The 417,250-nt window shown below is 72.1% G+C and carries 392 protein-coding genes, 8 tRNA genes, 1 other RNA gene, 3 pseudogenes and 1 riboswitch; of the genes and pseudogenes, 200 read left to right on the top strand and 204 right to left on the bottom strand.

The features are described 5' to 3' along the window. Positions 1–419, bottom strand: a 419-nt coding sequence (locus QP089_RS22170) for a hypothetical protein (protein WP_285913648.1), incomplete at its 3' end; no start/stop codon positions are given. Positions 420–615: 196 nt separating this feature from the next. Here QP089_RS22170 and QP089_RS22165 point away from each other — a divergent pair. The 6 genes from QP089_RS22165 (at position 616) to QP089_RS22140 (ending at position 6,497) form a co-directional block, all read left to right on the top strand. Beyond that, on the top strand, positions 616–1,269 hold the full coding sequence (locus tag QP089_RS22165; protein ID WP_285913647.1) for an HAD family hydrolase: 654 nt from the start codon (positions 616–618) through the stop codon (positions 1,267–1,269). 45 nt (positions 1,270–1,314) lie between these two features. Beyond that, positions 1,315–3,153 carry a DNA helicase RecQ gene (gene recQ / locus QP089_RS22160; RefSeq protein WP_285913646.1) on the top strand — a complete coding sequence of 613 codons (1,839 nt, stop codon included), beginning with the start codon at positions 1,315–1,317 and terminating at the stop codon, positions 3,151–3,153. 53 nt (positions 3,154–3,206) lie between these two features. Beyond that, the gene (locus QP089_RS22155) at positions 3,207–3,806 is read left to right on the top strand and encodes a TetR/AcrR family transcriptional regulator (protein ID WP_285913645.1); all 600 of its coding nucleotides are present in this window, start codon (positions 3,207–3,209) and stop codon (positions 3,804–3,806) included. A gap of 87 nt (positions 3,807–3,893) precedes the next feature. Then, complete coding sequence (locus tag QP089_RS22150) at positions 3,894–4,361, top strand: DUF5666 domain-containing protein (RefSeq protein WP_285913644.1); 468 nt, start codon at positions 3,894–3,896, stop codon at positions 4,359–4,361. A gap of 106 nt (positions 4,362–4,467) precedes the next feature. Then, the gene (locus QP089_RS22145) at positions 4,468–5,142 is read left to right on the top strand and encodes a response regulator transcription factor (RefSeq protein WP_285913643.1); all 675 of its coding nucleotides are present in this window, start codon (positions 4,468–4,470) and stop codon (positions 5,140–5,142) included. After that, the gene (locus QP089_RS22140) at positions 5,139–6,497 is read left to right on the top strand and encodes a sensor histidine kinase (protein WP_285913641.1); all 1,359 of its coding nucleotides are present in this window, start codon (positions 5,139–5,141) and stop codon (positions 6,495–6,497) included. Before QP089_RS22145 ends, QP089_RS22140 begins: the two co-directional genes overlap by 4 nt. On the opposite strand, the gene QP089_RS22135 is transcribed toward QP089_RS22140, so the two are convergent. Continuing rightward, a complete protein-coding gene (locus QP089_RS22135) occupies positions 6,483–7,316 on the bottom strand; it encodes a glycoside hydrolase domain-containing protein (protein WP_285913640.1) in 834 nt (277 codons plus the stop codon). The two genes, QP089_RS22140 and QP089_RS22135, sit on opposite strands and share 15 nt — an antisense overlap. Before the next feature lie 414 nt (positions 7,317–7,730). Between QP089_RS22135 and QP089_RS22130 the strand changes: the two genes are divergently transcribed. Then, a complete protein-coding gene (locus QP089_RS22130; RefSeq protein ID WP_285913639.1) occupies positions 7,731–8,354 on the top strand; it encodes an acetate uptake transporter in 624 nt (207 codons plus the stop codon). A gap of 144 nt (positions 8,355–8,498) precedes the next feature. Here QP089_RS22130 and QP089_RS22125 read toward each other — a convergent pair whose 3' ends face one another. Further along, on the bottom strand, positions 8,499–8,840 hold the full coding sequence (locus QP089_RS22125; protein ID WP_285913638.1) for a MerR family transcriptional regulator: 342 nt from the start codon (positions 8,838–8,840) through the stop codon (positions 8,499–8,501). An 83-nt stretch (positions 8,841–8,923) separates the two neighbouring features. Continuing rightward, positions 8,924–9,361: an Hsp20/alpha crystallin family protein gene (locus tag QP089_RS22120; protein ID WP_285913636.1), complete on the bottom strand. Its 438-nt coding sequence runs from the start codon at positions 9,359–9,361 to the stop codon at positions 8,924–8,926. A gap of 269 nt (positions 9,362–9,630) precedes the next feature. Between QP089_RS22120 and QP089_RS22115 the strand changes: the two genes are divergently transcribed. After that, on the top strand, positions 9,631–10,113 hold the full coding sequence (locus QP089_RS22115; protein ID WP_285913634.1) for a hypothetical protein: 483 nt from the start codon (positions 9,631–9,633) through the stop codon (positions 10,111–10,113). Here the strand turns inward: QP089_RS22115 and QP089_RS22110 are convergent. From QP089_RS22110 to QP089_RS22100, 3 genes are read right to left on the bottom strand one after another with little or no spacing between them, the layout of a single operon-like run. After that, complete coding sequence (locus QP089_RS22110) at positions 10,106–11,365, bottom strand: RNA polymerase sigma factor (RefSeq protein ID WP_285913633.1); 1,260 nt, start codon at positions 11,363–11,365, stop codon at positions 10,106–10,108. The genes QP089_RS22115 and QP089_RS22110 overlap by 8 nt on opposite strands. Before the next feature lie 5 nt (positions 11,366–11,370). Continuing rightward, complete coding sequence (locus QP089_RS22105) at positions 11,371–11,709, bottom strand: YciI family protein (protein ID WP_285913632.1); 339 nt, start codon at positions 11,707–11,709, stop codon at positions 11,371–11,373. Positions 11,710–11,755: 46 nt separating this feature from the next. Further along, positions 11,756–12,160, bottom strand: a complete 405-nt coding sequence (locus tag QP089_RS22100) for a VOC family protein (RefSeq protein WP_285913631.1) — start codon at positions 12,158–12,160, stop codon at positions 11,756–11,758. A gap of 209 nt (positions 12,161–12,369) precedes the next feature. On the opposite strand from QP089_RS22100, the gene QP089_RS22095 reads away from it, so the two are divergent. Beyond that, positions 12,370–13,155, top strand: a complete 786-nt coding sequence (locus QP089_RS22095; protein ID WP_285913630.1) for a VOC family protein — start codon at positions 12,370–12,372, stop codon at positions 13,153–13,155. Positions 13,156–13,190: 35 nt separating this feature from the next. Here the strand turns inward: QP089_RS22095 and QP089_RS22090 are convergent, their stop codons facing one another. Beyond that, entirely contained in the window at positions 13,191–14,216 is a 1,026-nt protein-coding gene (locus QP089_RS22090; protein ID WP_285913629.1) for a LacI family DNA-binding transcriptional regulator, read from the bottom strand. Positions 14,217–14,351: 135 nt separating this feature from the next. On the opposite strand from QP089_RS22090, the gene surE reads away from it, so the two are divergent. The 4 genes from surE (at position 14,352) to QP089_RS22070 (ending at position 18,273) form a co-directional block, all read left to right on the top strand. After that, positions 14,352–15,272, top strand: coding sequence for a 5'/3'-nucleotidase SurE (surE, locus tag QP089_RS22085; protein WP_285913628.1), 921 nt, complete (start codon positions 14,352–14,354; stop codon positions 15,270–15,272). Between the two features lie 316 nt (positions 15,273–15,588). Then, the gene (locus QP089_RS22080; protein ID WP_285913627.1) at positions 15,589–16,215 is read left to right on the top strand and encodes an FMN-dependent NADH-azoreductase; all 627 of its coding nucleotides are present in this window, start codon (positions 15,589–15,591) and stop codon (positions 16,213–16,215) included. A gap of 167 nt (positions 16,216–16,382) precedes the next feature. Beyond that, positions 16,383–17,021, top strand: a complete 639-nt coding sequence (locus tag QP089_RS22075; RefSeq protein WP_285913626.1) for a flavin reductase family protein — start codon at positions 16,383–16,385, stop codon at positions 17,019–17,021. A gap of 562 nt (positions 17,022–17,583) precedes the next feature. Further along, on the top strand, positions 17,584–18,273 hold the full coding sequence (locus QP089_RS22070; RefSeq protein WP_285913625.1) for a response regulator: 690 nt from the start codon (positions 17,584–17,586) through the stop codon (positions 18,271–18,273). On the opposite strand, the gene QP089_RS22065 is transcribed toward QP089_RS22070, so the two are convergent. The 17 genes from QP089_RS22065 to QP089_RS21985 all read right to left on the bottom strand — a co-directional run bounded on the left by QP089_RS22065 (position 18,261) and on the right by QP089_RS21985 (position 39,723). Then, positions 18,261–20,363, bottom strand: a complete 2,103-nt coding sequence (locus QP089_RS22065; protein ID WP_285913624.1) for an iron-containing redox enzyme family protein — start codon at positions 20,361–20,363, stop codon at positions 18,261–18,263. The two genes, QP089_RS22070 and QP089_RS22065, sit on opposite strands and share 13 nt — an antisense overlap. Then, positions 20,360–21,619 carry a nucleotide sugar dehydrogenase gene (locus tag QP089_RS22060; protein ID WP_285913623.1) on the bottom strand — a complete coding sequence of 420 codons (1,260 nt, stop codon included), beginning with the start codon at positions 21,617–21,619 and terminating at the stop codon, positions 20,360–20,362. The genes QP089_RS22065 and QP089_RS22060 overlap by 4 nt, the downstream gene beginning before the upstream one ends. Positions 21,620–21,660: 41 nt before the next feature. Next, on the bottom strand, positions 21,661–22,674 hold the full coding sequence (gntD, locus tag QP089_RS22055; RefSeq protein ID WP_285913622.1) for a guanitoxin biosynthesis L-enduracididine beta-hydroxylase GntD: 1,014 nt from the start codon (positions 22,672–22,674) through the stop codon (positions 21,661–21,663). 23 nt (positions 22,675–22,697) lie between these two features. Further along, complete coding sequence (locus QP089_RS22050; RefSeq protein WP_285913621.1) at positions 22,698–25,361, bottom strand: amino acid adenylation domain-containing protein; 2,664 nt, start codon at positions 25,359–25,361, stop codon at positions 22,698–22,700. Then, a complete protein-coding gene (locus QP089_RS22045; RefSeq protein WP_285913620.1) occupies positions 25,358–28,342 on the bottom strand; it encodes an AMP-binding protein in 2,985 nt (994 codons plus the stop codon). The genes QP089_RS22050 and QP089_RS22045 overlap by 4 nt, the downstream gene beginning before the upstream one ends. Positions 28,343–28,345: 3 nt before the next feature. After that, complete coding sequence (locus tag QP089_RS22040) at positions 28,346–28,579, bottom strand: phosphopantetheine-binding protein (RefSeq protein ID WP_151538033.1); 234 nt, start codon at positions 28,577–28,579, stop codon at positions 28,346–28,348. Positions 28,580–28,699: 120 nt separating this feature from the next. After that, positions 28,700–29,503, bottom strand: coding sequence for a glycosyltransferase family 2 protein (locus QP089_RS22035; protein ID WP_285913619.1), 804 nt, complete (start codon positions 29,501–29,503; stop codon positions 28,700–28,702). Beyond that, on the bottom strand, positions 29,482–30,225 hold the full coding sequence (locus QP089_RS22030; RefSeq protein WP_285913618.1) for a polysaccharide deacetylase family protein: 744 nt from the start codon (positions 30,223–30,225) through the stop codon (positions 29,482–29,484). The genes QP089_RS22035 and QP089_RS22030 overlap by 22 nt, the downstream gene beginning before the upstream one ends. Beyond that, a complete protein-coding gene (locus tag QP089_RS22025) occupies positions 30,222–31,682 on the bottom strand; it encodes an Ldh family oxidoreductase (RefSeq protein ID WP_285913617.1) in 1,461 nt (486 codons plus the stop codon). The genes QP089_RS22030 and QP089_RS22025 overlap by 4 nt, the downstream gene beginning before the upstream one ends. After that, positions 31,676–32,923 (bottom strand): condensation domain-containing protein, encoded by a 1,248-nt coding sequence (locus QP089_RS22020; RefSeq protein ID WP_285913616.1) that lies wholly within the window; start codon positions 32,921–32,923, stop codon positions 31,676–31,678. The genes QP089_RS22025 and QP089_RS22020 overlap by 7 nt, the downstream gene beginning before the upstream one ends. 58 nt (positions 32,924–32,981) lie before the next feature. Next, positions 32,982–34,259 carry an MFS transporter gene (locus tag QP089_RS22015; protein ID WP_285913615.1) on the bottom strand — a complete coding sequence of 426 codons (1,278 nt, stop codon included), beginning with the start codon at positions 34,257–34,259 and terminating at the stop codon, positions 32,982–32,984. Positions 34,260–34,261: 2 nt separating this feature from the next. Beyond that, positions 34,262–34,693: a VOC family protein gene (locus QP089_RS22010; RefSeq protein WP_285913614.1), complete on the bottom strand. Its 432-nt coding sequence runs from the start codon at positions 34,691–34,693 to the stop codon at positions 34,262–34,264. Further along, entirely contained in the window at positions 34,690–35,490 is an 801-nt protein-coding gene (locus tag QP089_RS22005; protein WP_285913613.1) for a sulfotransferase, read from the bottom strand. The genes QP089_RS22010 and QP089_RS22005 overlap by 4 nt, the downstream gene beginning before the upstream one ends. Continuing rightward, on the bottom strand, positions 35,487–36,329 hold the full coding sequence (locus QP089_RS22000; protein ID WP_285913612.1) for a sugar phosphate isomerase/epimerase family protein: 843 nt from the start codon (positions 36,327–36,329) through the stop codon (positions 35,487–35,489). Before QP089_RS22000 ends, QP089_RS22005 begins: the two co-directional genes overlap by 4 nt. Next, entirely contained in the window at positions 36,320–36,991 is a 672-nt protein-coding gene (locus QP089_RS21995) for an IolE/MocC family protein (protein WP_285913611.1), read from the bottom strand. Before QP089_RS21995 ends, QP089_RS22000 begins: the two co-directional genes overlap by 10 nt. Then, positions 36,988–37,857: a Gfo/Idh/MocA family protein gene (locus QP089_RS21990; protein ID WP_285913610.1), complete on the bottom strand. Its 870-nt coding sequence runs from the start codon at positions 37,855–37,857 to the stop codon at positions 36,988–36,990. The genes QP089_RS21995 and QP089_RS21990 overlap by 4 nt, the downstream gene beginning before the upstream one ends. Positions 37,858–38,187: 330 nt before the next feature. Beyond that, entirely contained in the window at positions 38,188–39,723 is a 1,536-nt protein-coding gene (locus tag QP089_RS21985) for an MFS transporter (protein WP_285913609.1), read from the bottom strand. A 297-nt stretch (positions 39,724–40,020) separates the two neighbouring features. Between QP089_RS21985 and QP089_RS21980 the strand changes: the two genes are divergently transcribed. The 7 genes from QP089_RS21980 (at position 40,021) to QP089_RS21950 (ending at position 49,781) form a co-directional block, all read left to right on the top strand. After that, positions 40,021–41,364 carry a WS/DGAT domain-containing protein gene (locus QP089_RS21980; RefSeq protein WP_285913608.1) on the top strand — a complete coding sequence of 448 codons (1,344 nt, stop codon included), beginning with the start codon at positions 40,021–40,023 and terminating at the stop codon, positions 41,362–41,364. Further along, entirely contained in the window at positions 41,361–42,749 is a 1,389-nt protein-coding gene (locus QP089_RS21975) for a cytochrome P450 (RefSeq protein ID WP_285913607.1), read from the top strand. The genes QP089_RS21980 and QP089_RS21975 overlap by 4 nt, the downstream gene beginning before the upstream one ends. Further along, positions 42,746–43,864 (top strand): terpene synthase family protein, encoded by a 1,119-nt coding sequence (locus QP089_RS21970; protein WP_285913606.1) that lies wholly within the window; start codon positions 42,746–42,748, stop codon positions 43,862–43,864. Before QP089_RS21975 ends, QP089_RS21970 begins: the two co-directional genes overlap by 4 nt. A 1,246-nt stretch (positions 43,865–45,110) precedes the next feature. Beyond that, complete coding sequence (locus QP089_RS21965) at positions 45,111–45,710, top strand: hypothetical protein (RefSeq protein ID WP_285913605.1); 600 nt, start codon at positions 45,111–45,113, stop codon at positions 45,708–45,710. A 71-nt stretch (positions 45,711–45,781) separates the two neighbouring features. Further along, positions 45,782–47,173: a hypothetical protein gene (locus QP089_RS21960; protein WP_285913604.1), complete on the top strand. Its 1,392-nt coding sequence runs from the start codon at positions 45,782–45,784 to the stop codon at positions 47,171–47,173. Between the two features lie 784 nt (positions 47,174–47,957). Next, positions 47,958–48,812, top strand: a complete 855-nt coding sequence (locus QP089_RS21955; RefSeq protein WP_285913603.1) for a hypothetical protein — start codon at positions 47,958–47,960, stop codon at positions 48,810–48,812. Positions 48,813–49,514: 702 nt separating this feature from the next. Beyond that, entirely contained in the window at positions 49,515–49,781 is a 267-nt protein-coding gene (locus tag QP089_RS21950) for a hypothetical protein (protein ID WP_285913602.1), read from the top strand. 108 nt (positions 49,782–49,889) lie between these two features. Here QP089_RS21950 and drmB read toward each other — a convergent pair whose 3' ends face one another. From drmB to QP089_RS21925, 5 genes are read right to left on the bottom strand one after another with little or no spacing between them, the layout of a single operon-like run. Continuing rightward, a complete protein-coding gene (gene drmB, locus QP089_RS21945; protein ID WP_285913601.1) occupies positions 49,890–51,785 on the bottom strand; it encodes a DrmB family protein in 1,896 nt (631 codons plus the stop codon). After that, positions 51,782–55,219, bottom strand: a complete 3,438-nt coding sequence (locus QP089_RS21940; protein ID WP_285913600.1) for a helicase-related protein — start codon at positions 55,217–55,219, stop codon at positions 51,782–51,784. The genes drmB and QP089_RS21940 overlap by 4 nt, the downstream gene beginning before the upstream one ends. Next, entirely contained in the window at positions 55,216–56,910 is a 1,695-nt protein-coding gene (locus QP089_RS21935) for a nuclease-related domain-containing DEAD/DEAH box helicase (protein WP_285913599.1), read from the bottom strand. The genes QP089_RS21940 and QP089_RS21935 overlap by 4 nt, the downstream gene beginning before the upstream one ends. Continuing rightward, the gene (locus QP089_RS21930; RefSeq protein ID WP_285913598.1) at positions 56,907–58,436 is read right to left on the bottom strand and encodes a DISARM anti-phage system protein DrmE domain-containing protein; all 1,530 of its coding nucleotides are present in this window, start codon (positions 58,434–58,436) and stop codon (positions 56,907–56,909) included. Before QP089_RS21930 ends, QP089_RS21935 begins: the two co-directional genes overlap by 4 nt. Further along, positions 58,433–59,422, bottom strand: coding sequence for a hypothetical protein (locus tag QP089_RS21925; RefSeq protein ID WP_285913597.1), 990 nt, complete (start codon positions 59,420–59,422; stop codon positions 58,433–58,435). Before QP089_RS21925 ends, QP089_RS21930 begins: the two co-directional genes overlap by 4 nt. Positions 59,423–59,923: 501 nt before the next feature. On the opposite strand from QP089_RS21925, the gene dcm reads away from it, so the two are divergent. The 5 genes from dcm to QP089_RS21900 all read left to right on the top strand — a co-directional run bounded on the left by dcm (position 59,924) and on the right by QP089_RS21900 (position 64,462). Next, the gene (dcm, locus tag QP089_RS21920) at positions 59,924–61,816 is read left to right on the top strand and encodes a DNA (cytosine-5-)-methyltransferase (protein WP_285913596.1); all 1,893 of its coding nucleotides are present in this window, start codon (positions 59,924–59,926) and stop codon (positions 61,814–61,816) included. A 508-nt stretch (positions 61,817–62,324) separates the two neighbouring features. Further along, positions 62,325–63,188, top strand: a complete 864-nt coding sequence (locus QP089_RS21915) for a helix-turn-helix domain-containing protein (protein ID WP_285913595.1) — start codon at positions 62,325–62,327, stop codon at positions 63,186–63,188. Then, a complete protein-coding gene (locus QP089_RS21910; protein ID WP_353070601.1) occupies positions 63,160–63,408 on the top strand; it encodes a DUF397 domain-containing protein in 249 nt (82 codons plus the stop codon). The genes QP089_RS21915 and QP089_RS21910 overlap by 29 nt, the downstream gene beginning before the upstream one ends. Positions 63,409–63,659: 251 nt before the next feature. Next, on the top strand, positions 63,660–64,175 hold the full coding sequence (locus tag QP089_RS21905; RefSeq protein ID WP_353070600.1) for an ATP-binding protein: 516 nt from the start codon (positions 63,660–63,662) through the stop codon (positions 64,173–64,175). Between the two features lie 11 nt (positions 64,176–64,186). After that, the gene (locus tag QP089_RS21900) at positions 64,187–64,462 is read left to right on the top strand and encodes a hypothetical protein (RefSeq protein WP_285913593.1); all 276 of its coding nucleotides are present in this window, start codon (positions 64,187–64,189) and stop codon (positions 64,460–64,462) included. Between the two features lie 726 nt (positions 64,463–65,188). On the opposite strand, the gene QP089_RS21895 is transcribed toward QP089_RS21900, so the two are convergent. After that, complete coding sequence (locus tag QP089_RS21895; RefSeq protein WP_285913592.1) at positions 65,189–65,419, bottom strand: hypothetical protein; 231 nt, start codon at positions 65,417–65,419, stop codon at positions 65,189–65,191. Between the two features lie 129 nt (positions 65,420–65,548). Between QP089_RS21895 and QP089_RS21890 the strand changes: the two genes are divergently transcribed. From QP089_RS21890 to QP089_RS21870, 5 genes are all read left to right on the top strand, one after another. Beyond that, positions 65,549–65,971 carry a hypothetical protein gene (locus tag QP089_RS21890; protein WP_285913591.1) on the top strand — a complete coding sequence of 141 codons (423 nt, stop codon included), beginning with the start codon at positions 65,549–65,551 and terminating at the stop codon, positions 65,969–65,971. A 61-nt stretch (positions 65,972–66,032) separates the two neighbouring features. Next, positions 66,033–67,841: a relaxase/mobilization nuclease domain-containing protein gene (locus QP089_RS21885; protein ID WP_285913590.1), complete on the top strand. Its 1,809-nt coding sequence runs from the start codon at positions 66,033–66,035 to the stop codon at positions 67,839–67,841. A gap of 172 nt (positions 67,842–68,013) precedes the next feature. Continuing rightward, on the top strand, positions 68,014–68,214 hold the full coding sequence (locus QP089_RS21880; RefSeq protein WP_285913589.1) for a helix-turn-helix domain-containing protein: 201 nt from the start codon (positions 68,014–68,016) through the stop codon (positions 68,212–68,214). 134 nt (positions 68,215–68,348) lie between these two features. Beyond that, positions 68,349–68,516 carry a hypothetical protein gene (locus tag QP089_RS21875; protein ID WP_285913588.1) on the top strand — a complete coding sequence of 56 codons (168 nt, stop codon included), beginning with the start codon at positions 68,349–68,351 and terminating at the stop codon, positions 68,514–68,516. A gap of 267 nt (positions 68,517–68,783) precedes the next feature. Further along, entirely contained in the window at positions 68,784–70,286 is a 1,503-nt protein-coding gene (locus tag QP089_RS21870) for a tyrosine-type recombinase/integrase (RefSeq protein ID WP_285913587.1), read from the top strand. Between the two features lie 160 nt (positions 70,287–70,446). On the opposite strand, the gene QP089_RS21865 is transcribed toward QP089_RS21870, so the two are convergent. Further along, positions 70,447–70,539 (bottom strand) — tRNA-Ser (locus QP089_RS21865). Between the two features lie 140 nt (positions 70,540–70,679). Next, entirely contained in the window at positions 70,680–71,114 is a 435-nt protein-coding gene (locus QP089_RS21860) for a hypothetical protein (protein WP_285913586.1), read from the bottom strand. 193 nt (positions 71,115–71,307) lie between these two features. On the opposite strand from QP089_RS21860, the gene QP089_RS21855 reads away from it, so the two are divergent. Next, a tRNA-Arg gene (locus tag QP089_RS21855) sits at positions 71,308–71,380 on the top strand. Positions 71,381–71,478: 98 nt separating this feature from the next. On the opposite strand, the gene QP089_RS21850 is transcribed toward QP089_RS21855, so the two are convergent. From QP089_RS21850 to QP089_RS21840, 3 genes are all read right to left on the bottom strand, one after another. Further along, the gene (locus tag QP089_RS21850; RefSeq protein ID WP_285913585.1) at positions 71,479–71,805 is read right to left on the bottom strand and encodes a hypothetical protein; all 327 of its coding nucleotides are present in this window, start codon (positions 71,803–71,805) and stop codon (positions 71,479–71,481) included. Positions 71,806–71,896: 91 nt separating this feature from the next. Further along, positions 71,897–72,262 (bottom strand): YciI family protein, encoded by a 366-nt coding sequence (locus QP089_RS21845; RefSeq protein WP_285913584.1) that lies wholly within the window; start codon positions 72,260–72,262, stop codon positions 71,897–71,899. Further along, positions 72,259–73,056 (bottom strand): SAM-dependent methyltransferase, encoded by a 798-nt coding sequence (locus QP089_RS21840; protein WP_285913583.1) that lies wholly within the window; start codon positions 73,054–73,056, stop codon positions 72,259–72,261. The genes QP089_RS21845 and QP089_RS21840 overlap by 4 nt, the downstream gene beginning before the upstream one ends. Before the next feature lie 132 nt (positions 73,057–73,188). Between QP089_RS21840 and QP089_RS21835 the strand changes: the two genes are divergently transcribed. Both QP089_RS21835 and QP089_RS21830 read left to right on the top strand, forming a co-directional pair. Further along, entirely contained in the window at positions 73,189–74,001 is an 813-nt protein-coding gene (locus tag QP089_RS21835; protein WP_285913582.1) for an SAM-dependent methyltransferase, read from the top strand. 36 nt (positions 74,002–74,037) lie between these two features. Beyond that, entirely contained in the window at positions 74,038–74,595 is a 558-nt protein-coding gene (locus QP089_RS21830) for a carboxymuconolactone decarboxylase family protein (protein ID WP_285913665.1), read from the top strand. Positions 74,596–74,601: 6 nt separating this feature from the next. Here QP089_RS21830 and QP089_RS21825 read toward each other — a convergent pair whose 3' ends face one another. Further along, positions 74,602–74,826 carry a thioesterase, FlK family gene (locus tag QP089_RS21825; protein WP_285913581.1) on the bottom strand — a complete coding sequence of 75 codons (225 nt, stop codon included), beginning with the start codon at positions 74,824–74,826 and terminating at the stop codon, positions 74,602–74,604. A 47-nt stretch (positions 74,827–74,873) separates the two neighbouring features. On the opposite strand from QP089_RS21825, the gene QP089_RS21820 reads away from it, so the two are divergent. The 5 genes from QP089_RS21820 to QP089_RS21800 all read left to right on the top strand — a co-directional run bounded on the left by QP089_RS21820 (position 74,874) and on the right by QP089_RS21800 (position 78,525). Further along, positions 74,874–75,461 (top strand): TetR/AcrR family transcriptional regulator, encoded by a 588-nt coding sequence (locus QP089_RS21820; protein WP_285913580.1) that lies wholly within the window; start codon positions 74,874–74,876, stop codon positions 75,459–75,461. Between the two features lie 107 nt (positions 75,462–75,568). After that, a complete protein-coding gene (locus QP089_RS21815; RefSeq protein ID WP_285913579.1) occupies positions 75,569–76,504 on the top strand; it encodes a DUF5996 family protein in 936 nt (311 codons plus the stop codon). 86 nt (positions 76,505–76,590) lie between these two features. After that, a complete protein-coding gene (locus QP089_RS21810) occupies positions 76,591–77,001 on the top strand; it encodes a VOC family protein (protein ID WP_285913578.1) in 411 nt (136 codons plus the stop codon). A gap of 117 nt (positions 77,002–77,118) precedes the next feature. Continuing rightward, the gene (locus QP089_RS21805) at positions 77,119–77,502 is read left to right on the top strand and encodes an SgcJ/EcaC family oxidoreductase (RefSeq protein ID WP_285913577.1); all 384 of its coding nucleotides are present in this window, start codon (positions 77,119–77,121) and stop codon (positions 77,500–77,502) included. 57 nt (positions 77,503–77,559) lie between these two features. Then, entirely contained in the window at positions 77,560–78,525 is a 966-nt protein-coding gene (locus QP089_RS21800; protein ID WP_285913576.1) for a sigma-70 family RNA polymerase sigma factor, read from the top strand. On the opposite strand, the gene QP089_RS21795 is transcribed toward QP089_RS21800, so the two are convergent. Genes QP089_RS21795 through QP089_RS21785 form a run of 3 tightly spaced genes read right to left on the bottom strand, consistent with a single transcriptional unit; the run spans position 78,522 to position 82,320 of the window. Further along, the gene (locus tag QP089_RS21795; protein WP_285913574.1) at positions 78,522–79,664 is read right to left on the bottom strand and encodes a hypothetical protein; all 1,143 of its coding nucleotides are present in this window, start codon (positions 79,662–79,664) and stop codon (positions 78,522–78,524) included. The two genes, QP089_RS21800 and QP089_RS21795, sit on opposite strands and share 4 nt — an antisense overlap. A 32-nt stretch (positions 79,665–79,696) precedes the next feature. Further along, entirely contained in the window at positions 79,697–81,253 is a 1,557-nt protein-coding gene (locus tag QP089_RS21790; protein ID WP_285913572.1) for an N-acyl-D-amino-acid deacylase family protein, read from the bottom strand. A 59-nt stretch (positions 81,254–81,312) separates the two neighbouring features. After that, on the bottom strand, positions 81,313–82,320 hold the full coding sequence (locus QP089_RS21785; protein WP_285913571.1) for an adenylate/guanylate cyclase domain-containing protein: 1,008 nt from the start codon (positions 82,318–82,320) through the stop codon (positions 81,313–81,315). 91 nt (positions 82,321–82,411) lie between these two features. Between QP089_RS21785 and QP089_RS21780 the strand changes: the two genes are divergently transcribed. Beyond that, on the top strand, positions 82,412–83,176 hold the full coding sequence (locus QP089_RS21780; protein ID WP_285913664.1) for a MerR family transcriptional regulator: 765 nt from the start codon (positions 82,412–82,414) through the stop codon (positions 83,174–83,176). Between the two features lie 13 nt (positions 83,177–83,189). Here QP089_RS21780 and QP089_RS21775 read toward each other — a convergent pair whose 3' ends face one another. The 3 genes from QP089_RS21775 to QP089_RS21765 form a co-directional block, all read right to left on the bottom strand. Then, the gene (locus tag QP089_RS21775) at positions 83,190–84,896 is read right to left on the bottom strand and encodes an RNA polymerase sigma factor (RefSeq protein WP_285913570.1); all 1,707 of its coding nucleotides are present in this window, start codon (positions 84,894–84,896) and stop codon (positions 83,190–83,192) included. 241 nt (positions 84,897–85,137) lie between these two features. Then, the gene (locus tag QP089_RS21770) at positions 85,138–86,748 is read right to left on the bottom strand and encodes a long-chain fatty acid--CoA ligase (protein ID WP_285913569.1); all 1,611 of its coding nucleotides are present in this window, start codon (positions 86,746–86,748) and stop codon (positions 85,138–85,140) included. 137 nt (positions 86,749–86,885) lie between these two features. Beyond that, the gene (locus tag QP089_RS21765; RefSeq protein ID WP_285913568.1) at positions 86,886–87,440 is read right to left on the bottom strand and encodes a SigE family RNA polymerase sigma factor; all 555 of its coding nucleotides are present in this window, start codon (positions 87,438–87,440) and stop codon (positions 86,886–86,888) included. 299 nt (positions 87,441–87,739) lie between these two features. On the opposite strand from QP089_RS21765, the gene QP089_RS21760 reads away from it, so the two are divergent. From QP089_RS21760 to QP089_RS21750, 3 genes are all read left to right on the top strand, one after another. Further along, complete coding sequence (locus QP089_RS21760; protein ID WP_285913566.1) at positions 87,740–88,729, top strand: hypothetical protein; 990 nt, start codon at positions 87,740–87,742, stop codon at positions 88,727–88,729. Next, a complete protein-coding gene (locus QP089_RS21755) occupies positions 88,723–89,565 on the top strand; it encodes a MauE/DoxX family redox-associated membrane protein (RefSeq protein ID WP_285913564.1) in 843 nt (280 codons plus the stop codon). Before QP089_RS21760 ends, QP089_RS21755 begins: the two co-directional genes overlap by 7 nt. 68 nt (positions 89,566–89,633) lie before the next feature. Continuing rightward, on the top strand, positions 89,634–92,879 hold the full coding sequence (locus QP089_RS21750) for a S41 family peptidase (protein ID WP_285913563.1): 3,246 nt from the start codon (positions 89,634–89,636) through the stop codon (positions 92,877–92,879). Positions 92,880–92,948: 69 nt separating this feature from the next. Here QP089_RS21750 and QP089_RS21745 read toward each other — a convergent pair whose 3' ends face one another. Together QP089_RS21745 and QP089_RS21740 are read right to left on the bottom strand one after the other, a co-directional pair. Next, on the bottom strand, positions 92,949–93,326 hold the full coding sequence (locus QP089_RS21745; protein ID WP_285913562.1) for a hypothetical protein: 378 nt from the start codon (positions 93,324–93,326) through the stop codon (positions 92,949–92,951). Positions 93,327–93,615: 289 nt separating this feature from the next. Next, the gene (locus tag QP089_RS21740) at positions 93,616–94,812 is read right to left on the bottom strand and encodes an ATP-binding protein (protein ID WP_285913561.1); all 1,197 of its coding nucleotides are present in this window, start codon (positions 94,810–94,812) and stop codon (positions 93,616–93,618) included. Between the two features lie 381 nt (positions 94,813–95,193). On the opposite strand from QP089_RS21740, the gene sigJ reads away from it, so the two are divergent. Together sigJ and QP089_RS21730 are read left to right on the top strand one after the other, a co-directional pair. After that, the gene (sigJ, locus tag QP089_RS21735; RefSeq protein ID WP_285913560.1) at positions 95,194–96,081 is read left to right on the top strand and encodes an RNA polymerase sigma factor SigJ; all 888 of its coding nucleotides are present in this window, start codon (positions 95,194–95,196) and stop codon (positions 96,079–96,081) included. 170 nt (positions 96,082–96,251) lie between these two features. Then, positions 96,252–97,397, top strand: a complete 1,146-nt coding sequence (locus tag QP089_RS21730) for a serine hydrolase domain-containing protein (protein WP_285913559.1) — start codon at positions 96,252–96,254, stop codon at positions 97,395–97,397. Here QP089_RS21730 and QP089_RS21725 read toward each other — a convergent pair. The 3 genes from QP089_RS21725 to QP089_RS21715 are packed head-to-tail and all read right to left on the bottom strand — an operon-like array spanning position 97,392 to position 100,218. After that, on the bottom strand, positions 97,392–98,594 hold the full coding sequence (locus tag QP089_RS21725; protein ID WP_285913558.1) for a low temperature requirement protein A: 1,203 nt from the start codon (positions 98,592–98,594) through the stop codon (positions 97,392–97,394). The genes QP089_RS21730 and QP089_RS21725 overlap by 6 nt on opposite strands. A gap of 23 nt (positions 98,595–98,617) precedes the next feature. Beyond that, a complete protein-coding gene (locus tag QP089_RS21720) occupies positions 98,618–99,868 on the bottom strand; it encodes an RNA polymerase sigma factor (protein WP_285913557.1) in 1,251 nt (416 codons plus the stop codon). Next, positions 99,865–100,218 carry a YciI family protein gene (locus QP089_RS21715; RefSeq protein ID WP_285913556.1) on the bottom strand — a complete coding sequence of 118 codons (354 nt, stop codon included), beginning with the start codon at positions 100,216–100,218 and terminating at the stop codon, positions 99,865–99,867. The genes QP089_RS21720 and QP089_RS21715 overlap by 4 nt, the downstream gene beginning before the upstream one ends. 103 nt (positions 100,219–100,321) lie before the next feature. Between QP089_RS21715 and QP089_RS21710 the strand changes: the two genes are divergently transcribed. Beyond that, positions 100,322–100,609: a hypothetical protein gene (locus QP089_RS21710; protein WP_285913555.1), complete on the top strand. Its 288-nt coding sequence runs from the start codon at positions 100,322–100,324 to the stop codon at positions 100,607–100,609. 93 nt (positions 100,610–100,702) lie between these two features. On the opposite strand, the gene QP089_RS21705 is transcribed toward QP089_RS21710, so the two are convergent. Next, a complete protein-coding gene (locus tag QP089_RS21705; protein WP_285913554.1) occupies positions 100,703–101,602 on the bottom strand; it encodes an XRE family transcriptional regulator in 900 nt (299 codons plus the stop codon). Positions 101,603–101,687: 85 nt separating this feature from the next. Between QP089_RS21705 and QP089_RS21700 the strand changes: the two genes are divergently transcribed. Genes QP089_RS21700 through QP089_RS21685 form a run of 4 tightly spaced genes read left to right on the top strand, consistent with a single transcriptional unit; the run spans position 101,688 to position 107,657 of the window. Continuing rightward, complete coding sequence (locus tag QP089_RS21700; protein ID WP_285913553.1) at positions 101,688–103,136, top strand: site-specific integrase; 1,449 nt, start codon at positions 101,688–101,690, stop codon at positions 103,134–103,136. After that, positions 103,133–105,016 (top strand): hypothetical protein, encoded by a 1,884-nt coding sequence (locus QP089_RS21695; RefSeq protein ID WP_285913552.1) that lies wholly within the window; start codon positions 103,133–103,135, stop codon positions 105,014–105,016. Before QP089_RS21700 ends, QP089_RS21695 begins: the two co-directional genes overlap by 4 nt. Further along, positions 105,013–107,187 carry a site-specific integrase gene (locus tag QP089_RS21690; protein ID WP_285913551.1) on the top strand — a complete coding sequence of 725 codons (2,175 nt, stop codon included), beginning with the start codon at positions 105,013–105,015 and terminating at the stop codon, positions 107,185–107,187. Before QP089_RS21695 ends, QP089_RS21690 begins: the two co-directional genes overlap by 4 nt. Beyond that, positions 107,184–107,657 carry a hypothetical protein gene (locus QP089_RS21685; protein WP_285913549.1) on the top strand — a complete coding sequence of 158 codons (474 nt, stop codon included), beginning with the start codon at positions 107,184–107,186 and terminating at the stop codon, positions 107,655–107,657. Before QP089_RS21690 ends, QP089_RS21685 begins: the two co-directional genes overlap by 4 nt. 185 nt (positions 107,658–107,842) lie before the next feature. Here QP089_RS21685 and QP089_RS21680 read toward each other — a convergent pair whose 3' ends face one another. Together QP089_RS21680 and sigK are read right to left on the bottom strand one after the other, a co-directional pair. Then, positions 107,843–108,553 (bottom strand): anti-sigma factor, encoded by a 711-nt coding sequence (locus QP089_RS21680; RefSeq protein ID WP_285913548.1) that lies wholly within the window; start codon positions 108,551–108,553, stop codon positions 107,843–107,845. Then, a complete protein-coding gene (gene sigK / locus QP089_RS21675) occupies positions 108,550–109,131 on the bottom strand; it encodes an ECF RNA polymerase sigma factor SigK (protein WP_285913547.1) in 582 nt (193 codons plus the stop codon). Before sigK ends, QP089_RS21680 begins: the two co-directional genes overlap by 4 nt. A gap of 99 nt (positions 109,132–109,230) precedes the next feature. On the opposite strand from sigK, the gene QP089_RS21670 reads away from it, so the two are divergent. Both QP089_RS21670 and QP089_RS21665 read left to right on the top strand, forming a co-directional pair. Further along, complete coding sequence (locus QP089_RS21670; protein WP_353070597.1) at positions 109,231–110,913, top strand: molybdopterin-dependent oxidoreductase; 1,683 nt, start codon at positions 109,231–109,233, stop codon at positions 110,911–110,913. A gap of 53 nt (positions 110,914–110,966) precedes the next feature. After that, positions 110,967–111,605 (top strand): fasciclin domain-containing protein, encoded by a 639-nt coding sequence (locus tag QP089_RS21665; protein ID WP_285913546.1) that lies wholly within the window; start codon positions 110,967–110,969, stop codon positions 111,603–111,605. 99 nt (positions 111,606–111,704) lie between these two features. On the opposite strand, the gene QP089_RS21660 is transcribed toward QP089_RS21665, so the two are convergent. After that, positions 111,705–112,517: an SRPBCC family protein gene (locus tag QP089_RS21660; protein ID WP_285913545.1), complete on the bottom strand. Its 813-nt coding sequence runs from the start codon at positions 112,515–112,517 to the stop codon at positions 111,705–111,707. Positions 112,518–112,826: 309 nt separating this feature from the next. Here QP089_RS21660 and QP089_RS21655 point away from each other — a divergent pair, with 309 nt between their 5' ends. After that, positions 112,827–114,398: a DUF4331 domain-containing protein gene (locus tag QP089_RS21655; RefSeq protein WP_285913544.1), complete on the top strand. Its 1,572-nt coding sequence runs from the start codon at positions 112,827–112,829 to the stop codon at positions 114,396–114,398. 253 nt (positions 114,399–114,651) lie between these two features. Next, positions 114,652–115,212, top strand: coding sequence for a class F sortase (locus QP089_RS21650; RefSeq protein WP_285913543.1), 561 nt, complete (start codon positions 114,652–114,654; stop codon positions 115,210–115,212). A gap of 346 nt (positions 115,213–115,558) precedes the next feature. Here the strand turns inward: QP089_RS21650 and QP089_RS21645 are convergent, their stop codons facing one another. Further along, entirely contained in the window at positions 115,559–116,203 is a 645-nt protein-coding gene (locus tag QP089_RS21645) for a hypothetical protein (protein ID WP_285913542.1), read from the bottom strand. A gap of 433 nt (positions 116,204–116,636) precedes the next feature. Here QP089_RS21645 and QP089_RS21640 point away from each other — a divergent pair, with 433 nt between their 5' ends. From QP089_RS21640 to QP089_RS21625, 4 genes are all read left to right on the top strand, one after another. Beyond that, entirely contained in the window at positions 116,637–117,929 is a 1,293-nt protein-coding gene (locus QP089_RS21640) for a tetratricopeptide repeat protein (RefSeq protein WP_285913541.1), read from the top strand. Positions 117,930–118,036: 107 nt separating this feature from the next. Beyond that, on the top strand, positions 118,037–119,623 hold the full coding sequence (locus tag QP089_RS21635) for a nickel/cobalt transporter (protein ID WP_285913540.1): 1,587 nt from the start codon (positions 118,037–118,039) through the stop codon (positions 119,621–119,623). A gap of 10 nt (positions 119,624–119,633) precedes the next feature. Then, positions 119,634–119,915: a DUF2064 domain-containing protein gene (locus tag QP089_RS21630; protein ID WP_285913539.1), complete on the top strand. Its 282-nt coding sequence runs from the start codon at positions 119,634–119,636 to the stop codon at positions 119,913–119,915. Beyond that, positions 119,912–120,529, top strand: coding sequence for a class I SAM-dependent methyltransferase (locus tag QP089_RS21625; protein WP_285913538.1), 618 nt, complete (start codon positions 119,912–119,914; stop codon positions 120,527–120,529). The genes QP089_RS21630 and QP089_RS21625 overlap by 4 nt, the downstream gene beginning before the upstream one ends. Positions 120,530–120,761: 232 nt before the next feature. Here the strand turns inward: QP089_RS21625 and QP089_RS21620 are convergent, their stop codons facing one another. Continuing rightward, positions 120,762–121,256 (bottom strand): helix-turn-helix domain-containing protein, encoded by a 495-nt coding sequence (locus QP089_RS21620; RefSeq protein ID WP_285913537.1) that lies wholly within the window; start codon positions 121,254–121,256, stop codon positions 120,762–120,764. A gap of 321 nt (positions 121,257–121,577) precedes the next feature. Here QP089_RS21620 and QP089_RS21615 point away from each other — a divergent pair, with 321 nt between their 5' ends. Together QP089_RS21615 and QP089_RS21610 are read left to right on the top strand one after the other, a co-directional pair. Next, complete coding sequence (locus tag QP089_RS21615) at positions 121,578–121,799, top strand: hypothetical protein (RefSeq protein ID WP_285913536.1); 222 nt, start codon at positions 121,578–121,580, stop codon at positions 121,797–121,799. After that, a complete protein-coding gene (locus QP089_RS21610) occupies positions 121,796–122,125 on the top strand; it encodes a hypothetical protein (protein ID WP_285913535.1) in 330 nt (109 codons plus the stop codon). The genes QP089_RS21615 and QP089_RS21610 overlap by 4 nt, the downstream gene beginning before the upstream one ends. A gap of 52 nt (positions 122,126–122,177) precedes the next feature. Here QP089_RS21610 and QP089_RS21605 read toward each other — a convergent pair whose 3' ends face one another. After that, positions 122,178–123,179 (bottom strand): pirin family protein, encoded by a 1,002-nt coding sequence (locus tag QP089_RS21605; RefSeq protein WP_285913534.1) that lies wholly within the window; start codon positions 123,177–123,179, stop codon positions 122,178–122,180. A gap of 100 nt (positions 123,180–123,279) precedes the next feature. Here QP089_RS21605 and QP089_RS21600 point away from each other — a divergent pair, with 100 nt between their 5' ends. Continuing rightward, positions 123,280–123,738, top strand: coding sequence for a MarR family winged helix-turn-helix transcriptional regulator (locus QP089_RS21600; RefSeq protein ID WP_285913533.1), 459 nt, complete (start codon positions 123,280–123,282; stop codon positions 123,736–123,738). Positions 123,739–123,766: 28 nt separating this feature from the next. Here QP089_RS21600 and QP089_RS21595 read toward each other — a convergent pair whose 3' ends face one another. Then, a complete protein-coding gene (locus QP089_RS21595) occupies positions 123,767–124,192 on the bottom strand; it encodes an MFS transporter (protein WP_285913532.1) in 426 nt (141 codons plus the stop codon). Positions 124,193–124,356: 164 nt separating this feature from the next. Here QP089_RS21595 and QP089_RS21590 point away from each other — a divergent pair, with 164 nt between their 5' ends. After that, a complete protein-coding gene (locus QP089_RS21590) occupies positions 124,357–125,115 on the top strand; it encodes a M15 family metallopeptidase (RefSeq protein ID WP_285913531.1) in 759 nt (252 codons plus the stop codon). A gap of 12 nt (positions 125,116–125,127) precedes the next feature. On the opposite strand, the gene QP089_RS21585 is transcribed toward QP089_RS21590, so the two are convergent. Next, positions 125,128–125,976 carry a helix-turn-helix domain-containing protein gene (locus QP089_RS21585; RefSeq protein WP_285913530.1) on the bottom strand — a complete coding sequence of 283 codons (849 nt, stop codon included), beginning with the start codon at positions 125,974–125,976 and terminating at the stop codon, positions 125,128–125,130. Between the two features lie 204 nt (positions 125,977–126,180). Between QP089_RS21585 and QP089_RS21580 the strand changes: the two genes are divergently transcribed. Next, on the top strand, positions 126,181–126,669 hold the full coding sequence (locus QP089_RS21580; RefSeq protein WP_285913529.1) for an NADPH-dependent F420 reductase: 489 nt from the start codon (positions 126,181–126,183) through the stop codon (positions 126,667–126,669). Between the two features lie 150 nt (positions 126,670–126,819). On the opposite strand, the gene QP089_RS21575 is transcribed toward QP089_RS21580, so the two are convergent. The 4 genes from QP089_RS21575 to QP089_RS21560 all read right to left on the bottom strand — a co-directional run bounded on the left by QP089_RS21575 (position 126,820) and on the right by QP089_RS21560 (position 129,853). Continuing rightward, on the bottom strand, positions 126,820–126,984 hold the full coding sequence (locus tag QP089_RS21575; RefSeq protein WP_285913528.1) for a hypothetical protein: 165 nt from the start codon (positions 126,982–126,984) through the stop codon (positions 126,820–126,822). 215 nt (positions 126,985–127,199) lie between these two features. Further along, positions 127,200–127,288: transfer RNA gene (locus QP089_RS21570), tRNA-Ser, on the bottom strand. 44 nt (positions 127,289–127,332) lie between these two features. Then, the gene (locus QP089_RS21565) at positions 127,333–127,713 is read right to left on the bottom strand and encodes a cupin domain-containing protein (protein WP_285913526.1); all 381 of its coding nucleotides are present in this window, start codon (positions 127,711–127,713) and stop codon (positions 127,333–127,335) included. A 37-nt stretch (positions 127,714–127,750) separates the two neighbouring features. Continuing rightward, on the bottom strand, positions 127,751–129,853 hold the full coding sequence (locus QP089_RS21560) for a MinD/ParA family ATP-binding protein (protein WP_285913524.1): 2,103 nt from the start codon (positions 129,851–129,853) through the stop codon (positions 127,751–127,753). A 182-nt stretch (positions 129,854–130,035) separates the two neighbouring features. On the opposite strand from QP089_RS21560, the gene QP089_RS21555 reads away from it, so the two are divergent. Both QP089_RS21555 and QP089_RS21550 read left to right on the top strand, forming a co-directional pair. Next, complete coding sequence (locus QP089_RS21555) at positions 130,036–130,992, top strand: NAD(P)H-quinone oxidoreductase (RefSeq protein ID WP_285913522.1); 957 nt, start codon at positions 130,036–130,038, stop codon at positions 130,990–130,992. A 13-nt stretch (positions 130,993–131,005) separates the two neighbouring features. Further along, positions 131,006–131,551: a bacterial proteasome activator family protein gene (locus QP089_RS21550; RefSeq protein WP_285913521.1), complete on the top strand. Its 546-nt coding sequence runs from the start codon at positions 131,006–131,008 to the stop codon at positions 131,549–131,551. A gap of 49 nt (positions 131,552–131,600) precedes the next feature. Here QP089_RS21550 and QP089_RS21545 read toward each other — a convergent pair whose 3' ends face one another. Next, positions 131,601–132,404 (bottom strand): HAD family hydrolase, encoded by an 804-nt coding sequence (locus tag QP089_RS21545; RefSeq protein ID WP_285913520.1) that lies wholly within the window; start codon positions 132,402–132,404, stop codon positions 131,601–131,603. 204 nt (positions 132,405–132,608) lie between these two features. On the opposite strand from QP089_RS21545, the gene QP089_RS21540 reads away from it, so the two are divergent. Continuing rightward, positions 132,609–133,496 carry a tyrosine-protein phosphatase gene (locus tag QP089_RS21540; RefSeq protein WP_285913519.1) on the top strand — a complete coding sequence of 296 codons (888 nt, stop codon included), beginning with the start codon at positions 132,609–132,611 and terminating at the stop codon, positions 133,494–133,496. Positions 133,497–133,539: 43 nt separating this feature from the next. On the opposite strand, the gene serS is transcribed toward QP089_RS21540, so the two are convergent. From serS to QP089_RS21525, 3 genes are all read right to left on the bottom strand, one after another. Next, complete coding sequence (serS, locus tag QP089_RS21535) at positions 133,540–134,799, bottom strand: serine--tRNA ligase (RefSeq protein ID WP_285913518.1); 1,260 nt, start codon at positions 134,797–134,799, stop codon at positions 133,540–133,542. 126 nt (positions 134,800–134,925) lie between these two features. Next, positions 134,926–135,750 carry a class I SAM-dependent methyltransferase gene (locus QP089_RS21530; RefSeq protein ID WP_285913517.1) on the bottom strand — a complete coding sequence of 275 codons (825 nt, stop codon included), beginning with the start codon at positions 135,748–135,750 and terminating at the stop codon, positions 134,926–134,928. 14 nt (positions 135,751–135,764) lie between these two features. After that, positions 135,765–137,408: a hypothetical protein gene (locus QP089_RS21525; RefSeq protein ID WP_285913516.1), complete on the bottom strand. Its 1,644-nt coding sequence runs from the start codon at positions 137,406–137,408 to the stop codon at positions 135,765–135,767. Positions 137,409–137,766: 358 nt separating this feature from the next. On the opposite strand from QP089_RS21525, the gene QP089_RS21520 reads away from it, so the two are divergent. Together QP089_RS21520 and QP089_RS21515 are read left to right on the top strand one after the other, a co-directional pair. Next, positions 137,767–138,861: an NAD(P)/FAD-dependent oxidoreductase gene (locus QP089_RS21520; protein WP_285913515.1), complete on the top strand. Its 1,095-nt coding sequence runs from the start codon at positions 137,767–137,769 to the stop codon at positions 138,859–138,861. Further along, on the top strand, positions 138,858–139,754 hold the full coding sequence (locus QP089_RS21515) for an RNA polymerase sigma-70 factor (RefSeq protein ID WP_285913514.1): 897 nt from the start codon (positions 138,858–138,860) through the stop codon (positions 139,752–139,754). The genes QP089_RS21520 and QP089_RS21515 overlap by 4 nt, the downstream gene beginning before the upstream one ends. Positions 139,755–139,760: 6 nt before the next feature. Here QP089_RS21515 and QP089_RS21510 read toward each other — a convergent pair whose 3' ends face one another. The 10 genes from QP089_RS21510 to QP089_RS21465 all read right to left on the bottom strand — a co-directional run bounded on the left by QP089_RS21510 (position 139,761) and on the right by QP089_RS21465 (position 146,268). After that, positions 139,761–139,913: a hypothetical protein gene (locus QP089_RS21510; RefSeq protein WP_285913513.1), complete on the bottom strand. Its 153-nt coding sequence runs from the start codon at positions 139,911–139,913 to the stop codon at positions 139,761–139,763. Between the two features lie 150 nt (positions 139,914–140,063). Continuing rightward, positions 140,064–140,465, bottom strand: a complete 402-nt coding sequence (locus tag QP089_RS21505) for a hypothetical protein (protein ID WP_285913512.1) — start codon at positions 140,463–140,465, stop codon at positions 140,064–140,066. 16 nt (positions 140,466–140,481) lie between these two features. Next, entirely contained in the window at positions 140,482–140,925 is a 444-nt protein-coding gene (locus QP089_RS21500; RefSeq protein ID WP_285913511.1) for a hypothetical protein, read from the bottom strand. Positions 140,926–140,942: 17 nt separating this feature from the next. After that, positions 140,943–141,452 (bottom strand): EndoU domain-containing protein, encoded by a 510-nt coding sequence (locus QP089_RS21495; protein ID WP_285913510.1) that lies wholly within the window; start codon positions 141,450–141,452, stop codon positions 140,943–140,945. Then, entirely contained in the window at positions 141,445–141,939 is a 495-nt protein-coding gene (locus QP089_RS21490) for a WXG100-like domain-containing protein (protein ID WP_285913509.1), read from the bottom strand. The genes QP089_RS21495 and QP089_RS21490 overlap by 8 nt, the downstream gene beginning before the upstream one ends. Then, a complete protein-coding gene (locus QP089_RS21485; RefSeq protein WP_285913508.1) occupies positions 141,939–142,262 on the bottom strand; it encodes a WXG100 family type VII secretion target in 324 nt (107 codons plus the stop codon). The genes QP089_RS21490 and QP089_RS21485 overlap by 1 nt, the downstream gene beginning before the upstream one ends. A gap of 11 nt (positions 142,263–142,273) precedes the next feature. Beyond that, complete coding sequence (locus tag QP089_RS21480) at positions 142,274–143,056, bottom strand: hypothetical protein (protein ID WP_285913507.1); 783 nt, start codon at positions 143,054–143,056, stop codon at positions 142,274–142,276. 154 nt (positions 143,057–143,210) lie between these two features. Then, entirely contained in the window at positions 143,211–144,149 is a 939-nt protein-coding gene (gene pheA, locus QP089_RS21475; protein ID WP_285913506.1) for a prephenate dehydratase, read from the bottom strand. A 209-nt stretch (positions 144,150–144,358) separates the two neighbouring features. Further along, positions 144,359–144,838 carry a DUF4446 family protein gene (locus QP089_RS21470; RefSeq protein WP_285913662.1) on the bottom strand — a complete coding sequence of 160 codons (480 nt, stop codon included), beginning with the start codon at positions 144,836–144,838 and terminating at the stop codon, positions 144,359–144,361. Continuing rightward, positions 144,838–146,268: a glycosyltransferase 87 family protein gene (locus QP089_RS21465; RefSeq protein WP_285913505.1), complete on the bottom strand. Its 1,431-nt coding sequence runs from the start codon at positions 146,266–146,268 to the stop codon at positions 144,838–144,840. The genes QP089_RS21470 and QP089_RS21465 overlap by 1 nt, the downstream gene beginning before the upstream one ends. A gap of 174 nt (positions 146,269–146,442) precedes the next feature. Between QP089_RS21465 and QP089_RS21460 the strand changes: the two genes are divergently transcribed. After that, positions 146,443–148,740 carry a hypothetical protein gene (locus QP089_RS21460; protein WP_285913504.1) on the top strand — a complete coding sequence of 766 codons (2,298 nt, stop codon included), beginning with the start codon at positions 146,443–146,445 and terminating at the stop codon, positions 148,738–148,740. Positions 148,741–149,269: 529 nt separating this feature from the next. Here the strand turns inward: QP089_RS21460 and mptB are convergent. The 3 genes and pseudogenes from mptB to QP089_RS21445 form a co-directional block, all read right to left on the bottom strand. Beyond that, positions 149,270–150,031 (bottom strand): annotated as a pseudogene (gene mptB / locus QP089_RS21455) (polyprenol phosphomannose-dependent alpha 1,6 mannosyltransferase MptB); the annotation flags it as partial. Positions 150,032–150,141: 110 nt separating this feature from the next. Further along, positions 150,142–150,936: a glycosyltransferase family 2 protein gene (locus tag QP089_RS21450; protein WP_446474073.1), complete on the bottom strand. Its 795-nt coding sequence runs from the start codon at positions 150,934–150,936 to the stop codon at positions 150,142–150,144. 160 nt (positions 150,937–151,096) lie between these two features. Next, a complete protein-coding gene (locus tag QP089_RS21445; RefSeq protein ID WP_285913503.1) occupies positions 151,097–151,429 on the bottom strand; it encodes an STAS domain-containing protein in 333 nt (110 codons plus the stop codon). Between the two features lie 255 nt (positions 151,430–151,684). Here QP089_RS21445 and QP089_RS21440 point away from each other — a divergent pair, with 255 nt between their 5' ends. Continuing rightward, positions 151,685–152,053: a hypothetical protein gene (locus QP089_RS21440; RefSeq protein ID WP_285913502.1), complete on the top strand. Its 369-nt coding sequence runs from the start codon at positions 151,685–151,687 to the stop codon at positions 152,051–152,053. Between the two features lie 75 nt (positions 152,054–152,128). Here the strand turns inward: QP089_RS21440 and QP089_RS21435 are convergent, their stop codons facing one another. After that, on the bottom strand, positions 152,129–153,244 hold the full coding sequence (locus tag QP089_RS21435) for a sensor histidine kinase (RefSeq protein ID WP_285913501.1): 1,116 nt from the start codon (positions 153,242–153,244) through the stop codon (positions 152,129–152,131). Further along, a complete protein-coding gene (locus tag QP089_RS21430) occupies positions 153,241–153,948 on the bottom strand; it encodes a response regulator (RefSeq protein WP_285913500.1) in 708 nt (235 codons plus the stop codon). Before QP089_RS21430 ends, QP089_RS21435 begins: the two co-directional genes overlap by 4 nt. Before the next feature lie 139 nt (positions 153,949–154,087). On the opposite strand from QP089_RS21430, the gene QP089_RS21425 reads away from it, so the two are divergent. The 4 genes from QP089_RS21425 (at position 154,088) to QP089_RS21410 (ending at position 157,532) form a co-directional block, all read left to right on the top strand. Then, entirely contained in the window at positions 154,088–154,813 is a 726-nt protein-coding gene (locus QP089_RS21425) for a single stranded DNA-binding domain-containing protein (RefSeq protein WP_285913499.1), read from the top strand. Positions 154,814–154,927: 114 nt separating this feature from the next. Beyond that, positions 154,928–155,098: a hypothetical protein gene (locus QP089_RS21420; RefSeq protein WP_173097526.1), complete on the top strand. Its 171-nt coding sequence runs from the start codon at positions 154,928–154,930 to the stop codon at positions 155,096–155,098. A 79-nt stretch (positions 155,099–155,177) separates the two neighbouring features. Beyond that, positions 155,178–156,734 carry a long-chain-fatty-acid--CoA ligase gene (locus QP089_RS21415; RefSeq protein WP_285913498.1) on the top strand — a complete coding sequence of 519 codons (1,557 nt, stop codon included), beginning with the start codon at positions 155,178–155,180 and terminating at the stop codon, positions 156,732–156,734. A gap of 42 nt (positions 156,735–156,776) precedes the next feature. After that, positions 156,777–157,532, top strand: coding sequence for a hypothetical protein (locus QP089_RS21410; protein WP_285913497.1), 756 nt, complete (start codon positions 156,777–156,779; stop codon positions 157,530–157,532). Positions 157,533–157,547: 15 nt separating this feature from the next. On the opposite strand, the gene QP089_RS21405 is transcribed toward QP089_RS21410, so the two are convergent. From QP089_RS21405 to QP089_RS21395, 3 genes are all read right to left on the bottom strand, one after another. Further along, positions 157,548–158,450, bottom strand: a complete 903-nt coding sequence (locus tag QP089_RS21405; protein WP_285913496.1) for an endonuclease/exonuclease/phosphatase family protein — start codon at positions 158,448–158,450, stop codon at positions 157,548–157,550. Positions 158,451–158,659: 209 nt separating this feature from the next. Beyond that, on the bottom strand, positions 158,660–159,844 hold the full coding sequence (gene tuf, locus QP089_RS21400) for an elongation factor Tu (RefSeq protein WP_285913495.1): 1,185 nt from the start codon (positions 159,842–159,844) through the stop codon (positions 158,660–158,662). A gap of 281 nt (positions 159,845–160,125) precedes the next feature. After that, on the bottom strand, positions 160,126–160,365 hold the full coding sequence (locus QP089_RS21395; RefSeq protein WP_285913494.1) for a winged helix-turn-helix domain-containing protein: 240 nt from the start codon (positions 160,363–160,365) through the stop codon (positions 160,126–160,128). Positions 160,366–160,549: 184 nt separating this feature from the next. Between QP089_RS21395 and QP089_RS21390 the strand changes: the two genes are divergently transcribed. Next, positions 160,550–160,834: a hypothetical protein gene (locus QP089_RS21390; protein ID WP_285913493.1), complete on the top strand. Its 285-nt coding sequence runs from the start codon at positions 160,550–160,552 to the stop codon at positions 160,832–160,834. Positions 160,835–160,847: 13 nt separating this feature from the next. Here the strand turns inward: QP089_RS21390 and QP089_RS21385 are convergent, their stop codons facing one another. After that, entirely contained in the window at positions 160,848–162,218 is a 1,371-nt protein-coding gene (locus QP089_RS21385) for an FAD-dependent monooxygenase (RefSeq protein WP_285913492.1), read from the bottom strand. A gap of 74 nt (positions 162,219–162,292) precedes the next feature. Here QP089_RS21385 and QP089_RS21380 point away from each other — a divergent pair, with 74 nt between their 5' ends. Together QP089_RS21380 and QP089_RS21375 are read left to right on the top strand one after the other, a co-directional pair. After that, the gene (locus QP089_RS21380) at positions 162,293–162,934 is read left to right on the top strand and encodes a TetR/AcrR family transcriptional regulator C-terminal domain-containing protein (protein WP_285913491.1); all 642 of its coding nucleotides are present in this window, start codon (positions 162,293–162,295) and stop codon (positions 162,932–162,934) included. 87 nt (positions 162,935–163,021) lie between these two features. Next, the gene (locus QP089_RS21375) at positions 163,022–163,903 is read left to right on the top strand and encodes a haloalkane dehalogenase (RefSeq protein ID WP_285913490.1); all 882 of its coding nucleotides are present in this window, start codon (positions 163,022–163,024) and stop codon (positions 163,901–163,903) included. 7 nt (positions 163,904–163,910) lie between these two features. On the opposite strand, the gene QP089_RS21370 is transcribed toward QP089_RS21375, so the two are convergent. Both QP089_RS21370 and QP089_RS21365 read right to left on the bottom strand, forming a co-directional pair. Then, positions 163,911–164,780: an LLM class flavin-dependent oxidoreductase gene (locus QP089_RS21370; protein ID WP_285913489.1), complete on the bottom strand. Its 870-nt coding sequence runs from the start codon at positions 164,778–164,780 to the stop codon at positions 163,911–163,913. Between the two features lie 36 nt (positions 164,781–164,816). Next, positions 164,817–165,728, bottom strand: a complete 912-nt coding sequence (locus QP089_RS21365; RefSeq protein ID WP_285913488.1) for an alpha/beta hydrolase family protein — start codon at positions 165,726–165,728, stop codon at positions 164,817–164,819. Positions 165,729–165,898: 170 nt separating this feature from the next. On the opposite strand from QP089_RS21365, the gene QP089_RS21360 reads away from it, so the two are divergent. Then, a complete protein-coding gene (locus QP089_RS21360) occupies positions 165,899–166,477 on the top strand; it encodes a TetR/AcrR family transcriptional regulator (RefSeq protein WP_285913487.1) in 579 nt (192 codons plus the stop codon). 13 nt (positions 166,478–166,490) lie between these two features. On the opposite strand, the gene QP089_RS21355 is transcribed toward QP089_RS21360, so the two are convergent. After that, positions 166,491–167,501, bottom strand: coding sequence for a sigma-70 family RNA polymerase sigma factor (locus tag QP089_RS21355; RefSeq protein WP_285913486.1), 1,011 nt, complete (start codon positions 167,499–167,501; stop codon positions 166,491–166,493). A 147-nt stretch (positions 167,502–167,648) separates the two neighbouring features. Here QP089_RS21355 and QP089_RS21350 point away from each other — a divergent pair, with 147 nt between their 5' ends. Continuing rightward, on the top strand, positions 167,649–168,230 hold the full coding sequence (locus QP089_RS21350) for a dihydrofolate reductase family protein (RefSeq protein WP_285913485.1): 582 nt from the start codon (positions 167,649–167,651) through the stop codon (positions 168,228–168,230). An 8-nt stretch (positions 168,231–168,238) separates the two neighbouring features. On the opposite strand, the gene QP089_RS21345 is transcribed toward QP089_RS21350, so the two are convergent. From QP089_RS21345 to QP089_RS21335, 3 genes are read right to left on the bottom strand one after another with little or no spacing between them, the layout of a single operon-like run. Further along, positions 168,239–168,754 (bottom strand): SRPBCC family protein, encoded by a 516-nt coding sequence (locus tag QP089_RS21345; protein WP_285913484.1) that lies wholly within the window; start codon positions 168,752–168,754, stop codon positions 168,239–168,241. Continuing rightward, positions 168,751–169,086 (bottom strand): ArsR/SmtB family transcription factor, encoded by a 336-nt coding sequence (locus QP089_RS21340; RefSeq protein WP_285913483.1) that lies wholly within the window; start codon positions 169,084–169,086, stop codon positions 168,751–168,753. Before QP089_RS21340 ends, QP089_RS21345 begins: the two co-directional genes overlap by 4 nt. 51 nt (positions 169,087–169,137) lie before the next feature. After that, positions 169,138–170,439, bottom strand: a complete 1,302-nt coding sequence (locus tag QP089_RS21335) for an MFS transporter (protein ID WP_285913482.1) — start codon at positions 170,437–170,439, stop codon at positions 169,138–169,140. A 65-nt stretch (positions 170,440–170,504) separates the two neighbouring features. On the opposite strand from QP089_RS21335, the gene QP089_RS21330 reads away from it, so the two are divergent. Next, complete coding sequence (locus QP089_RS21330) at positions 170,505–171,719, top strand: arginine deiminase (RefSeq protein ID WP_285913481.1); 1,215 nt, start codon at positions 170,505–170,507, stop codon at positions 171,717–171,719. 131 nt (positions 171,720–171,850) lie between these two features. Here the strand turns inward: QP089_RS21330 and QP089_RS21325 are convergent, their stop codons facing one another. From QP089_RS21325 to QP089_RS21310, 4 genes are all read right to left on the bottom strand, one after another. After that, positions 171,851–172,396, bottom strand: coding sequence for an ATP-binding protein (locus tag QP089_RS21325; protein WP_285913480.1), 546 nt, complete (start codon positions 172,394–172,396; stop codon positions 171,851–171,853). A 392-nt stretch (positions 172,397–172,788) separates the two neighbouring features. Continuing rightward, entirely contained in the window at positions 172,789–174,672 is a 1,884-nt protein-coding gene (locus tag QP089_RS21320; protein WP_285913479.1) for a sensor histidine kinase, read from the bottom strand. Between the two features lie 174 nt (positions 174,673–174,846). Then, positions 174,847–176,217, bottom strand: a complete 1,371-nt coding sequence (locus tag QP089_RS21315) for a purine-cytosine permease family protein (RefSeq protein ID WP_285913478.1) — start codon at positions 176,215–176,217, stop codon at positions 174,847–174,849. Further along, positions 176,210–176,327: riboswitch (TPP riboswitch) on the bottom strand. It overlaps the preceding gene by 8 nt. Positions 176,328–176,402: 75 nt before the next feature. Next, positions 176,403–176,735 (bottom strand): rhodanese-like domain-containing protein, encoded by a 333-nt coding sequence (locus tag QP089_RS21310; RefSeq protein WP_446474075.1) that lies wholly within the window; start codon positions 176,733–176,735, stop codon positions 176,403–176,405. A gap of 91 nt (positions 176,736–176,826) precedes the next feature. Between QP089_RS21310 and QP089_RS21305 the strand changes: the two genes are divergently transcribed. Together QP089_RS21305 and QP089_RS21300 are read left to right on the top strand one after the other, a co-directional pair. Beyond that, positions 176,827–177,246: an SSI family serine proteinase inhibitor gene (locus QP089_RS21305; protein ID WP_285913477.1), complete on the top strand. Its 420-nt coding sequence runs from the start codon at positions 176,827–176,829 to the stop codon at positions 177,244–177,246. Positions 177,247–177,487: 241 nt separating this feature from the next. Then, positions 177,488–178,702, top strand: coding sequence for a glycosyltransferase (locus QP089_RS21300; RefSeq protein WP_285913476.1), 1,215 nt, complete (start codon positions 177,488–177,490; stop codon positions 178,700–178,702). Between the two features lie 4 nt (positions 178,703–178,706). Here the strand turns inward: QP089_RS21300 and QP089_RS21295 are convergent, their stop codons facing one another. Then, on the bottom strand, positions 178,707–179,570 hold the full coding sequence (locus QP089_RS21295; protein ID WP_285913474.1) for an Fpg/Nei family DNA glycosylase: 864 nt from the start codon (positions 179,568–179,570) through the stop codon (positions 178,707–178,709). Positions 179,571–179,662: 92 nt separating this feature from the next. Here QP089_RS21295 and QP089_RS21290 point away from each other — a divergent pair. From QP089_RS21290 to QP089_RS21270, 5 genes and pseudogenes are all read left to right on the top strand, one after another. Beyond that, positions 179,663–180,001, top strand: a pseudogene (locus tag QP089_RS21290) (acyl-CoA thioesterase/BAAT N-terminal domain-containing protein); the annotation flags it as partial. An 87-nt stretch (positions 180,002–180,088) separates the two neighbouring features. After that, positions 180,089–180,712 (top strand): acyl-CoA thioester hydrolase/BAAT C-terminal domain-containing protein, encoded by a 624-nt coding sequence (locus tag QP089_RS21285; RefSeq protein ID WP_285913659.1) that lies wholly within the window; start codon positions 180,089–180,091, stop codon positions 180,710–180,712. Between the two features lie 298 nt (positions 180,713–181,010). Beyond that, positions 181,011–181,217, top strand: coding sequence for a heavy-metal-associated domain-containing protein (locus tag QP089_RS21280; protein ID WP_285913472.1), 207 nt, complete (start codon positions 181,011–181,013; stop codon positions 181,215–181,217). 47 nt (positions 181,218–181,264) lie between these two features. Then, positions 181,265–182,197: a DUF8832 domain-containing protein gene (locus QP089_RS21275; RefSeq protein ID WP_285913471.1), complete on the top strand. Its 933-nt coding sequence runs from the start codon at positions 181,265–181,267 to the stop codon at positions 182,195–182,197. A 32-nt stretch (positions 182,198–182,229) separates the two neighbouring features. Continuing rightward, positions 182,230–184,551: a heavy metal translocating P-type ATPase gene (locus QP089_RS21270; protein WP_285913470.1), complete on the top strand. Its 2,322-nt coding sequence runs from the start codon at positions 182,230–182,232 to the stop codon at positions 184,549–184,551. A 68-nt stretch (positions 184,552–184,619) separates the two neighbouring features. On the opposite strand, the gene QP089_RS21265 is transcribed toward QP089_RS21270, so the two are convergent. The 3 genes from QP089_RS21265 to QP089_RS21255 all read right to left on the bottom strand — a co-directional run bounded on the left by QP089_RS21265 (position 184,620) and on the right by QP089_RS21255 (position 188,130). Beyond that, the gene (locus tag QP089_RS21265) at positions 184,620–185,228 is read right to left on the bottom strand and encodes a TenA family protein (protein WP_285913469.1); all 609 of its coding nucleotides are present in this window, start codon (positions 185,226–185,228) and stop codon (positions 184,620–184,622) included. Positions 185,229–185,488: 260 nt separating this feature from the next. Next, positions 185,489–187,618, bottom strand: a complete 2,130-nt coding sequence (locus tag QP089_RS21260) for a bifunctional polysaccharide deacetylase/glycosyltransferase family 2 protein (protein ID WP_285913468.1) — start codon at positions 187,616–187,618, stop codon at positions 185,489–185,491. 2 nt (positions 187,619–187,620) lie between these two features. Further along, positions 187,621–188,130, bottom strand: a complete 510-nt coding sequence (locus QP089_RS21255) for a hypothetical protein (RefSeq protein WP_285913467.1) — start codon at positions 188,128–188,130, stop codon at positions 187,621–187,623. Between the two features lie 121 nt (positions 188,131–188,251). Here QP089_RS21255 and QP089_RS21250 point away from each other — a divergent pair, with 121 nt between their 5' ends. Further along, positions 188,252–188,983: an RNA polymerase sigma factor gene (locus QP089_RS21250; RefSeq protein ID WP_285913466.1), complete on the top strand. Its 732-nt coding sequence runs from the start codon at positions 188,252–188,254 to the stop codon at positions 188,981–188,983. Then, on the top strand, positions 188,980–189,711 hold the full coding sequence (locus QP089_RS21245) for a hypothetical protein (RefSeq protein WP_285913464.1): 732 nt from the start codon (positions 188,980–188,982) through the stop codon (positions 189,709–189,711). Before QP089_RS21250 ends, QP089_RS21245 begins: the two co-directional genes overlap by 4 nt. A gap of 36 nt (positions 189,712–189,747) precedes the next feature. On the opposite strand, the gene QP089_RS21240 is transcribed toward QP089_RS21245, so the two are convergent. Beyond that, a complete protein-coding gene (locus QP089_RS21240; RefSeq protein WP_285913463.1) occupies positions 189,748–190,224 on the bottom strand; it encodes a phosphoribosyl-AMP cyclohydrolase in 477 nt (158 codons plus the stop codon). A gap of 130 nt (positions 190,225–190,354) precedes the next feature. Here QP089_RS21240 and QP089_RS21235 point away from each other — a divergent pair, with 130 nt between their 5' ends. From QP089_RS21235 to QP089_RS21225, 3 genes are all read left to right on the top strand, one after another. Then, positions 190,355–190,816 carry an ATP-binding protein gene (locus tag QP089_RS21235; protein WP_285913462.1) on the top strand — a complete coding sequence of 154 codons (462 nt, stop codon included), beginning with the start codon at positions 190,355–190,357 and terminating at the stop codon, positions 190,814–190,816. 192 nt (positions 190,817–191,008) lie between these two features. Next, positions 191,009–191,581, top strand: a complete 573-nt coding sequence (locus QP089_RS21230) for an NADPH-dependent FMN reductase (protein ID WP_285913461.1) — start codon at positions 191,009–191,011, stop codon at positions 191,579–191,581. 1 nt (position 191,582) lies between these two features. Next, positions 191,583–193,061, top strand: coding sequence for a DHA2 family efflux MFS transporter permease subunit (locus QP089_RS21225; protein WP_285913460.1), 1,479 nt, complete (start codon positions 191,583–191,585; stop codon positions 193,059–193,061). Positions 193,062–193,153: 92 nt separating this feature from the next. On the opposite strand, the gene QP089_RS21220 is transcribed toward QP089_RS21225, so the two are convergent. From QP089_RS21220 to QP089_RS21210, 3 genes are all read right to left on the bottom strand, one after another. Continuing rightward, entirely contained in the window at positions 193,154–194,500 is a 1,347-nt protein-coding gene (locus QP089_RS21220; RefSeq protein WP_285913459.1) for an FAD-binding oxidoreductase, read from the bottom strand. Positions 194,501–194,607: 107 nt separating this feature from the next. Continuing rightward, positions 194,608–195,414, bottom strand: coding sequence for an SDR family NAD(P)-dependent oxidoreductase (locus tag QP089_RS21215; protein WP_285913458.1), 807 nt, complete (start codon positions 195,412–195,414; stop codon positions 194,608–194,610). Between the two features lie 87 nt (positions 195,415–195,501). Next, positions 195,502–196,065 carry a CGNR zinc finger domain-containing protein gene (locus QP089_RS21210; RefSeq protein ID WP_285913457.1) on the bottom strand — a complete coding sequence of 188 codons (564 nt, stop codon included), beginning with the start codon at positions 196,063–196,065 and terminating at the stop codon, positions 195,502–195,504. A gap of 66 nt (positions 196,066–196,131) precedes the next feature. On the opposite strand from QP089_RS21210, the gene QP089_RS21205 reads away from it, so the two are divergent. The 3 genes from QP089_RS21205 to QP089_RS21195 all read left to right on the top strand — a co-directional run bounded on the left by QP089_RS21205 (position 196,132) and on the right by QP089_RS21195 (position 198,341). Continuing rightward, positions 196,132–196,521: a carboxymuconolactone decarboxylase family protein gene (locus QP089_RS21205; RefSeq protein WP_285913456.1), complete on the top strand. Its 390-nt coding sequence runs from the start codon at positions 196,132–196,134 to the stop codon at positions 196,519–196,521. Beyond that, positions 196,518–197,378, top strand: coding sequence for a phosphotriesterase family protein (locus QP089_RS21200; RefSeq protein WP_285913455.1), 861 nt, complete (start codon positions 196,518–196,520; stop codon positions 197,376–197,378). The genes QP089_RS21205 and QP089_RS21200 overlap by 4 nt, the downstream gene beginning before the upstream one ends. Before the next feature lie 300 nt (positions 197,379–197,678). After that, positions 197,679–198,341, top strand: a complete 663-nt coding sequence (locus QP089_RS21195) for a DUF4097 family beta strand repeat-containing protein (RefSeq protein WP_285913454.1) — start codon at positions 197,679–197,681, stop codon at positions 198,339–198,341. A 66-nt stretch (positions 198,342–198,407) separates the two neighbouring features. On the opposite strand, the gene QP089_RS21190 is transcribed toward QP089_RS21195, so the two are convergent. Then, entirely contained in the window at positions 198,408–198,848 is a 441-nt protein-coding gene (locus QP089_RS21190) for a YybH family protein (RefSeq protein WP_285913453.1), read from the bottom strand. Between the two features lie 104 nt (positions 198,849–198,952). Between QP089_RS21190 and QP089_RS21185 the strand changes: the two genes are divergently transcribed. Both QP089_RS21185 and QP089_RS21180 read left to right on the top strand, forming a co-directional pair. Continuing rightward, a complete protein-coding gene (locus QP089_RS21185) occupies positions 198,953–199,780 on the top strand; it encodes a helix-turn-helix domain-containing protein (RefSeq protein WP_285913452.1) in 828 nt (275 codons plus the stop codon). A 66-nt stretch (positions 199,781–199,846) separates the two neighbouring features. After that, positions 199,847–200,428: a dihydrofolate reductase family protein gene (locus tag QP089_RS21180; RefSeq protein ID WP_285913451.1), complete on the top strand. Its 582-nt coding sequence runs from the start codon at positions 199,847–199,849 to the stop codon at positions 200,426–200,428. Positions 200,429–200,444: 16 nt separating this feature from the next. Here QP089_RS21180 and QP089_RS21175 read toward each other — a convergent pair whose 3' ends face one another. Next, positions 200,445–200,651 carry a tautomerase family protein gene (locus tag QP089_RS21175; RefSeq protein WP_285913450.1) on the bottom strand — a complete coding sequence of 69 codons (207 nt, stop codon included), beginning with the start codon at positions 200,649–200,651 and terminating at the stop codon, positions 200,445–200,447. Positions 200,652–200,878: 227 nt separating this feature from the next. Between QP089_RS21175 and QP089_RS21170 the strand changes: the two genes are divergently transcribed. Continuing rightward, positions 200,879–201,580 carry a TetR/AcrR family transcriptional regulator gene (locus QP089_RS21170; protein WP_285913449.1) on the top strand — a complete coding sequence of 234 codons (702 nt, stop codon included), beginning with the start codon at positions 200,879–200,881 and terminating at the stop codon, positions 201,578–201,580. 12 nt (positions 201,581–201,592) lie between these two features. On the opposite strand, the gene QP089_RS21165 is transcribed toward QP089_RS21170, so the two are convergent. Next, positions 201,593–202,051 (bottom strand): MarR family winged helix-turn-helix transcriptional regulator, encoded by a 459-nt coding sequence (locus QP089_RS21165; RefSeq protein ID WP_285913448.1) that lies wholly within the window; start codon positions 202,049–202,051, stop codon positions 201,593–201,595. A gap of 92 nt (positions 202,052–202,143) precedes the next feature. On the opposite strand from QP089_RS21165, the gene wrbA reads away from it, so the two are divergent. The 5 genes from wrbA to QP089_RS21140 all read left to right on the top strand — a co-directional run bounded on the left by wrbA (position 202,144) and on the right by QP089_RS21140 (position 207,495). Then, positions 202,144–202,800: an NAD(P)H:quinone oxidoreductase gene (gene wrbA, locus QP089_RS21160; protein WP_285913447.1), complete on the top strand. Its 657-nt coding sequence runs from the start codon at positions 202,144–202,146 to the stop codon at positions 202,798–202,800. A gap of 34 nt (positions 202,801–202,834) precedes the next feature. Further along, positions 202,835–204,271, top strand: a complete 1,437-nt coding sequence (locus QP089_RS21155; protein ID WP_285913446.1) for an MFS transporter — start codon at positions 202,835–202,837, stop codon at positions 204,269–204,271. 166 nt (positions 204,272–204,437) lie between these two features. Continuing rightward, positions 204,438–205,574: an inorganic phosphate transporter gene (locus QP089_RS21150; RefSeq protein ID WP_285913445.1), complete on the top strand. Its 1,137-nt coding sequence runs from the start codon at positions 204,438–204,440 to the stop codon at positions 205,572–205,574. A 9-nt stretch (positions 205,575–205,583) separates the two neighbouring features. Next, positions 205,584–205,814, top strand: a complete 231-nt coding sequence (locus tag QP089_RS21145; protein ID WP_285913444.1) for a hypothetical protein — start codon at positions 205,584–205,586, stop codon at positions 205,812–205,814. Between the two features lie 109 nt (positions 205,815–205,923). After that, positions 205,924–207,495 (top strand): glycosyltransferase family protein, encoded by a 1,572-nt coding sequence (locus tag QP089_RS21140; protein WP_285913443.1) that lies wholly within the window; start codon positions 205,924–205,926, stop codon positions 207,493–207,495. A 45-nt stretch (positions 207,496–207,540) separates the two neighbouring features. Here QP089_RS21140 and QP089_RS21135 read toward each other — a convergent pair whose 3' ends face one another. Then, positions 207,541–208,884, bottom strand: coding sequence for a serine/threonine-protein kinase (locus QP089_RS21135; RefSeq protein ID WP_285913658.1), 1,344 nt, complete (start codon positions 208,882–208,884; stop codon positions 207,541–207,543). Positions 208,885–209,172: 288 nt separating this feature from the next. Here QP089_RS21135 and QP089_RS21130 point away from each other — a divergent pair, with 288 nt between their 5' ends. The 6 genes from QP089_RS21130 to QP089_RS21105 are packed head-to-tail and all read left to right on the top strand — an operon-like array spanning position 209,173 to position 227,833. After that, complete coding sequence (locus QP089_RS21130) at positions 209,173–211,731, top strand: M64 family metallopeptidase (RefSeq protein WP_285913442.1); 2,559 nt, start codon at positions 209,173–209,175, stop codon at positions 211,729–211,731. Beyond that, the gene (locus QP089_RS21125; protein ID WP_285913441.1) at positions 211,724–216,433 is read left to right on the top strand and encodes a DUF6603 domain-containing protein; all 4,710 of its coding nucleotides are present in this window, start codon (positions 211,724–211,726) and stop codon (positions 216,431–216,433) included. The genes QP089_RS21130 and QP089_RS21125 overlap by 8 nt, the downstream gene beginning before the upstream one ends. Before the next feature lie 15 nt (positions 216,434–216,448). Then, the gene (locus QP089_RS21120) at positions 216,449–217,627 is read left to right on the top strand and encodes a Kelch repeat-containing protein (RefSeq protein ID WP_285913440.1); all 1,179 of its coding nucleotides are present in this window, start codon (positions 216,449–216,451) and stop codon (positions 217,625–217,627) included. After that, positions 217,624–220,785, top strand: a complete 3,162-nt coding sequence (locus QP089_RS21115) for a hypothetical protein (protein WP_285913439.1) — start codon at positions 217,624–217,626, stop codon at positions 220,783–220,785. Before QP089_RS21120 ends, QP089_RS21115 begins: the two co-directional genes overlap by 4 nt. Then, positions 220,782–226,019 (top strand): hypothetical protein, encoded by a 5,238-nt coding sequence (locus tag QP089_RS21110; protein ID WP_285913438.1) that lies wholly within the window; start codon positions 220,782–220,784, stop codon positions 226,017–226,019. Before QP089_RS21115 ends, QP089_RS21110 begins: the two co-directional genes overlap by 4 nt. Beyond that, a complete protein-coding gene (locus QP089_RS21105) occupies positions 226,016–227,833 on the top strand; it encodes a hypothetical protein (protein WP_285913437.1) in 1,818 nt (605 codons plus the stop codon). The genes QP089_RS21110 and QP089_RS21105 overlap by 4 nt, the downstream gene beginning before the upstream one ends. 42 nt (positions 227,834–227,875) lie before the next feature. Here the strand turns inward: QP089_RS21105 and QP089_RS21100 are convergent, their stop codons facing one another. After that, on the bottom strand, positions 227,876–228,478 hold the full coding sequence (locus QP089_RS21100; RefSeq protein WP_285913435.1) for a TetR/AcrR family transcriptional regulator: 603 nt from the start codon (positions 228,476–228,478) through the stop codon (positions 227,876–227,878). 187 nt (positions 228,479–228,665) lie between these two features. On the opposite strand from QP089_RS21100, the gene QP089_RS21095 reads away from it, so the two are divergent. Both QP089_RS21095 and QP089_RS21090 read left to right on the top strand, forming a co-directional pair. After that, complete coding sequence (locus tag QP089_RS21095; protein ID WP_285913434.1) at positions 228,666–228,986, top strand: DMT family transporter; 321 nt, start codon at positions 228,666–228,668, stop codon at positions 228,984–228,986. A gap of 152 nt (positions 228,987–229,138) precedes the next feature. After that, complete coding sequence (locus tag QP089_RS21090; RefSeq protein ID WP_285913433.1) at positions 229,139–229,684, top strand: hypothetical protein; 546 nt, start codon at positions 229,139–229,141, stop codon at positions 229,682–229,684. 549 nt (positions 229,685–230,233) lie between these two features. Here the strand turns inward: QP089_RS21090 and QP089_RS21085 are convergent. The 3 genes from QP089_RS21085 to QP089_RS21075 form a co-directional block, all read right to left on the bottom strand. Continuing rightward, a complete protein-coding gene (locus QP089_RS21085) occupies positions 230,234–231,589 on the bottom strand; it encodes an Ig-like domain-containing protein (RefSeq protein WP_285913432.1) in 1,356 nt (451 codons plus the stop codon). 183 nt (positions 231,590–231,772) lie between these two features. Beyond that, positions 231,773–232,861 carry an MBL fold metallo-hydrolase gene (locus tag QP089_RS21080; RefSeq protein WP_285913431.1) on the bottom strand — a complete coding sequence of 363 codons (1,089 nt, stop codon included), beginning with the start codon at positions 232,859–232,861 and terminating at the stop codon, positions 231,773–231,775. A 197-nt stretch (positions 232,862–233,058) separates the two neighbouring features. Continuing rightward, positions 233,059–233,685 carry a hypothetical protein gene (locus QP089_RS21075; RefSeq protein ID WP_285913430.1) on the bottom strand — a complete coding sequence of 209 codons (627 nt, stop codon included), beginning with the start codon at positions 233,683–233,685 and terminating at the stop codon, positions 233,059–233,061. A gap of 184 nt (positions 233,686–233,869) precedes the next feature. Between QP089_RS21075 and QP089_RS21070 the strand changes: the two genes are divergently transcribed. Beyond that, positions 233,870–234,316 (top strand): GNAT family N-acetyltransferase, encoded by a 447-nt coding sequence (locus QP089_RS21070; protein WP_285913429.1) that lies wholly within the window; start codon positions 233,870–233,872, stop codon positions 234,314–234,316. A 36-nt stretch (positions 234,317–234,352) separates the two neighbouring features. Here the strand turns inward: QP089_RS21070 and QP089_RS21065 are convergent, their stop codons facing one another. Then, positions 234,353–234,742, bottom strand: coding sequence for a pentapeptide repeat-containing protein (locus tag QP089_RS21065; RefSeq protein ID WP_285913657.1), 390 nt, complete (start codon positions 234,740–234,742; stop codon positions 234,353–234,355). A gap of 127 nt (positions 234,743–234,869) precedes the next feature. Here QP089_RS21065 and QP089_RS21060 point away from each other — a divergent pair. Next, a pseudogene (locus QP089_RS21060) lies at positions 234,870–235,070 on the top strand (NUDIX domain-containing protein); the annotation flags it as partial. Between the two features lie 322 nt (positions 235,071–235,392). Here the strand turns inward: QP089_RS21060 and QP089_RS21055 are convergent. Next, positions 235,393–235,475: transfer RNA gene (locus QP089_RS21055), tRNA-Leu, on the bottom strand. Between the two features lie 127 nt (positions 235,476–235,602). Between QP089_RS21055 and QP089_RS21050 the strand changes: the two genes are divergently transcribed. Genes QP089_RS21050 through pknB form a run of 7 tightly spaced genes read left to right on the top strand, consistent with a single transcriptional unit; the run spans position 235,603 to position 244,798 of the window. Beyond that, a complete protein-coding gene (locus QP089_RS21050) occupies positions 235,603–236,358 on the top strand; it encodes an FHA domain-containing protein (RefSeq protein ID WP_285913656.1) in 756 nt (251 codons plus the stop codon). An 11-nt stretch (positions 236,359–236,369) separates the two neighbouring features. Further along, positions 236,370–236,873: an FHA domain-containing protein FhaB/FipA gene (locus QP089_RS21045; protein WP_285913428.1), complete on the top strand. Its 504-nt coding sequence runs from the start codon at positions 236,370–236,372 to the stop codon at positions 236,871–236,873. Further along, complete coding sequence (locus QP089_RS21040) at positions 236,870–238,447, top strand: PP2C family protein-serine/threonine phosphatase (RefSeq protein ID WP_285913427.1); 1,578 nt, start codon at positions 236,870–236,872, stop codon at positions 238,445–238,447. Before QP089_RS21045 ends, QP089_RS21040 begins: the two co-directional genes overlap by 4 nt. Beyond that, on the top strand, positions 238,444–240,030 hold the full coding sequence (locus QP089_RS21035; protein WP_285913426.1) for an FtsW/RodA/SpoVE family cell cycle protein: 1,587 nt from the start codon (positions 238,444–238,446) through the stop codon (positions 240,028–240,030). The genes QP089_RS21040 and QP089_RS21035 overlap by 4 nt, the downstream gene beginning before the upstream one ends. A 10-nt stretch (positions 240,031–240,040) precedes the next feature. After that, positions 240,041–241,528, top strand: a complete 1,488-nt coding sequence (locus QP089_RS21030; RefSeq protein ID WP_285913425.1) for a peptidoglycan D,D-transpeptidase FtsI family protein — start codon at positions 240,041–240,043, stop codon at positions 241,526–241,528. Next, complete coding sequence (locus tag QP089_RS21025; protein ID WP_285913424.1) at positions 241,525–242,958, top strand: serine/threonine-protein kinase; 1,434 nt, start codon at positions 241,525–241,527, stop codon at positions 242,956–242,958. Before QP089_RS21030 ends, QP089_RS21025 begins: the two co-directional genes overlap by 4 nt. A 22-nt stretch (positions 242,959–242,980) precedes the next feature. Further along, complete coding sequence (gene pknB / locus QP089_RS21020; RefSeq protein WP_285913423.1) at positions 242,981–244,798, top strand: Stk1 family PASTA domain-containing Ser/Thr kinase; 1,818 nt, start codon at positions 242,981–242,983, stop codon at positions 244,796–244,798. A 215-nt stretch (positions 244,799–245,013) separates the two neighbouring features. Here the strand turns inward: pknB and QP089_RS21015 are convergent, their stop codons facing one another. The 4 genes from QP089_RS21015 to QP089_RS21000 are packed head-to-tail and all read right to left on the bottom strand — an operon-like array spanning position 245,014 to position 247,262. Beyond that, complete coding sequence (locus tag QP089_RS21015) at positions 245,014–245,637, bottom strand: anthranilate synthase component II (RefSeq protein ID WP_285913422.1); 624 nt, start codon at positions 245,635–245,637, stop codon at positions 245,014–245,016. Beyond that, complete coding sequence (locus QP089_RS21010) at positions 245,637–245,828, bottom strand: hypothetical protein (protein ID WP_285913421.1); 192 nt, start codon at positions 245,826–245,828, stop codon at positions 245,637–245,639. The genes QP089_RS21015 and QP089_RS21010 overlap by 1 nt, the downstream gene beginning before the upstream one ends. Before the next feature lie 8 nt (positions 245,829–245,836). Beyond that, positions 245,837–246,481, bottom strand: a complete 645-nt coding sequence (locus QP089_RS21005) for a class E sortase (protein WP_285913420.1) — start codon at positions 246,479–246,481, stop codon at positions 245,837–245,839. A 28-nt stretch (positions 246,482–246,509) separates the two neighbouring features. Continuing rightward, on the bottom strand, positions 246,510–247,262 hold the full coding sequence (locus QP089_RS21000; protein ID WP_285913419.1) for a DUF881 domain-containing protein: 753 nt from the start codon (positions 247,260–247,262) through the stop codon (positions 246,510–246,512). Positions 247,263–247,374: 112 nt separating this feature from the next. On the opposite strand from QP089_RS21000, the gene QP089_RS20995 reads away from it, so the two are divergent. Then, positions 247,375–247,632 carry a cell division protein CrgA gene (locus QP089_RS20995; RefSeq protein ID WP_151593939.1) on the top strand — a complete coding sequence of 86 codons (258 nt, stop codon included), beginning with the start codon at positions 247,375–247,377 and terminating at the stop codon, positions 247,630–247,632. 228 nt (positions 247,633–247,860) lie between these two features. On the opposite strand, the gene QP089_RS20990 is transcribed toward QP089_RS20995, so the two are convergent. Next, on the bottom strand, positions 247,861–248,745 hold the full coding sequence (locus tag QP089_RS20990; RefSeq protein ID WP_285913418.1) for a rhomboid family intramembrane serine protease: 885 nt from the start codon (positions 248,743–248,745) through the stop codon (positions 247,861–247,863). 61 nt (positions 248,746–248,806) lie between these two features. Continuing rightward, positions 248,807–249,334 carry a peptidylprolyl isomerase gene (locus QP089_RS20985; RefSeq protein WP_285913417.1) on the bottom strand — a complete coding sequence of 176 codons (528 nt, stop codon included), beginning with the start codon at positions 249,332–249,334 and terminating at the stop codon, positions 248,807–248,809. A gap of 169 nt (positions 249,335–249,503) precedes the next feature. Here QP089_RS20985 and QP089_RS20980 point away from each other — a divergent pair, with 169 nt between their 5' ends. Together QP089_RS20980 and QP089_RS20975 are read left to right on the top strand one after the other, a co-directional pair. Beyond that, positions 249,504–249,974, top strand: coding sequence for a hypothetical protein (locus QP089_RS20980; RefSeq protein WP_285913416.1), 471 nt, complete (start codon positions 249,504–249,506; stop codon positions 249,972–249,974). 155 nt (positions 249,975–250,129) lie between these two features. Continuing rightward, on the top strand, positions 250,130–250,906 hold the full coding sequence (locus QP089_RS20975) for an acyltransferase (RefSeq protein WP_285913415.1): 777 nt from the start codon (positions 250,130–250,132) through the stop codon (positions 250,904–250,906). Positions 250,907–250,999: 93 nt separating this feature from the next. Here the strand turns inward: QP089_RS20975 and QP089_RS20970 are convergent, their stop codons facing one another. Continuing rightward, entirely contained in the window at positions 251,000–252,559 is a 1,560-nt protein-coding gene (locus QP089_RS20970) for a DEAD/DEAH box helicase (protein WP_285913655.1), read from the bottom strand. A 221-nt stretch (positions 252,560–252,780) separates the two neighbouring features. Then, positions 252,781–253,242 (bottom strand): rhodanese-like domain-containing protein, encoded by a 462-nt coding sequence (locus QP089_RS20965; RefSeq protein ID WP_285913414.1) that lies wholly within the window; start codon positions 253,240–253,242, stop codon positions 252,781–252,783. Between the two features lie 91 nt (positions 253,243–253,333). Here QP089_RS20965 and QP089_RS20960 point away from each other — a divergent pair, with 91 nt between their 5' ends. Next, positions 253,334–254,320: a helix-turn-helix domain-containing protein gene (locus tag QP089_RS20960; RefSeq protein ID WP_285913413.1), complete on the top strand. Its 987-nt coding sequence runs from the start codon at positions 253,334–253,336 to the stop codon at positions 254,318–254,320. A 28-nt stretch (positions 254,321–254,348) separates the two neighbouring features. Here QP089_RS20960 and QP089_RS20955 read toward each other — a convergent pair whose 3' ends face one another. Further along, positions 254,349–254,612 carry a hypothetical protein gene (locus QP089_RS20955; RefSeq protein ID WP_285913412.1) on the bottom strand — a complete coding sequence of 88 codons (264 nt, stop codon included), beginning with the start codon at positions 254,610–254,612 and terminating at the stop codon, positions 254,349–254,351. 145 nt (positions 254,613–254,757) lie between these two features. On the opposite strand from QP089_RS20955, the gene QP089_RS20950 reads away from it, so the two are divergent. Genes QP089_RS20950 through cydC form a run of 4 tightly spaced genes read left to right on the top strand, consistent with a single transcriptional unit; the run spans position 254,758 to position 260,670 of the window. After that, positions 254,758–256,176: a cytochrome ubiquinol oxidase subunit I gene (locus QP089_RS20950; RefSeq protein WP_285913411.1), complete on the top strand. Its 1,419-nt coding sequence runs from the start codon at positions 254,758–254,760 to the stop codon at positions 256,174–256,176. A gap of 11 nt (positions 256,177–256,187) precedes the next feature. Then, positions 256,188–257,210, top strand: a complete 1,023-nt coding sequence (cydB, locus tag QP089_RS20945; RefSeq protein ID WP_285913410.1) for a cytochrome d ubiquinol oxidase subunit II — start codon at positions 256,188–256,190, stop codon at positions 257,208–257,210. Next, complete coding sequence (cydD, locus tag QP089_RS20940; protein ID WP_285913409.1) at positions 257,207–258,856, top strand: thiol reductant ABC exporter subunit CydD; 1,650 nt, start codon at positions 257,207–257,209, stop codon at positions 258,854–258,856. The genes cydB and cydD overlap by 4 nt, the downstream gene beginning before the upstream one ends. Next, the gene (cydC, locus tag QP089_RS20935) at positions 258,853–260,670 is read left to right on the top strand and encodes a thiol reductant ABC exporter subunit CydC (RefSeq protein ID WP_285913408.1); all 1,818 of its coding nucleotides are present in this window, start codon (positions 258,853–258,855) and stop codon (positions 260,668–260,670) included. The genes cydD and cydC overlap by 4 nt, the downstream gene beginning before the upstream one ends. Here the strand turns inward: cydC and QP089_RS20930 are convergent. The 6 genes from QP089_RS20930 to QP089_RS20905 all read right to left on the bottom strand — a co-directional run bounded on the left by QP089_RS20930 (position 260,576) and on the right by QP089_RS20905 (position 264,071). Next, entirely contained in the window at positions 260,576–261,838 is a 1,263-nt protein-coding gene (locus QP089_RS20930; protein WP_285913407.1) for an MFS transporter, read from the bottom strand. The two genes, cydC and QP089_RS20930, sit on opposite strands and share 95 nt — an antisense overlap. A 96-nt stretch (positions 261,839–261,934) precedes the next feature. Next, positions 261,935–262,228 carry a hypothetical protein gene (locus QP089_RS20925; protein WP_285913406.1) on the bottom strand — a complete coding sequence of 98 codons (294 nt, stop codon included), beginning with the start codon at positions 262,226–262,228 and terminating at the stop codon, positions 261,935–261,937. 194 nt (positions 262,229–262,422) lie between these two features. Then, a complete protein-coding gene (locus tag QP089_RS20920) occupies positions 262,423–263,019 on the bottom strand; it encodes a GNAT family N-acetyltransferase (RefSeq protein ID WP_285913405.1) in 597 nt (198 codons plus the stop codon). Positions 263,020–263,122: 103 nt separating this feature from the next. Further along, positions 263,123–263,195, bottom strand: a tRNA-Ala gene (locus tag QP089_RS20915). Between the two features lie 14 nt (positions 263,196–263,209). After that, the gene (locus tag QP089_RS20910) at positions 263,210–263,926 is read right to left on the bottom strand and encodes an HAD-IA family hydrolase (protein WP_285913404.1); all 717 of its coding nucleotides are present in this window, start codon (positions 263,924–263,926) and stop codon (positions 263,210–263,212) included. A 25-nt stretch (positions 263,927–263,951) separates the two neighbouring features. Beyond that, complete coding sequence (locus QP089_RS20905; RefSeq protein ID WP_211238580.1) at positions 263,952–264,071, bottom strand: DLW-39 family protein; 120 nt, start codon at positions 264,069–264,071, stop codon at positions 263,952–263,954. A gap of 222 nt (positions 264,072–264,293) precedes the next feature. Here QP089_RS20905 and QP089_RS20900 point away from each other — a divergent pair, with 222 nt between their 5' ends. After that, entirely contained in the window at positions 264,294–264,503 is a 210-nt protein-coding gene (locus tag QP089_RS20900) for a hypothetical protein (RefSeq protein ID WP_285913403.1), read from the top strand. A 142-nt stretch (positions 264,504–264,645) separates the two neighbouring features. Next, positions 264,646–266,430 (top strand): M64 family metallopeptidase, encoded by a 1,785-nt coding sequence (locus QP089_RS20895; protein ID WP_285913402.1) that lies wholly within the window; start codon positions 264,646–264,648, stop codon positions 266,428–266,430. On the opposite strand, the gene QP089_RS20890 is transcribed toward QP089_RS20895, so the two are convergent. From QP089_RS20890 to QP089_RS20880, 3 genes are read right to left on the bottom strand one after another with little or no spacing between them, the layout of a single operon-like run. Beyond that, positions 266,411–267,334: a DMT family transporter gene (locus QP089_RS20890; RefSeq protein WP_285913401.1), complete on the bottom strand. Its 924-nt coding sequence runs from the start codon at positions 267,332–267,334 to the stop codon at positions 266,411–266,413. The genes QP089_RS20895 and QP089_RS20890 overlap by 20 nt on opposite strands. A 51-nt stretch (positions 267,335–267,385) precedes the next feature. Beyond that, positions 267,386–268,213 carry a helix-turn-helix transcriptional regulator gene (locus tag QP089_RS20885; protein ID WP_285913400.1) on the bottom strand — a complete coding sequence of 276 codons (828 nt, stop codon included), beginning with the start codon at positions 268,211–268,213 and terminating at the stop codon, positions 267,386–267,388. 22 nt (positions 268,214–268,235) lie between these two features. After that, positions 268,236–268,469 (bottom strand): hypothetical protein, encoded by a 234-nt coding sequence (locus QP089_RS20880; RefSeq protein WP_285913399.1) that lies wholly within the window; start codon positions 268,467–268,469, stop codon positions 268,236–268,238. Between the two features lie 1,100 nt (positions 268,470–269,569). On the opposite strand from QP089_RS20880, the gene QP089_RS20875 reads away from it, so the two are divergent. Then, a complete protein-coding gene (locus QP089_RS20875) occupies positions 269,570–270,166 on the top strand; it encodes an alpha/beta fold hydrolase (RefSeq protein WP_285913398.1) in 597 nt (198 codons plus the stop codon). A 229-nt stretch (positions 270,167–270,395) separates the two neighbouring features. On the opposite strand, the gene QP089_RS20870 is transcribed toward QP089_RS20875, so the two are convergent. The 9 genes from QP089_RS20870 to dnaA all read right to left on the bottom strand — a co-directional run bounded on the left by QP089_RS20870 (position 270,396) and on the right by dnaA (position 283,572). After that, a tRNA-Ile gene (locus QP089_RS20870) sits at positions 270,396–270,469 on the bottom strand. A gap of 88 nt (positions 270,470–270,557) precedes the next feature. Continuing rightward, positions 270,558–271,550: a DUF3566 domain-containing protein gene (locus QP089_RS20865; protein WP_285913397.1), complete on the bottom strand. Its 993-nt coding sequence runs from the start codon at positions 271,548–271,550 to the stop codon at positions 270,558–270,560. A gap of 39 nt (positions 271,551–271,589) precedes the next feature. Further along, entirely contained in the window at positions 271,590–274,097 is a 2,508-nt protein-coding gene (gyrA, locus tag QP089_RS20860) for a DNA gyrase subunit A (RefSeq protein ID WP_285913396.1), read from the bottom strand. A gap of 87 nt (positions 274,098–274,184) precedes the next feature. Further along, entirely contained in the window at positions 274,185–276,122 is a 1,938-nt protein-coding gene (gene gyrB, locus QP089_RS20855) for a DNA topoisomerase (ATP-hydrolyzing) subunit B (RefSeq protein WP_285913395.1), read from the bottom strand. A gap of 481 nt (positions 276,123–276,603) precedes the next feature. Next, positions 276,604–277,248: a DciA family protein gene (locus QP089_RS20850; protein WP_285913394.1), complete on the bottom strand. Its 645-nt coding sequence runs from the start codon at positions 277,246–277,248 to the stop codon at positions 276,604–276,606. Between the two features lie 18 nt (positions 277,249–277,266). Beyond that, entirely contained in the window at positions 277,267–278,391 is a 1,125-nt protein-coding gene (gene recF, locus QP089_RS20845) for a DNA replication/repair protein RecF (RefSeq protein WP_285913393.1), read from the bottom strand. A 131-nt stretch (positions 278,392–278,522) separates the two neighbouring features. Then, positions 278,523–279,443: a phosphogluconate dehydrogenase (NAD(+)-dependent, decarboxylating) gene (gene gnd / locus QP089_RS20840; RefSeq protein WP_285913392.1), complete on the bottom strand. Its 921-nt coding sequence runs from the start codon at positions 279,441–279,443 to the stop codon at positions 278,523–278,525. A 95-nt stretch (positions 279,444–279,538) separates the two neighbouring features. Then, positions 279,539–280,681, bottom strand: a complete 1,143-nt coding sequence (gene dnaN / locus QP089_RS20835; RefSeq protein ID WP_285913391.1) for a DNA polymerase III subunit beta — start codon at positions 280,679–280,681, stop codon at positions 279,539–279,541. A gap of 659 nt (positions 280,682–281,340) precedes the next feature. Continuing rightward, positions 281,341–283,572 carry a chromosomal replication initiator protein DnaA gene (dnaA, locus tag QP089_RS20830; RefSeq protein WP_285913390.1) on the bottom strand — a complete coding sequence of 744 codons (2,232 nt, stop codon included), beginning with the start codon at positions 283,570–283,572 and terminating at the stop codon, positions 281,341–281,343. A 683-nt stretch (positions 283,573–284,255) separates the two neighbouring features. Between dnaA and rpmH the strand changes: the two genes are divergently transcribed. The 5 genes from rpmH to QP089_RS20805 are packed head-to-tail and all read left to right on the top strand — an operon-like array spanning position 284,256 to position 286,673. Continuing rightward, positions 284,256–284,393, top strand: coding sequence for a 50S ribosomal protein L34 (gene rpmH / locus QP089_RS20825; protein WP_285913389.1), 138 nt, complete (start codon positions 284,256–284,258; stop codon positions 284,391–284,393). Positions 284,394–284,405: 12 nt separating this feature from the next. Next, the gene (rnpA, locus tag QP089_RS20820) at positions 284,406–284,774 is read left to right on the top strand and encodes a ribonuclease P protein component (protein ID WP_285913388.1); all 369 of its coding nucleotides are present in this window, start codon (positions 284,406–284,408) and stop codon (positions 284,772–284,774) included. Then, positions 284,771–285,142 carry a membrane protein insertion efficiency factor YidD gene (gene yidD, locus QP089_RS20815; RefSeq protein WP_285913387.1) on the top strand — a complete coding sequence of 124 codons (372 nt, stop codon included), beginning with the start codon at positions 284,771–284,773 and terminating at the stop codon, positions 285,140–285,142. Before rnpA ends, yidD begins: the two co-directional genes overlap by 4 nt. Then, the gene (yidC, locus tag QP089_RS20810; RefSeq protein ID WP_285913385.1) at positions 285,135–286,151 is read left to right on the top strand and encodes a membrane protein insertase YidC; all 1,017 of its coding nucleotides are present in this window, start codon (positions 285,135–285,137) and stop codon (positions 286,149–286,151) included. Before yidD ends, yidC begins: the two co-directional genes overlap by 8 nt. Before the next feature lie 36 nt (positions 286,152–286,187). After that, the gene (locus QP089_RS20805) at positions 286,188–286,673 is read left to right on the top strand and encodes a Jag family protein (protein ID WP_285913384.1); all 486 of its coding nucleotides are present in this window, start codon (positions 286,188–286,190) and stop codon (positions 286,671–286,673) included. A 1,001-nt stretch (positions 286,674–287,674) separates the two neighbouring features. Here the strand turns inward: QP089_RS20805 and QP089_RS20800 are convergent. Further along, positions 287,675–288,190: a DUF6458 family protein gene (locus QP089_RS20800; protein ID WP_285913383.1), complete on the bottom strand. Its 516-nt coding sequence runs from the start codon at positions 288,188–288,190 to the stop codon at positions 287,675–287,677. A 209-nt stretch (positions 288,191–288,399) separates the two neighbouring features. Between QP089_RS20800 and rsmG the strand changes: the two genes are divergently transcribed. From rsmG to QP089_RS20780, 4 genes are all read left to right on the top strand, one after another. Next, positions 288,400–289,089 carry a 16S rRNA (guanine(527)-N(7))-methyltransferase RsmG gene (gene rsmG, locus QP089_RS20795; protein ID WP_285913654.1) on the top strand — a complete coding sequence of 230 codons (690 nt, stop codon included), beginning with the start codon at positions 288,400–288,402 and terminating at the stop codon, positions 289,087–289,089. 371 nt (positions 289,090–289,460) lie between these two features. Next, complete coding sequence (locus tag QP089_RS20790; RefSeq protein ID WP_353070604.1) at positions 289,461–290,276, top strand: ParA family protein; 816 nt, start codon at positions 289,461–289,463, stop codon at positions 290,274–290,276. Beyond that, a complete protein-coding gene (locus QP089_RS20785; protein ID WP_285913382.1) occupies positions 290,273–291,259 on the top strand; it encodes a ParB/RepB/Spo0J family partition protein in 987 nt (328 codons plus the stop codon). The genes QP089_RS20790 and QP089_RS20785 overlap by 4 nt, the downstream gene beginning before the upstream one ends. Positions 291,260–291,615: 356 nt before the next feature. Further along, positions 291,616–291,948: a YciI family protein gene (locus QP089_RS20780; RefSeq protein WP_285913381.1), complete on the top strand. Its 333-nt coding sequence runs from the start codon at positions 291,616–291,618 to the stop codon at positions 291,946–291,948. A 172-nt stretch (positions 291,949–292,120) separates the two neighbouring features. Here the strand turns inward: QP089_RS20780 and QP089_RS20775 are convergent, their stop codons facing one another. Then, positions 292,121–293,062, bottom strand: coding sequence for a D-alanine--D-alanine ligase family protein (locus QP089_RS20775; RefSeq protein ID WP_285913380.1), 942 nt, complete (start codon positions 293,060–293,062; stop codon positions 292,121–292,123). A gap of 136 nt (positions 293,063–293,198) precedes the next feature. After that, positions 293,199–294,431, bottom strand: coding sequence for an aminotransferase-like domain-containing protein (locus QP089_RS20770; RefSeq protein WP_285913652.1), 1,233 nt, complete (start codon positions 294,429–294,431; stop codon positions 293,199–293,201). Positions 294,432–294,753: 322 nt separating this feature from the next. Here QP089_RS20770 and QP089_RS20765 point away from each other — a divergent pair, with 322 nt between their 5' ends. Continuing rightward, positions 294,754–295,371, top strand: a complete 618-nt coding sequence (locus QP089_RS20765) for a GNAT family N-acetyltransferase (protein ID WP_285913379.1) — start codon at positions 294,754–294,756, stop codon at positions 295,369–295,371. 96 nt (positions 295,372–295,467) lie between these two features. On the opposite strand, the gene trxA is transcribed toward QP089_RS20765, so the two are convergent. Together trxA and trxB are read right to left on the bottom strand one after the other, a co-directional pair. Beyond that, on the bottom strand, positions 295,468–295,782 hold the full coding sequence (gene trxA / locus QP089_RS20760; protein ID WP_285913377.1) for a thioredoxin: 315 nt from the start codon (positions 295,780–295,782) through the stop codon (positions 295,468–295,470). A gap of 55 nt (positions 295,783–295,837) precedes the next feature. Continuing rightward, the gene (gene trxB, locus QP089_RS20755; RefSeq protein ID WP_285913376.1) at positions 295,838–296,791 is read right to left on the bottom strand and encodes a thioredoxin-disulfide reductase; all 954 of its coding nucleotides are present in this window, start codon (positions 296,789–296,791) and stop codon (positions 295,838–295,840) included. Between the two features lie 164 nt (positions 296,792–296,955). On the opposite strand from trxB, the gene QP089_RS20750 reads away from it, so the two are divergent. Both QP089_RS20750 and QP089_RS20745 read left to right on the top strand, forming a co-directional pair. Further along, a complete protein-coding gene (locus tag QP089_RS20750; protein WP_285913375.1) occupies positions 296,956–297,528 on the top strand; it encodes a dienelactone hydrolase family protein in 573 nt (190 codons plus the stop codon). A 37-nt stretch (positions 297,529–297,565) separates the two neighbouring features. Next, complete coding sequence (locus tag QP089_RS20745) at positions 297,566–297,910, top strand: TfoX/Sxy family protein (RefSeq protein WP_285913374.1); 345 nt, start codon at positions 297,566–297,568, stop codon at positions 297,908–297,910. 61 nt (positions 297,911–297,971) lie between these two features. On the opposite strand, the gene QP089_RS20740 is transcribed toward QP089_RS20745, so the two are convergent. The 6 genes from QP089_RS20740 to QP089_RS20715 form a co-directional block, all read right to left on the bottom strand. After that, a complete protein-coding gene (locus QP089_RS20740) occupies positions 297,972–298,754 on the bottom strand; it encodes an anti-sigma factor family protein (RefSeq protein ID WP_285913373.1) in 783 nt (260 codons plus the stop codon). After that, on the bottom strand, positions 298,751–299,374 hold the full coding sequence (gene sigM / locus QP089_RS20735; RefSeq protein WP_285913371.1) for an RNA polymerase sigma factor SigM: 624 nt from the start codon (positions 299,372–299,374) through the stop codon (positions 298,751–298,753). The genes QP089_RS20740 and sigM overlap by 4 nt, the downstream gene beginning before the upstream one ends. A gap of 199 nt (positions 299,375–299,573) precedes the next feature. Continuing rightward, a complete protein-coding gene (locus tag QP089_RS20730) occupies positions 299,574–301,232 on the bottom strand; it encodes an AMP-binding protein (RefSeq protein ID WP_285913370.1) in 1,659 nt (552 codons plus the stop codon). Positions 301,233–301,411: 179 nt separating this feature from the next. Beyond that, positions 301,412–303,229 carry a murein biosynthesis integral membrane protein MurJ gene (murJ, locus tag QP089_RS20725; RefSeq protein WP_285913369.1) on the bottom strand — a complete coding sequence of 606 codons (1,818 nt, stop codon included), beginning with the start codon at positions 303,227–303,229 and terminating at the stop codon, positions 301,412–301,414. Then, on the bottom strand, positions 303,144–305,999 hold the full coding sequence (locus QP089_RS20720) for a DUF6049 family protein (protein WP_285913368.1): 2,856 nt from the start codon (positions 305,997–305,999) through the stop codon (positions 303,144–303,146). The genes murJ and QP089_RS20720 overlap by 86 nt, the downstream gene beginning before the upstream one ends. Positions 306,000–306,186: 187 nt before the next feature. Continuing rightward, the gene (locus QP089_RS20715; protein WP_285913367.1) at positions 306,187–306,789 is read right to left on the bottom strand and encodes an aminoacyl-tRNA deacylase; all 603 of its coding nucleotides are present in this window, start codon (positions 306,787–306,789) and stop codon (positions 306,187–306,189) included. Positions 306,790–307,126: 337 nt separating this feature from the next. Here QP089_RS20715 and QP089_RS20710 point away from each other — a divergent pair, with 337 nt between their 5' ends. From QP089_RS20710 to QP089_RS20700, 3 genes are all read left to right on the top strand, one after another. Beyond that, positions 307,127–308,659 (top strand): CCA tRNA nucleotidyltransferase, encoded by a 1,533-nt coding sequence (locus tag QP089_RS20710; RefSeq protein WP_285913366.1) that lies wholly within the window; start codon positions 307,127–307,129, stop codon positions 308,657–308,659. Then, positions 308,659–309,972 (top strand): adenosylmethionine--8-amino-7-oxononanoate transaminase, encoded by a 1,314-nt coding sequence (bioA, locus tag QP089_RS20705; RefSeq protein WP_285913365.1) that lies wholly within the window; start codon positions 308,659–308,661, stop codon positions 309,970–309,972. The genes QP089_RS20710 and bioA overlap by 1 nt, the downstream gene beginning before the upstream one ends. A gap of 91 nt (positions 309,973–310,063) precedes the next feature. After that, positions 310,064–311,230, top strand: coding sequence for a serine hydrolase domain-containing protein (locus QP089_RS20700; protein WP_285913364.1), 1,167 nt, complete (start codon positions 310,064–310,066; stop codon positions 311,228–311,230). 13 nt (positions 311,231–311,243) lie between these two features. Here QP089_RS20700 and QP089_RS20695 read toward each other — a convergent pair whose 3' ends face one another. The 4 genes from QP089_RS20695 to QP089_RS20680 all read right to left on the bottom strand — a co-directional run bounded on the left by QP089_RS20695 (position 311,244) and on the right by QP089_RS20680 (position 316,421). Then, a complete protein-coding gene (locus QP089_RS20695) occupies positions 311,244–312,566 on the bottom strand; it encodes an MFS transporter (protein ID WP_285913363.1) in 1,323 nt (440 codons plus the stop codon). 60 nt (positions 312,567–312,626) lie between these two features. Continuing rightward, the gene (locus QP089_RS20690) at positions 312,627–314,396 is read right to left on the bottom strand and encodes an ABC transporter substrate-binding protein (RefSeq protein WP_285913362.1); all 1,770 of its coding nucleotides are present in this window, start codon (positions 314,394–314,396) and stop codon (positions 312,627–312,629) included. A gap of 212 nt (positions 314,397–314,608) precedes the next feature. Further along, a complete protein-coding gene (locus QP089_RS20685) occupies positions 314,609–315,688 on the bottom strand; it encodes an inositol-3-phosphate synthase (RefSeq protein WP_285913361.1) in 1,080 nt (359 codons plus the stop codon). A 112-nt stretch (positions 315,689–315,800) separates the two neighbouring features. Then, entirely contained in the window at positions 315,801–316,421 is a 621-nt protein-coding gene (locus tag QP089_RS20680; protein ID WP_285913360.1) for a PadR family transcriptional regulator, read from the bottom strand. A 1,370-nt stretch (positions 316,422–317,791) separates the two neighbouring features. On the opposite strand from QP089_RS20680, the gene QP089_RS20675 reads away from it, so the two are divergent. The 3 genes from QP089_RS20675 (at position 317,792) to QP089_RS20665 (ending at position 325,069) form a co-directional block, all read left to right on the top strand. Continuing rightward, positions 317,792–320,308, top strand: coding sequence for a transglycosylase domain-containing protein (locus QP089_RS20675; RefSeq protein ID WP_285913359.1), 2,517 nt, complete (start codon positions 317,792–317,794; stop codon positions 320,306–320,308). 766 nt (positions 320,309–321,074) lie between these two features. Beyond that, entirely contained in the window at positions 321,075–323,471 is a 2,397-nt protein-coding gene (locus QP089_RS20670) for a transglycosylase domain-containing protein (protein WP_285913358.1), read from the top strand. A 212-nt stretch (positions 323,472–323,683) separates the two neighbouring features. Further along, on the top strand, positions 323,684–325,069 hold the full coding sequence (locus QP089_RS20665) for a glycosyltransferase family 87 protein (protein ID WP_285913357.1): 1,386 nt from the start codon (positions 323,684–323,686) through the stop codon (positions 325,067–325,069). A gap of 4 nt (positions 325,070–325,073) precedes the next feature. On the opposite strand, the gene QP089_RS20660 is transcribed toward QP089_RS20665, so the two are convergent. Then, the gene (locus QP089_RS20660; protein ID WP_285913355.1) at positions 325,074–325,886 is read right to left on the bottom strand and encodes a MerR family transcriptional regulator; all 813 of its coding nucleotides are present in this window, start codon (positions 325,884–325,886) and stop codon (positions 325,074–325,076) included. A 164-nt stretch (positions 325,887–326,050) separates the two neighbouring features. On the opposite strand from QP089_RS20660, the gene QP089_RS20655 reads away from it, so the two are divergent. Next, positions 326,051–326,518 (top strand): barstar family protein, encoded by a 468-nt coding sequence (locus QP089_RS20655; RefSeq protein ID WP_285913354.1) that lies wholly within the window; start codon positions 326,051–326,053, stop codon positions 326,516–326,518. A gap of 22 nt (positions 326,519–326,540) precedes the next feature. Here QP089_RS20655 and QP089_RS20650 read toward each other — a convergent pair whose 3' ends face one another. From QP089_RS20650 to QP089_RS20640, 3 genes are all read right to left on the bottom strand, one after another. After that, on the bottom strand, positions 326,541–326,927 hold the full coding sequence (locus tag QP089_RS20650; RefSeq protein ID WP_285913353.1) for a DUF4190 domain-containing protein: 387 nt from the start codon (positions 326,925–326,927) through the stop codon (positions 326,541–326,543). A 228-nt stretch (positions 326,928–327,155) separates the two neighbouring features. After that, complete coding sequence (locus QP089_RS20645) at positions 327,156–327,923, bottom strand: deoxyribonuclease IV (RefSeq protein ID WP_285913352.1); 768 nt, start codon at positions 327,921–327,923, stop codon at positions 327,156–327,158. A 136-nt stretch (positions 327,924–328,059) separates the two neighbouring features. Next, entirely contained in the window at positions 328,060–328,368 is a 309-nt protein-coding gene (locus QP089_RS20640) for a hypothetical protein (RefSeq protein ID WP_285913351.1), read from the bottom strand. Between the two features lie 257 nt (positions 328,369–328,625). Here QP089_RS20640 and QP089_RS20635 point away from each other — a divergent pair, with 257 nt between their 5' ends. The 6 genes from QP089_RS20635 to QP089_RS20610 all read left to right on the top strand — a co-directional run bounded on the left by QP089_RS20635 (position 328,626) and on the right by QP089_RS20610 (position 331,793). Further along, positions 328,626–328,790, top strand: a complete 165-nt coding sequence (locus tag QP089_RS20635; protein ID WP_285913350.1) for a hypothetical protein — start codon at positions 328,626–328,628, stop codon at positions 328,788–328,790. A gap of 189 nt (positions 328,791–328,979) precedes the next feature. Continuing rightward, the gene (gene rpsF / locus QP089_RS20630; protein ID WP_151540987.1) at positions 328,980–329,270 is read left to right on the top strand and encodes a 30S ribosomal protein S6; all 291 of its coding nucleotides are present in this window, start codon (positions 328,980–328,982) and stop codon (positions 329,268–329,270) included. A 37-nt stretch (positions 329,271–329,307) separates the two neighbouring features. Beyond that, entirely contained in the window at positions 329,308–329,901 is a 594-nt protein-coding gene (locus tag QP089_RS20625) for a single-stranded DNA-binding protein (RefSeq protein WP_285913349.1), read from the top strand. Positions 329,902–329,992: 91 nt separating this feature from the next. Next, positions 329,993–330,229 carry a 30S ribosomal protein S18 gene (gene rpsR, locus QP089_RS20620; RefSeq protein ID WP_019631633.1) on the top strand — a complete coding sequence of 79 codons (237 nt, stop codon included), beginning with the start codon at positions 329,993–329,995 and terminating at the stop codon, positions 330,227–330,229. A 17-nt stretch (positions 330,230–330,246) separates the two neighbouring features. Continuing rightward, positions 330,247–330,693 carry a 50S ribosomal protein L9 gene (gene rplI, locus QP089_RS20615; RefSeq protein ID WP_285913347.1) on the top strand — a complete coding sequence of 149 codons (447 nt, stop codon included), beginning with the start codon at positions 330,247–330,249 and terminating at the stop codon, positions 330,691–330,693. 251 nt (positions 330,694–330,944) lie between these two features. Further along, positions 330,945–331,793 carry a peptidoglycan recognition protein family protein gene (locus QP089_RS20610; protein ID WP_353070596.1) on the top strand — a complete coding sequence of 283 codons (849 nt, stop codon included), beginning with the start codon at positions 330,945–330,947 and terminating at the stop codon, positions 331,791–331,793. Positions 331,794–331,818: 25 nt separating this feature from the next. On the opposite strand, the gene QP089_RS20605 is transcribed toward QP089_RS20610, so the two are convergent. Together QP089_RS20605 and QP089_RS20600 are read right to left on the bottom strand one after the other, a co-directional pair. Next, complete coding sequence (locus tag QP089_RS20605; protein WP_052357975.1) at positions 331,819–332,007, bottom strand: hypothetical protein; 189 nt, start codon at positions 332,005–332,007, stop codon at positions 331,819–331,821. A 75-nt stretch (positions 332,008–332,082) separates the two neighbouring features. Continuing rightward, complete coding sequence (locus tag QP089_RS20600; protein ID WP_285913346.1) at positions 332,083–333,399, bottom strand: MATE family efflux transporter; 1,317 nt, start codon at positions 333,397–333,399, stop codon at positions 332,083–332,085. Positions 333,400–333,736: 337 nt separating this feature from the next. Here QP089_RS20600 and QP089_RS20595 point away from each other — a divergent pair, with 337 nt between their 5' ends. Beyond that, complete coding sequence (locus tag QP089_RS20595; protein ID WP_285913345.1) at positions 333,737–337,888, top strand: replicative DNA helicase; 4,152 nt, start codon at positions 333,737–333,739, stop codon at positions 337,886–337,888. Between the two features lie 244 nt (positions 337,889–338,132). Further along, on the top strand, positions 338,133–338,675 hold the full coding sequence (locus QP089_RS48825; protein WP_353070603.1) for an acyl-CoA thioester hydrolase/BAAT C-terminal domain-containing protein: 543 nt from the start codon (positions 338,133–338,135) through the stop codon (positions 338,673–338,675). On the opposite strand, the gene QP089_RS20590 is transcribed toward QP089_RS48825, so the two are convergent. Together QP089_RS20590 and QP089_RS20585 are read right to left on the bottom strand one after the other, a co-directional pair. Beyond that, positions 338,557–339,063, bottom strand: a complete 507-nt coding sequence (locus QP089_RS20590) for a GNAT family N-acetyltransferase (RefSeq protein ID WP_285913344.1) — start codon at positions 339,061–339,063, stop codon at positions 338,557–338,559. The genes QP089_RS48825 and QP089_RS20590 overlap by 119 nt on opposite strands. Next, complete coding sequence (locus tag QP089_RS20585; RefSeq protein WP_353070595.1) at positions 339,060–339,518, bottom strand: MarR family winged helix-turn-helix transcriptional regulator; 459 nt, start codon at positions 339,516–339,518, stop codon at positions 339,060–339,062. The genes QP089_RS20590 and QP089_RS20585 overlap by 4 nt, the downstream gene beginning before the upstream one ends. An 87-nt stretch (positions 339,519–339,605) precedes the next feature. On the opposite strand from QP089_RS20585, the gene QP089_RS20580 reads away from it, so the two are divergent. Continuing rightward, positions 339,606–339,986 (top strand): nuclear transport factor 2 family protein, encoded by a 381-nt coding sequence (locus QP089_RS20580; RefSeq protein ID WP_285913343.1) that lies wholly within the window; start codon positions 339,606–339,608, stop codon positions 339,984–339,986. Here QP089_RS20580 and QP089_RS20575 read toward each other — a convergent pair whose 3' ends face one another. After that, the gene (locus tag QP089_RS20575; RefSeq protein ID WP_285913342.1) at positions 339,987–340,775 is read right to left on the bottom strand and encodes an SDR family NAD(P)-dependent oxidoreductase; all 789 of its coding nucleotides are present in this window, start codon (positions 340,773–340,775) and stop codon (positions 339,987–339,989) included. A 185-nt stretch (positions 340,776–340,960) separates the two neighbouring features. Between QP089_RS20575 and QP089_RS20570 the strand changes: the two genes are divergently transcribed. Then, the gene (locus tag QP089_RS20570) at positions 340,961–341,815 is read left to right on the top strand and encodes a helix-turn-helix transcriptional regulator (RefSeq protein ID WP_285913341.1); all 855 of its coding nucleotides are present in this window, start codon (positions 340,961–340,963) and stop codon (positions 341,813–341,815) included. On the opposite strand, the gene QP089_RS20565 is transcribed toward QP089_RS20570, so the two are convergent. Beyond that, entirely contained in the window at positions 341,816–342,955 is a 1,140-nt protein-coding gene (locus QP089_RS20565; protein WP_285913340.1) for a 50S ribosomal protein L11 methyltransferase, read from the bottom strand. Positions 342,956–343,002: 47 nt separating this feature from the next. On the opposite strand from QP089_RS20565, the gene QP089_RS20560 reads away from it, so the two are divergent. Next, positions 343,003–343,374, top strand: a complete 372-nt coding sequence (locus tag QP089_RS20560) for a YrdB family protein (protein ID WP_285913339.1) — start codon at positions 343,003–343,005, stop codon at positions 343,372–343,374. Here QP089_RS20560 and QP089_RS20555 read toward each other — a convergent pair. After that, a complete protein-coding gene (locus tag QP089_RS20555; protein WP_285913338.1) occupies positions 343,285–344,238 on the bottom strand; it encodes a helix-turn-helix domain-containing protein in 954 nt (317 codons plus the stop codon). The genes QP089_RS20560 and QP089_RS20555 overlap by 90 nt on opposite strands. A 92-nt stretch (positions 344,239–344,330) precedes the next feature. Between QP089_RS20555 and QP089_RS20550 the strand changes: the two genes are divergently transcribed. Both QP089_RS20550 and QP089_RS20545 read left to right on the top strand, forming a co-directional pair. Then, complete coding sequence (locus QP089_RS20550) at positions 344,331–345,719, top strand: MFS transporter (protein ID WP_285913337.1); 1,389 nt, start codon at positions 344,331–344,333, stop codon at positions 345,717–345,719. A 23-nt stretch (positions 345,720–345,742) separates the two neighbouring features. After that, positions 345,743–346,504, top strand: a complete 762-nt coding sequence (locus tag QP089_RS20545; RefSeq protein ID WP_285913336.1) for an SDR family NAD(P)-dependent oxidoreductase — start codon at positions 345,743–345,745, stop codon at positions 346,502–346,504. 64 nt (positions 346,505–346,568) lie between these two features. Here the strand turns inward: QP089_RS20545 and QP089_RS20540 are convergent, their stop codons facing one another. After that, positions 346,569–346,931 carry a nuclear transport factor 2 family protein gene (locus tag QP089_RS20540; protein WP_285913335.1) on the bottom strand — a complete coding sequence of 121 codons (363 nt, stop codon included), beginning with the start codon at positions 346,929–346,931 and terminating at the stop codon, positions 346,569–346,571. A gap of 186 nt (positions 346,932–347,117) precedes the next feature. Between QP089_RS20540 and QP089_RS20535 the strand changes: the two genes are divergently transcribed. The 3 genes from QP089_RS20535 (at position 347,118) to dnaN (QP089_RS20525) (ending at position 350,361) form a co-directional block, all read left to right on the top strand. Further along, positions 347,118–348,590: a DNA-3-methyladenine glycosylase 2 family protein gene (locus tag QP089_RS20535; protein ID WP_285913334.1), complete on the top strand. Its 1,473-nt coding sequence runs from the start codon at positions 347,118–347,120 to the stop codon at positions 348,588–348,590. Positions 348,591–348,603: 13 nt separating this feature from the next. Beyond that, complete coding sequence (locus QP089_RS20530; RefSeq protein ID WP_285913333.1) at positions 348,604–349,113, top strand: methylated-DNA--[protein]-cysteine S-methyltransferase; 510 nt, start codon at positions 348,604–348,606, stop codon at positions 349,111–349,113. Positions 349,114–349,209: 96 nt separating this feature from the next. Then, entirely contained in the window at positions 349,210–350,361 is a 1,152-nt protein-coding gene (gene dnaN / locus QP089_RS20525) for a DNA polymerase III subunit beta (RefSeq protein ID WP_285913332.1), read from the top strand. Between the two features lie 11 nt (positions 350,362–350,372). On the opposite strand, the gene QP089_RS20520 is transcribed toward dnaN (QP089_RS20525), so the two are convergent. Next, a complete protein-coding gene (locus QP089_RS20520) occupies positions 350,373–350,936 on the bottom strand; it encodes a helix-turn-helix domain-containing protein (RefSeq protein ID WP_285913331.1) in 564 nt (187 codons plus the stop codon). Positions 350,937–351,106: 170 nt separating this feature from the next. After that, positions 351,107–351,559, bottom strand: coding sequence for a pyridoxamine 5'-phosphate oxidase family protein (locus QP089_RS20515; protein ID WP_285913330.1), 453 nt, complete (start codon positions 351,557–351,559; stop codon positions 351,107–351,109). Positions 351,560–351,704: 145 nt separating this feature from the next. Here QP089_RS20515 and QP089_RS20510 point away from each other — a divergent pair, with 145 nt between their 5' ends. Next, positions 351,705–354,503 (top strand): ATP-binding protein, encoded by a 2,799-nt coding sequence (locus tag QP089_RS20510; protein WP_285913329.1) that lies wholly within the window; start codon positions 351,705–351,707, stop codon positions 354,501–354,503. A 9-nt stretch (positions 354,504–354,512) separates the two neighbouring features. Here QP089_RS20510 and QP089_RS20505 read toward each other — a convergent pair whose 3' ends face one another. Together QP089_RS20505 and QP089_RS20500 are read right to left on the bottom strand one after the other, a co-directional pair. Further along, entirely contained in the window at positions 354,513–354,965 is a 453-nt protein-coding gene (locus QP089_RS20505) for an iron chaperone (protein ID WP_285913328.1), read from the bottom strand. Between the two features lie 163 nt (positions 354,966–355,128). Next, positions 355,129–355,614 (bottom strand): carboxymuconolactone decarboxylase family protein, encoded by a 486-nt coding sequence (locus QP089_RS20500; RefSeq protein WP_285913327.1) that lies wholly within the window; start codon positions 355,612–355,614, stop codon positions 355,129–355,131. A 197-nt stretch (positions 355,615–355,811) separates the two neighbouring features. Between QP089_RS20500 and QP089_RS20495 the strand changes: the two genes are divergently transcribed. The 3 genes from QP089_RS20495 to QP089_RS20485 all read left to right on the top strand — a co-directional run bounded on the left by QP089_RS20495 (position 355,812) and on the right by QP089_RS20485 (position 358,374). After that, a complete protein-coding gene (locus QP089_RS20495; protein ID WP_285913326.1) occupies positions 355,812–356,738 on the top strand; it encodes an RNA polymerase sigma-70 factor in 927 nt (308 codons plus the stop codon). Positions 356,739–356,826: 88 nt separating this feature from the next. Next, positions 356,827–357,492, top strand: a complete 666-nt coding sequence (locus QP089_RS20490) for a B3/B4 domain-containing protein (RefSeq protein ID WP_285913325.1) — start codon at positions 356,827–356,829, stop codon at positions 357,490–357,492. Further along, positions 357,493–358,374, top strand: a complete 882-nt coding sequence (locus QP089_RS20485) for an EamA family transporter (protein WP_285913324.1) — start codon at positions 357,493–357,495, stop codon at positions 358,372–358,374. Positions 358,375–358,417: 43 nt separating this feature from the next. On the opposite strand, the gene QP089_RS20480 is transcribed toward QP089_RS20485, so the two are convergent. From QP089_RS20480 to QP089_RS20470, 3 genes are all read right to left on the bottom strand, one after another. Beyond that, positions 358,418–358,505 (bottom strand) — tRNA-Ser (locus QP089_RS20480). A 10-nt stretch (positions 358,506–358,515) separates the two neighbouring features. Continuing rightward, a complete protein-coding gene (gene tadA / locus QP089_RS20475; protein WP_285913323.1) occupies positions 358,516–359,022 on the bottom strand; it encodes a tRNA adenosine(34) deaminase TadA in 507 nt (168 codons plus the stop codon). After that, positions 359,015–359,452, bottom strand: coding sequence for a tRNA adenosine deaminase-associated protein (locus QP089_RS20470; protein ID WP_285913322.1), 438 nt, complete (start codon positions 359,450–359,452; stop codon positions 359,015–359,017). The genes tadA and QP089_RS20470 overlap by 8 nt, the downstream gene beginning before the upstream one ends. A 161-nt stretch (positions 359,453–359,613) precedes the next feature. On the opposite strand from QP089_RS20470, the gene QP089_RS20465 reads away from it, so the two are divergent. Next, positions 359,614–360,912 carry an alkaline phosphatase family protein gene (locus QP089_RS20465; RefSeq protein WP_285913321.1) on the top strand — a complete coding sequence of 433 codons (1,299 nt, stop codon included), beginning with the start codon at positions 359,614–359,616 and terminating at the stop codon, positions 360,910–360,912. Between the two features lie 44 nt (positions 360,913–360,956). Here QP089_RS20465 and QP089_RS20460 read toward each other — a convergent pair whose 3' ends face one another. Then, the gene (locus QP089_RS20460; RefSeq protein ID WP_285913320.1) at positions 360,957–361,442 is read right to left on the bottom strand and encodes a tRNA adenosine deaminase-associated protein; all 486 of its coding nucleotides are present in this window, start codon (positions 361,440–361,442) and stop codon (positions 360,957–360,959) included. 199 nt (positions 361,443–361,641) lie between these two features. After that, positions 361,642–362,001 (bottom strand): hypothetical protein, encoded by a 360-nt coding sequence (locus QP089_RS20455; protein WP_285913319.1) that lies wholly within the window; start codon positions 361,999–362,001, stop codon positions 361,642–361,644. An 85-nt stretch (positions 362,002–362,086) separates the two neighbouring features. Between QP089_RS20455 and upp the strand changes: the two genes are divergently transcribed. From upp to QP089_RS20420, 7 genes are all read left to right on the top strand, one after another. After that, positions 362,087–362,725 carry a uracil phosphoribosyltransferase gene (gene upp, locus QP089_RS20450; protein ID WP_285913318.1) on the top strand — a complete coding sequence of 213 codons (639 nt, stop codon included), beginning with the start codon at positions 362,087–362,089 and terminating at the stop codon, positions 362,723–362,725. Positions 362,726–362,931: 206 nt separating this feature from the next. Beyond that, on the top strand, positions 362,932–363,192 hold the full coding sequence (locus tag QP089_RS20445; RefSeq protein WP_285913317.1) for a hypothetical protein: 261 nt from the start codon (positions 362,932–362,934) through the stop codon (positions 363,190–363,192). A 154-nt stretch (positions 363,193–363,346) separates the two neighbouring features. Next, the gene (locus QP089_RS20440) at positions 363,347–363,877 is read left to right on the top strand and encodes a PH domain-containing protein (RefSeq protein ID WP_285913316.1); all 531 of its coding nucleotides are present in this window, start codon (positions 363,347–363,349) and stop codon (positions 363,875–363,877) included. A gap of 102 nt (positions 363,878–363,979) precedes the next feature. Further along, complete coding sequence (locus QP089_RS20435) at positions 363,980–364,231, top strand: hypothetical protein (RefSeq protein WP_285913315.1); 252 nt, start codon at positions 363,980–363,982, stop codon at positions 364,229–364,231. Between the two features lie 128 nt (positions 364,232–364,359). Then, on the top strand, positions 364,360–365,832 hold the full coding sequence (locus tag QP089_RS20430; RefSeq protein WP_285913314.1) for a helix-turn-helix transcriptional regulator: 1,473 nt from the start codon (positions 364,360–364,362) through the stop codon (positions 365,830–365,832). Positions 365,833–365,972: 140 nt separating this feature from the next. Next, positions 365,973–366,692 (top strand): FadR/GntR family transcriptional regulator, encoded by a 720-nt coding sequence (locus tag QP089_RS20425; protein ID WP_285913313.1) that lies wholly within the window; start codon positions 365,973–365,975, stop codon positions 366,690–366,692. Between the two features lie 137 nt (positions 366,693–366,829). Continuing rightward, a complete protein-coding gene (locus QP089_RS20420; protein WP_285913312.1) occupies positions 366,830–368,104 on the top strand; it encodes a CynX/NimT family MFS transporter in 1,275 nt (424 codons plus the stop codon). Between the two features lie 20 nt (positions 368,105–368,124). On the opposite strand, the gene QP089_RS20415 is transcribed toward QP089_RS20420, so the two are convergent. Further along, positions 368,125–368,436, bottom strand: a complete 312-nt coding sequence (locus QP089_RS20415; RefSeq protein WP_285913311.1) for a type II toxin-antitoxin system VapB family antitoxin — start codon at positions 368,434–368,436, stop codon at positions 368,125–368,127. 135 nt (positions 368,437–368,571) lie between these two features. On the opposite strand from QP089_RS20415, the gene QP089_RS20410 reads away from it, so the two are divergent. After that, positions 368,572–368,763: a DUF1059 domain-containing protein gene (locus QP089_RS20410; protein WP_285913310.1), complete on the top strand. Its 192-nt coding sequence runs from the start codon at positions 368,572–368,574 to the stop codon at positions 368,761–368,763. Positions 368,764–368,882: 119 nt separating this feature from the next. Here QP089_RS20410 and QP089_RS20405 read toward each other — a convergent pair whose 3' ends face one another. The 3 genes from QP089_RS20405 to QP089_RS20395 all read right to left on the bottom strand — a co-directional run bounded on the left by QP089_RS20405 (position 368,883) and on the right by QP089_RS20395 (position 369,610). Then, positions 368,883–369,005 carry a hypothetical protein gene (locus QP089_RS20405; RefSeq protein ID WP_285913308.1) on the bottom strand — a complete coding sequence of 41 codons (123 nt, stop codon included), beginning with the start codon at positions 369,003–369,005 and terminating at the stop codon, positions 368,883–368,885. A 163-nt stretch (positions 369,006–369,168) separates the two neighbouring features. Further along, positions 369,169–369,256 (bottom strand) — tRNA-Ser (locus QP089_RS20400). A 42-nt stretch (positions 369,257–369,298) separates the two neighbouring features. Further along, entirely contained in the window at positions 369,299–369,610 is a 312-nt protein-coding gene (locus QP089_RS20395; RefSeq protein WP_285913307.1) for a DUF952 domain-containing protein, read from the bottom strand. Positions 369,611–369,668: 58 nt separating this feature from the next. Between QP089_RS20395 and ffs the strand changes: the two genes are divergently transcribed. Together ffs and QP089_RS20385 are read left to right on the top strand one after the other, a co-directional pair. Further along, positions 369,669–369,764, top strand: an RNA gene (gene ffs / locus QP089_RS20390) — signal recognition particle sRNA small type. A gap of 55 nt (positions 369,765–369,819) precedes the next feature. After that, on the top strand, positions 369,820–372,321 hold the full coding sequence (locus tag QP089_RS20385) for a DNA polymerase III subunit gamma and tau (protein ID WP_285913306.1): 2,502 nt from the start codon (positions 369,820–369,822) through the stop codon (positions 372,319–372,321). Positions 372,322–372,327: 6 nt separating this feature from the next. Here QP089_RS20385 and hemC read toward each other — a convergent pair whose 3' ends face one another. Next, positions 372,328–373,245: a hydroxymethylbilane synthase gene (hemC, locus tag QP089_RS20380; protein ID WP_285913649.1), complete on the bottom strand. Its 918-nt coding sequence runs from the start codon at positions 373,243–373,245 to the stop codon at positions 372,328–372,330. 592 nt (positions 373,246–373,837) lie between these two features. Here hemC and QP089_RS20375 point away from each other — a divergent pair. From QP089_RS20375 to QP089_RS20365, 3 genes are read left to right on the top strand one after another with little or no spacing between them, the layout of a single operon-like run. Continuing rightward, positions 373,838–374,218 (top strand): YbaB/EbfC family nucleoid-associated protein, encoded by a 381-nt coding sequence (locus QP089_RS20375; protein WP_446474074.1) that lies wholly within the window; start codon positions 373,838–373,840, stop codon positions 374,216–374,218. A gap of 35 nt (positions 374,219–374,253) precedes the next feature. After that, the gene (recR, locus tag QP089_RS20370) at positions 374,254–374,853 is read left to right on the top strand and encodes a recombination mediator RecR (RefSeq protein ID WP_208265687.1); all 600 of its coding nucleotides are present in this window, start codon (positions 374,254–374,256) and stop codon (positions 374,851–374,853) included. Then, positions 374,846–375,394, top strand: coding sequence for a DUF5063 domain-containing protein (locus tag QP089_RS20365; RefSeq protein ID WP_285913303.1), 549 nt, complete (start codon positions 374,846–374,848; stop codon positions 375,392–375,394). Before recR ends, QP089_RS20365 begins: the two co-directional genes overlap by 8 nt. 29 nt (positions 375,395–375,423) lie before the next feature. Here QP089_RS20365 and QP089_RS20360 read toward each other — a convergent pair whose 3' ends face one another. Beyond that, the gene (locus QP089_RS20360) at positions 375,424–375,957 is read right to left on the bottom strand and encodes a cupin domain-containing protein (protein WP_285913302.1); all 534 of its coding nucleotides are present in this window, start codon (positions 375,955–375,957) and stop codon (positions 375,424–375,426) included. Between the two features lie 363 nt (positions 375,958–376,320). On the opposite strand from QP089_RS20360, the gene QP089_RS20355 reads away from it, so the two are divergent. The 4 genes from QP089_RS20355 to QP089_RS20340 all read left to right on the top strand — a co-directional run bounded on the left by QP089_RS20355 (position 376,321) and on the right by QP089_RS20340 (position 380,944). Beyond that, complete coding sequence (locus QP089_RS20355) at positions 376,321–377,277, top strand: hypothetical protein (RefSeq protein ID WP_285913301.1); 957 nt, start codon at positions 376,321–376,323, stop codon at positions 377,275–377,277. Positions 377,278–377,337: 60 nt separating this feature from the next. Further along, positions 377,338–379,551 (top strand): DUF4132 domain-containing protein, encoded by a 2,214-nt coding sequence (locus tag QP089_RS20350; protein ID WP_285913300.1) that lies wholly within the window; start codon positions 377,338–377,340, stop codon positions 379,549–379,551. 54 nt (positions 379,552–379,605) lie between these two features. Continuing rightward, positions 379,606–379,947 (top strand): ArsR/SmtB family transcription factor, encoded by a 342-nt coding sequence (locus QP089_RS20345; protein ID WP_285913299.1) that lies wholly within the window; start codon positions 379,606–379,608, stop codon positions 379,945–379,947. Between the two features lie 94 nt (positions 379,948–380,041). Further along, positions 380,042–380,944: a TIGR03620 family F420-dependent LLM class oxidoreductase gene (locus QP089_RS20340; RefSeq protein WP_285913298.1), complete on the top strand. Its 903-nt coding sequence runs from the start codon at positions 380,042–380,044 to the stop codon at positions 380,942–380,944. Here the strand turns inward: QP089_RS20340 and QP089_RS20335 are convergent. Next, on the bottom strand, positions 380,934–381,749 hold the full coding sequence (locus QP089_RS20335; protein ID WP_285913297.1) for an alpha/beta fold hydrolase: 816 nt from the start codon (positions 381,747–381,749) through the stop codon (positions 380,934–380,936). The genes QP089_RS20340 and QP089_RS20335 overlap by 11 nt on opposite strands. A gap of 194 nt (positions 381,750–381,943) precedes the next feature. On the opposite strand from QP089_RS20335, the gene QP089_RS20330 reads away from it, so the two are divergent. Next, entirely contained in the window at positions 381,944–383,218 is a 1,275-nt protein-coding gene (locus QP089_RS20330; protein WP_285913296.1) for an aspartate kinase, read from the top strand. 113 nt (positions 383,219–383,331) lie between these two features. On the opposite strand, the gene QP089_RS20325 is transcribed toward QP089_RS20330, so the two are convergent. After that, a complete protein-coding gene (locus QP089_RS20325) occupies positions 383,332–383,760 on the bottom strand; it encodes a nuclear transport factor 2 family protein (RefSeq protein ID WP_285913295.1) in 429 nt (142 codons plus the stop codon). A gap of 93 nt (positions 383,761–383,853) precedes the next feature. Here QP089_RS20325 and QP089_RS20320 point away from each other — a divergent pair, with 93 nt between their 5' ends. Continuing rightward, a complete protein-coding gene (locus tag QP089_RS20320) occupies positions 383,854–384,522 on the top strand; it encodes a TetR/AcrR family transcriptional regulator (RefSeq protein WP_285913294.1) in 669 nt (222 codons plus the stop codon). Here the strand turns inward: QP089_RS20320 and QP089_RS20315 are convergent. From QP089_RS20315 to QP089_RS20285, 7 genes are all read right to left on the bottom strand, one after another. Continuing rightward, positions 384,519–385,472 (bottom strand): hypothetical protein, encoded by a 954-nt coding sequence (locus QP089_RS20315; RefSeq protein ID WP_285913293.1) that lies wholly within the window; start codon positions 385,470–385,472, stop codon positions 384,519–384,521. The two genes, QP089_RS20320 and QP089_RS20315, sit on opposite strands and share 4 nt — an antisense overlap. A gap of 184 nt (positions 385,473–385,656) precedes the next feature. After that, positions 385,657–387,420 carry a S9 family peptidase gene (locus QP089_RS20310; RefSeq protein WP_285913292.1) on the bottom strand — a complete coding sequence of 588 codons (1,764 nt, stop codon included), beginning with the start codon at positions 387,418–387,420 and terminating at the stop codon, positions 385,657–385,659. A 50-nt stretch (positions 387,421–387,470) separates the two neighbouring features. Further along, positions 387,471–388,379 (bottom strand): serine hydrolase, encoded by a 909-nt coding sequence (locus QP089_RS20305; protein ID WP_285913291.1) that lies wholly within the window; start codon positions 388,377–388,379, stop codon positions 387,471–387,473. Positions 388,380–388,436: 57 nt separating this feature from the next. Further along, positions 388,437–389,207: a MerR family transcriptional regulator gene (locus QP089_RS20300; protein ID WP_285913290.1), complete on the bottom strand. Its 771-nt coding sequence runs from the start codon at positions 389,205–389,207 to the stop codon at positions 388,437–388,439. A gap of 52 nt (positions 389,208–389,259) precedes the next feature. Further along, a complete protein-coding gene (locus QP089_RS20295; RefSeq protein ID WP_285913289.1) occupies positions 389,260–389,421 on the bottom strand; it encodes a hypothetical protein in 162 nt (53 codons plus the stop codon). A 62-nt stretch (positions 389,422–389,483) separates the two neighbouring features. Next, a complete protein-coding gene (locus QP089_RS20290) occupies positions 389,484–389,756 on the bottom strand; it encodes a hypothetical protein (protein WP_285913288.1) in 273 nt (90 codons plus the stop codon). Between the two features lie 344 nt (positions 389,757–390,100). Then, positions 390,101–391,000 (bottom strand): LysR family transcriptional regulator, encoded by a 900-nt coding sequence (locus tag QP089_RS20285; protein WP_285913287.1) that lies wholly within the window; start codon positions 390,998–391,000, stop codon positions 390,101–390,103. An 88-nt stretch (positions 391,001–391,088) separates the two neighbouring features. On the opposite strand from QP089_RS20285, the gene QP089_RS20280 reads away from it, so the two are divergent. Continuing rightward, entirely contained in the window at positions 391,089–392,201 is a 1,113-nt protein-coding gene (locus QP089_RS20280; protein ID WP_285913286.1) for a diaminopropionate ammonia-lyase, read from the top strand. A gap of 1 nt (position 392,202) precedes the next feature. Here QP089_RS20280 and QP089_RS20275 read toward each other — a convergent pair whose 3' ends face one another. Continuing rightward, entirely contained in the window at positions 392,203–393,105 is a 903-nt protein-coding gene (locus QP089_RS20275) for a helix-turn-helix domain-containing protein (RefSeq protein ID WP_285913285.1), read from the bottom strand. 119 nt (positions 393,106–393,224) lie between these two features. On the opposite strand from QP089_RS20275, the gene QP089_RS20270 reads away from it, so the two are divergent. Together QP089_RS20270 and QP089_RS20265 are read left to right on the top strand one after the other, a co-directional pair. Next, a complete protein-coding gene (locus QP089_RS20270; RefSeq protein WP_285913284.1) occupies positions 393,225–394,202 on the top strand; it encodes a GlxA family transcriptional regulator in 978 nt (325 codons plus the stop codon). 124 nt (positions 394,203–394,326) lie between these two features. Then, complete coding sequence (locus tag QP089_RS20265) at positions 394,327–394,794, top strand: RsbRD N-terminal domain-containing protein (RefSeq protein WP_285913283.1); 468 nt, start codon at positions 394,327–394,329, stop codon at positions 394,792–394,794. Positions 394,795–394,822: 28 nt separating this feature from the next. Here QP089_RS20265 and QP089_RS20260 read toward each other — a convergent pair whose 3' ends face one another. The 6 genes from QP089_RS20260 to QP089_RS20235 all read right to left on the bottom strand — a co-directional run bounded on the left by QP089_RS20260 (position 394,823) and on the right by QP089_RS20235 (position 402,135). Continuing rightward, the gene (locus QP089_RS20260) at positions 394,823–396,484 is read right to left on the bottom strand and encodes a catalase (protein ID WP_285913282.1); all 1,662 of its coding nucleotides are present in this window, start codon (positions 396,482–396,484) and stop codon (positions 394,823–394,825) included. Positions 396,485–396,642: 158 nt separating this feature from the next. After that, positions 396,643–398,124, bottom strand: a complete 1,482-nt coding sequence (locus QP089_RS20255; RefSeq protein ID WP_285913281.1) for an NADH-quinone oxidoreductase subunit NuoF family protein — start codon at positions 398,122–398,124, stop codon at positions 396,643–396,645. Then, positions 398,121–398,939: a hypothetical protein gene (locus QP089_RS20250; protein WP_285913280.1), complete on the bottom strand. Its 819-nt coding sequence runs from the start codon at positions 398,937–398,939 to the stop codon at positions 398,121–398,123. The genes QP089_RS20255 and QP089_RS20250 overlap by 4 nt, the downstream gene beginning before the upstream one ends. Beyond that, positions 398,936–400,075 carry a hypothetical protein gene (locus QP089_RS20245; protein WP_285913279.1) on the bottom strand — a complete coding sequence of 380 codons (1,140 nt, stop codon included), beginning with the start codon at positions 400,073–400,075 and terminating at the stop codon, positions 398,936–398,938. The genes QP089_RS20250 and QP089_RS20245 overlap by 4 nt, the downstream gene beginning before the upstream one ends. Positions 400,076–400,168: 93 nt before the next feature. Next, positions 400,169–401,455, bottom strand: a complete 1,287-nt coding sequence (locus QP089_RS20240; RefSeq protein WP_285913278.1) for a sensor histidine kinase — start codon at positions 401,453–401,455, stop codon at positions 400,169–400,171. Beyond that, positions 401,452–402,135, bottom strand: a complete 684-nt coding sequence (locus QP089_RS20235; protein WP_285913277.1) for a response regulator transcription factor — start codon at positions 402,133–402,135, stop codon at positions 401,452–401,454. The genes QP089_RS20240 and QP089_RS20235 overlap by 4 nt, the downstream gene beginning before the upstream one ends. Positions 402,136–402,234: 99 nt before the next feature. Here QP089_RS20235 and QP089_RS20230 point away from each other — a divergent pair, with 99 nt between their 5' ends. Together QP089_RS20230 and QP089_RS20225 are read left to right on the top strand one after the other, a co-directional pair. Next, positions 402,235–402,780 carry a hypothetical protein gene (locus QP089_RS20230; RefSeq protein ID WP_285913276.1) on the top strand — a complete coding sequence of 182 codons (546 nt, stop codon included), beginning with the start codon at positions 402,235–402,237 and terminating at the stop codon, positions 402,778–402,780. A 136-nt stretch (positions 402,781–402,916) separates the two neighbouring features. Next, positions 402,917–403,678, top strand: a complete 762-nt coding sequence (locus QP089_RS20225; RefSeq protein WP_285913275.1) for an SDR family oxidoreductase — start codon at positions 402,917–402,919, stop codon at positions 403,676–403,678. Positions 403,679–403,714: 36 nt separating this feature from the next. Here QP089_RS20225 and QP089_RS20220 read toward each other — a convergent pair whose 3' ends face one another. Genes QP089_RS20220 through QP089_RS20210 form a run of 3 tightly spaced genes read right to left on the bottom strand, consistent with a single transcriptional unit; the run spans position 403,715 to position 406,327 of the window. Beyond that, positions 403,715–404,512 carry an ABC transporter permease gene (locus QP089_RS20220; RefSeq protein ID WP_285913274.1) on the bottom strand — a complete coding sequence of 266 codons (798 nt, stop codon included), beginning with the start codon at positions 404,510–404,512 and terminating at the stop codon, positions 403,715–403,717. After that, a complete protein-coding gene (locus tag QP089_RS20215) occupies positions 404,499–405,419 on the bottom strand; it encodes an ABC transporter ATP-binding protein (RefSeq protein ID WP_285913273.1) in 921 nt (306 codons plus the stop codon). The genes QP089_RS20220 and QP089_RS20215 overlap by 14 nt, the downstream gene beginning before the upstream one ends. Then, a complete protein-coding gene (locus tag QP089_RS20210; RefSeq protein ID WP_285913272.1) occupies positions 405,407–406,327 on the bottom strand; it encodes a hypothetical protein in 921 nt (306 codons plus the stop codon). The genes QP089_RS20215 and QP089_RS20210 overlap by 13 nt, the downstream gene beginning before the upstream one ends. A 67-nt stretch (positions 406,328–406,394) precedes the next feature. Between QP089_RS20210 and QP089_RS20205 the strand changes: the two genes are divergently transcribed. After that, positions 406,395–406,694 carry a PadR family transcriptional regulator gene (locus QP089_RS20205; RefSeq protein WP_285913271.1) on the top strand — a complete coding sequence of 100 codons (300 nt, stop codon included), beginning with the start codon at positions 406,395–406,397 and terminating at the stop codon, positions 406,692–406,694. Beyond that, a complete protein-coding gene (locus QP089_RS20200) occupies positions 406,691–407,416 on the top strand; it encodes a hypothetical protein (protein ID WP_285913270.1) in 726 nt (241 codons plus the stop codon). Before QP089_RS20205 ends, QP089_RS20200 begins: the two co-directional genes overlap by 4 nt. Positions 407,417–407,420: 4 nt before the next feature. On the opposite strand, the gene QP089_RS20195 is transcribed toward QP089_RS20200, so the two are convergent. Together QP089_RS20195 and QP089_RS20190 are read right to left on the bottom strand one after the other, a co-directional pair. Then, positions 407,421–408,197 carry a hypothetical protein gene (locus tag QP089_RS20195; RefSeq protein WP_285913269.1) on the bottom strand — a complete coding sequence of 259 codons (777 nt, stop codon included), beginning with the start codon at positions 408,195–408,197 and terminating at the stop codon, positions 407,421–407,423. Between the two features lie 29 nt (positions 408,198–408,226). Continuing rightward, entirely contained in the window at positions 408,227–408,793 is a 567-nt protein-coding gene (locus QP089_RS20190; protein ID WP_285913268.1) for a TetR/AcrR family transcriptional regulator, read from the bottom strand. A 131-nt stretch (positions 408,794–408,924) separates the two neighbouring features. Between QP089_RS20190 and QP089_RS20185 the strand changes: the two genes are divergently transcribed. Further along, positions 408,925–410,316 (top strand): MDR family MFS transporter, encoded by a 1,392-nt coding sequence (locus QP089_RS20185; protein ID WP_285913267.1) that lies wholly within the window; start codon positions 408,925–408,927, stop codon positions 410,314–410,316. Then, entirely contained in the window at positions 410,313–410,990 is a 678-nt protein-coding gene (locus QP089_RS20180; RefSeq protein WP_285913266.1) for a nuclear transport factor 2 family protein, read from the top strand. Before QP089_RS20185 ends, QP089_RS20180 begins: the two co-directional genes overlap by 4 nt. Before the next feature lie 66 nt (positions 410,991–411,056). On the opposite strand, the gene QP089_RS20175 is transcribed toward QP089_RS20180, so the two are convergent. Both QP089_RS20175 and QP089_RS20170 read right to left on the bottom strand, forming a co-directional pair. Continuing rightward, positions 411,057–411,656, bottom strand: a complete 600-nt coding sequence (locus tag QP089_RS20175) for a hypothetical protein (protein ID WP_285913265.1) — start codon at positions 411,654–411,656, stop codon at positions 411,057–411,059. 334 nt (positions 411,657–411,990) lie between these two features. After that, positions 411,991–413,154 (bottom strand): HNH endonuclease signature motif containing protein, encoded by a 1,164-nt coding sequence (locus tag QP089_RS20170; protein WP_285913264.1) that lies wholly within the window; start codon positions 413,152–413,154, stop codon positions 411,991–411,993. 1,398 nt (positions 413,155–414,552) lie between these two features. Here QP089_RS20170 and QP089_RS20165 point away from each other — a divergent pair. Both QP089_RS20165 and QP089_RS20160 read left to right on the top strand, forming a co-directional pair. Beyond that, positions 414,553–415,896, top strand: a complete 1,344-nt coding sequence (locus QP089_RS20165; RefSeq protein WP_285913263.1) for a tyrosine-type recombinase/integrase — start codon at positions 414,553–414,555, stop codon at positions 415,894–415,896. 532 nt (positions 415,897–416,428) lie between these two features. Next, on the top strand, positions 416,429–417,178 hold the full coding sequence (locus QP089_RS20160) for a hypothetical protein (protein ID WP_285913262.1): 750 nt from the start codon (positions 416,429–416,431) through the stop codon (positions 417,176–417,178). Positions 417,179–417,250 lie beyond the last annotated feature (72 nt).

The raw sequence follows: 417,250 nt of genomic DNA, 5'->3' as shown, positions 1-417,250 counted from the left end.
GCGGGCGCGGGCGCGGGCGGCGCGGGTGCGGCCGGCGCGGGCGCGGCCGGGCGGCGCGGGAGCGGGGGCGCGCCCGGCGCGGACGAAGCGGGGCCGTTCTGCCGGACGCGGGCGAGTTCGCTCTGGAGCCGGCGCTTCTCCAGCTCCAGGGTGGTGAGCGACTCCTCGTGCTCCTCGCGCAGGTAGCGCAGGTCGCGGCGGGCGCGCAGGATCCGTCCGGCGCCCACGAGGGTGAGCGTCAGGCCGACGACGAGGACGACGGCGACGGCCGCGCCGGCGACGAAGACCTGCCATTCGTTGTCGATGCCCGGGACGGCCTGCCCGAAGGCGGTGATGTGCGCGGGGTCGGTGTTGTCGAGGACGACGCCGGCGGCGACGATGGCGGCCGCGGCGAGCAGGAGCAGTCCAAGGAACGCCATGTGCAGATCTCCTCTGCGGTGACTCCGGAGGGGGACGGAGGTCCACCACCTTGCCAGAACGGAAGCCGATCATGTCGAGTTCGCCGGATAAATCCAGGTCAGTCGCCGTTAGTCCGTTTAACGAGCCCGGGTTGCGCGCCGACCGCGCCGGGTAATGATCGTTGCCGTAGGCGGCGCCGACGTTCCGGGAGGGACCATGCCCTTGGAGGCCATCGTTTTCGACCTGGACGGCGTGCTGATCGACTCCGAGCCGGTGTGGGAGGAGGTGCGGCGCGGGTACGTCGCGTCCCGCGGCGGCCGCTGGCTGCCCGACACCCAGCAGCGGCTCATGGGCATGAGCACCGCCGAGTGGGCCGCCTACATCGCCGCCGACCTGGTCGACGGCGTGACGGCCGAGGAGGTCGCCTACACGGTGATCGACGAGATGTCGCAGCGGTACCGGGACGGGCTGCCGCTGCTGCCGGGCGCGGAGGAGGCCGTCCGCCGGCTCGGCGCCTACCGCCCGCTCGGTCTGGCCAGCTCGTCCCCGCGCGCCCTGATCGACCTGGTGCTCGGCCGGCTCGGGCTGGACGCGCTGTTCCGCGCGACGGTGTCCACCGAGGAGGTCGACGCCGGAAAGCCCGCGCCCGACGGCTACCTCACCGCGGCCGCGCGGCTCGAGGTCCCCGCCGCGGACTGCGTCGCGATCGAGGACTCCAGCAACGGCCTGCGGTCCGCGCACGCGGCCGGGATGAAGGTGATCGCGATCCCGCGCGAGGCGCACCCGCCCGCGGACGACGCGCTGGCGCTCGCGGCGCACGTCGCGAAGGACCTGGACGAGCTGACCCCCGAGCTGGTCGCCGCCCTCTGATCCAAGCCGGGGACGGCTGTCGGCGGCCGCTCGTAGTATGGGCCGATGGCTTCCCCCGACTTCCTCGAGACCCCGGAGACGCTGGACGCGCTGCGCCGCGTGTTCGGCTACGACGCGTTCCGGGACGGGCAGCGGGAGATCATCGAGCATGTGGTCTCCGGCGGGGACGCCTTGGTCCTGATGCCGACCGGCGGCGGCAAGTCGCTGTGCTACCAGATCCCCGCGCTGGTCCGGAAGGGCACCGGCGTGGTGATCTCGCCGCTGATCGCCCTGATGCAGGACCAGGTGGACGCGCTGCGGGCGCTCGGCGTCCGGGCGGGCTTCCTGAACTCCACGCAGGACCTCGACGAGCGCCGCGTCGTGGAGGCCCAGTTCCTCGCGGGCGAGCTCGACCTGCTCTACCTCGCGCCCGAGCGGCTGCGCGTCCCGGCCGCCGTGGAGTTGCTCGACCGGGGCACGGTCGCGCTGTTCGCGATCGACGAGGCGCACTGCGTGTCGCAGTGGGGGCACGACTTCCGGCCCGACTACCTGATGCTGTCCGGCCTGCACGAGCGCTGGCCGGACGTGCCGCGCATCGCGCTCACCGCGACCGCGACGCAGGCCACCCGCTCCGAGATCGCGTCCCGGCTGCAGCTGGAGGACGCCCGGCATTTCGTGGCGAGCTTCGACAGACCGAACATCCAGTACCGGATCGAACCGAAGACCGACGCCAAGCGGCAGCTCCTCCATCTCCTCCAGACCGAGCACAAGGGCGACGCGGGCATCGTCTACTGCCTGTCGCGCAACTCGGTGGAGAAGCACGCCGCGTTCCTCACCGAGAACGGCATCGAGGCCCTGCCCTACCACGCGGGCCTGGACGCGCAGACGCGCGCCGCGAACCAGGCGCGATTCCTCCGCGAGGAGGGCCTCGTCATGGTCGCGACCATCGCGTTCGGCATGGGCATCGACAAGCCGGACGTCCGCTTCGTCGCCCACCTCGACCTGCCCAAATCCGTGGAGGGCTACTACCAGGAGACGGGCCGCGCCGGGCGCGACGGCCTGCCGTCCACCGCCTGGCTCGCCTACGGGCTGCAGGACGTCGTCAACCTCCGCAAGATGATCGACTCCGGCGAGGGCGACCCCGCGTTCCGCCGCCGCCAGGCCCTGCACCTGGACGCGATGCTCGCGCTCTGCGAGACCGTGGAGTGCCGCCGCGTCCAGCTGCTGAACTACTTCGGGCAGTCCGGCGAACCGTGCGGGAACTGCGACACGTGCCTGTCTCCGCCGGAGACGTGGGACGCGACGGTCGCGGCGCAGAAGGTGCTGTCGGTGATCGTCCGGCTCGACCGGGAGCGCCGCCAGAAGTTCGGCGCCGGGCACATCGTCGACATCCTGCTCGGCAAGAAGAACGCCAAGGTCATCCAGTTCGACCATGACGAGCTGAAGTCGTTCGGCATCGGCACCGAGCTGCGCGAGGCGGAGTGGCGCGGGGTCGTCCGGCAGCTGCTCGCGCAGGGGCTCGTCGCGGTCGAGAGCAACCACGGCACGCTCGTGCTGACCGAGGCGAGCGCCGGCGTCCTGCGCGGGGAGCGCAAGGTGCTGATGCGCCGCGAACCCGAACGGACCCCGGCGAAGGCGGCGAAGGCCGCCAAGGACCGCAAGGCCCCCGTCGAGCTGCCGGCCGAGGCCGCGCCGGTCTTCGAGCGGCTGCGCGCCTGGCGCGCCGCGACCGCCAAGGAGCAGGGCGTGCCCGCCTACGTGATCTTCCACGACGCGACGCTCCGCGAGATCGCGACGGCGCTGCCGTCGTCGCTCGCCGAGCTGGGCAGGGTGAACGGCGTCGGCGAGAACAAGCTGGCCAAGTACGGCGAGCAGGTGCTGGAGACCCTCGCCGAGACCGGCTGATCTCTCCTGCGTCCCGAATCTCACATACGTCGTGTATGTGTTATACATACCGCATGGAGCAGGTCAGGAGCCGGCGCGAGCAGTACGTCGAGAGCACCCGCGCCGCCCTGCTGGAGGCCGGGCGCCGGCACTTCGCCGAGCGCGGTTTCGCCGACGTCTCCGCTGAGGAGCTCGTCCGCGCCGCCGGCCTCACCCGCGGCGCCCTCTACCACCACTTCGCCGGCAAGCAGGGTCTGTTCGAAGCCGTCTTCGAGGAGTTCGAGGACCGCGCCGCCGCCCGCATCGCCGCCGCGGTGGCCGCGGCCGGCGACGATCCGTGGCTGCGGGGCGTCGAATGCGTCCGCGCGTTCCTGGACATCTGCTCCGAGCCGGAGTACCGCCAGATCGTCCTGCTCCAGGGCCCCATCGCGCTCGGCTGGCAGCGCTGGCGCGAACTCGACCAGCGCCACCTCGGCGCACTCCTGGAAGAGAGCCTGAACGCCCTGCTCGGCGCCGCCCCGGCCCATCCGCTGCGCCTGACGGCCGCCGCCCTCTACGGCGCCCTCACCGAACTCGCGCTCTCCACCGCCGAGGCCGATGACCCCGCGCGCGCCCGCGAGCAGGCCGTCCACCTGGTGTCGGCGATGCTGAAGGGCCTGCGCACCTTCCGCTGACCGGTCCGGACCCTCTCGGCGGACTCTCAGGGTTCTCCCAGGATTCCGCGTGGACTCCTACCAGCCGCCGCCGCTTCGATGGGCACCATGAGAACCAACAGGAAGACCCTCGCCGCAGGGGTGGGCGCCGCCGGACTGCTCGGCCTCGGGCTGTACCTGGCCGTTCCCGCCGCCGCGAACTCCCCGTCCCCGTCCCCCTCCGCCACCACGACCGCGTCGCCGAAGGCGCACCCCGGCCACGGCAAGCGCCTGGCCCCGCTGCGCCGCGTCCGCGGCGTGCACGGCGAGGCGACCGTCCGCCGCAAGGACGGCTTCCACCTCGCCGACTGGCAGCGCGGCAAGATCACCGGCATCTCCGGGACGGCCCTCACCGTCCGCAGCGCCGACGGCGCCACCTGGACCTGGACGACGAACTCCGATACCCGCGTCCGCAAGGACGGCGGCAAGTCGACGCTGTCCGCCCTGACCACCGGCGCGCAGGTCTTCGTCCTCGGCGAGCGCTCGGGCGACACCCGCACCGCCAAGCTCGTCCGCGAGCCCAAGAAGAAGAACTGACCCGGCGGGCCGGCGCCGCCGGGCGGGCCGGTGGCGCCGGCCGGGTAGTTTCGGGGCAGGACGGTGGCCGGGCCCGCGCCCGGCCGGAGGCTGGCGACGGGAGCGGATGAGCGAGAACCGGCGGGTGCTCGTCGTGGACGACGAGGCCAACATCCGCGACCTCATCGAGGTCGCGCTGCGCTTCCACGGCTTCGCCACCGTCACGGCGGCGTCCGGCGGGCAGGCGCTGCGCGCCGCCGCCGACGAGCGGCCCGACCTCGTCCTGCTCGACGTCATGCTGCCCGACCTCGACGGGTTCGAGGTGTGCCGGCGGCTGCGCGCGGGCGGCGACCAGGTCCCGGTGATCTTCCTGACCGCGCGGGACACCCCGTCCGACACCGTCACCGGGCTGACGCTCGGCGGCGACGACTACGTCACCAAGCCGTTCTCGATCGAGGCGCTGATCGCCCGGGTGCGGGCGGTGCTGCGCCGGACCGCGCCGCCCGCCGGGACCGTGCTGCGGGTCGCCGACCTGGAGCTGGACGAGGGCCAGTGGACGGTCCGGCGCGGCGGCGTCGAGGTGGAGCTGTCGCCGACGGAGTTCCGGCTGCTGGCGCACCTGATGCGCAACGCCGGGATGGTGCTGTCGCGCACCCAGCTCCTGGAGAGCGTGTGGGGCTGGGACCACGGCAACCCGCAGGTCGTCGAGACCTACATCAGCTACCTGCGGCGCAAGCTCGACCCGCTCGGCACGCCGCTGATCCACACCCAGCGCGGGGTCGGCTACGCGCTGCGGCCATGACGCTCAACGCCCGGCTGCTGGCCGGCCTGCTCGCCGTCACCCTCGCCGGGCTGGCGATCATGGGGCTGGTCAGCGCGCTCGTCCTGCACGGCTACCTGATGCACCGGGTGGACGGGCAGCTCCAGGCGACCCGCGACCGGGCGGTCGCCCGGCTGGTCCGGCCCGGCCTGCCCGAGCAGGGCGTCGCGCCGGCCCGGTTCGTCGTGCTGGCCGTCGGCCCGGCCGGGCGGGTGCGGGTGCTCAGCGGGGACGCGCCGCCGCCGGACCGCGCGGTCGCCGAGGTCCGCCGGCTCGGCCCGGACGACCTGGCCGCCCGCGCGCGGTCGCTCGAACCGTTCTCCATGCCCGGCCTGCGCGCCGTGGCGCGTCCCTGGCGCAACGGCACCGTCGTCGTGGCGTCGCCGCTGGACGAGATCCATTCGGCGGTCCGCAACCTGGTCCTCACCGAGGTCGCCACCGCCGCGCTGCTGCTCGCCGCGCTGACCCTGCTCGGCCGGTGGCTGATCCACCGCGGGCTGCTGCCGCTGGACCGGATGGCCGCCACCGCGCAGGCGATCACCGCGGGCGGCGACCTGCGCGCCCGCATGCCGGGCCCGGGCCACCGCACCGAGACCGCCCGGCTCGCCACCGCCATCAACGTGATGCTGGACCGCATCGAGCAGGCGTTCTGGGCCCGCAGCCGCTCGGAGGCGCGGGTGCGGGAGTTCGCCGCCGACGCCTCGCACGAGCTGCGCACCCCGCTGACCACCATCCAGGGCTACGCCGAGCTGTACCGGCACGGCGCCCTCGGCCCGGACGAGCTGCCCGACGCGATGCGCCGCATCGAGGAGGAGGCCGGCCGGATGAACCGGCTGGTCACCGACCTGCTCGAACTCGCCCGGCTGGACCGCGAGGCGTCCGTCGAGCCCGCCCCGACCGACCTCGTCGCGCTGGCCAGGGACGCGATCGCGGACGCGACCGCCGCCGCGCCCGAGCACCCCGTCCGGCTGGACGCGCCCGGCACGCTCGTCGCGGACGTCGACGAGGCGCGCATCCGGCAGGTCTTCGCGAACCTGCTGGCCAACGTCGCCGCGCACACCCCGCCGGGGACGCCCGCGACCATCCGGCTCGCGCCCGGCGTCATCGAGGTCGCCGACGAGGGCCCGGGCATGGCGGCCGAGGACGCGGCCCGCGCGTTCGAGCGCTTCCACCGCGCCGAGCACGGCAGCACCGGCACCGGCCTGGGGCTGCCGATCGTCGCCGCGATCGCCGCCGCGCACGGCGGACGCGCCGAGCTGCGCTCGCAGCCGCCGGCGGGGACGACCGTCCGGATCACCCTGCCGGTCCCGGAGCCCGGCGGTTCAGGTCACCGGTGAGTCCCAGGCGGCCTTCCAGGTCTTCGGCCCGATGACGCCGTCCACGCCGAGGTGCTTCTCGGCCTGGAACGCCCGGCACACCTCCTCCGACGCCGGGCCGTACGCGCCGTCCACCGAGATCGTCCAGCCCCGCGCGCGCATCCGCGACTGCCAGGTCCGCACGTCGTCGCCCCGCATGACGGGCGGCTGCGTGATGTACCGGCCGGGCCACGCCGGCGCGTGCGGCGCGGTGGACCCGCCGGCCTTCCACTGCCCGTAGTCGTCGCGCATCGCCCGGTCGTAGTCGACGCCCACCCCGTTGATCCGGTGGTCGTTGGAGTACTGCTGGAGCTGGGCGCGGGAGTCCCAGTTGCCGCCCGACCAGGCGTACGTCTGCCACCCGTAGGTGATCTTCTTCGCGTCGAAAGCCCGCTTGACCGGCCAGTACCCGCCGTACAGCCCGACCCGCCCGCGCCCCAGCACGGACGCGGCGCCGTCGGCGTACGCGTTGATCGCGGCCTGCTGCTGCGGCGTGGCGTCGAAGTCCACGGCGAAGTAGATCGGCCGGTCCGCGGGCATCCCGCAGGCCTTCGCCTGGGACGCGGCGTCCCGCGCGTCCGCCGCGCCGCCGTCCCGCCCCGACAGCGCCCGAGACGCCGTGCTCTCCCACACGACGACCAGCCACAACCCGGCCTCCGACAGCTCCACCGCCTCGGCGTGCGTCAGGTTCTTCCCGGTCGTGTCGTGCGAGAGGTACCGGCAGACGAATCTCGCCCCGGCCTCCCGCAGCGCGGACGCCCCGGGGCGTCCCCATGCGTAGTCGACACCGAACACGCTCATCCCGTCATCCCTTCACCGAGTCCTGACGGGCAGACAACACGCCGCGAACCGATGGCGTGAGCAATGTTCCGCGACGTTCAACGCAAGGCCATTCGAACGTCGCATCGTCGGTCATCTTCTGGCGATTCTTTGGTGAAGCGACGTGCAACAGGACAGTGACCTGAGACACATGCGGAGTTATGATCGCTTCGAGGCCAGCGACACTACGGGTCTCCGCAGTTACTGGGCGCATCTGACGCGCTTCCGACCTCGCGCCAGATGCACGGCATGACGGTGAGGTCCGACCAGCATGCGGCAAGGAGAGTCCCTGTCCCGCCGGTGCGGCCTTTCCGAACGTCTGTTCCCGCGTTCCCTCGTCCAGCCCCGCCTGCTCCCGAGCAAGCCGCGACGTGGGGACTCCAGCGAGGAGGAAACATGACCCACGTCGAGCAAGAGTCCACTCCTCAGACCCCGCCCGCGGTCGCCGACCCGGCCCCGCTCGGGCTCGCCGCGTTCGCCCTCACCACCTTCCTGCTCTCGGCCAAGAACGCCCAGTGGACCGACGGCACCGACGCCTGGCTCGGCTACGCGCTCGGCTACGGCGGCCTCGTCCAGCTGCTGGCCGGCATGTGGGAGTTCCGCAACCGCAACGTGTTCGGCGCGACCGCCTTCTCCACCTACGGCGGCTTCTGGATCGGCCTCGGCCTCTACGTCCTGCTCGTCTCGCCCAAGGCGACGGCGCCGGACCAGGTCCACAACGACCTCGGCTGGATCCTGCTGGCCTTCGCGATCTTCAACACGTACATGCTGCTGTGGAGCACGCAGGTCAACCTCGCCGTGTTCGCCGTCTTCCTGACCCTGGAGATCACCGAGATCGTCCTGTTCATCGGCGAGTTCTCCACGAACGAGACGACGATCAAGGTCGGCGGCATCATCGGGGTGATCACCGCCCTGGTCGCCTGGTACACCTCCGCGGCGGGCGTCATCAACGGGATGCTCGGCCGCCCGGCGCTGTTCGTCGGCAAGCCGATGTTCAACCTCTCGCCGACCAGGCCCTGACCCCACCGCCCGAAGGGGAGGCCCTCGACCGCGCCGCGGTCGGGGGCCTCTCGCGGGTCCGGGACGCTCAGCCGCGCCCGGCAGGCGCAGGACACCAGGAAACGGCCTGCCGTGGTCGCGAAGCGTCGGTGACGGCCGCCGGGGCTATCGCCCGGCGGCGCCGGGGGGCGTCCCGGCGCGGGACCGGGCGGCCAGCAGCCGGGCGAGCTCGTCGCGCTCGCGGGTGATCTCCGCGAGCTCGTGCTGCAGCTCGAAGATCCGGCGGATGGCCGGGAGCGTCATCCCCTCGCCCATCATGGTGACGACCTGCTGGATGCGGCCGATCTCCGAACGGCTGTAGCGGCGCTGGCCGCCCGCCGACCGCTGCGGCGAGACGATCCGCTGGGTGTCGATGCGGCGCAGGAACGCCTGCTGCACGTGCAGCATGTCGGCGACCTGTCCGACGGTGAACAGGGCGGCGTGCTCGTCGTCCATGGGCAGTTTCACCGGCTGCCGATTCCTTTCTGCCGGTCAGGGCGGCGGGGCGCGGCCGTCGCGCCCCGCCGAACGTGAGGTGCCACCGCGCGGGGTCAGCCGCTGATCACCTGCGGCGCCTCACCGGCGTGCTGGATGGCGACCTTGCGCGGCTTGGCCTTCTCCAGGACCGGGATGCGGACGGCCAGGACGCCGTTGCTGTAGGCGGCCTCGATGGCGTCGGCGTCCAGGTGCTCCGACAGGTACACCCGGCGGGTGAAGGTCCCCATGGTGCGCTCGCGGACGAAGACGCGCTCGTCCTCGCCGAACTTCTCCTCGCGGCGCGCGCCGACGGTCAGCACGCCGCGGTCGACGGTGACCTCGATCGAGTCGGGGTCCGCGCCGGGCAGGTCGAACCGCAGGACGACGTCGTCGGCGCGGCGGATCCCGTCCATCGGCATCCCCGCCCCGCCCTGGCCGGCCGCCTGGCGGACCGCCCGGTCGAACTGGCGCTCGAACTCCTGCACGAACGGATCGATCGACGTCAGCAGCATCGTTGCCTCACCTCCGAAGATCTCCCCGGGCCTCCGGCTCCCGGGGGCGTGTCCTTCACAGGAAGGAAACCTGTAACTCGAATTATAGCTATGTGCATCGGCAGTGCGTCAACCTCTCTGCCGCCGATCCGCTCCTGCCGCCGCGCCGGCACCTCGGGCAGCCGGTGACGGGCAGGCACCGCGCAAGGGGTTGACATCTTCCTGGAGGCGGAGTTATAGGAATTGTGTATCGGTCGATGACCTGGTGACGCTGGCAGAGGTTCCGGGGAGTGATCGAGATGCAGGGCCGGGTGCCGCTCCGGGCGGACGAGGAGTTCGCAGAGCTGATCTGTGCCGACGATCAGTGGGTGCGCGAGGAGTTCGACGCGCTGATCGCGGCCAACTACGGCGCGCCGCCCGCGCGGCCCGGCCCGCCCGCTCCCCCGCAGAACCCGCCCACCGGGCGACCGTGGAGATATCCGGAGGCGGCGCGCGGCGCGCCGAGCGGAGACCCGGCCGGCGCCGGAACCCGCGGCACCACCCTGCGGCGCCAGCGCTCGCCTCCGCTGCTCCGCGCAGTGCATGCGGATCGCGCGCGACGCGGGCGCCCGAGAGGGCGCCGGAAAGGAGGGCGGCAGTCGGAACAGGAGTCTCGCTCAGTGTCGGAACATCTGCTGGGCCGGCGGGCCTTCCCTGCGCCCGCCGGCCTTTCACGGCGCTTTATCGTCCGTGCTTCGCAACGTGCGATTCGGGCGGTCGGCGCGTTCAGGTGAGGGGCTGGTCGAGCCGGTTTTGGAGGAGGGACTGCTGAGCGGGATTGCGGGTCAGGGCCAAAGCGCGCTGGTCGGCGACGCGAGCGGCTTCGACGTCGCCGAGATCGCGCAGCAGTTCGGCACGAGTGGCGTGGTAGAGCGAATAGCGCTCCAGGGTGTGCCGTTCGGCCTCCGACATTGCGTCGAGGGCGGCCAGGGCCTTTGCCGGGCCGCCGCGTGGCGGCGGGGCATGGCGGACGGCGATGGCCCGGTGCAGCCGATGGATCGGGGACGGCGCCAGCGCGAGAAGGATGTCGTAGAGCACCAGGATCTGCGGCCAGTCGGTGTCGTCCCAGGTGGGCGCCTCGGCATGGCAGGCGACGATCGCGGCCTGCACCTGGTACGGGCCGGGACGCTTGGCGGTGGCGGCGCGCTCCAGGAGCCCGATGGCCTCGCCGATCGCGGCGTGGTCCCAGCGAGCGCGGTCCTGGTCGCGTAGTGGGATCAGATCGCCGGCGGGGGTGAAGCGGGCCGCGGCGCGCGCCTGGTGCAGGCGGATGAGGGCGAGCAGACCGAGGACCTCGGGCTGCTTGGGCATGAGCCAGGCGAGCTGCGCGGCGAGCCATTCGGCGTCGTCCGCCAGGTGGGCGGCCCGGGGCCGGTCGCCGGCGCTGGTCAGGTAGCCCTCGTTGAACAGCAGGTAGACCACGGCCAGCACCTGGTCGAGCCGGTCGGGCAGTTCGGTGTCGCCGGGGACGCGGTACGGGATCCCGGCGGCGGCGATCTTGCGTTTGGCGCGGGTGATGCGCTGCGCGACCGCGGACTCGCCGACCACCAGCGCGGCGGCGATCTGCGCGGCGGTCAGCCCGCACACCGTCCGCAGCGTCAGCGCGATCTGCGCCTCCCGGGGCAGCGCGGGATGGCAGCAGGTGAAGATCAGCTTCAGCCGGTCGTCGGGGTCGGGCTGCGGCGGCCACCGCAGCCGGGCGAGCTTGTCGCGGTAGTTCGCCTGGCGGCGCAGCACGTCGATGCCGCGCCGCCGCGCGACCGTCAGCAGCCACGCGTCCGGATGGTCGGGGACGCCCTCGTCGGGCCAGCGGCGCAGCGCCGTCTCCACCGCGTCGGCGACGACGTCCTCGGCGGCGGCGAAATCGCCCAGGACCCGCACCAGGCAGGCGGTGAGCCGGCCCGCGTGCTCCCGCACGACGCGGGCCAGCTCACCGTGCACGTCATCGTGCCCCCGGTGGTGCGGGCCTGGACGGTGGTCGGGCACGGCCGTCAGTCGATCGGCCGGATCTCGACGACGGGGCAGGCCGGCCAGGCGCGGGCGATGGCCAGGGCCGCGTCCAGGTCCTCGACGTCGATCTCGGCGTAGCCGGAGACGACCTCCTTGCCCTCCACGAACGGCCCGTCCGTGACGACCGGCCCGCCGTCCTCGAGCCGCACCGTCGTCGCGGTCTCCGCGGACCGCAGGTGGGCGTGGTGGGTGATGTGGGCGGCGTGATCGGCGAACCACTGCCCGACCCGCTCGAACGCCGCCTGCCGCTCGCTCTCGCTCATCGCCTCCAGGTCGCGCGCGAACTGCTCGGTCTCGACGAACATCAGCACGTACTTCACGGTCTCGATCCTTCCCAGGTGCCGCTCATGTGTGACCGTCCAGCGGCTACCGGCCGGCGGACAGGGGACAGTACAGGTCGACGCCGTTGCCGTCCGGGTCGGCGACGGTGGCGTACCGCATCCCCCAGAACGCGTCCCACGGCTCCTGGATCCCGTGGTGGCCGGCGCCGGTCAGCTCGGCGTACTTGGCGTCGACGTCGGCGGGCGTGGGGAACTGGAAGGCCAGGAAGGTGCGCGGGTCGCCTTCGGGACGCGTCCAGCCCGCGGTCTGCGCCGAGCCGCGGAACTTCTCGGTGTCCAGCATGACGTGCAGGCCGTTCGGCAGCTCGCAGTTCGCGTGCTCGGGGTAGGCGGCGTCGACGGTGAAGTCCAGGCCGAGACGGCGGTAGAAGGCGATCGCCGCGTCGATGTCGGACACGATGACGTCGATCGTGTTCAGTGTCGGGTTCATCTCCGGCTCCCTTGCGTAGGCGGATTCTCTCCTCACCCCCGAGACGAACGGCGCCACCGCAGATCCGACACCGCGCGGACGAATCCGTTCGCGGTCTTCCTCTCGGCGGCCGGGCGCGGGCGGGCTGGGGAACGTTTTGGGGTGGTCTTTGCGTGCCCGCTTGGCCCGGCATCCGTGGAGATTGCGCGTCCGCTTCTAGCGTGGGTGGCATGCCGGAGGTGACCGAATACGCACCTGGAATGCCGACTTGGGCCGAGCTGGCCACGCCCGACCTTGGGGCGTCCACGAGGTTCTACTCCGGCCTGTTCGGCTGGTCGACCTACACGGTGACCGTGGACACGCTCGGCGACTACGAGATGTGCACGCTCGGCGGGCCGCAGGGGCCGCAGGTCGCCGGCATGCAGCCGATGGACGACGACACCCTGCGCCCGTCCTGGACGTGCTTCTTCCGCACCGCCGACATCGGCGGCAGCGCCGAGGCCGTGCGGGCGGCGGGCGGGCGGGAGCTGACCGGCCCGGTGCAGGTCGTCCACTTCGGGCGGATGGCGCTGTTCGCCGACCCGCAGGGCGCGTCCTTCGCCGTCTGGGAGCCCGACGAGCACCAGGGGGCCGAGGTCGCCGGCGAACCCTCGACGCTGTGCTGGGTGGAGCTGGCCTGCCGCGACGTCGACCGGGCCCGCGCCTTCTACGGGGCGGTGTTCGGCTGGCGCGCCGTGGACCGCGAGTACTACGGCCCCACCTACACCAACTTCAAGATCGGCGACTGGGCGGTGGCCGGGATGGTCCGCATGGACGAGCAGTGGCCGCCCCATGCCGTGCCGCACTGGACGCCCTACTTCGAGGTCGCCGACTGCGACGCCTCCGCCGCGCTGGCCGCCGATCTCGGCGCCCGGGTCCGCGTCCCGCCGTCCGACATCCCGCCCGGCCGTTTCGCGATCATGACCGATCCGGCGGGGGCGCGGCTGGGCATCATCGCGCCGGCCCGCCGCCGCTGACGCCGGCGCTCCAGGCGAGCAGTGCCGGGCCGGTGTCAGGACGATTCGCGGACGACGATCTCCGCCCGGGTGAGCTCCACGGTGACCGCCGGGTCGCGCGTCCGGCCGCGCACCATCGCGTCGATGCGGGCGGCGACGGCCTCGGCGGACGGCCCGTTCAGCACCCGCACCGACGACAGCCGCGGCCGCAGCAGCGGCCCGAGCGGGAGATCGTCGGCGCCGACCACGGCGATGTCGCCGGGGACGTCGAAGCCCGCGTCCTGGAGCGCCCGCATCACCAGCATCGCGTAGTCGTCGTTGTAGGCGAAGACGGCGTCGGGACGCGCCGGGGCCGCCGCCCAGCCCGCCACCAGCGCCTCCGCCTGCTCGACGTCGAAGGCCAGGTCGACGGGCTGGACCCGCATCGACCGCGCCGACGCGACCCTCCGCACCCCGGCCAGCCGCGGGCGGCTGAAGGCGTCCAGTCCCTTCTCCTGCGGCATGACGACGGCGATCGACGTCCGGCCGCGTTCGTGCAGGTGCTCCGCCGCGCAGGCCCCGATCGCCGCGTTGTCGAAGACGAAGGTCGGGACGATCGGCGACGGCGCGTCGCCGATCGCCACGACCGTCGCCACCCCGGCGTCGTAGAGCTGGCGGACGCCCTGGCGGGTCAGCCGGCCGGCCTCCACGATGATCGCGGCGGGCCGCCACTGCGCCCAGTCGCGGGCCGCGGCGATGCCCTTGCTCCGGTCGTCGCCGTACAGCACCACCTTGTAGCCGAGGCCGCGCAGGGCCTCGCCGAGGGAGTCGAGGCGGTCGGCGGCCAGCCGGCCCATGCCGGCGGCGGGCAGGGGCATGAGGACGATGCCGCTGCGCCCGGTGCGCAGCGTCCGGGCCAGGGCGTGCGGCGTGTACCCGAGGCTGGCCGCGGCCCTGCGCACCCGCTTGCGGGTGTCCTCGGAGATCCGCACGCCCGGGGCGTCGTTCAGCACGTACGACACCGTGGCCTGGGAGACCCCCGCGAGGCGCGCGACGTCCACGCTGGTGGGCGCCCGTCCGCTGGGGGAGGTCGACTCGTCCATGCGCCAAGTTTTCCGCACCCGGGCCTTCCGGCACAGGCAGCCCGGTGCTATAAGGACTTATACGTATAAGCACGCCGTCCCGACCCCACCCCTGACGGCCTCCGAGGCCGGACATCGAAACGAGGACGCCACCCCATGACGACCACCAGAGCCCTCACCGGCCTCGGCCTGCTGAGCCTGACCGCGCTGACCGCGGCCGCCGTCGGCGGCGCGCCCGCGAACGCCGCCCCCGCCCGGACCGCGCCCGCGCCCGCGCCGCTGCGCATCCTGCTCACCGACGACGACGGCTACACCGCGCCCGGCATCAGGGCCGTCTTCGACAAGCTCACGGCCGCCGGCCACGACGTCACCATCGTCGCGCCCGCCCAGAACCAGAGCGGCACGGGCACCGCGCAGTCGACCGCGCCCACCCTCAAGGCCGAGCACGTCTCGTCCAAGGTCTGGGCGGTCACCGGGACGCCCGGCGACGCGGTGTCGTTCGGGCTCTACTCCGTCTTCAAGGACAAGGCCCCCGACCTGGTCGTCTCCGGCACCAACTACGGCCAGAACCCCGCCGCCATCGCCGACCACTCCGGCACGGTGGGCGCCGCGATCACCGCGCTCGACAACGGCGTGCCCGCCATGGCCGTCAGCACCGAGACCACCTTCACCGGCCCCGTCACCCCGACCCTGAACGCCCAGCGCCACACCGCCGACTTCCTGGTGCGCCTCCTGGCGAAGCTGCAAGGACGGGCCCAGGGCGGGCGGCTGCTGCCCGAGCACACCGGGCTCAACATCAACTACCCGATCGTCGGGGCGGACGGCGAGCGGCCCGCCACCCGATGGGCGTTGACCAGGCTCGACCGGCAGCCGCTCCTCGTCCCGTCCTACACCGACACGGGGAACGGCACCTACGCGGTGAAGCTCTCCTACACCCCGCGACGTCCCGGCCCCGCCTCCGACGTCGCCGCCCTCGCCGCCGACAAGATCAGCATCACCCCCATCGACGGCGACTGGACCGCCGCGACCGCCGCCTACACCCGCACCGCCGCCCTGCTGAAGGGCCTCACCCCCTGACCCGAGCGCGCGATCCCGCCGGTCAGCGGGGGAATCGCGCGGGCGCCGGCACCGGGGAGCGGCCCGAACGTCCTGGTGGCGCTACCCGCTCACCGCCGGGGCCTGGCGCCAGGTCGCCTACCACTTCGTGGCCGGGCCGGTCGCGGACGGCATGGCGGCGCTGGTCGGCGCCGGATGTCCGGGCCCCCGCCGGTGCCATGACGCGCGAACCCGATTCGACCCTGTACCCAGCACCAGCCCGTTGCCAAGCGGACCGTGGTCCGGTAGCGTTCCGAGGACATTCGGACCATAGTCCGCTTATTGAAGGGGTCAGATCATGAGCCGTTTGCTGCACATCTCCGCCTCGCCGCGCGGAACGTCCTCGGAGTCCCTGGCGCTCGCCGCCACGTTCCTCGACGCCTACCGGGAGACCCACCCCGGCGACACCGTCGACCACCATGACCTCTGGGACGGCACGCTCCCGGAGTTCGGCCCGGCCGGAGCCGGCGCCAAGATGACGGTCTTCGGAGGCGCCGACCCGGCCGGCGCCCAGGAACGCGCCTGGGCGGCCGCCCGCGCCGTCTTCGAGCGCTTCGACTCCTACGACCGCTACCTGTTCAGCGTCCCCATGTGGAACTCGGGCGTGCCGTACATCCTCAAGCAGTTCATCGACGTGGTCTCCCAGCCCGGCTGGGTGTTCGGCTTCGACCCCGAGCACGGCTACACCGGTCTCCTGCGGGACAAGAAGGCGGCCGTCGTCTACACCAGCGCCGTCTACGGCGACGGCCGTCCGCCGGCCTTCGGCACCGACTTCCAGAGCACGTTCTTCGAGGGCTGGCTTCGCTGGGCCGGGATCACCGACATCAGCGCCGTGGAGTTCCGTCCCAACCTCGCCACCGCCGACGCCGAGACGGGACGCCGCGAAGCCCACGCCCGGGCCCGCGAGGAAGGCAAGCGCTTCTGACGGGAAGACCCGCTACCCCGGGCGGGGGCGAACCTCCCCCGCCCGGCCGAAGTCGTCAGCTCGGCGACGAGAACCTGGCGTCGCATTCCTGCCAGCGAGGCCACCCTGGCTCGCGAGAGAGTCGGCGACGGATCGCCTTCTCCGACACTCTGCGAAAGGCACTGTGCATGCACGTCGTCCCCGGGCTCAAGGTGTTGTACTTCGGAACTCCGGTGGTGCTGATCAGCTCGGTGAACGCCGACGGCACAGCGAACCTCGCGCCGATGTCGTCCGCGTGGTGGCTGAACCAGTCGTGCATGCTCGGCCTCGGCAACAGCGCCCGGACCACGGCGAACCTGCTGCGGGACGGCGACTGCGTGCTCAACCTGCCCTCGTCGGCGATGGTCGACGCCGTCGACCGGCTCGCCCTCACGACCGGAAGGCCGGACGTGCCGGACCACAAGGCCGCGCAGGGCTACCGGTACGAGCCGGACAAGTTCGCGGCCGCCGGGCTGACCCGGCAGGCGTCGGACATGGTCCGCGCCCCGCGGGTCGCGGAATGCCCGATCCAGCTGGAGTGCAGGGTCGTCTCCGCCCACCCCGTCGGCCGGCCGACCCCGCAGGCCACCGCCTTCCAGGTCGAGGTCCTGCGCGCCCATGTCGAGCAAGAGCTGGTCATCCCGGGGACGAGCCACGTGGACCCGCTCGGCTGGGACCCCCTGATCATGAAGTTCTGCGAGTTCTTCGGCGGCGGCGGCAACGTCCACCCCTCCAGACTCGCCGAAGCCTGGAACATGCCCCACGACCCGCGGCCGGCGGCCATCTGACCCCGGCCGCGATCGGCGCGGCCCCGAAATTCTCACGCGGGAATGCTGCCGACGGGCTCGGCAGGAATGGTCATCGGACCAGCCTGCGAACACTGCGCGCATTCAAGCAGTTGCTCTTTGTCATCAAAGTCCCGACCGTCGCCGGATGCGATTCGGAAACGGATCGGCACGCGGGGGCGTGATGCGGCACAATGATCAGCCTGGACGCGCACAGAATGACACGGGCTGGCATCGAATGCACCGCTCCGATACGACTCTTAATCTGCACAGTGTCGAACCGTCGAGATCAGTTCATTACCCGCGGCATCGTCGCGGTGGGCGCGGAAAGCGGCGCTGTGCAGCAGAAAGGCTCCATCGCCATGGCTTCATGATCTCGTTCGCGGTGGGGCGCCTCCCGGACCGGACGCCGGCGCAGCCGGGCGACGCGATCTGAGACCACGGGCGCGCCGGACGAGGCGATCTTCGATGACGGTGTGCCGCCCCGGCCCGGCGCGGGCCGGGGCGGTCGCGGGGGCGCGGTCTCCCGCCGGGCCGGGCGCGCCGACCGACAGGGGGCGACCGAATGAGCGAGCCGACCGAGATCTCGGTGCTCGTCGTGGACGACGACTTCCGGGTGGCGGAGGTGCACGCGCAGCTCGTCCGGGCCGTGCCCGGGTTCCGGGTGGCCGGACGGGCCGGGTCCGCCGCCGAGGCCCGCGCCATGGCGGCCGAGCTGCGGCCCGATCTGGTGCTGCTGGACGTCTACCTGCCGGACGAGTCGGGGCTGAACCTGCTGGGCCGGCTGGAGGCCGACGTCATCATGGCCACCGCGGCGGCCGACGCCGAGTCGGTGCGCGCCGCGCTGTCGGGCGGCGTCTGCCACTATCTGATCAAGCCGTTCACCGGGGCGCACCTGGCCGAGCGGCTCACCGCGTACCTGCGGTTCCGCAGGCAGATCGGCGTCACCGGGCAGCTGAGCCAGGCCGACATCGACGAGGCGCTGCGCACGCTGTACGGCGGGCCGGGGGCGCCGCGGCCCGGGGGGAAGGGCCATGCGCAGATCACCGGCCGGCTGGTGATGGAGGCACTGGAACGCGCGGACGGCCCGCGGTCGGCCGCCGAGATCGGAACGGAGATCGGGATCTCGCGCACCACCGCCCAGCGCTACCTGGCATCCCTCGCGCAGGCGGGAAGGGTGCGGGTCAGCCTCCGCTACGGAAGCACGGGACGGCCGGAGCACCAGTACGCCTGGCGGCCCGATCAGGCGCTCTGACCTGAGGCCGCGAGTCCGGCGTCCCGTTCTCCGGCCCCCCGGCCGGTGCGCGCGGGCGGTGGCCGCAGCGAGCGGAAGCCGGTCCTGATCCGGAGCCAGGCGTCCGCGGCCGCCTGCACCCCCGACCGTTCGGCCAGGGCGGCGAGATGGCAGTCGATCGCGTCCACCGCCCACGCGGAGTGGCCGGTCGCCACGTTGTCGATGGTGTTGTGGACATCGGCGTAGCGGCTGCTGAACCCGTGGGCGCGCAGCGCGGCCCGGTCGCGCCGGTAGGTCCCGCCGACCCCGGACAGCTCCATCGCCAGGTTCAGTCCGAGCGTCTCGGGCAGGAAGGTGCGGGGGAACCGGCTGAGCGCCAGCCAGTGGACCGGCAGCTCGAACGATCCGTCGCGGAAGCCCGGCCATTCGGCGAACTCGCGGGACGCGGTCGGCGGCAGGTCGAAGCCCATTTCGCGCATCAGGTCGCGGTAGATGAGCGGGTGGTTGAGCGGCAGCTCGCCGTTGCCCAGTTCGTCCCAGTACGTGGTGAACAGGGTGCGGCCCAGGTCGCCGACCGCGTGCCGGTGGTCGGTGAAGCCGCCGAGCCAGCCGCCGTCGATCAGGTTGAGCGGCGCGAGCTGGAGGAAGGTGTCGACGACGCTCTCGCGGGGCGGGACGGCCAGGCTCTCGCCCGCCCGGAACTGCTCGTCGTGCCGGTCGTGCTGGTCGCGCAGCCAGCGGCGCAGCGTGCCCGGCTCCCATTGCCGGGGCGGGCTCTTCATCCGTTCGATGCCCGCCCGCGAGCGTTCCAGCCATCCGCGTGCGTAGTCGAGTGCGTAGCCGCGGACGGCAGGCGAGTCGTCGCGCTGGAGCAGCCTCCGGTACGCCTCGCGTACCGTCGCGGGGGCGGCTTCGGCAGGGGCCTCGTCGCGTTCGTGCGCGCGCGCCGGCGCACCGGAGACGGTGGAAGCCGCGGCGGGGACCGGGGCGGCGGCATCCGGGGCCGCCGTTTCGCCTTCGCCGAGGGAGGCGATCCAGCGCCTGATGACGGCCAGGTCCTCGGGCGAGAAGACACGGAACATCGGACCGCCCGCGCCGATCAGATCGCGCAGCAGCGGGCTGGCGTCCGGACGGCCCGGCCGGACGAGCCTGCTGCGTGCCAGCACGCCGAGCATCCGGTCGGCGTCGGCGTTGAACCACTCGGCGAGCGTCCTGCCCTCCAACCGGTAGTCGTGGTGGTACGCGCCGGCTTCGCGTGCACGGTGCCGCAGCAGTTCCGCCATCTCGAACGCGGGTTCGAGCGCCCGGCCGCTCAGGCCGTACAGGTCGTCGCTCCACGCCCGCAGCTCGTCGAGCGTCCAGCGGACGGCCCGCCACGGCCGGTCGTCGCCGGGGTTGTCCCGCAGGTACGTCCGGACCGCCGCCAGCGACCGGTCGGCCGACGCGCCGAGGTCCAGCGCCGACCACGTCCGCGCCGTGGCGGCGGAGGGGTCCAGGCCGTCCCGGACGGCGTGCAGCGGCGGCAGCACGCCGACCCAGCGCAGGCACAGGTCGGCTCCGAGGAGTTCGGGAGCGAAGGCTGCCGGATAGCGGCTCGCGGCCAGCAGCAGTGCCGCGAGGCGAAAGCTCCGGTCGGCGATCTGCCGGTCGGCGGCGAGCCGCTCCTCCGGCACGATCCGCCCGGCGAGGCCGGCGCCCTCCATCAGCCGCCGGTAGCACGCCGCGCGGTCCTCGCCGGGCCGTCCGGCGCCGACGTCATCGGCGTACAGCGCGAGGACGTGCATGCTCAGCTGCTGATCGGCGTTGCCGGCGCCGACCAGCCATTGCAGCCACGCCCCGGCCTTCAGCGCGAGCGGGGCGCAGTTCAGCACGATCCGGCGGACCGCGGGCAGGCCGGCGCGCGTCCGGAACCGGGACTGCTGCGCGCGGGCCCATTCGGTCGCCTCGCGGTGAAGGCCGTCCGGATCGAGACGGCCCGGACCCGGGACGATCAGCTCGCGCAGCTGGTCCCGGACCGGGCCGGGCCAGAACTCGCGCTCCGGGTCGTCGGCCCACAGGTACAGCGCGCGGAAGGCGGCCGGGTCGGCGCCGCCGAGGTCCGGAGGGTTCACAGCAGCTCCGTGTTCGCCGTCGGCCGCTCGCTGGTGCGGCCGCGCGTGTCGAAGAGGAATCGTGCGTGCTCGCCCAGCAGGGAGGCGGTGTACACGCTGTGGTCGGTGACCAGGAGGGTCAGGTCGGCGGTCCGCAACGCGTCCGGCAGGTCCGCCGCGCGGGACAGCCGCAGCTCCCCGACCTGCCATGTCTCGACGTACGGGTCGTGGTAGGACAGCTGCGCGCCGTGCCGGGCCAGCTGCTCGGCGATCCGCCGCGCGGGGGACTCGCGCTGGTCGGCGACGTCGGCCTTGTAGGTGACGCCCAGCAGTAGGATCCGGGCACCGCGCAGCGCCATGCCCCGGTTGTTGAGCAGTTGCTGCGCACGGTGCACCACGTACCGCGGCATTCCGGTATTGATCTCCTGCGCCAGCTCCACGAACCGGAACGAGTACCCCAGCGTCCGCACCTTGTAGGAAAGGTAGTTGGGATCGATCGGGATGCAGTGCCCGCCGACGCCCGGGCCGGGGAAGAACGACTGGAATCCGAAAGGCTTGGTCCCGGCGCAGGAGATCGCGTCCCACAGGTCGATGCCGAGTTCGTTGCAGAACACGCTCATCTCGTTGACCAGCGCGATGTTGACGTGCCGGTAGGTGTTCTCCAGCAGTTTCGCCATTTCGGCCTCGCGCGTGCCCTTGGCCAGGACGACCGTATCGACGAACTTGCCGTAGAAGGCCTCGGCCACGGCGGCGCACGCGGGCGTGTACCCGCCGACGATCTTGGGCGTGTTGGCGACGCCGTACCGGCCGTTGCCCGGATCGATGCGCTCGGGCGAGAAGGCCAGGTGGAAGTCCTCCCCCGCGGTCAGCCCGGACTCCTCCAGGATCGGCCGGACGACCTCCTCGGTCGTTCCGGGGTAGGTCGTGGACTCCAGCACCACCAGGGTCCCGCGGCGCAGATGGTCCGACACCCGCCGCGCCGCGCCGCGCACCGCCGCCAGGTCCGGGCCGCCCTCGGGCGCCAGCGGCGTCGGCACGCAGATGACGATCGTCTGCGCCGCGCCCAGCACCGCGGGGTCGTCGGTGGCCGTGAAGCCCGCGGCGAGCATCGCGGCCACGTCGGCGTCCGCCACGTCGTCCACGTGGGAACGGCCCGCCGCCAGGCCGGCGACGACGGCGGGGTCGCGGTCGAGGCCGCCGGCGGTCAGCCCGGCGCGGCACGCCTCGCGCGCCAGCGGCAGGCCCACATAGCCGAGACCCACGACGACCAGGTCCATGGGCGAGACTCCTTCCTCGGGTTCCCGCGATCGCGCGGCGGTCACACGATGACCCGGCTGGACGGCGACTCGCGCATGTCGCGCGACGTCCGCAGGTTCCGGGTGACCAGCGTCTTCTTCAGCCAGCGGTCCGTTCCGTCGAAGCGCGCGCTGAACGCCGCCCGGCCGTGCACGGCGAGGTAGTTGTCGACGATCAGCAGCGTCCCCGGCTCGATCTCGATGCGCTGCTGCACCCGGTTCAGCTCGTCGATCAGGCGCCGCAGCGCCCCCTCGGCCGCCGGGCCGCCGTCCGCGCAGCGCATGAAGTACGGGTCGATCCGCAGGTACGGCGAGTCCTGCGCACCGAACAGGACCGGGACGGCCTCGGGCTCCTCGCGCATCCTGCGGGCGCGCAGCAGGCTCGGGTGACCGGGATGGATCTCGGCCATCTGCCTCAGGTGCTCGTTGTCCGGCATGATGTGGAACAGCGGCCGGCGGAGGATCTCCAGGTCCGCCTCGTCCAGCCGGACGTCGCGGATCGAGGAGACCAGGGTCGGCACCCGGTCGTGGTTGCGCATGCCGAACAGCAGGAGGTAGTCGCAGCGGTAGGGGTGGAAGCCGTCCTCGGTGTGCCACTCCAGCAGCACCTGGCCGTGGCCGCTCTGCTCGGACTCGTCGCCCTGGATCGGGACGACGTTGTGGATGAGCCGGCCGCCCTGCAGCGTGGACCAGCTGAAGGTGGCGCCGGTCAGGCACATCGCGAACAGCGCGAGGGCGAACTCCTCGCGGCGTCCGCGCGCCTGCTCGGCGGCCTGCGTCCAGTTCTCGGGGGTCGGCCCGATCGCCCGGTCGCTGACGGGCCAGCCGCGCACCATGCCGAAGGCCGCCTGCTCGTACAGGCAGAACTCGGCCAGGAAGCGGCGCACCCCGTGCGGGACCATCGCGGTCAGTTCCCAGGCCTGGTCGAAGAACCGCGGGGCGGCGGGGTCGATGTCCAGGGAGTCGACCTTGTCGATCAGTGCTTCGAGCTCGCCGATGTCGGCCAGGGACATCGAGTACGAGACGGGTGCGTCCATCGTCGTCCTTCTCCTTCGCTGCGTCACTGGAGGTGGGTACCGAGCCGTCGCAGTTCGGCGGCGATCCTGCGGGCGGTGTCCCCGGCGGTCACGTGCGGCACCGGATCGCCGAAGCGGTCCCGCAGCAGCGCCGTGACGAGGGCGGGGCCGTACCGGGGGCCCGCCCACGCGGGGACCTCGGCCGTCAGGTCGGTGGCCGTGCCGGCGCCCGGCAGGGAGCCGAACAGGTCGAGCACGGCGCGTTGCAGGGGGGTGCGGGGAGCGGCGGACGCGCCGCCGCGCGCGGGGGGCCTCGGCGGGGGCAGGGCCGCGCGGTTCAGCTTCCCGTTGCGGGTGCGCGGCAGGTGGGGGAGGCGGATCCACACCGCCGGGACCATGTGGGCGGGCAGCCCGCTCCCCGCGAACGCGGTCAGCTCCGCGTCGGCGACGGACGGGTCGGCGGTGGCGACGTAGGCGACCAGCCGCATGTGGTCGCCCACCCGGGCGGGCACGACGGCCGCCTCCCGGACGCGCGGGTGGCGCTGCACCGCGGCCTCGACCTCGCCGGGCTCCACCCGGTAGCCGCGGATCTTCACCTGCTGGTCGATCCGGCCGAGGAAGTCGACGGTCCCGTCGGGACGCCAGCGCACCATGTCGCCGGTGCGGTACAGCAGGCCGGCGCCGAACGGGTTCGGCACGAACCGCTCGGCGGACGCCTCGGGCCGGCCGAGGTAGCCGCGGACGGCCACCCCCGCCCCGCCGATGCACAGCTCCCCCGGGACGCCGATCGGCAGCGGGTTCAGGCCGTCGTCCAGGACGAACGCCAGCGCGCCCGCGACCGGCCTGCCGATCGGCACCCGCCGCCCGGCCGCTCCGGACGGGCGCTCGCAGGTGTGGCACAGCGCCCAGACGGTCGCCTCGGTCGGCCCGTACTCGTTGATGAGCACCGCGTCGCCGGTGACGTCGAAATGGCGTGCCGGGAGCCCGGGCGGGCAGGCCTCGCCCGCGACGACGGCGCAGCGGATCCCGGCGAGGACGTCGGGCGCGGCGTCGAGCGCGGCCGCGTACTGGGCGGGCACCCCGTCGAAGTGCGTCACCCGTTCCCGGTCGGCGAGCTTGGCCAGCGACCAGGGGTCGGTCACCTCGTCGTCGGTCGGCAGCACCAGCGTCCCGCCGCGGCTGAGCGTCAGGTAGATCCCGGCGCCCAGGGCGTCGAACGCGGGGCCGGCGAGGGCCAGGTAGGAGTCGTAGGGGCCGGGGAAGACGGGGTACCGGGCCGCCGTGGAGTTGACGATCTGCCGGTGCTCCACCTGGACGCCCTTCGGCGCGCCGGTGGAGCCGGAGGTGTAGATGACGTACGCCAGGTCCGCCTCGTGCACGGGGACCGGCGCGTCGAGGCCCGGGGCGCCGGCGGCGTCGAGCGCCGCGATCAGCTCGCCGGTCACGACCGTGCCGGCCTTCGCGTCCGCCCGCATGAACTCCAGCCGGTCGGGCGGGTAGCCGGGGTCGAGGGGCAGGTAGGCGGCGCCCGCCTTGAGCACGCCGAGGAAGCCGGTGACCAGGTCCGCGGACCGGCCGATGCCGACCCCGACGATCTCCTGGCGGCGCACTCCGGCGTCCAGCAGGTACCGGGCGAGCCGGTCGGAGCGGCGGGCCAGGTCCCGGTAGGTCAGCCGGTCCTCGCCGCAGACCACCGCGGTCGCGTCCGGCGGCCCGTCGACGGTCTCGTGCAGCGCGCGGCCGTCGCCCGCGGCCGGGGCGGTGGCGCTGAAACCGGTGAGGATGGTCGCCCGTTCGGCGGGTTCCATGAGCGGAAGCTCACCCAGCGGGGTGTCCGGCGCCGCATCCATGACCATGCGCATCTGCGCCAGGATCCGTTCGACGGTTCCCGCCGAGAGCCGGCGCGCGTCGTAGGCGGCATGGGAGGGGCCGACGGCGAGCGTGGACCCGACGGGCCCGTGCGGGGGGACGTGCGGCGTCAGCGTCAGCCCGTCCGCGTGGACGGGGGCGTCCCGCACCGCGTCCATCAGCCGCAGGCTCGGCAGGAGGCGGACCCCGGTCTCCTCCATGGCGCGTTCGTATGTTCCGGCGTGCCGCGCGGCCGCGGCCCTGGCCTCGCGCGCCCGCCGGGTCAGCTCGCCGAGCGGCATCGCGGCGTCCGCCTCCAGCCGGACCAGGCCCTCGGGCACCCCGATGGCCAGGTCGGTCAGCCGGGTCCAGCGCCAGGCGACGACCGCGAGCGCGGCGAGCAGCAGGCCGTCGGCGGCGCGGGCGGCGGGCGCTTCGCCGAAGCCGAGCACTCCGGCGGGGTCGGCGTCCGCGGCGGCGTCGCCGTCCTCGGGCAGCCGGGGGTCGACGGCGTCGGCGAGCTTCTCGGCCCAATGGTCCAGGTCGGCGGGCGTGGCGCCGCGGTCGCGCGGAGGCGTGCCGGTCGCCAGCGCACGGACGAAGTCGTCCGGTGCGCCCCAGACCGCGGGCACGGTGGCGGTGACGACGCCGTCCTTCAACTCGGCCGACGGCGCGTCCCGGAAGCCGCCCTCCGGCTCGGTGCCGGGACCGGTCGCGAGGTCGCGCAGGAGCGCGGTGAGCCGGCCGAGGCGGGCGCGGTCGGCGCGGCCCGCGACGTCCACGGTGAAGGCGATGTCGTGCCAGGGACCGGCCGGGTCGAGGACCCGCTGTTCCCACAGCCGTCTGCGCCGGGCGCTCATCGGTCCGCTCCCCTGCTCGCCGTGCCGTCCGCCGTTCCGTTCGCCGCGGCGACGGGTTCCCGGTCCGCGAGCCCGGAGAGGAAGGCGGCCATCGCGTCGGCGAGTGCGTCGGCGAAGTCCGCGGACACCGCCTCGCGGCGCCGGCTCACCCGCAGCCGCCCGCCGGGCAGGAGTTCGACGAGAAGGGCGGTGTCGAGCTCGTCGGTGTCGACCCACACGTGCCGGGCGCGGACCCCGGGCACGTCGAGCATCGGTTCGGGGTTGTCCTGGACCGAGACGACCGTGTCGTAGAGGGGCCGCAGCCGGGCCAGGCGCGCGATCTCGTGCACCGGGACGTCCGGACGGCGCAGCGCCTCGACGAGCGCCCCGCGCGCCGCGTCGAGGGCCGGCGCGCGCAGCCGGACGCAGGTCATCTCGATCATGCAGGCGACCGCGCGCTCCGCCGCCGCGTCGCCGCGCCGCGCGACCGGCAGGCCGACGACGACGTCCGTCCGGCCGGTGAGGTCGGCCACCGCGTGCGCGTAGGCGGCGAGCACCGCGACCGTCGCGGTGGTCCCGCGGGACCGGACCGCCGCCGTGAGGGCCGCCTCGTCGAACCGCCGGACGGTCGCGGCGAGGCCGCCGGGCGGTCCCGTTCCGGGCGGCGGCTCCAGCGCGGTCGCCCCGCTGAGCGCGGTGCGCCAGTAGGCGCGCTGCTCCGCGAGGTCGTCCGGCGCGGGCGGGCGGTACCCGGACGCCAGCTCGGCGAGGCCGGGCGCGGGATCGCCGAACCGCGGCGCGCGCCCTTCGGCCCGTGCCCGGTAGGCGGCCGACAGGTCGCGGGCCAGCACGGACGCCGCCCGCGCGTCGAACGCGACGTGGTGGACGACGATCCCGAACCGGCCCGGCGCCAGCGCGGCCCGCCACAGCCGCCCGTCCTGGATGTCCAGCGGGGCGATGAGCGCGGGAAGGACGTCCGCGGGACCTGCGACGGTGATCAGCTCGACCTGCGCCGGCCGGTCGGGCGGGCGCACCGCGACCGGGGCGTCCAGCACCGTGTACCGGCTGTGCAGTGCCTCGTGGCGCGCGTTCACGTCGTCGAGCGCCTGCTGCACGGCCGCCGCGTCGAGGGCGCCGTCGAGGTCCCAGACGATCGGGCAGAGCGCGGTGAGGTCGTCGGGGTCCATCTGCTGCGCGACGAAGAAGGTCAGCTGGGACGGCAGCAGCGGGACGGCGCCGTCCCGCCGGTCGTCCTCACCGGACGCGGCGCCATCGGACGCGGCGCCACCGGACGCGGCGCCACCGGTGCGCGGGCGCCCGGCGATCCGGGCGGTGAGGCCGGCGGGTGTGGGGGACTCGAAGACGGCCGAGAGCGGCACCGGCGCGCCGAGCGCCGCCGTGAGCCTGCCGCTGAGGCGCCCGGCGGCGAGCGAGTCGCCGCCCAGGGAGAAGAAGTCGGCGTCCGGCGGCACGCTCGGGAGGCCCAGCACGTCCGCGAAGACGGCGGCGACGCGTTCGGCGTCCGTGCCGGCGCCGTCGAGGGCGGGCGCGGGCGCCGGCCGCGCCGCGGCGCGAGCGGTGCCGGCCCCGGCCGCGGACCTGGCCAGTGCGGCGTGGTCCAGCTTGCCGTTGCCCGTCAGCGGGAACCGGGCGACGTGCTCGGCGGTGGCCGGGACGAGGTAGCCGGGGAGCCGGTCCCGCAGGCCGGCGAGCACGTCCGCGCCTTCCCGGTCGCCCGTGAAGAACAGCGCGAGGCCGGTGGCGCGGCCGTCGGGCCCGTCGACCGGCACGACGGCGGCGCGGGTGACCCCGGTGAGGCGTTCGGCGGCGTGCTCCACCTCGGCGGGCTCGATCCGGTGGCCGCGGATCTTCACCTGCCGGTCGGTGCGCCCGGCGTAGTGGTAGAGGCCGTCGGGCGTGCGGTGGCCGCGGTCGCCCGTCCGGTAGGCGGGGACGGGGCGGCCGTCGATCGTCAGTTCGGTGAAGCGCTCGGACGTGCCGGCCGGATCGCCGAGATAGCCGAGGGCCAGGCCGTCGCCGCTGACGCAGATCTCCCCGTCCACCAGGTGCACGGACGTCCCCGGGACGGGCACGCCGATCGGCACCCGTCCCTCGGCGGGGTCGGCCGCGGTGAAGCGGTGCGTCGTCGTCAGGATGCCGTTCTCGGCCGGTCCGTAGAGGTTGATCAGAGCGATGTCCGGGTGCCGCGCGACGAAGGCGGCGACATGGCCGGGCGAGAGCTGCTCGCCGCCGACGGCGACCTGCCGGAGCCCGGAGAACGCGCCGGCGTCCTCCTCCACGTGCAGGTTGAACACCGAGGTGGCCAGCACCAGCGAGTCGACGCCGTGCCCGGCCACCAGGTCGCGGAGCCGGCCGGGCGTGAGGTACAGGTCCCGGACGACGACCAGGGTCCCGCCGGAGCACAGCGTGCTCCACAGCTCCAGCGACATCGCGTCCCACGGGACCGCCGCCGCCAGCGGCATCACCACGGGCCCGGTCAGGTCGAGATGGCCGGCGTGCGGGATCAGGCGGCCGATCGCCCGGTGCGGGCACAGCACCCCCTTCGGCTCGCCGGTGGATCCCGAGGTGAACAGCACCACCGCCGGGTCGTCCTCCCGCACCGCCGGACGGGCCGGAGCGGCGGCGGCCCGGCCCTGCGCGCGCAGCCGGGGCAGGGTGTCGGCGTCCAGTTCGACCGGTGCGCCGAGCCGCTCGGTGATCCGGGCGACGCGCGCGGGGGGCCACGCCACGTCGAGCGGGGAGTACGCGGCGCCGCTCTTGAGGACGCCGAGGGCCCCGACGACGAGGTCGGCGGACCGGGGCAGCCGGAGCGCGACCCGGTCGCCGCGGCCGGCGCCGCGCGCGGCCAGCCCGGCGGCGACCTCGTCCGAGGCGGCGTCGAGCTCGGCGTAGGTCAGGGCGCGGCCGCCGTCCAGCACGGCCGGCCGGCCGGGATGCGCGCGGGCGCGCCGGCCGAACAGCCCGGTCAGGGTGCGGGACACGGGTCAGCCCGCCACGACGGCGGCGAGCCGCCCGAGCACCGGATTGTCCCGCAGGTCCTGGTAGGAGAAGGACAGGCCGGCATGGCGCGCCTTGCCGATCATGGTGACGCCGAGCAGGCTGTCGCCGCCCAGCTCGAAGAAGTCGTCGTCGGCGGTGACGCCGTCGACCTCCAGGACCTCCTCCCAGAGCTCGCTGAGGGTCTGCAGCACCGCCGGGTCGGCCTGGGACACGGACATATCGGACTCCTTGCCTTGTTCGCGGAACACCGCGGCCGCGCGGGAACCACCGCGGGCCGGGCGGGAATCGATCGGGTCGGCGGGACGGGTCGGCGTTACGGGGCACCCCGGGGCGGGTGGTCAGGGATGCTGCCTGGTGGAGCGCGGGACGCTGCGTCCGGCCAGGTGGACGAGGTTGAGCATCCGGTTGGTCAGCCGGACCTGGGGGGACGACCCCGGCACCGGGCGCGCCATGTCGCGCAGCGCGTCGCGGACCGGTAGCGGGCGCGCGTGGTGCCCGGACCCGTAGGCGTCCCGCAGCGCGCGCAGCAGTCCCTTGCCGTTGCGGTGGACGATCACCATCGAGGGCGCGAAGTGCACCCCGAGGCCGAGCCGGGACAACCCGCTCACCAGGTCGTTGTCGCTGCCGGGGACATTGACGGCGGTGCCGCGGGCGGCCAGGAACCGCTCCCGCCAGACCGCGCTGTTGCCGCCGGCGAAGAAGGTGACCCGCTGCCCGGGCTCCAGGTCCCGGTAGCGCTCCAGGTAGCGGGACTGGCGGGCCTCCGAGAGCAGCCCCGCGTCGAACGGCAGCACCCGCCCGGTGACCGCGCCGCGGTCGGGCGTCAGCTGCGCGGCGATCTCGGTCAGCCAGTCCGCCCGGGGCAGCGCGTCGTCGTCCAGGAACGCCAGGATCGGCGAGCGCGCGTGGTCGGCGGCGTGCGCGCGGGCCGGCGTCGCGCCCATCGGCCGGTCGTTGCGCAGCACGCGCACCGGCAGGTCGCCGACCGCGACGGCGTCGGTGATCCGCGGCCGGGAGCCGTCGTCCACGACCAGCACCTCGTGCAGCAGCCCGCCGTCGCACTCGGCCAGCGCGATCAGGCAGCGGCGCAGATCGCGGTACCGGTCCCGGCTGGGAATGATCACGGTGATGGGTGCCACCATTGCCGTCTCCAATCGCGACACAGCCGCGGCCACGACTCCTCGCGGCCGACCGGCAGGTAGGTACGTCGGACGTCGTGCGGGGCCGCCGTCCAGGGCAGCGGCGGCGCCTTGACGGTGCCGAAGGCGAGGACGCCGTCCGGGACCGCGCCGGCCGCCGGGGGCAGGCCGTAGGGGTGGGCCAGCGGCGGAGCGGGGTCGCCCAGCCGGTCGCGGACCGCCGCCAGCGAGCGGGCGATCTCCGCGCGCTGCTCCTGCGGGGCCAGGGTCGGGAGCTTGCGATGGGTCACGGTGTGGGAGCCGGCGCGGTGCCCGTCCGCCACGAGGTCCGCCACCTCGTCCCAGGTCATCGACCGGTCGGGGGCGGCGTCGGCGAGCCCGGTGATGACGAAGAACAGGGCCCGCACGCCGAGCCGGTCCAGCACCGGCAGCGCGTGCTCGAGGTTGTCGCGGTGCCCGTCGTCGAAGGTGATCAGGACTCGCGGCCCGGCCGGCGGGTCGAGATCCGCGCGGACGTCGGCCGGGTCGAGGGCCGGGCCGTACTCGGCGAGCACCGTCTCCAGCCCGCGCTCGAACGCGCCGGGCGTCAGCGAGGTGTAGTGGTCGAGGGTGGGGTGGACGTGGTGGAAGTACAGCACCAGCGGCCAGCCGGGCGCCGCGCCCGCCGCCGCCTGCCGCACCTCGGGCGGCGTCCGCGCCGGGAGGGGACCGTCGAGGATCATCATCGGGCCCAGCCCAGCGCGGCCGCCACCGACATCGGCACCGGGACGCCGTCCTCCCGGGCGGCGGCGCTGTTGCGGGCCTCCAGCTGGTCGGGGAAGTACAGGTCGGGCGGGGCGCCGGGGTAGCCGTCCAGCACCGCGTCGTGCAGCACGCCGAGCAGCTTGTCGGTCTGGTCCAGCCCGAACGCGCCGGGGGACATCCCGACGAACAGCTGCCCGCAGTTCATCGGCCGTGCGGGCTGGGCGCGCTGCTTGGCCACCAGCGGGCTGACCGTCTGGCCGCCCAGCATCCCGGCCAGCACCTCGGCGATCAGCGTGACGCACAGCCCCTTGTAGTCGCCGAACACCGGCACCGAGCCGCCGCGCTCCAGGTCGCCCGGGTCGAGGGTGGGGCGTCCCGCCGCGTCCTGCAGCCAGCCCGCCGGGATCGGCTCGCCGCGCTGCGCGGCCGCCCGGATCTTCCCGATCGCGACGACGCCGGTGGCGAAGTCGACGACGAACGGCTCGTCCTTCTCCGTCGGCGTCACCATGCACACCGCGTTGCTGCCGAGGGTCGGCTTGAGCGCGCCCGGCGCCGCCAGGCTCGGCCCGGAGACGTTGAGCAGCAGCCCGACGACGCCGTGCCGCTGGAACGGCCACCGGTAGGCGGCCATCATCCCGACGTGGTTGTTGCTGTGCACGCCGACGGCGGCCACTCCGAGCCGGGCCGCCGTCGCGGCGCACCAGTCGGCGGCCAGTGCCGCCGCGGGCTGCCCGAAGCCGCCCTGCGCGTCCACGCGGGCCGTCGCGCCCTCCTCGGTGAGCACGGGCGCGGCGGCGGGGTCGACGCCGCCCGCCGCCACCCGCGCGAGGTAGGTGGGCAGGAGCCCGATGCCGTGCGAGTGGTGCCCGCGGACGTCGGCCTCGACGAGCACGTCGGCGACCAGCGCGGCGGGCTCGTCCGGGCATCCGGCCTCCCGCAGGGCGGCGGCCGCCTTGCGCTTCAGCTCGTCCGGCGCCATCCGCAGCTCGGCCGGCGCCGGGGCCTGCGCTTCCGTCCCGGCCGTCCGGTCCGGCCGGTCCGTCCGGTCCGGCCGGTCTGTCCGGGGCTCGGCGATCAGCATGCCCTTGGCCAGCCGCAGGACGACCTCGGCCGGACGCGGCACGCCGACGAAGTGCTCGTCGGCCGCCAGCAGCACCGGCGTCTCGCCGCGGGCGCGGCAGGACTCCAGCAGCTCGGCCAGCCGGTCCGGCGGCACCCGGTCGGCGTCGTCGATCACCAGCGCGCGGCCGTCGATCCGGCCGAACCGGGGCCGCAGCTCGCGGCGGAGCACCGCGGCGAGCGTCGACTTGCCCGCGCCCCGCGCGCCGCGGATCACGACCGTGTCGCCGTCCGCGACCCGCAGGTCCGCGCCGCGCAGCAGGACCAGCTCGTCGCCCGGCCCGCCGACCGTCACCACCAGATCGCTGATCGTCAGCATGCCGGCTCCCGGGTGGTGGCCCGGACCCGGTCCAGGGCGCCGGCGAGCAGGTCGGCGATGGTGCCCGGTTCGAATTGGCCGGTGCTGTACTTGATGTGCAGCACGAGCCGGCCGTCGATGACGTCGCCTTCGAGCATCAGCGTGTAGGCCTCGGTCTGCCCCTGCGCCCGCCGCCGGCGGATCGGCTCGTCCGCCTCGCCGAGGTAGGCGCCCGGCCGGCTGTTGAGCCGGCCCATGTGCCCGCGGAAGTTGTAGCGCAGCGTGGTGGCGGGCAGGTCGTCCAACCGGCCGCTGAAGAACCGCAGGGCGTCGAAGCCGAACATGCGGTCGGGGACGGCGCGGACGTCGGCGGGGTCGAAGCGGTCGCGCGCCGTGAAGACGATCGGGAACGTGTTCTGCAGGTACCCGATCGTGTCGATGACGTCGATGCCCATGGGCGTCAGGTGGCGTCCGACGTGGTAGGCGTCGACGGCCACCGCGGGCAGGTCCCAGCGCGCCATCACCGCCTGGGCGGCGGCGTCCAGCAGCACGTCGCTCGGCCGCAGCGCGGCCTTGCGGCAGGCGGCGGCCAGCGCCGCCGTCACGTCGGCCTCCAGCTCGCCGCTGTCGATCCGCATCGTCGGCAGGGTGGCGTCCCCGTCGAGGTCGGGCGGGGGGTTGGCGACGCGGTCCCACGGCCGGTCCAGCCACCGGCCGGCGTCCTGCGCGGCCTCGTCGGAGGCGACCCATTTCTCGACGGCCGCGACGTAGTCGGCGGGCGCGGCGCACGGCGGGCCGGGCTCCCGGCCCCGCAGCGCGCGGTCCAGCTCACCCCCGACCAGCCCCATCGAGAAGCCGTCGAGCGTGAGGTGGTGGACGGTGGCCAGCAGCCGTCCCGGTTCGTCGCCGAACGGGAAGTGGACGACGCGGAACACCTCGCCCTCGTCCGGGCGCAGCGTGCCCTGCAGCCGGGCGATCTCCTCCTCCATCGCGCCGGTGCGCCCCCGGTAGTCGGGCAGCTCGGCCGCCCGCACCACGGTCGCGGCGTCGGCCGGCCGCTCCTCGGCGGTCCAGCCCGCGGCGCCGCGCCGGTAGGCGGTGCGCAGCGCCGGGTTGCGGTCGACGACCCGCTGCACCGCGGGGGCGAGCGTCCCGTCCGAGAGGCCGGCCGGGACCGTGAACAGCGTGCCGAGGTTGAAGTGCCGCCACTCGCCGAAGTCCATGCGGGTCCAGCGGTACTGGGTGGGGAGCAGACGGTTCACCGGGACACCCTCCTTCGTGCGGGCATCGATCTTGCGGACAACGAGACGGTGCGCGTCGTCATGCGGTCATCTCCGTGAGCGCGCCCTCGGGCGCCCGGTTGCGCGGATGCCGTACGGCCAGCTCGGCGCTGACCAGGCAGCTCCCGGCCACCAGGGCGAGCAGCACCAGCCAGCCCGCCGAGGTCGCCCGGGACAGCAGGAACGTCACCACCACCGGCCCGGCCGCCTTGCCGATGGAGTCGCCGAGCGCGAACACCGCCAGGTAGCGGCCGCGCAGGCGCTCGCGGGCCAGGCCGATCGAGACCGTCCACTCGCTGGCCGAGGCCGACAGCTCGCCGACCGAGTGCAGCACCACCGCCAGCACCAGCAGGACGACCGCCAGCACCGCCCCGACGTACTGGGCGAGCAGGTAGCCCGCGACCGCGATCGTCATGCCGAGCGCGGCGCGCTGGTAGGACGGGCGGACGTCGGCGGGCCCCTCCAGGCCCTTGGTCGCCCGCACCTGGAGCAGGACGATCATGACGGTGTTGACGGTGAACAGCACCCCGACCACCGCTTTCGGCGCGTCGGTGTGCTGGACGACCCAGAGCGGGACCCCGACGGTGAAGATCGTCGCTTCGAGCAGGACCAGGACGTTCAGCGCCGACAGCAGCGTGTAGCGCCAGTCGGACAGCACCTCCGCGTAGCCGCCGCGCGCCTTCGCCGGCGCGGCCTCCTCCCCGTCCTGCGCGGCGGCGCTCCTGAGCGGCGGCGGGACGATGCCGACCACCAGCGCGATCGCGACGAAGAACGACAGCGCGTCCAGGCCGAAGGCCAGCACGTACCAGACGTGCGAGCCGAGCCCGAGCACGATGGCGGCCAGGAGTCCGCCCACGCCGTACCCGGCGTTGCGCACGGACCGGTTGAACGCCAGCAGCCGGTTGCGCGCCTCGCCGTCGGCGATCTGGGCCATGAAGGAGTGCTTGGCGGGACGCCCCGACGCGTCCGCCATGTTGGCCAGCAGCACCGTCAGCACCAGGACGCCGAAGTTCCGGGCGAACATGTACCCGGTGGTGCCGATCCCGGCCAGCGCGAACGCCGTGATCACCAGCGGTTTCGCGCCGAACCGGTCCACGAACACCCCGCCGAACGGGACCAGCACCGCGCTGCCGATCCCGGCGATGCTCATCGCCAGCCCGACCGTGACGGCCTTCATCCCGATCTGCTGGGTGAAGTAGATGATGACCAGCGGCGTGATCAGCCCGGTGCCGAGCGAGTCGGCCACCGCGACCCACGCCCAGCGGCGCACGGCCGGGACGTCGGGAAGGCCGACCAGGCGGCCCAGCAGCCCGCTCATCCTCACCACTCCGGTCGGGAGCCGTCGCGCTGCAGGAACTCCAGCCGGTTCCCCAGGTTGTCGAACGCGTAGAAGCGCCGGTGGCCGGGGAAGTTGTCGTCCCAGGTGACCTCGACGCCGTTGCCGGTCAGCCGCTTGGCCAGCGCGTCCAGGTCCGCCACGCGGATGCCGGGGTGCGCCTTGCGCGCCGGGCGGAAGTCCTGCTCGACGCCGAGGTGGATCTCCAGCGTGTCGGCGCGCACCCACAGCCCTCCCCGCGCGGCCAGGACCGGCGGCTTCTGGATCTCGAGCATGCCGAGGACGTCCACGTAGAAGGCGCGGCACTCGTCCTCGCTGCCGGGCGGGATGGCGATCTGCACGTGGTGCAGCCCGTACCCGAACGGCGACTCGTGGTCCGGCCCGTATCCCTGCGCCGAGATTTCGTAGTCCGTCATGTCGTGGAGCTCTCCATTTCACACAGGGCCCGCCAGACCGGGGCGGTGCCGGCGGGCAGATGGTCGGTGCCGGGATCGGGCCGAGTCGCCCGCAGTCCCGCCACGTACGGTCCGAGATCGAGGTCGCAGAAGGCGGAGAGCCGGCCCGTCGCGCGCCCCTCGCAGAGCGCCCGGTAGCCGATCACCAGGAGGCGGCCCGGGTCCAGGCCGGGAGCGGTCTCCAGCCAGGGACGGTGCCAGGCCGCCCACTTCGCGCAGGCGTCCTCGACCGTCCGGGGGCGCCAGGGCCGGTCGCCGGTCCATTCCAGCTGGGACGCCGCCGCCTCCAGCGGGTTCCGGACGAGCAGGACCAGCCGCGCGTCCGGGACCGCGGCCAGCACGGCCGGCAGGTCCAGCAGGTACTCGTTGTACTTGTCGCCCCAGCGCCGCCACGGCGCGTACGCCTTGGCGACGATGTCCGCGACGAGCGCCGCGGCCGGATCGGCGGACCCGCCGTGCGCGGGGTGCGCTCCTCGGGCGACCGCCGCGGCCGCGTCCCGGAGCACGTCGTCGACGCCCTTCAGCCAGCGGTCGGCGCCTTCGCCGGCGGGCGGCCTGCGCCGCAGCGCGTACCCGATCTCGTCGGCGCGGAAGTGCCGTCCCGCCAGGTCGGCGGCGGTGGTCCAGCGCGGCAGCAGGTACGGCAGCTTCCCGTTCACGGTGAAGATGCCGCCCGCGTCCGCGTACGCCCGGCTCAGCGCGTGGGCCAGCGCGGTGGTGCCCGACCGCTGCGCCCCCAGCAGCAGCAATGCGGTCACCGGTCCACCAGCTCCTTGAGCCGGCGCATGCACTCGACGCTGGCCTCGTATCCGCCGTCGGTGAAGTCGTCGCCCCACGGGGTGTCGCGCTGCCGCTGGTTCAGGACGCGGCCGATGCGCCAGTGCGTCTCCAGCGAGAGCCATCCGGCGTACCCGTCGGCGCGCAGCGCGTCGACGATGCCGCCCCACGGCAGGTCGCCGTCGCCCAGCCGCACGTACCCGCTCGTCCCGGCCGGGTCCTTCACGTGCACGTGTTCGATCAGGTCCTTGCCGAGTTCGTACTCGGCCGGGAACGGCGTCGGATGCATGCCGCTGAACACGCTGTTGCCGGGATCCCAGAGCACGCCCAGGCCCTGCACGTCCACCGCTTCGAGGAACCGCAGGACGAGTTCCATGGTCGGGGTGTTGGTCCGGGTCCCGGTCTCGACTAGCAGCTTCACCCCGTCCAGGTCCACTCCGTCGAGCACCCGCCTCGCGGCCTCGGCCGCCCCCGCGGGATCGGGGTCGCCGTCCCGGTAGAAGGTGAAGATCCGCACATGCGGCGCGCCGAGCACGCGCGCCTGCGCGACGGCCCGGACGAGCACGGCGCGGGCGGCGGCGTACTCCTCCTCCGTGCGCGGGCGCCGGACCTTCAGCGCGGGCGGGCAGAACCCGGCGACGGCCAGTCCCCGGCCCGCCAGCTCCCGGACGACCTCCGCGAGCCGCCCGTCGGTGAGCTCGTGCGGCGGGACGTTGCCGACCGAGCGGACCTCGATCCCGGCGAACCCGCATCCGGCCGCCGCGTCGGCGGCCCGGCCGAGGTCCTGGTCGACCTCGTCGTTGATCACGGCTAGGCGCATCGCACGGCCTCCCAGGCGGTCCGCAGGACGCGCAGGTCCTGGTGGGGCGTCCCGGCGCGCGACTCCACGGTGACATCGACGCGGGCGTTGCGGAACGCCGCCAGCCAGCCCAGGTCCCGTTCGGTCAGCGGCCGGTGCGCGCGGTCCGGCTCGAACCCCTTCACCTGCACCGCCGCCGTCAGCGGCGCGAGATCGCCGAGCGCCGCGCCGAAGTCGGCGGCGATGTCGTCCAGGCCCAGGTTGTCCAGTACCAGGCGGCAGCCGTACCGATCGCAGAGCTTCACCAGCTCGTCCGGCCCCGCTCCGCCCCGATGCGTCTCGACCAGCACCTGCTCCGGTTTCCGGTCGGCGGTGAGCGCGCGCATCTGGCCGGCGGTCGCCTCCGCGTCGAGCGCCCCCGGCGCGGCGAACACCTTCACGCTCTCGCCCGGGAACCGCTCGGCGGCCTCGGCGTCCCGCCCCGGCCGTCCCAGGGTCACGGAGATCCCGACGAACGACACCGCCAGGCCGCACAGCCCGGCGACGCCCTGCTCCTCCCAGCGGTGGCCCTTGCCCGCCCGCAGGTCGGCGACCGTCCCGCCCGCCCGCCGGACCAGGGCGGCGAACTCCGGCGCGTCCAGCCCCGGCGCCGAGCCGGACGACAGGCCGAGGCGCGCGCTCATCGCGCTCCCGCCTTCCGGATCTCGTCCAGGACGACCGTCACCGGCCGCGCCCGCTCCAGCGAGCACAGGTCGGGCCCGCGCGCGAACTCCTCGTAGACCCGGGCGCGCATCGCGCCGGTCGGCTCGGCGGGCAGCAGCTCCGTGCGGTCCCCGTCGCGCAGCTGCACCGCGCCGTCCGCGATCACCAGGGACCGGCCGTCCCCGGCGATCACCAGGTGCTCGGCGCGCGCCGGGACGTCCGCCGCGATGGTGAACGCCAGCGTCGAGCCCGCCGTGAACCGGACGAGGCCGCTGACCCGCACATCGATGCCGGGAGCGCACTCGCGACGGTCGCGCAGATCGACCGATTCGACTTCTCCGAGCAGCTGGCAGGCCAGATCCAGGTAGTGGACGCCGAGATGCGCGGCAATTCCGCCGAGCGCCCTCCCGGAATCGGCTCGCCAACCGGTGTAGTGCGTCGCCGCGTCTCTCGGGCGGCTTACCAGCAGCGTTCCGGTCGCGTCCTTGAAAGGCCGGTCCAGCAGGTTTCGCGGAAGGCGGAAACGATGCTGGAGCATCACCCCCATTGCCCCGGGGAGCCGATCGAGTTCCGCGACCGACATGCACGGCGGCTTCTCCAGCAGCACGGCCTTGCCGGCCGCGTCGGCCGCGGCGGCCAGTTCGGCGCGTCCGCCGGGCGGCAGGCACAGCGCGATGGCGTCGACCTCCGGGTCCGCCAGGACCGCCTGCCATCCGGACGCCCTGGTGAACGGTGCGACGTCGACGTCGCGATCGGATTCCAGGACCGAGTGCACGGCCACGCCCGGCACCCGCCGGATCGCCTCGGCGTGCTGCCGCCCGGCCTTTCCGAATCCCGCGATCACCACACGCAAAGGGTCCTCCGATCAACGGATTCCTTCGGTCGCGAACCCCAGAAACATAAGGGCATGATCTCGCCGGAGGCAACCCATGAAAGTGACGCATTGCGGACACGCGGCAACTTTCAATTCTCGATCGGTTTTATATGTATTTGACTTGACGAAAGCCGTTCGATCGGCTTTTCGGCAAAATAGAATGATCACATCGGCTGCGTTTCCCCGACATGCCGAGCAGCGATGATCGTGCCATCGTGAACCCTAGGATGGCGTCCGGCCGGCCAACAATCTTGTGCGCCTTACTCCAGCTAAACGCCTTTAGCACCCTTTAGTGCGTTGTGCTCACGCCCGCGCCGGGGCCGCTTCCGGTTCCCGCGGCACCGAGGGCGACGGCCTGCGCGGCCGCGCCGACAGCGCGACGAGCACCGACAGGCCGGCGAAGATCACGGTGGCGATCACGCCGGTGAGGTGCAGCCCCGCGGTGAACGCGGCGTGGGCGGTGCGCAGCAGGTCCTCCGCCCGCGCCGGCGGCAGGTGCGCGCTGTCGGCCACGGCGCCAGCGAGGGAGCGCGACGCCGCCCCGCCGACGTGCCCCATCCCGGCGTGGTAGAAGGCGGCGCCGGCCGCCCCGATGACGGCCAGCCCCAGCGATCCGCCGAGGTAGTTGCCGGTCTCCGACATCGACGCCGCCGACCCGGCGCGCTCGGGCGGGACGGACCCGACCACCAGGCTCGTCCCGAGCGCGAACAGCGGCCCGGTGCCCAGCGCCAGGACCGTGACGCCGGCGACGGCGGCCGGGGCGCCGCCGGCCTGCACCAGCGCCAGGCAGCCGAGCGCCGACACCGCCAGCCCGGACGCGATCGCGGTGGCGGGCCGCACCCGCCGCGCCAGCGCGGGCGCCGCCATCGTCCCGGCCGCGACCCCCAGCCCCATCGGCGCGAACAGCACCGCCGAGACCAGCGGCGAATGCCCCAGCACGCTCTGCAGGTACTGCGTGACCATCAGGCCCGTCCCCGCCATCGCGACCCCCGCGAACACCAGCGCGACCAGCACCGCGGAGAACCCGCGGTCGCGCAGCAGCCGCAGGTCCAGGAGCGGGTCGTCCAGGCGGAGCTGGCGCCGGACGAAGGCCGCGCCGAGCCCGGCCCCCGCGACGACCGCGGCGATCGCCGCCGCCCTGTCCTGCCCGCCGGCGATCGTCAGCTGCTTCAGCCCGTACACCATCGGCAGCACCGCGGCCAGCGACAGCCCGACGCTGAGCGGGTCCACCCGTCGCGCCGACCGGTCGCGGAACTCGGGCAGGACGAACGGCCCCACCGCCAGCACCAGCCCCATCACCGGCACCGCCGCCAGGAACACCGACCCCCACCACAGCCGCTGGAGCAGGAACCCGGCCAGCACCGGCCCGAGCGCCCCGCCCGCGAACTGGCACGTCGCCCAGATCGAGATCGCCTTCCCGCGCTGCCGCTCGTCGCGGAACATGTTCGTCAGCAGCGCGAGCGTCGACGGCGTCAGCGTCGCGCCCGCCACGCCCAGCAGCGCCCGCGCCAGGATCAGCGTCAGCGGGTCGGCCGCGAACGCCGCGACGCACGACAGCAGGGCGAACGCGGCCGCCCCGGCGAACAGCAGGCGGCGCCGCCCGATCCGGTCCCCGAGCGTCCCCGCGGTGATCACGAACCCGGCGACCATGAACCCGTAGACGTCGCTGATCCACAACTGCTCGGTGCCGCTCGCGCCCAGGTCGGCGCTCAGCCGCGGCAGCGCCAGGAACAGCGCCGTCAGGTCCATCGCGATCAGCAGCGTCGGCAGCGCCAGCACGGCCAGCCCGACCCATTCCCGTGTGCCGGCGAGCGCGGCGTCCTGCTCCTTGCGTCCCATCCTCGGTTCCTCTTCCATCCGGAGGCACGTTTCACCCCCCGATCGGAACCACCCCCCGATCCTCGACATCCCGCCCGGATCTCTTCAGAGTCCTCTCCGCGCCGCCCTCTCCCGGCGGAGGCCACCGGGCAGGTCACGAAGGTCGAGCGTCGAGGTAACGCCAAACCGCTATGACCGCTCCTTGTCTCCTCGCTGCGCGGACAGTAGACCTCGAAGAGGCCCTCGCATCCGTGGGCGTGGCCTCTGGACGCCAGAGGAAGGGACCGGCGCCCTTGCCGTCCCGGTGGGGAGATGCCCGTGGCAGTGGAGACCGGGAGGCCGGCCGGGCCGGTGCCGTTCAACGCGACCGACCGCGTGGTGAACTGGCTGACTTCCCGCTGCCAGGACGGCGCGCACATGCACTGCTGCGCGCTCTTGCGGGTGGCGGGGCCCGCTCCAACGCCGGAGGTCTTGCGGGCGTTCGTGACCGAGCGGGCCGAGCGTGCCCCTGTCCTGGCCTACCGGGCGGACTGGCGCCGGTCCTCATGGGTGCCCGCGTCCGGGTTCGTGGTGGGCGACCATCTGCGTTGGCAAGCGCTGGAGCCGGAGGGAAATCCGCAGGCGGCCGCACTGTCGGTGCTGGACGGACCGCTGCCGCCCGACCGCCCGTTGTGGGACCTGACGGTGCTGCACGGATACGACCCCGGCGAGTACACGTTGTGCTGGCGCGCAGATCACCGGTTCCAAGACGGCATGTCCCAGGCCGCCGTACTGGAGGCACTGTTCGGCGACCGCCGGCTGGCGGCCCCCACGCGTTCCGGTGCCCGACCGCCCGGCGGCGCGCGGCGGTCGGCGTCGTCGGCCACCGGCCTGTTCGGCGTGGGCGGTCGGGTCGATCTGGCCGTGCCGTGGCGGCGCACCGCGCGATGGTCGCCCAATGAAAGGCCGCTGACGGGACGACGGGTCCTGCACAGCGTCACGTTCGACCCCACCGCCCTGCGGGAAACGGTCGACGCCACGGGGGCGAGCCTGAACCAGGTGTGCCTGGCGGCTCTCGCGGGCGCACTGCGCGCCTGGACCCCGCGAGACTTCGCAGCGGCGACCGCCACGACCGGCGCCGCGAACGACGACGACCGTCCGGTCGGGCATCGCGACACCGGGCTGGCGGTACTCCTGCCGCTCAACCTGCGACCGCCCGACAGGGCGGGGGCGCTCGGCAACCAGGCCGCGGTTCTGCGGGTGGTGCTGCCGTGCGCACTGGCGGACCCTCTCCAGCGGCTGCGGCATGTGACCGTGCAGACCAGCACGTCACGGATGCGCCGCCACCGCGCCCGGAACCGATTGCTGGCCGAATGGGTCCCCTACCGGCTGGCCCGGCTGCTGCTGGCTCGCTACTGCGATCGGCGGTACCTGGCCATGGGGGTCACGACGGTGCCCGTTCAACCGGGGTTGGCGGTCCTCGGCGCGCCCGTGCGGCAGGTCACCGCGGTCGCTCCGCTGCCGCCCGGCCACCGCGTAGTGATCACTTTGACGCAGTACGGAACGTCGGTGACGGCCTCGCTGCTGGCCGACGCCGGGATCGCGCACGCCTCCTCGTTGCTGGACTTCTGGGTGAAGGCGGCCGAAGACCTGCATCGTCGCACCGGCGAGAGGACACCATGATCCTTCCCGAGCACGAGGGCACGAGCCGGCTCGCCGGGGTCGCACCCGGAGCGCTGCCGCTGGTCGGGCATGCCTGGTCGCTGCTGCGCGACCCGCTGGAGTTCGCCGGCGGCCTCTCGTCGCACGGAGATCTGGTGGAGGTGCGGCTCGGCCCCGTCCGGGCGTTCGTGCCGTGCCATCCGGACCTACTGTCGCGGGTGCTGCGCGACGGCCGCACCTTCGACAAGGGCGGCCCGTTCTATGACCGGGCGCGCAGCGTACTGGGCAACGGGGTGGGCACCTGCCGGCACGCCGAGCACCGTCGACAGCGGCGGCTGCTGCAACCGGCCTTCGACGCCGCGCACCTGGAGCGCTACAGCGCCGTGATGGCGGCGCGTTTCGGCGCGCTGGCCGAGCGATGGAGCGACGGCCAGGTGATCGATGCCTATCCGGCGCTGTACGACACCGCGATGGGCACCGTCCTGGACACCCTGTTCTCCACCCAAGCCGACAGCGCGGCCGTGCAGACGGTGCACCGATCGGTCGAAACGATCCTGGACCACCTGTTCCGGCGGATGTTCCTGCCGCGGCCCCTGCAGCGCCTGCCCACGCCGGCCCACCGCCGCTTCGCACGCGCCCTGGCCGACCTCAAGCGCAGCGTCGCCGCCATCATCGCCGCCTACCGGCGCGACGGCCGGGACCACGGCGACCTGCTGTCGACGATGCTCGCCACCCAGCGCCAGGACGGCGGCGGACTGAGCGACACCGAGATCGCCGAACAGGTCCTGACGATGCTGGTGGCCGGGGGCGATCCGGTGGCCTCGACGCTGTCATGGGCGCTGTGGCTACTGGCCGGGCACCCCGCGGCCGCCGAAAAGGTCCACCGCGAAGGCGCCGGCGTGGCCCGCGGCGCCGACGCCCCGCGCCTCGTCTACACCGGGCAGGTGGTCACCGAGACGCTGCGGCTGTATCCGCCCGGATGGTTGTTCACGTGCGTCACCAGCGCCCCGGTGGAGCTGGCGGGACGGCTGCTGCCCGCGGGCTCGACCGTGCTGTTCATGGCCCCGGCCCTGCACCGGCGGGCGGCCCTGTTCGCCGAACCGGAGCGTTTCGATCCCGACCGGTGGCGGCACGAGCGCGCGGCCGCGCTCCCCCGGGGCGCCTTCACCGCGTTCGGCGGGGGCGCCCGCCAGTGCCTCGGCAACACCTACGCCATGACCGAATCGGTGCTGGCGCTGTCGATCATCACCCGCCGCTGGCAGATCCGCTGCGCCGCGGGCACCGACGCGCGCCCGGTCGCGATGGCCACCAACCTGCGTCCCCGCCGGCTCCTGTTGCGCCTGACCCCGCATGCCGGCTCCGCCGCCGACCCGCCGATCCCAGCACGCCCGGGAGAGACCGCATGACCGTCGGCGTCCGCCCCACCGGCTCGTCCGGCCCGGTGATACGGGTCGACCTGCCGCCCCGCTACTGCCCCTGGCCCGCCGTCCGCCACCCCGACGAAGTCCCGCTCGCGCTGGGCACCCGGGCCTGGATCGACGGCTTCGCGATTCCCCTGTCCGCGCAGCAGCGGACGCGGATGCGCGGCAACGACTGCCCCGGCTTCTACGGCCGCATCATGCCGGCCGCCCCCACGGAACGCCTGCAACTGGCGGTGGACTGGTGCACGCTGATGTTCCTGTTCGACGACGTCCAGTGCGATGAGGGACCGGCCAGCACCGACCCCCACCAGTTCGCCGGCATGGCCGCCGGCATCCTGCGGACCCTGGAGACCCCCTACGGCGACCCCGGCACCCTCCGGGGCATGTTCGACGCCCCGGTGCGCGACCTGGCCGAGCGCACCAGAGCGTGCGCCACTCCCGTACAGGCCCGGCGCAGCGTCGAGGGACACCGCGCCTGGTTCTTCGGCGTGCTCTGGGAATTCGCCCACCGAAAGGTCGGCCGCACCCCCTCCCTCAACGACTACGCCCACATGCGCCAGCACACCGCAGCCGGCGCCGCCACCACCGCGTTCACCGAGATCATCGACGGCGAGGAGGTCCCGTCCCGCGAGATGGACGCCCCCGCCGTCCGCGCGCTGACCGAGATCGCCATCACCACCGCCGCCTTCGACGACGACCTGTTCTCCTATGGCAAGGAACTGTGGCAGGCCACCCGGACTCCCGCGCCTTCTCCGTGCCGGTTGAACCTGCCGGACGTCCTGCGCGCCGAACGCAACCTGAATCTGGAGCAGGCGCTGGAGCAGGCGGCCGAGCTGTGCAACCGGCTCACCCTGCGCTTCCTCCAACTCCGCGACCAAATCCTGCCCGGCGCCAGCCGACCGCTGCGCCGCTACATCGACCACCTGACCCACCTGATCCCCGGCAACCTGGAATGGGGCCTGCAAGCCGGCCGATACACCAATCCTGACGGCGGCCATCCCGGCGCCGTCGCCACCAAGGCCACCTTCACCGAAACAGCCCCATCCACCGCACCCCCACCGATCCCCTCGATCGCCTGGTGGTGGACACCCACCCTCTGAAGACGCCCCCGCTCCCCACCTCTCCCTGCTCCGGCCGTCTCGATCGGAACGCCGCAGAGCAGGCGTCCCCCCTTCCTGCTCCACGCGGGCCGGACCGCTTGGGAGGAGCTGCTGCGGGATCGGATGGCGCAGCTGGAGAACGTCGAGATCCGCGAAGGCGTCGATGCGGCGGGCGTCGAGCTGTCTGCCGACGGCAGCCACGCCAAGGTCGACACAGAGTTGATCAGCCAGACGCCCGTTCCGAACATGCCGGCCGAGCCGGCGGCGTTCCGACCATGCAGGCTGATCCACTTCGAGGATCTGACCTGGGGTTCAATGACACCACCACGACATCCAGTGGCGAGCACACCGTGGCGCTGGACGAGGCGACCTTCTCAGCACTGCTGGACCGGGGAGCCACCCAGGAACAAGAGAGGTCCGTCGCCGGCCCCGAGGTAGGTGGACTCCGCACGGCACGGGGCGGCGACACTCGCGCTGCTGGCAACGTCAACATGAAAGTGATCAGCGAGACGCTCGTTCACCACCGACACCTGCACCTCGGTGCTTCCGGAAGTGTCCAGAGGCTGTGGCGGCGGCCATCCCTCGCCAGCCACAGAGGCACCCCCCGACGTGGTCTCAATCGCGGACCACCGCAACAGGCACGGCAAACACGCAGGGTAACCAAACCCAAAGGGGTCGACACCCGGGCTTCAGCGCGAAACGGCAACACTCCGCAGACGTCCCGTGCACACCAGATGCGGAAAACGTACATCCGGGACGGGACAGGGACTTCGTCCAAGATCGCAATCTCGGGCGAAGTCCCTGGTCAGGTGGCGGAGGATCGGGGATTTGAACCCCGGATGGGCGGTAAACCCAAACCGCATTAGCAGAGCCTCGTAAACCGCCCCCAGGGGGTGGCCGCGTGCCACAAAGTCCACTCAAAAACGGACACGCGGCCACCCCATCCACCAAGATCCAATGCACTTCCAGGCCGTTTGGCCACACCACGGCCACACCAGCAGGCCTCAATCCCAGGACCAACACCCGATCACGCAACCGTGAAACGGTCGGCCACTCACAGTTAGAGGCGGGTCGCGCACCTGATCCCGCTTTCCTCGTCGTCTCGGCCAGCTTGTCAGCGGTCGGCGACCCGACGGTCGCCGCTCTGAACGGTCCGTTGACGGCCTCGGTCCCCCTGAGCCCCTGCGGGCCGGCGTTCCTGGCCGATCACCTGAGAATTGCAGAGAGGCGCCGGTAAGATCTCGCCATGCCCGGGGAACAGCTCCATGTCCAAGGCGCGGACTATGCGCGGCGGGCCAAGCTCTGGCTTGACAACTCGACCCGTGTCCGGGCGTCCTGGCTGGTCACCGACGAGTTCGGCGCAGAGAGGCTGACATTCCCGTGGCCCCACGGCGGCCAGGATTTCTCCTTCGACCTGGGCGGCATCCTCCGGGGCGACCGGTTGGAGAACCAGTCGTTCCTCACCGAGGTGAAGGGATACACGACCAGTTCGAAGCAGGGCCCTCAATACCTGAGCTACCTCGCGAAGTGCTACGTCGCACTGGACGAGCACCCCGGCAACGCGCACAACTTCATGTGGATCACCTGGTGTCCTTTCAACGTCGAGACCTGGAACGAGCTGTGCACGCCGACGAAGGTCAAGGAGGGCGTTCTGAGGGAGCGAGAGAGGGTCCTGGGTACTCAGGACGCTGACGCGGCTGCCGCCTTGATCGATGACGACCGCATCAAAAACGTGACAGAACGTCTGTGGCTCATCGTACTGTCAGAACGGCAAGAGAGGCTCGTCATCTCCCCGGCAGAACTCGGGGAGCTGGAGCGTATACGCAGGAGGCGAGGTCAGGCATGACTGGTCATCGTTTTTCGGCGCATACCGGGCACTTTGCGAGCATTGCGGATCTAGCGAACTCCATCTCGTCCGTGAAGAATGAGGTCATCAACAAGGTCCGTGCACTGGACGTCAGGGTCCAGATTAACAGCACTGAATACTTTAATAATACTTTTGTCCCCGATCTACTACTCACCTGGCCGGGAGAAGAACGGCCGCGCGAACTGTTCATCCGCGCAGACACCAATCCGGAGCATCTGGCCGAAGATATCGGCCTGGTCCCTGATCGAAAACCAATCTTCTTTGCACTAGGCTCCGTTTCGGCTTCAGCGGATCACAATTCTCTTGTGTCCTCCGAGGCTCGCGACCACGGCGTTCTGGTAACCGATTCGGCAGGCACGCAGGAGTTTCTGGACCGCAGGCGCCGCACCGACTTGATGGGCCTCGCATCTGCTGCCGTGCTGCAAGGAGGTCGAGGCGTCGTCGATCGGGCGGAGGCCGCCGAGACCGCCACCCTCTTCGAGGAAGGCTTCGAATCCGCCAAGCGCGGCGATCCAGAGCGCACAGCCAATGCGGCGAACCGGATCCCGGGCGTCCTGGACTCCGATCGCACTGATCGACTCCTCCAGGTCCTCCAGGCCTTGTGGGTCGGCGCAGGACAGCCTGCGTCCCTTTTTCCGGCGACCGTCAGACAGAAACAACTGGACAGCAGCGCCCTGCTCTTCCTCCTTGAACAGGACTGGATCCGAGACAGTCTATTCTGGCGAAACCTGGCCTTCACATTGACGTTCGATCAACTCGTGGCCCTGGACCTTCCAGAAGCCACCGATAACTTGCAAGAACTCGTCTGGGCCAACACGGACCGCCTTAAGGCGCGGGCCTGTTCTGCGATCGCATCCGAGACAGACTTCCCGCCTGACTCGAGATTTGCCTATTGGTCCATAGAGGACGGCGGACTCAACTTCCGGACCCGACATTCTCTTCTGCGCCTGTACGGCAGTGCCGAACAAATGCCCGTCATCCACGAATCCAGCGGCGCCCCACTGGACGAGGTCTTGGAACGGTTGCGACTTGCCGAAGCCCGACACGCCGTTCGCACGATCGAGTTCGTCGAGGAGGGCAGGAAATGGACGTGCGAATCCGAAGGCAAGGAAGAGGTCTTCAATGACGAGGACTTGCTCCGCGTGACTTCGACGGCCGGGCCGAACGCGCGCATCCGGCGCGTTGCCGTCAAAGCGGCCGGCGGGAACTTCCTGAAGCTGAACTACTCCAACAAGTCCGTGACCGGGTACGGGTCCAGCCGTTTCGGCATCGGGGAGCTCATCCCATTGGCCCTGTACGCGTTTCCGCAGTTTGATCCCGAGGAAGGCCGAGAGGCCAGTGCCGCGTTTGCCAGCCTCCAAAAGCATATGCGCGAAATATCAGGTAGCCGGCGGGCTGCCCTCTTCGAAGAAGAACACACGCCCGAGATCGACCACTGGTGACCGTCATGCCCCACCACCGTATGTCCGTCACGCTGATCGGGGCAGTGACGCGGAAAAGCAGGCACCGTAGCGCCGTGCTCTGCCGAAGGTCAGGCAGAAGCGAAGCGGTGCCCTGACGGGATCCCGGTAATGATCACAGCAGCGGGGCGAAGATGTCCCGGTCGAGTCCGGTCCACGTTCACTGCACAAGATCAGTTCATACCGGCCCGAACTCGACGAGACCTATCACGTGATGTTCGATTTGATGACCGGCGCTCGTCCGCCCTCTTGCGTCCTTCACCCAGAGGATCACTGATCGCCTGAGGGCATCAGGCTCCGTCTCCAACTCAGCGCGCTCGGCCCATTAGACGGCCTTCTCCTCAGTATGCCCCTGGCCATGTCGGCCTTCTGCCGACGCAGCCGCGCCAGATCCTCTGCCCGGCCCCGCTCAACCCCGAGTCCTCCGACGACTTCGGCTATGACAGCGTGTCGCCTCCGTTCCCGGCAGAACCGGCCAGACGCTCCTTATTCGTCCAGTCGTGAAGTCTGTGCTCGTTGCTACAAAGGTTACAAGTCGTTTGAGCTACTGACTTGCCGGTCTCCTCCATGATGCGAACGACTCCGGATCGAACGAACGTCTCCTGGCACGCAACGACGCAACCTTCTCCCGGTTCGGTCCTCCGATTTCAGGGAGAGCGCAGACCGACGCTTATTCGTTCCCGGAATACCGGGAACCGACATTCCTCCAAGCCCATCACGGCGTTCTCGTTGGCTGGGGGTCCTAAGGCGGCCAAGAATGTGATGAATGATCCTGTATGCTCCCGACATGACGGGTTTGTTTGGCAAGGTTAGCGGGGCGGAACTCCTAGCGCAGCACCTTGCGCGCACCCCCGGCAGCATTGATGACGCGGAGGACCCTCAACGGCTGCTCGCACAGGTCGGCATCTGGCTTCCTCTGGAGGTGTACGCTGACTGGCCGATCACGATGCCGTGGGCCGTCCGCGATCTGAGGTGCCGTCGAAGGCACCTCGCCGATGGACGCGACATGTGGTCTTATCCTGACAAGGACGGCTATCTGGCTGACGACAACTCGTTCATGAAAGGTATTGCCAGAAATCAGCAGATCGCCAGCAAAGCAAATGAGACGCTGAACGGCGCAAAGATGGCCGGCGGCTTCGTAGCTGCGCACATCTGGCGGGTAGTCCGGCATGACCTACTCGCCAGCCGAATACCGCGCCTCTACAGCTTCGTACCGAATGTTGTATGGCTCCCCAGCGAGGTGGCTAAGGCTACAGACCGGGAGGGTGGCATCTACCAGCGCACCCTCCAGGCCATGTCCCTCGCCATCTACCGGAAGGCCACAGTGAACCCCGCTCTAGCGGATATCGTGGAGGCCGCATGGGACATGCTTCCAGACCCGGGAGTGGTCATACCCGAGATGGATTTGGATGAGCTCAACTGGTTCGTCGCTGGTCCGAGTTTCTATAAGACACGCAACCGTCATCTCACAACCGTGATCGATGCTCTGGCGAGCCTAGAAGCAGGTCGCACTCTAGGGGGCAAAGTTATCACCTCCAAATATGCGAAGGGCCTGCCTTCGGTTAATGCAGGAGCGCGCACGAAATTGCTCGGTGAACTTCGATCTTTTGTAGTTCAATAGGAAACCTTTTGATGACTTACAGTAAATTTATTAACCTCCGAAGGCATGAGCCTTCTAAGGTGACTGCGCCCACCGCGAGATGATTGCGGTCGCGGATCTGTTCGCTCGCGCGGCAAAACACCTAATAGGCGCGAGGTCGACCAGGAGGTTCGCCCTGCCAGGGCACCTGATGTCCAGCCGAGCACTACTGGAATTGCCGTCCGCACCCGCTCGCCTCCGTGACTGGGTGACATCAAGCACCGAGCGCCACAGCCGAGTCAACTCCCGTAAACGGCCGGGCGGTCACCGCTGCATGATCGAACGAATGGCTGCCCAGCTGCCTTTACTGTCAGCCGTTTAGCATCCTCCAAGAAAGCTGCGACTACCTGTTCAACGCTCCTGGTCACGGTGACCTCATCTGTTGCAGAAGCCCGCGTCATATCGCACGAAGAACGCTCTTCGCCCTCGCGGAGCGCCAGGACGTTCTAACTATATAGAAGGACTATCGCACGCCTCCTTCACTTTTCGATCAGTTAAGGGCGGGGCATCGTCCGGTGGCCAAGGGTCCAGTTGTGCGCAACCAGCACAGCCAGGTCGCATGACGTACTGTGATGAGGCGCCAGGAAGCTCCGAGATCGGAGCACGTGACCACCCCGTACGTGTCGGTCAACCGCTGAAGCGCAGGACCAGGCGAGTCCATCGCCGAAGAGATTTGGAGGCACGATGGAACTCAGGACCGGCGGGATCACGCGAGAGATCATCGTCGCGAAGAGTCCGTACCTCCCAGGAGTCGACGTCATCGAGGTCCCCGGCCTCGGCTACTTCGCTTCGGTCGAGTCCGCTCAGGAGGCGCTAGACAAGCTCGCGCGCGGCGTCTGCCCGATGAGTCACGAGATCGAGCCCGGCTTCGAACCTCAGGTATGCCGAGTATGCGGCGAACATGAACGCGTAGCCGACGAGCCGAATGACATTTTCCCGGAAGGGGCATAGTGGGGATTCGAAGGTGAGGTGACGAGCCGATCTATTGCGACCACCAGCTCCAGCTAAATACGATTTAGCTGGAGCGAACACGCCGGGCGAGCCGATATCAGCTCTTTTTCACCCGGGCTGGAAGAACCCGATTTCAGGTTCCTTGAGAGATCCGACGACGAGCCCGCGATCCAGGAAGCGATTGAACTCCTCGCAAGATGTCTCGGGCAGCAACCCACAGGAGTGGCAGGCTGCGAGGTTGCAAGAATCGGGCCCCTGGCCGCTCTCACCCTCCTCCATGCAGATCGGATCTGTCGAGCACCATGCAGCATTGGCGAGCCCAGCTTCCCAGACGCGCTCCAGGTACCCGGGCTTGCCCATACGGACCAACCCGCCCATGGTCCCTTCGGCATCGCCCGCCGCAGTGTAGATCAGCATGCCAGCCATCGGACGCTGCCTGTTCGTCGAGACAAACAGTCTTTCGCGGAGGGATGCGGTGCTGTATCCGCAGTCGAAGATGAGCTGGTTGATTAGGAGGTGGGTAATAGTATGGACGAGGACCAGGCGGGGAGACACCTCGCGCTCTGCCGAACCACGGGAAGCCCTGACAGTCTCGTAACGCGCTGCCAGTCGCCCGGCACGCTGCTGGACCTCGCGCCTGCTCTCCCATCCTTGTAGCCGGGTCTCGTCCAATTCCAGGTAGATGCCCTCGCCGTTAACGGTATAGGCGGGCAGCCAGTCCAGGCCAGGGGGCAAGGGGGTCAGGCGCAGCAACTTCTTGCCCTCGCGGAGCTTGAGGCCTCCCGATTTCAGGCGCGTGAATCCCCAGAGTGCACGGGTTTCGCGGAGCGTCTCGATCAACCGGACGCGCGAGAATGACTCGTCGACAGCACTTGCATAGGATCCCTTCGCTCTTGTGACGCGAAGGTGCGGATGCTCGATGCTTTCCCTCAGCACAGCATGCTCGGGCCGCCGCCATTCGGTTGGGCTGTGCTCGTCCAGGTCGTAGTCCTGCTCTCCGGCCTCCCCACCGAGATACTCGTCAAGGGCATCACGGACCTGATCGTCACTAAAGGAGCTCGTCAACCCGCCCCTGTCCATTTTCCGGAAATTCTCGACGGTGATCTTCCCGTCCCCCATCGCGCGCGCCAGCGACATCCCGGACGCGAACTGCTCCGAGGTCACGATCTCCATGAGCTCTTCCGGGGTGGAGCTCGGGCTCTGCGGGAGATAGATGGAACTCTCGACCAGCGGGAAGTAGACGTTGGAAGCTCCCCGGAGGCTTCCCCTGATCGGCCACCCGCACGGTTGGCGGGCACCGCCGAGCCAGGGCCGGAAGCCGCGGCAGGAAAAGTCCGCTCCCTTCTCAAGGGTGCTGCTCAGGATGGTGGTCTCCTGGCCGTCTACCTGGATGGTGTTCATCACGTTCTCGAGCGACCGCTTGCGCTTGCATCCGTCGCAGGAGACCTCCTGGCCGGCGAGTGAGCCACCACCTCGCGAGTGCAGGCGCAGGGTGCCGACGCAGCTGGGCTGGACGGAGCGATGGACCCATTCCCGCCAGGGGAAGTCGTCCAGGTGGCCCTGTTCGCACACCGTAACGAAGGGAACCTGTGCCATGGCTGGCCCCTTGCCGCGCTTGCCCCCGCGCTCGTGCGCCGGATCCTTGCAATATGCCTTGCCCTCGAGGACCAGGGGGCTCGCTTCGAGGCGCTTGCAGAAGGGGCAGAAGCTCCAGGCAGGGAAGCGGAGGAAGGGGACGGTGATATCCAGGTTGGTAGTGCGTTGCGCCGGTCCCGCTGCCCTCCGGGAGGGGCGAACGTAGGGCGGCGGCAGGCGGAAGTGGTTGACCTTCAGCCTGCTCTGCAACCGCCATTCTTCCAGGCTGAACTCTTCCGGATCTGTCGCTCCCTCGAACCAATGATCCAGCCCAGCGGCAATCACGGAGGTGCCGTCGACCAGCACGGTCATGGCGCCAGCTCCGAAGGGGGAGATCAGCTGCGCGCGGCGGATGTTCCCGCTGGTCACTGGCCATCCTCCTGGACCTCATCGTCCCTGTTGTAGGAGCGTGTTATAGCAGCCTTGCATTCGGCATCGACGTTGCGCATCGATGCCGGCACCTCCCACGAAGTCGCAGGCTGCTTGCCAGGCGCCGGCGATCCGGCATAGCGCATGAGGCCATTGAGCGGATCGCCGCTGGACGTGTCAGCCTCCCACTCGCTGCGTTCCCATCTCTTCCACTCGCGCAGGCGCTGCTCGATGACCTCTTTGGCGTTCCCTGCCTCTTCCGGGTCGACCTGTCGAGCGCGTTCGAGCAGGATCCTGGCTGCGTGCCCAGCGGCATCGCCAGGGAGAGGCCAGGGCTGCAGGCCATCGGGGTTGGTCAGACGTATGTGGGCCACGAGCGCCCCGTGAAGTGCCCGTTTCATGACCGGCTCGGCGAACGGCGTCACACTGGTGGGCTCTACCTGGGCGTAGAGGCGCTCGTGATAGGTACGAAACCGCTCGTAGTGCGATCGGTCCCTGGGCTTGGCAGCGCCGTAGAGGGTAACCACGAGTCCAGGGCGCTCCTCCCAGCGGCGGCCCACGCGCCCGGAAACCTGGATGTACTGGGCCGTGGTCTTGGGCTGGCCGACAATGACCATGAGAGACAGCCGGTCGATGTCGACACCGACCTCGATGATGTTGGAAGAGAGGCAGATGTCCACAGCCCTGCCCTCACCGTAGGGAGTGGAGAGCTCCTCGATCGCCCGCGGGATCTCGTCGTTCCGGCGGCGTCCCGTGAGCTCCATGATGCTGCGCGCGAAGCGGATGTCCTCCAGCCCGTCGCGCCGACGAAGCCCCACCAGGTAGTCGGGGATGTCGGCCTGGAGAAGCGAAAGGGAGTTGCCGAGCTCGCGCAAGCTATTGAAGAACCAGAGGCTGCTCCACCACGGATCGCGCTGCTCGTCGGGCAGGGAGAGCGGTGCTTGGAGAAGCGCCGCGGCAGTCCTCACCTGGACGCTCTGCATGGAGCCGAGGGCAGGCGCGTGCACCCCCACGTACCGGCGCCCTGGAAGCAGCTTGCCGCGACCGTCGCGTGCCCAGACGGAGAAGAAGGAGTCGCTGGCGTCGAGGCCGTGTGGCGGGAAGAGAGCGACGCGGTCCCTGGCGTAGATCCCGGCGACCTGCTCCCGGTAGCGGCGGATCGTCGCTGTCGAAGCGATGATCTTCGGCTTGGCCAGCTGGGCACCGCAGCGATCGGTGCAGAGGTCCTCCACCACGCTCTCGTACAGCCCGACCATCGAGCCGAGGGGGCCGGAGATGAGGTGAAACTCGTCCTGGATGATCAAACCGGGCGGGGAGAAGCGTCGCTCGCCGGAGCGATCCAGGCCGAAGATCGCGCGGGAGTCGGGCTTCCAAGCCATGGTCGCGAACTTGTCCACGGTTCCGATGATCATGGATGGAGGCTTGTCGTAGATGTCATCGTCCACGACCAGCATCGGGAGGCCGTCATGGAACGAGCATCGGCTATCGGGGCATCGCAGCGTGACCCCGCTGCGATGCTTGTGGTAGCCGGGAATCACCTTGGCCTTGCTCCCCTTGGTACTTCGCAACTGCCCTTCGGTGGGCCCCATCCGGGCGGCGCACCACGGGCATCTCAGGAGCAGGAAGTCGTTGGCGGCATTGCCCGGATTCCTGGCGAGGTCGTCCCACGACCTTATCGCGCCCTTGCGGGAGTTCGGCGTGGTCCCGCCACCGAGCCATACGCCGATGCTGTAGGGCTCGCCACCCAGGTCGGAACGCCGAGCGCGGATATATTCCATAGCGCAGATCAGCGACGCGGCCCGCAGGAATTGCTGGGCGGTCAGCAGCCGGAGCGTGTACCGCATGATGACATCTGTCCCGGCATCCGAGGGATCTCTCAGGCGCCGCAGGAAGAGCGAGAAGGCGGCCACAGCAAGGTACGCCTCGGTCTTGCCGCCTCCGGTGGGGAAGAAGATCAGCTCCACGGTGTCCCGGTCCGTGCTGGTCGGGTCGGCTACCGATTCGGCTACGGCGAGCAGGAAAGCGATCTGGAAGGGGCGCCACTTCCCCCTGCCTGGCGGGAGCTCGCCGGTGGGAAACTCGCCCAGGACTTGCACGAGGCCGGACTTGTCGACGACGGTCTGCCGGAGCGGCGCAGCTGATCGGGCCTGCTGGACGAGCATCGCCTCGTTGGCCAGCCTGAAGGCCAGCGCAACTTTCCGATCCCGGCGGATCAGAGCCCATCCTCGCTCGACCCGTTCGAGGGCTACCTTGCAATCGGCGATGTGGCGCTCTGCTGCCGGGCGATGCTCCCGGGGGAGCTCGAGAGCCTTCTCTTCGAGCCCGCTTATCCAGTCCCGGTATCCGGCGACCAGGAGGCTGACTTGCCTGCTTGCCTCGTGTTGCCTGTCCTCTGCGGCGAGCGCTTCCATGCTCACCTCGAGCCGGCTGCTGTCGGGGAGCTGGATGTCGGGCGTGATGCTCGGCGCTTCGAATGACGGGAGACAGGTTGCCCTGATCGAGCCGACGTATTCTCCGGGTTCCCGCTCCCAGTCTGCGGCGCATCCGTGCCCGAGAGCGAAGGTCCGATGGTGCCGGTAGAGCAGGGCGGCTGTTGCCTCCTCATCGTCGGGCTCGTGCTCGCCCGGGCGCTCCGGGTAGGGAAGGAACGCACCTCCGCTCTCGGCTGAGAGCTCGAATCCTGCCTGGAACAGCGAGGCGCCGTCCTTCCCGCCGTGCGAGCGGTTCGTGAGTGTGACTGTAATCAGGTGATCTCCTTGGACCATCCTGCTGTAGGCGCGGACCTCTATATCGAAACCGCCAGCGTTGATGAGCTCTGGCTGCGGGTACGGATCGATCCGCTGCCGCTGGCTGCCGGTCACAGCCAGGTCCTCGCCGCGGAAGGTGGCCCGGATGGTAACCGGTTCCCGGACCCACCAGTCCCGCTTGCCTTCTGCGATAGCAACTTCGAACGAGCGGTACCGGGCCACCTCGGCGGTCAGGACCATCCGCGAACCCGCCGGGAAGGACCCGTGCACTGAGAGCCCGAGGGTGCTCGGTAGCCGCACGTTCGCAAGGGACAGATCGAGGTCGTCGTCCTGGCCAGCCTCGTCTCGACTGGCGATCTTCGCCTGCTTGCTCTCGATGTCCGCATCCGGCAGCTGCGGCTCTTCGCAGTGCTCGACGTCCAGGCCAGGGCCGGCAGAGCGCTCCTCCAGGGTCCCGCCGGGAAAAAGGATCCCGACGCCGTACCTCCGGGAAGGCACCACCTCCGTAAGGATCTCCTGCCCGGATGCGGCGTCGTGCCAGACGCCACGCGCCGCTTCCCAGCTCGGGAAGTGGACCGCTCTTGAAAGGTCGAGGGGCTTCCCGGAGCGCTCCGGCCCGGGACCGAACAGTTCCCTGGAGAGGGCCTCGAACGTGTGCTCCCTGGAGCCGTGGAAGGTCTGCCTCATAGTCGATTCCCCCCGGTCACGTTCTTCCACATACTCTTTAGAGCTTCGTCGTTCGCGAGGACTACCAGCCTGTCCGTGGCCCGGCTCAGCGCGATGTAGAGCAGGGATTCCGCGCGTTCCCCGCTGGCGGTGTCGATATCCGTGACCACCACAGCGGGGGCATCGAGCCCCTTGAAGGCATGGACAGTGCAGTACCGCACCTTCTTGCCTCGAGTAGCGTAATCAGCGAGGCGGTTGCGGAGGGGCTGGTCCTGCGCCCGCGCTGCGGTGCCCCCAGCCATCGGGGAGAGGACGACGATCTCGTCGTCCTGGAAGTGATCTTCATTGAGGAGATCGAGGGCACGCGCCAGGGAGCGTTCCTGCTCAGCCGGTGTCGAGCACCGCATGAACGTGACATCGATGCCGTCATCGGGGCGCCGGAACCCGCGGTAAGCGCCCGCTAGCCCGGATGCCTCTGCGGCCGTGCGCCCAATACGTGGCGTGTTGCGGCAGTTCCTGGCCAGCGTCCTCCTGTAGAGGCTGGGTGATCGTCCCGCGAGTTCCGCACGACCATCGCCCGTACCGTAGATAGCCTGGTGCTCGAAATCCCCGAACATGAGCCAGCGGCCACCGGCAAGCCCGCCCCGGACCATCAGGTCCAGCACGTCGAGGAAGGCGGGATCGCAAAGATCCTGTATCTCGTCGACGATGAGGACATCAGCAGGATCTTCCCGTTCCAGGAGCGCTTCCAGCGCAAGATCGGGCAGTTGCGAGTTCCACCAGCTGCTCTCCGCGTTTCTGGGGGGCCGCTCGCCTGCGAGGTCGACCATCAAGCTGTGCAGGCTCCCGGCCCGGATACCAGGAAAGCCTTGCAGCTCCGAAGCGAGCCATTGGCCCAGGAGGCGGTTGTAGCAAGCGAATCTCACCTCCAGCCCTTGCAGGCTGGCGCGCTTCGCCGCTTCCAGCGCGAGGAAGGTCTTGCCCGTCCCGGCTGGCCCCGTGAACAGCACCTGGTGCTCCTCGTCCATCGCATCGAGGGCCTCGTACTGCTCGTCGAGGAAGTGCTGGAGATCCTGCTCGCGCACCTGCCGGTAGTCGGCGGCGGCGATCGTTGTCTCGAAGCGGGGCCGGAGCCTCCTAGCGATCTCGTCGCACTGCGGGGGCGCGGGCCGGGCAAGGGATGGATCAAAGGCGGGGTTTCTCGAAGCGAGGTGCTGGCGAGCCTTGACCAGCACCGCGGCTAGCGTCTGCGAGACGGGGCGGCGGAGGTCCCGGCGGTCGAGCAGCTGCCACGGCTGCCACTCGAGCGGGTCGGCCTCCACCTCAGCGCTGGCCCCCGTGAACCAGACAGCCGACCAGAAGGGAACCTCGCGGACGTCGAAGCGCTTGCTGGACAGGAACTTGCGGATGCTGTGCATCTGGTCGCTGGCCTGCCGGAAGGGGCTGCGCGCGGTCGGCGGCTGCTTCCCCAGGTGCCACATCCCGTCCGCCGCCCTGCGCACGGAGAGGTGGGACTTCACCTCCACGCAGAGCACGCCAAGTTCCGGAACAATCACTACGAAGTCGGCCTCGCCCTCGACCTGGCGGACGTGATGGGCGAGGTTGAGCGAGTGGAGGACGGTCCAACCACTCGTACCAGGATCGGTGAGCAGCCTCTGGAACAGGAGTCGCTCGCCGGGAGGAGCTTTCTGGACGGGGACGGGAGGGATCATTCGAGCCATGCTGCACCTCGTGCGAGGAACGGTCGGCGGGCCATGTGCGAGGGGACGGTCGCGGTATCCGGGCTGATCGCGATCACGCGGAACGCGACCATGGCAGCGACGCCGGGAACCTCCTCGAGCTTCAGCTCCTGCATTCCCCGGATCTCCAGGTCGGCGAGATCCTGACCTTCCACGTACCTCTCCAGCGCCTGGGCAAGCTGGCGGCCAGCAGCATTGTGAGCTCTCCACAGTGCGCGACCAGCATCGAGGTACGGGGCCGTCGGCTCGAGCCCTATGACCTCGAGCAGGGCCCTGAAATCCCCATCATTCTTCGGGCGCAAGCACTCGTCGGAAGCCCAGTAAGGCACGTTCGTCACGGCGGCTCCCCGGTCACGCACCTTCCTCTCCAGCCCCGAAATCCCGTGCGTAGCGATCGCATGGCGGAGGCGCGACTTCCAGCCCTCCTCTAGGTCCCGGATCCCGGACCGCTTCTGGCCAAGGAGCGAATCCACGAGCGGTCGCAGGGCGCTGGCATCCGTGCCACCGAACCGCAGGAGGAGGATTGCGCCAGGGCGCACCTCTTCCATACCGAGATTCACCACCCGCTCGCCTGCTGGGGCCGACGGGCGCAAGCCCCTGATGCGCTGCGCCGTGACGGGTAGCCACACAGCATGCCCACCACCAAGTATCGCGAGCCGGGCCTCCGTCGGGTGGCCTCCGGAGGCGTGATCTGGTGCGGAGGCCTTCAGCAGCGACCAGTCAAGCTGCGGTGCCATACCCGCAGCAGGGAGCTGTACGGGGACGGGGCTGGTAGCGCTTGGAGTTGGGGCTTCCTCGACACTTACGCTGAGGCCACGGGTCGCCAGCTCGCCGAAGATGCCCTGGAAGCGCCTGCTATCCCTCACCCAGCGCGGATGGACGAGGATGATCCTATCGGCGCGGGGGGTCACCATCATCCGGGGCGGGAACCATACTCCAGCCCCCAGCACGATCGCTCGGTCCCAGACCTCCGGTGACGTGGTGAACTCCCGCGGCGCGAGCACTGGTACTCGCTGCCCCTCCTGCTCGAGCCATCCCGAGATCCGGCCGATCATGAGCTCTCGCGCGACCACGACGCAACTGCTGCCAGATCTCCCAGAGCTGCACAGGTCGAGGAACGCGCTGGACAGTACGCAGTTGTCACCCTGCCGGTAGTCGCTCCCTGCTGCAGCGAGTTCCTCGAGCAGCGCACGCAGGTAGGGGTCCAGGCTCCCGCCTAGCTGGCTTGCAAGTTCGAGGAGTCGACCGAGCGGTGCCGCTGCGCTGGAAAAGGCTGATGCGAACGGCACGGGCTCCGTCACCGTACGCCAGCGCGCGGCCCGTGCTGACGCAACGAGAGGTTCCCACGCCGGAGACGAGGCGTCCTCGCCTAGCTCGCGCAGGAGGGCGTTGAGGGCGAGGGCGAACCGCTCCCCGAGGGTGTCCTGGACGGGGCGCCGGAGGATCGAGGGATGCGCTGATGCCCTGTAGAAGGCATTGGCCGCGAGGATCGAACTCATCCCCGGCTCCGGTAGGCGAGGAGTTCGCATCCGGCAGGCGGCTCCCATGCGATCTCGGCTGGAGGGATGGGGTCCATGAACGCCCGCTCCTGCTCGAGCGCGCCCACAGCCGCTTCCAACCCGCTTTCTGTACGGTCGAGGACGGCGATAACTAGCCTAGCTCTGCATTCCTCCAGCCAGCGGCTGACGGCGTAGGAACCGTCCAGCACCGCTACTTCCGGCGACTCGTCCCACTCGCTCCACGCGGCGCTGGAGCTGCGCGAGCTCATCAGGACGCTGCGCCACCCGGGGATCTGGCACCGCTTCCGCTCGCCCAACAGGTCGAGTGGCCGGACGATGGAGGCGAGAGTTCCCACGGGAACAGCGGGAGTTGCAGGGCTGATCCTCTCTTCCAGGTCAGCAAGCAGGGCGTCCCGCGAACCGACGATGACGATGTCCTGGTTCCAGGACGTGATAAAGCTGCGGGGGGAGCGGCCCCGGAGCATCCCGCGGAGGAAGGGATCTTCCACAGCGAGGAAGCTGTGCCCGTCGGGCAGCGCGGCCCAGTTTGGGGGGACGCGCACCTCCTCGACCACCTGGGCCAGGTAACTGCCGGCGCTCGTATGTACCTGGCCACCCGGCCGGAGCCCGAGGAAGGTCCCGGAAAGCACGCGATCGGCAAGGTGCAGCCATACTCGCATTCCCGGCTCGAGCTCGCCGAGAGAGCGGTCAAGGCCGCTAGGACACCGGTTGTCCGGAATGCTGAGGAAGCGCTGTCGGCAGAAGCCGAAGGCCGTAGCCGCGGCAGCCACCGGACGGGCCGGCACGGATACCGCGAGGACGGTGCGCTCTCCCAGTCTGTTCAGCAAGTTGCCAAGGGCCGCAAGGGCACCGAGGCGCACCCAGGCGACGAACCAGGTCGGCGCGGGTTGGGGCCTTCCTCCAGCATCCTCAACCAGAAAGACGGGAGACGGCCGCCGGATGTGCTGATCTTCCAGCGCATCCACCTCCCCGGAAAGGTCGACCGGGTTCCCTGCCGACTTGGCTGGCTAACAGGGAAGGCCCGCTCCTGCTTGCAGCGCAAGGTTAACGCTTACAGCCCCTGCTTGTAAGGCACCCATAGACCCTCTAGCGCTGTTGTGGAAGCGCTATTGCAACCGACCAGCTCAGGCAACTTGACAGCACGAACCATCCCGCTCGTCCGCCTGATTCGCGAGGGAAATTGGGCGGACGATGAAGGCCATGTACCCACACACAGCTTATCAGCTCCGGCATCTGGAGAGAAGTTTTAGGCAGGGATCCTGGTGTCGCGTTTTCGGGTAGCGAAACATGGCACTCCCCGATGACTATTGGCAGGTACTCGCTGCCCGCGGCTAACATCAAGCGATCGTCGCCATTCCTCTAGCCTCGCCCGGCTACCACGCCCGCGGAAGCTCGGTTGTTAGGATCGGACGTCGAGTTGCCGTACGAGGTAGCGGCGCCAGCCTGCGAGCGAGAGGATGCCGCGAGTGGATACCCGAGCAAGCGGTGAGAGTCCCGCCACTGTCCAGCGGAGAGACGCGGCGATCGGCCTCGATCGCGGCGCTATCGTCGATAGGATCGACGAGCTTCTCGAGGTCACCTACCGCTCTGCATCCTTGGGGAACGTCGAGGATCCGGTCGCCGAAGCTATCTACATCCTCCTGAGCGTCCAGACGCGCGAGGCTATGTATCAGAGGGTGTTCCAGGAGCTCAGGGCTCGCTTTCCCACCTGGAACGAGGTGCTCGAAGCGGACAGGGCTGAACTCGAGGAGATCCTACGTCCTGCCGGCTTCCAGGCACGCCGAGCAGAGTACATCCAGAGCTTCCTTACAAGGGTCCAGGAGCGCAACGCGCAGCGGGGGATGCCTGGCCGGATTAGCCTCGACTACCTGCGCGAACTGAAGGACCGCGAGGTACTCCAGGAGCTGAAGAGCCTCCCCGGCCTCGGACCGAAGACCGCGCGCTGCATCATGACGTACTCGCTGGGACGTGACGTCTTTGCGGTAGATACGCACGTGAGCCGCATCTTCCACAGGATCGGGCTGGTTGCCCGCGGGAAGGGCAAGGTTGATCATGCCCTGTACGAGGAGATCGTGCCTGCTCGGAGCCGGCAGCGGCTCCACGTGAACCTTATCCACCATGGCCGTGCCATCTGCGGGTCCTCGAAGCCCGCCTGCAGGAGTTGCCCGCTGATCAGCTTCTGCGCGGAGGGGCAGCGCAGCATCGAACGCGGCAGCGAACCGGTAGCGGTCGAGCTCTTCGCCGGTGCGGGCGGCCTCGCCCTCGGATTCGAGCGGGCCGGGTTCAGGGTGGCGGTGGCGGTAGAGATGGACAAGGACGCCGCGCAGACTCACCGCGCCAACCATCCCGGCACCGTGGTACTGGAGCGCGATGCTCGCGAGATCACTGCAGACCACCTGCGGGCCGTAGCGCCGTCGCTCGGCGAGGTAGCCGCCGTAATCGGAGGACCGCCCTGCCAGGGCTACTCCGTGGCGGGCAAGCGGGATCCCGGAGATGCGAAGAACGCGCTCTTCAAGGAGCAGGTCAGGATAGCTTCCGAGCTCGAAGCTCGCTTCGTCGTCATCGAGAACGTGCTCGGCATGCGCAACATCAAGGGGGTCAGCTTCCACCACGCGGTCGAGGACGAGCTGAGGTCGAAGGACTATCACCCGGACCACCGCGTGGTGAAGGCGAGCAGCTACGGCGTCCCCCAGCTACGATCGCGCATCATCTTCACGGCACAGCTGGTCCGCAAGTCGAAGGGGCATGAGCCGGTCGTGCCGCCGGGAGGGTACTGCGGGGATCGGAGGCCGGGTTGCAGGTGCGGGCGCCCGTTCCCTCCCACGGTGACGGATGTTCTGGACCGGCCTGGCCTGCTCCCGCTCGGCCCGGGGGTGGAGGCCGAGTACATGATGCTCCGCGACGGCCGGGTCCTGCTCAACGGCTCGACGATGAACCACGGCCAGAAGGTGATCGACAAGATCGCTGGTATCCAGCCGGGCAAGGGGCCGATCTCGTACCGGCGGCTCCACAAGGACCTGGCGCGGACAATCGTCGCGGGCCACAGGGCGCTTCCCGTCCATCCCGTGCTGAACAGGACGATCAGCGTCCGGGAGGCGGCTCGTATCCAGGGCTTTCCCGACGGCTACGTCTTCTGCGGAAGCAGGGGGAAGCAGCCGCTCCAGGTAGCGAATGCAGTGCCGCCAGCGCTAGGCCAAGCCGTGGCCGGAGAGCTGATGAGGATCATCGAGGAGCGGCCAGGGACGAAGCTGAAGCGCGCGGAGCAGGACCTTTGCGGGCCTCCCCTCCAACTCCTCATCCCCCGGAGCGAGGCGCCAGTTCGCCGCTCAAGCCGACGTGCGCGCAAGGCGGCCGGGTAGGGCCGCTCGCACTCCGTCCAAGGTCCCAATAATCCTTTGCATCGACGATGCCGGATCTCGCGAGCTGCCGGGCCGCATCGCCACAACACGGCGTGCTGCGGATCCGGGCCGTCCGGGTGCTTTGTCAAACAGAGCTTAGGGTGTCCCATGCCCAGGCCACAGGGGGCCGACGCTAGGGAACCGGGGCCCGGGTCGTAGCGGGTCTCGGGCCCGATAGGTAGGCATTCGCCTAGGTCAGAGCTGTGCAGGCTAGCTGGTCGATAACTCGGTTCCGAGCCTGGCACGAGGCGTTCCATACCTACGTCCAGGAGGACTGTTGGCCCATCGCGGCACTCTTCCACCTCCAAGCTATGAGCTTCGGTTGATTCAGCTCCCGTCCTCGCTTTCCCCGGCGTGATGCTCGTTCAGAGTATTTCGGGACTCGGCGGAGGCCGCCCGTGTCGGCGCGGACGTGGATACGCTGCATGTCTTAGAGGCGTGACAGTCGGTTCTCGAGGACGCGGGGTGGGTGTTGATCAGTCCGTATGTCCGCCGGCTGCGGCTTGCGGCGGAGTTGCGCGAGCTGCGGGAGGGGGCCGGGGTCTCGGCGCAGGATCTGGCCAAGCGGTCGGGTGTGTACCGGCAGATGATCAGCAAGCTGGAGAACGCGCACGTCGCACCGAACCAGGAGGATGTGCAGCGCTTGCTGGATGTCCTTGGTGTCGAGGGTGACAAGTGGACGCAGCTCGTGCAGATCACTGCGGAGGCAGCAGCGCACGGCTGGTGGGAGTCGTCGGGGATCGGTGAGCGCCAGGCCAGGTTCGCCAACCTCGAGGCTGGCGCGAGCGTCATCCGCGAATACCAGCAGAACCTGATTCCGGGGCTGCTGCAGACAGAGGAGTTCATCGCGACGCGCTTGGCCAACACCGAGTTGCCCTTGCCGCCTGATGCCGAGGTCGCCGGCGTGCTGAAGGGGCGGGTCGGACGGCAGCGGATGCTGCATCGTCCAGCTGGCCCGTCCTACGAGGTGATCCTGGACGAGGTGGTGTTGCGTCGCCGTTCGGTCCCGGCGGAGGTGTTCCGTCGGCAACTCGGCCATATCGTCGACCTGTCCCGCCAGGACGAGCGGGTGACGGTGCGGGTTCTGCCTGTGGACGCTGAGATCCCTGGGTACAACATCCCTGAATGTTCGTTTTCGATGTACACCTATCCGGACGACGGCGATCCCGATGTGGTGGCTCTGGAGGCGGTGACGACCGACTTGGTCCTCACCGATCCGGAGCAGACCGCGCAGTTCGAGATGGTGTACGGAGGCCTTGTCCGTGCGGCCCTGTCGACCGAGCGGTCACGCGAGATGCTGGCGGATGCCGCGGACTCCCTCCCCTCGCACTAGGAAGATCACCATGAGCAGTCGTGAGCGCTACGTCGGGTGGCGCAAGTCCTCGTACAGCGGAACGGGCAACAACTGTGTCGAGGCCGGGCGGGCCGACGGACGTCGGGTCGGCGTCCGGGACACCGCAGCCGGCCATGCTGGGCCGGTTTTGGAGTTCGAGGTGAGCGCCTGGGCCGCATTGTTGGCAGCGATCCGGGAGGGAAGGCACCGCCTGCCGTAGCTCATCCAGATACATGCAGGGGTTGAAGTGACATACTTCGACCCCTTTTCTGCATGTCTGGGTAACGAAAGAAATGCACAGTGTCACAGAACTCCTTGCCGACCCGCTAAGGACAGTCACATACTCATGACTGTCACACAGCATGGACAGTCAGTGAGCGAGGGTATGGCTTAGCCCTTCCGAGGGCATGTCAACGGACTCCAAGAACCGGCTGTCGTTCGTCTGCAGGCTCACAGTCAGGAGCGACAAAGATGTCTGTGCCACCGACCGCGCCCCCGCGGCCCGACATGGCCACTCTCGGCGCAAGGCCCCCGCTGCACGACGGCGGTAACTGCAGAGAGCTTGTGGGGGTGGCCGCCCTGCCAACCGCGATCCCCCTGGTGCGTTCGTTCGCACGCGCCAAGCTGTCGGCATGGGGAGTGGAGGCCGACCACGGCTGGGAGTGCCAGCAGGTGCTCTCCGAACTCGTCACCAATGCCTTCGACATCACGGGCGAGCAGCTACCCAGCGAGCCGCTCGCCCTCGACGAGCTGGCGATGATCCTCGTCCAGCTCCGGATATCGGCCCAGCGCCTCATCGTGGAGGTCCGCGACTCCGGGGACGGCCGACCGCAGGTCCCCGACACGGGGGTCAACGACGAAGGCGGGCGCGGCCTCCGGCTGGCGACGATGCTCGCCGGCGCCTGGGGTTGGTACCCCGTCGCAGCGCCGAAGCCGGGCAAGGTCGTGTGGGCCTCGTGGGCACTCGATCGTGAAGCCGCCTCGTGAGGCTGCGTCCGGTGCATCGCCTGCTCGCCCGACGCCGTTCGGTCGAATCGCCGCTCCTCGCGTTTATCGTCCCCGACGAGATGACCGGACGCGAACTCGCGGACGGGGTCGGCCTGGCCTTCGCCCGCTCACGCGATGCCTTGGCGGAGGAGGCGAGGCAGGCTCGATACCGGGCCTGCCAGGAGAAGAATCGGCGGCATCGTGCTTACCTGGCCGGTCGAGCAGATGCCCTGAGTGAGGCCGTTGCGCGTACGGACGCCGCGATGGCCGACCTGTTCGCCGGGTAGAACGCCGGGCGCCGAAGGGTGGCGGCTCCCCCTCCAGGCCGGGGAGTCGCCGATCGCCTCCGTTCCCTGAGCCGGGCACCTGGACATGACGTTCGGCGAGTAGCGCGAGTGCCTGCCCTCGACAGCTGCGCCAGCCCCTGACCTGCGTCGGGCAGCTATCAACGGCCGGTCGGGCGAGGGCACGTGACGGCTCTGGAGCGCACGCCAGAATGCTTGCGAACAACAGCGCGCCACGCCGGTGCTTAAAGTAGCTGACGCGCTTCAGATGAGAGAAGCTGAGATGCATACGGCCGAACCGGGCTGTTGAAGCACTCAGCCGAACCGAGAAGAGAGGTCCCGAATGGTCCGAATTCAGTTGACGCTGGAGAGCACCTCACATGGACGCACTCGCCACTCGCATCGACGGGGCCACTGAGCAGCCCACCGTCGAGCTGCACGACCAACTCTGCTTGAAAGCACGGCAGGAAAGCTCAGGCACCAAGCCCCCCCGACCAGAGCTCTCAATACGCCGACACGGGCAAGCAAGCACAGGTCTCTCGGACGAGCCCGTTGTCCACAGCACTGTGGACAACGAACTGGAGTCCGGGACAGCGTGGACCTACGGTGCTCGATATAGCCGATCGAACAGGACCGGCAATCACCTACCTGCCTGCGGCATGAACGGTGACCGTGCAAGCGGCCGCGCAGCCTCTGGACTGTGCAGGTCACCGGCGGACCAACGCTGACTCACTCCGGGCGGAGGCGGCGGCGAGCGGCATCGAGACGCTCGGCGTAGTCGGCGGCGAAGAGATCCGGCAGTGCATTGTCGAGGGTTCCCGCGATCCGATGAAGCGGTGCCCAGACGGCTGAGTCGTCAACGACACGGCCGAGGTCGGTCATCTGCAACCGTTCCAACCACTCCGACAAGACGAGCGCTTCGTCCCGCGTGAGTCGAATGACGCTCTCTTCCCCTTGCATTCCTGCAACCTAGCCGCGGGCTCTGCTGACGCAGGGCAAGAAATGGAAAACGCAAGCGTTATCGGCTGCGGACCGGGCGCGGTCCACAGCCTAGGACGGGATCGAGCGCGATCCCAGGACAGGAGGCCAATGGTCGAACACGGCAGTGGCGAGTCCGCGTCGGGCACGGTGAAGCGACGCAACCGCCGAACCTATAGCGGGTCGAAACGAAGGCGAGTGTTGTACGTCCTGTTGTCGGACAACGAGCACGCAGTGGTGTCGAGGGCCGCCGAACGGGAGCATTTGGCGACCGCGGCGTGGGCTGCGCTGACGCTGCTCGCCGCAGCGACCGGGAAGCCGCGCACACAGAACAACGAACTGCGCGAGGTACTGCAGGCCGTCATGCAGGTGCGCGGTCAGGCGCACCGGATCGGCGTCAACCTCAACCAGGCGGTCGCCGCACTGAACTCAGGAGAGGTGTCCTCGACGATCCAGTGGTACGCCCGCGCCGCCGCGCAGACGATCCGCAAGCTGGATGAGCTGGCCGACGAGCTGAGAAGGCGGCTGCCATGACAGGAGCCGTCATAGTCCCGAAGGCCTCGGCGCTGAGCGCCGCAGGGTGATCGGGAAGGTTATGCGCGGTGTCCGGGTCCAGGGGTTGCTGCGCTACCTCTACGGTCCGGGCACCAACGGCGAACACCTCAACCCGCACATCGTGGCCGGTTTCGGGGACCTGGCCGACCTGGAACCAGCAGTGCGCCCTGACGGCCGCCGCGACTTTCGCCATCTGGAGGGTGTGCTGGCCCAGCCGCTGGCGCTGCTCGGTGAACGGAACTACCGCAAGCCCGTCTGGCATTGCGCCGTGCGGGCCGCTCCTGAAGACCCGGTCCTAGCCGATGAGCAGTGGGCACAGATCGCGGGCGAGATCATGCAGCGGACGGGTCTGGTCCCGGCGGGAGACGTTGACGCCGTCCGCTGGATCGCCGTCCGGCACGCCGACGACCACGTCCACATCGTGGCCACGCTGGCGCGGCCGGACGGCGTCCGCCCCGAGGTATGGAACGACGGGTACCGGGTGCGGGACGCCTGCCGGGCGGTAGAGGCGCGGTTCGGTCTGCGGTCCACGGCGCCGGCGGACCGGACCGCCGCCCGCCGCCCCAAACGTGGCGAGACCGAGAAAGCCGTCCGCCGCGGCCGCCCAGTACCTTCACGTACCTTCCTGCATCACAAGGTTCAGACGGCGGCCGCCGGTGCGGGCAGCGAGAGGGAGTTCTTCGAGCGGCTCCAGGACGATGGCGTCCTGGTGCGGCGGCGGTTCAGCCAGCGGACGGCGGGCGAGCTGACCGGATACGCGGTGGCTGCACCCGGCGATGTCAACGCGGACGGACAGCCGGTCTGGTACGGGGGCGGCAAGCTCGCCGCCGACCTCACGCTGCCCAAACTCCGCCGCCGCTGGACAGGTGCGGACGACTCCGTCCACAGCCCGTCCACCATCCGTCCGCTGTCCGGACGACACCTGTCCACGCGGACAAGGCAGGCCGTGCTGCGGACCACCGTCCGCCGCGCCGCGGACAAGGCCCGGACGATAGCCGAGTTCCTTGACCGGCTCCAGGACAACGGGCTCCTGGTTAAGGTCCGCTCCAGCCAGTACGTCCCCGCTCAGATCACCGGCTACGCCGTCGCCCTTCCCGCCGAGCCCGGTGACGAGGCACCGACCTGGCATCCAGGAAGCCGGCTCGCAGACGACCTCTCTCTCACGCGCCTCCAGCAACGTTGGGCATCACCCGGGGCGCGTGACATGCCAACCGCCGTCGTTGACGACCTCACCGTTGAGGAGCGGCAGGCGTTCTACGACGACGCGGCCCGCGCCGCGTCCTACGCCACCTCCCACATTCGTCGCTACCTCGCCACCAATCCTCACGCAGTCCAGGACGCCTGCTGGGCCGCCTCCGACGCTCTCCGCACCGCCGCGCAAGCCACCGGCAACCATCACCTCCGCCGCGCCGCCGACACCTACGACCGCGCCGCCCGCGCACCCTACGGTCACATCCCGCGGCCCTCCCCTGCCGGCAACGCCCTACGCACCGCAGCCCGCCTCCTCGCACTCACCGGCTCGACCATGAACCGGGCGGCAGTGTCGGCCATGATGCTTGTCGCCAACCTCATCTCGCTGCTCGATACCATCGCCGAGCTGCGCCGACTCCAGCACCGCCAAGCCCAAGCCGACGCCGCCCGAAAAGCCGCCGCACACGTCCGCGAAGCGCAACCCGCCGCCCCCACCAACGCATCACAACAGGCCGCGCAGGCTGCCATGCCCACGCAAGTACAGCTGGCCATGGCCGCCTTCCCCAACCCGTGGGCGCCACTGCAACCCACGGCTCCCAGCAGACCTGCCGCTTCTGCGCCCTCTCCATCTACCAGTCCAAGCCGGCGGCATCGGTAACGAAGCCGCCGTTCCCCTGATCGCAAATCTCCTTCCTTCAAAGAAGACGACCGCGAAGGCGACGTCGGCACCCCCGCGGCCCGAGACCAGCTCATACGAACGAGAGGCGCTCGAAGATCCGTGGAAGCTCCATCAGAGCCATCGTCACGTACCAGGACACGGAGGCATCCGAATGCAGACCATGCAACACGAAGACCTCGACGCGCTTCCCACCGTCGTCAGCATCACGACCGCAGCCCGCGCTCTGGGACTCTCCCGCACATACGCCTATGAACTGGCGAAACGCGGCGATTTCCCGTGCCGCATCATCCGAGTCGGTACCGCTTACCGGGTGCCGACCGCTGAACTCCGCAAGCTGCTCGGCGTGACCTAGCCCGACGGGGAGCCGCGCTCGCCCTTGGATGGCGATGGAGATCGCCATCCAGGGGTTAGGGCACCTGACCTCGACGTCCAGGCCTCAATGCTCTCGTTGAAATGATCTACCAGCATGTAGTTGACTCTCCGCGAGTGAGCGATGACAAAGCGAAGGTCTGCGCTGAGTTCCCCGAGCGCCCGCACGAGCGCCTCGAACGGCTGGTGAACCTGCTGGCCGAAGGGGTCGATGAACTCCGACACCTCGAGCCGCTCCCCGGTGCGCGTGCCACGGAGCCTCTCGCCACCCTCGCTCGTGAGTGATCGGGAGCCTCGCCGCCGTCCGGCGGGAAGCGTTCCGCGAAGCCCGGACCGATGGCCTCACGCTCACGTAGCTCGCCGACCAGCTCGGCATGAGTGTTCAGGCGGTGTCCCAGGTGCTGAAGAAGCAACCTCACGATTAGACCAACGTCTACGGAGGCGTCCCTCGGCCCTGGCGCCGCGAAGTGACCGTTCTGAGGAGAAGCCTTGAGAGGTACGACGTTCAAGCGCTGCGGCTGCCGCACCCCCGAGACCGGCAAGAAGTTCGCCTTGGGGACATGCCCGCAGCTGACCAAGCGCACCCACGGTTCCTGGTGGGCACGCTATGAAGCTCCCCCAGGAGCGGATGGACGCCGAAGACAACCCTACGTCGGTCCATTCACCACCCAGAGAGCCGCTCAGGCGGCCCTCGCGGACGAACTCGCTACGGCGGAACGGCTCGGCCAGCCGATCGACCGATCCCTGAAGGTCGGCTCCTACCTGGAGAAGATCTGGCTGCCAGGCAAGCGGCGTCTGGCGAAGTCGACCTATGCGGACTATGAAGAGATCGTCCGCCTCTACCTGGCGCCGGCGCTCGGGCACCTCAAGCTCGTGGAACTGCGCGACAAGCATGCACGTGACCTCTACGACGCCATTCTTCAGATCAACAGGCCGCTTCCCGCCTCGGAGAAGCCGAGCGAGCTCCTCCAGCGGTTGCTGGACGCCCGGGCGCTGGCCCCTCGGAAGTTCCCTTCGCGGGACAAGCCCGCTCGCAAGCAGACTCAGCCGATCTCACCGGCAAGGGTGAGGAAGGTTCACGCGGTGCTGTCGTCCGCCCTGAACTCGGCGGTCAAGTCCAAGCGCCTCGCACACAATCCGATCGAGCACGTGGAACTGCCCCGGATCAAGGGCAGGCGGGTCAAACCGTATGTGTGGACCGCCGAACGCGTCCAACGCTGGCAGGAGACCGGCAAAGCGCCGGGCCCAGTGATGGTCTGGACTCCCGCACAGACTGGCGCGTTCCTCGACTTCGCGGTCGATGACCGGCTGTACGCCCTCTTCCACCTGGTCGCCTTCCGCGGTCTGCGACGAGCCGAGGTCGCGGGGCTGTCCTGGCAGGACACCGACCTGAAGGATTCGGGGACGATCACCATCAGGGAAACGCTGCCCGAGGAGGACGACGAGTACGACGACACCAAGTCGGAGGCCGGCGAGCGAATGGTCGCGTTGGACTCGACGACGATCTCGGTGCTGCTGGCATGGCGCGAGCGCCAAGAAGAGGAGCGCCTCGCCGCCGGACCGGAGGTCTGGGTCGACTCGGGCCGGGTGTTCACCCAGGCGGACGGCAGACCGCTCCGCCCTCAGTGGATCTCCACGCGGTTCGACGACCTCATCGAGAAGCACGGGCGGGTCCGCCGGAGGCATGTCGAGGAGGGCTGGGCACCGGACCGGATCGCGCGGCGGCACCGCGTCAGCGAAAGAGCTGTGCAGTGGGCGCTACGGGGCGCCCCTCTGCCGCCGATCCGCTTCCACGACCTGCGGCACGGGGCGGCCACGCTGGCGCTGCTCGGCAAGGTCGACATGAAGGTGATCAGCGAGACGCTCGGGCACTCGCGTCATTCGTTCACCGCCGACACCTACACCTCGGTCCTGCCGGAGGTGTCGAGGGCCGCCGCTGAGGCCGTCGCCGCTGTCGTTCCGCTCATGTCAGCCGACGAGGTGACAGCCGAGCCGCCGGTGAACGTGGTCTCGTTGGCGGACCGGCGCAGGAGGCGAACCGAACACGCAGGGTAGTCGTGCCGATGATCCCCTTCGGGGCTCTGACCTGGGCTCGGTGACACCGCCGCGACATCTCGTGCTCACCACGTGCTATCCAGGGCCAACAAAACGGACATCTGGAACGCGACAGGGACTTCGTCCAAGATCGCAATCTCGGGCGAAGTCCCTGGTCAGGTGGCGGAGGATCGGGGATTTGAACCCCGGATGGGCGGTAAACCCAAACCGCATTAGCAGTGCGGCGCCATAGACCGGACTAGGCGAATCCTCCAGGAGCCATCAGGCTCAGCACAGGGTACCGGTTCGGCGTACCCACCGGCAAAGTCTGGCCTGAGGCACTGAAGCATACCGTGGCGGCGGCGAGGTGGCCGGCGAATCGCTCCCGGGGCCGCGGGAGCGAAGCGCCGCCGGTCAGCCGCCGATGCGGAAGCCGGTGTAGCCGCAGGCCTTGCCCAGGTCCTCGCCGTGCTGCTGCATCTGCGAGAAGTTGGGCGTGCCGCCGGACAGGTTGCCGGAGCTGAGCTTGCGGAGCGTGGCGGCGGTCTCGTCGAGGTCGCCGGCGAACGCGCTCGCGGCCGTCTCGACGTCGCCGCCGGCGTTCTGGCCCTCGCTGCGGATCTTGGTGGCCGCGTCCGAGAACGTCTGGGCCGTCGACTCGGCGCCGCCGGAACCGGTGGCCGAGCCGCCGCTGGAGGCGACGCTCTTCAGCTCGGTCTCGATGTTCTTGCAGGCGGTCTTCTTCTTGCCGCCGCCGGTGATGGAGTCCACCGGGCCGCAGGCCGTGGAGCCGAGAAGCACGCCACCGATGGCCAGGGCGCCGACGAGCTTGGCGGCAGACATGCGCATGAACCTTCTCCTTCAGGGGGGTTTTGGGACTTCGGACGAGGGTAGACCGCAGTGGCCACATCCGTCTCGATTACACCTTTGGCGCTACTTCGCCACAGACGGTTCCGTGACCCGGCTCACACCGCCGATCGCGTCTCCCCGGCCGCCGATTCGCGGTCCGGTGCCGGGAGCCGGTACAGTTGGCTCCGGACGGGCACCCGTAGCTCAATGGATAGAGCATCTGACTACGGATCAGAAGGTTAGGGGTTCGAATCCCTTCGGGTGCGCAGCAGGTAGAAGGCCCCTTCCGGTTGTGGAAGGGGCCTTCTGTGTTGGGGCTGCGGGCCGGAGGGCCCTCGGCTGCTTGCTTGTCGTTGGCGTGGGGTTATTCGGGCTTCAGTGAGGTCGCCCATCGTTGGATGTTGCCCAGGTAGCGCGAAGCGCGTCTGATGCCGGGGACGCCGATGGCGACGGCCAAGGTTCCGCATGCGAGCAGGTACGGTGCCTGTTCTGCCCGGTCGTGTCTCTCCCGTACGAGGTCGTCGTAGCCGCGGGGGCCGTAGCCGGTGAAGCACGTGTACGGGCCGTCTGGGTGCATCACCTTGCCGCCGCACTTGATCGGCCGGTGAGCGTCGTAGAGGCTCTTGGCACCGACGAACACCACGATCGGCCCGAACAGGATCAGGGCACTGAAGGCCAGCCACAGCAGCATTACCGCGATCGCCCGCGGGCGGCCGCCGGGGGGTGCGGGTGGGCGGGACATGAGCACAACCCCTTGGCTGCCACGGTCGATTGCCGGGATGTTACCCGGCACTCCCGTCCGTAGCGAGGGCTTGGAACTCGCGGAGTTCTACGGGGAGGGTGGTGGCGCGGGCCAGTTTGCGGGCCCATTCGAGGGCGGTGTCGAGGTCGGGGGCCCTGATGATGGACAGGCCGCCGACGTGTTCTTTGCCTTCGGCGTACGGGCCGTCCGTGATGAGGACCTCGCCGGCTTCCGGGCGGGCCACGACGGCGTTGTGGGCGAGGTGCAGGCCGCCTGCGAAGACCCAGGCGCCGGCGTCCTGGAGTTCCCGGTTGAAGGCCGCGAGGTCGCGGGTGATCGGCTCCAGGATCTCCGGCGGGGGCGGGTCCCCGTCGGGCTGCTGGATGCTGAGCAGGTAGTGCTTCACCGTTCCTCCACGGGTTTGCGGGCCACACCGCCCGTGCAGGCGACGTTGTGGAAGGCGGAGCGGGAGTCGGGACGCCATTGTGTTACGGGGACGACTCCGGGTTCTACCAGTTCGAGGCCGTCGAGGTAGCGGGCGATCTGCTCGGGGCTGCGCGGGGTGTAGGGGACGGCGCCGCTGCCGGAGTTGAAGGCCTCGATGGCCTGCACGTAGTCGGGGTCGTCGTTGGTGCCGTCGTAGACGGCGAGGTGGCTGCCCGGCGCCAGGGGGGCGACGAGGCGGGTCACGATGGAGCGGGCCTGGTCGTAGTCGGCCACCAGGCCGAGGATGCCCATGAGCATGAGCGCGACGGGCCGGTCGAAGTCCAGTGTCCTGGCGGCCTCGGCCAGGATCGGCTCGGGGTCGCGGACGTCCGCCTCGATGTAGTCGGTGGCGCCTTCGGGGCTGCTGTTCAGCAGGGCCTTGGCCTGGACGAGGACGAGGGGGTCGTTGTCGACGTAGACGATGCGGGCCTCGGGTGCGACCCGCTGCGCGACCTCGTGGGTGTTGTCCATGGTGGGCAGGCCGGTGCCGATGTCCAGGAACTGGCGGATCCCGGCCTCCGCCGCCAGGTAGCGCACCACGCGCGTGAGCATGTACCGGGACTGGCGGGCCGTTTCGACCATCCCGGGGAAGGTGCGGAAGACGTTCTCGCCCGCCGCGCGGTCGACGGGGTAGTTGTCCTTGCCGCCCAGCAGGAAGTTCCAGATCCGCGCCGAATGCGGCACGGTGGTGTCGATCTCGGGCTGTGGGTCCATGCCGGCTCCTGGTCTCAAGGCGTCTCTCCGCTTTTCCTTCCCCGAAGCGCGCAAGAACGCCGCCCCGGCTTGAAGGAACGTGCTCTTCTGGCCGGGCGTTACTCTCGGTAGCGCACGCCCGTGGAGGAGAACATGAGCTCTGACCCTGTGGACCGTCCGGGGCGTGACGGCGCCGCGGACCGGCCGGTGTCGGCGCGGGTCTGGGACTACTGGCTCGGCGGCAAGGACCACTACGAGGTGGACCGGGAGGCGGGAGAGCGCGTCGCCCGGCAGGTCCCCGGCGTGGTCGCGGCGGCGCGGACGGACCGGCTGTTCCTCGGACGGTGCGTCCGGCACCTGGTGGACGAGGGCGTGCGGCAGTTCCTGGACGTCGGCACCGGGCTGCCCACCGCCGACAACACCCATGAGATCGCGCAGCGGGCGGCGCCGGAGTCGCGGGTCGTCTACGTCGACAACGATCCGCTGGTGCTCGTCCACGCGCGGGCGCTCCTGACCAGTTCGCCGGAGGGCGCGACCAGCTACATCGACGCGGACGTGCGCAATCCGGAGCGGATCCTGGAGGAGGCCGCGGCGACGCTGGACTTCGGCGAACCCGTCGCGCTGCTGATGCTGGCCCTGCTGCATCTGATCGTCGACGACGAGGAGGCGCGGAGCATCGTCCGGCGGCTGACCGGGGCCCTGGCGCCGGGGAGTTTCGTGGCGCTGTCCCACGCGTGCCTGGACGTCGAGGTGACGCACCACGCGGTGGAGGCGTGGAACGGCAGCGGCACCCCGCATCCGATCAGGGCGCGGACGGCCCGGGAGATCGCGGGGCTGTTCGAGGGGCTGGAGCTGGTCGAGCCGGGGGTGGTGTCCTGCTCGCGCTGGCGTCCGGAGCCCAACCTGTGGGGCGAGCCGCAGGAGACCATGACGTTTTGTGGAGTCGCGAGAAAACTGTCGCGCTAATCGTGTTCGTTAGAGGATCGAGGTACTTGTACCGGTCTGTGGAGGCGATCCTTGGCGCACATCGAACTGGACGACGGCGTTCCCGGACTGCCGTCCCTGCTGGCGTTCCGGCCGGAGACGGCCGGGCCGCTCGCGGCGCTGGCGGAGACCCTGCTGCGGGGGCCGAGCCCGCTGGAGCGCGGTGAGCGCGAGCTGATCGCGGCCTATGTCTCGGAACTGAACGGCTGCGACTTCTGCGCCTCGTCCCACGGGGCGTGCGCCGCCGCCCAGTTGCCCGGCGGCATGTCCCTGGTGCGGCAGGTCCACGCCAACCTGGCGGTGGCGCCGGTGTCCGACAAGCTGAGGGCGCTGCTGGGCCTCGCCGCCGCCGTGCAGCGGGGCGGCCGCGAGGTGGCCGACGAGCACGTCGCGGCCGCGCGCCACGCCGGGGCCACCGACGTGGAGATCCACGACACCGTCCTCATCGCCGCCGCGTTCTGCATGTACAACCGGTACGTGGACGGCCTGGGCACCAGCGTGCCGTCCGATCCGGGCGACTATGCGCGGATGGCCGAACGGATCACCGTGCACGGATACGGCGCCCTGCCCCGCTGACCCCGGTCACGCGCCGGGCCGCTCCAGCGCCCGGAGGAAACGGTCGCGGTCCACGACCGCGCGCTCGATCTCGCCCGCCGCGACGACCGTCCCGGAATCGTCGACGGCCCGGACCGCGAAGGTGAGCCGGCGGCCGGACGCGTCCGCCGGCGGGTCCGCGGTGACCTCGACGGTGCCGCCGACCGGCGTGGCGCGCAGGTGCTCGACGCGGACGGCCACCTCGTAACGCACCCGACCACCCTAACGCCGTGACGACACCATCACCTAGTGTGACGAATGTGGAGGACGAAGAGCGGATCATCGCGGTGGCGACCCGGCTGTTCGCGGAGCTGGGCTACGACTCGACCGGCATCGAGCTGATCGCGGACGCGGCGGGCGGCGGCGGCCGCGCCGCGGTGGCCGCCGCGGGCGGCAAGAACGGGCTGTACCGGCGGGTGATGGACCGCGCGTACCGTGCCGAGCAGGAGATGCTGGAGAGCGCGCTCGCCGCGTACACGCCCGACCCGGCGGGCGCGCACCGGGTGATCGACCTGTACCTCGACTTCTACGTCGCGAACCCGGAGATCGTCGCCCTCTGGATGCACCGCTGGATGGGCGACGCCGCCGACGCCGACGGGCTGGAGGGCGACTACGTCGATCCGCAGGACGCGCTGGTCGCGGAGGTCGTGGCGGGCGTGGTGCCGCCGGACGTGGCCGTCGACCTGCTCGTCCGGACGGTGGTGTGGTGCGTGTTCGGGTTCCTGTCGGGCGGGCTGCCGGGGGCGCGCGGGCGGTCGGAGCCGCGCCGCCCCGACGAGATCGCGCGTTTCCGCACCTACCTGCACGTCCTCATCGACCGCATGATCGCCCCCGCCCCGGCGGGCTGAGGGGCGCTTCGCCGACGATTGCCCGCAAGAGGGCCGGGTAGGACGGCGTCCGTAGGAGCCGGGCGGTCCCCAGCGCCCGCGGACGCACGTTCGGTCGAGGGGGCCCAGTGGGGGAGCGCAGGCACGAGCCGTGGCCGCGGTTGCGGGTCGCGGACTGGACCGACACCCGGGACACCCTGCACATGTGGACCCAGATCGTCGGGAAGATCCGGATGGCGCACGCGCCGCTGGTGAACCACTGGTGGCAGGTCACGCTGTACGTGAGCCCGCGCGGGCTGACGACCTCGGCGATCCCCTACCGGGACGGGGCGTTCGACCTGGAGTTCGACTTCGTCGACCACCGGCTGCGCATCCGCAGCAGCCACGGCGAGGAGCGCGGCGTCGCGCTGGAGCCGAAGCCGGTGGCCGACTTCTACGCCGAGACCATGGACCACCTCGTCGGGCTGGGGATCGAGACGACGATCCAGGCGCGGCCCAACGAGGTGGAGCCGTCGATCCCGTTCGCCGACGACCGCCAGCACGCGTCCTACGATCCGCGGGCCGCGCAACTCTTCTGGCGGCAGCTGCTGGAGGCGAACCGGGTCATCGGGGAGTTCCGGTCCCATTTCGTCGGCAAGGTGAGCCCGGTGCACTTCTTCTGGGGCGCGATGGACCTGGCCTGCACCCGGTTCTCCGGACGCACCGCGCCGCGGCATCCGGGCGGGGCGCCCAACTGCGGCGACTGGGTGATGGTGGAGGGGTACTCGCGGGAGCTGAGCAGCTGCGGCTTCTGGCCCGGTCTGGAGGAAGGGGCGTTCTACGCCTACGCCTATCCCGAGCCGGACGGGTTCGCCGAGTATCCGGTGGCACCGGACGCGGCGTACTACAGCCCCGAGAACGGCCAGTTCCTGCTGCCGTACGAGGCGGTCGCCGCGGCGGACGATCCCGACGCGACCCTGTCGGCGTTCCTGCACAGCACCTATGAGGCCGCCGCCGTACGCGGGAACTGGGACCGCGCCACGCTGGAGGACGACCCCCACCGCTGGACCCGCCACCACGTCTGACGCGGACCGAGCGCGGACGAAGCGGACCAAGAAAGGGGATCGGAATGCCGGATCACGATGGTTTTCCCGCGCCGAGCCAAGGGCTCGTGGTCACTCAGTTCCTGACCGTCCGGGATGTGGACGTCTCCAAGGAGTTCTATGTGAACGTCCTCGGCGGCGAGGTGATCCTGGAGGAGAACCCGGCGACCGTCCGGGTGGCGAACAGCTGGATCATCATGAACCCGGGCGGCGGGCCGACCCCGGACAAGCCGGACATCGTCCTAAGCCCGCCCTCGCCCGGCGACCCGGTGTCGACATTCATGAACGTCCGGGTGGCCGACATCGAGGCCTTCTATGCGGACGCCAAGGCCAAGGGCGTCGAGTTCCTCACCGAGCCGTTGGACCGCAAGGCGGAGATCCGCTGCTACATGCGCGATCCGGACGGCTACCTCATCGAGGTCGGGCAGGCCACCGGGATGCTCCAGGGGATCTTCGCCGATCCGCCGGCGTCCCGGTAGCGAGGTCGCCGAGATTTCTGCGCGGGAAGCGATGAATGGGCGGCATCCGGCAGGTACATCCATCGACCGGACGGCGCCCGGCCCCGCGTCGGGCGCCGCGACAGGAAGGGATCTTCGATGGATGCCAATGAGTCCGAGGTGCGCTCCGTGCTCGACCGCCTGTACAAGGCCTGGGCCGACAACGACGCCGACGCGTTCGCCGACCTGTACGTGGAGGACGCCACCGTGGTGATGCCCGGAGTCTTCCACCAGGGACGGTCGGCGGTGCGCGACTTCATGGCCCAGTCCTTCGCGGGGCCGCTGAAGGGGTCCCGCGCCGTCGACGAACCGCAGGACGTGCGGGTGGACGGCGACACCGCCGTCATCGTCAGCAATTCCGGCATCATCATGGCCGGGCAGTCCGAGGTGCCGCCCGACCGCGAGGTCCGGGCCACCTGGGTGCTGGCCAGGCGGAACGGCGAATGGCTCATCTCCGCCTACACCAACACGCCCGTGCGCTGACACGGCCGCCCGCGGCCCCGCCCCGGCGGGACCGCGGGCGTTCCGGAGGAGGACCGGTTGATCGACGAGGATTTCGAGGCGCGGGTGGGGCCGCACCGGCGCGAGCTCCTGGTGCACTGCTACCGGATGCTGGGCTCGGTGCACGAGGCCGAGGACCTGGTCCAGGAGACGATGCTGCGCGCGTGGCGGGCCCGGGAGCGCTACGACGCGGGGCGGGCGTCCGTCCGGACCTGGCTCTACAAGATCGCGACGAACGCGTGCCTGACGGCGCTGGAGGGCCGGGCGCGGCGCCCGCTGCCGTCGGGCCTCGGCGGCCCGAGCGACGATCCGGGCGCGCCGCTCGTCCCGGCGCTGGACGTCCCTTGGCTCCAGCCGTTCCCGGACGCGCTGCTCGACGACCCTGCGGTGCGGGCAGTCCGGCGCGGCACCCTGCGGCTGGCGCTGATCGCGGCGATGCAGGTGCTGCCGCCGAAGCAGCGCGCGGTGCTCATCCTCCGCGACGTGCTGGAGTTCCCGGCCGCCGAGGTCGCCGCGCTGCTGGAGACGACCCCGGCCGCGGTGAACAGCGCGCTGCAGCGGGCCCGCACCGGGCTGGAGGGCGCGTCCCCGGCCGAGGACGAGGTCGCCGAGCCGGGCGACGCGGTGGACGCGCTCGTGGACCGCTACGTCCGGTCGTTCGAGGCCGCCGACGTGGCCGGGCTCGTCGCGCTGCTGACCGAGGACGCGGTGATGGAGATGCCGCCGGTCCCGCTCTGGTACCTCGGCCGGGACTCCTACGGCCGGTTCATGGAGCGGGTCTTCGAGATGAACGGCCCCGACTGGCGGTTGGTCCGGACGGCGGCGAACACGCAGCCCGCCGTCGCCGCCTACCATCGGGGCGACGGCGGCGCCTACCTGCTGCACACGCTCCAGGTCTTCACCGTGACGCCGCGGGGCATCGCGCGCAACGTCGTCTTCCAGGACGCGCGGGTGTTCGCGGCCTTCGACCTGCCCCCGGTCCTGGACACCGCGCGGGAAGGCTAGCCCTTGATGCGGTCGAGGACGGGAAGCGGGACCAGGCCGTACTGGTAGAAGTCGACGGTGTCGGCGCCGGCGGTGCGGGCGGCCTCGGTCTTGGCCGCCAGGTGCTCGGCGGACACGGTGTCGGGATGGCCCGGCCGCAGCACGGCCCGCAGGGCGGTGTCGGGGCCGAGGGCGGCGCGGTAGGCGGTGACGTCCTCGGCTATCCGGCCGCTCTCCCGGGCGTAGCAGAGGATGGCGTAGGACGGGACGACGCCCGCCAGCGAGGCGGGGTCGATGCCGAGCTTCCAGGCGTCGGCGGCGGCCGGGGCACCGGTGGGGCGGCCGTCCGCGTAGCCCTTCGTGGCGCCGGTGAGGTCGATGAAGGTGAGCTGGGAGCCTTCCGCCGCGACGGCTTCGGCGACCTCCGCGGCCAGGGACGTGACGATCGGCGTCCGCGCTCGGGCGTATTCGGCGAGGACGTCCGGGATCTCCTCGATGGGCGGGCCGCCGTCCAGCACGGACGCCGCGAGCCCGGACGCCGCGTCGCGGGCCGCGTCCGCGCGGGGGACGCGGCGGCGGCAGTGGTCGCAGAAGCAGAGGCCGAGGGCGAACTCGGCGGCCGGGCCGAGGTCCACGAACGACCGTTCGTGGTGGTAGCCGTGGCCGAACGTCCCGAAATGGAGGGATTCGGCGACGACGGAGTCCATGCCCTGGCGGGCGATGGCGCGGCCGAGGGCGGCGGCGTAGGCGCGGACGTCCGGGTGGGACGGGCACAGGTCGGCGGGCGCGGCGCGGTCGCCGAAGCAGTTCTGCTGCGTGACGTCCGGGAACGCAAGGCCGAGCGTGGTGTTGTGCAGGAACACCCCCCAGCCGTGCAGGGGGACGCCGAGCGCGCGGGTCTCCTCGCGCAGCGCGCGAAGCGGCCGCTCCTCCGCGCCCTCGCGGACGGGCGGGACGAGCCGGAGCCCGTCGAAGTGGCCGTCGACCGGGAAGTGGACACCGTCGTGGCGGAAAGTGACGCGGGAACGGCCGTGGGGCGTCACATCGCGGGCGCGATGGTAGGCCGCGCCGACCGTGAGGGACGAGACCCCGTGCGCCAGAATCTGCGCGGCCCGCACGCCGCGCAGATCCTCCACCAGGACATAGAGGGAGGAGTCCATCCAGGCGAGGATACGGCGCCGGCAAGAGGGCCTCAGCGCGGCCGCAGCGCCCGCCCGGGCCGCGCGGACTCGTCCAGGACGCCGCCGCTCAGCACGGGAACGCCGTTGACCAGGACGTGCTCGACGCCGTCCGCCGGCACGCGGGGCCGCTCGTAGGTGGCGCGGTCGGTGACGGCGCCGGGGTCCAGCACGACGAGGTCGGCGGCGTACCCGGCCTCGACGCGGCCCCGGTCGGCGAGCCGGAACCGGGCGGCGGCGGCCCCGGCCATGTGCACGGCGGCCTGCTCCCACGTCCAGTCGCCGAGGTCGCGGACGTACCGGCCCATCAGCCGGGCGAACGCGCCCCAGCCGCGCGGATGCGGATGCCCGCCCTGGTAGATGGCGTCGGACCCGGCCATCTGCGCGGGATGCCGCAGCAGCGCCCGCACCGACTCCTCGGTGGCGGCGGGCGGCTGCGCGAACACGCAGCCGGCCTCCAGCCGGGTGGCCACGAGCAGGTCGCAGCAGAACTCGCCGGGGCCGAGCCCGGCCCGCTCCGCCGCGTCCGGAAGGGTCATGCCCTCGGCCCATCGCAGCTCGTCGGCGGGCACGTGCGACAGCGTGATCCGCGACCAGACGTCCGTCCGGTGGGCGAACCACTCGCGCTCCAGCCGCTCCCGGACGGACCGCTCCGCGAGCGCGTCGAGCGTCCCGTCCAGGTCGGTGACCGGCAGCCACGACGGCAGCGCGACGAGCGTCAGCGTGCTGGATCCGCGCAGGTAGGGGTAGCTGTCGAAGGTCAGGTCGACGCCCTCGGCGCGCGCGCCGCCGACCAGCCGGACCAGCAGGTCCGCCGGGCCGTGCAGGTGCGACACGTGCGGGGCGACGCGTCCGGCGCGCGCGATCTTCAGCACCTCCGCCAGCGCGGTCACCGCGTCGGCCTCGTAGCCGCGCATGTGGGTGACGTAGGGCAGGCCGGCCTCGCCCACGGGCTCGCACATCGTGGCGATCTCGTCCACGGCGGCATAGGAGCCGGGCACGTACTCCAGCCCGGTGGACAGCCCGGCCGCGCCCTCGCTCAGCCCGCGCTCGACGTGGGCGCGCATCGCCGCCAGCTCGCGCACGTCCGGCGCGCGGCGCGCCGCTCCCATGACGCCGTACCGGATCGTCCCGTGCGGGAGCAGGTACACGGTGTTGAGCGCCGTGCGCCGGTCGTAGGTCGCGAGGAGCTGCGCCACCGACACGGCGCCGCCCAGCTCGGGATGCGTCCCGTTGACCGGTGCGAAGTACCGGGTGACGTAGCGGAGCGTCTGCGCGTCCGCCGGAGCGTAGGAGACGCCGTCCTGCCCGAGCACGAACGTGGTGACGCCCTGCCGCAGCGCCGCGAACTGCGCCTCCCGGTCGAACACCGCGGCGTCGCCGTGCACGTGGGCGTCGATGAAGCCCGGCATGACGTAGCGGCCCGTCGCGTCGATCTCCTCGGCCGCCCGCGCGTCCGCCGGCACGCCGACGGCGGCGATCCGTCCGGCGGCGACGGCCACGTCGGCGCGGCGCCGAGGCGCCCCGGTGCCGTCCAGCACCGTCCCGCCCCGGACCACCAAGTCGAGCAAGGAGACCCCATCCGCCGACGTACCGGACGCCGAGCCCGGTGGTCGAACGCTACGGGCCGTCAGTCCCTGCCGCCAGAGGCGCGGCGGAGCAATCGCGGCCGCACCCGGCCGAGGCCCTGCAGGGAGCGGGGGCGCAGGGAGGAGATGTCGTAGCGGCCGGCGTCGGGCAGGGCGGAGGCCAGCCCGCCGTCGATCAGGACGGTGCCGGGGTGGGCGGTGGCGGTGAGGCGCGCGGCGAGGTTCACCGGGGTGCCGAACACGTCGCCGAGCCGCTGGACGACCTCGCCGTAGGCCAGGCCGACGCGGACCTTCGGGAAATCGGGGTCCTCGTTGAAGCGCTCGGCGATGCGCAGGCCGATCTCGGCGCCGACGGCCGGGTCGGTGGCGACGAAGAGGATCTCGTCGCCGAGCGTCTTGACGACGCGGCCGCCGCGGTCCGCGACGATCTCGGTGGCGGCGGACTCGAACCGCACGACGAACGAGGCCAGCGCGTCGGCTTCCAGGGCGCGGCTGAGCCGGGTGAAGGAGACGACGTCGGCGAAGCCGACCGCGAGGTGGGCGAGGCCGGCGGCGGGGTCGGACGGGGTCGCGGCGCTGACGGCGGCGGCGCGCAGCCCGGCGGCGGTGAGCTGGCGGCGCCAGCCGTGCAGCAGGAGCCGCTCGAACGCCGGGCGCAGCTCCTCGGTGGCGGCGAGGGCGGCGGTGACCAGGTCGGGCGTGAGGGGCTCGTCGGACGGCAGCACGCTGAGCCGCTGCAGCCAGACGTCGCCGAGCCAGCTGGCGAGCCGTCCCATGGTCTGCCCGACGGCGCGCACGAGCTGCAGGACGGTCTCCTCGTCGACGAGGTCGTGCGCCATCAGCTCGTTGATCTCGCGGAGGGCGGTGACGTCGCCGTCGGTGAAGGCGGCCTCGTCGTCGGGCGGGATGGGGAAGCCGAGGGCCTGCCAGACGCGGCGCGCGTACTCGTCGGAGACGCCGGACAGGGCCTCGACGTCCTTGCGGGTGTAGCGCAGGGGGCCGCCGAGGAGGGTCTCCTCGATGTCCAGGGGCCCGCCGGGGTCCGTCATGGACTCCCCCTCTATGTCTCATTGATCAATGTCACAATGATGGCGGAGTAAGATCGCGGCGGTCAAGATGGACGCAACCGGCGGGCGGGGCATGGCCGAGTACCGAATCGACGACCTGGCGCGAGCCGCCGGGAGCACCGTGCGCAACATCCGCGCCTACCAGGACCGGGGGCTGCTGCCGCCGCCCCGCCTGGCCGGCCGGGTCGGCCTGTACGACGACTCGCACCTGGCCCGGCTGCGGCTGATCGGCCAGCTGCTCGGCCGCGGCTACACCTTCGCGGTCATCAAGGACCTGCTGACCGCGTGGGAGACCGGCCGCGACGTCGGCGACGTCCTCGGCCTGGAGAAGGTCCTCACCGACCCGTGGTCGGACGAGATCCCCGGCACCGCGACCTACGAGGAGCTCCTCGCGATCTTCGGCGGCGGGCTCGGCGAGGACGAGCGCGAGCGGATGCGGCGGCGGACCATCGAGCTCGGCCTGATCGAACCGGACGGCGACCAGTACCGGGTGCCGAGCCCCCGGCTGCTGCACGTCGGCGCCGAGCTGGTCGCCGCGGGCATCCCGCTGGACGCGGTGCTCGACATCGCCGAGCGGATCCGCGGCGACGTCGACGTGATCGCGGGACGGTTCGTCGGGCTCGTCCAGGAGCACGTCTTCAGCCGGCTGGAGGACGGGCCGGACGGCGAGGACGTCACCGAGGTCGCGGCCGTGGTGCGCCGGATGCGGCCGCTGGTGAAGATGGTCGTCGACCCCCTGATCGCGCGGGCGATGGAGGCCCGCGTGCAGGCGGCGCTCGGCGAGCACCTGGAGACCATCCGCGACCACCTCGGCGGGGAGCAGTCCGCCGCCCGCTGACCGCGCCCGCGGCTCACAGCAGCGAGGCGCCCCACTTGACCGTCACCTGGTGGGCCGCGCCCTCGGAGTCGGTGAAGGTGAGCGTGCCCTGGCCGGGCAGCCCGATCAGCGCGGTCCGCAGGGTGATCGTGACGCGGGACGTGCCGCCCTTGGCCACCCCGCCCTGCATCTGCGACAGGACCAGCTCGCCGTTGGAGGTCATCGCCGTCCAGGTCACCGGGCCGTTGCGCGCTGACAGGCTGACCTGCGCGGTCTTGGTGCCGTACATCTCGACCGTGCCCGGGCTCACCACCAGCACGCCCGGCCGTGCGGGCGGCCTGGGAGGCGACGGCGGCGCCGACGACGGCGGGACGGTGCCGGACGGCGACGGCGACGGGCTCCCGTCGTCGGTCTGCGGCCGCATGGACGGCGTCGCCCCCGGCGAACCGGACACCGCGCCGGGCCCGCCCGCCGGCCCGCCCGGCCGCCGGTCGCCGTGCTCCCGGCCGTCGCCGCCGCCGCGGCCCTCGTGCTTGATCGTCGGCTGGTTGTGGAACGGCGGCCACGACAGCGCGCCGCCGCCGACCCCGGGGCCCATGAGCAGGCCCGCGACGACCGCCGCGACCAGCGCGCCCACCATCCCGCCGCCGGTGAACAGCCACCGCCGGGTGAAGGGCGACGGCACGTCCGGCTGGCTCGGCAGGCCCTCCGGGGTCAGCGGGCCGCCGCGCGCCGCGATGTCCGCGCGGTAGCCGGCGAGCTCCGGGTCGGTCGCGGTGTGCATGACGCGGTGGCGCAGCGCGGCGGGCAGGACGGGGGCGGGCGCCCGGCGCAGCAGCGCCGCCGCGCGGACCCGTCCGCGGCTCCGGCAGGCCGGGCAATCGGCGATGTGCTCGGCGAGGGACGGGTCTGCGGCATCCGACGCGTCCCGGCCGCCGCGGTGGAGCGTCCGCCACAGCGCGCCGGAGAGCGGGCCGCCGCCGCGCGCCGGCGGGGCCTCGGGCTCCGGCTCCTCTTCGTCGTCTTCCGAGATGGCGGGCTGCTTCGGCTCCGGGGCCCGGGCCGCCAGGACCGCGACGGCGTCGGACCGGGTCGCCTCCTCGGCGGGCTCCTCGTCGTCCGCGTCGTCCGCGTCATCCGCGGACGCGGCGCAGGCGCGCGCCGCCCGGGCGATCTCGGCGGCGAGCGCGGCCTCCATGGCGGCGCCGCCCTGGCGGACCCGCGCGGCGGCGCGGCGGCCCGACAGCCCGACCGCGGCGCCGAGCCGGGCCGGCGGCAGCTCGTGCCGGAACGCCAGCAGGACGACCTCCTGGTCGACCGGGTCGAGGGCGGCGAGCGCGGTGCGCAGCAGGTCGTGCAGTTCGCCGGACGGCGGCCAGTCGGTGGCGGCGACCGTGTCGGCGCGCTCCACGAACGGGGTGTCGGAGAACTCGGCGTCCCGGTCCCAGTGCAGTTCCGCGGGCCGGCCGCGGCGGATGCAGCGGCGGCGGGCCGCGCCGTACAGCCAGGAGCTCAGGTGCAGGTGGTCGCGCATCCGGGGGGCGCGGCGGCCGGCGTCGATGAAGGTGTCGTGGACGATGCCGGCGGCGACCTTCTCGTCCCCCGCCATTGACAGCGCGTAGTCGTAGAGGCGCTCGCCGTACTCGTCATAGAGCGTGGCCAGGGCCTCCTCGTCGCCTTCGTTCAGCCCCTGGACCAGTTTCCGGTCCGGGGCGTCTTCGGAGGGGGACAACCTGGGCATACACGCTCCCGGCACCGGCAGGGGAGTCCGCCCCCAAAGGGGCCGTCCGGACAATCAGCCCACCTTGCATACACCCCTTCACCGGTTCGACACCACTCGATCCCCCGAAATCACCGATACCGGCGATCGGACGGTGAAGCACTCGTTTCTCTCCGTGATCACTTTCCTCATGACCGAGCGTCAGAATCGGGTCAGCCCGCACGCGGATTTTCCCGCGGTCGCGGCAGGGCGCGCACGTCGCTCAGTCGACGCGCTCGACCTCCAGCCCGCCGTCGGCGTAGCGGCGGCGCAGCACCTTCTTGTCGAATTTCCCGACACTGGTCTTGGGGACTTCGGCGATGAACGTCCAGCGTTCGGGCAGCTGCCATTTCGGCACCCGGCCGGTGAGGAACTCGCGCAGCTGCGCCGCCGTGACCGACGCGCCGTCGCGGACGACGACGGAGGCGAGCGGCCGTTCCTGCCAGCGGTCGTCCGGGACCCCGACGACGGCCGCCTCGATCACGTCCGGGTGGGCCATCAGGTGGTTCTCCAGCTCGACGGAGGAGATCCACTCGCCGCCGGACTTGATGACGTCCTTCGCCCGGTCGGTGAGGACCATGTAGCCGTCGGCGGACAGGTTGCCGACGTCGCCGGTGCGCAGCCAGCCGTCGTGGAACTTGCCCGGGTCCTCGTCGCGGTAGTAGGCGCCGGTGATCCACGGCCCGCGGATCTCCACCTCGCCGACGGCCTCCCCGTCGTTCGGCAGGATCACGTCGCCGTCGCCGACGACGCGGATCTCCAGGCCGGCCAGCACCCGTCCCTGGCTGATCCGGGCCTGCCACGCTCGCTCGCCGTCCGCTCCCACGGGCGGGTGCGCCATCGTCGCGACCGGGGACGTCTCGGTCATCCCCCACGCCTGCACGATCCGGACGCCGATCTTGTCGAACCCGCGCATCAGCGCCTCCGGCACCGCCGACCCGCCGCACGGGACGAGCCGCAGCGAGCTCAGGTCGGAGCCGTGCTCGCGCGTGTACCGCAGGACGTCCGCCCAGATCGTGGGGACGGCGCCCGCGATCGTCGGCCGCTCCGACTCGATCAGCCGGACGAGCGGCTCGGCCTGCAGGAACCGGTCCGGCATGACGAGCGCCGCGCCCGCGAGCATCGCCGCGTACGGCAGCCCCCACGCGTTCGCGTGGAACATCGGGACGACCGGAAGCACCACGTCCGCGCCGCTCATCGCGAGCGCGTTGCCGGTGCACACCGACACCGAATGCAGGTACGCGGACCGGTGCGAGTAGACGACGCCCTTCGGGTTGCCCGTGGTGCCGCTCGTGTAGCACATGGCGGCGGCGGACCGCTCGTCGATCTCCGGCCACGCGAACTCCGGCGGCGCAGCGGCCAGCAGCTCCTCGTAGGAGTGCAGCTCCTTGCCCGCGCCCTCCAGCGGAGCGGTGTCGCCTTCGCCGACCACGACGACGTGCCGGACGGTCTTCAGCTGCGGCAGCACCGGCGCGAGCAGCGGGATCAGCGACCCGTCGACGATGACGACGTGGTCCTCGGCGTGGTTGGCGATGTAAACCAGCTGGTCGGGGAACAGCCGCAGATTCAGCGTGTGCAGGACGGCCCCCATCGACGGGACCGCGAGGTAGGCCTCGAGATGCTCGGTGTTGTTCCACATGAACGTGGCGACGCGCTGGTCGCCGTCCACGCCGAGCGCGCGCAGCGCCCCGGCGAGCCGGGCGGCGCGCTCACCGACCTCGGCGTAGCTCCGGCGCCGCGCGCCGTCCCCGGTCCACGTGGCGACCTGCGCGGACCCGCACACCTGCGTGCCGTACCGCATGATCGTGGCGATGGTCAGCGGAAAGTCCTGCATGGTGCTCCACACGGCACACCTCCGGCTCAGCTGCGGAACTCCGTTCTAGCCCACCCCGACGACGTTTGCCCAGAGCCCACCCCCCGCCAGTCCGGACGGCATGAACCCCGGCCCCGGGCGGCGTGAACCTCAGCCCGTCAGTCGTGACGGGGGGTTCCAGGGGGATCGTCCCCCCTGGGCTGACACGGAATGCCCGGGAAGTCGTCGCCGAGGGCGTCGTCGTCGCGCAGGCGGGACATGGCGCGGGAGACGGTGCTCTTGACCGTGCCGACGCTCACGCCGAGCACGTCGGCGATCTCCGCTTCGGACATGTCCTCGTAATAGCGGAGCATGACGGCAAGGCGTTGGCGTTCGGGAAGGCGGCCGAGGGCGCGGCCGAGGGCGTCGCGCATTTCGGCGCGCCGGGTGTGATCGTCCACCGGACGGTCGGGAACCTGATCCGTGGGATAAATATCCAGTTTCCTTCGCCGCCACCATGAGATCTGAGTGTTGGCCATGGCGCGGCGGACGTAGCCGTCGACGGCGGCGCGGTCGTGGATGCGGTCCCAGGCGAGGTAGGTCTTGGCGAGCGCGGCCTGCAGCAGGTCCTCGGCCTCGGCGCGGTCGCTGGTCAGGCGCATCGCGGCGCGCAGCAGCGTGGGGCCGCGGTCCGCGACGTACGCGCGGAACTCCTCGTGCCGCGTGCTGTTCACCCCACCTCCGAGCCGGCGTCGCGGAGGCGCCCGGCGGCGGACGGATCCCGAACGGGCGGATCTTGACCGCGCCGGACTCCCGGTACAGTTGACGATCTCAGGTTGATCGTAATTCCGGGCCTACTTAAAGTACATATCCGGGTCAACCAGTTAATAATCCTCATCCAACGTCGATTGAACCTCCTCCGGCGATCGACTTATCGCGACAAATCCGTCGACAGAGCGTGCACCGCGCGTGACTCTTGACTCGCCGTCCTAACAGACGTCACGCCCAGTGAAGCTCGAGCCGGAGTGCCGCCATGCCGCTACCCCATCGCCGTGGAGCCAGGCGCCGCCGTCTCCGCGCGGCCGTGCTCGGGGCGTCCCCCGAGCCGGGCGCCGGCCTGCCGGAGCACGCCGGCCGGCCGCTCGGCGCGCTGTCCGGGACGATCCTGGACGCGAGCCCGCACCTGCTGGTGCTGGACGCGGACGGCACCGAGCTGCGGCTGGCGATGACGCAGGACACCACGGTCTGGCACGGCGGGCGCGGGGGCCTCGCCGCGCTGCGGCCGGGACGGGAGGCGATCGTCCGGCCGAGGGCCGGCGGGCCCGGTGCCGACCGGATCTGGGTCGACATCGAGCGGGTCGCCGGCACCATGCTGGCGTGCGGGCGGGACGCCTGGGAGGTGGACATGGGCCCCCATCGCGGGCGCGCCCATGTGGCGATCCCCCCGCACGCCCTCCAGCAGGTGCTCGTCCGGCATCCCCGGCTGGAGCCGGGCTACCTGGTGGACGTGATCTGCGTGCGCTCCCCCGGCGGGCCGCAGGCGGTGCGCCCGGGCACGTCGCAGCCCGGGTACCGGGTGGGGGATCTGGCCGGCCCGGAGGCGGCGGCGCCCGCACCGGAGGTGCTGCGCGGGACGGCGACGTGGTTCGGCGGGGCGCCGGTGCCGCGCGGCGCGGCGTACCCGGCGCTCGACCCGGAGGGGGAGGCGGGAGGGTGCGCGGACGCGCCGTCCGGCTGCGTCCCGTTCCCGTACCTGTCGCTCGGCAGCGAGATCACCGTGCACAACGAGTGCACGGGGCGCGCGGGGCGGGTGCCGGTGGTGCAGTGCGGCTGCGCGGCGGCCCGGTTCTGCGACCGGTGCGTGGAGTGCGGGGCGTCACCGCGCGGCCGGATCGTGGAGCTGACGCCCGAGACGTTCGTGGGGCTCGGCGGCGATCTGGAGGCCGGGTGCTTCAACGTGCTCGCGCGGCCGGACGTCCCGGCCGTCCGGTTCGGCGGTCCGGAGGAGGCGGCGACATGGTGACGTTCCAGAACACGCAGGTGCTGCTGCTGGCCCTGGTGCTGCTGGCGGCCTGCCTGGCGAAGCTGGCGGTCCGCGAGCGGGCGGCGGACGCGCCCGACCACGTGCACGGCGTCCCGGTCCCGGCGGGGCTCGCGGGGCTGACGGCGCTGCGCCGCAGCCGCGGGCTGAACGTCGGGCTCGGGCTGGGGGAGGGCGTGCTCGGGCTGGCGCTGCTGGTGACCTCGCAGTTCTCGGTGCGGCTGGCCACGACGCTGGCGTTCGCGGCCGCGACCTGGGTGGTGGGGGAGCTGCGGGTGCGGCGGCCGGACGCGGGGTGCGGCTGCTTCGGCGGCCTCAGCGCCAAGCGGGTCGGCCGCCGCAGCGTCCTGCGCGCGCTGCTGTTCACCGGCGCGGGCGTCGCCTCGCTCGGCGCGCCGATGGCGGGCCTGGACGTGCTGCGCGCCGAGCGCGCGCAGGTCGGGCCGGTGCTGATCGTGGAGCTGGCGCTGTTCGCGGCGCTCTCCCCCGAGCTGCCGGAGCTGCTCGGCCGGGGCCGGGGCCGGCGGCCGCACACGCGCGGGCTGGGCCGTCCGGAGGCGCCCTGCGAGCGGCGCCGCAGCCCGCTGCCGGAGACGTACGCGGCGCTCTACGACAGCCCCGCCTGGGTCGCGCACGAGAACGCCGTCGCCAGCGCGCTTCCGCTGGACGTGTGGCGGGAGGGCTGCTGGCGGTTCCTGGTCTACCCGGCCCGGGTGGACGGGCGGGACATGGAGATCGTGTTCGCGGTGTCGACGGCGGAGCGGAACCGGGCCGTGCGGGCGGCGCTCGTCCCGGCGCGCGTCTCGAGCCCCGTCTAGCCGTCTCTTGGACGCGTCCAAGAATGCCGTAGAGATTCCTCGCGGGCGGAGCGGGCACGGACCGTCGCGTGGGGGGAAACGGCGGCGGCTACCTGCGGTTCCCGTCGATCTGCGGCGACGACGCCGTCTTCGTGTGCGAGGACGACCTGTGGACGGTGCCCGCGTCCGGCGGACGGGCGTACCGGCTGACCGCCGGGGTCGCCGCGGCCGCCTATCCCCGGCTGTCGCCGGACGGGCGGCTCCTGGCGTTCGTCGGCCGCGAGGAGGGGCCCGCCGAGGTGTACGTCATGCCAGCGGCGGGCGGGGCGGCGCGGCGGCTGACGTTCCACGGGACGTCCTGCACGATCACCGGCTGGGATCCGGACGGCCGCATCGTCTACGCCAGCGACGTCCGCCGCCCGTTCCGCGGCTACCAGTGGCTCTACCGGATCGACCCCGCCGGCCCCGGCATCCCGGAGGAACTCCCGTACGGGCCGGCGAGCAGCGTCACGTACGGGCCGGACGGCGCGGTCGTCATCGGCCGCAACACCGCCGACCCGGCCCGGTGGAAGCGGTACCGGGGCGGGACGGCCGGCGATCTGTGGATCGACTCCGGCGGTTCCGGCGATTTCCGGCGGCTGATCGAGCTGGACGGCAACCTCGCCGCGCCATGCCGGGTCGGCGGCCGGATCTACTTCCTGTCCGACCACGAGGGCGTCGGCAACGTCTACTCCTGCCTGCCCGACGGCTCCGACCTGCGGCGGCACACCGACCATGACGACTACTACGCGCGCAACCTCGCCGACGACGGCCGCCGGTTGATCTACCACGCCGCCGCCGACCTGTACGTCCTCGACCCGGACAACGGCCCTCGCCGGATCGATGTACGGCTCGGCAGCTCCCGCACCCAGAGGAACCGGCGGTTCGTGCCCGCCGCCGAGTACCTCGACACGGTCACGGTGAACTCGGCGGGCGACGGCCTGGCGATCACGACGCGCGGCAAGGCGTACTCGTTCGCGGCCTGGGAGGGTCCGGTCCGCCAGCACGGGCGGCAGGACGGCGTGCGGTACCGGCTGCTGACCTGGTTCAACGACGACCGGCGGCTGATCGCGGCGGCGTCCGGCGAGGACGGCCGGGAGCGGATCGTCGTGCTGACCGCGTCCGGCGCGCGCGACGCGGTGCACGCCGAGACGTCCGGCGACGTCGGCCGGGTGCTGGAGCTGGTGCCGTCGCCGTCCGCCGACCGGTTCGCGTTCACCAACCACCGCAACGAGCTGTACCTGCTGGAGCCGGCGGGCGACGGGCCGCTGGAGCCGGTGCCGCTGGACGTCAGCCCGTACGGCGCGATCACGGGCCTGGCCTGGTCGCCCGGCGGCGAGTGGCTCGCCTACGCGTGCCCGACCGGCGCGCAGACCACCGCGATCAAGGTGTGCAACGCCGAGACGGGCCTGGTCGCGCCGGTCACCCGGCCCGTCCTGCACGACCGCGCCCCGGCGTGGGACCCGGGCGGCCGCTACCTGTACTTCATCGGCCAGCGGGTGTTCGACCCGGTCGCCGACACGCTCCAGTTCGACCGTGGGTTCCCGCTCGGCTCCCGCCCGTACGCGGTCACGCTGCGCAAGGACGTGCCGTCGCCGTTCATGGCCGCGCCGCGCCCGGTGACCGGCGGAGACGCGCCGGGCGAGGCGAGCCTCGCGGAGGGGTCGGACGCGCGGGACGTCACCGGCCCGGCCCTCGGCGCGAGCGTCGCCGCCACGGCGCGGCTCGCGATCGACTTCGACGGGATCGAGCGGCGGATCGTCGCGTTCCCCGTCGCGGAGGGCCGGTACGGGCGGATCGCGGGGATCAGGGGCCAGGCGCTGTACTCGGTGTTCCCGGTCAAGGGCGGGCGCGGCGACGACCCGGCGCTCGGCCGCGTCGACGCGTTCGACTTCGCGGCGCGGCAGGCGCGGACCCGGCTGCGCGACGTCGGCGACTTCTGGCTCGCCCGCGACGGCGCCACGCTGCTCTACCGGTCGCGGTCGCGGCTGCGGCTGGTCACGGCGGGGCGCGAGCAGCCGCCGGACGACCGGCCGGGCCGCCGCAGCGGCTGGATCGACCTCGACCGCGTGAAGGTGTCGGTGTGCCCGGCGACCGAATGGCGGCAGATGCTCCGCGAGACGTGGGTGCTGCAGCGCGAGCACTTCTGGGACGAGGACATGGTCGGCATCGACTGGGACGCCGTCTACCGCCGCTACCTCCCGCTTGTCGACAAAGTGACAACTCGCGGGGAGTTCTCCGACCTGCTCTGGGAGATGCAGGGCGAGCTCGGCACCTCGCACGCCTACGAGATCGGCGGCGAGTACCGCAGCCGCCCCGTCTACGACCAGGGCTTCCTCGGTATCGACTGGGCGGTCCGGGACGGCCGGTTCACGATCGCGCACATCATCGAGGGCGACCCGTGGGACCCGGCCGCCACCTCACCGCTGAACCGGCCGGGCGTGGACGTCCGGCCGGGCGACGCCGTCGTGGCGATCAACGGGGAGCCCGTCGCGCCGGGCGGCACCGTCCCCGGCGAGCGGCTCGTCAACCTGGCCGGCGAGGAGGTGCTGCTGACGGTCCGGCGCGGCGGCGCCGACCCGTTCACCGTCGCCGTCAGGACCCTGCACGACGAGCGTCCCGGCCGCTACCGCGACTGGGTGGCCGCCAACCGCGCGCTCGTCCACGAGCGGACCGGCGGGCGCGCCGGCTACCTGCACGTCCCCGACATGGGCCCGGACGGGTTCGCCGAATTCCACCGCGGCTTCCTCGGCGAGTACGACCGGGAGGCGCTGATCGTGGACGTCCGGTTCAACGGCGGCGGCAACGTGTCGGGGCTGCTGCTGCAGAAGCTCGCGCGCCGCCGGATCGGCTACAACTTCCCGCGCTGGGGCGTCCCGGCGCCGTACCCGCGCGAGTCGCCGCGCGGCCCGATGGTCGCGATCACCAACGAGCGGACCGGCTCGGACGGCGACATCTTCAGCCACGGGTTCAAGCTGCTCGGCCTCGGCCCGCTGATCGGCCGCCGGACCTGGGGCGGCGTGGTCGGCATCCGGCCCCGGCACCGGCTCGCCGACGGCACCGTCACCACGCAGCCGGAGTTCTCCTTCACCTTCGACGACGTGGGTTGGCGGGTCGAGAACTACGGCACCGACCCCGACATCGAGGTCGACATCACGCCGCAGGACCACGCGAACGGCACCGACACCCAGCTCGTGCGGGCGATCGACGAGGCGCTCGGGCTGCTCGCCCGGTTCCCGCCGCACACGCCCGACCCGTCCACCCGCCCGGTGTTCAAGGCGCAGGGCGAGGCGTAGCGCGCATCGGAGGCCGCACCCGTCCTCTCGCGGGCTCGGCCCTCACATCAACCGGACGCTACGGCCGCGTCACCAGTTCTCGTCGGTCTCGTCGTCGCGGTGCATGCCGTCGAGCTGGTTGCCGTACAGCTCGTCCTCGTCGTCCTGGCGGCGGGGGCGGTGGCTCGCGATGCCATCGTCGTGCATACCGCCCGTGTCGGAGGAGTACTGGTCGTCCTCGTCGAACGCATGGTCGCCGGCCGCGAAGCCCGGCTCGTCCTGATAGCCCGGCCCCTGGCCGTACGGCTGGCCGCCCTGCTCCTGCCGCATCTCCGGCTCGTCGGCGCCCCCGGACTGCGACGACCCCGTGGTCGAGGTCATCTCGTCGCCGGTCGCGTACTCGTCCTCCTCGCGGGACGAGTACAGGTCGTCGGGGTCCTGGCCCCGGTAGCGGTCCTGCTCGTTCATCGTGATCCCCCCGACATCGGAACTTCGCGCCCGGTCCGGCACATCGGGGGCCATACCCAGATAACTCCGCGTAACAACCGTCATGCCGGACAACGCCTGTGCGTTGCTATAGCGATCTCTAGGATTTTCCTTAGAGAGTCTTAGAGATTCCTCGAAAGCCGGGGCGAGCAGAATCTACGGCCGTCTAGCTCTCCTGCTAGAAAGCCGAAGAGAAATCGGACGGCACGCTTCGATGCGGCTCTATAACGCCCTCTAGCGTCAGCACTAGAAGGGCTCAGAAAACCATCCGCTAGGCGGGCTGCGAGCGGAGGAACTTGCCGAAGTGCGGGACGGTGAACGCGACCATGCCGCGCTCCGCGCTGTAGATCAGCCCCTTCTTGATCAGGCCGTCGCGGGCGGGCGACAGGCTGGACGGCTTGCGGCCCAGCTCGTCGGCGACCGCCGCCGTCGCCACCGGATCGTCGCCGAGCATCGCCATCGCGCGCATGTAGTCGCGCTCGGCGGGCGTCGCGCGCTCGTAGCGGCTGCCGAAGAAGCCGACCGCGAGCTCGCTCTCCGCCTCCGGTGCGGCGACCCGGATGTCCTCGGCGGTGATCGGGGTGTCGGGCGCGACGTCCCAGACGACCTTCGCGTACGCCTGCACGAAGTAGGGGTAGCCGTCGGCCGCGCCGTACAGCGCGTCGAGGGCGTCCTCGGTGAAGGTGACCTCCTCGCGCTCGGCCGGGGCGAGCAGCGCGACGTCGGCGGACTCGCGGTCGAGCCGGTCGATGCGCGCGTAGCGGAACAGCCGCTCGGAGTAGGACTTGCTCGCCGACAGCACCGCCGGCAGGTGCGGCAGGCCCGCGCCGACCACGATCAGCGGGCCGCCGATCTGCGACAGCTCGTGGCACGCGGCGCACAGCGCGGACACGTCGTCGGCGGGGACGTCCTGCATCTCGTCGACGAACAGCGCGATGCCGGCGCCGACGTCGGTGGCGACGGACGCGGCGTCCACGAACAGCTCGGTGAGGTCGATCTCCAGGTCGCCGGAGTCGGCGCGGCCCCGCGAGGCGGGCACGTCGATGCCCGGCTGCCAGCGGTGCGCCCGCGCCTTGGCCTTGGTGCCGGACGGCTCCGGACCGGCCTGCGCGAACGCCTTCAGCACGCCGAGGAACGCCTCGATCCGGTCGGGCGCGCGGTGCCGGGGCGCCAGCTCGCGCACCGCCATGTGCAGCGCGGACGCGACGGGCCGCCGGATCGACTGGTCGGGCCGCGCCTCGATCTTGCCGGTGCCCCACAGCTTCTGGATCGCCATCGACCGGAACGCGTTGAGCAGCACCGTCTTGCCGACGCCGCGCAGCCCGGTGATGATCATGCTGCGCTCGGGGCGGCCGCGGGCCACCCGTTCCAGCACCACCTCGAACTGCCGCAGCTCGCGATCGCGGCCGGCCAGCTCCGGGGGGCGCTGCCCGGCGCCGGGGGCATAGGGATTCCGCACGGGGTCCACGCTCTCGGACTCTATGAGGCGATATAGCTGCGGCCGTAGATTTGGGTAGAAACCGCTGCGGCGTGTCGCGGGTTCGTGCCGCCGCCCGCGCCGCGCGGGCGCGTCCGCGTGCCGCGCGCGGGCGTGCGCGGTGCCATTGGCGTGCGCGGTGCCGTTGACGTGCGCAGTGCCACTGAGAGGTGGGGCCGCGGTCGCCGCCATGTCGCCTCCCGGCCGAGCGGGTCCGAACGAGTCGAACTTCTGTTCGACTCGTTCGAACACACTAGCGCACGGCCCGCTCCCCGTCACCGGAACCCGCCAACTTCCGCGGGTGCGTCACACTCGCCTGGTCCGGTTCGTCAGTGCGGTGAGCACGGACGACGGCGACCACGAGGACGGACGATGAACGAACGCGACTTCCTGGCCGAGCGGTTCGAGGAGCACCGCACGCACCTCAAGGCGGTGGCCTACCGGATGCTCGGCTCCCTGGCCGAGGCCGACGACGCCGTCCAGGAGGCCTGGCTGCGGCTCGCCCGCTCCGACGCCGACGGGATCGGCAACCTCGGCGGCTGGCTCACCACGGTCGTCGGACGCGTCTGCCTGGACATGCTGCGCTCGCGCACGCAGCGCGGCGAGACCTCGCTGGAGGCCCGGTTGCCGGACCCGATCGTGAGCGACCAGGCCGCCGACCCCGAGCACGCGGCGCTGATCGCCGACTCGGTCGGGCTGGCCCTGCTCGTGGTGCTGGAGTCGCTGACCCCGCCCGAACGGCTCGCGTTCGTCCTGCACGACATGTTCGGCATGACGTTCGAGGAGATCGCGCCCGTCATCGACCGCACCCCGGTCGCGGCCCGCAAGCTCGCCAGCCGCGCCCGCCGCCGCGTCCAGGGCGAGGCGCCCGTGCCCGACCCCGACCCCGTGGCGCAGCGCCGCGTCGTCGACGCCTTCCTCACGGCCGCGCGCGGCGGCGACTTCGAGGCGCTGGTGACCGTCCTCGACCCGGACGTCGTGCTGCGCGCCGACGGCGGAAAGGCACTGCCCGGCGGCATGAAGGTCGTTCGCGGCCGCGACGCCGTCGCCGGCCAGGCAGCCACCTTCCACCGCATGGCCACCCTGTCGAGCAGCCGCCCGGCCCTGGTCAACGGTGCGGCGGGCCTGGTCAACACCGTCGACGGCGAGCTCTTCTCGGTCGTCAGCTTCACCGTCTCCGGAGAGCGGATCACCGCGATCGACATCCTCTCCGACCCCGAGCGCCTGACCACCCTCGACCTCACCGCCCTGGAGAACTGACCCCGCCCGGCCGCCCGGCCGCCCGGCGCGAGGATGTCGTGGACCTTGCGCAGCGCACGGTCGGTCGGGGCTCGGTCTTGGGCGGCAGGGGGACGTTGGCTCTTGCGGGTGAGGCGCGTCCGGAAGCGCGGTTCCTAGCGTGAAGGCTCCGACGATCCAGAGGAGCACACATGATTCGGAACAGGCGTGTCCTTGGCGGCGCACTCGCGATGGGGCTGGCGGTCGGCGCGCTGGCGGGCACCGGCGTGCACCGGGGTCCCGCCGCGGCGGCCGCCGAGCGGCCCGGGCTGCCTGAGATCATGAACCGGTTGACCACGACCGACGGCGCGCCGGGCGCGCTGCTCGAGGTCCGGGGCCGGAACGGCCGCACGGTGCTGACCAGCGGTGTCGGGGACGTGCGGAACGGCACGCCCGTCCCCCGCGACAGCAGTTTCCGGGTCGGCAGCGTGACCAAGATCTTCGTGGCGACCACCGTGCTCCAGCTCGTGGCCGAGCATCGCGTCGCCCTGGACGCGCCGGTGGAGCGGTACCTGCCCGGCGTCATCCGCGGGCACGGCAACGACGGGCGGCGGATCACCGTCCGGCAGCTGCTCCAGCACACCAGCGGCCTGCCCGACTACCTCGACTACGTCACCCCGCAGGACATCCTCAAGGACCCGCTCGCCCACCACGACCTGCGCGAGATGGTGGACATCGCGCTCGACCACCACCGGGTCTTCAAGCCCGGCAGGAAGTGGGAGTACTCCAACACGAACTACCTGGTCGCGGGCCTGCTCATCGAGAGCGTCACCGGCCGCCCGTACGGTGAGGAGATCACCCGGCGGATCATCGAGCCGCTCGGCCTGCGGGCGACGTCCGTGCCCGGCGACGCCTCCGCGATCCCCGGGCCGCATCCGCGCGGGTACGTGCGGCCGGGCGAGGGCGCGCCGCTCATGGACGTCACCGAGATCAACCCGTCGGTCGCGGGCCCCGGCGGCGGGATGATCTCCAACGGCACCGACCTCAGCCGGTTCATGCAGGCCCTGCTCGGCGGCAAGGTGCTGCCTCCCGCGCAGCTGCGGGAGATGATGCGGACCCGTTCGACCGGCGGCTCGGACGGCCGCGCCTACGGTCTCGGCCTGGAGAGCAGGCGGCTGCCCTGCGGCGGCCTCTACTGGGGCCACCCCGGTGACATGCTCGGATTCGAGACGGTCACGGGTGCCACGGTCGACGGACGGCAGGCGACCGTCATGGTCAACCTCGACCCGGGCGGCTCGGACGCGCAGGACGCCGACATGCAGACCGCCGTCCAGACGGCTCTGTGCGACGCGTCATGAGGCGGCCCGGCGGGTCAGCTGCGGATAGGCGACCTGCCAGGCCACGACGGCGGCCAGGATGAGGGGCAGCACCCACGCCGGAAGGTCGGCGCCGAGGGCGGCCAGGAGGACGGGGGCCGCCACGCACGGGACGGCCCAGCCGAGCAACCACCGCCGAGGCAGCCGAGCCAAGGCGCCCAGGACCGTGGTGGCCAGGAAGTACAGGGCCAGGCCGCCGCACAGCAGCCACCGGGTGCCGTCCGCGACGTGGCCGCCCGCATGGGCGGCCACCGCGCCGAGGCCCGCCGCGACCGACGTGATGCTGACCGTCGCGGCGAAATGTCCTGGAAGCGTGGCGGTCGGGGTGGGGCCGTCGGCCTCGAAGTACGGAACCCCGTTCACGCCGTTCTGCAGGGTCAGCCACCAGAGGCCGACCAGCAGCGCGAAGCCCGAGAGCGCGGCGACGCCGAGGCGGGCGTCCCAGTGCGCCAGCGGGTTCCCCGCCGCGTCGATCAGCTGGATGACCGCCTCGCCCAGGACGATGATGACGAACAGCCCCAGCCGTTCGCCCAGGTGGGAGAGGTCCAGGACGGCCCGGGTCGGCACGGGCAACTGCTCGCCGCCGCGCCGTAGGCGGCGCTGCTCGGTCTGCCGGGTCGCGTGCTCCAGCAGGCGGTCCGGTTCCCTGGACTGAAGGATCGAGACGACGATGTCGAGCGCGGCGCCCACGGCCCACAGCCAGTAGCGCGCCGGGGCGTGCACCCAGATGGACGCGAACCACGGGATGAGCCCCGCGCCCGCCTGCGCGGACGGCCAGGAGGTGAGGATCTTCCCCGTCCGCTGCCACGTGCTGGACGCCAGCATCCGGCAGACGAGGTAGGCGATGACGAACGTCCTGCTGTGATCGACCTCCGGCGCCTCGTGGAGCGCCTCGGGCATCGTGGTCGGGATCGCCGCCGCCATGACCGCGATGCCGAACATCGCGATCAGCATCGCTCGCTGCCGCGTCCACCGCCCGGCGACGTTCGCGTACAGGGTGAACGACGTCCACACGCTCCAGACCGCGTAATAGAGCAGGACGAACGCGCCGACGCCCGCAGCCGAGGGCGCGTCGTGCACCCGATGGGCGAGCTGCGCCACGGCGGCCACGACGACCAGGTCGAAGAACAGCTCCAGCCAGCTCGCGTGGCGTTCCGCCACCGCCTCGTCGTCCGCCACGAGCAGTGATCATTCCAGACGCGTCAGCGGGCGATGAGGGCGGTGAGCTTGCGCTGGAACGTGGCGCGCTCCGGTTCGTTGCCGACGAGGGCCAGCGCGGCGCGGTAGGCGCCGACCGCCTCGGCGGTGCGGCCGAGGCGGCTCAGCAGGTCGGCGCGCGCCGCGTGGAACAGGTGGTAGCGGCGCAGTTCCGCGGCATCGGACAGGTCGTCCAGCAGGGCGAGGCCCACCTCCGGCCCGTCGCGCATGGCGGCGGCCATCGCCCGGTTCAGCGCGACGAGCGGGGACGGGTCGATCCGCAGCAGCACGTCGTAGAGCGCAACGATCTGCGGCCAGTCGGTGGCGTCGAAGCCGACCGCCTCGTCGTGCAGCGCCGCGATCGCCGCCTGCACGGCGTAGGGCCCGACGCCGGGACCGGTCAGCGCCGGCACCACGAGCCTGCGCCCCTCGGCGATGAGGTCGGCGTCCCACAGCGCGCGGTCCTGGTCCTCGAGAAGCACCTGGTTCCCCGCCGCGTCGACCCGCGCCGCGCGCCGCGCGTCGGTGAGGACCAGCAGCGCGAGCAGCCCCGTGACCTCCCGCTCCCCCGGCAGCAGGCCGTGCAGGATCCGGGCGAGCCGGACGGCCTCGTCCGCCAACCCGGGCCGCAGCAGGTCGTCGCCCGAACTGGCGGCATAGCCCTCGGTGAAGACCAGGTAGACGGCGCGGAGCACGGCGGGCAGCCGCGCGGGCAGCTCGTCCGGCCCCAGCACGCGAAACGGGATGCGCGCGTCACGGATCTTGCGTTTCGCGCGGACGATCCGCTGCGCCATCGTCGCGGTCGGCACCAGGAACGCGCGGGCCACCTCCGGCGTCGTCAGGCCCGCGAGGAAGCGCAGCATCAACGCGGTCCGCGCCTCCTCCGCCAGCGCGGGATGGCAGCAGGTGAAGAACAGCCGCAGCCGCTCGTCCGGAATGTCGTCGAAGCCGGGCTCCGCAGGCGCCGCGGCAGCCCGGTCGCTCTCCACCCGCAGCGCCGCCAGCCTTGCCGCGTGCGCCCGGTCGCGGCGGATCCGGTCGAGCGCCTTGCGGCGGGCCACCGTCAGCAGCCACGCCAGCGGCTTGTCCGGTACCCCGTCGGCCGGCCACCGCTCCAGCGCGGCCTCCATCGCGTCGGAGACGACCTCCTCGGCCAGGTCGAGATCCCCGAACCGGGCGGCGAGCAGGGCGAGCAGCCGGCCCCGGTCCTCGCGGAACACCGCCTCCACGGAGCGGGCCGCCCGCCCCCCGCTCACGACGCGTCCGGCTCCCACACCGTGCGGACCTCGACGGTCCCGTACCGCGCCCCGGGGCAGCGCGCCGCCCAGTCCAGCGCCGCGTCCAGGTCGGGGACGTCGATCAGGTAGTAGCCGCCGACGATCTCCCGCGTCTCGGCGAACGGCCCGTCCGTCACGACGCGCTCCCCGTCCGGCCGCACGTGCACGGTCGTCCCGGTGGCGAGGTCCAGCGCGTTCCCGTCGAGCTTGACCCCGGCGTCGCCGACGGCCTTCTCGTACGCCATGAACTCCTCCACGCTCGGCTCCCCCGCCGGGAAGTCCTCCGTGGACTCGGGCGCCCTCGTATTGATCAGCAGCAGGTACTTCATCACGCACTCCTCACGCCTCGGACGGTTGCGAGATAATGACGCACCCCACCCCCCGAAATCGACACCTCGCCCCGATGATTTTCCGGCGAGTCCGCGGGGCGGCATGACCACCTTGTGGTTCGACGTCGGCCAGGCGGAGACCCACCGGGTGGCCTTCTCATTCGACAAGTGGACGGGGCACCTGGTCATCACCGTCGACGGCGTTCCCGTCACGCAAGAGCTCCACCTGTTCTCGCTGAGCCTCGCCGAGCACTGGACCTTCGAGGTCGGCGTGGAGGAACGGCATTCCGTGGTGATCGAGAAGAGGCGCAAGCTGCTGCTCGCCGGTGTCAGACCGCAGGCCGTCCGGGTGTGGGTCGACGGTGCGCTGGTGTCGTCCGACTCCGTGTGACGTCCCCGGAGCGAGGTAGCCCAGCTCGTACCGCGTCCGAGACGCCGCACCTGGCGCGGGACGGCATGCCGGATGATGCCGTCCGGCCTGCGGTTAGGCGGCGGAGATGAGGCTTCGCAGCTCCCTGGCGGCGGGTAGCGCCCGCGCGCTCGCGGGGAGAGTCTCAAGCACCTGGCCGACCAGTTGTCGCTGGGCCATGGCGGGACGGGGTTGCCCCGCCAACGACGTGACGGCCACCTCCGCTCCCACGCCCAGCTCGCCCTGCTTGATCAGGTCGATGGCACGCATGAGGTGGAGATTGACGAGCGGTCCATTCGCGGTGGAAGGGTAGAGCTTCTCTGCGTATTCGACCGTGGCCACCGCTCGTTTATCGCCGCCGACGACGTGAACGTACGCCTCATTCCAGTGAAGCTGGCTCTCCTGGAAGTCCAGGATGGTCGGTTCACCAGGACCGGGCGATAGACGCTCGAATGTGCGCTTGAGCTTGTCGAGATTGGCGCGCGCCGTGGCGATGTCGCCGTAGGAGGCGGCTCCGTAGGCGCCCGCAGCGTACGCACGCGCGAGCCCGGAGGATGGGACACCACCGGCGATCTGCTCGGCGTCCCTCACCATGGTCATGAGGGTCTGATGTGAACTGCCCGCCCAGCCCGCGTGCTGTGCCGCTCTCCCGCGCACCCAGACGCGCAGCACGCGGTCGCCTGACGCGTCGGCCGCTCGGCGCGCCGTGTTCCACGCCCGGCGGGCGGCACGGTCGTCGCCGCCCTTGGCCAACGTCTCGGCCAGAACGCCCGTGAGCCCGGCGCTCGCCCGGAGCAATCCGGTCTGCTCGCGCGGCGGACGGGCCTCTTTGAGGAGTTCGCCTACCGCGATGATGTCGGCGGTGAGCGCCGGAACGAGCACCTCGAGCGGTCGGCGGTAGATCTGATGGCCGTAGTCATTGACGATTCCGAGCTTCTCTAGCAGGTCGGCGTGTTGCGAAGCCTCGTGTTGCACCAGGTGGCAGGGTCGCCGGGTGCCATGGGAGTTGTACTACTGCCGAGCAGGGCGTCCCGTCTCCGTCCGGAGCGATCCGGTCGTCATGCGAGCGGAGGCCGCGTTGCAACGGGTCGCTCGACGACGGCGGGAGGGCCAACCATTCCTGCTGTCGCCGTCAGGCCGTCCCGATCGCCGGGTCAACGGGTGGTTTGCCTCGCTGGAGATGCGGTCGTTGGCCAGGTCGACGTGGAGGAAGTACGCCACGTGCTTGCGGGTGTGGCTGAATTTCTTGGAATGTGTCGATACGGCGTGGGATGAGGCCACGCCGTCGCGGGTCGAGGATTTCAAGTCGTGGCGGTTGCAGGATCCGGGTAACGACCGGCGCGTCCGCGCGGGTACGGTCCACACCGATCTGACCGTGTTGAAGCAGTTCTACGGGTGGGCAGAGCGGACGCACGGGGTGGTGTCGCCGGTGCTCATGCGCACCCTGTACGTGCCTGGTGCGGGGCGGGTGGAGAAGGTGGCGGCGGCGCCGGCGGCGGTTCGTGACAGCGACGTGAAGTGGTTCGATCCGCAGGGGTATGCGCGCTATCGGGATCTGGGGTTGCTGGGCTTGACCGCCGATGGGGTCGATGATCCGTCGTGGCGGGGGCGTAATCCGCAGCGTGATGCGGCGTTCGCCGAGGGGTTGTACGGGACGGGTTTGCGGTTGACTGAGTGGGCGTTGGTGCTGGACGTTGAGTTGCCGGATGATGATCCGGCCCGGCAGTACCGGACGTGCCGGTTAGCTGATGCGGTCGCCAAGGGCGGATACGGCCGCAGGTACTGGATGCCCCGGTCGGTGCTGGCCGAGACGCTCAGCTACATCGAGGGGGAGCGGGCGAGGGCCGTGGGGCGGGCTCGTGCTGCGGGGCGCTATGAGCGGTTGGACGACGTGCTGGTGATGGTGCGGGCGATGGGGCGGCGGCGGATGGAAGTAAGGCGCTCCTGCGGTGCCTTGAAAACGGTGTCGCTTGATGCGCTCGCGCCTTGGGAACGTCGTCGGCTGTTCCGGGAGAGCGGGGATGGGCTGGAGCCGGTTGCGGTGTGGCTGAATGAGGATGGGATGCCGCGGGCGCCGCACGGGTGGCATCACACTTTTGCGACCGCCAACCGGCGGCTGGCGCGGATGGGGTTGGCGGGTTTCGCCGGCGCGCCGCACATGCTGCGGCATTCGTTCGCGCTGCGCTGGTTCGCGGTGGGCCGCATGATCTACGGGCGGCGGGTGGCGCACCTGTCGGGCGAGGAGACCAAGGATTTCCGCGCTGAGTTCGGCAGCACATGGAGCTTGGTGCAGACCTTGCTGGGGCACCGGAATCCGCAGACGACGATGGCGGTGTATCTCGAGCCGTTCCGGTCGCTGGAGGTGGAGTTGCTGCTGTCGCATGCCGAGGGGGTTGCGGCGTCGACACTGCTTGGTGATCTGTTCGCGGGCGAGCCGCGGGTGCTTGGCGATCCCTTCGCTGAGCCGGAGTTGGCAGCACGCGCAGGAGACGGAGCCTGGGAGTGGTGACCGGTCGAGGAGCGGCCGGGCGCCCGGCCGGGTTGCCGCAGCCGGGTTGGGAACCGCCGCAGCGGGTGTTCGCCGACGGGGACGAGTGCCGGGTGCGGTTCTTTCCCGAGCGCGGTGGTGCGACCTGTGATTTCGACTTCGCGGTCTTGCCGGTGAGCCGGGCTTTGCGGGTGGCGATGGCCAGGGCGTTCGACGCCCATGTCGGGCCGTCGGGGACGGTGGGCTCGGGGCACAGCGCTGGCAACGTCTTTCGAGTGTTGCGGGGATTCGCCGAGGTGGTCGCCGCGTGCGATCCGGTGCCGCTGACACCGGTTGATCTGCAGCCGGTGCTGCTGGACCGGTACGTGCTTAAGCGTAAGACCAAGACGGCGCTGCCCTTTGAGGTCGGCCTTCTCAAGGCGGTACTGCGCCGGGTGGAGGGATTGGATCCGCGGTTGGTCAACGCGCTGGCCGCACCGACGACCCTCCCTCGCCGGCTGGGGTGCCAGCGGGGCAGCTACCCCGAGGAGGAAGAGCGGCGGATTGTGCAGGCGGCTCGGGCGGTGCTGCGCGGGGCGGCGGAGCGGATCGGCGGCAACCGCGAGTTGCTGGAGCGGTGGCGCAACGGCGACACCAGCGTCGTTGCCGATGAGTGCCAGGAGGAGTACTGCCGGGTGCTGGATCTGGTGGACCGGACCGGTGAGCTGCCCCGGCGCAGCAGGTCCTCGTCGTATCTGGCCCCTTGGGTGGGGCGGCACGGCAACCGTGAGGACCTCATGCACGCCTTGCACCCGCGCGGGTTCGAGCTCGCCGCCGGTGCTTTGCTGTTGGTTCGGATGACCGGCCATAACGGCAGCTCGATCTGTCAGGCGCCGGCCGCTCACCGTCGGCCCGACGGGTTCGCCGGTGGGGTGGCGACCGCGGTGGTGGAGTTGGTCAAGGCCCGCCGCGGCACGCGGCGGTTCATGACGGTCGCCTTGAGTGATCTGCCCGCGTGGGCGCTGGCCCCGTCGCGGCAGGTGGTGTTGTCGGGGCGCGACCAGCTGCACACACCGTTCGGGGTGTACATGCTGCTGTTGGAGTTGACGGCGGCGGCGCGGCGGATCACCGGGGCGGACCGGTTGATGGTGTCGTGGTCGGTGACGGGCCGCCCCGGCCAGGGGTTCCGGGTGGGGCTGCGGACCTCGATCTTCGACGACGGCCAGTGGGCCACCGCCGCCGGTCTGGTGGACCGCTCCGCCGCGGGAGAGCCGCAGCCGCTGGAGGTGACCTTCGCGCGGATGCGCAAGACGCATCTGCAGCGCGAGCAGCGGCCGGTCGCGCACACCGACGCCACCTTGGCCGACCAGTACCTGGCCCGTGACAGCACCGCGTTCGGCGACTACCAGCGGGTGGTCGCCGACGTGCTGGCCGAGCAGACCCGCAAGGCGCGGGCTGTGGCCGCGCTGACCTCCCTGTCGGAGCAGGACATCGCGCGAGCCTTGCGCGACCCGCGGGGTGAGGCCCGCCGGCATGGGGTCAGCGCGGCGGTGCTGCAGCGGCTGATCAGTGGCGAGGCCGACACGGTGCTCGCCGGCTGCACCGACCCCGCATCGAGTCCCTTCGATGCTGCCGGCGCGTCATGTACCGCGTCGTTCTTGAAATGTCTGGGGTGCCCGTGCGCGCGAGCGCTGCCGCGGCATCTGCCGGTCCAAGCAGCCGCGTTGGATGCGTTGGAGCAACGACGGGCGCAGATGGCACCGCTGGGATGGGCGCGGCGGTTCGGCCGGCCGCACGCCCAGCTGTCCGACCTGCTCAGCCAGGCACCGGCGGCCGCGGTTCAGCAGGCGAGATCGGCCGTCACCGACCACGAACGCAGGCTGGTGGAACGGCTGCTGACCGGAGAACTGGATCACGTGTGAACACCTCATCGGCCCCTGCGGGGCACAGCGATCCGTCCGCCGGTCCTTATCCGGGGCCGGCCACGCCGGTGCTGGTCAACCGCAGGCTGAGACCCGACGCCGACCCTGCCGGGCTGTCGGTGTTCGGGGATGCGCGCTGGAACCTGTCCCCGGCCATCTTCGAAGACCACTACACCACGATGACGATCGGGTTCGGCCGGGTGCCGCGCCCGTTCGTGCCGGCGGCCAAGCATTATGTGTGGGCGGAGCTGAACACCGGCACCCCACCGGTCCTCAAGCACGCACGGATGACCCGGTTGGCGGTGTACAGCCACATGGTGGTGGCCCGCCGGGTCCGGACCTTCCTCAGCTGGCTTGAAGCCCGCGGGGTGGAACGGCTCGCCGATGTCACCAGCGCGCACTATGACGGCTTTGTCGCCGATCTGCTGGAGTCGGCCTACTCCCACAGCGACCGTGTCGACATCGTGAACGTGGTGCGCCGCATGTGGGTGTTCCGCGAACTGCTGCCGCCGCCGGTGCGGCTGCCCGAGCCGGTGCCGTGGGGCGGGCAAGACAGCCGCGCGCTGCTGGGCCGTTCGCCGCGCGGGCGGCGGATCGAGAACCGGACGCCGCGGATCGCCGCGGAGACGATGGAGCCGCTGCTGGCGTGGGCGCTGCGGTTCGCCGAGGACTTCTCCGGCGACATCATCGCCGCGCTGCAGGAGGTACGGCCGTTCCACGGGCAGCGCGGCGCCGACCGCCGCACCCGATACCCGCATCGCAGCGGCAAGGGACCGCACGGCGGCCTGTACCGCGACATCACCGCCCTGATCGAGCGGCTGCGCGCCGGCGGCCGCCCGCTGCCGGGCCGCGTCAACCCCCGCGGGGAAATCGAACTGGACTGGCCGCAGCTGGCGCGGTTGATGGACACCGCACCCCACGGAGTGCAGATCTCCCCGCACCGGGTGCTGTTCGCCCAGTCCGGCCTGCCGATCGTCAACGGCGCCCACCTTGACCACCCGGTGTCGGGGCTGCTGGGTGGGCGGCCGTGGCTGGAGGCGATCGACTATCACCAGGTGGAGCAGTTGACGCGGGTCCTGGTCGGCGCGTGCGCGGTGGTGATCTGCTACCTGTCGGGCGCCCGGGTGGGGGAGGTGCTCAGCCTGCGCCGCGGCTGCATCGACTACGACCCGGCCAGCAGGCTGTGGCTGATGCACGGCCGCAAATGGAAGGGCGCCCGAGACAGCCATGGAGCCAAGATGCCCGAAGGGCAGATCCGCGAGCACCCATGGGTGGTCGCCGAGCCCGTCGCCCGCGCGGTCGGCGCGCTGGAACAGATGCACGCCAGCGACCTGCTGTTCTCGGCCGTGGTGCTGGGCAAGAAACCCTCGGGCCGGGACCGGGCCAAAAGCACCGCCGAGATCGGCGAGACCATCACCGAGTTCATCGACTGGGTGAACGCCTACTGCCGCGCCCGCGGCCGCCGCGACACCATCCCCGCCGACCCCGGCGGAGCCATCACGCCCTCGCGGTTCCGCCGGACGCTGGCGTGGTTCATCTGCCGCCGCCCGCGCGGTCTGGTCGCCTGCGCCCTGCAGTATGCGCACCTGCACGTCCAGATGACCCTGGGCTACAGCGGCACCTACGCCTCCGGGTTTCCCGATGAGATGGCCTTGGAGCAATGGCTCACCCGGCTGGAGGACTTGGAGGACGCCGAGCGCCGGCTCCAGGCCGGTGAGCACGTCAGCGGCCCCGCCGCCGACGCCTACCGCGCACGCGTGACCGGCGGAACCGGCCGCTTCGCCGGGCGGGTGATCCGCAGCGGACGCCAGGCCAGATCCGTGCTGGCCAACCCGGCACTGCAGATCTATCCGGGCGAGGCGATGACATGCGTGTTCGATCCGTCCACGGCCCTGTGCCAGATGCAGGAAGATAGGCGGCAGGATGCTGACACCGCCGATGCATCCGGCACGCCCGACCTTGCTGATTGCCGGCCCGGCTGCCGCAACCTCGCCCGCACGGACCGCGACATGCGGCACATCCACCGCCAGGCTGAGCGCTTGCGCCTGCTGGTCGACGACCATCTCAGCCCGCCGATCCGTCTCGACCGCGAACGCCGCCAGCTCGACCACCTCAACCAGATCATCGCCGAGCACGGGCAGGTTACCGCCAGAAAGAAGCCGACCACATGACCGCCGCCGAGCCTCAGGAGTCGCTGCAGCGCGAGTTGCGGGCCGCCGCCGACCGGTTGATCGCCGGCACCCCGCTTCGCTCGACAGGCAAAGTGACGATCTCCGGCCTGGCGGCCGAAGCCGGTGTCAAACGCTGGGTCCTCACCCACAAACATCCGGATCTGATGCGGCAGTACCAGGCCGAGTTCAAGGTGCTGGGCCAGGTCCCGGCGCCGGTGCAGGCCGCCCGCGACCGCATCAGCAGGCTCGAGGCGGATCTTGCAGCTACACGAGCTGACAAGCGCCGCCTGACCGAGCTGGTGAACACCTACGCCGCGATCATTGACGAACTCAGCGACGACCTCGCCGAAGCGCAACGACAACGTGACCAGGCACGATCGGAGTCCGCCGCCCGCCACAGCGCCGTCACCGTCATCAACCCCCGCCAGCCCCGCCACGACACCTCGCCTTCTACGTCGCCGGATGACTGACGTCGCAGCGACCACCCGGCGGGCGCAACGGGCGCTTACGGACGGAGCCGCCGCACTCTGGCAGATGCGGGTCCCGGGCGGGTGAGGTGGTCGCACACTCCCTTCCCAAGTTGATCACGCCGACCCGGGTCGGGTGTCCGCGGAACAGGGAAGATCACTCCGGCGTGCGTTCTGGTGTGGTGCGCTCAACTGAGGGCGAGAGTGATGATAGGTGCGCTGGTGGGCTGGGGGGAGCCGCCTGCCGGTTCGACCGTGACGCCGAAGCGTTGCGCTTCGCCGAGGCCTGCAGTGACGATAGGACGCGTCTTGCTGGACAGGTCCAGCGTTCCGGCGGAGCGGGGCGCGGTGGGGCCGAGCCACCACATCTGGTACGTCCGGGCGGACGGCAGGTGCGGCAGCCGGGACGCGGTGACGACGGCCTTGCCGAGCGAGCGCGACGACACGACGGTGACGGTGGCGCCGGCCGGTGAGCGGGTGGTCGAGGTGTGCGCGTCCGATGCCGTCATCACTGCGCTGACCTGCCGGTTCAGGGCCTGTGCGTGGTCGGCGGAGCGCTGGAAGCGCCAGGCGGCGCCGCCGCCGAGCAGTGCCAGCACCAGGCAGGCCGCGGCGGCGAGCCAGGGCAGGGCGCCGGTGCGGGGCGAGGGGAGGCGGCGGGTGAGCGGCGGCGGCGATTGGCGGGTTCGGGCGATCTCGGCCATGACGCGTCCGCGCAGCTCGGCGGGTGGACGGTGAGCGGCGGCGAGCGCCAGCCGGGTCGTGGTCTCGCGGAGCCCGGCGGCCTCCTCGGCGCAGGCGGTGCAGCTGGACAGGTGGCGCTCGAAGCGGCGCCGTTCGGTGTCGGTGAGGGCGTCGAGGGCGTAGGGGCCGGCGAGGTCGTGCTGGTCGTGGGTCATGGCTGCACTCCCAGGCAGTCGCGCAGCCGGATGAGTCCGTCGCGCATCCGGGTCTTGACGGCGGCGAGGCCGACGCCGAGCAGTTCGGCAACTTCGCGGTAGGTGTAGCCGCTGTAGTAGGCGAGAGTGATCGATTCGCGCTGGGTCTCGGTGAGGCCCCGCAGGCAGCGGCGGACCTGCTGGTGCTCCAGGCGGGTGCCGGCCTCTTCGGCGACCTGGTCGTAGTCGGGCCCGGCCGTGGCGGTGCGCTCCTCGCGGTCGCGGTCGGCCTGGCTGGAACGGACGCGGTCGACGGCACGGCGGTGCGCCACCATCAGCGCCCATGAGGTGGCGCCGCCGCGTTCGGGGCGGTAGTGCGACGCTTTGCGCCACAGCTCGACCAGGACGTCCTGGGCGATCTCCTCGGCTTGGGCGGGATCGCGGACGACCCGCAGCGCCAGCCCGTAGACCGGCCCCGACAACCGCTCATAGACCTGGGCGAACGCGTCCTGATCACCGCGCGCGACCCGGCCGAGCAGCTCGGCCAGGTCGAGTGGGCCTTCCGTTACCAGGCGCGACCCTTCGGCCGGTTCGTTCATCTCCACACCGGTAGTTCGGTACCGGCGGCCCGGAGGATGGGTCCAGAACTCGTCGATGATCCGACCCATCCACCAGGCGTCCGGCCCCGAACACCGGTTGTGACAGGCAAACGAGCGACCGGGCCACTGCGGTGGATCACCGCCGCGCTGTGCGGGTTGCTGGCCGCCGCGGCCGCGATGGGCGTCGCCGAGCTCGCGGCCGGGCTGCTCGGCCGGGCGTCGTCCTCGCCGCTGTTCGCGGTCGGCGCGGCCTTCATCGACCTCACCCCGGTATGGCTCAAGGACTTCGCGATCCGCCATTTCGGCAGCAACGACAAGACGGTGCTGCTGATCGGCCTGGGCGCGGGGATCACGGTCGCGGCGCTGGTCATCGGACTGGTGAGCAAGCTTCGGCTGGTCTTTGGCCTCATCGGTCTGGCCGCCTTCGGAACCGTCGGAGTCGTCGCTGCACTGACCAGGCCGGTCGCCGAGCCGGTCGACGCCCTGCCATCGGCGGTCGGTGCACTCGTCGGCATGGCCGCCTTGACCCTGCTGGCGCGCGGCGTCCGCCCGTCTCCCATCACGCCTCCCGAGCCCGCCGTAACACACCAAGCCGCCCAGGGCACCGCTACCCCAGCCGATGGGGGCGCAACCGAGGTCCTGGACTCCGACGGGCCGCAACACCGCCCCAAGGACAGCCGCCCCAAGGACAGCCGCCCCAAGGACACCGGTACCGGGATCGATCGCCGCCGCGTGCTGCTGACCGGTGCCGGGGTGATCGGCGTCGCCGCGGCCGGCGGGGTGTCCGGGCGGGTGCTGCTGCACAGCGGCGACGTCTCCTCCGTCCGCGCGAAGCTGCGGCTGCCGCAGCCCGCGAGCCCGGCGCGTCCGGTCCCGCCCGGCGCGCAGGTTCGGCTGCCGGGGATGACGCCGTTCCGCACCTCCAACCGGGATTTCTACCGGGTCGACACCGCGCTCACCCTGCCGCAGGTCGACCCCCGCGACTGGACGCTGCGGATCCACGGCATGGTCGCCCGCCCCGTCGAGATGACGTTCGACGACCTGCTGCGCGAGGCGCTGATCGAACGCGACATCACCCTGTCGTGCGTGTCCAACCAGGTCGGCGGCGACCTGGCGGGCAACGCCCGCTGGCTGGGCGCGCCGCTGGCGCCTCTGCTGCGCCGCGCCGGCATCCGGACCGGCGCCGACCAGATCCTGTCCCGCTCGTCCGACGGCATGACGCTGTCCACCCCGATCGAGACGATCCTGGACGGCCGGGACGCGCTGATCGCGGTCGGGATGAACGGCGAACCGCTCCCTATCGTCCACGGCTTCCCCGCCCGGATGGTCGTCCCCGGCCTGTACGGCTACGTGTCGGCCACCAAGTGGGTCGTCGACCTCAAGGTCACCCGGTTCGCCACCGACCACGCGTACTGGACCAAACGCGGCTACGCCGACCAGGCCCCCATCAAGACCTTCTCCCGCATCGACGTTCCCAAGCCGCTCGCCAACGTGAAGGCGGGACGGGTCGCCGTCGCCGGCACCGCCTGGGCGCAGCACCGCGGCGTCGACGCCGTCGAATGGCAGGTCGACGACGGCCCGTGGAGACAGGCGCGGCTCGCGCCCGTCCCGGGCCTGGACACCTGGCGGCAGTGGATCAGCGAGTGGGACGCCGCGCCCGGCTCCCACACGCTGCGCTGCCGCGCCACCGACGGCACCGGCCGCACCCAGCCCGACCACCGCACACCGCCGTTCCCCGACGGCGCGACCGGCTGGCATTCGGTGGTGGTCACCGTCACCTGACCAGCCCGCACCCAAGACCGGCACATCGGAAATCTCGACGCAAGGAGTTCACCATGTATCGCACCCGCATCGCCGCCAGTGTCCTGGCGGCAGCCGCTCTCGCGACCGGAGCGGCGGCCTGCTCCAGCAACGACGACGGCAAGGACGGCGGCACCGCCGCCGCCCCGGCGAGCTCGGCCGCCCCAGCGACCACCATGAGCAGCGCGCCGTCCGGCGACCAGCCGTTCGGGCCCGCCTGCTCGGCCGTCCCGGCGTCCGGCAAGGGCAGCTTCAGCGGCATGTCCGCCGACCCCGTCGCGACCGCCGCGTCCAACAACCCGGTCCTGTCGACGCTGGTCACCGCGGTGAAGAAGGCCGGGCTCGTCGACACGCTCAACTCGGCCAAGAACATCACCGTGTTCGCGCCCACCAACGACGCGTTCAACAAGATCCCCAAGGCCACGCTCGACAAGGTCCTGAGCGACAAGAAGACGCTCACCGGCATCCTGACCTACCACGTCGTCGGGCAGCCGATCACGCCGAGCGGGCTGTCCAACGGCGACTTCAAGACGCTCAACGGCGCGATGCTCAAGACCAGCGGCTCCGGCGAGTCCTTCACCATCGGCGACAACGCCAAGGTGGTCTGCGGCAACGTCCACACCGCCAACGCCACCGTCTACATCATCGACAGCGTCCTGATGCCCCCGAAGTAAGCGGCTGGAGCGTTCGCAGCGGCCGGGTCCCCGCTCGCCAGGGCTGGGACCCGGCCGCTGGGCCGGTAACCCACTGATCGCGCGTGTCAACAACCGCGGCTACCGGGACGCCTCCTCACGCCTCTTCTTGGCCTCGTCCTTCGAGCCGTTCTTGCGGCCGTTCCCCGTCCCCGAAGTCGAGGGGCTGGACGAGCCGGAGGAGCCGCTGCTCTTGGTTCCGGAGCCTTCGCAGGACTCCTCCTCCTCCTCCTTCAGCGCGTCCTCGTGGGTCTTGACGACCTCGCTGTCGCGGATCTCGCCGCGCCAGCCCTCGATCTCGTCGGCGTGGGTCAGCGACTGGGTCATCACGTGCCGGCGGAAGTGCTTGAGCTCCAGCCGGACGCGGCGGCCCTGGGCGCGCCAGATGTTGCCGGTCCGCTCGAACAGGCCCTGCGGGTGGTACTCCAGCACCACCAGGACGCGGGTCAGGTTCGGAGCCAGCTCGTGGAAGCTGACCGTGCCGTCCACATGGCCCTTCGCGCCCTTGGAGCGCCAGACGATGTGATCGTCGGGGACCTGCTCGACGATCGTCGCCTCCCAGGTCCGCTTGGACCAGAAGATCTTCGCCTGCCAGTTCAGCTTCTCCTCGTCCGCCTGGTCGACGCTGATGACCTTCTTCATGAAGGACGGGAATTCCTGGAACTGCGTGAACTGGTCGTAGACGAGGCGGCGCGGCGCACCGATGTCGGTGTGCTGGATGATGTTGGTGACCTTCACCTTCTTGCCGCCGCCGCCCTTGCCGCCGCCCTTCTTCAGGGCGCCGCCGACGGTGTCCTTCAGCCGCCCGAACAGGCCCTTCTTCTCGCCGCCCTGCTCACCGGGCTCACCCGCGGCCGGCTCTTTCGGGTGGGCAGGGCCGAGAACTGGCCTCATCGGGTGTTCACTGGTCGGCCGCAAGGGCGGCCTGATCTTCGATTCCTCTGGCGCGGGCAGACGCCTCCCTTTCCCGGGTAGGCGGGGCAGGGCGTGGGAAGCGCCTGCAGCCCCCTGGAGTACACACATGGCCCCTCCGGCTCGGTCAAAGGTTGATCAACGAGCGTCAGGCTTTCGCCGCCACCGCGTGTCGGCATCGGCGGGGGGTACGCCCGACTCGCTTGATCAACATCGAGGCGGAGGGTCTTTCTCTGTCCTCACCATCTGTGATCGAAAGGGACGGGTGCGATGCGTCATTTTCGGGAGCGTGTGCGGTCGAAGCGCCCGCTCGTCGCGGCCGCCGCGGCGGGAACGCTCGGTGCGGCCTGCATGCTGGCGACGCTGGGGCCGGGTACCAGCACGGCCTCCAGTCACCGGGAGGCGCCGCTGATCGCCGGTGACCCGCAGGCCGACAACACCGACGTGTACGCCTTCACCAGCCCCGACGCCCCCGACACGGTGACGCTCACCGCGAACTGGATCCCGTTCGAAGAGCCCAACGGCGGCCCGAACTTCTACCCCTTCGCGACCAAGGCGCACTACAACATCAAAGTCGACAACGACGGCGACGGGTACGCCGACATCACCTACCGGTGGACGTTCCGCAACGAAGACCGCCGCGGCAACAACACCTTCCTGTACAACAACGGGCCCGTCACCTCGCTGCGGGACGCGACGCTGCTGTTCCGCCAGCACTACTCGCTGACCGAGGTCACCAAGGCCGGCACCCGCACCCTGATCAAGGACGCGATCGCGGCACCCTCGTTCGTGGGCAAGGCGTCGATGCCCAACTACGCCGCGCTGCGCCAGCAGGCGATCAAGACGGTGCCCGGCGGCGGCAAGACCTACGTGGGTCAGGCCGACGACTCCTTCTTCCTGGACCTGCGGATCTTCGACCTGCTGTACGGCGGGAACCTGAGCGAGACCGGCACCGACACCCTCAAGGGCTACAACGTCAACACCATCGCCCTGCAGGTCCCCAAAACGGCACTGGCGTTCAAGGGCAACCCCCGGCGCAATCCCGCCATCGGCGTCTGGTCCACCACCGACCGGCAAGGACCCGACGCCGAGCTCGACAAGGCCCCGGCCGGGCAGTACCACCAGGTGTCGCGGCTGGGGAACCCGCTGGTCAACGAGGTGGTCTCGCCGGCCGGTCTCAAGGACGCCTTCAACCGGCTGGACCCCTCCCAGGACCACACCGTCGCCCCGCTGGTGAACCGGGTCCTCAACCCCGAGGTGCCGCAACTGATCCAGAAGATCTACAAGATCCCGGCGCCGGCCACGCCCCGAAAAGACCTGCAGGAGATCTTCCTGACCGGCATCGCCAAGAAGGCCGGCGGGCCGATCAAAGCCGACCTGAACTCCCAGCTGCTGAACAAGGACGCCAACGCCGCCAAGTTCACCCCGGCCGAGGAGCTGCGGCTGAACATGGGGGTACCGGTCACCGCCCGACCGAACCGGCTCGGTGTGCTCGCCGGCGACCTGCAGGGCTTCCCCAACGGACGCCGCCTCACCGACGATGTCGTCGACATCGAACTCCAAGCCCTCGAGGGCGCCGCGCAGACCGGCAAGCTCGTTCCGGCGCTGGCCAAGGGCGACCGCGTCAACACCAACGACGTCGCCTTCGGCCAAGCCTTCCCCTACGTCGCGCTGCCGCACAACAGCGGGTCGGGCAAGGCCACGCCCTCGGGCGGCGCCGCCACCGGGGGAGGGGCCACCGCCGGCCTGCAGCACACCGGCTTGCTGGGGCTGGGTGCCGGCCTGCTGGCCGCCGCCGCCGGAGCGCTGATGTTCCACCACCGCAGGCGCATCCTTCCCGCCAGGCAGAATGCGGCCGAGTAGGACCATCACGCGGCTGCACACCGCACTGAGTCCGGCACTGGATTCGGCAATGTCGTCGGTACTGCGCACGGCACGGTTCCGGAGGCGGTGCGCCGTGCCGGCCACCGCGGTGCTAGCAGCCGCGGGAGCGTATGCGATCGCTGTCGCTCTCGCTGACCAGCAGCACCCACCTCAACCACCTCGCCCCGCAGCGACCGTGTCGAACACCGCACCCTCCGCCCACGCCGGACTCGCCGGCCCGTCTCTGAAACCGATGCCCTACGCAACGCCGACCTGGATCGACATCCCCGCCATCAAGGTTGCGGCCCCGCTCATCTCCCTGGGGCTGAACGACGACGGAACACTCCAGGTGCCCTCGCCGGGCCCCGACTACGACAAGGCCGCCTGGTACAGCGGCTCGGCCGCGCCCGGCCAGCCGGGAACCGCCGTCATCGAAGGCCACCTCGACTCGGCCCGCGACGGCCCCTCTGTGTTCTACCGCCTCGGCGCCCTGCGCCCCGGCGACACCGTCGCCGTCACCCGCACCGACCACCGAACCGCGATCTACCGGGTTGACACCGTCAAGCGCTACAGCAAGACCGCCTTCCCCACCAGCACCGTCTACAGCGACACCGACACCCCGTCGCTGCGGCTGATCACCTGCGGCGGCGACTTTGACACCCGAACCCGCCACTACACCGACAACACCGTCGTCTTCGCCACCCTCACCACCGCCATAGCCGCTCCATCACCAGCCGCTCCCTCCTCGGCTGCTGAGCGCAGAGTGACCGCCAAGGGGAGCGCGGACCGGCTGCCGATGGGCGGCGCGGAGTAGCTGCCTATACCCGGGCCAGTGGCGATGGTGCCGTCGGGGTTTGGTCTCGACGCCGCAGGAGCACGAAGCGTGGTGTGGGACGGCGTCCGTGCTCTCCGAAGATGGGGCCAGGTGGCTCGGCAGCGGACGCTCGCTCCCGCAATGGCGTTCGACACTGCGCGCTCCCTCGTGTCACCAGCGGCATCGAACAGGCAGCATCGGCGCCCCGCGGGTGAGGCAGGGGGGACATCCGGCCCTGCATGGTGCGGCGCCCCGCCTTTCGGCCGGGGCGTCGCGCCTGGGAGATGTCACAAGGAGATGTGTCGCTGAGCGGCGGAGGCTGCCTTGACGGGTGCGTCCGCCTGGTTCACCGGCGCCGATGCAGGCTCAGGTGCCGGCGGTGTCCGTCGGTCCCGGCAGGCTCCCCGCTCGCCTGGCGCGGGGGCGCCTGCCGGTCCCACTGCGGGGCAGCGGTGGATCCCCGGCTGGAGCGGTCCGGGTCGGGAAGAGCGGTTCCTCCGTCGGGACGCCCCGTAGCCCTGGCGGTTCCTGCCGCCCCAGCGGTAGCGGCGGCGCGTTCGGCTTCGGCGCGCCGCGCCTCGCGCACGCCGACTACCAGGAAGCGTCCGAGTGCGGTCGCCGCCAGCGCGATGGTGATCGCGCCGAGTCCCTGGAAGAACGACAGGTGCTCGGCGATCTGCCGTGTCTGGCCGCCCAGCGCTCTACCTGGGCCGCCGCCCCACAGCGGGGCGATCGTGGTGCCGACGACGAACCACAGCCCGCCCGCGATGGCCAGCCACGAGCCGACCATGGCGACGGGACGGGCCGCGCTGATCATCAGGATCAGCCCGCCGAGCGCGACGGCGATCGCCGGCAGGATGGACAGCACCAGCCTGTCAGAGGTGTAGTCCCAGGTGGCGGTCGACCCGAACCCGAAGCTGAAGTAGGGGCCGACGAACGGGATGAGCCCGCCCCACAGCCCCAGAAGCACCAGTAGCAGACCATTGACCATGCCCCGGCTGCGTGGCGCCTTCAGCACCCCGGACATCGGAGTGCGTGAAGGGCTCGCCCTCCCAGTCATGGCTATACCTCCTTGAATATATTGAAATGCGCTGTTTTGTCGCCGTACCCAGCCCATGTCGCGCCAATCGGGCCGGTCCTGAGGCGGCCATTTGTTTGCCGTAGTCGAGATCATTCTTGGGAATCCCATTCCGATTACGTGACCTGGTGTCTCCCGATAATGGGCTGGGGCCGGTCTGAACTCATCGTCGACGAACACGGCGGCGGGAGGGGAACAGACCGGCCAAGAGTCGCGGGCCGCAGGGCGTGATGGATCAGCACCGGAACGGCCCCGTGGTGTTGGCGCATACCGGCCGTCCAGGGCGACCGGGCAACGATGGCCAGGGGAGACGGCCCTTCCCATCCCCAGGCGGAGACGGAGACCCGTGCTGACTAGGCGCAACGCGCTCCTGCTGCTGGTGACGGGTGTGCTGGCCGCCACCGCCGTTGTGGTCGTCGGGATGTTCCGCGGGCCCGACTCGCCGTCCACTTCGTCGTCCGTGGCAGGGCCGGGCGGCCCGGCAGGGGCCGCGCCTGAGGGCGTCATCGCCCGGTACCAGCAGACCTTGCGGCGCGCACCGGGGGACTACTCGACATGGGCTGCGTTGGGCGCCGCCTATGTCCAGCAGGCCAGGATCACCGTGAACCCGGACTTCTATCCCAAGGCCGAGGGCGCCCTGCGTCGTTCTTTGACGTTGAACACCACCGACAACTATCAGGCGATGATCGGAATGGCTGCGCTGGCCAACGCGCGCCACGAGTTCGCCGCCGCCGCCGGCTGGGGAAAGCGGGCCCGGCGGATCGCCCCGTCCAGCCCAGATCTGTACGGGACGCTCAATGACGCCTACACCCAGCTCGGCGACTACCGGGCCGCGACCGCGGCGGTCGCCCGCATGAACGATCTGGGCCCTGGAGTCGCGGCGTTCACGCGCGCGTCCTACGAACTGGAGATGCACGGCCATCTCGCGGCGGCCCGCAGGGTCCTGCGGCAGGCGCTCCAGAGCGCCTACGCCCCCTCCGACGTCGCGTACTGCCGCTACTACCTGGGTGAACTGGCCCTGCACTCCGGGGACCTCGATGAGGCGGCCCGCCAGTACCAGGCGGCCCGCACCGCCGACCCCACCTATGTCCCCGCACTGCAGGGCATCGCCAAGACCCGAGCGCTGCGCGGCGACCTGGCCTCGGCGATCAACGGCTACCGCGATGTGGTGGGCCGCGTCCCGCAGCCGCAGTACGTCGCCGAGTACATCGAGCTGCTGCGGGCCGCCGGCCGCGCCGGCGAGGCCGCCCGCCAGCAGGACCTGCTGCGCTCGGAGCAGAAGCTGATGGCCGACAACGGCGTCGTCGACGACCTGAGCGCCTCCGAATACGCCGCCGACACCGGGGACGCGGCCGGCGCGTTGCGGCACGCCCGCGCCGAATGGTCGCGCCGCCACAGCGTCATCGTCGCCGACGCCCTCGCCTGGGCCCTGCACCGCAACGGCCACGACCGCCAGGCCCTGCGGTACGCGCGGCAGGCGACCCGGCTCGGCTGGCGCAACGCCCTGTTCTACCAGCACCGCGCCGACATCCACGCCGCGCTCGGCGACCACGCCGCAGCCCACCGCGACCGCGCCAAGGCGCACCGCATCAACCCGCACCTGGACCCCAGGTTCCCCGCCATCGGCCGAGCATCGTGACCCGGACCGAACCCGATGCCCTGCGCCTGCGACCGTCCCGGCCACGCTGGCACACCCGACGCTGGGGCGCTCCCGGGCGGATCGCCGAAGGGCGGGCAGGTGGCTTGGTGTCGGCCGTGCTGGCACTGCTCGCCGGGCTCATCATCGCGATCTACTGGGGACCGGCCCTCCCCGCCCACGCCGCCGCTGTTCAGGCGACCGTCGGCGCCGGCGCTGGGCAGGCTGGCGCGGCCGGACCCGTTCATCCGCTGGGGAACTTCACCGTCAACCACTACCACGGGCTCCGGCTCTTCCCCGACCGCATCGAGGACACCGCGATCGTCGACTCCGCCGAGATCCCCACCCTCCAAGAGCGCGGCACCGTCGACACCGACCACAACGCGGCGATCAGCGCCGCCGAGGCGGCCCGGTACGCCGCGCGGCAGTGCTCGGCACTCGCCGCGGCGGTCCCGCTCACCGCCAGCGGCAGCCCGGTCACTTTGCGGCCGGCCGGCTCCTCCTACACGCTGGCCACCGGGTCGGCGGGTCTGTCCACCAGCCGCCTGACCTGCCGGCTGGCAGGGCCGGCTGCGTTGAAGAGGGCCACCGAACTGCGCTTCGCCGACCACTTCCGCGACGACCGCATCGGCTGGCACGAGATCACCGCCACCGGCGACGGCGTGCGCATCGACCGCTCGCCCGTCCCCACGCGCAGCGTCAGCGACCAACTGCGCCACTACCCCGGCGACCTGCTCACCTCACCCCTGGACATCCGCACCGCGACACTGCATGTCCGCCCCGGCATCGGGTCGACGACCACCCGGCTGCCCGGCCTGCCCTCGGCCGGAATCTTCACCAAGGCCCTCGGCCACCTCACCGGCTACTTCAACTCCCTGGTAGGCGCTGAGCGGCTCACCTTCGGCGTCGGGCTGCTGGCCGTGCTGCTCGCGGTCGTCCTGGGCGCGGGACACGCCGCGCTGCCCGGCCACGGCAAGACGGTCATGGCCGCCTACATCGCCGGGCAACGAGGCCGCCCCCGCGACGCCTTCATCGTCGGCGTCACCGTCACCCTCACCCACACCGCGGGCGTCCTGATCCTGGGACTGGTGCTGTCGGCCTCGGCGACCCTGGCAGGTGAATCGCTGCTGGCCTACCTCGGGGTCTTCAGCGGCCTGACGGTCGCAGCCATCGGCACCGGCCTGCTCCGCTCAGCCTGGCGCTCACACCGCGACAACACCACCCCCAGCCCCGAACACGGCCACGGCCACGGGCACGGGCACGGGCACGGGCACGGGCATGGGCACGGGCACGGGCATGGGCACGGGCACGGGCATGGGCACGGGCACGGGCACGGGCATGGGCACGGGCATGGGCATGGAGCCAGAGGGGCTCGTTTGGGAAGGGCGGGGCTGATCGGGCTCGGGTTTTCAGGAGGGCTGGTTCCCAGCCCTTCCGCGCTCGTAGTGCTCCTGGGGGCGATCGCGCTCGGCCGGACGGTGTTCGGTGCCGGGCTGGTGTTGGCTTACGGCCTGGGCATGGCCGCCACGCTCACGCTCGCGGGCCTCGCGCTGGTGCGGATGGAGAGCGTTCTGGCGAAGATCCCCCTCACCGGGCGCGCGATCCACCTCAGCCGGTTCACCCCTCTGGCCACCGCCGCCCTGGTCATCGTGGTCGGCCTCGGACTGGCCCTGCGCAGCCTCAACGGCTCGGTCTAGAGCGGCTCCAATGAACTCATCCCCGCTCGGCCCGGCCCGCGACGGCGGCTTCTGGTTGCTCGGGCTGCGCCGCCCCGACGAGCGGCTGCTGCTGGGCGTCCCGATGTCGCGGCCCGACACCGGAACGCTCCAGCTCGCCCGGCTGCACGCCGCCGGGCTGCGGGTGGCGCGGATGCCGGAGCTGACCGACGCAGGCACCCCGCCCGACGCCGAGGCGGTCGCGGCGGCAGCGCTTGGCGGTCGGTCCGGCGAGGTCATGCGGGCCCTGAGGGCCAGGGGCGTCCGGGCATGATCGGCGAACTGTACGAGGAGGCGCTGCGCGGCCGCGCGGCGGTAGAGATCGAGCACGCCGACGGCCGCCGCCGCCCGCTGCCGCTGCGAGACTGGCTGGCGCTGCGTGGCGGCGACACCGGCCTGCTGGACCGCTGCCAGGGCGCCACCCTTGACGTCGGATCCGGGCCCGGCCGGCTCACGGTCGCGCTCGCGCGGCGCGGGATCCCGGTGCTGGGCATCGACGTGGCGCCCCGCGCGGTCGCGCTGACCATCGCCGCGGGCGGCCCGGCGCTGTGCCGCGACGTATTCGGGCGGGTGCCGGGTACCGGGCGGTGGCGCACGGTGCTGCTGGCCGACGGCAACATCGGCATCGGCGGCGCCCCCGCCCGGCTGCTGCGCCGCGTCCTGGCGCTGCTGGGCCCCGGCGGGCAAGTGCTGATGGAGGTCGACCCGCCCGGCGCGGTGTCGCTGACCGAGCCGCTGCGGCTGCGCTCAGGCGGCGCGGTCGGCGAATGGTTCCCCTGGGCGCACGTGTCCGCCGACGGTGCCGCCGCGCTGGCCGCCGAATGCGCGGCCGACGTCGGCGAACTGTGGGAGGAGGCCGACCGATGGTTCGTCACCCTCAACTCCTGACAAGACTTTCGCCCGGAACCGAACAAACAACCGGCCACCGAGGCCCTGTCACCCCCGCACGGTCCCATACCGACGCTCGTTTCCCGAGCATGACCTGAGTTACCGGCACCGACTGAGTCCCTGCCCGGTCGACGCGGAGACTCGGCGGATACGCCCAAGAGGAGGGCCCGGCAGTTTTAGATCTAGAGGGCGCGGCGCCTTGGCGCAGAGAATTGATCAAAGACGCTGTCGGTTACAACACAGGCAGACCAGAGAGAGAACGTTCCCAATCATCGAGATCATCACTACGGTCGAGGACCCGGTCGATACCGGAGAGCACTTCCTCTATCACGCCGGGCGGCACGACGCTTCCCGCGCCGATTGCCGCGATCAACTGGAGTGCGGCGCGCCTTTTCACATCGTCGTCCCAGAGGTCGAGGGCAGGCACTTTCACGGTACCCGCGAGCGCCGTAGCCGCATCATGACCGTCCGTGTCCTGGGGCGAGGCGGGGAACAGGGCGTCCGGGTCCATGCCGAACGCGGCGGCGTAGGCGTGCGCCCATTCGCGCGGGAAATGCTTGCCCTTCTCGTGGTCGAGGATCTGGCGCGCGAGGTTGGCGACCGAGCCCTGACGCAACCCGGCGGCCTGCATCAGGCGCCGGGCCATCTCATGCTTGCCCCATCCGCGGGCCTCGCGTTCGGCCTGGATGCGGACGGCCCATGCCGGGCGGGGCTGCTCGCTGGTCATCGTCGTGCCACCTCGCGCTCTGACCGGGGAACCCGGAGACGGGGGCCTCTCCGGGGCTTCTCCGCCATTCTCCACTGCCGTCACGAGGCGTGACGGCGATTCACTGTACGAAGCGGGACGCGCGCCGGGCCTTGGCGACCGGGGCGGTGGTCGGGTGACCGGCGCGCGCCCCGTCCCCTGGAGACGAGGCGGCCCCGGCGCGGCGATTGCGGCGCCGGCCGGGGCCTGACCAGGAATGAGGTCCTGGCTGTGGCGAATCGTACGATCTCTGGCGACCCTCTCGCGGCGCTTGCGGCACATCTGTCGGCGCACCGGCTGACGGTGGAGCTGACATCGCGCGGGCTGAAGGTCGCGAATCCGAACGTTCCGGGCTGTTGCGCCGAGGCTCGGCACGCGTCCGACCTGATCACCTGCCGCGCGCGGAGTGAAGACTTCGGGAACGCGTGGTTCTGGACGTCGTGGGGCGAGCCGATCGCGCGCGCCGACCGCATCACGGACGCGGCCGTCGTCATCCGCGGCTACCTGGCGGGAGCCGGACGGTGACGGCGCCGTGGGCGGCCGTCGAACTCGACCCCGAGCGGGTGGCGGCGGAGCTGGCGCGCAGGTTCCCCGGGGTGTCGGCATGGTGGGGCGAGTTCACCGGCCGGTGGTGGGCCTTCGCCCGTGACCGGGCGGGCCGCGATCGGCTCGTCGAGGCGGCGACTCCGGTGGCGCTGGCGCAACTGCTGCACGAGATCGGGGCGGGGCGGCGTCCGCAAGTGCCGGTCCGGCGTGCCGATGTGGCGGCTTGTCGACATGTGGGCCGGGCCGAGTCGCGGCGCCGGCGTCCGCGTCGCGGCGGATGGTTCCGCAGGGTGCTCGCCTTCTAGACCGGGGCGATGGTGCGGGGTGGCCCCCGGCCCCGCACCATCGCTCCTTCCGTCAGGACAGGGGCTCGTCCGCGGCCGACAGGTGCGGGACGGGGACGGTGCCCATGCGGCCGGCCTGGAAGTCCTCGAACGCCTGGACGATCTCGTCGCGGGTGTTCATGACGAACGGGCCGTAGCGGGCGACGGGCTCGCGGATCGGGAGGCCGCCGAGGATCAGGATCTCCCAGCCGTTCGCGCTGGCCAGGGGCTGCGTGTCGGCGGCGCGGACGACCAGGCCGTCCTGCTCGCCATGGTGGTGCGAGCCCGCGAAGACCGCGAGCTGCCCCTCGTCCAGGCCGATCTCCTCGACGCTGGCGGTGCCGCGTCCGGACAGGACGTAGACCATCGCGTTGAAGTCCCGCGGCCACGGCAGCGTGAGGCGGGCGCCCGGCGCGACGGTGGCGTGCAGGTAGTTGATCGGCGTGTAGGTGACGCCCGGCCCGTCGTGCCCGGCGAGGGAACCGGCGATCACCCGGACGAGCGAGGAGCCGTCGTCGGCGGCGAGCAGCTTGACGTCGCGGGCCTCGATGTCCTGGTAGCGCGGCTGCACCCACTTCTGCGCGCGCGGCAGGTTCACCCAGAGCTGGACGCCGTGGAACAGCCCGCCCTTGGCGACCAGTTCCGGCGGCGGCTGCTCGATGTGCTGGATGCCGGACGCGGCCGTCATCCACTGGGTGGCGCCGTCGGCGATGAGGCCGCCGCCGCCCGTGGTGTCCTGGTGCTGGAACGCGCCGTCGATGATGTAGGTGACGGTCTCGAACCCGCGGTGCGGGTGCCACGGGGTACCTTTCGCCTCGCCCGGCGCGTACTCGACGGCGCCCATGTGGTCGAGGAGCAGGAACGGGTCGGCCAGGGACAGGTCGATGCCCGGGAACGGGCGCCGGACCTCGAAGCCCTCGCCCTCCAGGTGGCGCTTCGCGGTCACGATCCTCGCGACGCGGCGCCAGTCGGTGCCGGCGTCCGGCAGCAGCGGCAGCCGGGGCAGGGTCAGCGGGTCGGCCATCACGGCTGGCATGGGGTCCTCCGTCGGTCGGGGCCCGTCCGGGGCCGGGCGGGCGCTGCCTCCCCTACAAGTTAGTTGATGCTTCAACTATTCCCCCACTATACTGCTCCGTATGAGCGAACCACGCTGGCTCGATGCCGCCCAGCAGCGCGACTGGCGGGCGTACGTGGACGGCAGCGTCCGGCTCACCGAGATCATGGACCGCGACCTGAAGACCAAGCACGGGCTGTCGGTGTCGGAGTACGAGATCCTGGTCCGGCTGTCGGAGGCGCCCGGGCACCGGCTGCGGATGGCCGAGCTCGCCGAGAACGCCAGCCAGTCGCGCAGCCGGCTGTCGCACACCTGCTCCCGGCTGGAGTCCAAGGGCCTGGTCAAGCGGGACAACTGCGGCACCGACAAGCGCGGCGTCTACGCGCAGCTCACCGACGACGGCTTCGCGGCGCTGGAGCGCGCCGCCCGCGACCACGTCGAGGTCGTCCGCGAGTACCTGATCGACGTGATCGAGCCCGAGGACCTGGAGGCCATCGGACGCGCCTTCGGCGCCGTCCTCAAACGGCTCGGCGCGACCTGACCGGCGGCTACCGCGACCTGACCGGCGCCTAGAGGGTGACCGTCACGCCGGTCAGGAACCCCACCGACACCAGGGTGAGGAAGACCCACGCCAGCATCATCCCCGCGCCGAACGGCCGCCACCGGCCGCCGACCTTCCACACCAGCAGCCCGCCCAGCCCGAACGCCAGCACCAGCAGCGTGACGAACTGCGGCAGCAGGCTCGGCCGCCGGCTCGTCATCAGCGGCGCGTACATCATCACGAAGTCGACGAACACGAACAGGCCGAACCCCGCCGCGATCGCCCCGACCTCCCGGCCGTTCAGCGACCGGGTGCGCTCGGCGATGTCGAGCGCCCGCTCCGAGCGCAGCCGCAGCCGCGGGCGCACCGGCCCCGGCTCCTCCTGGACGCTCTGCGCCACGGCGAAGATCTCGTCCTCGAGGCTCGGAAAGTCCCTTTCCTGCGGATCCGCCATCCCGGCTCCCTGGGGGCCGGCGGATGCCGGGCGACATGCCCGGCGAGATAGGCGACGTTCGCGGCCCGTCCGCCCCGGCCCCTTTCCGGCGGACGCGCCGTCAAACGCACCGTAGCGAATCCGAGGTCCAACGCGAAGGCCACGCGACGTGCCATCCTGCAAAGATGCCAGCCAGAGGGCCACTCCGCAGTGCGGCGTTCGCCGCCGTGTTCATCGCCGTGTCGGCCGCCGCGACCGGATGCGGCAACGGATCCGACGACGGGGGCAAGCCCGGAACGGCGACGCCCGCCACGCCGCCGACCGCGTCCGGGACCGGGACCGGCTCGGCGTCGCCGTCCGCGAAGCCGACGAGCCAGAAGTTCCAGGCGAAGATCGGGAAGGTCACCGCCGGGGACCTGAAGTACTCCTGGCACAAGGGCTGCCCGGTGGCGCCGTCCGGCCTCCGCATGATCGACATGACGTACTGGGGCATGGACCACCGGCCGCACGACAACGGGCAGCTCGTCGTCAACGCCAAGGCCGCCGACGACCTCGTCAAGGTGTTCCGCAAGCTGTACGCCATGCGCTACCCGATCCGGCGGATGGAGCCGGTCGACAAGTACAAGGGCAGCGACTTCGCCTCGATCGAGGCCGGCAACACCTCGGCGTTCAACTGCCGCAACGCCACCGGGTCCAGCTCGTTCTCCCAGCACGCCTTCGGCCTCGCCGTCGACCTCAACACCTGCGAGAACCCGTACGTGTACGCCGACGGGCACGTCGCCCACAAGGACTGCAAGAAGTACGCCAACCGCAAGAGCAAGGCACCCGGCGTCATCCACGCGGGCGACCGGGTGGTGAAGGCGTTCGCCTCGATCGGCTGGGGCTGGGGCGGCGAGTGGAGCGGCGCTCGCGACTACCAGCACTTCAGCAGCAACGGCCGCTGACCCCGCCCCGGCTTACCGGCCCGCGAGCTCGCGCAGCGCGCGCTCCGACGCCGAGCCCGGCTCGGCGGCGAACAGCTCCAGCCCGCAGCACGCCGGCGCGTCCGGCAGCGCGACGAGCTCGCCGTGCAGGGTCAGCTCGCCCGCGACCGGGTGGTGCAGCACGTACGTCCGGGACCGCGCCTGCGCCACGGGGTACTCGGCCCACATCCGCGCGAAGTCCTCGCTGAGGCCGCGCATGTGGTCGATGTGCACCGCGAGCGCGGCGTCCCCACGAAACCGGCCGAGCAGGACGCGCAGATGCGCGACGTGCCCGCGCGCCGCCCGCTCCCAACCGGCGCGGTGCAGCGCTCGCCGGTGCGGGTCGGCGAACAGCAGATGCGACAGCGTGCGGCGGTCGCCCGGCAGCGCGGCGAAGTCGCCGAACACCGCCGCGGCGAGCCGGTTCCAGCCGACGATCTGGGTGTGCCGCCCGACCACCAGCGCCGGCGTCAGCACGAACGACCCCAGCAGGCGGCGCAGGCCGTCCGGCGTCTCGGGCGGCGTCGCGCCGTCCGGGCACGGCGCGGGCCGCCGCGCGATCCGGCGCAGGTAGGCCAGCTCGTCGGCGTCCAGGCGCAGGGCCGCGCCGACGGCGTTCAGGATCTCGTCGGAGACGGCGTCGCCCCTGCCCTGTTCCAGGCGCGTGTAGTGGGCGATGCTCACGCCCGCCAGCCGCGCCAGCTCCTCGCGCCTCAAGCCCACGACCCGGCGCACCCCGCCGCCCCCGCGCACCCCGCCGCCGTCGTGCAGGCCGACGTCCTCCGGGCGCAGGCGGGCGCGGCGCGACTTGAGGAAGCCGCTCAGCTCGGCCCGGTCGTCCACGCCGCCAACCCTACGTCCCGGCCCGCCGGGTGATCACCCCGTGAGTAGGCAGAACGGGGACCTGGCTGGACGTCCGGCGCCGGACGCAGGCTGTCACGCGAACCCCATGCGAACGGAGACAAGCCATGCCCGGAACCCTGGGACTGATCGGCAGCGGAATGATCGGCTCTTCCGTCGCCCGCCGACGCCCTGACCGGCAAGACGGTGTTCGACACCGCCAACTACTACCCCGAGCGAGACGGGCGCCTGCCCGAACTCGACGCGGACGAGCTCACCTCAAGCGCCCTTCTGCAGCGCCGCCTTCCCCGCTCGCGCGTGGTGAAGGCGTTCAACAACATCACCCCGCACCAGCTGGTCACGCTCGCCCGGCCCGCCGGCGCACCGGACCGCAACGCCCTGCCCATCGCGGGCGACGACGCCGACGCCAAGGCCGAGGCCGCCGGGCTGCTGGACGTCCTCGGTCACGACACCGTGGACATCGGCACGCTCGCCGACAGCTGGCGCAGCGAACCGGACACACCGGTGTACATCCGGCCGTACCTGGGAGAGGTCCCCGCCCTCAACGTCGAGGACTTCCTCCGCTGGACCATCGGGACGCCCGGCATCGCGGTCCCCGCGGCCCGGGTCGGCGAACTCGCCGAGGCCGCGGTCCGCCGCCCGGCCAGCGAGGCCAGACTCCCGAGCAGGGACTGAGGGTTGGGGGGAGCAAGAGGTTTGCGAACGTCCCGCCAAGCGGCCTACGGCGTCCCTGAGGGACGTGGCCGGAGGGGACGTGGTCACCCGGTCGAGCCCGCGCACGGGGGTGGACGCGCCGTCGCGTCCGCGCGGGCGGCTGCCCGGGTGTCAGACCATCATGAGCGCGATCACGCCGACCACGACGATGACCGCGACGACGGCGAGGCCGACGACGAGGGCCATGTTCGGGCCGGTCTTCTCCGCCGGTGCCCGGTTGGCGAAGTTCTGAAACTGGTGGGTGGTACCTGCCGGATCATTCGGTGTCTGTGACATGCCGAAGAGAGTAACGGATGCCTTCCGCCCGATTAGGGCGCTTTCCACGGAGCCCGCCACGTTGCGATCGCGAGCGAAGCCAGGTTCGAGCGAAGCGAGAACCTGATCGCGCAGCGAGCCCCCAGGGCGAGTCGGAGCGATGCAGCGATCGCACTTTGCCCGCCGAAGGGAGGGCGTCCAACGCCCGACCGCCAAGGGCAAAGAAATAAGTACAGCGGAGAGTGTGGGATTCGAACCCACGAGGACTGTCCCCAGCCCTGGGCGCTTTCAAGGCGCCTGCACTAGTCCACTATGCGAACTCTCCCCGGCCACGCCACGCCCGGGTGGCCACGGCCAACGATAGCGGTCCTACTCGGCGGCCTCGACCGCATATCCGGGGATGGACGGCCAGCGGACCGTCATCACGACGGACTCCTCCTCGGCGTGCCAGGAGTGGTCGACGCCGCGTCCCCAGACCACGTAGTCGCCGGGTTCGGCCAGCAGCACGTCGCGGTCGGGGAACTCCAGCCGGAACCGGCCGCTGATCAGCACGAGCAGCGCGGTGCGCTTCTCGCCGCTGGTCCAGCTCGCGCGCCGTTCGTCCTTGGGGTGGACGCCCCATTTGATCTCGACGTCCTCGCTGTGCCGCAGGTCGCCGGGCGGTTTGAAGTGCCCCAGCAGCCAGCCGCGGTCGGCGGCGGCGTCCGCGGCGGCCTTGCCCACGTACACGCCCTGGTCGTCGTCCTCCACGGGAGGCGACTCTAGTGGCGCGGGTGCGCGGACGAGGTCAGGAGGGACGGTCGGGGCGCGGGTAGGCGAAGCCGTCGCCGACGATGGCGGCGAGGTTGAGGTAGGCCTCGCGGGTCACCTGGGCGAGCTGCTCCAGTTCGACCTCGGCGCCCTCTTCCAGGTGGTCGTCGTAGGGGATGCGGACGACCGCGCGGCAGCGGCTCTCGAAGTGCGCCTGCAGCTTGTCCAGGTCGACCTGGCTGCGGGTCCGGTTGCGGACCATCGACAGCACCACGACGCCGTTGCGGACGAGGTGGCCGTGGTCGTGCGCCTCCAGCCAGTCGAGGGTCGCGCTCGCCGAGCGGGCGCCGTCCACCGACGGGGAGCTGACCAGGACGAGCTGGTCGGCGAGGCTCAGCACGCCGGCCATCGCCGAGTGCAGCAGGCCCGTCCCGCAGTCGGTGATGCAGACCGAGTAGTACTGCTCCAGGACGACGGCGACGGCCGCGTAGTCCTCGGCGCTGAACGCCTCGCTGACCGCGGGGTCGCGGTCGGAGGCGAGGACCTCCAGGCGCGCCGGGTTCTGCGAGGTGAACGCGCGGACGTCGGCGTACCGGTGGATCCGGTCGCGGCTGTTGAGCAGGTCGCGGACGGTCGCGGCGGTCTCCAGCCGCACCTTGTCCGACAGCGTGCCGCGGTCGGGGTTGGCGTCCACCGCGATCACCCGGTCGCCGCGCAGCGACCCGAGCATCGAGCCGAGCCCGGTCGTGGTGGTGGTCTTGCCGACGCCGCCCTTCAGCGACATCACCGCGACGCGGTGGTGCCCGTTCGTGACGGGGGTGCGGGCCCGCGCGATCAGGTCCTTGCGGCGCAGCTCGCTCTGCGACTCGCCCGGGTGGACGCTGCCGCCGGTGGCCTTGTAGACGGCGCGCCGCCAGCCCGACGACGGCGCGATGCGGCGCTCGCCGAGCAGGTTCTCGGAGCTGAGGCTCTCGGAGCTCTTCGGGTCGGGCTGCGGCTGCTGCTGGGGCTGCTGCGGCTGCCCCGGGTACTGCTGCTGGTTGGGCGGCACCTGCTGGTACGGCCCGGGCTGGGACGGGCCCTGCTGCGGGTAGGCGTAGCCCTGCTGCGGCGGTCCGACGTCGCTGTTGGGCGGCATCTGCGCGTACGGCTGCCCGGTGCTGGGGTCGACGGCGTACGGCTGCCCCGTGCTCGGGTCGACCGGATAGGTCTGGCCGGTGTTCGGGTCGACCATGTAGGGACGGCCCGTGTTCGGGTCGACTGGATAGGGCTGGCCGGTGTTGGGGTCGACCGGGTACGGCTGGCCGCCGCCCTGGTTCGGCGGGTAGGGCTGGCCGGTGGTCGGGTCGACCGCGTACGGCTGGCCGTTCACGTTCGGGTCCTGCGCGTATGGCTGGCCGTTGGGGTCTTGCGGGAAAGGCTGCGCGTTCGGGTCCTGCGGGAACGGCTGCGCGTTGGGGTCCTGCGGGAAGGGCTGGGCGCCGTGGGGGTCGGCCGGGAAGGGCTGGGCGCCGCCCTGCTCGGCCGGGTACGGCGGCTGCGCCGCGTTGGGGTCGTGCGGCGGGAACGGCTGGTCGGGCAGGTACGGCGGGAGCTGGTCGAGCGGCGGCGCGCCCTGCCCGTTGCCCGCGTCGTACGGCGGCTGCTGCTGCGGCGCCGGCCCGGTCTCCCAGGGCTGCTTCTGGTCGAACGGCTGGTACGCGGCGGCGTACGGGGGAGGCAGCATGCCGCCCTCGAACGGCTGCGGCATGGGACCGCCGTCGTAGGGCGGGAGGTTCTGCGCCGGGCCGGGCGGGGGCGGCGGCGGGCCGAACCCCTCGGGACCGAAGTTCTCCGGGGCGAAGTTCTCCGGGGCGAAGTTCTCCGGGCCCGGGATCGGGGGCGGCGAGGCCAGCCACGGGTTGGCGTTCGGGTCGTGCGCGGGCTGCGGCGCCTGCTCGCCCGGCGCGCCCTCCGGCCGCCCGGCGGCCTCGGGCGGCCCCTGCCGCTCGGGCTGAGCCGGCTGCGCCGCGGGCGCCTGCTCGCCCTCGGCGGCGGGCGGCGGGACGGCGGCGGACGGCCCCGTCGTCTCGCCGCTCATCGCGTCAAGAGAGGCGAGCCGCTCCTCCAGGGAACGCCCGTCGTGCTCGTTCCTCGCCACCGTTTCTCCCCTCGGGCACACCTCTGATGAATCATTACGGAGCAGGAGGGCAAATCGGCCCCCACGCAGGATACCCGCGCGTCAATACCACGCATCCCCGCGGAAGATCCACTTTGCCCCCGGCGGGGGCGGTCGGGCGGCGCGGCGGCGGCGCCCGACCGCCGCCCGGTAGCGTGACCGGTATGCATGCGATCGTGATTCGCGAGCCGGGGGACGCCGAGGTCCTGGAATGGACGCGGGTGCCCGATCCGGAGCCGGGGCCGGGCGAGGTGCTGGTCGAGGTGGCGGCGAGCGCGGTGAACCGCGCGGACGTCATGCAGCGGATGGGCTTCTACGACCCGCCGGAGGGCGCCCCGCCGTATCCGGGCCTGGAGGTGTCGGGGCGGATCGCGGCGCTCGGCGACGGCGTGACGGGCTTCGCCGTGGGCGACGAGGTGTGCGCGCTGCTCGCCGGCGGCGGCTACGCCGAGCTGGTCGCGGTGCCCGCCTCGCAGGTGCTGCCCGTCCCGCGCGGCGTCGACCTCGTGGACGCGGCCGGCCTGCCCGAAGTCGCCTGCACCGTCTGGTCGAACATCTGGATGCACGCCGGGCTGCGCGCCGGCGAGACGCTCCTGGTGCACGGCGGCGGCAGCGGCATCGGCACGCACGCGATCCAGCTCGCCAAGGCCAAGGGCGCCAAGGTGGCGTGCACCGTCGGCAGCGAGGAGAAGGCGGCCCGCTGCCGCGAGCTGGGCGCCGACATCGTGATCAACTACCGCGAGGACGACTTCGTCGACAGCGGCCCGTACGACGTCGTCCTGGACCTGATCGGCGCCAAGTACCTCGAACGGAACGTGCGCGCCCTCGCCACCGGCGGGCGGCTGATGGTCATCGGGCTGCAGGGCGGCGCCAAGGCGGAGCTCGACATCGGCGCGCTGCTGCGCAAGAGGGCGCTCGTGCACGCAACGGCGCTGCGGTCCCGTCCGTTGGAGGAGAAGGCGGAGATCGTCGCGGCCGTCCGCGAGCACGTCTGGCCGCTGCTGGAGTCGGGGGACGTCGCGCCGGTCGTCGACCGGCGCGTCCCGATGGCCGACGCCGCGCAGGCGCACCGGCTGATGGAGCAGAGCGGGCACGTCGGCAAGATCCTGCTCACCGTGTGAGGATGAGGGAGTTATGAGCGAGCCTTCGAAGAACCAGTCGGAACAGGAACCGCACGTCCTCGTGGTGGGGCCGAACGGCATCGCGCTGGAGGGCGCGGGCGACGGCGGCGAGTCCGAGGGCAAGTCGATCACCGAGATGGTCGAGCAGCCCGCGAAGGTGATGCGGATCGGCGGGATGATCCGCCAGCTGCTGGACGAGGTCAAGGCCGCCCCGCTGGACGAGGCGAGCCGGGCCCGGCTGCGGGAGATCCACAAGTCGTCCATCAAGGAGCTGGAGGACGGCCTGGCCCCCGAGCTGGTCGAGGAGCTGGAGCGGCTGTCGCTGCCGTTCGCCGACGAGTCCGTGCCGAGCGAGGCGGAGCTGCGGATCGCGCAGGCGCAGCTGGTCGGCTGGCTGGAGGGGCTGTTCCACGGCATCCAGACGACGCTCTTCGCCCAGCAGATGGCGGCGCGCGCCCAGCTGGAGCAGATGCGCCGCGCGCTGCCCGCCGGGATGATGCCGCAGGGCATGGACCAGCAGGACGAGCCCGGCCCCCGATCGTCCGGCCCCTACCTGTAGAGCGTTTCCGCGGCGGCGGCCGCACCCCTCACCGGGGGTGCGGCCGTCGTCACGGGAACAGGCGTTCCAGCACCTGCGCGACGCCGTCGTCGTCGTTGCGGGACGTGGTGTGCGTGACGGCGGCCAGCACGAGCGGGTGCGCGTTCGCGACCCCGTACGAGGTGCCCGCCCAGGCGAGCATGGGCAGGTCGTTGGGCATGTCGCCGAACGCGGTGACGTCGGCGGCGCCGAGGCCGTGCTCGGCGCACAGCGCTTCGAGGGCGCTGGCCTTGGTGACGCCGTGCGCGCTGATCTCCAGCAGCCCGCGCCCGGACGAGTGGGTCACGGTCACCAGGTCGCCGACGGCCTTCTCCGCCCGCGCGGCGAGCTCGTCGGGGTCGGCGTCGGGGTGGAAGGCGAGCAGCTTGGTGCTCGGGAAGGCGACGAGTTCGGCGTCGTCGACGGGCCGTCCGCCGAGCGCCTCGGCGTCCCAGCCGGACAGGTCGTAGCTGCGCTCGAACACGAACCCGGTCGGGTACTCCGCGGCGAAGCGGAACGCGGGCGAGACGCCGCGCAGCCGCTCGACGGCCTCGGCGAGCACGCCCGGCTCGATCTGCCGGGCGTGCACCACGGTCTCGGTGTGCAGGTCGTAGACGAGGGCGCCGTTCGCGCAGATGGCGAGGCCGCGGTGGCCGACGGCGGTGGCGATCTCCGCCATCCAGCGCGGGGGGCGGCCGGTGACCATGACGAGCATCGCGCCGGCGCGCTCGACGCGCGCGAGGGCGGCGACGGTGCGCGCGGAGATGGTCCCGTCGGAGCGCACGATCGTGCCGTCGAGGTCGGTGGCGATCACGCGCGGCGTGGGTTCGGACATGTCACCTTCCAGTGCGACTGTGACTCACCTTAGGCGACGGGTCCGACGGCCGATCCGCCCGGTTGGCCCCTGCTGCTCCGGTTCGCGGGCCGTTCGCGTCCTGTTCGCGCCACGCCCCTTCCGTCCCGTCCGCCCCCCACCTAGGGTGCAATCACCCGAATCTTCTTCACGTTCTCTCTCCCCCGCGTGCGGAAGGCACTGCCCATGACCCGCAGAACCCCCCGTCTGGTGTCGGCCGCCCTCGCGGGCACCGTCGCGCTGGCCCCGTTCACCCTCCCGGCCCCCGCGTCGGCGGCCCCCGCGACCGCCGCCCGGACCACCGCCTCGACCGTCCGCGACGTCAAGGTGGACGGCGCCGTCAACGTCCGCGACATCGGCGGCTACGCCGCCCGGGACGGACGCCGCGTCCGCTACGGGGCCGTCTACCGGTCCGCGTCGCTCAGCAAGGTCACCGCGACCGGCGTCGCGCAGCTCCAGCGGCTCGGGCTTTCGGCCTCCGTCGACTTCCGCTCGCAGCTCGAGGTCGGCCTGTCCGGCGCCGACCGGCTGCCCGCCGGCGTCACCCCCGTCGCCGCGAACATCAACGCGTTCTCCCCGACGCTGCTGACGATGGCGCCGGAACTGCTCAAGGCGATCCTCGCGCAGGACAAGCCCGGCGAGTTCATGGCGCTGTCGTACCGCGGGTTCATCCACGACCCCGACTCGCGCAAGCAGTTCGCGGCGGCGCTGAAGCGCGTCGCGTCCGCCCGCGGCCCCGTCCTCTACCACTGCACCGAGGGCAAGGACCGCACCGGCGTCATGACCGCGATCCTGCTCACCGTCCTCGGCGTCGGCAAGGCCCAGGTGTACGGCGACTACCTGCGCTCCAACCAGGAACTCGCCGGCCGGAACGCCGCCGAGCTCGCCGAGCTGGAGAAGCTCGGCATCGACCCGGCGCTCGTCGAGCCGTTCCTGACCGTCCGCGCGTCCTACCTCGACGCCGCCTTCGACCAGATCAAGAAGGACTTCGGGACGTTCGACGCGTTCCTCACCAAGGGCCTCGGCATCGACGCCGCCACCCAGGCCGCCCTCCGCAAGCAACTGCTCCGCTAATAAGAAAGGGCCCGTCCGTTGCGGACGGGCCCTTCCACTCCATTCAGCGCTTGACCGGCTCCAGGACCTCCAGGCCCAGGAACTTCTGCAGCGCCTCCGGGACGCGCACCGAACCGTCCGCCTGCTGGTGGTTCTCCAGGATCGCGACCATCCAGCGCGTCGTCGCGAGTGTCCCGTTCAGCGTCGCGACCGGCTGGTTCTTGCCGTCGGCGTCCTTGTACCGCACCGCCAGGCGCCGCGCCTGGAACTCGGTGCAGTTCGACGTCGACGTGACCTCGCGGTAGGTGTTCTGCGTCGGCACCCACGCCTCGCAGTCGTACTTGCGCGCCGCGCTCGCACCGAGGTCGCCCGCCGCCGTGTCGATCACCCGGTACGGGAGCTCGCACTTGGCGAGCATCTCCTTCTCCCACTCCAGCAGCCGCAGATGCTCGGCATGCGCGTCCGCCGGGTCGCAGTAGGAGAACATCTCCACCTTGTCGAACTGGTGGACGCGGATGATGCCGCGCGTGTCCTTGCCGTACGAGCCGGCCTCGCGGCGGAAGCACGACGACCACGCCACGTACCGCCGCGGCAGCTCGTCGATGATCTCGTTCATGTGGTACGCGGCGAGCGGCACCTCGGAGGTGCCCACCAGGTACAGCTCCTCCTGCGGGAGCTGGTACACCTCCGCGGCGTGCGCGCCGAGGAACCCGGTGCCCTCCATCGCCTCCGGCTTCACCAGCACCGGCGGGTACATCGGCACGAACCCGGCGGCGACCGCCTGCTCCATCGCCAGGTTCAGCAGCGCGTACTGCAGCCGCGCGCCCACCCCGGTCAGGTAGTAGAACCGCGCGCCCGACACCTTCGCGCCGCGCTCCATGTCGATCGCGCCGAGGCCCTCGCCCAGCTCCAGGTGGTCCTTCGGCTCGAAGTCGAACGCCGTGGGCTCGCCGACGTGCTCCAGGACGACGTAGTCCTGCTCGCCGCCGGGCGGGACGCCGTCCTCGATGAGGTTCGGGACGCCCTTCAGCGCCGCGTCCAGCTCCTCGCCGAGCCGGTCGGCCTCCGCCTCGCGGTCCTTGACCTGCTGCGCCAGCTCCTTCGCGCGGGCCAGCAGGGCCTGCCGCTCCTCGCCCTGCGCCCGCGACACCGACTTGCCGAAACTCTTCTGCTCGGCGCGCAGCTGCTCGAACGAGGTCAGCGCGGAGCGCCGCCTCCCGTCCAGGTCCAGCAGCCGGTCGACGACGGCGTCATCCTCACCGCGGGCGCGCTGCGAGGCGCGCAGCCGCTCGGGATCCTCTCGAAGAGCTCGCAGGTCAATCACAGACCCGAGGCTACCGGCCCGGGCCCCTCCGGCGCGCGCGAGTATCGCGGTCCGCCCGGCGCCGCGCGCCTACGCGGGCCAGGCGCCGCGCGCCTACGCGGGTCGGCTGCCGGGCGTCTGCCCGGGTCAGTGCCGGGCGCTGGCCAGCAGGGCGTGCGCGGGCAGCGCCACCTGGCCGTCCAGGTCCGGATCCGAGCCCGCGGGCAACGCGTACTCCGCGACGAGCCGGTCGTACTCCGCCTTGATCCGCGCGATGGTCTTCTCGTCCTGCCGGCTGACGGCGACGCCGTTGCTGCCGACCGCCGAGAGCGCGCCCGTCTCCCACCACTCCTCAGGGTCGACGACGTGCTCCCAGGTCACCTCCTCGACCGCGACGTCGGCGAAGCCCGCCTCCGTCACCAGCCGCCGGAACGCCATCGCCTCGCCGTACTCCATGAACGGCGACGGCGGGATGTCGTCCGGCCACGGCACCCCGGCCGCGTCGATCGCCTCCCGCACCACCGCGAGCGCGCCGATGCCCGGCATCACCCAGCAGCTCAGCGCCAGCCGCCCCTCCGGCCGCAGCACCCGCCGCAGCTCGGCGAGCGCCGCGCCCGGCTCACCGACATGGTTGATCACGAAGTTGCCGACGACCGCGTCGAACGTGCCGTCCTGGAACGGCACCTCCGGCAGCACCGCCACCTGCACGTCCAGCCCCGGCACGTTCCGCCGGGCCGCCTCCGCCATGTCCGGGTCGGCGTCCAGCGCGGACACCTCCGCGCCCCGCCGCACCGCCTCCGCGGCCACGAAGCCCGGCCCGGTCCCCACCTCGAGCACCCGGGTCCCGGCCGCGACGCCCGCGGCGTCCAGCAGGGGCCCGACCATGTACCGCGTGAGCCGGGCGAACCCCCGCTCGTACGCGGGGGCCCGCCCGGCCCACAGCTCGCGCTCGTAAAGATCGAAGTCGACCACGAGGGCAGCGTACGCTAACGCACGTCCACGTAGTCGTCCCGGAACGCCTTCACGTACGCGGACGAGCCGCCGTAGTAGGCGCGCCAGGTGCCGTCCTTGGACGCCTTGAACCCCTTCCGGAACCGCCCGAGCCCGTCGGCCGTGGCAGCGCCCAGATACGTCCACGTGGACGCCCCCTTGGCCCGGAAGTAGAACGACACCTTCTGCTTACCGAAGCTCGTCCACTGGTTCGGCTTGGGCTCCCGGTAGAGCGCGCCGACGATGGTGACCGTACGGCCCTTGACCACAGGCTCAGGACTCGCGTTGAAATCGGCGATCTCCGTGCGGTACCGGACGTCCACGTAGTCGGCCGGGCCGGTGGACGGCAAGGAGGCGAACCCGTCGTCGCGCACGACGGCCCGCCAGTACCCGTCCCGCGCCGCACGCGTCGGGATCGCGAACCGGCCCGCTCCGTCGAGGACCCCCGCCACGACGTCGCTCCACGTCTTCTGGTCGGTGGAGAACTGCAGCTCCACGAGGGCGCTATCGGCCGCGACCCATCGGCCGTCCGCCAGCCTGCGCAGGACCTGGCCGGTCGCCGTCATCGTGTCGCCTCTGCCGACCGGCTCGGGACCGGCGTCGAAGCCGCTGATGGACGTCCGGTAGGCGATCTGGACGACGCTGGTGTCATCGGACGACTGCAGGTAGTCGGCGTAGTCGCCAGGGAGATGGACCGGATCGCCCGCGAAGGAGACATTCCAGGCGCCGTCATCGGTCACCGGGACCGTCGCACTGTAGACGCCGTTCGCGTCCGTCTTCGGCGAGGCGACCGTGTGCCAGTCACCGCCGACCGCCTTGTCGAACTGCAGGTCGACCTGCTTGCCCGCCAACGGCGCCCACGCGCCGGCCCGGTCCTGCCGTTCGAGCTTCCCGGTGATCGTCGCCTTCTCACCCGCGATGAGCCGTCCCTTGATCGCCAGGCTGATCCGGGTGCGGAGCCGCTGCTTGGAGATCGCCGTCGCCGCGCTCCGCGCCGGCCGGTGCAGGAAGTCGCCCGGGTACGACACGACGACGTCACCGGACGCGGTGAAGGCGGCGGTCCCCTCGGCGCGCCCGTCCGCGTCGGTGACCGCCGTGACGCTCTGCCCGTCCGGCTGGTCGACGTGCAGCCGGGCCCCCGCGACGGGCGTCTGTGCGCCGTCGGGGTTCCTGGCGAGCAGCCGGGCGCGGAAGGTCACCTGCGGATGGTCGACGTCCACCGTGGTCGGCGACACCGCCACGTCCGCGAGCTCCGTGTCCAGCCCGTTGTCGATCACGGCCCGCCCAGGCAGGTTCCGCGTCATGGCGGCGTTCGTGAGCTCGACGTCCACCGTCCAGCGGCCCTGCGCCACCGTCACCGCGGACTTCGTCCGCCACACGCCGTCCTTGGCGGTGCCGCCGACCAGCTCGAAGTCGTCCACCGGAACGGTCTCAGGCCCGCCGCCAAGCGTCCGCAGGTCGGCGCGCACCTTCGTGATGTCGCTCTGCGAAACGGCGGCCACCTCGATCTGCGTGGTCGCCCCCGGCGACAACAGCCGAACCGACCGGATGTTCGGGGAGTCCGCCGCATTCGCGGACGGCACCACGACAAGCACCGCGACCGTTACCAGTCCCGTGAAGAGCGCCAGCAAACGGCGCATCCGAATCTTCATCGCACATCCACGTAGTCGCTGGGCTTGTTCGACGCGAGGTAGTTCGCGCTGCCGTCGCAGGCGGCCATCCACGTCCCGTCCTGGGACGCCTTGAAGCTCTCGCTGAACCACCCGCTGGGCGGTGGCCAGGAGGGACGACGTTCGGCGCAAGGAAGGGCCTCTCCGCGGGCGTTCAGGAAACGATCAGGAGACGTCCAAGATCCACTAGCGGTTGTCGCTCGGGAAAAGACTGCTGATCACATTTCGGTCACCTCGGTGTGCGTGACGCGGGTCACTCGCGACGTTGTTATGCGCGGGCGGCCCGCGGTGTCTCATGTGCGAACCCATTTCGATGGAGGAGGCGGACATGAAGGTCGTCGTTGCAGGTGCTGGATACGCAGGGACGCTCGCGGCGAACCGGCTGGCGAAGAAGGTGCCCGGCGCGGAGATCACGGTGGTCAACCCGCGGGCCGACTTCGTTGAGCGGGTGCGGCTGCACCAGCAGCTGGCCGGGACGGGGAAGGCTGCGACGCCGCTCGCGCAGGTGCTGCGCGACGGCGTCCGCTCGCGGCGGGCGGCGGTCGAGAAGATCGGCGACGGCAGCGTTGTTCTCGACGGCGGCGAGACCCTGGACTTCGACTACCTGGTCCTGGCCGTCGGGAGCACGCTGTCGCCGCTGCCCGGCACCGTCCCGGTCGGGACGTGGGAGGGGGCCGAGCAGGCCCGCGCGGCGCTGGCGGAGCTGGCCGCGGGCGGGACGGTGACCGTCGTCGGCGCCGGGCCGACCGGCATCGAGACCGCCGCCGAGGTCGCCTACGCCCGTCCCGACCTGGAGGTCCGGCTCGTCGGACGGGACTTCGCGGCCTCCCTGTCGCCGGGGGCCCGCCGTCGGGTGCGCGCCGGCCTGGAACGATTGAAGGTGTCGGTGCTGGAGGACGGAGTGGACGAGGTGGAGGCCGGTGCGGTGCTGCTGCGGTCCGGAGAGCGGCTCGCCTCCGACGTCACCCTGTGGGCCGTGATCGGCGGCGTCCCCGACCTGGCGGCGCGCAGCGGCCTGAAGGTCGACGAGCGGGGCCGCGCCGTCGTGGACGAGTACCTGCGCAGCGTGAGCGACCCGCGGATCCTCGCGGTCGGCGACTGCGCCGCCGTCCCCGGCTCCCGCATGTCCTGCCAGACCGCCGAGCCGCAGGGCGTGCACGCGGCCGACACGCTGGCCCGGCTGGCGAAGGGCCGCCCGCTCAGGCCCTACTCGGTCGAGTACGTCGCCACGTGCGTCAGCCTCGGCCGCCGCGACGGCGTGATCCAGCTGTCCCGCCGGGACGACAGCCCGCGGCGGCAGTACCTCGCCGGCCGTCCCGGCGCCGCGACCAAGGAGCTGGTGGTCCGCAGCGCCGGATGGAGCGCCCGCACCGGGATCGGCGCCACCGGCCTCCCCGGATCGAAGGACGGGAAGGGCAAGTGAGCGACCCCACCGCCGATCCGGCGACGGAGGCCTTCGTCCGCCACCGCAACCTGCTCTTCACCGTCGCGTACGAGATGCTCGGCTCCGCGGCCGACGCCGAGGACGTGCTCCAGGAGACCTGGTTGCGGTGGGTCCGGGTCGACCGGGCGGAGGTCCGCGACGAGCGCGCCTACCTGGTGCGGATCACGACCCGGCAGGCGCTCAACCGGCTGCGGACGATGACGCGGCGCAAGGAGGCCTACGTCGGCCCCTGGCTGCCCGAGCCGCTGCTCACCACGCCGGACGTGGCGGAGGACGTCGATCTCGCCGAGAGCATGTCGATGGCGCTGATGCTCGTCCTGGAGACGCTGTCGCCGACCGAACGCGCCGTCTTCGTGCTGCGCGAGGCGTTCGACGTGAGCTACGAGGAGATCGCGGAGGCGGTCGGCAAGAGCCCGGCGGCCGTCCGGCAGATCGCCTACCGCGCCCGCCGGCACGTCGACGCCCGGCGGCCCCGCGAGACGGTGTCGGCGAGCGAGACCCGGGCCGTCCTGGAGTCGTTCCGCCGCGCCCTCGACACCGGCGACCTGCAGGGCCTGCTCGACGTACTCGCCCCTGAGATCGTCCTGGTGAGCGACGGCGGCGGCGTGAAGCAGGCCGCGCTGCGGCCGATCAACGGCGCCGGCAAGGTGGCCCGCTACATCATCGGCGGCACCGGCAAGACCCGGGCCACGATCACCACCCACCCGACCGTGGTCAACGGCAACCCGGCGCTGCTCATGCGGGTCGACGGCGAGCTCGACGGCGTCATGGCGATCCGCGTCGAGGACGCCCGCATCACCGGCCTCTACTACGTCCGCAACCCCGAGAAACTGACCCGCATCGAATCCGAAACCCCGATCACCCTGCGCTGAACACCCCTACAACACATCCCGCACCGGATGCCGACGAGAACGCCGGGCCTCCCACCCGGCGAGCTCCCGCCGCTTCCACCCCACGCTCGAATGCCCGGCGAGGAAGGCCCAGTAGCGCACCATGACCTCGCTCGCGTCGGCCAGCGGGTAGTGCCCCACCAGGCCAGCATGTCGAGCAACCAGTCACCGCCGGTCTGGACGTCACCGACCAGAAACGCCCCAAGCGCGGTCTCAGCCTCATCAGTGAAGTCATAATCCGGCACCCCATGCCCACCGCTAAAAAACGAAATCATCGGCAGCCCGATCGAATCACAGATGGCCTCGGCACGGATGCCGACGTCCCTTCGTGGCCTCCCACTGGTCCACTTCCGATCGGACCGTGTCGCGCGCAAGAAAGTCCAGGTAGTCGACAGTCACGTCGTGTGCATCGTCCAGCCCATAGCGGAAAGTCCACTCGTCATCGTAGAGATCCGTCAACTCGAACCCGTTCTTCGTGATCACACCGGCGCAGGAGTTGCCGAGCCATTCGTCTTCGTCGGAAGTGCCGGTTCGAACGTCTTCGAGCATGCTGAGGAGGTCCAGGCACCAACGTGTCGAGTTGCCCACGTCGCTCACGAGGAGCGAGGCGATGGACGCATACGACTCGCTCGACGGCCGCCCGTCCGGCGCCCCCAGCTCATCCCGAAAGAACTCGACCCTGCGTCCTGTCACGACGCCCCTTGCGGAGTCAGAAGAAGGTGCCGCGGTAGGGGTGGGGGCGGTTCCAGGTTTCTTCCCAGCGCAACAGGTCGGCTTGCCATTCAGGCAGGTCCGGCCGGTAGCCGCGGACGAGTTGCGGGTTGTCGGGGATGGAGGCGAGGAATTTCCAGTACTCCTCTACCACCTCTTTCATGTCGGCGACGGAGTACTCGCCTTTTTCGTGGGGTACCCAGAGGTTCTGGATGCGGACGCCCGACGGAGAGAAGTCGACCTCGTAGTTCTCGCTGCTCCATGGCTCGAAGGGCGCCCGCCCCGCAACGATGTCGTGCACCATGGCCAACGCATCGAGGCACGTCTTCTTATAGATCGAGATATCGGTCGTTATCCACGCCCCCAGGGCCTGGTACTTTCCGTCCTCGGCCTGGTAGATCGGCAATCTGTACTCGTCGAGCGAGAACGTCATAATGGTCACGAAGCGGCCCCCATCCGTTACGGCACGATCGGCCAACCGTGGGTATATCCACCTTGACCATCGTAGAACCCTTCGATCGTCACCCCATCATAGGTGCCGCGCCACTTGTTGGTGCCCGGGACCGGAGTGCCCTTGTGGAATGCTCCGGCGATCGCGGCGTCGACCTTCTGCGGTGGCCAGTGGTCGGGGAAGAACGAACTCTCGCCGCCGTTACCGGCCTTGTTCTTCCAGCCGGGCGGGTTGGTCGTGTGGTCCCAGAACTGCGGCTGGCCGCGGTAGGCGCCCGTCGCGGGATCCTTGGTGACCGAGGTTCCCGGCTTGAGGCGGCGGCCGGGCCAGTCCTTGCCGCCCGGCCGGTAGTGGTATCCGGATCCGCTGGGGAGTCCGGGTCTCTCGTGCCCCTTGAACACGTGATCCCTGAAGTGGGGGTTCATTCGTCCGCGACGGTTCCGGCGGTTGGCTCTGCGGAGGAACTTGATCGCCTCGCCCATCAGGCCGGCGGTGGCCTTGCCCTTGCCCTTAGCCATTGAGGATCGCGTCTATGGCGAGGTTGATGAGCTGGTCGATGAGGGCGCCGGTGATCTCCTTGAAAATGGGGATCTCGGCGAGGGAGGCGCCGAAGGTCTCCGGGGCGGTGGCGATGGCCTGGGCGATCTCGGCGGCGAGCAGGGCGAGCTGGACGATCGTGTTGATCTTCAGGCCGAGGACGATGCCGCCGCAGACCATCAGGCCCGCGCCGATGATCTGGGCGGCGGTGCGGGCGTCCTCCAGGTTGGCGTGCGGGGCGTCGCCCTGCGTCCAGGAGTCCTTGAAGGCCTGGACGCCGTCGGCCTCGTGGGTCGTCCAGACCTGCTGGGCGTGGCCGTGGGCGTCGGCGACCGGCTGGCCGAGGGTGCCGGCGAACCGGAGCCAGGCGGCGCCCATCTCCATGAGCTTGGTCTCGTCCGCCTCGGGCCAGCTGTAGCCGAGCATCGACAGCAGCGAGCGCAGCTCGCCGGGGAGTTGCAGGCCCATCAGAGGACGTCGTTGACGCGGTTGACCTCGATGGCGGAGGTGTCCTCGGCCTCGCGGTAGCCGGCGGCCATCGTCTGGACGCCGTCGCCGTGCTCCGCGACGCCCTCGATGTTGTCGTCCAGGCAGTCCTGGAACACCTCGAGGACGGCCTGGTAGCAGCCGCCGATGATCGAGCCGATGTCGTCCTCGCCCCAGGGCTGCCCGTAGGAGGACAGCTCTCCCTGGAACTGCTGCCAGTGGGAGCGCAGGTCGGTGGCCGCGTTCCCGATGTCGCGGCCGCTCTTGAGCATCTGCTCGTGGTCGACCTTCAGTTCCGGCGCCATGCGGCCTCCCGCTACTTCGGCTGGACGTCGCTCATCAGGGACTGCAAAGACGTGACGTATCTGCCGAGTTCGCGTAGGCCGGCGTCCTGGGCGGCGCGGACGTTCTCGGTGAACTCCGCGGACGGGGCGGCGGACCGGCGGGCCTCGGTCTCGGCGCGGGCGAGGGCGTCGTTGACCGCGGCGCGGGCGCCGTCGGCGATGTCGGCGGCGCTCAGGCCGTACTCCCAGACCAGCCGGACGACGTGGCCCGACGAGGACGCCTTCGCGTACAGCTGGTCGTCCACCGCCCACGCCTCGCCCTCGGCGGTGCCGTGGGCGCCGCCGCCGGCGGCGGCGAGCGCGGCGCGGGTGCGGGCGAACATGTCCTCGAAGTCGGGCGGCTCGAAGGTGCCGCGCATGACGGCCCGCTCGTTGATCTGCGCGACGGCGTCGCCGAGCGCGCCGGTGATCCGCCGCATGCCGGCCTGGCCCTCGTCGAGGACGGTGCCGAGCTTCGCGCGGATCGCGTTCAGGTCGACCGGCGGGACGTCCCGCGCCTCGGGCGGGGCCGGACGGGCCCGGTCGAGCGCCGCGTTGATCACGGCGGTGAGCTCGGCGGCGAGGTCGTCGGCGTCGAGCCGCAGGAGGCGGGGGTCCAGCTCGATCGCGGTCACGCGGCGGGCGGCGGCGATCACGCGGACGCGGTCGTCCTCGGAGACCGCGTGGCCGGGGGCGTGCTCGCCGGGCGGCGGGACGGCCGGTGCCGCCCGCAGGTCCGCCAGCTTCGCGCGCGCCCGCCCGATCCGCTCGTCCATGACGCCGTCCGTCCCCCGGATGACACGATCAACGGGCGATGACCATAGCAGTCAAATCGGCATTAAAGGAATGGCTTTTCCGCGCATCAGGCGGTGGCCGGAGACGGTTATACCGAAACGGCTATTCGGGCGGTCCGGAAATGCGGGGAGAGGGTCAGGAGTGGCCGGTGCGGATGGTGCTGAGCCAGGCGGCGGCCTCGGTGAAGTCGTTGTCGTGCGTGCCGCGGCGGATCTCCGGACGGACCTGGTCGGCGCGCGGGTAGGAGCCGACGAAGCGCACGTCGGCGCAGATGCGGCGCAGCCCCATCAGGGCCTCGCCGACGCGGGCGTCGTCGACGTGGCCTTCGAGGTCCATCCAGAACAGGTAGGAGCCGAGGCCGGCGCCGGTCGGGCGGGACTGGATCAGCGACAGGTTGATGCCCCGGACGGAGAACTCGGTGAGGATCTCCAGCAGCGCGCCCGGGTGGTCCTCGCCGATGAACGCGACGACGCTGGTGCGGTCCATGCCGGTGGGGGGCGGCGGGACGCAGGGGCGGCGCAGCTGGACGAACCGGGTGACCGCGTCGGCGACGTCGTGGATGTCCTCGGCGAGGACGGCCAGGCCGTAGCGGGCGGCGGCGAACGACCCGGCGAGCGCGGCGTCGTAGTGGCCGTCGGCGACGTGCTGGGCGGCCTCGGCGTTGGACGTGGCGGCGCGCCACTCGGCGTCCGGGACGTTGGCCGCGAGCCAGCGGCGGCACTGCGGCTGCGCGATCGGGTGCGAGGCGACGGTCTTGATGTCGGCGAGGGACGTGCCGGGCCGGACCAGCAGCGCGAACGACACCGGCAGGTGGACCTCGGCGACGATCTGCAGCGGCTCGCCGGTGGCCAGCTCGTCCAGCGTGGTGGGGACGGAGCCCTCGACGGAGTTCTCCAGCGCGACGACGGCGGAGTCGGCGTCGCCGCGGCGCAGCGCGTCCAGGACGGCGGGCACGGTGGCGAGCGGGAGCTGCTCGGCCCCGGCCGCGCCGGGCAGGGACAGCAGCGCGGCCTCGGTGAACGTGCCCTGCGGACCCAGGTAGGCGTAGCGTGCGGGCCTGGTTTCTGCGGTCACGAAGATCCCCCGAGGGCGCGGTCCGGCGGGGCACCTGCTTCTGCGGTGCCGGAAGAGACGAGTGTACTTCCCGCCGCGTCAAGCCCCGGCCAGGCGCCCGGCGCGGGCGGCCCCGGCCGGACGCCCGGCGCGGGCGGCCCCGGCCGGGCGTCGGCGTGGAAGGCGTCCGGCGCGGGCAACCCCGGCCGGGCGTCGGGCGTGGGACGGCGTCAGGCGCGGGCGGTCGGCGTGCGGTCGCCCCCGCCGCTGCCGCCGCCGTTGCCGCTGAAGTCGGGCAGGGGGTCGTCCATCGTCACGACGGGCCCCTTGCCCAGGCGCGCGGCGCGCAGCACCTGGTTCTCCTCGGGGGAGAGCATCTCCACGGGGTGCCCTCCCTGAACGGCCTTGGCGTAGGTCCTGGTCTCGGTGCGCCCGTTGATCGAGCTGACCACGACGCCGTCCCCGACGGCGTTGAGGACGGCGAGCGAGAAGGACCGGTGCCCCGACATCTCCTTGAGCGCGTCGTAATGCACGATGGCGAGGTCGCGCAGTGCGCGTTCGTCGACCTCGCCCGAGGCGACCTGGAGTTGGCGCCTGAGCATTTCCCCGCACTCTTCGACGACCTGGTTCACCCGGTTGTGGGCCACCACCGCGATGGATAGCCCGGCCACCCCGGCGACCAGGCCGGCGACGGCCACCGCGACAAGCATCACGTGGCGAGCGTACCGACCTCGGCCTCGCGGTGCGAAGGATCCTCGCGACCGATCTGCCGGGTGAGGCGGTTCGTCAGCCAGATTCCGAGGACGAGGACGGAGACGATCGCGGCCAGCCCGAACGAATCGCGCTCCAGACTCCCCCAGAAACGGGCGATCGGAGCGCGTCCGGGACCGGACAGGTGCGCCCCCCACCAGGGCAGCGGGAACAGGAAGAAGATCCAGATCGCCAGGCCGGAAAGACATCTTCGCGTGTCTCGCCCATCGCCCGCCAAAGCCCCGATGACCGGGATCATCCACACAAGATGGTGAATCCACCCGACCGGGGACAGAAGCACGGACAGCAGGCCGGTGATCGCGACCCCGGCGAGCAGCAGGCTGTAGGCGCCCGCGCCGGACCGGGGGTCGGCGGCGGCGCAATGGTCGGCGCCGATCCGCCCGGTGGCCGCCGGACGGGCGCCGGCCAGCGCGTCCGCCGCGTAGGTCGTCCGGCGGGCCAGCCCGAAGCCGTAATAGGCCATGACCAGCGCGAGGACGAGCCACACCGCCGTCCGGGCGGCCCCCTGGTCGATGATCCGCGCGACGATCCCGTTGATCGCCTGGTTGGTCGTCCCGTCGACGGCGCCGGTCCGGTCGCCGCCCTGCAGCAGCGCGCCGAACCAGTAGGCGGCCGAGTCGTGCGGCAGCACCGTGAAGGCGCCGAGCGTCACCGCCACCGCGGTGACCAGGGCATTGACGAACGCGTCCCGCCGCCCGGTGATCAGGAACCAGACCAGGAAGACGCCCGGCACCAGCTTGATCGCCAGCGCGAGGCCGACCAGCAGCCCGCGCGGCCAGCGGGCCGACCGGGTGCAGCAGTCGGCCAGGCACATCGCCAGCAGGAACAGCCCGACCTGGCCGAACCGGATCTGGTCGCGGACCGGGTCGAGCCAGGCCATCGCGGCGACCAGCACGCCGGTCGTCAGCGGCGCCCAGCGCCCGGTGCGGCGGATCAGGTCGCGGAACGCGTACCAGACGGCGATCGCCAGCGCGACGTAGATCAGCGCCGTCCACGCCCACTGCGCGGCCCGCCACGACAGCAGCGTGAACGGGACGGCCAGCACGGCGGCGAACGGCGGATAGGTGAACGGCAGCAGCTGCGGCGGCTGGGTGAGGAAGTCGTACAGCGGCGCCCCGCGCAGCGCCGCGAGCCCGCCCTCGCGGTAGACCTCCAGGTCGACGAGCCGCTGGTCGGGCTGGTTGTAGAGCCGCCGGGAGACGATCGGTGTGACGGCGGCCACGGCGACGGCGACCCCGGCGAGCATGATCAGCGCGTCCAGCACCGAGCGCCGCCCCGCCCCGGCGCGCGCGGCTCCGGGCGGCGGGACTTCGGGCGGCGCGGATCCGGGCCGGCCGGCCTCGTCGCGCGTCCCGCTGACTCCTCGCATTCCCACATCCTGGTGTGATCGGGCCCACCGGGCCGGGCCCGATCGGGCGGCCCCGCCCGAAGGATATGCATCCGGCGCGCCCCGCCGCGCCGGGCGTCCCGGACGGTCCGGGCCGGTCCGGGGCCCGTCCGGACGACCGGCGCGCGGGGGTGAAGCTCTTGTAACCTGAGCGCCATGACGCAGCGGGGGGCGAATGTCGGGTTTTTCGTCGCCGTCGTGGCGCTGCTGACCGCCGTGCTCACGCCCTCGGCGGCGAGCGCGGCGACGGCGCCCGCCGCACCCGCACCCGCCACCGAGCCCGCCACCGCCGCGATCAGCGGCCGGGTCGTGATCATCGGGGTGCCGGGTCTGAGGTGGAGCGACGTCGGCGCCGAGACGACCCCCGCCCTGTGGGGGCTGACCCGCGAGGGCTCCGCCGGCGGCCTCAGCGTCCGGACCACGCGGACCACCACCTGCCCGACCGACGGCTGGCTGACGCTGTCGGCGGGCCAGCGCTCCCGCCTCGCGCACGGCGACTGCGCGCTGCCGCCGACCCCGATCCTGCCGGGCCAGGCCGCCCCCGCGGAGCAGCCGCCCGCCGGCGGCGCCGTCGCGCCCGGCTGGCCGGCGATCAAGAGCGACAACGCGGGCACCGGCTACCACGCGCAGACCGGGCTGCTCGGCGACGCGGTGCACGCGGCGGGCGGCTGCACCCTCGCCGTCGGCCCCGGGGCGGTGTTCGGCGCCGGCGACGGCGGCGGCCGGGTCGACCGCTACATCCCGTCCACCGACAAGGCGACGCCCGCCGACTGGGCCCGCTGCCAGCTCGCCGCCGTCGACGTGGACGACGTGTTCCGCGCCTACCTCAACGAGGGCGTGGACACGCACGGCGACCAGGTGCCCGTCTCCGACGGCAAGCGCGCCGCCGCCGCGTCCGCCGCGGACCGCCGCGTCGCGCAGGTGCTGCAGGGGATCCCCGCCGGGACGACGGTCCTGGTCGCGGGCCTGTCCGACACCGGCGTCAACCCGCACCTGCGCGTCGCCATCGCGAAGGGCTCCGGCTTCAAGCCCGGCCTCCTCACCTCGAGCGCCACCCGCCAGGACGGCCTCGTCACGCTGACCGACCTGACGTCCACGGCGCTCAAGCAGCTCGGGCTCAAGGAGCCGAGGCAGGCGGTCGGGTCGGCGTGGACGCCGAAGCGCTCCGGCGACTCCACGAAGAAGCGCGTCGAGGCGCTGGAGGACGAGGACGTCGCCGCGCAGGCGATCCGGGCCGTCCAGACCTCGTTCTACTGGGTGCTGTTCGCGACGCAGCTCGTCCTGTACGGGATCGCGGCGCTGGCGCTGCGGCGGCTCGGCAACGACCCGCGCTCGCGGGCCCGGATCCTCGGCGGCACGCGGGTGATCGCGCTGCTCGGCGGGGCGGCGCCGGGCGCGTCGTTCCTGGCCGGGCTGATGCCGTGGTGGCGGGCCGCGCACCCGACCCCGGTGCTGATCTGCACGGTGCTCGGCTTCGCGGGGCTGATGACGGGCGTGGCGCTGGCCGGCCCGTGGCGCCGCTCGACGTTCCTGCCCGGCCTGGTGATCACCGCGGTCACCGCGGTGGTGCTCGCGCTGGACGTGATGACGGGCTCGTCGCTGCAGCTCAACACGCTGATGGGGTACACGGCGCTGGTCGCCGGGCGGTTCTACGGGTTCGGCAACCAGGCGTTCTCGCTGTTCGCGGTGGCCGCGATCCTGACGGCGGCGTGGGTGTGCGAGTTCCCGATGCGCCGGCACCGCGCCGAGCCCGACACCGGCGGCCTGGTCGGCGCGTCCCGCCGCGCGAAGATCACCGCGGTGGCGCTCGTCGCGGCGATCGGGCTGCTGACCGTCGCGGTGGACGGGCTGCCCGCCTGGGGCAGCGACTTCGGCGGCGTCATCGCGATCACCCCCGCGTTCGCGATGCTCGGCATGATGATCACCGGCAAGCGGGTGTCGCCGGTGAAGCTCGGCGCGTTCTGCGTGGCCGGGGTCGCGCTGGTGCTGGCGATCTCCTGGTGGAACTCGCGCAGCGCCAACCCGACCCACATGGGCCGGTTCTGGCAGGACCTGATGGACGGCAACGCCTGGGACGTCGTCACCCGCAAGTTCAACGCCATGCTGAACAGCCTCGGGTACTGGCCGTTCACGCTGGCGCTGGCGGCCGCGCTGGTGTTCCTGTTCTTCGTGCTGGCCCGGCCGACGCGGTGGCGGGCGGTGTCCCTGCTGCACCGCGCCTACCAGCACAGCTGGACGATGCGTCCGGCGCTGATCTGCGCGCTGGCGGTCGGCATCATCGGGACGCTGGTGAACGACTCGGGCGTGGTGATCCTGTCGGTGGCGTTCAGCCTGGCGACCCCGCTGATGCTCGCCGCCGGGGTGCGCTCGCTGGAGATCGACCTGGACGAAGGCACTGAACAGCCAAGGCCGCGAGCACCGCGAGAAGCGTCCACGGAATCACCGTCGGCCTGACCACGGTGAACAGCCACGACAGGTCGTGCGGCATCCCGATGCGCTGCGGCGCGCGCGCGGGCAGGTAGGCGAGGCTGAGCGCGGCGGTGTGGGCGAGCAGGATCCAGTCGATGCGCGACCAGGGGAGCAGCGCCAGCAGCGCCCAGCCGAACCCGTCGTACCAGGGCAGGACGTAGGGCGCGGCGAGCAGCCAGGCCAGCACGAACGCGGTGGCCATCCGCCGGTTCGCGGCCTGGCCCGGCCATCCCGGCAGGGCGTCGTCCTTGGGGAGGCCGCGCGCCAGCAGCAGGAACAGGACGATCCCGAGCACCAGCGAGCCCGACTTGATCACGTCGCGCTGCGAGCCGCGCCCGAGCATCCGGTCGAGGAGATGCCAGGGGGTGGCGAACGAGACCATGTTGCTGGCCTCCTGCACCTGGTCGAGGGCGTGCGGGCCGGCCAGCGCGTAGGCGGTCGCGGCCGTCGCGGCGGCGCCGCCGACCAGCGCCACCAGGCCCCCGATCGCCTGCCACCTGCGTCCGCTCCACACCTCGCGGAGCAGCGCCCACGCCGGGCCGCCGCCGACCAGCGCGGCGGGCAGCTTGATCGCCGCGCCCGCGCCGGTGAGGACGCCCGCCGCCAGCGACCGCCCCCACAGCCGCCACCGCCCGCCCGCGGCGTAGGAGTCGAACACCGTCAGCGCCGCGACCATCGGCGCGATCGCCAGGACGTCGTTGTGCGCGCCGGAGATCAGGTGGAAGAGCAGCAGCGGGTTGCACGTCCACAGCAGCGCGGTCCGCAGCCGGCGCTCCTCGTCGCGGGACGTCCGGTAGAGCAGCACGGCGGTGACGGCGAACGCCAGGACGTTGAACACTGACAGCACGAACACCGTGAGCCGCACCGAACCGCCGCCGATCCACGACGCGACCGCCTGCTCCCCCGTCGCGATCGGCCCGTACACCGACGGCGTCGACCGCCACTCCTCGGGCGCCCCGGCGACCGGGTCCTTCGGCAGGTCCACCGCCCGCGTCTCGTACGGGTCGTGCCCGGTCGCCGCCATCCGCCCGTACGAGGCGTAGTTCAGATGGTCGGTCGACCCGACCGGCGGCATGAACATGAACGCCACCGCCGCCAGCAGGCCCGCCGCCACCAGCGGGAACGCCCGCACCCGCCAGCCGCGCCGGACGGCGAGGAAGCACAGCGCGAGGCCCGCGGTCCCCGCCAGGACGCCCGCCACGACGAGCGCGAGCACCGCGTACGGCGAGGGATGCGCGTCCAGCGCGTACGGCGGCTCCCCGAACCGCGCGTCCATCGCGGGCTGGAAGGCCGACGGGCCGAGCACCGCGGTGACGAGGAAGCAGCACAGGGAGGCCGCGACGGCCCACAGCCCGGCGGTCCCCAGCCGCGCGGGACCGGGACGGGTCACGTGCGGCGGCCGCCGCGCAGGCGGGCGAGCCGCTCGGCCACGACCGGCTCCCGGACGGCCAGCGCCCTGGCCACGTCGCGGAACTGCCGGCCGCGGTGCACCTGCGCCCGCCAGTCGGTGCCGGTCGCGCGGTGCGCGAGCGGGACCTCCACCTCGGCGACCCGGAACCCCTTGCGCAGCAGGTCGATGGTGAGCGCGGTCTCCACGCCGAACCCGGCGGCGAGGGGGAGCGCGGCGTCGAACGCGGCGCGGGTCAGGCAGCGCTGCCCGTTCAGCGGCTGCGCGGCCTCCCAGCCGGTGGCGCGGCGGATCCCCTCGCGCGACAGCCGGACGACGAACCCGTGCCCGCCGAGCTTCACCGTCGAGGAGAACACCGCGATCGTCATGTCGGCCTCGCCGGCCCGCACCGGGGCGACCAGCGGGGCCGCCTCGCGCGCCGTCTCGGCCAGGTCGGCGTCGAGGAACAGCAGGTGGCGGGGCTGGTCGCGGCCCTCGTCCAGCAGCCGGACGGCCTCCGCGCCGGTCTCCATCGCGGCGCCCTTGCCCCGGTTGCGGGCGTGCCGGACCACCCGGGCGCCGGCCTGCGCGGCCACCCGCCCGGTGCGGTCGGACGAGCCGTCGTCCACGACCATGATCAGGTCGGCGCCGGGCAGCTCCTGCGCGGCCTTGACGGTTGCCGCGATGCGGTCGGCCTCGTCCTTGGCCGGGATGATCACCGCCACGCCGTGGAGGTCCGCCCCGCCGGTAGCGGCGCCGGGTGAATCCGCGCCGTCCAAATCCCCATCCTGCATATCGGCGATCGTAGTCGGCGCGCGGGCGTGCCGCCGTGAACACCCGGGGTTGCCGGGGAGACGGGACGGCGTACGGGACGGAGCCCGCGGGCGGCAGGGCGGCCGCCGGACGCGGCCCGGCGGGGCGGGCGGTCCGGTCCGGACGCGGCCGTGCCGCGGGTCAGTCCAGTGCGGGCGCCGCGTCGTCGGTCACGGTGAACACGGTGTCGAGCCCGGTGACCTGAAGGATCCGCTTGACGGCGGGGCGCGGCGCGGCCAGCTCCAGCGAGCCGCCCTGCTCCTTCATCCGCTTCATGGCCGCGAGCAGCACGTTCATGCCGGTCGAGTCGCAGAACTCGACGCCGGCCAGGTCGACCACGATCCGGTCGATCTGGCCGCGCAGCAGTCCCGCGAGGGCCGCCTGCAGCCGGGGCGCGGTGTACAGGTCGAGCTCGCCGGTCGCCGTGACGACGGCGTGACCTCCCTGAGACGCGGTCGAGACATTTAGCTCCACGTCCGGCACACTATCTCGACTACGGCCCACGAGCCAGACAGTTCGCCAAGTCGCGTGTGGCGCGGGCGTGTCCGTGGCGCGCCGCCGCCCTGAACCGCCCGTACGCTTTGACGATTACAGACCGTCATGTACCGCTTTTGGTCCCGGGCGGGCACCGCGGCACCGCTCCGGCAACTCCCCCGTTCGCCTCTCGCGGACGTCCCGAGTACGGAAGGCTGGCCCCGTGCAACAGCGGCATTGGGGGGTGCGCGGCACGTGAAGGCCGACCGAACGACCGACCCGCGGCACGCGCGGCTCCGCGAGCGCCTGGAGGCGATCCGGGCCCGCTCGGCGAAGTCCACGTCGTGGCGGACGTCCACGCAGTACCTGGCGCGGCTGGTGAACCGGGACGGCTTCGTCCCGGTCAGGGCCCGGCTGACGCGCGAGGACCTCGCCTTCCTCTCCGGCGCCCGGGACGAGGTGATCGCGCTCGCCGACGTGGGCGTCCGGGTCCTCGACCTGCACCGCCCGCAGGACGCCGGCGGCATCACCAGCGACCCCGGCAGCCCCATCCGCCGCTGCCGCGCCTGCATGTGGCGCTGGCCCTGCCCCACCTTCCGCGCCCTCGACGAATCCCTCGACTGACGCGTCGAGCCGCGGCGAGCCGGTGTCATGACGAGGCGACGGCTCGCCGCAGATGAACGCCGCCCGGTCAGGCGGTCAGACGGTCAGGGGAAGGCGGACCTCGAAGCGGCAGCCGGGGCCGGCGTTCGCGACGCCGATCTCGCCGGCGTGGGCCTCGACGATGCCGCGCGCGATGGCGAGGCCGAGCCCGGCGCCGCCGCCCGGCGTGCGGGCCGCCTCGCCGCGGAACGCGACGTCGAACACGCGCGGCAGGTCGGCCTCGGGGATGCCGCCGCAGGCGTCGGCCACCGTGACGCGGGCATGGTCGCCGTTCACCTCGCCGGTGATCTCGATCGCGCCGTCGCTCGGGGTGTGCCGGATCGCGTTCACGACCAGGTTGCGCAGCGCCCGTCCCAGCTCGCCGGTGTCCACGTGGACGGGCAGCCCCACGCGGACGTCCCCGCGGATCTGTACGCCCTTGGCCCGCGCGAGCGCCTCCGCGCCCGCGACCGCCTCGGCGACCAGCTCGGCGAGGCCGACGCGCTCGCGCGACAGCCGCAGCGCGCCCGCGTGGATGCGCGACAGCTCGAACAGGTCGTCCACCATCTCGGCGAGCCGCTCGACCTCCACGCGGATGCGCCCGTGGTAGCGCCGGACGGTGCCGGCGTCGGCGACGACGCCGTCCTCCAGCGCCTCCGCCATCGCGCGCAGCCCCGCCAGCGGGGTGCGCAGGTCGTGGCTGACCCACGCGACCAGCTCGCGGCGGCTCGCCTCCAGCGCCTGCTCGCGCTCGTGCGCGTCGGCGAGCCGGTCGTAGGCGGCCTCCAGCTCGCGCGACAGCTCGGCCAGCTCGGCCGGCAGGCGCGCGGCGGGCGAGCGGAACCGGTCCGCGCGGACGGCCTCGACCAGCACCCGGTTCGCGGCGACCAGCCGCCGCCCGAGCAGCACCGAGACCACCGTGCCGACCAGCCCGGCGGACGCCACGACCGCCAGCACGACCGACCGGTCGTGCTGGTTGATCAGCATCAGGAACGAGATCACCAGGATGCCGGAGACCGTCGCCAGCACGGTCGCCGCCGCCACGACGACCAGCTGGATCGCGACCGAGCGGGCGCGCAGCAGGTAGAGCAGGCCGAGCGCGACGGCGGCGACCAGCAGCGCGGCGAGCGCCGCGTAGAAGACGACCAGGAGCAGGTCCGGGAACGGGATCACCGGTCGGCCTCCGGCTCGTAGCGGTACCCGACGCCCCACACCGTGACGATCCGGCGCGGCGCGGTCGGGTCGTCCTCGATCTTCTCGCGCAGCCGGCGGACGTGCACGGTGACCGTCGAGGAGTCGCCGAACGACCAGTCCCAGACGCGTTCGAGCAGCTCGTCGCGGGTGAACGCGCGGCGCGGGCTGCGCAGCAGGAACGCCAGCAGGTCGAACTCGCGGGACGTCAGGGCGAGCGGCTCGCCGTTCAGCTCCGCCTCGTGCGCGCCGACGTCCACGACCAGGCCGCCGTCGCGCAGCGGGCCCGCGGCGGAGGCCGGGACGAGCGCGCCGCGCGCCCGCCGCAGCACCGACCGGACCCGCAGCGCCAGCTCGCGGGGGCTGAACGGCTTGGTCACGTAGTCGTCCGCGCCGGTCTCCAGGCCGACGAGCCGGTCGGTCTCGGCGCCGAGCGCGGTGAGCATGACGATCGGGACGGCCGAGGTCTCGCGGAGCCGGCGGCACACCTCCAGGCCGTCCATCCCGGGCAGCATCAGGTCGAGGACGACCAGGTCCGGCGGGCGGTCCAGGGCCTTGCGCAGGGCGGTGGGGCCGTCGGCGACGCATTCCACGTCGTGGCCGTCGCGGGTCAGGTACCGGGCGACGACCTCGGCGACGGTGGGGTCGTCGTCGACCACCAGCACCCGGCCGGCATGGTTCACCATCCGCTCACCATCGGGGTTCGCACACGTTCAGTGACATCACCCCTTCACGGTACGGGCGCGGGCGGCGGTTCCACTCCTTCCGTCACTACTCCGTAAGGTTCCGCCTGCGCCGGGGCGCGATGACCGCTTTAATGGGCGAATGTCCCAGTCTCGTCCCGCGACGTCGGCGGGCGGCGCGATCGCCCTGGTGCTGGTCGGCGGCGCCGTCGCCACCGGCGTCGTCACCGTCGTCGCCGCGTTCGCCTCGTACCCGTCCCCGGAGATGCTGAGCTTCCGCGCCTCGACGGGCTTCTACCTGTTCAACTGCGCGCTCTGCGGGCTCGTCACCGCGCTCGGGCTGCTGCTGTGCCGGCCGCGCGGACCCGTCCCGCCGATCCTCGCGGCGGTCTCCGCGCTCGTGGCGTTCGAGATCGGCAAGCGCATCGGCGCCCTGGTGGCCATGATGGTCGGCCTGGAGCGCATGCCGGACGGCATGGTCAGCGCGATCATGAAGCCGCACTTCAACAAGTACCTCGCCTACGAGCTGCTGGCGGTGCTCATCGCCGGCGGGATCGGCGCGCTGCGGGTCGCGATGTCCGGCGGGTTCGGGCCGGCGCGGCAGGGGCAGGGCAGCGGCGGCTGGACGGGACCGCAGCCGGCGGCCGGATTCGGTCAGCCGCCGATGGGGCAGCCCGCCCAGCCCTACGGGCAGCCGTACGGCGCGCCCGGCGGTCAGCCGATGCAGCCTCCGGCGCCCTCGGGGCAGCCCTCCTTCGCACCGCCGCCGCATGGCCGGCCCTTCCCCGGCAGCCAGCCGCCGCCTCCGTCCGGACAGCCATTCGACGCGCCGCCCCCGCCCGGCGGCCGGCCGCCCGCCGGCCCCTGAGACGACCCTGGGCGGACCCTCAGGGTGGCCTCCGCCCAACGTCCAGAGGTAGCGGGTCCGGCTTCGTACCGGAGGGTGATGCCCGGCCCGCCGCGACCGCATACGGTGAGGGGCATGGGTAAGACAATCCTGACCATTGTCGGCGTCGTCCTCGCGATCTGGCTGCTGATGACGGTGATCGGCGCGATCATCTCGATGCTGAAGTTCTTCTTCTTCATCGGGTTCGTCGCGGTCATCGTCGTCCTCGCGGTCACCCTCGTGTCCAAGATGGCGCGCAGCAGGTAGCGCGCCCCCCTTGCCGGGAATTCGCCGATGACCGCATGATGCCGGGACAACCAGGCGGTCATCGGCGAAAGGACCTCCCGTGCCGGGTCTGACTGACATGCTCCGCGAGCGCGCGCTCGAGCAGCCCGACCGCGTCGCCTACGTCGCGGGCGACGCGCGGCTCACCTACCGCGAGTTCGACCGGCGCGCAGACCGGGCCGCCGCCGCGCTGGCCGCCGCCGGCGTCGGCCCCGGCGACCGCGTCGCGGTCCTGGACAAGAACTCGCCGGAGTACGCCGAGCAGCTGTTCGGCGCGGCACGCATCGGCGCCGTCCAGGTGCCCGTGAACTACCGGCTCGCGCCCGACGAGGTCGCCTACATCGTCAACAACGCGGCGGCGAAGGTGTTCATCGTCGGGCCCGAGTTCGTCCCGGTGCTGGACGCGGTCGCCGGGAAGCTCGAGCACACCACGCACACGGTGGTCATCGGTGGCGAGGGGCACTCCCACCTGGACTACGCCGCCTGGATGGACGCCGCCGACGCCGAGCCGCCCGCCTACGAGGGCGCGACGTCCGACGTGTTCGTGCAGCTCTACTCGTCGGGCACCACGGGCCTGCCCAAGGGCGTGATGCTCACCCACGACAACTTCCTCGCCGCGCTGGAGGTCGCCAACGACGCGTGGGAGGTCGACGACGCCACCGTCCTGATGGTCGCGATGCCGATGTACCACGTCGCGGGCAACGTGCTGACGGTCTCGGTCGTCTACAACGGCATCACCGGCGTGATCACCCGCGAGCCCGACCCGACCGAGATCGCGCGGGCGATCGAGCGGCACCGCGTCACCCACATCTTCCTCGTCCCGGTGCTGCTGCAGTTCATGCCGCTGATCCCCGAGGTGACGGCGTGCGACCTGTCCAGCCTCAAGCTGATGCTGTACGGGGCGTCGCCGATCAGCGAGGAGGTGCTGCGCGGCGCGATGCGGATGCTGCCGGGCACCGAGTTCATGCAGGTGTACGGGCTGACGGAGGTCACCGGCGCGATCACCATGCTGCCCGCCGAGGACCACGATCCGGACGGCCCGAACGCCCGCCGGCTGCGCAGCGCCGGGCTGCCGAACGCGGGCTGCGAGCTGCGGATCGTCGACCCGGCGACGGGCGAGGACCTGCCGCCCGGGCAGGTCGGCGAGATCCTCTGCCGCACCGCGCAGAACATGAAGGGCTACTGGGGCATGGCGGAGGCGACGTCCGCCGCGCTGTCCGACGACAACTGGTTCCGCACGGGCGACGCGGGCTACCTCGACGAGGACGGCTACCTCTACATCCACGACCGCGTGAAGGACATGATCATTTCCGGCGGGGAGAACATCTACCCGGCGGAGGTCGAGAACGTCCTGATGGGGCACCCGGCCGTCACCGACTGCGCCGTCGTCGGCGTGCCCGACGAGCGCTGGGGCGAGACGCCGAAGGCCCTGGTCGTGCTGGCGGAGGACGTCCCCGAGCAGCAGATCATCGACTACTGCCGCGAGCGCCTCGCCCACTTCAAGTGCCCGACGTCGGTGGAGCGCCGCGACGCGATCCCGCGCAACCCCACCGGCAAGATCCTCAAGCGGGAGCTCCGCGCCCCCTACTGGCAGGGCCGCGACCGCGAGGTGCACTAGCGCCCGGCGGCCCCGCCCGCGCGCGGTTGTCCCTCAGCGGCCATGACGGGACGTGCCGACGCGCTGGCGACCGGGTTCCGCCGCCGCGAGACTGTGAACGTGACGGACTGGGTCGCCAACGGCATCTCGATCGCCTCCCTCGGGACGACGATCGTCTTCGGGGTCCTCCAGCTGCGCAAGGACAGCGAGCGGCGCTTCGCCCCTCCGGGCCGACCGGAGGCCCCGAGGGAGGCAGCGGCTTCGGGCGGGGCGGCCCCCGAGCCCCCGAGTGAGCCTCCAGCCGGGCCCTCGACGCCCTATCCGACGTACCCGCAGGACCCGGCCTACCCGCAGTACCCGACGTACCCGCAGTACCCCACGTACCCGCAGCCTCAGCAGCGCGGGCCCGGGCCGTTCGGGCCTCCGCCCGCGCAGGTCCCGGACTCCACGAGGCCCTTGCCCTGGTGGATGGCGAGCCAGCGCAAGTCGTTCCTCTTCTGGATGGTCATCACGGCGGCGATCACGACGCTCCTCGAGCTGGTGTCCGGCAATCCGGTCGTCCAGGCGGCGCTCGCGAGCGGGCTGCTGGTCGCCGTGCTGGCCGTCTGGCTGGCGCGGCGGTCCCGCAGCACGCCGTCCTACAGCCTCACGGGCCTTCTTCTCATTCTCGTGGGCCTCGCGGGCTCGCTGGCGATCCTCGCCCTGCCGCTGGGGTCGGCCCTGCACGTGCCGCAGGTGGTGGTCGCGTTGACCGTGCCGTGGTTCCTGCTGAGCCGCCTCGCGGACCGGGCCTTCCCGCTTCCCGCCCGCCAGGGGTAGCGGGGTCCGGCGCGGTCAGCGGAAGCGGATCACCGCCGAGACGGGCCGGTGGTCGGAGGACGTGCCCGCTTCGGTGGGGACGCTGCAGGAGACCGTGGCCGACTTGCTCAGGAACAGGTAGTCGTCCTTCTCCACGGCGGTGCCCCGCCCGTCCTGGAGGGTCTTCGCGCCGGTGCGCGAGGTGCCCGACTGGTCGCACTCGGCGTAGGCGCGGTACAGCGGGTCGAGCACCGCGTTCTCGGGCGGCGCGGCGAGGTCGCCGCCGGCCACGACGCGGGCGCCGGTCCCGGCCATCGCCGCGAACGCGCGCCCCTGCTTGCGGCGCCATTCGCCCTGCGGGTCCTCGGCGGACGAGCTGAACTGCGTGACGCACAGGCGGGTGCTCCACGCCGCCGCCTCGCCGCACAGCGCGACGCGCGGGCGCGCGGACGGCGACGGCAGCTTCGAGCGGTGGGCACCGGCCAGCGGCGTCGCCGCACCGAGCGCGACGCCGAGCCGTCCCTGGCCCCCGGCGCAGGACGGGCCCGCCGGGTACGCGGCGAACTCCCAGGTCCACTTGGCGAACCACGACGCCCGCTTCAGCGCCTGCACCTGCCCCGAGCAGATCTCCTGGAGGAACGCGGCGTTCGTCCGGACCCTGCGGCCGCCGACCTCGGTGGAGTGCAACTGCTCGGCGACCCGCCTGGCGAGCTCGGCGGGCCGTCCGCCGAGCGGGCAGCCGGGCTCGGCGGCGCCGCAGACGTTCCAGGTCAGCGCCTTGACGGTCGCCTTCGGGGGCGGCTTGCGGACGGCGCCGTCGGCGTGCGCCGGTCCGCTGCCGGGCAGGCCGTCGATGTCGGCGCCGAGGCCCGCGGCGGTGACGACGACCGCGGCTCCGCAGACCGACAGCAGGGGAATCAGAGCGCGGGGGGCTCGCACACGTGCTCCATCGGGGGGAAGTCGGCGGGGATGACGGGGGAAATCCCACCACATCGCGATCTTGTCCGCCAGCGATTCGCGACCGTCCGGTCACTCCATTCCGGAGAATTTCGGTCTGCCCGAAGCCCGGCCCCCGAAAAGGCGATAAGTCGACATAATGCGGGCCCGGTGGGCCGTTCCCGGCCCACCGGGCCCGCTGCCCGGCCGCGCTAGTCGAGCAGCTCGACGACGGTGCCCGCGCCGACCGTCCGGCCGCCCTCCCGGACGGCGAACCCGAGCCCCTCGCTCATCGCGACGGGCCGGCCCAGCTCGACGGCCAGCTCGACGGAGTCGCCGGGCATCGCCATGGCGCCCTCGCCGCCGAGGTCCACGCCGCCGACCACGTCCGTCGTCCGGAAGTGGAACTGCGGCCGGTACCCGTGGAAGAACGGCCCGCTCCGGCCGCCCTCCGCCGCCGTCAGCACCCGGACCCGCGCCCGGAACCGGGTGTGCGGCCGGATCGCGCCCGGCGCCGCGACCACCTGGCCGCGCCGCACCTGGTCGCGCCGCACGCCGCGCAGCAGCATCGCGGTGTTGTCGCCCGCCTCCGCGTGGTCCATCGACTGGCCGAACGTCTCCAGCCCGGTCGCGACCGTGCGGAACGACTCGCCGAGCCCGACGACCTCCACCGCGTCCCCGACCCGGACGGAGCCCTGCGCCACCACCCCGGTCACGACGGTGCCGCGCCCGGTGATGGTGAGCACGCTCTCCACCGGCATGAGGAACGGCCTGTCGAGCACCCGGTCCGGCACCGGCACGTACGCGTCGATCGCATCGAGCAGGTCGCCGATCCGGGCCGTCCAGTACGGGTCGCCCTCCAGCGCCTTCAGCCCGGACACCCGGACCACCGGCACCTCGTCGCCGGGGAACCCGTACTCGGTGAGCAGCTCGCGCACCTCCAGCTCGACCAGGTCGAGCAGCTCGGTGTCCTCCACCATGTCGGCCTTGTTGAGCGCGACGACGATGTGCCGGACGCCGACCTGGTGCGCCAGCACGATGTGCTCCCGCGTCTGCGGCATCGCGCCGTCCTGCGCCGAGACGACCAGCACCGCCCCGTCCACCTGCGCCGCCCCCGTGATCATGTTCTTCACGAAGTCGGCGTGACCGGGCATGTCGATGTGGGCGTAGTGCCTGGTCGCGGTGGAGTACTGGACGTGCGCGATGTTGATGGTGATGCCGCGGTCGCGCTCCTCGGGGGCGCGGTCGATGCCCTCGAACGGCACCGCGGACGCCAGCCCGCGCTCGGCCAGCACCTTGGTGATCGCCGCGGTGAGGGTCGTCTTCCCGTGGTCGACGTGCCCCATCGTGCCGATGTTCAGGTGCGGCTTGTCCCGCTCGTACAGCTTCTTCGCCATTGGTCCGTCCTCACGATGATCCGAACGTGAGAACCCGCACGGGCGCACCCGTGCCCCGTGCGCTGTGCCGACCCCCCTCCGCTGGTTCTCCGGAGGGTTGGACGGAGAGGGGTCAGCGTCGGACGCCGTCGTCGGCGAACGCCGCTGCCACTGCCTCCGCGAGGAAGGCAGCCGGCACCGCGCTCAGCAGGCAGTCGCCTGCGAGCGTCCGGGTGCCGGCTGCGAGGAACATGCTCCGCACCCTACGGAGCGTTCCGGGAGAAGTCGATCGATTTTCCGCGTCAGCGCTCGTCCCCGGGCAGCACGAACACCCCGCGCCCGGGCACACCCCGGACCAGCCCGCGCTCCTTGAGGATCCGGACGGCGTCGGCGGCCGTCCGCTGCGAGACGCCGCACTCCTCCGCCAGCGCCGACGCGGAGGGAATGCGCGCCTTCGGCGCGTACTCGCCCGACTCGATGCGCCTGGCGACCAGGTCCGCGATCTGGACCTTCAACGGGTCGATGCCGTCCAGCTCAACCATGCCAATAACGTACGCAGGCATACAAAGTGCCTCATATGAACACCCGTGCTTTCACAGGCTTGCATAGGCGTTATAAGGTTGCGGCCATGAGCGACCCCGGCGAGAGGAGCTGGGCCGGCTCATGGAGTTGCACGACCAGGGCGTCAGCGTCCTGCGCCGACCCTCGAACGAACGGATGCTCCCCATGAATGACGCGCGAGACGAGCCGTACGTCGATCACGCTGATCCGCTGCCGCCGTACCGGGAACCCGCCGGGCGGTGGGCCGAGCCTTACCTGACCAGGTACGACGACGAGGACGTCTGGACGTGCCACGTCCGCCGCCCGCTCACCACGCGCGAGGAGCTGCGCGGGCTCCTGCCGACGCTCGTCGCCGGGTCGGAGGAGCGGCTGCGCGAGCTCCAGCGGCGCGAGGACGAACGCGCCGCCTCCCTCGCATCCCCCAATGACCACGGCGAGCCGGCCGACTAGCGATCGATCGATGTCAACGCCAGGGTCGCAGGGCTGTGGACAGCGCTTCGCGGCCCAGCGACGCGTCCCAGGCCGGGTGCCCGTCGGGCCTGATCAGCAGCGGTTCTCCGGATGCCTTGAGCTCGGTCACGAGGCGGCCGTCCACGGGCTCGTCCGAGGCATCGACCAGGATCGGGCGACCGGTGCGAAGGTGCTCGAACAGCCGCGTCCCGTCGGGCAGGTCCCGGTCGGTCACGCGCGGTCCGAGCCCATAGGAGACGTCCAGCCCCGTGATCATCATGGCGATCTTCCGGTTCGCGTCCGGCGTCGCGAGCATGTCGCCCACGTGCGCCCGGAGCGCGTCCACATGCGCGCCGGGTGCGCTCATCGCGCTCTGCGCGCGCGTGTTCGACAGCACCCGGGCGCCCACGGGGTGCCGCTCCTCGTGGTAGGTGTCGAGCAGCTCCTCGTCGGCGCTTCCCCGCACGACGAGCGCGAGCTTCCAGCCGAGATTGAACGCGTCCTGCAGCCCGGTGTTCAGCCCCTGCCCTCCGGCCGGCGAGTGGACGTGCGCCGCGTCCCCGGCCAGCAGCACACGCCCGGAGCGGTAACGCGCCGCCTGCCGGGCGGCGTCGGTGAATCGCGAGATCCACCGCGGGCTGTGCATCCCGAAATCGGTGCCCGCCACCCGGACGAGCATCGCCCGCAGGTCCTCGAAGCCGATGGCCGTCGAGTCGGCGACGGTCGACCCGGCCTCGTCCACGATCACCCGCCGCCACCCCTCCTCGAAGCCGAGCACCGAGAAGTTCCCGCGCGGCGTCCGCTGGAGCAGGAACCGCTCCGCGGGCGGATCGGTGAGTTCGACATCTCCGAGGATCGACGTGGTGGTCGCCGGCGTGCCGGGGAAGTCGATGCCCGCCAGCCGGCGCACCACGCTGCGGCCGCCGTCGCAACCGACCAGGTAGCGCGCCTGAACGGGCCCGGCCGTGGTCTCGACCACGACCGACTCCGCGGCCGCCGACACCGGCTCGGTGTGTAGGCCCGTCACCTCGACGCCGCGGCGGATCCGCACCCCCAGCTCCCGGGCGCGGGCCTCGAGCAGCCGCTCGATCCGGCGTTGAACGATCACGAGCAGGAACGGATACCGGGTCGGCAGCCCCGACAGGTCGAGCGGCAGCCCGGCGAAGCGCGTGCCCGGCAGCGGACGCCCCTCGGCCAGGAACGGGTCGAGCATCCCCCGCTGGTCGAGCACCTCCAGGGACCGCGGATGCAGCCCGCCCGCCCTGGAGTCGGGCGTGGGCTCGGTCAGCCTTTCGAGCACCAGCGCGTCCACCCCGGCCAGCCGCAGCTCGCAGGCCAGCATCAGGCCGGTCGGCCCGGCGCCGGCGATGACCACGTCCTCCATGACCACTCCCTAACGATATTAGAGGACTCTCGAACGTCGTTAGATATAGCTCTAATGGCGATAGAGTGTCAAGCGTGCCTCTCACACCCGACCTGATCGCCCGGACCGGCCTGCGGCTGCTGAACGACGGCGGCCTCGACGGCCTCACCATGCGGATGCTCGCCAAGGAGCTGGGCGTCCAGGCGCCCACGCTCTACTGGCACGTCAGGAACAAGCACGAGCTGCTCGACCTGATGGCCGGGCTGATCATCGCCGAGGCGGCCGACGGCATCGAAGGCCCCGGCCGCAACGAGACCTGGCAGCAATGGATCGCCGGCCTCGCACGCAGGATGCGCGACGCGATGCTTCGCTACCGCGACGGCGCCAGGGTCACCGCCGGGTCCTACTCGACCGGTCCGTCCATCGGGCGGACGCTCGAACTGGTTCTGCGCACGCTCACCGACGCCGGCTTCCCGACCGCCGAGGCGGCCCGCGCGTTCCCCGCGGTCCTGCACTACGTCGTGGGCTTCACGATCGAGCAGCAAGCGCGTACGGGCGAGAACTACGCGGGCCCCAACCCCTATGCGCAGAAGATGACCATCGACGAGACCCGGTATCCCCTGACGGCGAGCGTGACGAAGGAGCTCTCCGCCGCCGACAGCGACGACGACTTCGAGTACGGCCTGCACATCGTGCTGGCGGGCATCGAGGCCGTCGGCCGGAAGGCCGGCGGATAACGCGACCTCCCTTGCGTTGGTAGGACCAACGATATAGGTTCATTGGTGGTGCCAACGTTGATGCCGCCAATAAACGGGGAGGCTCTCATGCCGACGATCGATGTGCTCGACTCGACGATGTACTACGAGGAGACCGGGGACGGCGCGCCCGTCGTCTTCCTGCACGGGAACCCCAGCTCGTCGCGGCTGTGGCGGCGGGTGCTGCCCGCGATGGGCGGGGGCGGGCGGCTGCTCGCCCCCGACCTCATCGGCATGGGCCGCTCCGGCAAGCCGGACGTCCCCTACCGGTTCGACGACCACGCCCGCTACCTGGACGCCTGGTTCGACGCGCTGGGCCTGGACGAGGTCGTGCTGGTCGGCCACGACTGGGGCGGCGCGCTGGCGTTCGACTGGGCGGCCCGCCATCCGGGGCGGGTGCGCGGCATCGCGTTCTTCGAGGCGATCGTCAAGCCGATGTCCTGGGACGCTCTGGGCGAGGCGCCGCGCGCCCGCGCCGAGATGATGCGCGGGCCCGAGGGCGAGAAACTGGTACTCGGCACGAACTACTTCATCGAGACGGCGTTCACCGGCGGCGTCCTCACGCCGCTCGGCGAGGACGAGCTGCGGCCGTACCTGGAGCCGTACCCCACGCCGGAGAGCCGCCGCCCGATCCTCCAGTGGGCGCGCTCGATGCCGATCGACGGAGAGCCCGCCGACGTGCAGGCCCGGGTCGAGCGGTACGACGCGTGGCTGGCCGCCAGCCACGACGTCCCCAAGCTGCTGATCACCTTCGACACCTCGCCGACGCTGGTGATCAGTCCGGCGGTGGCGCAGTGGTGCGCGGGGCACATCGCGAGCCTGGAGATCGAGCACGGCGGGCCGTCCGGTCACCACGTCCCCGAGGACCGTCCCGACGCCATCGCCGCCTCGGTCACCGCCTGGGCGGAGCGGCACGCCCTCCTCGCCAGGCCCGCATCGGCCGCCCGGTGAGGTCCGGTCAGGCGGACGGCTTGATCACCTCGTCGGCGACCCACTGCGCGGCGCCGGCGGGGTAGGGCGAGGGCAGGGAGAGGACGAAGTGCCGGAAACCGGCGTCGAGCGCCTCGCCGATCGCGGCCCTGGTGGCGCCGGGCTCGTCGTAGGAGACGGGCAGGTGGACGGAGCGGGTGATCGAGGCGGGGTCGCGGCCGATGTCGGCGCAGTACCGGTCGAGCAGCGCGCTGCGGGCGGTGACGTCCGCGATGTCGCCGCCGGGGATGTTCCACAGGTCGGCGTGTTCGGCGACCACCCGCAGCGTCGCGGACGAGCGTCCGCCGATGAGGATCGGCGGGTGCGGGCGCTGGACGGGCTTGGGGTTGCCGAACGCGCCGGTCAGCCGGTGGTGCTCGCCGGCGAAGTCGAACGGCTCGGTCTCCGTCCACAGCCTCCGGATGATCGTGCACGCTTCGGCGAGGCTCTCCACGGAGTGCTCGAAGCCGTGGAAGGGCAGGCCGTGCGCCTCGTACTCGCGCCGGGCGAGCGGGTGGCCGGGGCGCGAGCCGGCGCCGATGCCGAAGTCGAGCCGTCCGCCGGAGACGAGGTCGACGGTGGTGGCGATCTTGGCGAGCATCGCCGGCGGGCGGAACCGGTTGCTGGTCACCAGCAGGCCGAGGCGCAGCCGCCGGGTCTGCGCGGCGAGCGCGGACAGCAGCGTCCAGCCTTCGAGGGCCGGGCCGCCGGGGTCGCCGCCGATCGGCATGAGGTGGTCGAACAGCCAGGCGTGGCCGATCTCCGGGATCGCGTCGGCCTCGCGCCATACCCGCAGGATGTCGTGGTAGCCGACCTGCATCGGCGCGGTCATGATCCCGAAACTGGGTGCGTGCGGCATGGGCCGTGGCCCCTTTCGCGGTAGTCGGGGTTTCGCTTACTTGCTTTCGAGGCGCCCCAGCGGGCGGGGGTCGTTCTCCAGCGCGGAGCGCGCCTCCTGCCAGGCGGTGTCGTCCGGGTCGAGGACACCGTGCAGGTAGGCGGTGGTGAGCCGCTGGATCAGGGCGACGCGTTCGGGGCTCTCGTCCGTCGTCTCCGCGACCTCGTATCCGGGGATGCCGCCGAGCGAGTGCTCCGCTCCGAACAGCGTGAGCAGGCTCTTGTCCTTGGGGCTGAGGACGTAGGGGTCGGTGAACCAGTCGGGCCCCCGGGTGGTCAGCGGCGACCGGTCGTGGTCGCCGGCGACGATGAGCGCGGGTGTGGTCATGTCGTCGAAGGACGGGTTCATGAAGGGGAAGTGCTCGGCCGCGAACGGCGACAGGTCGGTACCGCCGCGGCCGGTCAGGGCGAGCAGCACGCCCGCCTTCACGCGGGGGTCGGACATGTCCTCGCCGGGGACGCCGTCCGCGTCCAGGACGCGTGCGCCCAGCAGCATGCTCGCCGTCTGGGCTCCCCAGGAATGGCCGGCCACTGCGATGCGGGTGCGGTCGAGGCGCCCGGCGAGGCCGGGAACGGCGGCCTCCAGGACGTCGAGCCCGTCGATGGCGCGCGTCAGGTCGTCGACGCGCAGGCGCCAGATCCGCGGCGTGCGGGGGTCGTCGGCGGGGACGCCGAGCCTCCGGGAGTCGAGGTGGGTGGGCCGGACGACCGCGAAGCCGTGCGCGGCCCAGTGGTCGGCCAGCGGCGCGTAACCGTCCATCGACCAGCCGAAACCGTGCGAGAACACGATGACGGGCAGGTCGCCGCCGGTCGCGGGCGCGGACACGCTGACCTGGAGGTCATCGCCGCGTCCGGGGGCGGGCAGGACGACGGGCTTGGCGGTGACGACCACGGTTGAGGAGTTCGGCATGGGTGCCTTCGTTCGGTGGGCCCGGACGTGCGAGGTCGCGGGCGGGTGGCGGCGGAGGGGCGGGGCCTGGTGGCCGGGCCCGCGCTCTGGCATCATGGAAAGCGGGACCTTGTCCCGTTTCAACGATACGGAACCTTGTCCCGTTTAGCAACCCACGAGTCGGAGGCACGGTGGACGACGGCGAGCGCGCGGCCCGGCCCAGGCGGGCGGACGCCCGGCGCAACCAGGAGGCCCTGCTCGACGCGGCCGCCGAGATCTTCGTGACCTCGGGCGTGGAGGCGCCGGTCCGCGACATCGCGGCCAGGGCGGGCGTCGGGACGGCCACGATCTACCGCCACTTCCCGACGCGGGCGGACCTCATCGTGGCCGTCTACCGGCACCAGGTCGAGGCCTGCGCCGAGGCCGGACCCGCCCTGCTGGAGGAGAGCGCGACGCCGTACGCGGCGCTGGGGCGCTGGATCGACCTGTTCGTCGACTTCCTGGTCACCAAGCACGGGCTGGCCGGCGTGCTGCGGTCCGACACGGCCGGCTTCGAGACGCTGCACGCCTACTTCCTCGACCGCCTCATGCCCGTGTGCGCGCAGCTGCTCGACGCCGCGGCCGCCGCCGGCGAGATCCGCTCCGGTATCGGCGCCTACGAACTCATGCGGGGCATCGGCAACCTCTGCATCGGCGCGGAGAGCGACGACCGCTACGACGCGCGCCGGCTCGTCGGCCTCCTGATCGCCGGCCTGCGCCCGCCGGAGTAACCGTCCGGCGCGGCTACCGGCTCGGGAGCGAGCGCGGCAACCCGAACGACGGCAGCACGCTGTTCTCGAAGCGGGTCATGGCGCTGATCCGGCCGCCTGCCAGCGTGAGGACGAACAGCCCCGTCCCGTGGCGGGCGCCGGTGGGAGTGCGCAGGTAGCTGCCGAACGCGGGCTGGCCGTTGGCACGCGTCGGCACGAGGTCGAACCTGCGTCCCGCGTCGAACAGCCCGGCGCAGAAGCCCGCCACCACGTCCCGGCCCTCGTACTCGAAGGGCAGCGGCGGCATGGACACGAAGGCGTCATCGGTGAGCAGGGCCACCAGCGCGTCGACGTCGGCGGCCTCCCACGCGCGGACAAAACCCGCCACCACCGCGTTCTCGGCGGGCGAGCCGGCGGCGGGAGCCGGTTCGCCGCCGGTCAGCGCCGGCCGTCGTTGCCGCAGGCCGGCCCGCGCCCGCTTGAGGGCGCTCTTGACCGAGTCGACGGTCGTGTCCAGCATGCCGGCCACCTCGTCCGCGTGGAATCCGAGGACGTCGCGCAGGACGAGGACGGCGAGCTGGCGGGGCGGCAGGGCCTGGAGCGCGGTCACGAAGGCCAGCGACACCGACTCGGTCCGCTCGTAGCGGGCCTCGGGGCCGAGCGGCGCATCGGCCGCGCCTTCGAGGAGCGCGTCCGGGAACGGCTCCAGCCACACGACCTCGCCCAGCCGGGTCGGCTCGGGCGGCTCGACGCCGGGGACGTCCCACGCCTTGGCCGGGCGCCGGGCGGCCGCGCGGAGCGTGCTGAGGCACCGGTTCGTGGCGATCCGGTACAGCCACGTGCGGATCGAGGCCCGGCCGTCGAACCCGCCGAGGCCCCGCCAGGCGTCGAGCAGGGCGTCCTGGAGGGCGTCCTCGGCATCCTGGAACGATCCGAGCATCCGGTAGCAGTGCACCTGCAACTCCCGGCGGTACGGCTCGGTCAGTTCGCGGAACGCCTCGCCGTCCCCGGCCCGCGCCCTTGTGATCAGGTCGGCTCCCACCACCGCTCGCCACCCCTTTCCGCGACCGTTCGCTTCCATCCTGTACGGACGCCGGCCCGGGCCCGAAGGGGGCGGTCGGGAGGCGCCCCTTTTGCCGATGCCGCGGCATCTGCATCGGTGACAGTTCACGACACCGATGGGAGAAGCACCATGGGAAGGATCGTCATCAGCGAGAACGTCTCGCTGGACGGGGTCATCGAGATCGCGGCCGGCGAGGAGGACTCCCGGTTCGGCCGCTGGTTCGAGTGGATGACCGCCGAGGACCGCGACGCCTGGGCCGGGGCCGAGTACGAGGAGGCGCTGGGCGCCGAGGCGCTGCTCATGGGACGGCGGAGCTACGAGTGGTTCGTCGCGCGGGGCTGGGCGTCGCGGACCGGCGCGTGGGCGGACCGGCTGCGGAGCCTGCCCAAGCACGTCGTCTCCTCGTCCGCCGTCGACCTCGCGTGGGACAACACGTCGATCGTGAAGGGCGACGCCGTGGAGGAGATCTCGGCGCTGAAGCAGCAGGTGAAGGGGGACATCGTCGTGTACGCCAGCGGCCGGCTCGTGCAGACGCTGATCGAGCACGATCTCGCCGACGAGCTGCGGCTGATGGTCTACCCGTTCGTGCTCGGGGCCGGCGAGCGCCTCTTCGGCGAGACGAGCGACAAGAAGCCCATGCGCCTGGTCGGCACCCGCATGGTCGGCGACGGCATCCCCCTGCTCACCTACCGGGCCGTCCCGAAGCCCTAGCCGCCGGATCAGTCCTGGCCGGGGATCGCAGCGCCGGAGGGGAGGCCGGCGGCGACGTACGCGTCGTACTTCGGCTTCCACTCCGGCGGTTCGGCCGCGCGGCCCTCGGCCAGGGCGTCGAGCGCGGCCAGGCAGACGTCCCAGCCCGCCGCGTTGCGCGCCGCCGTGTTCCGGGCCTCGAGCACGTTGGTCAGGACGAACCGGGTCCGGTCGCCGGCGAGCGGTTCGAGGTCGAAGTGCAGCTCGTCGCCGCCCCAGGTGAACGCGAGCCGGCGCGGCGGCACGAGGTCGACGACGCGGCCGGTGGACGTGGCGTCGGGCATGTTCGGGTCGCCGGAGAAGGTGATCGCGCCGCCCACGGCGAGGTCGATGGTGATCTTCGGGGACGGGAACCAGCCGGCCAGCTCGGCCGGGTCGGTGACCATCCGCCAGACCCGGTCCACCGGGTGGTCGTAGATCCGCTCGAAGCGGACGGCGGGGCGCCCGTCCAGCTCGAGGTAGCTGCCGGGATCGGTGATGATCATGATGGGTCGCCTTTCCGGTCGTCGGTGGCCCGGGCGTCCAGCCGGTCGCCGAGGGCGTCCAGGCTCGCGTTCCACAGCCGGCGGTAGGGCGCGAGCCAGGCGTCCAGCTCCGCCATCGGGGCGGGCCGGATCGTGTACAGCCGGCGCTGCGCGTCGCGCTCGACGTCGACCAGCCCGGCCTCGCGCAGCACGCGCAGGTGCTTGGACGTGCCGGGCTGGCTGAGCCCGCACTCGCGCGCGAGGTCGCCGACCGGCCGCGGCCCGTGCAGCAGCCGGTCCAGGATCGCCCGGCGGGCCGGATCGGCGAGCGCGTTCCACACCGCGGTTGCCATGTCCCCCAATATGCCTCACTCGGAATATAACCGTCAAGGAATGTAACGAGGTCAGCGAGTCGGTGCCCGGAGCAGCAGCCAGCCGGTGGCGGCGCCCGCGAACTGGAGCGCGGCGATCGCCAGCACCAGCCCGACGGGCCCGACCGCGTCCGCGCACGCGGCGGTGAGCGCCGCGCCGAGCGCCGACGCGCCGATCTTGAGGCTGCCGCCGGTGGTGTTGACCTGGCCGAGGCGGTCCGGCGGCGACTCGCGCTGGCGGAGCATCAGCGTCGCGGCGAACACCGGCCCCTCGGCCAGGCCCGCCGCGCAGAACGCCGCCATCGCCCACGGCACCGACGGGACCACCGCCAGCGCCGCCAGCGCGGCGCCGAACGCGACGAGCCCGCCGACCAGGACCGGCTCGGCGTGCCGGGGCGTCAGCCAGCGGCTGGACGCCAGCGAGCCGAGCAGCGACCCGACGGCCATCGCCACCAGCAGCCGCCCGCCCGCGCTGGGCGCGCCGCCGACGTGCCCGGCGAGCAGCACCGCCGTCACCGCGACGCCGCCGAACCCGAGCCACGCGAGCGTCGTCGCGACGGTCAGCGCGCGCAGCACCCGGCCGCGGGCCAGCACGACCAGCCCGCCGGTGATCACGTCCGCCAGGCCGGGCCGGCCGTCCTCGGTGACCTCGCCGATGTCCCGCTCGGCCATCGCGCCCTTGCCGACCTCGGCGACCGGTTCGGTGGGGTCGCCGGCCGCGGCCCGGTCGGGCCCCGCCGCGACCTCGACGGCGGTCCCGCCGACGTCCACCGGGCCGGGCGGCGCCGCGAACGGCAGCAGCGGGAGCGCGACCAGGCTCAGCACGGCGCTCACGACGATCGCGGCGCCCGCGTACTGGCCGCCCGCGAACGAGGCGACGCCGGCGGCCAGGCCCGGCCCGGCGATGGCCGCGACGTTGTAGCTCGACGCCTCCAGCCCGTACGCGCGCGACAGCCGGTCGGCGGGGACGAAGCGCGGGAGCAGGCTGGTCAGCGCCACGACGACGGGCTCGGTGCAGCCGATCACGGCGGCGACGCAGAGCGCGACGACCAGCGGGGAGTCGCCCGCCATCGCCAGGAGCAGGCCGGTCGCGGCGGCGTAGGCGGCGGCCAGCGCGACGACCGCGCGGCGCGGGCGGGCCATCCGGTCCAGCGCGTTGCCGATCACCGGGCCGCTCACCACGTACGGCAGCGTCATCGCGGTCTGCAGGTAGCCGGCGGTGGCGGCGTGCCCCGTCCGGGCCTGGACGGTCAGCACCAGCGCGGTCGCGACGCCCTCGGCGGACACCCGCAGCAGCGTCGCGGCGGTGAGATGAAGCGGCAGCCCCCTGATCACCCTCGGATCGTGACACAGCAACGGCCCGCCGGGTCCGCCGGAAAGGGGCGACCTAGACTTCTGGTGTGACGCAGACAACGGGGACGACGGCACACGAGCACCGGGTGACCAGCGAGGTCGGGCGGCTGCGGACGGTCCTGCTGCACCGTCCGGGCGCGGAGTTGAAGCGGCTGACGCCGCGCAACAGCGACAAGCTCCTCTTCGACGCGATCCCCTGGGTGGGCCGCGCGCAGGAGGAGCACGACGCGTTCGCCGAGGCGCTGCGCGAGCGCGGCGTCGAGGTGCTGTACGTGACCGAGCTGCTGCAGGAGGCGCTGGAGTACGAGGCGGCGCGGGAGCAGGCGATCGCGGACGCGATCATCGACCTGCGGCTCGGCGACCAGCTCCGCCGCGTCGTCGAGGGCCACCTGCGCGACCTCGACCCGGAGGACCTGGCGCAGACGCTGGTCGCGGGGCTGGCGCACGAGGAGCTGAAGTCCGGGCACGGCCTGGTCTACCGGCTGATGGACCGGCTCGACTTCATCGTGGACCCGCTGCCCGGCCTGCTGTTCACCCGCGACAACAGCGCGTGGATCGGCGACCGGGTGGCGGTGACGAGCCTGGCGATGGAGGCGCGGCGCCGGGAGGCGCAGCTCACCGGGCTGATCTACGCGCACCATCCGCGGTTCGACGGGGTCGAGCCGGTGTACTCGCCGGCGCTGGAGCACCTGGAGGGCGGCGACGTCCTGCTGCTGTGCCCGGGCGTGATCGCGGTCGGGACGGGCGAGCGGACGACCCCGGCGGGCGTGGAGCGGCTGGCCCGGCAGGTGATCGGCGCGGGGCTGGCGCACACCGTGCTGGCGGTGCCGATCGCGCAGGAGCGGGCGACCATGCACCTGGACACGGTGTGCACCATGGTCGACGTCGACACCGTGGTCATGTACCCGCCGGTCGCGCACTCGCTGACCGCGTACACGGTGACGCTGGACGGCGGCGACCTGCGGGTCGCCGAGCCGCGCCCGTTCCTGGAGGCCGCCGCCGCGGCGATGGGCCTGGACCGGCTGAAGGTGATCGACACCGGCCTGGACCCGGTGACGGCCGAGCGCGAGCAGTGGGACGACGGGAACAACACCCTCGCCGTCGCGCCCCGGCTGTGCGTGGCCTACGAGCGCAACATCGAGACGAACGCGCAGCTGGAGGCGTCGGGGATCGAGGTCATCCGGATCAGCGGCAGCGAGCTCGGCACCGGCCGCGGCGGGCCGCGCTGCATGTCCTGCCCGATCCTGCGCGACGCCCCGTAAGGGCCGGTGAAACGGCGGAAGGCCCCGGCGACGCCGGGGCCTTCCTGACGTTTGGCAGCTCGGGCGGTGTCGACGGGGGCACGACAGCGCCCGAGCTTGTGAGGACCCTACAAGGTGACCGGGTGGTCTTTCTAGGCGGGGTAGGCCCTACTCGGGGCCACCCCGTTCCGGGAGCCGTCGTACAGGTCGTCTTCCGGCTCGTCCATCAGGTCCGGGAAGTCGGAGAGGTCGGGCACCGCGACCGGGGTGCGCGCGGGTGCGGCCGCGTCCTCGCCGCCGGGCGAGCGCGGCGCGCGCAGCACGGCCCACACGGTGGTGGCGCCGTTCTCGTGCCGCACGCCCCAGCCCTCCGAGAGGGCCTCGACGATGCCCAGCCCGCGCCCGCCGAGCGAGGACAGCGTGCCCGGGCCGCGGCGCGGCTCGGTCATCGCGCCCCCGTCGCTGACCTCCAGTTCGAGGACGTCGCCGCGGCACAGCCAGCAGACCTTGACCTGCCCGGAGGGCAGCGGCCTGGCGTGCCGCAGCGCGTTGCTGATCAGCTCGCTGACGATGACGCTGGCGTCGTCCACGACGGTCTCGTACACCCCCGTGGCGGCCAGCTCCGAGCTGAGGCGCCTGCGGGCGACCGCGACGCTCGACGGCGCGTGTGGCAGCAGTACGACGCTCGACGCCCTCACCTCCCCGTGCTCGCTCGGACGAGACCCGTCGCCGCTCTTCCGGTACGACCGAAATGCCCTGATGGCAGGGGCCGGAAACCTGGGCGGCACGGTTCGCCACCTGCCCAACGAGTCACCGGCCGTCCGGTCACGGTGATCACCCCCGTCCGTGGTGTGCGAGCCCGGCGCGCGACGGTGATCGTCTCACCAACGGCGACCAACAAAGGATCTATCCAGCCGGCGGACGGGTTACTCCTCGCGCCCGCGTTTCGTCCGTCACACCCGGTGGCCACCGAACATTCCCGCACGGGGCAACCCTGCCACCTGCCGGGACCGCGCAAACCGCGCGCCAGTAGGGACTCACCCGGCCGCATCCGGACCGCTGTCCTCACGGTAAGTGACCGACCGGGCGGTCATTCGGCGGGCAGGACGAGCCGCATGCGGGTGCCCGTCCCGCCGCGCTCGCCGGGATGCGCCGAGATCGCCCCGCCCTGCGCCTCGGTGAGCCGTTTGACGATGTAGAGGCCGAGGCCGATGCCGCCGAACCGGCGCCGGTCCCCCGCCTCGCCCTGCACGAACCGCTCGAAGATCCGCTCGTGGTCGCCGGGCCTGATGCCGATCCCCTCGTCCTCGACCGTCACCGCGATCCCGGACGCGCCGGCCTCCGCGCGGACCCGGACCGTCCCGCCGTCCGGGCTGTACTTGAACGCGTTCTCCAGCAGCTGCCCGAGCACGATGTCGGTCGCCATCGCGTCGCCCCGGCACGGCGGCAGGCCCGGCGCGATCTCCAGCTCGACCCGGTGCAGCGCCGACAGCGACCGGAACCCCGCCACGACCCCCTCCAGCACCCGGGCCAGGTCGAACGGCTCGATCGTCACGGCCAGCTCGTCGGCGCCCGCGCGGGAGCCGAGCAGCAGGTGCTCCACCAGCCGGCCGAGCGACTGGGCCCGCTCGGCGATCGTCGCGACGGCGGCGCGCCGGTCGCCGTCGGGCAGCTCGTCCCACCGGTTGACCAGCGTGGACGCGAAGCCCTGCACGACCGTGATCGGGGTGCGCAGCTCGTGGCTGGTGGTGGCGAGGAACAGGTCCTTGGCCTCCTCCAGCGCCTTGGCCTCGGTCACGTCGCGGAAGTCGACGACCAGCTCGCCGGTCTCCTCGATCTCGGCGGCCAGCACGTTCAGCCACACCCCCGACTCCAGCGGGAACGTCAGCATCTCCCCGAGCGCGGGCATGTCGAACGGCAGCGGGCGGCCGATCGCGTCCTCCGGCGGGATGCCGGTGAGGGTGTGCGCGGCCGGGTTCCACTGCCGGACGACGAGGTCGTGGTCGAGCACCGCGATCCCGTCCGCGCTGGAGTCGATCACCGCGCGCTCGTGCGCCCGCTGCCGGACGACCTCGGCGTAGGCGACGGCGTTGCCGACCGCGACGCCGGCGTGCCCGGCGAGCAGCTCCAGCAGCTCCAGCTCGGTGTGGCCGATCTTGCGCCCGGAGAACAGCGCGTACAGCGCCCCGTACGGCCGGTTCTGCAGGTAGGACAGGCCGAGCGCGACCGTGTGCAGGCCGGGCAGCTCGGACCAGATCAGGTCGCCGAGCCGCTGCTCGCCGGTCGCCAGCTTGACCGTCTTGCCCGACCGCAGCAGCTCCCCGACCAGGCTCGACCGCAGCTCGGCGGTCGTCCCGCGCATCCGCTCGGGCAGCCCCGAGGTGCTGACCAGCCGCAGCCGCTCCCCCTCGATCCGGACGAACCCGCCCGCGTCCGCGCCGGTCAGCTCGATCAGCGCGGTCGTGATCCGGTCCAGGACCACGGCCAGGTCCAGCTCGGCGTTCAGGTCGGCGACGATGTCGTTCAGCCGCCGGACGAGCCGGGCCCGCTCGGTCATGTGGTGCTGGACGATCTCGTCGTCCTCCGCCGGGTGGTACACCCCGACCCAGCCGAGCGGGGTGCCGGCCGGGTCCTTCAGCAGGCTCGTGTCGATCCGCACGTCGATCAGCCGGCCGTCGCGGTGGAACCGGCGGGTCGCGATCGAGATCTGCCCGCCCTCCTTCTCGGACTCGCCCTCGCCGGCGCGCCGGGTGAGCAGCCGCTCCTGGACGGCGTTGTGCTCGGCCTTCAGCTCGTCCGGGACGATCGGCGGGACGCGGCCGACCATCTCCTCGGCGCTCCAGCCGAACATCCGCTCGGCCGCCGGGTTCCAGACGGTGACCCGGTGCTTCTGGTCGACGGCCACGATCGCGTCGGCGGCGCTCTGGATGACGGCGCGCGCGATCGGGTCGTGGACGTGCTGCACGCCTGTCATCGTGCCACCCGGCACCGGCACCGCGCCGGACAACAGCCGCCGAAAGGTTCCCACCAGCTGCCGCGGACGGACGGAAGAACACCACTTCAGCGGCCCGAAGGCATCGAGATCGGCCATCCGGCGTGCCCTTTCCGGCGGGCGCGGCGCATCCGTCGGCGCGCGGTCCCGGCAACCTTACCGTCGGGTAATACGGCCGTTCCGGGCGGTCCCCGCCCGGCCGATCAGCAGGGTCGCGGCGCCCGCGACGAGGAAGGACAGCAGCGACGCGCTCATCCAGCTCTGCGGGGTGAAGTGCAGCGCGTCCCGGACGTCCTGCCAGAGGTCCGCCCACCAGCTCACGGTGCCGGGGTTGATCAGCTGGTAGGCGACGATGCCGACCGCCCACGCGGCGATCATGCTCCACCGGGACGGCGCGGTCCGGCTCGCGTCCCAGCCGCCCGCCCGCCCCCGGCCGAGGAAGAAGTCGGCGGCCAGCACGCCCAGCATCGGCACGAACACCGACCCGATCAGCGACAGGAAGCTCGCGTAGTCGTTGATGTCGAGCACCAGGGCGAGCACCGTGATCCCGGCGCCGAGCGCGACCGTCAGCACCCGGCGATCGGCGCGCGGCACGAGGTTCTGGATCGACACCGCCGTGGAGTACACGTTCGCGAACGACTGGTCGGCCTCCCGCAGCACGAACACCGCGAAGAACACCGCGCCCAGCGCGACGTGCAGGAACGGGTCGAACACCCGTCCGGTGTCGCCCGCGACCAGCGCCAGGGCCAGCAGGCCGAGAACGTAGGCCACGATCTGGGTGACCGAATACCCCACCGACGCCGCACCGAAAGCGCCCCGCGCGCTGCGGGCGTGCCGGGTGTAGTCGGCGGCGACCGGGACCCACGAGATCGACACCGCCAGCGCCGCGTCCGCGCCGATCCAGAACCCGTGCCACGACCCGTCGTTCAGGTCGGGCAGCGGCTGCCGGACGAGCTGCACGTAGAAGTACACCAGCGCGACGATCACCGCCGCGGTCACGTACCGGCGCAGCAGCCGCACCGACCCGAGCGGCCAGATCGTCAGGACCGTGGTGAGCACCCCGGCCGCGACCACGTAGCCCCAGCGCGGCACCCCGTCCCACAGCTCCCGCGCCGCGTCCGCGATCACGATCAGCTCGAACGTGCCCCAGCCGACGAGCTGCGCGATGTTCAGCACCGTCGGCACGTACGACAGCCGCGCGCCGAACAGGCCCCTGAGCAGCACCATCGCCGGCTGCCCCGTCTTCGCGCCCGGCGCGGCGGCCAGGCCGAGCATCAGCCCGCCCAGCACGGTGCCGACGACCATCGCGGCGATCCCCGCCGCGATCGCCAGCGTCGGCTTGCCGTCCGCGTCCGGCGCGAGGACGGTGTAGGCGCCGGAGAAGGCCAGCAGGCTGACCCCGAGGTTCGCCCAGAACGCGCTCTGGTCCCAGAAGCCGAGCACCTTCGGGGCGGGCTCGTCGAGGGTGTAGGGGGCCTCGTCGCGCGGACGCGCGCCGGCGAGGGTCTTTTCGACGTCGGACGTCACGGGGCACGCTCCCTACGCCGGCATTACCCGGACAGGTTCATGCGGTCGGCGGCGCCTGGAAGGCCGCCCTCTCAGCCCGGCTTGTGGCCCGAGCTCCCGCGGTTATCGGTCGGACCGATGGTACAACCGCCCGCAACCCGTACAAAGGGTGCGCCATCTCCCCGGCTGCGCCGGGACGCGACCGATCAGGCGACGTAGGGCTCGCCGTCGCCGCCGTTCTCCATCGGCCGGCCCGCCTCGGCCCAGCCCTTCATCCCGCCGTCCACGTTCTTCGCCAGCCAGCCGGCCTGGTTCAGCGCCACCGTCACCTGCGCCGACCGCGCGCCCGACCGGCAGATCACGAAGATCTCCCGGTCCCGGGGGACCTCCCCGGCCCGGTCGCCCAGCTGGCCCATCGGAATGTGCACCGCGGCGGGCGCGTGGCCCGCGTCCCACTCGTCCTGTTCCCGCACGTCCAGCAGGTAGCCGTCCTGCGGAACGTCGGCGGCGACCACCGCCGGCACCTCGTCCCCGAAAATCATCACACCCCCATGGAACCGCGCGAAGCCACCCTGCGTCGAATCACGCATGCGGTATCGGACGCTCATTCTCGCCGCGCCCGGGCTTGCCATGATCCTCTCACTGGCCGCCTGCGGCGACGAACACGCCAAGAGCCTTCCCGCCGAGAAGCCCTCGGGCACCGCCACGGTACGGCCCTCGGGCTCCCCGGCCGACGACCTCACCATCCGGATCCGGGCCTCCGCGCAGGCCCCCGCCAAGACCTACCGCCTGACCTGCGACCCGGCCGGCGGCGACCATCCGAAGGCCGCCGACGCCTGCGCCGCCCTCACCAAGGTCAAGGACCCCTTCGCGCCCGTCCCCAAGGACCAGATGTGCACCGACATCTACGGCGGCCCCGAGGTCGCCACGGTGAAGGGCACCTGGAAGGGCAGGCCGGTCGACACCACGTTCAAGCGCAACGACGGCTGCCAGCTCCACCGCTGGAGCCAGATCGGCCCGGTCTTCGGCCCCGTGCCGAAGGTCCGCTGACCCCGAGCCCTCCCCGTTCGGGCTCGCCCCGCCCATCCCCGCTCCGGCCCCGGTCCCGCGACCGGGGCCGCGGCATTTCCCGGGACGCCCCGTCCGCCGGGGCGGCGAAAAGAAAAGGCAAGGAGACGCATCTCCCTGCCACTTCCAAGCTATAGCGCGATGGGGGGCTTGCGGCAAGACCCGGGGTGTACTCCACGATTGTCCGCCGAGGCCAGAACCGGCGGAAACAGGGGGACAGCAAATGCGAGTGGTTCTGTCGACGTGGGGATCGCGCGGGGACGTCGAGCCGCTGGCGGGGCTCGCGGTGCGGCTGCGGGAACTCGGCGCGCAGGTCCGGGTCTGCGCGCCGCCGGACGAGGACTTCGCGGCCCTGCTGGCGCGGGCGGGCGTCCCGCTGGTGCCGCTCGGCCCGACGGTGCGCTCGGTGGTCGCCAATCCGAAGCCGCCGACGGCGAAGGACGCGTTCCGGCTCGCTCCGGAACTGGTGCGCGCGCGGTTCGAGACGCTCGGCACGGCCGCCGAGGGATGCGACGCGGTGCTCGCGACCGGCCTGATGCCGGCCGGCGCGCGGGACGTGGCCGAGAAATTCGGCATCCGTTACGTGTTCGCGTGCTTCCACATATTCGGGCTGCCGTCGCAGCACTTCCGTCCCGGGGCACGGCCCGGCGCGCCGCTCCCGGAAGGGGAGACCGACAACCGGGTCCTGTGGAAGCAGGACGCCCGGAGGGTGAACGCGCTGTACGGCGAGGCGCTCAACAAGCACCGCGCGGAGATCGGCCTGCCGCCGGTGGACGACGTCCGCGAGCACGTCTTCGCCGGCCGGCCGTGGCTGGCGGCGGACCCGGTGCTGTGCCCGTCGGAGGACATGACGGACGTCGACCCCGTACAGACCGGGGCGTGGATCATGCCCGACGACCGCCCGCTCCCCGCCGGCCTGGAGGCGTTCCTGGACGCCGGTGAGCCACCGGTGTACGTGGGCTTCGGAAGCATGGCCGCGCACGCGCCGAAGGACATCGCCCGGGTGGCCACCGAGGCGGCCCGCGCGCACGGACGCCGCGTGGTCCTCGCGCGCGGCTGGGCCGGACTGGCCCCGATCGACGACGCCGGGGACTGCTTCGTCGTGGGCGAGGTCAACCAGCAGGCCCTGTTCCGGCGGGTCGCCGCCGTCGTGCACCACGGCGGCGCGGGCACCACGACGACCACGGCCCAGGCCGGTGCGCCCCAGGTCGTGGTGCCCAGGATCGCGGACCAGCCGTACTGGGCCGCCCGGGTGGCCGAGCTGGGCATCGGCGCCGCGCACCTCGATCCGGCTCCGACCGTCGAGTCCCTGTCGGCCGCCCTCTCGACGGCCCTGACGCCCGAGACCGCGGCGCGCGCGAAGGACGTGGCCGGGACGATCCGCACCGACGGGGCCATGGTGGCCGCGAAGATGCTGCTCGACGGGGCCGCCGGGTAGGGCCCTACTTCAGGAGGCGGGACAGGCGGCGGTCGGCCAACGGCTTGCCGCCTGTCTGGCACGTGGGGCAGTACTGGAGGGCCGAGTCGGCGAACGACACCTCGCGGATCGTGTCACCGCAGACCGGGCATTTCTGGCCCTTGCGGCCGTGCACGCGCAGACCGGTCTTCTTCTCACCCTTGAGGTCCTGCGCCTCCAGGCCGCGCGACCGCTCCACCGCGTCGCGGAGCGTCGTGACGATCGCCTCGTGCAGGGTCGCGACGTCGTCCTCGGTCAGCGTCGCCGCGATCTTGAACGGCGACATCTTCGCCACGTGCAGGACCTCGTCGGAGTAGGCGTTGCCGATGCCGGCGACGACGCTCTGGTCGCGCAGAAGGCCCTTGATCTGGGTGCGCTTGCCCGAGACGATCTCGCCGAGCCGCTCGGCGGTGAACGACGCGTCCAGCGGATCGGGGCCGAGCGACGCCACGCCCGGCACCTCGTCCGGGTCGCGGACGACGTACACCGCGAGGCCCTTCTTCGTCCCGGCCTCGGTGAGGTCGAAGCCGGAGCCGTCGTCCAGGTGGACGCGGAGCGCCAGCGGGTTCTTCCCGCCGGGCCTGGCGGGCTTGACCGGCATCTCGTCGCGCCACCGGAGCCAGCCGGCGCGGGCCAGGTGGATCACCAGGTGGATGCCGTCGACGTCCAGGTCGAGGAACTTGCCGTGCCGCGCGGCACCGGTGACGGTCAGGCCGCCCAGCGCGGTCACCGGCGGGTCGTAGGTCTTCAACGCGGAGATCGCGAGGACGTCGACGCGCGCCACGGCATGGCCGACGACGCGCTCCCGCAGGAACCCCGCCAGCGCCTCCACCTCGGGCAACTCAGGCATACGACCTCCACCCGCCGAACGGACCAATCCCAAGGTAAACGCTCCAACGACGTCCCGCGCCCCGCCCCCCGGCCCGCGCCGACCGGGCCGTCCACATCACGGTCACGGGGCTTCCGGCCAAGAGCAAGGTCACGGTGAGCGCCGAGGCGGACGACTACCGCGGGCAGCACTGGCGGGGGCGGGCCGTCTTCAAGGCCGACGGGCACGGCGTCGTCGACCTCGACCACGCCCGCCCGACCTCGGGCACGTACCGCAGGGTCGACGGGATGGGGCTGTTCTGGTCGATGACCCCGCCGACCGGCGATCCCGAGGAGGCGAGTTTCTCCACGGGTCGCCTCTCCGAGCGGACGTCCTACCCGGTCGAGATCAGCGCCGCGGTCCATGGGCGCCGCGTGGCGCATCGCACGCTCGTCCGCCAATGGGAGGCCGCGGGCGTCACCCACAAGATCTTCACCGTCGCGGACGACAAGGTCTCCGCCGAGCTGTTCTCCCCGCCCTCCAAGCAACGCAGGCCGGCGGTGCTCCTGGTGGGCGGGTCCGAAGGCGGCTACGGCCCGGTCTACGAAGGCGCACTCCTGGCGTCGCACGGCTTTCCGGCTCTCAGCCTCGCCTACTTCGACGCGCCGGACCTGCCCGCGACCCTGCATGACATCCCGCTGGAGTACTTCGCCCGCGCCGCCCGGCTGCTGGCCGCCCAGCAGCACCCGGGCCTGGTCCGCGGCGCCGTCGTCTACTCGCCTTCGGCCACGGTCAATCCGGGGTTCCCCGACCAGCGGGACAACGCCTGGACCGACCACGGCCGGCCCGTCCCCACCGGCACGACGATCCCGCTGGACCACGTGAGCGGGCCGGTTCTGGCGATCGCCGGAGCGAAGGACGGGATCTGGCCGTCCGCGGACTCCGCTCGCCTGATCATGACCGAACTCAGCCGGAGCCGTTTCCCTCACCAGGCGTTGATCTTTCCTGGCGCGGGTCACGGGGTCGGTACGTTCCCGTATCTGGCCGAAGGAACGCGGACACGCCATCCGGTCACCGGTACCGTCAGCGATTCCGGTGGCGGCCGCGAGGGTGACGCGCTGGCTCAGGAGCAGGGGTGGCCCAAGGTGCTGGCCTTTCTCGGGGGGCTCGGGCGCTCGTCCTAAGGGGACCGGTGGGGCGTGTCCAAGGCTGTCCACAGGGGTATGGAAGGCTGTGGAAAACCTTGTGCATGACGGCGCGTCCGGCGTGCGGCGGGGGCGTTGCGGGGTGAATACCTCCGCGAATATCGACAAATCGCCGGGAGGCGGCCCCGGTCAGGGGTGTGGATAACTCTGCGCGACGGGGTGTGACCCGGATCTCGAAATAACCCCTAGGGGGTACGGGTTGTGCGGGGTGTTCGGTTGTGGCAGCATGAGGCCCGCGAGATACCCCCCAGGGGTACTGGACAGAGGGAGCAGCGAGATGAGCACCGCCACCTACACCGTCACCGGGATGACCTGCGGCCACTGCGTCGCCTCCGTGACCGAGGAGGTCGGGCAGGTCGCCGGCGTGACCGCCGTGGACGTCGACCTCCAGACCGGCCGCGTGACCGTGACCAGCGAGGCCCCCGTCGACGACGCCCTGATCAAGGGCGCCGTCGAGGAGGCGGGATACGCCCTGCGGGCCTGAGGCCTGCCGCCCTGGGAACAGGGCCGAGACGAGTGGAGTGAAGGACGATGAACACCGCGACCAAGCTGGGCGCCTACGTGGTGGGGCTGGCCGCCGTCTTCGGCGGCGCCGCCGGGATCGGGACGGCGGCCGGGCCCGTCGGGAAGGCCGACGAGGGCGGGCACGGCTCGCACGGCGGCCACGGCGGCACGACCGCGGGCCCGGTGCTCCCCGGCGGGCTGCAGGTCAGCCAGGACGGCTTCACCCTGCACCCGCGCACGACCGACGTGCGGCCGGGCGTGCCGACCGACTTCCGGTTCACCATCGACGGCCCGGACGGCAAGCCCGTCACCAGGTTCACGCCGCTGCACGGCAAGCGGCTGCACCTGATCATCGCGCGCCGGGACCTGTCCGGCTTCCAGCACCTGCACCCGACCGAGATCGGCGGCGGCGTGTGGGAGGTCGCGGTCGTCCTGCCGAAGGCCGGCGCGTACCGGTTCTTCACCGACGTCCGGCCGGAGGGCGCGAAGGAGGCGCTGACGCTGGGCGTCGACGTGGCCGCCGCGGGCGACTACCGGCCCGTTCCGCTGCCGCGGCCCGAGCAGGTCGCGAAGGTGGACGGCTACGAGGTGAAGCTCGCGGGCGCCCTGACGCCGGGCAAGGCGAGCGAGTTGACGCTGTCGGTGAGCAAGGACGGCCGGCCGGTCACGGACCTGGAGCCGTACCTGGAGGCGTACGGGCACCTGGTCGCGCTGCGCCAGGGCGACCTCGCCTACCTGCACGTCCATCCGGACGGCGAGCCGGGCGACGGCAGGACCGAGCCGGGGCCGGACGTCACCTTCTACGCGGAAGTGCCCAGCTCCGGCGTGTACCGGCTGTATCTGGACTTCCAGCACGGGGGCAAGGTCCGCACGGCAGAGTTCACCGTGACGGCCGGGCCGTCGGCCACGGTGCCCGACCAGGGCGAGGGCGCCGGAGGCCACGGCGAGCACACGCACTGACATCCCCTACGGTCGAAAGCGAAGGAGGAGCGATGACCACCGGCGCCGTGCCAGAGGCGGAAACCGGGCGGATCGAGCTGACGATCGGCGGGATGACGTGCGCTTCGTGCGCCAACCGCATCGAGCGCAAGCTGAACAAGCTCGACGGAGTGACCGCCACCGTCAACTACGCCACCGAGAAGGCCAGGGTCGAGTTCCCCGCGGGGGTGTCCCCGGAGGAGCTGGTCGCCACGGTCGAGCAGGCCGGCTACACCGCCGAGCTGCCCGCCCCGCCCAAGAGCGAGAGTGAGGGCGAGGCGGGCGGAGAGCCCGACGACGGGCTGCGGACGCTGCGGCAGCGGCTGGTCATGTCGGTCGTGCTGGCGATCCCGGTGATCGCGATGGCGATGATCCTGGCACTCCAGTTCGACAACTGGCAGTGGCTGTCGCTGACGCTGGCCTCGCCCGTCGTGGTGTACGCGGGCTGGCCGTTCCACAAGGCCGCGTGGACGAACCTGCGGCACGGCGCCGCGACGATGGACACGCTGGTGTCGGTCGGCACGCTCGCCGCGTTCGGCTGGTCGCTGTGGGCGCTGTTCTTCGGCACCGCAGGGGAGACGGGCCTCAAGCACGGGTTCGAGTTCTCGATGACCCGTTCGGACGGGTCGATGAACATCTACCTTGAGGCCGCGTCCGGCGTCATCGCGTTCATCCTCGCCGGCCGCTACTTCGAGGCGCGCTCCAAGCGCCGCGCGGGGGCCGCGCTCCGGGCGCTGCTGGAGCTGGGCGCCAAGGAGGTCTCGGTCGTCCGGGACGGGCGCGAAGAACGCATCCCGGTCGAGAAGCTGGCGGTGGACGACGTGTTCGTCGTCCGTCCCGGCGAGAAGATCGCGACGGACGGCGTGGTGACCGAGGGGTCGTCGGCGGTGGACGCCTCGCTGCTGACCGGCGAGTCGGTGCCGGTGGAGGTCGCGCCGGGCGACGCGGTGGTCGGCGCGACGGTGAACGCGGGCGGGCGGCTGCTGGTCCGCGCGACCCGGGTCGGCGCCGACACCCAGCTGGCGCAGATGGCGCGGCTGGTGGAGGACGCGCAGACCGGCAAGGCGCAGGTGCAGCGGCTCGCCGACCGGATCTCCGGGATCTTCGTCCCGGTGGTGATCGCGCTGGCCGTCGCGACGCTGGGCTTCTGGGTCGGCACCGGCTCGGGCCTGGCCGGGGCGTTCACCGCCGCGGTCGCAGTGCTGATCATCGCCTGCCCGTGCGCCCTGGGCCTGGCCACCCCGACCGCGCTGATGGTCGGGACGGGGCGCGGCGCGCAGCTCGGCATCCTGATCAAGGGCCCGGAGGTGCTGGAGTCGACCCGCGCGATCGACACGGTCGTGCTGGACAAGACCGGCACCGTCACCACCGGCCGGATGGCGCTGGTGGACGTCCACACCGCCGACGGTGTGGACGAGGCGGAGGTGCTGCGGCTGGCGGGCGCACTGGAGAACGCCTCCGAGCACCCGATCGCGCAGGCCATCGCCAAGGGCGCGGCCGAGCGCGTCGGGACCCTCGGCACCGTGGAGGACTTCGCGAACGTCGAGGGCCTCGGCGTCCAGGGGATCGTCGACGGCCGCGGCGTCCTGGTCGGCCGGCCGCAACTGCTGGCCGAGTGGTCGCAGCACCTGACCGCCGGCCTGGAGCGGGCCATGGCGGAGGCGCAGGCGCAGGGCCGCACCGCCGTCGCGGTCGGCTGGGACGGCGAGGCCCGCGCGGTGATCACCGTCGCGGACCAGGTGAAGCCGACCTCGGCGGAGGCGATCGAGCAGCTGCGGGCGCTCGGGCTGCGGCCCGTCCTGCTCACCGGCGACAGCGAGACCGTGGCCCGCACCGTCGCCGACGCGGTCGGGATCGAGCAGGTCGTCGCCGAGGTCCTGCCGCAGGACAAGGTGGAGGTCGTCAAGCGCCTCCAGTCCGAGGGGCGGACGGTCGCGATGGTCGGCGACGGCGTGAACGACGCGGCCGCGCTCGCCCAGGCCGACCTCGGCCTGGCGATGGGCACCGGCACGGACGTGGCGATCGAGGCGTCCGACCTGACCCTGGTGCGCGGCGACCTGCGGGCCGCGGCGGACGCGATCCGGCTGTCGCGGCGGACGCTGCGCACCATCAAGGGCAACCTGTTCTGGGCGTTCGCCTACAACGTGGCGGCGCTGCCGCTGGCGGCGTCCGGGCTGCTCAACCCGATGATCGCGGGCGGCGCGATGGCGTTCTCGTCGGTCTTCGTGGTCAGCAACAGCCTGCGGCTCCGCCGGTTCAAGGCGCTGAACGGCGACTCCGCGCCGGCGCCGGCGGCCGCGGCCCCGGCCCGTCCGGAGGTCCCGGCCACCCGCTGACGCCGAAGCGGACGCGCGGCCCCACGCCGGGGCCGCGCGTTCGTTGTTTCATGTGAAACTTCCTGGGGCTAGAGGGGGACGTCCCAGAAGGCCAGCTCGTGGCGCATGCCGTCGAGGAACAGGCGTTCCGCGCGGTCGGGGTCGGCTCCCGACTCGTCGATCATCTGGGCGATGCGGCGGGTCAGCTCGGCGAAGCCGGGGTCGGCGTAGGTGTCGACCCAGCGGCGGTAGCGCGGCTCGGCCGGCGGGTCCTCGGCGAGGCGGACGCCCAGCGTCGAATACCCCCACATGCACGGGTACAGGGCTGCGAGCCCGTCGGCGTAGTCGGCGGCGCTGTCCAGCAGGAACGCGGTGTAGGCGGCGCAGGCCGGACCCTTGTCGGCGCCGTCCAGGTCGGCGCCGAACTCGGCCGACAGCGACCGGTGCAGTTCCAGTTCGTCGTGGTAGGTCGCGTGGGCGAGGTCGACAAGGTCGCCGAGGTGCGCGGACGGGGCCTGCCAGGCCAGGCGCGAGAACACCCGGACGTAGTCGTGCAGGAACAGGTAGTCCTGTTCGAGCCAGGAGCGGAAGACGGCCTCGTCCAGGTCCCCGTTCGCGATGCCGAGGACGGTCGGGTGCTTCAGCTGCTCCTCGACCAGCGGACGGCCGAGCTCCTCCAGATGCGCCGCGAGACTCATGCCGGCAAGTCTGGCATCACCCAAGTCTGGCATCACCCCGGAAACGACCACGCCCCGCCGGACTGTGAGGCCCGGCGGGGCCGTGGTCAAGCACCGGTGTGTGGGTCGCCTCTCGGCGAAAGGCTCAACACGGCTCCAGCCGGACGGTATTCCGTGAAGGCAATAGGTGAGGCCCGGGGACACCAGGCACACCGGCTGTTATGTGTAACCGATGGGGCCCCCGGGATTGTTCCCGGCCCCGTCATCGGAATCCGAACCGATCAGCGGGGCGAGGCCGGCTGCGGCGCGGGAGGGACGTCGGAGAACGTGCCGGTGCGGCGGATCGTGTGCCACCCGAGCCGCGAGCCGAGCAGCGCCGTGACCACCGACTGGACGACGACCAGGTACATGAGCTGCCGGTACGCGAACTGCTGGAGCGGCAGCGTCCACAGCGGGCGGATGCGTTCGCCGTCCAGCCACAGCGCGTAGGCGCCCGCGGCGACCTGCGCCGCGACGAACCCGGCCCAGAGCAGGATCGGCCCCAGCGGGTTCAGGAAGACGATCCCGAACAGGGCGAACAGGTCGACGGCGGGCGCGAACAGGGGCAGCAGCACCTGGAACACCGCCAGGTAGGTGAGGCAGCGGCGGCCGAACCTGCCGGACGCGCCGCGCTCCACCAGGGACCGGCGGTGCTTCCACATCGCCTGCATGGTGCCGTAGCACCAGCGGTACCGCTGCCGCCACAGCTGCCGCAGTGACGACGGCGCCTCCGTCCAGGCGAGCGCCTTCTCCTCATAGACGACGCGGTGCCCGGACCGGCAGACCGCCATGGTGAGGTCGGTGTCCTCGGCGAGCGTGTCGGCCGGCACGCCTCCGATCCGCGCCAGCACCGGCCCGCGGAACGCGCCGATCGCGCCCGGGACGGTCGGCATGCACCGCAGCACGTCGAACATCCGGCGGTCGAGGTTGAAGCCGATCACGTACTCGATGTGCTGCCAGCGGCCGAGGATCCCGCCCCGGTTGGCGACCTTGGTGTTGCCGCTCACCGCGCCGACGCGCGGGTCGGCGAAGGGCGCGACGAGATGCCGGAGGGCGTCGCGCTGGAACACGGTGTCGCCGTCCACCAGCACGAGGATCTCGCCGCGCGCCATCGCGGCGCCCGCGTTCAGGGCGCTGGGCTTGCCGCCGTTGGGCTTGCGCAGCAGCCGCACGCCCGGCAGCGCGAGCGACTCGACGATCGCGGAGGTGCGGTCCGTGGAGCCGTCGTCGACCACGATCACCTCGAACGCGCCGGGATAGTCGGTGTCGACCAGCGACCGGACCGTCGCGGCGATCCCGGCCTCCTCGTTGTAGGCCGGGACGATGACCGAAACGTCCGGGCAACGTTCCGGCGGCGCCGGGCGGGACGGCCCCCGGACGCGCCGGACGTGCACATGCGCGAACACCAGCAGCATCACGAGCCGCAGCACGTACAGCGCCCCGGCCAGGCCGAACAGCGCGCCGAGCCACCCGGTGAGCGCGGACGCGGCCCGCTGCGCGGCGACGAGCGTCCAGCCGACCGCCTTCTCCCGGCGCGGCACGGCGATGTCGGCGGCGGGCATCCGCAGCGCCTGCGAGAGCGTGGTGAAGCGGTAGCCGCGGGGCTGGAGCCGGTCGATGATCCGCTCGACCGCCGCGACCGTCTGCGCCCGGTCGCCGCCCGCGTCGTGCAGCATGACGACGGCGCCCTCGTTCGGCCGCCCGGCCGCGAGCGCCGTCTGGACGATCTTCGCGGTGCCGGGCCGGGTCCAGTCCTCGGTGTCGCGGTCGGTCAGCACGACGACGTACCCGTCCTCGCCCGCCCGGCGGGCCGCGCGCCACTCCGGGATGGTCAGGCCGTCCGGGACCGAGGAGTACGGCATCCGCATCAGCCGCGTGTGCACTCCGGCCGCGCCCGCCAGCGCCCGCTGCGTCAGGTCCAGTTCCAGGCGGGCGCGCCAGGCCGGGGCCGTGGCCAGGTCGACGTGCGTGTAGGTGTGCGAGCCGATCTCGTTGCCCTCGCGCAGGACGCGGCGGGTCAGCCCCGGGTTCTCGGCCACGTGCGCGCCCACGGCGAAGAACGTGGCGTGCGCGCCGTGGCGGCGCAGCACGTCGAGGATCCGCGGCGTCCACGTCGGGTCGGGGCCGTCGTCGAAGGTCAGCGCGATGGTCCTGGCGGGCATCCGCAGCGAGCGCGGCGTCCCGCCCGCCATGTTGATCACGGGGCCGCCGGACGTGGCGGCCCGCGGCGCCGGGACGGGATGCGCCGGATCCTTGCGCGGCGCCTCGCCGACCGCGCCGTGCGCGTAGCCGTCCAGCAGCAGGAGCACGCTCAGCGCCAGGCCGCCGAGCAGCAGCAGGAGCCAGTGGCCCCGCGGTTCGCCTCGCCGCACCGTCAGCCGGACTTCTTCTTCCGCCCCCACGCGGGCGGCGACGCATGGGAGTTGCCCGGACGGCTCGCGGACGCGGTCGCCGTGGGCTTGGCGCTCGGCGCGGACGGCGCGGGCGCCGTCGTGGCCCCCCGCCTGGACGTCGCGGACGGCGCCCCGGCACCCGAGGGAGCGGCCTCGGGACGCTGCCCCGGCTTCGCGCCCTGACGGCCGCCCGCCGAGCCGCCCTTCGCGGCGCGCGCGGCGGTCGACGGGTGGCCGCCCACGCGCGGGTGCGCGGACGGTCCGTCCCACGGCGTCATCGGAACGGCCGCGCCGGTCGCCGCGCCGACGCCGAGCGCGCCGAGGAACACCACGAGCACCGCGCCCGCCGCCAGGCCGATCCGCCGGGCCAGCCTGCGGCGCCGCCCGGTCGCGTCCACGAACACCGGAGCCCCGCTCTGGCCTGCGGAAACGCCGGACTCGTCGGCCGGTACGGCCCGGTGGGCGGGTACATCGCGGATCATGGCGTCCATCGCTTCGCACTAGGGGACGAACGGCGCGCACGCGCGGCGGCGGCGCGGCCGTTCGAAACGGTCAGCGCCGAGCACCGCGTCCATGTCACACCGAACGGGAAATGCCTGCACAATGACGCGGGTGACGGGAGTGCGGCAGAGGGGCGCGGACGGCGGGGACGACCTCGACCGTGCCCTCCGGGCGGCCCAGGGGGGCGACGAGGAGGCCTTCCGCGTGCTCTACCGCGACGTCCAGCCCCGGCTGATCCGCTTCGCCGGCGCGCTCGTCGGCGCCGACGCCGAGGACGTCACCTCCGAGGCGTGGCTGCAGATCGCCCGCGACCTGCCCGGCTTCCGCGGCGACATCGACGGGTTCCGCGGCTGGACCGCCACGATCACCCGGCACCGCGCCCTGGACCATCTGCGCCGCCGCGCCCGCCGCCCGGCCGCCGACGCGCCCGCCGAGGAGCTGCTGACGCTCGCCGGGCCGTCCGACACCGAGGCGCTCGCGCTGGACGGCATCGCCACCGAGGACGCGCTGCGGCTGATCGCCGGGCTGCCGCGCGACCAGGCCGAGGCGGTGCTGCTGCGGGTGGTGATGGGCCTGGACGCCAAGGCCGCGGGCAAGGTGCTCGGCAAGCGCCCCGGCGCGATCCGCACCGCCGCCCACCGCGGCCTGCGCCGGCTGACCGAACGGCTCGCCGCGCCCTCCGAGGCTTCCGAGGCTTCCGAGGCGGCGGCCGCGGGCTCCCGCGAGGCGGCCGCGGACTCCGCCGGGGCGGCCGCCGGGACCGCTCCAGCGCCGCAGGCGGGCACGCTGCCGGGTGCCGGGAGTGACAAAAGCGGCGGTACGGGCGCTGAAGGGGTGAGATGAGCGACCACCAGCGAGCCCGACGGCTCGACCAGCGCACCGCCGAGCGGCTGCTCGACGGGGCTCCGGCGAGCCCCGCGCACGGCGGCACCGAGGCCGGTTCCGCCGACGGCCACGAGGCGCTGCGGGCGCTGCTGTCGGCCGCCGCCGCGCCGCCGCGTCCCGGCGAGCTGGCCGGCGAGGACGCCGCGGCCGCCGCCTTCCGCGCCGCCCGGACGCGGCCCGCGCCGCGCGCGTCCCGCTGGGCCGCCCTGCCCCGCTACGCGACGGTCAAGGTCGCCGTGGTCGCCGTGACGCTGGCGGCGTTCGGCGGCGTAGCGGTCGCGGCCGGCACCGGGTACCTGCCCGGGCAGTCCCCCGAGCCCTCGCCGTCCCCGCACCGCACGCCGGCCACGTCCTGGCACCACGGCGACGGGGTGTCGCCGTCGCCTTCCACGCCCTCGCGCGCGACCCCGGCGCAGCGTCCCCGGCCCAGCACGTCACCGAAGGGCAAGCCGGAGCACGGCAAGACGGCCGCCCCCGGGCAGACCAAGAGCAGGACTCCGAAGGCCAAGAAGACCCCGAAGGCCAAGAAGACCCCGAACCCCGGCAAGCGCAAGGGCGCCGGGAACGGCAACGGGCAGGGCAACAACGGCGACAACGGCAAGGGGAACGGGTCCGGCCACCGACCGCCCGCGATCGAGCATCCCGAGCCGCACGTCCCCGCCCCTCGTTCCCGCCCTGGATCCTGATGCCGAACGCGGCGCCGCCGACCCCGGCGGCCGGTGTCAGTCGTGGCGGAGGGCGCCCTCGCCGGCGACCGACCGGTAGTAGCAGGTCGGGCGCGCCTTGCCCGACGCGTCCTTGGTGTGGCAGGCGCCGCCGGTCGTCCGGTTCACCAGGTAGAGCAGGGAGTTCTGCTCGCAGTTGACGCGGACGTCGACCAGTTCCAGGACGTCGCCGGACGAGGCGCCCTTGCGCCACAGCTCGTTGCGCGACGTCGACCACAGCACCGCGATCCGCTCGTCGAGCGTCGCCTTGAGCGCCTGCTCGTTGGCGTAGCCGATGAACAGGACGTCCTTGGACGCGGCGTCCTGCAGCACCACCGGGACGACCTCCGATCCGGTCGCCGCGACGGCGCGGAGCTTGCCGAAGTCCAGGTCGAGCCGCGTTCCCTCTTCGAGTTCGTTCACCCCGTGCTCCTCCCTGCGCCGGTACGCCGACGGCAACTCGCGGTCACCGTGCGCGTCGATGTCGGCACGCATCGTCGCACGTCCGCCGGATGCATCTGCGGAAACGGCGAATGCGCGGGGCCCGGCTTGTCACCGGAGGCGATTGTGCGGCCGGATCCGCGGACCCATGCTGGCCGGAGCACTCACGAAAGGGAGTGATCCGATGACACGGGGTATGACGGTCCGGACCCGCGGTCCCATGAGGCTCCTCGGCACGACCACCCTGCCGGGGGTCGCCCGCTCCGCCCCGCAGGCGCGGGCGTTCGTGCTCCGCGTCGCCCCGCACATCGACGCCGAGGCCCTCGCCGACATCGCCCTGTGCGTGGACGAGCTGGTCGCCAACGCCTGCGAGCACACCGCGTCCGGCCTGGGCGGGAAGGTGACGGTCATCGTCAGCGCCGCCGACGGGGTGCTGCGCGTGACCGTCCTCGACGACGGCGGCACCGCCGTGGCCCCGCGCGTGCGCGTCGACCCGTGCGACGAGGACGGCCGCGGCCTGCGGCTGGTCGACGCCCTGTCCACGGCGTGGGGTTCGCACCGGGCGCTCGGCGGCACGGCGGTATGGGCGGAGTTCCGCGTCCCCACCGGCCTCCGCACCGCCTGCAGCCACCCCTGCCCGCTCTGACCCGCCCGGCGCCGCACAGGGTCGTCGATGCGGCGGTGAGCATCGCGTCGCGGCTGGGAGCCTCGTGAAACGGTCCCGGGGAGCCGACGTTCGCGGTGGCCGTCGTCCGGCCGGGCCGGGCGGGGTGACCGGTGGGGAGGCCAGTCGGGTGACAGATGCCCGGCCGGTCGGTCCGTTCCTAGCGTCAACGGCATGGAAACCACACCTCTTCGCGTCGCGGTCATCACCGGCAGCACCCGGGAGGGGCGCTTCGCCCCGACCGTGGCGGCCTGGTTCGCCGAGCAGGCCGGGCAGCGCGACGACATGGTCATCGATCTGGTCGACGCGGCGGACGCTCCGCCGCCCAGCCGGCTCGGCGCGCCCACGCCCGACGGCTTCGACGAGATCACCCGCAAGCTCCAGGACGCCGACGCGTTCGTCGTCATCGCCTGCGAGTACAACCACAGCTTCCCCGGCACGCTCAAGAACCTGATCGACAGCCACTTCTTCGAGTGGCGCGCCAAGCCGGTCGCGTTCGTCTCCTACGGCGGGGTGTCGGGCGGGCTGCGGTCCGTCGAGCACCTGCGCGGCGTCTTCGCCGAACTGCACGCGGTCACGATGCGCGACTCCGTCAGCTTCCACGCCCCGTGGAACTGGTTCGGCGAGGACGGCCGGCCCACCGACCCGGACGGCGCCGGCGCGGCGGCAAAGGGCATGCTCGACCAGCTCGCCTGGTGGGGGCACGCGCTGCGCGACGCCCGGGCCGCGCGCCCGTACGGGGCCTGACATGACGACGACGGCGCAGGCCCCGCCGGCGGCGGGACCGGCGGCGCGGCCGAGGGCGATCGTGCTGGTGCTGGTCCTCGGCTCGATCATGATCGCGCTCGACCAGACCGTGGTGAACGTCGCGGTGAACCGGCTGTCGGCCGACTTCGGCGCGCCGCTCGGTACCGTCCAGTGGGTCGCGACCGGCTACTCGCTGGCGCTCGGCGCGGTGATCCCGTCGGCGGCGTGGGCGATCGGGCGGTTCGGCGCGCGGCGGCTGTACCTGGCGGCGATCGCCGCGTTCGCCGCCGGGTCGGTGCTGGCCGGGCTGGCGTGGAACATCGAGTCGCTGATCGCGTTCCGCGCCGTGCAGGGGCTGAGCGGCGGCCTGGTGATGCCGGTCGGCATGACGATCCTGCTGCGCGCCGCCGGCCCGGACCGGCTCGGCCGGCTGATGAGCACCCTCGGGCTGGCGATCCTGGTCGGCCCGCTCGCCGGGCCGGTCGTCGGCGGATGGCTGATCGACGAGGTGTCGTGGCGGTGGATGTTCTTCATCAACCTGCCGATCGCGGTCGCGGTCGTGGCGCTCGCCGCGCGGACGTTCCCCCGCGACACCGCCGGCGCCCGCAGGCCCCTGGACGTCCTCGGGCTGCTGATGCTCTCGCCCGGCCTCGCCGCGCTCCTCTACGGGGTGACGGCGGGCGGCGAGCGCGGCGACTTCGGCTCGCCCCGCGTGCTGGTCCCGCTGGCCGGCGGAGCGCTGCTGATCGCCGCGTTCGTCGTGCGGGCGCTCACGGTGCGGGACCCGCTGATCGACCTGCGGCCGTTCCGCGACCGGACGTTCGCGGCGGCGACCGGGACGCTCGCGCTGTTCGCGGCCGGCTACTTCGGGACGATGCTGCTCCTCCCGCTCTACATGCAGGTCGTGCGGGGCGAGAGCGCGACGGTCGCCGGGCTGCTCGGCATCCCGTTCGCGCTCGGGTCGGGGACGGCGATGCAGGTCGCCGGGCGGATCGCGGACCGGGTCCCGCCGGGGCGGCTCGTCCCGGTGTCGATCGCGACCGCGCTGACCGGGTTCGCGCTGTTCACCGTCCAGCTGAGCGCGGACGCCTCCTACTGGGGGCTGTGCTCGGCGATGCTGCTGATGGGCGCGGGCGGCGGCGCGACGATGATGCCGACGATGACCGCGGCGACCCGCGGCATGTCGCACGAGCAGGCGCCGACGGCGAGCACCACGGTGAACCTGGTCAACACCACGTCCGGGGCGATCGGGACGGCGCTGGCGTCGGTGGTGCTGTCCGCGCTGATGAGCGGGCTGGTCCAGGGGGATCCGGACGGCGGCGCGCTCCAGGCCGTCCACCGGCTTTCGCCTCAGGCGCACGACGCAATCGCCGGCCCGTTGTCGGACGCGTTCCAGCACACCTACGCCTTCGCGCTCGCGCTCCTGGCGCTGGCCCTGGTCCCGGCGCTGTTCCTGCCGCGCCGGACCCCGGAGAAGTGACGCCGGAAACCCCGTTCCGAGATCCGGATCGGGGGTTCCGCCGTGAGGGCCCGGAGGGCGTGCCCGCCTTGCGGGGCCTCGCGTCCGTGGTGTTAGGCAGGCGGGATGTGGTGGTTCAGGCGGAACAGGTTCGCCGGGTCGTATCGCGCCTTCAGCTCGGTGAGCCGCCGGTACGTCTCCGGCTCGTACGCGGCGCGGACCTGGTCGGGCGTGGCGGCGGCGCCGAACAGGAAGTTGAGCACCCGCCCGGACGCCCGCCCCTCCAGCAGGCCGTCGAACCGGGCGTGCAGTTCGTCCACACCGGTGGCGTCCGGGCCGAGCTTGGACAGCAGGCCGACCAGGTAACCGGCCTCCCGGTTGCCGACCGCGTTCGGGACGGCCGGCGGCTTCGCCATCGCCCCGCCGAGGTGCCGGATCTCCACGATCGCCCGGTCGGGGGCGCCGGGACCGGCCAGTTCCAGCAGGTCGCGGGCCAGATCGCCGGTCACCTCGGGGACCGCGGCGTTCGACGCGCGGTACGCCATCGGGACGGGCGGCTCGTTGTGGATCAGGCCGGAGTCGGTGTACGGCATCGTGTCCACGGTGTCGATCAGCCGCGGCCCGATCGCCCGCAGCGGCGCGATGAGCCGTTCGCCCTCCGCCGCGTCCCCGACATAGGCGATCCGTACATGGGCGACATGGCGCCCGCGCAGCGGCTCCGGGAACGCCGGGACGTCGGGCACCGGCATCAGCGCGAGGGACGAGGTCAGCTCGTCGGGGACGGTTTCCGTCCACTCCCGCCAGGTGGTCGTCACCTCGGGGACGAGGTCCGCGTCGAAGTACAGGCCGCCGCCGTACAGCTCCGCGACCGGCAGCAGGCCGATCTCCAGGCCGGTCACCACCCCGAAGTTTGCGCGGCCGCCGAGCAGCGCCCAGAACAGGTCCGGGTCGCTCTCCGGCGTGACGTGCCGCAGCCGCGCGTCCGCGGTGACCACGTCGATCGACCGGACGTGGTCCGCCGCGAACCCGTACCGGCGCGACATCAGGCCGATCCCGCCGCCGAGCGTGTAGGAGACCGCGCCGACGCCGGGCGACGACCCGCTCAGCGGCGCCAGCCCGTGCGGCGCGGCGTCCGCGACGACCCGCGCCCACCGCACGCCGGCCTCGATGTACGCCGTCCGGGCGCGCGGGTCGACGCGGACGCCGGTCATCTCGCGGGTGCTGATCAGCAGCCCGCCGGCGGCGGGGAGCGGCAGCCCGTGCCCGGTGTTCTGCACGGCGACCGGCAGGCCGCGCGCGGCGGCGTGCTCGACGGCGGTGCGCACGTCCTCCGCGTCCGCGGCCACGACGATCACGTCCGGACGGTGCGGGTCGGCGGTCTGGAACCCGGTCCGCTCCGCGTCGTAGCCGTGGTCGCCGGGCTCGATCACCGCGCCCCGCACCGTCCCGAACGTGCTCATCGTGGCTCCTTCCAGGTGTTTCTCTCTCGCTCACCACCCATGCTGGTCGCCGACTTTTCATAAGTCAAAGAGATGGTTCTTCTAGGCTTGAGCAGCCACAGTTATGACTACAGCTCCTTGAGGAAGCCGGAGTCGACCACGACGTCGGCGCCCGTGGTGCTCGCCGAACGGGGCGAGGCCAGCAGCGCCACCGCGTCCGCGACCTCCTGCGGCTCGGCCATCCGGCCGGTCGTGAGGCTCATCATCTCGGCCGCGCCGCCGTTCAGCACCGCGTCGCGGTCCGAGCCGGTGCCCTGCGCGATGATGTCGGCGGCGCCGCCGTCCTTCGTCCACCAGTCCGTGCGGACCGGGCCGGGCGAGACCGTGTTCACCCGGATCCCCTGCGGGCCGAACTCCTCCGACAGGCCCTTCGCCAGGTTGTTCAGCGCCGCCTTCGCGGCGTTGTAGTCGAAGTTCATCGGCGCCGGGCGGCGCCCGTTCACCGACGAGACGTTGACGATCGCCGCCGCGTCGCTGCGCAGCAGGTGCGGGAGCGCCGCGCGGACGGCCCGCACCACGGCGATCACGTTGAACTCGTAGACGTCGCGCCAGTCGTCGTCGGTCAGCGTCCCGAACCCGAAGCGGGGCATGGCGGCGCCGGGCGGCGGCCCGCCCGCGTTGTTGACCAGGACGTCCAGCCCGCCGAACCGCTCCACGGCCTGCTCGACGGCGAGCGCGGGCGCGTCCGGGTCCATCAGGTCGGCGGCCACGTGCAGCAGGTCCGGACCGGCGAGCGCGTCGAGCTCCGGGCTCGGCTTGCGGGAGACGGCGGCCACGCGGGCGCCCTCCTCCAGCAGCGTCCGGACGACGGCCAGGCCGATGCCCTTCGACGCGCCGGTGACGACCGCCACGCGCCCGGTGAGCCGCAGATCCATGGGTTTTCCTCTCGTCGGCGCGCACGCCTCCTTCCGGCGTGCGACGCCCCATGAACCCCGCCCGGCGGGCCCCGGTTGCAGCGGCGGCTACACGCCTTCGGCGTTGCGGCGGGCGCGCAGGGCGCGGACACGTCCGCGGCTGGCGCATGCGGGCGACGGGCACCAGCGGCGGCGGTCCGCCGGGTCGGCGAACACGCCCCGGCAGTCGTCCTCCGGGCACACCTTGAGGAAGGCGCGCTCCGGGCCGGTCAGCTGGTCGACGGCCTGGCGCGCGATCCGGTCGAGCGCAGCGCCGCCGTCGGCCGGCGCTGCCCGGACGAGACGTCCGTCCACGGCCAGCTCGACCGGATCGGGGGCGCTCAGGAAGCCGGCGAGCGTCTGCACGTCGTCCTGCAACGGGGGCTCACCATCGACGGTCGCCAGCGCGATCGGACGCAGCGTCTCGCGCAACCGCCGGGCCCGTTCGAGGTCACCGGCGTCCACCGCGCGCACCGGGGCCAGTTCGCACGCCTCCAGCCACTCGGCGAACCGCCGCACGTCGGGGATCCGCTCGACCGGCCGCGCGCCGAACGCCCGGCCCTTCGTCGCCAGGAGGTTCAGCCAGGTCGCGCCGCAGTCGAGGCGGAACGCCCCCGGGTCTTCCTTCACCATGGCCCGATTGTAACGCCTCATCCGTTACGCTAATCTGTAACGCCTCAGCCGTTACAAGGAGTGCCCATGGACCTGACCGAAGCCGCCCTCGACCGCGCCGAAGGCCACCGCCTGCTGGACGTCCTCCAGGACGAGACCACCCGGCAGGCCACCTTCCCCGCCCTGGAGGACCTCGCCCCCGGCTTCGCCGACTGGATCGTCACCAGCCTGTTCGGCGGCACCTACCAGCGCGAGGGCCTGTCCCTGCGCGACCGCCAGCTGCTCAACCTCGCCGCGCTCACCGCCCTCGGCGGCGTCGACCCGCAGCTCACCGGGCACGTCCGCACCTGCCTGCGGCTCGGCATGGCGCGCGAGGAGATCATCGAGGCGTTCGTCCACCTCGCGCCCTACGTCGGCGTCCCCAAGGCGCTCGCCGGCCTGCGCGTCGCCGCCGCGGCCCTGGGCGACGCCCGATGAGGGCCCGGACGGTCCTCGGCGACGTCGACCCCGCCGACCTCGGCGTCTGCGACGCCCACGACCACCTGTTCCTGCGCACGCCCCGGCTGCCCGGCCAGGAGCTGGACGACCCGGCCCGCGCCGCCGCCCACCTGCGGACCTTCGCCGGCCTCGGCGGCCGGACGATCGCCCACTGGACCCCCTACGGCCTCGGCCGCCGCGAACGGGACCTGGCCGACCTCTCCGCCGCCGCGGGCGTCCACATCATCGCCGCCACGGGCCTGCACCAGGCGGTCCACTACGACCCGGACGTCCTCACCCGGGTCCGCCCGCGCCTCGCCGCGCTCTTCCACCGCGAGCTCACCGAGGGCCCGGCCGGCATGATCAAGGTCGCCGGCGGCTTCCACGGGCTCGACGAGCACGCCCGGCACACCCTGACCGCCGCCGCCGAGGCCTCCAACGCCACCGGCGCCCCCATCGGCGTCCACCTCGAGGAAGGGACCGCCGCCCTGGACGTCCTCGACCTGCTCTGCGCGTCCCTCGGCGTCCCGCCGGACCGCGTGATCCTCAGCCACCTCAACCGCTCGCCCGACCCCTGGGTCCACCGCCGCGCCGCCGAAGCGGGCGCCTACCTGTGCTTCGACGGCCCGTCCCGCGCCCACCACGCCACCGACTGGCGCCTCTTCGACGTCCTGGCGGCCCTCGTGGAGGCCGGCCACACCGACCGGATCCTGATGGGCGGCGACACCACGACGCCCGACGCCCCCGGCATCCCCCACCTGCTCCGCGTCCTGCGCCCCCGCGTGGCCGCCCAGCTGGGCGAGGACACCGCCACCGCGATCTTCGAGACCAACCCCGCCCGCGCCCTCACCTGGTAACCCGGCCCCTGAGCACGGCCTCCCACACCATGATTCCGGCATGGACGCCCCGGGCGCCCGGGCAGGCACCGGCCACTCGCCGCGCGCGGCGGCCCGGTGCGGGATGGGTCGGCCATAGCGTTCACCTTAGTTCATTGCAACAAGCATGCTCGTCATTGCGTTATCTAGCAGATAATTGCAATGATTTTCACGGCTCTAGCTGCACAGATGCTCGATACGTGCAACGAGCCACTTGCCGGAATCTTGAATGCAACGTAGCGTTTCCAATGTCAGAAACAAGCACGCCGCAAGGAGCGCACGATGCAGAAGTTCGACACCCCCGCCCCGATCGCCGCCGTCCTCGACGTCCCCGCCGGGCGCGTCCAGCTCATCGCGGCCGACCGTACCGACACCGCGGTCGAGGTCCGGCCCGTCAACGCCGCCAAGGGGCGCGACGTGAAGGCGGCCGAGCGGACGACGGTCGAGTTCGCCGACGGCGTCCTGCGCGTCCGGGCCGCGGCCGGCAACCAGTACTTCGGTTCCTCCGGATCGGTCGAGGTGACGGTCCAGCTGCCCGCCGGTTCGCGGGTCGAGGCGACGGCGGCCAGCGCCGAGTTCCGCGCCGTCGGACGGCTCGGCGACGTCGCCCTCGACGCCGCGCACGGCAAGATCAAGCTGGACGAGACCGCCGGCGCCCGCCTCGCCACCACCGCCGGCGACATCGAGATCGGCCGCCTGGGCGGCGCCGCGCAGATCAGCACCGCGCAGGGCGACATCCGGATCGCCCAGGCCATGGGTGGGACGGTCGTGCTGCACACCCAGGACGGCGACATCTCGGTCGACGCCGCCCCCGGCGTCTCGGCCTCTCTCGACGCCGGCACCGCGCACGGCCGCATCACCAACAGCCTCAAGAACGACGGCACCGCCGGCCTGAACATCCACGCCACGACCTCCCACGGCGACATCACCGCCCGCAGCCGCTGAAGCCCGGTGCGTCCGCGGGCCACCGCCCCGCCCCTCACCTTGAGGGACGGGGCGCGGTCGTGTTCGTCAGGGCTGGAGGTCGGTCACTCCCTTGCCGCTCTGGACGTCGAACGGCACGGAGGCCTGGTCGTGCACGATCAGCCAAACGCCGTCGATCTTCCGGAAGCAGAAGGTGCCGCGGACCCACATGCCGCTCGTCGCCGTGCCGTTCCCCAGCGTGCCGCTGAGCCGGGCGAAGCAGTGCGCGAACGCCACATCGCCGCCCACGGTGACGTCCAGGTCGCGAATCTCGTACGCCACGTCCTTGAAGAACGTGAACACGTTCGCCCAGTTCTTCATCTTCGCCGCCACCCCCACGTGCTGCAGCGGCGGCTCGACGTCGAAGGACACGACATCTGTTGCGTAGATCCGCTCCAGAGCGTCCAGGTCCTTGACGCGGATCCCTTCGGCAATCTTGTTGATCTGCTGCCTGATCTCGGCCTCGTCCGCCGTGCGTTGCGTAGGCATCACGAACCGTCCCCTTCCCTAGCGTGGAAACTCGCTACACCAGTACGACGACACAGCGCCTCGACATGTCAGGCCGTCATCGGACGTCGGCGATGCTGTGAGGCGTGCAGTACGTGTCGAGAGCACCGCGACCGCCGCTGGACGGGCTGATCGACGACCTCTACTACCTTGAGGGCGCGCCGCCTTACCCCCTGCTGACGCTGCCGCCGATGCCTTCGGCGGTGCTCATCGTCAACCTCGGGGCACCGTTCCGAATCGGCGTCGAGACGGCCGAGTACGCCGACGGATGCGTGCTCACCATGCCCACGCGCGCGATGCGGTTCGGTTACCCGCCGGGGACCCGGTCGGTCGGCGTGCACTTCAAGCCGTGGGGGCTGGCGCCGTTCCTGCCGATGCCCGCGGCCGAGCTGTGCGACGTGCCGGTGACGGTGGAGCAGGTCTGGGGCCGTCCCGCCATCGCCGAACTGCGGGACCGGCTGACCACGGCGGCCGGGCCGCACGCGATGCTGGCGCTGCTCGAGGACGAGCTGATGCGGCGGCTCCGCGAGACCACCGGCCTGGGCCTGGTCCGCCACACCGGCCGGGTCATCGCGGCGGCCGCCGGGTCGGTGGCGATCGGCGAGCTGAGCGAGACGGCCGGCGTCAGCGGCACTCACCTGGCCCAGCGGTTCAAAGAGCTCGTCGGCGTCACGCCCAAGCGACTCGCCCGCACCTACCGCTTCGCCGCCACCGTCCGGGCGATCGACCCGACCGGACCGGTCGACTGGGCCGCCCTCGCCGACCGCGCCGGCTACTACGACCAGGCCCACTTCGGCCACGAGTTCCGGGCGTTCACGGGGCTGACACCGACCCGGTACGTCGACGTCCGGCGGCGGTTCCTGCGCGAACACCCCGGCCATGCGCTCGACGTCGGGCCGCTGCCGGCCGATTGATTTCTTACAAGAGCCGGCCCCTCCAGCACGCCAGTATGGGCACTTCCCGAGCACAGGAGAGGGCCCATGGGCAAGGTGGTCATGTACGGCACGGTGTCGGTGGACGGCTTCATCGCCGACGGCAAGGACCAGGTCGGCCCGCTGTTCGAGTGGATGTCCGGCGGTGACGTCCCGTTGGACGAGACCGGGCCGGTGAAGGTGTCGCAGGCGTCCTACGACTACATCCGGCCGTACTGGGACGAGATCGCGGTGACAATCGTCGGCCGCCACGTCTTCGACATGACCGGCGGCTGGGGCGGCACGCCGCCGAGCGGCGTCGACCACATGGTCGTCGTGTCGCACCGGCCGATGCCCGACGGCTGGAACCCCGAGGCGCCCTTCCACTTCGTCGACGGCATCGAGGCCGCCATGGCGACGGCCCAGGAACTCGCGGGCGACCGCACCGTCGAGGTCGCCGCAGGCGACGTCGGCGGCCAACTCCTGGCCGCCGGGTTCGTCGACGAGGTCGCCATGGACGTCGCGCCCGTGGTGTTCGGGTCCGGCAAGCGCTACTTCGGGCCGGTCGACGCCCAGCACCTGCTGGAGGACCCGGACGTGGTGATCCAGGGCAACCGGGTCCTCCACCTGCGCTACCGAGTGCGCCGATGACCGATCCGGGGGCGGGTCAGCTGCGGCCGAGCATCTCGGCGGTGAGGACGGTGCCGCCGAGGCCCCAGCCGCCATCGGGAACCTCGTCGACGAGCACCAGGGTGGTCGCCCTGGCGCGCTCGCCGTACACGTCGGCGTAGGCATCGGTGACGGCGTCGATGAGCTTCTTCTTGGACTCGGGGGTCAGGGTGTCGGCGGGGACCTTGAGGTTGGCGAACGGCATGATGACGACCTTTCGTGTGGTGGTGATTCAGAGAGAAGCGGTCCGTCGCGCGGCGGCCATCAGATGGTCCCGCCGTTCGCCCGCACGACCTGCCCGTTGATCCAGTGCCCGGCCGGGCTCGCCAGGAAGCATGGATCCTTATCGGCGATACGCATCTCTCATATCGACGCTACGACAGTAGCACAGGCTCCGTACCACTGCTAGCGTCTGGCGGTATCATTGATCGCATGGCAGAGACGGACCCGCTTCGCGCGGCGATGATCGAGGCCGCGGAGCGGCAGCTGGCGTCGTCCTCAGACCATGAGATCGCGACGCGCGCGGTCTGCGAGGCGGTCGGCGTGAGCCAGCCCGTGCTCTACCGGCTGTTCGGCGACAAGCGCGGGCTGCTCGACGCCGTCGCCGACCACGGGTACGAGCGGTACACCGCGCTCAAGGCCGCCCAGGAGCGGACCGGCGATCCGGTCGCCGACCTGCACGCCGGCTGGGACGGCCACATGGCGTTCGCGCGGGCGAATCCGGCCCTCTACCAGCTGATGTTCACTCCGCGGCCGTGGTCGCACTCGACGGCCCGGGATCGCGTGATGGACCTGCTGGTGGAGGCGCTCACGCGGTGCGCGGCGGCGGGCGCGCTGAAGCTCGAGCCGCGAACCGCCGCGCGGCTGATCCTGTCGGCGAACATCGGGACCGCCCTGGACCACATCGCCGCACCGGCCCTGTTCGAGGACCCCGCGCCGTCCCACCGCATGCGCGACGCCGTGTTCTCGCACGTCCTGGCCACGACGGCCGTCCAGAACGACGCCGACCCGCTGCGCGCCGCCGCGCTGCGCCTGCACGCGCAACTCGATCTCACCGGAACCGATGCCCTGGAGCCGGCCGAGACCGCCCTCCTGCGGCGATGGCTCGAGCGCATCACGCAACCCGACCAATGATGCGGACGCGTCTCAGCCGGCGTCGCGGCGAGGGTGGGGGCGCCGGGTGTCGACGTTGCCGGCCAGGGACGTCAGGAGGCCGGGCAGCCCTGCCACCGTCTGTCCGGCCAGGCCGGTGACGGTCTCCTGAGCCAGGGCGCACCATAGCCGCTTGACCTGGTCGGTCAGGGCTCTGCCGCCGTCGGTGAGTTCGACGACGGTGGCGCGCTGGTCGCCGGGGGCGGGGCTGCGGCGGATGTGGCCGGCGGCTTCGAGCTTGCGGGCCATGAGCGTGACGCTGGGGCGCTCGACGCCGAGCGCCTCGCTGAGCTGGGCCTGGATCATCGGGCCGGACCGGACGAGTTCGAGCAGGAGCGCCTCCTGGCCGGGGTGCAGCCCGAGCGGGGCCAGCAGTTCGGCGGTCCTGGCCCGGTGGCGCAGGCTCAGCAGCCGGATGGCCTGGTTGATGGCGTCGGCCTGGTCGAACTCCACGGGCACTCCTTGACAGATTAGTTATGCGCATAACTATTATGCGGATAACGTTATTCGCGTAACCAACTGTACGCAACCATCAGGGAGCCGTCATGACCGCGAAGGTCGCCGTCGTCTACTACAGCGCCACGGGCACCGTGCACGCCCTGGCGCAGGCCGTTGCCGAGGGCGCCGCTTCGGCCGGGGCCGAGGTGCGCCTGCGGCGGGTCGCCGAACTGGCGCCCGAGGCCGCGATCGACCAGAACCCGCAGTGGCGGGAGCACGCCGACGCCGCCGCCACGATCGCCCAGGCCACGGTCGAGGACCTGGCGTGGGCGGACGCGTTCGCGTTCGGGACGCCGACCCGGTTCGGCGCGCCGGCCGCGCAGCTCAAGCAGTTCATCGACCAGGCCGGCGGGCTGTGGCGGGAGGGCGCCCTGGCCGACAAGCCGGTGACGGCCTTCACCTCGGCCTACAACCGGCACGGCGGCAGCGAGGCCACGATCCTGTCGCTGGGCAACGTGTTCTACCACTGGGGTGCGCTGATCATCCCGCCCGGGTTCACCGACCCGGCCGTGTACGCCGCCGGCGGCAACCCCTACGGCGTCTCCGCCGTGACCGGACCGACCGGAGACGACCTCAAGAACGCGGCCCTGGACGCCGCCCGCTACCAGGGGCAGCGGCTGGCCCGGATCACGATCCGGCTGCTGACGGGCGGCCGCGCCACCGACCCCGCGTCCGGGGCCGAAACGACCCTCCAGACCGCGTGAGCGGCCGGACCCTTCCCGCCTAAAGGAGACTCTCGTGACCTCCCAGCTCTCCGCGACCCCCACGACCGGCGGCCATGCCAAGGCCCGGACCGGGCCCGCGTGGATGATCCTGGCGCTGGTGTGCGCCTGCCAGTTCATGGTGATCCTGGACTCCTCCATCGTGAACGTCGCGCTGCCCTCGATCGATCGGGACCTCGGCTTCACGCCCGCCGGCCTGGCCTGGGTGGTGAACGGCTACCTGCTCACCTTCGCCGGCCTCATGCTGCTGGGAGGCCGCGCCGCCGACCTGTTCGGGCAGCGCCGGATCCTGACCGCCGGACTGGTGCTGTTCAGCGCCGCGAGCCTGGTCGCCGGCCTGGCGCCCCTGCCGCAGGTCCTGGTGGCGGCCCGCGCCGTCCAGGGCGTGGGCGCCGCCCTGCTGGCCCCGACGACGCTGGCCGTGATCAACACCAGCTTCCCCGAGGGCCGCCGGCGCGCCCGCGCGTTCGGCGCGTGGTCGGCCGCGGGCGGTGTCGGCGGGATGGCCGGCGCCGTCGCAGGCGGCGCCCTCACCACCGGGCTGTCCTGGCGATGGGTCTTCCTGATCAACGTGCCGATCGGCGCCGTACTGATCGCGGCGGCCGTGCGGGCGCTGCCCGGCACCCGGACCGCCCGGGAAGAGACCCTCGACATCGCCGGCGCGGTCACCGGCACGGCAGGGCCGGCCGCGCTGATCTACGGGATCATGCACGGCACCGACCACGGCTGGACGTCCCCGACGGTCCTCGTGCCCGCCGCGGCCGGCCTGCTCCTGCTCACCGTCTTCATCCTGGTGGAGGGACGTTTCGCCGCCCACCCGATGATGCCCCTGCGGCTGCTGCGCATCCGCAGGGTGGCCGTCGGCAACGGCATGCTGCTGCTGTTCGGCGGGATCGCCATCGCGATGTGGTACTTCACCTCGCTGTTCCTGCAGAACGTCCTCGGCTACGGCGCGCTCCAAGCCGGGCTCGGGCAGACCCCCGCGGCGGTGACGTTCATGGTGATCGCGCGATCGGCCGCCGCGCTGCTGCCGCGCACCGGCGTACGGCCCTTGATCCTCGCCGGCGGCGCCTGCTTCCTGACCGGGTTCGGCTGGCTCTCCCAGGCCCACGCCGGCAGCGGCTACCTCAGCGGCATCCTCGGACCCACCCTGCTCATCGCCACCGGCATCGGCCTGACCTTCCCCACCCTCATGGCCGCCACCACCGCCGACGTCCCCGACCGCGACGCCGGGACCATCGGCGGGCTGGCCCAGACCGCCAGCCAGGCGGGCGGATCGCTGGGCTTGGCGGTGCTCGCCACCGCCGCCACCCGCGCGGCGCACGGCGGGAACTCCCCGGCCGCCCTCGCCGCCGGCTACGACCGTGTCTTCCTCATCGCGGCCGGATTCGCCCTGGCCATCGCGGCAGCCGGCCTGCTCCTGCCACAGCACCGGCGCGCGACGCCCGACTGAACGAAGGCACCCGGACCGGCGCGAGCGGCCCCGGCCGGTCGGCTGCGGGTCCGTCGCTGCGGGCGTTGGGAATTCAGCGGCGGTGGTGCGAGAAAGGGCCCTGGGATTCACGGCGGGTTCACTTGCGCGGATTAGCGTCGCGGCATCCGTCCGGAAGGCCCGGCTCATGGACCATGTGACATTCCTGGTGGTCGTCGTGATCGTCACGGCGCTCGCCTTCGACTTCACGAACGGTTTCCACGACACCGCCAACGCGATGGCCACCTCCATCGCGACCGGCGCGCTGCGTCCGAAGGTGGCGGTCGCGCTGTCGGGGGCGCTGAACCTGGCCGGCGCGTTCCTGTCGGTGGAGGTGGCCAAGACCATTTCCGGCGGGATCGTCAACGACCGGCTGGTCAGTCCCGCGATGGTCTTCGCCGGGCTGGTCGGCGCGATCGTGTGGAACCTGCTGACCTGGCTCCTCGGCCTGCCGTCGAGCTCCTCGCACGCCCTGTTCGGCGGGCTGATCGGCGCGGTCTGGTTCAGCGCGGGCTCGGCCGGCGTGCATTTCGACACCGTGCTGGAGAAGATCCTCATCCCGGCGGTGGCGGCGCCGTTCGTCGCCGGTTTCGTTGCGGCGACCGCGACCTACCTCGCCTACCGGATCACGTCCCGCGGGCATCGCGAGACGGTGGACACGGGCTTCCGGCTCGGGCAGATCGCCTCGGCGTCCCTGGTGTCCCTGGCCCACGGCACCAACGACGCGCAGAAGACGATGGGCGTCATCACCCTGACGCTGATCTCGTCCGGAGCGCTGGACCCGGGCTCGGACCCGCCGGTGTGGGTGATCGCCGGCGCCGGCCTGGCCATCGCGCTCGGGACCTACATCGGCGGCTGGCGCATCATCCGCACGCTGGGCAAGGGCATCACCGAGATCCGGTCGCCGCAGGGCTTCGCGGCCGAGTCGGGCTCCACCGCCGTCATCCTGGCCTCCTCCCACCTGGGGTTCGCGCTGTCGACCACCCAGGTGTGCTCCGGCGCGATCCTCGGCTCGGGCATCGGCCGCAGGCTCGCCGAGATCCGCTGGACGGTGGCGGGGCGGATGGCGGTGGCCTGGCTGCTGACCCTCCCGGCCGCCGCCGCGGTCGGCGCGCTCGCCGCCTCGGTGGCCACCCACGGCAACGCCGGCGTCGTCATCGCCGCGGTCGCGGCGGTCGCGTTCGCCGCCGGAATCTACCTGATGTCCCGCCGCGCCCCCATGCGTCCCGCGAACGTCAACGAGACGCCGGAACGGTCTTCCGAGCAGCTCCCCACCGCCGCCTAGGAGGCTGACATGGACATCAAATGGGGCGCCCTCGGCCAGGTGTTCGTGGTCAGTCTCGGCGCCACGGTCGCCGTGGTGGTCATCTTCTCCCTGGGCATTTTGGCCGCGTCCGCCCGCCAGACCAGCCAGGGACAGGACCGCTCGTCGGCCGCCCCAACGGTGACCGCCGCACTGTGCTTCAGTGCATGCGCCGCCATCATCGTCTACGGGATCTATCTGATCGTCCCTCAGTTCCACTGACGCACACCGCACCCTGCTCCCGGCCGGGGAATCGGGCGAGTTTCAGGATTTCATCCGTTGGCCATCGGGGTGACGCCCGGATACCGGCAAGAGCTGGCACATTCTCGCCATGTCCGCGGACCTGACCGCCGCCGCTCAACGCGCGGCCCCGTCACCCTCGGTGGATCGCCGTCGGGCGGTTTCGGCGTGGCTGCTGCCGGGTGGTCTCGTGCTCGCCTGGCTCGTGGTCCTGCTGACCCATCTGCGCACTCCCGTCCCGTCCGACCAGCTCAATTACATGGAAGCCGCGGCGCGGTTCCCGAAGCCGATCGAGGCCACCACGGAGATGCACCAGGTGACCCGGTTCGGCCTGATCGTTCCCGCTCGCCTGGCCATCGCCGTGTTCGGGTACTCGCAGGCCGCCTACGCGACCGTGCCCGTGCTGGCCGCGCTGACGCTGCTCCTCGGCACATACGCGCTGGGTACCGCGCTGTTCGCCCGGTCGGTGGGGACGGCCGGCGCCCTGGTCGTGGCCGCGGCGACGCCGGTCTTCGCCGACTCCACGGACCTGCTGCCCGACGTCCTCGCGGCCGGTCTGTTCACCTGTGCGGCGGCTCTGGCCGTATCCGCCGCCCGCCGGCCGGACCCGCCCGGCAGGGCGCTTCTGCTCACGGTGGGAATGCTGCTCGGCTGGTCCTACCTGGCCCGCGAATTCGTGGTCTTCATGTGGCCGGTGGTCCTGGTGCTGCTGTACCGCAGGGTGCGCCTGCCCGGAATGGTCTGGGTGATGGTGCCGATCGTGGTGATCGGGGCCGCCGAACTCCTGCTGTGCTGGCGGCTCTACGGTGACCCGCTGGCACGGGTCCTGGCGATCACCGGGCACGGCCAGCGGCCGTCGGCGCCCGACATCGCCTCGACCTACCGCGACAAGCCACGGATGCTGTACGTGCTCCGGCTGCCCAAGACACTGCAGACGTATCCGGACGGCGATCTGCTTGTCGCCCTGCTCGGCCTGACCCTGCTGGGCGGGCTGCTCCGGCCGCGCCGGATGGCGGTCCCCGTCGTCGCCTGCGCGCTGCTGTGGGTGCCGCTCACCCTGCTCGGCGGCGTCCTCGACCCCAGCGCTCCCAAACTGCGGCTCCAGCTGATCCGGTACTGGTTCCCCGTCTTTCCCGAGTTCGTGCTGGGCGGGCTGGGGCTGCTCTGGCTCGGAGCGGTGCCCCTGGCCGGGCGGCTCCCCGATCGGGCGCGGTTGCGGCTCGTCCTGCCGGCCGGGCTGGTGCTGGCCGTCGCCCTGATCACCTGCGTCACCGCCGCCCGGTCCTGGTGGGAGGCGCCGTCGACCCGGGCGGGCGGCGGCACCCAGATGGAGTCGCTGCGTTCGTGGATGCACGATCACGACAGCCCCGGCTCCCGGGTGTGGGCGGACCCCCGCACCGGCAAGGTGCTCCGGGTCTACCAGGACGGCGCCTGGGGTGGACGGGCGTGGTCGACCCGGATCCGCGCCGTCCGTCCGGAGTCCGAGGGGCCACGGCCGGGAGACCTTCTCGTGCTGTACGACACCGACAGCGGACGGCTGTGCGCGGTCTGCCGAAGGGCCGCTCAACCCATGCTGGCCGATCCGACCTGGACGGGACCTCGCTGGCAACAGGTCTACGGAACCCCCGACCACGTCGTCCGCGTCTACCGGCTCGCACAATAAGCGTCCGGACGACGTCTTCACGGCCCCTTGCTCGATGGCAGCGGCTCAGCCGACATCGAGCTGGAGGAGGACTTGTCCGGACCGGCTCAGGGTGATCTGGACGTTGGCGATGGGAGCACGACCGTTCGTCCGCACCGAGATGGAGCCGGTCAATCCGTCCTGGGAAGGGACGGGGACTACCGCCAGGACGCCCGGTTTGGTCTTCAGCCAGTTCGCCGTCGCCACTGTCTCCTCCCTCACCTGTTGCTCAGTGCACCGGCCGGGGCACGACTTCACGAGCGTCTCGTGCAGCACGCCGTCTCCGGCGTTGCGTTCCGACTTCAGGTCGAAGCCGGCGGGCGCACCGAGCTCTTTCGCCGCACGCCGGTTGTTCTCATAGGCCGGGTCGGTCCGCTGCGTCATCAGCAAGACGGTGACCGTGACGGCAATGACGACCGCGAGTGCCGCTGCGACGAGCACCGCGATGAGCACGGCCGGCCTTCGACGTGGCGGGCCGCCGGGAGCGAACGGCTGCGGAGTAGGAGGAGCGTACTGGCCGGGTGGTGCGGGGTGGGGCGGGATCGCGCCGTGCTGTGCGGGCACCGGTGGCCGGGTCAGCAGGGCCTCGAGCTGGTCGGCGGTCAGCCGTTCGGCCGGATTCTTGCGCAGCAGTCCGGCCAGCGCGGGCGCGAGGGGACCTGCGTGGACGGCGGGAGCCGGTTCGTCGGCGGCCACGGCGATGAGGACGGCTCCGCTGCTGGCGCCGCTGAACGGCGGGTGCCCCTCCACGGCGGTGTAGAGGGTCGCGCCCAGCGACCACAGGTCGGACTGGGCGGTCGCCGGGAGACCTCGTGCCTGTTCGGGTGAGCTGAAACCGAGAGCCCGCGGGAGCGCGTTCGAACCGGCCGGATTCGCCTCGCCCGCCGCGAGCCCGAAACCGGCCAGGACGACCCGATCGCCTTCCAGCAGTACGTTCGCGGGCTTGATATCGCGATGGGTGATGCCCGCCTGGTGCGCGGCGCGCAGGGTGGCCAGGAGTTGCACTCCGATGTCCGCGACCCGCTGCGGCGCGAGCGGTCCCTCGGTCCTGACCAGGTCGTCCAGCGAGCGGCCATGGATCAGCTCCATGACGATCCAGGGATGGCCGTCGCCGTCGACGATGCGGTCGTGGACGGCGACGATGCCCGGATGCCTGAGCCGAGCCACGGCCTGCAAGTCCCTGTCCAGCAGCGCGACCCATTCGGCTCGCCGGGCGGTGTCGAGATCGTCCGGGAACCGCACTTCCTTGACCGCGACCTGCCGGTTCGACTGCTCATCGTGCGCCCGCCACGTGCCTCCCATCGGGCCCTGGCCGAGCAACTCGAACAGGCGATAGCGGCCGGCCAGCAGGGACCCGCGTCTGTCGGCCACGAGCAACAACCCCCTTGGGCACGGCGCCGCGCGAACGAGAACGTCCAAATAGACATTATCGTCTGCCACTGCCCGGCGGTTGCGGCGGCATCGAGTCGCCCTTCCGCGGTTCCGGGCCGGAGGTAATGCGGGTTCTGACCGCGAGTTGAGGGCCTGGTCGTGGAAATTGTGGCCGTAGTTGGTCAAGAACGAGACGTCCGGCCACCCTGCTGGCACGGTGAGTATTCCAGGAATTACAGACGGCGATGATGGGCCGGTGTTCGTCGGGCCGTCCGAAGTCTCCTCTGGATGGGGGCGCTCGTGGTACCGGACATCGTGCTGTTCCCGCACTGCGATCTCCATCTGGCCCTGTCCGGTACGCCGCCGCTGACGCTGCAGGTGTTCGACCGGGCGGTGACGGCCGGCGGGTACACGCTGACGCCGATCGCCCCGGGGGCGGTCGCGGTGGACTTCTTCGCGCCGCATCGCCCGGTCGGGCAGCGGCTGCTCCCGCCGCTGCCGGCGTACAACAGCGCCAACGGGCAGGTCACCGCCACCCAGCCGGGGGTGTACCTGTTCCAGGTCCGGCGCGGCAGCGACTACTTCGTCGGCCGGCTGCAGGTGCACACCTCGATCGCGGCGTGGTGGTTCGGCAACGACTCCATCACCACCGCCGTGGACGGCGTGGCGCACGCCCAGCCGTCGATCTACGCCAAGTTCAGCGACGATCCGACTGGTACGGATCTGATCGGCGACATCACCGGGCACGGGTACGTGACGCTGACGTCGGCCGACACCGCCACCTTCGTGGTCAACCCGCAGGGGCGGCTGCGCGGGCTGCGCGAGACCACCGGCACGCCCGGGACCGTCGACCTGACGGGCACGTTCCTCAACCAGACCCAGCGGCTGCCCGTGCGGGTGGTGGACTACGCCAAGCACCGCCGCGACCTGAAGCCGGTCCAGACGCCCAACGTGGCGCACGCGGCCGAGCAGCACAACATCGTCTTCCTCGCGGAAGGGTTCCGCAAGTCCGACGAGGAGACCTTCGACAAGATCGTCACCCGCGTCGTGGACCAGATGTTCGAGCAGCCCCGGCATCAGCCGTACCCGATGCTGGAGGGCAGCTTCAACATCTTCAAGGCCTTCGGCGCCTCGCAGGAGCACTGCGCCACCGTCGCCTACCGGGTCGCCGACGCGGACCAGACGACGGGGACCGGCGTGCCCATCCCGTTCATCAACAGGGTCAGCGACAACGCGAACGTCTACACGCTGCGGGACTTGGTCGCCAAGGTCGGGCTGCCGATGCGCAACGAGAACAGGGCCAACCTCAAGGCCGTCTGGGCAGGGCAGGAGCTCACCGGATTCGATCCCAGCAAGGTGGACGACACGTTGCTGGGGGCGTGGAAGAAGCACCAGGGGACCGGGATCCTGCACGCGCGCGACACCCTGTTCGGGATGCATCTGGGCTGCCGGTGGGGCGACCGCTTCTCCGATCACAGGGCGGCGGTGACCCCGCCCGCAAGCGACCAGCCGGGCACGCCGGGGCTGCGCGAGTTCATCGCCCGGCTCTATGAGTTCTACAAGCCCGAGCAGGCGACCAGGGCGTTGACGCCGGACCCTCGCAGGCATCCTCCCGAGCGGTTCGCCGGCCGCGGCAGCACCAATCCGGGCAACCTGATCCTGCAGTACCTCGCGGGCCTGGAGTACGCGTTCGCCCCGTTCCCTCACATCGGACCGGTCTGGGAGCCCGACGACGCCCACTTCAAGCCCAGCCGCGGACTGGTCGCCCTCATCACCTACGACGAGGTGAACGGCGGCAGCAACGTCAACAACAACACCCTGACGGCCCTGACGACCAACAAGGGCGAGGGAGTGGAGTTCGAGTACGCCGCGGGCGACAAGCGGGTGATGCGGCGCAAGCCGTCGTCGGAGCCCGACGTCAACTTCACCGAGACCGTCGACACGGTCGCGCACGAGTTCGGCCACAGCTTCGGCCTGAAGGACGAGTACGAGAACTCCGGGGGAGACGACCCGACCGCGCCCGCGACCTCACCGGACGACATCCCGGGCGACAACGTGAGCATGCTGGGGTTCCTGCGGGTCAACCCCGCGCCCGACCGGCAAATCGACGTCACCAAGGTCAAGTGGTTCGCGCTGCCCCGGATGCGGCAGTCCGCACGGCTGGTCATCGACTCCGCGCCGGGTCTCGGCGGCATCGAGATCATGATCGACAAGCGGTACATCGCACCGTGGCAGAAGATCGCGGCGCAGAACCCGCCCGCCGAGGTGCACCTGCGCAACTTCCACGCCAGCCCGCAGGGCATCCAGCTGCCGCTGGCCACCGGCCCCGCCCAGATCCTGACCAACCTGAAGATCGCCCACATCGAGCCCGAGCTGGGCACCATGACGCTCGACGGCCCGGGCCTGCCGCCCGCGCCGTTCCCGACGTTCGCCGCGGGCTCGGCCGTGTACGTGCCGCTGAAGGACGCCGCCGGTCAGGTCCGCACCGTGGTCGAGCCGGCGGTGCGCAAACACCTCACCACTCCCACCCCCGCCAACAGGACGCCGCTGAACGTCGACACCGACATCCTGCACCCCAAGCACGACGTCGATAACCCCAGGTCCATCCCCGACTTCAAGGCGCCCTGCAAGTCCTCGAAGCTGATCGGCGTCTACGAGGGCGCGCTCGACTTCGCGGGCGGCTACTACCGGCCGACCGGGGCGTGCAAGATGCGCCGCTCCGACGACGAGGACAACGACGGCGAGTTCTGCTTCGTCTGCAAATGGCTGATCGTCAACCGGGTCGATCCGGGTCACCACAGCATCCTCGACGCGATGTTCTACCCGAAGGCGAAGAAGAATGGCTGAGCCCGGCACGTTCGACAGGCTGGTGGCCGAGCTGGGGCAGGCGCTGCTGCCGCTGCGCGAGGCGCTCGCCTCCCCGGAGGCCTTCACCGCGTTCCTGCAGAAGCTGGGCTGGCGCGCCGAGGACATCCCGCAGCCGCTGCGCGACCTCGGCAGCGGAGTGGAGACCCTCTACGACGGCCTGACCAGGCTGCTCGGCGAGGGCGGCCTCAACGTCGGCGGCTCCGTGGGCGACGGCGGGGCCTCGGTGCAGATCTCGCCCGACGACGTGAGCCGGGTGCTGCGGGCCTTCCAGGACGTGGTCAACGCGATCAGGGCGATCGCGAACGCCCCCGACTCGGCCATCCCCGCTCCGCTGCGCGCGGACGGCTTCAGGGAGAAGTTCCCCGGCCAGCTCATCGACTTCCTGGTCATCACCTACCTGCAGCGGTACCACCCGTCGATCGGGTTCGGGCTGCGCGCGCTTGGCGTGGTCAAGACGGGCTACGCGTCGCCCGAGGGCAACCGGCCGCCGCACATGAACGTCCGGCTCGACCTGGCGGACCTGCCCAGGACGCTGAGCGACCCCTCGCAGGTGCTCAGGAACGCCTTCGGCTGGGGCGAGGCGGACTTCGACTTCGAGGCGCTGGCCGTGCAGGTCGACAACCTGATGATGGCCATCGGCGTGGACATCGCCACCGCCGAGATCCCGACGGCGAGCGCGGCCGCCCTGCAGGGCACCACTCCCAAGCTGACCGACCCGCCGGTGCGCGGCATCCGGGCGGTCTTCTTCGAACGGGCGCAGGCCTCGGGCCGGATGGCCGCCGAGATGAGGCTGCTGCCGGTGCCCGCGGCGGCCGGGAGCCCGCCCGGCCTGGCGCTGATCCCCGCCTTCAACGGCGCGCTGGACTTCCGGTTCCAGCTGGGCGACGACATCGCCGTCACCGTCCGTACCGACCTGGACCTGCAAGGCGGGATCGGGCTGCAGGTGCGGCCGGACCGCCCGATCGAGATCATCGTCGGCTTCGCGGGCGGCGGCTCGCCGTCGCACGCCGGCGGCTCGCTGGTGGTCAAGGCCGAGCGCGGCGACGCCGCCGCCGACCCGACCGTGCTGCTGGGCTCGCCCGGATCGACCCGGCTGCAGTTCCGCAAGGTCGGCGGCACCGGCGGCATCCGGCTGTCCGACGGCGCGGCGGACGTGTTCGCCGAGTTCGAGCTGGCCGGCCTGGAGTTCGTCTTCGACCCCGGCGAGGCCGACGGCTTCATCGCCAAGATCGTGCCGGACGGCGGCTTCTCCTTCGGGGCCGACCTGACGCTCGGCGTCTCCCAGCGCACCGGCTTCTACTTCCGCGGCACCTCCAGCCTGGAGATCCAGCTGCCCGTCCACCTCAACCTCGGCCCCATCGACATCCGGTCGCTGACCGTCTCGGCCGCCCCCGGCGCGGACGGCCTGCCGATCAGCCTCGGCGCGACGTTCAAGGCCGAGCTCGGCCCGATCAAGGCGGTCGTCGAGGAGCTCGGCCTCGCGGCGACCTTCGGCTTCACGTCCGGCAACGACGGCAATCTCGGCCCGCTGGACGTCTCGCTGGGGTTCAAGCCGCCCAAGGGCGCGGGCCTGTCGGTGGACGCCGGGGTGGTCAGCGGGGGCGGCTACCTGTTCTTCGACCCGGCCAGGGGGGAGTACGGCGGGGCGCTGGAGCTGGAGTTCGCCGGGCTGTTCGACGTCAAGGCGATCGGGCTGATCACCACCCGGATGCCGGACGGCTCCGCGGGCTTCTCGCTGCTGCTGGTCATCACCGCCGACTTCGGCACCGGCATCCAGCTCGGCTTCGGCTTCACCCTGCTGGCGGTGGGCGGGATCGTCGGGCTGAACCGCCGGATGAACCTGCAGGCCCTGGTGGAGGGGGTGCGGACCGGCTCGATCGAGTCGGTGATGTTCCCGCGCGACGTGGTGGCCAACGCGCCGCGCATCCTGTCGGACCTGCGCGCGTTCTTCCCGCCCGAGCAGGGCACGTTCCTCGTCGGGCCGATGGCCAAGATCGGCTGGGGCACCCCGACGCTGGTCTCGGTCTCGCTCGCGGTGATCATCGAGATCCCCGGCAACATCGCCGTCCTCGGCGTGCTGCGCTGCGTGCTGCCCGCCGCCGAGCTGCCGCTGCTGGTCCTGCAGGTGCAGTTCGTCGGCGCGATCGAGTTCGACAAGCAGCGCCTGTGGTTCTTCGCCCAGCTCTTCGAGTCGCGCGTGCTCTTCATGACCCTCGAAGGCGGGATGGGCCTGCTGGTCGGCTGGGGCGACGACCCCGACCTGGTCATCTCCGTCGGCGGCTTCCACCCCTCCTTCAGGCCGCCGCCGCTGCCGTTCCCGGTGCCGCCCCGCATCCGGGTGGACATCCTCAACCGGCCGGGCGCCCGGATCACCGTCTCCGGCTACTTCGCGATCACCAGCAACACGGTGCAGTTCGGTGCGCGCGCCGAGATGGTGCTGGGCTTCGACGACTTCGGCATCTCCGGCCACCTCGCCTTCGACGCGCTGTTCCAGTTCTCCCCGTTCCGCTTCGCCATCGCCATCTCCGCGGGGGTCTCGCTCAAGGCGTTCGGCGTCGGCCTGTTCGGCATCGACCTGGACTTCCAGCTCGAGGGCCCGGCCCCGTTCCGTGCGCACGGCCGCGGCTCGATCTCGCTGCTGTTCTTCGAGATCTCCGCCGACTTCGACATCACCTGGGGCGAGGACCGCGACACCACGCTGCCCCCGGTCGACGTGCTCCCGCTCCTGGCGGGCGAGGTCGCCAAGCCCGAGGGCTGGCAGACCCGGCTGCCGACCGGCGGCGGCAACCCGCTGGTCACGCTGCGCACGCTGCCGCCGACCGAGGACCTGGTGCTGCACCCCCTCGGCTCGCTGTTCGTCCGCCAGCGCGCGACCCCGCTCGCCGTACGGCTGGACCGCATCGGCGCGCAGCGGCCGCGCGACGGCAAGCGGTTCACCGTCGAGCCCCTGTCGGGCGGCGGCCTCGTGCGCGCGTCCGTCACCGCCGACAAGTTCGCGATGGCCCAGTTCCAGGACATGGACGACGCGACCAAGCTGTCGCGGCCTGCGTACGAGGACCAGGACGCGGGGCTGGAGCTGGTGGCGGCGCAGGGCGCGATCGCCTCCGCCCGCGTCGTCAGGCGCAGCGCCCGCTACGAGCAGATCGTCATCGACAGCAGGCTGCGCCGCCGGCCGGGCACCGTACGGCCGGCGACCCGCACGATCGTGCAGGCCGACGGGCTCGTCCGCCGGGTCGCCCCCACCGCCGCGCCCACCAGGACGCTGACCAGCGTCAGCCCGGCCGTGTTCACCCGGCTTCTGGAGGGCAGCAGCACCAGCCGCTCGCCCCTGTCGCAGCGCGAGGCCGACCAGCGCCAGCCGTACGCCCCGGACGAGACCGTGCAGGTCACGGGCCGGCGCTTCGTGGTCGCCCACCTGCGCAACAACGCCCAGGCCTTCCCGCCGGCCTCGCTCGGCTCGGCCACGGCGAGTTTCCGCAGCCAGGCGGCGGCCGAGGACGCCCTCGCCGAGTGGGTCGTCGCGGACCCCGCGCTCATCGGCCGGCTCCATGTCATCCCCGAATCGGAGGCGGCGGCCCGGCCCGTCGCCCCGCAGTCGTGGACCTCCACCGGCTCCCTGCCCACCCCGGCCGTCGCCCCGGCAGCGGTACGGCTGAGCAGCGGCAAGGTCCTCGTCGCCGGCGGTCAGGACGCTTCGGGCAGGCCGCTCGCCGCCGCCGCGCTCTTCGATCCCGTCGCCGGGACCTGGGCCGCCACCGCGCCGCTTGCGGTAGCCCGCGACGGGCACGTCCTCTGCCCGCTGCCGGACGGCCGGGTCCTCGCCGCCGGCGGCGCGACCCAGACCGCGCCCCTGGCGACCACCGAGATCTACGACCCGCTCACCGCGACCTGGAGCAGCGACGTTCCGCCGATGCACACCGCCAGGCTCGGCCATGGCGCCACCGTGCTGCGCGACGGCAGGATCCTGGTCACCGGCGGCACCGGCGTCCGCGGCGACTCGCTCGCGACCGCCGAGGTGTACGACCCGGTCGGACGGCAGTGGACCGAGACCGCGATGACCGACCCCCGCTCCGATCACCAGGCCGTACTGCTCGCGGACGGAAGGGTCCTGGTGGTCGGCGGCGTCCTCAGGACCGGCCGGACCGGCGCCGCGCTCGGCTACTGCGAGATCTACGACCCGGCGACCGGCACCTGGACCCCGACCGGCTCGCTCGCCACACCTCGCGCGGGCCACCAGGCGACGCTGCTCGACGACGACACCGTCCTGGTGACCGGCGGCGACGCCCCGACCGGTCCGGTGCGCGGTCCGTACGACCCCGCCGCCCTCGCCAGCGCCGAACGCTTCAACACCGGGTCCGGCACGTGGACGGCGGTCAGCGACATGCCCGGTGGGCGCACCCGGCACCGCGCCCTGCCCCTGCGCTCCGGCCTGGTGCTCGTGGCGGGCGGCACCCGCGCCCCCGCCTTCGACGGCGGCTTCCGCAGCGCGCTGCTGTACGACCCGGCCGCCGGCACCTGGACCCCCGCGAGCGGCCTGGCCACCGGCCGGTGGGCGTTCGCCGCGATCGACCTGCCCGACGGCCGGGTGCTCGTGGCCGGGGGCCGGACCCGCTCGGCCGCCGCCGCCCCGCACCCCGGCACCGACATCCTCACCCCGACCGCCGAGATCTTCACGCCCTGACGACGGAGGCACCCCATGACCAGTCCCACCGCGGCGGCCACAGGACAGTGGACGAGCACCGGGGCCCTTCCCTCCGCACGCGTGTGGTCCGGCCAGCACGACGGCCCGGTCGTGCTCGCCGGCGGGAAGGTCCTGGTGGCCGGAGGAGCCGACGCCGCCGGAGCCGCGCTGGGGCAGGCGGCGCTGTACGACCCGGCCGCCAAGACGTGGACGGCCGCCGCCGCGCTGCACACCGCCAGGCGGCTGCACACCGTCACCCTGCTGGGCAGCGGCAAGGTGCTGGTCACCGGCGGCATCACCGGGGCGGCGACGTTCCCGTCCGCCGGGCTGGCCTCCGCCGAGGTGTTCGACCCCGCGCAGGGCACCTGGACCGCGACCGGCGGCCTGAAGACCGGCCGGTGGGGGCACAGCGCGGTGCTGCTGCCCGACAAGAGGGTGCTCGTCGCGGGCGGCTGCACCACCCGGTCCGGGCAGTCGGTCAAGGCGCTGCGCTCGGCCGAGGTCTACGACCCGGACACCGGCGCGTGGACGGAGGTCACCGCGATGACCGACGCGCGCTGCGGCCACCCGGCGCTCCTGCTCGGCACCGGCAAGGTGCTGGTGGTCGGCGGGAGCGCGCCCGTGTCCCGCGAGACCGACGCGGCACTGGCCTTCTGCGAGCTGTACGACCCGGCCTCGGGCACCGGCGGTACCTGGACGCCGACCGGGAGCCTGCTGGCGGCGCGCAGCGGGCACCAGGCCACGCTGCTCCCCGACGGCACCGTCCTGGCCAGTGGCGGCGGCCCTCCGGGCGCACCGGGCAACGGCACCTTCGACCCGTTCAGCAGGGCCACCGCCGAGACGTTCAGCCCCGTCGCGGGCGCGTGGAGCGCGGTGCAGGACATGCCCGCCGGACGCGGCCTGCACCGGTCGGTCTCGCTGGGCGGGGGCAAGGTGCTGGTGGTCGGCGGCACCGACGGCCCGGCCAACGGCGTCGGCTACGCCAGCGCGCTGATCTTCGACGCGGCCACCCGGAACTGGAGCCCGGCGGGCGGTCTGGCGGCGGGCCGGTGGGGGTTCGCCGCCGTCCCGCTGGCCGGCGGCAAGGTGCTGGTCGCGGGCGGCATCACCCGCACGGGCCTCGCCGCCGCCGACTCCGCCGCCGAGACCACCGCCACCAGCGAGATCTTCGGCACCGGCCCGGTGACACCGTGACCAACGCCTACTCCTTCCTGCCGTGGCTGCGGACCGGCCTCAGCACCCGGATCACGACCGATCCGGGCACCGCCGACCGGGCCGTCATCCCGGTCAAGCTGCGGCTGACCGGGGACGGCGTGTCCGGCGGCACGATCACCCGCGACGTCGAGAAGGCCGTGCAGCTGTACGGGCCGGGCGACGTGGTGGGGGTCGATCCCCGGGTGATCTCGCGGGTGGAGCCGCGTCCCTGGATCACCAACGTGGAGCCCAACTACCTGGCGCACATCGAGTTCTACGACGAGGGCCTGCCGTGGAGTTACAGCCCGGCCCCGCCCGACGGGGCGACCAAGCGGCTGCTGCCGTGGCTGGCGCTCGTCGTGCTCGCGGGAGCGGCCGAGCCCGCGGGCGACGCGGGCGCGGAGTTCACCGAGGGCGCGGTCGCCGGGCGGCCGTTGCCGTCGATCCAGGTCAAGGACCCGGCCGGGACGCTGCCGCCGCCGGAGCAGCTCGGCGCGTGGGCGCACGTGCACGTCAACGGCGAGCTGGACGGCCTGGTCGCCAACGACGATCCCACCGGTGCGCTCGCCGGCCTGCGCCAGGTGCTGAGCACCAACGCCGACCTGGCGTGCTCGCGGCTGATGTGCCCGCGGCGGCTCAAGCCCAACAGCGGCTACCATGCGTTCCTGGTCCCCGCGTTCGAGACGGGCCGCCTGGCCGGGCTCGGCCTGGACCCGGCCGCCGCGCCCGGTGCGCTGCACTCCAGCTGGGGCGCCGACTACCCGGGCCGTCCCGAGCCCGGGACGCTGCCGTACTACCACCGCTGGTTCTTCGGCACCGGCAGCGCGGGCGACTTCGAGTACCTGGTCCGGCTGCTGGAGCCCCGGCCCGCCGACCCGGCCATCGGCCGCCGCGACCTCGACGTGCACGGCTCGGCCGGCCCCGGGCTGCCGCCCATCACGAGCCCGGCGGGGCTGCACGGCGTGCTCAAGCTGGGCGGCGCGCTCCAGTCGCCCAACCGTCCCAAGGGCGACGTCTACGACAAGTGGGACGAGCCGTACCCGCACCCGTTCCAGAAGGCCCTCGCCGGACTGGTCGACCTGGCCGACGCCTACCTCGACCAGACTCCGGCCGCCGCGCACGCCGCGCACGCCGCCCACGGGGTGCGGGACGTGGCGGGCGAGGTCGATCCGATCATCACCCCGCCGCTGTACGGGCGCTGGCACGCCCCCGCGAGCCGGCTGCTGACCGAGCGCGACGGCAGTCCGATCACGCCCGACCGCAACTGGGTGCACCGGCTCAACCTGGACCCGCGCTTCCGCGTCGCCGCCCACCTGGGCACCCGCGTCGTCCAGGAGCGGCAGGAGGAGTTCATGGTCGCCGCGTGGGCGCAGGTCGGCGACGTGCTGGCGGCCAACGCCAAGATCCGCGCCGCCCAGCTCGCCCGCGAGGTCGGGACCGTACTGCAGGCCAAGCACGTGGAGCCCGCCGCCGCACCGATCGCGCTCGCCGACGAGCCGGTGCCGTCCGGCAAGGCCCTCGTCCTCACCGCTCCCGCCAACTCGCGGGTGACCACGCGCGACCGGGCGCTGCGCGGGGCGGTGGCGGTCGAGGGCGAGCGGGTCGCGGTCGGGTTCCACGTGGCGCGCAGCCGCGTGACCGCCGCGCCGCTGTCCCCGCCGATGCGGCGCATGCTGCGGCCGGGACGCCTGATCCGCGACCTGCCGTTCAGCGAGACCAGGCCGCCCGACGCGCTGATCCCGCGGATGGACGACCCGGACGACCCCGTGACGGCGGCCGCCGCCAAGGAGACCCCCGGCGCGGTCGTGACGCCCGAGCAGCTGAACGACGTCCTGCACCCGGCACCACCGCCGATCGGGCTCACAGCCGCCACCGAAGCGGTCGCCACCGAGGCCGACCCGGCCGATCCGGTCGACCGGCTTCCGCACAGCGCCGACTTCCGGATCACCTTGCCGGGCGACACGTTCGTCCCGTCCGAAGGCGGCGACGACAGCGAGGAGGCCAGGCGGTTCAAGGACGGGCTGCGCGACATCTACCGGGGCCGGCAAGCGGCGGGCGTCGGCGGCCAGACCGAGGGCGGCGACGACCCGCTGAACGTCCGCGCCACCACCGACGCGATGATGACCGGCCTGCGCGCCGAGAAGACCGTGCCCACCAGCCTGCTGACGTCGGTCGACCTGCCCGGACGGCTGCAGTCGTTCGCCGAGCGGTTCATCGAGGCGATGGCCTATCCCGTCATCGACCTGCCGATGTACAAGGCGCTGCTGGACCTGTCGGTGGACTACTTCGCCCCCAACCTCGGGCTGGTCCCGCAGAACACGGTGACACTGCTGGAGACCAACCAGGAGTTCATCGAGTCCTACCTCGTCGGGCTCAACCACGAGATGGCCAGCGAGCTGCTCTGGCGCGAGTACCCCACCGACCAGCGCGGCTCGCCCTTCCGGCAGTTCTGGGACACGCGCGGGGGCGTCAAGCAGTACGACATCCAGCCCCTGCACACCTGGCCCAGGGCCGCCAAGCTCGGGGAGAACGACGCGCGGGAGACCGGCGAGCAGGCTGACGACCTCGTGCTGGTCATCCGCGGCGACCTGCTGAAGAAGTACCCGAACGCCGCCATCTACGCGCACCGCGCCCGCTGGCAGCCCGAGTCGGGACCGCCGGACCCGGCCCAGGAACGGGTCCCGGTCGAGCTCGCCGACCCGTCGCACCCGACGCCGGAGGAGATCAGGCTGCCGCTGTACGAGGCCAAGGTGGACCCCGACCTGACGCTGCTCGGCTTCGACCTGACGGCGGCCGAGGCCAAGGGCGACTTCGCCACAGGCGCGGCGGGCTGGTTCTTCGTGATCCAGGAACGCCCCGGCGACCCCCGGTTCGGCGCGGACGAGGGCCCGCCCACCCGGGTCGAGGTGTGGAACGACCTGACGTGGGCCGACGTGGACCCGGGCGGCACCGGGTTCATCCGGCTCGACGCGAGCACCGCGCAGGTCCCGCTCAAGGACTTCGACGACCCCGCCGCCGACGCCGAGAAGAACGACCAGCACCTGGAGGACGCGTTCCTGCCCGTCTGGCACGGCGGGCTGAGCTCGGCCGACGTGGCCTACATGCTGTTCCAGGCGCCGGTGCTGATGGCCGTCCACGCTCAGGAGATGCTGCTGTGACCGCGCTCAGCGACGACTTCCCGGTCCTGCTCGGCCCGGTCCGGGTGGAGACCCGGTTCACCGCCACCGAGCTGCTGGTACGGATCTTCCCGGACGAGTGGTGCACCGACAAGTTCGAGCCGAAACCGACCCAGGCCGAGATCACCGCGGTGGACGCGTACTGGACGGCGCACTGGCGGACCGGCGGCAACGCGGTGGCCGAGCAGGCGGCCTGGCAGGAGCTGGTCGCCCGGGTGCCCGGCGGCCGGGCCAGCTGGCTGCTGCAGACCCGTACCCCCGCCAACCTGACCGATCGGCCCGCGACGGTGCCGGACGGCGCGACCGTGCTGGTGGTCGTGACGGGCCAGGCCGTAGCGGCCGCCGACCGGCAACCGACCGTCACGTACTGGACGGCGGTGTGGCGCGCGCACGGCGACCGGGCCGGGCTGCGCGCCGCCGACACCGCGCTGCGCGCCGCCGTCGGGGCCGGCCGTGCGGACACGATCCGGTCCCGGCGCCCGGTGGGCATCGACGCCGCGCCGACCGCTGCCGGCGACGCGGTATTGGTCGCGTTCCTCGTGCTGCCGCCGCCGGCCGCGGGAAGCCTGGCCGAGCAGTCGTGGACCCAGGCGGCGAAGGCCAGGCTCCTGCCGGACCGCTTCACCGTGCTCGGATACGTGGGCGGCGAGCGGGTCCTGACAGCGACCGGCGAGGCGGTGCCCGACGCGCTCGCGGTCAGCCCCGACCCCGGGGCCGACACCGACAAGCAGCTCAAGGTGGACGAGCAGACCGGCGCGCTGCGGGTGCCCGACGAGCTCCAGTGGCTGACCGACTTCGGGCGCGCGGTGACGGTCGGCATGGGCCTGCGCGTCCCGCTCACCCCGCAGATCCGCAACGGCCTGGACCGGCTGGTGGTGTACGGGCTGCGGGAGCGGTCCGGCCCCGAGCAGACGGCCGTCCAACTGGCCGACCTCATCACCCGGCAGCTGCGCAGCCCCTCCGGGTACGCGCTGCTGCCGCAGGGCACACCGACCAACAACAGCGAGGCCGCCCCCGCCGGGCAGGACCGCCGCGCCGAAACCGAGGCCGCGCTGCGCACCGCGTTCGGTTTCGCGGCGGCGGACGCGCCCGACGACTGGCGGACCCGGACCGACGGGCACTGGCTGGCCGACCTGCTCGGCATCGACCCGGCCGTGCTGACCGGCATGCCCAACGCCGACGGCACCGACCAGCGCGACGCCCGCGCGGCCAACATCGCCCTGTGGCCCGCGACCTGGGGCGCGTACCTGCGCGGCATGATGCATCCGATCCTGTCCGAGCAGGCGGTCGACCAGACGCGCGAGCTCTTCGTGCGGCACGTGTCGGGGCGCGGCCCGGTCCCGGCGGTCAAAGTCGGGCGGCAGCCGTACGGCATCCTGCCCACCACCGCCTTCTCCAAGATGGCCTTCCCGGAAGGCGCGACGCACCGCCGCGCGCTGTACAAGCTGCTCAGCGCGGCGGCGGCGGACTGGCAGAAGGCCGTCGCGAAAGTGAGCCACCTGGGCAAGGACGGAGACCCGCACCAGCTGTTGCTGGACATCCTGGCGCTGCATCCGACGTCGGCGGAGTTCTACCAGCGGTACGCGCAGAGCGTCGAGGACATCTTCAACCGGGAGAACCTCAACAGCGGCGGCCCGCGCGTCATCCCCGCACTGGACCGGCTCAACATGCCGCAGCCGATCCGCGCCCTGCTCAACCGCCTCGGCTACGCCGTTCCGCCCGGAGCCGACCCGGAGGTGATCCGGCGGCTGTTCGTGGGCGACCAGTACCCGCTGCTCGGGCCGCTGGTCGACGACCGGCCGCTGTCGGAGACCGACCGCGTCCGCGCGTACCTTCCCGACGGCGGCAACTACCTGCACTGGCTCGCCCAGCACGCCGAGCACGACCTGGAGACCGTCCGGCTCGAGCTGGGCTTCGTAGGCGACAAGCCGCCTGCGGCGCTGCTGTACCTGCTGGCGCGGCACGCGGTCCTGCTCGCCTGGGAGGACGCGGCCCGCCGCTTGGCCGCCGCGGCCGGGAGCACGGTTCCGCCCGCGCACGATCCGCTGTTCGTCCACGTACGGCCCAACCGGCCCGGTGCGCCCCCGCTGGAGAGCGAGAGCCGGTTCCGCCAGCTGTACTCACCGGACCGGGCCATCACCGGGAGCCCGGACCGGCTGGTGGCGAGCTTCATCCCCGAGGTCGTCAGGCAGAGCCCGGCCACCGCGCAGCTCGCCGAGCAGATCGACGCGCTGGAGCACCTGGCCGGGCTGCCGACCGCCCGGCTGGAACGGGTGCTGACCGAGCACCTGGACTGCGCGACCTACCGGCTCGACGCCTGGCGCCTGGGGCTGGTCAACGAGCGGCTCGCGGAGCTGCGGTACGGGTCGTCCGGCACCGGACCGGCCCGGCGCGGCATCCACCTCGGCGCGTACGGCTGGCTGGAGGAGGTACGGCCCAAGCCGCGCCCCGGCATGACGCAGGTCGAGCTGACCGGCGACCTCGGACGGCTGTTCAACCCGCCGGGCGCGCAGCCGCTGATGCACGACAAGGCCAACGGCGGTTACATCCACGCTCCCTCGCCCGCGCAGGCCACCACCGCCGCGGTCCTCCGCGCCGGATACATCGCCAACGCCGGTCCCGCCGATCGGCAGATGTTCGCCGTCAACCTGAGTTCCGAACGGGTCCGGGTGGCGCTGACCCTGCTGGACGGGCTGCGGCAGGGGCAGTCGCTCGGCGCCCTGCTGGGCTACCGGCTCGAACGGGCCCTGCACGACCGGTATCCGGATGCCGAGCTGGACTCGTTCATCACCGCGCTGCGCGGGGCCTTCCCTCTGCGGGCCGGGCGGATCGAGGAGACCAGGCCGGCCCCGGGCACCGCCGTCGAGCTGGTCGAGGCCCGCAACGTCATCGACGGCCTCGAACTCGTGCGGCGGGTGACCCAGGTGCCCGGCGCGGACGTCTACCCGTTCGACGCCCAGGGGCTCCCGGACCCCGACGCCAAGCAGCGCAAAGCCCTGAACGAGGAGGTGCAGCGGCTCCTCGACATCCACGACGCGCTGGCCGACCTGGCGGTGGCCGAGAGCACTCACCAGGCGCTCGCGGGCAATCCCGAGCGGGCGACGACGACCCTCGACGCCTACGCGAAGGAAGGCGTCGCACCCGAACCCGAGGTGGTCCGGACACCGCGCAGCGGCACCACCCTGACGCACCGGATGGCTCTGCAGCTGACGCCGGGCATCCGGCCTGGCCACAGCGCACCGTCCGTACAGGGCGAAGGCCCGCGCGCCAAGGCCGAGCCCGCCGTGGACGACTGGCTGCCGACGCTGCTGCCCGACCAGCGGGACGTGGCCGCGCTGGTCACCTGGACCGACCCGGTCAACGGGGTGGCCCGCAGCAGCGTGGTCACCCAGCGGGACCTGCGGCTGCGGGCGATCGACCTGCTGTGGGCGGTACGGCCCGCGAGCGAGGCGTCGATGACCGATCTGGACGACCGGATCATCGGCGTGGTCGCCACCCGCGACCAGCCGCGTCCGGACGCGCGGCTCGTGATCGAGCACACCAAGCGCATCGCCGGCAAGGTGACGTTCTTCGAGCTGTCGCCGCTGATCGCCGCTCTGCGGTCGCTGCTGACCACGTCCCGGCCGGTGCGTCCCACCGACCTGGTCCCGGCCGCCGGGGACGCCCCGATCGACCGCTCCGCCGACGCCGCCGTGACCCTGCCCCGCGAACGGCTCGTGGCGGTGCGGGACGCGCTGGTGGCGCTGCGCACGGCCGTCACCGGCTACCTGAACGACGTCGGGCCGCTGTTCCCCGAGCCGCCCGCGCCGGTCCGGCGCGGCGAGGTGATCGGCGGCATCGACACGTTCCTGCGCCGGTACGGGGAGCTGATCGCGACGGCGGGCGGGTTCGGCATGGTGCGCAGCGGCTGGGGCGAGGCCGCCGGGTGGCGGCGGGACCGCTACACCGAGGTGCTCGCGGCCGTCGACGAGGTCGCCGACCGGATGGCGACGGCGCTGGCCGACGCCAACGCGCTCATCGCCGCCTATGACGCGCTCCCCGCGACCACCCCGGCCCCGGAGCGGTTCCGGCAGCTGGAGCGGATCGAGCGGCTGCTGACCACCAAGCCGACCACGCCGCGCCCGAACACGCCCCAGCAGCTGCGCTCGATCGTCAACAACCGGCGGCAGGCGTTCCAGAACAAGCTGCGGGATCTGCGCGGGGTCGCCGGCACCGGCCAGAAGACGCTGAGCGGGCTGCTGGCCGAGGTCGCCGCGCTGCTGCCGCTGACCGGCCTGGACCCGGCCGGGCTGACATTGACCCCGTACGAGGATCTGGTCGTCGCGTACGGCAAGGAACTGCTGGACCGGGCACGGGCGCTGCAAGCCGAGATCGCCGAGCGGCTGGCCGCCGCCGACGCGGCGCTGACCGAGCACGACGCGGCCGTGACCGGGCCCGACCGGGTGGAGGCCGCGCTCGACACCCTCAAGGCGCTGCTCGGCGAGGACGTCCTGGCCGTACCGCAGTACACCCCGCCGACCGCGCTCGCTTCGGACTGGGAGAAGGCCCGCGACGACAGCGGCGACCTCATCGAGCACCTGGAGGACGCGGGGCGCGACTTCCCGGTGGACGACTGGCTGCACGGCATCGCCCGGGTCAGGGAGAAGCCGCGGCTGTGGGAGCAGGTGGCCATCCTGAGCGACGCGCTGCGCGGTGACGGGGGGCTGCTCGGCCATCTGCCCGGCTTCGAGGAGCCGCAGCTGGTGCCGGTCCAGCTGCCGTACCGGACCGACGACCACTGGCTGGCCATGGAGTTCGCGCCGGGCACGACGCTGGACGAGGACCGGCTGCTGTTCACCGCGCACTACGCCGCCAGGCCCGCACCGCCGACCGACGACTTCTGCGGCCTGCTGCTGGACGAATGGACCGAGGTCATCCCGGCGCAGAAGGAGACGACCGGGATCGCGCTGCACTACGACAGGCCCGACTCCGAGCCGCCGCAGGCCATGCTGCTGGTCGTCCCGCCCGCCCGTACCGGGACCTGGGACACCGACGACCTGGTGGCGGCGCTGCACGAGACGTACGACCTGATGAAGGCCCGCGCCGTCGAGCCCGCGCACCTGGACGAGACCGCCTACGCCCACCTGCTGCCCGCCACGCTGGTGTCGGCCGCCAGCAAGCCGATCACCATCAGCACCGACTTCGCGACCAACAACCTGCGCGGGAAGAACCCATGACAGAGCGCATCGAGAACCTCCCGAAGGCCCTGGCGGAGCGGGAGCACCCGACCGTCGGCCTGTGGAACCGGCTGGAGGGGCGGCCCCGCACGGCGGACTTCGAGCGGGCCCTGCGCGTGGAGGTGCGGGACGCGCTGTGGCTGCTCACCCGGCAGTGGCAGCTCGGCGAGTTCCGCGGCTCCGACGCCGGGACGCCGGTCACCGCCATGTACTCGGTGGGGACGGCGGTCCCGAGCCGGTTCCAGTCCGCGTCGGGCGGCCCGGCCGAGAACCTGCCCGCCGACCGTCCGTTGGAGGACGTCGCCGAACGCCGGGAGCTGCCGTTCGCCTTCGGCCCGGACCGGATCTCCTACGATCTGCGCCTGGCCATCGGCCGCCGCTGGCTCAAGCTGATGAGCCGGCACCCGCCCATCCACCACCTTCGGCAGGACTTCGTCGAGCTGTATCCCATCGCACTGCCGTCCCCGGCCGGCGACGCCGACACCCCGCGGGTGGCCCACCCCGAGGTCTGGTCCACGCTGCAGGCCGTAGCCGGCCGCCGGATGGACGGATACGAGCTCTACCTCCACATCAAGGCGGGACACGAGGCCGCCGACGGCATCGACCATGTCGCGCCACCGCACCGCACGCTGATCAACGAGCTGGGCACCCGGCTGGTCGGCTGGTTCGACGGCCTGATCGATCAGCCCGCCGGCGACGCCACCTGGGACCCGCGCCGCCTGGAGCACCGGTTCTCGGTCGCCGCGGGGCAGCCGGGGGGCGCGGAGAAGGTGCTGACCGCACAGGAGTACCCGGGCGGCGAGCTCGACTGGCACGCCTTCTCCATCGACCCCGGCACCCGGGTGGGCGGGGCCTCCGCACCGCCCGCCCCGATCAACCGCACGGTCTTCCCGGCCCCCGTGCGCTACTCCGGCATGCCGCTGCCGCGCTGGTGGGCGGTGGAGGACGGCAAGACCAACTTCGCCGCCGTCCGCCCGGACCGCACCGACATGGCCCGCCTGGTCGTCCTGGAGTTCGCCCTCGTCTACAGCAACGACTGGTTCCACCTGCCGTGCGACCTGCCCACCGGGACGCTGGCCTCGCTGCGCGGCCTGGCCGTCACCGACGTCTTCGGCCAGCGCCTGTGGATCACGCCCGCCGGGGCGGGGGCCGACGACGACTGGCAGCGCTGGTCCATGTTCACCCTGGACACCATCGGCTCGGACGCCGTCCCCGCCGACACGGGCCTGTTCCTCGCCCCCACCGTCCCCAAGGTCGCCGACGGACCCGTCCTGGAGGAGGTCGACCTCATCCGCGACGAGAACGCCAACATGGTCTGGGGCATCGAGCAGACCGTACGGCTGCCCACCGGCCCGGGCCGCCGCGGCGGCGAGGTCGCCGCCGAGATCCTCGCCCAGCGCCGCCGCCTGTTCCCGCCCGCCCCTCCCACCGCCCCGCTGGCCCCCATCGCCTACGTGGCCATGACCTCGGTCCCCGGCCACTGGATCCCGTTCATCCCCGTGCACGTCCCCGGCGACAGCCGCAGGATCCAGCTCCAGCGCGCCGCCATGCCCAGCGAGATCGACGCCAAGCCCGTCCGCCCCCGCACCACGATCCTCCGCGAGGGCCTGGACGCCGCCCCGCAACGCTCGTACTTCCTCAACGAGGAGGAGGTACCGCAGACCGGCACCAAGGTCACCGTCGCCTACAACCGCACCCGCTGGGGCGACGGCCGCGTCGCCGTCTGGCTCAGCGCCCGCCGCGGCACCGGCCGCGGCGAAGGCTCCAGCGGCCTCGCCCTCGACCTCCCCGCCGACACCAAACCCCTCACCTGACACCGCCCCGTCCGATCCGCCGGCCTTCCGTCACACGGATGGTCAACCCGGTCGCTCGGTGAGGCTTGCGGCGAGGGCGTCCAGGCCCGCCTTGATCCGGTCGAGGGGCATGCCGCGCGTCCGGCGCTGGTGGAGGAACAGGTTCGCGGCGAGGGGGGCGAGGAGGGCGTCGGCCAGGTAGGCGGCGTCGGCGTCCGGGCGGATCTCGCGGAGCAGCATCGCCAGATGCCGGTGGTAGAGGCCGTACGAACCGTCGCGGAAACGGGCGTCCGGCGGGTCGGACTCGGCCGTCAGCAACAGGTCGGCCTGGGCCTCGGTGCGGTCGGCCAGGGCGTGCAGGAAGGCGCGGACGCGCCGGGAGGGCGCGGCGCCCGGGCCGAGCGGCGGAGGGCCCTGGATGAAGGCGGCCTGGAAGTCGCGCTCGCGCTCGTCGATCACGGCGTAGACGAGGCGGGCCCGGTCGCCGAACCGGCGGTACACCGTACCGACGCCGACCCCGGCGGCCCGCGCGACCTCGTCCATGGAGACGGCCTCGGCCCCGCGGGCGGCGATCACCTCCGCTGCGGCGCGCAGGATGCGGCGGCGGTTGTGCGCGGCGTCCGCGCGCTCGGCGGGCGGACGCCCGACCACGGGCAGCTCCCGCATCCCGCCCCCTCTCGGCACGGCTCACCAGCGTAACGGGTTTGTATCCGGAGAACTCTCCGGTTAAGCTCCCTAAACGGAAATTTCTCCGATTAGTGACAGGAGTCGGGATGACGGCGAATCTGGCGGGCCCGGGCGGGGCCCATGTCACCGGTGCGGCGATCGCCGTGGACGGGGGGTAGGCAGCCTGATGGCCTGGATCTTCCTGCTGATCGCAGGGGCGACGGAACTGGTGTGGGCGGCGGCACTGAAGCAGTCGGACGGCCTGACGCGCCTCTGGCCGACCGTCATCGGACTCTCGGTGGCACTGCTCAGCGTCATCGTGCTGTCGCTGTCGCTTCGGACGCTGCCGGTCGGGACGGCATATGCGGTGTTCGTCGGCCTCGGGGCCCTCGGCGTCGCGCTCGTCGGCATGGTCGCGTTCGGCGAGAGCGCGTCGCCGGCCCGGCTGGCGTTCCTCGCCCTGATCGTCGTCGGCGTGATCGGCCTGCAAGTAGTGGAGGGCTCTTGACACGCACCGACAGCACCCACGTCACCTGGGCGTTCCCCCAGCCACCTCGGCACGGAAAGAATCTCCCAACTATCTCCAATGCGTAGCTATTTGACTACAAAGAGTAGGGCATGAGGGGTGATGGCGAACCCGAATCCCCCCGGAGGCACCGAATGCCCGAACAGATCACCGACGAGAGCACCGACCTGGCCGAGATCCCGACCGGCAACGTCATGATCGTCCATACGCTGATCAACGCCTACCTCATGCCCGACGGGGTCAGCGACTCCACCACCACCGATGACGACGACGAGGTTCAGACCTTCCACGCCGACCCCTTCTGGAACGACGCCTCGGTCTACTGGCAGTTCGAGCCGGTCCCCGGCAACGCCGGGGCCTACTACATCAAGTCCCAGCCCCACAACCACTACATCGGGCTGCGCGGCGGCGCCGCCAAAGCGGACGTCAACGTGATCCTCCGGCTCAAAGACGCGAACGCCTCGCAATGGGTGCCCACCCCCATCCCCCGAATGCCCGACATCGTCGGCCAGCCGGTCGTGCGCGCGCTGAGGCTGCACGGCACCAACTTCGCGATGGCCACCGAGGCCAACCTCAACCGCGACGCCAACCTCAAACTGGACCGCGCCTGGGACGGCGTGTTCACCCCCTACCACGCCTTCACCCTCATCCCCGCCTCCTCGGTAGTCACCACTCCTTAGACCCCGCGGCGCACCTCCTGCGGTGGGCGACCCCCGTCCGCCCACCGCAGGCCTGGCGGCCCAGGTCCTCACACCGCCGCCTACAACGTCCGTGAAAGCGCCCACCGCGATCCGGACCTGGCACCATCGGCGCCACGGCGGCAACCGCCGCGTCCGCGGCGGTTGCCGCCCCAAACCCTCCTGCTGGCCTTCCAACTGGCCCACGCCAGCCACACCACCGAGTCACCCTTCCGAGTGCTCGCCCTTCGGTCCCAGGGGTCACAGAAGACTGGCCGCCGGAACGACGAAGACCCCGAAGCTCGCTGCTCCAGGGTCTGTTCCGTCATCACCCCAGGGGGCTACCGACGAAACTCCATGACCAGCCAAGAGGATGGGTGTACCCGCCGTCGATTCCACGCTAAAACGATCATCTTCCACTCGTGATCGTCGGTCTCGTGATCGTCTGCGGTATGCGTGGGCGCACGGGACAGGGCCGACCGCAGACCGGCGGAGGATGGCCCGGGGCGGGCGTTCCCCGCCGGTCAGCGGCGGTGCGGTTTGACGCGATGGCTACTGGTCGCCTCGCCACGGGAGAACGTTCATGATGAGAGGCGGGCCGGACCGGCTGCCAGGGGACGGGACGGCGTAGGTGGTGACGTGGGTGTCACTGGGCGTGTCGGCGGCCCACGTGTCACTGGTGCCTGCGAACGTGGCGGCGAAGTAGCCGTTGCCGTAGGCGCGGACCTTGGCGGTGTAGCGGCCCTTGCTGTCGGTCTTCACCCACTTGACGTGGTACCAGGTCTTCTCGCCGCGGAACCGGAAGATGATGCGCACCTTCTGACCGGGGAACGCGCCGAAACGATTTTTGCTGCTGTAGTAGCGGCTCAGGGTCCCGGAGACGGTGATGTAGTGGTTCTTGCGGACCTTGGTCGAGGACGCCTTCAGCTTGGACATCGAGGTCGACCATCGCCACGTCTTGCGCACGGGACTGACGGATGGGGCCACGGCGGTGTCCCCGGCGAAGCGAGCCCGCCAGTAGCCGGAGTCGTTCCCGGTGAACGAGGCGCTGAACTGTCCCTGGCCGGTCTTCATCCGGCGGACGGTCTGCCAGCCGGTGCGGCCGTCGGGGGAGTATTCGAGGAGCACCTGCTTGCCGTTCACGTCTCCGCCGGCGGAGGCCGCGTACAGGGTGCCCTGCGCCTCGAAACGTCCGTAGGCGTCCATGGTCGCCGACAGTGAGGTCTGCGTGGCCGGCCGGACACTGACCGCGGGGAGGGTCGCAGTGGAGCCTTCGTAAAGACCGACGGCGGATGACCGCGCGACGTAGGTCGCGGTGCAGGACGGCTTGATGGTGGTGCTGAACCGGCCTTCGGCGTCCGTGCTGGCCAGGAAGGGGGACATGGGCGCGGTGCAGTGGGACGGGTCGACGGCGGGGTCGATGAAGACCCTCCGTCCGGACAGCGGCCTGCCCTGGTAGGTGACCTGACCGCTGAGGGTGAGGGGCTGGCCCTCGTCCAGGCCGGTTCGGCTCCCGATCAGGGTCGTCTGCGTCTCTCCATGGACGACCTGGACGGTCACCATGCCGGAGTGGACTCCGAGCGACGGCACATCGGCCCAGACGTTCACCGCGTCGCTCGCCCCGTTGGGGCTCAACGTCGCGGTGAAGGTGCCGTCGGCGGCGGTGGTGGCGTCGGTGACCGAGCCCCATCCGGTGTTCGTGGACAGGTCGACCGGGGTGCCCGCGGCGGGGGTTCCGTCCGCGGCGACGACCTTCCCGGTGATCGTGGTCGTGGGGATGTCGGGGTCGACGGAAGCGGCCTGGGCGGCGAGCGCGATGGACGCCGTCCCGTCGGCGAGGGCGGGAGCGGCCGTCAGTGTGCCGAGGATGAGCACGGCCGCCGTCCCGGTGGTGGCGATACGAAGCACGAATGTCCCTTGGGTGGGCGCGATGATCAGCGTTGATCAGGACGTCCGGCCCGGCGACCAGGTTGCCCCCGAAACCCGATCGTGATCTTCATCGGCCATCCCGTCGTGGGAGCGGTGGACCGCGTGGTGCGGGCGTGCGCTCAAACCGGCTGGCGAGCAGACCAAGCCGCTCACCGCGACGCGTTAGGTGATCCGCAGATACTCGGCGACGGCGGCGCCGGCGTCATCGCTGACGTCGACGTGGTGGTGCCGCAGCCTGCCATCGGCGAGCGTGAGGCGCATGCCGGCCGCCGAGGGCAGCACGCGGGCGGGCAGGCCGCACCGGTCCAGTTCGCGCTGCAGCCAGACGGCCTGGGCGATGCGGTACCGGGGCGCGGCGTAGGCGGCGTCGTAGTGGTGGATGAGGACGTGGCCTGGGTGCAGCGCGGCGGCGATGGCCGGGACGTCTCGGGTCTCAAGGTGGCAGGCCGCGGTCCGCTCGGGCGAGGGATGCAGGTTGGTGGCGTCGGCGTGCGCGATCACCAGCACCGCCTCGGGCACGAGCGCCGCGACCTCGCCGAGCAGGCCGTCGCTGAGGTTGGTGTCGGAGGTGTACCAGAGCCACCCGGCCGGCGTCTGGTAGGCCAGCCCGATCGCCGAGCGGGTGCGGCCGGCCTCCTCGGTGTGCAGGGCCGGGGTGGCGTGGATCGTCAGGTCGCCGACCTTGACCGAGGGTTCGCCGTCCCCTTCGGTCCGCGGGTGCGCGAGCGTGACCAGGTCGGCCATGCCGCCCGCGTGGTAGGGCGAGAACGCGCGGAACCGGTCGGCCGCGGTCGGGTTGGCCACCAGCAGCTTGCGCCCGGCGGTGGGGACACCGGCCATGCCTTCCAGGCAGGGGATCAGGTCGGTGTAGTGGTCGGGATGGAAATGGGTGACGCAGATGGCGTCCAACTCACTCCAGGAAAACAGCCCCCGCTCGGCCAGCCCGAGCAGCAGGTGCAGTGCGGCCGGCCCGGGGTCCACCAGGACGCTGGCAGCCGCAGTGCGAACCAGGTGGCCGCCGGCGCCCCCGGCGAGCATTCCGTAGCGGCAGCCCAGCGACCCCAGCAGGACCACCTCGCACGTCCCCGGAGCGGGACGGCGCACCCGCGGGGGGCTGGTCCGCTGGGCGTGCATGGCCAGGTCGGCGGTGTCCGCTGCGGCGAGGATCTCCTCCAGCTCCCGGTCGTCGGCGGCGAGCAGCCGCGCGACCGTCCCCGGCGCCGCGTCCCCTGGCGCGCCGTCTCCCGGCATCGCTCCCCCGGCTCGCGTCGGCTCTTGCCACAGGCAACCGAGTATGCCGTGAAAAGAGTGACGGACCAGGGGCGACCAACACCGGGCCATCGACCAAGAATCACAGTCCCGACGCGGATCGCCCCCGCCACCGGCGAGCAACGAGCTCGACGTCGGCGACCCCGGAGTTGCGGCACGGCAGGGTCACCGCGATGCGGTCAGTGGAGAGCCTTGAGCAGGTCGTAGACGGTGTTGCCGAGGACGCCGCCTGCGACCGCGTTGCCGAGGAACCCCAGGGCGGGCGCGAGCCTGGACACGGTCAGGGAGCTGGAGGCCGGAGGTTCGCCGGCGGCGTAGTCGGCTAGGCCGGGAGGGTCGTCGTGCCAGTCGGCCATCAACTCGGAGATCTCGCCGATGCTGCGATCGGTGTAGCCGCCGTCGGGACCGGTGATGGTGACCGACCGCATGGACGACCAGTCGATCAGGCCTGGATGCCCTTGGTAGGCCATGACTGAAACGAGGTCGCAGAGCCCTGAGTAGCGCCATGGAGCGGGAATGATACGTCTGACCTCGTCGAACACCTGCGGCTTGAAGACCAGGTCGGGCTGCCCGTGCCGACCTGCGGCGTAGCCGACGACAAAGAGGTTCCACGCCAGGCCCGAGCGGATGTCGATGTAGGCCGCCGATGCTTTCAGGTCGCGCAGCACGACCGAATTCGGGTGAGCGAAGACGAACGTGAGCATGCCCTGGTTGCCCGGTGTCCGGGCGACCTGGTCGCTGGTGATCGCCTGGAGCATCTTCAGCTCGTCGAGCATGACGTAGACGGAAAACATAAACTCGGACATGGGGCGGCCTCTCGCGAGTCAGCGCCATCGTATTGCGCGAGCGGACGCCCTGCGGTATTGCGGATTCACTGACCGATAGAGGTCGAGGCCGGCAGACATCTGCGCGGCTATCCCCGCAATAAGCACCGTTGGGACGGCTCCGCTTATGCCGATCCGGTACGCCCTCCCGCCCGACGCGGAGGTCATGGCTGAGATCACCTGTGCCGCGTTCGCCGAGTTCGAGGACTTCGACGTCACCCGTGAGCAATCCACCGCCAACTGGCGCAGGAATCTCCTCGGAGAAGCGGCCGAACGACCTCGTCCACACCACACCAGGGTCGCCGAACTGCCGGACAGGACGGTCATCGGTCTGGTCATGGGCGGTCCGGCGGATCCGGAACTCGGCCATGACGCTGAGATCTACGCCCTTGCCGTCCGCCCCGGACATCAGGGCCAGGGCCATGGCCACGCCCTGCTGCGGGCGGCGGCAGCCGACCTGTCCGCCGACGGGTTCGGCTCGCTGGCAATCCGGGTACTGGCCGTCAACGAACGCGCTCGCCGCTTCTACACCTCGCTCGGCGGAGTCCTCGCCGGTGAGGTACCACCCGACGAGGTCTGCTACTGCTGGCCGGAGATCGCGGCGCTCCTGTGATCCGGAGTAACAATGTTGCCGCCGGCCTGCGGGAACTCATCGAAAGACCGTCAAGCAGACGTCGAGGCGAGCTCGATCCGCACCGTTCAGACCCAGATCCGCTAGATCTTCGGCGATTGCTACCAGGGCCCGGCCTATCTGCGGCGGCAGGTGCTCAGGACCGTTGATCGGAGCGGAGGGTCGGACGAAGCGGCCCGCGGTCCCTCCGGACGGCTCGATCCGCCACCCGGCGGCGGCATCTGTCACCGTGGCCGACTCCAGTTCGGCTCCGGCCTCGAACCTCGCCCCGTCGAACCAGGCGTCCCCGGAAAAGGTCGCCGCGTCGAGCATGGCACCCCCAGAGAAGGTCGTATCGCCGAACCAGGCACCACTGGAAAGGCCACGCGGGAGAAGATGGCGCGTCGCTGGACCCCCACACGTCGATATCGAGCCCGGTGTGGGCGGCTGGGATGCGCTACCCCCCCCCCCCCCCCCCCCCCCGGGAGGCGCCCGCCGGCGCGCCGGATGGACGTCCAGGTGCTGGTGACCGGAACCACGAGACGATGATGCAGCAGTGACGACTTCGTGCGCGTCAGGGCCGTCAAGGGCCTCGGCGCTGATCTACAACGGCCGCGGCGAGTATCTGCTCCACCTGCGCGACAACATTCCCGGCATCGCCGAGCCCGGCGCGTGGTCCCTGCTCGGCGGCAACCGTGAACCCGACGACCGCACCCTCGAAGAGACGATCCGGCGAGAACTGCGAGAAGAGGCAGGGCTCGACATCCCCATGAGTGCGGCCGGGCACCGCGACGCAGCCCAACTCCACTACCCACGGCAACCCGTCCGCGGCACACGCTCGTCGATCACCTGCACGCACTGCACCCGGCCGACCTACCGGGCACGGCACCCCGCCCGCAGCCTGAGTTCCCGGCGCTCGCGGCGCCGCAACACCACCGGGTCACTCTTCCGAGTGCTCCGCCCCGTCGGTCCCTGGGGTCACACAAGACTGGCCTCTGGAACGGCGAAGACCCCGGAGCTTGCTGCTCCAGGGTCTGTTCCGTCACTGTGGGGCTACGACTTGCGTCACCACCCCAGAGTGGGCGAGGAGGGATTTGAACCCTCACATCCTTTCGGACACACGGACCTGAACCGTGCGCGTCTGCCGTTCCGCCACCCGCCCAGGGTGTCGTCCCGTCTCCGGGCGCTTGAAAAGGCTAGCACGGTCGAAGCAGTGGTTAGGTACTCGGATACTTCTCGCGAACCTCGGCACCGATACGATCGTCTACCAGTGGGGAGAGGAGGTGCCCGTGGGCGTCATTCAGCGCTTCGAGCGACGGCTCGAGGGCATGGTCGAAGGGGCCTTCGCCCGTGCCTTCAAGTCGGAGCTGCAGCCGGTCGAGGTGGCCAGTGCTGTGCAGCGCGAGATGGACGATCGGGCCGCGATCGTGGCGCAGGGCCGCACGCTGGTCCCGAACGACTTCGTCGTCGAGATCTCTCAGCAGGACGGACAGCGGCTCCAGGTGTACGCCGACAGCCTGAGCCAGGAGCTGGCGAACCTGGCGCGGGAGTACGCGAAGGAGCAGGGGTACTCCTTTGTGGGCCCCGTGCGCGTCCGGTTCGAGAACGCGGGGGATCTCGCCACGGGCATGTTCCGCATCCGGTCCGGCGTGATCCGGGGGTCCACCGTCGAGGGCGGGGAGATCCGCCAGCCGGTGAGCGACGTGCCGCAGGCCGGGCGTGGGGGCGCGTTCGCCGGCAATCCGCGGCTCCTGGTGACGACGGCGGTGGAGGGCTCCGACACCACGCAGCGCACGTACGAGATCAACACTCCGGTCACCCTCCTGGGCCGCGGCACCGACTGCGACCTGCGTCTCGTGGATCCGGGCGTGTCCCGGCACCATGCCGAGATCCGCGTAGAAGGTCCCGAAATCGTGCTCGTGGATCTAGGGTCGACCAACGGCTCGTTCGTCAACGGGCAGCCCATCCGGCGGGTGACGCTGGTGGACGGCTCCCGGGTGACGATGGGCCGCACTACCCTTGTGTTCCGCCGCGATAGGGAGTAACCCCGACTCCGATGTCCCCATTCACCCTCACGCTGATCAAGCTGGCGTTCCTCGCGGTGCTCTGGCTCTTCGTCATCGCGGCCGTCGGTGTGATCAGGGCCGACCTGTTCGGTTCGAAGGCGGCGACGAAGGCCGCCGCGCGCGTGGCGCAGCCCCGCCCGCAGAAGGCCGGCCGGCCGCAGGCGGCGCCGCCCGCGCCGCCGCGCCGCGCCGCCTCCGGCGGCGCCCCCAGCAAGCTCGTCGTCGTCCAGGGCGAGCGGGCGGGCACCGTCATCGATCTCACGGGGGTGCCCATCACCATCGGACGGGCCAATGACGCCACGCTCGTGGTGACCGACGACTACGCTTCGACCCGGCATGCCCGACTTTATGCGCAGGACGGTCAGTGGATCGTGGAAGATCTCGGCTCGACCAATGGCACATATCTCGGACGCACGAAGGTCAGCCGGCCGATGCCGGTTCCGCCCGGCGTACCGATCCGTATCGGCAAGACCGTGATCGAGCTGCGCAAATGACTCTGGGAATCCGCTACGCCGCGCGCTCCGACGTCGGCATGCTGCGCGAGGGCAACGAGGACTCGGCGTACGCGGGGGCGCACCTGCTCGCGGTGGCCGACGGGATGGGCGGGCACGTCGGCGGCGAGATCGCCAGCGCCGCCGCGATCGACGCGCTGCGCGGGCTGGACAAGGACCTGCCGGCGAACGAGCTGCTGGCCGCGCTCGAGCACACGGTGAAGACGGCCAACGACAACCTGCACCGCATCGTGGAGTCCGACCCCGCCCTGCAGGGCATGGGGACGACGCTGACGGCGATGCTGTGGGCGGGCAACCAGGTCGCGCTGGTCCACATCGGCGACTCCCGGGCGTACCTGCTGCGGGACGGGAGCCTGTTCCAGATCACCCACGACCACACGCTGGTGCAGTCGCTGGTGGACGAGGGCCGGATCAGCCCGGACGAGGCGGCGACGCACCCGCAGCGGTCGCTGCTGCTGCGCGCGCTCGACGGCCGCGGCGAGGTCGACCCGGACCTGTCGCTGCGCGAGGCGATGGTCGGCGACCGCTACCTGCTGTGCTCGGACGGCCTGTCCGGCGTCGTGACGGCCGAGACGATCTTCCAGGTGCTGACGGACGTGGCCGAGCCGGAGCAGGCCGTCCGGCAGCTGATCGACCTGGCGAACCGGGGCGGCGGCCCGGACAACATCACCTGCGTGGTCGCGGACGTGGTGGACCTGGAGCGGCACCCGCCGACGGGCGGTCCCGGCCACGCGGTGGGCGCGGCGGCGAACGCCGCGCCGCCGGAGTCGCCGGGCGGCGGCACGGGCCCGAACATCACGGTGGCCGACACCCCGGCGGGGCGGGCCGCGCAGCTGCGGGACACGATGCCGCAGCCGCCGGTGGCGGTGGACGAGATGCCGCCGCCGATGGCGATGAACGAGCCGATGGCGGGCCCGCCTGGCGCGATGCCGCAGGCCGCGCCGGAGCCGATGCCGACGCCGCGGCGCGGCGGCGGGGCGCGCAGGTGGACGTGGCTGATCGTGGTCGCGGGCGTCGTCGTGGTCGCCGTCGTGGCGGGCGGTTTCGTGCTGATCCAGAACGTCCGGAACGGCTACTACATCGGCGCGGAGAACGGCAGGGTCGTGCTGTACCGCGGGACGACGCAGAAGGTCCCGCTGATCAGCCTGTCCCGCAAGGCCGACCGGCAGCCGAACCCTCCGATCCTCCTCTCGGACCTCCCGCAGGACCTGCAGGCGCAGGTGAAGGGCACCTACACGGTGAGCGGGCCGTCCGCACTGGACGACCTGAAGAACCGGGTGTGCAAGTACGTCCTCACGCAGGAGTCGGGGAAGGTCGTCATCGTCAAGGGGCAGGGCCAGCGCAACTGCAGCCCGCAGAAGGTCGCCAACAGCGACATCCCGCTGAACGAGTTGCCGACGTCGGACGCGACCGCGGTGACGAAGGGGGGTCTGGCGTTCATCGGCCGGCAGGCCGCGGAGGCGAAGCTCAAGGAGCTGGGCGCCCACCGCGACGAGTGCAAGGCGAGCAACCCGTCCATCGACGACTGCCCGTCCGACGGGGGAAGCCATAGATGAACTCGCTCGGGGAGCAGATCAGGGCCGTCCTGCCGTACCAGCGGCGGAACGCGGCGTCGTTCGCGCTGCTGGTGTTCGCGATGGTGCTGACGCTGTCGGCGTTCGCGGAGGTCGGGCTGGCCCGTGACGGGTACCTGCCGGCGGGGCTGTTCACCTACGGCGGCGCGCTGCTGGTGCTGGCGCTCGCCGCCTATTTCGTGCAGGCGAAGTTCCTGCCGTACGCCGACCCGCTGCTGCTGCCGCTGGCGGTGGCGCTGAACGGGCTCGGCATCGCGATGATCTACCGGCTCGACCTCGACACCAGCGAGGGCCACAAGGTGGCGCAGCTGGCCGGCAAGAAGCTGATCCCGGACGAGGCGAACGCGACCCAGCAGCTGATCTGGACGTTCGTCGGCATCGCGCTGTTCGTCGCCGCGGTCATGGTCATGCGGGAGACGGCGAAGCCGGACGCGCCGCTGTCGTTCACGCCGAAGACCGCGCAGCGCTACACCTACCTGATCGGGCTCACCTCGATCATCCTGCTGCTGCTGCCGATCGTGCCGGGCATCGGCGCGGAGATCAACGGCGCCCGGGTGTGGATCCACATCGGGCCGCTGTCGGTGCAGCCGGGCGAGTTCGTGAAGCTGCTGCTGGTGATGTTCTTCGCCGGCTACCTGGTGAACAAGCGGCAGGCGATGGCGCTGATCGGCAAGAAGATCGGCCCGTTCAGCCTGCCGCGCGCCCGCGACCTGGGCCCGATCGTCGTGATCTGGTTCTTCTGCCTGGGCGTGCTGTTCCTGCAGAAGGACCTCGGCACGGCGCTGCTGTTCTTCGGCCTGTTCGTGTCGATGCTGTACATCGCGACGCAGCGGGTGTCGTGGGTGGCGATCGGCGTCGGGCTGTTGGCGGTCGGCGTGTTCGTGGCGACGCAGCTGCCGTTCATGGCGCACGTGAACCAGCGCATCGACATCTGGCAGAACCCGAAGCCGTACTTCGACGGCGGCTGCCTGCTGGACAGCGGCAAGGTCGTCCCGGTGAACCCGGACACGACGATCTACAAGAAGGAGCAGGCCGCCGGCAGCAGCTACCCGGGCTTCAACGCCTGCGCGAAGCTCGGCGGCGACTACTCCGACAGCCGCCAGCTGATGATGGGGCTGTTCTCGCTCGGTGAGGGCGGGGTGCTCGGCAAGGGCCTCGGGCAGGGCGAGCCGTGGCGGACGCCGCTGTCGTTCAGCGACTTCATCTTCGACTCGATGGGCGAGGAGCTCGGGCTGACCGGGCTGATGGCGCTGCTGCTGATCTACGCCCTGATCGTGCAGCGCGGCATGAAGACGGCGGTCGCCGCGCGGGACCCGTACCTGAAGCTGTTCGCGGGCGGCGTCTCGTTCGTGCTGGGACTGCAGGTCTTCGTGATCGTCGGCGGGGTCACCAAGCTGATCCCGCTGACCGGTCTGACCACGCCGTTCCTGTCGCAGGGCGGTTCGTCGCTGATGGCGAACTGGATCCTGATCGCCATCCTGGTGCGGATGAGCCACGACGCGCGCAAGCCCGCCCCGCAGGCCATCCAGGACGAGGGCATGACCCAGATCGTGAGCACGAGGTGATCTCTCCCGCATGAACATGGACAAGCCGATCCGGTGGGTGGCCGTCTTCGGGATGTTGCTGTTCTTCGGGCTGATGGCGCAGGTGAACTACGTCCAGGGCAGCCAGGCGGAGAGCCTGCGCACCGACCCGCACAACGCGCGGCAGTACCAGGACCTGTTCAACTCGCCGCGCGGGCAGATCTCCGCGGGCGGCGAGGTGCTGGTGACCTCCATCGAGACGCACAAGGACACCCCGAAGTACGGCCGCAGCTACAAGGACGGCCCGGTCTTCGCGCCGATCACCGGGTACTTCGGCGGGAACGGCAACGCCACGCAGGTCGAGCGGGCCTACAACGCGCTGCTCGGCGGCAAGGACAAGCGGATCGCCAACCAGCACTGGTTCGACACGTTCATCGGCAAGAAGCCCGAGGGCGCGAACCTGGAGCTGACGATCAACCCGCAGGCGCAGCGGACGGCGTACGAGCAGCTGAAGGACAAGACGGCGCCGGGCCGTCGCGGCGGCGCCGTGGTGATCGACGCCAAGACGGGCGCGGTGCAGGTGGCGGCGTCGTGGCCGTCCTACGACCCGAACGAGGTGGCGCCGCAGGCCGGCGACAAGGGGACCAAGCGGCTGGAGCAGCTGGAGAAGGGCAGCGGCGTGATCCGGCCGCTGAACGACAACGCGCTGAGCCAGACGTTCCCGCCCGGGTCGACGTTCAAGACGGTGACGGCGACGGCCGCGATGAACCAGCTCGGCATGAACGACCAGACGACGCTGGACACCTCGCCGCTGACGCTGCCCGAGTCGGGGACGAACCTGCCGAACGACAGCGACAGCGGGTCCTGCGGCGGCCGGGCGCCGATGAAGGGCGCGTTCGCCGAGTCCTGCAACACCTCGTTCGCGCGGCTGGCGCTGCAGCTCGGCATCGAGCGGCTCAACAAGGGCGCCGCGGAGTACGGGTTCGGCAAGTCGGTCAAGATCGAGCCGATGATGCCCGCGGCCGAGAGCGACGTGCCGGTGGACTACACCGACGCCGACGGCAAGAAGCAGCACACCGGCCGGGACGCGACGGCGCGGTCCGGCATCGGGCAGGAGAACGTGCGGGCCACGCCGCTGCAGATGGCGATGGTCGCCTCGGCGATCGTGAACGGCGGCAAGCTGATGAACCCCTACCTCGTGAGCACCGTGCGGGCGAAGGACCAGAGCGAGCTGTACAGCGCCTCGCCGAAGGAGTTCAGCCAGCCGCTGTCGGGCGACCAGGCGTCCCAGTTCGAGGACATGATGCGCGCGGTCGTGCAGGCCGGCACCGCGAAGAACCTGCAGGGCATGAACGTCGCCGGCAAGACCGGTACGGCGGAGCAGGGCCCCGGCATCCCGAACGCGCGCTGGTTCGTCGGGTTCGCCCCGGCCGACAACCCGCGGTACGGGTTCGCGGTGATGACCGAGGGCGACGGCTTCGGCGCGTCCGGCGCCGGCCCGATCGCGGCGGCGATCATGCGCCAGGTGCTGAAGAAGTGAGCGCGGGCCTCGTCCTGAACGACCGGTACCGGCTGCTGGAGCGGCTGGCCACCGGGGGGATGGGCGAGGTCTGGCGGGCCCGCGACGAGTCGCTCGGCCGTCCGGTGGCGGTGAAGCTGCTGCGGCTGGAGCTCGGCGCGGACGTGTCGGCGCGCGGCCGGTTCGAGTCGGAGGCGCGGTTCGCGGCGGGCCTGGCGCACGGCGGGATCGCGCAGGTGTTCGACTTCGGCGAGCAGCACGGCCGGACGTTCCTGGTGATGGAGCTGGTGCCGGGCGAGCCGCTGGACGAGATCCTCGCGCGCGACGGCGGGCTGCCGGTGGAGGCGGTCCTGGACCTGCTGGTGCAGGCGGGCCGGGCGCTGGCGGTGGCGCACGAGGCGGGGATCGTGCACCGCGACGTCAAGCCGGCGAACCTGATGGTGTCGCCGGACGGCACCCTGAAGATCACCGACTTCGGGATCGCGCGGCGGCTGGCGGCGGCGTCGCAGACCCAGACCGGGATGGTCATGGGGACGGCGCACTACATCTCGCCGGAGCAGGCGTCGGCGGGCGAGATCACCACGGCCGCGGACCTGTACTCGCTGGGCGTGGTGGCCTACGAGTGCCTGACGGGGCAGCCGCCGTTCGACGGGCAGACGCCGGTGGAGGTGGCGCTCAAGCACGTCCGGGACGCGCCGCCGGAGCTGCCGACGCGGGTGCCGGAGCCGGCGCGGGCGCTGGTCATGCGGATGCTGGCGAAGCATCCGGCGGACCGTCCGGCCGGGGCGACGGCGGTCGCCGACCAGGCGCTGGCGATCCGCCGGTCGCTGAGCACGGGCCGCCGGGCGCGCGACGGCAGGAGGGCGGAGCGCCCGACGGTGGTCGACCCGCTGGCGGCGCCGCTGCGGACGGCACCCGCCGCTGAGGGCGCCGCTCGGAGATCACCCGATTTGCCGGGATTTGACGCATCCGGTGCGGCGGATAACCTCACGAGCGGGACAGTGACCGGGCAACGGCGCACGGCACTGGCGTTCACCTCGGTCGCCGCCGTGCTGCTGGTGGTGGGAGCCGTCGTCGCCGGCTCGCTGTGGCGGGGCGCGTCCGGTTCGGCCCATGACCGGCGCGACGACGCGCCGCAGGCCCCGGTCACGAGCCCGGTCGGCGGCGACAGCGTCGACGTCCCGGCCACCCGTCCCGCGAACCCGTCCGCGCGCCGGACGCCGACCCCCGGACCGGCCGTCACCGGCCCGCACCGGACGCATAGGATCCGTCCGTCAACGCCACGGAACCACCGCGCGTCCCCTACACACAAGCCGACCACGAAACCGTCCCGGGCGACTCCCACCGCCCCTGAGCCGACACCGACGGCGACCACCACGACTCCGTCAACTCCGAGCCCGGATCCCTCGCCCACGGGGAGCGGGGAGCTAAGTTCGGACCACAAGGTGTAGACGTACGAGGGAAAGTGCACATATGAGTCAACCTCGGCTGCTCGGCGGCCGCTACGAGCTCGACACGGTGATCGGGCGTGGCGGCATGGCCGAGGTCTACCGTGCCCGTGACCTGCGTCTGGATCGCGTGGTCGCGGTCAAGACCCTGCGCTCGGACCTGGCGCGCGACCCCACGTTCCAGGCCCGGTTCCGGCGCGAGGCCCAGTCGGCCGCGTCGCTGAACCACCCCTCGGTCATCGCGGTGTACGACACCGGCGAGGACATGATCGGCGACACCCCGATCCCCTACATCGTGATGGAGTACGTCGACGGGAGCACGCTGCGCGACCTGCTGCGGGAGAACCGCGCGCTGCTCCCGGAGAAGGCCCTGGAGATCACCGACGGGATCCTGCGCGCGCTGGACTACAGCCACCGCGGCGGGATCGTGCACCGCGACATCAAGCCCGCCAACGTGATGCTCACCCGGCAGCACGAGGTCAAGGTCATGGACTTCGGCATCGCCCGGGCCATGGCCGACTCGGCCGCCACGATGACGCAGACCGCGCAGGTGATCGGCACCGCGCAGTACCTGTCGCCCGAGCAGGCGCAGGCCAAGCGGGTGGACGCCCGCAGCGACATCTACTCCACCGGCTGCGTGCTGTACGAGCTGCTCACCGGCCAGCCGCCGTTCACCGGCGACTCCCCGGTCGCGATCGCCTACCAGCACGTCCGGGAGGAGCCGGTCCCGCCGTCGCAGGTCGATCCGAACATCCCGCAGTGGGCCGACGCGATCGTCCTGAAGGCGATGGCGAAGGACCCCGACCACCGCTACCAGAACGCGACGGAGTTCCGGCAGGAGATCCAGCGCGTCCTGCAGGGCCAGCCGGTCGCCTCGACGGCCGCGTCCACGATGCTGATGGGCGCGCAGCCGCAGGGCACCCAGATGATGGGCGGCTACCCGGGCGGCCCGCCGCAGCACACGCAGGTGCAGCGGCCGATGGACGACGGCTACAACCTGCCGCCCGTCCAGTACGACGAGGACGGCGAGCGCCGCGGCGGCGCGGGCAAGAAGGCCGCGCTGTGGATCGCGCTCGCCGTCGTGTTCATCGGCGGCGCCGCGCTCGTCGGCCTGATGATGAGCGGGGGCGGCGGCGAGGACAAGGTCGCGGTCCCGACCGGCATCGTGAACGTGTCCAGGAACGACGCCACCGCGCAGCTCACCAAGGCCGGCCTGAAGGTCGGCACGGTGACCGAGCAGTACAACAGCGACGTCAAGGACGGCTACGTCATCAGCACCGACCCGGCGCCCGGCAAGGAGCTGGCCAAGGGCTCGTCGGTGGCGCTGGTGGTCTCCAAGGGCGACAAGCCGCCGCCGCAGGTCGAGGTCCCGGACGTGACCGGCAAGCCGTACTCGGTGGCCAAGAGCCTGCTCAAGGAGAAGGGCTTCGAGGTCGAGCACACGCTGCAGACCAGCGACAGCGTCCCGCGGCTCAGCGTGATCAGCTCCGACCCGCAGCCGGGCGAGAAGGTCAAGAAGGGCGCGACCGTGAAGCTGGTCGTGTCGAACGGCCCGAGCAGCGTGAAGGTGCCGGCGCTGTTCAACAACAGCAAGCGGGCCGCCTGCGCCAAGCTGAAGGCCCTCGGCCTGGAGTGCAAGGTGCAGGAGGGCACCCCGCCGCCGGACAAGCAGGTCGCGACCGGCCTGGTCTACGACCAGACGCCCGGCCAGGACGCGACGGTGGCGCCCGGCGAGACGGTGACGATCTTCGTGGCGCAGAAGCCGTCGCCGACGCCGAACCCGACCGGGTCCTCGCCGAACCCGCAGTGGCCGACCGGGTTCCCGAACCCCGGCGGCGGCTGACCGGCGACCGCGGCAGAAGCAGGGGCCCGTTCCTCCGTCGGAGGGGCGGGCCCTTTGGTATGGGCGGGCTGGTCGGCGTCGGCGGGCCGGTTCGCGTGGGCGATCCGGGTCCGGGCATAGGAGAGGGCCTCCGCCACTCGGGGGCAATGGCGGAAGCCCTCGATAGGTCTTCGGCTGGGGCGTCCCGGACGTTACGGATTTCAACCGAATTTTTCTCACGAATCCGGCGAACGCCCCACCGCGCGGCGAACGCGCAGGTCAGCGGCGGCTTCGCAGGCGGCGAGCCAGTTCCGGAGCAGCCGGTGGCCGCCGGTGGACAGGATCGACTCGGGGTGGAACTGGATCCCCTCCACCGGGTGGACGCGGTGCCGCAGCCCCATCACGACGCCGTCGGGGGTGCGGGCGGTGACGTCCAGGACGCCGCGGGGCACGGTGGCGGGGTCGACGGCGAGCGAGTGGTAGCGGGTGGCGGGGAACGGGTCGGGCAGGCCGGCGAACACGCCGGCGCCGTCGTGCCCGATGGGGCTGGTCGAGCCGTGCACGATCTCCGGTGCGCGCGCCACCACGGCGCCGTGCACGTGGGCGATCACCTGGTGGCCGAGGCAGACGCCGAGCAGCGGCACGCCCGCCCGCCCGGCGGCCCGGACGAGGTCGAGGCAGATCCCCGTGCCGGCGGGGTGGCCGGGGCCGGGGCTGAGGAGCACGCCGTCGGCGGCCGCGGCGTCGTCGAGGGTGGCGTCGGCGCGGTCCAGGACGGTGCACTCGGCGCCGAGCTCCCGCAGGTACTGGACGATCGTGAAGACGAAGCTGTCGCGGTTGTCCACGACGAGGACGCGCATCAGCCGGGTCTCGCGGTGGAGGTGGGCGACGGGGTGCCGTCGACGACGCCGTGGTCGAGTTGGACCTTGGGCTCCAACCAGGGGAACACGCCCCACCACAGGACGGCGGCGAGGACGGCGACGATCGCGACGGCGATGCCAGCCTTGGCGGGCCAGGTCCCGGGGAGGTGGCGCCACAGCCACGCGTACACGGTGCCTCCTACTTTCCGGCTGCGGACGGCGCGGACGACCGGACGCGCGGCACGGCCGACGCCAGCGCACCGAAGATGATCATCCGCTTGGCGGCCGAGTACTTGGGGTGGCAGGTGGTGAGGGTGATCATCCGCCCGGTGGGCCGGCGCCCGGGATGGAACGGGACCGGCGCGGTCACGTCCACCTCGGTCGGCTTCACGATCCTGCGGTCGGTCACCTTGTAGACGTACTGGTGGTCGCGGGTGTCGATGAGGATCTCGTCGCCGCGGTCGAGCTCGCCCAGCTTGTTGAAGGGCGCGGAGTAGGTCGTGCGGTGGCCGGAGACGACGAAGTTGCCGACCTGGCCGGGCAGCGCGGTGCCGGGGTAGTGGCCGGGCCCCTTGCGCAGGTCGGGGATGGTGACGCCCTCGATGATCACGAAGTGGTACCCCCTGCCGAACTTCGGGACGCGGATCATCGCCAGGCCCTTGCCGAGGCTCACCCGCTCGGTGGTCACCCGCGACGGCGCCTGCCAGGACCTCATCATCTGCCGGCCCAGCTCGTCCTGCTGCGCGCTGGTGTACTGGCCGGTCCCCCAGAGCTCGTAGGTGACGAACAGCATCACGATGATCCCCGCGGTGATGCACAGCTCCCCCATGCCACGGATGACCATCCGCACCGCGCGTCCCCCCTCCCGAGCCTCAGGGCGTCCCGGACGGCGCCTCCGACGGCACCGTAGCGTGCTTCATGGTGACGTTGGCCGTGTAGGCGGGCAGGGTCGCGCGGCCGATCGTCCGGACGGAGTAGCCGAGCCCGTAGGCGCGGACGTACTTGAGGTAGATCGCGACGTCGCGGGACGCGGCGAGCGCGGCGCGCAGCCGGGCGGGGTCGCCGGCGGCGGTGATCCGGAACGGCGGGGAGTACACGACGCCCTGCAGGACGAGGGTGTTGCCGACGCACCGGACGGCGCTGGTCGCGATCACCCGCTGGTCCATGATCTGCATCGCGCGGGCGCCGCCGGCCCACAGCGCGTTCACCACGGCCTGGACGTCGCTCTGGTGCACGACGAGGTCGTCGGGGCGGACGCCGGACGGCAGGTCGCCGGACGGCTGCGGCGCGTCGTCCAGCGCGACGCGGACGGCGGGCCCGGTGTAGGGGGTGAAGCCGGCCGCGGGGGCGAGCCCGTCGGCCTCGCCCTGGGCCCGCGTCACGCGGGCGTCGGTGCGCCCGGCGGCGCGGGACAGGCCGTCGACCTCGCGGCGCAGCCTCCGGTACTCGGCGCGCTCGCGGCGGCTGCCGCGCTGCTCGTCGCCGATCAGGTCGGTGACCCGGGTGCGGCCCTGGTCGCGCAGGCTCGTGCCGCGGGCCGTGCTCGCGCTCGCCGCGAACAGGGTTCCCGCGGCGAGCGTGAGAACTGGGATGATGCTTCCCCACGCCGAACGCCGTACCCTCATCAAACAGTGCTGTTCATCAGACGGTGCTCACCAGCGACTACGCTAACCGACAAACCACCCATGCGCGGACCGGCGCTCCGGCCGCCGGACGCCCGAGGAGAACGATCCCACCGTGGCCAAGTCCAAAGTGCGCAAGAAGGCCGTTTACACGCCCCCGCAGAAGTCGAAGGCGCCGGAGGTCAGCCCGCGCTGGCTGGTCCCGACGATGGTGGCGCTGTGGTTGATCGGGCTGGCCTGGATCGCGGTCTTCTACGTGACGGCCAGCACCGGCACCGACGTGCCGTTCATGTCCGACCTGCACAACTGGAACCTGGGGATCGGCTTCGTGGCGATCATCCTGGGCGTGGTGCTGTCGACCCGCTGGCGCTGAATCAGTTCGGAATACCCGCTTTTCGCGCGGGTCAATCCACGCAAGTTATCCACAGGCTGGGGATCTCTGGCCCCGCCTTTCCCCAGGTTTTCCACAGGCGCGGGTACCGAGCGGTCTTCGGGGGACCGCGCCGGACACGGCGAAGCCGCCCGCACCCGCCTGGGGCACGGGCGGCCTCCGCGCGCCCTGAGCCTGTCCGGCGCCGCTCGATGAGCGCCGGCGTCCCGGCTAGGTGAGCGCCAGCGTCTTGACCGTCACCAGGGTCGCGAGCGCCACCAGCACGACCACCGGCACGCCGATGTGGAGCAGCCGCCGCTGCGCCGCCGGCGCGTACGCGTACGCCAGCGCGATCAGCGCGCCGACGACCAGCCCGCCGATGTGCCCCTCCCAGGAGATCCCCTTCACCGAGAAGGTGATCGCCAGGTTGATCACCAGCAGGAACAGGATCGGCCCGGTGGGCGCGCCCAGCCGGCGGCCGACCACGAAGTACGCCCCGAACAGCCCGAAGATGGCGCCGGACGCGCCCACCGCCGCGCCGTACGGCTCGACCAGGTACAGCAGCACCGAGCCGCCCAGCCCCGACAGCAGGTACAGCGCCAGGTAGCGCCCGCGGCCGAGCACGTGCTCCAGCGCCGGCCCCACCGCGTACAGCGCCCACATGTTGAACAGGATGTGGGTGAAGCCGAGCGAGCCGTCGCGGTCGTGCAGGAACATCGTGCTGACCAGCCGGTACCACTCGCCCTCGGCGACGCCGACGAGGTCGCCCCCGCGGGTGACGCCGAGCCCCAGCATCTCCAGGTCGAGGACGACCCGCGGCGACGCCAGCTCGACGATGTACATCAGGACGCACAGGCCGATCAGCGTGTAGGTGACGACCGGCATCGCCGCCACCGGTCCGCGCGCGCCCAGCACCGGCCGCGGGGCGGCGGCGCGCGCGCCGCGGTTGCCCTCGGCGACGCATTCGACGCACTGGTGCCCGACGGCCGCGTCCCGCATGCACTCGGGGCAGATGTAGCGGTCGCACCGCGTGCAGCGGACGTAGGTCTCCCGCCCCGGATGCCGGTAGCAGGTCGGCACCGAGGTCTCGGGCGCGGGACTTTGTTCTGTGCTCATCCGGTCTCCGTCGGGCCGTCGCGGGGTGTCAGCAGGCGCGGCTGCTCACCCTGGGAAACGACTAACGCCGCTCGATCGTCACCGACCGGATGACGACGTCCTCGCTCGGACGGTCCCCCCGGGCCGTCGGGACCGTGCTGATCCGGTCGACGACGTCGGTGCCCTCGACGACCTTGCCGAAGATCGTGTGCCGGCCGGTCAGGTGCTGCACCTGGCCGATGTTGTCGGTGGTGATGAAGAACTGCGAGCCGTTGGTGCCGGGCCCGGCGTTCGCCATCGCCAGCAGGTACGGCTTGTTGAACTTCAGGTCCGGGTGGAACTCGTCCTTGAACTGGTAGCCGGGGCCGCCGGTGCCGGTGCCCAGCGGGTCCCCGCCCTGGATCATGAAGCCGGGGATGACGCGGTGGAAGATCGTCCCGTTGTACAGCGGCGCCTCGGACTTCTGCCCGGTGCGCGGGTCGGTCCAGGTGCGCCGGCCCTCGGCCAGCTCGGTGAAGTTCGCCACCGTCTCGGGCGCCTGGTCCGGGTACAGCTGGATCACGATCTTGCCGAGCGACGTGTCGAGCGTCGCGAAGGTCTCGTTGGCCACGCTGGCCGCCTCCTCGTGAAGTGGATGTGTGCACGTTCGCCGCGGGCCCGGCCGGGCCCCGATTCGTCACGCTGCGTGACCCATCGGCCGCGCCCATCGGGTTTACCTCCCGGCAACCGGGAAGAGTGCCTGACAGGACCTCGCAAACAGGGAGGTTAGCGTGTCCCTAATGATTAGTATCCGCCGGAAGCCGCAGGACGAGATGCTCACGCGGCTCGGCCGCGTCCAGGAAGCGGCCCGCCAGGGTGCGGAACGGTGCCAGGAGGGCGCCTCCGTCATGGCGGAGCGGATCATGCCGGCCGCCCAGGAGCAGCTGATGGTCGCGCGCGGCTGGAGCGCCCCGCGGCTGCGGATGGCCGCCCAGTACGTGGAGAACGGGCTCGCCCCGCGGGTGAGCTCGTTCCTCGGCGACGTGGCCCAGCGGGTGGAACCGCCGGCCGCGAGCAAGCCGAGGCGCGGCGCCATCATGGCCATGATGGGCGTCGTCGCCGCCGCCGGTATGGCCGGTGTCGTGCTGACCAAGCGCGACGCCGTGCGCGACATGGCCAAGGGCTCCGGAGAGCAGGGGGAGGCCGTGTCGGCCGACTCCATGACGGTCTCCGGTTCCGACGTCGACGGGCAGGTGCACTCGCCGCACTGACCGTCCGCGCCGTCCGCGCGCGGGGCCCGGGCCGCACCGTCGGCCCGGGCCCCGCGTCCTGCGGGCCGCGCCCCGGCCGGGCCCTCATCAGGCGGGCCCTCATCAGGCGGGTGCTCCCGTCACACCGGTTACTACCAACCGGTACGGTGAACGCCATGTCGCCCAAACCGCGCTCACCGGGCCGGCAGCTGACCGCGCTGGCGAAGGACCGGGCCCGCCGCGGCCTGCACACGGCGGTGCACGCCGCCTGGCAGTGGATCCAGCGGCACGGCGAGATCACCCCGCACACCCCGGGCCGGCGCCGCTTCGCCTACCTCGGTGAGGGCGCGTGCATCGGCTTCCCCGTCGGCGCCATCTACGGCGAGCCGTGGATCTCGATCGGCGACCACACCCTCGTCGGCACGCACGTGACGATCTCGGCGGGCTTCGTCCCCGGCCTGGACCTCGGCCCGGACGTCATCGTGAGGATCGGGTCGAGCTGCTCGCTGGGCCGCGGCACGCACATCGTCGGCCACCAGTCCATCGAGATCGGCGACGACGTCTTCACCGGGCCGAACGTCTACATCACCGACCAGAACCACACCTACGGCGATCCGGCGATGCCGATCGGCCGGCAATGGCCGGAGAACAACCCGGTGGTCATCGGCGACGGCTGCTGGATCGGCACCGGCGCGATCATCCTGCCGGGGACCCGGCTGGGCCGCAACGTCGCCGTCGCCGGCGGCGCCGTCGTCCGCGGCGAGTTCCCCGACCATTCGGTCATCGGCGGCGTCCCCGCCAAGGTGCTGCGCAGCTACGACGAGGAGAACGGCTGGCAGCCGCCGCTGCGCAACAGCCCGCTGATGTCCCTCGACGAGCTCGCCGCGCTGTCCGTCGACGGCCTGGAGGGCCTCCAGCTGCTCCAGGACAAGCTCCGCGAGGAAGCCGGCTGACCCGAGAGCTGAACAAGAGCCGCCGTTCCGCGCAGGCGACCGCATAGGCAGAGGCCCCGTCCGGCTGGACGGGGCCTCTGTTAGTGCGGTGCGTCAGTTGTAGCGGGCGGCGCGGCGGTCTCCGCCGTCGCGGCGCTGCCCGCCGCCTCCGCCGCCGAAGGAGCGGCGGTTGCCGTGCGAGCCGCCACCCGACCGGGGGCCGCCGCGGCGCTCCCCGCCCGAGTAGGAGCCGCGGTACTCGCCGTAGCCGCCGCCTTCGCGGCGCCCCTCGTACGAGCCCTCACTGCGGCCCTCGGAGCGCTGGCCGCCGTCCTGCCGGTCGAAGGAGCGCCCGCCGCGCCCGCCGCCGCCGTTGAAGCCGCGGCCGCCGCGGCGCCCGCCGCCCGGACGGCCGCCCCGACCGCCCTCGCGGCGCGGCCGCTCCGGGATGAGCGGCTCCTCGATCGGGATGCCGGACGGGATCCGGGCCCCGGTCAGCTTCATCAGCTCGGCGTCGCCGCTGCTCACCCGGACGCGCGGCGCGTTGATGCCGGCGCGGCGGGTCATCGCCGACGTCGAGCGCACCTGGTGCGGCAGCACGAGCGTGACGACGGTGCCGCGCTCGCCGGCGCGGGCGGTGCGTCCCGCGCGGTGCATGTAGTCCTTGCTGTCGGCCGGCGGGTCGACGTGCATGACGAGGCTGACGTCGTCCACGTGGATGCCGCGCGCGGCGACGTCCGTGGCGACGAGCACGCTGATGGTGCCCTCGCGGAACTCGGCGAGCGTGCGGGTGCGCAGCCCCTGGCTCTTGCCGCCGTGCAGGCCGGCCGCGCGGACGCCCACCTGGGTGAGCTGCTTGGCGAGCCGGTCGACGCCGTGCTTGGTGCGGGCGAACAGGATCGTCCGGCCCTCCCGGTTGGCGATCTCGGCGGTGATGGCGCCCTTGTCCTTGGGCGCCACCAGCAGCAGGTGGTGCTCCATCGTGTCGACGGACTCGTCCACCGGGCCGATCGCGTGCGTCACCGGGTCGTTCAGGTACCGCTTGACCAGGACGTCCACGTCCTTGTCGAGGGTCGCGGAGAACAGCAGCCGCTGCCCGCCGGGCTTGGCCGCGTCGAGGATGTCGGTGACGTCGGGCAGGAAGCCCATGTCGGCCATGTGGTCGGCCTCGTCCAGCACCGCGATCTCGATGTCGGACAGGTCGCAGGCGCCCTGCCGCATCAGGTCCTTGAGCCGGCCGGGGGTGGCGACGAGCACCTCGACGCCGCGGCGCAGCGCGTCGATCTGCTTGAACATCGACATCTGGCCGATGACGGTCTTGAACTTCAGCCCGAGGCCGCGGCCGAGCGGCTCCAGGTTGGTCTGCACCTGCTGGGCCAGCTCGCGGGTCGGGACGAGGATGAGCGCGAGCGGGCGCTTCGGCGCTGCGCGGCGGCCCGACAGGCGGGCGAGCAGCGGCAGGCCGAAGGCGAGGGTCTTGCCGGAGCCGGTCTTGCCCCGGCCCAGCACGTCGCGTCCCTCCATGACGTCGGGGATCGCGGCGACCTGGATCGGGAACGGTGCGTCGATGCCCGACCGGGCCAGGGCGGACACCAGCGCGGCCGGGAGGCCGAGCTCGGCGAAGGTGGGAACCCGCTCGTCGCCGGCGGTCGCGGTGTCCGCGGTGGCCGGCATGTCGGCGGTCGGGTTCTGTTCAGCGGCAGCTGTGGTCACGCATTACCTTCCGAGAGGGGGGCACGTCTCGGGAGGCACCACGGTGTGATCGGCTCAGCGATCGGTGGGCTACAAGGACGAGCCTGGCGCCATCGGGGCGCCGAAGAATGATTCCTAGAGTCTAACGTCGGCCGGGTGGCTGCTTATGCCCCCTCCCGGGCGGAACATGCGTCCCTTCTTTCTCAGCATGCGCAGGAAAAGCCCGTGACGGGCGCCGTGAGGGCGTCGGGGGCGCGCCGGACGACGGTGCCCGCGCCCGTCGCGACGGGCAGCCCCTCGCGCGCCCAGTACTCGAATCCGCCGATCATCTCCTTGACGGGACGGCCGAGCTTCGCGAACTCCAGTGCGGCCTTCTGCGCGCCGTTGCAGCCCGGTCCCCAGCAGTAGACGACCACGGTCGCGCCTTCGGGAACCAACGCTCCGGCGCGCTCGGCGATGTCCGCGGTCGGCAGGTGGACGGCTCCGTCCACGTGCCCCTGCGCCCAGCTCTCGGTGCTGCGGGTGTCGACGACCACGATGCCGGGCGCGGCGGCGGCCAGATCGGCGGCCACGTCCGAGACGTCGGTCTCGAAGGCGAGGCGGGCGGCGAAGTGCCGGCGCGCCTCGTCGGCGCTGGCGGCGGGTACGGCGGTGACGGCGCTCATAGCGGCTCCCTAACTCGGATGCCTTCATCCTCTGATGACGGCATGCATGTCCGGGAGTGGCATGAATGTCGTCTATCGCTAAGATCTCGCCATGCGCGTCACCGCCCCCGCCCGCCGGCACACCGTCTCGGTGCTGGCGTTCGACGGCATGGCGCCGTTCGAGCTCGGCTCCGTCGTCGAGGTGTTCGGCCTGCCCCGGCCCGAACTCGACGTCCCCTGGTACGACCTGCGGGTCTGCTCGCTGGAACGCGGCCCGATGCGCGCCGTCGGCGGGTTCACGATGGCCGCCGAGCACGACCTCGACGCTTTCGCGTCCGCCGACACGGTCATGGTGGTCGCGGTCCCGGACGTCCACGGCGACCCGCCGCCCGAGGTCGTCGCGGCGCTGCAGAAGGCGCACGCGCGCGGCGCCCGCGTCGTGTCGATCTGCTCGGGCGCGTTCACGCTGGCCGCCGCCGGCCTCCTGGACGGGCGCGAGGCCACGACGCACTGGCGGTACGCGGACCTGCTCCAGCGCCGCTACCCGGCCGTCCGCGTGACGCCGGACGTCCTGTACGTGGACGGCGACGACGTCCTCACCGGCGCCGGCAGCGCCGCCGGGCTGGACATGTGCCTGCATCTCGTCCGCAAGGACCACGGCGCCCGCGTCGCCAACGCGGTCGCGCGCCGCCTGGTCGTCCCGCCGCACCGCGAGGGCGGGCAGGCGCAGTTCGTCGAGGCCGCCGTCACCGCGCCCGCCGAGGACGGCGCCGACGAGGCGATCGCGCGGAGCATGCGCTGGGCGCTCGATCACCTCGCCGAGCCGATCACCGTCGCGCGGATGGCCCGCGAGGCCCACCTCGCCCCGCGCACCTTCATCCGGCACTTCAACCGGCAGACCGGGACCAGCCCGCTGCGCTGGGTCGTCACCCAGCGGATCATGGCCGCGCTGCCGCTGCTCGAGGAGGGCGCCGCGCCGATCGAGCGGATCGCGGCCGCGGTCGGCTTCGAGAGCCCGGTGACCTTCCGGCACCACTTCGGGCGGGCGATGCGGACCTCGCCGTCCGCCTACCGCCGCACCTTCCGCCCCGCCTCCTGATCCGCCTCCTGACCCCCGTCCGAGGGGCTCAGCGTGCGGGGACGGGCGCCTGCCGGTCGATCTCGCGGCCGATGACGAGCACCATCTCGTCGAACGCGGCGACCCCGTAGCGCGAGCGCAGCGCCGGGTAGACGTTCTTGCGGGCGGCCTCCTTGAGCATCCAGCTCAGCTCCGCGTACCGCACCGGCCGTCCGCCGGCCAGGTCGTCGTGCACCCGCCGGGTGACCCGGAGCAGCTCCGGATGCGCCGCCGACTCGGAAAGGATCATGCGCGTGGCGTCCCTCAGCTCCATGCGCGCGAGTCTAGGCGCCCGCCGCGCGCCGCCGCCGGGTGTCTGTGAGCGAGCTTACGACGACAAGTAGTACTACGCGCCGTAGTATTACCGACAGGACGTAGTACTACAGCTTGTAGTAGATGAGCCAGAGAGGCGCGCGCCCATGGACTCGGTCGACATCGCACGGTGGCAGTTCGGGATCACCACCGTCTACCACTTCCTGTTCGTCCCACTCACGATCGGGCTGTCCGCGCTGGTCGCGGGCCTGGAGACGGCCTGGCTCCGGACGGGGAGGACGCAGTACCTGCGGGCGGCGAAGTTCTGGGGCAAGCTCTTCCTGATCAACTTCGCGATGGGGATCGTCACCGGCATCGTGCAGGAGTTCCAGTTCGGGATGAACTGGAGCGACTACTCCCGCTTCGTCGGCGACATCTTCGGCGCCCCGCTCGCGATCGAGGGGCTCCTGGCGTTCTTCGTCGAGTCGACCTTCCTCGGCCTGTGGATCTTCGGCTGGGACAAGCTCAACGCCAAGCTGCACAACGCGTGCATCTGGCTCGTCCACATCGGCACCCTGCTGTCGGCGTACTTCATCCTCGCCGCGAACTCGTGGATGCAGCATCCCGTCGGCTACCGCATCGACCACGCGACCGGACGGGCCCGCCTCACCGACTTCTGGGCCGTCCTCACCAACTCCACCCAGCTCGTCTCGTTCCCGCACACCATCACCGCGGCGTTCGTCACCGGCGGCCTGTTCATGGCGGGCGTCAGCGCCTGGCACCTCGCCCGCCGCAAGAACATCGAGGTGTTCCGCCCGTCGCTGAAGGTCGCGCTCGCCGTCACCGCGGTCGCGTCGATCGGCGTCGCGATCACCGGGGACGTCCAGGGCAAGGTCATGACCGAGCAGCAGCCGATGAAGATGGCCGCCGCCGAGGCGCTCTACGAGACCGAGCAGCCCGCGTCGTTCTCCGTCCTCACCGTCGGCACGCCCGACGGCCACAAGGAGGTCTTCGGGATCAAGGTCCCGCGCGTGCTGTCGTTCCTCGCCACCGGCAGCTTCGACGGCGAGGTCAAGGGGATCAACGACGTCCAGGCCGCCGAGGAGGCCCGGTACGGGCCCGGCAACTACCGGCCGGTCGTCCCCGTCGCCTACTGGAACTTCCGGATCATGGTCGGGGTCGGGATGCTCACCGCGCTCGTCTCGCTCGCCGGGCTGTGGCTGCTGCGGCGCGGACGGCTCCCGTCCAGCCCCTGGGTGTACCGGATCGGTGTGCTGTCGCTGACGCTGCCGTTCATCGGCAACTCCGCCGGATGGATCTTCACCGAGAACGGACGGCAGCCCTGGTCGGTGTTCGGTGTGATGAAGACGTCCGCGAGCGTCTCGCCGGGCGTGTCGCCGACGTCGATGCTCATCTCCGTCGCCTCGCTGACCGCGCTGTACGGCGTCCTGCTGGTCATCGAGGTGGGGCTGATGCTCCGGTACGCCAAGGCCGGGCCGCCCACGGAAGAAGAGGTGCTGCCCCCGCCGCCGTCCGGCGACGACTCCGACGACGACGCCGAGCGCTCGCTCGCGTTCGCCTACTGAGGGATCCGGCCATGGAACTCACCACCGTCTGGTTCGTCATCATCGCCTTCCTGTGGACGAGCTACTTCTTCCTGGAGGGATTCGACTTCGGCGTCGGGATGCTGATGCCGCTCCTCGGCCGCGACGACGTCGAGCGCCGCGTCGTCATCAACACCATCGGGCCCGTCTGGGACGGCAACGAGGTGTGGTTCATCGTCGCCGGCGCCGCCACGTTCGCCGCGTTCCCCGAGTGGTACGCCACCCTGTTCAGCGGCTTCTACCTGCCGCTGCTGGCGATCCTGCTCGCGCTGATCGTCCGCGGCGTCGCGTTCGAGTACCGCGGCAAGCGGGACGACGCGCGGTGGCGGGCCCGCTGGGACCGGGCGATCTTCTGGGGGAGCCTCGTGCCCGCCTTCCTGTGGGGCGTCGTGTTCTCGAACATCGTCCGGGGCGTGCCGCTGGACGCCTCGCACGACTACGCGGGGACGCTGCTCGACCTGCTCAACCCGTACGCGCTGCTCGGCGGGCTGGCCACGACCTCGCTGTTCGTCCTGCACGGCGCGGTGTTCCTCGCGCTGAAGACGTCCGGAGAGATCCGCTTCCGGGCGCGCCGCGTCGCCAGCATCGCGGTCGTCGCGGCGATCGCCGCCGGCGGGAGTTTCCTGCTGATCACCCAAGTCCAGCACGGCAAGCCGGTGACCTGGCTGACCGCCGGTGGCGCCGCCGCCGGGCTGCTGCTCGCGGCTGCCGCGAACCGGCGCGGGCGCGAGGGCTGGGCGTTCATCGGCACCGGCGCCGCCATCGTGCTCGCCGTCGCCACCCTGTTCACCGCGCTGTTCCCGGACGTCCTGCCCTCGACCCTCGCCTCCGGCGGCCTGACCACGGACAACGCCGCGTCCAGCGACTACACGCTGAAGATCATGACGTGGGTCGCCGCCGCGTTCACCCCGATCGTGATGATCTACCAGGGGTGGACGTACTGGGTGTTCCGCAAGCGGATCGGCACCTCCCACATCCCCGCGGCGCCGAAGAAGAAGCCGGAGCCGGTGCGGTGAAGCCCCTCGACCCGCGCCTGCTGCGCTACGCCCGGACGACCCGGATCTTCCTGCTGGCGTCGGTGGCGCTCGGCACCGCCACCGCCGCGCTGATCATCTTGCAGGCGACGCTGCTCGCGGACATGCTCACCCGGGCGTTCCTCGGCGGCGCCTCGCTCCGCGACCTGCGCACCCCGATGCTGCTCCTGCTCGGCGTCGTGGCCGGCCGGGCGCTGGTCGCCTGGCTGCAGGAGGTCGCGGCGCACCGCTCGTCCGCCGCGGTGAAGTCGCAGCTGCGCGGCCGGCTGCTCGCCCACGCGATGGCGCTCGGGCCGCGCTGGCTGTCCGGCGAGCGCAGCGGCGAGCTCGCCACCCTCGCCACCCGCGGCATCGACGCGCTGGACGACTACTTCTCCCGCTACCTGCCGCAACTCGTCCTCGCGGTGATCGTCCCGGCGGCCGTCGGGCTGCGGATCCTGCTCGGCGACTGGCCGTCCGCCGTCACGATCGCGGCGACGCTGCCCCTCGTCCCGGTCTTCGCGATCCTCGTCGGGCTCACCACGCGGCGGAAGATGGACCGGCGGTGGCGGACGCTGTCGGTCCTCGCCGCGCACTTCCTCGACGTCGTCGCCGGCCTGCCCACGCTCAAGATCTTCGGCCGGGCGCGGGCGCAGGCCGACCGGATCCGCGAGGTCACCGACCGGCACCGGCGCGCGACGATGGCGACGCTGCGGATCGCGTTCCTGTCCGCGCTCGTGCTGGAGCTGCTGTCGACGCTGTCGGTCGCGCTCGTCGCCGTGTCGATCGGGCTGCGGCTCGTCGACGGCGGGCTCGGGCTGGAGACCGCGCTGCTCGTCCTGGTCCTGGCGCCGGAGGCATACCTGCCGCTGCGGCAGGTCGGCGCGCAGTACCACGCCAGCGTCGAGGGCCTCACCGCCGCGTCGCGGATCTTCGAGGTGCTCGAGACGCCGCTGCCCGCCGCGGGGACCCGATCGGACGTTCCGGACCTCTCGCGCGCGACCCTCCGGCTGGACGGGGTGACGGTGACCTACCCCCGCGGCCCCGCGCTCGCGGACTTCTCGCTGACCGTCCACCCCGGCGAGACGGTCGCGCTGGTCGGGCCGAGCGGCGCCGGGAAGTCGACCGTGCTGTCGGTGCTGCTCGGGTTCGTCCGGCCGGACGCCGGGCGCGTCCTGGTCGACTGGACCGACCTCGGCGACCTCTCCCCGGACGCCTGGCGCGAACGGATCACCTGGGTCCCGCAGCGCCCCTACCTGTTCGCCGGGACGGTCGCCGACAACATCCGCCTCGGCCGCCCGGACGCATCGGACGCCGCGGTTCGGGACGCCGCCGAGGCCGCGAACGCGCTGGAGTTCATCTCGGCCCTGCCGAACGGGTTCGCGACGGTGCTCGGCGACCGGGGATCCGGGCTGTCGGCGGGCCAGCGCCAGCGCATCGCCCTCGCCCGCGCCTTCCTCCGCGACGGGCCGCTCCTGCTGCTGGACGAGCCCACCTCCAACCTCGACGGCGAAAGCGAGGCCGCCGTGATCGACGCCGTCGAGCGCCTGAAGGCCGGACGGACCGTCCTGCTCGTCGCGCACCGCCCGGCCCTCACCACGCTGGCCGACCGGGTCGTCGCCGTCGCGCCCGCGGCGGTGACGGCATGATCCTCCGGCTGATCAGGCTCGCCCGCCCGGCGCGGGGACGGCTGCTGCTCGCCGTGCTGTTCGGCGTCCTGGCCCTCGGCAGCGGCGTCGGCCTCATGGCGACGTCCGCATGGCTCATCTCGCGCGCGGCGCAGCATCCGCCCGTGCTGATGCTGATGGTCGCGATCGTGGCCGTCCGCGCGTTCGGCCTAGGCCGCGGCGTGTTCCGCTATGCCGAACGCCTCGTCGGCCATGACGCGACGTTCCGCATCCTGGCCGATCTACGCGCGCGCGTGTACGAGCGGCTGGAACGGCTCGCGCCCGGCGGACTTCCCGCGTTCCGTGGCGGCGACCTGCTGAACCGACTCGTCGCCGACGTCGACGCCGTACAGGACCTCTTCCTCCGTGTTCTGCTGCCCTGCACGGTCGCCGTCATTGTGGGCGGGGTTTCGGTAGGGCTTGCATGGGCGCTGCTTCCTTCGGCAGGCGTCGTTCTGCTGCTCGCCTTGCTCGTTGCGGGCGTCGCCGCGCCCTGGTTGTCGTCCGCTATAGCGCGCCGGGCCGAGCGCCGGACGACCGACCTGCGCGGCGAACTGACGTCCCATGTCGTCGACACCCTCCAGGGCGCGCCCGAACTCATCGCCTACGGCGCCGCACCGGCACAGCTCGCCGAAGCCGCCCGCCTGGACCGCGCCTTCACCCGCGCCACCGCGCGTTCCGCCACGTCCGCGGGCCTCGGCGCGGCCGTCTCCGCCCTCGCCGGAGGGCTGGCCGTATGGGGTGCCCTCGCCGTGGGCGTCCCCGCCGTCCGCTCCGGCGCCCTCGACGGGGTGCTGCTCGCGGTGATCGTCCTGCTGCCGCTGGCCGCGTTCGAGGTCGTCGCCGGGCTGCCGCTGGCCGCCCAGCACCTGGAGCGCGTCCGCCGTTCGGCCGCGCGGATCTTCGCCGTCCTGGACGCTCCGGTGCCGGTCGAGGACCCGTCCGCCCCCTCACGGCTCCCCGCCGCGCCCCACACCCTCCGGATCGAGGACCTCCGGGCCCGGTGGACGCCCACCGCCCCCTACGCCCTCGACGGCGTCTCCCTCGACCTCGCGCCGGGCCGCCGGTGCGCGATCGTCGGCCCGTCCGGCTCGGGGAAGACGACCCTGACCTCCGTGCTGCTCCGCTTCCTGGAACCCGCGTCCGGCTCGGCGTCCCTGAACGGCGTCGACCTGCGCGCGCTGACCGGCGACGACGTCCGGACGGTCATCGGCCTGTGCGCGCAGGACGCGCACCTCTTCGACTCGACGATCGAGGAGAACGTCCGCCTCGCCCGTCCGACCGCCACCGACGAGGAGATCCGCGACGCCCTGCGCCGCGCCCGCCTCCTCGACTGGGTCGACGCGCTGCCTCGCGGCCTCGCCACCCGCGTCGGCGAGCACGGCGCCCGGGTGTCCGGCGGCCAGCGGCAGCGCATCGCCCTGGCCCGCGCCCTGCTCGCCGGCTTCCCGATCCTGCTCCTGGACGAGCCCGCCGAACACCTCGACACCGCGACCGCCGACGAGCTCACCGCCGACCTGCTCAGCGCCACCGAGGGCCGGATGACCCTGCTCGTCACCCACCGCCTCACCGGCCTGGACGCCGTCGACGAGATCATCGTCCTGTCCGAGGGGCGCGTGGCGGACCGCGGAACCCACGCCGAGCTGGTCTCCCGGCCCGGCCTCTACCGCACCCTGTGGCAGCGCGAGACCGAGCATCCGGTCATCCCGGGACGCGAACTCCCGCCTCGGGCGACGCGTCGTCCTCGACCGGGGACGGCTCCCGGCGCCACGGCAGGAACCCGCAGGCCGCGATGAGCAGCACGCCCGCCACCGCGATGGCCGCCCGAACCCCCACGAACCCTGCCAGCACACCCCACACCGCAGTGAGAAGAGCGATGGCCGTGCGCGAACTGACCGTCCAGGCGGTCACCATCCGGGCGACCTTCCCGGCCTCGACCAGCTCGAGCCTCCGCGTCGCGTAGATGGGGTTGAACACCCCCATGCAGGTGATGATCCCGAACTCCATCGCCATCACCAGCAGGAGCGCACCGATCCCCGTCCCGACGAACGCCAGCCCGACCAGCCACAACGCCCTGCCCACCCCGAACACGAGCATGATCGCGCGCCGCCCGTAGCGCTGGACGAGCGGCCGGGAGACCCGCGCACCGAAGATCCCGCCCACGCACGGCACCCCGAACGCCAGCCCGTACTCCAGCGGCGAGAACCCCAGATCGTGGAGCATCAGATACGTCAGCAGCGGAGCCGTCGCCATGATGAGCGCCCCGGTGAGCACGCTGTTGGCGAACAGCAGCCGCAGCTCCCGCCGCGCCGCGATCACCCGCCACCCCTCGCCGATCTCCGCCCACCGCGACGCGCCGGCCGTCCGCTCCGGCGGCTCGGGCTCGGGCGCCGCGATCTTCCGGACGCCCAGCGCCGACAGCACGTAGCTGACCGCGTCCAGCAGCACCGTGACCACCGGTCCCAGCACCCCGATCAGCGCCCCGCCCGCCGGCGGCCCGACCGCCGTCGACATCCACTGCACCGTCTCGAACCTGCCGTTGGCCTCCATCAGCTGCCGCTGCGGCACCAGCGCCTTGAGATGCGCCCCGCTGGCCCCCCGGAACACGATGTCCGCCAGAGCGACGACCACCGCCACCACGAGCAGGTGCACGTACGTCAACGCCTCCAGCCCGTACGCGATCGGCACCGTCGACAGGACCGCGAACCGCAGCAGATCCGCCCGGACCATCAACCGCCGCTTGTACTGGAACTCGATCCACGGCCCCAGCGGCACCGCGAGCAGCGCGGCCGCCGTTCCGCTCGTCGCGGCGATCATGGACACCTGCGCCGGCCCCACGTGCAGCACCAGGACGGCGATCAGCGGGAACGCGTCCATCGCCAGGAAGGTCCCCAGCGTGCTCACCGTGTAGGCGCGCCACAGCCACGCGAAATCCCGCCCGAGCCCGTCTCCCCGTCTCTTCATCGCCGACGATCAAACACCCGCCGCCCGCCGCCCACAAACAACGCCCCGTCCGGCACCCACAACCCCTCGTTGTACCGGACGCCCGCCCCTGACGACTCAGTGCCCGGGCGAAGCACCCAGCAGCGGACCGATCACCCGGTAAAGACACTCGGCCACATCCGGCCGATCCCGGAGTGCGTCGTCCAGAATGGCGCGCCAGCACCCCGCCTCTTTGAAATAGACGTCGTCCTCCTGCAGCCGCAAACGGGTCTCCAGCAACCGCGTCTCATATCTCGTCCCCAGGCACCGCCCGACCTCACCGCACAACCACCAGCACAGATCACTGCCCGCCGCCGACACCAATACCCGCGCCGCATCGAACGCGACCCGCTGCGGACTCACCCCTGCCATGACCGGAAAATACGTCCGAGACCCCCGGCTGTCGACAGTCACCGCCCGCGCCACCGGCAGGCTTCGTCCGCCCAGGCGAGATCCACGCTGTTCCCCTGCGATCCCCTCTCCCACGAACGCGAGGCGAAGCGCTTCCAACACGAAAACGCAGACCGCAGTCACGACCTGGGCTCCGGTTCAGCGCGAACGGGGCTCTAACGCTCTGGCAGGGTCGCATGCGGACGCGTGGGCGCGATGTCGATCATTGTGTTGGTGATCGCCCACCGCTCGTGGTCTCGCCAGGCCCCATCGATGTACAGAAGCTCGGGCGAGCACCCCTCATAACGGAAGCCGGCCCGTCGAACCAGATTGATGGAGGCGTGGTTGTCCGGCTGTATCTGAGCTTCGAGCCGGTGAAGCTGCAACTGCTCGAAGGCATAACGCACGACCAGCGTCACTCCTTCGGTCATGTATCCCTGACCGGCGGTAGGAGCGAAGGCGGCATAGGCGATCGACCCGGACTGGAACCGTCCCCGAATGATGCTGTTGATGTTGACCACACCGGCGATGGCTCCACTGCCGCGCAAGCAGACCAGCACCGACTCCTCATCGGGCCGCGCGTACCGCCTGACATAAGCCCGGTACTGCTCCGGCGTGCTCGGCAGAGACATCCACGGCCCGTGCAGTTCCGCGCTGGCTCGCACCAAGCCAATGAACTCGTCCTGATCCCGACCAGCAAGGTGACGCAGGGTAACCCGGCCGGAGTCGTCCGGTCGGTCGGCCTGGAAGACATCGATCGCCCCATCGTTCACGAACGCGACGCTACCGCCCCTCCGAAGAAAAGGCGGAAGAGAAGCCCCCCGACAGACGAGAGCCCAGGCCGGCCTTCAGTCCTGACCTGGGCTTTCGAGTGGGTGGAGCCTAGGGGATTCGAACCCCTGACACCCGGCTTGCAAAGCCGGTGCTCTACCAACTGAGCTAAGGCCCCTCGGCGCGTCAAGCTTACCGGTGGTCGGCGGGCGCCGCGTCATCGAGCGGGGCGGGCAGGAGGAGGTCGGGGAGGGCGGCGACGCTCGGGAGGACGTGGGTGGCGCCGGCGGCGAGGAGGCGGTCGCGGTCGTGGGCGCCGGTGAGGACGCCCGCGACGATCGACGCGCCGGAGCGGCGGCCGGTCAGCATGTCGTTCGCGGTGTCGCCGCAGACGGCGATGTGCCGGACGTCGCCCGCGCCGAGGCGGAGCGCGGCGGTGAGGACGAGGTCGGGCCACGGGCGGCCGCGGCCGGCGTCCTGCGGGCACAGCGTCAGGTCGACGCGGTCCCACCAGCCGAGCGCGTCCAGGACGCGGGCCTGGGTGCGGCGGCCGAACCCGGTCAGCAGGCACACGCGCACCCCGGCGCCGCGGATGCGCTCGAGCGCGCGTTCGGCGCCGGGTACGGGGCGCAGGCCGTGCCGGTCGACGAGCTGGTCATAGGACCGCTCGAAGGCCAGGTGCGCGGCCTGGGCGCGCGGCTCGTCGAAGAGCGAGCGGAAGATCTCGATCTTCGAGCCGCCGCGTGACTCGCGGATGCGGACCATGGCGCGGTCGTGGGCCGCCGTGCCGGAGGCGATCCCCAGGGCGGCGATCGCCTCGGCGAAGGCGGTCTCGACCGTGCCGCCGTCCGCGACGGTGGTCCCGGCGAGATCGATGCAGGCGATGGAGATCGGCGCCGCACCGCTCACGCCGGGGCCCGGTGGCGCCGGCGTCTCAGCTGTCGGACGACGTGGCCTCGGTCCACAGGTCGAGCTCGGCGCGGTCCTGCTGGAGGCGGCGCCAGACGGCGAAGCCACCGAGGGCGACGACGGCGAGAATCAGTAGCTTCTTCACGGTGTGGACCCCTTCACCTCGACTATGAAGTCTCAACCCGGGGTAGATACGAATCAGTGTCTGCTCCCCCAGGCTCACCGCAGCCTAGCAACCGATCCCGGGCGGTCCGCACCCACTCGCCGGTATCGGACCGATCGTCCAATCCCGGGTGCCGCCTCCGCGCGGCGCCGCCGGGCAGGGCGCGCGGCGAGGCGGCCCGAGGGACGACCCTCGGGAGTGGCGATGGCTGAGGACGACTTCCGGCGCTGGGAGCGCGAGTTCGACCCGGGCGCGCCGGACGGGGAGACGCCGGCCGGCCGGGGGCTGGTCTGGGCGTCGGCGGCGACGGCCGCGGGCTGCGCGCTGCTGATCATGCTGGGGGACGTGCGGCTCGGCGCGGCGGGGCTGGGGCTGTCCTCGCTCATCCTGCTGCTGTGGCGGATCGGTTTCTGATCGATCCGGCGTTCCCGCATGGAGACAAAAGCGGATCTTGGAGTGATAATCCGGGCAGTCCCGCTTGATCGGCGGGACGGGACCGGCGCGCCGCTCCCCGGGCCTGCAGGGCCCGCGCGCGCCGCCCGGAGGAGGTCCGTTCATGTGGATCGGCAGGACGAGCATCATCGGCGCGGCGGCGCTCACCGCGACGGCCCTGGCGGCGGTGCCCGCGCGGGCGCAGGCGGCGGACGCGACGGTGGTGCCGGTCCAGGTCACCGGTGATCCGGCCAAGCGGTTCAACCTGGTGGTCATGGGCGACGGCTACACGGCGGCGGACATGCCGAAGTTCCGCGCCGACCTCGACAAGCACCTCAACGACATGTGGACGATCGAGCCGTTCAAGTCGTACCGCAGCTACGTCAACGTGTACGCGGTCGAGATCACGTCGGCGCAGTCGGGAGTCAGCTGCGACCCTGATCTGTCCTCACCGCGCCGTACGACGCCGCTCAGCATGGCTTTCTGGAGCGGATGCAAGCAGGACGGTCTGCAGCGGCTGCTCGTGATGGATTCCGCTGCGGCGAAGAAGTACGCGGACATGGTGCCGGGCACCAACGCGGGCAATCGGCAGATCCTCGCGATGGCCAACAGCGACACCTACGGAGGCGCCGGCGGTACGTACGCCACGTCCTCTGGCGGGAACGCCATGTCGGCCCTCATCGCACCGCACGAACTCGGGCATTCGCTAGGCGGGCTCGATGACGAGTACGACTACTACCAACGGGGTGTGCCGGGCGGTACGTACACCGGTCCGGAGCCCGCGTCCATCCATCACACGTTGCTGACCGTCGAGCAGATGAAGGCGCAGAAGCAGAAGTGGTGGCGCTGGTTGGGAGAGCGCAGCGAAGCGGGCGGCGTCATAGGCCGCTATGAGGGCGGCCTCTATTTCAGCAAGGGCGTATGGCGGCCGAGCCAGCACTCCATGATGAAGACGCTCGGCTACTACTACGACCAGGTCGCCCGGGAACGGATGACGCAGCGCATCTCCGGCAAGGTCAACCTCGTCCAGGCGCAGACGCCCACGGACGCGCCTGTAGGCGACGACCGTGTCCTGTGGGTGGAGGCCCTGCACCCTACGGGGCACCAACTGTCGGTCACGTGGTCTGCTGACGGGAAGGTCGTAGGGAAGTCGCCGAACCTCGACCTCAGGCGCCTCCATCTAAGGAAGGGCACGCACACCGTCAACGCGACGGTCACCGACCCGACCGGCTTCGTGCGGGACCCCGCCATACGCGCGTCCGCGGCGCTCACCCAGGTCCGTACATGGACCGTCAACACGCGCCTCAAGACGCCTGCAGACAACGTGCCCCTGGACTTCACCTCGTCCACTCCCACTGACGAGCCCGTCGGCGCCGAGTCCGTCGTCTACGCGGAGACGACCCATCCCGCTAAGAAGACGCCGGTCGTCCATTGGGAACTCGACGGACGGCGTGTGCGCAGCAGCGAACGCGACATCGCGCTAGGGCGTTTCCATCTGCGCAGTGGCACGCACACACTCATCGCAAGGGTCGGCTCCAAAACCCGTAGGTGGACGATCGACGCGCAGCGTCCGACCGTCAAGGTCCAGCTATCGGACGCTGCGCAGGCTCGTCCGGGGCGCACTCCCGAGTACGTCTTCAACGGACCGTTCACCATGAAGCTGACGGGCGCGGACGACCGTCCGGGCGTGGTCGTGTCCGAGTTCCGCGTGGACGGCGACGGCTGGTTCAACTACTTCGGCTGGCCGACCGACTCGACCGCGCCGTGGCGGTTCTCCGAGAACGGCACCGTGATCGACTCGCTGACCTACGGCAGGCTCCCCAAGGGGCGGCATACCGTCGAGTACCGGGCGACCGATCCGGCGGGCAACACCGGCCGGCCGGAGCGGTTCACCGTGACTCTTCGCTGACCGGCACGTCGACGGCGGGCGCGGCCGGGAGGGTCGCACCCGGCCCGGCGGGCGCGCGGCGGACGGTCGCGAGCACCGAACCGCCGAGGATCAGCGCGAACGAGGCGATGATCGTCCCGGTGAGCGGCTCGTCGAGCAGCAGCACGCCCGCGACGACCGCCACGGCCGGGTTCACGTAGGTGAACACCATCGCCCTGGACGTGCCCGCCTCCCGGATGAGCTCGAAGAACACGATGAAGGCGAGCGCGGTGCAGACCAGGCCGAGGCCGCCGAGCGAGACCAGGACGCGCCCGCTCGGCACCGCGTCCGGCCAGGTCGCGGCCGCCGGGCCCGCGTACACCACCGCGGCGATCGTCAGCGATGCGGCGGCCATGTGCAGGCTCGGCAGATCCTGCAACCGGCGCGTCGCGATCATTGGGGCGATCGAGTAGCCGAGCGCCACCAGCATGACCTCGCCGATCGCCCACGCGCTGCCGCCACCGAGGTGCGGACCGGCCAGCACGCCGACGCCCGCCAGGCCGACCAGCAGCCCCGCCCACCGGACCGGCCCGAGCCGTTCGGCGTCGCCGGTCAGCCGGGCGAGCACCACCCCGATGATCGGCACCGCCGCGATCAGCAGCCCGGTCATCGAGCTGGTCAGCCGGTGCTCGGCGTCCGACAGCAGCGCCCACGGGCCGAGGATCTCCACCGCCGTGAACACCAGCAGCGGGCGCCAGTGCCGCCGGACCGGGCCGAACCCGCCGGACCGGGCGGCGATCGGCACCAGCACCAGCGCGCCGAGCGCGGTCCGCGCGAACACCAGCACGGGCACCGACACGCCCTCGACCGCCACCTTGATCATCAGGTAGGGGATCCCCCACAGCACGCTCATCAGCGCGAACAGCAACCAGCCGCGGCGACTCACCACGTCCTCCGTTCCGGATCGGCCGCCCGGCCCCCATCGCCGGGCACCGGGTCAGGATGCGGGGCGGCGGCGGGCGCGGTCTTGAACGCTGTTGCGGTACGCGCCGGGCGTCACGCCGACGACCCGGCGGAACCAGCGGGTCAGGTGCGCCTGGTCGGCGAACCCGACGAGCGACGCCGCCTCGGCGGGCCTGTGCCCCGCGTCCAGCAGCGTCCGCGCCCGCGCCACGCGGTGCTGCGCGAGCCACGCGTACGGCGGCATCCCCATCGAGTCACGGAACGCGCGCAGCAGCTGGTACCTGGACAGGCCCAGGTCGGCCGCCACCTCGGCGAGCGTAGGCGGGCTCACCAGCTCGTCGGACAGCCGCGCCGCGACCGCACTAGCGATCCCGGACGAAGCCGGCGAACCGCCCTGCTCCCGCGCCCCTCGGACGGCATGCCGGCGGACGAGCGTGCCGAGCAGGCCGAGCAGCCGGCTCTCGCCCTCCAGCGGGTCGTCGCCCAGCCGCAGCGACCGGTGGGCGAGCCGCAGGCTGCGCGCCAGCCCCGGATCGTCGATAATCGGCTCACCGAAATGCGGGGCCCCGCGGTCCCAGCCCGCGGCCGCCCCCACCAGCTCGGCCGTGGGGTAAAGGCACAGGTAGGCGAAGCCGTCCTGGTCGGCCGGGCCGCCCGTGTGCGCCTCGCCCGGCTCGATCACCACGATGCTGCCGGCCGCCGAGTACAGCCGCTCGCCGCGATACCGCATGGTCTCCAGGCCGTCGACGCACACGCCGATCGCGAACTCGTCATGGATGTGCGGCGCGTAGTGCCGGTGGCCGATCCGCGCGTTCAGCAGGTCGAGCGAGGCGCCCTGGATGCCGTCGACGCGCGTCCACACCGCCCGGTCCGGCGGGCGCCCGTCAGGCGGAGAAGACGTGCCGGATCCGCCAGCGGTCCCGGTCACGGCCGAGCTCCGCGACGGCCACGCCCTCCGCGCCGACGACCCGGACCCGGTAGACCCGGCCTTCCTGGGGCGTCCCGTAGGTCTTCAGGACCGCCTCGACGGCGTAGCGCGACCCCCGCCACTCGTACGCGGTGAGCCGTCCGGAGTGGTCGTGCTCGGCCCGGACCGGCTCGTTCAGAAGGTGCCCCATGAGTCCGGGAGCCTAGCACGCGTTCGAACAAATGTTCGCAGGTCGGAGGCCCTCCGCGCGGCGCCGCGTCCTCCGCGCCGCCCGCGGCCGCCCGAACCCCGTCATCCACAGGCTGGGGGCAACGTTTCACACATCCTCCGACCCCTGCGAACAGGCTTTCCGAGCGCCGGCTCCACAGCGAAATCCCCAGGCGACGGGGCCTTTCGAACATGTCATCGACACTCGGCGGCGGACCGCCGCACCGTCCACAGCGCACCTTACTCGTACACAGTTTCCACACCCTGTGGATAACTGGCGTGCACAACCTGGGTACGGCCGCCGTCCGGCGCCGTCCACCATTCTTCCCCAGCCGACCCCCGAACCCCAGGACCGTTGTCCACGTCGTGGATAACGCGTTGACCAGCAACAAGGCCACCCGCACCACCTGCTCGCGCACAAGACGTTCACAACCTGTGGGCAATCACCCTCCACAGGCCCCGCCGATCGGTGGACGGCCCCGCCCACCGGCAATCCCCAATCACGTCCCCAGCCCCCGACTGTGGACGACCGGACGATCCTGGAGCCGAAGGTCCAAATCGAGGGGCTGGAGGACCTCATTGCCCACCCCACTGGCCCTCTGGAGGCCTTCCACGAATTCCACGAAGCCTGTGGATAACAGCGGCTCCCGATGGCCGTACCGACCACCGTCCACCGTTCGTCCCCACCCCGGTTTCCTGGGGATATCCGCGTCCACCCAGGCCACCAGCACTCCCGCACCCCAGGCGGCCACCAATCCACATCCTGTGGATAACTCTGTTCACACCCCTGTGCCGAACGGCCACAGGCAGGCGAAGATCTTCCCACGGCCCCATCCCCAGATCCATCTCCCTCTCGGGTGGGGGCCGCCGGTTCCCCGCGCAGGACGATGCGCGCCCGCCCCCGCGCCGTGCGGGCGAGCCCCGGACTGGGCGACACCACCGTGGCCTATGCGTTGATCAAGCATCGTGATGCGTCCCGGCCCGCCAGAGGAACCGTGACGATCAATCCCGGCGGCCCCGGCGACTCGGCGATCGCATCCGCCACCACGTATGCACTGATGTTCGGCGATCTACTACAAGACCATGACGTGCTACTCGTCGATCCGCGCACGCGGCTACACCTCCGCAGAGATCGCCGACGACATCGACACCGTCCGGGTCAAGCTGGGAATCAGGCGGCTGGACCTGTTCGGGGAGTCCTACGGCACCTACCTGATGACGGTCTACGCCCAACGGCACCCCGAACGGGTGCGCTCGCTCGTGCTGTCGAGCGCCTACCCGCTCGCCATGGACATGTGGGGACGCCCCAACGCGCGAGCCGCACGCCGGACACTGCAACTGCTCTGCCAACGCAGCGCCGGCGCCTGCAACGGTGACCACGTACTGCACGACATCGCGCAACTCTCCCAGCAGCTCCGCTCCGTCCTGGTGACCTCCGGCGACCTGGACGCCAACACCCCGACCGAGGCGGGCCGGCAGGCCGCACGCCAATTCCGCCGCGCCCCGGTCCTAGAGGTGCCCAACGTAGGCCACGTCGCCGAACACGAACCCAGCGGCTGCGTGGCCGCCATCCAGACAGCCTTCATCCGAGACCTGCGAACCCCCGACACGTCCTGCCTAACCCAAAATCCCACCCGTCCCCGTACACCCCTAATGACACGATCAGAACCGGCACGCTGATTTTGATCACTACCGTGCGGGCCACGCCTCAGGCGTCCGATCACGGGGCCCGGCCGCGACCGTAAGGGGCGGAAGCCCCGAGCGGGGGGTGTAGGGGGCGGAGCCCCCACAGGGGGGCGTGGGGGGCGGAGCCCCCCACATCGGGGGTCCGGGGGTCGCCCCCCGGGAGACATGACGAAGGAGTGGCGGCCCACGCTCTGCGTGGGCACACCACTCCCAATCTCCGAAGTGGGCCTAGGTGGACTTGAACCACCGGCCTCATCCTTATCAGGGATGCGCTCTAACCGACTGAGCTATAGGCCCGTACTGCCGCCGCCTCGCGGCGCAACCAGAGATTACCGCATGTGGAACGGCAACCGGAAATCGATTGGCGGGCGGCGGCGGGGTCGCGCTATTCGGCCTCCTTGAGGGTGACCTCGACGCCGCCGACGAGGTCGGCGGCGAGGTTGTAGATGACGGAGCCGACCGTGGACAGGGCGGTGATGAGGAGGACGTTCAGGGCGCCCACGATGACGGTGTAGCCGAAGACGCGGGCGAAGGAGAACCAGTTGCCGGCGTCGACGCCGCCGTCGGTCTCGCCCTGCTGCTTGGTGAGGCTGTTGATCGTGTCGCTGATGGCGTCGAAGACGCCGAGGCCGGACAGGATCATGTACAGCACCACGACGGCGACGAGCAGGACGACGAAGCAGACCAGCGACATCACGAAGCTGAACTTCATCACCGACCACGGCTCGAGCCGGGCCAGCTGGAGCTGGGCCTTGCGGGCCGGCTTGGTCTGGGCGGGCGTCCTGCTGGAGTTCACCGGGGCGACGGCGGCGGAGGGGCGGTCCTTCAGGACGGTGCCGGCGAAGCCGGAGCCGGGGCGGCCGGAGCCGGAGGAGTTGCCGGACGCGCCGCCCGACGCGGCGGCCGCGGACGGGGCCGGGGGCTTCTCCGTCCGGCCCGTGGAGACGGACCCGGACGGCTCGGCGGGCTTCGCCCAGTTCGCCGGGCCGGGCCGCTTGCCGGACGCCGGGCCCTTGGGCGGCTGCTCGGCGGCGGTGTCCTTGACCGGGGCGATCTCCGGGGCGTCGGCCTTCTCCGCCTCGTCCTTGACCTGGGCGAGGTCGATCCTGGTCTCGCCGGCGCCCGAGGACGGCCCCGACGACCCTGTCGACCCAGGCGAACCCGACGAACCCGCCGTGGTGCTCGCGCCGTTCTCCGAGGCGGCGTCGGAGTCGATCTCGACGGTGGCCTCGTCCCGGGCCGGCTTCGCGGACGCGGCGGCGACGGTCTTGCCGCCGGGCTTGTCCGCGGCCTTGCCGGTCGCGGCCGGGCGGCCGCCGGGCCTGCCGGCGCCCCCCCTGCCGCTCCCGCCCTTGCTGTTGCCGGGCTCGGTGCTCACGTGTCCTCCTGGCCTAGCGGCGCGGTGAGGAGAAGTACGTCACTCACCATCGCCCCCCTCGGCGTCGACTGAGTCCTCAATGGTGGACTCTACGTTCCTCGCGATCGCGACCACGCTGTCCCCCTCGGCGAGGTTCATCAGGCGGACGCCCATGGTCTGCCTGCCGGACTGCTTGATCTCCGCGGCGCTGGTGCGGATGACGCCCCCGTTGGAGGTCATGCCGAACACCTCATAGTCCGGACGGACCATCAGGGCCCCTACCAACCTGCCGCGAGATTCCACGATCTTAGCGGTGAGAACTCCCTTACCACCCCGCCCCTGGACGGGGTACTGGTCGACGGGGGTGCGCTTGGCGTAGCCGCCCTCGGTCGCGACCAGGACGTCGTGCTCGGCGTCCTTCACGACCAGCATGTTCAGGACCTCCTGGTCCTCCTCGAACCGCATGCCGATCACGCCGGAGGTGGCGCGGCCCATCGGCCGCAGGGACTCGTCGTCGGCGTGGAACCGGATCGCCTGGGCGCCGGTGGACACCATCAGCAGGTCGTCGGCGGAGGAGACGAGCCGGGCGGCGATCACCTCGTCGTCGTCGACCAGGTTGATCGCGATGATGCCGCCGGTGCGGGGCGAGTCGAAGTCGCGCAGCGCGGTCTTCTTGACGCGGCCCTTCTTGGTGGCGAGGACGAGGTAGGGGGCGACCTCGTAGTCGCGCAGGTCCATGACCTGGGCGATGTGCTCGTCGGGCTGGAAGGCCAGCAGGTTCGCGACGTGCTGGCCGCGCGAGTCGCGCCCGGCGTCGGGCAGCTCGTACGCCTTCGCCCGGTACACCCGGCCCTTGTTGGTGAAGAACAGGATCCAGTGGTGCGTCGTGGTGACGAAGAACTGGTCGACGATGTCGTCCTGCTTCAGCTGCGCGCCGCGGATGCCCTTGCCGCCGCGCCGCTGCGCCCGGTACAGGTCGGTCTTGGTGCGCTTGGCGTAGCCGCCGCGGGTGATGGTGACGACGACGTCCTCTTCGGCGATGAGGTCCTCGTACGACACGTCCCCGTCGAACGGGATGATCTGGGTGCGGCGCTCGTCGCCGAACTTCTCGACGATCGGGGCCAGCTCGTCGCCGACGATCTGGCGCTGCCGCTCCGGCGAGGCGAGGATGTCGTTGTAGTCGGCGATCTCCGCCATGAGCTTGTCGTACTCGGCGGTGATCGCCTGGCGCTCCAGGGCGGCGAGCTTGCGCAGCTGCATGTCCAGGATCGCCTGCGCCTGGATCTCGTCGATGTCCAGCAGGTTCATCAGGCCCTGCTGGGCCTCCGAGGCCGACGGCGACCGGCGGATCAGCGCGATGACCTCGTCGATGCGGTCGAGCGCCTTCAGCAGCGCGCGCAGGATGTGGGCGCGCTCCTCGGCCTTGCGGAGCAGGAACCGGGTGCGGCGGACGATGACGTCGATCTGGTGCGTCACCCAGTGCCGGACGAACTGGTCGACGCGCAGCGTGCGCGGCACGCCGTCGACGAGCGCGAGCATGTTCGCGCCGAACGTCTCCTGCAGCTGGGTGTGCTTGTACAGGTTGTTCAGGACGACCTTGGCGACCGCGTCCCGCTTGAGGACGATCACCAGGCGCTGGCCGGTGCGGCCGGAGGTCTCGTCGCGGACGTCGGCGATGCCGTCGAGCTTGCCCTCCTTGACCGACTCGGCGATCTTCAGCGCGAGGTTGTCCGGGTTGACCTGGTAGGGGAGTTCGGTGACGACCAGGCAGGTGCGGCCCTGGATCTCCTCGACCTCGACGACGGCCCGCATCGTGATGGAGCCGCGGCCGGTGCGGTAGGCCTCCTCGATGCCCTTGCGGCCGACGATCAGGCCGGCGGTCGGGAAGTCGGGGCCCTTGATCCGCTCGATCAGCGCCTCGAGCAGCTCCTCGTCGGACGCGCCGTAGTTGTCCAGGAACCAGCGCACGCCCTCGGCGACCTCGCGCAGGTTGTGCGGCGGGATGTTGGTGGCCATCCCGACCGCGATGCCGGCGGACCCGTTGACCAGCAGGTTCGGGTACCGCGACGGCATGACGTCCGGCTCCTGGGAGCGGCCGTCGTAGTTGGGGGAGAAGTCGACGGTCTCCTTGTCGATGTCGCGCAGCAGCTCCATCGCCAGGGGCGCCATGCGGCACTCGGTGTACCGCATGGCCGCGGCGGGGTCGTTGCCGCGCGAACCGAAGTTGCCGTTGCCGTCGACCAGCGGGTACCGCATCGACCACGGCTGCGCCAGGCGGACCAGCGCGTCGTAGATCGCCGAGTCGCCGTGGGGATGGTAGTTCCCCATGACGTCGCCGACGACGCGGGCGCACTTGAAGTAGCCGCGGTCGGGCCGGTAGCCGCCGTCGTACATCGCGTACAGGACGCGGCGGTGGACCGGCTTGAGTCCGTCGCGGACCTCGGGCAGCGCGCGCGCGACGATGACCGACATCGCGTAGTCGAGATAGCTCTTCTGCATCTCGACCTGGATGTCGACGGGTTCGATCCGCTCGCCCGGGTGTCCACCCTCTGTGGTCACGTCCGTCACTCTCAAGACCTCTTCTGCTAGCTGGGAAGGAAGTACGACGCCCGATGGGAGCCCCGCCGCCGGCCCGGGCGGCGGGGGCGCGCGCACCTAGATGTCGAGGAAGCGCACGTCCTTGGCGTTGCGCTGGATGAACTCCCGGCGGGGTTCGACCTCCTCGCCCATGAGCACGCTGAACAGCTCGTCGGCCTGGGCGGCGTCGTCGAGCTGCACCTGCAGCAGGACCCGGTTGTCGGGGTCCATCGTGGTGTCCCACAGCTCGTTGGCGTTCATCTCGCCGAGGCCCTTGAAGCGCTGCACCTGGTCGCGGGGGCGCGGGTCGCGGCGGCCGGCGGCGATCCCGGCCTCGATGATCGCGTCGCGCTCGGCGTCGGAGAAGGCGTAGTCGGCCTCGTTGCCGCGGGCGTCCCACTTGATCTTGTACAGCGGGGGCTGCGAGAGGTACACGTGCCCGGCCTCGATCAGCGGCTTCATGAACCGGAACAGCAGCGTCATCAGCAGCGTGTTGATGTGGTGGCCGTCGACGTCGGCGTCCGACATCAGGATGATCTTGTGGTACCGCAGCTTGGAGATGTCGAACTCGTCGTGCACCCCGGTGCCGAGCGCGGTGATGATCGCCTGGACCTCGTTGTTCTTGAGGATCTTGTCGATCCGCGCCTTCTCGACGTTCAGGATCTTGCCGCGGATCGGCAGGATGGCCTGGAAGTGCGGGTTGCGGCCGCCCTTGGCCGAGCCGCCCGCCGAGTCGCCCTCGACGATGTACAGCTCGGACCTGGACGGGTCGGTGGACTGGCAGTCCGACAGCTTGCCGGGCAGCGACGTCGACTCCAGCAGGCTCTTGCGCCGGGTCAGGTCGCGCGCCTGCCGCGCCGCCACCCGCGCGCGCGCCGCCTGCGACGCCTTGTTGATGATCTCCTTGGCCTCGCCCGGGTTCTCCTCGAACCAGTCGCGCAGGTGCTCGTTGCAGGCCCGCTGCACGAACGACTTGGCCTCGGTGTTGCCGAGCTTGGTCTTGGTCTGCCCCTCGAACTGCGGGTCGGCCAGCTTGATCGAGATGATCGCGGTCAGGCCCTCGCGGACGTCCTCGCCGGTGAGGTTGTCGTCCTTGTCGCGCAGCAGGCCCTTGTCGCGCGCGTACCGGTTGACGATCGTGGTCAGCGCCGCGCGGAACCCCTCCTCGTGGGTGCCGCCCTCCGCCGTGTTGATCGTGTTGGCGAACGTGTGCACCGACTCGGCGTACGAGGAGTTCCACTGCATGGCGATCTCGACCGACATGCCCTCGGTGTCGTCGCCGAAGTAGATCGTCGACTCGTGGACGGCGTCCTTGCGCGCGTTGATGTAGCGGACGAAGTCCTCGATGCCGCCCTCGTAGTGGTACTTCACCACGTTCGGCTCGCCGTTGGAGTGGTCCGGCCGCTCGTCCACCAGCGTGATCGAAAGGCCCCGGTTCAGGAACGCCATCTCCTGCATGCGGCGCGACAGCGTCTCGAAGTTCCACTCAAGGGTCTCGAAGATGTCGCCGTCCGGCCAGAAGGTGATGCGGGTGCCGGTCTCGCTGGTCTCCTCGCCCTTGCGCAGCTCCGTCGACGGGCCCTGCCAGGTGTAGGACTGCCGCCACACGTGGCCGTCCACCCTGACCTCGGCCTCGAGCCGGGTGGACAGCGCGTTCACCACCGCCGAGCCGACGCCGTGCAGGCCGCCGGAGACCGCATAGGACTTTCCGTCGAACTTGCCCCCGGCGTGCAGCGTCGTCAGCACCAGCTCGATCGCCGGTCGCTTCTCCACCGGGTGCTCGCCCACCGGGATGCCGCGGCCGTTGTCGAGCACGCTGACGCCGCCGTCCGCGAGCAGCGTCACCACGATGTCGTCGGCGTAGCCCGCGAGGGCCTCGTCGACCGAGTTGTCCACGATCTCGTAGACCAGGTGGTGGAGGCCGCGCTCACCGGTCGACCCGATGTACATGCCCGGACGCTTGCGAACCGCTTCCAGGCCTTCAAGGACAGTGATCGAGCTAGCGTCGTACGCCAAAGGAGATCCTCCTGCCGGGGATGGTGAGCCGCCCCGCGCCCGAGGGAGCGCGGTGTGCCCCGTAACACACATGGGGGCGCCCTTGTGCTCTGTACGTGTTCGGTAGAGCTCCGGGCACCCCATGGCGGTGCAGCATCCTGAACCCGCTTTCATTCTACCGGGTCACACGGCGAAAGGCGGCACTCCCGAGCGCTGTGTGCGCGTGTGGCGGCCGAGCGGACCTGGAGATGCATCCCCCCATAGCCCTAGGGGGGTTCTCTGGCCTACGGCGCGCTCGTTGCTGAACTCGTCACCGAGCTTCCCGAACAGATGTTCCCACCCGCCACCGACATCCCGTCACGCCGCGCGACCGCGCCCGAGGCCCACCGCCTCCGGCCCGCCGCTTGTCACCCGGTTGAGCGCCGGAGGCGCGTCCGCGAGAGGACGCCGCGCCGCGGCGAACGCCGCCGAACGGCTCCCTCGCCGGCGCCCGGTCACCGGTTCAACGGACCCGCCAGGCGCCGTTGCGGCGGGGGCCCGACGCGGGGCCGACCACCTTCACCTTGCGGACCGTCCCGTGCCCCAGCTCCTCGTTCAGCCGCCGCACCAGCGTCGACGACAGCAACCGCAGCTGCGTCGCCCAGGTCGTGGAGTCGGCGGCGACGGTCAGCTCGCCCTCCTCGAAGCGCTCCGGGCGGGTGTGCTCGGCCAGCTCGGGGCCGACGATCCCGGCCCAGTTGCCGAACACGCCGCCGACCGCGGCGCGCTGCTCCCACCCGCGCGAGGCCAGCAGCTCGCGGATCGCCGAGCCGAACGCCTTGGGGTCGCCGCCGCGCCCCGGATCGCGCACCCGGACGGGCCGCGCCCCGGACTTGCGCCGGCCGCCCTGGCCGGGCAGCGTGCCGCGCTTCAGCGCGTCGGCCTTCGCCTGCGCGAGCGCCTCCCGCGCCAGCTCGATGCCCGACTTCGCCGGCGCCCCGCCGGACTCCCCCGGCGCCGCGCCCTGCGCACCGGCCTCCTGCTCGCCCGTGGACGGCGTGCCCGCGGGCTGCGGGCCGTCCACAGCCTGGGGATCGCCGGAGCCGCCGGGATCCGGAGAATTCACCGGACCGGGGGAGTTGTGCACATCCTGTGGATCATCGTTCACCTGCCCGCCCCTTCCCGGTCAGTCCCGGACGACCCGGCCGTCGGAGACGGTATACGAAGCGCCCGTCAGTTCCGCCGGGACGTCGGCGGGGACCGCGGCGGTGATCAGCACCTGCTCGGCCGGCGCCACCATCTCCGCCAGCCGGCTGCGGCGGCCCGCGTCGAGCTCGGCGAACACGTCGTCGAGGATCAGCACCGGGTCGTCGCCGTCCGCGCGGAGCAGGTCGAACGCCCCGAGCCGCAGCCCGAGCGCGAACGACCACGACTCGCCGTGGCTGGCGTAGCCGCGCGCGGGCAGCTCCCCCAGCCGCAGGACGAGCTCGTCGCGGTGCGGCCCCACCAGGCTCACCCCGCGCTCCAGCTCCTGCTTGCGCGCCTCGGCCACGCCCGCGAGCAGCAGCTCGGCCAGCCGTCCACGGTCTGTGGACAACTCCTCCGCCCCCAGCGAGCTCTTGTAGTACAGATCGGCCGCGCCGCTGGACGGCGCGAGCGCCGCGTACGCGCGCGCCACGAGCGGACGCAGCGCCTCCACCAGCTCCAGCCGCCCCGCCAGCAGCTCCGCCCCGGTCCGCGCGAGATGCGAATCCCACACATCGAGCGTCGCGAGCACCTCGGGGCCGGGGGACCGCCGATGCGCCGCCGCCGACTTCAGCAGGGCGTTGCGCTGCTTGAGGACGCGGTCGTAGTCGGACCGGACCGCCGCGAACCGGGGGGCCCGCGCCGTCAGCAGCTCGTCCATGAACCGGCGGCGCTCCCCCGGATCGCCCTTCACCAGCGCGAGGTCCTCCGGGGCGAACAGCACCGTCCGCAGCATCCCCAGGATCTCTCGGGGCCTGGGGACGGGGGACCGGTTCAGCCGCGCCCGGTTGGCCTTGCCCGGGTTGATCTCCAGCTCGATCAGCGCCTTGCGGTCGTCCTTCACCACGCCCGCGCGCACGATCGCGCGCGGCGCGCCCTGCCGGACGAGCGGCGCGTCGGTCGCGGCGCGGTGGCTGCCGTGCGAGGCGACGTACCCGATCGCCTCGACCAGGTTCGTCTTGCCCTGCCCGTTCGGCCCCACGAATGCGGTGACGCCCGGCCCGAGCGCCACCTCGGCGGTGGGGTACGACCGGAAGTCCTGCAGCGAGAGGTGGGCGACGTGCACGAGACACGAGCGTAGAGCCTCCCGCGCCCCGCCCACACACCCCGCGCCTTCTGTGGATAACCCCGGGCGCCCAGCCCGGCGCCCGTCCACAGCGATCCCCCGTCCACCGGGCGGCGGGCCCGGGGAACGGGTCAGACCTTCGGGGGGTTCACGTCGGCGCCGGGGGAGTCGGCGCCCTTGGCGGTCTCGATCGCGTGGCCGCCGAACTGGTTGCGCAACGCCGCAACGACGCGCATCGCGGGGGAGTCGTCCTGCCGGGAGGCGAACCGGGCGAACAGCGAGGCACTGATCGCCGGGAGCGGGACGGCGTGCTCCACCGCGGCCTGCACCGTCCAGCGGCCCTCGCCGGAGTCGTTGGCGTAGCCACGCAGGTCGTCCAGCTCCGGGTCGTTCTTAAGCGCGCGGTTCAGCAGGTCGAGCAGCCAGGACCGGATGACCGTGCCCTCCTGCCAGCTGAGGAACGTCTCCGGCACCCGGGTGACCAGGTCGCTCGCGGCGATCAGCTCGTAGCCCTCGCCGAAGGCCTGCATCATCGCGTACTCGATGCCGTTGTGGACCATCTTGACGTAGTGGCCCGCGCCGATCTTGCCGGCGTGCACGAAGCCGTACTCGCCCTCGGGCTTGAGCGTCTCGAAGATCGGCATCAGCCGCTTCACGTTGTCCTCGTCGCCGCCGACCATGAGCGCGTAGCCGTTCTGCAGGCCCCACACGCCGCCGCTGACGCCGCAGTCGACGAAGCCGATGCCCTTGGCGGCCAGCTCCTCGCCGTGCTTCTGGTCGTCCACATAGTGTGAATTACCGCCGTCCACGACGAGGTCGCCCGCGTCGAGCAGCTCCGCCAGCGTGTTGACGGTCTCCTGCGTGGGGGTGCCCGCGGGCACCATCACCCACACGGCGCGCGGCGGGGAGAGGCGTTCGACCAGCTCCTCGACCGAGCCGACGTCGCTGATGTCGGGGTTGCGGTCGTAGCCGACGATCGTGTGACCGCCGCGCCGCAGCCGCTCGGCCATGTTGGCGCCCATCTTGCCCAGGCCGATGATGCCCAGCTCCATGCTCACTTCTCCCCTGTGCGTAACTGCCGTGCCGGCCGCGGGGCGGCTCCCCCGCGGACCGGTCGTCTCCCCCAGGTATGCCCTGGGACCGGTCTTTACCCAGACAACCGCACCGGCATGATCAGATAACGGTAGTTCGGGTTCTCACCGTCCTGCGGCGGCTTGCCGGTGAGCACCGCCGGCTTGGTGGGCGTCGTGAACGACAGCCGCGCGACGTCCGAGCCGATCGCCGAGAGCCCGTCGAGCAGGAACCCGGGGTTGAAGGCGATGTCGATGTCCTCGCCCTCCAGCGTCGCCTCCAGGGCCTCCACGGCCTGCGCCTCGTCGCCCGTCCCGGCCTCCAGGACGACCTCGCCCTGGCTGAACGACAGCCGCACCGGGGTGTTGCGCTCGGCGACCAGCGACACGCGCTTGACGGCCTCGATGAACTGGCCCGTCTGCACCTCCGCCAGGCCCGCGTACTCGCTCGGCAGCAGCGACCGGTACTTGACGAAGTCGCCGTCCAGCAGCCGGGACGTGGTGCGGCGGCCGCCGCCCTCGAACCCGATCATGCCCTCGCCTGCGCCGCCGGTCGCGGCCAGCGCGATCGACACCTCGGCGCCCGCCGTCAGCGACTTGGCGGTGTCGGCCAGCGTCTTCGCCGGGACGAGCGCGACCGCGGAGAAGTCCGGCCGCTCCGGCTTCCAGTGCAGCTCCCGGACCGCCAGCCGGTACCGGTCGGTCGACGCGAGGGTGACGGTCTCCCCCTCGATCTCCACACGCACGCCGGTGAGCATGGGGATCGTGTCGTCCTTGCCCGCGGCGATCGCGACCTGCGCGACGGCGGCGGCGAACTCGTCGCTGCCCACCGCGCCGGCGGCCGGCGGCATCTCCGGCAGCGACGGGTAGTCCTCCACAGGCATGGTGAGGAGTGTGAACTTCGCGCTCCCGCAGCGCAGCATCACCTTCGCGCCGTCGGTCGTGACCTCCACAGGGTGGGGAGGAAGGCTGCGCGAGATCTCGGCGAGCAGCCGGCCGGACACCAGCGCCGTCCCCGCCTCCTCCACGTCGATCTCCGTGGAGACCTGCGCGGAGACCTCGTAGTCGAACGCCGACAGCTTCAGCCGGTCGTCGTTGCCTTCGCCTCCGGCGACGATGTGCATGCCCGCGAGCACCGGCACCGGGGGCCGGACCGGCAGCGTGCGCGCCGTCCAGGCCACGGCGTCGGCCAGGGCGTCTCTGTCGATGCGGAACTTCAAGGGGACCCGCCTCCTGCAGGTGTCGGACGAGGGTGTGGTGCTCGGGCCTCGGCGCGGGCGCTCGGGGCGCGTTGTCCCCAGGCCCTGATTTGAGTTGGATCTTTTCTTGAGTAGAGAAGTAGAGCAGTACCAGTAATAGGGGCCGTGGATAGTGTGGACAGACCGCGTTCCCGCAGGTGAGCCCGCGTATCTCTGTCCACCGGGGCTGTGCATCGGCGGTGGACGGCGCGGGCCGCGCTGGGGACGGCGAATCCTTCCCCACACGTCGTCCTCACGTCATCCCCCGGTTGTCCACGAGTTTTCCGCAGGTTCTCCCGGGCCGGTGCGGCGGCCGGCCGTCGCGGCGGGACCGGCCGCGGTCGTCCCCAGGCCGTCCCCAGGGCTTCCCCAGCTTGTCCACGGGTTCGTCCCCATGATGCCGGGTGGCCGTCCCCACGGCTTCCACAATCGGTCCACGAGTCGTCCCCATGTTGTCCGCAGGTTTTCCCCGGCCTTTCGCCGGGATCCCCAGGGTTGTCCCCAGCCTGTGCGTGTCGATCTTGGTTTCGGGCCGCCGCCGGACGGTGTTCGACCGGGCGTTCGAACGGCCCTGTGCACGGTACTTGTCCACAGTCCGGGACGGGCCGGCGCGGTCGTCCCCAGGCGTGCGGGGCGGTCCGTCAGCGCTTGCGGGCCTGGTGCTTGATCCGCCCCGTCAGCTCCGTCACCTGGTTGTAGATCGCGCGGCGCTCGGCCATCAGCGACCGGATCTTGCGCTCGGCGTGCATCACCGTGGTGTGGTCGCGGCCGCCGAACTGCTGCCCGATCTTGGGCAGCGACAGGTCGGTCAGCTCGCGGCACAGGTACATCGCGATCTGCCGGGCGGTCACCAGCATCCGCGACCGCGACGGCCCGCACAGGTCCTCGATCGTCGTGCCGAAGTACTCCACCGTCTGCGCCATGATCATCGCGGCGGTGATCTCCGGGCCGGAGTCGTTGGGGATCAGGTCCTTCAGGACGATCTCCGCCAGCTTCATGTCGACCGACTGCCGGTTCAGGCTCGCGAACGCCGTCACCCGGATCAGCGCGCCCTCCAGCTCCCGGATGTTCGTCGCGATCTGCGAGGCGATGAACTCCAGCACGTCCGGCGGCGCGGCCAGGCCCTCCTGGCGGGCCTTCTTCTGCAGGATCGCGATCCGGGTCTCCAGCTCGGGCGGCTGGACGTCGGTCGTCAGGCCCCACTCGAACCGGTTGCGCAGCCGGTCCTCCAGCGTCACCAGCTCCTTGGGCGGCCGGTCGCTGGAGATCACGATCTGCTTGCTGGCGTTGTGGAGCGTGTTGAAGGTGTGGAAGAACTCCTCCTGCGTCTGCTCCTTGCCCTCCAGGAACTGGATGTCGTCGACGAGGAGGATGTCCACATCCCGGTAGCGGCGGCGGAACCCGTCGGCCTTGCCGTCGCGGATCGAATTGATGAAGTCGTTCGTGAACTCTTCGGAACTCACATAACGGACGCGTGCACCGTTGAACAGGCTCTGCGCGTAATGGCCGATCGCGTGCAGCAGGTGCGTCTTGCCGAGCCCCGAGTCGCCGTAAATGAACAGCGGGTTGTACGCCTTGGCCGGCTGCTCGGCTACGGCGACCGCGGCGGCGTGTGCAAACCGGTTCGACGAGCCGATGACGAACGTCTCGAAGGTGTACTTCGGGTTCAGTCGCGCGTGCTCGGACGCGCCCGCGCCCTGCCCGCCGCCTCCTTCGCGCGCGCCGCCCGGGCCGCCGGAGCCGGACGGCTTCGGCGGGCCGCCGGGTGCCGGGACCGGTCCACGGGTGTCGGACGCCTCGTCCTCGCGGAAACCGCCTTCACCCCGCTCGCCCCTGTAGGGCTCTTCGCCGCGGTACTGCTCGGACCCCGGGTACTGCTCCGGCCCCGTGTACGACTGCTCCGCGCCGGGGAACGGGGACTCGGTCTTATAGGAGTCCTCGTCGTGCCCCAGCGGAGGCTCGCCCGTCCCGTGCTGGGACTCCCGGCCCATCGGCTCGCCGCGGCCGCCGGCGCGCAGCGGGCCGAGCGTGCGGTCGTTGAGATGCGAAGGCGCGTGCGGGGGCCGCCCGGGAGGCTCGCCGCCGAACCCCTCCGAACCCCCGTAGCCCTCCTGCGGACGGCCGCGTCCTGGAAAACCGGGGACGTTCCCCCGGTCATAGGAGGACGGCCCGCGCCCCCCCGGCCCGGCGCCGTACGCCGGAGGACGGGGAGCCGGCGGGTACGCGCCGCCGTGGTCGTTGTCACGCTGCGGCCATCCACGATCGTCGTCGCCCTGTGGATAACCACCGGGAAGACCCGGCCTGTGGGTAACTTCGGACGAAGGCCGATAGCCCGGCTCGCCGTACGGCTGCTCCGGGTAAGGGCGCTCTGTGTAATCGGGACGCTCGGAGTAGTCGGGGTAAGAGGAGTCCCCGTACTGCTGCTGGTCCGCGTAGGGCCGATCCCGGTCGCGGTCGCGGTCCCTGTCGCGATCCCGGTCGCGGTCATCGAGCGGCCGTTCGCCATAAGAAGAAGGCCCCGACTCGTGCATTCCGGGACCGGGGACCGGCGCCGGCAACGGCTCACCGGAACCCCCGCGGGAACCGCCGGCGGGACCCGGCCCGGACACCGCGGGCGGCTCCGGCTGCACCGTCACCGCGACCCGGATCTCCCTGCCCAGCTCATGGGAGAGCGCCTGCGTGATGAGGTTCCGCAGCCGCGTCTCCAGGGCGTCCTTGGCGAACTCGTTGGGCGCCGCCAGCAGCGCCGTCCCCTCCACCAGGGCCAGGGGGCGGACCATCGGCAGCCATGCGCGGTAACTCGGGGACAGATCGCTCTCAGACAGCGCGGTGAGGGTGCGGGCCCAGACCGATCCGAGATCCTGACCGTCCATGCGCAAGGTCCCCTCCCCACGACTCCGGCGAACGGAGTACAGACCGTCCGGGCACCTGACCACCCGGCTCTCCCACGGGTTGCGATCCGCCTCATTGGGCACGGCCGCGACGCGGAAGCCTTACTCTCTCACGAGTTGTCCACAGAGTTGTCCACATGCTGTGCATAGGCATGCGGGACCCTGTGCAAAACTCCGCCGCAGAGGTTGGGGAAGGACGGGGACGGGGCGTCTCCGGCCAGGTCGGCGGCCGGTACGCGGGGCGGTTCTCGATCGGGGGGTTCGCGGGCGGAACGCCGACGTCGGTCTCACGAGTCACAGAGAGCGTCGGTTGCCCGGGAGGAAAACCCTAACCCGTGCCGATCCCACCCGCAACACGAAACCGGTGCCACCAGGCGATCGGCCGCGCAGGGGCGTCGCGGGATCGTCGCGGGATGGTCGTGGGACGCCGCGCTATCGCCGCCGGACGCCCGGTTCCTCCGCGACCGGGTGATCCGTTTGACCGGGCGGGCCGGTAGCCCGTAACGTGCTGAGGTCGAGTCGCATCGACGGAGGTGACGCGTGCCCGCCGGTCGTCCGTCCGGACGGCACGGGTGGGCCCCCGCTGCGGGGGACCGGACGCGGGCCCTCGATGCGAGCTATCGAGCCTTTCTTAGTCGAACCGACCGCAGCACTGGAGCCTCAAAGTGAGCAAGCGTACATTCCAGCCGAACAACCGCCGCCGCCACAAGAAGCACGGCTTCCGGCTGCGGATGCGCACGCGCGCCGGGCGCGCCATCCTCTCCTCGCGCCGCGGCAAGGGCCGCGGCCGCGTCGCGGTCTGACCGATCCCTCTCATGCTGCCGTCCGGGAACCGGATGCGGCGGCGGGACGACTTCTCGTTGGCCGTCCGGCGCGGGCGACGCGCCGGACGGCCTAACGTCGTCGTCCACCTGCTCCGCCCGGAGGGGGCCGCGGAGGACGCCGGCCCGGCGCTCGTCGGATTCATCGTGGCGCGCAACGTCGGCAACGCCGTCACCCGCAACCGGGTGCGGCGCCGGCTCCGGCACCTCGCGCGCGGGCACGTGGACCGGCTCGCACCGGGTAGCCTGCTCGTAGTGCGCGCCAACCCCCGCGCGGGCGAGGCGCGCCCCGACGAACTGGCCGCGGATCTGGAGTCGGCGCTCGACCGGCTGCTGCGGCCCGCGTCCAAGGGGCGGAGATGAGGAACCGGCACGGGGAGCCGATCCCCGCACGACGCCCGGCGACGACCCCAGGTCCGGTCGCCGCGGTGTTGATCCTTCTCGTCCGCGCCTACCGCCGCTTCTTGAGTCCCCTGCTCGGGCAGCAGTGCCGCTTCACCCCGTCCTGCAGCACCTACGGCCTCAAGGCCCTCCAGGTGCACGGGGCGGCGCGCGGCACATGGCTGACGGTCCGCCGGATCGCGCGGTGCCACCCCTTCCACCCCGGCGGCCACGATCCGGTGCCGCCGAAGAAGACGCCCTCAGGCACGTCCGGGGCGGACTCTTCGAACTCCGGCCGCAAGAACCGCGGCCCCGCCCTAGCAGAGCCCAAGGAGCAGCCCGGTGCTTGACTGGTTGTACGAGATCGTCTCTCAGCTCATCGTGTGGATTCACGCGGGGCTGAGCGTCGTCTTCCCCGAGGACAGCGGTTGGGCCTGGGGCGGCTCGATCATCCTGCTGACCGTCCTGCTGAGGCTCGTCCTCGTTCCGCTCTTCGTGAAGCAGATCCACGCCTCGCGGAAGATGCAGGAGCTGAACCCGAAGGTTCAGGCGCTGCGCAAGAAGTACAAGAACGACAAGCAGCGCCTCAACCAGGAGGTCATGAAGCTCTACCAGGAGAACGGCGCGAACCCGCTGTCGGGCTGCCTTCCCCTGGTCGTGCAGATGCCGGTCTTCATCGGCCTGTTCCAGACCCTGAAGCGGATCTCGGACGCCAAGCCGGGCCACAGCGTGTTCGCGATGTCGTCCGACCTGGTGCAGAGCGCCCAGCACGCGAACATCTTCGGCGCGCACATCCCCGACACGTTCCTGAACGCCTGGAGCGACAAGACCTGGAGCGCGATCGTCATCACCGGCATCGCGGTGGTGATCAGCTCCTGCACGACCTTCTTCACCGTCCGGGCCAGCATGAAGCGCCAGCCCGCCGCGGCCGCCGACGCCAACCCGATGATGCAGGCGCAGAAGATGATGGTCTTCCTCGCACCGCTCTTCGGCCTGTTCGGACTCGGGTTCCCGCTGGGCGTGCTCATGTACTGGGTGACGTCGAACTCCTGGACGCTCGCGCAGCAGCACTACATCTACAAGCGCTTCCCGCCGCCCGGCGACCAGGCCGACGACTCCGCGGGCACCGCGGGCGCCAAGACCGCCGGTTCCAAGCCGGCCTCGAAGACCGCCGCGAAGCCGGGGGGCTCGGCCAAGGCGACCGCCGGCAAGAACGGGCAGGCGCCGTCCGGGATCAAGGCCCGTCTCAAGAAGGAGCCGGAGCCGGAAGTCGAGCCGGAGGACACCAAGCCGAAGGTCGTCCGCAACCAGCCGACCCGCAAATCGCGCAGCAAGCGCAGCGGCAGCCAGAAGCGCTAGTTTGGACCCCTGTCCTCGCCGAAGAAGGAGACCCCGTTGAGCCAGACCGACACCACCGAGGTCGACGTCCAGGCCCTCGAGCAGGAAGGCGAGATCGCCGCCGACTACATCGAGGGCCTGCTGGACATCGGTGACTACGACGGCGACATCGACATGGACGTCGAGGGCGAGCGCGCCATCGTCGCCGTCGTCGGCGCGTCGCTGGACGAGCTGGTCGGCAAGCGGGGCGAGGTGCTGGAGGCGCTGCAGGAACTGACCCGGCTGGCCGTGCACCGCCAGACCGGCAACCGCACCCGCCTCATGCTCGACATCGGCGGGTACCGCGAGCGCCGCCGCGCCGAGCTGACCAAGCTCGGCACGGACGTCGCCGACGAGGTGAAGCAGAGCGGCGAGTCCAAGCCGCTCGCCCCGATGACCCCGTTCGAGCGCAAGATCGTGCACGACGCGGTGGCGGCGGCCGGCCTGCGCAGCGAGTCCGAGGGCGAGGAGCCGGAACGCTACGTGGTCGTCTACCCTGCCTGACCTTCCGATCGCCCACCCGGCGACGCGAGCGACGACCCCCCGAACGGCCCCGGCAAGAGCACAACGCCGGGGCCGTTCCGCATGCCCCGACCCCGTGACCCCGGCCCCGGACGCCCGCGCGCAACGGATGCGCGTTCGCGGAGCGGGGCGGGGGACGCGCTGAAGCCTGCGCCGTACGCGCCTCCGTGATGAAGACGGAGAACAGGCGAACATGTGCCGGACGCGCGTCCGTGAGCTACGGACGACTACGTCCGCCCAGAGCAGGGCGAGCCGCGCTGAAGCATGTGTCAGACGCGCGTCCGTGAGCTGCGGACGAGCACGTCCTCCTAGAGCGACGCGAGCATGCGCTGAAGCAGGTGCCGGAACGTGCCCGTGAGATGGGGACAGGCGGGGACGTGTTCCCCAGGCTGTGGATTCTGAGCGAGCACGCCTGTTGAACCTGGGCAACCGCGAGACCAGTAAATCCTGAGCGAGCCGCAGGGGTGGTTATCCACAGAATGACGTTCTAGTGCCGTTCGCGGTGGCGGAGCTTGACGATGGGGATATGCGGGTCCGCCCCCGGGCGGGAGGGGCGTCTTTTCTGGAGCGGTGCTTCTTCTGGCGGCGGGCACGCTCGGGGCGGCGGGCGCTCGGGCCGATGGCCTCGGGGCCGAGGGTCGAGGGCAGGGGGCCAAGGGCAAGGGGGCTGATGGCAAGAGCTGAGGACGGGGCCGAGAGCGGGGGCCAAGCGAGGGCGCACTGCGCTGGGGGTGCAGGCGTAGCCGGGCATATCGGCGGCGGCTGTTGGTAGCGCGGCCGAGGAGTAGGGCCCAATGGAAAGAAGTGGGGCCCCGCGCCCTGACCGGCGCGGGGCCCCTGGGGACCCGGTGTGCACCGCCGCCCAAAGCACACCGGGTTGGTCTTTCTTGGACGTTCACGCTCCGGGCGGCGGCCGGAGGCGACGTTCCTAGGGTCGGGCGGACGCCCGGACGCGGATCAGGGCGTACGTCGTCCCGTCGCGATCACCTGCGCCGGCGCAGGGTGCGGCCGTACACGCTGCGCTCGCGCGGCGCCGGGTCCGGTGCCGGCTCCTGTGCCGGGTCGCGGATCGGCTCGACGGTGGGCGCGGACCCGACGCCCGTGAGGTTCTGCTCCGCGGGGTCCTGTGCCCGCGCCGGGTCCTGCCCGACCGACGGGTCCTGCGACATATGCCCGTGCGTCACGCCCTCGTCGGCCGGGTGCTGGATCACCCGCTCGACGCGTTCGGCGGGACGCCCCGCGGGGGCGGGGTCTTCAATGATGTGCTCCTCGTGCACCACCGTTCCCGGCTCGTCCCCGTAACCGGGGTCGGCTCCGGCTATCCGGCCGGCCTGGCGGCGCGGGCGCGTGTATTTGAGGGTGAACGCCATGCTGAAGGCCCCGACCAAGAGCAGGATCCAGCCGACGAGGTGGATGTCGACGCCGGCGAGATCGACGCGGAGGGCGAACGCGAGGATCGCGCCGATGGCGATGAACGCGAGACTGACTCCGATTCCCATGTCTCGGAGCTCCTTCCAGGGGGCGACAGCGTCTCTCTACCCGGCGGGCGCCGAATATGCCGAAGGACATGTGGTTCTTGCCAAAGCGCAAGCGGCACCCCCTTCCCGGCCTGGGAGGCCGCGCGTTTTTCCGGCCGGAACGCGAGGTGTTCCGGTCCGGGACGTTGCGCGTGTACGCCGCCACGCCGTTTTGTGGAACGATTCGTCTGGTGGGGACTGCACGTGAGGTTTTCGGGGACGCGCTGCCGGTTGCAGAGCGCTATGCGGCGTTCCTCGCGGACGCGGGCGTCGAACGCGGGCTGATCGGGCCGCGCGAGGCCGACCGGCTCTGGGAGCGACACCTGATCAACTGTGCGGTGGTGGCGGAGGCGATCCCGGCGGACGCGCAGGTCGTCGATATCGGGTCCGGCGCCGGCCTCCCCGGGATCGTGCTGGCGATCGTCCGCCCCGACCTGCGCCTCACGCTGCTCGAACCGCTGCTGCGGCGCACCACCTTCCTCGACGAGTGCGTCGAGATGCTCGACCTGCACAACGTCGAGGTGCGCCGCGGGCGCGCCGAGGAGGTCGTCGCGGAGTTCTCGGTGGACGTGGCGACGGCCCGCGCGGTGGCCCCGCTCGAACGTCTCGCGAAATGGGCGCTGCCGCTGCTGCGTCCCGGCGGCGAGCTGCTCGCGCTCAAGGGCGAGCGCGCCGCCGTGGAACTCGCCGAGGCCGAGCCCGTTCTGCAGCGATTCGGGGTGCGTACCACCGAACTGCTCCAAGTCGGGCGCGGTAGGGTCGACCCGCCGACAACGCTTGTCCGTGTGGTCGCCGGCAGGCCGGCGGACCGGAGTGCAGCGGCCGGGCGACGACAACGCGCGCCCCGGCGCGCTGGAAGGTCGAGGAAGAGGTCTTCATGAGCACGGGACCAGGACTGGGCCGGCCTGACCGCGCCGACGAATCCCCCGACGAACGACCGCCCGGCCCGGGCGGGACCGGCGCCGCCGAGCCCGCGCGGGAATCCCCCGCGGGCCGCGACGCGCAGGCCGACGAGGAGACGCGGGGGGACGCCGGCGCCGCGACGACGCCGGCGGCCGCGCCCTCCGGGCACGCAATGTGGGGAAATACGACGTCCGGTACCGCGGAGAACGTCGGCTATGTGCCGACCAGCGCCGGCACACAGCAGGCGGGTCCGCGCAAGGGACCATCTCAGGGGGAGTCAGAACTCGTGCGCGAGGCGCTCAAGGACGCCAAGGTTTCACATGAAACAGCGGTCACCGCCCTCAAGGCGATGTCGGGCCGCAGGGAGCGCGAATGGCCGCGGCCGGACCGCTGCCGCATCATCACCATCGCCAACCAGAAGGGCGGCGTGGGCAAGACCACCAGCTCGGTGAACCTCGCCGCGTCGCTCGCCATGCACGGCGCGCAGGTCCTGGTGGTCGACCTCGACCCGCAGGGCAACGCGTCCACCGCGCTCGGCGTCGAGCACCACGCCGAGATCCCGTCCATCTACGACGTCCTGATCGAGGACATGGCGCTCGCCGACATCGTCGTCGCCGCACCGGAGATCCCGAACCTGTACTGCGCGCCCGCGACGCTCAATCTCGCCGGCGCCGAGATCGAGCTCGTCTCCAAGGTGGCCCGCGAGTCCCGGCTGCGCCGCGCGCTGGACGCCTACGACACCGAGAAGTTCGACTACGTGCTGATCGACTGCCCGCCGTCGCTCGGCCTGCTCACCGTCAACGCCCTCGTCGGCGGCGACGAGCTGCTCATCCCGATCCAGTGCGAGTACTACGCCCTCGAAGGGCTCGGGCAGCTCATCCGCACCGTCGACCTGGTGAAGGCGCACCTCAATCAGAAGCTGCGGGTGTCGACCATCCTGCTCACCATGTACGACGCCCGGACGCGGCTCGCCGCGCAGGTCGCGGAGGACGTCCGCAACCACTTCGGCGACGTCGTGCTCAACACCGTGATCCCCCGCAGCGTCCGCGTCTCCGAGGCGCCGAGCTACGGGCAGTCCGTCATGACGTACGACCCCGGTTCCAGCGGTGCCCTCGCCTACAGCGAGGCCGCCTCGGAAATGGCCCATGGAGGGGCGAGGAAGTGAGCCAGCAGCGACGCGGCCTGGGCAAGGGGCTCGGCGCCCTCATCCCCACCGCCCCGCCCCCGCCGCCGGCGGGCGAACCGGGCGGGTCGGACTTCCCCGGCGGTCCGAACGGCTCCGGCCAGGACGGCGCCGCGAGCCCGGACGCCCCGCCGCTCGTCGCGGGGGCTCATTTCGCCGAGCTGCCCGTCAAGTCGATCACGCGCAACCCGCGGCAGCCGCGCGAGCACTTCGACGAGCAGGCGCTCGAGGAGCTGGCCGAGTCGATCGCCATCGTCGGGCTGCTGCAGCCCGTCGTCGTCCGCAGGGCCGAGTCGGGCGAGCACGACTACGAGCTGATCATGGGCGAGCGGCGGCTGCGCGCGTCGCAGATGGCCGGGCTGGACGTCATCCCGGCGATCGTCCGCGACACCGGCGACAACGACCTGCTCCGCGACGCCCTCATGGAGAACCTGCACCGCCAGCAGCTGAACCCGCTGGAGGAGGCGGCCGCGTACCAGCAGCTGCTGCAGGACTTCAACGCCACCCACGAGCAGCTCGCCGGACGCATCGGCCGGTCCCGCTCGCACATCACCAACACGCTGCGCCTGCTGAACCTGCCGCACGCCGTCCAGCTCCGGCTCGCCGCCGGCGTCATCTCCGCCGGCCACGCGCGCGCCCTGCTCAGCCTCGACAGCCCCGAGGCGCAGGCGCACCTGGCCAAGCGCATCGTCGAGGAGGGACTCTCCGTCCGAGCGGTCGAGGAGATGATCGCGCTCCGCGAGGTGGAGGACGAGCCGAAGGCCCCCCGGCAGGGCCGCCGGAAGCAGCCGGTCGCCCCCGGCCTCCAGGAGCTGGCCGACCGGCTCTCCGACCGCTACGAGACCAGGGTCCGAGTCGACATGGGCCGCACCAAGGGCAAGATCGTGGTCGAGTTCGCCACCCTCGAGGACCTCGACCGCATCATCAAGTCGATGGCCCCGGACGAAGACGCCGGCGAGCCGTAGACGTCGGCTGCCCCCTCCCCCTGCCTCCGAGCGCCCCGGAAGACGCCTCTTCCGGGGCGCTCCGCTTTCCCCGGTTCGATGTTTCCCGTGAAACATCGCCTGCGGCGGCGCCCGGTCGGCCGAGAGATGGGCGCACTGGGGCCGTGTGACGCCTGCGCGTCACTCCCGCGGATCTATCGACGTCCCGACTCCTGGAGGTGCGCCCGCTGCCTACGGGGATCGCTTCCGGCGGCCGTGGCGATGTTTCACGGGAAACGTCGTGCCGGGCGGCGGGGCGGACGGCGCAGCGATGAGTTCTGGGACGGCCGGTAGTCGGCACTGGGGAGACCTTCTGAGGCGAACGAGGGGAGACCGGCATGGCGAGATTCGTGACGATCGGATACGGAGATCGGGACGGCTATGACCGCACCGACGCGAAGGTGCGGGACGAGGCGCATGCGCACGACGCCCGTCTCCTGGAGAGCGGGACCACCGTGGGCATCGTCGGATCGCCCGTCCAGGTGCGCAACCACGACGGCGCGGGGGTGGCCGTGGAGGACGGGTCCTTCATGAGTTCACCCCTTCCCATCGCCGGATTCGCGATCCTCGAGGCCGACTCCCTCGAGGAGGCCGTCAAGCTCGTCTCGCAGACCCCGTGCGCGGTCGCGCAGGGTGTTGTCGAGGTCTGGCCGTTGCAGGAGTCGGCGTAGCCGCTGCCGACCCGCTCTGACGTACCGCGCATGCGCCCGACGTTTCACGTGAAACGTCGGGCGGGCGCGTGTGTGCGGCCCAGCTTGAAGAAGGCTTGAGGGTGGCCGATGTTTCCCGTGAAACATCAGCGCCACGCAGCGGAAGGTTTCACGGGAAACCTCGGCGGCGGAGTCAGGTGAACTGGGCGAGGATCAGGTCGCGGCAGACCTCGCCGAGGTCGAGGCCGGCGACGCTGACGGCGCGGGGGAGCAGGCTGGTCTCCGTCATGCCGGGCGCGACGTTGACTTCGAGGAAGTGGACCTCGCCGTCGGGGTCGACGATGAGGTCGGTGCGGGAGAGGTCGCGGAGGCCGAGGGCGCGGTGGGCGGTGACCGCGGCGGCGGTGGCGCGTTCGGCGGCGTCGGCGCTGAGGCGCGCGGGTGTGACGAACTCGGTGTCGCCTGCGTCGTAGCGGGCGGTGTAGTCGTACAGGGCGTTCGGGGCGACGATCTCGACGGCGGGCAGCGCGTGGGGCTCGCCGTGGCGCTCGATGACGCTGACGGCGATCTCGGTGCCCTCGACATAGCGCTCGACGAGGGCGGCGTCGCCGTAGGCGAAGCAGCCGACCATCGCGGCGGACAGCTCCGACGGCTCGCGGACGACGGACGCGCCGAGCGCGGAGCCGCCGCGGGTGGGCTTGACGAACAGCGGCAGGCCGAGACCGCGGATGATCCGGTCGAGGACGGACGCGGCGCCGAGGTCGTGGAAGACCTCCTTGGGGAGGGCGACGGACTCGGGGGTGCGCAGCCCGGCCTGGCGCACCACGGACTTGGCGGTCGGCTTGTCCCAGGCGACGCGGCAGGCGTCCGGGCGGGCGCCGACGTAGCGGACGCCGAGCAGGTCGAGGACGTCGCGGATCGAGCCGTCCTCCCCCGCCGCGCCGTGCAGGACGGGGAACACCGCGTCCGGCGGGTCGTCGCCGAAGGAGTCCAGGAGGGTGGCGTCGGCGTCGCGAAGCTCGACGGGGATGTCGAGGGCGCGTAGCGCGTCGGCGACGCGGCGTCCGGAGCGCAGCGAGACCTCTCGCTCGTAGGACAGTCCCCCGGCGAGGACGACGACGTGCCCGAGTTCCACAGCAGGTGCCCTTCTGGCGTCCGGACTAGGAGCGGCGACGAGAAAGCGCCGGCTCCCCAGCATGGGGGAGCCGGCGCGGTTACGCGAAACCGGGCGGTACCCGGGCGGTACGGGCCGCCGCCCGCCCGGGTCCGGTTCAGACGATGCCCGGGCCCGGGGTGTGCACACCGCCGGGGCCGTCGTGCTCGACTCCCCCGAAAGTCTCCCGCAGCCGGATCTCCTTCTCCACCACCGCGGCGAGCCGCCGGACGCCCTCGCGGATGCGGTGCGGCTCGGGGAAGCAGTAGGACAGCCGCATGTTGCGGCGGCCGCCGCCGTCGGCGTAGAAGCCGGTGCCGGGGACGTAGGCGACGCGGTCGGCGATCGCGCGGGGGGCCATCGCCTTGGCGTCCAGGCCCTCGGGGAGGGTGAGCCAGACGAAGAAGCCGCCGGCGGGGCGCGTCCAGGTGCAGCCGTCCGGCATGAGCTGGTCGAGCGCGTCGAGCATCGCGTCGCGGCGCTCGCGGTACAGCTCGCGGAAGTCCTTGATCTGCTCGCGCCACGGCTGCGTGGCGAGGTACTCGCGGACGGCGAGCTGGGAGAAGTTCGACGGGCACAGGATCGCGGACTCGGCGGCGAGCACGAGCTTGGCGCGGACGGCGTGCGGGGCGAGCACCCAGCCGACGCGCAGCCCGGAGGCGATCGTCTTGGAGAACGAGCCGAGGTAGACGACGCGGTCGGGGTCGTCGGCGCGCAGCGCCCGCATCGGGTCGCCCTCGAAGCCGAGGAGGCCGTAGGGGTTGTCCTCCACGATCAGGATGTCGTATTCGGCGCAGATCTCCAGGATCTGGGCGCGGCGGGCGGCGGTGAGGGTGACGCCCGCGGGGTTCTGGAACGTGGGGACGGTGTAGAGGAACTTGACGCGGCGGCCCTCGCGGCGGAGCCGGGCGAGGGTCTCGCGGAGCGCCGACGGGATCAGCCCGGCCTCGTCGAGCGGGACGTGCACGACGTCGGCCTGGTAGGAGGCGAACGTGCCGAGCGCGCCGACGTAGGACGGGGCCTCGGCGAGGACGACGTCCCCGGGGTCGACGAAGATCTTGGTGATGAGGTCGAGGGCCTGCTGGGCGCCGACGGTGACGACGACGTCGTCCGCGGAGCCGTGCACCCCCTCGAGCGCCATGACCTCGCAGATGAGCTCGCGGAGCGTCTCGTCGCCCTGCGCCGAACCGTACTGCAGGACCTCGGCGCCCTTGCCCGCGACGAGGTCGCCGACCATCGAGCCGACGGCGTCGAGGGGAAGCGCCGACACGTAGGGCGCGCCGCCCGCCAGGGAGACGACCTCGGGACGGGCGACCATCGCGAACAGAGCCCGGATCTCCGACGGCACCATGCCGGCGGCACGGGCGGCGTAGCGGTCGGTGTAGGCATCGGTTCGCGAGTGCTGGTCCACGAGGCACCTCCGGTGGGCTGGCTTGACCGCAAAGGTACGGCATCGGCTCCGGGGGGACCGGGCGAACCCCGCACGCGGCGGACCGGTGATCCGGCAGCCGGTGCGCCGCCCGGCTGCTCGCCCCCCGTCCGATACGATGCCCGAGGATCCCGGTTTGTTGCCGGGAACTTCCGCGCAAGTGGGCGATCCGTCCCGAAGGTCCCGGCCGTACCGCGGGTCCTCGCCGGGGCGGACGAGGATGCCAGCAGGGGGTGCCGGCCCGGTGTCGCGTCGTCTCGTCAACATCACGCTGGACAATCTGGACGATCTCCCGCACCGCTGCCGCGGCTGCGTGTTCTGGGAGCTGGATCCGGTCAGCCGCGACCGGGCCCGGGCGAGCGGCGACGCGGCGCTGGAGAAGGAGGCGTGGATCTCCTCCACGCTGCTGGAGTGGGGCTCCTGCGGCAAGATCGCCTACGTCGACGACGTGCCGGCGGGGTTCGTGATGTTCGCGCCGCCGCTGTACGTGCCGCGGTCGGTGGCGTTCCCGACGAGCCCGGTGAGCGCGGACGCGGTGCTGCTGATGACGGCGCACATCCTGCCGGAGTTCACCGGCGGCGGGCTCGGCCGGATGCTCGTCCAGGGCGTCGCGAAGGACCTGACGCGCCGCGCCGTGAAGGCGATCGAGGCGTTCGGCGACCTGAAGGACGAGGAGAGCGGCTGCATGGTCCCGGCCGACTACCTGCTGTCGGTCGGGTTCAAGACCATCCGCCCCCACCACCGGTACCCGCGGCTGCGGCTGGAGCTGAAGTCGGCCCTGTCGTGGCGTGAGGACGTCGAGGTCGCCCTCGAACGGCTGCTGGGCTCCATGACCCCGGAAGGCGCGCTCCGGCCCGCCTGAGACCGTCTGAGCCTCCCATGCGAGCGGCCCGCGCCCCGGAGACCGGGACGCGGGCCGCTTTCGCGCGACCGCCGCGGGAGCGGTGGTCCGGCCGGGTCAGATGAACTCGGCGAGGTCGCGCAGCAGCGCGGCCTTCGGCTTGGCGCCCATGATCTGCTTGACGACCTGGCCGCCCTGGTAGACGTTCATCGTCGGGATCTGCAGGACGCCGTACTCGGCCGGGACCTTCGGGTTCTCGTCGATGTTCAGCTTGACGATCTCGAGCTTGTCGCCGTGCGCCTTGGAGATCTCCTCCAGGATCGGCGCCACCATCCGGCACGGGCCGCACCACTCGGCCCAGAAGTCGACCAGGACGGGCTTGTCGCTGCCCAGGACCTCGGACGCGAAGTCGGCGTCGGTCACGGCTTTCATGGTGTCTCCTTCGTGTGCTGTCCGGTGCGCGTCGAGGCACCGGTCGGGCGTGCTGTCAGGCCTGCGGGACGGTCTCCGCGGCGCCCTGGTCCTGGAGCCAGCGCTCGGCGTCGATGGCCGCGGAGCAGCCGCTGGCGGCCGCGGTGATGGCTTGACGGTAGATGTGGTCGACCACGTCGCCGCAGGCGAACACGCCGGGAATCTTCGTCCGCGTCGTCGGGGCGTCGACCAGCAGGTAGCCGTCGGCGTCGGTCTCCAGCTGGCCGGTGAACAGCTCGCTGCGCGGATCGTGGCCGATCGCGATGAACAGGCCGGTGACCTCCAGCGGGGTCTGCTCGCCGGTCTTGAGGTTGCGGACCTGGACGCCGGTGACGCGGTCCTCGCCGTCGATCTTCACGACCTCGCTGTCCCATAGGAAGCGGATCTTGTCGTTGGCGAACGCCCGGTCCTGCATGATCTTGGAGGCGCGCAGCTCGTCGCGGCGGTGGATCACGGTGACGGAGCGGGCGAACTTGGTCAGGAAGATCGCCTCCTCCATCGCGGTGTCGCCGCCGCCGACCACGGCGATGTCCTGCTCGCGGAAGAAGAAGCCGTCACAGGTCGCGCACCACGACACGCCGCGTCCCGACAGCCGCTTCTCGTCGGGCAGGCCGAGCTCGCGGTAGCCGGACCCGGTCGCGACGATGACGGTCTTGGCCAGGTACGTCTCGTCGCCGACCTTGACGACCTTCGGGTCGGCGGCCAGGTCGACCTCGGTGACGTCGTCGGTGACCAGCTCCGCGCCGAACCGCTCGGCCTGCTTGCGCAGGTTGTCCATCAGGTCCGGGCCCATGACCCCGTCGGGGAAGCCGGGGAAGTTCTCCACGTCGGTGGTGTTCATCAGCGCGCCGCCGGCGGTCACCGAACCCTCGAACAGCAGCGGCTTCAGGTCGCCGCGGGCCGCGTAGATCGCGGCCGTGTAGCCCGCGGGACCCGAGCCGATGATGATGACGTTACGGACGTCGCTCACTGTTGTGCGCCTCTCCTCTTGGCCTTCGGTCGCCTCACCGCACGGCCTGCCAGTCGCGTCAACCGATACTAGGGCCAGGGGATTCCCGGCAGGCGCCGCCCGCCCCGTGACCTGCCCCGCAGGACGGCCCGCGGCGCGTCCGGCCGCCGCCATAGGGTGGTGCCATGGCACGCATTCTGCTTCTCCACTCGATGCTCGGGTTGCGTCCGGCCGTGCACCGGGCGGCCGACCGCCTGCGCGGCGCGGGGCACGAGGTCACCGTCCCGGACCTGTACGACGGCCGGGTCGTCGACACGCCCGACGAGGGCGTCGAGATCAAGGAGGAGATCGGCCGGGACGCGCTGCTGCGGCGGGCGATCACCGCGGCGGCGCCGCTCACCGACCAGGGCGGCCTGGTGTACGCGGGCTTCTCGCTCGGGGCTGCGATCGCGCAGAACCTGGCGCTCGCCGACGGCAAGGCCGGCGGGCTGCTGCTGATGCACGGGACGTCCGACCTGGCCGACGACGCGTCCACCGACATCCCCGTGCAGCTGCACGTCGCCGACCCCGACACCTACGAGCCGGTCGACTGGCTGAACGCCTGGTACCTGCGGATGCGCAAGGCGGGCGCGGACGTGGAGGTCTTCCGGTACCGCGGCGCCGGGCACCTGTTCACCGACCCGGACCTGCCCGACCACGACCCGGAGGCCGCCGAGCGGGCCTGGGCGATCGCCCTGGACTTCCTCGCGTCGCTGTAGGGGACTGACTGTCGGTGGCGGCGAGCATAATCCGGCCATGGCATACGACCACGACCTGGCCGACCTCGTCCGCGAGCTGATCGCGGGCGAGGAACGCGTCACCGAGCAGCCGATGTTCGGCGGGCTGGCCTTCCTCATCGGCGGGAACATGGCGGTCGCCGCGAGCCGGCAGGGTGGCCTGCTCGTCCGGGTCGCCCCGGACGACGCCGAGACGCTGGCCGCCGATGAGCGGGTGCGGCCGATGGTGATGGGCGGGCGGGAGATGCGCGGATGGCTGCACGTCGACATCGACGCCGGCAGTCCGGACGACGAGGTGAGGCGATGGGTGTCGCGCGGCGTCGGCTACGCGCGGTCGCTGCCCGCCAAATCCGGGCGCCGCTGACTCGCACTGGCGCCCGGTTCCCGCGCCCCGCCCCCGCCCAGGGCACGGGATCGGGCGGAGATCAGGCGGGTTCGTGTTCGAGCACGTGGGTGTTCTGCGCGCTGCAGTCCGGGCCGACGACCCAGACGTCCCAGCTGCCGTTCCCGGAGCCGGGGAGCGCTATGACCGTCGCGTCCCGGCCGTCGTAGGTGGCCTGGTCGACGAGCGCGGGCGTGCGTCCGCGGGTGACGCCGGAGACGCAGCCGGACATCTGCGCGGTGGGCGGGGAGCCCTGGAGCCGCAGCTCCTGGCCCTTCCCGAGCAGCCGGTCGATCTGGCCGCCGAGCCGCCCGGCCCGGTAGTCGGTGCCGCTGCGGGTGACCTTGAAGGACGCCGCGCTCAGCGCCGATTGGGACGGCCCGGCCATGTTCGGCGCCGCGCCGGTGGCCTCGGTGTGCCGGCCCTTGTCCTGGGCCGGCGCGGACGCCTGCCCGGCGCTGCCGTCCGAGCCGTCCAGCGCGATCTTGCCGACCGTCGCTCCGCCGCCGAGGACGACGATCGTCGCCGCCGCCGCCGACAGTATCCGCCAATGCCGCCTTCCGCGCCGCTGCTCCATGCTCACCACGGTGGCGTTGTGCAACGACTCCGCCGCGATGGCGGAGTCGATGCGCTCGGCCAGCTCGGCCGGCATGGACGGAACGGGGGCCTGCGCCAGGATCCGGGAGACGTCCGCAAGATCGGCGGAGCGGTCCCGGCATTCGGCGCAGGATTCGAGGTGCGCGTTGACGGAGGCGGCCTGATCGTCTTCGAGCAGTCCTTCGGCCAGGTCGGCCAGGACGTCGTAGTCAAGATGTGCGGGGTTCACTTGGGCATGCCACCTCCTTCCACACCTCCGACGTTTTCGGAGCCGCGTCGGTTCCGGTGGTGGGTCAGAAGGGGCGCGAGCCGGGCGCGGCCCCGCGCGCACCGGCTCTTGATCGTCCCGGGCGGGACCTCCATCACCTCGGCGGCGTCGTCGACGGAGTAGCCCATCATGTCGACCAGCACGAGCGCGGCGCGCTGCTCGAACGGCAGCTGCTCCAGGGCGGTGCGGACGTCCAGCGACACCCCGTGCGCGTCGGTCGGGTCGGGCATCTTCGGCGCGACGGCGTCGAAGGTCGCGTCGTCGCCCATCGGGGTCGCGGGCCGGACGGACTTGCGGCGGATCCGGTCGAGGCAGGCGTTCACCACGATGCGGTGCAGCCAGGTGGTGACGGCGGCGTCGCCGCGGAACCGGCCGGCGGCGCGGAACGCCGACAGGCACGCGTCCTGCAGGGCGTCGGCGGCCTCCTCCGGGTCGCCGAGGGTGCGCAGCGCGACGGCCCACATCCGGTCCCGGTGCCGGTGCACCAGCTCGGCGAAGGCGTGCGGGTCCCCCTGGGCGTGCCGGGCCAGGAGCTCCTTGTCGGGGACCTCGTCGACGCGACGCATGCTCACCGACGTCATGAGCGACCGCTTTCTCGTACGGGCCGCCCCGCCGGTGCCGGGCGGCTGCGACCGGTTGCGGCTGCTCGGGTGGACACCACGGTTTCCTGGGGGCGAGGGGACAGGGTTGCTCACAGGCACGATACAGACAAGCACCGCCCCACGTCACAGGCCGAGCGTCCCCGATCAGCGGGGACGCGGGCCCGGACGCGCGGGGCGGTCAGCCGGCCCTGCCGTAGACGGTGACCTCGCCGAGCGACGCCCGCAGGGCGGGCGGCAGCTCGGTGAACCACACGACGACGTACCGGCCGTGCGCGGCGGTGCTCGGGGTGAGGGTGAAGGAGCCGGCGCCGCTGGTCTTCTCCGCAACCGGGGACAGCCCGGTTGCGCTCTCCTGGTCGCCGACCCGCAGCTGGACGGTGGCGCCGGCGCCGGCCCCGGCGACCTCCACCTTCGTCACCTTGACCGCGCGCCCCATGTCGAGCAGGACGCCGAGGCCCTTCTCCAGATTGCCGAACTTGGTGTTGGTGTAGTGCTGGGAGTGCCAGACGGACTTCGGCGACCCGTCGATGAGGGCGTCGGTGTCCTTGTCGATCTGCTCGTCGTGGCCGCCCATCCAGACGTCCTCGACGGCGCGGGTTCCCTGGGCCTGGAGTTTGGTGGTGGCCGGCTTGGGGGGCGTCGACTTCTGGCTCTGCTTCGCCTGCGGGTTCTTGCCGTCGTTGTCGTCGCCGGACCCGCCGCCGGACAGCGCCCAGGCGCCGAGGCCGACGATGACGGTGAGCGCGGCGGCGGCGACGCCGAGCAGCGCCCGGTTGGCGGGCTTGCGGGCGGCCGACGACACGGTCGTGCCGCCCGGGGGCGGCGTCGGCGGCGGGGTCTCGTGCCGGGCGCGCGGCGGCGGGACCTGCGCCTGCCGGCCGCGCCTGTCCTGCCCGCGCCGGCCGTGCCCGGGCCGGCCGAGCCCGGGCTGCCCGTGCGCGGCCAGGCCGTGCGCGGGCGGTTCCTGGGCGGCGGGCTGGTGCGGCTGCGGCGTCGTGGCCGTCGAGCCGGCTCCGGGGCTCTTGGGCGCCGGACGCGGGGACGGCGCGGCGTTGCCGAGGCCCGCGAACAGCGGCAGCGGGGTGCGCGGCACCCCGCGCAGCGCCTTCGCCAGGTCGGCGGGCTCGGCGAGCGGCTCGGCGGCGCCGATGCCGAGGCAGCGGCACACGATCGCGTCGACCGCGTGCGAGATGCCGGCCTGGACCTGGCGCGGCGCCTCCGGCACGCCGTCGGCGGCGGGCGCGGCGGGCAGCTCGGAGGCGTCCTCGTCGCCGGGCCAGTGCGCGGTCAGCGCCGCGTACAGCATCCGGCCGAGGCCGCGGACGTCCTCGGCGGCGGGGTCGTCGCAGTACCGGTCGCACAGCACCGCGTCGGTGGCGACGCCGAGCAGCTTGACGGTGCCGCCGGTCGTCCAGACGAGGTCGCGGGGGGACAGGCACAGGTGCGCGAGCCCGGCCGCGTGTGCGGCGGCGATCGCCTCGGCGGCCTCGTACAGCAGGGTCGCGGCCCGGCCCGGCTCCAGCGGCGCCTTGGCGAGCATCTGCTCCAGCGTCTCGCCGGTCACCCACTCGCTGACCACGTAGGCGCTCTCGCCGCTGTCGTCGGCGTCGAAGACCTGCGTGACGCGGGGGTCGGTGAGGCGGCTCGCGGCGCGGGCGGAGGTGACGGCCTCGCCGACGCGGGGGAACTCGGGGTCGAAGGTGCGGACGGCGACGGCCCTGGCCAGGATCTCGTCGATGGCCTTCCAGAGCGAGGACCCGCCCGAGTCGCTGATGCGCTCCTCGAGCCGGTAGCGGCCGGCGAGACGCGTGCCGGGTTCGATCACTGACGTGCTCACGGCAACGTCCTGCGCAGGTGGTCAGATCCCATGTTCGTGGCGTGGCAGCTTACGCCTCCGACCCTCCTCTTTGCGTTCCCCAGGGTGTCAGCCCGCAAGCCGTAGTCCCCCACATGGTAGTGGTTCGAACACGGGAATGGCGGCGTGATCCGGGCGCGTCCCCCTCACTTTGCCACGACTTACCGGTGACCGCCCGGCAACCTGCGCGCGAACGTGCCGATCAGCTGCTGGACCTCGTCGACGCGGAGCAGCTTGGCGAACACCAGGTACAGCAGCCCGCCGCCGCCCGCGCCCACGATCAGGGCGGCCAGCGCGGGGATCAGGGTGTCGGTGCCGAGCGCGGCGTCGGCGACGGCGTGCACCGCGTAGGCGAACCCGATCAGCGGCCACACCGCGATCAGCAGTTTCAGGTGGCCGCCGGCGATGCGGCGGCCGTCGATGCCGCCGAGCTTGCGGCGCAGCACCAGCCAGCACACCAGCGTGCCGACGATGTTGGTGATCGCGTACCCGCCGGCGATGCCGACCACGATCCACTTGACGCCGAGGACGTTGTAGGCGGCGAACGCCAGGACGATGTTGGACGTGACGGAGACGACGCCGACGAGCGCGGGCGTGCGCGTGTCGCCGAAGGAGTAGAAGACCCGCAGCATCAGCTGGTAGGTGGAGAACGGCACCAGCGCGATCGCGAACATCTGCATCACGCGGGCGATCACCAGCGCGTCCGACGACGAGGTGTTGCCGTGCGCGAACAGCACCGTGGTGATCTCCGGGCCGAGCACCAGCATCAGCGCCGCCGCCGGCATGATGATCACCGAGGAGAGGCGCAGCCCGCTGGAGAACGCCGCCCGCACGTCGGCGGTCTTGCCCTCGGCGGCGAACCGGCTCATCCGGGGCAGCAGCGCGGTGATCACCGACACGCTGACGATCGCGTACGGCAGCTGGAACAGCTGGTAGGCGTTGAAGTACGGGGTGTACCCGTAGCTGTCGCCGAGGTGCTGCTTGTGGCCGAGGTCGCCGGCGCTGTTGGCGAGGGCGGTGACGACGGCGAGGCCGATCTGCGTGGCGACGACGTACATCAGCGTCCAGCCCGCCATGCGGCCGACCTGGCTGATCTCGCCGCGCTTGAAGTCCAGGCGGGGCCGCCACCGGAACCCGACGCGGCGCAGCGACGGCCACAGCGCGACCGTCTGCAGGACGATGCCGCCGGTGGTGCCGACCGCCAGCACCATGAACTCGGTGTCGGTGATGGTGCCCGGGCTGGGCTTGCCGGACACCAGCGCCAGGAACACGCCGCCGATCGCGATCACGACGATGTTGTTCAGGATCGGCGCCCACATGGGCGCGGCGAAGCTGCCGCGCGTGTTGAGGATCGCGCCCGCGAACGCGCCGACGCCGTAGAAGAAGATCTGCGGCAGGAAGAACTCGGCGAACAGGACCGCGATGTGCCGCTGGTCGCCGGTGTAGCTGCCCGCCAGCACGTTGATGAACAGCGGCGCGGCGAGCACCGCGACGACCGTCAGCGCGGCGAGGCCGATCACCGCGAGCGTGAACACGCGCTGCTCGTACTGCTCGCCGTAGGCGCGGTCGCGTTCCTTCGCGCGCACCAGCAGCGGGACGATGACGCTGGTCAGGATGCCGCCGAGCAGCAGGTCGTAGACCTGGTTCGGGATCGTGTTGGCGGTGTTGTAGGCGTTGGCCAGCTGGCCGATGCCGAGCGCGGCGACGATGACCGCGGTGCGCAGGAAGCCGGTGACGCGCGAGACGAGCGTCCCCACCGCCATGATCGCGCCGGAGCGGAGGATGCCGCCGGACGCGGCCTCGCCGCCCTCCGGGCCGGTGCCACCGCCCGGGGGAGGCGCGATGTCGACGGCCGTCTCGCCCAGGGCGTCGGCCCCGCCGGGAAGCGGCAGGTCAATCGCCGTCTCGGCGGCGATGTTCGCCGCGACCGGCGGCCTGCCCGTCGGCGGCGGGCCCGGTTGGCCCGGGTTCGCGGGCACCGGACGGCCCTGCGGGTGCTGTGGGTGCTGCGGGGCCGGGGGCCGCTGACGGTGCGCCTGCCGCGGATCCTGCGGGGGCTGTGGGGCCGGAGGTCGCGGGCCCGGCGCCGGGTAGCCCTGGTTCGGCGAACGGCCCGGTTGCTCCGGGTAGCCCTGCGGCGCCGGATAGCCCTGAGGCGGACGTCCCTGCGGTGGACGGCCCTGAGGAGGGGGTCCCTGCGGTGGACGTCCCTGGGGCGAACGGCCCGGCGGCGGAGGTCCCTGAGGGCGAGGTCCCCGAGGGGGAGGTCCCTGAGGGGGAGGTCCCTGCGGAGGCGGTCCCTGAGGGGGAGGTCCCTGAGGGGGCGGGCCTTGCGGCGGAGGGCCCTGCGGCGGAGGGCCCTGCGAGGGAGGCCCCTGCGGCGGGCGGCCCTGCGGGCGGTATCCCGGACCCTGGGAACCCGGACCCTGGGAACCCGGACCCTGGGAACCCGGGGCCGGGGAATCCGCTCCCCGGTTCTCCGGTCGCTGCTGGTCCCATTCCGGTCGACCCGTCACCGGCTGCCTCCGCTTTCCGGCGGCGCCTTGCTCTGATGGCCCGCACTCCGACGCCCACGAAGAGTACGGCAAGTCCGCCACCGGTGATGAGCAGGGAGAGCCGCCCGTACCCCGTGGTGCGGACCGTGATGGTGTCGGTGCTGAAGACCCTGCCCGATCCCGCGTCCCGCAACTCCAGCCGGACGTCGAAGTTGCCGTTGCCGGACGCCTGCGCGGCGACCCAGCGCTGCACCTGCTCCCCCGGGTGCAGCTCGATGACCGCGTCCTCCCGGTCGAGCGGGCGCAGCTGCAGCTTGGCGCTGTTCACCGACGTCGCGACGAGCCGCACCTTGACCGACTGGCCGTGCAGCGTGTTGCGGACCGTCACCGGCAGCCGGCCGGAGCTGCCCGCCATGTTCGTCCGCTTGTTCTTGGTGGTGACGATGTGGACCTGCGCCATCTCGTGGTCCACCTCGTCCGACAGCTCGACCCTGGCGTGCCGAGCGCGGGCCGGGGCGGTCCGCCAGGCCGCCGACTGCACGCGCAGCAGGGCGCGCTCGTAGGAGATGCCGATCGGCTCCACCATGATCGACCGGAAGCGGCCGACGCGGCGCGCGATGGCCGTGACCTCCTCGAGGTAGGCGCCGCCCAGCTCGTACTTCTGGTAGTCGTCGTTGTAGGCGCGCAGGACCCGGGTCTGCGGGTGCATCGACTCCATCTTGCCGAGCGGCGTCTCGCGCAGCCAGGTCGCGCCGCGGGTGTAGTTCAGCAGGTCGTCGGCGAGCCCGGGGGCGGGGTTCCACTGCCGGTCGGGGGCGATGACGAGGGTGCGCTGGACGTAGGGCGCCTCGCCGGCGATCACCGCGGTCTCGGCGAGGAACCGCTGCTCGGTCAGCACCTTGCCGCCGGCGGTCCGGGAGTTGGCGCTGACGATGTCGTTGAGCGCCGAGTCGTAGATCAGCGTCTTGCGGGTGCCCTGGTGGGCGGTCTGGATCGCGCTGGTCGCGTTCGCCGGGACGCCCTGGGGCAGGTCACCGAACTGGAGGTCGCTCATCAGGAACGCCCCGCCGCCGTTGAGGCCGTACCTGGCGAGCGCGTCGAGCGTGTCGGGGCCGGCGACTCCGTACGGCGGCCACGCGTAGTGCGCGTCCGGGGCGCGCCCGAGGGCCTTCTGGGCGATGGCGCCGGTGTTGCTCTGGTCGTACGCGGTGCGGATCGTCCCGGTCATCTTGTAGCGGGCCAGCGCCACGGCGTCGGGGTCGGCATACGGGAGGGTGAAGAACGGGTCGCCCTTCATGGCGTTCTGCAGGGCCGTCAGCCAGGCGGACGCGGCGGTGCTCTTCTTCACGGTCTTGCTGGCCGACTTCCCCCCCGGCGTGAGGACGCGGTGGTCGTGCGCCGCCATCTGCTGGACGTCGTCGAGCAGCGCGGGGTCGATCGCCCAGGTGACCGGCGTCTTGGGGTTGGCGGACGCCGCGGCGACCAGGTCGTTGAGCCGCCCGGCGCCCGTCAGCTCCTGGTCCAGCCGGTCGTCGAGGAAGATCGAGTCGCTGGTGCGGTGCTGCTGGTCGGCGAGCGGCAGCACCCAGCCGACGGCGACGGGCTTGAACTGCGTCCGCTTCGGCATGAAGGTCACGAAGGTGGTCACGCCGCCGACGACCTGCTGGGCGGAGTTCAGCACCTCGACGCCCACCGGGTACACGCCGGGCGTGCCGTTCGTCGGGACCAGCTGCATCTTGCCGACCGCGACCTTGAGCTCCCAGTCCTGCTTGCCGCCCGCGGCGCCGGCCAGCGGGATCGGCTTGGTCAGGCCCGGGACGGGGAGCTGGTTCGCGGTCATCTCGGAGTACTGCTCGAGCTGGCTGCGGTTGCCGATCGGCTGCCGGCCGTAGCGCAGCCGCAGGCTGACGCCGGCGATCTGGTGCCCGGACCGGTTCTGCGCGGTGCCCCGGATGTCGAGCGTCGAGTTCGCTTTCAGGGGCTTCGGGGTGACCTTGGTCAGCGCGAGGCCCACCTGGCTGCGGGAATGCCCGAGGTCGGGGTTCCGGGCCGTGCCGGGCGCGGCGGCGGCGGGCTGGGCCGCCTCGGGCAGCACCGCCCCGGTGAGTGCGGCCTGGTCGGGCAGGGCCGCCTCGGTGAGTGCGGCCCCGGTGGGCGCCTCCGTGCCGGGCGCGGCCGCGAAGGCGGGCCCGGCCCCCACCGCGAGCCAGGGCAGCACGGCGGCCAGCGCGACCGCCCGTTTCACGGTCCTCACGCCGTGTCCGCTCTCACGCCGTGCCTGCTCTCACGCCGTGTCCGCCCGCCTGTCCGCCCGCCTGTCCGCCCGCGAATCCGCCCGATGGCCGCCCGGCGCAGGGTCCGCCTCGGGACGGGCGTCGTTTTCCCGCACCACGGCCTCGATGGTAGTCGGCACGGGCCGGGCGCCGGACTTCCGACGCGGATCAGCCCACCGGATGGCGCGGCTCGGGCCGGTCCGGGCGGTTCCGGCGGCCCGCGGGACCGCGGCCGGACTCGCGCGCGGGCCGGGGCGCGGGCGCCGGGACGCCCGGCGCGGCGGCCAGTTCCACGGGTTTCGCCTGGCACAGCGCGTACAGGTCGTGGCCGCGGATGCCGAGCGCGGTGGACGGCTCGCCGGTCGGGGTGTAGACGACGTCGGCGGCGGCCAGGCCGTCCACGAGCCGCTGGTCGATCAGCAGCGGCATCGACTCGGGGAGCAGCAGCGGGCACACCAGTCCCGCCGCGTACGCGGTGACGGTGTTGACCAGGTCGGCGCGGGCCGGGCGGGCGTGCCGGGCGCCGACGGCGCGCCGGACCGTCTCACCGGACGGCCGGTCCCCCGCCGGGACGACCACCCCCGCCAGGAAGCGCCGCCCCCCGTAGGCGTCGTCGCAGGCGAAGACGCGCGTCACCAGGCACCGGTCCGCCGGGAGGCCGAGCGCCTTGGGCAGCTCGTCGGCGTGGGCGATGCCGATGGGCAGCCGGACGATCTCGTGCACGGCCTCCCATTCGAGCAGCGCGCGGTGGATGGTGAGGGCGTCCTTCATGATGTGGCTCCGTCCCGCGGGGAACTCCCCGCACATCCCCGTGCCGGTCTCCCTGTGCCCCCGTGCGTCGCATTCCGTGGGGTCCCCCCACATACCCGTGGTGTCCGGTTCAACACCCGCCGAGCGGCGGGGCGGGCCGCCCGATGCGCCGGAGCCGCAGGTGCGGCGGACCGCGGGCCCCGGGGATCCCGCTACCGTGGTGCGTACGGGAGGCTCACCGGCGGTCGCGCTGGCGTCATCGGGGGTGTCCAGAACGTAACCCGGGGCTCGCGCCATGTGAAGGGCCGGCGCCCGCCGAAAGTCCTTTGTCAGCCCGCACACCAAGGAAATACGCTCGATGGCCGTGCTCGACCAGGTGCCCGACGACAACGAGAACCCCAGCGCCTCCGCGCGGCGCAGGACCGCGATCGCGGAGCTGCTGCGCCGGATAGCGCCGGTCGCCGACGGGCTCGGCGAGCGGTTCGCCGCCGCGGGGCACGAGCTGGCGCTGGTCGGCGGGCCCGTCCGGGACGCGCTGCTGCGCCGGCCGTCCAAGGACGTCGACCTGACGACCGACGCGCCGCCGGAGCGGATCCTGGAGATCATCAAGGGCTGGGCGGACAACGTCTGGACGATCGGCATCGAGTTCGGCACGGTCGGGCTGCGCAAGGACGGCCACGAGCTGGAGATCACCACCTACCGCAGCGAGTCCTACGACCCGAAGTCGCGCAAGCCGGCGGTGTCGTACGGCACCTCCCTGGTGGAGGACCTGCGCCGCCGCGACTTCGCGGTGAACGCGATGGCGGCGCGGCTGCCCGGGTACGAGTTCGTCGACCCGTTCGGCGGCCTCGCCGACCTGCAGCGCCAGGTGCTGCGGACGCCCGGCCGGCCGGAGGACTCCTTCAGCGACGACCCGCTGCGGATGATGCGGGCCGCCCGGTTCGCCGCGCAACTCGGCTTCACCGTCGCGCCCGACGTCGTCCAGGCGATGAAGGACATGGCCGGCCGGATCGAGATCGTGTCCGCCGAGCGGGTGCGCGACGAGCTGTCCAAGCTGGTCTGCGGGCAGTACCCGCGGGAGGGCCTGGCGCTGCTGGTCGACACGGGCCTCGCCGCGCACGTGCTGCCGGAGCTGCCGATGCTGCGGTTGGAGATCGACGAGCACCACCGGCACAAGGACGTCTACGAGCACTCGCTGATCGTGCTGGAGCAGGCGATCGCGCAGGAGAAGGAAGGGCCCGACCTCGTCCTGCGGCTGGCGGCGCTGCTGCACGACATCGGCAAGCCGAAGACCCGCCGGTTCGAGGCGGGCGGCCGGGTGTCGTTCCACCACCACGAGGTCGTCGGCGCGAAGATGACCCGCAAGCGGCTGGCCGCGCTGCGCTACCCGAAGGACGTCGTGGCGGACGTGTCCCGCCTGGTGGAGCTGCACCTGCGGTTCCACGGCTACGGCACCGGCGAGTGGACGGACTCGGCCGTCCGCCGGTACGTGCGGGACGCCGGGCCGCTGCTCGACCGGCTGCACAAGCTGACCCGCGCCGACTGCACCACCCGCAACAAGCGCAAGGCCGACCGGCTCCGCCGCACCTACGACGACCTGGAGGCGCGGATCGAGCGGCTCGCCGAGGAGGAGGAGCTCGCCGCGATCCGGCCCGAGATCGACGGCAACGAGATCCAGGCGATCCTCGGGATCAGGCCGGGGCCGCTCGTCGGCAAGGCGTACCGGTTCCTCCTGGAGCTGCGCCTCGACCAGGGCATGATCGGTAAGGAGGCCGCCGAGCGGGAGTTGCGCCGCTGGGCCGCCGAGGAGGGGATCGAGCCCGAGGAGTCCGAATCTCCCGAGGGGGGACGACCCCCCACACCCCCCGGGCCGACTGCGTCGGAGTCGTGATGATCCCGCTGCAGCTGGGCCGGATGAGCCCCGCCGAGGCCGAGCGGATGCTGGCGTTCGACCGCGAGCACATCTGGCACCCGTACGCGCCGATGCCCGCGACGGCGCCGGTCCAGCCGGTCGTGTCGGCCGACGGGGTGCGGCTCACCCTCGCCGACGGCACCGAGCTGATCGACGGGATGTCGTCGTGGTGGGCGGCGATCCACGGCTACAACCACCCGAAGCTGAACGCGGCCGTCACCGGACAGCTCGGCAAGATGGCGCACGTCATGTTCGGCGGGCTCACCCATCCGCCGGCCGTGCGGCTCGCGGAGCGGCTCGTCGAGCTGACGCCCGAGCCGCTCACCAAGGTGTTCTTCGCCGACTCGGGGTCCGTCGCCGTCGAGGTCGCGATCAAGATGGCGATGCAGTACTGGCGGTCGCAGGGGCGGCCCGAACGGCACCGGCTGCTGACCGTCCGCGGCGGCTACCACGGCGACACCTTCGGCGACATGGCCGTCTGCGACCCCGTCAACGGCATGCACCACCTGTTCAGCGATGTCCTCGCCCGGCACGTGTTCGCGCCGGTGCCGCCGTCCGGCTACACCGCCGACCCCGACCGGGCCTACATCGACGAGGTCGCCAAGCTCGCCGCCGAGCACGCTCACGAGCTCGCCGGGATCATCGCCGAGCCGATCGTCCAGGGCGCGGGCGGCATGCGCTTCTACGCGCCCGAGTACCTGCGCGCCCTCCGCGACATCGCCGACGAGCACGGCCTGCTGCTCGTCCTGGACGAGATCGCCACCGGGTTCGGCCGGACGGGCGAGCTGTGGGGCTGCGACCACGCCGAGGTCGTCCCCGACATCATGTGCGTCGGCAAGGCGCTGACCGGCGGATACATGACGATGGCGGCGACGCTGTGCACCGACCGGGTCGCCCACGGCATCACCTCGGGCGATGCGGGCGCGCTCATGCACGGGCCGACGTTCATGGCCAACCCCCTCGCCGCGGCCGTGGCGTCCGCGTCCATCGACCTGCTGCTGTCGCGCGACTGGCGGGACGAGGTCGACACCATCGAGGCCGTCCTGACCAGCGAACTCGCCGGCGCCGAGGAGCTGCCCGGGGTCGCCGACGTGCGGGTCCTCGGCGCGATCGGCGTGGTCGAGGCGCGGGAGCCCGTCGACATGACCGCCGTCCAGGAGCTCGCGATGGCGCACGGCGTCTGGCTGCGCCCGTTCGGGAAGCTGATCTACACGATGCCGCCGTACGTCTGCACGGAGGACGAGGTCGGCCACATCGGCGCCGCCCTCTACGCGATCGCCGAATCCCTCTGAGCCCCGGCCGGGATAACGGCCGGGAAACACGCGATCATGTTGCATCTCCTTCCACCGCATTCACTGCTGTGGAGGGAGATGCAGGATGGCCGTGAACCGACGTTCCGCGCTCGGGCTGATGGGAGCCGTGCCGCTCGCCGCGGGCGGATGGCTGAGGACCACCGGGACGGCGAGCGCCGACGGCCCCGCGGGCCGGGAGCTGCGGCCCGGCGGCGAGTTCGACCGGTTCATCGCGCAGCAGGCCGCCGAGGACCGGTTCTCCGGGACGGTCCTGCTCGCGAACCGCGGGCGCACCGTCCTGTCCCGTTCCTACGGGATAGCGGACAAGGAGCGCTCGATCCGCAACCGGCCGGGCACCGTCTTCGCGCTCGGCTCGATCAGCAAGGTCTTCGTCGGCGTGGCGGTCGCGCAACTGGCGGAGGCGGGGAAGATCGCCTACGACGGGAAGCTGGGCGCCTACCTCGACGGCTTCCCCGCCGAGGTCGCCGACCGCGTCACCGTGCACCAGATGCTCACCCACACCTCCGGCATGGGCGACTACCACCAGGAGAACCCCGAGTATCCGCACCTCCAGGACACCTGGACCAGCGCGGACCAGGTCATGGACGGGACCATGGCGCTCATCCGCAAGAACGGGCTGCACTCCACCCCCGGAACGGCCTACCTGTACAGCAACTCGGCCTTCGTCGTGCTCGGCGCGATCGTGGCGAAGGTGTCCGGCCTGTCGTACTACGACTACGTCCGCCGCCACATCTTCGGTAAGGCGGGCATGACCGCCTCGGATTTCTACACCCGGCCGCAGGGGCTGAACGACCGGCGCATCGCCCGCCCCTACACCACCACCTCCTCAGGGCAGCGCGAGGACGTGGCCGGCGAGCGCGACTTCCTGGGCCTGCCCGACGGCGGCGCCTTCGCCACCGCCGCGGACCTGATGCGCTTCACCGCGGCCCTCAACGGCCACAGGCTCCTCGGCCGCGCCTACACCGAACTCATCACCACGCCGAAGGTGCCCTTGGGCACGCTGCCGCCCAAAGGCGACAAGCCCGCGAAGACGGCGTTCGCGGGCTACGGGCCCGACAGCACGCTCGTGAACGGGCAGCGGATCCTCGGCCACAACGGCGGCTCCCAGGGCGTCGACACCGCCTGGTACACCTACCCGTACTCGGGATGGACCACGGTCATCCTCTGCAACTACGACGGGCAGACCAGCGCGCCGATCGCATCACTCCTGGAGAAGCTGATCCTCGCGCAGCACTGACCGTGCCGAGCGCCTAGTCCCGCGCGGGGACGGCCTTGGGGCCGCGGACCGTCGCCGTCCAGAACGCGGCCGCCCCCGCCGCGTACGCGACGACCACCGCGACCACCGTCATCGGGGCGACGCCGTCCGGCGGCAGCCAGGTCGCCGCCATGGCGGCCGCCGCCGCGAACGTCGTGTTGAACAGCATGTCGTACACCGAGAACACCCGTCCCCGGTAGGCGTCGTCGATCGTCTCCTGCAACGTGGTGTCGACGCACAGCTTCACGCCCTGCGACACGACCCCGAGCAAGAACGCGCCCACCAGCCACGCCGGCTCGGAGAACGGCAGCCCGAGCAGCAGCATCCCCGCCGCCGTCGCGGCGAGCTGCACGGCGATCCACGCCGGCTTGCTGATCCGCCGCACCACCGGCGGCGTCACGATCGCCGCCGCGAAGTACCCCGCCCCCGACACCCCGAGCATCAGCGCCAGCGTCGCCAGCCCCTCGTCGGCGTCGTCGGAGAAGTGGCCGCGGCACAGCAGCAGCGTCATCATCAGGATGATCCCGTACATGAACCGGTGATACGAGATCGCGGCCAGCGCGAGCGCCGCCTGCCGCCGCCGCGCGATGTGCCGCGCACCGTCGGCGAGGCCGTTGAGCACCGCGCCCAGCGCGTCCCGCACCCGCGGCGCGTCCGGGCCCGCAGCGCGGCCCGCCAGCGCCTCGGCCTCCGCCGGATACGGGCCGAGCAGCCCGCGCGGCAGCAGCGTCGCGATCGCCCCGGCGGCCAGGTACATCCCGGCGCCCGACGCCAGGATCAGCGCCGAGCCGTGCTGCCCGCCGCCGAACGCGGCGCGCAGCAGGTAGCCCGCGCCGCCGCCCACGAAGGCGATCACCGTCCCGCTCGTCACCGAGAACGCGTTCGCCGTCACCAGATGCTCGCGCCGCACCACGTGCGGCAGCGCCGCCGAAAGCGCCGACAGGAAGAACCGGTTGACCCCCAGCACGATCAGCACCGCCAGGAAGAAGCCCGGTCCGTCGCGTCCCGCCGCGACCAGCCCCGCCACGACCAGTACCACCATCGCCCGCAGCACCGGCGTCCACACCAGGATCTGCCGCCGCTGCCACCGGTCGATGAACACCCCGGCGAACGGCCCGAGCGCCGAGTACGGCAGCAGCGTCACCGCGAACGCCGCCGCGGCCCTGCCGGCCGTCGCCTGCCGCTCGGGCGAGAAGAACACGTAACCGGCCAGCGCGACCTGGAACACCCCGTCGGTGAGCTGGGACGTCAACCGGGTCGCGTACAGGCGGCGGAAGTCCCGCCCGCGCACGATCCCGCCCAGCTCACCCGCTTTCACCGGATCAAAGTACCCGCTGCCGCCGCGCGGGAGGCGCTCCCGCGCCGCCGCGCCCGGCCGTCAGGACAGCCACAGGCGGGTGTAGTCGTAGCCGGCGGCGATCGGGACGAAGCGGGCGCCGTGGACGCGGGAGGAGCGGAAGAGCGTGGTGGCGCGGTCGATCAGCGGGACGATCGCGGCGTCCGCCATGATCAGCTGGTCGGCGCGCTGCCAGTAGCCAGCCGCGTGGTCGGCGTCGGACGCGGTGAGCGCGCCGTCGATCAGCGCGTTGACCTGCGGGTTGTTGTAGCCGCCGTAGTCGGTGGAGTTCTGCCCGTAGGAGCGGCCGTCGAACAGCGGCTGGATGATCGAGCGGCCGTTGTTGCCGTACCAGTCGGGGGTCCAGCCCGGGGCGGCGATGTCCCACTGGCCCTCGCGGGCGCGGGCGGGCGTCGCGATGGTGCTGGAGTAGAACGAGCCGCCGGTGTCGGGTGCGAGCTTCGTGGCGACGCCGCAGGCGGAGAGGTTCGCCGCGATGGACTGGGCGATGAGCTTGTGGACGCTGTTGGTGCGGTACGGGAACCGCAGCGTGAGCTTGCGGTGCCCGGTCTTGGCCAGCAGCTGGCGGCACTTGCCCGGGTCGCCGGACTCGTTGGGCGTCGGGTAGGGGTCGGCGGCGGCGTAGCCGGAGTTGCCGGGCGGGATCACCGTGTGCAGCGGCTTGGCCACCAGCGGACCGCCGACGATCTTGATGAGGGCGCTGCGGTCGACCGCGTACTCCAGCGCCTGCCGGACGGCCCGGTCGCCGAGCGCGCCGCCGTTGTTCGGGCTGTGCAGGTTGAACACCAGGTAGGGGCTGCTGTTCGGGGTCTCCAGGACGGCGAAGCGCGGATCGTCGCGCAGCCGCGGGATCGCCGAGGTCGGGACGGGCTGGTCCCACGCGAGGTCGGCGGCGCCCTGCTCGATCTGCTGCTGGACGTTCTCCGGCGAGTCCTGGCCGAGGGTGATCTGGATCCGCTCCACGTGCCGCTCGCGGATCGGGTCGCTGTCCTGCCGCCAGGCGGGGTTGCGCGTCAGCAGGTAGGAGATCCCCGGCCGGTACTCGGCGATGCGGTACGGGCCGTCGGAGATCATGTGCTGCCGGAAGGCGGGGCTGTCGGGCACGTAGGCGTCGTACTCGCGCGGCGCGGCGGCGGTGAACGGCAGCGCCAGCAGGTTCAGGAAGTCGCTGGCGGGGCGCTTCAGCGTGAACACCAGCGTCCGGTCGTCCTTGGCGCGGACGCCGGCGATCTGGTGGGCGCGCTGGTAGCCGGCGATCGCCCTGGCGTCCTTGGCGTCCACGCCGGCGAAGCCGCGGCAGAAGCCGTCCATGCCCTTGATCGTGGAGATGTAGTAGCCCTTGCCGGCGGACGGCGACGCCGGGTTGCACAGGCGCTGGAACCCGCGGACGAAGTCCTGCGCGGTCACCGCGCGGGGCGGCGAGGTGCTCCACGCGACGCCGTCGCGCAGCCGGATCGTGTAGGTGCGCCCGTCCTTGCCGATGTCGCCGTTCTCCCTGCTGGGCAGCCGCGCCGCGGCGTCGGCCCGGACGGGGATCGTCTCGGCGAAGTCGTTGGACGCGCGGGTCGCGAACAGCGTCCGGGCGAACGTGCGGGCGAGCCCGTACCCGCCGACGCTGGCGACCGAGGCGGTGTCCAGGTGCTCGACGTCGGACGAGCCGACGACCCGGAGCGTGTCGCCGTCGCGGGGCGGGCCGTCCGCGGAGGCGCCGCCGCCTCCGCCGCCGCACGCGGCCAGCCCGACCGCGAGCCCGGCGATGCCCGCCGTCACCTTGATCACCTCGCGCGCCATCTCGTCCTCCAGTCCGGCACTCGGCAGCTGGTGTGCGATAACCGGCGGTGTCACAGTAGGGCCAGAGCGTGACAAAGAGCCGCTACATCACCGTTTTCTGTAGAGAAGTAAGGACGCCCTGACAGCGGGATGTCCACTGTCAGGGCGTCCTACGAGAGCATTGTGACGAGACTCTCAGCACGCGCGAGGCGCTCGGACCGTCCGCGGACGACTCAGCGGTCGACCTCGCCGGCGATGAACTTCTCGACGGCCTGGCGGGCCTGGTCGTCGTTGTACTGCTCCGGCGGCGACTTCATGAAGTAGGAGCTGGCCGACAGGATCGGGCCGCCGATGCCGCGGTCCTTGGCGATCTTCGCGGCGCGCACCGCGTCGATGATCACGCCGGCGGAGTTCGGGGAGTCCCAGACCTCCAGCTTGTACTCCAGGTTCAGCGGGGTGTCGCCGAAGGACTTGCCCTCCAGGCGGACGTAGGCCCACTTGCGGTCGTCCAGCCACGGCACGTGGTCCGACGGGCCGATGTGCACGTCGGCCTTGGCCATCTCGTGCGGGATCTGCGAGGTGACCGACTGCGTCTTGGAGATCTTCTTGGACTGGAGCCGCTTGCGCTCCAGCATGTTCATGAAGTCCATGTTGCCGCCGAAGTTGAGCTGGTACGTGCGCAGCAGCTCGACGCCGCGGTCCTCGAACAGCTTGGCCATGACGCGGTGCGTGATGGTCGCGCCGACCTGCGACTTGATGTCGTCGCCGACGATCGGGACGCCCGCGTCGGTGAACTTCTGCGCCCACTCGGGGTCGGAGGCGATGAACACCGGCAGCGCGTTGACGAACGCGACCTTGGCGTCGATGGCGCACTGGGCGTAGAAGCGGTCGGCCTCCTCCGAGCCCACCGGCAGGTAGGACACGAGGACGTCGACCCGCGCGTCCTTCAGCGCCTGCACCACGTCGACCGGCTCGGCGTCGGACTCCTCGATGATGTCGAGGTAGTACTCGCCGAGGCCGTCGAAGGTGTGGCCGCGCTGGACGGTGACGCCGGTCGGCGGCACGTCGGCGAACTTGATCGTGTTGTTCTCGCTGGCGTGGATGGCCTCGGACAGGTCCATCCCGACCTTCTTGGCGTCGACGTCGAACGCGGCGACGAACTCGACGTCGCCCACGTGGTAGTCGCCGAACTGCACGTGCATGAGGCCGGGGACCCGCGTCTCGGGGCTCGCGTTCCTGTAGAACTCGACACCCTGGACGAGCGAAGAGGCGCAGTTGCCCACACCCACGATGGCTACGCGCACGGAACCCATCCGATTGCTCCTTAACTCTCTTGCGGTTGCGATCCTCGCCCGCCCCGGAGGGCGAACGCCACCACTGGCGGGACCTGAGGTGGAGTTCACCCGTCCCAGGTGGGGCCGCTCCTCAGCGGCCCTTGTCCCGAGGCATGTCCTTGTTGCTTTCGAAAGACCTTGCTTGCTGTTCCTGCTCGGCCCGCTCGCGGCCGATGAGCTCGTTGAGCCACCGGACCTCGCGCTCGACCGACTCCAGCCCGTGGTTCTGCAGCTCCAGGGTGTAGGAGTCGACCCGTTCCCGGGTGCGGCCGAGGGCGGCGCGGACGCTCTCCAGGCGTTCCTCGAGCCGGCTGCGCCGGCCTTCGAGGATCCGCAGCCGGACGTCGGCGCGGGTGTGCGAGAAGAAGGCGAAGTGCACGCCGAACCCCTCGTCCTCCCAGGACGCCGGACCGGCCTCGGTCAGGAGGTTCTGGAGCCGCTCCTTGCCGTCGGCGGTGAGCTTGTAAACGATCTTCGACCGGCGGCTCTGCAGTGCCAGCGTCGCGTTCGGCTCCTCCGGCCGGTCCTCGACGATCAGCCCGTTGGCCAGGAGCTGCTTGAGGCACGGATAGAGGGTCCCGTACGAGAAGGCGCGGAACATGCCGAGCAGGGCGTTGAGCCGCTTGCGCAGCTCGTAGCCGTGCATGGGGGACTCGTGCAGCAGGCCGAGCACGGCGAGCTCGAGCACGCCCGCACCCTTCCTGGTCGCCATCGCGAGTCCCTCCGCAGAGTCGTATGTCTCCGTTCGATGTATCGAGTGAATGTATCGACTCGATACATCGCAAAGATACGTACCCGGTCGCATCCTGGCAAGCCGACCGCCGAATCCGGGCGTGCGGAAGCGGCCGCGGACGAGCCGCGGAGGGCCGCGAATACGGCGAATCCAGGGTGTATGTGGCGGAAGTGTGTCAAAGTTGCGGCTGGAACCATCGGCCGTGCCCTGCCCCCGGCCGCGGGGCGGTGCGCCTCGTGCGGTGAACACGAGAGGAGGATCCACCGACGACCGGGCGCCTGACCAGCCGGAACGGTACCCCGCCAAGCACCGTGCTCCCCCCGCTCACCAGCCCGCACAGTAATCTTCGGACGGCGCACGAGCCGCCGGCCGGCCCGGAGGCCCCCTCCGGACCCCGGTGGACCGCCGCCGTCGTCCCCTGTTGATGAGGTCGCGTGAGTAATCCAAGCCAGCCCCGACCGGAGTCCGGGTCGCCAGGGCCGGGCGGGCACCAGATCCCCCGTCTCGGCCGCACCGGCGAACCGGAGGTCCCGGACGCCCGCAGCCGTGCCGGCGACGCCGGCGGGCCCCCGTCGCCTCCCCCGGGCGCGCCCGGCCAGAGCCCCGGGCCCCTCGGCTCCCCGCCGCCTCCCGTGGACGCCTCGGGGATCAGACTCGACGCGACCGCCGTCTTCGGACCCCCGCCCGGCTCCGCCGGCCCGCCGGACGCGTCGGCTCCGCAGCCGCCCGCCCGCCCGGACTCCGGCCCGGCCGAGCAGCAGAGCCCCGGCGCGAGCGGGCCGCCGAGCCCGCGGCTGAGCCCGCAGCCGGGCGCCGCCTTCCTGCCGGACGACCCGCTCGGCTCCCCCTCCTTCACGGGCGGGCCGGCCGCGGACGCGCGCGCGCACGCGCCGAAGCACGCCTCCGGCCCGGGCAACGCGGCTCCCTCTTCCGGCGGGACCGGCGACTTCGGCGGAGACCCCCTGGGCCAGGGGCCGCTCGCGCGTCCCGCCTCGTCCGGCCCCGGAGCGCCGTCCGGCGAGGCGAAGCCGCCGCCGGCGGACGACCCCGGGCCCCTCACCATGCCCGACCTCCACGGCGCCGCGGCCCCGCCGCCCGCGCCGGGTATGCCCGGCTCCCCTGCCAACTCCCCGATGCATGGCCCCGCAGGCCCCGGCCCCATGGCCCAACCCGGCCCCGGCGGTCCTGGTGGTCCCGGCGGCTTCGGGCCTGGTGGCCCCGGTGGTCCCGGAGGCTCGGCAGGGCCCGGCGGCCAGGGCGGACCGAATGGTCCCGGTGGCTACGGCGGGCCGGGCAGGCCGAACGGTGCCGGTGGGCCGATGGGCCCCGGTCCGCAAGGCGGGCCCGGAATGCCAGGCGGCTTCGGGGCGCCGGCCGGGTTCAACTCCCCGGGCGTGCCCGGTGGGGCCGGTGCCGCGGGCGGCCCGGTGGCCGGTGCGCTGGGCGCGGTCAGCGGGGTGCTGGCCAAGTTCCGCAGCGGCGGCTCGTCCGGCGGTCCCGGCGGACCGGGCGGACCGGGCGGACCTGGTGGTCCCGGCGGCCCCGGCGGGCCCGGCGGGCCCGGGCGCGGGCCGGGGAAGCGGAGCCTCGTCGATCATCTGCGGTCCCGCACCACGGGATGGCGGCGGTTCCTGCCGTCCTGGAAGGTCGTGACCGGGGTCCTCCTCCTCGGCGTCGCCGGCTTCGTCACCATGGTCGGGGTGGCCTACGCGAACACGCCGACGCCGCAGGAGCCCACGGTGGCGGGCGTCGAGGACCAGGCGTCGATCTTCTACTACACCGACGGCACCGAGATCGGCCGGATCGGCAAGAAGCGGCAGAGCGTCGAGCTGAAGCAGGTGCCGCCGTTCGTGCAGGACGCGGTGCTCGCGGCGGAGAACCGCAGCTTCCGCAGCGACCCCGGGTTCTCGGTCAAGGGCACGGCGCGCGCGGTGTGGGTGAACGTGACCGGCGGCCACGGCGGCGGGTCCACGATCACCCAGCAGCTGGCGAAGAACTACTACTCCGACCCGAACAACCGGACGATGAGCCGGAAGTTCAAGGAGCTGTTCATCGCGGTGAAGCTGGACAAGAGCCGCTCCAAGGACGAGATCCTCAAGCTGTACCTGAACACGATCTACTTCGGCCGCGACACCTACGGCATCCAGGCCGCGTCCCGCGAGTACTTCGGCGTCGACGTGTGGCGGCTCAAGCCGGACCAGGCGGCCCTGCTCGGCGGCATGATCCAGGACGCGAACCGGGACCCGGCCGAGAAGGCCAACCGGGCGTACGTGACCGGCCGGTACCAGTACACGCTCAAGGGCATGGTCTCGATGGGCAAGCTGTCGAAGGCCGACGCCGACAGGTACATGCAGCACCTGCCGAAGGTGAAGGAGGCCGGCACCGGCGACCAGCTGTACGGCGGGCAGCGCGGCTACATGCTGATGCGGGCCAAGGAGGAGCTGCGCCGGCAGCACATCGACCAGAAGGAGCTGACGACCAAGGGCCTGCGCGTCTACACGACGTTCGACCGCAAGCGGATGGCGATGGCCAGGAAGGCCGCCGAGCACACCGTCGCGCAGGTGAACCCGAAGAAGCTGGCGAAGAAGGGCATCCGCGTCGGGCTGGTGTCGGTGAACACCGCCAACGGCGAGGTCATCGCGTTCTACGGCGGGCCGGACTACCTGGACCAGGCGTTCGACAACGTGTGGAAGGGGTCGGCGCAGGCGGGGTCGGCGATGAAGCCGTACGTGCTGGCGACGGCGCTGAAGCAGAACTACAGCCTCAAGAGCATGGTCGAGGGCAGGTCGAAGGTCCCGATCGACCCGAACACCGGGAACGCCGTCCCGAAGGGGACGCCGGGCGCGGTCGAGGTGCCGAACAGCCACAACGTGGCGCCGGCCGTCGACCTCGTCACGGCGCTGAAGGAGTCGGTGAACACCGCGTTCATCCAGCTGATCGCCAAGGTCGGCGTGCCGGAGACGATCAAGACGGCGGAGGACGCGGGCGTCTCCCCCGACCTGCTCGATCCGTACCGCAAGCAGCTCAACCTGGCGCTCGGCGTGAACAGCATCCGGCCGGTCGAGCAGGCGGCGGGCTACCAGGCGTTCGCCAACGGCGGGGTGTACCACGAGCCGCACGTCATCAAGATCGTCAAGCAGAGCGACAACCGGACGGTCCGGCTGAGGCCGACGGTCAAGACGCACCGGGTGTTCGACGCGAAGGTCGCGGCGGACGCGACGTACGCGCTCCAGCAGGTCGTCAAGAGCGGTACGGCGACGGCGGCGGCGCTGCCGGACGGCCGTCCCGCGGCGGGCAAGACCGGGACGACCGACCGGAACGTGTCGTCGTGGTTCATCGGGTTCGTCCCGCAGGTGTCGACCGCGGTGACGATGTACAACGACGAGGTCGGGCCCGACCACCAGAAGAAGTCGGTGGTCCTGCCGCAGATCGGCGAGGTCGAGGGCGGGACGATCCCGGCCCGGATCTGGCGCTCCTACATGGCGCAGGCGACCCGGGGGATGGACATCGAGCCGTTCCCGAACCCGGTGTGGGGCGGCATCGTGCAGAAGTGGGCGAAGCTGCCGCCCAAGAAGAAGAAGCACGACGACAGGCCGCCGTGGTGCAACACCCCCATCGGCAAGTACGACCCGCGCTGCAAGGGCGGCGGCGACGGGGGCGGCGGCCACGGCAACGGCCAGCCGTGCCAGACGCCGTTCCAGACGAACTGCGACCCGAACAAGCCGCCGAGCAACCCCCCGCCGCCCTGGTGGTGCACGATCCACCGGGGCGACCCCGCCTGCCGCAAGGTGCGGGGCGGCGGCGGCAACCGGCCGAACGGCGCGGCGGTGACGCCGCTGCTCCCGCTCGTGAGACCGCCCGAATGAACCGGCCGCGCATGGACCGGCCGTGCGGAGATCGGCGCGCGAACCGGCCGCGGATGAACCGGCGGGGCCGTCCGCGTACGTATTCATGGCCGACGGCCGGGCCCCGTCCGCAGGGAGGCGGGACCCGGTCCGCCCCGGCCGTGCCCACCGAGCCCCTCGACGGATCGGGGTGTGACATGAGCCATGTCCGCGGAACGCCGTGCGGCGCGGCGGCGGACGTCGCACGGCCCGATGCGCCGGGGCAGGCCGGCTCGCGGCGGGGCAGGTCGCCCCGCCGGTCCGGCCCCGCCCGCCACTGGTCCGGACATTCCGGACGGGGCGGGCATGTTCCCGTGCGTTCGTCCGATCCGAGGGAGGGCGTCGTTCCTCCCCGGCCCCCTACGCCTCCAGGTGAGCAGTACGCTCGGACGACGCAAAGCCGTACCCCAGTTGATGAGGTCGCGTGAGCAACCCAAGCCGTTACGGACCCGAATACGGAGAGGGCCCCCCTCGCGGGCGGGGCGCCCCCCGCCCCGGTGCCCAGGGCATGCCCCAGGGCGCGCCGCGCGGGGGACAGGGCATGCCGCGCGGAGCCCAGGGGGCGCCGCGCGGACCGCAGATGGGCGCGCCGACGCCCGGGAGGGCCGCGCCGCGGCCCGGTGCCAGGCCGGCCGGGCGCGGCCCGGGCCCCGCGCGGGTCGGCGGACCCGGCGGGCCGGGTGGACCGGGCGGACCGGGCGGCCCGGGTGCCCCCGGGGGCCGGCGCCGTGCGGTGCCGCCGAACGCGATGCGGTCGGGTCCCGGCGGTCCGGGCGGGCCCGGTGGTCCCGGGGGTCCGGGCGGCCCCGGCGGTCCGGGCGGTCCGGGCGGTTTCGGCGGGGGCGGCGGCGGACGCAGCGGCCGGCGCGGACGGCGCAGGGACAAGCCGGAGAAGACCGGCTGGCGGAAGTACGTCCCGAACTGGAAGATCGTCACCGCGATCGTCACGGTGGGGATCCTCGGCATCGCGGCGCTGGTCGGGGTGGCCTACGCCAACACCCCGATCCCGAAGGCCAAGCAGGCCGACGTGACGAAGCAGGCGTCGGTCATCACCTACGACGACGGCAAGAGCACGATCGCGCGGGTCGGCATGAACCGCGAGATCCTCCCGCTCAAGGACATCCCGGAGGTCGTCCAGCACGCGGTGCTCGCCGCGGAGGACCGCGAGTTCTACAACGAGCCGGGCATCTCGCCGAGCGGCATCGCCGGCGCGCTGTACCGGGCCGCGACCGGCGGGGACGTCAACGGCGCCTCGACGATCACCCAGCAGCTCGCCCGCAACTACTACCAGGGCCTGAGCCAGAAGCGGACCGTCAGCCGCAAGCTCAAGGAGATCCTGATCTCCGTCCGGATGGGCAACGAGAAGTCGAAGAACTGGGTGCTCGAGCAGTACCTCAACACCGTCTTCTTCGGCCGTGACGCCTACGGCGTCCAGGCCGCCTCGCGCGCCTACTTCCACAAGCCCGTCAAGGACATCAACGCCTCCCAGGCGGCGCTGCTGGCCGCGATGATCCAGCGTCCGACCTACTTCAAGTCCTTCGGTTCCGACTCCGACCCGCAGAAGCAGGCGCTCATCGCCCGCTGGAACTACGTGGTCGAGGGAATGGTGAAGAAGGGCTGGATAACGCCTGAGGAACGCGCCAAGGCGAAGTTCCCGCAGACGTACGAGAAGTGGAGCGACATCAAGGACACGGGGCAGACCGGGTACCTCACCGACCGGGTCATCTCCGAGCTCGGGACGCTCGGCATCTCCAAGCAGCGCGTCCAGACCGCGGGCCTGCGGATCACCACCACGTTCGACCGGGACCTGCAGAACTACACCGCGACGGCGGTGAAGCAGCTGAAGAGGGAGAAGGGCTTCAACAGCACCATCCACTTCGGCCTCACCGTGGTCGATCCGAAGACCGGCGGGGTGATCGCCGCCTACGGCGGCCCGAGCTACGCCAAGCAGCAGTTCGACGACTCCTTCCAGGGGAAGGTGCAGCCCGGTTCGTCGTTCAAGCCGGTCGTGCTCGCGACCGCGCTGGACAATGACGTCAGCCTGAAAACGACGCTGGACGGCCATTACCGGCGCATCATCAACGGGACGGCCTTCACCAACGACAGCCGGTCGGAGAACGGCGTCTTCGACCTGAAGGAGATGACGGCGAAGTCCATCAACACCGCCTACGTCGACCTCGGCCAGAAGGTCGGGCTGGACAAGGTCGTGGACATGGCCGAGAAGATGGGCATCCCCTCCAACACCGAGGGGCTCAACGCCAACTACACCTCGCTGCCCCTCGGTGTCATCACCGCGACGTCGGTCACGATGGCGTCGGTGTACCAGACGTTCGCCGCCGGCGGCGTGCACCGGCCGGCGCACGTGATCAAGTCGATCACGGACGCGAACGGCAACCCGGTCCTGAACGATGCGGGCAAGCCGGTGAAGAAGGAGCCGTGGGCCAAGAAGAGCACCCAGGTCTTCGACCAGGGTGTCGCGGCGGACGCCACGGAGGCGATGCGCGGCGTGGTCACGCACGGCACCGGTACCGGGGCGAGCCTCGGCGCCCGCCCGGTCGCCGGCAAGACCGGTACGTCGTCGCAGAACAAGTCCGCCTGGTTCGTCGGCTACACGCCCGAGTACGTGACGGCGGCCGCGATGTGGCGGTCGACGAAGGACGGCAAGACCCAGAAGTCCCTGGTCGGCGTCGGCGGATACAGCCAGGTCTACGGTGGTACCGTCCCGGCCGAGCTGTTCAAGATGGTCATGACCAAGGCGCTGGAGGGCAAGGAGATCACGCCGTTCCCGCCGCCGGTCTACGGCGGGACGGTCGCCCCGTGGGCGGTCGCGAAGCCGCAGCCGACCACGTCGCCGACGACCTCGCCGACCCCGACGAAGACGCCGACGTGCGGTAACAACGGGCAGGGGCAGCAGCAGAACGGGCAGCCCTGCCGCAGCACCTCCCCGAACCCGTCGAACACGCCGACGACCCCGGGCACGGGCCAGCCCTGCAACGGCTTCAACATGCCGCCCGGCTGCAACCCGAACCTCCCTCCGACCGACCCGGCCGCCCTGAGGCAGTGGTGCAAGCTGCATCCGAACAACCAGGCGTGCAGGAACGAGGAGCCCGGCGACCCGACCCAGCCCAACGGGACCACCAACTGATCCCGAGCGCGTGAACGCGAGACGGCCCGGAGCCCATCGGCTCCGGGCCGCTCCCTTTCCTGAGGGTTTCCCGTACGTTCGGCGGGGGCGCGGTGCGGGGACGCGTCCGGCGCGCGGCGACCAATAGTCTGCTGTCCATGTCGTCGTCTTCTGAGAGGGTCGCAATGGCCGGCGCCGGGACCGGTACGGGGCCGGCCGGGGAACGCGGCCGGATGGCGCGGCTCGTGCCGGTCCTGGCGGGCGCCGCCGCCGTGGTGTGCGCGCTGGGCTGGCTGCAGAAGCAGCCGTGCGCCTCGGCCAAGTTCGACTTCGTCAAGACGACGACGCGCGCGTGCTACACCGACGTGTACCCGCTGTACTACGTGCGCGGGCTGAACGACGGGAAGGTCCCCTACTTCGACTCGTTCACCGGTTCCGACATCCACCACGTCGAGTACCCGGTGCTGAGCGGCGGGTTCATGCAGCTGGCCGCGTGGCTGGTCAAACCGTTCGGGGTGGACGAGCGGGGGATGGCGTTCTACAACGTCACCGTGCTGCTGCTGGCCGTGCTGGCGGTCGCCGCGGTGCTCGCGACCGCGTACGTGGCGGGGCGCCGGTCGCTGCGCGCCGGGCTGATGGTGGCGCTGTCACCGTCGCTGCTGCTCACCGCTTACATCAACTGGGACCTGCTCGCGGTGGCGCTGTCGGCGCTGGCCCTGGCGGCGTGGTCGTCGCGCCGGCCGGCGCTGGCGGGCGCGCTGCTCGGGCTGGCGATCGCGGCGAAGTTCTACCCGCTGCTGTTCCTCGGGCCGCTGGTGCTGCTGTGCGTCCGCGCGGGGCAGTGGCGCGCGATGGCGCGGATGCTCGCGGGCACCGCCGGCGCCTGGCTGGTCGTGAACGTGCCGGTGATGGTGTTCGCGTGGGACGGCTGGGTGGAGTTCTACAGCTTCAGCCAGAAGCGCGGCATCGACTGGGGCTCCATCTTCTTCGTGCTGCAGGAGCACGGATTGTCCGGCCTCGCGTCCGACACCGACGAGCTGAACCTCGCCGGGACGGGAACGTTCCTGGTCCTCGCCGCCGGGATCGCGGTGCTCGCGCTCGCGGCGCCGCGCCGTCCCCGCCTGCCGCAGCTGATGTTCCTGGTGCTCGTCGCGTTCATGCTGCCGAACAAGGTCTGGTCGCCGCAGTACGTGCTGTGGCTGCTGCCCCTCGCGGTGCTGGCGCGCCCGAAGCTGCCTGCCTTCGTGGTGTGGCAGGTAGGCGAGGTCGTCTACTTCTTCGGGATCTGGTGGTACCTGCTGTCGGTGTCGTTGCAGGTGCCGGGCTCGGACCTGTCGTCCACCGTGTCGGCGGTCCTGCACCTGGACGCGCCGGAGGGCGGGATCAGCCAGGACGTCTACACCATCGCGCTGCTCGCCCGGTTCGTCACCGTGCTGGCGATGGCGGTGCTGGTGGTGCGGGACGTCCTGCGCCCGTCCGGCGACATCGTGCGGACGGGCGGCGAGGACGACCCGGCCGGCGGGGTCCTCGACGGCGCCGACGACGCGGTCTCGCTCCGCCGCCGGCGGGGCGCGCGACACCTGCGCACGGACGCCGCCGCCGCGTCCCCCGCCGGCTGAGGCGTCACCGGCGCAGCGCCGCCAGGAACCACTCGAACACCGGCACCAGCGAGGGCGGAACGGGCCAGCCGTTGATCACGGCGAGCAGCTGCCAGTACCGCTCGGCGCGCCGGTCGCCGCCGACCTCCAGCCGGTGCAGCAGCCGGGCGCGGAAGTCCGGGCCGTCCTGCTCGCCGAACGTGGCGGCGTAGGCGGCGGCCAGCTCGTCCACGACGGGCCGGGCGGCGTCGGACGCCGGGTCGATCCCGTTCTCGATCGCCGCGCCCGCCTTCGCGAGCGTGATCTCGGTCAGTCCCGCCATGCCCTCCGGGGCCGGTCCCCGCGCGGCCTCCTCGGCCTGGAACTCCGCCATCCGGCGGACGGCCGCGCGGAAGTCCGGGTCGCCGACCAGTTCGGCCAGCTCCACCCACGCGTCGACCTGCTCGGGCGCGGGGTCGTCGGGCAGTTCCGGCAGCGCCGCGCGCATCTTCTCGGCGAAGCCGGGGTTCACCTCCAGCCCGGCGAAGGTCTCCTCGACGAACTCGGTGATGATCCGGTTGCGCTCCTCGTCGGACAGTTTCGCGAGCCTGTGCATCAGCTGGACCTCCTCCGGGGCGGACCCCCGCCTGACAACCGCGCGCAGCACGGCCCGGCGCAGCCGGAGCGTGCGGATCTGCACGTCGAGCGCCTCGGCGTGCGCCGCCGCGACCTCCCCGACGGTGATCTCGCGGGCCAGCACCCGCCGCACGGTCTCCAGGTCGACGCCGAGGTCGCGCAGCGTGCGGACCAGGTCCAGGCGGGCGGCCGCCGCGATGTCGTAGAGCCGGTAGCCGGCCAAGCCCGTTTCCCGCGCGTCCGCGAACCCGCCGCGCCCGGGCGGCGGGGATCGCCGGGACGATTGCGGGGGCTTGGGGATTCCGTAGGCGAATGCCGGGGAGGATCGCGCCGGGCGGGGGCTCCGGTGTCCCGCGCCCGCGCGGAGGACGACCGGCTGGAGACGACGTGAACGCGAACCGAGCACTGGACGAGCTGCTCGCCGGGCGGCTGGGACCGGGCGTCTACCAGTGGCGGACGCCCGCCGTCCCCGGCGCCGTCGGCGACACGTCCTGGATCGGGAGGGCCGAGGAGGCCGGCTGGCGCGGCTTCCATCTCGACGGCCGCCGCGCCCGCGGCAAGGACGCGTTCCTGCGGCTGTGCGCGGAGGTCTTCGAGTTCCCCGGCTGGTTCGGCGGCAACTGGGACGCCCTGGACGACTGCCTCGCCGACCTGTCCTGGACGCCCGCCAAGAACGGCTACCTGGTGCTGTACGAGTCGTGGTCGGAGCTCGCCGACGCCGACCAGGCCGCGTTCCGGACCGTCCTCGACGTCTTCGGCGGCGCGGTCAAGGCCTGGCGGGACACCTCCACGCCCATGGTGGTGCTGCTGGCGAGCGTGGGGGTGGAGGTGGCGGGGGTCCCCCGGCTGGCGTGAGGGCGCGGGCGCGCCCGGACGCTCAGTAGGTGCTGGTGGTCGCGGCGCTGCCGAACATGATCGCCCACAGCCAGACGTAGAAGATCCAGAAGATCACCCAGCCGGCGGTGACGATGTAGCCGAGGATCAGGCCGGCCAGCGCCATGCCCGAGCCCTCCTCGTGCGTCCGCTTGATCTGGCCCTGCGCGACGTGCCCGAAGATGATCGCCAGGACGGAGGTCAGGCCGCAGCTGACGAAGCCGACGAGCCCCAGGACCATCGACGCGGTCGCCATGCCGTTGGTGCCGCGGCCGGTCGGCACGGAGCCGCCGCCGTAGTAGTGGTGCTGCACGGCCGGCTGCGAGTACGGCTGGGGAGCGTAGGGGTCGTGCGAGCCGTAGCCGTAGGGATCGTACGGGGGCTGGGCCATGGGGGGCTCCCGATCGGTTCGCGCGCCGCCGCCGGGTGGACGCGCGTGCGCTGATGGGCTGGGTTCCGGATTATGCCAGTGTGACGGGACACCGCGCGTTTGTCGCCATGCCGACCGTCACAGGGTTGGATGCCCGGCTCGCCGCACCGGTTCCATGGATGGCCTGATCGTGCCAGGGCGCCGCGGCCCGTCGCGCGCGCCCCGTTCGGCGCCCCCGTCGCGCGCCCGTCAGAGGTTGTCGCGCAGCCAGGTGATGTCGCCGGCCTGCCCGGCGGCGGGCGTCTCCACCACGACCGGCGCGTCCGCGGCCCGCACCACGGCCAGGATCAGCTCGGGGTCGATGCTGCCGCTGCCGAGGTTGGCGTGCCGGTCGGCGCCGGAGCCGAACGCGTCCCGGCTGTCGTTGCAGTGCACCAGATCGATGCGGCCGGTTATGGCCTTGATCCGGTCGACGGCGTCGACGAGCTCCTCGCCGGCCGCGTGCGCGTGGCAGGTGTCGAGGCAGAAACCGAGCTTGTCCTCCAGCCCCGGCACTCCCGACAGCACCTCCCACAGCCGGGCGATGCGGTCGAACTTGCGCGCCATCGCGTTGCCGCCGCCCGCGGTGTTCTCGATGAGCACCGGGATCGGGCAGTCGGTGCGCTCGAACACCTTGCGCCAGTTCTCGAAGCCGGTCTCCGGGTCGTCGTCCTTCAGCACGTGCCCGCCGTGCACGATCAGGCCCTTCGCGCCGATCGACGCGGCCGCCTCCAGCTGCTGGGCGAGGTTCTTGCGGCTCGGGATGCGGATCCGGTTGTTGGACGTCGCCACGTTGATCGTGTACGGGGCGTGCACGTAGACGTCCACGCCGGAGCCGTCCAGCGCCTCGACGCCCTCCGGCAGCACGGGCTTCTTCCAGCCCTGCGGGTCGCCCAGGAAGAACTGGACGACCTCGGCCCCGACCGCGCGGGCGTTGGCGAGCGGTTCGGTCTGGTCGACGTGGGCTCCGATGCGCATGGCACCGAGGTTATCCGCGCGGTCGGACGTTTCGCCCCGCAACGCGCCTCACCGGCCGGCGAGGCGCGGGCGAGAGCCGTCCGCGCGCATGCCGGAAGCGCCGTCCACCGGGGGGACGGCGCCCGGGGCGGCGCGGTCAGAGGGAGAAGCCGCCGTGGCTGATCGCGAAGCCGGCGCCGACGAACGAGGCGACCATGCCGATCACGTTCAGCCAGCGCTCGTTGGTCGTCGCCGAGATCATCTGCGAGACGAGCGCGAGCGGCAGGCCGATGACGCCGACCACCAGGCCGGCGAAGTGGGCCGCGGGGATGCCGCCGCCGAGCACGAGGGCGGCGACCCCGAGGGTGAACGCCAGGACGGCGAGGACGTCCTGCAGCCGGTGGCTCTCGGGCTCGGTCCTGCTCTGGGCGGTCGCGTGCCTCGTCCCGGCTACCTCCTCTGGCATCCGGACCTCCTCACTTCGTGGGTGCCCGCGCGGTGCGCATGGTGACCGCGGGACCGGACGGACCATGTGCGTAAAGGAATGCCCAGCCGGTCGGAAGATCAACCGGCGGCGGCGCTCGGAAATGTCGGTGCCACCCGGTACGGTCGAACACGGATTCGATAACACCGGCCGGGGTCCCCCGGCCCGGATCCAGGAGGAGCACCAGCCGTGAGGGAGAGCGTTCCGGCCCGCGCGGGCCGGGGAGCGGAGGCGAGGCGATGAACTCCAGCGAACTCGGGGTCATCGGCGACGCGGAGCTCGTCGAGGAGCTGTCCATGCTGACCACCCAGACCGCGCGCATGCGCGCCCGGATGGCCGACATCATGGCCGAGCTCGAGCGGCGGCGCCGCCGGGCCCCCGGCCGTCCGGCCGCCCGGCGCTAGCGGGCCGCGGGGGTCCGCCCGCCCGCCCGGCCGGAACAGGCTCGTACGCTGCCAACTGTTGGTAGCCTGTACCGGTCCCGCGGCAGGCGCGCCCGGCTGATCGGAGCCCGGTGCCGCCGCGGGGGACGCAAGAGCCCTCCTGTCACGGAGAGACCGTGACCGCCAGTCCAGAGGAGGTAGGGACACAGCATGCGTCGTTACGAACTGATGGCGATCCTCGACCCCGGCATCGACGAGCGCACCGCGAACGCGGCGCTCGACCCGTTCCTGAAAGTCGTGAAGGACGGCGGCGGCAGCGTCGAGAAGGTCGACGTCTGGGGCCGCCGGCGCCTGGCGTACGACATCCAGAAGAAGTCCGAAGGCATCTACGCGGTGGTCGACCTGTCGGCTGAGCCTGCCACGGTCAAGGAGCTCGACCGGCAGCTCAACCTGAGCGAGTCGATCCTCCGTACCAAGGTCATCCGCCCCGAGGTCCACTGAGCCCGGCTCAGCCCTCACACCAGCCGGAGCGAGCCCCATGGCAGGCGACACCGTAATCACGATCGTCGGGAACCTCGTCGAGGACCCGAACCTGCGCTTCACCTCCAGCGGCCAGGCGGTCGCGTCCTTCCGCATCGCGTCGACGCCGCGGTTCTTCGACCGCCAGAGCAACGACTGGAAGGACGGCGAGGCGCTCTTCCTGACCTGCAACGTCTGGCGGCAGGCCGCCGAGAACTGCGCCGAGACCCTGCAGCGCGGCATGCGGGTGATCGTGCAGGGCCGGCTCAAGCAGCGCTCGTACGAGACCCGCGAGGGTGAGAAGCGCACCGTCTTCGAGATCGAGGTCGACGAGGTCGGCCCGTCGCTGCGCAACGCGACCGCCAAGGTCAACAAGACCCAGCGGCAGGGTGGCGGCGGCGGTTTCGGCGGCGGCGGTGGCGGCGGCCAGGGCGGCGGCCAGGGCGGCGGCGGCTTCGGCGGCGGTGACCAGGGCGGCGGCGGTTTCGGCGGCGGCGGTCAGGGTGGCGGCGGCTTCGGCGGCGGCCAGCAGGGCGGCCAGGCCAACGACCCCTGGGCCACCGGCGGTGGCGGCGGGGGCGGCGGCGGCTTCTCCGACGACCCGCCGTTCTGACCGGCCCTCCGGACGGCCTCCGGACAGCAAGACCCACGACATTTCCACGTCCATTCCCGCGTGAGCGGGGCTCTCTCTAAGGAGCACCACGATGGCGAAGCCACCTCCCCGCAAGCCGAAGAAGAAGGTTTGCGTTTTCTGCCAGGAGAAGATCTCCTACGTCGACTACAAGGACACGGGCCTGCTGCGGAAGTTCATCTCCGACCGCGGCAAGATCCGTGCCCGGCGGGTGACCGGCAACTGCACCCAGCACCAGCGGGACGTCGCCACGGCGATCAAGAACGCCCGTGAGATGGCGCTGCTGCCGTACACCAGCACCGCGCGCTGAGGCAGGGGGTAACCAACATGAAGCTCATCCTGACCCAGCAGGTCTCCGGGCTCGGCGAGCCCGGCGACGTCATCGAGGTCCGCGACGGCTACGGCCGCAACTACCTCGTCCCCCGCGGGTTCGCCATCCAGTGGACCCGGGGCGCCGAGAAGCAGATCGACTCGATCAAGAAGGCGCGTTCGGCCCGCGAGATCGCGACCGTCGAGCACGCCAAGGAGGTCGCCGGCCAGCTGGCGGCGCTGCGCGTGACGCTGCGCACCCGCACCGGCAGCAACGGCCGGCTGTTCGGCGCGGTCACCGCCGCCGACATCGCCGAGGCGGTGCGCGCCGCCGACGGTCCCGAGCTGGACCGCCGCCGGATCGAGATCGGCAACCCGATCAAGACGGTCGGCACCCACCGGGTGAGCGTCCGGCTGCACAGCGACGTCAACGCCACCATCGACGTCAACGTCGTCGAGGCCTGACCCGCGTTTCGGACGACCCTCGCGTACCGGGATCAACCCGGTCGCGGGGGTCGTTTCGTATTCCGGACCGGCCCGCGCCGCCGTCCGCGTCGCCTCTGCTCCCCGCAATCTCTTGCACAAGAACAGGGTGGCCCCGTCCCGGATCTCTCAGGGTTTCATGTGAAACGTCCCTGAACCGCCCGTTGTTTGGGTGATCGTCTGAGCGGCCATTACGTTCCGTGATCGAGATCATCGCGGGGCGAAGGGGGACGGTGTTGATCGCGCATTCGGGGGACGGCGCGGCCGGCCGGGAACGCGACGGGACGGCGGTGACGCGCCGGTCGGTCATCGGCGGCGTGGTGGGCGCGGGGCTGCTGGAGGTCCTGGGCTTCGGGTCGCCGTTCCAGAGCGGGGCGATGGCGGACGCGGCGCCGGTCGCGCCCCTGTTCACCGCGGACGCCCCGCACGTCTACACGCGCGCGCAGTGGAGGGCGCGGCCGCCCAAGCGCGCGGCCCGAATCCTCGGCCGCGCGCCGGACCACATCGTCGTGCACCACACCGACACGGCCAACTCCGCCGACCTCACGGTCGCGCACGCGTTCAGCCTGTCCCGCTACATCCAGAACTTCCACATGGACAAGCGGGGCTGGGACGACTGCGGGCAGCAGCTCACCATCAGCCGGGGCGGCGTCGTGATGGAGGGCCGCAACCGGAGCCTGGCGTCCGTCCGGGAGGGCGACCTGGCGGTCGGCGCGCAGGTGCTGCACCACAACGAGCACACCATCGGGATCGAGAACGAGGGCAACTACATGAAGAAGGCGGTCCCCGGCCGCCTGTGGTCGTCGCTGACGGAGGTGTGCGTGTGGCTCTGCCGGGCCTACGACCTCGACCCGGCCGAGGCCATCGTCGGGCACCGCGACTACAACACGACCTCGTGTCCGGGCGACGTGCTGTACTCGCGGCTGCCGGCGCTGCGCCGGGCGGTCGCGGCGCGGTTGGAGGGCTCCGGCGGGAAGCCGAAGAGCAAGCCGAAGGCCCCGCCGAAGCCGGACGACCCGGGCGACTACTACCAGGACGACGACGGTGACGACTGGCCGGGCCTGCTCAACCTGAACTGGTGACCCGGCCGGGGCGCGCCCGCGGGCCTCAGGTCTCGGGGGTCGTGTAGCGGGTGCGGCGGCGGGCGATCTCCGGGTCGATGCCCTCGACCAGCGACCAGATGCCGGCGACGCGTTCCACCAGCGTCTCGGGCGGCAGCCCGGCCAGGCCCTCCGCCGCCAGGTCGTCGATCGCCTGCGTGAGCCGGGCCATCCGCTCGCCATGGGTGGAACACATGTTCGAATAGTAGCGAGTGGGGCGGGCGGGGCGGGTGGGCTTCCGGAAATCCCCGGCTCGTCCGCGCGGCGGCCGCTACCGGACGGCGCCCGTCACCATCCACCGGTCGCCCCGGGCCCGCAGGGCCAGCGTGACCAGGCGCGTTCCCATCCACAGCCCGATCGCCGCCCAGAGGCCGACGATCCCCGCGCCCGCCCCGTAGAGCAGCAGCGCCGCCGGCAGGAACACGACCGTCGCGACGAGCGTCGTCGCCGCCAGGTAGGTGCCGTCGCCCGCGCCGATCAAGATTCCGTCAAGGACGAACACAACGCCAGCGACCGGCTGCAGGACCGCCACCATCACCAGCGACACCAGCAGCAGATGCCGGACATCGCCGTCGGAGGTGAACAGGTCCGGCAGCCACGGCCGTACCGCGAGCACGGCCAGAGCGAACACCGCCCCGCAGGCCACGCCCCAGACGACCATCCGCCGCGTGACCGCCCGGGTTCCGGCCACGTCCGCCGCGCCCAGGTACCGGCCGGTGATCGCCTGGCCCGCGATCGCGATGGCGTCCAGCGCGAAGGCCAGCAGCGTCCACACCTGGAACCCCACCTGGTAGGCGGCGATCTCCGCGTCGCCCATCCGGGCCGCGATCGACGTCCCGACGAGCAGCACGATGCGCAGCGCGGCCGTCCGGAGCAGCAGCCCGAAACCGGCCGTCGCGGACGTCCGCAACCCGGCCCAGTCCGGGCGGACCGGCGCGCCCTCCCGCCGCGCCCCGCGCAGCACCACGGCCACGTACACCGCCGCGCCGGCGGTCTGCGCGAGCACGGTGCCCCAGGCCGACCCGGCGATCCCCCATCCGAGGACCAGCACGAACACCGCGTTCAGCAGCAGGTTCAGTGAGAAGCCGCCGATGGAGACGGCCAGCGGCGTGCGGGTGTCCTGGAGGCCGCGCAGGACGCCCGTCCCGGCCAGGACCACCAGCATCGACGGGATCCCGAACAGGCTGATCCGCAGGTACGTGTGCGCGTACGGCGTCACCGTGGCGGACGCGCCGAACGCGTCCACGATCGGCGGGATCAGCGGCCAGCCCGCCGCGATCAGCACCGCGCCGATCGCGACCGCCAGCCACATCCCGTCGATGCCCTGCCGGACCGCCGCCCGCCGGTCCCCCGCGCCGAGCCGCCGCGCGACCCCGGCCGTGGTGCCGTACGCCAGGAAGACGCACAGGTAGACCAGCGTGTTCAGCGCCTGCCCGGCGACGCCGAGGCCGCCGAGCTGCGCCGTCCCGAGGTGCCCGACGATCGCCGAGTCCGACAGCAGGAACAGCGGCTCGGCGACGAGCGCGCCGAACGCCGGCACCGCCAGCCGCAGGATCTCGCGGTCGTGCGGGCCCGCCCGGAACCTCATGGTGCGCTCCCCGGCCTCTGTAACTCTTCAAAGAAGTTCACACCTTACAGCACCCGGATCGGCCGACTTTCTCTCCCCCACACCCGGTGGACGACGTTCGCGCAGCTCACGACCGTACCGGTCACGCGGCGAACGAACTTTCCCCAGAGTTGTCCACAGGTCGTGCACAACGAGTGCCGCGTGTCTGCACAGGTATTCCACAGGTTCGTCCACACGCTGCTTTGCCCTCGCCCGCGTGGGCTCGGGAGAATGTCGGACGCCTGAGGTAGACGTGAGATGTACGGTCGGCGATGGGCGGACGGGGCGCCCGGCGGCCGGGAGGAAGGGGGTGCGGCAGGTGAGCGTGACCGAGCTCGGACCGCACGAGCAGGAGTTCGAACGCACCCCACCGCACGACATCGCGGCCGAACAGGGCGTCCTCGGCGGCATGCTGCTCTCCCAGGACGCCATCGCCGAGGTCGTCGAGGTGCTGCGCACCCAGGACTTCTACCGCCCCGCGCACCAGATCATCTACGACATCGTCCTCGACCTGTACGGCCGCGGCGACCCCGCCGACGCCGTCACCGTCGCCGGCGAGCTCACCAAGCGCGGCGAGATCGGCCGCATCGGCGGCGCCCCCTACCTGCACACGCTGATCTCCTCGGTGCCCACCGCCGCCAACGCCGGCTACTACGCCAAGATCGTGCACGAGCGCTCGGTGCTGCGCCGGCTGGTCGAGACCGGCACCCGGATCGTGCAGATGGGCTACGCCGCCGACGGCGCCGACGCCGACGAGGTGCTCGACCGCGCCCAGGCCGAGGTCTTCGCCATCGCCGAGAAGCGCGCCGGCGAGGACTACGTGGCGCTCAGCGAGATCATGCCCGGCGCCCTCGACGAGATCGAGGCGATCGGCAGCCGCGGCGGCCAGATGGTCGGCTGCCCCACCGGCTTCGCCGACCTGGACGCCCTCACCAACGGCCTGCACCCCGGTCAGATGATCGTCGTCGCCGCCCGTCCCGCGATGGGCAAGGCGCTCGGCCTCGACACCCCGCTCCCGACCCCCGCGGGGTGGACGACGATGGGCCGGGTCGCGGTCGGCGACCACTTGATCGGAGCCGACGGGAAGCCCACCCGCGTCGTCGCGGCGACCGAGGTGATGCACGGCCGCCCCTGCTACGAGATCGAGTTCTCCGACGGCGAGGTCATCGTCGCCGACGCCCGGCACCAGTGGCGCACCCTCGCCGACGACCACGGCGGTCCGGCGGGCGGGCGGGGCGAGAGCACCTCGGCCCGCCCGGACGCCCCGGCCCGGCGCCCTGGCGGGCGGGCGGTGGCGGGCGGCGAACGGCCGGTCGCGGACGGCACCGCGCCCGACCGTTGCGGCACCGTCAACGACCTCCGGGCTCATCAGCGCGCCGCCGTCCACCGCGCCTTCGAGAGCGCGCGGCCGCTGCTCGCGTCCGGCACCGGCGCGGGCAAGACCCGGGCGTATCTGAGCGCGCTGACCGCCGACGTGCTCGGCCTCGGCCTCGACACGAGCTTCGAGGCCGCCTGCGTCATGACGGAGCCGGTTCGCCACGGTGGCGGTGCCCACCCTTGGGCGGTCGCGGCCACCGGTGCGCGCGGTGAGACCGAGCCGGGCGCCGGTGTTCGTCCGCTGCCGTCGAAGCGGCGGCCCTGCGCGGCCTCCGCGGGCGGCTCCCCCCGCCCGGGCAGGCCGCCGCACGCCCGGCCGCTCGGACGCGGCGGGCCCGGACGGCAGGACCACCACGCCGGCTCGCATGCGGCCGGCGGCGCGGAGCGGGCGCCGCTCGCCGCGCGGTCCCGGATCCGGACGACCGAGGAGATCTTCGCCTCGGTCCGTCGCGACGGGCGGCCCGTGCACGCCGTGGAGGTCGCCGGCGCGTTCGACCTCCCCGACGCCGACCTGCCCGTCGACCCCTACGTCCTCGGCGTGTGGCTCGGCGCGGGGGAGGGCGGCGACGCCGCCATCACCTGCCTCGACGGAGCGGTCATCGCGCAGATCGAGCTGGCCGGCCAGCCGGTCGTCCCCGAGCCGTTCCCGGGCTGCTATCGGCTGCCCGGCCTGCGCGACCGGCTCGCCGCCCTCGGCGTGCTCGACGGCGGGCACGTCCCGGCCGTGTACCTGCGGGCGTCCATCGCCCAGCGCCGCGCGCTGCTGGCCGGCCTCCTCGACGTCTGCGGTAAGACCTCTCCCGGCGGCCGCGTCGCCGTCGCCGTCGCCTCCGCGCGGCTCGCCGAGGGGCTCCGCGAACTCGTCCTCGGCCTCGGCCACCGCGCCGCGCTGACCGTCGACCCGGCGGGCGACCCGCTCGGCGAGCCGATGCACCAGATCGCCTTCACCCCGCACGAGACGGTGTTCCGCTCCCCGCGCAAGGCCGAACGGCAGAGCGTGGCCGTCCACCGCGACGCGCGGGTGCGGCACATCGTGGACGTGCGGCCGGTCGCGAGCGTGCCGGTGCGGTGCGTCCAGGTCGACAACGCCGACCACATGTACCTGGCCGGGCGCTCCTGCATCCCGACGCACAACTCGACGCTGGCGCTCGACTTCGCCCGCGCCGCGTCCATCAAGCACGGCCTGACCTCGGCGTTCTTCAGCCTGGAGATGGGCCGCAACGAGATCACGATGCGGCTGCTGTCGGCGGAGGCGCGGGTCGCGCTGCACGCGATGCGGTCCGGCACCATGCAGGACGAGGACTGGACGCGCCTCGCCCGCCGGATGAGCGAGGTCGCCGAGGCGCCGCTGTTCATCGACGACTCGCCCAACATGTCGATGATGGAGATCCGGGCGAAGTGCCGCCGGCTGAAGCAGCAGCACGACCTCCGCCTGGTGATCATCGACTACCTGCAGCTGATGACGTCCGGCAAGCGGGTCGAGAGCCGCCAGGTCGAGGTGTCGGAGTTCTCCCGCTCGCTGAAGCTGCTCGCCAAGGAGCTCGGCGTCCCGGTCATCGCGCTGTCGCAGCTGAACCGCGGTCCCGAGCAGCGCACCGACAAGAAGCCCATGGTGTCCGACCTGCGCGAGTCGGGGTGTGTCACCGCGTCGACCCGCATCATGCGGGCGGATACCAACGAAGAGATCGCCATCGGGGAACTGCTCGCGAGCGGGGCGCATGATGTTCCCGTCTGGTCTCTGGACGAGCGACTGAAGTACGTTCCCCGGACGATGACCCACGCGTTCCCCAGCGGACGCAAGGAGGTCTTCCGGGTCACGCTCGCCTCGGGGAAGCAGATCGAGGCCACCGCCAACCACCCGTTCCTCACCTACAGCGGTTGGACTCCCCTCGGTGAGTTGGAGCCCGGGGCGCGTGTCGCGACCGCCAGGCATGTGCCGCCGCCGCTGAAGCCCGTCGCCTGGCCCGAGGCCGAGGTCGTCCTCCTGGCTCACCTCACCGGCGCCGGATCCTTCGTCAAGCGCCAGCCGATCCGCTATGCCAGCAGGGACGAGGCCTGCCTGCAGGCGGTGACCGAGGCGGCCCGGCACTTCGGTATCACGGCCGTCAGGGACGAGTACGCGGCCGCTCGGGTGACGACACTGCGCCTGCCCGCGCCGTACCGGCTCTCGCACGGCCGCCGGAACCCGATCGCGGAGTGGCTCGACGGATTGGGACTGTGCGGGCTGCGCTCGCACGAGAAGTTCGTGCCGGCGTCGGTGTTCGGGCTTTCCAAAGAGCAGATCGCGCTCTTCCTCAGGCACTTGTGGTCGACGGACGGCTGCGTCCATTGGGACGCCGAACGCGGACGGTGCACCGTCTACTACGCGTCTACGAGCCGGCGGCTGGTAGAGGACGTGTCCAGGCTGCTCCTGCGCTTCGGTATCCACTCCCGGATCAAGACCGTCACCAAAGGGGACTACCGCCCCGGCTACCAGCTCTACCTGTACGGCGCCGAGAACCAGCTCGCGTTCTTCAACGCGGTCCGCGTGCACGGTGCGCGCGGAGTGGTGGCGGCCGAGGCGGCCGAGAGCCTCCGGAACCTGCGATCCAACACCAACCGGGACACGGTGCCACGCGAGGTCTGGCAGGACGTCCGGCGCATTCTCGCCGAACGCCGAATGACGCACCGGGAGTTCTCCGCGGCGATCGGCACCGAATTCTCCGGCAGCAGCCTCTGGAAGCGCGCGCCGAGCCGTCAGCGCCTCGGCCGGGTGGCGACGGTGCTGGGCAGTGCCGAGCTGGAGATGCTGTGCACGAACGATGTGTTCTGGGACGAGATCGTAGGAGTGGAGAGCATCGGCGAGCAGGACGTGTACGACGCCACGGTGCTCGGACTCCACAATTTCGTCGCGAACGGCATTTCCCTGCATAACAGCATCGAGCAGGACGCGGACATGGTCATCCTGCTGCATCGCGAGGACGCCTACGAGAAGGAGTCGCCGCGTGCCGGCGAGGCCGACCTGATCGTGGCCAAGCACCGTAACGGCCCGACCGCGACGGTGACGGTGGCGTTCCAAGGCCACTACAGCCGCTTCGTCGACATGGCCCAGTAGGGACGCCGACCCCCGCGTCGCGCAGCACCGCCAACGCCCGCGACAGGCAGGCGTCCGCGTCGGCTCCGTCGGCGCGCAGCCCGCGCGGCCAAGGGCCGCCGGTGCTTGCGCGTTGGCACGCCGTGACTCTAGCGATGCGGGTTTCTCCGTGAACTTGGGCGGGTTTGGTGGCGTCCATGTGGGGGTGGAGGCAGGGCGTCGGTGGGGGCGCGTCGGCGGCGCCAATACCGAACGGTTGCCGAACATGGGGGACGGGCCGGTCGCGGAGGCGCGGCTGGCCCGGGACCTGGACGTCGCGGTCCGCCATCTGCGGGCCGTGCCGGGGGTGGACGGCGGGCGGATCGGTCTTCTCGGCCATTCGATGGGCGCCGCCGCCGTGGTGCGTTACGCGGAAGCGCATCCGGACGTTCGGGCGACGGTGGCCATTTCGCAAGGGACGATGCTGGTCGGTGCGGCCTCGCGTCCGCGGAATCTGCTTCTGGTCGCGGGCGGGCTGGAGTTCGCCGACTACCGGGACGGGGCCGTCGGCGCGCTGCGGGCGGCGTATCCGCAGGGGCATACCGTTCGTACTGTTGGTGGCGTCGCTGATCGCCGCGCTGCTGGTCTGGCAGGGCGTGCAGGCGGCGGCGCTGCGCGCGGTGCGGGCGCCGGTGTGGCTGACCGGCGGGTCAGCGGGCGGGGCGTTCGAAGACGAGCTCGCGGCCGTCGAGGTCGTCCCACTGCTCGCCGACGTGGACGAATCCGTGGCCGGCGAGGGTGGCGAGGGACGCGGCGTTGCCGGGGCTGATCGAGGCGCGGACCGTCCGGACGGACGGTTCGGCGGCGGCGCGGTCCAGCAGCGCGGCGAGCATGGCGGTGGCGTGGCCGCGGCGCCGGTGGGCGGGGTCGACGGAGTAGGAGATCTCGACGGTGCCGTTCTCGTCGGGCGCGGAGTGGAAGCCCGCGTAGCCGACGACGGCGCCGCCGGGTTCGCCGACGGCGGCGCGGACGATCCAGGCGGCGTCCTCGGGAGACCGCCGCAGCTGGTCGAGCCGGTACCGCCAGAGCCGTTCGGCGTCGTCGTCGACGAAGTACGCGGTGAGCGGGACTCCGGCGAGGGCGGAGGCGGCGGGGAGGTCGCCGTCGAGCAGGGCGGCCATGACCGGGGGCGGGAGTTCGACGAAGCGGAGGGTCACGGGCGGCTCCTGGCGTGGTGGTCGGTGACGCGGGTGAGCAGCCCGGTGAGCTGGTCGCGTTCGGCGGGGGACAGCGGCGCGAGCAGCTCGTCCTGGATGCCGGACAGTACCTCGTCGAGTTCGCGCAGGTGGCGGCGGCCGGCGGGGGTGAGCGTGATGATGTTGCGCCGCCGGTCGGCAGGGTCGGGGGCGCGTTCGACCAGCTCCTTCGCGGCCATCTCGTTGAGGGCGGCGACGACGTCGCTGCGGTCGATGGCGGCGCGCCGGCCGAGGTCGGCCTGGCTGGCCGGGCCGTACTCCTCCAGCGTGGCGAGCAGCCGGTAGTGGTAGCCGCGCGCGCCGGCGGCGGCGAAGCCGTCGGCGACGAGCCGGTGGCTGTGCGCGGAGGCCAGGTTGATCAGCCAGCTGGCGGCGTGCCGGAGCCGTTCGGGCGGCCGGGCGTCGTCGGAGATCACGCCCGCCAGTGTACTTGTTGGCAGAGCCAACGATCCACGCTACTGTTGGCACATCCAATATTGGTTAACCCAACAAATGGAGGAGCTGTGGACAACGACGCACTGACCGAGCTGGTCGGACGGCTCGGACGCTGGCTGGACGACAAGCTCTTCGACGACACCCGCGCCGTCTTCACCGAGGACGCCGAGGTCACGACCCCCGGCGGGACGTCCACGGGGGCGGACGCCCTCGCCGCGCAGGCCCGCCGCAACCACACCGTCCCGACCCAGCACTTCATCACCAACCCGCTGATCGAGGTCGACGGTGACCGCGCCGCCATCGACGCCAACCTGCTCGTCGTCTTCGCCAACGACGGCGGGCCGCGCGTCCTCGGCGAGCGGTACGCCCTCGAGGCGGCCCGCACCCCGGACGGCTGGCGCATCTCCAAGGTCCGCTCGCGCGTGGTCTGGGAGCTGCCCGCCGCCTGATCAGGGGGAGGTGAGCCGCTCCGACAGGTCGCGGAGGCGGGCGCGGGCCTGCGGATCGTAGGCCTGGTCGTCCGCGCGGGACTCCCGCAGCCCGTCGAAGAACCGGCCGGACACCTCGTCCAGGGAGGGGTCGGTGACGAGCCGGTGCGTCGCGCGGACGCCCTCCTCCAGGGTGCTGATCGGCGAGGCGACCATCTTCGTCGGCATGTAGGTGGCCGGGTGCAGGGCGTTGGCGGTGACGCCCGTCCCGGCCAGCTCGGCGGCGAGGTCGATGGTGAACATGATCTGCGCGAGCTTGCTCTGGCAGTACGCCCGCGTGCCGTTGTAGCCGCGGGTGATCATCGGGTCGCCGAAGTCGATCGCGGTCTGGCCGAGGCTGCTGACGTTGACGATCCGGGCCGGCGCCGAGGCGGTCAGCACGGGCAGCAGCAGCCGGGTCAGCAGGTAGCCGGACAGGTAGTTGACCTGGAACGTCAGCTCGTGGCCGTCGGCGCTCTCGCGGCGCGGCCCGGCGCTGCCGATGCCGGCGTTGTTGACCAGGACGTCCAGCCGCGGGTGGTCGGCGCGGACCGCCTCGGCCAGCGCGCGGGTCTCGGCGAGCGACGCCAGGTCGGCGCGGTACCAGGACGCCCGGCCGCCGATCTCCTTGAGGGTGTCCTCGCCGCGCCGGTCGTCGCGGCCGTGCACCAGCACCGTCGCGCCCTCGGCGGCGAGCTCGCCGGCCAGGGCGCGGCCGAGCCCGTCGGTCGCGCCGGTGATCAGAATGGTCTGCTGGTCGATGGGACGCATGGCCCCATCCTGCCCGCCGGACCCGGGATCCGGATCACGGCCGGTCGGGGAAGTCCCGGACGAGCGGGCAGGATCACGGTGCGGTGGCCGGGCGTCCGCAACGAGGAGCGGACCGGTCTGGCTAGGACAACCGGTCCCAGTCTGCGCTCTTCGGACGCGCGGGGCCGGCGCGGAATCATGGGCCCATGGGGATGGACCGCACGGAGCTCGCCGACTTCCTCCGCCGCTCCCGCGAGCGGCTGCGCCCGCAGGAGGCCGGCCTGCCCGGCGGGCCGCGCCGCCGCACGCCGGGGCTGCGCCGCGAGGAGGTGTCGCAGCTCGCGGGCATGTCGGCGGACTACTACATGCGCCTTGAACAGGCCCGCAGCCCGCAGCCGTCGGCGCAGCTGCTCGGCTCCCTTGCCCGCGCGCTGCGGCTGACGCTGGACGAGCGCGACCACCTGTACGTCCTCGCGGGACACCGGCCGCCGGCGGGCCCGCCCGCGGGCGAGCACGTCCGGCCGAGCCTGCTGTACCTGCTGGACCGGCTGCACGAGACGCCCGCGCAGATCATCGGGGATCTCGGCGACCTGCTCGCCCAGAACGCGCTCGCCGAGGCGCTTTTCGGCTGCGTCTGCACGGTCGAAGGACCTGACCGGAACATCGTGTGGCGGTGGTTCACCGACCCGTTCGTCCGGTCCGCGTATCCGGAGGAGGAGCACGAGCACCACAGCCGGCAGCATGTCGCGCATCTGCGGGCGGCAGCGGCCCGCCGCGGCAACGACGCCGCCGCGTCCGCCCTGGTCGAACGGCTGCACGGCGCAAGCGAGGAGTTCGCCCGACTGTGGGAGCGGCATGAGGTCGCCGTCCACCGCAGCGGCCGGATGAAGGTCCTGCACCCGGAGATCGGCGCGATCGAGTTCGACACCGAGGCCCTCCTGACCCCCACCCAGGACCAGCGGGTGTTCATCTGCACCCCGCCGCCCGGGTCAGGGGCGATCGAGGCCCTCGAACTCCTCCGCGTCATCGGCCCCGAGACGGCCCACCGCAGCCATGCGTGACTAGGGGGCGGTGAGGCGCCAGAGGGAGGTCGTCTCGGCGGCGCGGGCGGCGTGGAGCGGGTCGTCGGGGTCGGCCGCGCGGGGGTGGGCGGGCTTGGCGTCGAGGCGTCCGGCGACGGTCAGGCCGGACGCGTCGAACAGCCCGAGCAGCTCGTCGCGGGAGCGCAGGGCGAGCTGTTCGGCCAGGTCGGAAAGGATCAGCCAGCCTTCACCGTCCGCTTCCAGATGGTCGGCGAGCCCGGCCAGGAAGCCGCGCAGCATCCGGCCGCCCGGGTCGTACACGGCGTGTTCGAGCGGCGTGGCCGGCTTGCCCGGAAGCCAGGGCGGGTTGCACACGACGAGCGGCGCGCGTCCCTCCGGGAACAGATCGGCCTGGACGACCTCGACGTGCTTCGCCACGTGCAGCCGCTCGACGTTGTCTTGGGCGCAGGCAAGCGCGCGCGGGTCGAGGTCGGTGGCAACGACGCGTTCCATCCCGCGCCGCGCGAGCACTGCGGAAAGCACGCCGGTTCCCGTGCCGATGTCGAACGCGACCGTCGTCGCGGGCAGCGGCGCCTGCGCGACCAGTTCCACGTACTCGCCCCTTACCGGCGAGAACACCCCGTAGTGCGGATGGATGCGGTCGCCCCCCAGCGCTGGGATCGGCACGCCCTTCTCGCGCCATTCGTGCGCGCCGATCAGGCCGAGAAGCTCCCGCAAGGACGTGACGTAGGGCTCATCAGCCGGACCGTACGCCTCCGTACACGCCGCTACGACGTCCGGTGCCCGCCGTAGGGGGATCGTGTGTCCGGGCTCGAACGGGACGAGCAGCATGCCGAGCGTACGGGCGCGCTGCGCGCGCGCCTGCCGGTAGAGGTGGAACGCCTGTACTTGTGACGGCTGCTCCGTCCTGCGCCTGTGCTTGCGCGGTGGACGATCGACTCGCCGCGCCATCGCCGTCAGCAGCTGGCGCGCGTTCTGGAAGTCGCCGCGCCACAGCAGCGCCGTGCCCTCGCACGCCAGCCGGTACGCCTCGTCGGCCCGCGTCGCGTCGTCGGCGACCACCACGCGGCGGGGCGGGGCCGCGCCGCTCTCCGAACGCCACCACGCCGAGCGGTCGCGGCCGTCCTCGTGCCAGCCGATCACGCTCCGCTCGTCCACACCGAGCAGGGTAGCGGCGGCGGCGAACCCGATGGGACGATCAACGCATGCGTCTACCAGGTCCATTGCACGTGCTGAACGAGGGCCTGGCCTTCCTGCTGGAGCTCGCCGCGCTCGCCGCGCTGGCGTGGTGGGGCTTCACCACGGGCGGCAACGCGGTCGTCCACATACTGCTGGGCATCGGGACGCCCGTACTAGCGATGATCGTGTGGGGGGCGTTCGCCGCTCCCCGCGCCCGCTTCAAGGTCGCGCTGCCGTTCGTCCTGCTGGTGAAGGCGGTCGTCTTCGGTGCCGGGGCGCTCGCGCTCCACGGCGTCGGCCACCCCGCCCTAGCGGCCGCCTTCGCCGTCGTCGCCCTGCTCAACACCGCCCTGGCCACCGCCGACCGCGACGCCGCCTTCCGCGCCGCCGCCCAGTGATCCGGCGGCCGCGAGGTCGGCGCTGGACAGGTGCCGGGACGTCTCGGCGATCTTGCGCAGCGCGGCCTCCGACGGCGAGCCGGGCTCGGCCGCGTACAGCATCAGGCGGCTGAGCTCGGGGTCGCCCGGCAGGTGCAGCGTCTCGAACGGCAGGACGAGCCGCCCGACGTCGGGGTGGTCGATGCGCGCCTCGCCGTACGCCAGGTCGGTGACGTGGTGCGCCGACCACAGCCGCCCGAACTCGGGACCGCGCTCCCGCAGGTCGCCGATCAGCGCGCGCAGGTGCGGGTCGCCCGGGTCCTGACCGGAACGGAACCGCAGGTAGGCGACGTTGCGGCGGGCCACCGCGGGCCAGTTGTCGCCGAGCCGCGCCCGGTAGTCGGCGTTGAGGTGGATCTGGTGCGACCACGTCCGCTCGTCCGGCGGGACGTTCGCGAGGTCGACGAAGATCGCGGCGGTGAGCCGGTTCCATGCGACGACGTTGGTGTAGTGCCCGACGACGTACGCGGGCGCGTGGGTGATCGAGTCGAGCAGGTGCTGGAGCGGCGGGCGCAGCCGGGCGGGCGCGTGCGGGCGGGGGCGGTGCGGCGGATGCGCGAGCCGGTGCAGGTGGGCGTGCTCGTCGGCGTCCAGGCGCAGCGCCCGCGAGATCGCGTCGAGGATCTCGGTGGACACGCCGTCCGCCGTGCCCTGCTCCAGCCGGATGTAGTAGGCGACGCTGACGCCCGCGAGCTGCGCCAGCTCCTCGCGCCGCAGGCCCGGCACGCGGCGGCGCGTCCCGTAGGAGGCGACGCCGGCGTCCTCGGGTTGCAGCCGTGCCCGCCGCGACTTGAGGAAATCGCCGAGTTCGGTGTTGCGCGCCATGCCGGTGAGGCTATCCGCTGAGCCTGCTACTGCCGGTGGTACGAATCGGCGGGGACTGGGTAGGGCCGGCGCGCGGCGCGAGAGTCGCTGCCATGAGCGTTCTCACGAGCGCCGCGGTCACCGCCCCCGAGCGGATGTCGCCGCGGCACAAGCTGATCCTGACCCTGCTGCTCGGCGCGCAGTTCATGCTCGCCATCGACTTCTCCATCCTCAACGTGGCGCTTCCGGTGGTCGGCCGCGGCCTCGGATTCGGCCTGGACCAGCTGCAATGGATCGCGACCGCGTTCGCGCTGCCCGCCGCCGGTTTCACGCTGCTGTTCGGCCGCGTCGCCGACCTGGCCGGACGCCGCCGGATGCTGCTCGCCGGCATGGCGCTGCTGGCGGCCGGCTCGCTGATCGGCGGGCTCGCCGCGTCCCCCGCGATGCTGCTGACCGGCCGCGTCCTGCAAGGGCTCGCGACGGCGATCGCGACGCCCGCGGCGCTGTCGCTGCTGACCACCTCGTTCCCGGAGGGGCCGCTGCGGACCCGGGCGCTCGGCCTCAGCGGCGCGCTGATGTCGGCCGGGTTCACCGTCGGCGCGGTGCTCGGCGGCGTGCTCACCGACCTGCTGAGCTGGCGCTGGGCGTTCCTGGTCAACGTGCCGGTCGCGGTGCTGATCCTCGCGGTGACGCCCTCGCTGGTCGCCGAGAGCCGGTCGCGGGACGGCGCGCGGCTGGACGTCCCCGGCGCGGTCACCGTCACCGGCGGCCTGCTCGCCCTGGTCTACGGGATCACGACCGCCGGGCAGCGCGGCTGGACCGACCCGGTCGCCCTCGCCGCGCTGGCCGCCGCCGCCGTCCTGCTGGCCGCGTTCGTGCTGGTCGAGCGGCGCTCCCCGGCCCCGCTCGCGCCGCTGGCCGTGCTGACCCGGCGGACCGTCACCTGGGGCAACGCGGGCGGCTTCGTGGCCTTCGCCACCGAGACCTCGCTGGTGTTCCTGATGACCCTCTACCTGCAGCAGGTGCTGGACTTCTCGCCGCTGGCCACCGGCCTCGCGCTCGGCGTCCTCGGCGCCGGGACGTTCGCGGGCGGCGTCGCCGCGCCCCGGATCATGGGCCGGTTCGGCGGCCGGGCGACGCTGGTCGCCGGGCTCGTCCTGCAGGCCGCCGCGACCGCCGCGCTGCTCGGCCTCGGCACCGACCGCTCCGCGCTCCCGCTGATGCTCGCCGCGACCGCGATCGGCGGGTTCGGGAACCTCGTCGCGATCGTCGCGTTCATGGGGACCGCGACGTCCGGGCTGCCGGACGGCGAGCAGGGCCTGGCGACCGGCCTCGCCACCATGACGCAGCAGGTCGCGATCACCCTCGGCATCCCGGTGATGAGCGCCGTCGCGACCGCGCACGCCTCCGTCCTCGGCGGCGTCCACGTCGCGACCCTGGTCAACGCGCTGATCGCGCTCGCCGGCGCCGCCCTCGTCGGGCTGTTCCTCCGCCGCTCCTGAACCCCTGGAAGGACGACATCGCCATGGATCTCGAACTCGCCGGCAAGGTGTTCGTCGTCACCGGCGCGTCCGCCGGGATCGGCGCGGCGACCGCACGGTTGCTCACCGACGAGGGCGCGCACGTCGTCGGCGTCGCCCGCACCCCGCTCGGGGACGGCGTCGCCGCCGACCTCACCGACCCGTCCGCCGCGCAGCGGATCGTGGACGCCGCGCTCGACCGGCACGGACGCCTGGACGGCCTGGTCAACAACGCCGGAGCCCTGGACTCGCGGATCGGCTTCCTGGACGTCACCGACGACCAGTGGCACGCCACGTTCGAGCTGAACTTCCACGCCGCCGTCCGGATGGCGCGGGCCGCGCTCCCCGCGCTGATCGACCAGGGGGCGGGCAGCCTGGTGCACGTGTCCAGCGAGGCCGGGCGCTTCCCCGACACGCCGCTCGTCGACTACGCGGCGTCCAAGACGGCGCTGCTGTCGGTGTCGAAGACGCTGGCGGGGGAGTTCGGCCGGTGCGACATCCGCTCCAACGTCGTCAGCCCCGGCCCCACGCGGACGCGGCTGTGGGACGAGCCCGGCGGGTTCGCCGAGCAGCTGTCGGCGCAGTACGGGCTGCCGGTGGAGCAGGCGATCGACCGTTTCGTCCGGGAGGAGCGCCGGCTCCCCACGGGACGGCTCGGCACCCCGCAGGATGTGGCGCGCGTCATCGCCTTCCTGCTGTCGCCGCTGGCCGCGCAGGTGACGGGCGCCGAATGGGCCGTCGACGGGGGAGCCCTGCGGCAGATCTGAACCAGAGAAGGCGATGTGCCAGGGTGTGGCGGCACATCGCCTTCTTCGTTGCGGCTCGGTCTCTTCAGGCGGGGACCTTGTCGAGGAAGCCGGTCACGCGGTCGAAGCGGCCGTCGTCGTCGAAGGTCGCCACGTCGAAGCCGACCACGAGCGCCTCGCCGCCCTCCGGACCGAGCTCCCAGGTGAAGCGGGCCACGTTGTGGTGGGCGTCGGCCTCGCCCGCGGCCCGGAACACCAGCCCGGGGAACTGGCCCTGCGCGGCGGCGATGAACGCGTCGATCGCCTCGCGGCCCTCGGCGACGCCGAGCGGGTCGACGTAGACGGGGTTCTCGGTCCACAGCGCGTCGATCGCGGCGCGGCGGGCGGCGGGGTCGGTCTCGTTCCAGGCGGCCAGGTAGCGCTCGACCCGCTGCTGAACGTCGCTCATCTCACTTCTCCTGTCATCGGTCTTACGTCCGGGTTCGTCCGTCCCCGGTGACCCCTACGCTGCCAACCCGCCGCCCGAAGATCGATTACCTGCGACGTCATGCCGGGGACGACCTCCCGGGGGCCCGCGTGGGTGATGTCGGTTTTCCGCCAGTGGGCAGAGCTGACCATCGGTGATGCTGGAGGCATGCACGAAGACGTGGAAAGGTGCGTGCGGGCGGTCCGGTCGAAGGACGCCCGCTTCGACGGATGGTTCTTCACCGGGGTCGTGACCACCGGGATCTACTGCCGTCCGAGCTGCCCGGTCGTGCCCCCCAAGCCCGAGAACATGCGCTTCTACCCCAGCGCCGCCGCCGCGCAGCAGGCCGGATTCCGCGCCTGCAAGCGCTGCCGGCCCGACACCAGCCCCGGCTCCCCCGAATGGAACCACCGCGCCGACGTGGTCGCGCGCGCGATGCGGCTCATCGCCGACGGTGTCGTCGACCGCGAAGGCGTCCCCGGCCTCGCCGGACGCCTCGGCTACAGCACCCGCCAGATCGAACGGCAGCTCAACGCCGAGCTCGGCGCGGGACCGCTCGCGCTCGCGCGCGCGCAACGAGCCCAGACCGCGCGGCTCCTCATCGAGACGACACCGCTTCCCATGGGCGACGTCGCCTTCGCAGCGGGATTCGCCAGTATCCGCGCGTTCAACGACACCGTCCGGGACGTGTTCGCGCTCACCCCGACCCAGTTGCGCGACCGCGTCGCCAAGGGGCACCCGCCCGCCGGGTCGGGCTCGCTGTCGCTGCGGCTCCCGTTCCGCGCGCCGCTCTGTCCCGACAACCTCTTCGGGCATTTGACGGCGACCGCCGTCCCCGGCGTCGAGGAGTGGCGGGACGGCGCGTTGCGCCGCACCATGCGGCTCCCCCACGGGCACGGCATCGCCGCGCTGAGCCCGCGTCCCGACCACGTCGCCTGCACGCTGACGCTGAGCGACCTGCGCGACCTGACCATCGCGATAAGCCGATGCCGCTGGATGCTGGATCTCGACGCCGATCCCGTAGCCGTGGACGACCTGCTGCGGGCCGACCCCGTCATGGCACCGCTTGTCGACAAATCACCCGGACGCCGTGTGCCGCGCGCCATGGACGCACCGGAGTTCGCCGTCCGGGCCGTTCTCGGGCAGCAGGTGTCCGTGGCCGCCGCGCGCACGCACGCGGCGCGCCTCGTCACCGCCCATGGCGACCCCATCACCGACCCGGCAGGCGGCCTCACCCACCTGTTCCCCACACCGGAGGCACTGGCGGAACTCGATCCCGAGGCGCTCGCCTTCCCCAAGACCCGGCGCACCACGCTCACCACCCTCGTCGACGCGCTCGCCAACGGCGAGATCGACCTCGGCGTAGGGAGCGACTGGGAAGAAGCCCGCACGCGTCTCGCCGCACTCCCCGGCTTCGGCCCCTGGACGGTCGAGACGATCGCGATGCGCGCCCTAGGAGACCCCGACGCGTTCATACCGGGCGACCTCGGCATCAAGGCCGCCGCTAAGGCGCTGGGTCTGCCTGCCACACCGGCGGCCCTCACCAAGCACGCCGCACAATGGCGCCCGTGGCGCGCCTACGCCGTCCAGTATTTGTGGGCGACGAGCACCCACCCCATCAACCTTCTCCCCGCCAACTGACCAGGAGACCCCCATGGAACCGACGCACGTCGTCGTGGACAGTCCCGTCGGGCCGCTCACCTTGGTGGCCATAGACGGCGCCTTGTCCGGCCTCTACATGGTGGAGCAGCGGCACCGTCCACCCCAGGAGACCTTCGGCGCCCCCGGTGACCCCGGCGCCGAACCCTTCGCCGCCACCACCGAGCAGCTCGCCGCGTACTTCGCGGGGGAGCTGACCGAATTCGACCTGCCGCTCGCCCTGCGCGGCACCCCGTTCCAAGGACGCGTCTGGGCCGCGCTGCAGGAGATCCCCTACGGCGAGACCACCACCTACGGCGAACTGGCCGTCGAACTGGGCCAGCCCACCGCGTCCCGCGCCGTCGGCCTCGCCAACGGCAAGAACCCGGTCGGCCTCATCGTCCCGTGCCACCGCGTCGTCGGATCCACCGGAAGCCTCACCGGCTACGGCGGCGGACTCGACCGCAAGCGCTACCTGCTCGACTTCGAGCGCAGCACCCGCGGCGCCGGGCTCGCGCTGTTCTGACCCGCTCCCGGGCCCGCACCGGCGCGGGTGGGTTTTGTCAGAGGCGCGAGTTACCGTGCTCGAAGACGCATGGGAAACCCGGGAAGGCAGACCAAGGTGGAGTTCCGAGTCGACCGTCAAACCCTCGCAGAGGCGGTGGCGTGGGCGGCGCGGACGCTGCCCGCGCGCCCCGCGCTGCCCGTCCTGGCCGGCATGCTCGTCGAGGCCACCGCCGACGGCGGCCTGGCCCTCGCCGGATTCGACTACGAGGTGTCCGCCCGCGCGCGGATCGACGCCGACGTCGCCGAGCCCGGCCGCGCCCTCGTCCCCGGCCGGCTCCTCGCCGAGATCGTCCGGAACCTGCCCGCGCGGCCGGTGGAGTTCACCACCAAGGGCGCCGAGGTCGTGCTGCGCTGCGGCCCCGCCGAGTTCGGCCTGCTCACGCTGCCCGTCGAGGACTACCCGACGCTCCCCGAGCCGCCCGGCCGCGCCGGCACCGTGCCCGGCGACGTGTTCGCCGGGGCCGTCGCGCAGGTCGTCCCGGCCGCCGGCCGCGACGACACCCTGCCGATGCTCACCGGCGTCCGCATCGACATCGACGGCGACACCATGTGGCTCGCCTGCACCGACCGGTACCGCATCGCCGCCCGCGAGCTGACCTGGTCCCCGGCCGAGGACGGCTTCACCGCCGGCGTCGTCGTGCCCGCCCGCACCCTCGCCGACACCGCCAAGGCCATCCGGCCCGGCGCCGAGGTCGCCATCGACCTCACCGGCACCGCCGACACCCTGATCGGCGTCTCCGGCGGCGGCCGCAGCATGACCAGCCGCCTGCTCGACGACCAGTACATCAACTACCGGTCCCGGCTCACCGGCGACTGGACGTCGGTCGCCGAGATCCGCACCGCCCCGTTCGTCGAGGCGATCAAGCGGGCCGCGCTGGTCACCGAGCGCGGCACCCCGATCCGACTCGGCTTCACCGACGGGGAGGTCCGCATCCGCGCCGCGTCAGGCGACTCCGCCCGCGCCAACGAGAGCGTCGGCGTCGAGCTGTCCGGCGACGACATCGACATCGCGTTCGCGCCCCAGTACCTCCTGGACGGCCTCGCCGGCATCGACACCGAGTACGCCCGTCTCGAATGCGCCGGCCCCACCAAGGCCGCCCTCCTCACCGGCATTCCCGACCGCAAAGGCGACGAGGAGCCGCCCGCCGACGCCCTGTCCGACACCGGCTTCCGCTACCTGGCGATGCCCGTCCGCCTGACGTCCTGACCCGCCCGCGCCTAGAGGTCGAGGACGGCGAGGACGAAGCGCAGGTCGTCGGCGGCCGCGTTGCCGTAGGAGTGCGGGCGGTCCCCGACGAACACGGCGGCGGTGCCCGCCTCGATGAGGTCGGTGCGGCCGTCCACGCGGAGGGTCAGCGTGCCCTGCTCCACGTAGACGATCTCCTTGGTGCCGGGGACGTGCGGGTCGCTGTCGCGGGCCTCGCCGGGCCGCAGCTCCCACCGCCACAGCTCCAGCGACGGCCGCGGGTCGCTGCCCGCCAGCAGCGTGCCCGTGCCGCCGTTCTCGCCCTCCCACAGCACGACGTGCCGTTCCGGGCGGAACACCCGCACCGGCGGCTCCTCCTCCACCTGCACCAGCCGGGTCAGCGGGACGCCGAGCGCGTCCGAGATCCGGATGAGCGTGCCGAGGTTGGGGTTGCCGCGCCCCTGCTCCAGCCCGACCAGCACGCCCTTGCTGACGCCGGACCGCCCGGCCAGCTCGTCCAGGCTCCAGCCGTGCCCCGCCCGCAGCGCCCGGACGGTCCTGGCGACGGCCTCGCCGATCGCCTCCTGCCCGCTCAACCCGACCTCCCGCCCGCACGGCCATGCCCGACGCTCCCCACGATCCCACCATCACCGCCCACCGGCGCCCCGCCGGGCCCCCGGAGAGCCTCCAGTTCCCGTCCGCGCCGGGGCCGATCGTCCAGGCCAACCAGTAGAGGTCGCCGACGTGCTGCCGGAGGCCCGGGGTGTCAGGTCAGCCAGTGGCCGTCGCGCATCAGGTCGCGGCCCGCCAGTTCGTTCGCCTCGCGCCAGGCCTGGATGCGGCGCGGGGTGATGCGGAACCAGCGGTACGTCCCGGCCGCCTCGCGCGGATCGAAGCCGGCGTGGCCGGCGAACCGGTCGGCCCGCTCCGGCGGCAGCGCGCCGAGTTCGAGGACCTCGACGTCGCCGTCGATCACCGACACGTCGCGGGTCGGGCCCAGCCCGAGCCGGACGGTCCGGGTGGCGGCCAGGTTCCGGCCGGTGGGGCCGTCGGCGGGGGTGGCCGCCAGCAGCGTCTCCCCGTCCCAGTGGAAGGACAGCGGCACGAGGTAGGGGGTGCCGTCGGCCGAGGCGGTGGCCGCCCAGACGTCGACGTCGTGGGCGAGCCGGTGCTCGGTGTCGCGGCGGCGCTCGGCGCGGGGACGGGGTGCGGTGCTCATGGTCGCTCCTGTGGTCGCGGCTCGGGAATGCGAGATCGGCCGGGCCTTTCCGCCGCGCGCCGATCACCGTGGCCTCAGCCTCTCCCGGCCCGGCCGCGGGCCGCCTCCGTGCTCGGCACGGAAAGCGACCACGGATAATGAGCCGATGCACAGCCCAGCGGTCTCCGCCCGGGAAGCGGAAGTGCTCGCGCTGCTCGGGGAGCACCTCACCAACGCGGAGATCGCCGCGCGCCTCGTCATCTCCGTGCGGACGGTGGAGTCGCACGTCTCCTCGCTGCTGCGCAAGCTGCAACTGCCGGACCGGCGGGCGCTCGCCCGGCACGCGGCCGAGGCCGGGCGCGCCGAGCGGTCGCGGTCGGCGCCCGCGCTGCCCGCGCCGCTGACGTCGTTCGTCGGACGGGTCCGGGAGCGCGCGGAGCTGGCCGACGCGGTCCGGGCGCACCGCCTGGTGACCGTGGCCGGTCCGGGCGGGGTGGGCAAGACGCGTCTCGCGCTGGCGGTCGCGGCCGATCTCGGCGGCGACCCTTCCGGCGACTTCGCGGACGGGGTGTGGTTCGTCGACCTGGTCCCGGTCACCGAGCCGGACCGGGTGGGATCGGCGGTCGCTGCGGCCGTGGGCGTCGGCGAGCAGCCCGGCATCGGCATCGACGACGCGGTGCTGGCCGCGCTCGCCGACCACCGGGCGCTGCTGGTGCTGGACAACTGCGAGCACGTGCGCGACGGGGTGGCGCCGTTCCTGGAGCGGCTGCTGGCGGCGTGCCCGGGCCTGCGGGTGCTCGTGACGAGCCGGGCCCGGCTGCTGGTCCCGTTCGAGCGGGTCTTCCCCGTCCCGCCGCTGTCGCGGGAGGGCGGCGACGAGTCGGAGGCGGTGGCCCTGTTCATGGACCGCGCGGCGGTGGTCGGCTCGCCGCCCGGCCCCGCTGCGGGCGGGGAGATCGCGGCGGTCTGCGAGCGGCTCGGCGGCATGGCGCTGGCGATCGAGCTGGCGGCGGCGCGGTGGTCGACGCTCGGGCTGGACGGCCTCACCGCCGGTCTCTCCGACCAGCTGCGGATCCTCACCGGCGGGCCCCGCGCCGACGACCGGCACCGGTCGGTGCGGGCGGTGCTGGACTGGAGCCATGACCTGCTGGAGCCCCGCGACCAGGCGCTCCTTCACCGGGTGTCGGTGTTCGTCGCGCCGTTCACCCCGGAGGCGGCCGCCGAGGTCGCCGGGTTCGAGCCGCTGGACGCCGCCTCGGTCGTCGACGGGCTCGGCAGGCTCGCCGAGCAGAGCCTGCTGGCCGCGGCGCCGTCCGAGACCGGCACCCGGTACCACGCGCTGGAGACCATCCGCCAGTACGGGACGGAGCGGCTGGCCGAAGCCGGCGGGCTGACCGATGTCCGGGCACGGCATCTGCGCTGGTGCCTGACCAGCGCGGACGCGCTCGCAGAGACCGGCAGCGCGGACTGGCGCGCCCGGTTCGACGCCGTCGCCGAGGACATGCGGGCCGCCCTCACCTGGGCCGCCGACCGTCCGGAGCAGCGCGCGGACGCCTGCCGCCTCGCCTGGTCGATGGCCGGGCTGGCCTTCGCCCGCACCCTGCTCGGCGAGGCCCAGCAGCGGTTCGAGCAGGCGGCGCGGCTCGCCGATGACGCCGACGCCGCCGTGGCGTTGCGGCACGCCGCCGCCGTGGCGGGGTGCCGCAGCGTCGACGGCGAGATGTACCGCCTGCACCGTGCCGCCGCCGAGTCCGCCCGCCGGGCCGGGGACACCGCCGGCACCGCCCGCGACCTGGCCACCGCCGCGACCGTCGCGTACCGCTTCTCCAGCTCGTTCGCGGCGACCCCGCCCGTGGACGAGGTGAAGGCCATGCTCGCGGAGGCGCGGGAGCTGTCCGGTGACGCACCGGCCGCCGAGGCGGCGGTCGCGCTGGCGGAGGCGGCGGTGGTCGCGGACGCGTTCGGTGCCGTCCAGGGCGCCCCCGACAACCCCGTGCGGGAGACGGTCGAGCAGGCCGAACGGGCGGTCGAGCTGGCCCGCCGCGCGGGCGACCCGGTGGCGGAGTCCGCCGCGCTGGACGCGCTGTCCGGCGCCCAGAGCTGGGCGGGTGACGCGTTCGCCGCCGCGGCCGCCGCGCGCCGCCGGATCCGGATCCTGGCGTCCGAACCGCCGGCCCCGGCCGGTACGCACGAGCGGATGGACGCGCTCGCCATGGCCGCCGGAACCGCCGTCGGCGTGGGCGAGCTGCCGGAGGCGCGCCGGTGGGGCAGACAACTCGCCGATCATCCGCTGCTCGCCGAGGCGGGCCACCACGCGACGTCCTGGCTCCTGGTCGCGGACGCGTTCAGCGGCAACGTCGGCGAGGTGCGCACGACCAGCGTGCGGTTCCTCGACGCGTGGGAGAAGAGCGGACGCCTGCGGTCGCGCTCGCTCGGCCCGGCGGCCGCGTCGGTCGCGATGGTCCACGGCCTGCGCGGCGACGAGGACGCCCGGACGGCCTGGCTCGCGATCGTCGACCAGGCCGGCCCCGAAGCGGACCACCGGCTCGGCTACGGCGCGGTCTTCGACGCCATGGTCCTGCTGCACCACGGCGACGCGGACGCGGCGCTGGAGCGCGTCGCGCCGGAGCCGCGGCAGGTGTGGAAGTGGGTCTGCTGGGTCTGGCTGCACTGGTACGCGGCGCTGAGGGCGGAGGCGGCGGTGCTCGCCGGTCACCCGGACGCCCGCGACCGGATCGCCGCCGCCCGCACCCTCGTCACCGGCAACCCGGCCGCGTCCGCCCAGGTGGACCGGGCGGAGGCGCTGCTCGACGGCGATCTGCAGCGCCAGCTCGCCGCCGCCGAAGCGTTCGACGCGATCGGCTGCCGCTACCAGGCGGCGCGGACGATGGTGCTCGCCGGCGGCGACCACGCCGCCGCCGGGCAGGCCGCGCTCGCCGACCTCGGCGCCGCGCCCGCCCGGTAGCCGGAGGCGTCAGCTGACGGCCTGCGTCACCAGCGCGGCGATCCGCGCCTCGACCTCGTCCGTCACCTCGGTCAGCGCGTAGGCGGTCGGCCACATGGCGCCCTCGTCCAGCTTCGCCGCGTCGTTGAAGCCGAGCGTCGCGTAGCGCGCCTTGAACTTCGCGGCGCTCTGGAAGAAGCAGACGACCTTGCCGTCCAGCGCGTACGCGGGCATCCCGTACCAGAGCTTCGGTGCGAGCACCGGGGCGGCGGCGGTGACGACGGCGTGGACCCGCTCGGCCATGATCCGGTCCGAGCCCGCCATCTCCGCGATCTTCGCCAGGACGTCCTGCTCGGCCTCCGCCGCCTTGTCGGCATGCGAGGCGCGGCGCGCCGCCTTCTTCTGCTCCTGGGCGTGCTCCTTCATCGCCGCCCGCTCCTCGGCGGTGAATCCCTCGTAGGTGCTGCTCTTGCCTGCGGCCATGGTCACTCCTCAGTCGTGGCTCGGGATGGCCCGGTGCGGGCCGATCGCCGTGGTCACAGCCTCTCCCGGCGGGAGTGCGGGCCGCCTCCGTGCTCACCACGGAAAGGCGCTCGGTGGCCCGGCACGGATCGCTCCGGGCCGGGCCGCCGGTTGGCCGGCGCGGTCAGTCCGTCAGGGCGCCGAACATGCCGGGCTCGTAGGAACCGCCGCGGTTGCGGGCGATCACGCCGAGCCGGTTGGCCGCGTTGATCATGGCGACCAGGTAGATCAGCGCGGCGATCTGGTCCTCGTCGTAGTGCTCGCGCACCCGCGCCCAGGTCTCGTCGGACACGCCGGTGTGGGCGTCGGCGAGCCGGGTGCCCTCCTCGGCCAGCGCCAGCGCGGCCCGCTCGGCGTCGGTGAACACCGTCGACTCGCGCCACGCCGCGACCAGGTTCAGCCTTACCGCGCTCTCCCCGGCGCCCGCGGCGTCCTTGCTGTGGACGTCCACGCACCAGCCGCAGCCGTTGATCTGGCTGGCGCGCAGCATCGCCAGGTCCTGGACGGTCCGGGGCAGCGGCGACTGCTGGATCGCCAGGCTGACGTTGTAGAACCGCTTGCCGATCTTGGCGCCGGTCTCGTTGGCCATCAGGTCCATACGGGCTTCCATGGTGCGTCCTCACTGCTGGAGCGGCGCAGGGCGGTCCGCCCGCCCGGCGTTCTGACGACCATGGAGATGCCGGTGCCCCGATCCCCGTGACGGCGCCGCGATGTGACGTGCGCCACCGGCCGCGGGTGTCACAGAACGGCGGCGGCCGGCATCTGGTGCATGTGGAAGAGTCGAGAACGACCAGGTGGGAGCGGGCCATGAGCGGATCCGGCGAACGGGCGGCGGGCACGGCCGGGCAGAGCGCGCGCGGCGACGCCGCCACCGAGGCGTTCGTCGTCCACCGCAACCTGCTGTTCACCGTCGCCTACGAGATGCTCGGGTCGGCCGCCGACGCCGAGGACGTGCTGCAGGAGACCTGGTTGCGCTGGACGGGCGTCGACCTCGGCGCCGTCCGCGACCAGCGCGCCTACCTGGTCCGGATCACCACCCGGCAGGCGCTCGGGCGGCTGCGCACGCTGCGCCGCCGCAAGGAGTCCTACGTCGGCCCGTGGCTGCCCGAGCCGCTGCTCACCTCCCCCGACGTGGCCGAGGACGTCGAGCTGGCCGACAGCGTCTCGATGGCGATGCTGCTGGTGCTGGAGACGCTCGCGCCGACCGAGCGGGCGGTGTTCGTGCTGCGCGAGGTGTTCGACCTCGGCTACGACGAGATCGCCGAGGCCGTCGGCAAGAACCGGGCGGCGGTCCGCCAGATCGTCCACCGGGCACGGGCCCACGTCGCCGCGCGCCGTCCGCGCGAGGTCGTGTCCGCGGACGAGACCCGCAGCGCGCTGGACGCGTTCCGGCGCGCGGTCGAGACGGGCGATCTGCAACGCCTGTTCGACATCCTGGCGCCCGACGTCGTCTTCCTCGGCGACGGCGGCGGCGTCGCGCAGGCCGCGCTGGTGCCGATCGTGGGGGCGGACGAGGTCGCGCCGCTGGCCGCCGGGCTGCGCAGGTTCGGCGACGCGGGGGTGCTGGAGCCGGCCCAGGTCAACGGCTATCCGGCGCTGATCTTCCGGCTCGACGGCGAGATCGACACCGTCTTCGCGGTGCACCTCGAGGACGGCCGCATCACCGGGCTCTACGCCGTCCGCAACCCCGCCAAGCTGTCGCGCCTGGACCGCGAGACCCTCCTGCGCCGCTGATGGGGATTACCCTTGGCCGGGACGCCCCTACGGTCGGTATGCTGAACCATTGAGTTCACTGAAATGACCGCCCCGGAGGGAGCAGGCGATGCTGGAGCAGATCACCGTGGACGAGGCCGTGCGGGAGCTGCGCCCCGACTTCGCCGTCCTCGTCCTGACCGCCGAGGGTCTGCTGAACGGGCCCAGCGACGCGGCGTCCGAAGGCTGGCTGCGGGAGGCCGCCGGATCCGCCGACCCCGGCCACCCGCACGTGGAGGCATGGCACGAGGCGTACCGGGCGTTCGGCGCGAAGCCGAAGCGGACCCGGCCTTCCGTGGACGCCCTGCTGCGCCGCGCCGACGCGCTCCCCTCCATCAACAAGGTCGTCGACGCCTACAACGCCGTCAGCGTCGCCTACGCGCTGCCCATCGGCGGCGAGGACCTCGACGCCTACCGGGGCCCCGCCCGCCTGGTCAGGGCCACCGGCGACGAGCCGTTCGACGTGGTCGCCGGCGGCGAGCCGGCCGTGGAGCACCCGGCGCCCGGCGAGGTCGTCTGGCGCGACGACGCCGGCGTCACCTGCCGCCGCTGGAACTGGCGGCAGTGCGTCCGCACCCGCCTCACCGAGACGACGAAGAACGGGCTGTTCCTGCTGGAGCGCCTCGCCCCCTACCCGCTCGACCGGCTCCGCGAGGCCGGCGACACGCTCACCGCGAGGCTGCGCGCGATCTCGCCGGACGTCCGGGTCGAGAGCCGGCTGATCGGCGGGGAGTGAATGGTCACCGCCCTCGCGCTCGTCACCGCCGTCGCGTTCGGCGTCGCCGACTTCCTCGGCGGCGCGGTCTCGCGCCGCTCCACCGCGCTGAAGACCCTGGCGCTGTCGGCGCCGATGGGGCTGCTGGTCGTCGCGGTGGCCGCGCTGCTGGCCGGCGGCACGCCCGCCTTCGCGCCGATGGCGCTGGGGTTCCTCGCCGGCCTCTCCGGCGGCCTCGGCCTGATCGCCTTCTACCGGGCGCTCGCCCGCGGCCCGATGAACGTGGTCGCACCGGTGTCGGCGCTGGCCTCGGCGGTGCTGCCGGTCGGCGTCGGCGTGCTGCGCGGCGAGCGGCTGGACCAGAAGGCCCTGCTCGGCGTCCTGCTGTGCCTGGTCGCGATCGCCCTGGTCAGCATGGAGAAGGGCGAGGAGGCCGCGCCGTCCGGGACCGGTTCCCCCGCCCGCCGGCCGCTGGACAGCGGCCCGCTGATGGCGCTGGTGTCCGGCTCCTGCTTCGGCATCTTCTTCATCCTGGTGAAGACCGCCGGGGACGGCGCCGGGCTGTGGCCGATCGCCGCCGCCCGCGTCGGCACGCTGACCGTGGTGTTCGCGGCGCTGCTGATCGCCGTGCGGCTGCGGGTCGGCGACCAGGGCCCGCGGGTGAGCGGCCGGACGCTGATCGGCCTGGCGCTGCTGTCCGGCGTGCTCGACTCCGGCGCCAACGCCCTGTACTACCTCGCCGTCAAGGACGGCCTGCTGAGCCTCGTCACCGTCCTGACATCCCTCTACCCCGCCATCACGGTGCTGCTGGCCCGGATCGCCTACAGCGAGCGGCTGCGCGCCATCCAGCGCGTCGGGATGGCGATAGCCGTGGCAGGCGTGGCCCTCGTCACCGTGAGCTGAGCCGGACAACGAGAAAGGGCCGCCGGCGGCGGCCCTTTTGCGATGGCGGTGGTGGTGGGATTCGAACCCACGGAAGGTTGCCCTTCACACGCTTTCGAGGCGTGCGCCCTCGTCCACTAGGCGACACCACCGCGGGGAAGCCTACCGGACTCTGCGGTGTGCGAAGAACTCGGAGAGCACCGCGCCGCACTCCTCCGCCAGCACGCCCGCGAGCACCTCGGGCCGGTGGTTGAGGCGGCGGTCGCGGACGACGTCCCACAGCGACCCGACCGCCCCGGCCTTCAGGTCGACCGCGCCGTAGACGACCCGGTCCACCCGGGCCTGGACGGACGCGCCCGCGCACATCGTGCAGGGCTCCAGCGTCACCACGAGGGTGCAGCCGGACAGCCGCCATTCCCCCAGCGACGCCGCGGCGGCCCGCATCGCGACGATCTCGGCGTGCCCGGTCGGGTCGGCGCTGCGCTCCCGGTCGTTGCGGCCGGTGCCGAGCACCGCGCCCGAGCCGTCCACGACGACGGCGCCGACGGGGATCTCCCCGTCGCGGGCGGCGGCGCGCGCCTCCTCCAGCGCCAGCCGCATCGCCGCGCCGTACTCCTCGTCCGGCTCCGCCGCCGCACGCGGGGCGGGGCCGCTGCCCGGATCAGTCACGGAGGCGGTCGAACTCCTCGCCGAACCCGGCGCGCTCGGCGACGGCCAGCAGCGCGTCGCCGGGCAGGGCGCGCTCGCCGAGGTCGCCGAGCTGGTCGGCGTCGATGCCGAGGTCCTCCAGCAGGCCGGGGTCGCCGCCGGAGTCCCCGTCGGGGACCTCCCCGACGAGCTGGTGGAACAGCGCCCCCAGCCCGTCCTCGCGGACGGTGGAGACGTAGGCGCGGGGCTCGTCGTCCCCGTCGAGCCGGACGACCGCGAACCAGTCGTCGTCCTGCTCGACGAGCAGCACCACCGGATCGCCGTAGGACTCGACGGCGGCCTCCCGCATCAGGTCGGCGATGTCGTCGACGTGCTCGGCCTCGGCGAGCACGGCCTCGGCCCCGACCCAGCCCTGCGGGCTCCGCGCGAAGACGGCGGCGAAGTAGGACACGTGCCCATTCTGACGCACGGGGTCGCTCCGGTCACCGCCCTCACGCGCTTTCGGTCATGAGGATATTTCGGGTTTTGTCCCATGGTGGCCCACTCCGGTTCTTCCCCTGGTGTCCCAAGGGTCGTGATACTGCTCACCGGCGTGGCGGCGGGAGGAGAACCATGGGCAAGGACGAGCTGACGCGGCGCGGGTTCCTCGCGGGGACGGCGGGGGCCGCGGCGCTGATCGCGGCGAGCGGCGCGGGCGGGACGGCGGCCGACGCGGCGACGCCGGTCCGGGCGCCCGTCTCGGCGCTCCCCGACCCCGCCGACTCCGGCATCGACCACATCGTCGTGGTGATGATGGAGAACCGGTCGTTCGACCACTACATGGGCTGGGTGTCCGGCGCGGACGGCCGCCAGGAGGGCCTCACCTTCACCGACGCGCAGGGCAACGCCCACGACACCCACCACCTCAAGGTGCCCTACGGGTGCGGCTTCAACGACCCCGACCACTCCTACGCGGGCGGACGCACCGAGTACAACGACGGCAAATGCGACGGATGGCTGCGCGCGGGGGAGAACGACGTGTTCTCCATCGGCTACTTCAAGGGCCCCGACCTCGGCTTCCACGGCCACGCCGCGCTCGACTGGACGCTGTGCGACCGCTACTTCGCCGCCATCATGTCCTCGACGTTCCCCAACCGGATCTTCCAGCACGCCGGGCAGACCGACCGGATCTCCAACACCTTCACCTTCTCCGAGCTCACCACCGTCTGGGACCGGCTGAAGGCCAGGAAGATCCCCGCCCGCTACTACTTCAGCGACGTCCCGTTCACCGCGCTGTGGGGCCTCAAGCACCTCGACATCAGCCGGCACATCTCCGACTTCTACAACGACGCCAAGAACGGGCGGCTGCCCGCGGTGAGCTTCGTCGAGCCCGGCTTCGTCGGCGAGGCCCTGCCCGGCCTGTCAGAGGACGAGCACCCGCTCGCCGACATCCGGTTCGGCCAGAGCTTCCTCAACAAGGTCTACACGGCGGTCATCGACTCGCCGGACTGGGCCCGCACCCTGCTGGTGATCAACTACGACGAGTGGGGCGGGTTCTTCGACCACGTCCCGCCGCCCGCCGGCCCCGACCCGCGCCCCGACCTCGGCACCGGCCTGCGCGGCTTCCGCGTCCCGTGCCTGCTGATCTCACCGCGCGCCCGCCGCGGCGCCATCGCCCACGAGGTCTACGACCACACGTCCGTCCTCAAGGCGATCGAGTGGCGCTGGGGCCTCGAACCGCTGTCGGTGCGGGACGCGGCGGCCCGCAACATCGCCGAGGTCCTCGACTTCGAGAGCGCGCCCAAGCTGAAGGCCCCGCACTACGACGTCCCCCGCCCGTCCACCCTCGGCTGCCTCGACCCGCAGCACTCCCACACCGGCGACGACTGGGCCCAACTCAACGCCTACGCCCTGACCCACGGGTTCAGGTAAGACCCGGCCCGACGATCCAGCGCCCGACCGCCAAGGGCGATGAATCAGGACACCGCGTCCATGGCGCGTTCGAAGGCGGGGGCGAAGCCGACGCGGCCGGCGATGCTGAGGAGCATCTCGTCCGGGTAGAGCTCCAGGTCGCCGGAGATGGCGCCGAGCTCCATCTCGTCCAGCCCCAGGTCGGTGAAGATCGACATGTCGCCGACCGGCAGCACCTGGTCGAGCTCCTCGTCCTCGGGGATCGGGATGTCCAGGTACTCCAGCACCTGCCCGGCCAGCGGCCAGTCGACCGAGGCGGTGACGTCCGACAGGAACACCATCACCTCGTCGCCGAGCAGCCGGATCGCCACGAAGAAGTCGTCGCCCACCGAGACCAGCCCGATCGTGCCGCCCAGGCTGGGCTGCTGGCGCAGGGCATGGATCAGCCCCGCCAGATCCTCGGTCAGCGCCACCGGAAGGATCTCGGCCTCCCAGCGGTCGTCCTCCCGGTACACCACGACGGCGAAGTCCGTCGCGTCCACATCCGTCATTTCCACCCCACCGGCGCGGTTCCTGCCTGGGCATGGTCGCAGATGCGGCGCGCCCTCGCGTGCCCCACCGCCAAACTCGGCGCCGCACCGCCGCGTGAAGCGGGCAGTCAGCACCGCTTTTCCGGTACCCAACGGCACGAACCTACTCGATCCGCAACGGCGCCCCGCCCGCGGGGGCCGGCTCTTCCGGGCCGGGCGGTCAGTTGATGCGGAAGGTGCGGCGCCGCAGCGCCGCGTGGATCCGGGCACGCCGGGACCGGTGCGGGGTCACCCGGCGGCGCAGTTCCCGCGCCTCCGCCAGCTCCCGCAGGAAGATGGCGCGCCGGCGCAGCCGCTCGCGCACCACCTCGGGCGGGACGTCGCCCTGGCCGCCTGCTGTGACATCGGTCACCGCCTCCTCGACGTCGCCGGCGTCCACGGGGAGCGGTGCGGGTTCGGGTGGGGGGACGAGGGAGTCGGGAGCCGGCGGCGCGCTTTCCGGGGGGCCGGTGGCCGGTCCGGGCCGCTCGGGCCCGGGCCGGCGCGCCTCCGCCGGCCACTGATCGCTGTCGCTGCTCATATGGCCATGGTGCCCAGCTCAGCGGCGTCCTATCCTGGATCACCGGTCCGGCCGCCGCGGGCGGGCGTTGGGCTACCGTGTCCGCATGCAGACCCTCGCCGTCGACCATCCGCTCGTCGCGCACAAGCTCACCACGCTGCGGGACGTCCGCACCGACTCCCCCACGTTCCGCCGCCTGGCCGACGAGCTGGTCACCCTGCTGGCCTACGAGGCCACCCGCGACGTGCGGGTCGCCGCGGCCACCGTGCGCACGCCGCTGGTGGAGGCCGACGGCGTCCAGCTGGCCAGCCCGAAGCCGCTCGTGGTGCCGATCCTGCGGGCGGGCCTCGGGATGCTGGACGGGATGACCCGGCTGCTGCCGACCGCCGAGGTCGGCTTCCTCGGCATGATCCGGGACGAGGGCACCCTGCAGGCCCAGACGTACGCGACCCGGCTCCCCGACGACCTGTCCGGCCGGCAGTGCTACGTCCTGGACCCGATGCTCGCCACCGGCGGGACGCTCGCCGCCGCGATCAAGCTGCTGTTCGACCGCGGCGCCGACGACGTGACGGCCCTCTGCCTGCTCGCCGCCCCCGAGGGCCTCGCCTACCTGGAGGAGGCGTTCGCGGGGACGTCCGCGCCCATCAAGGTCGTCGCCGCGGCGGTCGACTCGCACCTCAACGAGCAGGGCTTCATCGTGCCGGGCCTCGGCGACGCCGGCGACCGCCTCTACGGCGTCGTCTGATACGGCGTCGTCTGACGGAGCCGCCGTTCGGCCGGACCCGCCCCCTAGCAGCAGCGATACGGATGCGTGGTTCGTTCCGGATGTTCGTTCCCGGTGGCAAGGGGTACGAACGCGCTACGGAACGTCAGTGCGCGTTCCCCTCCGCCGCCCCGGCACAGGGGACCTTTACGGACCGGGCGGTGGGAGCGAGGTCTAGGAGAGTCGCGATGACTCACCAAGGGGATGGCGACCTGCCGCGCTACGCCGCGATCGGCGAGCGGCTCACCGAGGAGTTCGAAGGGGTTCACCAGTCCGACACGGTGGAACGGTGCGTGTCCGCCGCGCGGCACGGCGCGGACGAGGTGTGCGGGGGAGCGACCCCGGACCTCGTGGAGCGGATCGCGCGGCGGCACCTGGAGGTGCTCGCCACGGTGGCGGCCCAGAAGCGCCGCCGGGCGCGCCGTTCCTCTCTCGACAACGCGCCATAGCCCTTGCTTTGCCGGGGGTTGCGGCTGTGCGAGACTGAACCGGGGTCCGTGGGACGTTCCGGGAGGCAGCCGTGCCCGCACGCAAGCACATGACGAGGGCCGCGGCGGCTCCGGCCCGCCCGGCCGGCGCGCGCCGCCGCGCACCGAGGCCGCGATGAGGCTGGTGACCCCGGGGGACTCGGCCCCGGCCTCGGTGAACAAGTACCTCCTCCCGCACGAGAACCAGGTGATCACGGTGCGCCGGCATCCGGCCGTGCTGATGGTCCCGGTCGGGCTGGTCCTCGGCGGGCTGATCATCGCCGGCGTGCTGAGCAACACCGTCGCCAGCCAGGCCGGCACCGTGATCAGCTGGATCTGGTGGGCGTGGCTGATCCTGCTCGCCTGGTTCGTCTGGCGGGTCGCCGAGTGGTCGGTCGACTACTTCGTGATCACCAACCAGCGGATGCTGCTGACCACCGGACTGATCACCCGCAAGGTCGCGATGATGCCGCTGGCCAAGGTCACCGACATGAGCTTCAAGCGGACGATCGCGGGCCGGATGCTCGGCTACGGCGAGTTCGTCCTGGAGTCCGCCGGCCAGGACCAGGCCCTGTCGGCCGTCCCGTACCTCCCCTACCCCGAGCAGCTCTACCTCGAGGTCTGCGAGATGATCTTCCCGAACAAGAACGCCACCGCCGACGACTGACCCCTGTACCTGCGGGGTGTCAGCGGTCTCGCCCGCCGGGTAGCGGGGCGGGCATGCGCTTCTGACGGGCCGGGCCACACCTATACGCCGGACAACCCGCTCATGGTGGACGGCGACTGGCCGTTCCGCCGCATCGACCACGTCCTGGTGCGCTGCGGCCCGCACGGCGGCCCCACCCTGGCGGTGCGCGAGTGCGCCCGCGTCCTCGACGAACCCGTCGGCGGCGTCCAGGCGAGCGACCACTACGGCCTCATCGCCGACCTCGAACCCCGCCGGCCTCGGCCATCACCCCGGCGCGCCGTGACCGAGAGCAATCTCGGCGGAATCGGCGATCTTGCGGGGATCGTCGGATAACGTCGAAGACGACAGGTGCCGCGACGGTCCGGGGGGTCCCGCTTCATTACTCTCGATGTGCGATAACCCGCAATGTGCAATCATGTCGGCACCCCAGCCGCCTGATTACTTCCGCTAAGTGAGTCCACATGCCGGGTCCAGGCAATGTCGGCGAACGTGTCCGCAACCTGCGGCTCACCAGACGCCTGTCGCAGGCACAGCTCGCCGGTCACGACCTTTCCGACAGCTACATCTCATTGATCGAGTCCGGCAAGCGGACTCCGACGCCGACCGTCCTGCGCATGCTGGCCGAACGGCTCGGCTGCACGCCGGAGTACCTCGCCGAGGGCGTCGAGCCCGAGCAGCGCGCCCATCTGGAGGTGCGGGAGCGCCATGCGCACCTCGCGCTGCTGGCGGGCGACCCGGGCACCGCCGAGTCCGGCTTCGACGAGGTGATCGCCCGCAGCGACGATCCGGACCTGACCTCCCGCGCCCGCTGGGGCCGCGCCCGCGCCCTGGAGGAGCTGGGCCGCACCGGCCAGGCGATCGCGCTGTTCGAGGAGCTGCGCGAGCAGGCCGAGCGCGATCCGGGACGGGCGAGCTGGCTGCCGCCGGTGATCGCGCTGGCCCGCTGCTACCACACGGTCGGCGACCTCGGGCAGGCGATCGCGCTCGGCGAGCGCGCGATGGACCGGCTCGGCAGGCTCGGGCTCGCCGCGGGGCAGGAGTACACCGAGGCGGGCCGGATCCTGTTGCTCGCCTACGTCGACCGCTCCGACCCCGTCCGCGCGCACGAGCTGGGCAGGCGGCTGCTGCACCCGGAGGGCTCCGGGCAGGACGAGCCCGCGAGCGTCCACTACCAGCGGGCCAGCATCCGCGCGCTGGACGAGGGCACGATCGGCGATTCGCTGTACTTCGCCGACCAGGCGCTGGCCGCCCGCAGCGACGCGACGCCCGTGCAGGCGCAGGCGCGCCTCGACCTCGCCGCCGCCAAGGCGCTGCTGAGGGGCGTCTCGCCGTTCTCGCAGCCGGCGCCCGCCGCGGTGGCGGACGTCGTCTCCCCCGGCGACGGCGCGCCCGGCATCGAGCGGCCGCGCGCCGAGGGCAGCCGCGAGTCCGCGCGGGAGGCGCTGGCGCTGCTGGACGGGACGGGCGCGCTCGAAGGGGCCGAGGCCACCGAGAGCACCATCGCCAAGGCGCGCGCGCTGGTCCTGGTGGGGGAGCTCGACCAGGCCATCGCCGAGCTGGAGCAGTTCCTCGACACGGGCATGGCGCTGGTGGCGCCGCCCCCAGCGCGGACGCACTCCATCACGCCGCATCCCGGCAACGACCTCGCCGCGCGCACCCAGAAGACCGTGCTGGCCCGGCTCGTCCTCGCCCGCGCCCGGGTGGCGCAGGGGGAACGGCAGGCGGCCCAGGTCGTGCTGCGCGCCGCGTCGGAGCAGCTGAGGACGCTTCCGCCCGGACGCCCCGCCGCGCATCTCCTCCGCGAGCTGGGCGAGCTGTTCGAGCTGGTGCAGGACGCCGAGTCGGCGGCCGCCGCGTACCGGCAGGCGCTGGAGGCCGCGGGCCTGCACGCCGCGCCGTCCCAGGAGGCGAACCACGACCTCGGACGGGTCTGACCGCCGGGTCCCCCGCGCATGCGGCGCGAATTTCGGGCGCCCCGGAATAAAGGAACCGGCATGCCTGTCCTATCCTGGTGGCGCAAACATGGGATGACTGGCTGACCGGATGTCGTCGGCCCCGGGATCGAGGAGGGACCGTGACGCTGCGCACCGCCCGCCGATCGTCGCTCGTCGACCAGGTGATCGAGCAGCTCAGAGCCGAGATCACCGGCGGCTCGTGGCCGGTCGGCGCGAAGATCCCGGCGGAGCCGGTGCTGTCGGAGACGCTCGGCGTCGGCCGCAACACCGTCCGCGAGGCCGTCCGCGCCCTCACCCACGCGGGCCTGCTCGACAGCCGGCAGGGCGACGGCACGTACGTGCGGGCCACCAGCGAGCTGTCCAGCGCCGTCCGGCGGCGCCTGGAGACGGCCGAACTGGTGGAGATCCTGGAGGTGCGGCGCGGCCTGGAGGTCGAGGCGGCCCGGCTCGCCGCCGCGCGCCGCACGGACGCCGACGTCGCCGCCGTCACCGCCGCGCTCGCCCGCCGCGACGCGGCATGGGCGGCCCGCGAGCACGCCGCGTTCGTGGAGGCCGACCTGGCGTTCCACACCGCCGTCGTGGAGGCGACCCACAACCGGGTCCTCACCGACCTGTACCGCGACTTCAGCACCGCGCTGCGCGCCAGCATCGGCGCGGCGGGCACCCTGCTCGAACACGCGGACGTCCCGCACGGCCCCATCGCGGCGGCCGTGGAGGCGGGCGACGCCGACGCCGCGGCCCGCGCCACCCACGCCTGCCTGGACCAGATCCTGGCGTCCACGGGCCCGTGGAAAGGCGCGGACGAGGCCCCCGGCGTCGCCGACGCGCGCGAGTCCTAGCGGCGGCGAGCGTCCGGCATCACGCGGTCGTCTCCGCGTCCCTTTCAACGATTTCCGGCGTGTCCCGGGCCGCCCCCGGCCCGTGCACGCCCTCCCCATCCGGTTCGACGCGCCCGCGGGCGCATGACGAAGGCGAAATGAACACCTCGGCAGAGTCCCCCGCCCCCCGTGCCCTGACCGCCTGGTCGCTCGTCGGCCTGGTGCTTCTGACGATCAACCTGCGGGCCGCCATCACCGGGATCTCCCCGCTGCTCGGCGACCTGCGGGACGCGTTCGGCCTGTCCGGGGTCGAGGTCGGCGTCCTGACCACCCTTCCGGTGCTGTGCCTGGGCGCCTTCGCGTCGCTCGCGCCGGTGCTCGCGCGCCGCGTCGGCGCCGAGACCGCCATCGCCGGGTCCCTGCTGCTGATCACCGCCGGGATCCTGCTGCGGGTCGTCGCGTCGCCGCTGCCGCTGTTCGTTGGAACGGTCCTGGCGGGCGCGGGGATCGCGATGGGGAACGTCCTCATGCCGGCGGTCATCAAGCGCGCCTTCCCGCGCCGCGTCGGCTCCCTCACCGGGCTCGCGATGATGCTGATGGCCGCCAGCGGCGCCGTCGCCGCCGGCCTCGCCGTCCCGCTGGACGGCGCGGGCGGCTGGCGCCTCGCGCTCGCCGTCTGGGCCGTCCCGTCGCTGGTCGCGGCGCTGGCGTGGGGGCCGCTCGCGGTCCGCGGCCGCCGCTCCCCCGGACCCGCCGTCCCGTCCGCGCCCGCTGCGGGCCCGGCCGCGGAGGGCTCGCTGCTGCGCTCGCCCGTCGCCTGGTACGTCGCGGCGTTCATGGGCCTGGCGTCGCTGATGTTCTACGTGCTGATGTCCTGGCTGCCGGAGATCATGCAGGACGCCGGGTACGCCGACGCGACCGCCGGGATGATGGTCTCCACGATGATGATCGTCGGCATCCCGCTCGGGTTCGCCGTCCCCGTCGTCGCCGCGCGGCTGCGCGACCAGCGGGCCGTCGTCGCCGGCGTCGCGCTCACCATGGTCGCGGGCATCGGCGGCCTGATGCTGGCGCCCGCCGCCGGCTGGGCGTGGGTCGTGCTGCTCGGCATCGGCACCGGCAGCGCGTTCCCGCTCGCCTACACGCTGCTCAGCCTGCGCTCGCCGAGCCCGGCCGTCGCGGCGCGGCTGTCCGGCATGGCGCAGACCGGCGGCTACCTGCTCGCCGGATTCGGGCCGCTCGCCATGGGGGTGCTGCACAGCGCGACGGGCGGCTGGCACGTCCCGCTGACGCTCGTCCTCGCCCTCGTCGTGCCGGAGCTGGTGTTCGGGCTGCTCGCCGCACGGCCCGGCTACGTCCGCCCGGCGGCGCGCGCGGACATTCGCCTCGTCGAACCGAAGAGCGTGCCCGCCGGCGAGCCCGCCCGGACGCGCTGACGGCGCTGACGGCGCCGGGCTCAGCCGTTCATGTCGACGGCGTCCAGGTCGAGGACGCGGGCGTGCAGGACGGTCCGCTGGTGCAGCGCCGCCCGGAGCGCGCGGTGCAGGCCGTCCTCCAGGTACAGCTCGCCCTTCCACTGGACGACGTGCGGGAACAGGTCGCCGTAGAACGTGGAGTCCTTGGCCAGCAGCGAGTGGAGGTCGAGTTCCCGTTTGGTGCTGACGAGCTGGTCGAGGCGGACCTGGCGAGGGGGGATCTTGGCCCAGTCCCGGGACGACAGACCGTGCTCGGGATAGGGCCTTCCCTCACCCACCGCCTTGAAGATCACGTCCAGAGTCTACGTTGCCCGACTACACCGGTCACCGGATTCCACCGATTGGTAAACAGTTACGCCGCAGCTCAGAGGCCCCGTCAGTAACTGCCGCCACCGGGCAGACTGGAAGGGGAGAAGGGAGGTGTCGTCATGCGGAAAGTGGCCGACTGCAGGGACTACCCCAGCGAGATGAACTGCACCCTGACCATCGCCGGTGAGGAGCAGGAGGTCGTGCGGGCCGCCGCCGAGCACGCGGCGTCCGTCCACGGGCATACCGACAGCCCCGAACTGCGCGAGCAGATCCGCCAGGGCCTGAAGGACGAGGTGCCCCAGCACGCCTGAGCCGGACCGCCCGACGCGGCCTGAGCCGAATTCCCGCTCAGGCCGCGTTCTTTGCGTTCCCGGCGTAGTGCTTCAGCGGAGCTTCACGGCACCGCCGTCGGCCATGACCGTCTGGCCGGTCATGACTGCACGGGCCACGCCTCCGCCCACTGCACCACTCCGGCCAGCATGAAGTTGCGCGTGGCGAACAGGTCGGTGTCGAGCGCGCCAGCCGCCAGTCGTCGTCGGTCTGCTCGTCGCACGGGAACCACAGCGATGGAATCGCACCGGAGGAACTACGGCGGCAGAACTACCGCGAAGCAACTCACGCCGACGGAACTACACCTGTGGCATGGCCCGCGGCCCCGGAACGACGAAGGTCCCGGCCGCTGAGCGACCGGGACCTTCGTTCGGCTGTCACGCCGGTGGCGGAGGATGCGAGATTCGAACTCGCGAGCGCTTGCACGCAACACGCTTTCCAAGCGTGCGCCCTAGGCCACTAGGCGAATCCTCCGCGGGAAAGCCTACCGGGTCTCGGGCAGTGACCTGACACCAATTACGGCGGAGACCGGGATCGGACCGTAGACGTGCGGGAAGACCTCGTCACGACCCGCTCGTGGCGGACCGGCGCGTCCAGCCGCGAGACGTCGATGATCAGCAGGGTCAGCTCCGACCGGGGGACGGCGCCGTAGAAGCGGCCCAGCACGCCCTCCACCTGCTCCATATCGGACGAGCAGTGGACGAAACCCTCCTCGTCCAGCGTCCGGCCGAGCGTCGACATGGTGTACGACACTCCCGAGTCCCGCGCGGATTCCCAGTGGCGGCGTTCGGCGATGTGCAGGAGCGTCTGCTGCGTGGCGTCCGTCATGGGGCGGAGAGTACGCGGCAACGGTGCCGACCCAGGCCGCGCATGCCATAGACTCTGTGCAGACCCCTCGCACGGCGTCACCCTGTGAACCTCCCCAGGGCCGGAAGGCAGCAAGGATAAGCAGGCTCTGGCGGGTGTGCGGGGGGTCCCTTGCTTAAAGCACCACCGCGCTTCTGACGCTCTGCTTCTCGAGGGAGGGCGGACCCCCGATGAGTCTGGCTCTGTACCGCAAGTACCGGCCAGCGACGTTCGCCGAGCTGAAGGGGCAGGAGCACGTCGCCGAGCCCCTCCAGCAAGCGCTGCGCAACGGCCGGATCAACCACGCGTACCTGTTCAGCGGCCCGCGCGGCTGCGGCAAGACCTCCAGCGCCCGCATCCTGGCCCGCTCGCTGAACTGCGAGCAGGGGCCGACGCCCGACCCGTGCGGCAAGTGCGACTCCTGCGTCGCGCTCGGCCCGTCCGGGTCCGGCCACATCGACGTGATCGAGATCGACGCCGCCTCGCACGGCGGCGTCGACGACGCCCGCGACCTGCGCGAACGCGCGTTCTTCGCGCCCGTGTCGGCGCGCTTCAAGGTGTACATCATCGACGAGGCGCACATGGTCACCCGCGAGGGCTTCAACGCGCTGCTGAAGCTCGTCGAGGAACCGCCGCCGCACCTGAAGTTCGTGTTCGCGACGACCGAGCCCGAGAAGGTCATCGGGACGATCCGGTCCCGGACGCACCACTACCCGTTCCGGCTGATCCCCCCGGGCGTGCTGACGGAGCTCGTCGAGGAGATCCTCCAGTCGGAGGACGTGCCGTACGAGGCGTCCGCGCTGCCGCTCGCGGTGCGGGCCGGCGCCGGGTCCGCCCGCGACACGCTGTCGATCCTCGACCAGCTGCTCGCCGGGTCGGACGAGAAGGGCATCACCTACGCGCGGGCCGTCTCGCTGCTCGGCTACACCGACTCGACGCTGCTGGACGAGGTCATCGCCGCGTTCGCCGCCCGCGACGGGGCCGCCGTGTTCGCCGCGGTCGACCGGGTGATCGAGAGCGGCCAGGAGCCCCGCCGGTTCACCGCCGACCTGCTGGAACGCGTCCGCGACCTGGTGATCCTCTCGAACGTCCCGGAGGCGGGCGGCTCGGGGCTGCTGAACGTCCCGCCGGACGAGCTGGTGCAGATGCGGCGCCAGGCGTCCTCGATGGGGCCCGGGGAGCTGACCCGCGCGGCGGACCTGCTGCACACCGGGCTGACGGAGATGCGCGGCGCGACGTCCCCGCGGCTGCTGCTGGAGCTGATCTGCGCCCGGATCCTGCTGCCGGCCGCGTACGAGGACGAGGCGTCCATGTTCGCCCGCCTCGACCGCCTCGAACGCCAGGCCGCGCAGGGCGGCCTGGGCGCTGCGCCGGGCGACGGCCTCACCCAGGCTTTTGCCTCCGTTGCGCCTGCCGTCCCTGCCGTCTCTGCCGAGCGTCCGGGTCCGGCGCCGGCTTTCCCGCCTGCTGCTTCGCCAAGGCCGGGGCCCGCTGAAGCGGCTGGGGCAAGGGAGAAGCCGAGCGCGGTTGAGTCCAGGGGAGAGCCGGGCTCCGCTGAATCGAGGGGGAAGGCGAGCCCCGCTGAGTCCAGGGAGGAGCCGAGCTCCGCTGACTCAAGGGGAGGGCCGAGCCCCGCTGAATCAAGAGGAAAGCCGAACTCGCCTGGATCCAGGGAAGAACAGCCCCCGCCCGCCCAGGGGGGCGACCCCACTTCCAGTGTCGACCCCCGCCAGGGCTCGCCGGAAGGCGAACGTCGTTCTGTGGATAACCGCGTGCCCGCGGCAGCCCACAGCCGCCCCGCCTCCCAGAGCGGCGCACCCGCCCAGACCGCAGGCGGGACGCCCGGCGGCCAGCAGGCCGCAGGGGCCGGCCAGCAGAGCGCAGGGGCCGGTCAGCAGGGCGCGGGGAACGCGGTGGACGTGTCGATGGTGCAGCGGTACTGGCCGGACATCATCGAGGCCGTCAAGCAGAAGAGCCGCGCGACCTGGATGGTCATCATGTCCGGGGTCCGGCCGACGTCGCTCGAAGGACGCGTCCTCACGCTCGCGTTCGAGGCCGAGGGCAACCGCCTCGGGTTCGTCAACGGCAACCGCGACGTGATCCTCAGCGAGGTGCTGCGGGAGCGGATGGGCGTCGACTGGCGGATCGAGACCGTGTCCGGCGGCGCGGGCGGCGGACGAGGCCAGGGCGGCCCCGGGCCGAACGCGGGTCCGGGCGGTGGACGCGCCGGCGGTGGATTCGGCGGCGGTGGCGGCGGCGGTGGTGCGCCTTCCGGCGGTTTCGGCTCGTCGTCCGGCTTCGGGTCGTCCGGTACGGGCGGCTCCGCGCCGTCGTCCGGTTTCGGGGCCTCGCAGTCCGGCGGGAACGGCGGTTCCGGCGGCGGACCGGGTCAGGGCGCGCCGACGGGCCACACGGCGCAGCAGCGCGGCGCGTCCTCGAACCCCGTCCCCCGTCCGGCCTCCAACGGGGACGCGGCCGGCGGGTTCGGCGCGGGAGCGGGCGACCCGGGGCCGATGCCGCCGCCGCCCGACGAACCGCCGCCGCCGCCCGAGCCGTCCCCGATGGACGAGAGCGACGAGGTGGACCCGGAGGGGGACGCCGACGCCGACGGCATCGAGGCGGAGATGAGCGGGATGGCGCTCATCCAGCGCGAGCTCGGCGGCCAGATCATCCGCGAGATCGACAACTCCTGACGCCCGTCAGTGCGGGATGCCCTCGATCAGGTCGCGGGCGCCCTTGCGCAGGAGGTCACCGGCCACGTGGGCGCCGAGGTCCTCGCCCTTCTCCGGCGGGGACGACTCCTGCGAGTGGACGAACCGCGAGCCGTCCGGGGTGAACACCATCCCGCGCAGGTCCAGCTGCCCGTCCCGCTCGATCCGGGCATGTCCGGCGATGGGGCTGTTGCAGTGTCCTTGCAGGCCGTGCAGCATCGTGCGTTCCGCGGCGACGCACCGCCGGGTCTCCGGGTGGTCCAGCAGCCGCACCAGCTCCACGACGTCGGTGTCGGTGCGGCGGCAGTCCACCGCCAGCACGCCCGCACCGACGGCGGGAACGATGTCGAGGGCCTCGCCGGGCCGCTCGATCCCCAGCCGCGTCAGGCTCGCCCGCGCCAGGACGATCGCGTCGAACTCCTCGCCCGAATCCAGCCGTCCGAGCCGCGAGTTGACGTTGCCGCGCAGGTACTCGATCTGCAGATCGGGCCGGATCTGTTCGAGTTGCGCACGCCGTCGCACCGCCGAGGTCCCCACCCGCGCACCCGGAGCGAGATCGGCCAGGCCCTGGACCTTGCTGGCCGTCGGGAACAGCATCACGTCGGAGACGTCGTCACGCTCGATGTACGCGGCGAACATCAGCCCGTCCGGCCGGGGAACGTCGCCGGGCACGTCCTTGAGGCAATGCACCGCGATATCGACCCGGTCCGTCAGCAGTGCCCGGTCGATTTCGCGCATGAACGCGCCCTTGCCGCCCAGCTCGCCCAGGTGCCCTCGGTGCTTGTCTCCGGCGGTTTGGATGCCGACGACTTCGACGGTCACGTTCGCCAATTCCTGCAACCGGGCTGCCACGCCGCGAGCCTGCACCATCGCCAGCGGCGACGTCCGCGTCCCCAGCCGCAGCACCCTGCCGCCCCCGCCCCAGGAGAACGCCGACAAGTCCGAAGGCGCTGCCCCCGTACCTTCACCATCAGCTGTCACGTTCGCCCCTTCCGCAGCTCCGCCCGATGCCTTCGCCAGCCGGACGGCCGATCCAATGCGTTCAACGGCTTCCTGCTCCGAAAGTGAACCGTGCCGACCTCATGGCGCACCCGGAAACGTGCCGGGATACATCTGGTGTTTGAGTATCGCGCCCACTCGTCCGGCCGTCGCCACCGCGTCCCGGCAGGGAGCGATGAACGTGCCACGGACGGCGTCATAGAACGCCCAGCCGCCAGCGACGACCCTAGCCGCCGCCAGTACCGAGGCGTCTTCCCGCATTCCCCGGGCGTAGACCAGCGGCAAAGGGAATGGCGCCACCGAACCCCGTTGCGGATACGCCTCTGGTTCGCGGCTCCTGACTGGAGTCGGGGGATCGGTGGGCCGGGCTTACCGGATCTCGGCGGGACCCCGTAGTCTCGGGGGACGGACGTCCGGTGGTCGGCGCGGTCGCGAGAGAGAAGGCCCTCCCGCGGGGCCGGAAGAGGGGTGCACCGTGGAACCCGGTGGTCAGTTGAACATGCAGGAACTGCTGCAGCAGGCGCAGGCCATGCAGGAGCAGCTGTTCGCCGCGCAGCGCGAGCTCGCGGAGGCGGAGGTGAAGGGCACCGCCGGCGGCGGGCTCGTCACCGCGACGGTCAACGGCCAGGGCGAGGTCACGGGGCTGTCGATCGACCCGAAGGCGATCGACGCCGACGACCCGGCCGACACCGCCGAGACCATCGCCGACCTGGTGCTCGCCGCGATCCGCGACGCGGCACGGGAGGCGGCCGAGCTGCAGCAGCAGAAGATGGGCCCGCTCGCCGCGGGCCTCGGCGGCGGGGGCGGGATCCCCGGCCTCGGCGGCGGCGCGCCCGGCGGCGGCGGCCTTCCCGGGGGCTTCCCCGGCCTCGGCGGCTGACCGGCGAAGCACGAACGACTGAAAGGAGGGGTCCGTTGTACGAAGGGGTGGTCCAGAACCTCATCGACGAGCTGGGCAGGCTGCCCGGCGTCGGCCCCAAGAGCGCGCAGCGGATCGCCTTCCACCTCCTCGCCGCCGATCCGGCCGACGTCGAGCGCCTCGGCAAGGCGCTGAAAGAGGTCAAGGACAAGGTCCGCTTCTGCAGGACGTGCGGGAACGTCGCGGAAGAGGAGGAATGCCGGATCTGCCGCGACGCGCGCCGCGACCCGTCGATCATCTGCGTGGTCGAGGAGTCCAAGGACGTCGTCGCGATCGAGAAGACCCGCGAGTTCCGCGGCCGCTACCACGTGCTCGGCGGCGCGATCAGCCCGATCGAGGGCGTCGGCCCCGACGACCTGCGCATCCGCGAGCTGATGCAGCGGCTCGCGGACGGCACGGTGACCGAGCTGATCCTGGCGACCGACCCGAACCTGGAGGGCGAGGCGACCGCGACCTACCTCGCCCGCCTGGTCAAGCCCATGGGCCTCACCGTCACCCGGCTCGCCAGCGGCCTGCCGGTCGGCGGTGACCTGGAGTACGCCGACGAGGTGACCCTGGGACGCGCATTCGAAGGACGGAGGCTGCTCGATGTCTGACACCAACAGCCCGCAGGACTGGAACGCCCTCGCCGAGCGGGTGGCGTGCCATGTCGACAACTACCTGAGCGGCCTGGAGGCCGTCGCGCGCGGCGACGGCGGCGTCCACACGGTGCCGCTGCTGCTGCTGGAGGTCTCGCAGGTCATCCTGGCAGGAGCGCAGCTCGGCGCCAGCGCCGACGTGATCCTGCCGGACAACTGGGAGCCGGAGATCGGCGACGACCCCGACCTCGACGCGGTCCGCGCGGGCCTGTCCGAGCGCCTCGGCGACCTCGACGAGTACGTCGAGGTGTTCGACCCGTACAAGGACACCGAGCCCACGCCCTACCGGCTGTCGGACGACCTGGTGGACGTCGCGAGCGACCTCGTCCACGGCCTGCGCCACTACAACCAGGACCGTCCCCTCGAGGCCCTGTGGTGGTGGCAGTACTCCTACTTCAACCACTGGGGCAACCACGCGGGCGCGTCGCTGCGCGCCCTGCACGCCTATGTCGCCAACGACCGCCTGTCCGTGGCGCAGGAGGCGGCGGTCGCCCAGTAGCGGCCCCCGGCCCCCGCGCGCGGCGAAGGTCAGCCGAACGGGGGCGGGGTGAGGCCGTAGCGGTCGACGAGGCCGGGCAGCCAGTCGGGACGGCCCAGCTCGAGCCCGTAGCGTCCGGCGAGCTCGCCGATCGCCTCGGGGTCGGGCGGGCCGTCGGCGACGAGGTCGGCCAGGTCGAGGAAGAAATGCTCGAACCCGGCGGGGCTGATCACCTCGATCATGCGGGCGGGCTCGCCGCCCGCGTTCCACATGGCGTGCATCTCGCCGCGGGGTTTGCTGATGTAGCCGCCCTCGCCGAGGACGGCCTCCTCGTCGCCGGACCGGAACCCGATCTCGCCCGCCGTGACGATGGAGAACTCGTCCTCGCGGGTGTGCCGGTGCGGCGGGACGAGGGCCCCGACGGGGAACGGGTGTTCCACGATGGCCACCTGGTCGCCGGTGTCGGCGCCGAAGAGCTTGAACTGGACGCCGATGGTGCCGAGGTCGTCGGTGCGCCCGGCGCCGGGTCGAAGCACGGTCAGTTGCGCGGCCTGCGCTCGGGAGGTCGTTCCGCTGTGCGTCATGGTCCTGCCTCCTGACGGACGCTTCGTTCACTTCCAGTCTGCAAACCGGTGAAATATCAAGTCAAGCGGCCTCTGGCCTGCTGATTCGGCTCTATGGAGGTGTCCTCGGCGTGGCGCCCCCGCAACGCCCCGCCGAGGACCTCTATCCCCCGGGTCCACCCCGTACGGCCAAGGCGGTGGGGGTGGCCTCTTCGCGGTTCCCTTTCTAACGGAGGGGGCCACGTGGCGTCCGCTGCGCGGCAGCGCGGGCGTGGTCGCGAGGACGCGAGCGCGAGGACGCGGGTGCGCACTACCGCGCGGGTGGGCACTACAGCGCAGGTGCGCGCCTGTACAGGCGGACCGCACGGGAACACCATGGGTGGCATGGATTCACGGCGAAGCGTGAAGCAGAGCCTGCCCTACCCCTATGACCAGGACCTTTCGCCGGTGCTGCGGCGGTTGAACCGGCGCACTCCCGGCAGCCGGAACAGGCTCGCCAACGACCCGGTCACCGCCGCGTACCTGGCCGCGGGGATGCGGCTCATCGAACGCCATCTGGGGCCGGGCGCGGTCCGGACGGCCGTCGACCCCGAGGACGGCAAGTCCTCGATCGAGCGTCCCATGCTCGCCTTCCTGTCGCAGCGGACGGTGGCGGCGGAGGTCGGCAGCAATCCCGATCCGTTCCCGCAGGTCGGGAGCGTCTCGACGCTGCGGTCCACGTGGGGGTGCCATTCGGACTTCATCGCCGACCTGCTGCGGTTCGGGCTGTGGTCGTACCATCCGAACCACTGCGACGCGGCGGAGGCCGCGGACATCCTCGGCCTGATCCTCGACGGGCCGGACCTCGTCGAGGGAATCCACCGCCTGGGGTTCTGGAACCTGCTGACGCTGGTGGACCGCCCGCGGTTCCGGCTCGAGCTGTTCGCGACCGCCGCGAGCGAGGGCGACGACGTCGTCCAGAAGGCGCTGGCGGAGAACTACCAGGAGATCCTGGAGCCGTGGAAGGAGATCTGCGGCGAGCTCCTGACGGCCCGGGGCCTGCGGCTGCGCACCGGCGTCACCGTCGAGGCGTTCGTCGACATGATCAGCGCGGTGATGGAGGGCGTGGCGCTGCGGATCCTCGCCGACCGGGGCGCGGACGTGCTGGACCGCGCCCGGGGGCGTTCGATGGCCGGGACGGCCCTGCTCGCGCTGATCGGCGGATGCGTCGAGCGCGCCGACCGGTCGGACGGGCTGACGCTCGAGCAGTCCGTCGAGGCGATGGTCTATGGCTCGCCGGACCCCGCGCACGCGGATCCCGGCGCAGCGGCGGTTCCCGATCGGCTCGTGGGGACGCGCTGACACCGGCCCGATCCCCCGGATCGGGGGTGCGTGCCGGAGGGCTGCCCTACGGTGGGCGATATGGATGATCTTCCGGTTCCGGACGAGGACGTCCTGATCCTTCCGGACGCTCCGGTGGAGGCGCTGCCGGGCCCGCTGGCCGATCCGCCGTGGCTGCGGGACGCCGAGGCGGCGAAGCCCGTCGTCGTCGAGGGCCTCGTGCCGCCCGCCGAGCCCGCGATGCGGTGGCAGCCGGGCGAGCGGGAGGAGTGGGCGAAGACCGACGAGCGGCACCAGGTCCCGGCCGGCGACGACTGGGACGCGCTGGTCGAGGAGTTCCGCAGCGGCCGCGCCTACGGCTACGGGTTGGGCGTCCTCACGTACGGGCCGGTGGAGAAGGTGCGGCCGTGGCTGGCGGGCTGGAAGCCGCAGCTGTGGGAGGCCGAGATGTGGCTGCGGCCGGTCGTGGCCCGGTTCGGGGTGGACGCGCTGCCGGTCGCGCTGTGGGTGGCCCAGGAGGACCCGGCGGGGCTGGCCGACCGGGCGCTGCCGTTCCTGGACGCCGGAATGGCGCGGTTGATGGCCGCGTGCCTGGCCAAGCCGAAGCGGGGCCGCAAGACCGCGCTCGCCTGGTTCGACCGGCACGGCGTGGACGCGGTGCCGCTGCTGGTCCCGGCCGCGCTGGGCAAGCCCGGCCCGGCGCGGAGAGAGGCCGAGGACGCGCTGCGCCTGGTGGCCGGGAAGCACGGTAATGACGAGGTCGTGAAGGCGGCGGCGCGCGCGCACGGTGACGACGTGGCGGACGCCCTGCGAGCGATCGTCGCGGTGGATCCGCTGGAACTGCTGCCGCAACGCATTCCGGTGGTGGGCGAGTGGGCCGTCCCGGAGTCGTTGCCGCAGATCAGGCTGCGTGGACGCGATGACGCGCTGCCCGTCGCGGCCGTCCGGCATCTGCTGACGATGCTGGCCATGTCGACGAACGACGAGGTGTATGCGGGCGTCGGGATCGTCAAGCAGGCGTGCGATCCGGAGCCGCTGGCGGAGTTCGCATGGGCGCTGTTCGAGCAGTGGCGGCGCAACGAGGCACCGGCCAAGGACGGCTGGGCGCTGGCGCAGCTCGGCTGGCTCGGCGACGACGGGACCGCCCGCCGGCTCGCGCCGCTGATCCGCGCGTGGCCGGGGCACGGCGGGCACTCCAAGGCGGTCGCGGGCCTGGACGTCCTGGCGGCGATCGGCACCGACGTGGCATTGATGCAGCTGCACGGCATCGCGCAGAAGGTGAGGTTCAAGGGGCTGAGGGCGCGCGCGCAGGACAAGATCCAGGAGGTCGCCGACGGGCTGGGCCTGACGGCCGAGCAGCTCGGCGACCGGCTGGTCCCCGACTTCGGGCTGGACGCCGGCGGCGGGCTCGTCCTGGACTACGGGCCGCGCCGCTTCGCCGTCGGCTTCGACGAGCAGCTCAGGCCGCAGGTGTCCGACGAGGACGGCGCCCGCCGCAAGGCGCTGCCGAAACCGGGCGTGAAGGACGATCCGGAGCTGGCGCCCGCCGCCTACAAGCGGTTCGCCGCGCTGAAGAAGGACGTGCGGACGGTCGCCGCCGACCAGATCCACCGGCTGGAGTCGGCGATGGTGACGCGGCGCCGATGGACGGCCGGCGAGTTCCGCCGCCTGTTCGTGGAGCATCCGCTGATCTGGCACATCGCCCGGCGGCTGGTGTGGACGGCCGAGGACGGCGGGAAGGCGACGGCGTTCCGCGTGGCCGAGGACCGGACGTTCGCCGACGCCGCCGACGAGGTGCTGACCCTGCCGGAGTCGGCGGCCATCGGCATCCCGCACCCGCTGGAGCTGGGCGAGATGCGCGAGGCATGGTCGGAGCTGTTCGCCGATTACGCGATCCTGCAGCCGTTCCCGCAGCTCGACCGCCCGGTGCACACGCTGACCGATGCCGAGCGCGCCGCCCGCCGGCTGGGACGGTACGAGGGCGCCGCCATCACCCCCACCGCCGTGCTCGCGCTGGAACGGCGCGGCTGGCGGCGCGGCGGCCCCATGGACGCCGGGATCCAGCACAGCATGTACCGCGCGGTGCCCGGCGGCTTGTACGTCAACGTCCACCTGGATCCGGGGCTCTCCATCGACCCGGATCTCGCCGGTGAGCAGCAGCTGGAGGTCATCTGGCTCGACGACCGCGCGGAGACCGGCGACTCGGTGCGCCGCGAGGGGCGGCGGCCGTTCGGCGACCTGCACCCGGTGACGGCCTCGGAGGTGCTGGCCGAGCTGGCCGGCGCCGCGTCCTGACGTCATATCGATGTTCTGCGAAACGTCGCGGTAGACTCGGGTCCCAGAGAGCCCATGACGACGAACGCGCACCCCTCGCAGGACGTCTCAGCCGAGTTGCTGGACGTCTTCAAGGCGCTGGCCAATCCCGTGCGGCTGCAACTGCTGCAGTGGCTGCGGGAGCCGGAGCGCCATTTCCCGATCGAGGAGGCGATCGCCGACCCGGTCGAGGTCGGCATCTGCGTCAGCCACATCCAGGCCAAGGTCGGGCTCGCGCAGTCGACGGTGTCGGCGTACATGGCCGCGCTCGAACGCGCCGGGCTCGTCCGGTCCACCCGCGTCGGGAAGTGGACGCACTACAAGCGCGACGAGGACCGCATCGCCTGGTTGGTCGCGGCGCTCGGCCGCTCGCTCTGAACCCCCGCCCGCCGGACGGCCGCCGGCCGCTTGCATCTCATATCGAGATTCTGCGATACTTCGAATCATCGACACGAGAACACGGGAGGATGACATGGGCGCCATCGACGGACGGGACCTCGGACGCTTCGGCGTCTGGACGTTCGACTTCGAGGAGCAGCCGGCCGGCGCGATCCGCGACTCCGTCCAGGAGCTGGAGGGCCTCGGCTGGCCCGCCATCTGGATCCCCGAACGGGACGGCCGCGAGGCCATGACGCACGCCGGGTTCCTGCTGGCGTCCACCGAGCGCATCACGGTCGTCAACGGCATCGCGCGGATCCCGGCGCGGGGAGCGCGCTGGACCCAGGGCGCGGCGGTGCTGCTGGCCGACGCCTACCCCGGCCGCCACGTGCTCGGCCTCGGCCTCGGCGGGGAACCGGAGCCCGGCACGCAGCCGCTGCGCGCGATGAACGACTACCTCGACGAGATGGACGCCACGACCAGCGCGAACCCCGCGCCGCGGACGCCGGTGCGCCGCATCGTGGCGGCGTACGGGCCGAAGATGCTGGCGGTGGGCCGCGACCGCGCCGCGGGCGCCCACACCTACCACGTGACGGTGCGGCACACGGCGCAGGCGCGCGAGGTGCTCGGCGACGGCCCGTTCCTCGGCGTCGAGCAGGCGGTGCTCTTCGAGAGCGACCCGGGCAGGGCCCGCGAGATCGCCCGCGAGCACCTGCACGGCTACTTCACCGAGAAGTACAACGTCGCCAAGTTCCTCCGCCTCGGCTACACCGAGGACGACATCGACAACGGCCGGGGCAGCGACCGCCTCGTCGACGACCTGGTGGTCTGGGGCGACCTCGACACCATCGCCGGAAAGCTGCACGCCCACCTGGACGCCGGAGCGGACCACGTCGGCGTCCAGGTCATCGGCACCGGCCCCGGCCGGCCCGCGATGCCGCACTGGCGCCGCCTGGCCGAGGCCCTGCTGCCGCAGAAGGCCGCCGTCAGGACTTGAAGAACTCCAGCAGGTCGCCGTTCAGCCGGTCCTTGTGGCTGACGAACAGCCCGTGCCCGGCGGCGGGGTACTCCTTGTAGACGGCGCCGGGCACCAGCGCGGCGGTGCGGCGGCCGGTGGCCTCCACGGGCGCGGAGAAGTCGGCGTCGCCGTGGACCACCAGGCACGGCACGGTGATGTTCCGCAGCGCCTCGCGGTTGTCGGCGTGGTAGACCGTCTTCTGCACCTCCAGGACGGCCCAGGGCGCGGCGTCCAGGCACATCCGGATCATCCAGTCGATGGTGGCGGGGTGGACGTCGTTGCCGAGCTGGGTGGCGAAGAACAGCTGCGACTGCATGGTGAGCCACTTCGGCCGGTCGGCGCGGATCATCGCGATCAGCCCGTCGAACAGCTCCTGCGGGACGCCCTCGGGGTTGTCCTCGGTCTGCCGCAGGAACGGCAGGACCGCCGAGACGAACGCGACCCGCTGGACGCGGTCCTCGCCGTGCCGGGCCAGGTAGCGGGCGATCTCGGCGCCGCCGGTCGAGTGCCCGACCAGGATCACGTCGCGCAGGTCGAGGTGCTCCAGGAACGCGGCCAGGTCGTCGGCGAGGGTGTCGACGTCGTAGCCGCCGGACGGCCGGTCCGAGCGGCCGTGGCCGCGCCGGTCGAAGGTGAGGCAGCGGTAGCCGTGCTCGGTGAAGAACGGGATCTGGTACTCCCACATGCCGGTGTTCAGCATCGCGCTGGTGACGAAGACGACCGGGTGGCCCTGCCCGTAGTCCTCGTAGGAGAGGCGGGTCCCGTCGCGGGTCTCGAAGAACATCTCGGCTCCTTGCCGTCGGCGTTGTGACGATCATGGCCGGGCCGGGCCGTCCGCGGCGATGACGTGGGAGGTAATGCCGCCGATGACGTGGGGGCCGCCGGGGGCGTGGCAGTTACCTGCTCGTAATCCGGTGGCGCGGCCTCGGTAGACTCATCGGTCAGTACGCCTGACCCCGATCCGAGGAGCGCCCACCCGTGGCTCTTGTCGTGCAGAAGTACGGTGGCTCCTCCGTCGCCGACGCCGAGTGCGTCAAGCGGGTCGCCCAGCGCATCGTCGCGACCAAGAAGGCGGGCAACGACGTCGTCGTCGTGGTCTCCGCCATGGGCGACACGACGGATGACCTCATCGATATGGCCAAGCAGGTCAGCCCCCTCCCGCCGGCCCGCGAGCTGGACATGCTGCTCACCGCGGGCGAGCGGATGTCGATGGCGCTGCTGGCCATGGCCATCGCGAACCTGGGCCACGAGGCCCGCTCGTTCACCGGCTCCCAGGCGGGGGTCATCACCGACGGCACCCACGGGAAAGCCAAGATCATCGACGTGACGCCGGGGCGGATCCGCAGCGCGCTCGACGAGAACGCGGTCTGCATCGTGGCCGGCTTCCAGGGCGTCTCGCAGGGCACCAAGGACATCACCACGCTCGGCCGCGGCGGCTCCGACACCACCGCGGTGGCGCTCGCGGCGGCGCTGGACGCCGACGTCTGCGAGATCTACTCCGACGTCGACGGCGTCTTCACCGCCGACCCGCGCATCGTCCCGGCCGCCCGCAAGATCCCGAAGATCTCCTACGAGGAGATGCTGGAGATGGCGGCGACCGGCGCGAAGATCCTGCACCTGCGCTGCGTGGAGTACGCGCGCCGGTACAACATCCCGATCCACGTGCGGTCCTCGTTCTCCCAGAAGGAGGGGACGTGGGTCGTCGACAGCAGCGAGATCGAAGGGCAGGACATGGAGCAGGCGATCATCTCCGGGGTCGCGCACGACCGGAGCGAGGCCAAGATCACCGTGGTCGGGGTGCCCGACAAGGTCGGCGAGGCCGCGACGATCTTCACGGTGCTGTCCGAGGCCGAGATCAACATCGACATGATCGTGCAGAACGTGTCGGCGGCGTCCACCGGGCGCACCGACATCTCCTTCACGCTGCCGGCCAGCGACGGGCAGTCCGCGCTGACCGCGCTGAACAAGCTGAAGGAGCGGATCGGGTTCGAGGCGCTGCGCTACGACGACCGGATCGGCAAGGTGTCGCTGATCGGCGCCGGGATGCGCTCGCACCCGGGCGTCACCGCGACGTTCTTCGCCGCGATCGCCGACGCCGGGGTGAACATCGAGATGATCTCCACCTCGGAGATCCGGATCTCCGTCGTGGTCGCCCAGGACGACGTGGACACCGCGGTCGCCGCCGCGCACCACGCCTTCGACCTCGACGTCGACCAGGTCGAGGCGGTCGTCTACGGCGGCACCGGCCGCTGACCCGGTCCTTCACCGACGCCCGGCCGCGGGCCGCACGGACGATCCGTGCGGCCCGCGCCGTCGTTTTCCGGAGCCGGACGCGCGGTCGTGGGTCGCGCGGGCGCCCGCGGCCCTCACACGCTGACGGCTCCCAGCGCGTCGAGCACCGCGGCCGTGTCCAGGTAGAACGGCCGGAACTCGGTGACCCGCCCGTCCCGCACCGTGATCCACTGCAGCACGGACGTCTCCAGTTCGCGGCCGGTCGCGCGGGCCCGGAAGGCGCAGCGGTTGAGGACCGCGACCGTGCCGCCGTCGGCGGCGTGGTGCTGGTCGAGGAACGTCAGGTCCGTCCACGCCTCGCTCATCGAGGCCATGAACCGCTCCATGCCGTCGTGCCCGCGCCACGTCCCGCCGTAGGGCAGGCTCTCGGCCTGGTACATCACGACGTCCGGCGCCAGGTGGGCGGCCATCGGCGAGAAGTCGGCCTTTCCTGGGCCGCCCGCGGCCAGGTAGGCGGTTTCGGCGGCGTAGTAGCGCTGGAGCGCGTCCCATGTGTCGGTCACGGTGCGGGAACCCCGGGGAGGCCGCGGAGGTTGCGGTCGCGTGCCGTTCGCGGCGGGCGCAGGACGACGGGTGCGGGCCGTAGGGTGGCATGCGTGACCGAGACGAAGGCGGTGAAGTCCGAGCAGACGCGGGCCCTGATCGTCCAGACCGCGCTGCGGCTGTTCCGGGAGCGAGGCTACGAGGCGACGACGATGCGCGCGATCGCCAAGGAGGCCGGCGTCTCGGTCGGCAACGCCTACTATTACTACGGGTCCAAGGAAGAACTGATCCAGGCGTACTACGACGAGCTGCAGGACGAGCACCTCGCCGCCTGCCGCGCCGTCCTCGCCACCGAGACCCGGTTCGCGCCCCGCCTCCTCGGCGTCCTCAAGGCCCGCGTCGACACGATGGTCCCCTACCACGAGTTCGCCGGGAAGTTCTTCAAGTTCGCCGCCGAGCCCACCAGCCCGCTCAACCCGTTCAGCGCCGAGTCCGGCCCCGCCCGCGACTCCGCGGTCGCGATCTACCGCGAGGTCGTCGAGGGCTCCGACCTGAAGATCGACAAGGAGTTCCGCAAGGAGCTGCCGGAGCTGCTGTGGATCTACTCGATGGGCATCGTGCTGTACTGGGTGCACGACAGCTCCCCCGGCTGCCGCAAGACCTACCTGCTCGTCGAGCGGACCGTCCCGCTGGTCGACCGGATGGTCTCCATGTCGCGCCTGCCCGGCTTCAAGTCGGTCACCCGCGAGCTCGTCGGCATCATCCGCGAAGTCCGCGCCTAGGGGAACGTGATGTCCCAGTGGTCCTTCTCGCGGGCGAACAGCGTGCCGTCCGGTGACCGGTACAGCCGCGCCCCGTCGCCCCGCACCCCCTGGTACGGGTAGCGCCTGATCGCCGCGTCCACGCACCGGCCCGTCGCGATGTCGAGCTTGTAGCCGGCGGCGTGGCTGCGGGGGCCGCCCGAGTGGCCCCGCTCCGTCCCGCCCGTCACCGTGATCGGGCAGCCGCTCGCGGCCCGGAAGTCGAGCAGCCCCTTCAACGTGCCCCAGCGCAGGCCGTCGAACGAGGTGCAGGTCGTCCGGTTGCGGTCCGAGCAGTTCCCGGTGGACCGCCATCCGATCCCGCTGGCCCGCAGCAGGCCCGTGGCGAATTCCTGCCGCAGCCGCACCGATTTCGGCAGGTCCGGCAGATCCGGCAGGACCGCGGTGAGGACGCTCGAAACCACGCCCTCCGCCGCGTCCGGGACGGGCTCGTCCCGCGGAGTCTCGGGCGGACCGGTCTCGTCTTCCGGTCCGGTCTGTGGTGCGGGGCTGCTCGGCGGGGCGGGCGAGGCCGCGGGCGCCGGGCCGTCGAGTGGGGGCAGCACGCCGCCCACGCCGGTGGACGCGGCGGATGGTGCGAGCCCGGCCAGCGTCCCCGGCAGCACGTCTCGCGGGTCCGCCGGTTGCGTGGCCGGTGATTCCGTTGGAGACGGCTTGCGGAGCTGGGCCTCGTCGTCCGGGGGAGGCGCGGGCGGGCGGCCGGGCGCCAGCGGCGGGTGGGACGAGGACGGGGCGGGCGACGGCGTGGCGGCCCCGGCCGGGGGCTGGGTGGTGGCGACGAGCGCGGCGGCGGTCGCGAGCAGGGTGGTCAGCGCGGCGGACGCGGGTTTTCGGCGCCCGCGCGGGCAGTGCGGCACCGAGGCGGGCACGGATGCGGGCGCGGGCGTGCGGGCGGCGTGCGGCCGGTTCATGCGGTCCCCCCGGTTCGGCTCTCCGCGCGGAGAGCGGCGGTCGAGCGCGCCGCCGCGCCGGGGGGCCGCCGGTCGGTGACCGGCTCGCATGGCACGCGCGATGGCGGCCGATCGGAGGGATGCCCGGGTCGTCGATCTTGTAAACGCGGGGACGGGCGGGGCGACGCCCGTCCCCGCGACAGGGTTATGACATACCCAGGTATTTCCTGGCGAAGTCCATTTCGGCCGACATCTGGGTGATGCGCTCCTCGACGACCAGGGAGCCGTGGCCGGCGTCGTAGCGGTACGTCTCGTGCGGGAGGCCGAGTTCGCCGAGGCGGGCGAGGTAGTTGTCGATCTGCCGGATGGGGCAGCGCGGGTCGTTCTCGCCGGCCAGGATCAGCACCGGTGCCTTCACCTTCTCGACGTAGGTGATCGGGGACGATTCGCGGTAGCGGTCCGGGACCTCGTCGGGCGAGCCGCCGAACAGCGAGCGGTCGAACGCCTGCAGGCCCTCCATCTCGTCCTCGTAGGCGGCGACGTAGTCGGCGACGGGCACGGAGGCGACCGCGACGCTCCAGTCGTCCGGCTGGGTGCCGATGCCGAGGAGGGTGAGGTATCCGCCCCACGACCCGCCGGTCAGCACGAGACGGTCCGGGTCGGCGAGGCCGCTGGAGACGGCCCAGTCGCGGACGGCCTTGATGTCCTCGAGTTCGGTGAGCCCGACCCGTCCCTCGATCGCGTCGCGCCACTGCGAGCCGTAGCCGGTGGAGCCGCGGTAGTTCACCCGGACGACGGCGAAGCCGTGGTCGACCCACGCGGCGGCGGCCGGGGCGAACGAGTCGTCGTCCTGCGCGGTGGGGCCGCCGTGGACGTCGAACACCGTCGGGTACGGGCGGTCGCCGTCCGGCTTGCTGACCAGCGCGTGGATGCGCCCGCCCGGGCCGTCGACCCACGCGTCCTCGACGGGGACGGACGACGGCGCCGCAGGGCCGGGCGGGGTCAGCACGACCGCGCCGGACGTCGAGCGGATCACCGGCGGTTCGGCGGCCGACGACCAGGAGAACTCGATCGTGCCGTCGGGCCGGACGTCGGCGCCGCCGATCACGCCGCGCGGCGTGTCGATGCGGGTGAGGGACCCGTCGGCGAGGCCGTACCGGTACAGCTCGTCGCGGGCCTCGTGGTTGTGGGAGATCAGCAGCGCGGACCCGTCGGGGTACCAGCCGGCGCCGATCTCGCCGGGCAGGTCGAGGACGATCTCCCGCTCGGTGCCGGCGACCGGGTCCCAGACGAGGATCTCGTCGCGGCCGCGGCGCTCGTGCCCGACGAGCAGGCGGGTGTCGCCGTGCACGGGCGCGAACCCCATGCCGTAGACGCCCTTGCCGGGCCCGTCCCACAGGTCGGCGACGGTGGAGCCGTCCGGGCGGACGACGCGCAGCGCCATGTGGCGGCTGTCGCCGTGCTCGCTGTGCCCGATCGCGACGAGCGACTCGTCGCGGGTGAGGGCGGCGACGTGCGCGTCCTCGGCGTGGTGGTAGAGCACCTCGGGCGCGGAGCCGGGGCGGCACAGGTGCACGGTGTTGCCGTCCTCGCCGGTGCTGCCGACCACGGCGAGGCCGCTCGCGCCGAGCGCCAGCCCGCCCGGGTAGGACGGCTCCAGGCCGGGGACGGCGGGGGCGTCCTCGCCGCCGCCGAACGGGACGCGCCGCCAGACGCCGAACTCGTCGCCGTCGGTGTCGGCGAACCACCAGACATATTCGCCGGTGGGGTCGACGGTGCCCATCCACGTGCCGTTGGGCCGGTCGGTCACCTGCCGCCGGTCGCCGGTGCCGCGGTCCCAGGCGTAGATCTCCCAGGTGCCGGTGGCGTTGGAGCGGTAGATGCTGCGGTTCGGGGCGTCGCGCGCCCAGCGGGGAAGGCTGATCCGGGCGGCGCGGAACCGCGCCTTCCAGCGTTCGTCGTCGACCATCCCCCCAGTATCGCCGCCGGTCCCCGGCCGGTCGTCCATCCGCGGGGTCCTCAGGCGTCCGCGGGGGCGGAGCCGTCGGAGGTCTCGGCGGTGCCGTCCGGCAGGCCGCCGGGCAGCGGCGCGCGGGTGCCGGGGGCGAGGTCGCCGTGCACGGCGCGGGCGACGCTCTCGATGGTCTCGACGCCGTACGCCATGGTCGGGGTGGACTGGGTGAGGACGGCGATCAGGTAGTTCTCGCCGTGGCCGGTGAACGCGCCGATGCTGTGCACGCGCCAGTCCTTGCCCTGCCGGGGGAGCCAGCCGTTCTTGACGTGCCAGGTGACGCCGGCGGGCGTGCCGGCGGTGGTGCCCCAGCGCTGCGCCGGGATCACCTGGTGCATGAGGCCCAGCTCGTACGCGCGGGCCTTGTCGGTGAGCAGCCGGTTGTGCGTGGTGAGGCGCCGCAGCAGCGTGATCTGGTCGGCGGCCGTGGTCTGGGTGAGCCCCCAGTGGCCGTCCGGGTCGAGCGCGGTGCGCGTCATCCCGGCCCGCTGTATGAAGCGGGTGATGCGGGCGGGGCCGACGGACCGCCACAGCGCGGACGCGGCGCGGTTGTCCGACCAGGTGATCATCCTGGCGGCGAGGCTCGTCTCGGACGCGCCGAGCGGGCGGTGCTCCTCGGCGGCCTGCCGCAGCAGGGCGGCGAGGACGGTCGCCTTCACGATACTCGCCGAGTCGTAGCGCCGCCCGGCGAGGACGCCGCAGCGGATGCCGCGCTTCCGGTCGTACACGGCGACCGATTCGGTGCCGGTCCGGCCCTCCAGCGCGCTCGCGATCCGGTGGCCGAGCCTCTTCGCCAGCAGCGGATGCTTCGCCGAGGCGCACACCGGCGCCTGCGCCGCGCGGGCGGGGACGGCGGGCAACACCGAGCAGGCGGCGAGGGCCGCGGCGGCCAGGGCGCGCGGCAGAGGTCCGGGCATCCGCCCACGGTATTGATCAGCAGGCGCGCGCGACCGTCACGACACGCAATGGCGCGCTCACATACTGTCGCTGGAGGTGAGGCGGCCGAGGAGCTGGTCGATCGCGGCGCGGACCTGCCGGTCCATCGCGCGGGCGAAGCCCGCCTCGACGGTGACCTGGGCGCCGGGCCGCAGCCGGGCGAGGGTGTCGGTGAGGTCGCCGAGGTCCTGCGCCTGGACGTCGCCGATCACGTGGTCGGCGATCAGCCGGACGAACATCGCGGCCAGCTCGTCCATGCTCTCCTGGAGCCGCTGCCCGGCCGACAGCACCTCCGCGAGCGGCACGCCCGCGCGGACCAGCGCGACGGTCGCCTCCAGCTGGCGGCGGCTCCAGTGCGTGACGCGGTCGCCGTCCACCTCGATGGCCCCGGACGCCAGCGCCCGCTCGACCGACTCGGGGCCGACCTCGCCGGGGAACAGCGCGGCCAGCTCGGCCAGCGTCATCGTGACGGGGACCTCGTGCGACCACGGCGCCGTGGCCACCTTCTCCACCCCGAGGACGGTGCCGATGTCGCGGCCCTGCTCCCACGCCGACAGCAGCTCGCGGATGCCCTCAAGGGTGTGGCCGCGCTCCAGCAGGTTGCCGATCATGCGGAGGCGGGCGAGGTGGTCCTCGGAGTACAGCCCGATGCGGCCCGCGCGCCGGGGCGGCGGCAGCAGCTTGCGTTCCTGGTAGTAGCGCAGGGTCCGGACGGGGACGCCGGCGGCGCGGGCGAGCTCGCCGATCCGGTACTCGCGGCCCGCGCCCGCGGCGGGGCCGCCCTGCTCGTCCGCCGGCTGTTCGGTCACGGGAGAAGCATAGTTCGCCACGACACGCGACCGGCTCCGGCCCGGAGCGCCGCTAGGTGACGCGCCGGACGGCCGTGGTCCGGCGTCTGCGCCGCCGCCGGCCGTCGCCGGGGACCCGCGGCGCGACCTCGGTCGCCAGCAGGTCGCGGAGCGTGCGGGGGACGATGTCCTCCCGCCTTTCGGTGAAGCGCGAACGCGCCGCTGTGGTGCGCATCGGATCCCTCCCTGTTGTCGGTGCGGTTCCCGGGACCCGCGCCCGGTAACCCCGACGGGTGGTCAGGCCGCGGTGGTCAGGTCGCCGTAGGCGTCCAGGACGGTGTCGAGCGCCCACCGCATCCGGACCGCGTAGGCGTCGGGGTGGTCGCCGGCCTCCTGGGCGACGCGCGCGGCGCAGGCGGACGGGTCGCCGCCGCAGGCGCGCGACAGGGCCTCGACGGCGGCCCGGACCCGCTCGGCGCTGGGATGGTCGGAGGCCTGGAGGCCGGAGCTGAAGAGGATCTCGGCGAGGTCGGTCGTGGTCAACGAGGGCTTGGGCGGCGTGTTCGACATCGTGTGCCTTCTTCCTGCGAGGAATCCTCGTCCCCTGCCGTAGTTACGACTCTGCCGCAGGGGCGGAATCATCGCCATCGGGGAGAACACCCATCCGAAGGTGAGGGTCACCCCCAGAACTCCCGTAGGCGGAGCGTTCTGGAGATCGGGGTGCGGAAGTCTCAGGGAGCCGGCGGGGCGGGGGCCGCGTGCGGGCCGCTGCCGCCGGGCGCCTCCAGTTCGATCATCTCGGCGCCGCTGACCAGCGCCATCGCCTGCGCGGCGGCCTCGCTGCGGGCTTCGCACCGGGGCCTTCAGGGGCCACCGGCGTCCCGTAGCGCGACACGTTCTTCACCCATCCCAGGCTAGCCGCCGTCCGCGGGTCTCGTACCCCCCGCCAGCGCGGTCCTGAAGGCGCGGACGGCGGGGTGCGCGCCGCCGCCGCGCCGGGTGGCGGTGAACAGCCGCCGGACGCGGCGTCCGGCGGGCAGCGGCGCCAGCGCGACCGTCGGCGGGCCGCCCGCCCAGACGAGCCCGGGGAGCAGCGCGGCGGCGTGCCCGCCCTCGACGAGCCGCAGGTGCAGGAGCAGGTCGCTGGACTCGAACCGGACGTCCGGTTCGAATCCGGCGTCGCGGCACAGCCGGGTGGCCCAGGCGCGGGCGGCGGTCCCGGCGGGCTCCATCACCCACGGCACGTCCGCCAGGCCCGGGAGCGGCGTGCCCGGCGGGACGGCGCCGGGCAGGGCCAGCCGGATCTCGTCCGCGCCCAGCTCCTCGTACTCGACGCCGGACGGCCGGGGATGCGGCTCGCCGGGGTACTCCTCGGTGACGACCACGTCGAAGTCGCGGGCGACCAGCGCGGGCAGCGCGCTCTCCGGCTCCCGCTGCGCGACCTCGACGCGCAGGCCGGGATGGGCGTCGCGCAGCGCGGTGAGGGCGTCGGGGACGAGGGCGAGCGCGGCGGTCTGGAAGGCGGCGACGCGGAGCACCCCGGTGATGTCGCGCAGCGACGCGGCGAGGTCGGCCTCCGCGCGTTCGAGGCGCTCCAGCACGGCCTCGGTGTGCGCGACGAGGATCTCGGCCTGCGCGGTCAGCCGGACGCGGCGCCCGACCGGCTCCAGCAGCCGCACCCCGGCCTCCTTCTCCAGGACGGACAGCTGCTGCGAGACCGAGGACGGGCTGTAGTTCAGCGCCTCCGCGACGGCCGCGAGCGTCCCGCGGTGCTTGAGTTCGCGCAGCAGCCGCAGCCGGTGCAGATCGAGCATGGCCGGTCCATTCGTCGGTTCAGACGATGATTATCCCTCGGAAACATTCGCTGGACCGACGGGTGCCCACTGCGGAAGCGTGGCCTGCATGGTCGCTCCCGCCTACCCCGCCTCGCGGACCTCCTGGTTCTCCCGTCCCGCCGCCAGGGAATGGAGGTGCCCGCCCGCAGCCCGTGAGGTGGCCGCCTTCCACGCCGCGCTGCCCGGATACGCCCCCACGCCGCTGGTCGAGATGCCCGCCCTCGCCGCCGGTCTCGGTGCCGGACGGGTGTTCGTGAAGGACGAGTCGTCCCGGCTCGGGCTGCCCGCGTTCAAGATCCTCGGCGCGTCGTGGGGCGTGTGCCGGGCGCTGTGCGACCGCGTCGGCATCCCCGTCCCAGCGGCCGATCCGCTCGGCGTGCTCCGGGCGCACGCCGGGACGTTCCGGCTGGTCACCGCGACGGACGGGAACCACGGACGCGCCGTCGCCGCGATGGCCCGGATGCTCGGCGCCGCGGCGGAGGTCTTCGTCCCGGACGGCGTCCACCCCGTGGCGCTCGCCGCGATCGAGGCCGAGGGCGCGCGGGTCGTCCGCGTCCCCGGCCCCTACGACGAGGCGGTGCGCCGAGCCGCCGACCGCGCCGCATCGGAAGCGACGGCGCTGCTGGTGCAGGACACGAGCTGGCCCGGTTACGAGCGCGTCCCCGGCTGGATCGTGGAGGGCTACTCGACGCTCTTCACCGAGATCGACCGGCAGCTCCGCTCGGCCGGCGCCGGATCGCCTTCCGTCGTGGCGGTTCCGGTCGGGGTCGGGTCGCTGGCCCAGGCCGCCGTGATCCACTACCGGTCCGGCGGGCCCGCGCCGGCCCTGCTGGCCGTGGAGCCGGACGCGGCGCCGTGCGTGCTGGCGAGCCTCGCCGCCGACCGGCCGGTCACCGTCGAGACGGGGCCGACGGCCATGGCGGGCCTGAACTGCGCCACGCCGTCCGCGCTGGCCTGGCCGTATCTGCGGTCGGGCGTGGACGCCGCCGTCTGCGTCGCCGACGAGGACGTCGCGGCCGCCGCCCGCGACCTCGCGGACGGCGGTGTGCCCGCCGGCCCGTGCGGCGCCGCGTCCCTGGCCGGGGTCCGCGCCGCCGCGTCCCGGCTCGCCCTCGGGCCCGCGGACACCGTCGTGCTGCTGAGCACCGAGGGCACGGCCGCGAACCCGGCGACGGCCTGAATCAGAGCCGTTCGCGCAGGTCGCGGAGGAGGTCGAGGCCGGTGTCGGGCGGCAGCGCGGCCGCGGCCAGGCGGTCCCAGGCGTCCGCGTAGGCGGCGACGTCGGCGGGTTTGTCCAGGTACAGCGCGGTGGTGAGGAACTCCACGTAGACGACGTCGGGAAGGGCCCGTCCCGCGAAGCGCAGGATCGTGAACCCGTGCGCGAGGGGGAACGGGCGCCCGCCCACCGGGATGATCCGCAGCTCGACGCGGCCGGATTCCGCGAGCGCCGCCAGATGGTCGAGCTGGCCGCGGATCAGCTCGGGGCCGCCGACGAAGCGGCGCAGCGCGGCCTCGTCCAGCACGGCGGTCAGGGTCCGGCCCGGGTCGCCCGCGAACAGCCGGCGCCGCAGCCGCCGGGCGGCGGCCCGCTCGTCGATCTCGATGCGCCGGTCGCCCTCCCGGATCCCGTCCCGGATCGCCAGGCAGGCGCGCGTGTACTCCTCGGTCTGCAGCAGCTCGGGGATCTGGCACGGCTCGTAGGCCAGCACGTGCCGCGCGGTCTCCTCCAGGTCGAGGAACCGGTGCGTCCAGGCCGGGAGCAGCTCGCCGTGCCGGTGCCACCAGGCGCGCTCGTTGGCCTCCTGCGCGAGCCGGAGCAGCTCCTCGCGCTCCGGGCCGCCGGGCAGCCCGTAGAGGGTGAGCAGGTCGGCGACGTCGCGGCGGGCGAACGAGGTGCGGCCGAGCTCCATCCGGCTGATCTTGGAGGCGCTGCCGCGGATCGCGTAGCCGGCCCGCTCGCGGCTCAGCCCGCTGCGTTCGCGCAGGTCGCGCAGGCGGGCGCCGACCAGCATGCGGCGCGCCGTCGGGCCCCGCACGGCCCCGTTCCCGGCCCGCGCCGCCCCCGGATCCTGCCCTGCGCTCAACGCCGCTCCTCCGGGGGTGGGGATCCTGCCCCGGGATAGTAGCGGCACTTGCATCTGCACGTGCAGTGGCTTCGAGAGTCTCATATCGGCCATGGCGCGGCGCGTGAAAGAATCCGGCCATGCACCGTGTCGTCGTCCTCGCCCTCGACGGCGTGTACCCGTTCGAGCTGAGCATCCCGGTGCGGATCTTCGGCTCGGCCACCGGACCCGGTGGCGACCCGCTGTACGAGGTGCTGACCTGCGGCATCGACGGCGGTCCGGTGCGCAGCAGCGCCGACTTCGCGATCGCCGTCGAGCGCGGCTGCGAGATCATCGAGACCGCCGGGACGCTGGTCGTCCCGCCGTTCGGGTGCGGCCCGGTCGAGGACCGGGACTGGTGCCCGCCGCCGGTCGCCGCCGCGCTCGCGCGGCTGCGCCCCGGCACCCGCGTCCTGTCGATCTGCACCGGGTCCTACCTGCTCGCCGCCGCCGGCCTGCTCGACGGACGGCCCGCCACCACGCACTGGGCCGAGGCCGAGCGCTTCCGGCAGATGTTCCCCGCCGTCGACGTCAACGCCGACGTGCTGTTCGTGGACGACGGCGACGTGCTCACCTCCGCCGGCGTCGCCGCCGGGATCGACCTGTGCATGCACATCGTCCGCAGCGACCACGGCAGCGAGATCGCCAACCGCGTCGCCCGCCGCTGCGTCGTCCCGCCGTGGCGCGAGGGCGGCCAGGCCCAGTTCATCGAGCGCCCCGTCCCCGAACCGGACGCCGCCGCCACGGCCGCGACCCGCGCCTGGGCGCTCGGCGAGCTGCACCGGCCGATCCCGCTCGCCGAGATGGCCCGGCACGCGCGGATGAGCGTGCGCACCTTCTCCCGCCGGTTCCGCGACGAGACCGGCATGACGCCGGGCCAGTGGCTCGCCCGGCAGCGGGTCGACCTGGCGCGCCGCCTGCTGGAGACCACCGACCTGCCCGTCGACCGCGTCGCCGAGCAGGCCGGCTTCGGCACCTCGGCGTCGCTGCGCCAGCACCTGGTCGCCGCGATCGGCGTCCCGCCGTCGGCCTACCGCCACACCTTCCGGGCGGCGCGTCCGGAGCTCGAAGTGCGCTGACAGCGGGCCCTACGCGCGAGTAACATACTGGTACCGCGGACGCGCGGGATGGATCACCCGCGGCCGACGCGCCCGGCCGGACCCGGGCACGGCCGCGACTCCGCAGCCCTGAGGTGACGCGCCCATGAACCCCGTGACCGAACTGCTCGCCGAGCGCCTCGACGAGATCACCGCCGAGATCGTCGGCGAGATCGTCGACCGCGTCCCCGCCTACACCGGCCTGAGCGCCGCGATGATCCTCACCCTCGTCCGGGACGCGCTGACCGTCTACACCGGCGCGCACGACCGCGGCGCCGCGCTCGACCACTTCCGCCGCCTCGGCGCGCACGAGGCCCGCGCCGGGCAGGACGTGCGGCACCTGGAGTCGGCGCTGCGCAGCGGCGCCCGCGTCCTCATCCGCCGCACGGCCAACGCCGCCGCCCGCGTCCACCCGCCGAACACCGAGTTCATCGCCGTCATGGAGAGCGCGTTCAGCGCTGAGGACCAGATCATCGAGGCCGCGGTGGACGGCCACCACCGCGTCGCCCGCCCCCGCCCCGCCTCCCGCCTGTATCCGCTCATAGCCCGCGACCACCGCTACTCCGCCAACTGAGTGCGCGCTGGGCGGGCTCGCCGCCGTTCTAGCCGAAGCGCTGGGCGGCGCGTTCGTTCGGGACGCAGTGCGTCATCTTGAGGCCGGTCACGTCGCGCGACCCGTTGTTGCCCAGGTTGGCCAGCCGCCGCTCGTCCTCGTCGGTGAGGTCCTGCCCGTTCAGCGGCTCGAGGTGCGCGACGTCCTCCGGCGATATCCCGAGGCCCTTCCCGACGCGCAGCCCCAGATCCTCCTCGACCAGCAGGAAGTGCCACACCATCCGCTCCTGGATGGGCCGCACGCACTGCGACAGCTGGTCGACGAAGTTGCGGACCAGGTCGTCGCGCTCCCATTCCTCCATCAGCAGGTACCGCTGCCCGGCCTGCTTGTAGTCGTTGACGCGCGGGATGCGCTTGCGGGTGACGCGGCCCCGGATCTCCGGGCCCTGGTCGTCGTGCGTCGGGTACTGCGCCTCGTGCAGCCCGCCGGTGATGGACGGCTCGTAGTTGACGTGCGGGTTCTCGCCGGCGCCGTCGACGTAGTAGGTCATCTGCCCGTCGCGCTGGTTGGTCCGCACCGTCGTGCCCTTGGCCTGGTTCACGGGCAGCTGCAGGTAGTTCGGGCCGACCCGGTGCCGCTGGGTGTCGCTGTAGGAGAACGTCCGGCCGACGAGCATCTTGTCGTCGGAGAAGTCGAGGCCGTCGACGAGCACGCCGGTGCCGAACGCGATCTGCTCGTTCTCGGCGAAGTTGTTGGAGACGTTCTGGTCGAGGACGATCCGGCCGACCGGCTTGGGCGGGAAGTCGTTCTCCGGCCACACCTTGGTGTCGTCGAGCGGGTCGAAGTCCAGCTCCGGGTGGTCGTCGTCGCTCATCATCTGGACGACCAGCTCCCACTCGGGGTAGTCGCCGCGGTCGATGGCCTCGTGCAGGTCCTTCGTCGCGTGCCCGAGGTCGTCGGCCTGCACGGCCGCCGCGTCCTCCCCGGTCATGCTCCGGACGCCCTGCTTGGGCATCCAGTGGTACTTGACCAGGACGGTGTCGCCGGCCTGGTTCACCCACTTGTAGGTGTTGACGCCGAAGCCCTGCTGGTGCCGGTAGTCGGCCGGGATCCCGCGCGGGCTGAACAGGTTGACGAGCATGTGCATCGCCTCGGGCGTCTGCGACATGAAGTCGAAGATCCGGTTCGGCTCCTGCCGGAACGTCACGGGGTCGGGCTTGAGGGCGTGGATGACGTCGGGGAACTTGATGGCGTCCCGGATGAAGAACACCGCGAGGTTGTTGCCGACCAGGTCCCAGTTGCCGTCCTCGGTGTAGAACTTGATCGCGAACCCGCGCGGGTCGCGGGCGGCCTCGGAGGAGTCGCGGCCGCCGATGACCGTGGAGAACCGCAGCGCGACCGGCGTCCGCTTGCCCGCCTCCTGGAACAGCTTCGCCCGCGTGTACCGGGAGATCGGCTCGTCGCCCCACTTCCCGTACGCCTCGAAGTAGCCGAACGCGGTGGCGCCGCGGGCGTGCACGACCCGCTCCGGGACGCGCTCCCGGTCGAAGTGGCTGATCTTCTCCAGGAACTGGTAGTTCTCCAGCGTCGCGGGGCCGCGCGCCCCGACCGTCCGCTGGTTCTGGTTGTCGTAGACCGGATGGCCCTGCCGGTTCGTCAGTACCGGGCGGTCGTCCCCGGGCTCGGAACCCAAACTCGCGACGTCGGTCACGCCGGCTCTCCCCTCGTGTGCGCGGCCTGCTCGTGTGCTCCTGGCCTGCTCGTGCGTTCATGGCCGGTCGGCGGAATGGCACTACCCGCAAGCCGCGCAGCGGATGGTCCGCCGCCGGTAAAGCCCTCATGACCGAGGAGCACTCACGACCAGGGGCGTCAGCCGCTCCGCACCGACAGCGCGAGGGCCGGGCACATCTCGGCGGCCTGCACGGCGTCGCGCAGCAGGCGCGCGGGGACGGCGCCGTCGCCGATGACCGGGTAACCGAACTCGTCGAGGCGGACCAGGTCGGGGAGCAGGTGGCGGCACAGGCCGTGCCCGGCGCACCGCGACCAGTCGATGGCCAGCCGGTGCGGGGACCGCTCGGCCTCCTCCACCGCCTCCTCGCCGCGCACCGGCAGGAAGCGGCGGGTCGGGCGGCCGCAGCCGCCGTTGTCGACGTGCGCCGCGACGTCGCCGCCGAAGGCCCGCAGCGCCGACAGCAGGAAGCGGGTCGTCCCGTCGGGATGCTTGCAGGCGCCGCGCCCGCGGACGGTCGCGCTGCCGCTGCGGACGGCGGCGACGGCCTCCTCCCCGGCGGTCCCGGCGGCGAGCGCGGCGACGGAGCGGGCGATCGCGGGCAGGCCGAGGTGGCAGGGGCCGCACTGCCCGGCGGACTCGGCGCCCAGGTAGCCGGCGACGCGGGCGATCTCGCCGAGCGGGCAGGTGTCGCGGGGCAGCGGGACGATGATCCCGGCGCCGAGCGCGCCTCCGGCGGCGGCCATCGACTCCCGCGAGACCCCGACCCGCGCGGCCTGCGCCGGGGTGAGGCACGCGCCGTGGTAGCCGCCGACGATGACGCCCTGACCGGCGTCGGTGCCGCAGTGCCGCAGGACGTCCGCGAGCGGCACGCCCGCCGGCGCCTCGACGACGATGTGCCCGCCGTCCGGGGCGGTGACGGTGAGCAGCACGGTCCCCGGTTCGCGGGGCGTTCCGGCGGACCGGTAGCCGTCGGTGCCGAGTTCGGCGAGCACGGCGAGCTGCGCGAACGTCTCCGCGTTGGACAGCAGCGTCGGCAGCCGGTCGACGCCGCCGTCCGCCGCCCTGGTCTTCTGGCCCGGCGGGATCGGCGTCTCGCCGTTGACGCCCCGGACGAGCGCGCCGCCCTCCCCGGTGATGAACCGCTCGGGGAGCCGGACGACGCGGGCGCGGCCCCGCAGCCGGGTCTCGGCGATGGCGAGGCGCAGCGAGCGGGCGGGCAGGCCGTCGTCGGTGACGCCGATGACCAGGTCCCGCGCGCCGAGCGCCTTCATGGCGAGCACGGCCCCGTTCAGCACGAGGTGCGGCGCGTGCGCGAGCAGCGCCTTGTCCTTGGAGCTGGCGGGTTCGCCCTCGGTGGCGTTGACCAGCACGACGCTCTCGCGGCCGGTCCGCTGCGCCGACCTGCGGACGGCGGCGAGCTTGCGGGCGAACGGGAACGCCGCCCCGCCGCGCCCGCGCAGGTCGACGCTCTCGGCGAGCGCCGCCAGCTCGCGGTACGACAGCCCGCGCGGCACCGGGTGGACGAGCCGGTGCGCAGCCGCGTCCAGCCGGGACGTCCGGTCGAGCCCGGCGAACAGGCGCGGCGGCCCGAGCGTGGTGATGCGGAAGCCGGGGTTCACGGGCGGCTCCTCGACCAGCGGCGCGCCTCGTCCTTGAGGTCCGCCCAGAACTGCTCGTCGGGGACGCGCGCCTCCGCGGCGGGCGCCGGCGCGGGCCGCCGGGCCGGTGGGCGCGGCGCGGCGGGACGCACCGGACGCGGCCCCCGCGAGCGCCGGTGCCGGGACGCGATGGCCAGCCGCAGCAGCACGAGCAGCACCACCGCCGCCGCGCACAGCAGGTAGCTGTAGATCACCCAGCTCTTGGCGGAGCGTCCGGCCTGGAGCCCGTGCACGAGCGCGACCGGCCAGCACAGGTAGACGGTGAGGTGCAGCAGCCGCCACGTCCAGGCGCGTCCGGCGCCGATGAACCGGCCGCGCGCGACGCCGGTCAGCACCGCGAGGATCATCAGGTCGCCGGCGACCGGGCCGAGGCTCACCATCAGGTCGCGGCCGTGCAGCCCGGCGGCCGGGAGCAGCGCGTCCAGCGCACTCGCGTGCTTCTCCAGGACCTTCAGGGCGATGTGGACGGCGAGGAAGCTCAGCGACAGCGTCGCGGCGGCGCGGTGCCCGGACTGGGCGAGCACCCGCAGCCGGATCGGCGTGAAGCGGCTCGCGGCCAGCAACCCGAACACCACGGCTCCGGTCAGCCCGACCAGCGTGAACACGCCGGAGAAGAACTCCAGGAAGGCGTGCGCGGCGGTGAGCGGGGCCGCCGCCCGGCCGGTCCGCCCGAGCATCGCGGCGGCGGCGAGCCCGGCCGCCATCAGCGCGATCCTGAACGTCCGCCTCCCGGCCGGGACCCGGGCGGGCGCGGGCGGCGCGTCCCTCCCCGTCATGACGGCGACGCCGAAGGGGACGCGGTCGGCGATGCGGTGACCGTCGGCGACGGCGCCGGGGTGGGGACGGCGCCGACGCCGAGATTGAGCAGCGGGTCGCCCTCCTGGACGCGGACGCCCGGACGCACCGCCGCGACGGCCTTTCCCGACGCGGTGGCCTGCAGCGTCCAGCCGCCGATCTGCAGGCCGTTCAACGCCGCCGGCCGCCCGCCCGACAGCAGCCCGAACACCACCGACGCCGGGCCGCCGGCCTGACGGGTGGAGCACGGCAGGCCGCGCCCGGTCGTCCCGAGGTAGGCGCCGGTGCGGACCGCGCCGCCGTCCTTCACCGGGGTCGGCGCGGTCAGCCGCGCGAACGTCGAGGCCAGCCCGTTCGGGTGGATGAGCAGCAGCAATGCGTGCCCGGACGTCCGGCTGCACAGCCGGTAGAGGCGGCCCGGGCCGGGGGCGAGGACCCGGCCGTCCCCTCCCGCGAACGCGATCAGCTGCGGGTCGCCGGCGGGCCGCATCGTCCACGACTTGCCGACGCCCCAGGGAAGCCCCAGCCCGGTGGCCTTGCCGGTCGCGGCGGCCTTGCCGTACTTGGCGAGCAGCGCGCGTTCGGCGTTGGGAACGACGTCCGCCGGGGCGTGCCGCGCGAACGCCGCGAAGGTCGCGGAGCCGGTCACCGACACCTGCCATCCCGTCCTGACGTGCCGGGCGATGAACAGCGAGGCGTCCGGCGGCGCGTCCACCCCGGCGGGCGGCGCGATCACCGACGACCCGAACGCCCAGCCCTTCGCCGCGTCCGACCGGGACAGCAGGACGGTCGGCGCCTGCGGCGCGCGCCCGCCGAACGCGCGGCGCGCGATCGTCGAGCGCTGGTGCAGGACCGCCGCCCGCACCGTCCTGACCAGCGGGGCGGTCGTCGCGGCCGGTTTCGTGCGGCCCGTGCCCCGGGACGCGTGCGCCGGCCGGGTCCGCGCGGACGCCGGCTCCGGTGCCGCCGCCGGACGTCCCGGCGGCGAGTGCGTCGCGTGCGCCACGACCGCGCACAGCACGAGCACGACGGCGCCCGCGCCGGCGCCGCCGAGCCGCACGATGCGGTTCGCCAGCGGCAGAAGGGAGCCGCTGCCGGACCGCGGAGGGGACATCACGACGCCAAGATTCGCGGCTCACCCGATAAGACGGCGCTGCGGACGGGTTAAGCCTCGGCTAAGCCGCGTGATCCTCAGGAAGCCGCGTGATCCTCAGGGGGCGGTGCCGTCGCGGGGCGGGACGCCGAACCGGACCATCACCCGCGCGCCCCCGGCCGGCGACTCGCCGAGCTGCAGGCTGCCGTGGCTCGCCTCCGCCGTCCGCCGCACGATGTCCAGCCCGAGCCCGGTGGACGAGGCGGTGCTGACCCCGCGCCGCAGCAGGTGCCGGCCGCCGAAACCGGAACCCGCGTCGTCCACGGTCAGGTACACGGCGCCGCTGCGCGCCTCCAGCGCCACGCCCATCGCGCCGCCCTCCGGGGTGTGCGCGAAGACGTTGCCGAGCAGCGCGTCCAGGCACGCCGACAGGTCCTCCGCCCGCACCGCGACCTGCAGCGGACCGGGCGGGAGGCGCAGCTCCATCCGCCGGTCCTGCTCGTCGGCCAGCACCGACCAGAACCGCACCCGCTCCGCCACGACCGCCGTCGCGTCGGTGCACGGCGCCTCCGCGCGGACGGGCCTGCGCGTGGTGTTGATGAGCTCGGTGACGGTCCGCTCCAGCACGTCGACCTGCTCGCCGATCCGCCCGGCCTCCGCCGGGTCGCGCAGCGTCTCGGCCTCCAGCCGCAGCACGGTCAGCGGCGTGCGGAGCCGGTGCGACAGGTCCGCGGCCTGCTCCCGCTCGCGCGACAGCAGCGCGTCGATCTGCCCCGCGAGCTCGTTCAGCCCCACCGTCACGTCGCGGATCTCCGGCGGGCCGCCGGGCTCGATCCGCGCGTCCAAATCGCCGTTGGAGATGCCCTTGGCGAGCGCCGCCAGCTTGGTGATCCGCCGCACCAGCGACCGCGCCAGCCGGTCGGCGACCAGCACGCTCACCGCCAGCAGCCCCGCCGCCAGCCCGGCCAGGATCGCCCACGCCCGGCCCACCCCGGCGACCATCCGCCGGTCGGTGACGAAGGCGCGGATCACCGCCGTCCCGCCGCGCCCGCCGAGCACAGCCACGAGGATCTCCCGGCCGCCCGGCGTGTCCACGGTCAGGCTGCGGCCCCGCTCGGCGAGCCGCACCCCGGCGTCCCGCGCGGCCGGCGCGCCGCTGACCCGCCCGTCCGGCCACAGCACCGTCATCGGGTAGCCGCTGGACGCGGTCTGCTGCAGCGCGACCTCGACCGTCGCCCGGTCGCCCGCCGCGACCACCGGTGCGAGCGCCTGCGCCCGCACGTTCGCCGCCGCGAGCGTCCGCGTCCGCGCGACGTCCCGCACCAGCAGCGCCAGCGGGACGAGGAACGCCACCAGCACCAGCACCACGGTCGCCGCCACCAGCAGCGTGATGTGCCGCCTCACGACGGATCGACGATCTTGATGCCGGAGCCGCGCACCGACCGCAGGTAGCGGGGCCGCGACGCCGACTCGCCCAGCTTGCGCCGCAGCCACGCCACGTGCACGTCGATCGTCTTGTTCGCCCCGCCGAGCGGCACGTGCCACACCTCGGTGAGCAGCTCCCGCTTCGACACCACCTGCCCGGGCCGCGACGCCAGGTAGAACAGCAGGTCGAACTCCTTCGGCGACAGCTCCAGCGGCCGCCCGTCCAGCGCCGCCTCGCGGGCCGCCGCGTCCATCCGCAGCCCGCCGACCCGCACCTGCCGGGTCGCGCCGCCCGGGTCCTCCGCGCGGCGCAGCACCGCCCGGACCCGCGCGTCGAGCTGCCCCGCGCCGAACGGCTTCACCAGGTAGTCGTCGGCGCCCGCGTTCAGGATCCGCTCGATCTCCCGCTCGTCGTCGCGGGCCGTCGCCACGATCACCGGGACGGAGCTGACCGCGCGCAGCATCCGCAGCACCTCGGCGCCGTCCAGATCGGGCAGCCCGAGATCGAGGATGACCAGGTCCGGCCGGGCGCTCACCGCCCGCCGGATGCCGTCCATGCCCGTGGGCGCCGACGCGACCGCGTGCCCGCGCTCGCCGAGCGCCCGGACGAGCCTGCTGCGCACCTCGGCGTCGTCTTCCACCAGCAACAGTTGCGCCACGGCGCCACGCTAGACCGGGAATGCGGCCGATAAGGGCCCTATGACCGCCTTAATGGCGCCTTAGCCGAACCTTAGCCATCGATCTGGAACAGTTCGCGTATGTCCAAGCACAGCGTGCTCGCCGCCACAGTGTGGTCGGCGGCCGCCGTGCTCGGGATCGGCGCCGGGATGGCGGCGATCTCCGCCGTCGGCACCGGCATCACCGACCGCGGCGTGAAGCCGATGACCCCGGACGAGGTCGACGCCGCGCTGGCCGTCCCGGCCGCGCCCGCGGGCCCTCCGCCCACCTCCGCGCCGCCCTCGCGGCCGCCGGCCCCGCCGCCCCGCCCGGCCCCGACGGTCACCGTCACCGAGCAGGTCACCGCGTCCATCACCAATCTGGCGTCCGAGGCCGGCGACGTCGTCGCCCGCTGCGAGCACGGCCAGGCGTTCCTGGTCTCCTGGACGCCCGCGCAGAACTTCAGCGTCGGCGCCAGCAACCGCAGGCCGCCGGGGGCCGTCTTCGTCCGGTTCCAGTCGTCGGCCCGGCTGGTCACGATGACCGTCACCTGCCATGCCGACCGGCCGTCCGCCGCCGTCCGCGTCGACCGCCGCGACGACCGCCACGACCGGTACCCCCATCGCCATTTCCCCGGCAGGGGCTAGCGAGAGGCCCCCGCTCGCTAGCCCCTGCGCTCCCGCCGCCTGGTGACGTGGATCACCCGGCCCGGCATGTCACTTTCCCGGCGCGAACTCCCGTCTAGGTGGGTGATCGCAACGAGAACGGCTCAGGGAGAACGACATGACCGCGCAGATCCTGCTCACCGGCGGCACCGGCACCCTCGGACGCCACGTCCTCCCCCTTCTGCGGGACGCCGGACTCAAGGTCCGCGTGCTCAGCCGCCGGGCGCACGACAACACCGACGGCGTCGAGTACGTGACCGGCGACCTGCTCAAGAACGAGGGCGTCGAGCGGGCCGTCGAGGGCGTCGAGACCGTCCTGCACCTCGCGGGCGGCGCGAAGGGCGACGACGATGCGGCCCGCAACCTCGCTCAGGCGGCCGCGCGGGCCGGGGTGCGGCACATGGTGCTGATCTCGGTGGTCGGCGCGGACCGCGTCCCGCTCGGCTACATGCGCGCGCAGCTGCGCGCCGAGGAGGCCCTGATCGATTCGGGCGTCCCGTGGACGGTCCTGCGCGCCGCCCAGTTCCACGACCTGGTGTTCGGCGTGGCGCAGAAGATGGCGAAGCTGCCGGTCGTCCCCGCGCCGGGCGGGCTGCGCTTCCAGCCGGTCGACCCGCGGGACGTCGCGGCCCGCCTCGTGGAGCTGGCGCTCGGCGCCCCGGCGGGCCGGGTGCCCGACCTGGTCGGCCCGAAGGTGTACCGGATCGACGAGCTCGTCCGCGGCTACCTGGAGGCGGCGGGCAAGCACCGGCCGGTGCTGCCGGTCCGGATGCCGGGCAGGGCCGGCCGCGCCTACCGCGACGCCCGGAACCTGTCGCTGGAGGGCGCCGACACGGGTGAGCTGACCTGGGAGGACTTCCTTGCCGCCCGGGCCGCCTAGCGGCCTCCCCCCGGGTGCCGGGTCACGCCGTGCCGGTCACGCCGCCGGGTCGCGCCGCAGCAGCACCACCGCGGACGCCCCGGCGGCCAGCGCGATCGTGGCGACCTGGCACGCGACCCCGGTGCCGAGATGGGCCGTCCCATGGGCGTCGAACAGGTGCGTCCAGTCCTGCCAGTAGTGCACCGGCAGGACGACCTGGACGGAACGCAGCGCCGACTGCCCGTTCAGGATGCTCGCCACCACCACGAACGCGACGGCGGCCCCGAGCGCCTCGGCGCCGCGCGGCAGCCACAACCCCAGGGCGAACGCGATGAAGCCGATGCTCAGCATGCACAGCAGCGTGTACCCGGATGCCACCAGCACGCGTCCGGCGGCGTCCCCCGCCGAAAGCTCCGAGCCGCCGATGACATGGAACGGATGCCAGCCGAACAGCGGCACGCCGATGGCAAGCCCCGCCACCAGCACGCACGCCGTCGCACCGGCGGTGGCGATCGCAACGGCCCCGAGCTTGCCCGCCAGCAGCCGTCCCCGGCCGACCGGCGCGACGTACAGGTAGCGCAGCGTCCCCCAGTCCCGGTCGGACGAGCCGATCGCGCTCGCCAGCAGCGCCACCACCAGGGGTAGCAGGAGCGGGCCGATGAACTCCAGACTCGCCATCGCATGGTTGAGCGCCGAGAACGGCGCCGCGCCGAACAGCCCGCCCTCGTTCCCGTTGCGGTGCCCGGCATGCGACGCGGTCGCCAGGCCCGCCGCGACCGGGACGGCGGCCAGGCACGCCAGCGCGACGAGCGTGCGGATCCGCAGCAACTGGGTGGCCAGTTCAACGCGCAGCATGCTCGCCCTCCCCTTCGGTCATGGTCAGGAAGACCTCTTCCAGCGTCCGGCTCGCCCGATTCACCGACAGGACGCCCACACCGGCCCCGACCAGCGCCTGCACGAGGCCGTCCGGCGCCAGCCCGGGAGCGGTCACGACGACCGCCCCGTCCTGCACGGTGACCGCCGTGACGCTCCGCGTCCCGCGCAGGACGGCGGCGGCCCGGGCGGTGTCGTCCACCTCGACGCGGTGGGCGTCGTCACCGCCGAGCAGCTCGTCCAGCGGACCGGACGTGACGAGCCGTCCGTGGTTCATCACGACGATGTGCGTCGCGAGCTGCTGCACCTCCGCCAGCTGGTGGCTGGACACCAGCACCGCCGCCCCGCGCCGCGCGAGTTCGCCGAGGCGTTCGCGCAGCGCCCGCACCTCGGCCGGGTCCAGGCCGTTCGCCGGCTCGTCGAGGATCAGCACGTCCGGCGCGCGCATCAGCGCCTGCGCCAGCATCAGCCGCTGCCTCATCCCCATCGAGTAGCCCTTGGCCTTCCGGCCGACCGCCGCGCCGAGGCCCGCGAGGTCCAGCGCGTCGTCCAGCGCGGGCGGCGGCCACGCGCGCCCGGTCGCCGCCCAGAGCAGCTTCAGGTTGGCCATGCCGGACAGGTGCGGGACGAACGCCGGGCCGTCGATCAGGACGCCCACCCGCCGCAGCACCCGGGCCCCGAGCCCGACCGGCTCGTCCAGGATCCGGGCGGTTCCCGCGTCGGGTCTCGACAGCCCGACCAGCATCCGCATCGTCGAGGTCTTCCCGGCCCCGTTCGGTCCGAGGAGCGCGCAGACCTGCCCCGCCTCGACCGCGAACCCGAGCCCGCGCACGGCCTGCCGCCGCCCGTACCGCTTCGACAGCCCGTCCGCGCTGATCATCGTTGCCATTGGCGTCCTCTCGTCATGAGCAGTGCCCCGGTGGCCGCCGCGGTGGCCGCGCCGGCTCCGAGGGTGAGGGCGGACAGGTCCGCCACCGAGGTCAGCGGCCCCGGCCACAGCGCCGTGCGGAACGCCATCGCGACCTGGATCGCGACGCACCCCGCCACGATCGACGCCTCGGCGGCGCGTCGCGTCCGGGTCCGTTCCGGGCGGGCGATGAACCCGGCGACCGCATTGGTGATCACGCAGAAGGCCAGGTTCGAGGTGAACTCGACGACGAGCGCCCATGCCACCAGCCAGGGGTTCGTCCACCGTTCGCCGATGGCCAGCGCCCCCACGATCCCGGCCGCCGCCAGGGCCGCGGCCAGCACGAACACGGTCATCGCATGCCTTCGCACCAGGTCCGCGGCGTTCGGCGTGGCCCATCGCCTCAGCACGGGTATTCGCTGAACGACCACCAGGACGTCTCCGAGCCAGTCGTGCTGCCACCGGCCGCGCGTGCCACGGCACCGCGCCAGCATTCCGGCCACGATGACCGTGAACACCGAGTTCACGGCCAGCCCGGCGATCAGCGCCCACGTTGTGCCCCGCGCCGGTCGGGCCGCTGCCACGGCGGCCCACTCGAACGCCAGCGTCAGCCCGATCAGCGCGGTCATCGCCGCTGTCGCCCGGACCGTCTGCCGCAGACGGTCGGGCCCGCCCGGCGCCCGCCACGCGAGCAGCCGCAGCGCGATCACCGCGGCGAGCGCCGGCACCGCGAACTGGGCCAGCGACACCATCGCGTCGTACGGATCGTCCTGCCACGGGCTCATCGCCCGGACGCCCTCGTCCTGCGTGGCGAGCACGGTCAGCGCCTCGAACAGGCAGGCCAGGCCGAGGCCCGCCGGTACGGCCCGCGGCCGTCGCGTCGGTTCCATGGCCGCCATAGTACGCGCCTCGTACTACGTGGCAAGTAGCATCGCATCGCGTACTACACTCGGGGGCGTGCACAGCAACGACGCCCAGATGCTCGTCCTGACCGTCCTCGCCGACGGGCCCCTGCACGGCTACGCCATCAACACCGCGATCGAGAAGCTCACCGGCCGCAAGCTCGGCCCCGGCAGCCTCTACGGCGCCCTCTCCCGGCTCGAGTCCCGCGCGCTGATCGAGGCCTCGGACGGGCCGTCCGACGCGCGCCACCGCACCATGCGCATCACCGACGCGGGCCGCGCCGCGCTCCGCGTCGAACTGGAGCAGATGGCCCGCGTCTCCCAGGCCGGGCTGCGCGCCCTGGGCCTGGCATGAGGGCGTCCGCGCTCTACCCGCCGCCGGTCCGCGACCGCTGGGGCTCGGAGATCGACGACGCGGTCGCCGAATCGGGCGTCCGCGCCTGGGCCGACACGGTCGCGGGCGCCGTTCGCCTCTGGCTCCACCCCGCCGACTGGCCCGAGGCCCGCGCCGGGCAGACCCGCCGCACCGTCGCCGTCGCCCTCTTCGCGATCCTCGCCCTGTCGGCGCTGCTGCTCCGCGCCGTCGAGCCGTCACGCACCCTGACCGCCGACACGGGCCACCCCGCGACCAGCCTCTGGCTCGTCCCGATCCTGCTCGGCGCCGCTCTTGCCGCTCCGCTCCCGTCCCTCCGCTGGGACGCGCTGCGCCACCTGGCCGTCCAGAGCGTCCGCATCCTGGCGGCGCCTGCCCTGGCCGTCGTCGCCATGCTCCTCGCTGCCCGGACCGGCGCGCTGAGCCACCCGCCCGCTCTCCTCGACGCCGCCCTGCTCGTCTACTACTGGGCCACGCTCGCCTTCTTCGCCCACCGGCTGTGCACCCTCGTCGCCCGCGCCGCCCGGACCGCGACGCTCCCGTCCACAGGACGGCTGGTCGCGGCCCTGGCCCTCATAGGCGCCGGTCTCGGCGCGGCCGCGACGCAGAGCGCCCTCGCGCAGACGGCGGCCGCCGTCCCCGCGGCCCTCGCGCTGGCCGCCCTCGCGGGCGCCGCCCTCACCGCCGCCCGCGACCTCGCCTGACCGGTCAGGACGGCGGCGACCAGCACAGATGCGGGGGGACGCCCTCGTCCATGAAGCTCTCCTCGAAGAGGTCCCATTCGTTCGCGAGGTCGTCGATGAGGTGGGCGCGGCGGCCCGCCGGTTCGCCCCGGCCGGCGGGAAGCTCGGGCCGCACGGAACCCGGCGTGAGCCCGGCGCGCTCGGCGACCGCGAGCACAGCTTCGGCGTCGCCGGGCGCGGTCGCCTTGATGTCGAACGACTCCGGATCGAGATGCCGCAGCAGCGCCTCGACCACGTCGCGGTCGACCGCCCGCGCGCGTGCGGCCCGGACCAGGTCCTCGAAAGCGCTCGTCGCCGCCTCGGGGTCTTGCGCCGCCTCCAGGAAGGACGATTCCACCTGGTAGTCGCGGCCGAGCGCACCGCCGCCGTCCTCCAGGCCGCCCGGATAGTCGGTGTGGGCCCAGGTCTCGCCGTCCCACCAGTAGACGTACTGGACGATGAACTCCTGGCGCATCATCTCGGCGAGCCACTCCCACGGCAGCCAGTCCGGCCCGCCGGCCAGCAGGTCGATCGGCGGCACGTGGAAACGCGTCTCGCTGTAGTCGACGTCGTAGCCGTAGAGCAGCGCCCGGCCGCCGCTCACCCAGCTCATCCCGTGCCAGCCGTTGCCGACGTCCTCGGTGCGGACACCGTCGTCGCGCACCGTCGCGCCCCACCCCGGGGTGCTCACCGAAAGCAGGGCGGTCGCGCACGCCTCCGCCCACGTCTCCTCCGGGTCGGACAGATCCAGCTTCACGGGCACGGCGCGCTCCTCGTGTGATCGTCGTCCTGCTATGACGCGGCCTGCGCGCGGAGCCCCCGGATGAACAGGTCCAGATGCCGCCGGGCGAGGGCGTGCTTCTCCTCCTCCGGCAGCGGCCCGGGCAGCGGACGCGCGAGGCGGACGGCCATCATCCCGATGTCGCCGAACGTGACGTCGTCCGGCAGCGTCCCGGCCTCGTGCGCGGCGGAGACCAGCCCTTCGAGGAGCCGGAGCGACTCCTTCCGCAGCGGCGCCAGCTCCGGATCGCCCTCCAGATCTACCCGGCCGAGCAGCGCCGGCAGCACCGCCGAGACGCGCAGATCGAGCGTCCGGCGCAGGTATCCGGCCAGCGCGTCGAACGGGTCGTCCTCCTGCTCGCAGGCCTCCCGGACGGCGTCCAGGGTCCCGGTCAGCGCGTCCAGCGCGACGGCGTGCAGGAGGGTGTCGCGGTCGGGGAAGCGCCGGTACAGCGTGCCGCTGCCGACCTCCGCCCGCCGCGCGATGTCGTCGAGCGGGACGTCCGGCCCGCGCTCGACGATCACATCCCGCGCCGCCGCGAGGATCCGCTCGAGATTGCGCCGCGCATCGGCCCGCATCGTCCACCTCCCGGGTGCTCCAGGGGCACGATACCAAAACCGGGGGAAATTTCCCCACTTACTCTTGCGCCTTCAGCTCGGACGTGCCACAGTCAAGTGGAGAAATTCTCCCCACTTATTGAGGAGGGGTCATGACGGACACGACCCCCGGCCGGGACCGCCTGCCCGTCACCGCAGCCATCGTGGTGACCGGCGCGATCCTCACCGTCCTCGACGCGACGATCGTCAGCGTCGCGATCGACACTCTGGCGCGCGACCTCGCGGCGCCGCTGCCCGCCATCCAGTGGGTGATCACCGGCTACGCGCTCGCCCTCGCCGCGGTCATCCCGCTCACCGGCTGGGCCGCTGACCGCTTCGGCGGCAAGCGCGTGTGGACGGCCTCGCTCGCCCTCTTCATCGCCGGCTCGCTGCTGTGCGCCCTCGCCTGGTCGGCGCCGAGCCTCATCGCCTTCCGGGTCGTCCAGGGGCTCGGCGGCGGCATGGTCGTCCCGGTCGGCATGTCCCTCGTCGCGCAGGCCGCCGGCCCGCACCGGATGGGCCGCGCGATGGGCCTGATCGGCGTCCCGATGATGCTGGGCCCCATGCTCGGCCCCGTCCTCGGCGGGCTGCTGGTCTCCGCCGCAGCCTGGCAGTGGATCTTCCTCGTCAACGTGCCGATCGGCCTCCTCGCCCTGCTCCTGTCATGGCGGCTGCTGGAGGACGCCCCCGGCCGACGAACCGAATCCCTCGACCTCCCCGGCCTCCTCCTGCTCTCTCCCGCACTCGCCGCGATCGTCTACGCCGTCTCCACCTCGGCGTTCACCCTGAAATCCGAGACCGCCGCCCTCGCGGGCGCGATCCTGCTCGCCCTCTTCGCAAGGCATGCCCTGCGCGCCCGCCACCCACTGCTCGACCTGCGCCACCTCGCCGACCGGACGTTCTCGTCCGCCGCCGCGATCCAGGTCCTGATCGGCGCGGTCCTGCAAGGCTCGATGCTCCTGCTGCCGCTGTACTACCAGGTCGTCCACCACGAGTCCGCGCTGACGACCGGGCTGCTGCTGCTCCCGCAGGGTGTCGGCGCCGCCGTGGCGCTGACCGTCACCGGACGGCTCGCCGACCGCGGCCTGGGCAAACCGATCATCCTGACCGGCCTCCCCCTGCTGGCCGCCGGCCTCCTGACTTACACCTGGCCATCCGCCGGCTACCCCCTGGTGACGACGGGGCTCCTGCTCACGGGCCTCGGCGCCGGCTCCCTCATGGCCCCTGCCATGTCCATGGCCTACCGCCGCGTCGACCGCGCCGCCATCCCCCGCGCGACCGCCCTGCTGAACATCACCCAACGCGTCGGCGGCGCACTCGGCACCGCCCTGTACGCCGTCGTCCTCGAACACAACCTCACCACCACGACCCCGGCCACCGCCTTCGCCCACACCTTCTGGTGGCCCCTGGCCCTGACCGCCCTGGCGATCCTGCCGGCCGCCCTCCTCCCACCCCGCGAAACGTCACTCCCCACCTCCACCGCACGAAAGGAACCGGTCCGATGACCAACGAGATCCTCGACCTCGTCACCCGCTGGGCCGACGCCGAACGCACCGGCGACACGTCCGCCTACGACACCCTGCTGACCCCCGACTTCACCGGCATCGGCCCGGTCGGCTTCGTCCTGACCAAACAGCAGTGGGCCGCCCGCCACAGCGACCTGACCAACCACCACTTCGAGATCCTCGACCCCCACGTCCGCCTCTACGGCGACGCCGCCATCGTCACCGCCGTCCAGAACCAGCGCACCACCGCCCGAGGCCACGACGCCAGCGGCTCCTTCCGGGTAACCCTCGTCCTGATCCGCGACGCCGACCACTGGACCATCGCCAACCTCCACCTGAGCGGCCCCCTCCGCCCCGCGACGATCTCCCGAGCCGACCTCCAGGCGGCCATCGAAGCCGGCACGGTCACCGTCGTCGACGCCCTCCCCGCTCCCGCCTACGAGCGCCGCCACCTCCCGACCGCCCTCAACCTCACCGCCGAGGACGCCCCCACCAAGGCCGCCGCCCTCCTCCCCGACCGCACGGCCCCCATCGTCATCTACTCCACCGACCCCACCTGCACCCGAGCCCCCGACCTCGCCGCCGCCCTCACCACCCTCGGCTACCAAAACCTCCGCCTCTACCAAGAAGGCATACAAACCTGGTCCACCACAAACCTCCCCCTAGAACCCTGAACCACCGCCCCGAAGGGTGGCGGACGGCAAGGTGCCCGATACCGTCCACAAGCAGGGCTGAGCGGCTCACAGATTCCGATCGGCCAGCACATCCTGGATTCGGTCCATGGGCCATGCGGTGTCGATGATCGCGGGAGTCGGTCCACCGGTCCAAAGCCGGGCCGTGCCATCGTGATACGGCTCCGGCGCGAACAGGAACCGCACCTCGTCCGCGTTCACCTCGAGCCCATCGATCCTCCACTCTCGCTCCCACTCGAACTCGTACTCGGTTTCCCAGTAAGCACCCGGGAAGTCGATGTAGGGGGTGAGGTTCCAGATGGGATCGTCCTGACGCTCCGGTCGCCCGTCCTCCCCGCACGCATTGCTCACCAACCGTTTGAACTCGTTCGCCACGGGCGAGTCCTTGCGCAGGTACCAGACAGGGGCGCCACCCGCCAGGGCGACGGCCCGTTTGGCGTAACCGACGCCGAACTCGCCGCGCCGGTCCACGAGCCGGGAGAGATAGTCGAGCGGAATCTCGCTGAGACAGACCGACTGCTGGGGGACTTCGACATCGCGAACCCGGCGGGCGGCCCCGAACGGCCTACGAGAGGCTCGAAGCTCTCCATCACCGAGGATTCGCGTGAAAGCGATCCGGTTCGTGAGATGGACCAGGTACTCCGACATGTCGCGCCACTCGTCGTTACCTCGGAAACCGAGGGCCATCAGGCGACACCAGGCGGTACGACGTGCCAGGACGCTTCGGTCAAGGCGCCTACCGGTTTCACGGGCATGGCTATCGAAGGCTCCTTCGCTTTGCATGCATGGCAGTCGAAATGATCGCACATGACCGCATTTGACTGAAGGGTTCAGACAGCATGAGATAGCGTCCGAGCAAGCGCCAACGACCCCCGGCGCTCTTCACTACCGCGCCAACGTGGACATCACCTGATGCAGCGTGAGGCGCCCCGTCTGAGACCTCTATAGCCGGGCGACCGTCGAGACCGCGACTAGGTAGCAGTCATTCGGCTTGAGAGGCCCAAGCATGATGTCTCGCTTGCGCCTCCGCTAGGAGACGTTCTGTAAGCTGCCCGCCCGTGCGCCCTCGCGTCTTGATGGCGTGGCAGTTGGGACACAGAGCGATCATCTGTATCGGGTGGTCGCGGCCCCATGCTGCTCGGTTCTGGACGTGGTCGACCTCGAGAATGGGATCGCCGTCCTCGGTGACGTCGTCCGGTTGACCTGCGCAGGTCGGATTCTCGCAGCGCCCGGCACTTCGGATCAGGACGGCCCTGACTGCGGCCGCGGAGCGCACGGGCTGCTCGCGGGCGGTGCGCGTGGTGCGATCATGGTCGCCACGTGCCTCCGCCGCCTCTACCGTCCGGCAGAGACGCAGATAGGTCTCCAGGGGACTCGGTCCCACGGTCGTGTTTCCCGCCCGGCGCAGACCAACTTCCTCTAGCAATCCTTCAGGGATGTTGCCGTCGAAAAATGTACTGCCGAGCAGCTTGACGGCCTCCGCGCGCGCGGACTCATTGGACGCGACGAGCTCATAAACCCAGGTCTTCAGTCCGCATGACGGATTCTGCTCTTCAAGCCACGCAGCCGGTCGGCCATGTGCTGGCGGGATGGGACCCACGTGGCCTTGTAGTTCCCACAGATCCGTACGAGCAAGTGCGAGAACGGGGAACTCGGGAGTCGCGTTCGAGCTGGGCTGGCCGTATCCACGCATGAGCCCGCGCAGCTCCGGGTGTGCATCCCACCAAGGGACCAAGCGCGGGCGACGGTGCGCCGCCCGCCCCAGAGCCCAAAGAAGGGTTATGGGTTGATGGCGAGCGGTTCCCTCAGCGGTGTTGGCCACGCGAAGTGTTCCGAGGACCTCAAGGAGCCGCTTCCGAGGCGAAGACGGCTCCTCGGCGACCACATCGAAACCCAAACGCTCAAGGAGCCGACCGACCCTTTGCTGTCCGCCAGAGAACTCGCCAGCGGACAGCGGACGCCCCGTCACGTACCGGTGAGCCACGCCGACGACGGCCTTGGAGTCGTAGAAGGCACCGCCGTAATGCAGCAAGTACCGGCGCGCTCGCTCGAAACCGTACTGCTCAAGAAACCGGTCGCGCCCGAGCCGGTCACACTCGGCGACGGCATCGAGGACCGCCTCCCGAGTGATCACCGAGAGACCCATGCAGGCATGATATGCCCGGTATAGCCACTATTCCCGCTTGGTTCCCAAGCCCCCACGGAGCCGGGAACCGGCCGAGCTCCCAGCGGCGGAGCTGGCACCGAAGCAGAACCACTGCTCCGGATGGAGCATGCAGCCATAAGACCAGTACCGCCGCCACTCCGATGAAGCACGATCTAGCCCACGGGCTCCGCTCCCGTTCTCGGTGCACGACTCTTCGTGGACGCGCTGTGCCGGGTGAGATGCGAGCGCGGCTCGGCGGGGTTGGCGCATCACGTCATGATCGGTCCGTACCACTCCGTTCCGAACCCGCGGGCCAACAGCCTTCGGGGAGGTCCCAACGGGACGCTTGAGGGAACAACTGATCAGAACGAAAGAGGATTGTAGATCATTTCTATTCCGGGGCCTTGTGTGTCGAAGTGCATTCACGGACGAAACCACTGTCTCTACGCTGCCCCCGTGGAGCAGCAACGGCGGGACGGGGAGAGCGATGGGGCGGCGACTGACCAAAGCTGAGAAGCGACGCAATGCGATCTTGATCTGGTGGGGTGCGGTCATCCTTCTGGCGGCACTGGCCTGGCAGTCCGGTCACCCAGACTATGGATCTTGCCGTTACTGACATGGGCGTACTACGAGCTGTGCGCCGTGCCCACGCTGTGCGGTGTCGAGACGAGCAGGGGATTTCCCTGCAAGAATCCCGCCAACGGGCGTCTCATGGCTTGTATCCACCAGCCGTCCCATGCGGTTTACAAAACTGACGCTCTCCTGAGGATGCTCGGCTTTCGTCGCAACCCTCGCCAAGTGACCGCGCCAGCACCTCGTCCTGGTGAGGAGTCGGCTCCCCACTACAGCGAACCCCCACCGGAACAGCCGACCATCGAGCGGAAGCAGACTCTCATGACCGCTCTGACGGTCATCGGCACGGTCGCGGGTATGATGCAAACCCTATTGGCCGCGACAGCCGCCTGACCGCGTGGCATTCAACGTCTTCTCCGCAATTGAATCTTCGCCGAGGCGTCGGATGCCGGATAACGTCTGGTCCGAGTCTCGACCAGCGCCGGCGATCCGCTGTCTAAGGGAGACAGTTCGACCATCTTGGAGCCCGTAACCATACGGTCCCGTACGCACTGAATCCCACCAGCTCAGAGGCCCGGCCCCTCATCGGAGGGACCGGGCCTCTGGCGGTTTCTGTCGGGGTGGCGGGATTTGAACCCACGACCTCTTCATCCCGAACCCATGATCACGCACATACCTAGCCATGCGATCAACGCCGCTTCGCGGTAAAGTCCCAGGTAGACGGCCTGCCTTGTTGCCAGTGAGTGATGGCCAGCATCACGCTGTCACACATAGTCCGGGGTCAAATGAGGGTCAGATGATCAAGCCTGGGAGGTGTGAAGCCCCGTGGGGCAGACACGCAAAAGAGTAGGCAAGGACGGCAAGCCTCGCTACACGGCCTACTACGACGACATCCGGGGTCAGCGGAGATCGGCCGGAACCTATGCAAGCAAGAAGGAAGCAGAAAAAGCATGGCAACGCGCCGAAGTAAAGGTCTCAGAAGGAAGAACCGGAGAACCCGCACGCGGAAGGCAGCGCTTCCAAGACTACGTCGAGAACACCTGGCTCCCGAACCATGAGATGGAGGCCAGCACGCGAGAGGGTTACACCTACACCATCTACAAGCACATCATGCCGGAGTTCGGCCGCATGCGGATGGTCGACATCCTCCCCGAGCACGTCCGCGCCTGGATCGCCAAGCTCAAGAAGCAGGGCATGAAACCCGTGACCATCCGCTGCACCAAAATCATCCTCAGTGCCATCTTCACCACGGCGCTGGAAGACCAGGTCACCTTCCTGCACCCCTGCCGCGGAGTGAAGGCCCCGCCCGTCGTCCGCAAGCCGCTCAAGATCGTCACGCCGGAGCAGTTCGACGACATCTACCACGCGCTCCCCGAGGGGACCTTCCGCCTCCTCACCGAAACCGAGATCGAGAGCGGCCTCCGCTGGGGCGAGCTCAGCGAGCTGCGCCCCAAGGACCTCAACCTCAGAACCCGCATCCTCACGGTCAGCCGCACGGTGGTGGAGCTCAACCCGAAGTTCCACCCGGACGGCGGCCACTTCCTCGTCAAGGACTACCCGAAGGACAAGGAGTACCGCCGCTTCAAGCTCAGCGCCCAGATGACCGAGAAGCTCGAAGACCACATCAGGACGGCGCGCCTCACCCGAGACGACCTCCTCTTCCAGATGCCGCCCCAAGACAAGCCCCGCGCCCGCATCACCGAGATCCCCGACCCGGCAACCCTCGGCCGCACCGAACCCAACGACAAGGGCCGCACCTACAACCACGGAACCCTCAGCGGCTACACCGCCGGCAGATGCCGCTGCGACTACTGCCGCGGAGCCTTCGCCCTCTACCGAGCCGCCCGCCGCTCCAAAGGCAAGGACAACCCGCGCCCCCTCCGCACCCGCATGACGGACGGCCACATCCCCAACGACTGGTTCCGGCGCAACATCTGGTACCCGGCCATCGCCGCCGCCGGCCTCGACTTCAGGCCGACCATGCGCGACCTACGCCACGCCCACGCCTCCTGGCTCCTCAACGGAGGCGCTGACCTCCAGATAGTCAAAGAACGCCTCGGCCACGCCTCCATCGCCACCACGGAGCGCTACCTGCACACCCTCCCCGACGCCGACGAAACAGCCCTGGAAGCCCTAGCCAGAACCCGCAGCCGCTCAACCACCCGATAGCCGCAACAGCTGCACGCCAGCGGGAGAGGGCTGGCGGATCCCAGAAGCCCGCAACTCTAGTAGTAGCCGTGACGGTCGTCCATGCGTGCTGACAGCGACGGATTCCCATCTGCGACGAGTTCTTCTGGTGCGAGGGGAGGAGGGCAGCGCAGGCACGCGGTGATTCGCCTGATTGGTGGGGCGGTCGGCCATAGCTAGGCTGACCGCCTTGTTCAGCTTCGCGTCCTTGGCCTGTCCGGCTGCGGCGGGCCGACGGTAGGTCGTGGCATTTAGATGCCGACTCTCACGGACCAGCACCTACGTACAAGTCGAAACGCGTGATCGGACTTCCTGTGACCGAGTGTATACATCGGGTGCCAACTCTTCAGTATATAGGAGTTCGTCTGGCGATGCGGACTCCCTGGTACGCTCCTGCCCGTATTCGACGGAAGTAGCACCCTGTTCGTCCTATTTCATGCCTCTTGGAGGTATCGACAGGCAGTGGCCGGTATCGGCAACTCCTTGACTAGGTGTTTTCGTGTAAGGTCGCGACATGGGGGACGATAACACTCTGCGCCCGTCAAGCGAGCTATATCTCGATCAGCTAGATTCGGTTCTGTACCGTCACGAGCGCTCGCATCAATACCAATTCCTTCTGTCGACGGTGCGGTCGATTCTGCAGACAACTGCCATGTCATTGCTCGAGTACTGCACGAACTTCGTCGATGACGTGGAGGACGGGCCTCTCCCGGTGCTGGCTGAGCGAATGTTGCGGCCATCGGATGGCATTTTTGAAAAAGTCATCTCAGAGGCGGCCGCATTGGCACGCCAGAACGGGTGGCGGGCTGCGGACGCTTGGACCACCGGTGGCGATGCGGCATTGCGGCGGCGGGTGAACGCATGGTCAGCGCATCGCAACAAACACGCTGGGCACGGGATCGTGTCGATGAACGTAGTCGACGAAGCACTCACTTGGCTTCCGGACCTCGCTCGCGATCTGATCAATGGGCTCGCAGCTGTCCTGCCGCTGGTGGCCCCTTCCGGAACAACCTACCTGGCGCTGGATGCGGGCCAGCCACTGGAGTTGAAGACAGTTCGGATGCCGACCGGGCAGCCAATCGTGATTCGTGAGATTGTGCAGCGTGGAGACATTTGGCGATTCCGCTTTCAGGTCCTGGATGCCTCAGAATCAACCGAAGGTACTTATGAGGTGTCCGGCGACCCAAGCTTTCTGGGTATTTCGCGACAGGACCTAAGAGCGTGTCTCATGTGGGCTGTTTGGCGAGCTTCTTGTAGCAGGTGATGGCGGCGGCCAGGACGAGGAAGGCGTTGAACAGGTGGCCGTGGCGTTCGTAGCGGATGGTCAGGCGCCGGT

The sequence above is a fragment of the Actinomadura opuntiae genome, assembly GCF_030283205.1.
Lineage (GTDB): Bacteria > Actinomycetota > Actinomycetes > Streptosporangiales > Streptosporangiaceae > Spirillospora.
Note: the sequence above shows the minus strand (reverse complement) of the source record. Positions and strands in the feature narration are given on the sequence as shown.

What these genes read in the sequence shown, in the direction of transcription:
- QP089_RS22165 (WP_285913647.1), top strand. Translation starts at nt 616, where the DNA reads ATGCCCTTGGAGGCCATCGTTTTCGACCTGGACGGCGTGCTGATCGAC.
- recQ (WP_285913646.1), top strand. Translation starts at nt 1,315, where the DNA reads ATGGCTTCCCCCGACTTCCTCGAGACCCCGGAGACGCTGGACGCGCTG.
- QP089_RS22155 (WP_285913645.1), top strand. Translation starts at nt 3,207, where the DNA reads ATGGAGCAGGTCAGGAGCCGGCGCGAGCAGTACGTCGAGAGCACCCGC.
- QP089_RS22150 (WP_285913644.1), top strand. Translation starts at nt 3,894, where the DNA reads ATGAGAACCAACAGGAAGACCCTCGCCGCAGGGGTGGGCGCCGCCGGA.
- QP089_RS22145 (WP_285913643.1), top strand. Translation starts at nt 4,468, where the DNA reads ATGAGCGAGAACCGGCGGGTGCTCGTCGTGGACGACGAGGCCAACATC.
- QP089_RS22140 (WP_285913641.1), top strand. Translation starts at nt 5,139, where the DNA reads ATGACGCTCAACGCCCGGCTGCTGGCCGGCCTGCTCGCCGTCACCCTC.
- QP089_RS22135 (WP_285913640.1), bottom strand. Translation starts at nt 7,316, where the DNA reads ATGAGCGTGTTCGGTGTCGACTACGCATGGGGACGCCCCGGGGCGTCC.
- QP089_RS22130 (WP_285913639.1), top strand. Translation starts at nt 7,731, where the DNA reads ATGACCCACGTCGAGCAAGAGTCCACTCCTCAGACCCCGCCCGCGGTC.
- QP089_RS22120 (WP_285913636.1), bottom strand. Translation starts at nt 9,361, where the DNA reads ATGCTGCTGACGTCGATCGATCCGTTCGTGCAGGAGTTCGAGCGCCAG.
- QP089_RS22100 (WP_285913631.1), bottom strand. Translation starts at nt 12,160, where the DNA reads ATGAACCCGACACTGAACACGATCGACGTCATCGTGTCCGACATCGAC.
- QP089_RS22095 (WP_285913630.1), top strand. Translation starts at nt 12,370, where the DNA reads ATGCCGGAGGTGACCGAATACGCACCTGGAATGCCGACTTGGGCCGAG.
- QP089_RS22090 (WP_285913629.1), bottom strand. Translation starts at nt 14,216, where the DNA reads ATGGACGAGTCGACCTCCCCCAGCGGACGGGCGCCCACCAGCGTGGAC.
- surE (WP_285913628.1), top strand. Translation starts at nt 14,352, where the DNA reads ATGACGACCACCAGAGCCCTCACCGGCCTCGGCCTGCTGAGCCTGACC.
- QP089_RS22080 (WP_285913627.1), top strand. Translation starts at nt 15,589, where the DNA reads ATGAGCCGTTTGCTGCACATCTCCGCCTCGCCGCGCGGAACGTCCTCG.
- QP089_RS22075 (WP_285913626.1), top strand. Translation starts at nt 16,383, where the DNA reads ATGCACGTCGTCCCCGGGCTCAAGGTGTTGTACTTCGGAACTCCGGTG.
- QP089_RS22070 (WP_285913625.1), top strand. Translation starts at nt 17,584, where the DNA reads ATGAGCGAGCCGACCGAGATCTCGGTGCTCGTCGTGGACGACGACTTC.
- QP089_RS22060 (WP_285913623.1), bottom strand. Translation starts at nt 21,619, where the DNA reads ATGGACCTGGTCGTCGTGGGTCTCGGCTATGTGGGCCTGCCGCTGGCG.
- gntD (WP_285913622.1), bottom strand. Translation starts at nt 22,674, where the DNA reads ATGGACGCACCCGTCTCGTACTCGATGTCCCTGGCCGACATCGGCGAG.
- QP089_RS22050 (WP_285913621.1), bottom strand. Translation starts at nt 25,361, where the DNA reads ATGAGCGCCCGGCGCAGACGGCTGTGGGAACAGCGGGTCCTCGACCCG.
- QP089_RS22040 (WP_151538033.1), bottom strand. Translation starts at nt 28,579, where the DNA reads ATGTCCGTGTCCCAGGCCGACCCGGCGGTGCTGCAGACCCTCAGCGAG.
- QP089_RS22035 (WP_285913619.1), bottom strand. Translation starts at nt 29,503, where the DNA reads ATGGTGGCACCCATCACCGTGATCATTCCCAGCCGGGACCGGTACCGC.
- QP089_RS22030 (WP_285913618.1), bottom strand. Translation starts at nt 30,225, where the DNA reads ATGATGATCCTCGACGGTCCCCTCCCGGCGCGGACGCCGCCCGAGGTG.
- QP089_RS22025 (WP_285913617.1), bottom strand. Translation starts at nt 31,682, where the DNA reads ATGCTGACGATCAGCGATCTGGTGGTGACGGTCGGCGGGCCGGGCGAC.
- QP089_RS22015 (WP_285913615.1), bottom strand. Translation starts at nt 34,259, where the DNA reads ATGAGCGGGCTGCTGGGCCGCCTGGTCGGCCTTCCCGACGTCCCGGCC.
- QP089_RS22010 (WP_285913614.1), bottom strand. Translation starts at nt 34,693, where the DNA reads ATGACGGACTACGAAATCTCGGCGCAGGGATACGGGCCGGACCACGAG.
- QP089_RS22000 (WP_285913612.1), bottom strand. Translation starts at nt 36,329, where the DNA reads ATGCGCCTAGCCGTGATCAACGACGAGGTCGACCAGGACCTCGGCCGG.
- QP089_RS21995 (WP_285913611.1), bottom strand. Translation starts at nt 36,991, where the DNA reads ATGAGCGCGCGCCTCGGCCTGTCGTCCGGCTCGGCGCCGGGGCTGGAC.
- QP089_RS21985 (WP_285913609.1), bottom strand. Translation starts at nt 39,723, where the DNA reads ATGGGACGCAAGGAGCAGGACGCCGCGCTCGCCGGCACACGGGAATGG.
- QP089_RS21975 (WP_285913607.1), top strand. Translation starts at nt 41,361, where the DNA reads ATGATCCTTCCCGAGCACGAGGGCACGAGCCGGCTCGCCGGGGTCGCA.
- QP089_RS21970 (WP_285913606.1), top strand. Translation starts at nt 42,746, where the DNA reads ATGACCGTCGGCGTCCGCCCCACCGGCTCGTCCGGCCCGGTGATACGG.
- QP089_RS21965 (WP_285913605.1), top strand. Translation starts at nt 45,111, where the DNA reads ATGCCCGGGGAACAGCTCCATGTCCAAGGCGCGGACTATGCGCGGCGG.
- QP089_RS21955 (WP_285913603.1), top strand. Translation starts at nt 47,958, where the DNA reads ATGATCCTGTATGCTCCCGACATGACGGGTTTGTTTGGCAAGGTTAGC.
- QP089_RS21950 (WP_285913602.1), top strand. Translation starts at nt 49,515, where the DNA reads ATGGAACTCAGGACCGGCGGGATCACGCGAGAGATCATCGTCGCGAAG.
- QP089_RS21940 (WP_285913600.1), bottom strand. Translation starts at nt 55,219, where the DNA reads ATGAGGCAGACCTTCCACGGCTCCAGGGAGCACACGTTCGAGGCCCTC.
- QP089_RS21935 (WP_285913599.1), bottom strand. Translation starts at nt 56,910, where the DNA reads ATGATCCCTCCCGTCCCCGTCCAGAAAGCTCCTCCCGGCGAGCGACTC.
- QP089_RS21930 (WP_285913598.1), bottom strand. Translation starts at nt 58,436, where the DNA reads ATGAGTTCGATCCTCGCGGCCAATGCCTTCTACAGGGCATCAGCGCAT.
- QP089_RS21910 (WP_353070601.1), top strand. Translation starts at nt 63,160, where the DNA reads ATGCCGCGGACTCCCTCCCCTCGCACTAGGAAGATCACCATGAGCAGT.
- QP089_RS21905 (WP_353070600.1), top strand. Translation starts at nt 63,660, where the DNA reads ATGTCTGTGCCACCGACCGCGCCCCCGCGGCCCGACATGGCCACTCTC.
- QP089_RS21895 (WP_285913592.1), bottom strand. Translation starts at nt 65,419, where the DNA reads ATGCAAGGGGAAGAGAGCGTCATTCGACTCACGCGGGACGAAGCGCTC.
- QP089_RS21890 (WP_285913591.1), top strand. Translation starts at nt 65,549, where the DNA reads ATGGTCGAACACGGCAGTGGCGAGTCCGCGTCGGGCACGGTGAAGCGA.
- QP089_RS21885 (WP_285913590.1), top strand. Translation starts at nt 66,033, where the DNA reads ATGCGCGGTGTCCGGGTCCAGGGGTTGCTGCGCTACCTCTACGGTCCG.
- QP089_RS21880 (WP_285913589.1), top strand. Translation starts at nt 68,014, where the DNA reads ATGCAGACCATGCAACACGAAGACCTCGACGCGCTTCCCACCGTCGTC.
- QP089_RS21860 (WP_285913586.1), bottom strand. Translation starts at nt 71,114, where the DNA reads ATGCGCATGTCTGCCGCCAAGCTCGTCGGCGCCCTGGCCATCGGTGGC.
- QP089_RS21850 (WP_285913585.1), bottom strand. Translation starts at nt 71,805, where the DNA reads ATGCTGCTGTGGCTGGCCTTCAGTGCCCTGATCCTGTTCGGGCCGATC.
- QP089_RS21840 (WP_285913583.1), bottom strand. Translation starts at nt 73,056, where the DNA reads ATGGACCCACAGCCCGAGATCGACACCACCGTGCCGCATTCGGCGCGG.
- QP089_RS21835 (WP_285913582.1), top strand. Translation starts at nt 73,189, where the DNA reads ATGAGCTCTGACCCTGTGGACCGTCCGGGGCGTGACGGCGCCGCGGAC.
- QP089_RS21805 (WP_285913577.1), top strand. Translation starts at nt 77,119, where the DNA reads ATGGATGCCAATGAGTCCGAGGTGCGCTCCGTGCTCGACCGCCTGTAC.
- QP089_RS21795 (WP_285913574.1), bottom strand. Translation starts at nt 79,664, where the DNA reads ATGGACTCCTCCCTCTATGTCCTGGTGGAGGATCTGCGCGGCGTGCGG.
- QP089_RS21785 (WP_285913571.1), bottom strand. Translation starts at nt 82,320, where the DNA reads ATGACGGACCCCGGCGGGCCCCTGGACATCGAGGAGACCCTCCTCGGC.
- QP089_RS21780 (WP_285913664.1), top strand. Translation starts at nt 82,412, where the DNA reads ATGGCCGAGTACCGAATCGACGACCTGGCGCGAGCCGCCGGGAGCACC.
- QP089_RS21775 (WP_285913570.1), bottom strand. Translation starts at nt 84,896, where the DNA reads ATGCCCAGGTTGTCCCCCTCCGAAGACGCCCCGGACCGGAAACTGGTC.
- QP089_RS21770 (WP_285913569.1), bottom strand. Translation starts at nt 86,748, where the DNA reads ATGCAGGACTTTCCGCTGACCATCGCCACGATCATGCGGTACGGCACG.
- QP089_RS21760 (WP_285913566.1), top strand. Translation starts at nt 87,740, where the DNA reads ATGCCGCTACCCCATCGCCGTGGAGCCAGGCGCCGCCGTCTCCGCGCG.
- QP089_RS21755 (WP_285913564.1), top strand. Translation starts at nt 88,723, where the DNA reads ATGGTGACGTTCCAGAACACGCAGGTGCTGCTGCTGGCCCTGGTGCTG.
- QP089_RS21745 (WP_285913562.1), bottom strand. Translation starts at nt 93,326, where the DNA reads ATGAACGAGCAGGACCGCTACCGGGGCCAGGACCCCGACGACCTGTAC.
- sigJ (WP_285913560.1), top strand. Translation starts at nt 95,194, where the DNA reads ATGAACGAACGCGACTTCCTGGCCGAGCGGTTCGAGGAGCACCGCACG.
- QP089_RS21730 (WP_285913559.1), top strand. Translation starts at nt 96,252, where the DNA reads ATGATTCGGAACAGGCGTGTCCTTGGCGGCGCACTCGCGATGGGGCTG.
- QP089_RS21715 (WP_285913556.1), bottom strand. Translation starts at nt 100,218, where the DNA reads ATGAAGTACCTGCTGCTGATCAATACGAGGGCGCCCGAGTCCACGGAG.
- QP089_RS21710 (WP_285913555.1), top strand. Translation starts at nt 100,322, where the DNA reads ATGACCACCTTGTGGTTCGACGTCGGCCAGGCGGAGACCCACCGGGTG.
- QP089_RS21700 (WP_285913553.1), top strand. Translation starts at nt 101,688, where the DNA reads ATGCGAGCGGAGGCCGCGTTGCAACGGGTCGCTCGACGACGGCGGGAG.
- QP089_RS21685 (WP_285913549.1), top strand. Translation starts at nt 107,184, where the DNA reads ATGACCGCCGCCGAGCCTCAGGAGTCGCTGCAGCGCGAGTTGCGGGCC.
- QP089_RS21680 (WP_285913548.1), bottom strand. Translation starts at nt 108,553, where the DNA reads ATGACCCACGACCAGCACGACCTCGCCGGCCCCTACGCCCTCGACGCC.
- sigK (WP_285913547.1), bottom strand. Translation starts at nt 109,131, where the DNA reads ATGAACGAACCGGCCGAAGGGTCGCGCCTGGTAACGGAAGGCCCACTC.
- QP089_RS21665 (WP_285913546.1), top strand. Translation starts at nt 110,967, where the DNA reads ATGTATCGCACCCGCATCGCCGCCAGTGTCCTGGCGGCAGCCGCTCTC.
- QP089_RS21660 (WP_285913545.1), bottom strand. Translation starts at nt 112,517, where the DNA reads ATGAGGCCAGTTCTCGGCCCTGCCCACCCGAAAGAGCCGGCCGCGGGT.
- QP089_RS21650 (WP_285913543.1), top strand. Translation starts at nt 114,652, where the DNA reads ATGCCCTACGCAACGCCGACCTGGATCGACATCCCCGCCATCAAGGTT.
- QP089_RS21645 (WP_285913542.1), bottom strand. Translation starts at nt 116,203, where the DNA reads ATGGTCAATGGTCTGCTACTGGTGCTTCTGGGGCTGTGGGGCGGGCTC.
- QP089_RS21630 (WP_285913539.1), top strand. Translation starts at nt 119,634, where the DNA reads ATGAACTCATCCCCGCTCGGCCCGGCCCGCGACGGCGGCTTCTGGTTG.
- QP089_RS21625 (WP_285913538.1), top strand. Translation starts at nt 119,912, where the DNA reads ATGATCGGCGAACTGTACGAGGAGGCGCTGCGCGGCCGCGCGGCGGTA.
- QP089_RS21620 (WP_285913537.1), bottom strand. Translation starts at nt 121,256, where the DNA reads ATGACCAGCGAGCAGCCCCGCCCGGCATGGGCCGTCCGCATCCAGGCC.
- QP089_RS21605 (WP_285913534.1), bottom strand. Translation starts at nt 123,179, where the DNA reads ATGCCAGCCGTGATGGCCGACCCGCTGACCCTGCCCCGGCTGCCGCTG.
- QP089_RS21600 (WP_285913533.1), top strand. Translation starts at nt 123,280, where the DNA reads ATGAGCGAACCACGCTGGCTCGATGCCGCCCAGCAGCGCGACTGGCGG.
- QP089_RS21595 (WP_285913532.1), bottom strand. Translation starts at nt 124,192, where the DNA reads ATGGCGGATCCGCAGGAAAGGGACTTTCCGAGCCTCGAGGACGAGATC.
- QP089_RS21590 (WP_285913531.1), top strand. Translation starts at nt 124,357, where the DNA reads ATGCCAGCCAGAGGGCCACTCCGCAGTGCGGCGTTCGCCGCCGTGTTC.
- QP089_RS21575 (WP_285913528.1), bottom strand. Translation starts at nt 126,984, where the DNA reads ATGTCACAGACACCGAATGATCCGGCAGGTACCACCCACCAGTTTCAG.
- QP089_RS21555 (WP_285913522.1), top strand. Translation starts at nt 130,036, where the DNA reads ATGCATGCGATCGTGATTCGCGAGCCGGGGGACGCCGAGGTCCTGGAA.
- QP089_RS21550 (WP_285913521.1), top strand. Translation starts at nt 131,006, where the DNA reads ATGAGCGAGCCTTCGAAGAACCAGTCGGAACAGGAACCGCACGTCCTC.
- QP089_RS21545 (WP_285913520.1), bottom strand. Translation starts at nt 132,404, where the DNA reads ATGTCCGAACCCACGCCGCGCGTGATCGCCACCGACCTCGACGGCACG.
- QP089_RS21540 (WP_285913519.1), top strand. Translation starts at nt 132,609, where the DNA reads ATGACCCGCAGAACCCCCCGTCTGGTGTCGGCCGCCCTCGCGGGCACC.
- QP089_RS21525 (WP_285913516.1), bottom strand. Translation starts at nt 137,408, where the DNA reads ATGCGCCGTTTGCTGGCGCTCTTCACGGGACTGGTAACGGTCGCGGTG.
- QP089_RS21520 (WP_285913515.1), top strand. Translation starts at nt 137,767, where the DNA reads ATGAAGGTCGTCGTTGCAGGTGCTGGATACGCAGGGACGCTCGCGGCG.
- QP089_RS21495 (WP_285913510.1), bottom strand. Translation starts at nt 141,452, where the DNA reads ATGGCTAAGGGCAAGGGCAAGGCCACCGCCGGCCTGATGGGCGAGGCG.
- QP089_RS21490 (WP_285913509.1), bottom strand. Translation starts at nt 141,939, where the DNA reads ATGGGCCTGCAACTCCCCGGCGAGCTGCGCTCGCTGCTGTCGATGCTC.
- QP089_RS21485 (WP_285913508.1), bottom strand. Translation starts at nt 142,262, where the DNA reads ATGGCGCCGGAACTGAAGGTCGACCACGAGCAGATGCTCAAGAGCGGC.
- QP089_RS21480 (WP_285913507.1), bottom strand. Translation starts at nt 143,056, where the DNA reads ATGGACGAGCGGATCGGGCGGGCGCGCGCGAAGCTGGCGGACCTGCGG.
- QP089_RS21470 (WP_285913662.1), bottom strand. Translation starts at nt 144,838, where the DNA reads ATGCTTGTCGCGGTGGCCGTCGCCGGCCTGGTCGCCGGGGTGGCCGGG.
- QP089_RS21465 (WP_285913505.1), bottom strand. Translation starts at nt 146,268, where the DNA reads ATGCGAGGAGTCAGCGGGACGCGCGACGAGGCCGGCCGGCCCGGATCC.
- QP089_RS21460 (WP_285913504.1), top strand. Translation starts at nt 146,443, where the DNA reads ATGACGCAGCGGGGGGCGAATGTCGGGTTTTTCGTCGCCGTCGTGGCG.
- QP089_RS21450 (WP_446474073.1), bottom strand. Translation starts at nt 150,936, where the DNA reads ATGCAGGATGGGGATTTGGACGGCGCGGATTCACCCGGCGCCGCTACC.
- QP089_RS21430 (WP_285913500.1), bottom strand. Translation starts at nt 153,948, where the DNA reads ATGGTGAACCATGCCGGCCGGGTGCTGGTGGTCGACGACGACCCCACC.
- QP089_RS21425 (WP_285913499.1), top strand. Translation starts at nt 154,088, where the DNA reads ATGTCCCAGTCTCGTCCCGCGACGTCGGCGGGCGGCGCGATCGCCCTG.
- QP089_RS21420 (WP_173097526.1), top strand. Translation starts at nt 154,928, where the DNA reads ATGGGTAAGACAATCCTGACCATTGTCGGCGTCGTCCTCGCGATCTGG.
- QP089_RS21410 (WP_285913497.1), top strand. Translation starts at nt 156,777, where the DNA reads ATGACGGGACGTGCCGACGCGCTGGCGACCGGGTTCCGCCGCCGCGAG.
- tuf (WP_285913495.1), bottom strand. Translation starts at nt 159,844, where the DNA reads ATGGCGAAGAAGCTGTACGAGCGGGACAAGCCGCACCTGAACATCGGC.
- QP089_RS21395 (WP_285913494.1), bottom strand. Translation starts at nt 160,365, where the DNA reads ATGGTTGAGCTGGACGGCATCGACCCGTTGAAGGTCCAGATCGCGGAC.
- QP089_RS21390 (WP_285913493.1), top strand. Translation starts at nt 160,550, where the DNA reads ATGAATGACGCGCGAGACGAGCCGTACGTCGATCACGCTGATCCGCTG.
- QP089_RS21385 (WP_285913492.1), bottom strand. Translation starts at nt 162,218, where the DNA reads ATGGAGGACGTGGTCATCGCCGGCGCCGGGCCGACCGGCCTGATGCTG.
- QP089_RS21375 (WP_285913490.1), top strand. Translation starts at nt 163,022, where the DNA reads ATGCCGACGATCGATGTGCTCGACTCGACGATGTACTACGAGGAGACC.
- QP089_RS21370 (WP_285913489.1), bottom strand. Translation starts at nt 164,780, where the DNA reads ATGCCGCACGCACCCAGTTTCGGGATCATGACCGCGCCGATGCAGGTC.
- QP089_RS21365 (WP_285913488.1), bottom strand. Translation starts at nt 165,728, where the DNA reads ATGCCGAACTCCTCAACCGTGGTCGTCACCGCCAAGCCCGTCGTCCTG.
- QP089_RS21350 (WP_285913485.1), top strand. Translation starts at nt 167,649, where the DNA reads ATGGGAAGGATCGTCATCAGCGAGAACGTCTCGCTGGACGGGGTCATC.
- QP089_RS21345 (WP_285913484.1), bottom strand. Translation starts at nt 168,754, where the DNA reads ATGATCATCACCGATCCCGGCAGCTACCTCGAGCTGGACGGGCGCCCC.
- QP089_RS21340 (WP_285913483.1), bottom strand. Translation starts at nt 169,086, where the DNA reads ATGGCAACCGCGGTGTGGAACGCGCTCGCCGATCCGGCCCGCCGGGCG.
- QP089_RS21320 (WP_285913479.1), bottom strand. Translation starts at nt 174,672, where the DNA reads ATGACAGGCGTGCAGCACGTCCACGACCCGATCGCGCGCGCCGTCATC.
- QP089_RS21305 (WP_285913477.1), top strand. Translation starts at nt 176,827, where the DNA reads ATGATCCTCTCACTGGCCGCCTGCGGCGACGAACACGCCAAGAGCCTT.
- QP089_RS21300 (WP_285913476.1), top strand. Translation starts at nt 177,488, where the DNA reads ATGCGAGTGGTTCTGTCGACGTGGGGATCGCGCGGGGACGTCGAGCCG.
- QP089_RS21295 (WP_285913474.1), bottom strand. Translation starts at nt 179,570, where the DNA reads ATGCCTGAGTTGCCCGAGGTGGAGGCGCTGGCGGGGTTCCTGCGGGAG.
- QP089_RS21280 (WP_285913472.1), top strand. Translation starts at nt 181,011, where the DNA reads ATGAGCACCGCCACCTACACCGTCACCGGGATGACCTGCGGCCACTGC.
- QP089_RS21275 (WP_285913471.1), top strand. Translation starts at nt 181,265, where the DNA reads ATGAACACCGCGACCAAGCTGGGCGCCTACGTGGTGGGGCTGGCCGCC.
- QP089_RS21270 (WP_285913470.1), top strand. Translation starts at nt 182,230, where the DNA reads ATGACCACCGGCGCCGTGCCAGAGGCGGAAACCGGGCGGATCGAGCTG.
- QP089_RS21265 (WP_285913469.1), bottom strand. Translation starts at nt 185,228, where the DNA reads ATGAGTCTCGCGGCGCATCTGGAGGAGCTCGGCCGTCCGCTGGTCGAG.
- QP089_RS21255 (WP_285913467.1), bottom strand. Translation starts at nt 188,130, where the DNA reads ATGGACGCCATGATCCGCGATGTACCCGCCCACCGGGCCGTACCGGCC.
- QP089_RS21245 (WP_285913464.1), top strand. Translation starts at nt 188,980, where the DNA reads ATGAGCGACCACCAGCGAGCCCGACGGCTCGACCAGCGCACCGCCGAG.
- QP089_RS21240 (WP_285913463.1), bottom strand. Translation starts at nt 190,224, where the DNA reads ATGCGTGCCGACATCGACGCGCACGGTGACCGCGAGTTGCCGTCGGCG.
- QP089_RS21235 (WP_285913462.1), top strand. Translation starts at nt 190,355, where the DNA reads ATGACACGGGGTATGACGGTCCGGACCCGCGGTCCCATGAGGCTCCTC.
- QP089_RS21230 (WP_285913461.1), top strand. Translation starts at nt 191,009, where the DNA reads ATGGAAACCACACCTCTTCGCGTCGCGGTCATCACCGGCAGCACCCGG.
- QP089_RS21225 (WP_285913460.1), top strand. Translation starts at nt 191,583, where the DNA reads ATGACGACGACGGCGCAGGCCCCGCCGGCGGCGGGACCGGCGGCGCGG.
- QP089_RS21220 (WP_285913459.1), bottom strand. Translation starts at nt 194,500, where the DNA reads ATGAGCACGTTCGGGACGGTGCGGGGCGCGGTGATCGAGCCCGGCGAC.
- QP089_RS21215 (WP_285913458.1), bottom strand. Translation starts at nt 195,414, where the DNA reads ATGGATCTGCGGCTCACCGGGCGCGTGGCGGTCGTCACCGGCGCGTCG.
- QP089_RS21210 (WP_285913457.1), bottom strand. Translation starts at nt 196,065, where the DNA reads ATGGTGAAGGAAGACCCGGGGGCGTTCCGCCTCGACTGCGGCGCGACC.
- QP089_RS21205 (WP_285913456.1), top strand. Translation starts at nt 196,132, where the DNA reads ATGGACCTGACCGAAGCCGCCCTCGACCGCGCCGAAGGCCACCGCCTG.
- QP089_RS21200 (WP_285913455.1), top strand. Translation starts at nt 196,518, where the DNA reads ATGAGGGCCCGGACGGTCCTCGGCGACGTCGACCCCGCCGACCTCGGC.
- QP089_RS21195 (WP_285913454.1), top strand. Translation starts at nt 197,679, where the DNA reads ATGCAGAAGTTCGACACCCCCGCCCCGATCGCCGCCGTCCTCGACGTC.
- QP089_RS21190 (WP_285913453.1), bottom strand. Translation starts at nt 198,848, where the DNA reads ATGCCTACGCAACGCACGGCGGACGAGGCCGAGATCAGGCAGCAGATC.
- QP089_RS21180 (WP_285913451.1), top strand. Translation starts at nt 199,847, where the DNA reads ATGGGCAAGGTGGTCATGTACGGCACGGTGTCGGTGGACGGCTTCATC.
- QP089_RS21175 (WP_285913450.1), bottom strand. Translation starts at nt 200,651, where the DNA reads ATGCCGTTCGCCAACCTCAAGGTCCCCGCCGACACCCTGACCCCCGAG.
- QP089_RS21170 (WP_285913449.1), top strand. Translation starts at nt 200,879, where the DNA reads ATGGCAGAGACGGACCCGCTTCGCGCGGCGATGATCGAGGCCGCGGAG.
- wrbA (WP_285913447.1), top strand. Translation starts at nt 202,144, where the DNA reads ATGACCGCGAAGGTCGCCGTCGTCTACTACAGCGCCACGGGCACCGTG.
- QP089_RS21150 (WP_285913445.1), top strand. Translation starts at nt 204,438, where the DNA reads ATGGACCATGTGACATTCCTGGTGGTCGTCGTGATCGTCACGGCGCTC.
- QP089_RS21145 (WP_285913444.1), top strand. Translation starts at nt 205,584, where the DNA reads ATGGACATCAAATGGGGCGCCCTCGGCCAGGTGTTCGTGGTCAGTCTC.
- QP089_RS21140 (WP_285913443.1), top strand. Translation starts at nt 205,924, where the DNA reads ATGTCCGCGGACCTGACCGCCGCCGCTCAACGCGCGGCCCCGTCACCC.
- QP089_RS21130 (WP_285913442.1), top strand. Translation starts at nt 209,173, where the DNA reads ATGGGGGCGCTCGTGGTACCGGACATCGTGCTGTTCCCGCACTGCGAT.
- QP089_RS21125 (WP_285913441.1), top strand. Translation starts at nt 211,724, where the DNA reads ATGGCTGAGCCCGGCACGTTCGACAGGCTGGTGGCCGAGCTGGGGCAG.
- QP089_RS21120 (WP_285913440.1), top strand. Translation starts at nt 216,449, where the DNA reads ATGACCAGTCCCACCGCGGCGGCCACAGGACAGTGGACGAGCACCGGG.
- QP089_RS21105 (WP_285913437.1), top strand. Translation starts at nt 226,016, where the DNA reads ATGACAGAGCGCATCGAGAACCTCCCGAAGGCCCTGGCGGAGCGGGAG.
- QP089_RS21100 (WP_285913435.1), bottom strand. Translation starts at nt 228,478, where the DNA reads ATGCGGGAGCTGCCCGTGGTCGGGCGTCCGCCCGCCGAGCGCGCGGAC.
- QP089_RS21095 (WP_285913434.1), top strand. Translation starts at nt 228,666, where the DNA reads ATGGCCTGGATCTTCCTGCTGATCGCAGGGGCGACGGAACTGGTGTGG.
- QP089_RS21090 (WP_285913433.1), top strand. Translation starts at nt 229,139, where the DNA reads ATGCCCGAACAGATCACCGACGAGAGCACCGACCTGGCCGAGATCCCG.
- QP089_RS21080 (WP_285913431.1), bottom strand. Translation starts at nt 232,861, where the DNA reads ATGCCGGGAGACGGCGCGCCAGGGGACGCGGCGCCGGGGACGGTCGCG.
- QP089_RS21075 (WP_285913430.1), bottom strand. Translation starts at nt 233,685, where the DNA reads ATGTCCGAGTTTATGTTTTCCGTCTACGTCATGCTCGACGAGCTGAAG.
- QP089_RS21070 (WP_285913429.1), top strand. Translation starts at nt 233,870, where the DNA reads ATGGCTGAGATCACCTGTGCCGCGTTCGCCGAGTTCGAGGACTTCGAC.
- QP089_RS21045 (WP_285913428.1), top strand. Translation starts at nt 236,370, where the DNA reads ATGTCCCCATTCACCCTCACGCTGATCAAGCTGGCGTTCCTCGCGGTG.
- QP089_RS21040 (WP_285913427.1), top strand. Translation starts at nt 236,870, where the DNA reads ATGACTCTGGGAATCCGCTACGCCGCGCGCTCCGACGTCGGCATGCTG.
- QP089_RS21035 (WP_285913426.1), top strand. Translation starts at nt 238,444, where the DNA reads ATGAACTCGCTCGGGGAGCAGATCAGGGCCGTCCTGCCGTACCAGCGG.
- QP089_RS21030 (WP_285913425.1), top strand. Translation starts at nt 240,041, where the DNA reads ATGAACATGGACAAGCCGATCCGGTGGGTGGCCGTCTTCGGGATGTTG.
- pknB (WP_285913423.1), top strand. Translation starts at nt 242,981, where the DNA reads ATGAGTCAACCTCGGCTGCTCGGCGGCCGCTACGAGCTCGACACGGTG.
- QP089_RS21015 (WP_285913422.1), bottom strand. Translation starts at nt 245,637, where the DNA reads ATGCGCGTCCTCGTCGTGGACAACCGCGACAGCTTCGTCTTCACGATC.
- QP089_RS21005 (WP_285913420.1), bottom strand. Translation starts at nt 246,481, where the DNA reads ATGGTCATCCGTGGCATGGGGGAGCTGTGCATCACCGCGGGGATCATC.
- QP089_RS21000 (WP_285913419.1), bottom strand. Translation starts at nt 247,262, where the DNA reads ATGAGGGTACGGCGTTCGGCGTGGGGAAGCATCATCCCAGTTCTCACG.
- QP089_RS20990 (WP_285913418.1), bottom strand. Translation starts at nt 248,745, where the DNA reads ATGAGCACAGAACAAAGTCCCGCGCCCGAGACCTCGGTGCCGACCTGC.
- QP089_RS20980 (WP_285913416.1), top strand. Translation starts at nt 249,504, where the DNA reads ATGATTAGTATCCGCCGGAAGCCGCAGGACGAGATGCTCACGCGGCTC.
- QP089_RS20975 (WP_285913415.1), top strand. Translation starts at nt 250,130, where the DNA reads ATGTCGCCCAAACCGCGCTCACCGGGCCGGCAGCTGACCGCGCTGGCG.
- QP089_RS20970 (WP_285913655.1), bottom strand. Translation starts at nt 252,559, where the DNA reads ATGCCGGCCACCGCGGACACCGCGACCGCCGGCGACGAGCGGGTTCCC.
- QP089_RS20965 (WP_285913414.1), bottom strand. Translation starts at nt 253,242, where the DNA reads ATGAGCGCCGTCACCGCCGTACCCGCCGCCAGCGCCGACGAGGCGCGC.
- QP089_RS20960 (WP_285913413.1), top strand. Translation starts at nt 253,334, where the DNA reads ATGCGCGTCACCGCCCCCGCCCGCCGGCACACCGTCTCGGTGCTGGCG.
- QP089_RS20955 (WP_285913412.1), bottom strand. Translation starts at nt 254,612, where the DNA reads ATGGAGCTGAGGGACGCCACGCGCATGATCCTTTCCGAGTCGGCGGCG.
- QP089_RS20950 (WP_285913411.1), top strand. Translation starts at nt 254,758, where the DNA reads ATGGACTCGGTCGACATCGCACGGTGGCAGTTCGGGATCACCACCGTC.
- cydB (WP_285913410.1), top strand. Translation starts at nt 256,188, where the DNA reads ATGGAACTCACCACCGTCTGGTTCGTCATCATCGCCTTCCTGTGGACG.
- cydC (WP_285913408.1), top strand. Translation starts at nt 258,853, where the DNA reads ATGATCCTCCGGCTGATCAGGCTCGCCCGCCCGGCGCGGGGACGGCTG.
- QP089_RS20930 (WP_285913407.1), bottom strand. Translation starts at nt 261,838, where the DNA reads ATGAAGAGACGGGGAGACGGGCTCGGGCGGGATTTCGCGTGGCTGTGG.
- QP089_RS20925 (WP_285913406.1), bottom strand. Translation starts at nt 262,228, where the DNA reads ATGGCAGGGGTGAGTCCGCAGCGGGTCGCGTTCGATGCGGCGCGGGTA.
- QP089_RS20900 (WP_285913403.1), top strand. Translation starts at nt 264,294, where the DNA reads ATGGCTGAGGACGACTTCCGGCGCTGGGAGCGCGAGTTCGACCCGGGC.
- QP089_RS20895 (WP_285913402.1), top strand. Translation starts at nt 264,646, where the DNA reads ATGTGGATCGGCAGGACGAGCATCATCGGCGCGGCGGCGCTCACCGCG.
- QP089_RS20880 (WP_285913399.1), bottom strand. Translation starts at nt 268,469, where the DNA reads ATGGGGCACCTTCTGAACGAGCCGGTCCGGGCCGAGCACGACCACTCC.
- QP089_RS20875 (WP_285913398.1), top strand. Translation starts at nt 269,570, where the DNA reads ATGACGTGCTACTCGTCGATCCGCGCACGCGGCTACACCTCCGCAGAG.
- gnd (WP_285913392.1), bottom strand. Translation starts at nt 279,443, where the DNA reads ATGGAGCTGGGCATCATCGGCCTGGGCAAGATGGGCGCCAACATGGCC.
- dnaA (WP_285913390.1), bottom strand. Translation starts at nt 283,572, where the DNA reads ATGGACGGTCAGGATCTCGGATCGGTCTGGGCCCGCACCCTCACCGCG.
- rnpA (WP_285913388.1), top strand. Translation starts at nt 284,406, where the DNA reads ATGCTGCCGTCCGGGAACCGGATGCGGCGGCGGGACGACTTCTCGTTG.
- yidD (WP_285913387.1), top strand. Translation starts at nt 284,771, where the DNA reads ATGAGGAACCGGCACGGGGAGCCGATCCCCGCACGACGCCCGGCGACG.
- QP089_RS20800 (WP_285913383.1), bottom strand. Translation starts at nt 288,190, where the DNA reads ATGGGAATCGGAGTCAGTCTCGCGTTCATCGCCATCGGCGCGATCCTC.
- QP089_RS20790 (WP_353070604.1), top strand. Translation starts at nt 289,461, where the DNA reads ATGTCGGGCCGCAGGGAGCGCGAATGGCCGCGGCCGGACCGCTGCCGC.
- QP089_RS20780 (WP_285913381.1), top strand. Translation starts at nt 291,616, where the DNA reads ATGGCGAGATTCGTGACGATCGGATACGGAGATCGGGACGGCTATGAC.
- QP089_RS20770 (WP_285913652.1), bottom strand. Translation starts at nt 294,431, where the DNA reads ATGGTGCCGTCGGAGATCCGGGCTCTGTTCGCGATGGTCGCCCGTCCC.
- trxA (WP_285913377.1), bottom strand. Translation starts at nt 295,782, where the DNA reads ATGAAAGCCGTGACCGACGCCGACTTCGCGTCCGAGGTCCTGGGCAGC.
- QP089_RS20750 (WP_285913375.1), top strand. Translation starts at nt 296,956, where the DNA reads ATGGCACGCATTCTGCTTCTCCACTCGATGCTCGGGTTGCGTCCGGCC.
- QP089_RS20745 (WP_285913374.1), top strand. Translation starts at nt 297,566, where the DNA reads ATGGCATACGACCACGACCTGGCCGACCTCGTCCGCGAGCTGATCGCG.
- sigM (WP_285913371.1), bottom strand. Translation starts at nt 299,374, where the DNA reads ATGACGTCGGTGAGCATGCGTCGCGTCGACGAGGTCCCCGACAAGGAG.
- QP089_RS20715 (WP_285913367.1), bottom strand. Translation starts at nt 306,789, where the DNA reads ATGAAGGACGCCCTCACCATCCACCGCGCGCTGCTCGAATGGGAGGCC.
- QP089_RS20710 (WP_285913366.1), top strand. Translation starts at nt 307,127, where the DNA reads ATGGCCGTGCTCGACCAGGTGCCCGACGACAACGAGAACCCCAGCGCC.
- bioA (WP_285913365.1), top strand. Translation starts at nt 308,659, where the DNA reads ATGATCCCGCTGCAGCTGGGCCGGATGAGCCCCGCCGAGGCCGAGCGG.
- QP089_RS20690 (WP_285913362.1), bottom strand. Translation starts at nt 314,396, where the DNA reads ATGGCGCGCGAGGTGATCAAGGTGACGGCGGGCATCGCCGGGCTCGCG.
- QP089_RS20685 (WP_285913361.1), bottom strand. Translation starts at nt 315,688, where the DNA reads ATGGGTTCCGTGCGCGTAGCCATCGTGGGTGTGGGCAACTGCGCCTCT.
- QP089_RS20680 (WP_285913360.1), bottom strand. Translation starts at nt 316,421, where the DNA reads ATGGCGACCAGGAAGGGTGCGGGCGTGCTCGAGCTCGCCGTGCTCGGC.
- QP089_RS20675 (WP_285913359.1), top strand. Translation starts at nt 317,792, where the DNA reads ATGCCAGGCGGCTTCGGGGCGCCGGCCGGGTTCAACTCCCCGGGCGTG.
- QP089_RS20670 (WP_285913358.1), top strand. Translation starts at nt 321,075, where the DNA reads ATGCGGTCGGGTCCCGGCGGTCCGGGCGGGCCCGGTGGTCCCGGGGGT.
- QP089_RS20665 (WP_285913357.1), top strand. Translation starts at nt 323,684, where the DNA reads ATGGCGCGGCTCGTGCCGGTCCTGGCGGGCGCCGCCGCCGTGGTGTGC.
- QP089_RS20650 (WP_285913353.1), bottom strand. Translation starts at nt 326,927, where the DNA reads ATGGCCCAGCCCCCGTACGATCCCTACGGCTACGGCTCGCACGACCCC.
- QP089_RS20645 (WP_285913352.1), bottom strand. Translation starts at nt 327,923, where the DNA reads ATGCGCATCGGAGCCCACGTCGACCAGACCGAACCGCTCGCCAACGCC.
- QP089_RS20640 (WP_285913351.1), bottom strand. Translation starts at nt 328,368, where the DNA reads ATGCCAGAGGAGGTAGCCGGGACGAGGCACGCGACCGCCCAGAGCAGG.
- QP089_RS20635 (WP_285913350.1), top strand. Translation starts at nt 328,626, where the DNA reads ATGAACTCCAGCGAACTCGGGGTCATCGGCGACGCGGAGCTCGTCGAG.
- rpsF (WP_151540987.1), top strand. Translation starts at nt 328,980, where the DNA reads ATGCGTCGTTACGAACTGATGGCGATCCTCGACCCCGGCATCGACGAG.
- QP089_RS20625 (WP_285913349.1), top strand. Translation starts at nt 329,308, where the DNA reads ATGGCAGGCGACACCGTAATCACGATCGTCGGGAACCTCGTCGAGGAC.
- rpsR (WP_019631633.1), top strand. Translation starts at nt 329,993, where the DNA reads ATGGCGAAGCCACCTCCCCGCAAGCCGAAGAAGAAGGTTTGCGTTTTC.
- rplI (WP_285913347.1), top strand. Translation starts at nt 330,247, where the DNA reads ATGAAGCTCATCCTGACCCAGCAGGTCTCCGGGCTCGGCGAGCCCGGC.
- QP089_RS20605 (WP_052357975.1), bottom strand. Translation starts at nt 332,007, where the DNA reads ATGTGTTCCACCCATGGCGAGCGGATGGCCCGGCTCACGCAGGCGATC.
- QP089_RS20600 (WP_285913346.1), bottom strand. Translation starts at nt 333,399, where the DNA reads ATGAGGTTCCGGGCGGGCCCGCACGACCGCGAGATCCTGCGGCTGGCG.
- QP089_RS48825 (WP_353070603.1), top strand. Translation starts at nt 338,133, where the DNA reads ATGGGGGACGGGCCGGTCGCGGAGGCGCGGCTGGCCCGGGACCTGGAC.
- QP089_RS20575 (WP_285913342.1), bottom strand. Translation starts at nt 340,775, where the DNA reads ATGCGTCCCATCGACCAGCAGACCATTCTGATCACCGGCGCGACCGAC.
- QP089_RS20570 (WP_285913341.1), top strand. Translation starts at nt 340,961, where the DNA reads ATGGGGATGGACCGCACGGAGCTCGCCGACTTCCTCCGCCGCTCCCGC.
- QP089_RS20560 (WP_285913339.1), top strand. Translation starts at nt 343,003, where the DNA reads ATGCGTCTACCAGGTCCATTGCACGTGCTGAACGAGGGCCTGGCCTTC.
- QP089_RS20555 (WP_285913338.1), bottom strand. Translation starts at nt 344,238, where the DNA reads ATGGCGCGCAACACCGAACTCGGCGATTTCCTCAAGTCGCGGCGGGCA.
- QP089_RS20550 (WP_285913337.1), top strand. Translation starts at nt 344,331, where the DNA reads ATGAGCGTTCTCACGAGCGCCGCGGTCACCGCCCCCGAGCGGATGTCG.
- QP089_RS20545 (WP_285913336.1), top strand. Translation starts at nt 345,743, where the DNA reads ATGGATCTCGAACTCGCCGGCAAGGTGTTCGTCGTCACCGGCGCGTCC.
- QP089_RS20540 (WP_285913335.1), bottom strand. Translation starts at nt 346,931, where the DNA reads ATGAGCGACGTTCAGCAGCGGGTCGAGCGCTACCTGGCCGCCTGGAAC.
- QP089_RS20535 (WP_285913334.1), top strand. Translation starts at nt 347,118, where the DNA reads ATGCACGAAGACGTGGAAAGGTGCGTGCGGGCGGTCCGGTCGAAGGAC.
- QP089_RS20530 (WP_285913333.1), top strand. Translation starts at nt 348,604, where the DNA reads ATGGAACCGACGCACGTCGTCGTGGACAGTCCCGTCGGGCCGCTCACC.
- QP089_RS20515 (WP_285913330.1), bottom strand. Translation starts at nt 351,559, where the DNA reads ATGAGCACCGCACCCCGTCCCCGCGCCGAGCGCCGCCGCGACACCGAG.
- QP089_RS20510 (WP_285913329.1), top strand. Translation starts at nt 351,705, where the DNA reads ATGCACAGCCCAGCGGTCTCCGCCCGGGAAGCGGAAGTGCTCGCGCTG.
- QP089_RS20505 (WP_285913328.1), bottom strand. Translation starts at nt 354,965, where the DNA reads ATGGCCGCAGGCAAGAGCAGCACCTACGAGGGATTCACCGCCGAGGAG.
- QP089_RS20500 (WP_285913327.1), bottom strand. Translation starts at nt 355,614, where the DNA reads ATGGAAGCCCGTATGGACCTGATGGCCAACGAGACCGGCGCCAAGATC.
- QP089_RS20495 (WP_285913326.1), top strand. Translation starts at nt 355,812, where the DNA reads ATGAGCGGATCCGGCGAACGGGCGGCGGGCACGGCCGGGCAGAGCGCG.
- QP089_RS20490 (WP_285913325.1), top strand. Translation starts at nt 356,827, where the DNA reads ATGCTGGAGCAGATCACCGTGGACGAGGCCGTGCGGGAGCTGCGCCCC.
- QP089_RS20485 (WP_285913324.1), top strand. Translation starts at nt 357,493, where the DNA reads ATGGTCACCGCCCTCGCGCTCGTCACCGCCGTCGCGTTCGGCGTCGCC.
- QP089_RS20465 (WP_285913321.1), top strand. Translation starts at nt 359,614, where the DNA reads ATGGGCAAGGACGAGCTGACGCGGCGCGGGTTCCTCGCGGGGACGGCG.
- QP089_RS20460 (WP_285913320.1), bottom strand. Translation starts at nt 361,442, where the DNA reads ATGACGGATGTGGACGCGACGGACTTCGCCGTCGTGGTGTACCGGGAG.
- QP089_RS20455 (WP_285913319.1), bottom strand. Translation starts at nt 362,001, where the DNA reads ATGAGCAGCGACAGCGATCAGTGGCCGGCGGAGGCGCGCCGGCCCGGG.
- upp (WP_285913318.1), top strand. Translation starts at nt 362,087, where the DNA reads ATGCAGACCCTCGCCGTCGACCATCCGCTCGTCGCGCACAAGCTCACC.
- QP089_RS20445 (WP_285913317.1), top strand. Translation starts at nt 362,932, where the DNA reads ATGACTCACCAAGGGGATGGCGACCTGCCGCGCTACGCCGCGATCGGC.
- QP089_RS20440 (WP_285913316.1), top strand. Translation starts at nt 363,347, where the DNA reads ATGAGGCTGGTGACCCCGGGGGACTCGGCCCCGGCCTCGGTGAACAAG.
- QP089_RS20435 (WP_285913315.1), top strand. Translation starts at nt 363,980, where the DNA reads ATGGTGGACGGCGACTGGCCGTTCCGCCGCATCGACCACGTCCTGGTG.
- QP089_RS20430 (WP_285913314.1), top strand. Translation starts at nt 364,360, where the DNA reads ATGCCGGGTCCAGGCAATGTCGGCGAACGTGTCCGCAACCTGCGGCTC.
- QP089_RS20420 (WP_285913312.1), top strand. Translation starts at nt 366,830, where the DNA reads ATGAACACCTCGGCAGAGTCCCCCGCCCCCCGTGCCCTGACCGCCTGG.
- QP089_RS20410 (WP_285913310.1), top strand. Translation starts at nt 368,572, where the DNA reads ATGCGGAAAGTGGCCGACTGCAGGGACTACCCCAGCGAGATGAACTGC.
- QP089_RS20395 (WP_285913307.1), bottom strand. Translation starts at nt 369,610, where the DNA reads ATGACGGACGCCACGCAGCAGACGCTCCTGCACATCGCCGAACGCCGC.
- QP089_RS20385 (WP_285913306.1), top strand. Translation starts at nt 369,820, where the DNA reads ATGAGTCTGGCTCTGTACCGCAAGTACCGGCCAGCGACGTTCGCCGAG.
- QP089_RS20375 (WP_446474074.1), top strand. Translation starts at nt 373,838, where the DNA reads ATGCAGGAACTGCTGCAGCAGGCGCAGGCCATGCAGGAGCAGCTGTTC.
- QP089_RS20365 (WP_285913303.1), top strand. Translation starts at nt 374,846, where the DNA reads ATGTCTGACACCAACAGCCCGCAGGACTGGAACGCCCTCGCCGAGCGG.
- QP089_RS20360 (WP_285913302.1), bottom strand. Translation starts at nt 375,957, where the DNA reads ATGACGCACAGCGGAACGACCTCCCGAGCGCAGGCCGCGCAACTGACC.
- QP089_RS20355 (WP_285913301.1), top strand. Translation starts at nt 376,321, where the DNA reads ATGGATTCACGGCGAAGCGTGAAGCAGAGCCTGCCCTACCCCTATGAC.
- QP089_RS20350 (WP_285913300.1), top strand. Translation starts at nt 377,338, where the DNA reads ATGGATGATCTTCCGGTTCCGGACGAGGACGTCCTGATCCTTCCGGAC.
- QP089_RS20345 (WP_285913299.1), top strand. Translation starts at nt 379,606, where the DNA reads ATGACGACGAACGCGCACCCCTCGCAGGACGTCTCAGCCGAGTTGCTG.
- QP089_RS20340 (WP_285913298.1), top strand. Translation starts at nt 380,042, where the DNA reads ATGGGCGCCATCGACGGACGGGACCTCGGACGCTTCGGCGTCTGGACG.
- QP089_RS20335 (WP_285913297.1), bottom strand. Translation starts at nt 381,749, where the DNA reads ATGTTCTTCGAGACCCGCGACGGGACCCGCCTCTCCTACGAGGACTAC.
- QP089_RS20315 (WP_285913293.1), bottom strand. Translation starts at nt 385,472, where the DNA reads ATGAACCGGCCGCACGCCGCCCGCACGCCCGCGCCCGCATCCGTGCCC.
- QP089_RS20310 (WP_285913292.1), bottom strand. Translation starts at nt 387,420, where the DNA reads ATGGTCGACGACGAACGCTGGAAGGCGCGGTTCCGCGCCGCCCGGATC.
- QP089_RS20305 (WP_285913291.1), bottom strand. Translation starts at nt 388,379, where the DNA reads ATGCCCGGACCTCTGCCGCGCGCCCTGGCCGCCGCGGCCCTCGCCGCC.
- QP089_RS20295 (WP_285913289.1), bottom strand. Translation starts at nt 389,421, where the DNA reads ATGCGCACCACAGCGGCGCGTTCGCGCTTCACCGAAAGGCGGGAGGAC.
- QP089_RS20290 (WP_285913288.1), bottom strand. Translation starts at nt 389,756, where the DNA reads ATGTCGAACACGCCGCCCAAGCCCTCGTTGACCACGACCGACCTCGCC.
- QP089_RS20285 (WP_285913287.1), bottom strand. Translation starts at nt 391,000, where the DNA reads ATGCTCGATCTGCACCGGCTGCGGCTGCTGCGCGAACTCAAGCACCGC.
- QP089_RS20280 (WP_285913286.1), top strand. Translation starts at nt 391,089, where the DNA reads ATGGTCGCTCCCGCCTACCCCGCCTCGCGGACCTCCTGGTTCTCCCGT.
- QP089_RS20270 (WP_285913284.1), top strand. Translation starts at nt 393,225, where the DNA reads ATGCACCGTGTCGTCGTCCTCGCCCTCGACGGCGTGTACCCGTTCGAG.
- QP089_RS20265 (WP_285913283.1), top strand. Translation starts at nt 394,327, where the DNA reads ATGAACCCCGTGACCGAACTGCTCGCCGAGCGCCTCGACGAGATCACC.
- QP089_RS20250 (WP_285913280.1), bottom strand. Translation starts at nt 398,939, where the DNA reads ATGACGGGGAGGGACGCGCCGCCCGCGCCCGCCCGGGTCCCGGCCGGG.
- QP089_RS20230 (WP_285913276.1), top strand. Translation starts at nt 402,235, where the DNA reads ATGTCCAAGCACAGCGTGCTCGCCGCCACAGTGTGGTCGGCGGCCGCC.
- QP089_RS20225 (WP_285913275.1), top strand. Translation starts at nt 402,917, where the DNA reads ATGACCGCGCAGATCCTGCTCACCGGCGGCACCGGCACCCTCGGACGC.
- QP089_RS20220 (WP_285913274.1), bottom strand. Translation starts at nt 404,512, where the DNA reads ATGCTGCGCGTTGAACTGGCCACCCAGTTGCTGCGGATCCGCACGCTC.
- QP089_RS20215 (WP_285913273.1), bottom strand. Translation starts at nt 405,419, where the DNA reads ATGGCAACGATGATCAGCGCGGACGGGCTGTCGAAGCGGTACGGGCGG.
- QP089_RS20210 (WP_285913272.1), bottom strand. Translation starts at nt 406,327, where the DNA reads ATGGAACCGACGCGACGGCCGCGGGCCGTACCGGCGGGCCTCGGCCTG.
- QP089_RS20200 (WP_285913270.1), top strand. Translation starts at nt 406,691, where the DNA reads ATGAGGGCGTCCGCGCTCTACCCGCCGCCGGTCCGCGACCGCTGGGGC.
- QP089_RS20190 (WP_285913268.1), bottom strand. Translation starts at nt 408,793, where the DNA reads ATGCGGGCCGATGCGCGGCGCAATCTCGAGCGGATCCTCGCGGCGGCG.
- QP089_RS20185 (WP_285913267.1), top strand. Translation starts at nt 408,925, where the DNA reads ATGACGGACACGACCCCCGGCCGGGACCGCCTGCCCGTCACCGCAGCC.
- QP089_RS20180 (WP_285913266.1), top strand. Translation starts at nt 410,313, where the DNA reads ATGACCAACGAGATCCTCGACCTCGTCACCCGCTGGGCCGACGCCGAA.
- QP089_RS20175 (WP_285913265.1), bottom strand. Translation starts at nt 411,656, where the DNA reads ATGTCGGAGTACCTGGTCCATCTCACGAACCGGATCGCTTTCACGCGA.
- QP089_RS20170 (WP_285913264.1), bottom strand. Translation starts at nt 413,154, where the DNA reads ATGGGTCTCTCGGTGATCACTCGGGAGGCGGTCCTCGATGCCGTCGCC.
- QP089_RS20160 (WP_285913262.1), top strand. Translation starts at nt 416,429, where the DNA reads ATGGGGGACGATAACACTCTGCGCCCGTCAAGCGAGCTATATCTCGAT.